General features: G+C 49.6%; 376 protein-coding genes and 13 tRNA genes (1 of these 389 running past the window's edge). 157 read left to right on the forward strand and 232 right to left on the reverse strand.

What is annotated here, in order from left to right:
* Window positions 1-182 carry the start of a sugar transferase gene (locus C1A11_RS02495; RefSeq protein WP_102048837.1) on the reverse strand. 415 nt of this gene lie to the left of the window's left edge, so the window shows 182 of its 597 coding nt (coding positions 1-182); the start codon lies at window positions 180-182; the stop codon falls past the left edge of the window.
* Window positions 183-253: 71 nt separating this feature from the next.
* Window positions 254-2,155 carry a polysaccharide biosynthesis protein gene (locus C1A11_RS02500; protein ID WP_102049223.1) on the reverse strand — a complete coding sequence of 634 codons (1,902 nt, stop codon included), beginning with the start codon at window positions 2,153-2,155 and terminating at the stop codon, window positions 254-256.
* A gap of 286 nt (window positions 2,156-2,441) precedes the next feature.
* Between C1A11_RS02500 and C1A11_RS14045 the strand changes: the two genes are divergently transcribed.
* The gene (locus tag C1A11_RS14045) at window positions 2,442-2,771 is read left to right on the forward strand and encodes a DUF2752 domain-containing protein (RefSeq protein WP_423242020.1); all 330 of its coding nucleotides are present in this window, start codon (window positions 2,442-2,444) and stop codon (window positions 2,769-2,771) included.
* A gap of 103 nt (window positions 2,772-2,874) precedes the next feature.
* On the opposite strand, the gene spoIVA is transcribed toward C1A11_RS14045, so the two are convergent.
* The 25 genes from spoIVA to C1A11_RS02630 form a co-directional block, all read right to left on the reverse strand.
* Window positions 2,875-4,350, reverse strand: a complete 1,476-nt coding sequence (gene spoIVA, locus C1A11_RS02510; RefSeq protein WP_102048839.1) for a stage IV sporulation protein A — start codon at window positions 4,348-4,350, stop codon at window positions 2,875-2,877.
* Between the two features lie 13 nt (window positions 4,351-4,363).
* Complete coding sequence (locus tag C1A11_RS02515; protein WP_102048840.1) at window positions 4,364-5,875, reverse strand: DUF3794 and LysM peptidoglycan-binding domain-containing protein; 1,512 nt, start codon at window positions 5,873-5,875, stop codon at window positions 4,364-4,366.
* Window positions 5,876-5,993: 118 nt separating this feature from the next.
* Window positions 5,994-6,074, reverse strand: a complete 81-nt coding sequence (gene spoVM, locus C1A11_RS14050; RefSeq protein WP_102048841.1) for a stage V sporulation protein SpoVM — start codon at window positions 6,072-6,074, stop codon at window positions 5,994-5,996.
* Between the two features lie 55 nt (window positions 6,075-6,129).
* Complete coding sequence (locus C1A11_RS02525; protein ID WP_102048842.1) at window positions 6,130-6,759, reverse strand: thiamine diphosphokinase; 630 nt, start codon at window positions 6,757-6,759, stop codon at window positions 6,130-6,132.
* A 3-nt stretch (window positions 6,760-6,762) separates the two neighbouring features.
* A complete protein-coding gene (gene rsgA, locus C1A11_RS02530) occupies window positions 6,763-7,647 on the reverse strand; it encodes a ribosome small subunit-dependent GTPase A (protein ID WP_102048843.1) in 885 nt (294 codons plus the stop codon).
* Window positions 7,648-7,659: 12 nt separating this feature from the next.
* Window positions 7,660-9,726 (reverse strand): Stk1 family PASTA domain-containing Ser/Thr kinase, encoded by a 2,067-nt coding sequence (pknB, locus tag C1A11_RS02535; RefSeq protein ID WP_102048844.1) that lies wholly within the window; start codon window positions 9,724-9,726, stop codon window positions 7,660-7,662.
* Between the two features lie 84 nt (window positions 9,727-9,810).
* Window positions 9,811-10,551 carry a Stp1/IreP family PP2C-type Ser/Thr phosphatase gene (locus C1A11_RS02540; RefSeq protein ID WP_102048845.1) on the reverse strand — a complete coding sequence of 247 codons (741 nt, stop codon included), beginning with the start codon at window positions 10,549-10,551 and terminating at the stop codon, window positions 9,811-9,813.
* Window positions 10,548-11,588: a dual-specificity RNA methyltransferase RlmN gene (gene rlmN, locus C1A11_RS02545; protein ID WP_102048846.1), complete on the reverse strand. Its 1,041-nt coding sequence runs from the start codon at window positions 11,586-11,588 to the stop codon at window positions 10,548-10,550. Before rlmN ends, C1A11_RS02540 begins: the two co-directional genes overlap by 4 nt.
* Before the next feature lie 28 nt (window positions 11,589-11,616).
* Window positions 11,617-12,951 (reverse strand): 16S rRNA (cytosine(967)-C(5))-methyltransferase RsmB, encoded by a 1,335-nt coding sequence (gene rsmB, locus C1A11_RS02550; protein WP_102048847.1) that lies wholly within the window; start codon window positions 12,949-12,951, stop codon window positions 11,617-11,619.
* Entirely contained in the window at window positions 12,948-13,640 is a 693-nt protein-coding gene (locus C1A11_RS02555; RefSeq protein ID WP_102048848.1) for a zinc metallopeptidase, read from the reverse strand. The genes rsmB and C1A11_RS02555 overlap by 4 nt, the downstream gene beginning before the upstream one ends.
* 97 nt (window positions 13,641-13,737) lie before the next feature.
* Entirely contained in the window at window positions 13,738-14,652 is a 915-nt protein-coding gene (gene fmt / locus C1A11_RS02560) for a methionyl-tRNA formyltransferase (protein WP_102048849.1), read from the reverse strand.
* A 32-nt stretch (window positions 14,653-14,684) separates the two neighbouring features.
* Window positions 14,685-15,212 carry a peptide deformylase gene (gene def / locus C1A11_RS02565; RefSeq protein ID WP_102048850.1) on the reverse strand — a complete coding sequence of 176 codons (528 nt, stop codon included), beginning with the start codon at window positions 15,210-15,212 and terminating at the stop codon, window positions 14,685-14,687.
* Window positions 15,213-15,293: 81 nt separating this feature from the next.
* A complete protein-coding gene (gene priA / locus C1A11_RS02570) occupies window positions 15,294-17,552 on the reverse strand; it encodes a replication restart helicase PriA (protein ID WP_102048851.1) in 2,259 nt (752 codons plus the stop codon).
* Between the two features lie 19 nt (window positions 17,553-17,571).
* Window positions 17,572-18,129, reverse strand: a complete 558-nt coding sequence (gmk, locus tag C1A11_RS02575) for a guanylate kinase (protein WP_102048852.1) — start codon at window positions 18,127-18,129, stop codon at window positions 17,572-17,574.
* Window positions 18,119-18,388, reverse strand: a complete 270-nt coding sequence (gene remA, locus C1A11_RS02580; protein WP_102048853.1) for an extracellular matrix/biofilm regulator RemA — start codon at window positions 18,386-18,388, stop codon at window positions 18,119-18,121. The genes gmk and remA overlap by 11 nt, the downstream gene beginning before the upstream one ends.
* A gap of 66 nt (window positions 18,389-18,454) precedes the next feature.
* Window positions 18,455-19,333, reverse strand: a complete 879-nt coding sequence (locus tag C1A11_RS02585) for a YicC/YloC family endoribonuclease (protein WP_102048854.1) — start codon at window positions 19,331-19,333, stop codon at window positions 18,455-18,457.
* A 402-nt stretch (window positions 19,334-19,735) separates the two neighbouring features.
* The gene (locus C1A11_RS02590) at window positions 19,736-21,139 is read right to left on the reverse strand and encodes an oxaloacetate decarboxylase subunit alpha (protein ID WP_102048855.1); all 1,404 of its coding nucleotides are present in this window, start codon (window positions 21,137-21,139) and stop codon (window positions 19,736-19,738) included.
* Window positions 21,140-21,170: 31 nt separating this feature from the next.
* Complete coding sequence (locus C1A11_RS02595; protein ID WP_102048856.1) at window positions 21,171-21,599, reverse strand: biotin/lipoyl-containing protein; 429 nt, start codon at window positions 21,597-21,599, stop codon at window positions 21,171-21,173.
* Between the two features lie 48 nt (window positions 21,600-21,647).
* On the reverse strand, window positions 21,648-22,988 hold the full coding sequence (locus C1A11_RS02600) for a carboxyl transferase domain-containing protein (protein ID WP_102048857.1): 1,341 nt from the start codon (window positions 22,986-22,988) through the stop codon (window positions 21,648-21,650).
* Window positions 22,989-23,204: 216 nt separating this feature from the next.
* A complete protein-coding gene (locus C1A11_RS02605; protein WP_102048858.1) occupies window positions 23,205-24,014 on the reverse strand; it encodes a pseudouridine synthase in 810 nt (269 codons plus the stop codon).
* Window positions 24,015-24,239: 225 nt separating this feature from the next.
* Window positions 24,240-24,629, reverse strand: coding sequence for a GerW family sporulation protein (gene ytfJ, locus C1A11_RS02610; protein WP_102049224.1), 390 nt, complete (start codon window positions 24,627-24,629; stop codon window positions 24,240-24,242).
* Between the two features lie 50 nt (window positions 24,630-24,679).
* Entirely contained in the window at window positions 24,680-25,288 is a 609-nt protein-coding gene (locus C1A11_RS02615; RefSeq protein ID WP_102048859.1) for a DUF2953 domain-containing protein, read from the reverse strand.
* A 46-nt stretch (window positions 25,289-25,334) separates the two neighbouring features.
* Window positions 25,335-25,874, reverse strand: coding sequence for an SMC-Scp complex subunit ScpB (scpB, locus tag C1A11_RS02620; RefSeq protein ID WP_102048860.1), 540 nt, complete (start codon window positions 25,872-25,874; stop codon window positions 25,335-25,337).
* A gap of 22 nt (window positions 25,875-25,896) precedes the next feature.
* Window positions 25,897-26,607 carry a segregation and condensation protein A gene (locus C1A11_RS02625; protein WP_102048861.1) on the reverse strand — a complete coding sequence of 237 codons (711 nt, stop codon included), beginning with the start codon at window positions 26,605-26,607 and terminating at the stop codon, window positions 25,897-25,899.
* 24 nt (window positions 26,608-26,631) lie between these two features.
* On the reverse strand, window positions 26,632-27,276 hold the full coding sequence (locus tag C1A11_RS02630; protein WP_102048862.1) for a site-2 protease family protein: 645 nt from the start codon (window positions 27,274-27,276) through the stop codon (window positions 26,632-26,634).
* A gap of 228 nt (window positions 27,277-27,504) precedes the next feature.
* Here C1A11_RS02630 and rpmB point away from each other — a divergent pair, with 228 nt between their 5' ends.
* A complete protein-coding gene (gene rpmB / locus C1A11_RS02635; protein ID WP_102048863.1) occupies window positions 27,505-27,693 on the forward strand; it encodes a 50S ribosomal protein L28 in 189 nt (62 codons plus the stop codon).
* A gap of 177 nt (window positions 27,694-27,870) precedes the next feature.
* Here the strand turns inward: rpmB and C1A11_RS02640 are convergent, their stop codons facing one another.
* The 9 genes from C1A11_RS02640 to C1A11_RS02680 all read right to left on the reverse strand — a co-directional run bounded on the left by C1A11_RS02640 (window position 27,871) and on the right by C1A11_RS02680 (window position 37,182).
* Entirely contained in the window at window positions 27,871-29,238 is a 1,368-nt protein-coding gene (locus tag C1A11_RS02640; protein WP_102048864.1) for an alanine/glycine:cation symporter family protein, read from the reverse strand.
* Between the two features lie 462 nt (window positions 29,239-29,700).
* On the reverse strand, window positions 29,701-30,345 hold the full coding sequence (plsY, locus tag C1A11_RS02645) for a glycerol-3-phosphate 1-O-acyltransferase PlsY (RefSeq protein ID WP_102048865.1): 645 nt from the start codon (window positions 30,343-30,345) through the stop codon (window positions 29,701-29,703).
* A 12-nt stretch (window positions 30,346-30,357) separates the two neighbouring features.
* The gene (gene der / locus C1A11_RS02650) at window positions 30,358-31,683 is read right to left on the reverse strand and encodes a ribosome biogenesis GTPase Der (RefSeq protein ID WP_102048866.1); all 1,326 of its coding nucleotides are present in this window, start codon (window positions 31,681-31,683) and stop codon (window positions 30,358-30,360) included.
* Between the two features lie 15 nt (window positions 31,684-31,698).
* Window positions 31,699-33,006, reverse strand: coding sequence for a DUF512 domain-containing protein (locus C1A11_RS02655; RefSeq protein WP_102048867.1), 1,308 nt, complete (start codon window positions 33,004-33,006; stop codon window positions 31,699-31,701).
* A 108-nt stretch (window positions 33,007-33,114) separates the two neighbouring features.
* Window positions 33,115-33,297 (reverse strand): 50S ribosomal protein L32, encoded by a 183-nt coding sequence (rpmF, locus tag C1A11_RS02660; protein WP_102048868.1) that lies wholly within the window; start codon window positions 33,295-33,297, stop codon window positions 33,115-33,117.
* 31 nt (window positions 33,298-33,328) lie between these two features.
* On the reverse strand, window positions 33,329-33,823 hold the full coding sequence (locus C1A11_RS02665; RefSeq protein WP_102048869.1) for a YceD family protein: 495 nt from the start codon (window positions 33,821-33,823) through the stop codon (window positions 33,329-33,331).
* 176 nt (window positions 33,824-33,999) lie between these two features.
* On the reverse strand, window positions 34,000-34,404 hold the full coding sequence (locus C1A11_RS02670; protein ID WP_102048870.1) for a hypothetical protein: 405 nt from the start codon (window positions 34,402-34,404) through the stop codon (window positions 34,000-34,002).
* Between the two features lie 56 nt (window positions 34,405-34,460).
* Window positions 34,461-35,795 (reverse strand): glucose-6-phosphate isomerase, encoded by a 1,335-nt coding sequence (locus tag C1A11_RS02675; protein WP_102048871.1) that lies wholly within the window; start codon window positions 35,793-35,795, stop codon window positions 34,461-34,463.
* A gap of 172 nt (window positions 35,796-35,967) precedes the next feature.
* On the reverse strand, window positions 35,968-37,182 hold the full coding sequence (locus tag C1A11_RS02680) for a D-alanyl-D-alanine carboxypeptidase family protein (protein WP_102048872.1): 1,215 nt from the start codon (window positions 37,180-37,182) through the stop codon (window positions 35,968-35,970).
* 161 nt (window positions 37,183-37,343) lie between these two features.
* Between C1A11_RS02680 and mtaB the strand changes: the two genes are divergently transcribed.
* The gene (mtaB, locus tag C1A11_RS02685; RefSeq protein WP_102049225.1) at window positions 37,344-38,636 is read left to right on the forward strand and encodes a tRNA (N(6)-L-threonylcarbamoyladenosine(37)-C(2))-methylthiotransferase MtaB; all 1,293 of its coding nucleotides are present in this window, start codon (window positions 37,344-37,346) and stop codon (window positions 38,634-38,636) included.
* Between the two features lie 78 nt (window positions 38,637-38,714).
* Here the strand turns inward: mtaB and C1A11_RS02690 are convergent, their stop codons facing one another.
* The 3 genes from C1A11_RS02690 to C1A11_RS02700 all read right to left on the reverse strand — a co-directional run bounded on the left by C1A11_RS02690 (window position 38,715) and on the right by C1A11_RS02700 (window position 45,211).
* Entirely contained in the window at window positions 38,715-42,176 is a 3,462-nt protein-coding gene (locus C1A11_RS02690; RefSeq protein WP_102048873.1) for an EAL domain-containing protein, read from the reverse strand.
* 305 nt (window positions 42,177-42,481) lie between these two features.
* Window positions 42,482-43,840 carry a C-GCAxxG-C-C family (seleno)protein gene (locus tag C1A11_RS02695; RefSeq protein WP_102048874.1) on the reverse strand — a complete coding sequence of 453 codons (1,359 nt, stop codon included), beginning with the start codon at window positions 43,838-43,840 and terminating at the stop codon, window positions 42,482-42,484.
* A 186-nt stretch (window positions 43,841-44,026) separates the two neighbouring features.
* Complete coding sequence (locus C1A11_RS02700; RefSeq protein ID WP_102048875.1) at window positions 44,027-45,211, reverse strand: dicarboxylate/amino acid:cation symporter; 1,185 nt, start codon at window positions 45,209-45,211, stop codon at window positions 44,027-44,029.
* Window positions 45,212-45,729: 518 nt separating this feature from the next.
* On the opposite strand from C1A11_RS02700, the gene C1A11_RS02705 reads away from it, so the two are divergent.
* The 3 genes from C1A11_RS02705 to C1A11_RS02715 all read left to right on the forward strand — a co-directional run bounded on the left by C1A11_RS02705 (window position 45,730) and on the right by C1A11_RS02715 (window position 49,092).
* The gene (locus C1A11_RS02705; RefSeq protein WP_102048876.1) at window positions 45,730-46,968 is read left to right on the forward strand and encodes a GGDEF domain-containing protein; all 1,239 of its coding nucleotides are present in this window, start codon (window positions 45,730-45,732) and stop codon (window positions 46,966-46,968) included.
* A gap of 136 nt (window positions 46,969-47,104) precedes the next feature.
* Window positions 47,105-47,689: a TetR/AcrR family transcriptional regulator gene (locus C1A11_RS02710; protein ID WP_102048877.1), complete on the forward strand. Its 585-nt coding sequence runs from the start codon at window positions 47,105-47,107 to the stop codon at window positions 47,687-47,689.
* Window positions 47,690-47,721: 32 nt separating this feature from the next.
* Window positions 47,722-49,092 carry an MATE family efflux transporter gene (locus C1A11_RS02715; protein WP_102048878.1) on the forward strand — a complete coding sequence of 457 codons (1,371 nt, stop codon included), beginning with the start codon at window positions 47,722-47,724 and terminating at the stop codon, window positions 49,090-49,092.
* Window positions 49,093-49,268: 176 nt separating this feature from the next.
* Here C1A11_RS02715 and C1A11_RS02720 read toward each other — a convergent pair whose 3' ends face one another.
* The 3 genes from C1A11_RS02720 to C1A11_RS02730 form a co-directional block, all read right to left on the reverse strand.
* Window positions 49,269-50,438: a CaiB/BaiF CoA transferase family protein gene (locus tag C1A11_RS02720; RefSeq protein ID WP_102048879.1), complete on the reverse strand. Its 1,170-nt coding sequence runs from the start codon at window positions 50,436-50,438 to the stop codon at window positions 49,269-49,271.
* A gap of 210 nt (window positions 50,439-50,648) precedes the next feature.
* Window positions 50,649-50,984, reverse strand: coding sequence for a DUF1622 domain-containing protein (locus C1A11_RS02725; RefSeq protein WP_102048880.1), 336 nt, complete (start codon window positions 50,982-50,984; stop codon window positions 50,649-50,651).
* A gap of 2 nt (window positions 50,985-50,986) precedes the next feature.
* Complete coding sequence (locus tag C1A11_RS02730) at window positions 50,987-51,172, reverse strand: hypothetical protein (protein ID WP_102048881.1); 186 nt, start codon at window positions 51,170-51,172, stop codon at window positions 50,987-50,989.
* Between the two features lie 219 nt (window positions 51,173-51,391).
* Here C1A11_RS02730 and C1A11_RS02735 point away from each other — a divergent pair, with 219 nt between their 5' ends.
* Both C1A11_RS02735 and C1A11_RS02740 read left to right on the forward strand, forming a co-directional pair.
* Window positions 51,392-52,225 (forward strand): Mrp/NBP35 family ATP-binding protein, encoded by an 834-nt coding sequence (locus C1A11_RS02735; protein ID WP_102048882.1) that lies wholly within the window; start codon window positions 51,392-51,394, stop codon window positions 52,223-52,225.
* Between the two features lie 287 nt (window positions 52,226-52,512).
* Window positions 52,513-52,914 (forward strand): hypothetical protein, encoded by a 402-nt coding sequence (locus tag C1A11_RS02740; RefSeq protein WP_102048883.1) that lies wholly within the window; start codon window positions 52,513-52,515, stop codon window positions 52,912-52,914.
* 122 nt (window positions 52,915-53,036) lie between these two features.
* Here the strand turns inward: C1A11_RS02740 and C1A11_RS02745 are convergent, their stop codons facing one another.
* Window positions 53,037-55,322 (reverse strand): transglycosylase domain-containing protein, encoded by a 2,286-nt coding sequence (locus tag C1A11_RS02745; protein WP_180950216.1) that lies wholly within the window; start codon window positions 55,320-55,322, stop codon window positions 53,037-53,039.
* 281 nt (window positions 55,323-55,603) lie between these two features.
* Between C1A11_RS02745 and C1A11_RS02750 the strand changes: the two genes are divergently transcribed.
* From C1A11_RS02750 to C1A11_RS02805, 11 genes are all read left to right on the forward strand, one after another.
* Complete coding sequence (locus C1A11_RS02750) at window positions 55,604-55,912, forward strand: hypothetical protein (RefSeq protein ID WP_102048885.1); 309 nt, start codon at window positions 55,604-55,606, stop codon at window positions 55,910-55,912.
* Between the two features lie 298 nt (window positions 55,913-56,210).
* Window positions 56,211-57,989 carry an HAD-IIIC family phosphatase gene (locus C1A11_RS02760; RefSeq protein ID WP_102048887.1) on the forward strand — a complete coding sequence of 593 codons (1,779 nt, stop codon included), beginning with the start codon at window positions 56,211-56,213 and terminating at the stop codon, window positions 57,987-57,989.
* 85 nt (window positions 57,990-58,074) lie between these two features.
* Complete coding sequence (locus tag C1A11_RS02765) at window positions 58,075-58,317, forward strand: acyl carrier protein (RefSeq protein WP_102048888.1); 243 nt, start codon at window positions 58,075-58,077, stop codon at window positions 58,315-58,317.
* A 93-nt stretch (window positions 58,318-58,410) separates the two neighbouring features.
* Window positions 58,411-58,836 carry a MaoC family dehydratase gene (locus C1A11_RS02770; protein WP_102049226.1) on the forward strand — a complete coding sequence of 142 codons (426 nt, stop codon included), beginning with the start codon at window positions 58,411-58,413 and terminating at the stop codon, window positions 58,834-58,836.
* 80 nt (window positions 58,837-58,916) lie between these two features.
* The gene (locus tag C1A11_RS02775) at window positions 58,917-59,645 is read left to right on the forward strand and encodes an SDR family NAD(P)-dependent oxidoreductase (protein WP_102048889.1); all 729 of its coding nucleotides are present in this window, start codon (window positions 58,917-58,919) and stop codon (window positions 59,643-59,645) included.
* Window positions 59,642-60,637 carry a hypothetical protein gene (locus C1A11_RS02780; protein ID WP_102048890.1) on the forward strand — a complete coding sequence of 332 codons (996 nt, stop codon included), beginning with the start codon at window positions 59,642-59,644 and terminating at the stop codon, window positions 60,635-60,637. The genes C1A11_RS02775 and C1A11_RS02780 overlap by 4 nt, the downstream gene beginning before the upstream one ends.
* A gap of 126 nt (window positions 60,638-60,763) precedes the next feature.
* Window positions 60,764-61,039: a zinc-ribbon domain containing protein gene (locus tag C1A11_RS02785; protein ID WP_102048891.1), complete on the forward strand. Its 276-nt coding sequence runs from the start codon at window positions 60,764-60,766 to the stop codon at window positions 61,037-61,039.
* Between the two features lie 405 nt (window positions 61,040-61,444).
* Window positions 61,445-62,374, forward strand: a complete 930-nt coding sequence (locus C1A11_RS02790; protein ID WP_180950217.1) for a DegV family protein — start codon at window positions 61,445-61,447, stop codon at window positions 62,372-62,374.
* An 11-nt stretch (window positions 62,375-62,385) separates the two neighbouring features.
* The gene (locus C1A11_RS02795; RefSeq protein ID WP_102048893.1) at window positions 62,386-62,895 is read left to right on the forward strand and encodes a hypothetical protein; all 510 of its coding nucleotides are present in this window, start codon (window positions 62,386-62,388) and stop codon (window positions 62,893-62,895) included.
* Between the two features lie 24 nt (window positions 62,896-62,919).
* Window positions 62,920-64,542 (forward strand): GH3 domain-containing protein, encoded by a 1,623-nt coding sequence (locus tag C1A11_RS02800; RefSeq protein WP_102049227.1) that lies wholly within the window; start codon window positions 62,920-62,922, stop codon window positions 64,540-64,542.
* Window positions 64,533-67,043 (forward strand): histidine kinase N-terminal 7TM domain-containing diguanylate cyclase/phosphohydrolase, encoded by a 2,511-nt coding sequence (locus C1A11_RS02805; RefSeq protein ID WP_180950218.1) that lies wholly within the window; start codon window positions 64,533-64,535, stop codon window positions 67,041-67,043. The genes C1A11_RS02800 and C1A11_RS02805 overlap by 10 nt, the downstream gene beginning before the upstream one ends.
* 141 nt (window positions 67,044-67,184) lie before the next feature.
* Here the strand turns inward: C1A11_RS02805 and C1A11_RS02810 are convergent, their stop codons facing one another.
* From C1A11_RS02810 to C1A11_RS02865, 11 genes are all read right to left on the reverse strand, one after another.
* A complete protein-coding gene (locus C1A11_RS02810) occupies window positions 67,185-69,032 on the reverse strand; it encodes a heavy metal translocating P-type ATPase (RefSeq protein ID WP_102048895.1) in 1,848 nt (615 codons plus the stop codon).
* Window positions 69,033-69,101: 69 nt separating this feature from the next.
* Window positions 69,102-69,323 carry a cation transporter gene (locus tag C1A11_RS02815; protein ID WP_102048896.1) on the reverse strand — a complete coding sequence of 74 codons (222 nt, stop codon included), beginning with the start codon at window positions 69,321-69,323 and terminating at the stop codon, window positions 69,102-69,104.
* A 35-nt stretch (window positions 69,324-69,358) separates the two neighbouring features.
* Window positions 69,359-69,745, reverse strand: coding sequence for an ArsR/SmtB family transcription factor (locus C1A11_RS02820; RefSeq protein ID WP_102048897.1), 387 nt, complete (start codon window positions 69,743-69,745; stop codon window positions 69,359-69,361).
* Between the two features lie 148 nt (window positions 69,746-69,893).
* The gene (bioB, locus tag C1A11_RS02825) at window positions 69,894-70,871 is read right to left on the reverse strand and encodes a biotin synthase BioB (RefSeq protein ID WP_102048898.1); all 978 of its coding nucleotides are present in this window, start codon (window positions 70,869-70,871) and stop codon (window positions 69,894-69,896) included.
* Window positions 70,872-71,061: 190 nt separating this feature from the next.
* Window positions 71,062-71,757, reverse strand: a complete 696-nt coding sequence (gene sigK, locus C1A11_RS02830) for an RNA polymerase sporulation sigma factor SigK (protein ID WP_102048899.1) — start codon at window positions 71,755-71,757, stop codon at window positions 71,062-71,064.
* A 131-nt stretch (window positions 71,758-71,888) separates the two neighbouring features.
* Window positions 71,889-72,104 (reverse strand): DUF3006 domain-containing protein, encoded by a 216-nt coding sequence (locus tag C1A11_RS02835; protein WP_102048900.1) that lies wholly within the window; start codon window positions 72,102-72,104, stop codon window positions 71,889-71,891.
* A 15-nt stretch (window positions 72,105-72,119) separates the two neighbouring features.
* Window positions 72,120-73,085, reverse strand: coding sequence for a ComEC/Rec2 family competence protein (locus C1A11_RS02840; protein ID WP_102048901.1), 966 nt, complete (start codon window positions 73,083-73,085; stop codon window positions 72,120-72,122).
* Window positions 73,043-74,953, reverse strand: a complete 1,911-nt coding sequence (locus C1A11_RS02845) for a YgiQ family radical SAM protein (protein WP_102048902.1) — start codon at window positions 74,951-74,953, stop codon at window positions 73,043-73,045. The genes C1A11_RS02840 and C1A11_RS02845 overlap by 43 nt, the downstream gene beginning before the upstream one ends.
* 56 nt (window positions 74,954-75,009) lie before the next feature.
* Window positions 75,010-77,550, reverse strand: coding sequence for an FtsK/SpoIIIE family DNA translocase (locus C1A11_RS02850; protein ID WP_102048903.1), 2,541 nt, complete (start codon window positions 77,548-77,550; stop codon window positions 75,010-75,012).
* Window positions 77,551-77,630: 80 nt separating this feature from the next.
* Complete coding sequence (locus C1A11_RS02855; protein ID WP_102048904.1) at window positions 77,631-78,509, reverse strand: undecaprenyl-diphosphate phosphatase; 879 nt, start codon at window positions 78,507-78,509, stop codon at window positions 77,631-77,633.
* Between the two features lie 324 nt (window positions 78,510-78,833).
* On the reverse strand, window positions 78,834-79,550 hold the full coding sequence (locus C1A11_RS02865; protein ID WP_376745131.1) for a ClpP family protease: 717 nt from the start codon (window positions 79,548-79,550) through the stop codon (window positions 78,834-78,836).
* Window positions 79,551-79,776: 226 nt separating this feature from the next.
* Between C1A11_RS02865 and C1A11_RS02870 the strand changes: the two genes are divergently transcribed.
* From C1A11_RS02870 to C1A11_RS02885, 4 genes are all read left to right on the forward strand, one after another.
* On the forward strand, window positions 79,777-80,424 hold the full coding sequence (locus tag C1A11_RS02870) for a redox-sensing transcriptional repressor Rex (protein ID WP_102048906.1): 648 nt from the start codon (window positions 79,777-79,779) through the stop codon (window positions 80,422-80,424).
* Window positions 80,417-81,025, forward strand: a complete 609-nt coding sequence (locus C1A11_RS02875; RefSeq protein WP_102048907.1) for a thymidine kinase — start codon at window positions 80,417-80,419, stop codon at window positions 81,023-81,025. The genes C1A11_RS02870 and C1A11_RS02875 overlap by 8 nt, the downstream gene beginning before the upstream one ends.
* A gap of 78 nt (window positions 81,026-81,103) precedes the next feature.
* Window positions 81,104-81,190 (forward strand) — tRNA-Leu (locus C1A11_RS02880).
* 101 nt (window positions 81,191-81,291) lie between these two features.
* Window positions 81,292-81,969 carry a nucleotidyltransferase domain-containing protein gene (locus C1A11_RS02885; protein ID WP_102048908.1) on the forward strand — a complete coding sequence of 226 codons (678 nt, stop codon included), beginning with the start codon at window positions 81,292-81,294 and terminating at the stop codon, window positions 81,967-81,969.
* A gap of 159 nt (window positions 81,970-82,128) precedes the next feature.
* On the opposite strand, the gene C1A11_RS02890 is transcribed toward C1A11_RS02885, so the two are convergent.
* The 12 genes from C1A11_RS02890 to hypB all read right to left on the reverse strand — a co-directional run bounded on the left by C1A11_RS02890 (window position 82,129) and on the right by hypB (window position 92,440).
* Window positions 82,129-82,992: a LysR family transcriptional regulator gene (locus tag C1A11_RS02890; RefSeq protein WP_180950219.1), complete on the reverse strand. Its 864-nt coding sequence runs from the start codon at window positions 82,990-82,992 to the stop codon at window positions 82,129-82,131.
* A 37-nt stretch (window positions 82,993-83,029) separates the two neighbouring features.
* Entirely contained in the window at window positions 83,030-83,344 is a 315-nt protein-coding gene (locus C1A11_RS13740; protein ID WP_180950220.1) for a hypothetical protein, read from the reverse strand.
* Between the two features lie 218 nt (window positions 83,345-83,562).
* Entirely contained in the window at window positions 83,563-83,772 is a 210-nt protein-coding gene (locus tag C1A11_RS02895; protein WP_102048910.1) for a hypothetical protein, read from the reverse strand.
* 85 nt (window positions 83,773-83,857) lie between these two features.
* Window positions 83,858-84,190: a TfoX/Sxy family protein gene (locus C1A11_RS02900; protein ID WP_102048911.1), complete on the reverse strand. Its 333-nt coding sequence runs from the start codon at window positions 84,188-84,190 to the stop codon at window positions 83,858-83,860.
* A 4-nt stretch (window positions 84,191-84,194) separates the two neighbouring features.
* A complete protein-coding gene (locus C1A11_RS02905; RefSeq protein WP_102048912.1) occupies window positions 84,195-84,950 on the reverse strand; it encodes an N-acetyltransferase in 756 nt (251 codons plus the stop codon).
* Window positions 84,950-85,588, reverse strand: coding sequence for a GyrI-like domain-containing protein (locus C1A11_RS02910; RefSeq protein ID WP_102048913.1), 639 nt, complete (start codon window positions 85,586-85,588; stop codon window positions 84,950-84,952). Before C1A11_RS02910 ends, C1A11_RS02905 begins: the two co-directional genes overlap by 1 nt.
* Window positions 85,589-85,656: 68 nt before the next feature.
* Window positions 85,657-86,556: a helix-turn-helix transcriptional regulator gene (locus C1A11_RS02915; RefSeq protein WP_242965791.1), complete on the reverse strand. Its 900-nt coding sequence runs from the start codon at window positions 86,554-86,556 to the stop codon at window positions 85,657-85,659.
* Between the two features lie 196 nt (window positions 86,557-86,752).
* Window positions 86,753-87,334, reverse strand: a complete 582-nt coding sequence (locus C1A11_RS02920) for a class I SAM-dependent methyltransferase (protein WP_102048914.1) — start codon at window positions 87,332-87,334, stop codon at window positions 86,753-86,755.
* Between the two features lie 116 nt (window positions 87,335-87,450).
* On the reverse strand, window positions 87,451-88,503 hold the full coding sequence (locus C1A11_RS02925; RefSeq protein WP_102048915.1) for a DUF5692 family protein: 1,053 nt from the start codon (window positions 88,501-88,503) through the stop codon (window positions 87,451-87,453).
* A 181-nt stretch (window positions 88,504-88,684) separates the two neighbouring features.
* Window positions 88,685-89,029, reverse strand: a complete 345-nt coding sequence (locus C1A11_RS02930; RefSeq protein ID WP_102048916.1) for a hydrogenase maturation nickel metallochaperone HypA — start codon at window positions 89,027-89,029, stop codon at window positions 88,685-88,687.
* Between the two features lie 5 nt (window positions 89,030-89,034).
* Window positions 89,035-91,755: an FAD-dependent oxidoreductase gene (locus C1A11_RS02935; protein ID WP_102048917.1), complete on the reverse strand. Its 2,721-nt coding sequence runs from the start codon at window positions 91,753-91,755 to the stop codon at window positions 89,035-89,037.
* 4 nt (window positions 91,756-91,759) lie between these two features.
* Window positions 91,760-92,440, reverse strand: coding sequence for a hydrogenase nickel incorporation protein HypB (gene hypB, locus C1A11_RS02940; protein ID WP_102048918.1), 681 nt, complete (start codon window positions 92,438-92,440; stop codon window positions 91,760-91,762).
* A gap of 191 nt (window positions 92,441-92,631) precedes the next feature.
* On the opposite strand from hypB, the gene C1A11_RS02945 reads away from it, so the two are divergent.
* Window positions 92,632-93,342: a FadR/GntR family transcriptional regulator gene (locus C1A11_RS02945; protein ID WP_102048919.1), complete on the forward strand. Its 711-nt coding sequence runs from the start codon at window positions 92,632-92,634 to the stop codon at window positions 93,340-93,342.
* Window positions 93,343-93,455: 113 nt separating this feature from the next.
* Here C1A11_RS02945 and C1A11_RS02950 read toward each other — a convergent pair whose 3' ends face one another.
* The 5 genes from C1A11_RS02950 to C1A11_RS02970 form a co-directional block, all read right to left on the reverse strand.
* Complete coding sequence (locus tag C1A11_RS02950; RefSeq protein WP_102048920.1) at window positions 93,456-94,262, reverse strand: alkaline phosphatase family protein; 807 nt, start codon at window positions 94,260-94,262, stop codon at window positions 93,456-93,458.
* A gap of 16 nt (window positions 94,263-94,278) precedes the next feature.
* The gene (locus tag C1A11_RS02955) at window positions 94,279-95,436 is read right to left on the reverse strand and encodes an aromatic amino acid transport family protein (RefSeq protein WP_102048921.1); all 1,158 of its coding nucleotides are present in this window, start codon (window positions 95,434-95,436) and stop codon (window positions 94,279-94,281) included.
* A gap of 293 nt (window positions 95,437-95,729) precedes the next feature.
* Window positions 95,730-95,805: transfer RNA gene (locus tag C1A11_RS02960), tRNA-Gln, on the reverse strand.
* 56 nt (window positions 95,806-95,861) lie between these two features.
* Window positions 95,862-95,937, reverse strand: a tRNA-His gene (locus tag C1A11_RS02965).
* A 6-nt stretch (window positions 95,938-95,943) separates the two neighbouring features.
* Window positions 95,944-96,020: transfer RNA gene (locus C1A11_RS02970), tRNA-Arg, on the reverse strand.
* A gap of 226 nt (window positions 96,021-96,246) precedes the next feature.
* Between C1A11_RS02970 and C1A11_RS02975 the strand changes: the two genes are divergently transcribed.
* The gene (locus C1A11_RS02975) at window positions 96,247-96,519 is read left to right on the forward strand and encodes a DUF1294 domain-containing protein (RefSeq protein ID WP_102048922.1); all 273 of its coding nucleotides are present in this window, start codon (window positions 96,247-96,249) and stop codon (window positions 96,517-96,519) included.
* A 15-nt stretch (window positions 96,520-96,534) separates the two neighbouring features.
* The gene (locus C1A11_RS02980; protein WP_102048923.1) at window positions 96,535-97,170 is read left to right on the forward strand and encodes a formate/nitrite transporter family protein; all 636 of its coding nucleotides are present in this window, start codon (window positions 96,535-96,537) and stop codon (window positions 97,168-97,170) included.
* Window positions 97,171-97,236: 66 nt separating this feature from the next.
* Here the strand turns inward: C1A11_RS02980 and C1A11_RS02985 are convergent, their stop codons facing one another.
* From C1A11_RS02985 to C1A11_RS03000, 4 genes are all read right to left on the reverse strand, one after another.
* Complete coding sequence (locus C1A11_RS02985) at window positions 97,237-97,608, reverse strand: thioesterase family protein (RefSeq protein WP_102048924.1); 372 nt, start codon at window positions 97,606-97,608, stop codon at window positions 97,237-97,239.
* Between the two features lie 3 nt (window positions 97,609-97,611).
* Window positions 97,612-99,933 (reverse strand): ATP-dependent Clp protease ATP-binding subunit, encoded by a 2,322-nt coding sequence (locus C1A11_RS02990; RefSeq protein ID WP_145995706.1) that lies wholly within the window; start codon window positions 99,931-99,933, stop codon window positions 97,612-97,614.
* Window positions 99,934-100,020: 87 nt separating this feature from the next.
* Window positions 100,021-100,980: an ATP-binding protein gene (locus C1A11_RS02995; protein ID WP_102048926.1), complete on the reverse strand. Its 960-nt coding sequence runs from the start codon at window positions 100,978-100,980 to the stop codon at window positions 100,021-100,023.
* Window positions 100,977-101,879 (reverse strand): DnaD domain protein, encoded by a 903-nt coding sequence (locus C1A11_RS03000; protein ID WP_102048927.1) that lies wholly within the window; start codon window positions 101,877-101,879, stop codon window positions 100,977-100,979. The genes C1A11_RS02995 and C1A11_RS03000 overlap by 4 nt, the downstream gene beginning before the upstream one ends.
* A gap of 135 nt (window positions 101,880-102,014) precedes the next feature.
* Between C1A11_RS03000 and C1A11_RS03005 the strand changes: the two genes are divergently transcribed.
* The 7 genes from C1A11_RS03005 to C1A11_RS03035 all read left to right on the forward strand — a co-directional run bounded on the left by C1A11_RS03005 (window position 102,015) and on the right by C1A11_RS03035 (window position 108,771).
* Window positions 102,015-102,090: transfer RNA gene (locus C1A11_RS03005), tRNA-Gly, on the forward strand.
* Window positions 102,091-102,291: 201 nt separating this feature from the next.
* The gene (gene bsh, locus C1A11_RS03010; RefSeq protein ID WP_102048928.1) at window positions 102,292-103,281 is read left to right on the forward strand and encodes a choloylglycine hydrolase; all 990 of its coding nucleotides are present in this window, start codon (window positions 102,292-102,294) and stop codon (window positions 103,279-103,281) included.
* 154 nt (window positions 103,282-103,435) lie between these two features.
* Window positions 103,436-103,594, forward strand: a complete 159-nt coding sequence (gene rd, locus C1A11_RS03015; protein ID WP_102048929.1) for a rubredoxin — start codon at window positions 103,436-103,438, stop codon at window positions 103,592-103,594.
* Between the two features lie 564 nt (window positions 103,595-104,158).
* The gene (locus C1A11_RS03020) at window positions 104,159-105,454 is read left to right on the forward strand and encodes a transglutaminase domain-containing protein (protein ID WP_180950221.1); all 1,296 of its coding nucleotides are present in this window, start codon (window positions 104,159-104,161) and stop codon (window positions 105,452-105,454) included.
* A gap of 159 nt (window positions 105,455-105,613) precedes the next feature.
* The gene (locus tag C1A11_RS03025; protein WP_102048931.1) at window positions 105,614-105,874 is read left to right on the forward strand and encodes a TIGR03905 family TSCPD domain-containing protein; all 261 of its coding nucleotides are present in this window, start codon (window positions 105,614-105,616) and stop codon (window positions 105,872-105,874) included.
* A gap of 289 nt (window positions 105,875-106,163) precedes the next feature.
* Entirely contained in the window at window positions 106,164-107,705 is a 1,542-nt protein-coding gene (locus C1A11_RS03030) for a UDP-glucose--hexose-1-phosphate uridylyltransferase (RefSeq protein ID WP_102048932.1), read from the forward strand.
* Window positions 107,706-107,907: 202 nt separating this feature from the next.
* Entirely contained in the window at window positions 107,908-108,771 is an 864-nt protein-coding gene (locus C1A11_RS03035; protein ID WP_102048933.1) for an AraC family transcriptional regulator, read from the forward strand.
* Window positions 108,772-108,962: 191 nt separating this feature from the next.
* On the opposite strand, the gene prfB is transcribed toward C1A11_RS03035, so the two are convergent.
* Window positions 108,963-110,084 (reverse strand): peptide chain release factor 2, encoded by a 1,122-nt coding sequence (gene prfB / locus C1A11_RS03040; protein ID WP_102048934.1) that lies wholly within the window; start codon window positions 110,082-110,084, stop codon window positions 108,963-108,965.
* Between the two features lie 324 nt (window positions 110,085-110,408).
* Here prfB and C1A11_RS03045 point away from each other — a divergent pair, with 324 nt between their 5' ends.
* The 5 genes from C1A11_RS03045 (at window position 110,409) to rpsR (ending at window position 113,390) form a co-directional block, all read left to right on the forward strand.
* A complete protein-coding gene (locus C1A11_RS03045; RefSeq protein ID WP_180950222.1) occupies window positions 110,409-111,296 on the forward strand; it encodes an RING finger protein in 888 nt (295 codons plus the stop codon).
* A gap of 51 nt (window positions 111,297-111,347) precedes the next feature.
* A complete protein-coding gene (gene galU / locus C1A11_RS03050; protein ID WP_102048936.1) occupies window positions 111,348-112,217 on the forward strand; it encodes a UTP--glucose-1-phosphate uridylyltransferase GalU in 870 nt (289 codons plus the stop codon).
* 123 nt (window positions 112,218-112,340) lie between these two features.
* Window positions 112,341-112,625, forward strand: coding sequence for a 30S ribosomal protein S6 (gene rpsF / locus C1A11_RS03055; protein ID WP_102048937.1), 285 nt, complete (start codon window positions 112,341-112,343; stop codon window positions 112,623-112,625).
* Window positions 112,626-112,637: 12 nt separating this feature from the next.
* The gene (locus tag C1A11_RS03060) at window positions 112,638-113,102 is read left to right on the forward strand and encodes a single-stranded DNA-binding protein (protein ID WP_102048938.1); all 465 of its coding nucleotides are present in this window, start codon (window positions 112,638-112,640) and stop codon (window positions 113,100-113,102) included.
* A 27-nt stretch (window positions 113,103-113,129) separates the two neighbouring features.
* Window positions 113,130-113,390 carry a 30S ribosomal protein S18 gene (gene rpsR, locus C1A11_RS03065; protein ID WP_102048939.1) on the forward strand — a complete coding sequence of 87 codons (261 nt, stop codon included), beginning with the start codon at window positions 113,130-113,132 and terminating at the stop codon, window positions 113,388-113,390.
* Between the two features lie 315 nt (window positions 113,391-113,705).
* On the opposite strand, the gene C1A11_RS03070 is transcribed toward rpsR, so the two are convergent.
* From C1A11_RS03070 to C1A11_RS03080, 3 genes are all read right to left on the reverse strand, one after another.
* A complete protein-coding gene (locus tag C1A11_RS03070; protein ID WP_102048940.1) occupies window positions 113,706-115,409 on the reverse strand; it encodes a PASTA domain-containing protein in 1,704 nt (567 codons plus the stop codon).
* Window positions 115,410-115,437: 28 nt separating this feature from the next.
* Window positions 115,438-116,178 (reverse strand): YebC/PmpR family DNA-binding transcriptional regulator, encoded by a 741-nt coding sequence (locus C1A11_RS03075; protein ID WP_102048941.1) that lies wholly within the window; start codon window positions 116,176-116,178, stop codon window positions 115,438-115,440.
* Between the two features lie 118 nt (window positions 116,179-116,296).
* On the reverse strand, window positions 116,297-117,727 hold the full coding sequence (locus C1A11_RS03080) for an RsmB/NOP family class I SAM-dependent RNA methyltransferase (protein WP_242965792.1): 1,431 nt from the start codon (window positions 117,725-117,727) through the stop codon (window positions 116,297-116,299).
* A gap of 166 nt (window positions 117,728-117,893) precedes the next feature.
* On the opposite strand from C1A11_RS03080, the gene C1A11_RS03085 reads away from it, so the two are divergent.
* Window positions 117,894-118,073 (forward strand): hypothetical protein, encoded by a 180-nt coding sequence (locus C1A11_RS03085; protein WP_102048942.1) that lies wholly within the window; start codon window positions 117,894-117,896, stop codon window positions 118,071-118,073.
* Between the two features lie 82 nt (window positions 118,074-118,155).
* On the opposite strand, the gene C1A11_RS03090 is transcribed toward C1A11_RS03085, so the two are convergent.
* From C1A11_RS03090 to C1A11_RS03155, 14 genes are all read right to left on the reverse strand, one after another.
* A complete protein-coding gene (locus C1A11_RS03090; RefSeq protein WP_102048943.1) occupies window positions 118,156-118,569 on the reverse strand; it encodes a Mini-ribonuclease 3 in 414 nt (137 codons plus the stop codon).
* Window positions 118,570-118,801: 232 nt separating this feature from the next.
* Window positions 118,802-120,067, reverse strand: coding sequence for a GTPase ObgE (obgE, locus tag C1A11_RS03095; protein WP_102048944.1), 1,266 nt, complete (start codon window positions 120,065-120,067; stop codon window positions 118,802-118,804).
* Window positions 120,068-120,289: 222 nt separating this feature from the next.
* Window positions 120,290-120,541 carry a 50S ribosomal protein L27 gene (gene rpmA / locus C1A11_RS03100; RefSeq protein WP_102048945.1) on the reverse strand — a complete coding sequence of 84 codons (252 nt, stop codon included), beginning with the start codon at window positions 120,539-120,541 and terminating at the stop codon, window positions 120,290-120,292.
* Window positions 120,542-120,558: 17 nt separating this feature from the next.
* Window positions 120,559-120,870, reverse strand: coding sequence for a 50S ribosomal protein L21 (rplU, locus tag C1A11_RS03105; RefSeq protein ID WP_102048946.1), 312 nt, complete (start codon window positions 120,868-120,870; stop codon window positions 120,559-120,561).
* Window positions 120,871-121,169: 299 nt separating this feature from the next.
* Window positions 121,170-122,030, reverse strand: a complete 861-nt coding sequence (locus tag C1A11_RS03110) for a bifunctional 5,10-methylenetetrahydrofolate dehydrogenase/5,10-methenyltetrahydrofolate cyclohydrolase (RefSeq protein WP_102048947.1) — start codon at window positions 122,028-122,030, stop codon at window positions 121,170-121,172.
* Window positions 122,027-123,022: a prolipoprotein diacylglyceryl transferase gene (gene lgt, locus C1A11_RS03115; RefSeq protein WP_102048948.1), complete on the reverse strand. Its 996-nt coding sequence runs from the start codon at window positions 123,020-123,022 to the stop codon at window positions 122,027-122,029. The genes C1A11_RS03110 and lgt overlap by 4 nt, the downstream gene beginning before the upstream one ends.
* Before the next feature lie 145 nt (window positions 123,023-123,167).
* Window positions 123,168-124,457: an EF-P 5-aminopentanol modification-associated protein YfmH gene (gene yfmH, locus C1A11_RS03120; protein ID WP_102048949.1), complete on the reverse strand. Its 1,290-nt coding sequence runs from the start codon at window positions 124,455-124,457 to the stop codon at window positions 123,168-123,170.
* The gene (yfmF, locus tag C1A11_RS03125; protein ID WP_102048950.1) at window positions 124,444-125,718 is read right to left on the reverse strand and encodes an EF-P 5-aminopentanol modification-associated protein YfmF; all 1,275 of its coding nucleotides are present in this window, start codon (window positions 125,716-125,718) and stop codon (window positions 124,444-124,446) included. Before yfmF ends, yfmH begins: the two co-directional genes overlap by 14 nt.
* Window positions 125,719-125,838: 120 nt before the next feature.
* A complete protein-coding gene (locus C1A11_RS03130; protein WP_180950223.1) occupies window positions 125,839-126,828 on the reverse strand; it encodes a M15 family metallopeptidase in 990 nt (329 codons plus the stop codon).
* 7 nt (window positions 126,829-126,835) lie between these two features.
* The gene (locus tag C1A11_RS03135) at window positions 126,836-127,480 is read right to left on the reverse strand and encodes a YczE/YyaS/YitT family protein (RefSeq protein WP_102048952.1); all 645 of its coding nucleotides are present in this window, start codon (window positions 127,478-127,480) and stop codon (window positions 126,836-126,838) included.
* A 323-nt stretch (window positions 127,481-127,803) separates the two neighbouring features.
* Window positions 127,804-129,009, reverse strand: a complete 1,206-nt coding sequence (locus C1A11_RS03140; protein ID WP_102048953.1) for an aspartate kinase — start codon at window positions 129,007-129,009, stop codon at window positions 127,804-127,806.
* 108 nt (window positions 129,010-129,117) lie between these two features.
* Window positions 129,118-130,008, reverse strand: a complete 891-nt coding sequence (gene thrB, locus C1A11_RS03145) for a homoserine kinase (RefSeq protein WP_102048954.1) — start codon at window positions 130,006-130,008, stop codon at window positions 129,118-129,120.
* A 21-nt stretch (window positions 130,009-130,029) separates the two neighbouring features.
* Window positions 130,030-131,280: a homoserine dehydrogenase gene (locus C1A11_RS03150; RefSeq protein ID WP_242965793.1), complete on the reverse strand. Its 1,251-nt coding sequence runs from the start codon at window positions 131,278-131,280 to the stop codon at window positions 130,030-130,032.
* 33 nt (window positions 131,281-131,313) lie between these two features.
* Complete coding sequence (locus C1A11_RS03155) at window positions 131,314-131,751, reverse strand: ACT domain-containing protein (protein WP_242965794.1); 438 nt, start codon at window positions 131,749-131,751, stop codon at window positions 131,314-131,316.
* A 324-nt stretch (window positions 131,752-132,075) separates the two neighbouring features.
* On the opposite strand from C1A11_RS03155, the gene C1A11_RS03160 reads away from it, so the two are divergent.
* Window positions 132,076-132,162 (forward strand) — tRNA-Leu (locus C1A11_RS03160).
* A 385-nt stretch (window positions 132,163-132,547) separates the two neighbouring features.
* On the forward strand, window positions 132,548-133,015 hold the full coding sequence (locus C1A11_RS03165) for a hypothetical protein (RefSeq protein WP_102048956.1): 468 nt from the start codon (window positions 132,548-132,550) through the stop codon (window positions 133,013-133,015).
* Window positions 133,016-133,303: 288 nt separating this feature from the next.
* Here C1A11_RS03165 and C1A11_RS03170 read toward each other — a convergent pair whose 3' ends face one another.
* The 5 genes from C1A11_RS03170 to tsaE all read right to left on the reverse strand — a co-directional run bounded on the left by C1A11_RS03170 (window position 133,304) and on the right by tsaE (window position 138,912).
* Entirely contained in the window at window positions 133,304-136,297 is a 2,994-nt protein-coding gene (locus C1A11_RS03170; protein WP_102048957.1) for an EAL domain-containing protein, read from the reverse strand.
* A gap of 279 nt (window positions 136,298-136,576) precedes the next feature.
* Window positions 136,577-137,206, reverse strand: coding sequence for a uracil phosphoribosyltransferase (upp, locus tag C1A11_RS03175; protein WP_102048958.1), 630 nt, complete (start codon window positions 137,204-137,206; stop codon window positions 136,577-136,579).
* Between the two features lie 79 nt (window positions 137,207-137,285).
* Window positions 137,286-137,720, reverse strand: a complete 435-nt coding sequence (gene rpiB / locus C1A11_RS03180) for a ribose 5-phosphate isomerase B (protein WP_102048959.1) — start codon at window positions 137,718-137,720, stop codon at window positions 137,286-137,288.
* Window positions 137,717-138,436, reverse strand: coding sequence for a tRNA (adenosine(37)-N6)-threonylcarbamoyltransferase complex dimerization subunit type 1 TsaB (gene tsaB, locus C1A11_RS03185; RefSeq protein WP_242965795.1), 720 nt, complete (start codon window positions 138,434-138,436; stop codon window positions 137,717-137,719). Before tsaB ends, rpiB begins: the two co-directional genes overlap by 4 nt.
* A 14-nt stretch (window positions 138,437-138,450) precedes the next feature.
* Window positions 138,451-138,912 carry a tRNA (adenosine(37)-N6)-threonylcarbamoyltransferase complex ATPase subunit type 1 TsaE gene (gene tsaE / locus C1A11_RS03190; protein ID WP_102048960.1) on the reverse strand — a complete coding sequence of 154 codons (462 nt, stop codon included), beginning with the start codon at window positions 138,910-138,912 and terminating at the stop codon, window positions 138,451-138,453.
* A 180-nt stretch (window positions 138,913-139,092) separates the two neighbouring features.
* On the opposite strand from tsaE, the gene C1A11_RS03195 reads away from it, so the two are divergent.
* Together C1A11_RS03195 and C1A11_RS13665 are read left to right on the forward strand one after the other, a co-directional pair.
* Window positions 139,093-140,217 (forward strand): FtsW/RodA/SpoVE family cell cycle protein, encoded by a 1,125-nt coding sequence (locus C1A11_RS03195; protein WP_242965796.1) that lies wholly within the window; start codon window positions 139,093-139,095, stop codon window positions 140,215-140,217.
* Window positions 140,210-140,446 carry a hypothetical protein gene (locus tag C1A11_RS13665; RefSeq protein ID WP_145995707.1) on the forward strand — a complete coding sequence of 79 codons (237 nt, stop codon included), beginning with the start codon at window positions 140,210-140,212 and terminating at the stop codon, window positions 140,444-140,446. The genes C1A11_RS03195 and C1A11_RS13665 overlap by 8 nt, the downstream gene beginning before the upstream one ends.
* A gap of 529 nt (window positions 140,447-140,975) precedes the next feature.
* Here C1A11_RS13665 and C1A11_RS03205 read toward each other — a convergent pair.
* The 7 genes from C1A11_RS03205 to polA form a co-directional block, all read right to left on the reverse strand.
* The gene (locus C1A11_RS03205; RefSeq protein WP_102048963.1) at window positions 140,976-141,512 is read right to left on the reverse strand and encodes a M50 family metallopeptidase; all 537 of its coding nucleotides are present in this window, start codon (window positions 141,510-141,512) and stop codon (window positions 140,976-140,978) included.
* Between the two features lie 420 nt (window positions 141,513-141,932).
* Window positions 141,933-143,369, reverse strand: a complete 1,437-nt coding sequence (gene proS, locus C1A11_RS03210) for a proline--tRNA ligase (RefSeq protein WP_102048964.1) — start codon at window positions 143,367-143,369, stop codon at window positions 141,933-141,935.
* Window positions 143,370-143,473: 104 nt separating this feature from the next.
* Window positions 143,474-143,701 (reverse strand): acyl carrier protein, encoded by a 228-nt coding sequence (acpP, locus tag C1A11_RS03215; RefSeq protein WP_102048965.1) that lies wholly within the window; start codon window positions 143,699-143,701, stop codon window positions 143,474-143,476.
* Window positions 143,702-144,005: 304 nt separating this feature from the next.
* Window positions 144,006-145,784, reverse strand: coding sequence for a phosphoenolpyruvate carboxykinase (GTP) (locus C1A11_RS03220; RefSeq protein WP_102048966.1), 1,779 nt, complete (start codon window positions 145,782-145,784; stop codon window positions 144,006-144,008).
* A gap of 269 nt (window positions 145,785-146,053) precedes the next feature.
* Entirely contained in the window at window positions 146,054-147,061 is a 1,008-nt protein-coding gene (tsaD, locus tag C1A11_RS03225; protein WP_102048967.1) for a tRNA (adenosine(37)-N6)-threonylcarbamoyltransferase complex transferase subunit TsaD, read from the reverse strand.
* Between the two features lie 90 nt (window positions 147,062-147,151).
* Window positions 147,152-147,634 (reverse strand): ribosomal protein S18-alanine N-acetyltransferase, encoded by a 483-nt coding sequence (rimI, locus tag C1A11_RS03230; RefSeq protein WP_180950224.1) that lies wholly within the window; start codon window positions 147,632-147,634, stop codon window positions 147,152-147,154.
* Complete coding sequence (polA, locus tag C1A11_RS03235) at window positions 147,618-150,152, reverse strand: DNA polymerase I (RefSeq protein WP_102048969.1); 2,535 nt, start codon at window positions 150,150-150,152, stop codon at window positions 147,618-147,620. Before polA ends, rimI begins: the two co-directional genes overlap by 17 nt.
* A gap of 135 nt (window positions 150,153-150,287) precedes the next feature.
* Here polA and dusB point away from each other — a divergent pair, with 135 nt between their 5' ends.
* On the forward strand, window positions 150,288-151,250 hold the full coding sequence (gene dusB / locus C1A11_RS03240; protein ID WP_242965797.1) for a tRNA dihydrouridine synthase DusB: 963 nt from the start codon (window positions 150,288-150,290) through the stop codon (window positions 151,248-151,250).
* 169 nt (window positions 151,251-151,419) lie between these two features.
* Here the strand turns inward: dusB and yfbR are convergent, their stop codons facing one another.
* Window positions 151,420-152,016, reverse strand: a complete 597-nt coding sequence (gene yfbR, locus C1A11_RS03245; protein WP_102048970.1) for a 5'-deoxynucleotidase — start codon at window positions 152,014-152,016, stop codon at window positions 151,420-151,422.
* 241 nt (window positions 152,017-152,257) lie between these two features.
* Between yfbR and C1A11_RS03255 the strand changes: the two genes are divergently transcribed.
* The 3 genes from C1A11_RS03255 to C1A11_RS03265 all read left to right on the forward strand — a co-directional run bounded on the left by C1A11_RS03255 (window position 152,258) and on the right by C1A11_RS03265 (window position 157,567).
* The gene (locus C1A11_RS03255) at window positions 152,258-154,711 is read left to right on the forward strand and encodes a YfhO family protein (RefSeq protein ID WP_102048972.1); all 2,454 of its coding nucleotides are present in this window, start codon (window positions 152,258-152,260) and stop codon (window positions 154,709-154,711) included.
* A gap of 146 nt (window positions 154,712-154,857) precedes the next feature.
* Window positions 154,858-157,020, forward strand: coding sequence for a Tex family protein (locus tag C1A11_RS03260; RefSeq protein ID WP_102048973.1), 2,163 nt, complete (start codon window positions 154,858-154,860; stop codon window positions 157,018-157,020).
* Between the two features lie 328 nt (window positions 157,021-157,348).
* The gene (locus tag C1A11_RS03265; RefSeq protein WP_102048974.1) at window positions 157,349-157,567 is read left to right on the forward strand and encodes an HPr family phosphocarrier protein; all 219 of its coding nucleotides are present in this window, start codon (window positions 157,349-157,351) and stop codon (window positions 157,565-157,567) included.
* Window positions 157,568-157,772: 205 nt separating this feature from the next.
* Here the strand turns inward: C1A11_RS03265 and C1A11_RS03270 are convergent, their stop codons facing one another.
* Window positions 157,773-158,276: a small multi-drug export protein gene (locus tag C1A11_RS03270; RefSeq protein WP_102048975.1), complete on the reverse strand. Its 504-nt coding sequence runs from the start codon at window positions 158,274-158,276 to the stop codon at window positions 157,773-157,775.
* A gap of 253 nt (window positions 158,277-158,529) precedes the next feature.
* On the opposite strand from C1A11_RS03270, the gene C1A11_RS03275 reads away from it, so the two are divergent.
* Window positions 158,530-159,192 carry a rhomboid family intramembrane serine protease gene (locus C1A11_RS03275; RefSeq protein WP_102048976.1) on the forward strand — a complete coding sequence of 221 codons (663 nt, stop codon included), beginning with the start codon at window positions 158,530-158,532 and terminating at the stop codon, window positions 159,190-159,192.
* 121 nt (window positions 159,193-159,313) lie between these two features.
* On the opposite strand, the gene C1A11_RS13990 is transcribed toward C1A11_RS03275, so the two are convergent.
* On the reverse strand, window positions 159,314-159,448 hold the full coding sequence (locus C1A11_RS13990; protein WP_278335964.1) for a hypothetical protein: 135 nt from the start codon (window positions 159,446-159,448) through the stop codon (window positions 159,314-159,316).
* A gap of 287 nt (window positions 159,449-159,735) precedes the next feature.
* On the opposite strand from C1A11_RS13990, the gene C1A11_RS03280 reads away from it, so the two are divergent.
* The 6 genes from C1A11_RS03280 to C1A11_RS03305 all read left to right on the forward strand — a co-directional run bounded on the left by C1A11_RS03280 (window position 159,736) and on the right by C1A11_RS03305 (window position 166,187).
* Entirely contained in the window at window positions 159,736-161,247 is a 1,512-nt protein-coding gene (locus C1A11_RS03280) for an IMP dehydrogenase (protein WP_102048977.1), read from the forward strand.
* A gap of 306 nt (window positions 161,248-161,553) precedes the next feature.
* Entirely contained in the window at window positions 161,554-163,296 is a 1,743-nt protein-coding gene (locus C1A11_RS03285; protein ID WP_102048978.1) for a methyl-accepting chemotaxis protein, read from the forward strand.
* A gap of 222 nt (window positions 163,297-163,518) precedes the next feature.
* Window positions 163,519-163,830, forward strand: coding sequence for a hypothetical protein (locus C1A11_RS03290; RefSeq protein WP_102048979.1), 312 nt, complete (start codon window positions 163,519-163,521; stop codon window positions 163,828-163,830).
* A 168-nt stretch (window positions 163,831-163,998) separates the two neighbouring features.
* Window positions 163,999-164,829 carry a purine-nucleoside phosphorylase gene (locus C1A11_RS03295; protein ID WP_102048980.1) on the forward strand — a complete coding sequence of 277 codons (831 nt, stop codon included), beginning with the start codon at window positions 163,999-164,001 and terminating at the stop codon, window positions 164,827-164,829.
* Between the two features lie 38 nt (window positions 164,830-164,867).
* The gene (locus C1A11_RS03300; RefSeq protein WP_180950226.1) at window positions 164,868-165,293 is read left to right on the forward strand and encodes a VanZ family protein; all 426 of its coding nucleotides are present in this window, start codon (window positions 164,868-164,870) and stop codon (window positions 165,291-165,293) included.
* A 15-nt stretch (window positions 165,294-165,308) separates the two neighbouring features.
* The gene (locus tag C1A11_RS03305) at window positions 165,309-166,187 is read left to right on the forward strand and encodes a DMT family transporter (RefSeq protein WP_180950227.1); all 879 of its coding nucleotides are present in this window, start codon (window positions 165,309-165,311) and stop codon (window positions 166,185-166,187) included.
* A 60-nt stretch (window positions 166,188-166,247) separates the two neighbouring features.
* On the opposite strand, the gene C1A11_RS03310 is transcribed toward C1A11_RS03305, so the two are convergent.
* From C1A11_RS03310 to murD, 4 genes are all read right to left on the reverse strand, one after another.
* Window positions 166,248-166,721: an HD domain-containing protein gene (locus tag C1A11_RS03310; protein ID WP_102048983.1), complete on the reverse strand. Its 474-nt coding sequence runs from the start codon at window positions 166,719-166,721 to the stop codon at window positions 166,248-166,250.
* A gap of 142 nt (window positions 166,722-166,863) precedes the next feature.
* The gene (locus tag C1A11_RS03315) at window positions 166,864-168,129 is read right to left on the reverse strand and encodes a methionine gamma-lyase family protein (protein WP_102048984.1); all 1,266 of its coding nucleotides are present in this window, start codon (window positions 168,127-168,129) and stop codon (window positions 166,864-166,866) included.
* 4 nt (window positions 168,130-168,133) lie between these two features.
* Window positions 168,134-168,841, reverse strand: a complete 708-nt coding sequence (locus C1A11_RS03320) for a GNAT family N-acetyltransferase (protein WP_102048985.1) — start codon at window positions 168,839-168,841, stop codon at window positions 168,134-168,136.
* Complete coding sequence (gene murD / locus C1A11_RS03325; RefSeq protein ID WP_242965799.1) at window positions 168,838-170,229, reverse strand: UDP-N-acetylmuramoyl-L-alanine--D-glutamate ligase; 1,392 nt, start codon at window positions 170,227-170,229, stop codon at window positions 168,838-168,840. Before murD ends, C1A11_RS03320 begins: the two co-directional genes overlap by 4 nt.
* Window positions 170,230-170,527: 298 nt before the next feature.
* On the opposite strand from murD, the gene C1A11_RS03330 reads away from it, so the two are divergent.
* Window positions 170,528-172,603 (forward strand): glutamine synthetase III family protein, encoded by a 2,076-nt coding sequence (locus tag C1A11_RS03330; protein WP_102048987.1) that lies wholly within the window; start codon window positions 170,528-170,530, stop codon window positions 172,601-172,603.
* Between the two features lie 600 nt (window positions 172,604-173,203).
* Here the strand turns inward: C1A11_RS03330 and C1A11_RS03340 are convergent.
* A complete protein-coding gene (locus C1A11_RS03340; protein WP_102048989.1) occupies window positions 173,204-174,154 on the reverse strand; it encodes an AEC family transporter in 951 nt (316 codons plus the stop codon).
* A gap of 191 nt (window positions 174,155-174,345) precedes the next feature.
* On the opposite strand from C1A11_RS03340, the gene C1A11_RS03345 reads away from it, so the two are divergent.
* Window positions 174,346-175,929 (forward strand): peptide ABC transporter substrate-binding protein, encoded by a 1,584-nt coding sequence (locus C1A11_RS03345; protein WP_102048990.1) that lies wholly within the window; start codon window positions 174,346-174,348, stop codon window positions 175,927-175,929.
* Window positions 175,930-176,078: 149 nt separating this feature from the next.
* On the opposite strand, the gene C1A11_RS03350 is transcribed toward C1A11_RS03345, so the two are convergent.
* From C1A11_RS03350 to proB, 3 genes are all read right to left on the reverse strand, one after another.
* Window positions 176,079-176,888, reverse strand: a complete 810-nt coding sequence (locus tag C1A11_RS03350) for a hypothetical protein (protein ID WP_102048991.1) — start codon at window positions 176,886-176,888, stop codon at window positions 176,079-176,081.
* A gap of 57 nt (window positions 176,889-176,945) precedes the next feature.
* Entirely contained in the window at window positions 176,946-178,181 is a 1,236-nt protein-coding gene (locus C1A11_RS03355) for a glutamate-5-semialdehyde dehydrogenase (protein WP_102048992.1), read from the reverse strand.
* Between the two features lie 70 nt (window positions 178,182-178,251).
* Window positions 178,252-179,013 carry a glutamate 5-kinase gene (gene proB / locus C1A11_RS03360; RefSeq protein ID WP_102048993.1) on the reverse strand — a complete coding sequence of 254 codons (762 nt, stop codon included), beginning with the start codon at window positions 179,011-179,013 and terminating at the stop codon, window positions 178,252-178,254.
* 296 nt (window positions 179,014-179,309) lie between these two features.
* Between proB and C1A11_RS03365 the strand changes: the two genes are divergently transcribed.
* Window positions 179,310-181,127, forward strand: a complete 1,818-nt coding sequence (locus C1A11_RS03365) for a CvpA family protein (protein ID WP_180950228.1) — start codon at window positions 179,310-179,312, stop codon at window positions 181,125-181,127.
* Window positions 181,128-181,200: 73 nt separating this feature from the next.
* Here C1A11_RS03365 and C1A11_RS03370 read toward each other — a convergent pair whose 3' ends face one another.
* The 3 genes from C1A11_RS03370 to C1A11_RS03380 form a co-directional block, all read right to left on the reverse strand.
* Window positions 181,201-181,752 (reverse strand): GNAT family N-acetyltransferase, encoded by a 552-nt coding sequence (locus C1A11_RS03370; RefSeq protein ID WP_102048994.1) that lies wholly within the window; start codon window positions 181,750-181,752, stop codon window positions 181,201-181,203.
* Between the two features lie 133 nt (window positions 181,753-181,885).
* Entirely contained in the window at window positions 181,886-182,467 is a 582-nt protein-coding gene (locus C1A11_RS03375; protein WP_102048995.1) for a TlpA family protein disulfide reductase, read from the reverse strand.
* Window positions 182,468-182,521: 54 nt separating this feature from the next.
* Entirely contained in the window at window positions 182,522-183,190 is a 669-nt protein-coding gene (locus C1A11_RS03380) for a cytochrome c biogenesis CcdA family protein (RefSeq protein WP_102048996.1), read from the reverse strand.
* Between the two features lie 223 nt (window positions 183,191-183,413).
* Between C1A11_RS03380 and C1A11_RS03385 the strand changes: the two genes are divergently transcribed.
* Complete coding sequence (locus tag C1A11_RS03385) at window positions 183,414-184,088, forward strand: Crp/Fnr family transcriptional regulator (protein ID WP_102048997.1); 675 nt, start codon at window positions 183,414-183,416, stop codon at window positions 184,086-184,088.
* A 62-nt stretch (window positions 184,089-184,150) separates the two neighbouring features.
* Here C1A11_RS03385 and C1A11_RS03390 read toward each other — a convergent pair whose 3' ends face one another.
* The 12 genes from C1A11_RS03390 to scfA all read right to left on the reverse strand — a co-directional run bounded on the left by C1A11_RS03390 (window position 184,151) and on the right by scfA (window position 197,505).
* Window positions 184,151-186,592, reverse strand: coding sequence for a DsrE/DsrF/DrsH-like family protein (locus C1A11_RS03390; protein ID WP_102048998.1), 2,442 nt, complete (start codon window positions 186,590-186,592; stop codon window positions 184,151-184,153).
* 80 nt (window positions 186,593-186,672) lie between these two features.
* Window positions 186,673-186,984: a thioredoxin gene (trxA, locus tag C1A11_RS03395; RefSeq protein ID WP_102048999.1), complete on the reverse strand. Its 312-nt coding sequence runs from the start codon at window positions 186,982-186,984 to the stop codon at window positions 186,673-186,675.
* A 175-nt stretch (window positions 186,985-187,159) separates the two neighbouring features.
* Entirely contained in the window at window positions 187,160-188,035 is an 876-nt protein-coding gene (locus tag C1A11_RS03400; protein ID WP_102049000.1) for an alpha/beta fold hydrolase, read from the reverse strand.
* A complete protein-coding gene (locus C1A11_RS03405; protein WP_102049001.1) occupies window positions 188,032-188,970 on the reverse strand; it encodes an HD domain-containing phosphohydrolase in 939 nt (312 codons plus the stop codon). Before C1A11_RS03405 ends, C1A11_RS03400 begins: the two co-directional genes overlap by 4 nt.
* Before the next feature lie 240 nt (window positions 188,971-189,210).
* The gene (locus C1A11_RS03410) at window positions 189,211-189,933 is read right to left on the reverse strand and encodes an ATP-binding cassette domain-containing protein (protein WP_102049235.1); all 723 of its coding nucleotides are present in this window, start codon (window positions 189,931-189,933) and stop codon (window positions 189,211-189,213) included.
* A gap of 1 nt (window position 189,934) precedes the next feature.
* Window positions 189,935-190,636, reverse strand: coding sequence for an amino acid ABC transporter permease (locus C1A11_RS03415; RefSeq protein ID WP_242965801.1), 702 nt, complete (start codon window positions 190,634-190,636; stop codon window positions 189,935-189,937).
* A gap of 109 nt (window positions 190,637-190,745) precedes the next feature.
* Window positions 190,746-191,597, reverse strand: coding sequence for a transporter substrate-binding domain-containing protein (locus C1A11_RS03420; RefSeq protein ID WP_102049002.1), 852 nt, complete (start codon window positions 191,595-191,597; stop codon window positions 190,746-190,748).
* Between the two features lie 147 nt (window positions 191,598-191,744).
* A complete protein-coding gene (locus C1A11_RS03425; protein ID WP_102049236.1) occupies window positions 191,745-192,899 on the reverse strand; it encodes an aminotransferase class I/II-fold pyridoxal phosphate-dependent enzyme in 1,155 nt (384 codons plus the stop codon).
* Between the two features lie 70 nt (window positions 192,900-192,969).
* Window positions 192,970-194,247 (reverse strand): nickel-dependent lactate racemase family protein, encoded by a 1,278-nt coding sequence (locus C1A11_RS03430; protein ID WP_102049003.1) that lies wholly within the window; start codon window positions 194,245-194,247, stop codon window positions 192,970-192,972.
* Between the two features lie 232 nt (window positions 194,248-194,479).
* A complete protein-coding gene (locus C1A11_RS03435) occupies window positions 194,480-195,844 on the reverse strand; it encodes an aminotransferase class I/II-fold pyridoxal phosphate-dependent enzyme (RefSeq protein ID WP_102049004.1) in 1,365 nt (454 codons plus the stop codon).
* Between the two features lie 3 nt (window positions 195,845-195,847).
* Entirely contained in the window at window positions 195,848-197,221 is a 1,374-nt protein-coding gene (gene scfB, locus C1A11_RS03440) for a thioether cross-link-forming SCIFF peptide maturase (RefSeq protein ID WP_102049005.1), read from the reverse strand.
* 140 nt (window positions 197,222-197,361) lie between these two features.
* The gene (gene scfA / locus C1A11_RS03445) at window positions 197,362-197,505 is read right to left on the reverse strand and encodes a six-cysteine ranthipeptide SCIFF (RefSeq protein WP_102049237.1); all 144 of its coding nucleotides are present in this window, start codon (window positions 197,503-197,505) and stop codon (window positions 197,362-197,364) included.
* 274 nt (window positions 197,506-197,779) lie between these two features.
* Between scfA and C1A11_RS03450 the strand changes: the two genes are divergently transcribed.
* Genes C1A11_RS03450 through C1A11_RS03460 form a run of 3 tightly spaced genes read left to right on the forward strand, consistent with a single transcriptional unit; the run spans window position 197,780 to window position 200,093 of the window.
* On the forward strand, window positions 197,780-198,232 hold the full coding sequence (locus C1A11_RS03450) for a MarR family winged helix-turn-helix transcriptional regulator (RefSeq protein ID WP_102049006.1): 453 nt from the start codon (window positions 197,780-197,782) through the stop codon (window positions 198,230-198,232).
* A gap of 34 nt (window positions 198,233-198,266) precedes the next feature.
* Window positions 198,267-199,598 (forward strand): MATE family efflux transporter, encoded by a 1,332-nt coding sequence (locus C1A11_RS03455; protein ID WP_102049007.1) that lies wholly within the window; start codon window positions 198,267-198,269, stop codon window positions 199,596-199,598.
* Window positions 199,599-199,613: 15 nt separating this feature from the next.
* Window positions 199,614-200,093, forward strand: a complete 480-nt coding sequence (locus tag C1A11_RS03460; protein ID WP_102049008.1) for a GNAT family N-acetyltransferase — start codon at window positions 199,614-199,616, stop codon at window positions 200,091-200,093.
* 121 nt (window positions 200,094-200,214) lie between these two features.
* Here the strand turns inward: C1A11_RS03460 and C1A11_RS03465 are convergent, their stop codons facing one another.
* The 10 genes from C1A11_RS03465 to C1A11_RS03510 form a co-directional block, all read right to left on the reverse strand.
* Window positions 200,215-201,525 (reverse strand): aspartate kinase, encoded by a 1,311-nt coding sequence (locus tag C1A11_RS03465; protein ID WP_102049009.1) that lies wholly within the window; start codon window positions 201,523-201,525, stop codon window positions 200,215-200,217.
* A gap of 89 nt (window positions 201,526-201,614) precedes the next feature.
* The gene (gene nspC / locus C1A11_RS03470) at window positions 201,615-202,745 is read right to left on the reverse strand and encodes a carboxynorspermidine decarboxylase (protein ID WP_102049010.1); all 1,131 of its coding nucleotides are present in this window, start codon (window positions 202,743-202,745) and stop codon (window positions 201,615-201,617) included.
* Window positions 202,745-203,947 carry a saccharopine dehydrogenase family protein gene (locus tag C1A11_RS03475; RefSeq protein ID WP_102049011.1) on the reverse strand — a complete coding sequence of 401 codons (1,203 nt, stop codon included), beginning with the start codon at window positions 203,945-203,947 and terminating at the stop codon, window positions 202,745-202,747. Before C1A11_RS03475 ends, nspC begins: the two co-directional genes overlap by 1 nt.
* 3 nt (window positions 203,948-203,950) lie before the next feature.
* Window positions 203,951-204,808 carry an agmatinase gene (speB, locus tag C1A11_RS03480; RefSeq protein WP_102049012.1) on the reverse strand — a complete coding sequence of 286 codons (858 nt, stop codon included), beginning with the start codon at window positions 204,806-204,808 and terminating at the stop codon, window positions 203,951-203,953.
* Entirely contained in the window at window positions 204,801-205,652 is an 852-nt protein-coding gene (gene speE, locus C1A11_RS03485; RefSeq protein ID WP_102049013.1) for a polyamine aminopropyltransferase, read from the reverse strand. The genes speB and speE overlap by 8 nt, the downstream gene beginning before the upstream one ends.
* A gap of 1 nt (window position 205,653) precedes the next feature.
* Window positions 205,654-207,102, reverse strand: coding sequence for an aminotransferase class I/II-fold pyridoxal phosphate-dependent enzyme (locus C1A11_RS03490; protein ID WP_102049014.1), 1,449 nt, complete (start codon window positions 207,100-207,102; stop codon window positions 205,654-205,656).
* Window positions 207,099-207,866, reverse strand: coding sequence for an adenosylmethionine decarboxylase (gene speD / locus C1A11_RS03495; protein WP_341458123.1), 768 nt, complete (start codon window positions 207,864-207,866; stop codon window positions 207,099-207,101). The genes C1A11_RS03490 and speD overlap by 4 nt, the downstream gene beginning before the upstream one ends.
* A 654-nt stretch (window positions 207,867-208,520) precedes the next feature.
* A complete protein-coding gene (locus tag C1A11_RS03500; RefSeq protein ID WP_102049016.1) occupies window positions 208,521-209,141 on the reverse strand; it encodes a helix-turn-helix domain-containing protein in 621 nt (206 codons plus the stop codon).
* A 186-nt stretch (window positions 209,142-209,327) separates the two neighbouring features.
* Complete coding sequence (bioA, locus tag C1A11_RS03505) at window positions 209,328-210,665, reverse strand: adenosylmethionine--8-amino-7-oxononanoate transaminase (protein WP_102049017.1); 1,338 nt, start codon at window positions 210,663-210,665, stop codon at window positions 209,328-209,330.
* A 60-nt stretch (window positions 210,666-210,725) separates the two neighbouring features.
* Window positions 210,726-211,283, reverse strand: a complete 558-nt coding sequence (locus tag C1A11_RS03510) for a biotin transporter BioY (protein WP_102049018.1) — start codon at window positions 211,281-211,283, stop codon at window positions 210,726-210,728.
* Between the two features lie 660 nt (window positions 211,284-211,943).
* Here C1A11_RS03510 and C1A11_RS03515 point away from each other — a divergent pair.
* Together C1A11_RS03515 and metA are read left to right on the forward strand one after the other, a co-directional pair.
* The gene (locus C1A11_RS03515; protein WP_102049019.1) at window positions 211,944-213,227 is read left to right on the forward strand and encodes an O-acetylhomoserine aminocarboxypropyltransferase/cysteine synthase family protein; all 1,284 of its coding nucleotides are present in this window, start codon (window positions 211,944-211,946) and stop codon (window positions 213,225-213,227) included.
* 28 nt (window positions 213,228-213,255) lie between these two features.
* The gene (gene metA, locus C1A11_RS03520) at window positions 213,256-214,200 is read left to right on the forward strand and encodes a homoserine O-acetyltransferase MetA (RefSeq protein ID WP_102049020.1); all 945 of its coding nucleotides are present in this window, start codon (window positions 213,256-213,258) and stop codon (window positions 214,198-214,200) included.
* 122 nt (window positions 214,201-214,322) lie between these two features.
* On the opposite strand, the gene C1A11_RS13745 is transcribed toward metA, so the two are convergent.
* On the reverse strand, window positions 214,323-214,481 hold the full coding sequence (locus tag C1A11_RS13745) for a hypothetical protein (protein ID WP_180950229.1): 159 nt from the start codon (window positions 214,479-214,481) through the stop codon (window positions 214,323-214,325).
* A gap of 82 nt (window positions 214,482-214,563) precedes the next feature.
* On the opposite strand from C1A11_RS13745, the gene C1A11_RS03525 reads away from it, so the two are divergent.
* The 4 genes from C1A11_RS03525 (at window position 214,564) to C1A11_RS03540 (ending at window position 219,626) form a co-directional block, all read left to right on the forward strand.
* The gene (locus C1A11_RS03525; RefSeq protein ID WP_278335971.1) at window positions 214,564-215,610 is read left to right on the forward strand and encodes a branched-chain amino acid aminotransferase; all 1,047 of its coding nucleotides are present in this window, start codon (window positions 214,564-214,566) and stop codon (window positions 215,608-215,610) included.
* A 54-nt stretch (window positions 215,611-215,664) separates the two neighbouring features.
* Entirely contained in the window at window positions 215,665-216,678 is a 1,014-nt protein-coding gene (locus C1A11_RS03530) for a bile acid:sodium symporter family protein (RefSeq protein WP_102049022.1), read from the forward strand.
* Window positions 216,675-217,766, forward strand: coding sequence for an iron-containing alcohol dehydrogenase family protein (locus C1A11_RS03535; RefSeq protein ID WP_102049023.1), 1,092 nt, complete (start codon window positions 216,675-216,677; stop codon window positions 217,764-217,766). The genes C1A11_RS03530 and C1A11_RS03535 overlap by 4 nt, the downstream gene beginning before the upstream one ends.
* 183 nt (window positions 217,767-217,949) lie before the next feature.
* Complete coding sequence (locus C1A11_RS03540) at window positions 217,950-219,626, forward strand: glycoside hydrolase family 2 protein (RefSeq protein WP_102049024.1); 1,677 nt, start codon at window positions 217,950-217,952, stop codon at window positions 219,624-219,626.
* A gap of 157 nt (window positions 219,627-219,783) precedes the next feature.
* Here C1A11_RS03540 and C1A11_RS03545 read toward each other — a convergent pair whose 3' ends face one another.
* The 5 genes from C1A11_RS03545 to C1A11_RS03560 form a co-directional block, all read right to left on the reverse strand.
* The gene (locus C1A11_RS03545; RefSeq protein ID WP_102049025.1) at window positions 219,784-221,457 is read right to left on the reverse strand and encodes a methyl-accepting chemotaxis protein; all 1,674 of its coding nucleotides are present in this window, start codon (window positions 221,455-221,457) and stop codon (window positions 219,784-219,786) included.
* Between the two features lie 359 nt (window positions 221,458-221,816).
* Complete coding sequence (locus tag C1A11_RS03550) at window positions 221,817-222,836, reverse strand: tyrosine-type recombinase/integrase (RefSeq protein ID WP_102049026.1); 1,020 nt, start codon at window positions 222,834-222,836, stop codon at window positions 221,817-221,819.
* A gap of 126 nt (window positions 222,837-222,962) precedes the next feature.
* Entirely contained in the window at window positions 222,963-224,192 is a 1,230-nt protein-coding gene (locus C1A11_RS03555; protein ID WP_102049027.1) for a glycosyltransferase family protein, read from the reverse strand.
* A 34-nt stretch (window positions 224,193-224,226) separates the two neighbouring features.
* Window positions 224,227-224,445 carry a hypothetical protein gene (locus C1A11_RS13670; RefSeq protein ID WP_145995708.1) on the reverse strand — a complete coding sequence of 73 codons (219 nt, stop codon included), beginning with the start codon at window positions 224,443-224,445 and terminating at the stop codon, window positions 224,227-224,229.
* Window positions 224,446-224,451: 6 nt separating this feature from the next.
* Window positions 224,452-224,817 carry a helix-turn-helix domain-containing protein gene (locus C1A11_RS03560; protein ID WP_102049028.1) on the reverse strand — a complete coding sequence of 122 codons (366 nt, stop codon included), beginning with the start codon at window positions 224,815-224,817 and terminating at the stop codon, window positions 224,452-224,454.
* A gap of 191 nt (window positions 224,818-225,008) precedes the next feature.
* Between C1A11_RS03560 and C1A11_RS03565 the strand changes: the two genes are divergently transcribed.
* The 46 genes from C1A11_RS03565 to C1A11_RS03780 all read left to right on the forward strand — a co-directional run bounded on the left by C1A11_RS03565 (window position 225,009) and on the right by C1A11_RS03780 (window position 252,240).
* The gene (locus tag C1A11_RS03565; protein ID WP_102049029.1) at window positions 225,009-225,254 is read left to right on the forward strand and encodes an XRE family transcriptional regulator; all 246 of its coding nucleotides are present in this window, start codon (window positions 225,009-225,011) and stop codon (window positions 225,252-225,254) included.
* Window positions 225,255-225,267: 13 nt separating this feature from the next.
* A complete protein-coding gene (locus C1A11_RS03570) occupies window positions 225,268-226,008 on the forward strand; it encodes a phage antirepressor KilAC domain-containing protein (RefSeq protein ID WP_102049030.1) in 741 nt (246 codons plus the stop codon).
* A gap of 63 nt (window positions 226,009-226,071) precedes the next feature.
* Window positions 226,072-226,281 carry a hypothetical protein gene (locus C1A11_RS03575; protein ID WP_102049031.1) on the forward strand — a complete coding sequence of 70 codons (210 nt, stop codon included), beginning with the start codon at window positions 226,072-226,074 and terminating at the stop codon, window positions 226,279-226,281.
* Between the two features lie 277 nt (window positions 226,282-226,558).
* Entirely contained in the window at window positions 226,559-226,948 is a 390-nt protein-coding gene (locus C1A11_RS03580) for a 3D domain-containing protein (RefSeq protein ID WP_145995709.1), read from the forward strand.
* A 324-nt stretch (window positions 226,949-227,272) separates the two neighbouring features.
* Window positions 227,273-227,734 (forward strand): siphovirus Gp157 family protein, encoded by a 462-nt coding sequence (locus tag C1A11_RS03585; protein ID WP_102049033.1) that lies wholly within the window; start codon window positions 227,273-227,275, stop codon window positions 227,732-227,734.
* Between the two features lie 10 nt (window positions 227,735-227,744).
* Complete coding sequence (locus tag C1A11_RS03590; protein WP_102049034.1) at window positions 227,745-228,347, forward strand: hypothetical protein; 603 nt, start codon at window positions 227,745-227,747, stop codon at window positions 228,345-228,347.
* Complete coding sequence (locus C1A11_RS03595; protein ID WP_102049035.1) at window positions 228,344-228,850, forward strand: recombination protein NinB; 507 nt, start codon at window positions 228,344-228,346, stop codon at window positions 228,848-228,850. The genes C1A11_RS03590 and C1A11_RS03595 overlap by 4 nt, the downstream gene beginning before the upstream one ends.
* Window positions 228,843-229,142, forward strand: a complete 300-nt coding sequence (locus C1A11_RS03600) for a hypothetical protein (RefSeq protein ID WP_102049036.1) — start codon at window positions 228,843-228,845, stop codon at window positions 229,140-229,142. The genes C1A11_RS03595 and C1A11_RS03600 overlap by 8 nt, the downstream gene beginning before the upstream one ends.
* Before the next feature lie 10 nt (window positions 229,143-229,152).
* Window positions 229,153-229,581: a single-stranded DNA-binding protein gene (locus C1A11_RS03605; RefSeq protein ID WP_102049037.1), complete on the forward strand. Its 429-nt coding sequence runs from the start codon at window positions 229,153-229,155 to the stop codon at window positions 229,579-229,581.
* A 12-nt stretch (window positions 229,582-229,593) separates the two neighbouring features.
* Complete coding sequence (locus tag C1A11_RS03610) at window positions 229,594-230,328, forward strand: hypothetical protein (protein ID WP_102049038.1); 735 nt, start codon at window positions 229,594-229,596, stop codon at window positions 230,326-230,328.
* 8 nt (window positions 230,329-230,336) lie between these two features.
* Window positions 230,337-231,575, forward strand: coding sequence for a replicative DNA helicase (locus C1A11_RS03615; RefSeq protein ID WP_102049039.1), 1,239 nt, complete (start codon window positions 230,337-230,339; stop codon window positions 231,573-231,575).
* A complete protein-coding gene (locus C1A11_RS03620) occupies window positions 231,572-231,940 on the forward strand; it encodes a RusA family crossover junction endodeoxyribonuclease (RefSeq protein WP_102049040.1) in 369 nt (122 codons plus the stop codon). The genes C1A11_RS03615 and C1A11_RS03620 overlap by 4 nt, the downstream gene beginning before the upstream one ends.
* Before the next feature lie 151 nt (window positions 231,941-232,091).
* Complete coding sequence (locus tag C1A11_RS03625) at window positions 232,092-232,889, forward strand: DNA-methyltransferase (RefSeq protein WP_207653942.1); 798 nt, start codon at window positions 232,092-232,094, stop codon at window positions 232,887-232,889.
* A 62-nt stretch (window positions 232,890-232,951) separates the two neighbouring features.
* Window positions 232,952-233,182, forward strand: coding sequence for a hypothetical protein (locus C1A11_RS03630; RefSeq protein WP_145995710.1), 231 nt, complete (start codon window positions 232,952-232,954; stop codon window positions 233,180-233,182).
* Between the two features lie 108 nt (window positions 233,183-233,290).
* A complete protein-coding gene (locus tag C1A11_RS03635; RefSeq protein WP_102049042.1) occupies window positions 233,291-233,758 on the forward strand; it encodes a hypothetical protein in 468 nt (155 codons plus the stop codon).
* Window positions 233,755-233,949, forward strand: coding sequence for a hypothetical protein (locus tag C1A11_RS03640; protein WP_102049043.1), 195 nt, complete (start codon window positions 233,755-233,757; stop codon window positions 233,947-233,949). The genes C1A11_RS03635 and C1A11_RS03640 overlap by 4 nt, the downstream gene beginning before the upstream one ends.
* On the forward strand, window positions 233,946-234,236 hold the full coding sequence (locus C1A11_RS03645; protein ID WP_102049044.1) for a nucleoside triphosphate pyrophosphohydrolase family protein: 291 nt from the start codon (window positions 233,946-233,948) through the stop codon (window positions 234,234-234,236). Before C1A11_RS03640 ends, C1A11_RS03645 begins: the two co-directional genes overlap by 4 nt.
* Window positions 234,237-234,599, forward strand: coding sequence for a hypothetical protein (locus tag C1A11_RS03650; RefSeq protein WP_102049045.1), 363 nt, complete (start codon window positions 234,237-234,239; stop codon window positions 234,597-234,599).
* A gap of 1 nt (window position 234,600) precedes the next feature.
* Window positions 234,601-234,876, forward strand: a complete 276-nt coding sequence (locus C1A11_RS03655; protein ID WP_102049046.1) for a hypothetical protein — start codon at window positions 234,601-234,603, stop codon at window positions 234,874-234,876.
* A complete protein-coding gene (locus C1A11_RS13750; protein ID WP_180950230.1) occupies window positions 234,857-235,024 on the forward strand; it encodes a hypothetical protein in 168 nt (55 codons plus the stop codon). Before C1A11_RS03655 ends, C1A11_RS13750 begins: the two co-directional genes overlap by 20 nt.
* Before the next feature lie 181 nt (window positions 235,025-235,205).
* On the forward strand, window positions 235,206-235,457 hold the full coding sequence (locus tag C1A11_RS03665) for a hypothetical protein (RefSeq protein ID WP_102049048.1): 252 nt from the start codon (window positions 235,206-235,208) through the stop codon (window positions 235,455-235,457).
* A gap of 2 nt (window positions 235,458-235,459) precedes the next feature.
* The gene (locus C1A11_RS13755; protein ID WP_180950231.1) at window positions 235,460-235,624 is read left to right on the forward strand and encodes a hypothetical protein; all 165 of its coding nucleotides are present in this window, start codon (window positions 235,460-235,462) and stop codon (window positions 235,622-235,624) included.
* 12 nt (window positions 235,625-235,636) lie between these two features.
* On the forward strand, window positions 235,637-235,834 hold the full coding sequence (locus C1A11_RS03670) for a hypothetical protein (protein ID WP_102049049.1): 198 nt from the start codon (window positions 235,637-235,639) through the stop codon (window positions 235,832-235,834).
* Entirely contained in the window at window positions 235,831-236,253 is a 423-nt protein-coding gene (locus C1A11_RS03675; protein ID WP_102049050.1) for a hypothetical protein, read from the forward strand. The genes C1A11_RS03670 and C1A11_RS03675 overlap by 4 nt, the downstream gene beginning before the upstream one ends.
* Before the next feature lie 94 nt (window positions 236,254-236,347).
* Window positions 236,348-236,436 (forward strand) — tRNA-Ser (locus tag C1A11_RS03680).
* Window positions 236,437-236,566: 130 nt separating this feature from the next.
* Window positions 236,567-236,641, forward strand: a tRNA-Thr gene (locus tag C1A11_RS03685).
* Window positions 236,642-236,893: 252 nt separating this feature from the next.
* On the forward strand, window positions 236,894-237,118 hold the full coding sequence (locus C1A11_RS03690) for a hypothetical protein (protein WP_102049051.1): 225 nt from the start codon (window positions 236,894-236,896) through the stop codon (window positions 237,116-237,118).
* Between the two features lie 200 nt (window positions 237,119-237,318).
* A complete protein-coding gene (locus C1A11_RS14060; RefSeq protein ID WP_180950232.1) occupies window positions 237,319-237,534 on the forward strand; it encodes an HNH endonuclease signature motif containing protein in 216 nt (71 codons plus the stop codon).
* Window positions 237,535-237,616: 82 nt separating this feature from the next.
* Window positions 237,617-238,087, forward strand: a complete 471-nt coding sequence (locus C1A11_RS03700; protein WP_102049053.1) for a phage terminase small subunit P27 family — start codon at window positions 237,617-237,619, stop codon at window positions 238,085-238,087.
* A complete protein-coding gene (locus C1A11_RS03705) occupies window positions 238,084-239,799 on the forward strand; it encodes a terminase large subunit (protein ID WP_102049054.1) in 1,716 nt (571 codons plus the stop codon). The genes C1A11_RS03700 and C1A11_RS03705 overlap by 4 nt, the downstream gene beginning before the upstream one ends.
* Window positions 239,756-241,000, forward strand: coding sequence for a phage portal protein (locus tag C1A11_RS03710; protein ID WP_145995711.1), 1,245 nt, complete (start codon window positions 239,756-239,758; stop codon window positions 240,998-241,000). The genes C1A11_RS03705 and C1A11_RS03710 overlap by 44 nt, the downstream gene beginning before the upstream one ends.
* Complete coding sequence (locus C1A11_RS03715; RefSeq protein WP_102049056.1) at window positions 241,001-241,720, forward strand: hypothetical protein; 720 nt, start codon at window positions 241,001-241,003, stop codon at window positions 241,718-241,720. It abuts the gene before it with no gap.
* Window positions 241,721-241,723: 3 nt separating this feature from the next.
* Window positions 241,724-242,848 carry a phage major capsid protein gene (locus tag C1A11_RS03720; RefSeq protein WP_102049057.1) on the forward strand — a complete coding sequence of 375 codons (1,125 nt, stop codon included), beginning with the start codon at window positions 241,724-241,726 and terminating at the stop codon, window positions 242,846-242,848.
* A gap of 11 nt (window positions 242,849-242,859) precedes the next feature.
* Window positions 242,860-243,147, forward strand: a complete 288-nt coding sequence (locus tag C1A11_RS03725; RefSeq protein WP_102049058.1) for a head-tail connector protein — start codon at window positions 242,860-242,862, stop codon at window positions 243,145-243,147.
* Window positions 243,140-243,466: a phage head closure protein gene (locus tag C1A11_RS03730; protein WP_180950233.1), complete on the forward strand. Its 327-nt coding sequence runs from the start codon at window positions 243,140-243,142 to the stop codon at window positions 243,464-243,466. Before C1A11_RS03725 ends, C1A11_RS03730 begins: the two co-directional genes overlap by 8 nt.
* Window positions 243,467-243,847 carry an HK97 gp10 family phage protein gene (locus C1A11_RS03735; RefSeq protein ID WP_102049060.1) on the forward strand — a complete coding sequence of 127 codons (381 nt, stop codon included), beginning with the start codon at window positions 243,467-243,469 and terminating at the stop codon, window positions 243,845-243,847.
* A gap of 23 nt (window positions 243,848-243,870) precedes the next feature.
* Entirely contained in the window at window positions 243,871-244,149 is a 279-nt protein-coding gene (locus C1A11_RS03740) for a hypothetical protein (protein ID WP_145995712.1), read from the forward strand.
* Between the two features lie 2 nt (window positions 244,150-244,151).
* Window positions 244,152-244,721 (forward strand): major tail protein, encoded by a 570-nt coding sequence (locus C1A11_RS03745; RefSeq protein ID WP_102049062.1) that lies wholly within the window; start codon window positions 244,152-244,154, stop codon window positions 244,719-244,721.
* Window positions 244,721-245,062, forward strand: coding sequence for a hypothetical protein (locus C1A11_RS03750; protein ID WP_102049063.1), 342 nt, complete (start codon window positions 244,721-244,723; stop codon window positions 245,060-245,062). The genes C1A11_RS03745 and C1A11_RS03750 overlap by 1 nt, the downstream gene beginning before the upstream one ends.
* Before the next feature lie 35 nt (window positions 245,063-245,097).
* Entirely contained in the window at window positions 245,098-245,262 is a 165-nt protein-coding gene (locus C1A11_RS13765) for a hypothetical protein (protein ID WP_180950234.1), read from the forward strand.
* A complete protein-coding gene (locus tag C1A11_RS03755) occupies window positions 245,262-247,298 on the forward strand; it encodes a phage tail tape measure protein (protein ID WP_102049064.1) in 2,037 nt (678 codons plus the stop codon). The genes C1A11_RS13765 and C1A11_RS03755 overlap by 1 nt, the downstream gene beginning before the upstream one ends.
* The gene (locus tag C1A11_RS03760; protein WP_102049065.1) at window positions 247,295-247,999 is read left to right on the forward strand and encodes a hypothetical protein; all 705 of its coding nucleotides are present in this window, start codon (window positions 247,295-247,297) and stop codon (window positions 247,997-247,999) included. Before C1A11_RS03755 ends, C1A11_RS03760 begins: the two co-directional genes overlap by 4 nt.
* Window positions 247,996-249,732 carry a phage tail spike protein gene (locus tag C1A11_RS03765; RefSeq protein ID WP_102049066.1) on the forward strand — a complete coding sequence of 579 codons (1,737 nt, stop codon included), beginning with the start codon at window positions 247,996-247,998 and terminating at the stop codon, window positions 249,730-249,732. The genes C1A11_RS03760 and C1A11_RS03765 overlap by 4 nt, the downstream gene beginning before the upstream one ends.
* Before the next feature lie 10 nt (window positions 249,733-249,742).
* Entirely contained in the window at window positions 249,743-251,035 is a 1,293-nt protein-coding gene (locus C1A11_RS03770; protein WP_102049067.1) for an H-type lectin domain-containing protein, read from the forward strand.
* A gap of 16 nt (window positions 251,036-251,051) precedes the next feature.
* On the forward strand, window positions 251,052-251,747 hold the full coding sequence (locus C1A11_RS03775; protein WP_102049068.1) for a LysM peptidoglycan-binding domain-containing protein: 696 nt from the start codon (window positions 251,052-251,054) through the stop codon (window positions 251,745-251,747).
* A 1-nt stretch (window position 251,748) separates the two neighbouring features.
* A complete protein-coding gene (locus C1A11_RS03780; RefSeq protein ID WP_102049069.1) occupies window positions 251,749-252,240 on the forward strand; it encodes a phage holin family protein in 492 nt (163 codons plus the stop codon).
* 342 nt (window positions 252,241-252,582) lie between these two features.
* Here C1A11_RS03780 and C1A11_RS03785 read toward each other — a convergent pair whose 3' ends face one another.
* From C1A11_RS03785 to ruvC, 16 genes are all read right to left on the reverse strand, one after another.
* The gene (locus C1A11_RS03785; protein WP_102049070.1) at window positions 252,583-253,116 is read right to left on the reverse strand and encodes a hypothetical protein; all 534 of its coding nucleotides are present in this window, start codon (window positions 253,114-253,116) and stop codon (window positions 252,583-252,585) included.
* Window positions 253,110-254,312 carry an FtsK/SpoIIIE domain-containing protein gene (locus C1A11_RS03790; protein ID WP_180950235.1) on the reverse strand — a complete coding sequence of 401 codons (1,203 nt, stop codon included), beginning with the start codon at window positions 254,310-254,312 and terminating at the stop codon, window positions 253,110-253,112. The genes C1A11_RS03785 and C1A11_RS03790 overlap by 7 nt, the downstream gene beginning before the upstream one ends.
* Window positions 254,313-254,602: 290 nt before the next feature.
* Complete coding sequence (locus C1A11_RS03795; RefSeq protein WP_102049072.1) at window positions 254,603-255,478, reverse strand: ParM/StbA family protein; 876 nt, start codon at window positions 255,476-255,478, stop codon at window positions 254,603-254,605.
* A 272-nt stretch (window positions 255,479-255,750) separates the two neighbouring features.
* Window positions 255,751-255,824 (reverse strand) — tRNA-Gly (locus tag C1A11_RS03800).
* Between the two features lie 58 nt (window positions 255,825-255,882).
* Entirely contained in the window at window positions 255,883-258,216 is a 2,334-nt protein-coding gene (locus C1A11_RS03805; RefSeq protein WP_102049073.1) for an ATP-dependent Clp protease ATP-binding subunit, read from the reverse strand.
* Window positions 258,217-258,238: 22 nt separating this feature from the next.
* Window positions 258,239-258,931: a CvpA family protein gene (locus C1A11_RS03810; RefSeq protein ID WP_102049074.1), complete on the reverse strand. Its 693-nt coding sequence runs from the start codon at window positions 258,929-258,931 to the stop codon at window positions 258,239-258,241.
* 148 nt (window positions 258,932-259,079) lie between these two features.
* On the reverse strand, window positions 259,080-260,276 hold the full coding sequence (locus C1A11_RS03815) for a DUF5711 family protein (RefSeq protein WP_102049075.1): 1,197 nt from the start codon (window positions 260,274-260,276) through the stop codon (window positions 259,080-259,082).
* Between the two features lie 123 nt (window positions 260,277-260,399).
* Complete coding sequence (truA, locus tag C1A11_RS03820) at window positions 260,400-261,173, reverse strand: tRNA pseudouridine(38-40) synthase TruA (protein WP_102049076.1); 774 nt, start codon at window positions 261,171-261,173, stop codon at window positions 260,400-260,402.
* The gene (locus C1A11_RS03825; RefSeq protein ID WP_102049077.1) at window positions 261,170-261,985 is read right to left on the reverse strand and encodes an energy-coupling factor transporter transmembrane component T family protein; all 816 of its coding nucleotides are present in this window, start codon (window positions 261,983-261,985) and stop codon (window positions 261,170-261,172) included. Before C1A11_RS03825 ends, truA begins: the two co-directional genes overlap by 4 nt.
* A complete protein-coding gene (locus tag C1A11_RS03830) occupies window positions 261,978-262,850 on the reverse strand; it encodes an energy-coupling factor transporter ATPase (RefSeq protein ID WP_102049078.1) in 873 nt (290 codons plus the stop codon). The genes C1A11_RS03825 and C1A11_RS03830 overlap by 8 nt, the downstream gene beginning before the upstream one ends.
* Before the next feature lie 55 nt (window positions 262,851-262,905).
* On the reverse strand, window positions 262,906-263,745 hold the full coding sequence (locus tag C1A11_RS03835) for an energy-coupling factor transporter ATPase (protein WP_102049079.1): 840 nt from the start codon (window positions 263,743-263,745) through the stop codon (window positions 262,906-262,908).
* A gap of 214 nt (window positions 263,746-263,959) precedes the next feature.
* Entirely contained in the window at window positions 263,960-264,829 is an 870-nt protein-coding gene (locus C1A11_RS03840; RefSeq protein ID WP_102049080.1) for a class I SAM-dependent methyltransferase, read from the reverse strand.
* 60 nt (window positions 264,830-264,889) lie between these two features.
* Window positions 264,890-266,239 carry a phosphoglucosamine mutase gene (glmM, locus tag C1A11_RS03845; protein ID WP_102049081.1) on the reverse strand — a complete coding sequence of 450 codons (1,350 nt, stop codon included), beginning with the start codon at window positions 266,237-266,239 and terminating at the stop codon, window positions 264,890-264,892.
* 221 nt (window positions 266,240-266,460) lie between these two features.
* Window positions 266,461-267,516, reverse strand: coding sequence for a Holliday junction branch migration DNA helicase RuvB (gene ruvB / locus C1A11_RS03850; RefSeq protein WP_102049082.1), 1,056 nt, complete (start codon window positions 267,514-267,516; stop codon window positions 266,461-266,463).
* 47 nt (window positions 267,517-267,563) lie between these two features.
* On the reverse strand, window positions 267,564-268,175 hold the full coding sequence (ruvA, locus tag C1A11_RS03855; protein ID WP_102049083.1) for a Holliday junction branch migration protein RuvA: 612 nt from the start codon (window positions 268,173-268,175) through the stop codon (window positions 267,564-267,566).
* Window positions 268,172-268,714: a crossover junction endodeoxyribonuclease RuvC gene (gene ruvC / locus C1A11_RS03860; RefSeq protein WP_102049084.1), complete on the reverse strand. Its 543-nt coding sequence runs from the start codon at window positions 268,712-268,714 to the stop codon at window positions 268,172-268,174. Before ruvC ends, ruvA begins: the two co-directional genes overlap by 4 nt.
* A 232-nt stretch (window positions 268,715-268,946) precedes the next feature.
* Between ruvC and C1A11_RS03865 the strand changes: the two genes are divergently transcribed.
* The 3 genes from C1A11_RS03865 (at window position 268,947) to C1A11_RS03875 (ending at window position 272,586) form a co-directional block, all read left to right on the forward strand.
* Window positions 268,947-269,022 (forward strand) — tRNA-Val (locus C1A11_RS03865).
* Window positions 269,023-269,110: 88 nt separating this feature from the next.
* Window positions 269,111-270,940: a translational GTPase TypA gene (typA, locus tag C1A11_RS03870; RefSeq protein WP_102049085.1), complete on the forward strand. Its 1,830-nt coding sequence runs from the start codon at window positions 269,111-269,113 to the stop codon at window positions 270,938-270,940.
* Window positions 270,941-271,161: 221 nt separating this feature from the next.
* On the forward strand, window positions 271,162-272,586 hold the full coding sequence (locus tag C1A11_RS03875; RefSeq protein WP_102049086.1) for a hypothetical protein: 1,425 nt from the start codon (window positions 271,162-271,164) through the stop codon (window positions 272,584-272,586).
* Between the two features lie 87 nt (window positions 272,587-272,673).
* Here C1A11_RS03875 and C1A11_RS03880 read toward each other — a convergent pair whose 3' ends face one another.
* The gene (locus C1A11_RS03880; protein ID WP_102049087.1) at window positions 272,674-273,303 is read right to left on the reverse strand and encodes a LysE family translocator; all 630 of its coding nucleotides are present in this window, start codon (window positions 273,301-273,303) and stop codon (window positions 272,674-272,676) included.
* A 310-nt stretch (window positions 273,304-273,613) separates the two neighbouring features.
* On the opposite strand from C1A11_RS03880, the gene C1A11_RS03885 reads away from it, so the two are divergent.
* Both C1A11_RS03885 and C1A11_RS03890 read left to right on the forward strand, forming a co-directional pair.
* Window positions 273,614-274,138, forward strand: a complete 525-nt coding sequence (locus C1A11_RS03885) for a transcription repressor NadR (protein ID WP_180950236.1) — start codon at window positions 273,614-273,616, stop codon at window positions 274,136-274,138.
* Between the two features lie 181 nt (window positions 274,139-274,319).
* Window positions 274,320-274,871: a hypothetical protein gene (locus C1A11_RS03890; protein WP_102049088.1), complete on the forward strand. Its 552-nt coding sequence runs from the start codon at window positions 274,320-274,322 to the stop codon at window positions 274,869-274,871.
* Between the two features lie 173 nt (window positions 274,872-275,044).
* Here C1A11_RS03890 and pgsA read toward each other — a convergent pair whose 3' ends face one another.
* The 21 genes from pgsA to C1A11_RS03995 form a co-directional block, all read right to left on the reverse strand.
* Window positions 275,045-275,608: a CDP-diacylglycerol--glycerol-3-phosphate 3-phosphatidyltransferase gene (pgsA, locus tag C1A11_RS03895; protein ID WP_102049089.1), complete on the reverse strand. Its 564-nt coding sequence runs from the start codon at window positions 275,606-275,608 to the stop codon at window positions 275,045-275,047.
* 1 nt (window position 275,609) lies between these two features.
* Complete coding sequence (gene rimO / locus C1A11_RS03900) at window positions 275,610-276,938, reverse strand: 30S ribosomal protein S12 methylthiotransferase RimO (protein WP_102049090.1); 1,329 nt, start codon at window positions 276,936-276,938, stop codon at window positions 275,610-275,612.
* Between the two features lie 16 nt (window positions 276,939-276,954).
* Window positions 276,955-277,584: a regulatory protein RecX gene (locus tag C1A11_RS03905; protein WP_102049091.1), complete on the reverse strand. Its 630-nt coding sequence runs from the start codon at window positions 277,582-277,584 to the stop codon at window positions 276,955-276,957.
* Window positions 277,585-277,587: 3 nt separating this feature from the next.
* Window positions 277,588-278,754, reverse strand: coding sequence for a recombinase RecA (gene recA / locus C1A11_RS03910; RefSeq protein WP_102049092.1), 1,167 nt, complete (start codon window positions 278,752-278,754; stop codon window positions 277,588-277,590).
* Between the two features lie 82 nt (window positions 278,755-278,836).
* On the reverse strand, window positions 278,837-279,694 hold the full coding sequence (gene prmC, locus C1A11_RS03915) for a peptide chain release factor N(5)-glutamine methyltransferase (RefSeq protein WP_102049093.1): 858 nt from the start codon (window positions 279,692-279,694) through the stop codon (window positions 278,837-278,839).
* Window positions 279,688-280,617 (reverse strand): DUF1385 domain-containing protein, encoded by a 930-nt coding sequence (locus C1A11_RS03920; RefSeq protein WP_102049094.1) that lies wholly within the window; start codon window positions 280,615-280,617, stop codon window positions 279,688-279,690. The genes prmC and C1A11_RS03920 overlap by 7 nt, the downstream gene beginning before the upstream one ends.
* Before the next feature lie 88 nt (window positions 280,618-280,705).
* Entirely contained in the window at window positions 280,706-282,139 is a 1,434-nt protein-coding gene (locus C1A11_RS03925) for a sensor histidine kinase (protein ID WP_102049095.1), read from the reverse strand.
* A 39-nt stretch (window positions 282,140-282,178) separates the two neighbouring features.
* Window positions 282,179-282,874 (reverse strand): response regulator transcription factor, encoded by a 696-nt coding sequence (locus C1A11_RS03930; protein WP_102049096.1) that lies wholly within the window; start codon window positions 282,872-282,874, stop codon window positions 282,179-282,181.
* 49 nt (window positions 282,875-282,923) lie between these two features.
* On the reverse strand, window positions 282,924-284,354 hold the full coding sequence (locus C1A11_RS03935) for a hypothetical protein (RefSeq protein ID WP_102049097.1): 1,431 nt from the start codon (window positions 284,352-284,354) through the stop codon (window positions 282,924-282,926).
* Window positions 284,355-284,838: 484 nt separating this feature from the next.
* Complete coding sequence (locus C1A11_RS03940) at window positions 284,839-285,618, reverse strand: ZIP family metal transporter (protein WP_180950237.1); 780 nt, start codon at window positions 285,616-285,618, stop codon at window positions 284,839-284,841.
* A 190-nt stretch (window positions 285,619-285,808) separates the two neighbouring features.
* Window positions 285,809-286,477: a deoxyribose-phosphate aldolase gene (gene deoC / locus C1A11_RS03945; protein WP_102049099.1), complete on the reverse strand. Its 669-nt coding sequence runs from the start codon at window positions 286,475-286,477 to the stop codon at window positions 285,809-285,811.
* 93 nt (window positions 286,478-286,570) lie between these two features.
* Complete coding sequence (locus C1A11_RS03950; protein ID WP_102049100.1) at window positions 286,571-287,440, reverse strand: radical SAM protein; 870 nt, start codon at window positions 287,438-287,440, stop codon at window positions 286,571-286,573.
* Between the two features lie 234 nt (window positions 287,441-287,674).
* Window positions 287,675-288,340 (reverse strand): DUF6320 domain-containing protein, encoded by a 666-nt coding sequence (locus tag C1A11_RS03955; RefSeq protein WP_102049101.1) that lies wholly within the window; start codon window positions 288,338-288,340, stop codon window positions 287,675-287,677.
* Between the two features lie 32 nt (window positions 288,341-288,372).
* Complete coding sequence (locus C1A11_RS03960; RefSeq protein ID WP_102049102.1) at window positions 288,373-289,650, reverse strand: hypothetical protein; 1,278 nt, start codon at window positions 289,648-289,650, stop codon at window positions 288,373-288,375.
* Entirely contained in the window at window positions 289,650-290,591 is a 942-nt protein-coding gene (locus C1A11_RS03965) for an alpha/beta hydrolase (protein ID WP_102049103.1), read from the reverse strand. Before C1A11_RS03965 ends, C1A11_RS03960 begins: the two co-directional genes overlap by 1 nt.
* 1 nt (window position 290,592) lies before the next feature.
* Window positions 290,593-291,594 carry a helix-turn-helix transcriptional regulator gene (locus tag C1A11_RS03970; protein ID WP_102049104.1) on the reverse strand — a complete coding sequence of 334 codons (1,002 nt, stop codon included), beginning with the start codon at window positions 291,592-291,594 and terminating at the stop codon, window positions 290,593-290,595.
* 117 nt (window positions 291,595-291,711) lie between these two features.
* Window positions 291,712-293,187: a 4-alpha-glucanotransferase gene (malQ, locus tag C1A11_RS03975; protein ID WP_102049105.1), complete on the reverse strand. Its 1,476-nt coding sequence runs from the start codon at window positions 293,185-293,187 to the stop codon at window positions 291,712-291,714.
* 62 nt (window positions 293,188-293,249) lie between these two features.
* On the reverse strand, window positions 293,250-294,092 hold the full coding sequence (locus C1A11_RS03980; RefSeq protein WP_102049106.1) for a carbohydrate ABC transporter permease: 843 nt from the start codon (window positions 294,090-294,092) through the stop codon (window positions 293,250-293,252).
* A complete protein-coding gene (locus C1A11_RS03985) occupies window positions 294,092-294,886 on the reverse strand; it encodes a carbohydrate ABC transporter permease (protein WP_376745139.1) in 795 nt (264 codons plus the stop codon). The genes C1A11_RS03980 and C1A11_RS03985 overlap by 1 nt, the downstream gene beginning before the upstream one ends.
* Before the next feature lie 326 nt (window positions 294,887-295,212).
* Window positions 295,213-296,544, reverse strand: a complete 1,332-nt coding sequence (locus C1A11_RS03990; protein WP_102049108.1) for an ABC transporter substrate-binding protein — start codon at window positions 296,542-296,544, stop codon at window positions 295,213-295,215.
* Window positions 296,545-296,690: 146 nt separating this feature from the next.
* Complete coding sequence (locus C1A11_RS03995) at window positions 296,691-297,692, reverse strand: LacI family DNA-binding transcriptional regulator (RefSeq protein WP_102049109.1); 1,002 nt, start codon at window positions 297,690-297,692, stop codon at window positions 296,691-296,693.
* Window positions 297,693-298,283: 591 nt separating this feature from the next.
* Here C1A11_RS03995 and mgtE (C1A11_RS04005) point away from each other — a divergent pair.
* Entirely contained in the window at window positions 298,284-299,639 is a 1,356-nt protein-coding gene (gene mgtE, locus C1A11_RS04005) for a magnesium transporter (protein ID WP_102049111.1), read from the forward strand.
* A gap of 133 nt (window positions 299,640-299,772) precedes the next feature.
* The gene (gene mgtE, locus C1A11_RS04010; protein WP_102049112.1) at window positions 299,773-301,122 is read left to right on the forward strand and encodes a magnesium transporter; all 1,350 of its coding nucleotides are present in this window, start codon (window positions 299,773-299,775) and stop codon (window positions 301,120-301,122) included.
* A 215-nt stretch (window positions 301,123-301,337) separates the two neighbouring features.
* Here the strand turns inward: mgtE (C1A11_RS04010) and bioD are convergent, their stop codons facing one another.
* From bioD to C1A11_RS04035, 5 genes are all read right to left on the reverse strand, one after another.
* On the reverse strand, window positions 301,338-302,000 hold the full coding sequence (bioD, locus tag C1A11_RS04015; protein ID WP_102049113.1) for a dethiobiotin synthase: 663 nt from the start codon (window positions 301,998-302,000) through the stop codon (window positions 301,338-301,340).
* The gene (locus C1A11_RS04020; RefSeq protein WP_102049114.1) at window positions 301,997-302,566 is read right to left on the reverse strand and encodes a biotin transporter BioY; all 570 of its coding nucleotides are present in this window, start codon (window positions 302,564-302,566) and stop codon (window positions 301,997-301,999) included. Before C1A11_RS04020 ends, bioD begins: the two co-directional genes overlap by 4 nt.
* A 271-nt stretch (window positions 302,567-302,837) precedes the next feature.
* Window positions 302,838-304,181, reverse strand: coding sequence for an MATE family efflux transporter (locus tag C1A11_RS04025; protein ID WP_102049115.1), 1,344 nt, complete (start codon window positions 304,179-304,181; stop codon window positions 302,838-302,840).
* A 295-nt stretch (window positions 304,182-304,476) separates the two neighbouring features.
* Window positions 304,477-305,688: a peptidase T gene (pepT, locus tag C1A11_RS04030; protein WP_102049116.1), complete on the reverse strand. Its 1,212-nt coding sequence runs from the start codon at window positions 305,686-305,688 to the stop codon at window positions 304,477-304,479.
* Window positions 305,689-305,797: 109 nt separating this feature from the next.
* Window positions 305,798-307,123: a hemolysin family protein gene (locus C1A11_RS04035; protein ID WP_102049117.1), complete on the reverse strand. Its 1,326-nt coding sequence runs from the start codon at window positions 307,121-307,123 to the stop codon at window positions 305,798-305,800.
* Window positions 307,124-307,429: 306 nt separating this feature from the next.
* Between C1A11_RS04035 and C1A11_RS04045 the strand changes: the two genes are divergently transcribed.
* The 7 genes from C1A11_RS04045 to C1A11_RS04075 all read left to right on the forward strand — a co-directional run bounded on the left by C1A11_RS04045 (window position 307,430) and on the right by C1A11_RS04075 (window position 315,139).
* Complete coding sequence (locus C1A11_RS04045; RefSeq protein ID WP_102049119.1) at window positions 307,430-308,473, forward strand: polysaccharide biosynthesis protein; 1,044 nt, start codon at window positions 307,430-307,432, stop codon at window positions 308,471-308,473.
* A 145-nt stretch (window positions 308,474-308,618) separates the two neighbouring features.
* Window positions 308,619-309,767 carry a polysaccharide biosynthesis C-terminal domain-containing protein gene (locus tag C1A11_RS04050; RefSeq protein WP_102049120.1) on the forward strand — a complete coding sequence of 383 codons (1,149 nt, stop codon included), beginning with the start codon at window positions 308,619-308,621 and terminating at the stop codon, window positions 309,765-309,767.
* 103 nt (window positions 309,768-309,870) lie between these two features.
* Entirely contained in the window at window positions 309,871-311,001 is a 1,131-nt protein-coding gene (wecB, locus tag C1A11_RS04055) for a non-hydrolyzing UDP-N-acetylglucosamine 2-epimerase (protein ID WP_102049121.1), read from the forward strand.
* A 70-nt stretch (window positions 311,002-311,071) separates the two neighbouring features.
* A complete protein-coding gene (locus C1A11_RS04060) occupies window positions 311,072-312,319 on the forward strand; it encodes a glycosyltransferase family 4 protein (protein ID WP_102049122.1) in 1,248 nt (415 codons plus the stop codon).
* 5 nt (window positions 312,320-312,324) lie between these two features.
* Window positions 312,325-313,038 carry a glycosyltransferase family 2 protein gene (locus C1A11_RS04065; RefSeq protein ID WP_102049123.1) on the forward strand — a complete coding sequence of 238 codons (714 nt, stop codon included), beginning with the start codon at window positions 312,325-312,327 and terminating at the stop codon, window positions 313,036-313,038.
* The gene (locus C1A11_RS04070; protein ID WP_102049124.1) at window positions 313,038-313,412 is read left to right on the forward strand and encodes a DUF2304 domain-containing protein; all 375 of its coding nucleotides are present in this window, start codon (window positions 313,038-313,040) and stop codon (window positions 313,410-313,412) included. Before C1A11_RS04065 ends, C1A11_RS04070 begins: the two co-directional genes overlap by 1 nt.
* 104 nt (window positions 313,413-313,516) lie before the next feature.
* Window positions 313,517-315,139, forward strand: a complete 1,623-nt coding sequence (locus C1A11_RS04075; protein WP_102049125.1) for an MBOAT family O-acyltransferase — start codon at window positions 313,517-313,519, stop codon at window positions 315,137-315,139.
* A 144-nt stretch (window positions 315,140-315,283) separates the two neighbouring features.
* Here C1A11_RS04075 and C1A11_RS04080 read toward each other — a convergent pair whose 3' ends face one another.
* Entirely contained in the window at window positions 315,284-316,624 is a 1,341-nt protein-coding gene (locus C1A11_RS04080) for a D-alanyl-D-alanine carboxypeptidase family protein (protein WP_102049126.1), read from the reverse strand.
* Window positions 316,625-316,805: 181 nt separating this feature from the next.
* On the opposite strand from C1A11_RS04080, the gene C1A11_RS04085 reads away from it, so the two are divergent.
* Window positions 316,806-317,474 (forward strand): HAD family hydrolase, encoded by a 669-nt coding sequence (locus tag C1A11_RS04085; protein WP_102049127.1) that lies wholly within the window; start codon window positions 316,806-316,808, stop codon window positions 317,472-317,474.
* 206 nt (window positions 317,475-317,680) lie between these two features.
* Here C1A11_RS04085 and C1A11_RS04090 read toward each other — a convergent pair whose 3' ends face one another.
* The 3 genes from C1A11_RS04090 to C1A11_RS04100 all read right to left on the reverse strand — a co-directional run bounded on the left by C1A11_RS04090 (window position 317,681) and on the right by C1A11_RS04100 (window position 320,866).
* Complete coding sequence (locus C1A11_RS04090) at window positions 317,681-318,478, reverse strand: GNAT family N-acetyltransferase (RefSeq protein ID WP_102049128.1); 798 nt, start codon at window positions 318,476-318,478, stop codon at window positions 317,681-317,683.
* 84 nt (window positions 318,479-318,562) lie between these two features.
* The gene (locus C1A11_RS04095) at window positions 318,563-319,249 is read right to left on the reverse strand and encodes a response regulator (protein ID WP_102049129.1); all 687 of its coding nucleotides are present in this window, start codon (window positions 319,247-319,249) and stop codon (window positions 318,563-318,565) included.
* Between the two features lie 3 nt (window positions 319,250-319,252).
* Window positions 319,253-320,866, reverse strand: a complete 1,614-nt coding sequence (locus tag C1A11_RS04100; RefSeq protein WP_102049130.1) for an ATP-binding protein — start codon at window positions 320,864-320,866, stop codon at window positions 319,253-319,255.
* Between the two features lie 263 nt (window positions 320,867-321,129).
* Between C1A11_RS04100 and C1A11_RS04105 the strand changes: the two genes are divergently transcribed.
* The 8 genes from C1A11_RS04105 to atpC are packed head-to-tail and all read left to right on the forward strand — an operon-like array spanning window position 321,130 to window position 327,318.
* Window positions 321,130-321,825: a F0F1 ATP synthase subunit A gene (locus tag C1A11_RS04105; RefSeq protein WP_102049131.1), complete on the forward strand. Its 696-nt coding sequence runs from the start codon at window positions 321,130-321,132 to the stop codon at window positions 321,823-321,825.
* Window positions 321,826-321,856: 31 nt separating this feature from the next.
* On the forward strand, window positions 321,857-322,081 hold the full coding sequence (atpE, locus tag C1A11_RS04110) for an ATP synthase F0 subunit C (protein WP_376745133.1): 225 nt from the start codon (window positions 321,857-321,859) through the stop codon (window positions 322,079-322,081).
* 14 nt (window positions 322,082-322,095) lie between these two features.
* Window positions 322,096-322,584, forward strand: a complete 489-nt coding sequence (gene atpF, locus C1A11_RS04115) for a F0F1 ATP synthase subunit B (protein WP_102049133.1) — start codon at window positions 322,096-322,098, stop codon at window positions 322,582-322,584.
* Entirely contained in the window at window positions 322,581-323,105 is a 525-nt protein-coding gene (atpH, locus tag C1A11_RS04120) for an ATP synthase F1 subunit delta (RefSeq protein ID WP_102049134.1), read from the forward strand. The genes atpF and atpH overlap by 4 nt, the downstream gene beginning before the upstream one ends.
* On the forward strand, window positions 323,102-324,622 hold the full coding sequence (atpA, locus tag C1A11_RS04125; protein WP_102049135.1) for a F0F1 ATP synthase subunit alpha: 1,521 nt from the start codon (window positions 323,102-323,104) through the stop codon (window positions 324,620-324,622). The genes atpH and atpA overlap by 4 nt, the downstream gene beginning before the upstream one ends.
* Window positions 324,610-325,500: an ATP synthase F1 subunit gamma gene (gene atpG / locus C1A11_RS04130; RefSeq protein WP_102049136.1), complete on the forward strand. Its 891-nt coding sequence runs from the start codon at window positions 324,610-324,612 to the stop codon at window positions 325,498-325,500. Before atpA ends, atpG begins: the two co-directional genes overlap by 13 nt.
* 18 nt (window positions 325,501-325,518) lie before the next feature.
* Complete coding sequence (atpD, locus tag C1A11_RS04135; RefSeq protein WP_102049240.1) at window positions 325,519-326,916, forward strand: F0F1 ATP synthase subunit beta; 1,398 nt, start codon at window positions 325,519-325,521, stop codon at window positions 326,914-326,916.
* The gene (atpC, locus tag C1A11_RS04140; protein ID WP_102049137.1) at window positions 326,917-327,318 is read left to right on the forward strand and encodes an ATP synthase F1 subunit epsilon; all 402 of its coding nucleotides are present in this window, start codon (window positions 326,917-326,919) and stop codon (window positions 327,316-327,318) included. It begins immediately after the preceding gene.
* A 273-nt stretch (window positions 327,319-327,591) separates the two neighbouring features.
* Here atpC and C1A11_RS04150 read toward each other — a convergent pair whose 3' ends face one another.
* The 4 genes from C1A11_RS04150 to C1A11_RS04165 form a co-directional block, all read right to left on the reverse strand.
* Window positions 327,592-329,352 (reverse strand): Na/Pi cotransporter family protein, encoded by a 1,761-nt coding sequence (locus C1A11_RS04150; RefSeq protein WP_102049139.1) that lies wholly within the window; start codon window positions 329,350-329,352, stop codon window positions 327,592-327,594.
* 316 nt (window positions 329,353-329,668) lie between these two features.
* A complete protein-coding gene (locus C1A11_RS04155) occupies window positions 329,669-331,006 on the reverse strand; it encodes a YjiH family protein (RefSeq protein WP_102049140.1) in 1,338 nt (445 codons plus the stop codon).
* 193 nt (window positions 331,007-331,199) lie between these two features.
* Complete coding sequence (locus tag C1A11_RS04160; RefSeq protein WP_145995713.1) at window positions 331,200-332,072, reverse strand: hypothetical protein; 873 nt, start codon at window positions 332,070-332,072, stop codon at window positions 331,200-331,202.
* Window positions 332,073-332,192: 120 nt separating this feature from the next.
* The gene (locus tag C1A11_RS04165; protein ID WP_102049142.1) at window positions 332,193-332,966 is read right to left on the reverse strand and encodes an alpha/beta hydrolase; all 774 of its coding nucleotides are present in this window, start codon (window positions 332,964-332,966) and stop codon (window positions 332,193-332,195) included.
* 157 nt (window positions 332,967-333,123) lie between these two features.
* Here C1A11_RS04165 and C1A11_RS04170 point away from each other — a divergent pair, with 157 nt between their 5' ends.
* On the forward strand, window positions 333,124-333,765 hold the full coding sequence (locus tag C1A11_RS04170; protein WP_102049143.1) for a trimeric intracellular cation channel family protein: 642 nt from the start codon (window positions 333,124-333,126) through the stop codon (window positions 333,763-333,765).
* A gap of 156 nt (window positions 333,766-333,921) precedes the next feature.
* Here the strand turns inward: C1A11_RS04170 and C1A11_RS04175 are convergent, their stop codons facing one another.
* The 5 genes from C1A11_RS04175 to htpG all read right to left on the reverse strand — a co-directional run bounded on the left by C1A11_RS04175 (window position 333,922) and on the right by htpG (window position 340,218).
* Window positions 333,922-334,419 carry a PglD-related sugar-binding protein gene (locus C1A11_RS04175; RefSeq protein ID WP_102049144.1) on the reverse strand — a complete coding sequence of 166 codons (498 nt, stop codon included), beginning with the start codon at window positions 334,417-334,419 and terminating at the stop codon, window positions 333,922-333,924.
* Window positions 334,420-334,577: 158 nt separating this feature from the next.
* Window positions 334,578-335,993 (reverse strand): YfcC family protein, encoded by a 1,416-nt coding sequence (locus C1A11_RS04180; protein WP_102049145.1) that lies wholly within the window; start codon window positions 335,991-335,993, stop codon window positions 334,578-334,580.
* Between the two features lie 56 nt (window positions 335,994-336,049).
* Entirely contained in the window at window positions 336,050-337,252 is a 1,203-nt protein-coding gene (locus tag C1A11_RS04185) for an amidohydrolase (RefSeq protein WP_102049146.1), read from the reverse strand.
* A 281-nt stretch (window positions 337,253-337,533) separates the two neighbouring features.
* On the reverse strand, window positions 337,534-338,073 hold the full coding sequence (locus tag C1A11_RS04190; protein WP_102049147.1) for a rubrerythrin family protein: 540 nt from the start codon (window positions 338,071-338,073) through the stop codon (window positions 337,534-337,536).
* A gap of 228 nt (window positions 338,074-338,301) precedes the next feature.
* The gene (htpG, locus tag C1A11_RS04195; protein WP_102049148.1) at window positions 338,302-340,218 is read right to left on the reverse strand and encodes a molecular chaperone HtpG; all 1,917 of its coding nucleotides are present in this window, start codon (window positions 340,216-340,218) and stop codon (window positions 338,302-338,304) included.
* A gap of 511 nt (window positions 340,219-340,729) precedes the next feature.
* Between htpG and C1A11_RS04200 the strand changes: the two genes are divergently transcribed.
* The 4 genes from C1A11_RS04200 to C1A11_RS04215 all read left to right on the forward strand — a co-directional run bounded on the left by C1A11_RS04200 (window position 340,730) and on the right by C1A11_RS04215 (window position 344,035).
* Window positions 340,730-341,449, forward strand: a complete 720-nt coding sequence (locus tag C1A11_RS04200; RefSeq protein WP_102049149.1) for a hypothetical protein — start codon at window positions 340,730-340,732, stop codon at window positions 341,447-341,449.
* 175 nt (window positions 341,450-341,624) lie between these two features.
* Window positions 341,625-341,700 (forward strand) — tRNA-Lys (locus C1A11_RS04205).
* A 664-nt stretch (window positions 341,701-342,364) separates the two neighbouring features.
* Window positions 342,365-343,360, forward strand: a complete 996-nt coding sequence (locus tag C1A11_RS04210) for a transglutaminase-like domain-containing protein (protein ID WP_180950238.1) — start codon at window positions 342,365-342,367, stop codon at window positions 343,358-343,360.
* 363 nt (window positions 343,361-343,723) lie between these two features.
* Window positions 343,724-344,035: an alpha-helical endospore appendage domain-containing protein gene (locus C1A11_RS04215; protein WP_102049151.1), complete on the forward strand. Its 312-nt coding sequence runs from the start codon at window positions 343,724-343,726 to the stop codon at window positions 344,033-344,035.
* 367 nt (window positions 344,036-344,402) lie between these two features.
* Here C1A11_RS04215 and C1A11_RS04220 read toward each other — a convergent pair whose 3' ends face one another.
* On the reverse strand, window positions 344,403-345,089 hold the full coding sequence (locus tag C1A11_RS04220) for a DUF4300 family protein (RefSeq protein ID WP_180950239.1): 687 nt from the start codon (window positions 345,087-345,089) through the stop codon (window positions 344,403-344,405).
* Window positions 345,090-345,593: 504 nt separating this feature from the next.
* On the opposite strand from C1A11_RS04220, the gene C1A11_RS04225 reads away from it, so the two are divergent.
* Genes C1A11_RS04225 through C1A11_RS04245 form a run of 5 tightly spaced genes read left to right on the forward strand, consistent with a single transcriptional unit; the run spans window position 345,594 to window position 349,907 of the window.
* Window positions 345,594-346,139 (forward strand): C40 family peptidase, encoded by a 546-nt coding sequence (locus C1A11_RS04225; protein WP_102049153.1) that lies wholly within the window; start codon window positions 345,594-345,596, stop codon window positions 346,137-346,139.
* A gap of 9 nt (window positions 346,140-346,148) precedes the next feature.
* Window positions 346,149-347,177 (forward strand): MGDG synthase family glycosyltransferase, encoded by a 1,029-nt coding sequence (locus C1A11_RS04230; RefSeq protein ID WP_102049154.1) that lies wholly within the window; start codon window positions 346,149-346,151, stop codon window positions 347,175-347,177.
* Entirely contained in the window at window positions 347,158-347,862 is a 705-nt protein-coding gene (locus tag C1A11_RS04235) for a polysaccharide deacetylase family protein (RefSeq protein ID WP_145995715.1), read from the forward strand. The genes C1A11_RS04230 and C1A11_RS04235 overlap by 20 nt, the downstream gene beginning before the upstream one ends.
* A complete protein-coding gene (locus C1A11_RS04240; RefSeq protein ID WP_102049156.1) occupies window positions 347,849-348,919 on the forward strand; it encodes a lysylphosphatidylglycerol synthase transmembrane domain-containing protein in 1,071 nt (356 codons plus the stop codon). The genes C1A11_RS04235 and C1A11_RS04240 overlap by 14 nt, the downstream gene beginning before the upstream one ends.
* 31 nt (window positions 348,920-348,950) lie before the next feature.
* On the forward strand, window positions 348,951-349,907 hold the full coding sequence (locus tag C1A11_RS04245; RefSeq protein WP_341458124.1) for a hypothetical protein: 957 nt from the start codon (window positions 348,951-348,953) through the stop codon (window positions 349,905-349,907).
* Between the two features lie 207 nt (window positions 349,908-350,114).
* Here C1A11_RS04245 and C1A11_RS04250 read toward each other — a convergent pair whose 3' ends face one another.
* Window positions 350,115-351,416, reverse strand: a complete 1,302-nt coding sequence (locus tag C1A11_RS04250) for an FAD-dependent oxidoreductase (protein ID WP_102049158.1) — start codon at window positions 351,414-351,416, stop codon at window positions 350,115-350,117.
* A gap of 211 nt (window positions 351,417-351,627) precedes the next feature.
* On the opposite strand from C1A11_RS04250, the gene C1A11_RS04255 reads away from it, so the two are divergent.
* Complete coding sequence (locus tag C1A11_RS04255; RefSeq protein ID WP_102049159.1) at window positions 351,628-353,472, forward strand: FAD-dependent oxidoreductase; 1,845 nt, start codon at window positions 351,628-351,630, stop codon at window positions 353,470-353,472.
* A 38-nt stretch (window positions 353,473-353,510) separates the two neighbouring features.
* Here C1A11_RS04255 and C1A11_RS04260 read toward each other — a convergent pair whose 3' ends face one another.
* The 6 genes from C1A11_RS04260 to C1A11_RS04290 form a co-directional block, all read right to left on the reverse strand.
* Window positions 353,511-354,314: an ABC transporter permease gene (locus C1A11_RS04260; RefSeq protein WP_242965805.1), complete on the reverse strand. Its 804-nt coding sequence runs from the start codon at window positions 354,312-354,314 to the stop codon at window positions 353,511-353,513.
* Between the two features lie 46 nt (window positions 354,315-354,360).
* On the reverse strand, window positions 354,361-355,278 hold the full coding sequence (locus C1A11_RS04265; protein WP_102049161.1) for an ABC transporter ATP-binding protein: 918 nt from the start codon (window positions 355,276-355,278) through the stop codon (window positions 354,361-354,363).
* 396 nt (window positions 355,279-355,674) lie between these two features.
* Window positions 355,675-356,172, reverse strand: coding sequence for an HD domain-containing protein (locus C1A11_RS04270; protein ID WP_180950240.1), 498 nt, complete (start codon window positions 356,170-356,172; stop codon window positions 355,675-355,677).
* 216 nt (window positions 356,173-356,388) lie between these two features.
* A complete protein-coding gene (locus C1A11_RS04275) occupies window positions 356,389-358,194 on the reverse strand; it encodes a glycerophosphodiester phosphodiesterase family protein (RefSeq protein ID WP_102049162.1) in 1,806 nt (601 codons plus the stop codon).
* 162 nt (window positions 358,195-358,356) lie between these two features.
* Window positions 358,357-361,677 (reverse strand): peptidoglycan-binding protein, encoded by a 3,321-nt coding sequence (locus tag C1A11_RS04285; protein WP_242965806.1) that lies wholly within the window; start codon window positions 361,675-361,677, stop codon window positions 358,357-358,359.
* 482 nt (window positions 361,678-362,159) lie between these two features.
* Window positions 362,160-363,464, reverse strand: a complete 1,305-nt coding sequence (locus C1A11_RS04290) for a Na+/H+ antiporter NhaC family protein (protein ID WP_102049163.1) — start codon at window positions 363,462-363,464, stop codon at window positions 362,160-362,162.
* 1,600 nt (window positions 363,465-365,064) lie between these two features.
* On the opposite strand from C1A11_RS04290, the gene C1A11_RS04295 reads away from it, so the two are divergent.
* On the forward strand, window positions 365,065-365,904 hold the full coding sequence (locus C1A11_RS04295; protein ID WP_102049164.1) for an SDR family oxidoreductase: 840 nt from the start codon (window positions 365,065-365,067) through the stop codon (window positions 365,902-365,904).
* Between the two features lie 229 nt (window positions 365,905-366,133).
* Here the strand turns inward: C1A11_RS04295 and C1A11_RS04300 are convergent, their stop codons facing one another.
* Both C1A11_RS04300 and C1A11_RS04305 read right to left on the reverse strand, forming a co-directional pair.
* The gene (locus C1A11_RS04300; protein ID WP_102049165.1) at window positions 366,134-367,084 is read right to left on the reverse strand and encodes an L-lactate dehydrogenase; all 951 of its coding nucleotides are present in this window, start codon (window positions 367,082-367,084) and stop codon (window positions 366,134-366,136) included.
* A 104-nt stretch (window positions 367,085-367,188) separates the two neighbouring features.
* The gene (locus tag C1A11_RS04305) at window positions 367,189-368,013 is read right to left on the reverse strand and encodes a MerR family transcriptional regulator (protein ID WP_102049166.1); all 825 of its coding nucleotides are present in this window, start codon (window positions 368,011-368,013) and stop codon (window positions 367,189-367,191) included.
* Window positions 368,014-368,091: 78 nt separating this feature from the next.
* Between C1A11_RS04305 and C1A11_RS04310 the strand changes: the two genes are divergently transcribed.
* From C1A11_RS04310 to C1A11_RS04325, 4 genes are all read left to right on the forward strand, one after another.
* Complete coding sequence (locus C1A11_RS04310; protein ID WP_102049167.1) at window positions 368,092-368,769, forward strand: YitT family protein; 678 nt, start codon at window positions 368,092-368,094, stop codon at window positions 368,767-368,769.
* 76 nt (window positions 368,770-368,845) lie between these two features.
* A complete protein-coding gene (locus C1A11_RS04315; protein ID WP_180950241.1) occupies window positions 368,846-369,406 on the forward strand; it encodes a TetR/AcrR family transcriptional regulator in 561 nt (186 codons plus the stop codon).
* A 67-nt stretch (window positions 369,407-369,473) separates the two neighbouring features.
* Window positions 369,474-370,142 (forward strand): hypothetical protein, encoded by a 669-nt coding sequence (locus C1A11_RS04320; RefSeq protein ID WP_102049169.1) that lies wholly within the window; start codon window positions 369,474-369,476, stop codon window positions 370,140-370,142.
* Window positions 370,139-370,561 carry a DUF2871 domain-containing protein gene (locus C1A11_RS04325; RefSeq protein ID WP_102049170.1) on the forward strand — a complete coding sequence of 141 codons (423 nt, stop codon included), beginning with the start codon at window positions 370,139-370,141 and terminating at the stop codon, window positions 370,559-370,561. The genes C1A11_RS04320 and C1A11_RS04325 overlap by 4 nt, the downstream gene beginning before the upstream one ends.
* A 104-nt stretch (window positions 370,562-370,665) precedes the next feature.
* Here the strand turns inward: C1A11_RS04325 and C1A11_RS04330 are convergent, their stop codons facing one another.
* The 4 genes from C1A11_RS04330 to C1A11_RS04345 form a co-directional block, all read right to left on the reverse strand.
* Window positions 370,666-371,742 (reverse strand): uridine kinase family protein, encoded by a 1,077-nt coding sequence (locus C1A11_RS04330; protein WP_102049171.1) that lies wholly within the window; start codon window positions 371,740-371,742, stop codon window positions 370,666-370,668.
* Window positions 371,735-372,271 (reverse strand): ECF transporter S component, encoded by a 537-nt coding sequence (locus tag C1A11_RS04335; protein WP_102049172.1) that lies wholly within the window; start codon window positions 372,269-372,271, stop codon window positions 371,735-371,737. Before C1A11_RS04335 ends, C1A11_RS04330 begins: the two co-directional genes overlap by 8 nt.
* A gap of 217 nt (window positions 372,272-372,488) precedes the next feature.
* Window positions 372,489-372,902 (reverse strand): DUF3842 family protein, encoded by a 414-nt coding sequence (locus tag C1A11_RS04340; RefSeq protein WP_102049173.1) that lies wholly within the window; start codon window positions 372,900-372,902, stop codon window positions 372,489-372,491.
* A gap of 153 nt (window positions 372,903-373,055) precedes the next feature.
* The gene (locus tag C1A11_RS04345) at window positions 373,056-373,994 is read right to left on the reverse strand and encodes an agmatinase (RefSeq protein ID WP_102049174.1); all 939 of its coding nucleotides are present in this window, start codon (window positions 373,992-373,994) and stop codon (window positions 373,056-373,058) included.
* Window positions 373,995-374,204: 210 nt separating this feature from the next.
* On the opposite strand from C1A11_RS04345, the gene C1A11_RS04350 reads away from it, so the two are divergent.
* Window positions 374,205-374,639, forward strand: coding sequence for an Lrp/AsnC family transcriptional regulator (locus C1A11_RS04350; protein WP_102049175.1), 435 nt, complete (start codon window positions 374,205-374,207; stop codon window positions 374,637-374,639).
* On the opposite strand, the gene C1A11_RS04355 is transcribed toward C1A11_RS04350, so the two are convergent.
* From C1A11_RS04355 to C1A11_RS04390, 8 genes are all read right to left on the reverse strand, one after another.
* Complete coding sequence (locus C1A11_RS04355) at window positions 374,636-375,157, reverse strand: folate family ECF transporter S component (protein WP_242965808.1); 522 nt, start codon at window positions 375,155-375,157, stop codon at window positions 374,636-374,638. The genes C1A11_RS04350 and C1A11_RS04355 overlap by 4 nt on opposite strands.
* A gap of 6 nt (window positions 375,158-375,163) precedes the next feature.
* Entirely contained in the window at window positions 375,164-376,435 is a 1,272-nt protein-coding gene (locus tag C1A11_RS04360; RefSeq protein WP_102049176.1) for a bifunctional folylpolyglutamate synthase/dihydrofolate synthase, read from the reverse strand.
* A gap of 40 nt (window positions 376,436-376,475) precedes the next feature.
* The gene (locus C1A11_RS04365; RefSeq protein ID WP_102049177.1) at window positions 376,476-377,114 is read right to left on the reverse strand and encodes a cyclodeaminase/cyclohydrolase family protein; all 639 of its coding nucleotides are present in this window, start codon (window positions 377,112-377,114) and stop codon (window positions 376,476-376,478) included.
* A 180-nt stretch (window positions 377,115-377,294) separates the two neighbouring features.
* Window positions 377,295-378,965 (reverse strand): formate--tetrahydrofolate ligase, encoded by a 1,671-nt coding sequence (locus C1A11_RS04370; RefSeq protein ID WP_102049178.1) that lies wholly within the window; start codon window positions 378,963-378,965, stop codon window positions 377,295-377,297.
* Window positions 378,966-378,990: 25 nt separating this feature from the next.
* The gene (locus tag C1A11_RS04375) at window positions 378,991-379,620 is read right to left on the reverse strand and encodes a cyclodeaminase/cyclohydrolase family protein (protein WP_102049179.1); all 630 of its coding nucleotides are present in this window, start codon (window positions 379,618-379,620) and stop codon (window positions 378,991-378,993) included.
* 32 nt (window positions 379,621-379,652) lie between these two features.
* Window positions 379,653-380,546: a glutamate formimidoyltransferase gene (ftcD, locus tag C1A11_RS04380; RefSeq protein WP_102049180.1), complete on the reverse strand. Its 894-nt coding sequence runs from the start codon at window positions 380,544-380,546 to the stop codon at window positions 379,653-379,655.
* Between the two features lie 12 nt (window positions 380,547-380,558).
* Window positions 380,559-381,806, reverse strand: a complete 1,248-nt coding sequence (gene hutI, locus C1A11_RS04385) for an imidazolonepropionase (RefSeq protein WP_102049181.1) — start codon at window positions 381,804-381,806, stop codon at window positions 380,559-380,561.
* 101 nt (window positions 381,807-381,907) lie between these two features.
* Window positions 381,908-383,929, reverse strand: a complete 2,022-nt coding sequence (locus tag C1A11_RS04390) for a urocanate hydratase (protein WP_102049243.1) — start codon at window positions 383,927-383,929, stop codon at window positions 381,908-381,910.
* Window positions 383,930-384,133: 204 nt separating this feature from the next.
* On the opposite strand from C1A11_RS04390, the gene C1A11_RS04395 reads away from it, so the two are divergent.
* Together C1A11_RS04395 and C1A11_RS04400 are read left to right on the forward strand one after the other, a co-directional pair.
* Complete coding sequence (locus C1A11_RS04395) at window positions 384,134-387,142, forward strand: ATP-binding protein (RefSeq protein ID WP_102049182.1); 3,009 nt, start codon at window positions 384,134-384,136, stop codon at window positions 387,140-387,142.
* A gap of 97 nt (window positions 387,143-387,239) precedes the next feature.
* On the forward strand, window positions 387,240-388,028 hold the full coding sequence (locus C1A11_RS04400; RefSeq protein WP_102049183.1) for a histidine racemase CntK family protein: 789 nt from the start codon (window positions 387,240-387,242) through the stop codon (window positions 388,026-388,028).
* Here C1A11_RS04400 and C1A11_RS04405 read toward each other — a convergent pair.
* The 3 genes from C1A11_RS04405 to hutH all read right to left on the reverse strand — a co-directional run bounded on the left by C1A11_RS04405 (window position 388,023) and on the right by hutH (window position 391,731).
* Entirely contained in the window at window positions 388,023-388,601 is a 579-nt protein-coding gene (locus C1A11_RS04405; protein ID WP_102049184.1) for a HutD/Ves family protein, read from the reverse strand. The genes C1A11_RS04400 and C1A11_RS04405 overlap by 6 nt on opposite strands.
* Before the next feature lie 165 nt (window positions 388,602-388,766).
* The gene (locus tag C1A11_RS04410; RefSeq protein WP_242965810.1) at window positions 388,767-390,065 is read right to left on the reverse strand and encodes a Na+/H+ antiporter family protein; all 1,299 of its coding nucleotides are present in this window, start codon (window positions 390,063-390,065) and stop codon (window positions 388,767-388,769) included.
* Between the two features lie 136 nt (window positions 390,066-390,201).
* On the reverse strand, window positions 390,202-391,731 hold the full coding sequence (gene hutH, locus C1A11_RS04415) for a histidine ammonia-lyase (protein ID WP_102049185.1): 1,530 nt from the start codon (window positions 391,729-391,731) through the stop codon (window positions 390,202-390,204).
* A 684-nt stretch (window positions 391,732-392,415) separates the two neighbouring features.
* Between hutH and C1A11_RS04420 the strand changes: the two genes are divergently transcribed.
* Window positions 392,416-392,491: transfer RNA gene (locus tag C1A11_RS04420), tRNA-Asn, on the forward strand.
* 305 nt (window positions 392,492-392,796) lie between these two features.
* On the opposite strand, the gene C1A11_RS04425 is transcribed toward C1A11_RS04420, so the two are convergent.
* From C1A11_RS04425 to C1A11_RS04435, 3 genes are all read right to left on the reverse strand, one after another.
* Window positions 392,797-393,987 carry a coenzyme F420-0:L-glutamate ligase gene (locus tag C1A11_RS04425; protein WP_102049186.1) on the reverse strand — a complete coding sequence of 397 codons (1,191 nt, stop codon included), beginning with the start codon at window positions 393,985-393,987 and terminating at the stop codon, window positions 392,797-392,799.
* Window positions 393,988-394,279: 292 nt separating this feature from the next.
* Window positions 394,280-395,392 (reverse strand): helix-turn-helix domain-containing protein, encoded by a 1,113-nt coding sequence (locus C1A11_RS04430; protein ID WP_102049187.1) that lies wholly within the window; start codon window positions 395,390-395,392, stop codon window positions 394,280-394,282.
* Window positions 395,393-395,567: 175 nt separating this feature from the next.
* A complete protein-coding gene (locus tag C1A11_RS04435) occupies window positions 395,568-395,951 on the reverse strand; it encodes a VOC family protein (RefSeq protein ID WP_102049188.1) in 384 nt (127 codons plus the stop codon).
* Window positions 395,952-396,168: 217 nt separating this feature from the next.
* Here C1A11_RS04435 and C1A11_RS04440 point away from each other — a divergent pair, with 217 nt between their 5' ends.
* Window positions 396,169-396,513: a DsrE family protein gene (locus C1A11_RS04440; protein ID WP_102049189.1), complete on the forward strand. Its 345-nt coding sequence runs from the start codon at window positions 396,169-396,171 to the stop codon at window positions 396,511-396,513.
* A gap of 357 nt (window positions 396,514-396,870) precedes the next feature.
* On the opposite strand, the gene C1A11_RS04445 is transcribed toward C1A11_RS04440, so the two are convergent.
* Window positions 396,871-396,945 (reverse strand) — tRNA-Glu (locus tag C1A11_RS04445).
* Window positions 396,946-396,992: the final 47 nt, after the last annotated feature.

Genomic DNA, 396,992 nt, shown 5'->3' on the forward strand with positions numbered 1-396,992 from the left:
CTGCGAAACTTGAGGATTTCAAAATGCGTTTTCCCCTTACCTACACGTTTTTGGCGAAACAGTACCGGCCCCCTGCTTGTCGCTTTGATCCACACTGCGAGAATCAAAAACAGTGGAGACAGCACGATTAACCCTGCAAGAGAAAGCACAAAATCTATAATTCGTTTGATTGCCTTGTACATCGCAAACTTCCCTCTGGTATCAGGCCCCCAGCAATACCTGCGTAAAGCACCGCAAAGCCGGGTTGCCTTCATTAAATTTTGTGGTCAAAGGTGGGTACCATTTCTGCAATAAACTGCAAAAGACGCTCGCTGTCGTTTTCGTAAGCAATTTCTTTGAGCGTTTTTAAATGGTCGAAGAAATTTTCGCGGTTCATACGCAGCGGTGCACCGATAAAGATTTTTTTGCTCTCGGTTTTCTGTACGCTTTCCTCGTCCATCATCAGCTCTTCGTACAGCTTTTCGCCGGGGCGAAGACCGGTAAAGACAATGTCGATGTCCCGGTACGGAATAAAGCCTGCCAGTTTAATAAGGTTTTCCGCAAGGTCGAGAATACGAACCGGCGCACCCATATCCAAAACGTAAATGTTGCCTGCCCCGCCCATGGACGCGGCTTGCAGCACCAGACTTACCGCCTCTGGGATGGTCATGAAATAGCGGATAATGTTAGGGTCGGTGACCGTCAACGGACCACCGCTAGCAATCTGCTCTTTAAAAAGCGGTAGCACCGAGCCGTTGGAGCCCAGCACGTTGCCAAATCGCACTGCACAAAAACTGGTTTTGCTGTTTTTGGCAATGCTTTGAATAATCATCTCACAAATGCGCTTGGTAGCCCCCATCACATTAGTAGGATTGACCGCTTTATCGGTGGAAATCAGCACAAAGCGGTCTGCGCCATATTTTTCTGCGGAAAGTGCTACATTATATGTGCCAAAGACGTTGTTTTTGACTGCTTCTTCCGGGCTTGTCTCCATCAGCGGCACGTGCTTATGCGCAGCCGCATGAAAGACGATATTGGGGCGATAATGTGCAAACAAAAGGTCTACCTTTTTGCTGTCACGTACTGAGGCAATCTGCACCTCCAGGTCCAGCTTATCGCCATATTTGCGAATCAGCTCCTGCTGGATGGCATACGCATTGTTTTCGTAAATATCTACGATGACAAGTTTTTTCGGGTTTGAGGCTGCAATCTGTCGGCAAAGCTCGCTGCCAATAGAACCGCCGCCACCGGTAACCATGATGGTTTTACCTTTAACCAGCTGGCTGGCCGTGGAGGAAATTTCAATGACTTCGCGCCCAAGCAGGTCTTCTACCTGCACATCGCGAATGCGGGAAGAGAGATCTTTGCCGTCTGCAATCAGTTTCACAATGTCCGGCAAAATGCGCAGGTTACAGTTTGTTTTTGCACAAATAGAAAGAATTCGGTGCTTATTCTCATCCTCAAGGGTCGGGATGCAAAGCAGAATCGTTTCTATTTCACATTGGCGCACTAACTCAGGGATATCTTCAGTGGTACCCATAATCTCGATGCCGAGAATCGAACGACCAACCTTTTGGGGGGAATCGTCTACCGCGCAGATGATGTTCATTTCATCGGACGGGTTTTTGTAAAGCTCGTGCAGTAAGGTGCTCGCCGCGTCACCTGCACCAATCAGCATCACACGCCGTCTGCGGCTGACACCGGATTTAATTTTTGTGTTGCGATACATGCGGTAAGTCAAACGCGCTACCAGGGTGAGTGCCGTGGCAAACATCGCGCTCATCAAATAAACAGCGATAGGAATACGCCGCTCGGTAAAAATAAAGCGCGAAACCACGATAAATGCGCCTACCGCCAAAATAGAGGACATACAGAAACGGAAAAATTCGACAATTTCTGCATAGCGCCATAGACTGTCGTACATACCCATAAAGGCATAAACGATGATATAGCAGCTGACAAAAAAGATGCAGCTGGATACCATAAGGCTGAAATATTCTCGGAACGGGTTGCTGCTTTGCACTTCGGCAGAGTTGACCAGCGATTTAAAAAGGTCGCTGCCCTGCAAAACAAGCACCCACGTTGCCATATAAGACGCTGCCACCACAACAATATCGAACAATACCAATATTGCACGGCGATAACGCTTGAGCAAATCGGCAAATGCTTTTGCCATTTTATCACCAAACTTCTTGTGTTCTCCCAGAAAAAACCGGGCGCAGGGCATACCCCGCTATCTTATTTATTTTACAACATATCCCGTGAAGAATCAATTTTTTCCTTGCGTTTCCTTTAAAAATGCTTATAATTAATGAAAAAGCGCATTTTTAAATAAATTTTTTCACTTTTCGATTTCTGTAAAAGGAAAAATCTATCAGTGCAGGTCTAACAAAACCATAAAAAAGGGAGGGTTCTTCACGAAAAGACGTTGGCTTCTTTTAATAGTATTTCCCCTTTTTCTGCTGGCTGCATGGTTTTTATATCGTGAGGGGCATCTTTTCCCGTGTTATTTCTACCAAACAACCGGGTTTTACTGCCTTGGGTGTGGGGGTAGCCGGGCTGTTCTTGCTCTCATGCACGGAAATTTTACCGATGCATTGCGGTACAATGCCTTTGTTATCCTGCTTTTGCCTTTTCTGGCTTATTTCCTTCTCTCTATGTTAATAGAAACGATTTGCGGGCGCAGAATACTTCGGCGGCCTAAATTGCCCGGGTGGGCATGGATTTGTTTTGCGCTCGCCGCTGCTGCTTTTACGATTCTCCGCAATCTTCCTTTTATGCCCCGTTTATAATATTGGCTTATCCTGCAAGTTTACTACGGCCAAAAATATTCTAAAATCAAAAACGCGTGGACCGCTTTAACGGTCCACGCGTTTTATTGTGTTGATGTAAGAGTTACAGGATAATGCAAATCAGTCCCTGGCAGCCCTCGTTGATGACGCGCTCAAGGGTTTCTTGCAATTTGAGGCGCGCCTCGGTAGGCATATGCAGCAGCTTGCCTTGCAGGCCTTCGTTGACCAGCTCATGCAGGCTCTTGCCGAAAATATTGGACTCCCAGATGCGAATGGGGTCTTCTTCGAAATCTTTCAGCAGGCTCATTACCAGCTCTTCCGACTGTTTCTCGCTGCCCACAATAGGGCTGATTTCGGTCGTAATGTTGGTTTTGAGCATCTGAATCGAAGGTGCGCTGGCTTTCAGCCGCACGCCATACCGGCCAGACTGTTTGACAATCTCCGGCTCTTCCAGGTGCAGTTCATCGATGGTCGGCATCACGATGCCGTATCCGGTTGCTTCAACCTGCTGCATCGCGTCGCGAATCTTCTCATACTCTTTTTTCACCCGTGCAAGCTGAATGACGCAAGGCATCAAACTGGCTTCATCACAGATTTCAAGCCCAGCCTGCTCGCCCAGTACCTTGTAGAAGATATCCGAGGCAAGGTGTACTTCCACCTTGGCGGTGCCGGTGTCCAGGTTGATGGCGGTAACCGCTGCACTGGAAATGTACTCACTGGCCAGAGTGGGCGCATTGTCGCGTAGGTCACGAATCCGCACAACACTGTCAGCGAAGTTACGCACCGCACCGTAAACGCTCTCCTGCAGCCAATGGTCAGGCTCCAGCATGGTAATCCATTTAGGCATCGTAAAGCCGATTTCCTGCACTGCAAACTCATACAGCACGGTTTTCAGCACGTTGCGAATATCAGCTTCGGTCATCTCTACACAGCTGATAGGAATAACTGCGACACCGTATTTTGCAGTAAGCTCGTTTGCCAGCTCTTTGCTCTGGCGAGCATCCGGCGAAACACAGTTGAGCAGCACGGCAAACGGCTTGCCGGTGCCTTTCATTTCGCCGATGACTCTCGCCTCTGCCCCTTCGTATGCACTGCGGGGCAAATCGCTGATGCTGCCGTCGGTGGTCAGCACAAGGCCAATCGTAGAGTGCTCGGTGATAACCTTGCGGGTGCCGGTTTCCGCAGCTACCTCAAAAGGCACCGCATGGTCGTACCACGGGCTTTTCACCATGCGGGGGCGTTCATCTTCCACGGTGCCCATTGCGCCCTGTACAAGGTAGCCGACGCAATCAATCAGCCGAGTGCGGAACGAAACGCCATTCTCCAATTCCAAAGTAATGGCCTGCTCCGGCACAAATTTCGGCTCGGTGGTCATTACGGTGCGGCCAGCGGCACTTTGCGGCAGCTCATCGGTAGCGCGCTGGCGCACAGCGGTGTTTTTAATGGCAGGCAGCACGAGGGCTTCCATAAAACGTTTGATAAATGTACTTTTGCCAGTGCGTACAGGACCGACGACGCCGATGTAGATCTCGCCGCCGGTACGCCGGGCAAGGTCCTGATAGATTGTATTCGCTTCCATCTGCTCTCCTCCCTTATTCCGCGGTGGGAATCAGCAGCCGGGTATCCTGCTGCAGTGTCTCGGTATCGATCCCGCTGCCCGCCGCGATTTTTGCGGGGTCGGCATGGTAACGCTTAGCGATTGAGAACAGCTCTTCGCCGGCTTTGCCATAATAGATGCGCAGTGCTACGCCGTCATCTTGTGCCTGCAGCAATTCGTCGCAGACAATGGTGTCAATGACTTCCGTGCGGGCGCGCTCAGTTACTACGCCACTCACCGAGATGTTGACTTCACAGGAGGCGTCTTCGCCGCTCTTTTTCGCACTTGCACTTTCAAACAGTGCCGTTGCTTCTACGCTTACAGCATCTGCGCTGCCTGCATAGCGTTTGGGCAGCATGTAGTCGCAGGGTTTGTCATAGCATTCCAGCTCGCCCAGGCTGTTGCAGCAGATGAGGTGTGCCACAACGCGTCCCTTGATGCAAAGCTCACCGTTTTCGGTGACCGTCTCGGGCGGCAAAACAGTTGCCACGCACTCCACCACTGTGCTGCCTGCATCCGGCAGTGCGCCTGATGTAGAAGCTGTGATAGTATTATGGAACCGGTCGATGATTTGCCCGGTTAAAATGGTCTTGGTGGTCGTTTCTGCTTCATATGCAGTAGAGAAAGCATCCGACACTGCGTACACAGAAGCTTTTTTATAAGCCAGCAGTGCAATTACAGCGTTGACACTGGCGACGGTGCCGCCGTCAGAGCCTGCGGTGATGGTGCAGCCCATCGGCTTAACCTGCGCGCTGCATTCGCAGTCTTCTGTCAGATTCTCGACGTCGATAATCTGGTTGAACGCCATCTCTTTTTGCGCGTGCAGCACATGGCAGCCCGGCTCGGCGCGGTAAGCAACGGTGAGCATCAGCGCACCTTTTACAACTGCCTTACCCGAAACCAGTTTGATCTCGGAAACTGCACCGCTGCACTGGGTAGAAAGAATGGCCTCAGGTGCCTGCTCAAACTCTACCGTATCCTCGGCAGTGAACTGTTTTTCCACATCGCCAACCGTGCGGGTCAAAGAAAGCTCTGTTTGCTTGCTCTGTACCCCTGCACCGGAAAGCGCAGTGATAATCTCCTGCTCTACCTCGCCGCTGACGACCGTCTTAAATGCATAAGCACCTTTCACATCAATGCGCCGCTGGTTGATGGCACGTACGTTCAAATATTCGCACTCGCCCGCGACGGAAATGTGGTAACGGCTGCAGCCGGTTGGTTTGAGCTCTACCGTTTTAGAGAACGGCAGCTTTTGTTCGACGGGGCAGAGGCTCTGCCCTTCTTCGCCCTGATAGTACACCAGCAGGCGCAGGTAGCCTTCTAGTGTGAGTTTGCCACCCATCACCTGTTTTTGAAGTATGACCGGCGTGACAAAGCTCTTTACGATTTTAAAAATTTCCGGCAGATAGTCGGGAATCATGATCTCTGTTTCCACCGGGTGCTCCAGCGTGAGATCACAAAGCTGTTGCTCCACGCTCACGGTGTCTCTGAACACCTTTAATTCCATAGTCCTCGCCCCTTTCAACAAATAAGTATTCACTCCTTGTCTTTGTTATTCCGGGACAAACGAAAACTGCTGCAAAACACTTAAAAAAGTGTCTTGCAGCAGTTTTTCTTGGTAGGTCCTAGCTGTTGCTCTTAATCCCAAAGATGGCTTTGAGAATTCCACGGAGCAGCTTCGGACTCTTGACTACGACGATCTGCATCAAATCCCCTCTTTCCTGACTGGTAACCCAGTATATACAGAAAGATGAGTTTTTGCTACTTTCGGGCGTACATCACAAGCAAATTCCCGTTTTTTACGGAAACCAGGGCCGTTTGCTCTAAAATCTCGTTGCTCACCCCAATAGGATAAGCCCCTGTGAGCACCGCCTCACAAAGCGGATACTTCACGCCGGAAAGGGTAACCCCATGTGCAGTTCCATCCATCGCAAACACGGAAAAATAAAAGCCCTCTCGTTTTTCAAAGCATCGGCTTTCACTCGTCAGCACCGTAACGGCGGTGTTTTGATCTACCGCCCAGCTCTGCACCCCACATCTGCGCAAAAAAAGCAGTGTGGCCAGGTTTGCAAAGGTGTGGTCCAGCCGCCCCCCCAGGCCTCCCAGCAGCAGCACTTCGGTAAAGCCACGCTCTACCACAAGGCGTGCCGCATGGTGTGTGTCTGTATCATCCTTTTCCGGCACCAGCGAAATTAATTCCTCTGCGTGTTCCGGGCAGGGGGCAGAATCCCAATCGCCCAAGCACAGCGACGGCGTTACGCCGAGCAGCTTTGCCCGCTCAACGCCGGCATCCAGTGCCCAGACAGTATCAGTAGGGCGAATCAATTCCGCCAGTGTGGGGTCCACTTCGCCGCCTGCAATCAGCACACAGCGGTTTGTCTGTTTTTCCAAGGGTCACAGCTCCCATTCTTTAATGTCTTTGGCGTCTTCATACATTGCAAGGTAGCTTTCGTACCGGCGCTGTCCAATCTCGCCTGCTTCTAGCGCTGCACGCACAGCACAGCCTTTTTCGGTTCTGTGGGAACAGCCGGTAAATTTGCAGGCCGTCAGATAAGGCTCAAACTCCGGAAAAGCAAATTGCAGATTTTCTTTTAAAATCAGATTGGCGCGCTCCATATCAAGCGAAGAAAAGCCCGGTGTATCTGCGATCAGCCCTCCAAAGGCAGAGAACAATTCCACCTGGCGGGTGGTGTGCTTGCCGCGGCCCAGCTTTTTGCTGATTTCAGCCGTGTCGAAATGCAGCTTTGGCAGCAGGCGGCCCAGCAGTGTGGATTTACCCACACCCGAATTGCCTGTAAACGCACAAAATCGCCCTGCGATGATTTCACGAATCCGCTCAAGGGCCTTTTCTTCTTCTCGCCCTGCTACAATAACTTCAATGCCGGATTTTGCGTAAGCTTCCACCAGCTCTCGCTGGCTGCAAAGGTCGGTTTTTGTAGCAACAATCACCGGAGTGATGCCCTTATCCACCGCTATGGCACACATTTTATCCAGCACTAAATAATTGGGTGCCGGCTCGGTAGTGGCTGCCACGATAAACAGCACATCGAGGTTTGCCATGGGTGGGCGAACCAGCACATTTTTCCGGGGCAGTATTTCTGCAATTATTGCGCTGTCGCCTTCCTGTTCCAACTGTACAAGGTCGCCGGGCAAAGGGGATATTCCCTTTTTGCGGAATATCCCCTTTGCCTTGCATTCCACGAGTCCTTCTGCCGTTGCGACATAATAGAACCCGCCAATGCCTTTCATAATTCTATTTTCTAATTTGATTTCTGCCATATATTACTCATTTCAATGCAAATTGTGCAGCACCCCAAGCAGGTCAGGTACCTCCGGTGATACAGGCGGTGCAGTGACAGGCGGTGGTGTGATTATCGGTGAGGGCGTCGGTACCGGAGGCGCCGGTGTCGGGGTCGGCGCTGGCGTCGGTGTGGGTTTCGGTCCATTGACCTGGAAGTTATAATTACCCGGATTCTGGAAGTCTACGGTAGCTACAATCGGGGTCGAGCCGTTCGTGATAATCATTTCCTGTGCGTTAATGCCGGTCAGGGTAAAGCTCCATACACCGCCGGGCACAGCATCAAATGCGCTAACCTGGGTGCCGCCTACAGTAGCCGTCCAGTGAGAAGCCGTCGCGTTGGCATCAAAGGTAACTGTAACAGTGACGCTCTTTTCTTTGGGCGCAACAACACCGGTGCTGATGGTGACGGTAACTTTTGTACCAACGGCTACCTCAGTGCCCGCGGGCGGGTCTTGAGAAAGAATGGTGCCCTGCGGCAGCTCGCTTTCTACTTCAATCGGGGTGCCCAGAGAAAGTCTGCTGCTCTCCAGAATTTTACGCGCTTCTGCGGTGGAGGCAACATTGATGAGTTGCGGCACAGCCACTTTATCTTCGCCTGCCGCTTTGCTGATGTAAACTGTGATTTCACTGCCGGTATCCAGCTTAGTGCCCGGCTCGGGGTTTGTGCGGATAACTTTGCCCGCTTCTACGCTTTCGCTTTTTTCGGGTACAACCAGCACCGAAAGCCCCAGCTTAGAGAGTGCTTTCTCTGCTTCGCCGCGGGTTTTACCGGCGGTATCCGGCACAGTGACAACCTCGGTGCCCATGCTGACCCAGATTTTCACCTTAGCGCCCTGCTTTACCTTTTTAGGCGGCTTGGGGCTTTGTTTGATAATCTGGCCTTCGGGATGGCTTGCGCTGTACACCTTTTCTACGTCCAGCTTAAAATTCTCGGTGTATTCGGTGTTGCTCTTCACATCGTTGTAATTGAGGTCAACAAAGTTTTGAAGATCCACGTCGGGTTTGCTGCTAAAAAAGCCGGACGTACTAAAGATAAGGAAACAAAGAATTGCAGAGCCGACGGCAAACGCCAGCGCCATACCCGCCAAAATAGGCAGAGTGAGGTTGCGTTTTTTCTTTGGCTGTTTTTGAGCGCCCTGGGGCGGTGTTTTTTTTGCTTTGCTTATCACTTTATCTATATACCTCGTTGGTGAATTGTCATCCAGATAGTCGTATGCAAACTTAATACTGGGGTTCTTTTTAAATTCTTCAATTGCACCCAGCATCTCATCCGCAGATTGGTATCGCCGGCGTGCGTCCTTTGCCATTGCCTTCATGGTAATAGCTTCCAGCGGCTCCGGAATATCCGGGTTGATGCTGCGGGGCGGTGCGGCCGTATCAGAAATCTGTTTAATCGCCACCTGCACTGCACTTTCGCTGTCAAACGGCAGCTTGCCGGTCAGCATTTCGTACATCATAACACCGGTAGAATAGATATCTGCCTTTGCATCAATCACATCGCCCTTGGCCTGCTCGGGGCTGATATAATGCACCGAGCCAATGGCTTTGTCGGTAACGGTGTGCGATTCGCTGCGGGCAAAACGTGCAATGCCGAAATCCATCACCTTGATGTTGCCGTCTGCAAGCACCATAATATTTTGCGGCTTAATATCGCGGTGGATAATGCCTTTTGCGTGCGCATGCTGCAATGCACCGAGCACCTGTTCAATAAAGAACAGCGTTTCTTTCCAGCTCAGCACACCGCGCTGCTCAATATATTCTTTGAGCGTCGCGCCGTCAAGGTATTCCATCGCAATGTACTGCACCTTGTCCGATACGCTTACATCGAATACCCGGACAATATGGGGGTGGTGGAGCAGAGCAATTGCTTTCGATTCATTTTTGAATCTTCTTACAAGATCCTCGTTCTCCAAAAACTCCTGGCGCAGGATCTTCACCGCTACGGGGCGGTGCTCAAGCAAATCAGTGGCTTTGTAGACATTTGCCATGCCGCCAACACCAATCAGCTTTTCGATCTCATAACGCCCGTCCAGGCGTTTGCCGATATACATATCCATGTGTTATGACCATTCCTTTCCCGGAATTGTACAGAAAAAGCCACACAGTGCTTTCCCGGATAGAATCAAAAATATTTCACCCGGTCAGTGGGCATTTTCCACTTTCACCAGAACGGCAGTAATGTTATCCTGCCCCTCTGCATCAAGCGCAAGTGAAATCAGTTTATCCGCCGTTTCAAAAAAAGGCGTTTCGCTCAGCGCGGCTGCAATCGCCTGTTCTGGCGCTGCGTTGGTGAGCCCGTCGCTGCAAAGCAAAATAAGGTCGCCGCTGCGCACCTGTCTCTCACCATAATCCAGCTGCAATGTATCATTGACACCCAGCGCGCGCGTAATCAAATTTTTTTGGGGGTGGGTAACCGCTTCTTCTTCCGTCAGCGTTCCGTTCTCTATCATTTCCTGCACAATAGAGTGGTCTTTGGTCAACCTGTCCAACACGCCGGCACGGTGCAGGTACGCGCGCGAGTCACCGGCATGCACATAATATACAGTATTGTTCTTTAATATCACGGCAACCAGCGTTGTGCCCATGCCGCGTTTGGTCTCGTCGTGGCGGGCAAGGTCGTACACACGGGTGTTCGCCCGCTGTGCAGCATTGTCCAGCAGCTCGTGGATACCCGCCGCCGAGATAGGCTCTGCCAGCCCTCGCAGCAGCTCGTTTTCCATCGTTTCTACAGCCACGCTACTGGCAATGGCGCCGCCGCGCGTGCCGCCCATGCCGTCGCAAACTACCGCCCAGACAGTGTCATCCTGCATTCTGCCTGCGCGGTAATTGTCTTGATTCTCTTTGCGGCCCATGCCGATATCGGTTTTGCCGACGATTCTCACTGGTCGGATTCTCCCTTCGCTTCCTGCCGCAGCTGGCCGCACGCCGCGCTGATGTCGGTACCAAGCCGGCGCCGTACTGTGGCATTCATGCCGAGCGCGATTAAGCGCTCTTTAAAGTCATTTACATTCTTCGCGTCGCTGGCAGAATATTGCGAGCCATCGACGGGATTAATCGGAATTAAATTGATATGTGCGCTCATGCCGCGCAAAAGGTGCGCCAACTCTTCCGCACAGGCGGGTGTGTCGTTGACGCCTTTAACCATTGCATACTCAAAGCTGATGCGCCGGCCTGTTTTTTGCTGATAGGCACGGCAGGCTGCAATCAGCTCTTCCACCGGGTAAGCATCGTTGACCGGCATCATCGAAGAGCGCAGCGTATTGTTGGGCGCGTGCAGCGATACCGAAAGTGTCAGGCCAAGGCCTTCCTGCGCCAGCTCGGCAATTTTGGGTACCAGACCGCAGGTAGAAAGGCTGATGTTGCGCATACCGATGTTGATGCCGTGGTCGCTGGAGATAATGCGTAGAAAATCCAGCACGTTATTATAGTTATCAAGCGGTTCGCCAATGCCCATGAGCACGATGTTGGAAATGCGCTCCCCTACATCTTTCTGGGCAGCGTAAACCTCCGCGCAGATTTCACCGGCAGTAAGCCGGCGTACAAGCCCACCCTGGGTGGAGGCGCAAAAACGGCACCCCATTGCACAGCCTACTTCCGTAGAAACACAGATGGTGTTGCCATAGCTGTAACGCATAACAACACTTTCGATGCAATTGCCGTCCGGCAAACGGAACAAATATTTCACGGTGCCGTCTTTAGACACCTGCTTGCGCGCAATCGTTAAGGTTTCGATGACAGCAGCCTCGGAGAGCTTTTCCAGAAATGCTTTGGGCTGGTCGGTCATCTGTGAAAAATCAGTTACCTGTTTTTCATGCAGCCATTTATAGATTTGCCGACCTCGAAAGGCCGGTTGGCCGAGGCTCTGTATGTAAGCCACCAGTTGTGGCTCTGTCAGTGAGGTCAGTTGAACGTATTCCATTTTATCACAATCTTTCCAAACTTGCTACCTATTTAAACGAGGCTGGAGCGCTCTTTTCTGCACGGGTAAGCCTCGCGATAAAAAATCCGTCCTGTCCCCCCTGGGGGAAGAAAAGGCAAAACGCACCAAGCTTTTGCTCTCCAAATCCGGCAATGCCGGTATCTATCGCGGTAAATTCCGGATGCGTGCGCAAGAATTCCTGCACAACCAGTTCATTTTCCTTCGGGTTAATGGTGCAGGTAGAATAAACGAGGCTGCCACCCGGCACCAGGTACTGTGCCGCCGTGTCAAGGATTGCTCCCTGAATCTTTATCAGTTTTGGCAAATCCTGCAAGTCTTTATACCGAATATCAGGTTTTTTTGCAAGTGTTCCAAGCCCGGAGCACGGCACGTCGCAAAGAACCTTGTCCATTTCGCCGATAGCAGGATCAAAAACAGCAGCATCTTGTGCCCGGGCAGTCACATTTTGTGCTCCGATGCGCGCAATCAGCGTTTCAATCAACTTTACACGCGCCGGGTGCAGCTCGCAGGCGGTCAGGCTTCCCTGCCCACACAGTGTTTGAGCTATCGTCGCGGTTTTGCCGCCGGGTGCCGCGCAGGCATCCAATACCCGGTCGCCCAGTTTTACGCCGAGCGCTGCAACACAAAGCTGCGATGCAAGCCCCTGCACATGAAAAAGCCCTTGCGTAAACTGTGGCAGACGGGTTATATCCCCCGCATCTTCTAAAACAAGAGCATTGAGCAGACCAGTTTCACTCACTTTAACGCCGTCTGCGGAAAGCGACACCGCAAGTTCTTTTGCTGTCGTTTTCAGTGTATTGACGCGAATTGTCAGTTTAGGCTGGGTAAAGCTTTCTTGCAAAAGAGCTTCAATTTTATCCGGATAAGCCGCTTTCAGCAGTTTCACCACCGGCAAGCCGACCGAATAAAGCTGTGAAAGTCGCTCTTCCTCTGTTTTGGCTTCGGGCTGCCATTGTGCTTGGCTCGCCTTGCGCAAAACCGCGTTGACAAAACCGGACGCAGACCCTTTGCTGAGTGCACGGGTCAGCTGAACCGCTTCGTTCACCGCTGCAGAGGTGGGGACGGAATCCATATATAAAATCTGGTATAAACCACTGCGCAGCACAGCGCGCAGCTCGGGCATCATGGTGTTCAGTGGCTGTTTTAAAAAGGGGGCCAACTGGGCGTCCAGCGTCAGCTGGCGCTCTACCGTACCGTAAACAATACGGGAGGCAAAAGCCCTATCCCGCGCCGAAAGGCCACTTTTTTGCAGCATCGAAGCAAGCACCAGGTTAGAATAGCCGCTTTTTTCGCAGCGCATCAGCGCTTTTGCGGCCAGCAAACGTGCGGAGTCCTGCTTCATCGATCGTTCCTTCTGCCTGCAATCAGCACAAGGCGCAGCAGCTGCATTGCCGAAACAAGCAGAGCTGCCACATAGGTCAGCGCCGCTGCGGAGAGTACCTTTTTCACGCCGCGCTCTTCTTCTGCATTTACCATGCCGTGGCCGGAAAGCGTTGCAACTGCGCGCGCACTTGCGTTAAACTCAACCGGCAGTGTAACCAGCTGAAACACCGTCATCAGGCTAAACAGCAAAATGCCGATGTTCACCAGCGGGTCGCTGGACATCAGAATGCCAAGAAAAATCATCGGCACAGCCAGGGTGGAACCAATTTGGGTGGCGGGAATAATGGCGGTGCGCAGCTTAAGCGGCGCGTACCCGGTTGCGTGCTGCACGGCGTGGCCACATTCGTGCGCAGCAACGCCAACAGCGGCAATCGTCGCGCTGCCATAAACAGAATCCGAAAGCCGCACAACACGGTCGGTCGGATTGTAGTTATCCGTCAGTTTACCGGCAATGCGCTCTACACGCACATTCGTCAGTCCGTTCATATCAAGAATAAAACGCGCTGCGTCTGCACCGGTCATGCGGTTGCCTACCGGCATGCGGGAGTACGTGCTGAAGGTGGTGGAAACTTTCATCTGTGCCCAGCCTGCGATAATCAGTGCGGGCACGACCAATATAAAATAGTAACGATCAAAACCGTAGAACATAACATTCTCCTTTACTGGGGACGCTGCCCCGCAGATGCCGATTGCCGCCCGGCATCTTTCTGCAACTTGGCTGGGAAACTCCTCTTCTCACACGCAGTTACAGCAGGTCGCCTTTTTTCAGGCGGCGACCTGCTGCCCATTCAAAGCCCTGCATGGGGCGTTTGCCCTCTGGCACAACCTCCAGCAGCTCCAGCGCACCTTCGCCGCAAGCAACGGTGAGCGGCTTTGTTGCGAGCACTTCTCCCGGCTTACCGGTAAGCTCGCTTTTATGCGAGCGCGTTACCTTTACCTTTTTGCCATCCTGCATAAAATAAGCAATCGGCCACGGTGAAAGGCCGCGGATTAGATTGTGCAGCGCGGGGGCTTTGCCGGTAAATTCAAATAGGCCCATGGCTTTATCCAGCGGCGGTGCAAAGGTTGCTTTCTCGTGGCATTGCGAGGTACGGCTTGCTTTGCCTTCGCCGATGAGTACAATCGTGTCAACAAGCGTTTTTGCGCCCAGCGCCGAAACTTTGTCAAACACTTCGCCCGCTGTTTCGTCTTCCCCAATAGCGACCGGAGCCACCGTAATGATGTCACCGGTGTCCAGCCCCTCGTCCATGTACATAATGGTTACACCGGTTTCGGGGTCTCCATTAAGGACAGCGTGCTGGATGGGTGCAGCGCCGCGGTATTGCGGCAGCAGCGAAACGTGCAGGTTAATGCAGCCAAACTTGGGCAGCGCAAGCACCTCTGCGGGCAAAATGCGCCCGTACGCCACAACGACGATGAGATCCGGCGCAAGAGTGCGAATTGTTTCTTCGGCTTTGCCGTCGCGCAGTGTTTTAGGCTGATAAACTTCGAGCCCATGCTCCAGCGCAAGCTGTTTTACCGGCGGCGGGGTAAGCACCTGTTTTCTGCCGACCGGTTTATCTTCACGGGTGAACACCCCGCAGACGGTATGCCCTGCTGCCAGAATAGCCGCAAGGGATTCCGCTGCAATGTCCGGGGTACCCATAAAAAGAATTCTCATATAAGCGTGGTTCCTTTCGGTAAAACGGAGATTTATTCTTCCTCCATGCCCTCTTCGGTATCTTCATAGAAATGGTCCGCAAGGTCAAGGATAGTGATGCCGTCGAGGTGGTTGCACTCGTGGCAGATAGCACGTGCTACAATGCCGCGGCGGGTAGCGGTAAACTCTTTGCCGTTGCGGTCCAGTGCTTTTACCGTCACCTGCTCGGGGCGCTCAATGGCACCATTGCGGCCGGGGAAGGAAAGGCAGCCTTCATAGATGGTAACTGCGCCCTGGCGGTCGATAATCTCCGGGTTAATCAGCTCGATGAACGGATACTCCGGCACTTCTTCGCCCTCTTCGGGAGCGCAGCCATCATGCTCTTCACCAACGTCCAGCACAATGCAGATGCGGCGCATTACGCCAACCTGCGGGCCTGCAAGGCCAAGGCCGTTTGCATCGAGAAGGGTTTCTTCCATATCCTCGAGCAGCTGTGCGGTTTTCTCGCTGAAATCCGTAACAGGGCGGCAGACTTTTTTCAAGATCGGGTCGCCATCTAAAACAATTTTTCTAAGTGCCATAGGTAAGAATCTCCTTTGTAATAAGGTTGAGCTCTCTGCGTAGCGCAGAGTTCGTGTATAAAATAATGCAACAAGCGCAGCTTAAGCTTCGTTGTCGTTGTTGAAATCCACCGCAAGGCTGACCTTGCCACCAAACGGGCCTTTATGATACTCTGCCAGCACCTCGGACAAAAGCCGCCGAAAGCTGACATCGTTGCGGCATTTGACGGTAAGCTTATACCGGTACCGCCCGCCCAGCATGGCAAGTGCCGCCGGCGCGGGGCCAAGCACCCGCAAGGGGATGGTTTTATGCGCTGCCGCGCAGCTGCGCAGGCTGTTTGCAAATGCCTGGGCTGCCTGGGCGGTTTCTTTTTCGCTTTCCGCTGAAAAAGTTGCCACACAGATGGCGCAAAACGGCGGGTAAAGATGCAGTTTGCGGGCCGCAATTTCTTCAATATAAAACTCTGTATAATTCTGCCCCGCTGCAAGCTGTAAAATGCGGTTTTGCGGGTCCACCGTTTGAATCAGTGCGCGGCCTTCGGCATCGGCTCTGCCGCTGCGCCCCACCACCTGTGTCACCAGTGAAAATACCCGCTCAAACGCTCGGTAGCTTTGCGCAAACAGCATCTGGTCGATGCCCAGCACCCCTACCAGTGAAACGTTCGGAAAATCGAGCCCTTTCGCTACCATCTGAGTGCCTATCATAATATCATACCGCCCTGCCGCAAAATCTGCAAGCATGCGCTCGTGGCTGTTTTTGGTCTGGGTCGTGTCGGTATCCAGTCGCAGCACCCGCGCTGTGGGGAAGATATTCGCCAGCTCTTCTTCTACCCGCTGCGTACCAAACCCGGTATAGCGCAGTTTCCCACTGCAATCGGGGCATTGCTCCGGCTTTGGGGCAATGGTACTGCCGCAATAGTGACAGAGCAGTTTGTTTTCTTTTTTGTGGTAAACCAACGGCACGCTGCACAGCTTGCATTTTACCACTTCGCCACAGCTTTCGCACATGGCTACCGTCTGGTAACCGCGGCGGTTCAGCAACAGAATCGTCTGTTTATCTTCGCGCAGGTTGCGTGCAATCTCCTGTGCCAGTCTTCCGCTGATGCTACCGGTATTGCCGTGCGCGAGCTCTTGCCGCAAATCAACCAACTCCACTGAGGGCAGTGGTTGCTGATTATAACGTGCAGAAAGCGTAGAAAGCGTATAACGCCCCTGCTCGGCGGCGTAGTAGTCGTCACAAAGCGGGGTGGCAGATGCAAGCAAAAGCAAGCCTTTATGGTAGGCTGCGCGGTATTTTGCAACCTCGATAGCAGAATATCGCGGGCTTGTTTCGGACGCGTAGGTATGCTCCTGCTCTTCGTCGATGATGATAAGCCCCAGCCGCTCGAGGGGGGCAAACACGGCACTTCGGGTACCAACCACAATGTCGGCTTTCTCCTGCTGAATCTGCTGCCACTGGTCGAGCCGCTCGCTGTTGGAAAGTGCCGAATGCTGCACCGCTACCCGCTCGCCAAAAGCAGATTTAAGCCTGTACACCATCTGTGGCGTCAGTCCAATTTCCGGCACCAGCACAAGGCATTGTTTGCCATCCTCTACCGCTTTGCGAATCAGCTCTACAAAAATCAGCGTTTTGCCGCTGCCGGTAACGCCGTGCAGCAGTGCCGTTTGGGCCTGCGGGGCATCCAACTTTTCTGCAAGCTGGGTGTAGCTGCGCCACTGGTCGGCAGAAAGCTGCACTTTTTCGGCTATGGGGCGATAATTCTCATATACGGGTACGTCGCGCTCCCGCACTTCCGCCTCCAGCACGCCATTGCGCACCATCGTTTCCACCACGCCGCGGGTCACCCCCGCAAGCTCGCAAAGCTCGGCTGCGGTGCGCATTTCTCCGCTTTGCAGCAGGTCAGCCACCTTTTGCTGCTTTGCCGTCAGTTTTGCAGCACTGCAGATCAGCCGATACCAGCTTACCGTTTGGCGGTTCAGTCGCTTCGATAAAATCGGCCCTGCCGGGCTCATTTCGGCGCGGTACTGTGCGCCATAAGGAATAATGGCGCGCACTGCCTCGTAATAGGTGCAAAACGTGTGCTCTTTCAGCCAGCCCACAAGCCCCAGCAGTTCCGGCGTCAGGGTCGCTTCTTCCGGCACTGCATCGTAAAGGTTTTTCAGGCCCTTGCTCAGGTATTCCGGCTCGCCTACATCGAGCACAACGCCCATGCGAGGTTTCGCCTTGCCCATGCCAAACGGCACTAGTACCATGCTTCCGGGTTTTACCCGTTCAGCAAGATGCGGCGGAATCCCATAGTCGTAGCATCTATCGAAAGAATAGGCAGCAGCTTCGACCGCCACTTTTGCTGTCACAGCCATGGTGCTGCCTCCTCTTATCTTATTCTGTAATGATCTGATACAATTCCTCGACACACTCATCAAGCGAATCATTTACCAGTCGGTAGTTATAATCTTTTGCAAAGCTCAGCTCTTCGCGGGCGCGTGCCATACGTTTTTGAATTGCCTCTTCAGACTCGGTGCCGCGGCAGCGCAGTCGATGCTCCAGCTCATCAAAAGAAGGCGGCTGCACGAAAATCAGCTTTGCCTCGGGGTAAAGGCGGCGGATATTGGTTGCGCCCTCCACCTCGATAACCAGCACTACATTGATGCCAGCCATAATGCGGGCATCCACCTCAGATTTCGGGGTACCGTAATAATTGCCGCAGTAGCAGGTGTGCTCCAGAATCTCACCGTCTGCCAGCTTTTGTTCAAATTCCGGCACGGTCATGTAATAGTAATTTACGCCCTCTTTTTCGCCCGGGCGAATAGCGCGTGTGGTTGCAGAAATCGAAACCTTGATTTCCGGGTGTCGTTCGATCAAATGTTGTACCAGAGTATCCTTACCGCTGCCGGAAGGGCCGGAAAGTACGATAAGGTGTTTGCCGCTATTCGTCATCAAGTTCAGTCTCCTCAATCTCGTCGGTATCGTTCAGTCGGTTTGCCACAGTCTCCGGCTGTACCGCGGAGAGGATTACATGGTCAGAATCCGTAATAATGACCGCGCGGGTGCGCCGTCCATAGGTTGCATCAATCAGGGTTCCACGGTCGCGTGCCTCTTGGATGATTCGTTTAATCGGCGCGGACTCCGGGCTGACAATTGCAATCAGCCGACTGGCGGAAACCATATTGCCAAACCCGATATTGATCAGTTTCATACGTTTCACTTTTCCTTTCTTGCAAATGCGGCATTGCCGCAAGAGGAAGTGCCGTTCTCAAACGGGCTACTCCAGGTTCTGAATCTGTTCTCTGATTTTTTCGATTTCGGCTTTCATGTCCACCACCATGCGGGTAATGGTCAGCTCCTGGCATTTGCTGCCAATGGTATTGGTTTCTCGGTTCAGCTCCTGCGTCAAAAAGTCGAGCTTGCGCCCTACTGGGCCGCCTGCGGCAAGAATTTCGCGGTATTGCTGAATGTGGCTGCGCAGACGCACCGTTTCTTCGTCCACCGCAGTTTTGTCTGCAAAAATAGCAGCTTCTGTTAAAATGCGGCTCTCGTCTACGGCGCGGTCTTCCAGCAGAGTTTTAAGTTTTTCATACAGGCGGTCGGTGTATTTCTGCACGCGCTCACCGGAGGTTGCTTCAATTTTCCCAACCGATTCTTCCAAAAAGCTAAGGCGGCTGGTAATATCTGCGGTCATACGCTCGCCTTCGCCGGCACGCATGGCAATAAAGCGGTCGGTTGCTTCGGCAAGCACCGAAAGCACAGAATTCCACAATGCATCCTCGTCCTCTTCCGCCTTGGCAAGGGTAAGCACGTCCGGAAATTTAGCGATAGAAACCGCGGATACATCTTCGCGTACGCCCAGCTTTTCGGCAATGCTGTGCAGCGCAGTAAGGTAGCTTTCTGCCAGTGCTTCATTCACGGTGACAACGCTATCCGCCACGCCGGTGTTTATCACCGAAAGCGCAACTTCAACCTTGCCGCGGGCCAAGCGGCCCGCAAGGTACTGCTTCATCTTGTCGTCTAAAAATGCGTAAGCGCGCGGCATTCTCGAAGAATACTCAAAATAGCGCGAATTGACGCTTTTGATCTCTACCGTGATCTCACGCCCATCGGCTGCGCTGCGGGCACGCCCGTAGCCTGTCATGCTGGTAATCATCGTTCGACACATCCTTTATTTTCATACAGAAATCTGCATTTTTGATATAACTATACATTGTATTATTGTACACGCTGCAGCGTTAGCTGTCAAATGAAAAGACGAGAAAATGCCACGAAAACAGAAGAGAATGAAAGAAAAACAAAGTTGATGCAAAACTGCTGTTTTTCTTTTGCCGGTACAGCGTTTGTTTTGCAAGAAATGCTTTGGTTAAAAAAGCTCTCTTTGCAATGAGTGTAGCCAGCCTGAGCACTGGTTAAGCTGTATTCCCTTTTGTGCTGCTTTTCAGCAAACCATCCCTCTGTGCGGGTGGTAATGAGATATAGAAAACCCCGCCGCAGACTTTTGATCTGCAGCGGGGTTTTTAGAAACTTAAAGCTAGTTTGCGCTTTGCAAACCGGATTAAACGGGGTGAGATTTGTTGGCCATATCTACATGGTCGCCATCTACACCGGCAAGCTTCTGTGCGCGTTTTTCAAAGAATTTCGGAGCAACCTGCGGGAACATTGCATAGGTCAGTGCGTCTTCTTCCTGAATCGCGTACTTTTCAGCTTCTTTTTTCAGCTTATCCATCTCAGGCTCCAGCAGGTCTGCCGGACGGCAGGTAATGCGCTCTTCGCCTTTGAGGATTTTCTCTGCAAACTCATCGCTGATGGGTGCAGGAGTTTTGCCATAATCGCCGCGTACCAGGCCCTTAAACTCTTTCGAGACCATCTTGTAGGGGCTGTTCATCAGCACGTTAAGTACTGCCTGAGTGCCAACAATCTGGCTGGTCGGGGTAACAAGCGGCGGGTAGCCACTGTCTTTGCGGACATTGGGAATCTCTTTGAGAACGTCTTCCAGCTTATCCTCTTTGCCAGCTTCTTTCAGCTGACCAAGCAGGTTAGAAAGCATGCCGCCGGGTACCTGATACAGCAGGGTATTGGCGTCAACGCCCAGCATTTTGGGCGAAATCTGGCCGCTGGCGAGATATTTCTCACGCAGGCCATTGAAGTATTCGCGCACAACGTTCAGCTTCTTCAGGTCAAGGCCGGTGTCGTAATCGGTACCCTGAAGTGCCGCTACGAGACTTTCGGTTGCCATGTGAGAAGTGCCAAGCGCAAGCGGAGAAATTGCAGTATCCACAATATCTGCGCCAGCTTCGATGCCTTTGAGGATGGACATGGAAGCAAGGCCGGAAGTATAGTGGCTGTGAATATCAATGGGGATAGAAACGGTTTCTTTCAGGCTGTGTACCAGCTCTTCGGTGCTGTACGGGGTGAGCAGACCAGCCATATCCTTAATGCAGATGCTGTTTGCGCCCATTTCTTCGAGGGTTTTTGCATAGTTTGCAAAGTACTCGTTGTTATGGACGGGGCTCAGCGTATAGCTGATGCAGCCCTGCACATGTGCGCCCTCTTTGATAGATGCCTTGATGGCGGTTTCGAGGTTGCGCGGATCATTCAGCGCATCGAAAATGCGCAGGATGTCGATGCCGTTTGCAACGGATTTCTGAACGAAATACTCAACAGCATCATCTGCATAGTGACGGTAGCCCAGCATATTCTGGCCACGGAACAGCATCTGCAGCTTGGTGTTGGGCATCTCTTTGCGCAGAATACGCAGGCGCTCCCACGGGTCTTCATCAAGGAAACGGATGCAGGCGTCAAAAGTTGCGCCGCCCCAGCACTCAGCAGAATAGTAGCCGACTTCATCGATAGCGGGCAGGATGGGACGCATTTCGTCCATCGTCATACGGGTTGCCAGCAGCGACTGATGTGCGTCGCGCAGCACGACCTCAGTAATCTTAATCGGTTTTTTAGCCAAAGGGTTCACCTCTCCTTAATCAGTTGGTAAGTTAGCCCAGGGTAACGAGAACGTCACCTGCGTTTACGACATCGCCTTTTGCAACAGCAATAGAAAGCACGGTGCCATCGTTGGGTGCAACAATGTCATTTTCCATCTTCATTGCTTCGAGAACCAGCAGAACTTCGCCTGCTTTGACTGCTTTGCCCACAGTGGCTTTTACATCAAGGATGTTGCCGGGCATCGGGGATTCAACGGGCTTGCCGCCTGCAACGGGAGCTGCTGCTTTTGCAGGGGCTGCGGGAGCCGGAGCTGCTGCCGGAGCGGGTGCTGCGACAGGTGCCGGAGCTGCGACGGGAGCCGGGGCTGCAACAGGTGCCGGAGCCGGGGCTGCTGCATAAACGGGAGCAGGAGCTGCGCCTGCTTCTTCTACAGTGACGTTATAGGCGATGCCATTGACAGTAATTGTATAGTTTTTCATCGTTATTTCCTCCGTGTTCTTTATGCGTTATGAATCAAGTAATATCGGTTACAGGCTCATGTTGCCGTGTTTTTTCGGCAGGCGCTGTACGCGCTTGGTTGCCAGAATATCCACAGCCCCTACAACTGCACTGCGCACTGCGTCAGCGGTTGCGGTCATATCGGCAGCGCCGCAGCTTACTGCTGCGTCTGCACAGGCAAATTCTTTTTCATATTTTGCGGCGAGTGCTGCAGTCTCAGCAGGAATGCTGGCTGCTGCGGCAATCTCGCTCTGCCACAGGATGGTCGCTGCCGCGGTCGGCTCTACCGGTGCAATCACAGCGGTGTCGAGCGCGATAGTGAGGTCTGCATTGCAAAGGGCGGTGTAGGCTGCGCCCACAGCTCTGCCGGTAACAACGCAGATTTTAGCAGTGGTGGCATCTGCATAGGTGGCCGCCAGGCGTGCAGCAGCGCGGATGCCACCTGCAATATCGTCTGCGGTGCTCTTTACAAAGCCATCGGTGTTTACTACCGTAATAACCGGAACGCTGAATGCATCACACAGACGCACAAAGCGTGCTGCTTTACCAGCGCAAACACTGCAAATGGATGTTTTTTCGCCTTCGGTAGCTACTACGCCAACAACGCTGCCTGCCACGGTGGCAAACAGGGTGCGGATGTTTTTGCCGAACTCTGCATACAGCTCAACTGCGCTGCCTGCATCGACAATTGCTTCCACTGCGGCCAAGGCATTATATTTTGCCATAGAAAGGGCAGCACCGGGTTCTGCAAAGCTAAACACTGCAGGGCCAGCAAGGTTGTTGCCCGGCAGCAACCCAACCAGCTGCTTTGCTTTTGCAACAGCTTCTGCACCGTCTTTTGCAACCAGGGCAACAACACCGTCTTTTGCAGCAAGCTCCGCAGAGCCAGCTTTTTCAGTTTTGTCGCCTGCTGCCGCTGCGGTGAACGGAGCTGTCAAGAACAGTTCAGCGTCGGCTGCCATTACGGCAAGGTCTGCGCCTGCTGCGGCGAGTGCCTGCGTTGCCCCGCAGGTGCCCAAAACGACAGCAATCTGGGGTACCACGCCCGAGATCTTAGCGCCTGCTTCCACCAGGCGTGCCGCATCCGTCAGCGCGGTCAGTTCTTCCGTAAGTACTGAACCGGTCGCATCATAAAAGGTAACAACAGGGTTACCGGTTTTTGCAGCAAGTTCCATAACGCGAATCATCTTCGCGATATCGCCGCTTTTCAGTGCCTCACCTTTTTGTGCCAGCGCATAAACAGGGTTGCCCTCCGCGCTGCCAAAGCCCGCGGTTACGTTGCCCGATTTGTCCGCATACAGCTCGCAGAATGTGCCTTCGTCGAAAAAGGCTTTAAGTGCATCTAGCTTTACATTTTTTTTAGAAGCCATGTACAGTCCTCCTGAGCTTTCTATCAATCAAATTTAACGGTTGGTCAAACCTGAAAAAACCAACAAATTCAGGATAGACCAGCACAACGGCCTGTACATTGATTACAGGCCGCTTGAAGCTATTATACTATTCCACAATTTGGAACACAACGGTATTTTAAACAAATTTCCATATAATTTATGTGTTTTTGAAAGCCAACATGTTCAGTCGTATTTCTAACGAGAACGGATGGGTCCTTTTCGCTTATATTTTTCGGCACGCTCCTGCGCTGCTTCGGTGTTTTCTTTGCGTACTGCTTTAGATGCCGAAGCCTTAAGACCGGCGATTTCAGCCTTGGTCAGCGGGCGGTGTTTGCCCGGCTGCAGCATACCCAGTTTCACCGGGCCTTCTGCGTTGCGTTTTAGGCGGATAACTTTAAGGTCAACCGCTTCGCACATGCGGCGAATCTCTCGGTTTTTGCCTTCTTTAATAGTCATTTCGAGCACAGTGCGCTCGGGGGAATCGGCAGCGACACGTACAATTGCCGGCAGCGTGGTAGTGCCATCGTCCAGCGTAACGCCCTCAGAAAGCTGGATGATCTGCTCTTCGGTAGCATGCGGGCGCACCGTGACGCGGTACAGCTTGCTGATGCCGTTAGAGGGATGCATCAGCAGGTTGGCGAACTCACCGTCATTCGTAAACAGCAGCAGTCCCTCCGAGTCTTTGTCTAGTCGCCCAATCGGGAATACGCGGGCCGGAATATCCGAAACCAGCTCCATTACCGTTTTGCGGCCACGCTCGTCAGACATGGTAGTAATGTAGCCACGCGGCTTATAGACCATCTCATAGTACAGTTCGGGGGTTTTGGGAATCCGGATATTCTTGCCATCGACCGACAGCAAATCTTTACGGGTATCCATTTTATCGCCTACTTTTACCGGGCGACCGTTAATTTTAACACGTCCGTCGGCAATCATCTGCTCTGCCGCGCGGCGCGAGCAGACGCCCAGCTCAGAGAGCACTTTTTGTATTCTGGTATCTTTCATTTCTTTTTCCTTTCCAAAAGGCGCGCCGCCTTGGTTTTGCCAACGCTGCGCTGCCGGTATCCCCGTTTGATATATGTGTCAAACGTTATTTTTTCCGAATCCACCCCAAATACCCATGAAGGGACGTTTGCCCTTTGCCGGGTTGGTGAGGCACTGGATATTTTGCCCATAGGTACAAGCCGCCGCCTGTCTTAGCGGCAGGCGGCGAGCGGCTGGGCTGCGGCCTTATTCTGCCGAAGCACCTTTTTCTTCTTTTTTGCTAAACATCGACTGCAGCTTGTCCAGCACCTCAGGCATGGCATTAATGATGCGGTCTGCCGGGTTTGCAGGGTCCGCCAATTGCAGCAGTTTTACGTCGCCATTTTTGACAACGAGAAAAGCCTGCGGTGTGATAGATACACCTGCACCGCTGCCGCCGCCAAAGAGTTCTTTCGGAGTTTTGGACGGGAAATCAGACCCGCCCGAAGCAAACCCAAAGCTGACTTTGGAAACCGGGAGAATCAATGTGCCATCCCCCATTGTAATCGGCTCGCCAATGATGGTATTGCTGTCCACCATATCCTTAATTCTTGCAAGGGCGGTATCCATAAGTCCTTGAATGGGATGTTCGCTCATAAACATAACCTCCGGTTTCTCTGCCTGTCCTTTTTGGGGCTGCGGCAGTATCATAAAATCCGCTCTTCTTTGAGCTGTTTGAACGCATAGAGTGCTACACCTAACATTATAAACGGCGTAGCCTCTATTTTACAATAGAAACTTCTGCGATATTTGTTGTCTCCGCCAAAATCCGGGATAATATTGATGTCTTCTGCCTGAATATCGATGATATTTTGCAGTGTTGCCAACCCGCCGTAAAAAAACGCACAAAAGCGTCCATAAAATAACGCGGTGGAAGCAGCATCACCAGACGACACCGGCAGTACCAGCTTTACCCCGCGGATATGCAGCGCAGCAAGAAAGCGTCGCATAATACGTCCCGCCATGCTTGCAATGCTGACCACTTTAGAAAAGGTAAGCTCAAACTTTTTAGACGGAGTTTGCTTTTCTTTTTTCGGTTTTGGCTCCGGTTTTTCTTTGGGTTCTTTTTTCTCTTTTTGGGGCTTCTTTTCTTTTTGCGGCCAAACTGTAAACGGAATACCCAAAATCCTCGCACGTACCGTCAGCTTATCGTAGTTCAGCCGAACCTCGGCCACTGCGGGGCAAAAAAGCAAAAGCAGCAACAGCGCAAGCAGAATGCCGAGTACCCAAAGCAGTATGGTCAAAAACATCTGCATCGCCACAGCCTTCTTTCGATTTGTAATAAAACTTTTTAAAGTGCACTTATTCTGCCGCTTCTGCCATCTCTTCCGGCTCGTCGTGCAGCGGTGGCAGTTCTTCCAGAGAAGACAGCCCGAAGCTGCGCAAAAACACGTCAGTGGTGCGGAAAGCAATCGGTCGGCCGGGCAGTTCCAAACGCCCGGCTTCTTCAATGAGCCCTTTCTGGGTAAGCGACTGCACTACGCCGGAAGAATCGACGCCACGAACCTGCTCGACAAAGCTGCGGGTAACCGGTTGGTTGTACGCAATGACAGCCAGAACTTCGAGTGCAGCGGGCGACAAGGGCACATTGCGGCGGTTATCCAGCGCTGTTTTTACATAGCTGCCCAGTGCGGGCTTTGTGGAAAACTGCCACCGCCCCTCTAGGCAAAGCAGACCGATACCATGCTCTTCTTTATCATATTCATCTTTCAGCGCGCAGCAAAGGCGCTCGACCGTTTGGGGTTCCAACTCCAAAGCCGTCGCCAGCTTTTCTACGCTGATGGGCTCTGCCACCGCAAACAGAATCGCCTCCAGCGCAGCGCGGTAGATTTTCAGCTCCATGTAAATTCCTCACTTTTCGCAATCAAGCTCGCTTCGTATTGCTTTTACGCAGCGTGATTTTTTCATTCTCGTCCAACGTAATGCGGCCAGATTTCAGCAGCTCAAGCACTGCCAAAAAGGTTGCAACGTTTTCGCTGCGCCCACGTTTTTTATCAAAAAAGCCGCAAAGCTGATGAATCTTGCCTGTCACAAGACCGCGCAGTACATGCACAACGCGGCTTGCCACCGATACAAACGGTGCGGTGACAATCGGGTCAAATTCCTGCCGGGTGGGGGGCGCCTTGCGCACTTGTTTGCCCTGTATCGCTTTGCAGGCTCGCCGCAGCTCCTCTGGGCTATGCTGTAAGCGATAGGTCATATCCTGCTCCAGATCCAGCGGTTGGCGTACTGCAATAAAAATACCGTCTGCCAGCGTGCCAAGGCGTACCGCAACCTCTTTGCAGGCAGAATACTCTACCAGCATACCGGTCAGCTCTTCCCGCAGCTCGTCCTGCTCATCATTCCGCGGCAACAGAAAGACTGATTTCATGTAAATCAGCCGCGCGGCCATCTCGATGAACTCGCTCGCTTCGTCCATGCCGGCATCCGGCGCATGGTTTACCAGCTGCAAGTATTGGTCAATCAAGCCGACGATTTCAATGTCTGCAATTTTCATTTTATTTTTGCCGATAAGGTAGAGCAGCAAATCCAGCGGCCCTTCAAAATCTGCAAGGGTAAAAGTCAAATTTTCCATACGTCCTCGCTTTGGTTAGGTTAGTCAAAAAACCAGCCGCGCAATCACGTCCACCCACCGGGTCATCAAATCCAGAAAAGTGAACAGCAGATTGTTCAAATAGTGCAGCGGTGTTTGCAGGGCGCCTGCCCAAAGCAGCGCCAGCACAACCACCAGAATATATTTTTCGTACCGCATGATTTGAAAGTAGAATCGCTGCGGCAAAAACGCGCTGAAAATGCGCCCGCCATCAAACGGCGGAAACGGCATCAAATTAAAAATACCCAGGGAAATATTTAAAAGACAGATATTGATAAAAATTATGTATAGTGTTTCAGAAACCGTGGAGTATGGGGCATAATAACAAAGCTTTGCAGGAATGAGTGCAAGCCATGCCATTGCAAGGTTGGAAAGCGGACCGGCCGCCGCAGAAAGTGCCATGCCCCGCTTAGGGTTTTTGAAACGTGACGGATTAATCGGCACTGGTTTTGCCCAGCCAATACCGAGAAATAATAAGGAAAAAGTACCCAGCAAATCAAAATGTGCCAGCGGGTTGAGGGTTAAGCGCCCGGCGCGGCGCGGGGTATCGTCGCCCATTTTTTCAGCCGCCAGTGCATGGGCAGCCTCGTGGACTGGGATTGTTGTCAGCAGTACAATCGCTCGCACTACAATGTCAAACAGACTGCTCATAAAAATCCCTACTCTCTTTTAGCACTGCTTTTGCCGTGCGAAATAATTTTAATTATACAATTGTTTATTATATCGGTTTATGGTAAACTGTGCAAGTAACATTGGTAGTTTGTCGTCGTTGCAGAGGAGTTTTTTCGGTTGTTGGCGTATTTTTTTCAAAAAACTATTGCTTTTCAGCCTGTCCTTTGCTATTATATTATAGCGACTTGAAATGAGGAGGTGCAGTAAATGGCAAAGTGTGATTGTTGTGGTAAGGGCGTTACCTTCGGTATCCAGGTTTCTCACTCCCACAGACGTTCTAACCGTACTTGGAAACCGAACGTCAAAAGAGTTAAGGCAATCGTGGATGGTTCCCCGAAATATATCCACGCCTGCACCCGTTGCCTGCGCTCGGGCAAAGTTACCCGCGCAGTCTAATTTTTAAAATTCACAACATCCGTAAAGGCCGCCTGTAAAGGCGGCTTTTATATTTTTGTGCAATTTGAGTTTAAAGCATCTTGGGGTAAGTACGGCACCGCCCACCTTTACCCTTTTACTTTATCCTTTTAAAACAATAAAAGCTCCGAAGAATTTTCTTCGGAGCTTTTTCTTTGTTTATTTTTTGCTGTTATGAACCGGCAGCTTGCCGTATTCCTTATAAGTTTCTGCAACAACGCCGGAAAGTGCCAGCATGGCAATCAGGTTTGGAATAACCATTAAAGCGTTGAACATGTCAGACATATCCCACACCAGGGTTACTTTCATCAGACTGCCCAGCATAACACAGAGCACTACCAGTACCGAATATACTTTTACTGCTTTTTTACCAAACAGGTATCTCACGTTCGTCTCACCAAAGAAGTACCAGCCAATGATGGTGGAAAACGCAAAGAACAGCATGCACACTGCAATAAATACTTTACCTGCATTACCAAAAACAGAGGTAAACGCTGTTTGTGCGAGCACTGCGCCAGTAGTGCCGGTAGAAAGCGCGCCGGTCGTCAGAATAACAAGTGCAGTCATGGTCAGCACAACAAAAGTGTCGATGAATACACCAATCATTGCCACGATGCCCTGATCGCAAGGATGCGCCACTTTTGCCAGCGCGTGTGCGTGGGGTGTAGAGCCCATGCCTGCCTCATTGGAGAAAAGACCACGCGCAACGCCATAACGCACTGCCTGACGTACTGTAACGCCTGCCACGCCGCCTGCTACTGCTTGCGGATTAAACGCGCCTACAAATATAGAAGCCAGTGCCGCGGGGACAGCTTTGAAATTGATTAAAACCACAACTAATCCGCCAAGCACATATAATGCAGCCATAATCGGTACGATTTTTTCAGTGAAAGAAGCAATTCTTCCTTTGCCACCCATAAAGATAAATGCGGCAATGGCTGCTACACAAACGCCTGTAACCAGCGGAGGAAGTCCAAATGCAGCGCGAAACGCATCGCTGATGGAGTTTGCCTGCACCATGTTGCCCATAAAGCCAAGGGCAAGGATAATGGCTACCGAGAAAAAGCCAGCCAAAAACTTACCGAACTTGCCCCGGAACACAGCTTTTATGTAGTAAACCGGGCCGCCTGTAACCTCACCGTCAATTGTTGTACGGTATTTCTGAGCCATTGTCGCCTCAGAGAAGATAGTGGCCATACCGAAAAATGCAGAAACCCACATCCAAAAAATAGCGCCCGGACCGCCAGATGCCAATGCGGTTGCTGCGCCCGCAATATTGCCTGTGCCTACCTGTGCCGCAATTGCCGTCGCCAGCGATTGAAAACTGCTCATGCCATCTGCGCCTGCTTTATCGCCATGCAGCTTGATGTTGCCGAAAACCGCTTTCATACCGGCTTTAAACTTTGTTACCTGCACAAAACGCAGCCGCAGCGTAAAATAAACGCCGGTACCGCATAGCAAAAACAAAAGCGCAAAGTTCCAAAAAAAGTCGTTGACCGCACCAACGATATTGCTTATCATCTCCACCAATTAACACCTCATCTAAATCTTATCTTTTGCAGTTTGCCTAATAGAACAACTGCCTCTTTGTATTATTATACGAGTCTTTCTCCAATATAGCAACACTTGTCTTTTTCTGGAATACATTTTTGCAAAATTTCAGAGGGTTAGATAAAGTTTTCCTGCTTTTGGTATTTTCTCTGCACAGTTCTACTAAATAAAACCGAGGAATAACGCACTTTTGTTTTCTTTGTGCCGCAAGTGCAGGAAGAAAATTAACAACCAAAAAAAGAAAACGCCTTTCTATTACAAAAGAAAAGCATTTTACAAAAACAATATTACAATGATTTAAGTGTAATTGGGGCTTTTAAAAGCCAATTTCATTTTACAAAAAAACTCTCTGCCAATTCATATCAGAATTAGCAGAGAGTTTCACAGCACCTCGCAACTGCTTACAAGTGCAGCATTGAATTGTGCATTTATATAAATTTAAGCCTTTTTCTCGCCAAAGCGATATTCTGTACCGGCACGCAGACGCGCAATATTGCTGCGGTGCATCCAAATAACAAGGCCACCCATAAAAGCAGCGAATAGCGTATTCACGAGGGGATTGCTTGCGCCATCGCCCCAAACAGTATAATAAATCAGGGTAACAACCGGGTAGAGCGCCGCTACAATAATCGAAGAAAGAGAAACAATGCGGGTGAAAAAGACCACAGCGAGAAAGACAAGAATCAGCGGCAGCACCAGCAGCGGCTGAATGCCAATGATAGTGCCAGCCGCAACGGAAACGCCTTTGCCGCCTTTGAAGCCAAAGTAAAGCGGAAACAGATGCCCCAGCAACGCGCCGATGGCCGCAACATATGCGCAATACATCGGGCTAACGCCGGAAAGGCCACTGAACAGGTATTTTGCCAGCAGTACAGCGCCTACACCTTTCAGCATGTCGCCCGCCAGCGTAACCGCTGCCGCACCTTTGCCGAAAGTGCGCAGAATATTGGTCATACCGGCATTGCCGGAACCAACTGTGCGGATATCTTTACGGTAAAACACGGTCGATACAATGATGCCAAAATCGAGCGAACCCAGCAGATATGCTGCGACTGCGGAACAAAGAATCGAGACGACACTCATGTTTCTGCCTCCTTATTTGCCCTCGCCCCGTTCGCGCGGAATAATGCGAATGGGGGTTCCTTCCAGGCCAAAAGTTTCACGAATCTGGTTTTCAATATAGCGCTGATACGAGAAGTGGAACAGCTGCCTTGAGTTAACGAAAGTGACAAAGGTCGGCGGGCGGGTAGAAATCTGCGTCATATAGTAAATCTTGAGGCGCTTACCTTTGTCAGACGGCGGCTGTACACGTGCGGTAGCGCGCGCCAGCAGGTCGTTCAGCATGCCTGTGGTAACGCGCAGGGCGTTCTGTCCGTCCACGTATTTAATCAAATCAAATAGGCGATCCACACGCTGTCCCGTTTTTGCACTGATAAAAATAATCGGTGCATAAGACATAAAGCTGAAATCATCCATCAGCTTTTTGCGCTGCATATCCATGGTCTTGCCATCTTTTTCAATGGCGTCCCATTTATTAACAGCGATAATGCAGGCTTTCCCCTGCTCGTGTGCAAACCCGGCAATTTTAGAATCCTGCTCGGTAAAGCCCACTGTGGCATCTATCATAATGACACAAACAGTTGCTCGCTCTACTGCCGCAAGGCTTCGAACCACCGAGAAACGCTCAACACCATCTTCTACTTTGCCTCGCTTGCGCAGGCCAGCCGTATCAATAAAAGTGAACTTGCCAAATTTATTGTCCACGTCAGCATCAATGGCATCGCGGGTGGTACCCGCTTCATTTGCTACAATTGTACGCTCTTCGCCGAGAATATAGTTCAGCAAACTGCTTTTACCTACGTTGGGGCGGCCGATAAGTGCAACCGAGGTACGTTCTTCATCCTCATTGGCAGCGCTATCGAAATCCAGCTTTTCGCATATGGCATCAAGCACATCACCGGTGCCATGGCCGTGCACGGAGGAAATCGGATACGGCTCACCGAGGCCGAGCGAGTAGAAATCGTAAAGCTCCAGCGGAGGCTCGCCCAGCGCATCGCACTTGTTTACTACAAGCACTACCGGTTTGCGGCTGCGCATCAGCATATTTGCAATGTCCATGTCGTTGGCGGTAACGCCACTGCGAATATCGGTAAGAAAAATAATGCAGTCTGCCATTTCGATGGCGAGTTGCGCCTGCTGGCGGATATACAGCAGCATGCCGGAATCGCTTTCCGGGTCAATACCACCAGTATCAATCAGCATAAATTCGTGGTTTTGCCACTCGCAATTTCCGTGGATACGGTCTCGGGTAACACCCGGGGTATCCTCAACAATGGCAAGTCGCTGACCAATCATTTTATTGAAAAAAGTGGATTTACCCACGTTCGGGCGCCCCACCACGGCAACAATCGGTTTTGACATCCGGTCCAGCCTCCTTTACGGTTCGAGTCCCAGCATCAGCCGCGCCAAAGCGCCGCCATCTTGTGGAACTACTTTTACTGTAACACCTAACGCACGCGAAAATTCGTCAAGCGTGGTGTCGTCTAAGAACATGTCCTGTTCGCTTCGCAGAGTGGTACCAGGCAAAAGCAGCCTTTTGGAGAGCAGTTTGCCCTCGCACTGGCTGATGATGTCCCCGCCCGTAAGCAACCCGGTCACGCTAACGTTTCCGCCAAAAAACCGGTTTTCGATGCGATGCACCTTTATTTTAACAAAGCGATACTTTTTTTGCAGTGCCTGCGCCAAAGACGAAATCAGCGGGTAAGCCGAAACGCCTGTCACGGCATCGGCACGGCAGGGCAAGTGTATTCTGTGGTGCTTGCCCAGTTCTTCCATAAACTCGTCATAGAATTTGCGCCACATCCCTACCCCGTTATCCAGCTGCAGGTAACCGCAGTAAAATTCTTCTTGCGGCATTTCACGCTCAGCAATCAAATACCATTCGTCTGCCGGGTAAACCACCCGCTCGCCGTGCTGCTCCATCATGCGGTCGCCGTAGGCTTCCATCATGTCTATCACCTCGGCTGCCGAGGTTTTATCGTAAATCGTCAGCGGGGCAAGCCCTTCGCGAAAGCTGGTGATACCAATCGGCACCGCCGCAATGCTTTGCACTGCCGGGTAAAGCGCAGTCAAAGCCTGCAAGCTCTGTTCCAAGGCAGCACCGTCGTTGATGTCGCGGCAAAGCACCAGCTGACAGTTCATCTCGATGCCTGCCTCTGCAAGCTCGGTAATCAACTCGAGAACTTTCCCAGCAAACCGGTTACCCATCATCGCCACCCGCAACGCGGGGTCAACAGTGTGCACCGAGATATTAATCGGAGAAATGTGCATTTTTTTAATGCGCTCTATCTCATGGCGAGAAAGGTTGGTCAGCGTGATATAATTGCCAAACAAAAAGGACAACCGTTCATCGTCGTCCTTGAAGTACAGGCTTTGCCGCAACCCTTTCGGAAGCTGGTCGACAAAACAAAAGATGCATTTGTTTTTGCAGGAATGGTGTCGATCGATCAGGTAGGTCTCAAACTCGCAGCCAAGCGGCTGATATTCATCTTTTTCCAGCGTTGCCTCTTGCTCTGCGCCATCTTTTAAAAAGCGCAGCGTAATTTGCGGCTTTGCCGAATAAAACTCGTAGTCGAGCATATCGTTGATCTGCTGCCCGTCAATAGAAACCAGCACGCAGCCTGCCGAAAGACCTGCTTGCTGGGCCAGTGAGCCCTCATCCACAGATTTTACGGTGACCGACATTCTCCACTCCTCCTTTCCGACATAGCTTTGCTGATTTGAGCAATTTTATGCCACAAATAAACAAAAAGGGGAAGGACACGTCCTCCCCCTTGCCGTTTGCAAGAAAGCTTATGCTTCCTTTTTGATGATTTCCCTGCCTTTGTAGTAGCCGCAGCTGCCGCAAACCTTATGGGGAAGTTTCAGCTCACCGCACTGATCACATTTGACTAAAGCGGGGGTCTCAAGCTTCCACACAGAGGAGCGCCTCTTGTCGCGTCTCGCCTTGGAAACCTTTCTCTTGGGTACTGCCATTTTAAAGCACCTCCTCTGATTATCTAAAATCTTAAGATAATAATTGATGAAATACTGATTGCCTGCCACCATCGGCATCAGGGTCGCAGCTACAACCCTCACTACGAGGTTTGCCGCATACTGGGCACAAGCCCTGACATTGACTGCTGCACAAGATCACACTCGGCAGACCGAGCAGAATTTCGGTGTAGCTTAATTCTTCCAGATCCAGTTTGCCATCCGATGAGAACGGCAGCTCTGGTTCTTCGCATTCATAGTCTTCTTTATACAAGGTATAAGAAGGTTCAAAACGATAGCTGCGCTTAAATTCTGCAAGGCAGCGTGCGCATTGCACATCTGCTGTAAATGCGATCTCCAGCTTTAAATCCAATCCGTTGTTTCCATGAGATTTGCAGCTGTACAAGACGTCCACAGTTTCAGGCAGTGTGAGTTCAGCCAGAAACGACTTGTCCTTCAGCGTAAGCGAAAAAGAATCGCTTAGGTCTACATTTTCACGGGAAAGATATTTACGAATATCAAGTAACATACGGCACCTCACTAAAGGTCGCTAGATTATTATAAGTGTTATTTGGCGGTTTGTCAACAACAAATATTGAAATGTCGGTAAATTTCCACAGTTTTTTGCACACTGTTGCCGCGCCCCGCAAACAGCACATAAAAAAGGGAATGATGCTGCCATCATTCCCTTTTTTCTAGGTTTGATTACAGATATTTTTTGACCGACTCAGGAAGATTTTCCATGTCATCAGAGACAGTGACCACCAGTTTAACGTTGTCGCCAATTACAGCATCAAGCTGGGCCAAAACTTTGCCCAGGCCTTCAAGGTCCCGGTTGCCAATTTTGAGGATACCGTCTACATAAACTTCGACAATGTCATAGTTGCCTGCAAGAATGCCTGCAACAAAGCCGTAAAGCGCGTCATAACCCGTGATTTTGTACTCATCGACATCAATCAGACGGACAGCATGGGAGACATCGTAAGTCAGCTTCATGGATTTTTCAATACACACGATGTTGCCCGGGGTCGTCTTTGCGCTTTCGTTGATCATTTCGATCATTGCTTTGGTTTTGCCGGAGCCTTTGCCACCAACAATCAGTTTAATCATTGGAAATTCCTCCTTTTTTTGAACGCCCCGGTCGAGTCCGAGGCGCAACATACAAGTTAGTTGAGTTTCGCCTCGAGCTCGGCCTTTGCGCCCTCATAACCAGGCTTGCCAAGCAATGCAAACATATTCTTTTTGTAGTTTTCTACACCCGGCTGATCAAACGGATTAATCCCAAGCAGGTAACCGCTGATTGCACAGGTTTTCTCAAAGAAGTAAATCAAGTAGCCAAGGTCAAACTCTGACAGGCTGTTTACCTCCAGCACCAGGTTCGGCACGCCGCCATCGGTGTGTGCCAGAATTGTACCTTCCATCGCCTTGCGGTTGACGTAGGACATATTCTGCTCTGCAAGGAAGTTCAGTCCGTCAAAATTATCGGCTGCTTTTTCAATAAACAGCTCCTCTTTGGGGTGTTTAATATCCACCACGGTCTCAAACAGAATGCGCTGACCGTCCTGAATATACTGCCCCATCGAGTGCAGGTCGGTAGAGAAGATGACCGAGGTCGGCAGCAGGCCGCGCTGGTCTTTGCCCTCCGATTCGCCGAACAGCTGTTTGTACCACTCATTCATCATGGCAAAAGCAGGCTCGTAGCAGGCGAGCATCTCTACCTTTTTCCCTTTGCGGTAAAGGATATTGCGCGCTGCGGCGTACCGGTAGCAATCGTTCTCTTTGCCGGTAGCTGCAAGTTTGGTTCTTGCCTCAGCGGCGCCTGCCATCAGCTGGGCAATGTCCAGCCCAGCAACAGCAATGGGCAGCAGACCAACCGCAGTAAGCACCGAGAATCGCCCGCCGACGTCGTCCGGCACAACAAAGGTTTCGTATCCTTCGGTGTCGGCAAGTTCTTTCAGCGTGCCTTTCTTAGCATCGGTCGTCGCATAAATGCGTTTCTTTGCTTCTTCCTTGCCCACGGTTTTTTCCAGATAATCTTTGAACACGCGGAAAGCCACTGCCGGCTCGGTCGTTGTGCCGGATTTCGAGATTATGTTGACCGACACGCGCTTGCCTTCGCACAGGCGAAGCAGTGTTTGCAGGTAGCTGGAAGAAATGTTATTACCACAGAAATAAATCTTCGGTGTTTCTTTTGCAGTATCGTTGTAGAAGGGGCTGGTCATTGCTTCGATCGCCGCGCGGGCGCCGAGGTAACTGCCGCCGATGCCAATGACAATCAGCACATCGCTGTCAGACTGAATCTTTGCCGCAGCCGCTTGGATGCGTGCAAACTCCGCCTTGTCGTAATTAGCAGGCAGGTCGACCCAGCCGAGAAAATCATTGCCCGCGCCGCTATGCTCATGCAGGGTGCGGTGGGCAAGTTCCACTTGGGACCAGATATTGTCAAACTCTTCCTCACGGACGAATCCGGCAAGGTGTTTCGTGTTAAGTTTTACAGACATATAGGAGCCTCCAAACCATCGAATACCGGCAAGACCGGACACTGGATATGCGAGGCGCGAACTGAGTTTTCAGCCGCGTGCTTACACCCACGGTGTGGGGTCTCTTCCTTGTCTTTAATGATATAGTAACAGCTCCGCAGTGTCAAGCAAAAACCCGCAGATTCACAAAAATTTAAAGAGTTGTTAACGCGTGGAACAAAAGGCCTAAAGCGAAGCTGAAATTCATTTCCGGCACGCTTGCGGCGGCGGTTACGGGGTACTCGCCAAGCTTTTCTCCGCCCACTGCAAGTGTAACCGTACCAAGCTGTGCCCCGGGCTGCACCGGCGCCTCTACCGCTTCCGGCAAAGTAACGGTGGCAGCCAGTGCTGCACCTTCCCCTTTTTTCAGCAGCAGCTTTTCCGGTACGGCGTAGGTCAGCGGCACTTCCAGCTCGCAGCCACCCTTGACAGGGACAGAGGTAAGCTGCCCGTTAATCTGCGGGAAAGATGCCGCCTCGAAATTCGCAAAGCCATAGTCCAGCAGCGTGGTAGCTGCTTCAAATCGTTCCGCGCTGGAAGCGCACCCGAGCACGACCGAGATCAGACCCAGGTTATCCCGCACAGCAGACGCGCTGATGCAAACACCCGCACCGCCGGTGGTACCGGTTTTTAGGCCGTCAATGCCTGCATACCGTTTCAGCAGCTTGTTGGTGTTGGTCAACTGGGTCTGGCCGCCTCTCAAAGAATCCGTCCAGATTGTGGTATATTTTGTTATTTCGGGGTGCTTTGTCAACATCTCGCGCGACATGATGGCAACATCGTGAGCGCTGGAATAGTGGTTCTCTGTATCCAAACCGCACGCATTTACAAAATGCGTGTTCACCATCCCAAGTTCTTCCGCTTTTTTATTCATCATCTCGGCAAAAACAGGTTCTGAGCCCCCTACATATTCTGCCACAGCAACAGCTGCGTCATTCGCAGAAGAAACACAAATTGCGCGAATCATTTCGTCCAGTGTGAACTGCTCGCCCGGCTCCAGCCAAATTTGGCTGCCGCCCATAGAATAGGAATGCTCGGATACCGGTACGATATCTGTCATGCTGATTTTCCCCGCATCAAGTGCGTCAAAGGTCAGCAGCAATGTCATTACCTTGGTGATACTTGCCATCGGCATTCTTTCATCTGCATTTTTGGCATACAAAACTTCGCCGGTGTCTCGCGACATCAGCACGGCGCCTTTTGCGGGCACGTCAAACGTGGGCATGGTGAAGCGGGAGGTCCCCGCCGCTGCCGCAGTAGGCACAGACTCTTCCGAGACAGGGTCTGCCCCCGATGCGCTTGCCGGCAGCACCGCCGCCAGGGCCAGCACCGCCACCAGCGCAGCTGCTATAAAGCGTTTACATTTCATCTATTGCACAGCCTCCTCCTAAAAGAGACGAGATAAACCCCGCCTCGGTCTTTCGTCCTTATTTATATGCGGGCAAAAATCCGTTTATGGAGACTTTTGCTTTTTTTCGCAGAATTCGATATAATAAGCGTTACTATATTATTAAAAACGAGGTCACGACAGTGAAAGTCAGCTTTTATACCCTAGGCTGTAAAGTCAACCAAAACGAAACCGGTGCTCTTCAGCAGCTTTTTTACGAAAACGGATTTGAGATCGTAGAAGGCGCTGAAGTCGCGGATGTGTATATTGTCAACAGCTGCACCGTTACCGCGGGCGGCGACAAAAAAAGCCGCCAGTGGCTGCGCCGCTGCAAACGGCAAAATCCCGGCGCCGTAACGGTGCTCACCGGCTGCTATCCGCAGGCGTTCCCCGAAGAAGCGGATGAAATTACCGAAGCAGATATCATTACCGGCAGCAGCGCGCGCAGCCGTCTGGTTGCTCATGTGCAAAAATTCTTGCAGACGCAGCAACGCATTATTGACATTGTGCCCCATACCAAAGGCGAAGCGTTTGAAGAGCTGCCTGCCGAAAATTTTGTGGGCCATACCCGCGCATTTATGAAAATTGAAGACGGCTGTAACCGCCACTGCGCTTATTGCATTATCCCCAAAGCGCGCGGCGAAGTACGTAGCCGCGCCCCCGAAAGCGTTCTCAGTGAGCTGCGCCGCCTGGTGGAGACCGGATATAAAGAGGTTGTGCTCAGCGGTATCAATCTTACCTGCTACGGTAACGACAACGGTTCGTCGCTTGCCGATATTGTGGAAGCCGCTGCCGAAGTAGAAGGACTCGAGCGGATTCGCCTCGGCTCTATCGAACCGGATCTGCTAAGCGATGAAACGCTGGTACGGCTTTCTAGAATCCGCAAGCTTTGCTGCCAGTTTCATCTTTCGCTGCAAAGCGGCTGTGCAAAAACACTCTCTGCGATGAATCGCCTTTACACCCCGTCAGAGTACCGCAGTGTTGTAGCGCATATGCGCGAGCTTTTCGACCATGCCGTATTTACGACCGACGTGATTGTGGGCTTCCCCGGTGAGACGGATGCCGATTTTGAGGAGAGTATGAGTTTTGTGCAGAGCCTGCGCTTTTTGAAAGTGCATGTTTTCAGCTATTCCCGCCGTCCCGGTACAGTTGCAGCGGAGATGCCCGAGCAGATAGACGAGCAGGTAAAAGCGCAGCGCAGCAAGGCAATGATTGCCGCTGCAGATGCCGTGCGTGCAGAAGTGATTCATGAATTCGAAGGCCACCACGAAGAAGTTTTATTGGAGCGTCCCATCAGCAAAAGCAGCTTTACCGGTTATACCAAAAGCTATATCCCGGTAGTGGTCGCCGCCCCGGGTTATCGCTCCGGCGATATCATTCCGGTAACTGTCGGCGAATTTGACGGGCAGCGCTGCGTTGCGACCCTCACGAAATAGCTTTTCATAAACCTAAAAAATGACAAAAGCCCCCGGCTACTTGCCGGAGGCTTTTTTGTTTATTGCAGAAATCACAGTTTACCCTAAGGCCGGAAGGCTCACTTCCTTTTCTTCGCGTTCTTCCTCTGCCGTTTCCGGCTGATAGAGGGCACAACAGTTTTTGCCTGTTTTTTTCGCCGAATACAACGCCTGATCGGCATGGATATACAGCTCTGCAAAGCTTGTGCCATGTACCGGAGCAAACGCAATACCTATGGAACAGGTCAGTTTTTTCTGGTCTGCGCCGGAAATGCTAAAGGCGTAGGTAATGCTTTCCCCACGCTGGCGCGCAATTTCAGGCGCGTCCACATCCGGCAAGAAAGCTGCAAACTCGTCCCCACCAAGCCGGGCGATAATATCCCGATCGCGCAGGTTGTTTTGCAACAAAGTTGCCGCTTTAATCAGCAGCACATCACCGTACAAGTGGCCATTTTTATCGTTGGCTTGCTTAAAGTTATCAATATCCAGCATCATAAATGTGCCGGTGCCGGTTTTAGAGGTGCGCAGGCGGTCTGCAACCAGTTGTTCAAATGCCTTGCGATTATAAAGGCCGGTCAGTGCATCCCGCATCATGGCATCTCTCAGTTGTTCTTCTACATCTTTTTGGCGGGTTAAATCGGTCAAAACAGACTGATAGATGTCCTGGCCTTTTTCATTTTTCAGCCGCTTGACTGAGTCGTGAATCCAAAGAAGCTCGCCGCGCCGATTTTGCAGCGGATATTCGATGATTTCCACATGGTTTTCCGAGATTCTTGCGAGCTGCTGTTTCACCTGTTCTTTTTGCTCTCCATAGAGGTAATCCTCAAAATAACGAGGCACCAACCAGAACTCTTTTTCGCCGTAGCCCAGCATCTCAATCGCCGCATGGTTTGCCTGGTAAATGCGCATCTTACCACTTGCATCAAATTCCGCAATCCCACAGGGCACAGCCTTATAAATACGCTCCTCTACCCAGTTTTGCTCTTCAATACGCGCTTCGGCCTGTTTCAAATCCGTCACGTCGGTCAGCGCGCCATACAGAAGTTGCCGGTCTTCATTATGCGCCACATAGTTCAAACGAATTTGAATCCAGCGTTTTTCGCCATTTGCCATCTGGCGCAGATAAACACATTCTGCGGTGCTTTTTTCTTCCACTGCTTTGTGAAAAGCTTCCCGCACGGACTGGTGAAACACCGGCTCTACGACGGAAAGTACAGACGGGCGGTGTAAAACAATATCGGATTCCCCCATCAGATGAATAAAGGCCTGGTTAACCCGCAGCATTTCAATGCTGTCACCAAAAAGCTCATAGATAGCAACTGCATTGGGGAGAGTGTCAAATAAAAGGTCAAGTTGCGGGTCGCGCAAGCTGAGCGGATCCAGCTTTTCTATCTGTCGGCTCATCAATGCAACTTCCATGCCCTGGTGGTTTTGCAGATATTCTTCATACTCCGCCACTGGCATTGGCTTTGCAAAGTAATACCCTTGCGCGTAATCTCCGCCTAGGCTACGCAGCAGCCGAAGTTGACGCTCGTTTTCAACCCCTTCTACTACAATCGGCATGCAAAGCCACTTTGCCATGCGGATAATCGAGCCCAGAATATTTTCTCCCCTGCCGGGCACCTCACTTTCTGCAAGAAAGCGAATATCGGTTTTCAGCACATCCACCGAAATATCTTTAAGCATATTGAGTGAAGAATAGCCGCTGCCAAAGTCATCCATCAGCACCTTAAAGCCTGCCCGCTGCAGCCGCGCCACGATTTTCTTCATCGCTATCGGATCATCTGTGTAAGACGTCTCGGTTAATTCCAGCTCCAGCAGCTCGTGCGGGAGGTTGTAGCTATCCACCAAATCAATGATGATGTCATCAATTTTGGGATTGTAAAGATCCACGCGAGAAATGTTCACTGAGATGGGGTTAGGCTTTTGCCCTTCGTCTATCCATTTTTTTAGCAGTGCACAGGTTTTGTTCCACACATAAAGGTCAAGCTGCAAAATAAAGCCGTTGCGCTCAAATGCCGGGATAAACTGATTTGGTGTCAGTAGCCCTCGCCTTGGGTGCCGCCAGCGCACCAGTGCTTCTGCACCGGCATTGCGGTTTTCGCGAATATTACATTTGGGCTGCAAAAAAATCTCAAACTGTTCCTGCTGCAAGGCGGCGTGCAAGTCTTGCACACACTGCTGCTCGCTCAGCAGCTCGCGCCCCATTTCCTTGGTATAGTAGAGGTAATTCACACCGTAGCGGTTGGCTTTCACCTGGTTTGCAGCAAGTTCTGCGCAAACCAGAATATGTTCCATCGGCAGTGCATTGGTTTCAATAATATAAAGCCCAAAGCAAGGCCGGATATTATAATCTCGATTATAATTCTTGATATTTCGGCAAAGGATATCGAGCGTTTGTGCCAGTGTATCGGCCTGGTATGGCACACACATTCCAAACACGTCAGAGCGAATGCGCCCATAACTGCAAACGGCATATCGCATCCCTGCACGGCGAAGCTCTGCTCCCACATATTGCAAAAGCTCATCACCCTGCTGCATACCAAAAAAAGAATTTACCAGCCCAAAGCGGTGAATGTCCAGCTGAATAAAGACAAATTTTGTATCCGGGGCCTCAGTCAAAATTTCTTCGGTCCGTTTTAAAAATTTGCTCTTGCGGTAAACACCCGTCAGCTCATCATGTTGGGCACGGTAAAGCTGTTCTTCCAAAAGCTCTATCTGCTCCTGCTCCATGCGGTCATTTTCACGCTGCAACTGGCGCAGTTCGGTAATGTCCTGCGCCACGCACACACAGTACCGCAACCGAGGCTGATAGCAGCAAAACGAAATCGCCTTTTCGCTGCCAATCTCGTCCATCAGGCAACGGTTGCCTCCAGTCAGCGCCACTTCCCTGCAAATATCCAAAAGGTCAGGATCGAGGCTTGCAAACACCTGCTGCAAATTCCCGTTATGTAATTTCGCCGCAGAAATATTACAGAGTTCAGCAAAAGCCTCATTGATATAATCAATTGTGAGCGGTGCGTCCAAGGCATCTGATTCTGTTCGAAACACAACAAGCCCAAAAGGCACACCGGTCAGGTAGCCGTGCAGTTCCTGCTGCGTTCCCGTCAGCATACCCTGACGCATTAGCGGAGGCAATTTCTGTTCCCACAAAACCTTCTTCAGCCGCGCCTGGAAGGCAGCTTTCCCCTCTGATGCCAAGACGAAATCTGCGGCGCCTTTTTCAAGCACGCTGCCGCGCTCACCAATATGCTCGCTCAGTACCAGTACTGGGGTATTGCGAAACTCCACCCCCTGCTTTAACTTTTGCAGCAGTACCAGTGCTGTGGTTTCATGTTCCCGTTCATGATAAACCACAATGGCGTCGATGCCCCCTAGGATGGATTGCAGCACCATGAGCGCTTGCTGTACCGAATTTGTGCGATGCAGCGTTGCTTCCTGTTCTAAGCCTGCACAAAAAGCGTGGCATACGGTGTTTGTTTGTTCCGCAACCAATAAAATATGGTTGTTCTTTCCCGGCATAGGTCCCTCCTTAAAAATGCTTGCACAGCCCGGTCAACCATAAAGCTTGCTTACCTACCCGCTTTTTTCCCGGCAATGTTTTGCTTGATTTTTCATTTCGCATTTTGCATTTTTATAAATATTTGCGCAGCGCAGAGAGGATTTTTACAACTTGTTATTTTGTGCAAAGCACTTCCCACTATATAGCATTCTTATCATAGCACGAAGAACCTTTGCCTTACAACAAATTATGCCAATATTTTCAAAGAAAAAAGAGCTGTTCCCTTATCAGAACAGCTCTTTTGATTTTATTATTGAGGAGCAGCTTAGCAAGTAGCGCCGCCTACAAGGTGCAGCTCTGCGCCAAGTATCTCTGCTTTTCGCTCCAGCAGCTCGTTGCCCAAAAGCTGACGTTCCACTTCGTCAAAGCCAATACGCGCAATGGTATCCGCAAAGCGTTCGCCTGTTTTACCCTGCTCACGGAAAAGCAATATTGCTTTTTCAACGACATCATACACTTCCTGCTCACTGGTAAAACGGCGGGAAAGTGCATGCCCTTCGGCTGTCTTTTTGCCCCAGCGGCCACCAATATAAATTTTGTATCCGGCTGCCCCGTTTTCCAGTGCATGGAACGGGCATTTGCCGATACAGCGTCCGCAACTGTTGCAGTCGTCACCAAAGGAGAGCTTGCCCTCTGAAAGCGCAGAGGCGCTGATGGGGCAGGCAGACGCCGTCACGCATTTTGTGCAGCCGCGGCAAAGGTCCTCATCCAACTGCGGGGCGCGCTGGCCGATGATACCGAGGTCGTTCAAATCCGGCTTGACGCAGTTGTTTGGGCAGCCACCAACCGCAATTTTAAATTTATGCGGCAATTTCACCTGGCTATATCCTTCAAAAAAGCGGCGGTGCAGCTCTTCCGAAAGTGCAAAGGTGTCAATCAAGCCATATTGGCAGGTGGTGCCTTTGCAGGACACGACCGGGCGCACCTTGCTGCCGGTACCGCCGGTATAAAGGCCCTCTTGTGCAACATAGGCTCGGAACGGCTCAATCTGGTTATACGGAATTCCCTGTACTTCAATGGTTAGGCGGGTGGTCATCGCGAGTTCACCGTTGCCAAATTTCTGAGCAGCCTCACTGATACATTTGCTCTCGGCTGCAGTAATTTTGCCGTTGCGGGTGATGATACGGCCGTTGAAACGGTCGGTGCCCTTACAGTGCAAAAAGCCGAATGCTTTTACGCGTTTAATATCTTCCGGCGAAACTGTAACACATTCTTCGGTGCTTTCGCCTGCCAGTTTTGCCATGCAACGCTCCAGCACATCTGCTGCGCGCTCTACGGTTTCTGCACAGCGCTGGTCTTCTGTTTTATATTTCGCTTTCAACTCGGTGCAAAGCGTCGAGCCAAGCTCTTTTTCAAAATCTTCCACGAGTGCGGCGCAGGTTTCGCTCAGACCCTCAGTATCGTGCGCCTTGGTTTCGATAACACGCTTACCAACCGCTGCCACTGCGCCACTTAGTGCGCCGCAGACGCCGCCGCAACCCATGCCGCCGCCAAAACCGCCGATCATTGCAATGCTTTCGGGCGGGATATCCAGCCCATATACCTCATTGGCTGCCATAAGCACGGCTTCTGCACAATTTCGGTTTTCCTGCAAATAATATTTTTTTGCACGTTCTTTTAACATATTGCGTTCCATCCCTTCTCCAAACGACCACCTTGCCGTTGGTGTCGTTATCATACTACACAATAGGGTAATAAATGTAAAGAACAGAAAAACAATCGCTTTGATTGGCTTTTTGCTATCAGTTTTAATACACTGAAAAGAAAATCCGCCACTTGCCGAAGCAAGCAGCGGATGAGAAACGCTATTTTAAGCAGCCTCTTTGTTTTTCCAGCCAGCGGTGATTTTATTCACCAGCACGGCAATAGCACCGTCGCCGGTTACGTTGCAGGCAGTGCCGAAGCTATCTTGCGCAAGGTAAAGTGCAATCATCAGCGAGCACATGGTTTCGTTAAAGCCGAGCATCGACTGAATCAGACCGATTGCTGCCATAACCGCGCCGCCCGGTACACCGGGTGCCGCTACCATTGTTACGCCCAGCATTAAGATGAACGGGAAGATGTTCGCAAAAGTAATCGGCATGCCCGAAATATACATAATGGCAATGGCACAGCTGGTCAGTGTAATGGTGCTGCCCGCCAAATGGATCGTAGCACAAAGGGGCACTACGAAGTCTGCTACGTCAGCACGTACGTTGTTGGCTTTGGTCTGTTCCAAAGTCACGGGAATCGTCGCCGCAGACGACTGGGTGCCAATGGCAGTGGTGTAAGCCGGAAGCATGTTTTTGAGCAGTTTCAGCGGGTTCTGTTTAGACAGGGTGCCTGCAAGGGTATATTGCAGCAAAAGCATCACGCAGTGCAGCGCAATAATCACTACAAATACCTTTGCAAATACGCTCATAATTTTATAAACTTCACCTGCAAAAGTCATGTTGGCAAAGATGCCGAACACATGAAATGGCAGAAGCGGAATAATAATACCACTGATGAGTTTCGAGATAATGTCCTGAAAATCTTTAAAACCTTTTTTCAAAGTGTCGCCTTTGATGGCTGCAATGCCAAGGCCCACAACGAAAGAAAGGATAAGGGCAGACATAACGCCCATAATCGGAGGCATCTCTACATTAAAGAGAGAACCTACCAATGCCTCTTCCGGATTGCTTGCGCTAAAGTCAACAATCGAGGCGCTGCCTTTGAGCAAACTGGGGAAAAGGGCACTATCCACAAAATAAGCAAGACTGCCCGCACACACGGTAGACATATAAGCGATGCCGGCGGTAAGTGCAAGCGTTTTACCCGCGCCGCGGCCCAAATCGCCAATGCCGGGCACAACAAAGCCAATAATAATAAGGGGAATAGAGAAGTTAAGGAAATTGCCAAACAAACCGTTAAAGGTGGCAAATACGCCAATGGCCTCTCGCGGTAATATGCTGCCCAACAACACACCGGCGGCAATCGCCACAATCAGCCGGGGTAGTAAGCCGAATTTTTTCATGATGTCCTCCTAAATTGTACGCAATATGAAATTTTGTCCGTTCTCGTATCACAAACAAACAGCTTTACCATTTTAACGGATACTTAGCGAAAAAGCAAGTCCAAAGCAACTTTAACTTCATTTTTCCTGTAAAGTATAATTAATATGTTTGCTGTTTTGGTGCTTAACGATGCTTTCAGATTTAAATCACCAACAAAAATGTGCGTATTGGGAGAACATTTTTTGTTTTTCACCCGCGTACAGCTCTTTGATGTGCCTACGATTTGGCTGCTTTTTCGAGAAGGATATCACAAATTAATTGTTAACCGCTCGTGAAGTAAAACAGCATTTCCGGGAAAAGAAATAATATAACGAAAATAGAAGATTTTTTTGATTAATTCACCAGAATATCAAGAAAATCTTAGTTTTAATATTTTTTTGTACATTGCACCGGCCCTTTTTTCGCAGTATCATAAAAACAGGTAGAATTACTGCTTTATTTTTATTCTCGATGAGCTTTACGGAAGGGGGCGTCTTTTATGGATTCTCACAAAAAGTGTATTTTAATTATAGATGACGCCTTAGTAAATCGCCTGCTTTTAAGGCGTATACTTTCGAGCACTTACGAGGTGATGGAGGCTTGTGACGGCGAAGAGGCCTTGCTGTTGCTGCGCCGCGCCCCGGCCAATGTTTCGGCTATCTTGCTAGATCTCGTTATGCCAAAAATGGACGGATTTACTTTTTTAAACTACTTGCGAAACGCACCGGAGCTGGCTGAGTTACCCGTTATTGCATTGACCGGAGCAGATTCTGAAAACTTGGAAGTGCGCGCACTGGAAGCCGGAGCCAACGACTTTTTAGAAAAGCCATTTCGCCCTGACGTTATTTTAAAGAGGCTTGCAAACACCCTTTTGCTGCAAGAAGCACTGATAGAAGCACGCACCGACGCTTTAACGGGTCTGTTTAACCGTACAGCCTTTGCAAAATACACCGAACATTATATAGTACAACATGAAAATGCCGGCAATCTTGCCGCGTTAATGCTGATTGACATAGACAATTTTAAGCAGGCCAACGATACGATGGGCCACGCTTACGGCGACCATATTCTTATGGTGTTCAGCGAGATTCTTACCGAGGCCGCGGGCCGTCACGCTTTGGTGGGCCGCCTGGGCGGTGACGAATTTATTGTACTGCTAAAAGATATTGATAGCCTAGCCTTTGCCGAAGAGGTGGCCGCAGATATTTTGTATCGTCTGGAAACGAGCTCCAAATCCAAGCATCCGCTTACCTGTTCCATCGGCATTTCCGTGTTTCCGCAGGATGGCACAACACGCAGACAGCTTTATTTTTGTGCCGACGAAGCAATGTACCGCGCAAAGCAGCTTGGCAAAAACCAGTTTGCGCTGTATGGCGGGCATTCTACACTTTCACAGCGTTATTCTTGGATGCGCAAAGACTGGATTTTGGATGAGCTGGACTCGATGATTTACATCTGCGATTTGCAGACCCATGAACTTTGCTATATGAACCGCAAAGCATCGGAGAAAATAAAGCAAGCTTCGTGTGGTGCAAAATGTTTGTGTTTTATGGCGGGGCTATCCGCCACGCCTTTCACTTTCTGCACCTCTTTTTCAGGATCATGTAACGGCACCTTTAACGGTGTACGGCAAACCATTGATGGCAAACAGCTCTATTGCCAAAGCCATTTGGTAGACTGGAACGGTCGCCGTGCACATATGACGGTAATTACCGAGCTAAAGGATAACCAACTTTAAAAATCAAAGAATAACAGGCAAGTAAGTTTGCCTGTTATTTTTTATCCTCTTGACACAGTGACAGGTTGTCATTATAATTTTAATCATGTTGCACTGACACCCTGTCAGTATTTTAACCTTAAGGGAGCTGACGGCCATGCCAAAAGAGCTTTTCTATGCCTTACCGGAAGAAAAGCGCCAGCGCATTTTGGATGCCGCCGTGCAAGAATTTTCTTGCGCCGAGTATCACAGCGCTTCTATCAATCAAATTATTAAAACGGCTGATATTGCGCGCGGCAGCTTTTATTTGTATTTTGAAGACAAGCGAGATTTGTATATCTTTTTGGTAGAGCAGGTTTTCCGCACCCGGCTGAAAGCATTTACCCAGCAGGTTGCAGGGCAAAAGTTCACCACGCTGCGCGCTTTTCACGACGCACTATTCTCATTTAATCTTAATATGCTTCACGACGAAAGGTACAATGCGCTTTTTTGCAATCTCTACATTTCTATGGAATACAGCTTTTCGCGCGAAATGCGCATGGTAACGGCGCAGATTCGGCAGGACATGCTCTCCGCATTGCCTTTTCTAACCGAAACGCCAGAGCAAGCCGAGCGCACCGACGCACAGCTTGAGCTGCTGCAGCTGCTCACCCACGCGCTTTTGGTATCAAAAGTGCTGGAAAAGCGCGACGATGCGGATGTCATACAAGAATATCGGCGCAAAGCCAGCATTATCTGTTAACCTCGTAATTTTAAATAAGGAGCAACCAATCCATGAATGAATCCACTCCGCAAAACAATAAACTTGGCACTCAGCCCATCGGCAAACTGCTTTTTTCGATGGCTATCCCCACCGTTTTGGCACAGCTGGTCAACCTGCTGTACAACATTGTTGACCGCATTTACGTCGGGCGCATCCCGGGCAGTGGCTCGCTTGCACTCGCCGGCCTCGGTGTTACCTTCCCGATTATTCTGCTCGTGTCCGCCTTTGCCGCACTGATTGGTATGGGCGGTGCTACTCGTATGTCGATTGCAATGGGCCGCAAAGAGCACGACACTGCCGAAAAGCTGCTGGGCAACAGCATTACCATGCTGGTCATCGCATCGCTGATCCTTTCTGGCGTGTTTATGCTTGCCAAAGAGCCCGTTTTGATGGCTTTCGGCGCCAGCGAAGCAACACTTCCCTATGCTTCTGACTACCTTTCCATTTATCTGTTTGGCACCTTGTTTGTGCAGGTAGCCATGGGTCTTAATGCCTTTATTACCAATCAGGGTTTTGCCCGCACCGGCATGATTACGGTATTGATTGGCTGCGTGCTCAACATTATTCTTGACCCGATTTTCATTTTTGGATTCGGCATGGGCGTGCGTGGCGCAGCACTTGCTACCATCATCAGCCAGGGCGTTTCTGCCGTATGGGTTATGTGGTTCTTGTGCAGCAAAAAATCGCTGCTTCGCATCCGCCAAAAGAATCTGATTCTTTCCGGCAAAATCGTTGGCTCTATCCTGACTCTCGGCATCTCGCCGTTTATCATGCAGGCCACCGAGTGCCTGATTCAGCTTACCTTTAACAAGGGCATGCAGACTTATGGCAACGACATGTATGTTGCCTTGATGTCGATTATGTTTAGCTTGATGCAGCTTGTTTTTATGCCGATGATGGGCCTTGCACAGGGCGCACAGCCGATTATCAGCTACAACTATGGCGCAAAGAATATGGAGCGTACCCAAAAGGCCTTCCATTATCTGCTGACCACCGCTTTGATTTTTACGGTTTCTGTCGTCGGTATTGTACTGATGGTGCCGCAGTTCTTCTTAGGCCTCTTTACTCCGGACACTGCGCTCATCGAACTTGGAACGGCGCCGCTGCGTGTGTTTCTCTTTGGCATGATGGCAATGGGTGCGCAAAGCGCCTGTCAACAAACCTTTATGGCACTGGGCGAAGCAAAAATATCTGTTTTTCTCGCCTTGCTGCGTAAGGTCATCCTGCTGTTGCCACTTGCTTTAATTCTGCCTCACGTTGCCGGGCTTGGTGTTTGGGGACTTTTCCTGGCAGAACCAATCAGCGATCTGCTGGCTGCCACCACCACGCTTTGCATGTTCCGTTACCGCAGCAAAAAACTGTTTGCCACACCAGCCAAATAAATAAAAAAGTCCCATGCAGCCGCAAAAAGCACTGCATGGGACTTTTTTTATAAAAGATTTGATTTTTCGCCCACCAAAGGCCCACGATATTTCATTTCACTGCCGTCAACTCATCAATAACCGTAACGCAAAAAGCCAATCGCGTGGTACTGCATCGGTGGCAATAAAAATAGTGGTTAGGTAGAAAGTTCTGCAATCTCTGCCTCGCTATATCCCAGCTCGGCAAGTATCTCTTTGGTGTGGTAACCGTCCGGGTAGCCTGCATGTCGATATTCCGGCGGGCAGGCAGACAGGTTTATCGGACAGCCGAGTTGCTGCACTGTTTTATTCTCGCAAAGCGGCAGTGTTACCTGCGGCACCATGCCGCGCTGGTTCACCTGCTCATCTTCGCGCATCTCTTCCATCGAAAGCACCGGTTCTACGCAGGCATCCAGCGATTTGAAAATCTCAGTCCACTCATCCCTTGTTTTGGTAAGCAGCCGTTCGCGCAAGGCGTTTTTCACTTTGTCGGGGTTTGTTTTAAGTATTCTGCCATCTGCCCATTCGGGGAATCCGGCGCCTTGCATCAGCGCAGCGAAAAACTTGGGCTCCAGCGACCCAACGCTGAGGTAGCCACCGTCTTTGGTTTCGTAAAAATCGTAAATGCCGCCGCCATTCAGCAGCTCACCTTCGCGCTGTGGCGCGTTGGCACCGGCGAGAAAACAGGCACCGTCCATTGTAGAAAAAGGCACCATGCCATCGAGCATCGCAATATCGATGTACTGGCCCTCTCCGGTTGTATGCCGATGCTGCACTGCGGCAAGAATACCCACCACGCTGTTCATCGCACCAACTGCAACGTCGGCGATTTGCATATCTGTAAGTACCGGTCCAGTGGCAGCGCGCCCGGCCTGCGCCATATTGCCAGAACGGGATAAGTAGTTGATATCGTGACCGGCACGCTGAGCCAGCGGGCCGGTTTGTCCGTAGCCGGTAAGCGAACAGTAGATAAGCCGCGGGTTGATCTGCCGCAGGGTTTCATAATCCAGACCCAGCTTTTTCATAACACCGGGGCGGAACTGCTCAATCACAATATCATAATCGGCAATCAATCGATGAACAGCTTCTACCCCTGCGGGCTTTTTCAGGTTTAAGTAGATTGTTTTTTTATTGCGACCCAGCCATGCCGCGGCTGCCGTTGTTCCGCTGCCCTCAATTTCGGGCGGCCAGTGGGTCACCAGGTCATATTGGCTTGGCCCTGTCACCCGCAGCACTTCTGCACCAAGGTCGGCCAGCATCAGCGTGGCATATGGCCCTGGCAGCAGGGTGGAAAAATCCAAAATCTTCAGCCCGTTCAACGCGCCCATTGTTCTTTTCCTCACTTTTTTCTTGCGGCTTTTGCCGTTTTATTTTGCAAGCAACAGCGCGCAGCCCTCGCGCCCTAAAATAAACGCAAATATTTACAGATAGAGTAAAGCCCCGCGCGATATTCTCTATCTTCGCAGGGTCTTTTAACTTATTGGTTTGCAAATAGTTTAGGCGCGGAGAATTCTGTCGTGCATGATGCAGCTTTGCCTTTAATCTTTGTGTTCTTTGTGCTCTGCACGCATTTCGATATGAATCATAAAGCTAAGCAGCGCACGCAGCAGAATGATAGCGCCCAGAATCATCAGCTCGTCCACCGTGTGGACCAATACCGTTTTTAAAATCTCTGCCGCCATTTTAAATTCAAGACCGGTTGCAAGCCCGGAGGCCAGCTCATATTTAATATTGTATTTGGCATTGTGACCAAACTGCAGTGCGAGGTAGTGAATAAACGACCGCACAGAAGTAAATGTAACAACAAAAATACCAAAAAGTTCCAGCGTAGATACGATGACCGGAAGGCCATGTTCGATCATTTGTTCCAACATTGTTATTTCTTTTCCTTTCGGGTTGCTGGCTTTGCCTGCACCTCGGTGTGTTTTTTGTCCAAATGAGCAAGCAGCGTCGCGGTGCGGTAGCCATAACTATCCTGGTATACCGGGTTTTCTTTCCACCGCTGTTGGGTCTTTTCAGCGGTTTCCGTTTGCTTTAGTATCGACAATATCGTTTTCTCCATACGCCCTCCCCTAACCAGTTCGCTTCGCCTTACACCTTAGCGGGATTTACCAGTTATAAACTGTCTGCTTTTTGGCACCCATATATTATACTGAAAATCCGCCCTTGATGCAATACGACCAAAGTGGTATACTTATCTCGTTCTTTTATTTTAGCTTGTTTCTTGCCTTATTGGCAAGCGACCTATAGAATTCAACAAAAGTGAGGTTTTATTCGTATCATGAGCGAATGCACACACAACTGTGAAAGTTGCGGAGAAAACTGCTCTTCTCGCAACAACGGCACTCCGGTGGATTTGCACGCTGCACTGCATGAGGGCAGCCGTGTAAAAAAGGTCATCGGCATTGTTTCAGGCAAAGGCGGCGTAGGTAAAAGCCTAGTTTGCAGCATGATGGCGGTTGCCATGCAGCGGCGCGGGCACCAGGCCGCTATTCTGGATGCAGACGTTACTGGCCCTTCCATCCCCAAAGTGTTCGGCAAAGACGAGCGTGCTTTGAGCAATGGCGAGGTGATTTTCCCCGTAAAAAGCAGCACCGGCATCGAGCTGATGTCGATTAACCTGCTGCTGGAAGACAACACCGACCCCGTCGTGTGGCGCGGCCCTGTAATTGCAGGCACCGTAAAACAGTTTTGGAGCGATGTCGCCTGGAACGATGTTGACTATATGTTCGTGGACATGCCCCCGGGCACTGGCGACGTACCGCTGACCGTGTTCCAGTCGCTGCCGGTAGACGGCATCATTATTGTCACAAGCCCGCAAGAGCTGGTTTCAATGATTGTTTCGAAGGCAGTAAAGATGGCACAGATGATGAACATCCCCATCTTGGGCCTAGTGGAAAACATGAGTTACTACACCTGCCCGGACTGCGGCAAAAAAATCGAAGTGTTTGGCAAATCTCATATCGAAGAAATTGCCGACAACTATCAGATTTCGGTGCTCGCACATCTGCCGATTAACCCAAACCTTGCCGCCCTTTGCGACAAAGGCCGCATTGAGGATTATGAGGATGACCCGCTTGCCGCGGCCGCCGATGCAGTAGCCGCACTGGGGTAACTGGCGCTGCGCTGTTTGCCCAGTGCGGAGGTTATTCCCCAAGTTATATCTTTCTATATAAGCCGGGCAGCTTTTGCTGCCCGGCTTTTTCTTTATCATGATATAGCCGCTCTGGAGAGCAACTTTTCCGGCCCTTTATCTGCTTTATTTTATCGTTGCACATTTGGATAGGTCGGTAGGTCTGAAAATCCGTCTTTAGGAAGAACGATACTTGCCCCGCTTACCTTAAAATGCTACACTAAAGAATATTACTTATCCTTTTCTGACCACAAAGGAGGACTTGCACGATGCAGGAATTAAAATCCACACTGGCCCGCCGCCCTCATTTGACACAGACTATTTTATTGGGATATCTCGTCTTCTGTGGATGCTTTTTATTTCCGCTTCGCAGCACACGGTTTCCTCTGGAACTTTCTAAAGTGTGGCTTCTGGTGCTTTCTTATGGTATGATTGCCGTCGGCTTGGCGCTTTTATGGGGGAGCGGGCAAAAGCTGCGAGTTTATTTATGCAGTTTCGGCCTTACGGTTCTCGGCATGCTTTGCCGCTTTCTTCTCGAGTTCGGCGAAGCATCCAACACTTATAACTTTACTGTAACCAACATTGTGTGCTATCTCGTACTCATCCCACTTTACTTGTTGCTGTGCTACCATTTAACACTGCGCTATGCAAAAAGCGAACCTTCTGAATGAGCTGTATTGCCGAATTCTTCTGGCCGCTTACAACCAGCCTTTATAGCATTCTATAATAAATACAAAAACGCCGCAAAGCACAAAGCTTCGCGGCGTTTTCTTTATGTTGTTTTTTGCAAAAATCAACCCGGATGCAGGGTGCAGGGGCCGGGTTTGCTGCTGCCGCCGGCATCTTTTTTGTAGTAGCCGGTTGCAGTGTTCGGGCAAGCGCCAGTGGCAAGCCCGCCAGAATCCTTACAATAAGTGAGCGCCTCTACATTGTCGCTGGTCGGGAAGGCTTTAAATTCTTTGCCTTCCTGCGCAAGCTCCATGACCTGTTTCCAAGCCAGCGTGGGCGGGTGTTTACCGTAGTTCTTCCATGCCAGCTCGTCGCTGTGGTCGTAGCCCATCCAGGTAGCGGTGCAGTAATAGGGGGTAAGGCCGATAAACCAGTGGTCTTTATCGTCACTGGTGGTACCGGTTTTACCAACAGACTCCATGCCGCCAGCTTTGGGGCCGCCAATGGCTGCCGCAGTACCTTCGCCACGCATAACTTCGCTCAGCAGCTTGTTCATAATCATAGCGCTGTCTTTCGAAATTGCCCGTGTGGTGGTGAGAGTGGTATTGTCGAGCACGATGTCGCCGCTCTGCACCTCTTCTACCGTGGTATAGCTGTGCACCGGGGTAATCTCGCCGCCGTTGCCAAACATCGAGTACGCATTTGCCATCTCCATGGGATACACGCCATGTGTCATAGAACCGAGCACCAACGGGCCGAGGTCTACGTCATTGGGAGAAACCAGAGTGGAAATGCCGAGCGTATTGCTCATGAAATCAAACATGGTAGGCTCACCGACCAAGAAGCCTGCGCGAACCGCCACGGTATTGATGGATTTTGCAAGCGCACGGCTGACCGTCATTTCCTGGTCACTATAAGTCGAGCTGTAATTGCGCGGCCAGTCGCGCATCTGTCCCGGGTTTTTGTCGTCGGGAATCTGCTTAAACATACCGTCCATCAAAGGATAGGAATAGTTGATATAGTTGTAATCAATGCCAAGGCAATAAGCGCCGATGGGTTTCATGGTAGAACCCGTCTGCCGGTATGCCTGAGAAGCACGGTTAAGGCCACGGTCAGTGGTTTTGGGGCCAAGGCCGCCTACAATACCCAATAGGCTTCCGTCGTAACCTACCGTTACCATACAGCCCTGTACATTTTCGGTCGCGGTTTCGCCGGTTTCTTTATTGACCACATAAGTGTGCTCGCGGTCCGGGAAAAGGTTACCCGGCTCGTTGAGCATTACCTGTTCCATTGCAGACTGCAAGGTGGTATCAACAGTTGCGTAAATACGCAGACCACCGTTGTACAGGTAGGTGCTGGCCTCGTTGCGGGTCATACCTTTCTGCTCTACCAGGTCGGCAATAACCTCTTCAATTACCTGATCGGTAAAGTAGCTGTTCTGGCTGCGCACTTCATCCGAAGCGCCAGCTGTGCGGTCTACAAAGGTCAGCTGCTCTGCCACTGCTGCGTCATGCTCTTCCTGGCTAATCATCTTTTGGTCGAGCATATTAGCCAGAATCAGCTCCTGGCGCTTTTTGTTGTTTTCGGGGTTTGTGCGGGGATTGTATTTGGTGGGGTTATTCGTGATTGCTGCAATGCAGGCAGACTCTGCAAGGGTCAGGTCTTTTACCTCTTTATTGAAAAGGTTAGAGGCGCAACCCGCAACGCCGCCGGTGTTGCCGACGAACGCGACCGTATTAAGGTATGCTTCAAGAATAATCTCTTTGGAGTATTTGTTCTCAAGAGCAATGGCGCGGAAAATCTCGCGCACCTTACGCATGGCATCGTGCTCGTTATCACCAGTGATGTTTTTAATCAGCTGCTGGTCAATGGTTGAAGCACCCTGCTCGGTGTCAAACAGTCTGATTGCACCGCCCGTCAGCTTACTGAGCACAATGTTCATCGTGGCCGCAACGGTTCGTTTTAAGTTAACGCCGTTGTGGTCCCAAAATGTCTTGTCCTCAATGGCAATAAACGCATTGGGCAGGTACGCAGGCATATCACCAAGGTCTACCCAGACACGGTGCTCGGTGCCCACAAGGCGCGCATACTCCACGGGCGCGCCGGTAGCAGGGTCATTTGCATAGATGATGGTGGAATAGCTCATCTTGATATTATCAAGGTTAAGCAGCTGGTCGTCGTTTGCAGTGGCGCGCACTACATACATACTCAGCATTACCGCAACTACAGAGCCGAAAATAACACAGACACACAAGATGCCGGCGATTACTTTCAGCACGCTTTGCCAAACAGAGCCGCTTTTTTTCTTTTTGCGGCCCGGCTGTTTTTGCGGTGTCCCCTCGGGCTGGGCTGGGCGCCGCTTCTGCGGGGGCCTGCCGGCTCGGTTGGGGCGGTTGTTCGATTCGTTCAAAGAATTTTGCCTCCTTCCAGACTTCCGGAACATTATTTGTTGCTGCGCATAAGCGCAAGGATCTTACCGATTTTTACCTATTTATTCAGTATAGCACATTTTGACCATTTTGAATAAGATTTTGAAGATTTTACCATAATGTAATTATGTTTTTAAACTGGCCTAAACTATAGGCTGCGGTGCCGGGCAATGTACCAAAGCGAGCTTTTTTGTGTGGTTGCTTTGATAACAGCTTTGTATTGTTTTCGCAAGTCTATACCATATACAGGAGGTATTTTTCTATGAGACCAAGACGTCTGGCGGGGCAGCTGCGCCGCTGGTTTATCATTCTTTGCCTTTTAACCGTGTTACTAAGCTTTTTGGCGGTAAAGCTAAATACGCAACGCAATACGGCCCCTTCTCCGCAGTACCTACTGCGGGATGACGGCGGTCGCATCTGTCTGTTCTCTGCGGATGGCAGTGAAGAGCTGCGAAAATATGATATCCTGACCCGGCTTTTACCCGAAGGCGATGTGGAAGCGCTGCGCACCGGTGTGCCTGTTTACACAGAGGACGAGCTGCTGCGCCTGGTAGAAGACTACGGTGGCTAACATGCCGAGAAAAGCCCATAGATAATGATCGTGATATCATTGTTTTGTGACAAGGCCATATGTAAAGCGAAATATAAAGTTTCACCGCAAAGCGAGGCATACCCACCCGTTTTGTGTAAAATTTCGCTTGCCTGTGTCAAATCCTTTTCGATTATATCGGTTTTCACATTTTTGCGCAAGTCTGTGCGGTTTTGCTTTTGTGAAAGCGGGTCCTACACTTCTTTACAACACATTTTCACCTATGTTATACTATAAAAGTATTTTATTTGCTATGACATAAAAAAAGGAGGCCGCTATTTTGGATATTCTGGAGTATCCTTTCGACCCGGCACAGGTTTTGCAAAAAAAACGCTCACTGAAGCGTGAATTGCTGAAAAAAGAGGGTTTGATTCCAAAAAAAATCGCCATCATGAGCGGTAGCACCATTGGCGAGATTAAAAATATTTTAGAAGTCTTTTTGCTGCACTATGGCATTAAGCCGGAGTTTTATGAAGGCGAATATGCCTTATTCTATGAAAACCTGGTCTTCGATGACGGCTCTCTTGCCGCCTTTGCGCCGGATTTCATTTATATCCACACCAGCCGTAAAAACCTTAAATTCTTCCCCACCACTGGCGATGCTGACCAGGCGGTTGCTGATGGTATGGAAGCAGACTGGAAACGCTTTGAAACCGCATTTGGTGCTGCGGCACGTTTTGGGTGTCCTGTCATCGTCAATAACTTCGACCTGCCGACTCATCGTGTGATGGGTAACCGCGACGCAGTGGACAAGCGTGGCGGTGTGCATTACATCAACGAGATGAACGCCCGCGTAGCAGACTATGTGGCTGCGCACCCCGGCTTTTACCTCAACGATATCGCTTATCTTTCTGCCCGTTACGGGTTGGATAACTGGTTCTCCGAATCGCAGTGGTACCTTTATAAGTACGCATTGTCGATGGACCAGATTCCGAACCTTTGCTTTAGCATTGCAAACATCGTAAAAAGTCTGCTGGGCAAAAACAAAAAAAGCTTGATTCTCGATCTCGACAACACCCTTTGGGGTGGCGTAATCGGCGACGACGGTGCCGAGGGCATTGCGCTCGGTCTTGAATCTCCCGGCGGCATGGCTTACAGCGAGTTTCAGGCATACCTCAAAGAGCTATCGAGCCTTGGCATTATGCTGAACGTCGCGAGCAAAAACGAAGAATCAATTGCACTTACCGGCTTTGAGCGCAGCGACAGCGTGCTCAAGCGGGACGACTTCCTTTGCTTTAAAGCAAACTGGGGCCCCAAAAGCCAAAGCATTGCTGCAATTGCAAACGAAATCAACATCCTGCCCGAAAGTTTTGTCTTTGTAGACGACAACCCGGCAGAGCGCGAAATCGTGCGGCAGGAACTGCCCGCCGTAACCATTGCCGAGTTCGATGGACCGGAAGGCATGATTGCCGCCATTGACCGTGCAGGCTATTTCGAGGTCACCACGCTTTCTGCCGACGACGTAAAGCGCAACGAGATGTACAAAGAAAACTTAAAGCGTGCAGAACTGGAGCAGAGCTTTGGCAATTATGAGGATTACCTTAAAAGCCTTGATATGCGCTGTGAAACCGGTGCTTTTGTGCCCGAGCATGCAGAGCGTTTGACCCAGCTCATCAATAAGACCAACCAGTTCAACCTCACCACCCGGCGCTATACTGCCGCAGAGGTTGACCACTTGATGCAGGATCCCGTAAGCGTAACCGTATTTGGGCGGCTGATTGATAAATTTGGCGATAACGGCATTGTTTCGGCAATGATTGGCCATATTGAGGATGATACCTGCTATGTGGATTTGTGGATTATGAGCTGCCGCGTGTTTAAGCGTGGGCTTGAGGATACCATGATGGACGAGTTTGTCCGCCGCAGTGTAGAAAAGGGCGCAAAACGTATTGTGGGCCGCTATTTTGCCACCGCAAAAAACTTGTTGACCCGCGAGATTTATGCTACAATGGGATTCAGCAAAATGAAGGATAGCGAGACCGAGGCAGAGTTTGTGCTGGAAGATGCCGAAAGCTATGTTCCGCGCAACCACGTGATGGAGCTGGAGCGGCTGAATTAAACCAACTTCTCATGCGCCCGGTACTAAATAATGTAAAAAAGATGGTCTGCCTGCGATAAGCGCAGACTCGAAAGGATGTATCACCATGGAGAAACAGCAGATTTTTGAAGAGGTACAGGAGATTTTCCGCACTATTTTTGACGACGAGGAGCTGGAAATCACCCGCGAGATGACCGCTGATGATATTGAAGACTGGGACAGCCTTGAGCAGATCAACCTGCTGGTTGCAATGGAAAAGCACTTCAACATCAAATTCAAGCTGGAAGATGTGCATGACCTTGCAAACGTTGGCGAGATGATGGATCTCATCGAGCGTCTGGTCGGCTAAACTATATAAGGTTATAACAAAAAGGTGTTTCTTTTGAAACACCTTTTTTGGCAGTCGGCTACCGATATGCTTTTTACAGAAAGGACCACTACCATGAGCGAATTAAAAAGCTACACCCTCGCAGAGCTTTCCAAAGGCGTTACCGAATCTTTTACCGTTCGTATTACAGAAGAAAAAATGGCGCAGTTCTGTGCGCTTTCCGGCGATATTTCCCCGATTCATATGGACGCTGCTTACGCGGCAGAGCGCGGCTTTCCCGGTAGAGTGTGCTACGGCATGCTGGTAGCAAGCTTCTTTTCCACCCTTGCCGGTGTTTATCTGCCGGGTGAGCACTGCCTGCTGCACAGTGTGGAAACCAAATTTGCAAAGCCCGTATTCATTGGCGACGAGCTTACCGTTACTGGTGTCGTGGATGAAGTGAATGAGGTATTCCGCGAAATCACAGTAAAAGCCACAGTAACAAACGGCACCGGCAAAAAAGTCTGCCGCGCTGTTATCAAAGCCGGTGTTGCAAAATAACCTCTCCCTTAATAATATTCGCTGCAAAGCCGCACTTACCGTAGCCGCGCAGCCAAACCATACCGGAAAGGAAAATTAATATGGCTACTTATTTGATTACCGGTGCATCCAGCGACGTTGGCACTGCACTCATCCGCCGCGTTTATAAGTCCGGCGACACTATTATTGCACAAGGCTCCGGCGATATTGAAAAGCTGCGTGCACTTGCCGAAGAAACCAACGGTGCGGTGCACCCGTATGATGTTGACCTCACCAGCACCGATGCAATGGATGCCTTTGTTGCCGAGATTCGCGAAAAGTTCGACACCCCGACTCACTTTGTGCACCTGCCTGCACTGCGCATGGTCAATACCAAGTTCAAGAATTTTGATGAAGAGCGCTTTCTTTTGGATATGAACGTTCAGGTGCTCAGCGCGCTGCATATTTGCAAAGCAATTTTGCCCGCGATGGCAAAAGCCAAAACCGGCCGAGTGCTGTTTATGCTTACCAGTTATATCATTGGTCTGCCGCCGAAAAACGCGACTGCTTATATTGTGGCAAAAAATGCGCTGCGCGGTCTGGCCCAAAGCCTTGCAACCGAATATGCGGCCAGCGGCATCACGGTTAACTGCGTCGCACCTTATATGATGGAAACCAAGTTCCTCTCTGATACGCCCGACCTTATCGTCGAAGCTTCGGCTGCCGCAAACCCGATGAAGCGCAATGCGCAGGTAACCGATGTTGTGCCCGCGATGGCATTTCTGCTTTCTGAAGAAGCGGGCTTTATTACCGGCGCAGTGCTGCCCATTACAGGGGGCGCAGCATATTGAGCAGCTATCATTTTCGGCTGGCAACCTTGCAGGATAAGCCGGCTATCATAGCGTTTATGAATACGCATTGGGGCAGTCGCCACCCGCTGATTAATCTGCCGGATTTCTTCAGCTACTATTATCAAGATGGCGATGCCACTCGAAATGAACTAAATTTCGCGCTCTGTTTGCAAGAATCTGGAGAAATCGCTGCGCTTTGCGGTTTTCTCCCCTCTTCGCAAGAGCGCGATCATATCTGGGTTTCGATTTGGTGTGCAGATAAAAAGGCTAAGGGCAGCGGACTCGAATTAATGAACAAGATGCCTGATCTGACCGGCGCAAAGCTGCTCTCCTGCAATAACATTCGCCCTAACACCATTCCTTTTTACGAGTTTTTGGGCTATACCGGTGCTGCGATGCAGCATTGGTACCGTCTAGGCACCGTGCCTTGCCGCCTGGCAAAACCCGCTTCCCTCACTCGCCTGCCGGTTTCCGGCGATGGACTTTTGCGCCGCTTTGAAACAGCGGCGGAGATGGAAGCTGCTTTCTGCCCGCCGGAATACGCAAAGCCCTACAAGGACCATTGGTACCTCGCCAGACGGTTTTTCCACTATCCCCGTCAGGAGTACCTCGTATACGGTGGTATGCTGGACGGTGTTTGCCGCGTGCTGTTTTGCCTGCGTAAAGTGGAGGTGGAAGGTACTGTGGTCTTGCGCCTTTGCGATGTAATCGGTCGTCCGGCTCTGCTGCCTCATTTTGGGCAGGCGCTTGACCGCTTGATCGAAGAAGCTGATGCGGAATATATGGATTGCTACTGCTATGGCCTGAAAGAAGAAATTATGGAAAGCACCGGATTTACACTTCGCGAGCCACAAAGTGAAACCATTATCCCGCACTATCTTACCCCACCGCTGATTGAAAATCTAGATTTTTACCTATTTACCAGCAACCCGGAGGGGTTTGTAATGTTTCGGGCGGATGGAGACCAGGACCGACCCAATACCCCTTGCTGATTTTCAGCAAGCTGCCGTTTTTAATTCCCAAAAAAATATTTTTTTATGCTGATTGACGATTTGAGAATTATATGCTATACTAAGAACACGTCAACGAAGACGGAACTATTATAAAAGAGGTATACAATGTACAACGACAAAACTATCGTCTGCAAGGATTGCGGCCAGGAATTCATCTTTACTGCTGGTGAGCAGGAATTTTTCGCGGAGAAGGGTTTCTCCAATGAGCCGCAGCGCTGCAAAAGCTGCCGCGATTCTCGCAAGCAGAACTCCAGAGGAAACACTGGCGCTCGTGAAATGTTCAGCGCAGTTTGTGCTTCTTGCGGTAAAACCTGCAAGGTTCCTTTCGAGCCGCGCAATGACCGTCCGGTCTACTGCAGCGACTGCTTCAGCAAACGATAATTGAAATAATTATTATAAAAAGACGCATCAGCAATGATGCGTCTTTTTATTTTCTCTATTTTTTTCCTGGACGCCTAACCTAGGATAAGGCGAGGCGCAGAAGCCAAGAGTCCGCGATGATTCATTCTGGACTTCCGAATTCTTTTATTTTTCTACTATATCAAACCAGCCCGAGCTTTTCTTCTCGGGCCTTTTCATTTGGTTAAAGTGTCGTGTTTTTTATACATTTTCGTGCCATAATTTTACTTTTCTCGTTTTTTCTTCTAAACTTTTTAAATCTAATATATTTTCCATCGTTTCTCGACATTTTGTGTCACAATTTTCTGGTGTTTTTGAAATTTATTGGCTATAATGTTGTTGTATTACCATTTTATGTCTTTTAATGTAAAACCTTCGGAGGAAACCATGGACCAAAACGAAACTGCAAACTTAGTGGCAGAGCAGCCTTTCTCAGACCATCAGGCAGCTGCTATTCCTGCTGTCCCTGCTAAAAAAGTTGCCATCTTCACAAATTCAGTTTCCGACATTTCCCCGGCACTCGCGGAGGAATTCGGAATACATATCGTGCCGGACATTATCTTGTTTGACACGGAGGAGTATCGCAATAATATCGACATTGACCCGCCTGCGCTATATCAAAAGCTAACCGTATGCGAAAAGCTGCCCACCACTTCGCACCCCAACCCTTCTATTTACACCGAATGTTTCCGGCAGGCCGCAGATGCTTCTGATATCATCTGTATCAACCTGACAAGCAAAATGTCCGGTTCTATCAATTCTGCAAGCGATGCCAAGATGGATTTAGATGCCGAGGGATTTGCTCCGCGCATTCATATCTATGACTCTTTGCAAGTTTCGTTTGGGCTTGCAACTATGGTCATATCTGCAGCTAAAATGGCAAACAAAGGCATGCCCGCAGAAGCGATTTTGGCTCGTCTTGATTTTTTGCGCGAGCATATGGGCGTTTATTTTGTAATGGAGTCTTTGCAGTACGCCAAAAAAGGCGGACGTGTTGGCGCTATCCGTGTGCTTGCAGCAGATTTGCTGGGTGTAAAGCCGGTTTTGATGTTCCGCGACGGACTCGTGCGGGATGTAGGCGTTGTGCGCGGTTTCGAGGCCGGTGTTGCGCGCGTGTTGCAATATTACGAGCAACAGGCACAGTTTGGCGGCGAAGTGTTCTTGTTCCACTCGGACCGCGAAGCATATGCACAAAAAGTAGCAGAGCGCATCTATGCCATTGACCCCAAAGCGAAGGTGCGGATTGAATGGGTGGGTGCTGTCATTGGCATTTACACCGGGCCAGGCTGCATTGGCATTGCTTTTACTGAGCGATGATAGGTGTTTTAGTGGGTGCCGGTGGAATTGTGCTTTGTGCTTTCTCGGATGCAGCACAGCTTGCAGGTTACGCCAAGCTGCGGACTGGTTTATTTCTTGCAGGATGCCTTGCACAGTGTACCGCGGCTTTATGGCTCCTTTGGCAAAGCAAATTCTGGGTTAGCTTTTCCTTTATTCAGGTAGCTGGTCTGCTGCTCGCCGCCGCAGGTCTTGTGCTTTTGGTCTACACGCTTTTTTTCTCGCTGCCAAAAGACACTTACGAAAAGAACAAAGGAAAGGCTGTAACTTCCGGCGTTTGGAGCATCTGCCGTCACCCAGGCATTTACTGGTATTTTGTTTGCATGCTGGGCCTTGGGCTCTGCGGTCGCAGCCGGGCATTGTGGTTTGCCTGCGTGGGGTGGCCTTTGCTTGACCTTGCTTATGCCTACTGGCAGGACAAGGTGGTTTTTCCCCGTACGCTGGAAGGATATGCAGCGTACCAGCGCACCACCCCTTTTCTGATCCCCCGCCTTTTTAAATAACGTATCGGACAGGAGAGATTTGCCGTGACTTTTGAAGAAAAACTAAAAAAATGTTCTGCCAGCGAGGTTTGGCAGGAGTACTGCGGCTTTCTTGATTTTTCGATGGGAGAATATATGCAGGTGCAGAATCGACTTTTGATGGAGCAGATTCTGCTTTTGTCGCGCTGCCCCTTAGGCAAACGGCTTTTCGGCGATAAACCGCCGCGCAGTATAGAAGAATTTCGCAGTAAAGTACCGTTGACGAGCTATGCCGATTATGCGGATATCTTACTGCTCAAAAAAGAAGACCAGCTGCCAGCGCCCGCTGTCACCTGGCTGAAAACCACCTGGGAAGGCGGCAGCATGCCCGCAAAATGGGCGCCGTACTCTCAAGCGATGTTAGATACATATAAAACAAATATTCTCGCCGCCATGCTCCTTTCCACAAGCAACGGCCGGGGCGATTTTCATGTGCGTTCGGCAGCACGGGTGCTTTACAGCCTTGCGCCTATGCCTTATGCTACCGGCATGTTCCCGGATTTGATTGCTTCTGAAATGAATCTGCATTTTCTGCCCCCCGTGCGGGAAGCAAGAAAGGTCAGTTTTTCGCAGCAAACCAAAAAAGGCTATGAACTGGGCATGAAAGGCGGCATGGACCTGTTTTTTGGCATGTCGAGTATCCTGTACGGTGCCTCTCGCAACCTTGCTTCGGGCGCTGGCGGCTCTATAAAAGACCTTGCACGCCGACTTATCGGTATGACACCCCAAATGCTCTGGCGCTTGCTTTCTGCCCTTTATCGCTGCCGCCGCGACGGCACCGCGCTGCTGCCCAAGGATTTGTTCCGTCTGGACGGCTTTGTTTGCGTGGGCACCGACAGCGCCATGTATAAGGACGAGCTGGAAGCAATGTGGGGGCGTCGTCCTCTGGAGCTTGCTGGTGGCACAGAACCCTCTTGCATGGGCACCGAAACCTGGAGCAAAAACGGCCTGTGCTTTTTCCCCGATGCTTGCTTTTACGAATTTATCCCTGAGGATGAAATGCGGCGCAACCTAAAAGACCCTACTTACGTGCCGCGCACCTATTTAATGAACGAACTGGTAGCAAACCAAAACTACGAGCTTGTCATCACCGTGCTCAAAGGCGGTGCTTTTGCCCGTTACCGTGTGGGTGATGTTTACCGTTGTCTGAGGCTAAAAAACCAGAGCGACGGCATTGATTTTCCGCAGTTTGAGTATGTTGACCGCATCCCCACCGTAATTGATATTTCAGGCTTTACCCGAATTACCGAGCGCGAGATTGCAAAGGTGCTGGATCTTTCGTATTTGCCAATTCAAAACTGGTTTGCGCTCAAGGAATATGATGCGAACAACCACTCTTTTTTACATCTGTATGCTGAAATGAAACCGCAGGCAACCGCGGCCGCTGCGTCCGGCAAAGAGATTATTCAAGAACATCTGGGTGTATATTTCCGATACTACGACGGCGACTATAAAGACCTCAAAAAACTGCTTGGGGTAGACCCCTTGCAGGTAACCATATTGCCTTCTGGCACCCTTGAAAAATATAGACAGACCTTTGGCGAGGAGATCGACCGCATCAACCCGCCCAAAGAACGGGTTTTATGCCTGCTGCACATATCAGAAGAGGGGGCGATGACTTGTCTTTAAATGAGAAGCTTTTTATTATTGTTCCCCTCGTTTCTGTGCTGTGCAACGCCTTTTTGTTTTTGACCTGCCTTTCTGCCAAAAAAGATCGTGTCATCTACGCATTTTTAGAGCTGCTGGCAGTTTTTATGGCATGGTGCGGCGGCTCGCTATTTATGCGGTTAGAGCTTTACCCCGGCTCATTGTTCTGGTATGAAGTATCGATTATGGGTATCTTTTTGGTGCCGGTTTTCGTTTATAACTTCATCTATCGTTTCTGCGATGCCAAGGGCAGTTTTATTCGCACTCTCTTATTTGCAAGCTGGATTGTAATTACCGCGATGAACCTTTCACACGTCTTTATCCATGATCCGCGTGTGTTCGAAGTCGACGGCGAGCGGATGTTTGCCTTCTCGGTCTCTCCGGCTATCGTGTTCCCCCTTGTACTCGCGATTTTCACGTTGGGCATGGCATGGCACACCGCTGTGCGCGGCGTAAAAGAAGGCCGCGTTTCAATGGTAGATTTGCGTCCGCTCATTATCGGTGTTCTTGTTATGTTTGTCGGTACTTTTTTGGACGTTTTTCCAATCTTTGTTTCCCTGCCCAATGATACGCTGGTTTGCGGTATCAATGCACTATTTCTTTACTATGCGCTTTATCGCCGCCGACTGATTACACTGACCCACATGGCCTCGAACAGCTCGAGCTATCTGCTCTCAGCCATCTTCACTACGCTGATTCTGATTGCCTCTTTTTCCGGCGTAGACCAATTTTACAATCAGTACCTCGGTGCATTTGCAGAGTACAAAACTATCGTGGTTGCAGTGGGCTTTTCGTTACTCACCATGGCTGTTTATCATGTAACGCGCCGAATGATGAACAATCTGTTCACAAAGCGGCAAGAAGCTCGTGACAGCACACTCAAACAATTCAGCATTTCGGTCAGCAAAGAGCTGGAGCTGGAACCGCTACTGGACCTTTATAAGAATTTTTTGCAGGAGAACTTCCCTACGCGCACTGCCTACCTCTGTGTTCACGAAGCGCAGATGCACCGGTACCGCATTGTTTCCTGCACGCAAGAAATGACTGAACTCTCCTTTGAACTTTCCGACTCTCATCCGCTCATTAAATGGCTAATTGAGCAAAAACATAGCGCCTATTACAACGACTTTGCCCGTACCCAGTCTTTTAAATCGATGTGGCAAGCCGAAAAGCGATTGCTCGCTGACCTGAATGTAGGCTACGTGCTGCCGCTTATCTACGATGACGAGCTGGCTGGCATCACCTTTTTCACCCATACCGAAGGCAAAAATCGATTTTCGCCCGGCGAACTGAACTATCTGGATTCCGCAGGCGCGATTTTGTCGATTGCTTTGCGAAATGCTTATATGTACACTGCAATGCAGCAAGAGGCACGCGAAGATGCCATGACCGGGCTTTATAACCGCGGCTATTTTAACGAATGTATCAAAAAAGAATTTGCGCTTGCCCGACACGATACGGCGACCTTGATGATGCTGAATATGGACGATTTTCGGCTTTATAATGAACTGTACGGCATCCGCGAAGGTGATGCCGCTCTGGTTCAGCTTGCGCAAAATCTAAAGGCGATTATTGGCAACCGTGGTGTAATTGCGCGGTACAGCGGCAAAGAATTCGCTGTATTTCTCCCCTTCTGCGATGCCCGCGTAGCGCAAGAGCTTGCACTACATCTGAAAAAGCTGCCGGTAACCCCGCCAGACAGCAATCGTTACCTTACTTACAGCATCGGCATCTGTACTTATCCTGTGTGTGCTGCAAATATCGACGAGCTATTTACCTATGCCAGCATGGCAGTCTACAGCGGCAAAACAGACGGTAAGAACCGGGTTGTGATTTACAGTCCCCGCACCGCCTTGGCCAGCGATTCCACCTGTACTTCCAAAAAAGCATTGGCAGAAAGCTGTGCCTCTACAATTTACGCGCTGACGGCGGCTATCGATGCGAAGGACCACTACACCTTTAACCACTCGCAAAATGTTTCGGAGTACGCCTCTAAGCTGGCCCAGGCCATACCACTGGATGCAGAACATGTGGAAATCATACGGCAAGCTGGTCTGTTGCATGATATCGGCAAAATTGGCATTCCGGAGTCAATTCTTTCTAAAACCTCTACCCTCTCTAACGAAGAGTATCAGATTATGAAGACCCATGCCGAGGGCGCCATGGCTATGATACGGCACCTGCCCTCGCTTGATTACGTTATTCCTACTGCGATTGCACACCATGAACGCTGGGACGGCAAAGGCTATCCGCGCGGGCTTTCCGGAGAGGTTATCCCAATTGGCGGACGCTGCCTGTGCCTTGCAGATTCTTTCGACGCAATGACTTCGAAACGGTCTTATAAAGACGCGCTTACGGTAGAAGCCGCGCTTGAAGAAATCCGCCGCAATCTAGGTACCCAATTTGACCCCCAACTGGGCCTCTTGTTTATTCGCTTGGTAGAAGACGGTACCATTACTGTGTATGGCAACGCCGGTGTATAGTTGCAGACTGTTTTAGGCGCTTTCCGGCGCTAAAGCCCCAAATAGGCTTGCAAAATAAAAAGAGGGCATCATCGCTTACAAAACGATGATGCCCTCTTTAATTATAAATGCCCTAACAACTCATTATTTAGATGTCAGCGCTTACAAGTTTTTGGTATTTAAAGCGCGGGTTGCGTTGATAATGGCAATCACTGAAACGCCAACGTCTGCGAACACGGCCTCCCACATATTTGCCATACCGAGAGCACCCAAGATTAAAACCAGGAACTTTACGCCAAGTGCAAAAATGATATTCTGCTTTACAATCTTGAGCGTTTTCTGAGCAATGGCAATCGCTGTTACAATGCCAGAAGGTTTATCGTCCATTAGAACGATATCGGCTGCTTCGATTGCGGCATCGGAACCAAGGCCGCCCATCGCAATGCCAATGTCGGCACGAGAGAGCACCGGCGCATCGTTGATGCCATCGCCCACGAATACGAGCTTGCCCTGCTCGCTGGTCTGCGCAAGCAATTTCTCTACCCAGTCCACCTTATCTCCGGGGAGCAGCTCTGCATGGACTTCGTCCAGCCCAAGCGTTTTGCCTACCGTTTCGCCCACTGCTTTTGCATCACCAGTAAGCATTACGGTTTTGCGAATGCCTGCTTTACGCAGCCCTTCAATCGCAACGGAAGCATCTGCTTTCGGCTCATCTGCAATGAGTACTGCACCAAGGAAGCGCCCTGCCTCGGCAAGGTATACTACGGTACCCGGCTGAGACGGAGTTTCAAACTCGATTTGCTCGCGCCGCATCAGCTTCTCGTTGCCGCAGAAATAAACTTTGCCGTTAATTTCTGCCTGCACACCATGGCCGGCAATTTCTTCTATCTTGCCGATATCTGCTGTCTTGGGCAGCTCTCCAGCTGCTTTTTTCAGCGATTTGGAAATCGGGTGATCCGAATAGCTTTCACAAAGTGCGGCAAGCGTCAAAAGCTGCGTCTGCGTGCCCTCTTTTGGATAAACACCAACCACATCAAAGCTCCCTTTGGTAAGGGTGCCTGTTTTATCGAAGACGACAAACTCTGCTTTGCTTAGCGCCTCTAAATAGTTGCTGCCCTTTACAAGAATGCCACGGCGCGAAGCACCGCCAATGCCGCCAAAAAAGCTGAGCGGCACCGAAATGACAAGCGCACACGGGCAGGAGATTACCAAAAAGATGAGGGCACGATGAATCCATTCGCTCCAGTTACCCACGAAAATCGGGGGCACAAAAGCGAGCAGCGCAGCGCATGCCACCACAACCGGGGTGTAATAGCGCGCGAATTTGGTAATAAAGTTTTCGCTAGCCGCCTTTTTGCTGCTTGCATTTTCCACAAGGTCCAAAATTTTTGCAACGGTTGATTCGCCAAACTCTTTGGCAACCTGTATTTCCAGCAAGCCGGTCAGGTTGATGCAGCCCGAAACAGCGTTATCCCCTTCTGCAAGCTCACGCGGCACACTTTCGCCTGTCAATGCGGCAGTGTCTGCCATACTGCTGCCGCTGATTATGGTGCCATCAAGCGGGATTTTTTCGCCGGGCTTAACCACGATGATATCGCCTACCTTGATGGTTTCGGGGTCGACCTGCACCAGCTCTTCCCCGCGGCGGATATTGGCGTAGTCGGGTCGAATGTCCATAAGGCTTGCGATAGAGGCGCGCGATTTCCCTACGGCATAGTGCTCGAACAATTCGCCTACCTGATAAAACACCATAACGGCTACGCCTTCGGGGTATTCGCCTACGGCAAACGCCCCCACAGTAGCAAGGCTCATCAAAAAGTTTTCATCGAGCATCTGTCCACGCAGCAGGTTGCCCGCAGCTTCTTTTAATACGCCGCCCCCTACTACAAAGTATGGAACTAAAAACGCGATCAGCCGCGCCACGCCGGTCAGCGGCAGCAAAAGAGCAGCCGCAAACAATACAAGACCCGCTAAAATGCGCCACAGCGCCTTTTTCTCTTTCTTTGTCATAACGGTACCCTCTCTTCTTTCATCTGCCCTAGCTGCGCCGCCATCGAGGCCCGGCAGCGCAAGGCAATCTTATTTCAGCAAGATGGTGCAGTCTGGTTCTACTTTTTTGCAGGCTTTTGCTGCTGCCTGTAAAATTTCTTCAAAGCGGCTGTCCTCGGCCTCCAGCACCAGTTTCTGTGTCATAAAGCTGATGCTCGCATCGGTAACACCGTCAATTTTTTTGATTGCCTGCTCCATTTTAGCTGCGCAGTTTGCGCAATCAAGGTCCTGCAATTTAAATGTTTTTTTCATCGTTTGCTCCCCTCTGTGTGCGTTGCACACGCTGTTTATTCTTCAGTAATATGGTTCATACCCTGGTTCAAAATGGTGCGTACGTGGTCATCTGCCAGCGAATAAATAATCGACTTGCCATCGCGGCGGTTTGCAACCAGCTTAGAATTTTTGAGTACCCGCAGCTGATGGCTGATGGCAGATTGCGTCATGCCCAAAAGCTGTGCAATGTCACAAACACACATGGGTGCTTCAAAAAGAACATACAAAATCTTAATTCTGGTAGAGTCTCCAAACACTTTATACAGCTCTGCCAAATCGTACAGCAGCTCTTCGTCTGGCATTTCGGACTTAACCTGTTCTACCAAGCCCGGATGAGTTTGGATAAACTCGCAGCTCTCGGGAATCGCATCACAGCACTCTATGCCGTTTTTATCAACCATACTGTCGCCTCCATTCATATGAACGATTGTTCATATGTTCATTATATCAATCATTCATATTTTGTCAAGGGCTTCGAAAATTTATTTTTCTGTTAGCGCGGTAAAAGAAAAATCCACACACTTGGTAGTGTGTGGATTTTCAAATCTTCTACTCTGCATCATCGCCAAGCAACGCTGGGTGGTAGCCAAGCTCTGCAAGCATTGTAAGGTCCTGCTCAATGGTTATGCCCGCAGTGGTCAGCATATCTCCTGAAATCGCTGCGTTGGCACCAGACTGGAAGCATGCACGCCCCTTATCCGGCATCAAACCTCTGCCGCCTGCCAGCCGAATTGCCCCATCCGGAATCAAAAAGCGGAAGATTGCAACAATCTGGCGCATTTCATCTACCGTCAGCTTTTTGTTATGCTCGTAAGGCGTGCCGGGGATCGGGTTCAGCATATTGACCGGGATAGACTTCACTCCCAGCTCACGGGCCGTCAGCACCATATCAATGCGGTCTTCCATCGTTTCGCCAAGGCCCATAATGCCGCCGCTGCACACCTGCATACCCGCTGCCTGCGCAGCTTGGATGGCAGCTACTTTATCCTCAAACGAATGGGTTGTGCAGATGTTTGGAAAGTTGCGGCGGGAAGTTTCAAGGTTGTTGTGTGCGCGCACCGCACCTGCCTGCACCAGTTTTGCAAACTGTTCTTCTTTAAGCAGACCGAAAGAAACGCAAACCGCGATGCCTGTTTCTTTGCGCAAAGCACGCACGCTCTCACACATGCGGTCTACCTCGGCATCGCTCAGCGCGCGGCCGGAGGTAACAATTGAATAACGCAGCACGCCGCGGTCATCATTGTATTTGCCGTGTGCCACAATTTCTTCGGTGGGCAGCAACGGATAAGTTTCCACCTCTGTTTTATAAAAAGCAGACTGCGCACAATACTTGCAATTTTCAGAGCAATGTCCGCTTTTGCCATTTACAATGGTGCAAATATCGAATGCATTGCCGCAAAAGTGCTGCCTCAGCTCATTGGCCGCACTGCACAGCTGTTCCAGCGGCTGGTTACAAAGTGCAAGCGCCTCTTCGGCATTGATGCGATAACCATCTTTGATTTTTTCTACTAAGCTTTTCAGTTCCATGGAAACCTTCCTCTTTTTTCAGCGTTCTGTGGTTTAGATTAGCATGCCGCGCCGGTTTTGTCAACCATATATTTATTTTTAGTTGACATTGATTTTTTAATGCTATACTTTTATACTGCAGCCCAGAAAGCTTGGCTTAAGTCAGCAAAAAAAACAGCTGAGCCCTCTAGATGCAAGGGCTCAGCTTTATTTAATGTCGCGGTGCGTGATCCAGTTCGCTTTTCAATTTTTCAAGAGCTTTCTTCTCTAGCCGAGATACATAGCTGCGCGAAATGCCAAGCAGCCCCGCAATCTCCTGCTGGGTCAGCGGGTCGTTGCCGCCAAATCCATAGCGCAGCCTTACAATTTGCCGCTCTCTGCCGTCCAAATGGGTGTCTACCAGCTGTCGAATTTTTTCCGCCTCTGCTTTTTGCTCACAGGCCTCATCTACAAAAACGCTGTCTGCCAGCACATCGCTCAAGGTCAAGTCGCCATCGCCACGCTCAGAGTCAATCGGCTCATTGATGGAAAGCGTTCCTCCGCTTTTTTTGCCGGAGCGGAAAAACATCAGCACTTCGTTTTCGATGCATTTTGCTGCAAAGGTAGAAAAACGAGTGTGCTTATCCGGGTCGAAACTTGCCACTGCTTTAATAAGTCCAATGGTACCGATGCTGATCAGATCATCATTATCTGCCGTACCGGGGTAATATTTTTTAACAACGTGGGCTACAAGCCGCAGGTTATGGCTGATTAGTTTATCTCTTGCTGCCATGTCGCCTTGCCGCAGCGCCTCAAAGCACTCAGCCTCCTCCGCCTTCGTCAACGGGCGCGGAAAACTGCTGCTTTCGAGGTGCAGCATAAAATACAGCATATTTCCGGCAACGAAGGCCAAAAACGTCGTGAACAAATATCGTCACTCCTTCCTTTGTTTTACTTTATGAAGAGGACAAGAAAGCTATGTGCGGACAAAACTTGTACGGCTTGACCGTTATATAAAAAAACAGAGCCTGCCTTTCTGGGCAAGCTCTGTTTGTTTTTTTAGCGTCGCAGCAGAGCATCCAGTCTGCTTTGCATTTTGGCACGGCGCGCATTCGTAATTGCAAGGTCGGGCACAAAATTTCCGCTTTGCTCAAGCCGGCCCCATGTGCCCTCTTTTGCTTTTCCAATCTGCGCCGCTGGTAAAACCAGCTCTTTTTCTTCCATATCTACCAAAACGGCTTTGCCGTCTTCAATACGGTCAATACAGTAAAGCATATGGTTCCCTTCCTTTTATCGCTCGGTGCGCACCGTAATGCCACCCTCTTCTACAGAATACACAATACTACCCTGCTGGTCAGTACGCGTGATTTGTGCCCCGAGGGCCTCAAATCGCTCTACAATCTCAGCATGGGGATGACCATAGTCGTTGTTCAGCCCGCAGGAAATGGCGATATAACGCGGGGAAGCCGCCGTCAGCAGTTCCTGTGTATTGCTGGTGGTAGAGCCATGGTGGCCTGCTTTAAACACGTCTGCCGAAAGCTCTACGCCAGAAGCCACAAGGGCTTGTTCGGCCTTAATCTCCGCATCACCGGTGTTTAGCAGGCGAAGGCCAGGCGCGACAAACCGCGTGCAGACTGAGCTATTGTTCTGTCCATCGCTTTTTACCCCGGCAGCTACAATTGTGATAGTGCCCTCGCCGAGCAGAATTTCGGTGCCGACCTTTGCGGTTTCCACCTGGCAATTCGGCTGAGCTTCCAGTGCATCCATCGTCTTTTCAAAAATACGGGTCGTCGGCACTTCACTGACGGTGAAATCCGGCAGGATAAACCGATCGGTGGGGAAAGCCTCCAACACCTGCGGCATGCCACCGATGTGGTCGGCATGGGCATGGGTCATAATCACGCAGCTCAGCTTTTGCACGCCTGCTGCTTTCAGATAATTTACCAGCTTTTCCGCAGATTGCGGCACGCCTGCGTCGATGAGCGCAAACTGGTCGCCCTGACGAATCAACATGGCATCGCCTTGCCCTACATCGATTACATGCACCTCGGTGTCCGAGGTACCGCTGCTTACGGTGGGGCTAGGCTTTGCCGGGGTCAGCCCTGCAAGCGAAGCAAGCTGGTTAAAGTCGGGTAACCCCAGATTCACGCGCTCCTCCCCGAAGATGAGCCCGGTTGCCACAACGGCTAAAAATAGCAGAATGAGCGGAATGGTTACTTTTTGTTTGCGTTTGCTCGGCTTTTTACGTTGTGCCATTTATTTTGTTTCTCCCTTGGGTTGTTTTGTTTTACAGGTTTTGCAGTGTTTTTGCGCCCCGGCTGCTGCCTTTCGGCAGGCTGACGCTTTTCGTAAGGCAGCAGTACAGGCAGCAAATCCGTACGACCCGTCATCGCAAGCGCTTTGCGCACTTTCTCTTTATTACGCGGGTCAAAGTATTGCAGCAACGCGCGCTGCAACGCTTTTTCTTCCGATGTTTTTGCCACATAAAGCGGTTTCATCGTGTATGGGTCCAGCCCGGTGTAAAACATGCAGGTCGACACCGTACCGGGCGTCGGATAAAAGTCCTGTACCTGCTCCGGGCGCATTTTATTTTTTTGCAGCCATTCTGCAAGCTCCACAGCATCTTTTAAAGTGCTGCCGGGATGGCTGCTCATCAGATACGGCACCAAATACTGCTTTTTGCCTGCCGATTTTGTAAGCTGGTAGAACCGTTTTACAAAGCGGTTGAACACCTCTACATTCGGCTTGCCCATATATTTCAAAGTCGTTGGTGCACAGTGCTCCGGTGCCACTTTCAGTTGACCCGAAACATGGTGCTCAATCAGCTCTTTAAAGAACGTTTCGTCTTTATCGAGCATCAGATAGTCGTACCGGATGCCGCTGCGAATAAAGACCTTCTTAACACCCGGCAGCTCGCGAAGACGGCGCAGAATACTGACATACTCTTTATGGTCTACCAGCAGTTTGGGGCAAGGGGTCGGTGCCAGACACTTGCGGTCAGCGCACATGCCGTTTTTCATCTGTTCTTTGCAGCTTGGCAGACGAAAATCTGCCGTTGGGCCGCCGACGTCATGAATATATCCTTTAAAGTTAGGACTTTCGGTAATGCGTTTTCCTTCCTCAAGGATGGAATCCGCACTGCGGCTGGTCACTCTTCTGCCCTGATGCAGCGTAATAGCGCAGAAATTGCAGCCGCCAAAGCAGCCGCGGTTCTGTGCGATGGAAAAACCAACCTCTTCAATAGCCGGAATGCCGCCCATTGCTTCGTACATCGGGTGATAGGTGCGGGTGAACGGCAGCGCATACACCGAGTCAAGCTCGGGGCGATAAAGCGGCATGCTGGGTTTATTCTGCACAAGGTATTTTCCGCTCTTTTGCTTTTGCACCACCGGCTTTCCGGTCAAGGGGTCCTGGTTGTCCATCTGGATGCGGCAAGCTTTGGCATAGGCAACTTTATCCGCAGACACTTTATTAAAGCCAGCACATTCGATATACCCTTCCGGCAGTCCAAAACTATCGGTGAGGTAGCAGGTGCCGGGAATATCGTGCATTGCTGCGGGTGCCTCGCCTTTTGCAAGCCGTTCGGCGATTAGGCGCGTCTGATGTTCACCCATACCAAAAGTCAGCAGGTCGGCACCACAGTCATCCAAAATAGAGGGCATAACGGTATCATCCCAATAGTCATAGTGGGCAAAGCGGCGCAGTGAAGCTTCCAGCCCTCCTACCACAACGGGCACTTCTGGGTAAGCCTGTTTTGCAAGGTTGCAGTAAACTGTCGCAGCGCGGTCCGGGCGCTTGCCGGGGCGCCCGCCAGGCGAGTATTCATCTACATTACGGCGCACCTTGGAAACAGAGTAGTGTGCCACCATGCTATCCACGTTGCCCGAGCCGACGAGGAACGCATAGCGCGGCCGTCCAAACTCTTTAAAGCTGTCAGCAGTGCGAAAATCCGGCTGGGAGAGGATGCCTACGCGGAACCCCATACTTTCGAGCAAACGGGAGATAATAGCGCATCCAAAGCTTGGGTGGTCCACATATGCATCGCCGCTGACAACGACGAAATCACAATATTGCCAATCCCTTGCGCGCATCTCTTCGCCGCTAACGGGTAAAAATTCAGCCATAAAGGCTCCTTTCTTTCAAAACGCGGCAGGCTTTGTACACCTGCCGCGCCAAATCCTTATTCTGTAACTTCAGAGGGCTCGTCCGCATTCGCGAACATCTCTAAAAACTGCTGGCGGCCGATGAGAACAGCGCGGGGTTTTGCGCCCTCGTAAGCACCGATGATGTGCAGCTCTTCCATCGTGTCCATAATACGTGCCGCGCGGGCATACCCTAGTTTCAGCTTGCGCTGTAACAGTGAAGTAGATGCCATATTGGCATCAATTACGGTTTCAATGGCAGATTTGAGCATCGGGTCGTGCGCGTCGGAGTCGTCTCCATCACCGGCGGCGGTGCCTTTGCCGCGCTCTGCGGTTGCCAGTTTCTCCATGTCTGCAATCATGCCCTCGTTGTACTGGGCAGCAGTGTCCTGTTTTACATAGTCGATGACGGCGGTGATTTCATCATCTTTTACATAGGTTCCCTGAATACGGATCGGCTTATTCGCGCCGACCGGCATAAACAGCATATCACCCATGCCAAGCAGCTTTTCTGCACCGGCTCCGTCCAAAATAGTACGGCTGTCAATCTGGCTGGAAACCGCAAACGCAATACGGCTGGGGATGTTCGCTTTAATCAGGCCGGTGATAACGTCCACGCTCGGGCGCTGGGTTGCAACAATCAGGTGCATACCCGCAGCACGCGCTTTTTGTGCAATACGGCAGATGTAATCCTCCACCTCTTTGCCGCACACCATCATCAAGTCAGCAAGCTCGTCGATAACTATCGCAATGTAGGGCAGCTTTTCAAGCCCTTCTTCACTTTCCGCAAGGCGGTTAAAGGTTTTGATGTCACGCACATTGTGCTGTGCAAATAACTGGTAGCGGCGTTCCATCTCTGCCACCTGTACGCCGAGCGCACCGCTGGCTTTGCGAGGCTCGGTGACCACCGGCATCAGCAGATGCGGGATGCCGTTATAGTCTGATAATTCAACCACTTTCGGGTCAATCAAAACAAGCCTTACGTCTTCGGGCGAAGAGCGGTAAATAATGCTGGTAATAATAGCATTGATACAGACCGACTTACCGCTGCCCGTAGAGCCTGCAATCAGCAGATGCGGCATCTTTGAAAGGTCTGCCACCTGCACGTTGCCCGCAATATCTTTGCCCAGGGGAATCAAAATGGGGCTTTTATTCGATTTAAATGCGTTGGAATTGAGGATGCTGTACATATCCACCGCGCTGGCATGCTTGTTCGGCACCTCGATGCCAACCGCTGCTTTACCTGGAATCGGTGCCTCGATACGCACACCTGCGGCGGCAAGGTTCAGCGCAATGTCATCAGCAAGGCCGGTGATGCGGCTGATTTTAACGCCCGCGGCAGGCTGCAGCTCATAGCGTGTAACAGAGGGGCCGCAGCTGATATCCAAAAGTCGTGTTTCCACACCAAAGCTTGCCAGCGTACTTACCAGCAAATCCGCATTATGTTTCAGCTCGGCGCTGTCGCCACCTGCTCGTCCGCCCTTGCTTTTCTCAAACAGCGAAAGCGGTGGGTAATTGTAAGCGTTCTGGCCCGGCGCGCCCGGTGTTAACATCGTTTGGCCCGTCAGCGGGTCAATGACGGGTTTTATCGGCTCTGCCGGTTTTGCGGCAGGCTCTGGCACAGCCTCGGTATGCGCAGGAGCAACCGCCTTCTTAATCATCGTTTCAACGTCAGGCGAAAGGCCAGCCTCGGCAGGCTCGTCCGCAGCACTGTGCGGCACGCCGCCTTCCAGTGCGACATCAAAGGCAAACCCGCTGCTGCCCGCAAGCGGGGCACTCATATCTGTAGCGGCCGGCATTTCCACACTACCGTAGTCAGCAGGCCCGTCCACTTCTGCCTCAAAATCAATCCCGTTGCTTGCAAGCGGAATATCAATGGCAGCGGTACGTTTTTTCTTTGCCTTGTTAAATGCTCCGGAATCGAAGCTGGTTTCTTCCCGCTGATCCAGCCGCTGCTGGCGTGCTTCGGCGGCCGAATCTTCATAAGCACTCACCCGCTCACGCGCGGCACCGAACTTCGCCTGGAAGAACAGATAAATATCTACCGGGGTAATATTGGTAAACAGCATCACAAATACTGCAATGAGGACGATAATGATAATGTTGGCAGCCGGGCGGCCACACAAGGCCAGCAGCGGCCAGCCGATGACAGCCGCAATCAAGCCGCCGCCATGGTGCTGTACCCCGGCAGTGCCAAGGCTTGCAATGAATTGCCACCACTTCATCCCTTCGCCAGGGGTAGCGGCAGAAAAAATAAGCGCACAACCGGAAATAAACAGCAGCACCAGCGCGCCTTCCCACAGTTTCGCAAGGAAAGGCCGCCCAGCTGCAATGAGCACCGCCAAATAGAATACATATGGTGCAATAAAATATGTAGCAACGCCGCAAAGGCCAAACAAACCGTCCGACAGCACATTCCACGCCGTAGCACCGCGTATCCAGGTAAGCGCAAGCAGCACCGCGCCTACGCCAAACAGCACGATGCTCCAAGACTTATTAATTTCTGGCTGGGGCTGTTTTTTCGGCGGTCTGCCCCGCTTTTTTCCCGTTGTCGTTGTTTTGGTCTGTTTTGTTGCCATGTCTTTTAACTCCTAAATCTTGAAAACAAGTCCCCATGCCCTGTTCTTAGCAGGGCACTTTTTTAACATTCCGCTACGGCTTATAGCGCAAAGCCGAGCAATTCCACAATATTGGCACCGGCCAGATGTTCGATGATACCGAGCACCAGCACAACAGCGCCCAGCGCCAGTGTGTAGTAAGAAAAGATAATAAAGCGATTGGTCACCACGAGGTAGCGAATCAGCCGGATGCAAAAATACCCGACCACTGCAGCTGCTACAATACCCACCAGCACCGGCGCCCATTCAATTTCCACACCGGTTTCCAGTGCGTCTTTCAGCTCCATGACGCTGGCCCCAAGCACAGCAGGAATACCCAAGATAAAGCTGAACTTCACGCAATAATCTTTGGAATAACCAAGCAGCAAACCACTGCTGATGGTCGAGCCTGAACGGCTGATGCCCGGCATAATGGCCGTGCCCTGAAAGATACCGATAATCAGCGCATCCCGCACCGACATTTCTCCAGCTGTTTTTTTGCCTTTTACGCATTTAGCGGCAAGATACAACAGTGCACCGGTATACAAAAAGCAAAGCCCTTCCACCACAATGTCGCTGTCTTCTGTTATAGCCGTTACCCAGTCTTTAATAAGTAGGAATCCCAGCAGCGGAACACACGCCCAAAAGAACATGAAAATCATGCGGCGGTATTCATCACGGGTTTTAAAACTGAAGCGCCCCTGGAAGATATCTGCAACCATACTGCAAAAGGCACAAATCAGCTCCCATATTTCTTTGCGGTAAGCAACAAATACGGCAAGCAGCGTGCCAAGATGCATCATCAACGAAAAGAAAAGCGCCCCTTCGCCCGAGTTACCGGTAAAATGCTGGTACAGTGTAAGATGACCGTCGCTGGAAACCGGCAGAAATTCAGTCGCTCCTTGTATTATTCCTTGAAACAGCCCATCCAGTATCGACAAAAGCAGCCTCCTCCATTATGTAGCCCGCAGCGCGGGCGTGTGGTTTGCAGCCGGAAAAGCACCAGTGAAATTCCGTTTGATACTTCGGTTTATTTGTGCCTGCAATTTTTATTCTGCGCTGCAAACGTCCGGTAACGAACCGTTCGTCTGTCGAGGATTTTATGTTTTATTTCGCAAAAAAATGCGGGCACAATTTTAATTTCAATTTGCTGGGTGCTTTTCAAAACGGCGGTTTGGCAGATACTTCCCCAATTTTACTTTACATTATATTGTAGCATTAAACAGAAAATTTGTAAAATAAAACATCTTTTGGAAAAATATCCCTTAACGTGCTGATTCAATCTCTTTGTAGAGATAATTCAGCGCATCGGAAAGGCCGCCAAGTTCGTCGATCAAACCTTCTTTTACTGCCTGGCGTCCATCGAGCACAGTACCCACATCGAGTACCATTTCTCCGGTTTTCATCATCAGTTCGGTAAAGCGTTTCGAGGTAATGTCAGAATGGTCGGTAACAAAGCCCGTAATGCGCTGCTGCATTTTCTCAAAGTAGCTCATCGTCTGGGGCACCCCAAGCATCATGCCGGAATGGCGTACCGGGTGTACTGTCATGGTTGCAGTGGGCACAATAAAACTGCGGTCGGCGGAAACCGCAAGCGGAATGCCAATGGAGTGGCCCCCACCCAGCACCAGTGAAGCAGAAGGTTTATTAATGCCGGAAATCAGTTCTGCAATCGCAAGACCGGCCTCGACATCGCCCCCTACCGTATTTAGGACTACCAGAAGACCCTCAATCTCAGGGTCCTCCTGAATTGAAATAATCTGGGGAATGATGTGCTCATATTTTGTCGTCTTTTGAGATTGAGGTGCCAGCGTATGCCCCTCCACCTGACCAATGATTGTAAGGCAGTGGATGCCGTGCTTGCCGCGCGTTTTCATCACAGAGCCTGTTTCCAGCAAAACATCTTTTTCGAGCTGACGTTCATCAACTTCAGCATCCGTCATCTCGTTTTGCGCCTCGGTTTTTGTTTGTTTTTTTGCCATGTTGCGCCTTTCCTTTCCCGATATTAGGCAAAATTTAGCAGTTTTCAGTGCTTAATCATGCCTATTAATCAGTTTTCCCGCTTTTTATTTTTGTTATGCGGCATAGAAAAACTATCGCAAAAATATTGACACTTTGCTAAGAAATCACTAAGATGGATATTATATAGTAAAAATGTAAAGAGCGCATTTTTTGGCGTTCCATGCAAGAAATGAAGGAATACTGGTTATGGCTTCACAAAACAAACCCTCTTTGCCGGTCATCAAACGGCTGCCGCGCTATTATCGTTACTTAGGTGAAATGGCGGCAAATGGCGTGGTAAAGATCTCTTCTTCAGAGCTGGCCCGCATGATGGGAACAACCGCGTCTCAGGTGCGCCAGGATTTTAACTGCTTTGGCGGCTTTGGCCAGCAGGGCATCGGTTACAATGTGCAAATGCTGCATGAAGAACTGGGCAAGCTGTTGTTCAGCCCCCGTGCTGTGCCCACAATTCTCATCGGCGCAGGTAACCTTGGCCACACGATGGCAAACTATTTTAAGCTTGATACCAAAGGGTTCGAGCTGTTGGCTGCTTTCGATATCAAACCGGAACTCGTGGGCACTACCCTTTGCGGGGTCACCGTGCGCCCATTTTCTGAAATCGAAAGCTTCTGCCGCGAAATGAACCCAAAGGTTGCTGTTGTCTGCATCCCGCGTGAGGCAGCAAAACACGCAGCACCTCAGCTGATTGAGCTTGGCATTAAAGCTTTTTGGAACTTCAGCCACTACGATTTCCGCATCGATTACCCGGAAGCAATCGTAGAAAATGTCCATTTAGGCGACAGCCTTGCTACCTTGAGCTATGAAGTAAATAATATGGAGAATACCAATGGCTAAACTGTTTTTTCGATACGGTGCAATGAACAGTGGCAAATCCACCGCTTTGATGCAGGTTGCCTACAACTACGAAGAGCGCGGAATGCGTGTCCTCATCATCAAACCCGCCGTTGACACCAAAGGGGACGACTACGTGGTGAGTCGCCTTGGTGTTTCGCGCAAGGTTGACATCTGTGTGACCCCCGGGCTGGATGTATTTGAGGCAATTCAGAAAAACATCGCTGTCAGTGGCTCACTTGCCTGCGTGCTGGTGGATGAAAGCCAGTTTTTAGAGCGCGAGCAAGTAGACCAGCTGATGCGTGTAACCGTTTATCTCGATGTACCGGTTATCACCTATGGCCTACGCACTGACTTTAACATGAACGGCTTTGAGGGCAGCATTCGCCTTTTGGAAATTGCTCATAATGTGGAAGAAATGAAGACCATCTGTTCCTGCGGTCGCAAAGCACTTTTCAACGGACGCAAGGTTGGGGGCCGATTTGTATTTGAAGGCGAACAGGTAGCGATTGACATGCAGAATGATGTCGAATACCAGTCTCTCTGTGCAAGCTGTTATTTCAAAGAACGTGAAAAATATTTTGAAGAAAAAGCAAAAAACTAGTTGACAATGCGGCGAATCCTTGCTATAATAATCAACGTCGCCACGAGAGTGAGCGGCGCGGTGATCCGCCGATAATATGCGGGTGTGGCGGAATTGGCAGACGCGTTAGATTCAGGTTCTAATGGTCGCAAGGCTGTGCAGGTTCAAGTCCTGTCACCCGCACCAAAGTAATACCATGTATGAAAATTCATACATGGTATTTTTCTTTTTCTTGGCAATGCAAAAACAAATAAAAATTTTCCGTGTCACACAAAAGGAGCAACAAAATGATTGATATTCAAAGCTGGATGCAAGCATATCAGAAAAAGGTTCGCTCCCATTTTGGTGCCAGAGTAATCTTTATTGGACTGCAAGGCAGCTATGCACGCAAAGAGGCTAACGACAACAGTGACATTGATGTGGTACTTATTTTAGACAAAGTAGATATGGACGACCTTATTATATATCGCAAGCTGGTAGAGCAACTTCCACACCGGGAACTGCTTTGCGGTTTCGTTTCCGGTAAAGATGAACTTGCCTCCTGGAGCAAACAGGATTTATTCCAATTTTATTTTGACACAATCGCCCTACAAGGCAGTCTTGACTCTTTTTTATCCACACCTACAGCGGAAGACGCCAAGCAAGCTGCTTTGGTTGGCGCTTGCAATTTATACCATGCTTGCAGCCACAATTTTCTGCACGCGCAGGACATCGATACGCTAAAAATGCTATACAAATCTGCTTTTTTTGTTATGCAGGCAAACCATTACTACAAAACAGCAACCTATCTGCCTAGCCGCACTAAACTTCTGGAAAGTACAGCGCCGCAAGAGCGCACCATTTTACAGGTCAGCTTAGACCCTTCTCTTATCTGCCCAGACAGCCTACCGGATCATTCGCGGCTGTTGCTGGAATGGGCGAGCGCTCTTATCTGCCAATATGGCACAAAGCAACACTTATCTTAAAGCAAAAGTTTTATCTTTAAAGTCTAGTTTAAGAAAAGCACATAATAAAAAGGGCGATAGATTGTACGGCACAATCTATCGCCCTTTATTCGCAGCTAAGAATATATTAAAAGCTCCCGCTTTGCCTCTGTTGTGTTGCCCACCTGGCAATCACAAATGCTAAGCAAAATATGGCTCTGCAAAAGCTAAAAAGCGTCGCGCTGCGGGCGCCATCTTTTCTTCTTCGGGGGCTGCGATGCCAATAGAAACTACTTGGGGCGGATCAATGGGTAAGATTTTCACATTTCCTCCCCAGCCGTGGGCGTGCAGCTCATTGGTAAGCGTTACACCAAGCCCGGCTTCGACCATGGCATAGGCTGCGTACACATCGTAGGTATTGAACCGCGTATTGGGCTGAATTCCATTTTCAGAAAAGAAAAGAGAGTTATCCGTTTCTCGGCGCGGATATAGCTGAATAAACGGGTCGGTTTTAAGCTGCTGCAACGGGTATTTATCAAGCGTAACACATGGGTGGTTTTGATGTACCCAGACCACCAGTTGATCCTCGCACAAGGGAATCCACCGGAAATTGCCAGACCGGCGACTGATAATGCAAAAATCCGCTTCTCGCCTCTCCAGTCGTCCGCTCAGTTCACTGCTGGTACCCTCGGCAATGTCGACGATAATTCCCGGATAAGATGCAGTAAAATCCGCAATTGCGTGAGCCAGACGTCGATAATAGGTATGGTAGGCCGTGCCAACCGTGATATGGCCCTTTTCCAGTCCGCAAATCTCATCTGCCACTTGTTTATACCGCTCCGCTTCATGCACCAGATTGTTCATTATGGGCAGTAGAGTTTGACATTCCTTTGTAGGAAAAACGCCGCTGTGGTTGCGCACCAACAACGGAAAGCCTGTTTCGGCCTCTAACGCAGCAATTGCTCGGCTGACACCTGAAGGGGTATATCCCAATCCCTCTGCGGCGCCGGAGATACCACCGCGCGCTATGGATTCTAATAAAATTTTTATTTTTTCTGTTTCCATTCGCACTCCTTGACATTTTGTCAACGACATATTGATTTTATTTCGCTTTACGCAAAGCATAACAAAGAGGTATAATCTTGTCAAGCAAAAGAGCTGCCCAAAACACGCAAAGCGTGCGACGCATGCAGCAGTCATCTATTACCTGCACGGTTACCGCCAAGCAAGCAAAACTTTGTTTGCTGCCGTTATTATCGTATGCGGCACACCTTCCCTTTTTTTCAAGCTCTGTTTGCAAACGATGAGAGCATTTATTATGCTCATCATTCGTTCGTTGCTTGCGTTTACCTTTTTGGTGCCTGGTCCCCAAAAAAGGCTGCGTCAAGTGTCCAAAACCACTGATACGCCGATTCAATTTACACCGGCATCTTGGTGCCCTTATTTATCCCACACCTGTGTTAGAAATGCAGGCAACTCTTTAAGGGCATCCTTTAAATTGCTTATTAGTTATTTGCTTGAGCATACACACTCTTCTTGGGAGGGCACCGCAAAACCTCCCAAAAACAAAACACCCGCTTGGAGACAAGCGGGTGTTTTGTTTATTCAGCAATGTAAACGTGGCGGCGTAAAACTTCATTCCGGTTTTCGAGCTTCTTGCTGCCAACGGTCTAAAATGGGCAGATATTCCACATAACGATGCGGCCGGATGGGGCGAGTAAAGGGCGGTGTCGCGAAGTGGAGCAAAATGCACTCCCCAATGTGGGGATAGTCCTCTACCTTCTCCCAACCTGTCAACTCGCCTTTTGCAATGCGCTGTTTGATACGATTGTGATACGGATACATTGCCCTTTTCTCCTTCAAGTTATAATATTTTTTTTGCCGCCATTATTTTTCCTCTAAATTTCCGACATGTGTGCTTCCCTGCAAATCACTTTGCGTCACGTTTTGCTTTTTTGGGCTTTGGGAATGGAAGCTCTGTCCACATATCGCCAATCAACTGCGTTAAAAAATCGGTATCTTCCAGCTCCTCCAACACCACCTGCGGCCTTGCGCCTTGGTAGGGCGGCAACCGCGGAGCATCCGGCAACCGCTGCTGTACTGTAGGAGTGGGCTTTAAGTAGACTACATCGTCGCACACCAGCCCCAACACTTTGCCGTTGCAGTAAAGGCAATAGTCGCCGAACATTTTACGACAGGTCACTTCCCCGGCGCCACGCATTTGCTCACAAACAAACTGTACATATTCTGCGCTTGATGCCATGTATTCACTCACTCTTTTCTTCAAATATTTTTTCCAATTTCTTTTCGCTTAAAATTTCATGGGTCACAAGCTTACCGTTATAGAACAGGCTGTACGTGGTAAACGGGGTGGGCGCGTTTTGTGCCTCTTGCGTGGTAGTCAGATGTACCACTTGCAACGGCACTTGATGCTTTGCTGCCACCTGCATGGCCAGCGGCACATATTTCGCTGTAAATGGACATTGGGCCGTATAATACAGCACAAACCCCTGCTGGGGAACCGTTTGCGTTTTTGCCCCTGCCCGAAACCGGGGCTGGGCTGCATCAGCCGTAAATGGCAGATACAGAAGCACAAAATCCTGTGGTGCCGTATCGGCTGTTTGAAAGTCTTGTCGGGCTAAAAAAGCTGGGTCAGAAAGATAGGGCTTTTTCTTTTTAGAAGAAAGCACAACCAATCCCTTTTTGCCTTTGGCTCGGCTATCTTCGATGCAGTGCTGTAACAGCAGTTTTGCGTATCCTTTCCCTTTCAAGCTGCCCGATACCCAAAAGCAGTCAATGTACATATAGCCCTCTGCCTCTATCGGTGCCCAGGCATTCTCTGCCGGCAGGTATTCAATAAAGCATTTACCGCGCACCGCACATTTGCAAAAAACAAGGCCTGCATCCATCTGCTGCGCAAGCCACTGCTTTTTGCAACACACCTGCGGATCATCATTTTTTGCGATGGCACAGCAAATATGCTCTTGGGCTAAGTTTTCTTGGGTGAGAGTAATCAGCTCCATCAAACACTCCTTACCGGACAGCGCAGTACGGTAAGCAATTTGTCCGGTTTTGTTTTTCTTGGGTCAGAAAGATAGATTTCATGGTGGCGGCGCATCTCAGAAATGTCTGATTGCAAGCCATGCTCGTCCATAAACATCTGCATTTTGCGCAGTGTGGCAGGCTCCTCGTCATATGGGCCAAGGTGCATGCATTGGACGCACAGCCCTTCTTGCAATTGTCGCAGCTTCGCGGTTTGTACCGCAAGATGCGGCTTTTTCTTTTGTACGGTTTTTACTGTCCTTGCAAGCACTTCTTCCGTCACAAAGTCCGGCTGGCGTATCATCGAAATCCAGCAAAACTTTTCTTTTTGCCGAAAGCCTCGCTCGGCATCCGCCTGTTGCCACCACAAGCCTTCCAGCGCGGGCACTACATAGTCGAAATAGCCCTCTGTTACTTCGCCACTGCGTGGCGCCATTTTAATGGCATAAGATAAGGCATAGAGCAATTCTACTGCCTTGCCGTAGGCGCCATCTACCTCGTTGGGGTTGCCGTGGCCTTCTACAGCAAGAAAAGTCATTTTCGGCACCTCAATCAGCATCGGCTCTGTTTTCGGCATATAGAGGTCTCGAAATGCTTTTTTATAATCCAGCTTTTCCATATTTTCACCCTTTCTGTCTGCGTGGCTCTATTTTACCACCCTTAATTAGACATCTAGGTGTCATATTACTAGCAGCAAGCAAGGATTTTTTGCAGATAGCTGCGCAGCTCCTGCCGCACCTGCACGGGGGCCAACACCCGGCAATGCGGCCCGTAAGAAAAAAGGTATTGATACAACCATTCTCCGTCCGGCATGGCGATAGTTGCGATAAAACTGCCGTCCGGCTGCTGGGTATATATTTTCAGTTCATCGTAAACGCGGAATGCCATCTCTGGATCGATGTGCAGCGTAAGGGTAACAAACCGATCCGGAAAATGGCGCCGCCCCTGCAGCACATGGTGTGGTGCTGTATGCTGCACTTTTTCAGTCAATAGCTCCAGCTTACGCATACGGGTAAGCTTAAAAAAGCGCTCGGCCTGGCGGGTGTGGCAATAGCCGTACAAATACCATCCCTGCCCTTTAAAACAAAGTTTCAGCGGTTCCACCTTCCGCTTTGCAGTTTCGCCTTTTCCATTAGAGTAATGAAAACACACCTGGTTTTTATTGAGGATTGCCGTTTTCAACGTTTCCCACTGTACGGTCTGTGTTTCCAGCCCACCCCAAGATGAAAAGTCAACTTCAATCCAGTCTGCCTCTGGCTTGCCCAGTAAAGCAGAAAGTTTACCCAGCACTGCCACTGTTTGTGCCGGTGCGACTGCTTCCACCGCAGAAAGCGATGCCAGCAGCTCGCGCTTTTCTTGCGCAGTCAGTACCGCTTTGTTCAGAACATACTCAGGCAACAAGGCAATGCCGCCGCCTTTGCCCTTGCTCATATATACAGGAATGCCCGCCTCTGCCAACAACTCAATGTCACGATATATGGTGCGGGGTGACACCTCAAAGTGCACCGCCAGTTCCGCTGCTGTCATCTTGTGTTTATCCAGCAGCAGATACACAATCTCGAATAGTCTGCCAACCTGCAATCTCATCACGCCCCTTCGGGTTCTATTATACGACAAATTTCGCGCTCTGCAAGAACGCTTTTACTGTATAGTCACCTGTCCGCTTTTATGTAAACCTTTACATTTCCGGAAATCAACTTTTGCAGCGCAACAAAGCGAACGGCAGATGCTGTTTTTCAGCTCTGCCGTTCTGTTGCTTCATCCTCTAGTACAGGTGTGTTTTTTATAAATGCGCGGATACGACGTATTTTTCTTCATCAGATATCATCGTGTCTACCGTTAGTACTGGGCGCATAAGGGCTGCAAGCTCTTCCGGTTGCAGCATCGGGCGACTTACCTGCTGTGCCGCACCTGCATGGTGCCTGCGGAGTGCCTCAAGGCTCATACCGTGGGCTATCGTCAGCCTACCGCCGGGAGCCAGCAGTTCTGCCAACCGCATTATCAGCCGCTGTGGATCGGGAAAGTGAGGGAACGCATTGTACACCACACAGCAATCATAGCGGCGCGGTATTTCGATTGTTTCGATGTCGCCGCAAAGCACTTCGATACGGGGGTCGTGCAACTTGGTAGCGGCGATATGCGCCATAGCGGGGGAAATATCTACCCCGGTAACTCTCGCTGCGCTGCGTGCGAGATAATCTTCAAACAGCACACCTGTGCCGCAGGCAACATCCAGCACTGTTACACCCGGTCGAATACCTGCTGTATCCAAAATAAAGGCAATCTTCCCATCATCCCGTACCATGTGGCGATCCCACTCCGGTGCGCGACGGTCAAAAAAAGCAATTACTTCACTTTTGTTCATGCGTTTCTCCCACCATTTTATTTTACTTATCTTGCCGCAGTGCCCGTTTCCCAACGCAGCAAAATAGTACGGGGCAGGTTTGTTTTAAGGCAATCCCGCCCCGCACCGGGTTTCACTTATGCTTTTGCGTTTTGCTCTGCTCGCGCCATTGCCAGCTTGTAATCATGCTGGTCGGTAAAAATCTCGTTTTTATACGGATTTTTCTTTTGCTCGATTGAGCGTTTTGCGATAACCGCCAGCACACAGACGTTGACGACCAGCGCCAAAATCGCTACAACACCCTGCATCGTCGGGTCCGCTGCTGCCGGACGTACTGCCGGGTTCATGACGCCGTCGGCATAGAGTACCGGGATTACAGCAAACTTACCGGTATCCTGGAACAGCGGGAACACCTGTGCAAACATGCACCAGAGTGCCAGCGTGTTTGCACGGTTCTGAATCCATCCGCCCTTGTTCCAAAGTGCGTTGGCAAAGGTAGGTGCAAGCAGCAGCGCCACACCGCAATACCAGGAATGGGTGGGCAGGTTGTTATAGGTGTACTCAAAGTTCCACACATCGTAGGCCAGGATATAGCACCAAGTCATATCCGGCCAAAGCATATCGTCGTGCTTTTTAGAGGAGTAAATGCCCCACCAGCCGGTCATGCACAGGATGTTGAGAATGCCCGCAATGCCGTTGACCCAGTTCCACCAGCCGCCGTACAGCCATACGTTCTCAGAAGAGAGCCACCAGCGTGTACCGGTTTCTGCCATCGCCATGGCGCCGCGCACACCGGATTCAAAATCGCTGCCAACCGCAATGAGGATATTGATTGCAACGATAAGAAACGGAAACACTTTAAACCAATCTGTTTTGCCGACGCTCCATTTGTACTTCAGCATCATAAAGCCGATGCAGCCCGCTGTCGCGGCGTACAGCTTAGCGTAATGAAACCAGCTGTTCATATGGGTGTAGGTGGGGTTAGTCAGCGCCCACTGGGCCCCCGCTGCTGCACCGACATAGATGGCGATAAAATAAATCGTCAGTACTGCCGGCAGTGCCACAAACATTAAAATGCCGCCTTTTTTGCTTCGGCGTGCAAATTCGTTTGCTAGCACCAGGCAGGTAAACACCATCAGCCAACCCAGCAGCTGATAACCTGCATTTTCTCCGTAAATTTGAAATAACATGATTTTCTTCTCCTTTCAGACCTAAACAGGCCCGCAGAAAGGAAGAAGCCTTTCTTGCACACACAGCGTTTTCAAGGCGTTTTCCGTCTTGCTGCCACGTTGTCTGTTTTTCAAAAGTGCACTCTTCGCTTTCTAAAGGCCCTTTTCCAAACACAACAAAACGCCACAATTTTTACTTTTCTTAATACGCCTCGATTTCTTTGATATTCATCTCGCTGCCGGTAACGAGATGTGTATGCTCGCTTTGGCACTCTGGGCAGACCCTGCCATATTGCACCGTGCCATAGGTCTTGCCGCAGTCCTCGCACAGTGTAATGGCCGGTATTGTCTCTACCTTCAGCTCAGCGCCCCGCATCAGCGCCGATTTATCAGTTGCCCATTTCCAGCAATCGCGCAGGTAGCTTTCCACCACGGTAGATACTTCGCCAATTTCCAGCGTTACGGCAGAAACAGCTTTCAACTGATTCTTTTCGCCGACCTGTTCGATGTTTTTGATGATGTGAAAAACAATTCCAAGTTCATGCATAAGCCTTATTTATCCTTTTTGCCAAAGCGGATTTTCATTTCGCGTTTGAGCATATACGGTAAAATGCCTTTCATCTTATCTTCCGCTTTCATCATCTTGCTGCACTCCGGGTGCTCGCGATAAAGGTGAATCGCATCAAACTCGCATTTGGTGGTGCATACGCCGCAGCCAATGCACTTGTTTTCATCCACTACCGAGGCACCGCAGCCCAGGCAGCGCGCAGTTTCGGTTTTCACCTGCTCTTCGGTGAAGATTTGGTGCGCATCTCGGAACGAGTGCTTGTAATCAATGCTTTCGTCCATGCCAGGCACCTGTCGGGAGGAATTGTCATAGGCCTCAAGCACAATATCCTCCTTATCCAGCTCTATAAACTGGCGGCGGTTGCGGCCAATCACAAGGCTGCTGTTCGGCTGCACATGGCGGTGAATCGAGATGGCACCTTCTTTGCCTGCTGCAATTGCGTCAATCGCAAATTTGGGGCCGGTGTAAACGTCGCCGCCCACAAAAACATCAGGTTCTGCAGTCTGATAAGTTACATTGTCTGCCACCGCGCCATTGCCGCGGCCAAGCTGCACTTTGCTGCCTGCCAGCAAATCGCCCCATTGGATGGTTTGCCCGATGCTGAGGAACAGCTGCTCGCACGGTACGGTGACAGTTACAGCTTCGTCGTAAGAGGGGCTAAAACGTCCGCTTTCATCAAACAGCGAAATACATTTTTTAAACACTACACCGGCAACCTTGCCGTTTTCGGTCAAAATCTCTTTCGGGCCCCACCCGCACTGGATCGAGACATTTTCATCTTCTGCTTCGGCAATCTCTTCTCGGGAGGCCGGCATCTTCTCGCGTGGTTCCAGGCAGTACATCGAAACTTCTTTCGCGCCACAGCGCATGCTGGAGCGCGCCACGTCAATGGCAACGTTGCCGCCGCCGATTACAACGGCTCTGCCCTCCACTTTATAGGCTTCGTTGCCGCCCACGGCGCGTAAGAAGTCAACTGCAGTCATCACGCCTTCGGCATCTTCGCCGGGCACGCCTGCCATTCTGCCGCCCTGGCAGCCAATCGCAATATAGAATGCCTGGTAACCGGCACGGCGCAGTTCTTCCAGCGTAACATCCTTGCCTACTTCTACCCCGCAGTGAATCGTCACGCCCATCTCGCGCAGAACATCCACTTCGGCCGCAACAACCTTTTTCTCGAGTTTATAGGACGGAATACCATAAACCAACATGCCACCGGGCTGCTCGTTCTTTTCAAACACAGTGGGCTGGTAGCCTTTTTCTGCAAGATAGTAAGCGCAGCTAAGGCCAGCCGGGCCGCCGCCAATGATGGCGATTTTCTGGCTGAATCCGCCGCGGTTAGAGGGTGTCACCACCGGCGGGATGTAACGAGTTTCGGCGTTCAAATCCTGCACGGCGATGAATTTCTTCACCTCGTCAATCGCAACAGCCTGGTCTATCGTGCCGCGAGTGCAGGCATCTTCACAGCGGCGGTTGCAAACGTGCCCGCAAACAGCAGGGAACGGGTTTTCTTTTTTAATCAGCGCAAGTGCATCGCGATAGCGCCCCTGCGCCGCCATCTTTAAATAGCCCTGCACGGCAATGTGTGCCGGGCAGGCCGTTTTACAGGGAGCCGTACCGGTATCGTAGCAATTGATACGGTTGTTGTCACGGTAGTTTTCGTCCCATTTTTCAGGGCCCCACTTCACTGCATCAGGCAACTCATGTTTCGGGTAGCTAACAGGCCCTTCTTTGGTGCAAAGTTTCTGGCCCAGCTTTACTGCGCCAGCCGGGCAATATTCCACACAGCGGCCGCATGCAACACAGTTTTCTGTTTTTACTTTTGCCACATAGGCAGAACGCGACATGTTTGGGGTGTTGAACAGCTGCGAGGTGCGCAGTGCATAGCAAACATTGACGTTGCAGTTACAGATAGCGAAAATCTTATCCTCGCCGTCAATATTGGTAATCTGGTGCACAAAGCCGTTGTCCTCAGCACGTTTTAAAATTTCGATAACCTCGTCGTATGTAACATAGTGGCCTTTATGCGTCTCCACCAGGTAATCCGCCATATCGCCCACACCGATGCACCAATCTTCCGGGTCATCGGCACAGCCTTCGCCAAGCACCTCGCGGGACATACGGCAGGAGCAGGGACTCGCCGCATACTTGCCGTCATACTTTTTGAGCCAATGCGAGATATGCTCCACATCCACCGACTGGTTTTCGGTTTCGATAGCCTGCTCTACAGGAATAACATGCATACCAATACCCGCGCCACCGGGGGGCACCATCGGGGTCACTTTTTCAAGCGGCAGCCGGGACATGTTTTCAAAAAAGCGTGCCAGCTCAGGGTGCTCCTCGAGCTGCTGTTTGTTCATGTTGGTAAACTCTGCGCTGCCCGGTACAAACATCGGCAGAATATACTGCTTTTCATGTTTCGGGTTTTCCCAGTTGTATTCAAGCAGGCCAATAACGCTCATTTCGTAAAGCAGTTTTTCCAGCGATACCGCATCTCTGCCAGTCGCTTTCACCAGCTGCTGCAATGTCATGGGGCGGCGCACCTTCATCTTAAGTGCCACCTCTGCCATTTCATCGGTCACAATGCCAGAAAGGCCCCAATACTCCGGATCATCTACTGTAACCTTGTGCCCAATGCGGTCAGTAATCATCTGGCCCAGCTGCAAAATCAACGCGCGGGGCTCTTGGGTGGTTTTGTTTTCCGCCATTGTCCTACTCCTTTCTGGGTGAACGCCATGCATTCACTTCACGGCGCAGCCAGTTTGCCCAAGCATCAATGCCCTCGCCCGTTTTGGCGCAGATTGGCAGAATCTCAGCATTCGGGTTGCGCATATGGATATACTCTTTGCACTTTTCAAGGTCGAAGTCAAAATAGGGCATCACGTCAATTTTATTGATGAGAACTACATCACAAATAGAGAACATGAGCGGGTATTTCAGCGGCTTATCATGCCCTTCCGGCACCGAAAGGATCATGGCATTTTTTACAGCTCCGGTGTCAAACTCTGCCGGGCAAACGAGGTTGCCGACATTTTCAAGAATGGCAAGTTCTACGTCCCCTGTTTCCAGTCCGTCAAGGCCCTGGCGGGTCATATCAGCATCCAGGTGGCACATCCCGCCCGTATGCAGCTGGATTGCCTTTACCCCTGTTGCCGCGATGGCTTTGGCGTCCACATCCGAGTCAATATCTGCCTCCATTACGCCGATTTTCAACTCGTCTTTCAGTGCTTCGATGGTGCGGGTAAGCGTGGTGGTTTTGCCAGAACCGGGCGAAGACATCAGGTTCAGCAAAAAGATGCCTTTCTCCTTTAGTTCACGGCGCAGCCCCTCGGCTTGGCGGTCATTGTCAGCAAATACGCTTTCTTTGATTTCCAGAATTTTTACCTCGTCCATGGGCGACACTCCTTTAGTTTTGTGGTTGTACCAATATTTGTTAATAGTTTAACTCTCTTATATCGTACCGTCAATGCAACTAAGTTTTTTCGTGGTATATCATAAAAAGACAAGCTTGCCAACAAGCAAAGTGCATGATAAAATCGTGGTGTGGTATTTGGTATGGCCACAGTCATAAAAGAGGTGCTGATATGGAATTCAAAAAGCTTTCTGCCCCCAGCTTAAAAGATTTGTTTATACAACAGCTGCAAGGTCTTATTCTTTCTGGCGAGCTGCCAATGGGGGCCCCGCTACCGCCGGAACGTGAGCTTGCGCAGCAGATGCAGGTAAGCCGTGCGGTGGTAAACGGGGGCCTTGCCGAGCTGGCCGGGCAGGGATTTATCGAGGTGCGTCCACGGCAGGGCACCTATGTGGCTGATTACCGTAAAAAAGGCAATTTAAGTACCCTGATTGCCATTATGGAATACCAGGGTGGCGCGCTGGGTAAAGACGAAATTCGGTCTATTTTAGAGGTGCGGCGTGCCCTAGAGCACCTTGCCGTTACCAGTGCCATTGCACATGCCTCTGATGAGTCGCTTGCACATTTGGGAGATATTATTGCGCAGCTTGCCGCAGCCAAAACGCCGCATGAAGCAGCAGAAGCTGCTTTCACTTTCCAGCACGAGCTGGCACTTGTAGGCGGCAACAGCATTCTTCCCCTTATCTACTATTCATTTAAAGCACCCGTCATCACACTATGGGTGCGTTTTTGTCGGCTGTACGGCATTGAATCGCTTTGCCGCAACACCGAAAAACTATATACTTACCTGTGCAGCCGCGATGAAGAGGCCGTCACGCATTGGGTAGATACTTACCTTGAAAATGCCATCAACGGCACCCAGCAGATTTACGAAGAGCGCTAGCGCCTCAACATCCAAATAAAAAGCTCCACGGCTAAAATAGCCGCGGAGCTTTTCTTCTTCTCGCTAACACATCCTCTTGGCAGACACCTCAGACGTATAACCGATATGTTGCTTTATTTACTTTTAGGTAAATAACTGTAAAAATGCGTGATTTCCATATCACTGGGCGCATCTATTCCGTGTGTGCCCAGCAGTCCAAACATTTTATGGCAGCCATGGTCCGGCGCAAAAGCAAGCACCGTGTCGTGGCTGGCCCACTTTTCTGCAATCTGTGCTTTTAGCGCACCAAAGGTGGCAAGGTTTTCTTTTAATGCTCTTTTCGCAAGTGGCCCTTCCGGGCCACAACGATGCATCCAGTGGTCATAATTACCGTTGTAAAGCACAATAACAGAGTACGCATCTTTTTCAATCAGCTCAAATGCCTTCGCATTGCATTCTTTGACGGTGTCATAAATAAAATAATCCGCCGAGCGTCCAAGAAAGATTTTCGAAATACTATCCCCTGCTGTTGAAACAATTGCAATTTTTTTGCCGGCAACAGGCAGGGTATCAAATATCGTTGGTACCCGCAGTACCGGTTTTTCGTAGCGTTGTATCCCGTGTTCCTCTGGTTGCAGTCCACTGTACATTGATGCAAAGCATACCGGAGTAACCGGCGGTACCACACTGCAAAGAGGCAGCTGTAAATCTGTAGCTGCCTGCAAGGGTGCAAAATCGATTTTTCTTTTTTGCACCAGCCAACTTGCGATGGCATCCGGGTTGTAATAAAAGATGCGGTCTGCTGTTGCCTTACCAAACGCTTTCTCGGCGCTTTTCAGCACCTCGATAAGAGGTTCTGCCGCATTTTGCGGGGCAGATGCTTGTAGCAAAGCCGCAATGGTAGCGGCCGTACCGGTAATGCAGGCTCTATTTTGCTGCATAATGAATATGCTCCTTTTAATTGATTTTCAATAATGCGCCGACGGTGGAGGCAACGGAAGCCACCAGCACCAGCAACTGGAACGGCAGTGTACCTACGCGTCCGCAAATGGGGCTTGTCCCCATACGGCGGCGCGAGCGGTTGTATGCAACGATAACGCCTACACCGGTAAGCACCTGCACAATGCTGGCAAGTCGTGTAAAACCGACAAAGCTTGTTACACCCAGCAGGGCAATAGCGAGGCTGGGCAAGGTTGCAGCAGCCCAGCTTGAGCGTACGCCCCAGCGCGTTTGTTCGTTCACGATATCGCGCAGGTCCAATGTGTTCGCCCAAAACGAAGTAGCGAGGGCCAGCAACGTAAAGATGTATCCGATAATCCCAACCCAGCCACCAAGATGTTCTGACAGGTCGACCAGCGCGCCATTTTGCGAAATGTCTCGCCCCACACCGGCTAGCGTCGTCAAAGTAATTACGAGAATTAAAAAGAGGTTAATGCCGGTGCCAAGTGCAATTGAGGCGCGAATCTTTTTCACATCGCCATCCAGGCCTTTGACCACCTGCGGTACAGACATGACCGCAGACAAGGCAAATGCTATCATACTGTAAAGAGCAAGCACATTTGTAAGCGAAACAAAGTCGCCGCTAAAGCTCTGGGTTTCTCCCCTCAATGTGCCTACGACTAGCACGCCAATAACGGCAAGCATAGAGACCACGGCAACCTTTTCGCAAAGGCCGACCAGTTTCATACCAAAAAAGACTACACTGCCGCCGATTAAGTAAAACAACAGCACGCCGCCAATGCGCGGCATGCCAAACCAGGAACCAAAAACCGCTGCGGCCCCGGTTAAAAAGCCGCTGACGTTGACGATGACCGAGAAGCCCAACAGCGCAAATGCAAGCCAAGTGAATATCTTTTTTAAGCGTCCGGTAAATAGCTCGGTTTCAAAACATTTGATGAACTGTGCGCCATTGTTGTTGTAAGAAAGCTCAGCAATGATATAATGCAAAAGCAAATTGGTCCCATACGCCAAAGCCAAAACCCAAACAAGGTCGAAAATGCTATTGCGGGAAGCGAGGAATGGGATAGACAGAATGCCTGCACCTACCCCGTGACCAACGATAATACTTGTGGCCTCGCCAAAGGTAAGGCGCGCTTCACTTTGGATGTTTTTCATAAATTGGCTGCTCCTTTTCTTTTTGCCAAGGGGCTTTGATTTGTTATGCCTCGAACAAGGGCGATAAACTGTCGCAAAACAGGCATGTTTCTGCTGTATGTTTTACGGCAGAAAGTTCTCTTATTCTACCATGAGCGTAATTGTTTTACAATCACTTAAAATGCTATAAAATCAAACTTTTATTTATAATATTTGAAATACCAGTTGTCTGGCACTTGTGCCGTTATAGCGCGCGGTAACACAGCAAAATAAAAAGAACCCCAGCAGAACGTTAATTCTACTGGGATTCTTTCTGGTTGGGCTGGCTGGATTCGAACCAGCGGAATGCAGGAGTCAAAGTCCTGTGCCTTACCGCTTGGCGACAGCCCATTGTGAAAATTTATATAAAAAAAGCGAACTCAACCGAATTCGCTCTTTTTGTTAAATGGGGTGGGAGATGGGACTCGAACCCACGACAACCAGAACCACAATCTGGCGCTCTACCAACTGAACTACACCCACCATATATGGTGCGCCCGAAGGGACTCGAACCCCTGGCCCACTGCTTAGAAGGCAGTTGCTCTATCCACCTGAGCTACGGGCGCATACCTGAATACCCTTTGCGGCTGCGAGTTATATGATACTATAAATCGGCAGTAAAAGTCAAGCGTTTTTTTATATTTTTTCTGTTGTTTATCGTAAAAATTCATTTTCCGTCACAAACGAGAAAAATTACCACACGCAAAACCAATTCTTTGTAGCGTTTTTAGTTGAAGATTCGACGCTAATTCTGTTATACTCTGCCTAGTATAAGCCAAAGGGGGACAATTTTTGCATTTTTATATCTATTTGTTACTGGGCGCGATAAATGCCTGGGCTTTTTTGCTGTGCGGGTGGGATAAATTTCTCGCTGTGCATCACAAACGCCGCATTCGAGAGCGTACCCTGCTTCTTTTGGCTTTTCTCTTCGGCGCGGCGGGGCTATTTGCGGGCATGGTACTCTTTCATCATAAAACGAAAGATCCAAAGTTCATGCCTTGGGTACCGCTGCTTTTTCTTGGCCAGTTGGCATTGGTCGCCTGGGCATGGCCCAAGTTTTTTTGAGGAGGAAAAAGTCACTTGAAACATTTTTGCACATTTTGGGGCGGCGTCATCGCAGGTATGATGATTGGCATCGGCGGCGTTGTCTTTCTATCCTGCGACAACAGACTTACCGGCGCCGTATTCTTCTCCCTCGGTCTGATGACCATTATTGCCCGCGGCATGCTGCTTTTCACCGGTAAAGCAGGCTATGCCGCAGAGCAGCCCGTTTCTTACCTCGGTTATCTCGGCCTTATCTGGCTGGGCAACCTGGTGGGAACAGGCATTGTTGGGCTTGGCATGCGTGCCACCCGCTTTGGCGCGGCGCTGGCAGAGCGCGCAACAGAACTGTGGGCCATTAAAGCCGCAGACGGCCCGGTCAGCATTCTTATCCTTGCATTTCTGTGCGGGCTATTGATGTACATTGCAGTAGATACTTACAAAATTTTCCCGAACGATTTCGGCAAAGTATTTATTGTTGTGGTTTGTGTGGTCGTGTTCATCCTATCCGGCTTTGAGCACTGTATCGCCAATATGTTCTACGGCTGGCTTGCCGGTGCGTGGAACGCGCACAATCTTCTCTGGCTTTTGCTGATGTCGGTTGGCAACCTGCTGGGCGGCATGTTTTTGCCTTTCACCAAGCGGCTGATGGAAAAAGCCGGCTGCACCAATTAACTCGGCTTTCGCACAAAACAAAACCGGAGCTCTGCTGTTTGCAGGCTCCGGTTTTGTTTTGTTTATTTACTTTGCAAGTTTTGCAAGAAAACGCTCTGCATTGACTGCCACGCGGGTATGTTCGCCCACGCCAATCTGCACGCCATCTTCAAAGGCTTCTACCATAAATACATAGCTGCGGCCTTCCTGACTGTTCAGGGTGGCACGTGCCATCACCGTTTTGCCCACTGCTGTTGCTTTGTTGTGCTCGGCGTTCATGTGCACGCCAACGGTTGTCATGCCGTCCTCCAGCTCTGCAGCCACACACTGCATTGCTGCATTTTCCATCAGTGCGATCATCGCAGGGGTCGCCAACACCGGAAGATCTCCGCTGCCCATTGCCTTTGCAGTTTTCTCTTCAGTAACTGCCATGCTTACTTCAAAAACCTTTTCTGCCATAGGTTAACCCGCCTCATCTTTTTGATTTTCGGTGGTCGCCACAGGCGGAACCTCTACGGCTGGCGTTTTAGGCTCCAGCGTAAGAACAATGCCACGTTCCCCCAGTTTGACCACGACTTTTTCGGATGGTTTCATTGTACCACCGAGTATCAAGATGGACAAGGGGTCCTGGATATCTTTGTTAATTATGCTGCGCATCATGCGGGCACCATACCGGGTATTCTGGCTCTTATGCGCTAGTTCAGCAAGTGCATCCTCGTCTGCTTCCAACTGCACCCCAATGGCCAACGCACGTGCCGCTACCTGCGCAAACTCATGGGCTGCAATTTCGCGCATTGCAGCAGCATTCAGCGGATGGAACACCACGGTTTCATCGAGACGGCCAAGCAGCTCACGTTTAAAGTATTTGCGGCTCACTTCCATGGCCGCTGCGGCGCGGTGCGCTTCGGTATCTGCCTCGCTTGCAAACCCAAGCCCACGACCACCCCAGAGCTCGTCCGCTCCAAGGTTACCCGTCAGCACCACAACCGTATTACGGAAGCTTACCTTGCAGCCGCAGCCATCGGTCAGCTCGCCCTCTTCAAGAATTTGCAACAGCAAATCCGCCACATCCGGGTGGGCCTTCTCTATCTCATCAAACAGCACCAGTGCATAGGGGCGGCGTTTGACCGCACGGGTCAGCTGTCCGCCTTCTTCGTAGCCCACATAGCCCGGCGCCGAGCCAATCAACCTTGCAGCGGCCTGCTTTTCCATATATTCGCTCATATCAAACCGCAGCAGTGCCTCTTTGCCGCCAAAAATCTCATCGGCAAGTGCACGGCAAAGCTCTGTTTTGCCGACACCGGAAGGCCCAAGGAAGAGAAACGACGCCATCGGGCGCTGGTCGCTGAGCAGACCGGTGCCCGCACGTGCCAACGCCATGCTGATGGTTTCTACCGCTGCATCTTGGCCGATAATACGGTGACCCAGCCGCTCGCGCAGGCCAAGCAGCTTTGCCTTTTCGCTGCGTGCCAGCTCGCCAGCCGGTATGCCGCTGGCGCGGGAGGCAACTACCTGCACATCTTTGCGGGTCAGCGTTTTTTGAGACGGGCTACGCACCCGCGCACAGGCAGCTGCTTCGTCCAGCAGGTCCACTGCTTTGTCCGGCAGCCGCCGCTCTGGGCTGCATCGAATAGAAAATTCGACCGCCGCGCGCAGGGCATCTGCGTCAATTCGGATATTGTGGAAAGCCTCGTACCGATTTTTGAGCCCTGCTAAAATCTTCACACAGGCCTCTGCGGAGGGTTCCGGCACCTCGATTTGTGCAAACCTGCGGCTTAACGCCGGGTCTTTTTCAATGCTCTTACGGTATTCTTCGGGTGTGGTTGCGCCAATCAGCCGCAGCTGCCCGCGGGCGAGAGAAGGCTTTAAGATGCTGGCGGCATCAATCGCGCCTTCGGCGGCACCTGCCCCCACAATGTCGTGCACCTCATCAATAAAAAGCACACATCCACCGTCGGCAGCAGCATCTTCTAGCACTGCTTTAAAGCGCTCTTCAAAGTCGCCGCGGTATTTTGTGCCAGCTACCAGTGCGGGCAGATCTAAGCTGATGAGCCGACGGTTGGCAAGCTGCGCCGGCACTTTGCCTTCTGCCATACGCTGAGCAAGCCCTTCTACTACTGCTGTTTTACCTACACCCGCGTCGCCCACCAGGCACGGGTTGTTCTTTTGTCTGCGGCACAAAATCTCAATTAGTCTCGCCAGTTCCTCTTCCCTTCCCAAGCAAGGGTCCAGCGTGCCGCTGGTGGCAAGCAAAGTCAAATCTTTGCCGTATTTTTCAAGGCTTTTGCCCATTGATTTCATCTGTGGCGAAGGTTGGGTGCGGGCATATCCGCCCAGACCTGTCATCGGCAGAATGCCACATTCACAGGCACTCAGCAAAGCTTCTTTATCCAGCCCAAAGTGGGTCATAAATTTAGAAGCCGTACTGCCTTCTGCACGTAGCAATGCTGCTAAAATATGCTCTGGCCGGGTTTTCGGCTCGCCCTGCGCCTCACTTTTGGCCGCCGCACTCTCTAAAATGCGCAGCGCAGCCGGCGTTAAATCTGCCGGGGAAAGCCGTACGGTAATTCCCCGCCCGATTTGCAGCTGCATATAATCCAGATATCTGCGGTGGGTCATTCCCCGCTCCGAAAGCAGCACAGCCGCACGGCTGGTTCCTTCGGTAAGAATACCCGCCAGCAAATGTTCGGTACCTACATATAAATGTCCCATCTGCCCCGCAGTTTCAATAGCCGAAACGCAGCAGCGATTGGCTTTATCACTAAAATTTCTAAAATACAGCAAGAAAAACACCACCTCAGGCAAAGTATGGACCGCTTTGTCGGGTGATAAGCAAAACCGCTGCCTGAAAAAATCAAGCAGCGGTCTTTTTTAAGCTTGAAGCCGGATATCATCACCGAGCAGCCGGTACATTTCGCAGCTACCAAGCAGGCGGCTGGATATTTTTTCGGTATACCGTGCCGTAAGCAGCGCTTCGTCGATGATATTGGTCGTATAAATAGTGGGGCGCTTGCGTCCCATCCGGGTATCTACAATGTTGTAAAGCGTAGAGATGACGTATGCGTTTACAAGCTCAGTTCCCAGGTCATCCAGAATCAGCAAATCAGCAGCCAGCAGCGTTTCAATAATGTTGGCTGCCTCTGCACGGTCCTGCTGCATCGCAAAAAAGATGTTCTGGCTACTTACGTACACCACATTAAACTGCTTTTTCAGTACCTCGCTTGCAATAGAAAGCGCCAAATGAGTTTTGCCAATGCCTGTTTCACCAAACAGATAAAGGTTCGGCGAGCTTTTGCGAAATTCTGCGGCATAGCGCTTGCAGCGCTCCAGTACTTCAGTCATCTGCTCCCGCGCAGAAATACCAAACGCCGGATCGATTTCTTCTTTATAATGTAAAAGGCTGAAATTTTCAAAACTGCACATGCTTAAAGGAAAGCGCGCGTTAATTTCATCACGGCGCAGCTTTTGGGTCAGTAGCGTAACGCAGCTGCAAATGCCTTGTGGCGTACGTCCAAAGTCTTTGCAGTTTGGGCAGGTGTAGCGGGGCTCTAAAAAATCCGGAGCGAAATTTGCCTCTACCAACAAAGCGCGGCGTTCTTTCGCCACTTCGTCCAATAGGCGCTTCTGCTCTTCCCGCTCCTCCAGGTGGCCACCGGCAGCGCCCAGCCGTGCAAGCTGAATACCGATGTCAATTGAGAGGTTGTCCAGCACAAGCAGCCGGGGAATTTTATGATAGGCGATTGCTTTATTATCTTCTGCAAGGGTGATGGCACGCTGACGACGACGGGAAAGTTCCAGTTGAACCTTGCGGCGCAGTTCTTCTTTTGTCATCTGTCACCACTCCCTCTTTTTGAAACCAAAATGCCTTTTCCTTTTGCCACAGGCGTGCGGGCCGGTGTACGGCGGCCTGTCGGCTGCAGGTTTTCACCCTCTGCCGGAATGTCACGCGGCGTTTTGTAGCCGCTGGCATGCCACTTTTTTAAGATGCCGGAAAGGTAGCGCACGTTGTTTTTTTCGCCTGCACGCAGCAAGGCCGCTTCAATCATATCGGCATCAAATGCAAAATCTTCATACCAGCGCGCAATCAGCGTGCGCTCGCCTGCGGTAAAACCATCGGGCTTTACGCCAAGCAGCTTTGCAACTTCCGCTTCGTAATCTTCACGTTTTTCCAGCGTGCCAAGATGTCGCTCGGCCGCAATGCCGTCGCAAATCCCCTCTTCGCGCCAGGAAATCAACACTTTTTCAATATAGCTGACATTCCGCTGACCTTTTGCAATAAAATGCGCCATAACAGTCAAAATCATATCGATGGGCAGCTTGTCCTGCACATACAGCGTTACAATGCGCGAGCTTTCTGCCGGGCTGAGCATATGCCCAAGCAGGTTCTGGCTTTCGCTAATCAGTAGCGCGATCTCGGGATCGGTACGGGAAGCCTCCACGATATCTCTGCTTGTCATGCGCGGGCCGCGTTTGGGCAGGGCCGGGGTTTTAGCGGTCACCTCGCCATCGGGCAAAAAAAGCCCCGCGCCGACCCAATAGGCGAACGCGAGTTCCACCGATGTTTTAGAAAGCCCCAGCTCTTGGGCAACTGCCAGCGGGTCCGCCATGCCTTGTGCTACCGCACAAAGCGCAACGCGAAGCTGGTCTTCTGTTGCCGTTGACAGCTTTTTAAATATGATATGAGGCACGGTGATTGCATCGCCTTTTTGTTTTGCCAATCGATAGCCCATCTTCCGGCCTCGCTTTCGTAATTTGATGTAACCTAATTCTAGCCGTTTTCAGGTTTTGTGTCAAACAAAAATTCCGGCAAAACAATTGACAAAGGCAAAAAAACGGGCTACAATAATTTAGCACTCATTTATAGTGCGGGTTTAGCTCATCTGGTAGAGCGTCTGCTTCCCAAGCAGAAGGCGACGGGTTCGAGTCCCGTAACCCGCTCCATAAAAAGCGGCAGAAGCAAGCGATTTTTCGCAGTTTCTGCCGTTTTTGCTTTTGGTACTATTTTCATCTTTCGCATTTGCTATGTTTGAAAAAATTTAAACACTTCGGGTGTGGGCCGCATCATTTTTTGCAAGCAGTTGATGCCGCCATGCAACTGTATGCGTAGACCGGATATAATAAATTTAAAGTGGAGGTAAAATTATGTGTACTGCTTTGAGTATAAAAACAAATAATCATAAATGCTTCTTTGGCCGCAATATGGATTTGGCCTATTTTTTCAATCAATCCCCTATTTGTATCTCCCGCGGGTACGAATATCAGGATAAGGTAACCGGTAAAACCGTACAAACGCAAAAAGCGCTTCTTGGAATGGGCACAATCATCGACCATCATCCGGCAATGGCGGAGGCAATGAATGAAAACGGACTGGCTTGTGCTGGCCTGAACTTTGCACGTTATGCCCATTATGAGCCTCAGCCTGTGGATGGAAAAACGAATATTGCCCCTTACGATTTTATTCTTTGGGTGCTTTTAAACCACGACACGGTAGATGAGGTAATTCAAGGTATTGCGAATATCGAACTTGTCGACGTGCCGATTAACAGCAAAACCTCAGTACCCACATTGCACTGGATGATTAGTGATAAATATGGAAAATCAATTGTTATAGAAAAAACGAAAGAAAAACTCGCTGTTTATCCCAACCCTGTTGGAGTCATGACGAATGACCCTACTTTTGATTGGCACTTGATTAATTTAAATGAATATATGAATTTAACGCCGCACCATCCTGATTCGGTCTCTTGGGGAGAAAAAGAGCTCAAAGGTTTAGGCATTGGTGCTGGTACTTTGGGTATGCCCGGAGATTTCGCCTCAGTGTCGCGCTTTGTTCGAATCGCTTATGTCCGCACCCATCTGCCTGAAATGAAAGACGATGCCACTGCTGTAGCCCAGTTTTTCCACATGCTCGATTATGTGGCTATGGTAAAAGGCAGTGTAATGACAGAAGATGGCATGGAGGACATGACCCTATATGCGTCCTGCATGGATCAGGAAAAAGGCATTTACTACTACAAAACTTATGGAAATAATCGCATCAATGCCGTAAAACTGTCCAGCGAAAATCTCGACAACGGCAATATTAAGGTTTTTGATTATTTAGCCACGCAGGATATTAACTATCAGAATTAAAAGATTGGTTTATTAAAGCTAGTATTGAATTCATATTTTTCTTTGCAATCCGGCACCGTCGTTCTATTCCGAATGTGGCAAAATCTTTTGCTATGTTTTTCTTGCCATTTTACGGGTACAATAAAGGCAAATTAAGAAACAAAGGGTGATTAACTTGAAAAAATATGTTTGCACTATTTGCGGTTACGTTTATGACGAAGCAGTCGGCGACCCCGACAGCGGTATCGCCCCCGGCACCCTGTGGGCAGACGTTCCTGCTGACTGGGTTTGCCCTGTGTGCGGTGTCAGCAAAGCTGAATTTAGCGAGATGTAACCAAAAGCCCAGAGCTTTTCCGCTCTGGGCTTTTCTTTATTTTATTCGAGAGGTCACTGGTGTTCAGCTTTAAAAGCTCTGTGTCCCTTTAAGCGCTTCGTTCATACTCCCATGCCTCAGTATCGTCTGCAAAGCACTGCACTTCGCCTCCCGGGATAAAATAAAACGCGTCGGTATATCCTTCTTCGTACATGGTCATACTCCTTTTTTGTGTTCTGTTTTTATGGTGTAGTTTTGCAGCTTTTAAAACTCGTCTTACCGACACAGGAAAACTGCCGCACTTACCTTTGCTGGCTTGCTTGATTAAAGTTCTGAGTGTGTGCCTGCATATACTGGATTTGGTAGGCGAAGCCGTACTCCGTTTTCGCTGCGTGTAGTTGTTTTACGCTGTTTTTTCTGTTTGGCTACATTATAACAGGTCACCTGTCCAATAAACCGGACTTCACCTGTTGTGTTTTAAGAAAAATAATAGTTTTCCTATTTTAGTAAGGTGGCTTGCCATTGTTTTTTTGTTAACAATTCGGTACAATGAAAAACAGATTTGTTGTTAAAGGAGGGCGCAATTTGAAGAAAAGGCTTTGTGCAGCACTTCTCTGCTGTCTGCTGCTCTGCTCATGCTCTGGCATCAGCAATACGCTGCAAGTTATGCGCAACGAACTGCGCCCAGATGCACCGCTTGCAGCGATTCCTTACATTGACCCGGGCATTACCACTACGTTTACGCCGCAGCAAAGCACCTTTTATTACGACCAGCTCACAACAGAGGCCGCACGCCAGGTGTATGCCGGTATGCTGTATCACCTTGCAGAAAATACCGAAGGCAGCCTTTACTTAAAGGGCGATTTTTCCCGTACAGATGTAACCAGTGCCTTACGCGCGTTGCAATACGATTACCCACAGCTGCTTTGCGCCTCCTGGGGGCAAAGCTGCAGCTATTATTCCACCGCAGGCGGCACGCCGCTGGGCATCGAGATTTCCATCGGCGAATCTGGTGGAGAGCGCGCAACCCGCTCCCAGTCATTAAAAGATAAAGTTTCGCAAACACTGGCAACCGCCGCAGGGTATGCAGACCTTTACGAGCGCGAACAGTTTCTTTACGATACACTGATAACGCAGGTCGCTTACGATTACAGGGCGGCAAAATCCAGCAGCGATGTAGTCAACGAAACGCAAACCAATCTTTCGTTAGAAGATAGGCTGGCTCACACCGCGTACGGTGCAATCGTTTCCGGCATGGCCGTTTGTGACGGTTATGCTTCCGCTTTTCAGCTTTTGTGCAATTACGCCGGCATCGAAGCCGCCACTGTGCTTGGCCGGGTAGACCCGCGCGATGGTGTGGGCGGTGCTGTGGACATGGGCGACCAGGATAACCACGCCTGGAACTTTGTGCGCATGGAGGACGGCGCAGCTTATTACTGCGACCCTACCTGGGACGACAACGGCGATGTTTATCTCAACGACAAAGGACAAATGGTAGAAGCCCCCTTTTCTGCACAAGGAATGCGTGACCTTGGTGCCCCGGTGCTTCACCGCTACTTTAACTTGAACTATGAGGAAATCAGCCGCAACCATATTGCTAACAGCACTTTTGTTTACCCGCAAGATACTGCGGTCACCTATGGCTATTATCTGCAAAGCGGCAAAATCGTCGAAAATGAAGCCCAGCTCTTAACGCTCGCACAGCAAGCCCGGCAGACATCGGCTGATGGCACACTGGCACTTGAGTTTCGCTCTTCCCGCACTGGCAAAGATGCTTCGGCCACTTTTGCGCGCTGGTTTGAAACAATGGGCGGCTATAGTAATATGTTTTTAAGTACACCAGAAAACGGTCTAGGTTGCTATTTTATCTTTTTGTATTAATTCGGCCTCAGCGGAAAGACGAATTCTGGGTTGATTTTAGCCAAAATCGTGGTACAATTCTAAAATGAGTATTTTCATAAGGCTGGCTTTTGCAGGTGCTAGCGGCAAAGTATTTGCCCCGCGGCCGCGTAGCCTGCCCGGAAAGGAATGTGTAGAAACATGAATTACACCCACAAAAATACCGGTGTTTGCTCCACCAGCACCGAACTGGTCCTTGCGGACGACGGCACCATTGAAGACGTTCGCGTTATTGGCGGCTGCAACGGCAATTTAAAAGGTATTTCCTCTTTGCTGCGCGGCATGAAAGCCGAAGACGCGATTGCCCGCATGAAAGGCATTAAATGTGGCTTCAAGGCAACCTCCTGCCCCGACCAAGTTGCAATTGCGCTGGAAGAAGCCCTTGCAAGCAAGAGCAAATAATGAATTTTAAAAAGAGCAGCTTTTCTTTATAAAAGCTGCTCTTTTCTTTTTGAATACATGTTTATCAGCGCATCCAACTCTAACGCTTTCTGCATGATTGTGCAACATTACTTTATGTTTTCGTTTCCGGGAAAAGGCTATAATGAAATCAATCCCCTGCCGATGTTTCACGAGCTACTTTCGTGCCCATTCATCGGCCCGAGCCGTATGCTCGCTGTTTTCACGCTTTCTGTTGCGGGGGCGCCCATGCAGAAACACCTGTCATATCGAAGGAAATGAGGCAAATATCATGAACACCGCTGCTTACCTGATTGAGCGACTTTTGCAGTTTGGCCGCGCACACGGCTTAATTGAAGAACTGGATACTTATGTTGCCCGCAACACTCTGCTGGACCTTTTCCATTTGGAAGAGCCATACGAAGGCATTCCTACCGAGCCGGTACCGCAACTGCCGACCGAGCTGCTGAATGCACTACTCGACTGCGCTGGCGAGGCGGGGTTATATGATGCAGAGATTTACGCACTGCGTGTGAACTTCGAAGCCCGTTTGATGGGCGCACTGATGCCGCGTGAAAGTGAAGTTGCTGCCAAGTTTACCGAGCTGTACGAAGCCAAGGGGCCGCGTGCTGCCACAGAGTATTTTTACCGGCTCTGCATTGCAAGCAACTATATCCGCACCGCAGAAATCGCAAAAAATATTAAGTGGGATTACCCCTGCAAATACGGCAACTTGGAAATTACGATTAATCTGACCAAGCCCGAAAAGGACCCTAAGACAATCGCTATGGAGCGTTTGCTGCCTGCGGCAAGCTATCCCAAATGTATGCTTTGCCCCGAAAATATCGGCTATGCAGGGCGTGTCAATTTTCCCGCCCGTCAGTATCACCGCATTGTCCCCGTCACCCTTGCCGGTGAGCGCTGGTTTTTGCAGTATTCCCCTTATGTTTACTATAACGAGCACTGCATTGTTTTTGGCGAAAAGCACGAACCGATGCAGATTGATCACCTCACTTTCCAGCGACTGTTGGATTTTGTGGAGCTGTTTCCGCATTACACCTGCGGCAGCAATGCCGACCTGCCTATTGTTGGCGGCAGCATTCTCAGCCACAATCACTTTCAGGGAGGCAATTACCGTTTTCCGATGCAAAACGCCAAGACGGTCAGTCGCTATGCCTCGGCAGAATTCCCCACGCTTACCATTGAAAGCATCGCCTGGCCCATTGCCGCATTGCGCGTAACCGGCAAAGAAAAAAACGAATTGATTCGCTTTGCTGACAAGGTGCTGGCAGATTGGAAAACTTATTCTGACCCTGCTGCGGATATTCTTGCTTTCACCGAAGAAGACGGCAACAAAGTACCGCACAATACGATTACGCCTATTGTACACTTTGAGGCGGATAAAGGTTATATTATGGATCTTGTGCCGCGCAACAACCGCACCAGCGCAGAGTTCCCCGAGGGTATTTTCCACCCGCACCGTGAAATCCATCACATTAAAAAAGAGAACATCGGACTAATTGAAGTGATGGGCCTTGCCATTTTGCCCAGCCGCCTCAAGCAGCAATGCGAAGAAATTGCGAAAGTGCTTATCGGCATCGCATCTGCCGAAGCTGTGACCGTCGCCGCGCCCGAACATGTGGACTGGATTGCTTATCTTGTAAAACGTTACGGAACTGCACTTACCGCACATGAGGCCGAAGCCGCACTGCACCGTGAAATTGGCGCAAAGTTTGAAGTGTGCCTGGAGCATGCTGGTGTATTTAAGCAAACACTGGAAGGCATGCAGGCATACGACCGCTTTTTGGCTGCACTTGGCTGCACCAAACTTTAATCTGTTCTGCACTTTTGGCAGCGGAAAATCACACCCGTGGTTTTTCGCTGCTTTTTTTGCTTTCCGCTTTTTGTTGCCCCTGTTTTGCCGCCGTGCTATGATAATCACACAGGTGTTTTGCAGCAGACAAAACTGAACACAAAAAATCGGGCAGCGCTTTTGCTGCCATGGTACGATAGAGGCAAGCAAAGGAGATGACGGCATGGAATGGATCGAAGGCATCAGCAGCACCATTGATTACATCGAATCGCACATTACAGAAAAACTCACCATCGAGGAAATTGCAAGGCAGGCATATATCTCTCCTTTTTATTTTCAAAAGGGGTTTGCGATGCTTTGCGGGTTTACCGTCGGGGATTATATCCGCCAGCGCAGGCTGACGCTAGCCGGCAGCGAGCTGCTTGCCACCGAGGATAAAATTATCGACATCGCCCTCAAGTACCAGTACGATTCGCCAGATAGTTTCACCAAAGCCTTCACTCGTTTTCATGGGGTCACCCCAACCGCTGCCCGTAAAGAGGGCAGTGTGCTGAAATCTTTTGCCAGTCTCAAAATTAAATTTTCATTGGAAGGCGGCTATTTAATGGATTACAAAATCAGCGAAAAAGAAGCATTCACTGTGGTGGGCGTATCAAAAGTTTTCCCTTACGAAAACGCAAAAACCGAAATTCCCGCATTTTGGACAGAGCAACACCCCGCGGGCAAAAAACCTCTGGTGTGCGGCATGTACGGTATTTGCATTGACGAAACACTGGGCAATGATACGTTTGAGTACTTGATAGCAGATGACTATGTGCCTGCCCAAGAGATTCCCGATGGGCTGATTACCCGCATTATTCCCAAACACACCTGGGCGGTCTTTTCCTGCAAAGGTGGCATGCCAGATTCTTTACAGGAGATGAATCAGCGGATTTTTTCCGAATGGCTCCCCAACTGCAAAGAGTATGAAATTGCTGCCGGCTATAATGTAGAGCTGTACGAAGACCCTGCCAATTACCCAAACGGCGTGCAGGACGAAAACTATTACAGCGAGATTTGGATTCCCGTAAAGAAAAAACAGCATTAAAACAAAACCGACAATGCACCAAAGCAGGGCGCATTGCCGGTTTTATTTACAGTTATTTTGTAGTTTGCAAGAAGAGCGGCCTGTGCCGCAATCTTATATCCATGCTTTATAAAAAGAGCGCCATCGCAAAGCTGCGGTGGCGCTCTCGTTTTTTATCTTTTTTTGCAAAATGTTATTGTGCTCCGGCCGTCTTAGCGGTCTTGAATCTCACCGCGAGAAAGGCCTTTGAGGTAAGCATTGATAAAGCCATCCAAATCGCCATCCATTACGGCGTTTACGTTACCGTTTTCAAACGAGGTGCGGTGGTCTTTGACCAGAGTATAGGGCATAAAAACGTAGCTGCGAATCTGGCTGCCCCATGCAATTTGCAGCTGCTCGCCTTTGATGTCCTCAATATGATCAAGGTGCTCACGCTGCGCAACCTGGAACAGCTTGCTCTTGAGCATTTTCATCGCCATGTCGCGATTCTGGAACTGGCTGCGCTCGTTCTGGCAGGCAACCACGATACCAGTGGGAATATGAATCAAACGAACCGCAGAACTGGTTTTATTGATATGCTGACCGCCCGCACCCGAGGAGCGGAACACTTCCATGCGCACATCTTCGGGGCGAATCTCGATTTCAATGTTATCATCAATTTCCGGCATAACCTCCAGCGAAGCAAAGCTGGTGTGTCGGCGGCCGGAAGAATCGAACGGAGAAACACGAACCAAACGATGAACGCCGTTTTCGCCTTTCAAAAAGCCGTATGCGTTAACGCCCTTAATCATAATAGAAGCACTTTTGATACCTGCCTCGTCACCGTCAAGGTAATCGAGCACATCTATAGTAAAGCCATGGCGCACTGCAAAGCGGTTGTACATACGGTACAGCATTGCCACCCAGTCCTGCGCCTCGGTGCCGCCTGCACCTGCATGGAAGGTGAGAATCGCATTTTTAGAATCGTACTCGCCCGAAAGCAGCGCAATCAAACGCAGGTCTTCCAGTGCAGATTTCACGTGAGCGACATGCTCTTCTGCCTCCGGCAGCAATGCTTCATCGCCGTCTTCCTCTGCCAGCTCCACAAAAGTCTGTGCGTCCTCCAGCATCACTTTCAGCGCATCAAACTTATCCAGTTTTTCTTTGATGCCGCTCATCTCGGCAAAAATGGCACGGCTTTTTTCGGGATCATCGAAAAAGCCCGGCTCGCTGCTCTTTTGGGTAAGTTCTTCATATCTTTGGCTAATCGCGGCAATTCCCAGTGCATCGCCGATATCCTTAACATCCGGTGCAAGCTGAGAGAGGTCGCGTTTTACGTCATCAAGTATAATCATTGGTTTGGATATCCCTTTCTCGGAATTAATCCCCTGCCGCCACGAAAAATACGGCTTTATTTTCTGTGGGAAATTGCATTCCTGTCATCTGTTCTTCATGGTTTCTTCTCATTTATGTATTATAATTGGTATATGATTTCTTGTAAAGTGTTAGGTTTTGCTTTTTTTCTCATAATGATGTAAGATAGAATAGTTATAATTTGTATTTTGGCATCGTTTACGTTTTGCCTGGCAAACCCGCATGGGCAGGCAGTTTATTATGCCCGCATTTTCTTTTACTTTACAGCAATCAACACAAATTTCTTCATGGAGGAAGAGTTATTTATGCATAATTATGTGGGATGCGAATGCCCCATCTGCAAACAAGAATTAACCGAGCGTGACGACATTGTCGTCTGCCCCGAGTGCGGCGCACCCTACCACCGCGAATGCTATGAAAAGCAAGGCGAGTGCGTGTACCGCCCCATGCATGGCGGCGGTTTTGAATGGCACCGTCCCGCGGCTGCAAAGGCACCGGCCATCTGCCCTGCCTGCGGCACCCATTGTGACTCAGACAACATCTTCTGCACCCAGTGCGGCCAGCCGCTGCACGGCGAAGCGCCCCAGCCTGCCCCAGGGCAGAACAGCGCAATGCCCGGCGCAGACTTTTTGAATACGGCACAGCCTTTTGAGTTCACAGGCTCGTTTGACGGTATCCCCGCAAGTGAGTGGGCTACCTACATCGGCACCAGTGCCCCGTATTATCTCTACCACTTCCGCCGTCAGGACCAGAATGGCAACAAAATCGGCTTTACACTTTCTGCCGCGTTTTTTGCGCCCTACTACTTCTTTTATCGCAAAGTTTGGCTGGTCGGCATTCTCGCGGTACTGCTCAATGTTGGGCTTAGCATCCCCGGTATGTTGGCCATGATGGTGGAAGCTGGCATTGCTCTGCCGTTTGCAGTGAACACTCTCACACTTTCTCGCATTGTGTCGGTCACCTCAGTACTGGTTACCGTGATCAACGCGCTATGGGGCGTTTTCGCGGTTGCTATTTACCGCTGGCATTCTGCCAAGGTATTGCGCCGCTGGAAACAGGAAGCCTCATCTGAAGAAGCCTACCAAATGCGTTTGCGCGCCAAAGCCGGTCCTTGCCGTGCCGTGCTTTACGTTATCATTGGTATGTCCTTTTTCACCATGCTCTCTACAATGTTCGGTGTCTTTTTGCTTTAACCCCGGTTGGGTCTACAACAGGATAAAACAAAACAAGGAGTATTCGAGACCATGAAAATCAAAAAAGCTGTTATCCCGGCTGCCGGTCTTGGCACCCGGGTGCTGCCCGCCACCAAGGCAATGCCGAAAGAAATGCTTCCCATCGTTGACAAGCCTGCCATTCAGTATATCGTAGAAGAAGCGGTTGCTGCCGGCATCGAAGATATTCTCATCATCACCGGCCGCAATAAAGAGATTATTGAAGATCACTTTGACCGCGCCCCGGAGCTGGAAGCAAACCTGGCCAAAAACCACAAGGATAAAATGCTCGGCCAGTGCATCGACATTGCAAATCTTGCCAATATCAGCTATATTCGCCAGCGTGAGACCAAAGGTCTGGGCCATGCCATCAGCAAAGCACGCAGCTTTACAGGTGACGACCCGTTTATTGTGCTCTATGGCGATGATGTGATTATGGGACAAGACCCCGTTGCAGCACAGCTGATTCGCGCTTATGAAAAATACGGAAAACCTTGTGTCGGCATTAAAGAAGTATCGCCGGAGGCGATTGTCAAATACTCCTCAATGAAGGTCGAACATCTTGAAAACAATACCTATAACATTACAGACATGATTGAAAAGCCCGCACGCGGGCAGGAATTCAGCCTGTTTTCGATCTTGGGGCGCTGCCTGCTTACCCCTGACATTTATACGATTCTTGACCGCACCGAGCCTGGTGCGGGCGGAGAAATTCAGCTAACCGATGCCATGGCAACGCTTGCGCGACGCAGCGGCATGACCGGTGTTGACTTTACCGGCAAGCGTTATGATATGGGCTCTAAGATGGGTGTAATGCAGGCACAGATAGAAACTGCGCTTAACCACCCCGATATTGGTGTGGAATTCCGCCGATATTTGAAAGAACTGAGCAAAACGCTGTAATCTGCAGGCAAAACTTGTTGACTTTGTTCCCCCAAATGGGGTATAATAAAGTGCTGCGTGAAAACGTGGCTATCCTTGCCTTTGCGAAGGCAAAGGCCATAAGTCCAAAAGGAGGTGTACAGAATGAAAAAGTACGAAACTGTTGTGGTGCTCAGCTGCGCCAACGATGAGGAAACTACTGCGGCTCTGCTCGCAAAGTTCAAAGACCTGATCGCGAAAAACGGTACTGTCGAATCTGTTGAAGAGTGGGGCAAACGCAAGCTTGCTTATCCCATCAACGACGAGACCGAGGGTTACTACACGCTGATCAACTTCAGCTGTGAGAATGATTTCCCCGCCGAGCTCGACCGTGTCTACAAGATCACTGACGGTGTTCTCCGCACTCTGATCATCGCTAAAGGCGAATAAGGAGGTAACACAATGTTGAACGTTGTCGCACTTCTTGGACGTCTGGTAGCAGACCCCGAACTTCGGCGCACACCCAATGGTGTGTCCGTCACCACCTTCACCATTGCGGTTGACCGCAGTTTTGTGAAGTCCGGTGCCGAACGTCAGACAGATTTTATTGACATCGTAGCCTGGAGAAATACCGCAGAGTTCGTCTGCAAGTATTTCCAGAAAGGCTCTATGATGGCTGTACAGGGCAGCATCCAAACCCGCACCTACGAGGATAAGGAAGGCAAAAAACGCAAGGCTTTTGAAATCATGGCCGACAATGTGTTTTTCAGCGGCTCCAAAAACTCTTCTGGTGGACAGGGCGGCGGCTATATGGCCGGTAACCAGGCAGCGCCTGAGTTTACTGCTGCTCCCGCAATGCCCAGCTTCTCGCAGGGTTCTGCGGATGATTTTGCAGTTGTCGATGACAATGAAGACCTGCCGTTTTAATCACGATTTTATAAGGAGGTAAGAACTTTGGCTTTTGAAAGAACTGAAAGAAGCGACCGTCCGGGCCGTCCCCAGCGCCGTAGCCGCAAAAAGGTTTGCAGCTTCTGCGTAGACCGCGTCGAGACTATTGACTATAAAGATATCGTCAAGCTTCGCAAATATATCTCTGAGCGTTCCAAAATCATCCCCCGCCGTGTGACTGGCACTTGTGCACAGCACCAGCGTGAGCTGACCACTGCGATCAAGAGAGCTCGCCACCTGGCACTTCTGCCCTACGTGAGCGACTAATTTGCTTAAAAAACCGGGACAAGATTTCTTCTTGTCCCGGTTTTCTTTTATTCATTATTCTAATTATTTTACATTTGTCATCTGCTACCTGCAATTATAATGTTGCTCACCGGCTTTTATAAGCTCACCGGAGCTTTTCTTCTTGCTATCAGATAGGACTTACGAGTATCCAATAACTATATCTTGCAGATTGAAAGGCTTATGATGAAGAGTTTGCTAAATGCATATCAATTTTTTTAAATAAAAAACTGCGCAGCCCTTTTATCAGGGCTACGCAGTTTTATTTTATAGTGCTAAATATATCCTTGCATGAAGCTATGCCGCAGGGGGTGGAGACGGCGGTGTCGGCGTCGGCGTTGCTTCAGTAACCGGGGGCGGCGGGGTCGGCGTCGGCGTCGGTTCAGGTGTCGGTGTCGGCGCTACCGCGTCCTCTGCAAAGTACACCGTCAGCGTTTCGGTTTCTACATTAATCTTGGTACCCGCTTCGCGGTCCATACGTACCGAAAGGCCGTTTTTCGCCGGGTCGGTGTTGGTAATACCTACAAAGTTGTACTTTGTAACACCAGCAGCCTCAAGTTTTGCTTTTACATCGCCTCGTGTAAGGTTCAGCACGTTTGGAATCTCCACCTGCTTGCTACCCTTACTTACGGTCAGCTGCACGGTGCGATTTTCCGGCACTGCTGCACCAGCATCCGGGGTCTGCTTCATAATAGCGCCCGCAGTATAGGTATCCGAAAACTCTTCACTGATGGTGAAGACGTACTTCTGATTGTAGTCGCTGTTGTCCTGCACATCTTTCAGCTTAAGGCCGACAAAGTTAGGCAGAGTGCCACGGTCCGGTGTTGCAGTGGGGGTGGCGCTGCTTGCCTGAGAGCTGGTTGTGCTCTGCGGCAAAGACGAAGTATCGTCCGGCTTTTTGGGCAGAACCGAGCGAATAATCAGCCAAAGCACTAACACCGCAACCAAAACGCCGGCTGCAATCAGCAGAATCGTCTTAGTGCGATCATCCATGCCTGTACGCACGGCACCATTGCCTGCGGCCGGGCGGCGCACAGCCGCAGCTACTTTAGGTTTTGCACTGTTTTCCAGCTGCATTCTTAGCTCGCTGATGCTCTGCGTACGAGAAAGCGGAGCTGCCTGCATGGCAGCGTCAAGCGCTTTTGACACGTAGCCCGGCACATCTGCCCCCATCTGTTTTAAGGTGGGGCAAACGCCGCCTGCTCCTGCAATCGGTGCAGTGCCAGCGGCCATTTTGTACATTACAGCCGCAATCGAATAGACGTCGGTGTAAGCACCCTGAAACTCGGTGGTGGAGTACTGCTCGGGTGCTGAGTAGCCATCATAAAGCGAAGGCTTCAAATCAGATGCGAGAGAGCGCAGCGACAGCGTTGCATAACCGGTAAGGTATGATTTGCCATCTGCGGTAATGCTGATATTATCCGGGCAGATACCACGGTGAACAAGGCCAAGCTCATGCATTGCAGAAAGCCCCAGCAGTACAGGGGTCAGCAGCTGGTAGCTCTGCTCAAAAGTCAAAAGTTCGGTCTGTTTATTAAGCCACTCGGTCAAAGTGACACTTTTTTTCGCCTCAAACACCACATAAGCAGTGTTGTTTGCCTTAAACAGGCTTAATACCCGGGCAATGCCAGGGCGCCCGGCAAGGCGCATCAGCTCTTTGTAGAAATCCACAAAGTCGACCAAAGTAGTCTTGTACGGCACTTCGCTGCCTTCACGCACCACGATGTTTCCGTTTTCGTCGCGTTTGGAACAAAGAGTTACCGGCAAATACTCACGGATAATAACCGGCTCTTTCCCCTCATTGTCAAATGCATCATAATAAATGCCTTCGCCATCCAGGTCACGCACCCGCCCAATGGTGTACTTGTCAGCAAGTACAGAGCTTGAGGGCAGTGTGCCGCCGGGGTTTTCGTTTTTGCAGCTGGTACCACAGAACGGGCATTTGTCCTGCCCGGCGGGAAATGCCGAATGGCAGCTGATGCAAAATCTTTCTTCGCTCATGCTGGATCCTGCCTTTCAGTTTGGTAAATTATCGGTCGAGGTCTTCCTCGTTTTCCATGTTGTGCCAGAAATTCTGCACATCTTCGTCCTCATCGAGCGCATCAAGCAGCAGACCCATTTTTTTCAGGTCATCTGCTTCAGACAGCGCTGCGGTGGTAGACGGAATATACTGCGCTTCTGCAGATGCAAAGGTGTAACCTTTTGCTTCGAGTGCTTCACGCACGTCGTGCAGCTTATCCGGGTCGGTGGTGATTTGCATATAGTCTTCGCCCATATCAAAATCATCAGCGCCGACTTCAAAGCAATCTTCCATCACCTTTTCTTCGTCCAGACCTTCTGCATCCAAAATCAGAATGCCCTGTTTGGTAAACAGGTAGGCAACGCATCCGCTTGCACCAAGGCTTGCACCGTATTTATCAAAATAGTGGCGCAGGTTAGCTGCAGTACGGTTGCGGCTGTCAGTCAGGGTTTCTACCATAACTGCAACTCCGGAGGGACCGTAGCCTTCGTATACGATAGCTTCGTAGTTGTTTTTGTCGTCAGCGCTTGCTTTTTTAATGGCGCGCTGAATATTATCGTTAGGGACGTTATTTGCTTTTGCTTTTGCAATGCAATCGCGCAATTTGCCGTTGGTTGTGGGGTCGGCACCGCCGCCCTCTTTTACTGCAACCGCAATTTCGCGTGCAAATTTAGTAAACACGGCAGCTTTTGCGCCGTCGGTTTTTTCTTTTTTGCGTTTAATGTTATTCCACTTCGAATGACCTGACATACTCTGGTTCCTCCGTATCGTCTACCTGCAATTTCAGATAGTAGTTTAACTAATTCAGTATAACATATATTTTTTTGCAAGGCAATAACACTGCTTTACGGCCTGTTTTCAAGGCATATTATTTTAAATTTCTCAAACCTTTGGGATAACGATTTTTCAGTCTTCCCCCGCTTACCTTGCCAAATCCAAGCGGAAAGCCATCTACCAAAACAGCAGCAAAGCCGTCCTGTGCTGTCAGCGCGTCTATTTCTTCGCCGCGCAAAAAAGCGGCACAGCGGGCTTCTTTTGCAGTAAGAAGTTCTTGGTTGACAGCCTGTGCACCATAGGCCATATAAAGCTGATGTGCGGGCTCAAAACGCTTTTTTACCACCTGCCCTGCTTGTACACCGGCGCGCAGCACTTTGATGCCTTTGGGCAGATAAACAGCCACGTCTGGCAAAAGCCAAACTTCGTCCTGTACCAGGTGCGCCCGATGCGTTTCCAGCCCTGGAAAGTTGCTCCGCAAAAATGCAGCAGCTTCTTCCGGCAAGGCGGTGCCAAGCTGCGCTTTTTGTGACGGCAGCGCACGGGATGCCTCCCCTGCCTTCACCAGCTTTGCCATAAAGTGCCCTTCCCCGCCATGCACGGGATAAATACGGCGCACCTTTTCCACATCAATGGGCCCTTCACAGCAACAGCTTGCGTGGCCGGCGCAGCCAAAGCTTACGCCGGTATCCACGAGTGAAAACTCTGGGTGGGCGCGTAAAAACGCACCAATCGCTCCCTCATCTTCTTCCGGTGCAAAGGTGCAGGTGGAATACACAAGCGTGCCTCCCGGGCGGAGTGCGGCAGCAATGGTATCCAGCAGGCTGCGTCCCAGCGCAGCACAGCTTTCTACTAGCCGCTGGCTATGCTGTGCAAGTGCCATCGGCTCCTTGCGGAACATTCCCTCACCGCTGCAAGGCGCATCCACGAGAATGCGGTCAAAATAGCCGGGCAGTGCTGCGGCAATCTGCTCTGCACTGCTATTGAGCACTACCGCATTGGGCAGGCCCATCCGCTCCACGTTCGAAAGCAGAATGCGGGCGCGGTCCGGCATAAACTCGTTTGAGTAAAGCAGCCCCTGCCCTTGCAGCGCCGCGCCAAGCTGCGCGGTTTTGCCACCCGGTGCCGCGCAAAGGTCCAGCACAACATCGCCCGGCTGTACACCGAGCAGCGCAGCTGGTGCGCTCGCAGAGGGCTCTTGTCCGTAAAAAACACCCGCGTGGTGATAGGGCTCTATGCCCACTTTCACGGTAGGGTCTGCCAGGCGAAAACTCGCAGCAGAAAAACCACTCGGCTCTAATATAAACGGAGCACGCTGCAAAAAATCTTCAGGATTGCAGCGCAGCGTATTGACTGTGATACCGCGCGCAAGCGGTACATCTTTTGGGAAGAAGGCATCGTATCCGCCCGGCAGCAATGCATTGCATCGTTCTTTAAAAAAGTCGCTAATCATAGCTGTTTCTCCGTCCACATGCTTCAATGGCGGGGCAAGAGGCACACTTTTCTTTTTTTTACTTTTGGGCAAACAAAATCCTCCTTTTCTCGAATAAACAAAACGAAGTCAGCAGATACTACCATCAGTAACACAGGGAACAGCAGCATCGGCAATAGCGGGTGCGGCATTACGTTCCGCCACCCGCTTGGGAGGCAGTTTGTTACACATCATATTCACCGAAAGGAGTGACAACTAGATGGATAACAAAAGCTCGAATAAAACCACTTCCAAAGCCAGCAGCTGCAACAGCAAGAACAGCAAGAGCACTAACAGCAAATCTTCCAACACTACCAATTCTACTAACTCTCGCTCTTCTAACGCTCGTTCTACCAACGCACGCAGCACCAACTCTACCAACAGCCGTAACGCTAAATAAGTGTTAGCAGGTTACTAAAAGCGAGCAAAAGCAACCATCCTCGCCCGGCAATGCCAGGCAGGCGATGGTTGCTTTTGTTTTTCTATTTTGCGTTTTCTTCGCTTTGGGCGTTCCAGATAAAATCAAACAGCTCTAAAATGCGGTCGTTACGCCCCTCCAGGTAGAGGTAACCGAACAATGCTTCCAGCGCAGTAGAGCCCCGATATTCTTCTGGGCTTGCATTCTTTGCCACCGTCGCCTTGCTGGCATTGTGCCCGCGACGCACGATGTTCTGCTCTTCTTCTGTCAGCATGGGCTCGATCAGTTTAAGTGCAGTAAACTGCCCTTTCGCCGAAACAAACCGTACGGCCATAGAGTGCAGCTTGTTCGGGGTAAGGCGGGTATGCTCCACCTCACGTGCCCGTACCAGCAGCTCGTACACGCCGTCCCCTACAAATGCAAGTGCAAGGGGGCTGCGTTCTCGGATATCTATTTCGTTCTGAGTTTCAAACAGCAAATAAAAAACCTCGTTTCTCGCGGCTTGTTTCAGCCGCAACCTTTCGCCGCGTAAATGCGACAAAAATCAGGGCGCTACCGCACCAGTTTGAGTACCAGCGCCAACCAAGCCTGGAACACTAAAACGCAAAATTCGCAATACTTATAGTACTAATTTGAATTTTTGCAACTTTCAGTAATTAACTGCTTGTAAAATGGACGCTCGTCATCCGTAAAAATGGCGCGATACTGCCTTAGAACAGATAATCGAATTCGTAATCGCCGATACGCACAGTGTCGTTTTCCTGCACGCCCAGTTTTACAAGCTCTTCCAATATGCCAGAATCAGCAAGCTGTGTCTGGAAATACTGCAAGCTTTCGTAGTCGTCCATGTCGCTGCCCTGCAAAATACGTTCCAGCCAATCCGCGGTGACAGTAAAGCTGCCATCCTCTTCTTTGACGACCTCGTAACGGCGGCCAAGTTCCGGCTCCGGACGAACGTAGTTCGGTGTGTAAATCACGACTGGGGGCAGCTCTTTGAGATGTTCCCATACGATGCCGGGCAGCTTGTCCAAGCCGCGGCCGGTCGCAGCAGAAACCTCGAGCAGCTCAAGGCCCTGCTCTTTGATAAATGCGGCGAACTGCTCACGTTGTTCTTCAGTTGCAATGTCGCATTTGTTTGCCAGCACAATCTGCGGGCGTGTTGCAAGCTCCGGGCTGAAATTTTCCAGCTCGTTATTGATCTTTTTAAAGTCCTCAATGGGGTCGCGGCCTTCGCAGCCAGAAACGTCGACCACATGCAACAGCAGGCGGCAGCGCTCTACATGGCGCAAAAAGTCGTGTCCAAGGCCAATGCCTTCTGCCGCACCTTCGATCAGGCCAGGGATATCTGCTGCAACAAAGCTTGCCTCTTCTGCCACACGCACCACGCCAAGCACCGGCGAAAGAGTGGTAAAATGGTAGTTAGCAATTTTCGGTTTTGCGGCAGAAATGCAGGAAATCGTTGTGCTTTTGCCTACATTCGGGAAGCCGATAAGACCGACATCTGCAATTAGCTTAAGCTCCAGCTTAAGGAAAAACGCCTCGCCCGGAAAGCCCGGTTTTGCAAAGCGCGGAATCTGCCGGGTAGAGGATTTAAAATGGCTGTTACCAAGGCCGCCTTTGCCGCCTTTTGCAATAACAACCGGCTCGGTGCTGGAGATATCCGCAATCAGCCCGTCCGAATCCGCGTCCTTCACCAGCGTGCCAATTGGCACCCGAATGATAAGGTCCTGGCCGGATTTACCAAAGCTGTTGCAGGCACGTCCATTTTCACCGTTCGGTGCCTCGTATTTGCGCTTATATTTAAAATCCATCAAGGTGGAAAGGTTGGGGTCACCTACAAAAACGATATTGCCGCCTTTGCCGCCGTCGCCGCCATCCGGGCCGCCTGCAGCTACGAATTTTTCGCGGTGAAAAGAAACCGCGCCGTCGCCGCCGTTGCCTGCCTTTACCTTAATTTTTGCAACGTCAATAAACATATTACTGGGTTCGCCTCCTTTATCAGATAATCATAGTATGCCCCGAAGAATACGGGGCAGGAAGTTGAAAAAGATACTCTTCAACTTAGGTTTCGTGGCTGTTTTATTTAGGCAATGCGGGCTCGGCAACGCCAAGCATGGCATAGCTCTTTTAAAAAGCACTTAAAATATGCAAAAAGAAACAAACAAAAACCCGAACCGGAGTGGTTCGGGCGTTTTGTATTACTGCTTGATGCTGACCTTTTTGCGGTCACGACCGACACGCTCAAAACGAACAATGCCGTCTGCAAGGGCAAACAGAGTATCGTCGCTGCCCTTACCAACATTCTCACCCGGGTGGATGTGAGTGCCGCGCTGACGAACGAGGATGTTGCCTGCGAGGACGTGCTGACCATCAGCGCGTTTTACGCCGAGACGCTTAGATTCAGAATCGCGGCCGTTCTTAGTAGAGCCTACGCCTTTCTTATGTGCCATACTGTTTACACCTCCGATTAACCGACAATGTCAGTGATAGTTACTTTTGTAAAGGGCTGACGGTGACCGACCTTGCGCATGCTGCCCTTTTTCGGACGATAGCGAAGAATCTGGATCTTTTTGCCTTTGCCCTGCTTATCAACGGTGCCTTTGACAACTGCACCTTCAACGGTGGGAGCGCCAAATTTAACGTTGCCGTCCTCGCCAACTGCGAGAACCTGTGCGAACTCTACGTTAGCGCCAGCTTCAGCTGCGAGCTTTTCAACGTAGATGACGTCGCCTTTTTCCACGCGGTACTGTTTACCGCCGGTTACGATGACTGCGTACATAAAATAACCTCTTTATATAAGTCTCGCTGCGCCGGGTACACCCTTGCAGATGTTTAGCTAAAAAACCCTATACATGCGGCTTTAATACTATATCATATTGTGAGACAAGGTGTCAAGCTTTTTCCATTTATCCCTCTTTTTGCCCCGCGTTTTAAGTTTTGTCAGCTGGTTTTGCTTTTTATTCAGCAAAATCAATGCTTTACCTTGCAGGCAAAAATCGTAATATCGCAAAAAATGCATCCAACTTGCCACGGTCTGTGCCTTGCATTTTGGCAACCTTATTGTTTTATACAAGCAAATTACATATGGTGCGGTAGACCGTTTTGCAGCTTGGCAGCCCGCAACGTATTCACCATCAGCATGGCGCGTGTCATCAAACCTACGCCGCCCGGCACCGGGCTGATGTACCCTTCCAGCTCTTCGAGCGAAGCTTCATCCACGTCACCGTGCAGTTTTCCGTCCTCGCCGCGATTGATGCCAACGTCAATGACCACTGCGCCGGGGCGCACCATCTCTTTGGTGAAGAACCGGTCCTGTCCAATCGCAGCGACCAAAATTTCTGCATCTTTGCACTTGGCGGCAAGGTCTTCGGTTTTGGTGTGGCAGATGGTGATGGTTGCATTTTCACGCAGCAGCAAAAGCGCCATCGGCTTGCCGACAATATTGCTACGCCCCACAATTACGGCGTGTTTGCCGGAGATCGGCTGCCCGGTTGCTTTAAGTAGCTCAATGCAGCCCGCAGGGGTGCAGGGCAAAAAGCAGTCTTCGCCGACCATCATCCGTCCAATGTTAATGGGACTGAAGCCGTCAACGTCTTTTTCCGGAGCAATGGTTTCCAGCACGGCCTGCTCACGGATTTGCGCGGGCAGCGGCAGCTGTACGAGAATACCGCTTACCGAGGGATCGTCGTTGCAGCGGCGAATCATCGCCAGCAGTTCTTCTTCGGTTGTGGTGTCAGGCAGGGGCACTACTTCGCTGGCAATGCCACACTGGGCGCAATCTTTTGCTTTGCCGCCCACATATACCATGCTTGCGGGGTCTTCACCCACCAAAAAAACGGTAAGTTTCGGGATAATGCCTTTGTTGCGCAGCTGCGCGACTTCTGTTGCTACCTGTTGTTTGGTTTCGGCGGCAAGGCGTTTTGCGTCGATTCGTTTCACTCTTGTTCCTCGCTTTCTTCGGGGGAAGCAGCCTCGTCTTGCTGTGGCTGCTGGGGTTCGGATGCTGCTGGCTGCTCAGCAGCGGTTGCCGCTTTTGCTTCTTTTGCGGCTTTTTCGGCAGCGACACGGTCTACTGCCAATACAGCCGGTTGTTTTGCGTATTTACGGCGCAGCAGCAGCCATACGATAAATGCGGCAGCGGCAGAAATAATGGCCAGCACCTGGCTCATGCGGAAGCCGCTTGCTGCGTAAAGGCTGTCGGTACGCAGACCTTCAATCCAGCCTCGGCCCAAGCCGTACCAGATAACGTAAAACAGCGTAATTTCGCCGTCAAATTTGCGGTGTTTGATATAAGCCCAAAGTGCAAAAAAGCCCACAATGCACCAGACGGATTCATACAAAAAGGTGGGGTGCACCGGCATCATCGGGTCTACCATAACGCCTTCGGCTGCAAGGCTTTGCTGCACCGAGGCAAGGTACACGGTCGTCTGCGGGCTGATCATGCCCCAAGGCGCAGTGGTGTTGGTGCCAAACGCCTCCTGGTTGACAAAATTGCCCCACCGGCCGATAGCCTGTCCAATCAAAAATCCCATTGCACCAAGGTCAAACATCGGCCACAGGGGCACTTTGCGCCACTTGCAGGCAAGCGCGCCAACGGCAAAAGCACCGATAACGGCACCGTAAATTGCGATGCCGCCGTCGCGGATATTAATCATATCCCAAAAGCTTTGATATTTAAACGGCGCAAACGCTACATAATAAGCGCGTGCACAAATGATAGAGCCCACCGTGCCAAGCATGATAACATCAATCATCCGGTCTTCATCAACGCCAAAGCGTTTGGCCTGGCGCATGGCAAATACCGCACCCAGCAGCAAGCCGGTAGCAATTAGCAGCCCATACCAGTAAAAGTTAAAGTTGCCAATCGAAAACGCGATGCGATTGATGGTAAAACCAAGCCCAACGCCGGGAAATTCTACATAGTTTGTCATTGCTGTTTCTTCCTTTCTAAGGAACCTGCATCGGCAGCCCGCCAAAAAGCGCAGTTACCGACCACATGGTCGAAAACTTTTTTCAGCGATTCACCCCGCGCGCCCGTCTGCACTTTGTGCCGGGCCACAGCGAGGCAATTTCGCATTAGCCTTTGCTTTTTTGTGCCGGACGAATAACCACAGTGGCACTGCGCTCTTCGCAGAGCATCTGCTCCAGCGTCTGCTGAACATCCTCCAGCGTGAGCGATGCCAGCACTTCCAGCTGCTCAAACAAGGTTTCGCCTCGCATTTCGCAGCCGGCCATGGTTGTAGCAACATTTTCGATGCTCTCTAAATCACCCACCGCTTCGCCGTACATTAGGTTGCGACAAAGCAGAAAGTCCTCTTTCGCAATGCCTTCTTTTTTCAGACGCGCAATCTCGCAAAGCAGTTCACTGCGTACTTTTTCTGGATCGCTGGTTTCACCAGAGAAAAAGAAACAGAGATAATCGTCACCACTGCCCACTTCACCGGCAAAATTGCTGTTGATAAGACCTTCGTCATAAAGACGGCGGAACAGCGGCGTAAAGTCGCCGCAAATCAGCTCGGTCAGCATATCACAGATCACATCGCACCGAAAACGCTCTGCCGGTGACACCGGTCTTTCCTTAAACGCAATACCAAAGGTGGGCTGTGCCACCGCCATGGTAAACTCATGGTACGGGCGCGGAATGCTCTCCGGCTCCGGTTCACGCAGCTTTTCGGCCGGTGCCGCTGCCGGGCGCAAGCCCTGCCTTTCCACTGCCGCAACAAGCTCTTCCATAGTAATATTGCCTGCCGCGCTCAACACCATGTTACCGGGGGTGTAAAATGCGTCGGTGCACTCATACAGCAGCTCCGGGGTAATTTCAGCAATGCTTTCTACCGTGCCGGCGATGTCATCACGTACCGGGTTGTTGTGGTAGATGCTTTGCAGCAAAGCAAACATCATTCGCCAGTCGGCAGAATCATCGTACATCTTAATCTCCTGCCCGATGATGCCCTGCTCTTTTTGCACGGTATCTTTCGTGAAATAAGGGCGGGAAACAAATGAGAGAAGAATATCCAATGCTTCGGGGATATGCTGTGTTGCCGTAAACACATAGCAAGTACGGTCAAACCCTGTAAAGGCATTGGCGCTGGCGCCGGTTGCCGCATACAGCGAAAACGCATCTCCCTCTTCATTTTCAAACATTTTGTGCTCTAAAAAGTGTGCAATGCCAGCCGGCAGCTTTACGGTTTTGCCGTTTTGGGTAAAAGCGCGGTCGACCGAACCGAAATTAGTGCCATATACCGCGTGCACGCCCGCATATCCGGGCATCGGGGCGCACAGCAAGGTGAGGCCATTTTCAAGCACCAGTTTTTCACAGGTAAAATCCACCCGCTCGTTATGAAGAATCTGTTTAGTTTGCGTCATGGGTGGGTTCCTCCTTGGTCAAAAAATAAGCAACAGAGAGCGAAAGGTGAGACAACATCTCTTGAATATCCGCTGCGCTAATCTGCTGAATTCGCGCCTTGGCTTCTTCCGGGGTGCGAATACGCCCTTTCAGAATACCGCCGAAATACCAGTTTTCAAGGCCGTTCAAGCTGTCGCCTACCCCGGTCATTGCGCTGCAAAGAGCAAGTTTGGCTTCTTCCAGCTCAGTTTCTGGCACGGGCACTTTGCAGAGGGTTTCCAGCTCTGCCAGAATCGCATCTTTTGCCTTTTCTGCATTCTGATGTTCGATGCCGCTGTCTACCATAAACATGCCGCTCATGGGGGCATATCCGGCAACACAGTAGTAGCAAAGACTCTGTTTTTCGCGCACATTCATAAACAATCGCGAGGTCGGCAGGCTGCCGTAAATAGCCGTTGCAAGGCGCAATTTTGCTTCATCTGCTTCGTTAAAAATAGCATCTGTCGTAAACAGCAGGCACAGTTTGCCCTGCACCGTGTCCATCGGTTCTTTTATCACAAGCGGTGCGGTGCGGGGCATCGCAGAGGGCGCCTCTGGCAGGCTGGGCGCACGCTCTACCTGGCTCAGCTGCACGGCAATGCTTTCGCCTACCTGTGCCGCATCGGCACCGATGACCATAATTTCAATCACAGCGCTGCGAATCATCTCATGGTAAAACGCGGTTAATTGCTGCGCGGTAATGCCGTCCACCTCGTCGAGGTAGCCGTTTTTCTCCACACCATTGGGGCTGTCGCTAAAAAAGCGACGTTTTGCCTGGCGGATGCAGTAGGTGCGCTTTTCGTTGATTTCATTTTCCAGCGCTTCGCGGAGTTTTTGCTTTTCAATTTCGAGAGCTTCTTCGTCAAACACCCCGTCCGTAAAATGCGGACGAAACGCCACTTCAAACAAAACGCGTGCATACTCCTGCGAAAGGGCTTCTCCATCCAGCGCATAGCAATCTTTAATACCGCTGATGCTTACCGAAATTACGCGGCGGTTGCCATACACAGCACTTTCTGCTGAAAGTGATGCGCCATAAAGCTTTGCCAGAACTTTAGAAAACTCTGTCATGTCCGGCCAAGCGGCACAGCTGCGCTCGAGCACCAGCGGCAGCAAAGCGGCTGCGGTGGCAGTGCTGCGCTGCGAAGGCAAAATAAAGTTGAGCGTAATACGACCAGTTTTAAAGCGTTCGGCGGGGATATCGGTCAACATGACCCCGTCTGCCAATTGTTTTCGCTGCATTCATATACCTCGTCATTTTTACAATAATTAAAGTATAGTATACCACATTTATATGAACAAAAAAAGTTCCGGCAGAGCTTTTATGCCCTGCCGGAAAACTTGTTTTTTGTATGATTTTCTTTAGCCGTTTTGCTCGAGATATTCTTCCAGGCAAAGGCCGCTGTCTTTAATCTTTTGTGCATTTTCTACGCCGACATAGCGGAAGTGCCACGGCTCGTAGATAATACCGGTTACGTCCTCTTTGCCCTTAGGGTAACGCAGAATAAAGCCGTATTCCGCAGCATGCGCATGCAGCCACTGAGCCTCCGGGGTGTTCTCGTATCCGTCATCTAATCTCTGATAATCCACCGCAACAATATCTGCTGCAAGGCCGCTGGAATGCTCGCTGCACCCGTGCGGTGTGCGGATAGTCGCAGTTTTGGCATAGGCTTCCGCTTCTGTCATCCCCTTCGCCATATAGTCCTGTTTCATCTGGTTAAACAGCTCATCCTGCCGCGCAATGCTGCGGTATGCAGAGCAAACCAGCGGAGAAAGTCCTGCCGCTTTGGCATCCGCAAGCATCGCATTTAGAGAATCGATAGCGCGCGCGTCAAACTGTTTGCCGTTGGCCAGCGTTGCAAGCTCCGGCTCAAAACCTTCCGGCAAGGGGTTATTGGCATTGACTAGCCGCATTTTCCAGTCCTGCTCCGTCGTGGCCGGTGCCTTTGTGGGCTCCGGGGTCGCAGACGGCGTAGCCTCTGGCGTTGGGGCAGGTGTTTCCTGCGGCGCAGAAGAAGCCGCCGAAGAGATTTGCGAAAAAGCTGTCGAGGATGGAGCCGTGCTATCTGCCGGCTTTTTATCTTTTGTCATCAGCTCTACAATTCCCCAGGCAGCAAAGCACAGGGCAATGAGAACCACCAACAGCAAAAGAGCCCGGCGGCGAGCAAGTTGCTGCTTTTTTGCGCGGCGATTGCTGCGCTGCACCGGGGGATGGCCAGTGGGGCGATGCTCGGCCGGGCGCTGGCCCCGCTGTGGAGCCGCCCGCCGGGGCGCTGAATGGGGTGGTTCCGGACGGTGGTTGTGCCCTTTTTTCGGTTCTTTATCCTGGTCATAAAACTGTCGATTGCTCAAAAAGTTGTCACTCCTTTTCCTCTGTGGCATCGGTTGCCGTAAGCGTAGCTCCCAGCAGAGGAATGCTTAGTTTGTTATTAAAGAAATTGATAAACGGCCCAAGGCAGCACGCGCACACAAAGGTGCCGATTCCTGCACTGCCGCCCAGCAGCAATGCAAGCACAAGCGAAGTGCTGTCTGTAATAATGCGGCACCAGACAAAAGGCAGGTGTACTGCACGTTGCAAAATAAACGCCATAGTGTCATATGGGGCAAGCCCAAGCGCCGCGGTAAAATAAAGAGAGGCGGATAGCGACAGCACCAGCACGCCCGCTGCCATAATAAGCAGCTGCTGCATGAAGTTTTGAGGCGCGCCAAAAAAGCGGTCACAAATCTTCATAAAATAGTCGGCAACATAGCCTACAAAAACCATATTCAGCACTGTACCAACGCCAAGTGTATGCCGGTGGAACAAGACCACCAGCACAATTAAAATCGCATTGTCGATGACCGACATCGTACCAAAATCGATGCCTGTTATTGCGGCAACTGCAAGGTTAAAAGCAGTATATGGGTCCGAGCCAAGCCCGGCGCGCAAAAAAAGGCCTACACCAATCCCCAAAAGAGGAACGGCAACCAAGAGCATTGCCAAGCGTTTTTGCTTTAAACTCATTCTTCTGTCTCCTGTATCAGAGCGTAAATAAAGGGTCTAATTGCTCAATTACTATACCATACCGCCCGCTGCAAAACAAGGTGGTTTGCTTACCTTTCACCTTTTATCATAGGGCTCTATATTTCAGGCCCAGCACCTCACTTTTTCGCCTCTTTGTGGTAAAGCCCCTTTCTATGCGGTTTGGTGCAGCTATACTGCCCGCGCATTTTCACCGTTTCGGCTTCTTTTCATCCTGTTGTATCCAAGATTTACCCCTTGGGAGCAAAGCGAAAAACAAAACAGGAGAGCCGCCAAAAGGCCACTCTCCTGTTCTATGTAATCTATTAACCTAAAAATGCCTCGTGGATGGCAAGTACCGCACGGTCAGCATCCGCTTTTTCAATCAGCACCGAAATTTTGATTTCGCTGGTGGAGATCATACGAATATTGATGTTGTTTTCGAACAGTGCCTCAAACATGGTGCTTGCCACATTGGCATTGCTCTGCATACCTGCACCAACTACCGAAACTTTTGCCACATCATCGTCATACTCTACCGAAGTGCCACCGAAAACTGCAAGATGCTCGTTCAGCAGGTCTACTGCCAATTTGCGGTCGGTAGAAGCTACCGTAAACGAAAGGTCGCGGGTGCCGTCGCGCCCGGAGGACTGCAAAATCAAATCCACATTAATTTTGCGCTGTGCCAGCAGGCTGAACACCTTAAACGCCATGCCCGGAGTATCCGATACACCCAGCACCGAAATTGAGGATACGTTGGTATCCTTTGCTACGCCCTTAATCATCATGCCTTCCATCTTGGCAACCTCCTTCACGATTGTACCCGGCGCCCGGTTGAGGCTGGAGAGTACTTCTAGCTGTACATTGTATTTTTTAGCAAGCTCTACCGAGCGGTTGTTCAAAACCTGTGCACCAAGGCTTGCCAGTTCAAGCATTTCATCAAAGGTAATCTCCGGCAGCTTGCGTGCCTTTTTCACCAGCCGCGGGTCTGCGGTATACACGCCTTCCACATCGGTGAAAATCTGGCAGACATCCGCCTTCATCGCTGCTGCAATCGCAACCGCAGAGGTATCGCTGCCGCCGCGCCCCAGTGTGGTCAAATCGTCTGAGCGGCAGATGCCCTGAAAGCCTGCAACAACCACGATTTGGTTTTTGCTGACCTCACATTCCAGGCGCTCGGTATCGATTTTGCGAATGCGTGCTTTTTGGTGGCTGCGGTCGGTGATGAAACCAGCCTGCCAGCCCAGCAGCGAAACTGCTTTGCAGCCCAGCTCGCCCAGCGCCATGCACAGCAGCGAAACCGAAATCTGTTCGCCCGCGCAAAGCAACATATCCATCTCACGTCCTGACGGGTCGTGGGTAATCTCTGCCGCTTTTGCAATCAAGTCATCGGTCGTATCGCCCTGTGCGGAAACAACGACAATTACATCATTGCCCTCGTTATGGGTATCTGCGACGATGCGCGCCACGTTGAAGATGCGGTCCCGGTTTGCAACGGAAGAACCGCCGAATTTTTGTACAATGAGTGCCATTTCGGGTCACCCTCCTTTTTTGGAAATGCGTAACTTTTGCTCTGCACCGGTTTTTGCTGGTTTTGCGCTGCCGGTGCGGCCCGGCGCTTTGTGTTGGGCGCTATCGCCTTAAATCATACTCTCGTTTCGGGCAGCAAGCTTTGTGAGCTTGAACCGACCCAAAACCTCATTTTCCTGCAGCAGCTGGGCTGCTTTTCCGGCAAACGCTTTGTCGCTTTTTTCAGTGATGGCCATAATGGTGGGGCCTGCGCCGCTGATAAACACCACTTTTGCGCCCAAGTCCGGCAGCCGTGCAAACAACTGCTCTGCTCCCGGAATCAAGCCCATGCGATAAGGCTGGTGCAAGCGGTCACCCGCTGCCACCGCAAAATACTCCGGGCGGTTTTCACAAAAAGCTGCCGCCATAAACGCCGCGCGAGAAAGGTTGTAAACTGCATCTTTATGGGGCACCGCTTGTGGCAGTGCTGCGCGTGCTTTTGAGGTCAGCAGCGGGAAATCCGGCACAAAGGCACAAAAACACAGCTCTTCGCTGACCGGTTTGCGAATGGTGTAAACATGGCCGTTTTCCATTACGCTGGTTACAAAGCCGCCCAGCATAGCGGGTGCCACATTATCCGGGTGTCCTTCCATCTTGCAACCCAAATCCAGCAGCTCCTGCTGAGAAAGCGGGGCTCCCAGCAACTGGTTTGCACCAGCAATACCGGCTGCAATGCAGGCGCTCGAACTGCCAAGCCCCCGTGCCTGTGGGATAGGGCTGCACTGAGTGATTTTAAGCCCCGGTAGTTTTTTGCCGCAAAGCTCGTAAACGTCTTTCACGGTTTGATAAATCAGGTTAGTTTCGTCCGCTGGGGTTTCGCTGCCATCAGCAGAGGCGATAACAAGCCGGTCGCACTCTTCCAGCTCTACCGTGTTGCACAGGTCAAGCGCAATGCCCATTGCATCAAAACCACTGCCGAGGTTGGCGGTGGAAGCAGGCGCTTTGATGACCACTTTTTCCATTTCGATCGTCCTTCCCCCGATTTATTGCTCCAGCATTTTCAGGCACAGCATTGCTTTCATGCCCTGCGCTGCAAGCTGCTGTGTTTTTCCTGCCAGCTCGGTTTCAGTCAATGGGCAGCTCAGCACCGCTGCTTCGTCGCCGTGCTGCATCATAAACTGGGTGCCGCCGAGCACTTTTTTCAGCATCTCCGCATCGGGGTCGGTTACTCTGATATAGTATGTATATCGGCTTTCATCGGTGATTTTACCCAAAGATTTAGCCGAATTCCACGTTAATGTGTCATGGAGCGACACGCCATACTTTTCTGCATCGATGATGTCCGCCACCACTGCCGAGGCCGTGGGTAGCTTACCAGCACCTTTGCCGTAAAACATCGTGTCGCCAAGCATATTGCCTCGCAGCATCACAGCGTTGAATACATCACACACCCCTGCAAACGGATGCTCGCGCGGGATAAACATCGGCTCTACCGCACAGGCAAAACGGCCTGCTTCATCTTTTTTCGCATAGGCAATTAAGCGAATAGTCGCTTTCATGCGCTGCGCAAAGTAAAAATCTGCCGGGGCCACCTCGCGGATGCCGGTAGTAGGAATATCTTCTGGATGTACTTCTGTGCCGTAAAGAAGCGAAGCCAGAATAGCAATTTTTCTGCCAGCATCAAATCCATCCACATCGGCGGAAGGGTCACGGGTTTCTGCATAGCCCAGGCGCTGCGCTTCTGCCAACGCGGCAGCAAAATCCATTCCCTCTTCTTCCATACGGGTTAGCATAAAGTTGGTGGTGCCGTTTACAATGCCATGCACACTTTCAATCACGTTAGCCGCAAGGCTTCCACGAATCGGCGCAATCAACGGCATGCCGCCGCCTACACTCGCTTCAAACAAAAAGGCCACTTTATGCTGTTTTGCCAGTGCAATCAGCTCTGCGCCATGGCGTGCAACCAACTCTTTGTTGGAGGTGCAGACATTTTTGCCTGCACAAAGCGCCGACTTCACATAATAGTAAGCGGGGTCGGTGCCGCCGATGGTCTCCACTACGGTCGAGACCTCTGCATCCTCTAAAATAACATCAACGTTATTCACAAACAGTTTTGCATCCGGGCTTTGGGAGAAATCCCGCACGTCCATGATGTATTTTACATTGAGAGGCTGACCTGCACGCTGGGTGAGCGCCGCGCCGTTTTGCCGCAGCACTTCCAACACACCGCTGCCAATATTGCCAAATCCTAAAATCGCTATTTTTGCCATGATGCTTAAACCAGTTCCTTTCACCGTGCGCTTTTTGATGCGCTATTCTCTATTCGCTCAGCCAATCTCTTTTACATTGCGGTGAACACTTACCACCGTGCGCTGTGTCTGAATGCGGCGCAGCACGTCGTCGAGCGGCATTGGCATCGAATCGGTGCGAATGGTTACCGACACCACTGCGGTACCGTTTTCGGGTGCCGACTGGTTGATGGTAACAATAGAAGCGCCGCTGGCCGAAAGCTCAGAAAGCAGGCTTTGCAGTGCGCCTGTTTCGTCCAGCAAAACCGCTTTAACCGTAACGATGGCTTTGGTATTTTCAAAATCAAAAATGCTGTCTTTGTACTTATAGAACGCGCTGCGCGAGAGGTCTACCATTTTTGTAGCGGCAGAAACATTTTTCGCACTACCGCTTGCAAGCAATTCTTTTGCTTTTAACACCTTGGAAAAAACCTCCGGCAAAATAGCCTGATCTACAATCAAAAACTTCTTTTCCATATCGTGCACCCTTTCTTTGCGATACTTGCCGAAGCCGAGACCGCGTTTCGCTTTTATTTTCAAATGGAGTGGTTTTTATTGTGCAAGACAGACTGTTCACGTGACAAGCACAAATGTTTTTTACATAGACACTATATCACTTTTGTATGCAAGAAACAAGAAAAATTCTTCAAATTGTTCGGTTGCACAAAACAGCAGCGGGAAAGTGACTTCTAGGGGTGATTTTGACAGTATACTTGTTTCTCATTCACAAACACCCAAAGAAAAATCCCCTACACACATTGCTTGACAAGCGCGCGTGCGTATTGTAAAATATACTAGCTTGCCGCTCTGGTGGAATTGGCAGACACAAGGGACTTAAAATCCCTCGGTAGCAATACCGTACCGGTTCAAGCCCGGTGAGCGGCACCAAGAAGTTGAGGAATCGTATCTGATGCGATTCCTCAACTTCTTTTTTGTTTTATGTTTGTGCTTAGTGCATGCTTTCAAATTGAAGACAAAACGCTGATATTCTTTTCATTGGGCAACCATCGCATTCAGTTGGCAGCCCTCCCGTTGGCCATAGCTTTCGGCTCGTATGATTGCTATTTTTGTTTTTAAGCTTTTAGCGCACTTTGTTGCTTGAAAAGAGGCAACTTGCTGCGTGTTTCGGTAAAAAGCTTTTGTTTTTCGTGTTTTTCACTACCGCCGTATCGCCAAATTTTGCGGAATGCAACGCACAAAACGCACCACTCCTTCATATGGTGACGTGACAAAGTTCTTTGTCATATTCATCTTTGTACAAGGAGGAAATTTTATGTGCGATTCTTCTTGCAGTTCCCGCAGTTGCCTGTGCTTGGAAGTGCTGATCGGCCTGATTGCCGGTGTAATCGCGGCACTGTTGTTCTGGTTCATGCCTTGCCTTTATTTTGGGGCCACTATCTTTTTCATGTTTGGTCTCGCTGTACTGGCAGCCATTGGCATGGCCTGCGTGCTTGGGCACCTCACCCGTGACCGCAACGCTCAGCATATGTGCCTGTGCGCCTGCGCCAAACCCACCGTCTTCGCCATTTTCGGTACCATCGTAGTCGGGCTGGTACTGATGCTTTTCCCGCTTTCCCCGACAATACTGACCGCGATTCTGATCGCGCTGTATTTCGCCTTCTTTGCCGCTATGATGGTTGGCATTCTTTGGACCTTCCTTTGCATCATCCAAAAGCTTTGCTGCCGTCCGCGTCCGTGCAGAGAGTGCGATGATGAGGACGACGAGGACTTCCGGCGCTAATCCGGAATAATCGCTTCCCCCCTGCCCTTAGCAGGGGGGACCTTTTATGCAATAAAACGGACAAACTTTGCGCAAAACCATTTGGAGAAGCACAGAAATTCAGCAGGTAACCATGAGCATCGAATCGAATACTTGAAAATCCGCTCTGGTTTCCATCAAAAAGACCTACTCCAGCGCTTTAAAACACAGGTAGTGTTTCTTCCTCGCCTCCCGCAAGCAGCAAGGACCACACGATGCATCTTCCCAATGGAGAAAGCATTCGTGTGGTCCTTTTATATTAAGCACATTTTATGGCGTTTTGGTTTCTATCGGATGTGCATTTTGCAAATAATGCACTTTTACCGGACGCCCTTGCAGCATTAACATCTTTGCTTTTAAGTGCACTGCGGTTTTGCCATCTGTCAGTACAACATCTTCGTGGTAAAACTCATTCACGCAATCAGAAATACAGGGGCATCGCCAGCAGGCTTCTCCGCGCTGCCACATAACATCGTGGCATTTTTTGCCCATGCAGTCTTCTTTTGTTTTGCCTACAAGTTCACAGGCAGTATCATTAATGTAAACAATTTCAAGCGTTTCCGCATCACAGGCAAATACCGCATCCGAAGTTTGATTCAGTAACCAGTCACTGCCGTTTTCCAAAATTTGCGGCGACGGAATACACATAGCTTCATCGAATAGTTTGCACTGCTTTTTGCCGCTGCGTTTCGCCATGAGCAGCGCCATATCTGCAAACTTATAAAGGGTTTGATAGTCTCGGTTGCCCTCTTTGGTGCCGCAAACACCTGCGGAACAAGAAACATCTATCTCCCCTACGCGCAACGACAACCGGCTGCAAAGATTTGATACTTTTTCTTCCAGCTCTTGCCAATTGTGCGCGTACGGAATAAAAATAACAAACTCATCGCCACCCAAACGGCTGAGCATATCTGCTTCAAAAAAGTTCTCACGCAGCGTATCTGCAGTTTGGCGCAGCACTTCATCGCCTTTGATATGTCCGTAATTGTCGTTGACCAGCTTAAAGTTATCCATATCCAGAATAATAAAATAACCATCGCTGTTTTTGTTGCGCGTCAAAAAGTGTTCCACCCGGTTCTCAAATTCCGAGCGATTTAGCAGCCCGGTCAGCGCATCTATCTCTGCGCGCTTTTTCATCTCTTCCAGCGCGTGTGCTACCTCCTGCTCCTGCTCCAGCATTTTCGCGCGAGAGGCCACAAGGGCATTTTGCACTCTTTTCTTAATTAACACCGGACGAAGCGGCGTTACCATATAATCGCTTACTTTTTCTTCATAAGAAGCCATGGTTTTGCTTACGGGTTCGGTGGTCACCACAATCACCGGAATATGCGACATTCTGCCTTGCTCCGCAAACTCATCCAAAAAGGCATCTGTGGTTTCATTCGGCTGGGTAACATCCAGTAACACCAAGCTTATTTCGGTATTTTTCAAGTAGGCTTTTGCTACAGCTTCTTTTGAGACGCGCAGCACATCGTAGTCTTGCTGCAAAACCGCTTCCAATTCAGAGCCTACCGCGGTGCCGTGGTCCACCATAAGTAGCAGTGTGGTATCCTGCTGAGTCACTTTTTTACCGGAGCCTACAGTGGTATAAAGGTTTAGGTTTGCTTTATCCTTTGACCGATGCCACACCGTTTCGAATGCTTCGGGCAACAGCGGTTTTGCAAAATAGAAGCCCTGAACATAATCGCAGCTCATCGAGCGCAGCAGTTCTACCTGCTCTTCGGTCTCCACACCTTCTGCCACAACCCGCAGGTCCAGCCATTTCGCAAGGCTGATAATAAAGCTGAGAATGCTGCGGCTATTGCGCTTTTCTTCATACTGCACAAAGCGCATATCCAGCTTTAATACATCTATTGGGAGCTCTGAAAGCATATTCAGCGAAGAGTATCCGGTGCCAAAGTCATCCATTTCCAGCACAAAGCCTTGATCTTTTAGCTTTTGCGCTGTTTCAATAATCTGCACAGGGTGCTCAGTATAGGCGGTTTCTGTAATCTCCAAATGCAGGTATTTGGGGTGCAGGCGGTAGTTCTCCACCAGCTTTGTCAAAATTGTACAGAGCTGTGGATGGTAGATATCTGCGCGAGAAACGTTGACCGAAATAGGCACAGGCCGTTCGCCGGCATCTAGCCATTGTCGCAGCAATCTGCAGGCTTCTTCCCAAACATACATATCAAGAGAGGTAATAAATCCATTCTTTTCAAAAAGTGGGATAAACTTATCCGGCGATATCAGCCCTTTTTCCGGGTGCTCCCATCGTACCAAAGCCTCTGCGCCAGAGATTTTGCCGCTTTGTAGATGATATTTGGGCTGTAAGTAAACTTTGAATTGCTTTTGTGCTAAGGCGGTATTCATATTCGCCGTAATTGATTGCTCGTCAAGCAGCCGTTCTCTCAGCTCTTCGTTGTAATAAGCATAGTAGGCATTGTATTTGCCTTTGATGGTCTGCTTTGCCAGGTTGGCACGGTCACAGAGGGTTGCTACCGGTACCTGCGGACTGACACGGCTGCAAATGCCATACCGCATTACAAGATTTAAGTCTACCGAAAAGCGATTTAGTTTCCATACGACCTCGGCAAACCATTGGTCGCGATAAACCTCCTGATGCGGCACCAGCAGCGCAAATACATCGCCACCCATTCGGCCGCAAATACTGCCTTCCGGCAAAGCTTCTACCACTGCCTGCGCTACATATTTCAGCAACTCATCTCCGGTTTGGGTACCAAATAAATCGTTGACGAGCTTAAAGTTTTCGATATCGCAGCAAACCATATCATAAGGGCGGTGGGGTTTGCGGTTTAATATCTCGCTCACCGTTTGATAAAAATGCTCTTTGCTGTAAACACCGGTCAGTGAATCGCGCTGGACAACGTTCAGCATTGCTGCGGTTTCGCACAGCTGAATGGTATTCGCAATTCTGTGCCGAATGATAATAGGGTCATAAGGCTTTAAAATAAAATCGTTTGCGCCGAGTGAAAGCACCTCTGCCTCTGCCTCGCGCTGGGCATCGTCGGTCGCCACAATCAGCGGCACGCCGGCAAAACGACTGTCACAGCGAACACGCTTAATCAGCTCATAGCCGTCCATAATAGGCATCAATAAGTCCAGCAGCACCACCGAAATCTCGGTGGCCCGCTGCTCTAGCACAGAAAGCGCATCCGAGCCGTTTTCTGCTTCACAGATATGATATTCTGCGGAGAGAATTTTTTTTAGAATTGTTCGGTTGACACGATCATCTTCTACAATCAATATCGTGTTTCTATCCATAAAACATGGTCCTGCTTTCTCGTGAATTAAAACGCTGTTGGGATATGTAATAAACCAAGCGTTACACCAGCGCTTTTCAGTTTGCGGGGGCAGTCGCGATAATAAAAGATGGAATGTTATCCATTATACACTTTTTTCTCACAAAAAGGCTTTTTTATGCTGTTTTTTTAAATTTAATTTTTTCTCTGTAGGTTAACGCATACGGCTAAAATGCTTTTCGTCTATTTCAAAAAGCAAAAAGCCGATACTTGTCGTATCGGCTCTTTGCACAGAAACTTCTTATTTCGTGCCAAAAATACGATCGCCCGCATCGCCAAGACCTGGCACAATATAGCCGTGGTCGTTCAGCTCGCGGTCAAGCGCAGCAGCATAAATATCTACATCGGGGTGTGCCTCGTGCAGGCGCTTAATGCCTTCCGGCGCAGCAATAATGCAGAGGAACTTAATGTTTTTTGCGCCACGCTTTTTGATCTGGGTGATCGCATCGGCAGCACTGCCGCCGGTGGCGCACATGGGGTCGACAACCATCACTTCACGCTCAGAAATATCAGCGGGAAGCTTGCAGTAGTACTCTACCGGCTCCAGGCTTTCCGGGTCGCGATAGAGGCCAATGTGGCCAACTTTAGCAGCGGGGATCAGCGTAAGCACGCCGTCTACCATGCCAAGGCCAGCACGAAGAATAGGCACAACTGCAAGTTTGCGGCCCGCAAGCACCTCAAATTTATCAGTGGTAATCGGGGTAGTAATTTCTACCTTCTCGGTGGGCAAATCGCGGGTTGCCTCGTAGCACATCAGCATTGCGATTTCGCTAACCAGCTCTTTGAACTCCTTGGTACCGGTGTTCACGTCGCGCAGATGGCTGACCTTATGTTTAATGAGGGGATGTTCTAAAACCATAGGTTCTTTCATGATATTCTCCAATCTCCGGCAGGCAAAATGATATTTGCACCCCGCCCACCGGTAAAGGCACAAACAACAAATTTCACACTCAGCCTTCGAGCGCTGCGATTTTTTCGATGCGCCGCGCATGGCGGCCGCCTTCAAACTCTGTGGTGAGGAACAGCTCTACCAGCTCGGTAGCAAGGCCAGCGCCGACAACTCGTCCACCCAGGCAAAGTGCATTGGCATCGTTGTGCAGACGAGTATATTTAGCGCTGAACGCGTCACTGCAGCAGCAAGCACGAATGCCCTTGATTTTGTTGGCAGCAATGCTGATGCCTACGCCGGTTCCGCAGAAAAGCAGTGCTTTTTCGCATTCGCCTGCGACGACCGCCTCACAGGGAGCTTTGGCCATGTCGGGGTAATCGACACTTTCGGTGTTGTAGCAGCCGAAATCCTTGTAGGGAATGCCCTTTGCGTCGAGATATTGTTTGATTTCTTCTTTCAGCGCGTAACCGCCGTGGTCTGCACCCAGTGCAATCATGTTGTTTCGCTTCCTTTCAGTTTTTCCTGCCTTTCACGCTGGGCCTGGCAAAGTTTGAGATATTCCGGCGCCAGTAATGCAGCGTCCGTATTTTCTCCTCTTGCACAGGCTACGCGGGCAGCAAAGGCAACGCCAGAGGCCCGCCCTTTGCGCAAATGCGCGGGCAATACCGTCAGCGTCAAATTTTTTTCTAAATTATTATAGCACACCTCGGCACCATCACCAACAATAAAAACCGATTTTTTTGCATTTTCCAACATTTCTTGCATCTCACAAGGTTTACCTGCAGTGTCGGAGCAAAGGCGGTGCAACCCTTCTGCGGTCTGCTCAAAGGCTGCATAGTACACTTCGCCGCGGCGAGCATCTTCTGCTGCTACAACAATACTGCCCTGCGGTACAAATACTGAAAGCGCCAGTGCTTCAAGAGTAGAAACGCCGATGCAAGGGGTGTGATTGGGCAGTGCCAGTCCCTTTGCCAGCGCCATGCCGATGCGCAGCCCGGTAAAACTGCCAGGCCCCGCCGACACTGCATAAAGGTTTATTTCTGCGGGGGCAATGCCGGCGGCAGCAAGCGCACTTTTCAGCATTGGCAACAAGGTTTCGCTATGGGTAAGGCCTGCATCAAGGTAAGATTCATAAATCAGCGCTTCATCGCGCAAAATGGCGATACCAGCTGCTTTTCCGGCAGAATCTACTGCCAGAGTCATTTCGCTCATGTTACAATTCCTTTCTAAGCCAGACCGTTTTGCGCTGCATCGGGCGTTTCCTCTAACGGTGCAGCGCCCTCTATCGTCAGTTTACGGTCGTTTTCTCCAAGCACTTCAATATTAATTTTAATATACGGCTCTTCGAGGAACTGTGCGATGTTTTCGCTCCACTCCGCCGCTACTACTGCACCGCTGTCAAGGTAATCATAAAAAGACGCGGCGTAGAGGTCTTCTTCGGTCGAAATGCGGTACATATCAAAGTGGGCAAAGGTTATTTTGCCCCGATAAACGTTGACAATGCTAAATGTCGGGCTCTGCACCTCATCGGTGCATCCAAGGCCCTCTGCAAGGCCGGTGCAAAAGGCGGTTTTGCCTGCACCCAGGCCACCGGTAAAGGCAATCAGGCCGCCATTTTGCAGCTGTTTGCTCAACTGCCGCGCCAGTGCCATTGTCTCTTCTTTACTGTGGGTGATATAAACAGCCATCGGCCGCATCCTTCCTTTTTTACCCAAGGGTTTTTCATTAATTCTGTAATAGTATAGCACAGCTTTTTAAAGATGAAAAGTTTTTGGAAACAAGATGAGTTTTCTTTCGTTTTATGCTATACTACTTATATTCTAAAACAATGTAGCAAACCGGGCGGCCGCCCGGGCGGAGGATTCCTTTTGAAAGCCATAAAACAATATATTAAAGACACCGACAAGCTCTGCATCTTGCTCTGTACGCTCTGCAGTACGCTCTCGGTGATTGCGCTGGTTTCGATCAGCTATTACGCTTCTTCGGCAGAGCGGAGCGTGTTTGCCAATTACAGAATGCCAATCGTGCAGGCGGGCGCCGCAGCTGCTGGATTGGTTTGCGCTATCATCATCTCAAAAATAGACTACCATTCGCTTGCAGGGGCCTGGCCGCTTCATATGATTGTCACCTGGGGCCTTGTGCTCGCCACCTTTATCATCGGCTATGCGCCAAGCAACACCACCAACAAATCTTGGATTCAACTGCCGCTCGGCCTTTCTTTACAGCCCACCGAGCTTGCAAAAATAAGCTTTATTTTAACCTTTGCACTCCACTTGGACAATTGCCGCGACAAGCTAAACGAGCCTTCTACGCTGGCGGCGATTCTTGCACATTTGGGTCTGCCGGTACTGCTCATACATTTTCAAGGTGACGATGGCACAGCACTCATCTTTTTGCTGATTGGCTTGTCGATGCTGTTTGCAGCAGGAATTGCCCGCAAGTATATTTTAGCCGGTGTTGGGCTTGGTGCTGTTGCACTGCCTGTACTTTGGTTTGGCATTATGGCAGATTATCAAAAAGAGCGTATTTTAGCACTTTTTCATCCAGACGATTACACCGATTTGCTCTGGCAGCAAAACCAGGGGCGCATCTCTATCGGTGCCGGACAAATTGTCGGACGCGGTTTTTTCCGTACCCAGCACCACCCGGTTCCCCTTGCAGAAAACGACTTTATCTTCTCTTATCTCTCTGAGGCACTCGGTTTCGTTGGCAGCTTATTGGTGCTTGCATTGCTTTTTGCACTGGCGGCCAAAATGATTTCTACCGCTTTCCGCAGCCAGGACCGGCTCGGCGCACTTATCTGCGTCGGTATTTTCGCCGTAATTACCTGGCAGGCCATCGTCAACATCGGCATGAATCTTTCTCTTTTACCGGTTATCGGCATTACACTGCCATTGTTTACGGCAGGCGGCACCTCGGTGCTAACGACCTATCTTATGATTGGGCTTTCACTGAGCGTTTATATGCATAATAAAAAGACTTTATTTGACTAATAAAATTTGCGGCGTTTCTTTAAGCTTTGCTTTTAGAAACGCCGTTTTCGCAACAAATTTTCAATGTCATCTGCCAGAAAGAGAGGAAAGCTATGTCAAAAAAGAAAATAGGGAAAATTCTCAACTGGATATTTTTTATTTTGATGATTCTTTTGCTCCTTTTGTACTTGAGGGATATATTCTCTTCCCAGTGGTTTATGCTACTACAAAGCATTTTAATCATTTGTAGTACTCTTACGCGCCGTTTTCTTGACCCACCTGAAAAAGAGGAGTTCCGTTACGCACGTATTTTAGACTGGATAGTGGTTTTTATGGCTCTAATTACGATTTTAATACTAATCTTCTACGTTCCGAAATAGCTGGCACTAAAGCACCAAGTAGCTCTGCTTGTATGTGGATTCGGCAGCCTGGCCTTCTACAGCATTTCCCCAATCCTGCTTAGTGTTATCGAGGTGTGAAATTCCTGCTAAACGTTTGATGCATCTGACAAAGCCCCGGCATGTGGCCTGCTGTTTATTTGCAAAATATTTGCCTTCATTTATCGGAAACAGAGCTGGCATAAAAAGGGCGGCTTGATTGAAAAATGACGGAAATGAAAGCAGATACAAGGCTGTCCATCATACCGGCTGAAGGTTTACAATCTATAAAACCCGATGATGCATAAAATCCCCAAGCACTTTTTATGGTGCTTGGGGATTTTGTCATTTATAAAGATTATCTTACCTGATTCGAAAATCGTAGATTTTACTGTTCTCAGCTCAGCTGGCAGGGTAAGCATTTTTTACACTCTTACAGCTATTCCAGTAATTTTGCAATATTTTCTTTTTATAAGCCAAAAACAATCCAGCAACTAATAAAACAAAAGCGACGGCAGAAATAATGAAAGGGTTTATTCCAGAGTAATTCAGAAAGTTGGTAACATCATCATGCTTCGGTGCTGATTCAAAAGAATAAAGTATCGGTATGATTATCCATGCGATAGTGGAAAAGAATGGCGTAACACAAAACGCGGTAAAAAACACCTGATAAAATATATTCTCCGTTTCTTTATTGTAAAAAAACATTACAATTATCGAAACCAGTACCGGTAAAAGCATGCCTGCGGCATTTAAAAGAGAACTGGTTAAAGCAGTAAAAGAACCACCTACATACGCCATAGATGCTTTTAAAATGCTGAATTTAGTAATTTGCGCTCCACAAGCAATAGCTACCAGACTATGTCCGGCCTCGTGCAAGAAAATATATAAAAAAATAGTTATAAGGAAGCTTGCTACGATTGAAAGCTTTAATTCCATTTTTTATCTGCCATATAAATCTCCTCACAAATCATAAAATTTGTTGATTGCACACGGATGCCACAAATGCAGAAAGCTATTTTTTATATTTAGTATACCATACCACTTTTTTCGCGTAAAGCAAATGATTACAGCATTTTCAGCTGCTTGCTAAACCCCTTAAAACTGATTTTCGGTTATTACAAAACGACTTGGTACTTTTTTATAAGCTAGCATAACCGACCAAAGCACCAATGCACCGCCACTACGGCAGGCGGGATAGGGTTTGGCTTAACATACAAATTACTAGCGCTAACGTTGTCTCCCCCTGTAAAACAAGAAAAGGTGAGCATCCAACATTCTCCACAAACAAAAACAGCACCCAAAACGGGTGCTGTTTTATTGTAATAACGGTCAGTTATCCGGTCGGCACAAAATGCTTTAGTACGCTTTGCCCCAGACCACCATTTTGTGGGCAGGTTTGCCGCAAACGGGGCAAACGTCCGAGAGATGCTCCTGTGCAAACGGCATGCATCGGCTGGAAAGCCCTGCCTGCTCTTTCATCTGCTCTTCACACTCTGCGCTTTCGCACCACATGGTTTTAATAAAGCCAGTGCTTTCGTTGGAGGCCTTGATTACCTCGTCCATCGTGGTGCATGCCACGGTGCGGCTCTCGCGGTTTTCCAGCGCACGGTTATAAATATTTTCTTCCAGCAAACCAAGAATGCGCGGAATTTCGATTTCAAGCTCATCAAGAGAAGCGAAATATTTCTCTCGGGTATCGCGGCGAACCAGTACGCACTGGTTTTTTTCGATATCCTTGGGGCCGATTTCAAGACGCAGGGGCACGCCCTTCATCTCGTACTGTGCAAACTTCCAACCCGGAGAGTTATCCGAATCGTCCAGCTTAACGCGGAATTTGCCTGCAAGGCGTGCTTTCAGCTCTGCTGCTTTTTCAAGTACGCCGGGCTTATGAGAAGCAATGGGGATAATTGCAAGCTGAATGGGTGCAACCTGCGGCGGAAGAATCAGGCCCTCGTCATCGCCGTGGGTCATGATAATAGCGCCGATGATGCGGGTAGACATGCCCCAACTGGTCTGGAACGGATATTCCAGCTTGTTGTTGCGGCCTGCAAAGGTTACATTAAATGCACGGGAGAAACCGTCGCCAAAATAATGGCTGGTGCCGCTTTGCAGCGCTTTGCCGTCGTGCATCATCGCTTCGATGGTGTAAGTAGCTTCCGCGCCTGCAAATTTCTCGCTCTCGGTCTTCTGGCCTTTGATGACGGGGATTTTCAGAACCTGCTCGCAGAAATCAGCATAGCAATTGAGCTGCTGCTCGGTTTCTGTCACAGCCTCCTGCTCGGTTTCGTGAATGGTGTGACCCTCCTGCCACCAGAACTCGCGACTGCGCAGGAACGGACGTGTGCTTTTTTCCCAGCGCACCACACTGCACCACTGGTTGTACAGCATCGGCAAATCTCGGTAAGAGTGCAGCACACGTGCAAAATGGTCGCAGAACAGGGTTTCGCTGGTGGGGCGAACGCAAAGGCGCTCTTCCAGCTCGTCCAATCCGCCATGGGTGACCCATGCTACCTCAGGAGCAAAGCCCTCCACGTGGTCTTTCTCTTTCTGCAGCAGGCTTTCGGGGATAAAGATAGGCATTGCAACATTTTCGTGGCCGGTTTCTTTAAAGCGGCCATCCAGCAGGCGCTGGATATTTTCCCAAATTGCAAAACCATACGGACGCAGAATAACGCATCCTTTGACTGCGGAGTAATCTACCAGTTCTGCTTTTACGCAGATATCAGTATACCACTGGGCGAAGTCCTCGTTAATCGGGGTAATCGCCTCTACCATTTTTTTATTCTCGCTCATTCACCAATACTCCCTTCGCGAAAAAACAAAGCCTCCGAGCGGGAGGCTTTGCTGTTCTCGAATTTGTTTACCGTTTTCAATTCAAGCCGTCTTGACTGATAAGATTATACGCGGTCTTCGATGTAGCGCACGATGTCGCCAACGGTATGCACGTTTTCGACCTCTTCATCCGGCATCTCAATGCCAAACTCATCTTCCAGGGACATAATGAGATCAACAACGTCGAGAGAATCCGCCTCGAAATCTTCAATGATGTCGGAATCCATAGTAACCTTTTCTTCTTCAAGATCCAACTGATCGCACAGGATCTCTCTCACTTTTTCGAATACCATTTAAATGACCATTCCTTTCTGGGAATTGTAATACATATTGAGGTCCTTCCATCCACAGAATGCACCGGAATGAAATTTCCTATACATCTTTATACCGTCTTTTGTCCCTATTGTCAAGCGATATACCAAAGATTTTTAACCCCTTAATACGATGTATTCGCACCCGTTGGCAGATACTATAAATTTTTGTCTTAGTTTAGCGCTATTTTATCCAAAACTATGCAGTTATTTCTCTTTTTTCACCAAATAAAAGCCCCGACTGCATCTTTTACGCAGCCAGGGCTTTTAAAATAAAAACTAAAAATTATTTTGCAAGGCGGGCTTTCTGCTCTGCCAGCTGTTTTGCCAGCTCTTCCGGCAGGCGGTCGCCAAACATGGCATACAGCTCTTCTACGCCAGCAGCGTCTTCAAGCCAAAGCTCTTTATCGATGGAAAGCAGGCCGCGCACTGTTTCGGTGGTGACGTCGTCCAGGCCCTCGAGGTTAATGTCCTCTGCGTTCGGCACATAGCCAATCGGGGTCTCAACTGCATCGACTTCGCCTTTGCAACGAGAGAGAATCCACATCAGCACGCGCATATTGTCGCCGAAGCCCGGCCAGATGAAGTGGCCTTCATCGTCGGTGCGGAACCAGTTGACGTTGAAGATTCTGGGTGCTTTATCGCCCAGCTTTTTGCCCATCTCGAGCCAGTGGCCGAAATAATCGCCCATGTTGTAGCCGCAGAAGGGGCGCATTGCCATCGGGTCGCGGCGGACAACGCCCACAGCGCCGGTAGCAGCCGCAGTGGTCTCAGAAGCCATTGCAGAGCCTACAAACACACCGTGTGCCCAATCGAAGCTCTGATAAACCAGCGGAGCGGTTTTTGCACGGCGGCCGCCGAACACCATTGCGGTGACGGGTACGCCATTGGGATTGTTGAACTCTTTAGAGAGGCACGGGCAGTTGATTGCCGGTGCAGTAAAGCGGCTGTTCGGGTGAGCGAGCTTGCCGCCTTCAGCGGTATATTCTTTGCCGTTAACCTTTTTGCCGGTCCATTCCACCACATTTTCGGGCGGGTTTTTGTCCAGGCCTTCCCACCATACGGTGTTCTGGTCAAGGTCGTGTGCAACGTTGGTAAAGATGGTGTTCTTTTTGGTGGACTCCAGCGCATTGAAGTTGCTCTTTGCGTTGGTGCCGGGGGCAACGCCGAAGAAACCTGCCTCTGGGTTGATTGCATACAGGCGGCCGTCGTCGCCAATGTGCATCCAGGCAATATCGTCGCCAACTGTCCATACTTTATAGCCCTGTTTTGCATACACTTCGGGCGGGATGAGCATCGCCAGGTTGGTTTTGCCGCAGGCAGAGGGGAACGCAGCAGTGATGTAGTTGACTTCGCCGTTCGGTGCCTCAATGCCGAGAATCAGCATGTGTTCTGCCATCCAGCCTTCTTTAAAGCCCTGGTATGATGCAATGCGCAGTGCAAAGCATTTTTTGCCCAGCAGCACGTTGCCGCCGTAAGCAGAGTTGATGGACCAGATGGTGTTTTCTTCCGGGAACTGAACAATGTAGCGGTTCTCTTCTTCTACGTTTGCCTTGCTGTGCAGGCCGCGCACGAAATCGTTGGAATCGCCCAGCTGAGTCAGTGCATCTTTGCCCATACGGGTCATGATGTCCATATTCAGCACGACGTAGATAGAATCGGTCAGCTCGATGCCGACTTTGGAGAACGGGCTGCCAATGGGGCCCATGCAGTAGGGAATCACATACATGGTGCGGCCCTGCATTACGCCGTCATACAGCGGCAGCAGCTTTGCCTTCATTGCGCTGGTCTCCATCCAGTTGTTGATGGGGCCTGCGTCCTCTTTATTTTTGGTGCAGATATATGTACGGCCTTCGACGCGTGCCACATCGTTTTCCGCCGTGCGGTGGAGCAAACAGCCAGGAAGTTTTTCCTCGTTCAGTGCTTCCATTTCCCCGGTAGCAAGTGCTTCATCCCGCAATGCTGCGAGCTGAGCTTCACTGCCGTCGATCCAGACTACTTTTGCCGGTTTGACGAGTTCTACCATCTCATCGAGCCACTGTTTTACATGTTTGTTCTCAGTCATAAGATACTCACCTTTCTAGTTCCCAAATATCGTTACCAATAAAAATTGGCTAAAAACTGGAAAACCTTTTGTCGCTATTGTACCATTTTGTTAAAAAATTCGCAACATCAGTTGTGACAGGAATCTTTGTGAAATTCCTGCATTTTACAGCATTCTGGGGAAAATAGAAACAAAAGATTAAAAATTTCCGGTTTTTCGTTTCTTTTACACATCTTTAAAAGCAATCTGCAAGTGAATATATTTATGCAGGCAGCAGGGCCCAATATGCTTTATCGATAATCAATTGGTAAAGTTGCCTCACCATTTAAATCGTCGTTGGCAATATTGCCGGAAAGGTACTCATAATAACCTGCGCTGGCAATCATGGCAGCATTATCTCCGCACAGCGAAATCTCGGGCAGATAAAGCTCTGCTCCTGTTTTTTTGCAGTCTGCCTCCAGCAACTGGCGCAGCGCTTTATTTGCTGCAACACCACCTGCAATACAGATTTTCTTTTCTCCGAGTTCGCTGGCGGCCAGCATCAGCTTTTCGGCTAAAATTTCAGTTGCACGGAACTGGAAGCTCGTCGCCATGTCACAAACATTGACTGGCTCGCCTTTCATCTCGCCTTGGTTCACCAGATTCAGTACTGCCGTTTTCAGTCCGGAAAAGCTGACATCGTATCGCCCAGCCACCTTAGGGGTAGGCAGCTTGTATGCTTTTTCGTTACCCTGCAGCGCTGCTTTGGCAACCGCCGGCCCACCTGGGTATCCAAGGCCCAGCGTACGGGCTACTTTGTCAAATGCTTCGCCGGCAGCGTCGTCGACCGTACGGCCCAAAATCGTGAACTTTGTATAGTCCTCTACCCGAATAATATGGCTGTGCCCACCGCTTGCCACGAGGCAGAGAAACGGCGGTTTCAGCTGCGGGTGGGTTAAGTAGAGTGCCGCAATATGACCGCGCAGATGATGCACTGGCACCAGCGGCTTTTGCGAGGCAAGCGCAAAGCCCTTTGCAAAGTTCACCCCTACCAGCACGCCGCCAATAAGGCCGGGCGCAAAGGTCACGGCTACCGCGTCCAAATCAGCCGCGGTGATGCTTGCTTCTTGCAAAGCTTGCTCTACCACCAGACTGATTGCTTCAATATGGCGACGGGAGGCAATCTCCGGCACAACGCCACCGTAAAGGCTCTGCTCTTCGACCGAGCTTGCAATTATGTTGCTATGCAGGCTGCGCCCATCCTCTACCACAGCAGCTGCGGTTTCATCACAGCTGGATTCGATTCCCAAAATAAGCATGGATTCGTTTTCTTCCTTTCCGGAATTACAAATTTTAACCCGTTTGCCGGGCTGCGGTTAAAGCAGCACCGCACAAACGGGTCTTATGATTCAGTTGATTTTTTGTGCACTGTTCAGGGTCAGCTGCATCAGCAGACCGTCTTCGCGCGGGTCGGTGTACAAATTTTTACGCGTGGCTAAGGTGCAAAAGCCAAGCCTTTCGTAAAGTGCGAGCGCCGGCGTGTTAGAGCAGCGCACTTCGAGCAATACCCGCTCTGTCCCTTCTGCGGCAAGCGCGGCAATACAGTGTTGCAACAGCGCTTTGCCAATACCCTGGCCGCGCACGGCAGCGTCTACGGTGACAGTTGCAAGGTCTGCAACCTCTTCTTCGCGCCAAAAGCAGGCAAAGGCTACCGGCACACCGTTTTGTATTGCTACGGTACAGCGTGTCTGCGGCTTTTGCAGCTCTGCGGTAATTTCCGCTTCGCTCCAGGGGTCGGGGGCGGTCTTGTCCAGCACTGCCAGTGCCGGTATATGTTCCGGCGCAAGCGGTGTAAAGGTCAGCTCTTCGGGCTGCTTATCCTTTTGCGGCATACCAGTTCTCCCCGCGCGCAACATCTGCCGGCAGCGCCACGGCAAGGTCTGCTGCATGGGTCATCTCTTCACCCAAAATCTTTGCTGCCTTGTCTGCCTCGGCAATGGGCGCTTCGACAATCAATTCATCGTGTACCTGCAAAATCAGTCGGGCAGAAAGTCCCTCTTCGCGCAGACGATTCGCGACACGAATCATCGCCAGCTTGATAATATCAGCGGCAGTGCCCTGAATCGGTGTGTTCATCGCGAGGCGCTCGCCCAAGGCGCGGATATTGCGATTAGAGGCAGCCAGCTCCGGCAACGCGCGGCGGCGGCCGTACAGGGTAGTAACATATCCCTGCTCTTTGCCCTCACGCACTGTGCGTTCCATATACTCATGAACGCCGGAATACTCCTCGAGATAATGCTTAATAAAAGCGTCGGCCTCTTTGACCGAAACGCCGGTATCTTTGGCAAGACTGAAAGCACCAATGCCGTAGACAATGCCAAAGTTAACCGCCTTCGCGCGGCTGCGCAGCTGCGCAGAAACTTTCTCCATCGGCACATCAAAAATGCGGCTTGCGGTGGCGCGGTGGATATCTTCACCGGCCTTAAACGCTTCAATCATATGCTTGTCGCCGCTGATGGACGCCAGAATACGAAGTTCAATCTGGCTGTAGTCGGCATCGAGCAGCACGCTGCCTTGCGGCGCAACAAAATATTTGCGCAGGCGGCTGCCCAGCTCAGTGCGCACCGGAATGTTCTGCAAGTTCGGCTCACCCGAAGAAATGCGCCCTGTGCGGGTTTCAGTCTGGTTGAAGGTGGAATGAATACGTCCATCCTCCGAAATGGCTTTCAGCAGCCCTTCCACATAGGTGGAGTTCAGTTTTTGGTAGGTGCGGTAAAGCAGGATATGCTCGATTACCTCATGGTGCGAACGCAGTGCTTCCAGTGTTTCCGCATCGGTCGAAAAACCGCTTTTGGTCTTTTTCTGGGTCGGCAGTCCGAGTTTTTCAAACAATGCTTCGCCCAGCTGTTTGGGCGAATTAACATTAAACTCATACCCGACCAGCGAATAGATTGCCGCAAGCTCGGTTTCGATAACACCGCGCAGCTCTACGCCAAAGTCAACAATGCCCTGGCGGTCTACAAGTACACCGGCGCGCTCCATTTCGCACAGCACGCGTGCCAACGGCTGCTCAATCTCTTCCAGTAGCTTTGTCATTCCCTGCGCTTCACAGTCTGCTGCAAGCGCGTCAAAAAGGCTCGTCAGCAGTGGTGCGATTTCAATCTCGCATGTGAAAGCAGCGGCCGCATTGTACTGCGAGGCAAGCTGCAACAAATCATATCCGCGAGAAGCGGGGTTCAGCAAATAGGCCGCAAGCAGGGCATCAAAAGCAAGGTTTTGGGCATCGGCACAAAGCAGATAAACCGCTTTGCTGTCGTAGCAGCGTTTTTTCACTTTCTCATCTTGCAGCAACGCGAGGAAGGCTTCGTCCTCAGCCACAGCGGTGTATACCTGGTTGCCCTGTACCAGCACAAAGCCCTCTTTTACCGGCGCAATATCTACGCTGCCAGTGAGTTTTGCAGGCAAAGGCTGCGGAGCAACTTGCGGCAGCTCTGCCGGAGCGGCATCGGGGGCAACTTCTTCAGCCACCGGCATGGATGAGAGGCCCAGCTTGTCCCGCAGGTTGTACATTTCAAGGTTGGCAAGCAGCCGGGATGCTGCTTCCGGGTCACCTTTGCTGCGGCAGTAGTCTGCCGGGTTTGTAGGCACCGGTGCATTGGTGACAATCTCAGCCAGCACATGGCTGAGATAAGCTTGCTCTTTATCGCGCAGCAACTTTTCACGCGCAGCGGGTTTGATGACGGGATCGTCGATATTCGCATAAACTCCGTCCAAACTGCCAAATTTGGAGATAAGGGTAAGCGCTGTTTTTTCGCCCACGCCTTTCACCCCGGGGATATTATCCGAAGCATCGCCCATCAATGCTTTGACTTCGATTAGCTGTTTCGGTGATACGCCGTATTTTTCCACTACGGCAGCCTCGTCCATATTTGTGGTAGTGCTGCGGCCCATTGCAGTGCCCGCGAGCAGGACACGAGTGGCGGAAGTCACCAGCTGCAGCGCGTCGCGGTCACCGGTGGCAATCACACAGGTATCGCCGTGCTGCTCTGCCGCAGCTGCAAGGGTACCAAGGATGTCATCTGCCTCAAATCCCTCTGCCGCTACCATATGGTAGCCAAGCGCAGTCAGCAGCTCTTTTAATACTGGCATCTGCGCGGCAAGCTCTTCCGGCATGCCGTGGCGAGTGCCTTTGTAGTCGTCAAACATTTTATGCCGAAAGGTTGGGGCACGCAGGTCCCATGCAATGGCAATGCTGTCCGGCTGCTCTTCGGCCTGTAATTTCTGTAAAATATTCATAAAGCCGACAATGGCGTTGGTATAGCGCCCGTCTTTGGTGGTAAGCAGCTTTATTCCGTAAAAAGCACGGTTGACGATGCTGTTACCGTCGATAGCCAGCAGTTTCAATAGCATTTCCTCCCGAAAGGTTGTCACAAAATCATCATAAAAACGATTGAGAATATTGTACCACAAAAGTGTAGATTATGATACAATAGCTTTGCGAATCCATCGCTTAAATATTACATTATTATAGAAAGAGGAACCCTTTTGATCGATTTCACCCAATTGTCTGGCGCTGCTTTTGCACCGATGGCCGGACTTTCTGACGCACCGGCTCGCCGCATTATGGCCGAATATGGCGCGGCATATACCGTCAGCGAAATGGTTAGTGCCAAAGCACTGACCTATGGCGACCGCAAAACGGGGGCGCTGCTTTCTGGCGGTGGCGGCTGTGCGCCTTATGGCATCCAGATTTTTGGCGCAGAGCCGCAAACTATGGCGGAAGGCGCAAAGCTGGTACTGAAATACAACCCTGATTTTATTGACATTAACATGGGCTGCCCCGCTCCTAAAATTACCGGCGGCGGTGCTGGCAGCGCGCTGATGCGAGACCCTGCTCTTTGCGGCGCGATTGCTGAGGCAGTGGTTAAAGCGGTACCGGTGCCGGTTACCGTAAAACTGCGCAAAGGCTGGGATGCAGACACCGTTACCTGCACCGAGGTTGCAAAACGCTGTGAAGCAGCCGGCGTCTCTCTGCTCGCTGTTCATGGCCGCACCCGCGAAGAGATGTATACTCCGCCCATCGACCCCGGCTGCATTGCCGCAGTAAAGCAGGCAGTGGGAATTCCGGTTTTGGGCAACGGCGACCTTTTGACCGCAGCCGATGCAAAACAGCTGATGGCGGAAACCGGTTGCGATGGCGTTATGATTGGACGCGGCGCACTGGGCAACCCCTGGCTGTTTGCCGAAATAAAAGCCATGCTGGCTGGACAGCCTACCCCAGCAGGACCCACGCTGAAAGACCGCATGGACCTGCTGCTGCGGCAGGTGTACGCGATGTGCGAAGAAAAAGGAGAAGGCCCGGCAATGCGCCAGGCCCGTACCCAAGTGATGTATTTTTTAAAGGGGCTGCATGGTGCGGCCGAACTGCGCCGCGCAGCCTGCGGGCTCACCTATTACCGCGATGCTGAAGAATTGGTTCGGCTGGTTTACCGGCACAACGTCGGCTAAATCTTCTATCCTAACTTTAAACACAACTGCAAACAAACGCTAAAAAACTTTGGCGCGGCAGAAAGCGCACCCAAGCCATGCACTTTATGGTCTAAAATATCGGCCTTACGCGCAAGCTTTCTCTTTTAATACTATTATAAAGAATAGCGAATACGTTCCCGACTGCGGCTTAAAAGACACCTGCAGTCAATTCGTCTAGTGTTTCGTAATAGCAAGGTAGCATGGTTTCTAAAAAGAAGGCTACTTCCGGCAAGGCAAGCGCTTCAAGCGCTTGCAGCTGGGCGGCACGGGCGCGCTCAAATTCCTGGTTTCCGCTCTGGTGCTCTTCCACACATTTCAACAAGGCCGAAAGTTTATCTGCTGCTTTCAAGATTTTTCGCTCACGCTCGTTTAGGTTGCTGCCGGTAACCGCCGGGGCCATTTCATCCAGCACCGCATCCGGCAAAAGAGCAAGCAGGCTTTCTTCTGCAGTTTTTTCCAGCGCCTTGTAGGCAGTTTGCAGCGTGTGGTTCTTGTATTTGACCGGGGTGGGCAAATCACCCGTTAAAATTTCGCCTGCATCGTGATAAAGCGCCGCGGCCGAAATTTTTGCAGGGTCGACATCTGCACCATATTGTGCCTTCGCCAGCGCACCCAGTAAAAAGGCAAGCTGAGCGGTATCGGCAGTATGCTCGGCCAGGGTTTCGGTGCGTGAAGAGCGCATCAACCCCCACCGCGTAATATATTTTTGGCGTGCCAGCAATGCGGCAAATGCAAAACGTTCCATCTCTTTTTTCCTTTCAGCGGCAGGCAGAAAAATGTCAAACCGGAAACAATCTGCTTTTTTCTTTTATTTTTCCAGACTTTTTCTTTCTGCTTTGCTATACTATACTTTGGTCTTAAAGGGCATAAAAGCTTTTAGGCCCGCTGCTTACGCGGTAGCTTTTGCCCTTTTAAAAGATATCATTTATTATAAGCGCGAACCGGCGAAACCGCAAGGTTCGCCGCGTCGGGGAGGTTAATTTGGCATGATTACTGCTGAGCAGCGAACAGCCGAGCGAAAACGACTTTGGCTTTCTTTTTTACTGCCGTTTCTCACGGCCTTTTTTCTGTTTTTACCCTTTATTGTCATCGGCAAAGGCTTTTTCACCTATTGCGGAGACTTTAACAGTCAGCAGATTCCGTTTTACACCTATTGCCAGAATTTTATAAAAACTGGCGGCGGGGCATTCTCTTGGGAGACTGACCTTGGCAGCGGATTTATGAACACTTATTCGTTCTATAATCTTGGCTCGCCGTTTTTCTGGCTGACGATGCTGCTGCCCAACAAATGGCTGGCTTATTCTATGGCTCCACTGCTGATGCTGAAATTCGGCGTTGGCGGCCTGGGTGCTTATTTGTTTTTGCGCCGGTACACCAAAAACCGGCAGTGGGCATTGCTGGGCGCGGTACTTTACTGTTTTTCCGGCTGGGGCATCTACGATATTTTCTTCAACCACTTTATTGACTGCTTGGCCCTTTTCCCGTACCTGCTGTGGAGCCTTGACGAATTTGTTTACGAAAAACGCCGCGGGCTGTTCCCGCTGTTTGTCGCAATCAACCTGCTGAACAACTACTTCTTCTTTATCGGTGAGGCACTTTTCCTTTGCATCTGGTTCTTTGTAAAGCTCGCCACAAAAGATTATCAAATTACGCTGCGTGAGTTTTTCCGCCTTGCGTTTGAAACCATTGCGGGCTGTTTGCTGGGCTGTTTGCTCGTGTTCCCTGCGGCTGCAAGTTTAATGCAAAACCCCCGCACCAGCAGCTTTTCCAACGGCTACAACCTATTGCTTTACGGCAAAGTGCAGCAGTATTTTGCAATTTTGACCAGCATGTTCTTGCCGCCCGACCCGCCCTATCTGCCGAACCTGTTTAAAGACAGCACCATTAAGTGGACCAGCATGTCGCTGTATCTGCCGATGATCGGTGCGGCGGGTGTTATTGCCTACCTTCGGGCACGGCGTCGTTCGCCCCACCGCAAGGTGCTGCTGATTTCTCTGTTTATGGCACTGGTGCCCATCTTAAACTCCAGCTTCTATGCATTCAACTCCAGCTATTATGCACGTTGGTACTATATGCCCCTGCTGATTATGGCGCTTTGCACCATCAACGCCTTAGAGTTCGCAGACATTGACCTGACCGCCGGGTTTAAGCCAGTGGTTACGGTGCTTGCCGCCATTGCGGTATTTGGGCTCGTCCCCACTTTGAAAGACGGCAACTGGCAAATCGGCGTGCTGGATGAACCGGCACAGTTCTGGCTTATCTTTCTGCTTGCGGTGCTCGGCATTACCGTCGCTTCGGTGCTCATCGCCGCACGCAAAACGCAGCGCCAGCTGCTTTCGCTGCTGCTCGCTACTACTATGGGCTTTTCGGTCATCTATGGCGTGGTGCACATCTCGCTGGGCAAATTTCCTCAGTGGGAGGGCGACTATAACTACAAGACCCAGTGCTACGATGCAATGGGAACTGTAAACCTGCCGGACGACCATTTCTATCGCACAGATACCTTTGAAAGCTACGATAATCTGGGACTTTTCTTCAACATGCCCTGCATCCGCAGCTTCAACAGTACCGTCACCCCGAGCATTTTAGAGTTCTACCCGTCGGTTGGCGTTAAACGTGACGTTTCCAGCAAGCCTGACCTTGATAAATACGCATTGCGCGGCCTGCTTTCGGTAGAATATCTGCTCACTCCACTCGACCACAAAGAGGAGCTGATTGATAAAGAACCCACCACCGGATTTGCCTTTGATCATGAGGACGGCGAATACGCCGTCTTCCGCAACCAATATGCGGTGCCGATGGGCTTCACTTACGATTACTACCTGTTGCCCGAAGATATTGAAGATGTTTCGGAAGAATCGCTTGGCCACCTACTGCTGCGCGCTATGCTGCTGACCGAAGAGCAGGCAGCACAGTATGGGCACACCATGACCCGCTTGCCGAAAAATGAGCTTTCCCGTACCAGTTTCAGCGCTTATATGCAAGACTGTGCAGACCGCACAGCCGCTGCGTGTGACGAATTCACTGCCACCCGAGACGGCTTCACCGCTTCGATTCGGCTGGATAGTGAAAAGCTGGTCTTCTTCTCCGTTCCGTATGACCCCGGCTTCCGCGCTACCGTCAACGGCCAAAAGGCAGAGGTGCTCAAAGTGGACAACGGACTAATTGCTATCCCGGCGGGCGCTGGCGAAAATGAGATTGAGCTTGTTTTAGTTCCCCAGTGGCTACGCCTTTCTCAGGCCCTTACTCTGTTGGGCATCGTGGTCTACCTTGGCTATTTGGTATGGCTGCGCCGCCATAAAGAACCGGTCACCTCTTTGCTGCCGCTCGAACTGCGCGGCTATTGTCCGACCGTCGAAGAGGTCGAAGTTTTCTGCGAGGCGCAAGGCGTTTGTGACGAAGAGGCCCTTTCAGAAGATGACACCACTGAAGACAAATAGTTTTATGTATCGCTCTGCCACGCGATAAAAACGCACGGCTTTGATTGCGTGGTGCTGTATTTATTCTCTTCCGCCGGTCGGCGCAGTACGCTGCGGTGTACCGGCGGTTTTATTCTTCTCATCCCTGCGCGAAAGGACGTAACACTATGGATTTCATTCAAACCCTTGCCGCCGAATTCAGCGTTTCGGCAGAACACGTTGGCAACATCATCAAACTGATCGACGAAGGCAATACCATCCCGTTTATTGCCCGTTACCGCAAAGAGCAAACAGGCAGTATGGACGACCAGGTGCTGCGCGAACTAGACGAACGACTTGGCTATCTGCGCGGGCTGGAAAAGCGCAAAGAAGAGGTCACCTCCTCTATCGAAAGCCAGGAAGCCATGACGCCGGAGATATCCGCCGCACTGGCAGCCGCTACTACGCTTGCCGCGGTGGAAGACATCTACCGCCCCTACAAACCCAAGCGCAAAACCCGCGCCAGCATCGCCAAAGAAAAAGGCCTCAGTCCCCTTGCCGAACTGCTGCTCGCACAGGAGGGCAAAACCCCGGCACGCGAAGCGGCTGCGGCGTACATCAACGAAGAAAAAGGCGTCGCCTCAGCAGAAGATGCTTTGGCTGGTGCGCTTGATATTATTGCAGAGCAGATCAGCGACGATGCCAAGCTGCGTGCCCTGCTGCGCGCTTTTTACCTGCGCACTGCCCAAATCAGCAGCAAGGCGGCCAAAGAGCAAGAAAGCGTTTACGAGCAGTATTACGATTTCTCCGAACCCGCCGCTAAAATTCCTCAGCATCGCATTTTGGCGCTGGACCGTGGCGAACGGGAAGGCTTCCTCAAAGTCAGCATCTCGGTAGACAGCGAAGAAGCGGTTCGTCTGCTTTGTTTCAACGTTGTCAAGTGCAACAACGAGTACGGAGAGCTGGTAGGGAATGCGATTGGCGATGCTTACAGCCGGTTGATTCACCCCTCTTTGGAGCGTGAACTGCGCAGCACACTGACCGAGAAAGCAGCGGAGGGAGCCATCAAGGTTTTCAGCGAAAATCTGCGCCATCTGCTGCTTCAGCCTCCCATCAAAGGCAAGGTTGCGCTAGGGCTTGACCCCGGCTACCGCATGGGCTGCAAGGTGGCGGTAGTAGACGCTACCGGCAAAGTGCTTACCACTGACGTAATTTATCCGGTGCCGCCCTTTAACCGCATCGACCAAGCGAAGGCAACCGTAAAAAAACTGATTAAAACGTATGGTGTTGAAATTATCGCCATCGGCAACGGTACCGCCAGCAAAGAAACAGAACTGTTCGCAGCAGATGTTCTGCGTGAGATTGGCGGCAGTGTGCAGTATATGGTTGTCAGCGAAAGCGGTGCTTCGGTTTATTCTGCCAGCAAGCTTGCGGCTGCCGAGTTCCCGGAGTATGATGTAAACGTGCGCAGTGCTATCAGCATTGCACGCCGTTTGCAGGACCCGCTTGCCGAGCTTGTAAAAATCGACCCGAAAGCTGTCGGCGTAGGGCAATACCAGCACGATATGCCCGCCGCAAAGCTCGACGAGGCACTCTCCGGCGTGGTGGAATACTGCGTTAATACGGTCGGTGTTGACCTGAACACCGCATCCGCCAGTTTGCTTTCTCATGTTGCGGGCGTAAATGCTACAATTGCAAAAAACATTGTGGCAAAACGCGAGGCGGACGGTGAATTTAAAAGCCGCACCGAACTGAAAAAGGTAGCAAAGCTTGGCCCCAAAGCATTTGAACAGTGCGCAGGCTTTTTGCGGGTGCCGGGAGCCAAGAACAAACTGGACACCACTGCCGTTCACCCCGAAAGCTATAATGCAGCAAAACAGGTACTGGAGCTGTGCGGCTACACCACCGCCGATATTGGCACCGACGCGCTGTTAAATCTTGAGAAAAAAGCAAAGTCCATTGGCCTTACCAGCCTTGCGGCGCAGGTCGGGGTTGGTGTACCCACCCTTATCGATATTCTCGCCGAGCTGCTGCGCCCGGGCCGCGATATGCGTGACGAACTGCCGCAGCCCCTGCTGCGCAGCGATATTATGGAGATGAAAGACCTGAAACCCGGTATGGAGCTGACGGGCACAGTGCGCAATGTCATCGACTTTGGCGCTTTTGTCGATATCGGTGTCCACCAGGATGGTCTTGTGCACATCAGTCAGATTACAAACCGCTATATCAAGCACCCCAGCGAGGTGCTCAAGGTTGGCGATATTGTAAAAGTGTGGGTGCTGAGCGTGGATGTGGCAAAGCACCGCATTGGTCTGACCATGAAACAGCCCAAAGAAGCTGCTGCAAATTAAATAGCAGCACCGTTTTTCGCTCAACTACGCCCTCTTATTTTTATAAAGAAAGCCGCAAATTCTTTTAAGATTTGCGGCTTTTTATTTTGAAATTTCCGGAAATGCTGTAAAAAACAAAGTTTTTGTTAAATTTCATACAGCTCGGTTACAGTATTTTGCACAACTGGGCGTTTTGCCAATGGCAGTTTTTGTATGATATGCGAAAAATGATAAAAAATTGTCAATCAACAGCACATTGCACAACACAAGTGCGTTTTCTTATGCTATAATGACGGTGTCGAAAGGAAATCCTCTCGACTATACCAAAACAGAAAGAAGGAAATGCATTATGGTCAAACAGGTAAACATCAAAAGTCTCTCTCAAGTCAAAGAGATCGTTAAAGTGGCAAGCCGTTGCAATAGCGATGTTGGCGTGCATGATGAGGCAGGTGCCATTGCCGATGCGAAGAGCATTCTCGGCCTGATGCGCCTTGATTACAGCCGCCCGGTCAAAGTTGTCAGCGAAGATGTTCGCGACCTCGACGCCGTGGTAAGAGCTGTTTCTTAAGCGCAGTAAAGCGCACTTGCAGCACCGGGCGGTTTGAACGTACAAATCGCCCGCGGCAAAACAAATTTTGTCGGCTGCCCTTTACGATAATAACGTGGTATGTATCCACACTGAGATACGCAATGTATGGGAAGCAGGAAGGCCCGGAGCGATATGCTCCGGGCCTTCCTGCTTCTTTATTTTCTATGATATCTGGCACACTTGCTTAAAACAACAGTTTTAGCGAGCGCACTCCAATCACAATGCCGTAAGTAGTAAGCGTAGTAATCAACCCCGAAACGATGATGGCAAGAGTGATCATCCAAAGGCTGCGCTTTTTTTCAAGCCCCAACAGGTTACACAAGGCGCAACCTGCCCAAATGCCAATGCCGGTAAAGGGGATAGAAATTACAACGAGAATGGAAAAATACGCGTGGCGTTTAAAAAAACGCGGATGCTTTGCAACAAACGCGTCTACGCTGTTTAATGCCTTGCCTGCGCCCGGGTAGCGGCGCAGCTTATCCAGCAGGTTTCCACCTTGTTTTAGCAAAAACGGGGTAGGCAAAAAAGAACCAACACAGGTGCAAAGGTATGCGATATACCATTTCATATTCAGCGCAGCCGCAAGCAATGTAGAGCCTTTGTTTTCTATCATTGGCATGGCTGAGAGCACTACGATGCCAAAGTCTTTGGTCAACCGGCTGCTGTTCAACAGAAAAGCAGGTGTCATGCCGGACCTCCTTTATTGAAATGTTTGCGTGGAACCGAAAGTTATGGTAACGCAGAATGAGTGTAGCATGGTCGCCTTTTTTTGTAAACAGTCAAAATACAGCTTTTGTCCTGCTTCGGCACAATCCAGCAAAACACGCAAAAAATAGCTTTTCTGCGACAACGGTGAATTTTTGTTCACAACTTTTCTATTGCATATCCTGTGTGATTTGTTACAATAGTACCTATATTATTCTGATAAACGAGGTTTTAAAATGACTTGGCTTGACAAACTGGAACGTAAATGGGGTCGTCACGCAATTCCCAACCTAATGATGACCGTTGTAATGGGCATGGCGTTGGTTTTCGCCTGCAACCTGCTCTTTCCCCGTGCCAACCTGATCTCTTACCTGTATTTCTCACCGGGGCTTATTATGCGCGGTCAGATCTGGCGGCTTTTCACCTTTATCTTCATCCCGCCCAACAGCAGCCTGCTGTGGATTGTCTTTTCGCTCTATCTGTATTATTTTATCGGCACCAGCTTAGAGCGAGAGTGGGGTAGCTTCCGCTTTAACGTATATTATCTTTTGGGTATGCTGGGCAGCATTATTGCAGGTTTTATTACCGGCGCTGCCACCAACAGCTTTTTAAACCTCTCGCTGTTTTTCGCTTTCGCGGCCGTTTATCCGGACATGCAGCTGCTTTTGTTCTTCATCATTCCCATTAAAATAAAGTACCTTGCCATCTTTGATGCAGTGCTTTATCTGTACAGCTTTATGATGGGTGGATGGACAGTTCGCGCAGCCATCATTGCTTCACTCATCAATTTCTTTATCTTTTTTGGTCCCAATGTCATCAATCGCTTCCGCTCCAACCTTCGCTATCGCCAGCAGCGCCAGGCATGGCAGCAGAACACCCGCAATAACCGTAACGGCTGATAACACATAAGCAAAGCCCATACTGCAAAAAATAACAGAGCAGACATACTTTACAGTACGTCTGCTCTGTGCTTTATTACCGGCAGTCCGGGTGGGCACTGCTTACGTTTTTTATCAAGAGCTAAAAGCTTTTTGCCTGTCTCATCTTTTTGGTTTTGACCAAACCTAATGTACTAAACACGATGCCAACCGTGCCGACCGTGACCGAAACGCAGCTAAGGATAAAACCTACCCATGCAAAGATTTTCGCTTTCATCAGACAAATTACCTCCCCTGTTTTGAATTATTTGATTCCTCGTTTTTACTGCGGTTGGCAAGGGCTCACCGCAGATTGACTGTAAAAAGCCCAGTGCCATTGGCGGCAGGGCATTGTTATGCCTTTATTATACCAAAAACGGTAGCGGGTTACAAGCTGCACCGTCGGCTTTTTGCCCAAAAAAAAGGCACAATCACGGTTTACTTTCTGTTTGACATTGGCGGACAAAACCAATATGATTAAAGGTAAACAAAAACGCAACGACAGAAAATGAAGGAGAGTTTGATATGGCTTTTATTTTTGAAGAACCCTCACATACTTTTGGTGAATACCTAATTGTTCCCGGTTACTCTTCCGCAGCCTGCGTCCCTGCAGATGTTGCTCTGAAAACCCCAATCGTCAAATACCGTAAAGGACAGGAAGACTGCCCTATTACGATGAACATTCCGCTGGTTTCCGCTATCATGCAGTCGGTTTCCAACGATTCGCTCGCCATTGCACTTGCCAAAGAAGGTGGTATCTCCTTCATCTTCGGCAGCCAGACCATTGAGAGTGAAGCTCGTATGGTTGCTAACGTCAAAAGCCACAAAGCAGGCTTTGTCATCAGCGACTCCAACATCCGCCCCGATGCTACCCTCGCGGATATTCTCGAGCTGAAAGAAAAAACCGGTCACTCCACCGTGGCAGTCACTGAAGACGGCACCGCTGCCGGCAAACTCGTCGGTATTGTTGCAAGCCGCGACTACCGCGTCAGCCGCATGGCAATGGATGAAAAGGTTTCCTCTTTTATGACCCCGCTGGACAAGCTGATTATCGCTGACGAAGACACCACGCTGAAAGAAGCAAACGACATTATTTGGGACAACAAGCTGAACAGCCTGCCCATCGTTGCAAAAAATGGCACCTTGAAATATATGGTCTTCCGCAAAGACTATTCTTCCCACAAAGAGAACCCGCTGGAGCTGCTCGACAGCCACAAACGCTATGTTGTAGGCGCCGGTATCAACACCCGCGACTTTGCCGAGCGTGTACCGGCTCTTGTTGAAGCAGGCGCTGATGTCCTCTGCATCGACTCTTCCGAGGGCTTCTCTGAATGGCAGAAACTGACCATCGAATGGATTCGCAAAAACTATGGCGATACCGTTAAGGTAGGCGCTGGCAACGTCGTTGACAAAGAAGGTTTCCGCTTCCTCGCTGAGGCTGGCGCTGATTTCGTCAAAGTCGGCATCGGCGGCGGTTCTATCTGCATCACCCGCGAACAGAAAGGCATTGGCCGCGGCCAGGCCACTGCGCTGATTGATGTTTGCGCAGCACGCGACGAATACTTTAAAGAAACCGGCGTCTACATCCCGGTTTGCAGCGACGGCGGCATCGTGCACGACTACCACATGACCCTTGCACTTGCTATGGGTGCAGACTTTATCATGTTGGGCCGTTACTTCGCTCGTTTTGACGAGAGCCCGACCAACAAGCTCAACATCAATGGCAACTACGTGAAAGAATATTGGGGCGAAGGCAGCAACCGCGCCCGCAACTGGCAGCGTTACGACATGGGCGGCGCTAAGAAGCTCTCGTTCGAAGAAGGTGTTGACAGCTATGTTCCTTACGCTGGCAGCCTGAAAGACAACGTAAACCAGACTCTTGCTAAGGTACGCAGCACCATGTGCAACTGCGGCGCAATGTCCATTCCCGAGCTGCAGGAGAAAGCACGCTTGACCCTGGTTTCCCCCACCAGTATTGTCGAAGGTGGCTACCATGACGTTATTCTCAAAGACAAAAACGTAGGCGTTGTAGAATAATTCTTTTCTGCATTGCTTAATTGTTTTTATATGCAGCACCCTGTTTTATTGCCTCATGCAGTAAAACAGGGTGCTTTTTTGTTGCGTTACATCTGGGAGGAACGTATAGCTTTTTCGGTTAAAGTTTTTGTTCTCAATATTTTATCTGAGTTGTGAAAATTTGAATTTTTTATTTAATTTGAACTTATTATGATACAAAATTATATTTATTTATGTGAAAAAGTATTAATTTTCATCTTGTCGAAAATTGTAATAAATGGTAAACTTTAACCATACTACTAGGATTTGGTAGATGGAGGATGGAACATGAAACACTTAAAAATCAGAACTAAAATGGCACTGTTGCTCTCAATCTTGCTGTTAGCGGTGGCAGTTATCGGCATCAGCTCGTTAAAAGAGTTGAACGATCAGGGGCAACAATCACTAATGACCATTGAACAACAGGCACGTGACAATTTTGACGATAATATTAAGCAGCAGGTGCAAAGTGCTTGCAGTATGCTCCAAGAAGTTTATAACCAGCACCTCGCCGGGGTTTATACGCTGGACCAGGCAAAAAAAGTCGGTGCTGATTTGCTGCGTGAAATGCGCTTTGGCGAAGACGGCTATTTTTGGGCAGATAATTATGCGGGCTTGAATATCGTTTTGCTTGGCAATGCAACAGAAGGCACAAACCGCATTACAACGCAAGATGCTTCTGGCTTTGAGATGGTAAAGGAAATCATCCGGGTCGGCAAAGAAGAGGGTGGCGGTTATACCGATTACGTTTTCCCACGGGCGGGCGAAACCGAGCCTTCCCCCAAGCGTAGTTATAGCCTTGCTTTCGCACCTTTCCAGTGGGTAGTCGGCACCGGTAACTACACCGACCACATTGACGATTATATTGCCCAGCAGAAAGCCGGGCTGGAATCTGAGATGGCACTCTCAAGAATTACCATTATCAGCATCTCCGTCGCCAGTTTTATTGCCGCGATTGGGCTTGGCGGCTGGGTCACAATTGGTGTTATCCGTCCCATAAAAAAGCTCAACGAAGTCACCCAGCAACTCGCAGAGGGCAACCTCGAAGCTGAGCTGGATATTAAAGGCAGAGATGAGGTCAGCCAACTGGCCCAGTCTATGAGTCGACTGACGGACCGCCTGAAAACTTATATTGATTATATTAATGAGATTACTCATTTGCTCGGCGAGCTGGGCCACGGTAATCTACGTTTGGAGTTTACCAACGATTTTGACGGAGATTTTGCCCGGGTTAAAGATGCACTGCTCGAAACAGCTGAAATGCTGCGCAATACTTTAAGCGAAATCAGCACTGCCGCCGACCAGGTGGCCTGTGGCTCTGACCAGGTGGCAAGCGGTGCCCAGACACTAAGCCAGGGCGCAACCGAGCAGGCATCTTCCATTGAAGAGCTGGCCGCTACCATCAACGATATTGCGGCACAAAGCAACGATAATGCGAAAACCGCAGTCGAAGCCGGCAGTCTTTCGCATGAGGCTGGCGCTGACGTGGTGCGCAGCAACGAATACATGGGCCAGATGGTCGGTGCAATGGAAAACATTCGTGTAAAATCCGGCGAGATAGGTAAAATCATCAAAACCATTGATGATATTGCTTTCCAGACCAATATCCTCGCGCTGAATGCGGCTGTGGAAGCGGCTCGCGCAGGTACTGCTGGCAAAGGATTTGCAGTGGTCGCGGATGAGGTGCGGAATTTGGCACAGAAATCCGCAGAAGCCGCCAAAAATACCACCGCACTGATTGAAGAAACGATTCGCGCCGTAGCCGATGGAGCCGCTATTGCAGGGCAAACAGCTGATTCACTGGCCTCTGTCGTAGAAAAAGCACAGATTACAAACCAAAAGATTAATGAAATCTGCCAGGCCAGCATCAAACAGGCCGAAAACGCACAGCAGGTTACCATTGGGGTAGACCAAATTTCAGCAGTGGTGCAAACCAACAGCGCTACCGCTGAAGAATCCGCCGCCGCAAGCGAGGAACTTTCTGCACAGGCTCAAATGCTAAAAAATCATGTAGCACGGTTTCAGTTTTAGCCTTTTCATCTAATAAAAAATCAGGCGTATAATGCGCCTGATTTTTTTATTTTTAATAGATTTTGATTTTTCGCATGTACAAGCCAAAAGCTCTGTGTGAAGGGCTGCTTCTCTGGATTTTTCACCAAATTTTCTAAACTTCACTCGACGTAAATCGCACAGGAAACGAGGGCTTCCTCGCTATAATAGGGAATGAAAATACTTATAAAGTGAGGTCCCAATATGTCCACCCAAATTTCCAGCGTAGCGCCCTGGCTCAATCCTATCGAAACAATTAATGAATCCGAAATTCACCTAGCTCCCCTACTACATACCTCCAAAGCAGCTAACGCCTCTTTTGCTGAGCTGCTTTCGCTGCGCCATCAGCTAGAGCTTCGCAGTGCTGCAAAGCGCGGCCAAGTTCATCTCGTTCGCCCCCCGGTCACATCCTGCTGTAACGATGCCCCCGACCCGCGCTATGCAGAAATCTCTTTGGCATCTCTTCGTAAGGATATTTCTCAGCGTCTTTTACTCAGCCAACTTTCTCTTAATTAAATATTTTACCCCCTCGGTTGCCGAGGGGGCTTTTTTGTTTTTACGGCTCTAAAATGCTGCGGAAATAAAACAAGTAAAACCAAACTTTGGCTTTCGTGCGAAAAACGAAGACTTTTGGCCATAAAATATGATACAATAGCTTAAAAATCACTTTACAGAAAAGAGGTCATCTGTTTGGGCCAGATTCAGGAAATTGTAAATGCAATTCAGCAAAAGGGCAGTTTTGCACCGGAATACGGTATCATTTTAGGTAGCGGATTGGGCGGCCTTGCCGACGAGTTGGAGTCCCCCATTTTTGTGAATTATAATGATTTGCCCGGTTTTCCCATTTCGACGGCACCGGGACATATGGGACGTTTTGTCTTTGGCACCCTTGCTGGCCATCGCGTCGTTTGCATGCAGGGCCGTCTGCATTATTACGAGGGGCACCCGATGTCCTCGCTTGCACTGCCTGTTCGCGTGATGCAGCAGCTGGGCATCCGGGCACTGATTGTCACCAATGCTTGCGGCGGTGTAAACCTCGATTTTGAAGTCGGCGATTTAATGCTGATTGAAGACCATATCAACTTTATGGGCACCAATCCGCTGATTGGCCCCAATGCCGATGAGTTTGGCCCGCGCTTTTTTGATATGAGCACCGCGTATAACAAGACGCTGCGTGAGGTAGCACGCAAGGCGGCTGCCAGCCTCTCTGTGCCGCTGCGCCAGGGTATTTACCTGGGTTACACCGGTCCAAACTATGAAACCCCTGCTGAGATTCGCGCATTCCGCATCCTGGGTGCAGACGCGGTGGGGATGAGCACCGTACCGGAGGTGCTGGCAGCGGCGCATTGTGGCCTGCCCGTGCTTGCGATTTCGCTGATTACCAATATGGCAGCAGGCATTACCGAAAAGCGGCTTGACGGTGACCATGTTATCGAAATTGCCAACAGCCGTGCACTTGTGCTGCGCAGCCTTGTAAAACAAATTGTAGCAGATATTCCCCCGCAACTGATATGAACCGGAAAGCACCTTTACTTGTTGCGCGGGCGGCGTTGGTGGTTTTAACTTTGCTTGTGCTTTGGTTTATTTTTTCCAACTCCGCACAGGTAGCCTCTGTTTCTGCCTCCCGCAGCAACACGGTTGCTCAGCAGATAAGCGAAATCCTCTCTCCTTCCGGCGAAGTGCAGCTCAGCGACAAACTGGTGCGCAAATCTGCTCATTTTACAGAATATGCCGCGCTTGGCATCTGCCTTGCCACTACTATGGGGGCCTTCTTTTTGACGTTTCGGCTTTGGCCCGCCACCCTGCTGATCGGGGCTTTTACCGCTTTCTGTGACGAAACCATCCAGCTTTTCACTTCAGGCCGTAGTTGCCAACTTAGCGATATGCTGCTAGATACCTGTGGTGTTGCATTTGGTATTTTCTGTGTTTTCGTCGGCTATAAAATTTTCTCTGCGCTACGGCGCGCATTTATGAATTAAAGGATGGTTAAACGTTTGAAAAAGACCAAAGAACAAGCTCGCGCTCCTTTTTTGATGCTGCTATGCGCCGCCCTTTGGAGCCTCGGCGGCATATTCATTAAGCTGATTCCATGGAACCCTCTTGTCATTGCGGGCTGGCGCAGCCTGTTGGCACTGCTTTGTGTTGCGGCTTATATGAAATTCCGCCATCTTAAATTTCGTATTAACAAACACTCGGTATGGGGCGGTATTTTTCAGGCCTTAGTGTTTTTGCTGTTTGTTTCCGCGAATAAACTAACCACAGCGGCAAATGCCATTGTGCTGCAATACACTGCGCCGGTGTTTATCCTTATTATTTCGGTTTTATTTTTACGCCAGCGTATCGAGCGGCGAGATATTATTGCGGTTATCTGCACGTTGGGCGGCATTTCCCTGTTCTTTTTCGACCAACTCTCTCCCGGCAATCTTCTCGGCAACTTTGTGGCTATTGCAGCAGGCCTGTTCTTTGGCTGTATGATGATTGTGAACAACCGCGCCGACGAATCTGGCAGAATGAGTAGCATCTTGCTGGGGCATCTTTTCACCGCTCTGGTAGGCTGCCCGGTGGGTCTTTTTGTGGAAACCCCGATTACCTCTACCGCTGTGCTTTCTTTACTGGTGCTTGGTATTGTTCAGCTGGGCATTCCGTATATACTGTATGGGCTTGCCATCAAGCACTGCGAACCGCTTGTCTGCTCGCTGTTAAGCACGGTAGAGCCGTTGCTAAATCCTGTATGGGTGTTCTTGTTCGACGGAGAGACTCCCGGCGTTTTCGCGCTGCTGGGAGGGCTGGTCGTCATCGTCACGATTACTGCATGGTGCATTATCCGTGACAAAGCACTTGCCCGCTCTATGACAGAAACTGCCGTGCAGTAAGCTTAAACAAAAAAACACAGCGCCCAGCTATGAGAAATCTCCTAGCTGGGCGCTTTTTATTTAGTTTTCGACAAGGCCGCCCTCTGGCTTTCTTTCAGCCTGCTCCAATGCAGAAAGATATGCGGTAGCCTCGCGGTAAAGCGCAAGCTTTTGCTCTGCGCCCGGCGGCAAAATGTCAAGGCGGGTGATATCGCTGTTGTGGGCAAGGTCGGCCAACTTCACTTTACGGGCAATCGGGTTGTATGCCAGCGCACGGACGTAATCCATATACGGCACTGCTTTATCGTGGGTCAAAAGGCGCAGTGCTTCCATCACCTCTTCCGAAAAACCTTCTCTTGCAAGGTCTGCCAGCGTAACATCGGTATCCTCTGCCACATCATGCAGCAGCGCAGCAATTGTGCTGGCTTCATCGGTCATTGATTCTGCCAGATGCCACGGGTGAAAGATATAGGGTAAGCCGCTTTTATCCTTCTGCCCATCATGGGCTGCGTATGCAATCATCGTGGCTTTTCGGGTAAGTGGGGTATAGATCATAAATGGTCATTCCTTTTCTTGGGCACATTGTTGCGTCAGTGATGTATCCAAAGCAATAAAGTAAGTTTTACAGTGTTGCGCCGCACCAAAATATTGCGTTGTAACAGTCTGTACCAGGCATTTATCTGTTAAATTTTCGCGCTTAGCGAAGCGCGGCGTTGCCTTCTTCTATTTTTTTTGCTGCAAGCAGAATGCCCGCGCGGGAGGCTGCAAAGTTTAATCCGCCCTGCATATAGGCGGTGTAGGGTGCACGCACCGGTCCGTCGCACGAAAGCTCGATGCTGCTGCCCATCGTAAACGCACCCGCTGCCATAATTACCTCGCTGTCATAACCCGGCATTGCATAGGGTTCGGGTGTCACAAAGCTATCCACCGGGCTGCCTGCCTGAATACCTGCGCAGACAGCGCAAAGCGCTTCGGCGCTGCCGGTTTCAATGCTGGTGATAATATCGTTTCGCTCGGCGGTATAATGCGGGGTGGTTGCAAAGCCATACAGCTCAAAAAAGCGGCTTGCATAAATGCTGGTTTTCAGCGCTTCCGCTGTTACGCCCGGCGCGTAGTAAAGGCCTAAGTATAAGTCGCGCAGCATGTCCATGCCACAGCCCAGTTCTCTGCCGGTGCCCGGTGCAGTCAACCGGTGGCCGCAAAGCTCTACCAAATCTGCGCGGCCCGCAATGTAACCACCCGTAGGAGCAATGCCGCCGCCTGCATTTTTGATGAGGCTGCCAATCATCAAATCAGCACCCACGGCAACCGGCTCGGCCTTTTGGGTGAATTCGCCATAGCAGTTATCCACCATTACGATAACGTTTGGATTTGCCTCTTTTGCAACGGCAGCAATTTTGCCGATGGTTTCGAGCGAAAGGGCCGGGCGATTTGCGTAACCGCGGCTACGCTGGATATAACACACCTTGGCTTTGCGCGAGCCCTCTGCAATGGCGGCATAATTCGGCTCGCCATCTACCAGCGGTGTTTCTTCGTATGCCACGCCAAACTCTTTCAGGCTGCCATAGTTGCCGCCGTCCAGCCCAATAACGCCTGCAAGGGTGTCATACGGACGCCCGGTTGCAGCAAACAGCAAATCCCCTGCTCGCAGCACACCAAACAGGGCTACTGTCAGCGCGTGGGTGCCGGAGAGGAAATTGTGGCGGCAGAGTGCATCCTCGCTGCCTGTTACCGCAGCAAATACACGATCTAAGGTATCACGTCCGGCATCGTCATAGCCGTAGCCGGTGGTGCCCATCATGTGCATGCCTGCCACACGGCAGTCGGTAAAGGCTTTGAGCATCTTTACCTGATTGTAATCACGAATCTCTTCTATTTTAGCAAACTCCGGTGCACAATCTGCCATTGCCTGGGCATCCAGTTTCAGCAGACGGTCGGGAATATCGAAAAATTCTTTCAGCATTATTTTAAATCCTTTTATCTTGGTTGACTTCTTTACGCAGCCGGTAGCCGGCGCGCTCGTAAAAAGGACGCAGCTCCGGCTCGCAGAGCAGCGTCAGGGTTCGGCCTGTGCTAAAGGTTGCCAGCTTGTCCAGCAGCGCGCGGGCAAAGCCGCGGCATCGGTAGGCTGGGTCAGTAGCAACCGCGGTAAGGTAAGCAGCATTCTCACGCAGTGCATAAATACCGGCGGTTGCCACATAGTGCCCCTGTGCCTGCGCTGCATAAATTTCTGCAAGGCCACGGTTTCGGCGCGCGCAGGCATCTGCATACCAGTCCTCAGTCGGCACCTGCAAAAGTCTGGCCGAGGCGAGCTGCCAAAGGTTCGGCACCTCGTCAATCTCAGCACCTGAAAGCTGTGGCTGTGAGGGTACGCTTTGTTCCGCATACTCCATCTGCAGCAGCTGTGTGCGTCTAAAGCCAGGCAGCAAGTCGGGGGCACCCTCCAGTTCGGATACCCCCGCAAATGCGCAAAATGTCTCTAACTCTTCGGTATTTGGTGCATCGCCGCAAAGCAGCAAGCTGCTACCCCGCAGCAAAAGTGCGCCGTTTTCAGAAAGGTAGCACCCCGCCGGAGAACAATTGTAAGCAGCTTCCATACGCAGCCCGGCGCAGTCATCCTGTGCCGTCAGCGCCAAAAAGCGTGCTTCGTTTGCCGCAGTGACTGCTTCAATCACAGTGCGTTGACGATGGCTTTAAAGTCTTCGCCGCGTTTTTCAAAGTTGGGATAGCTGTCAAAGCTGGCAGACGCCGGGGAAAGAATAATGATATCCCCTGCCGCCGCTGCGCCGCGCGCGGTGTCTACCGCATTCTTCATCGTGTCAGCATGCAAAATGGTAAGCTGCGACTCGTCAAAGCCCTCACAGTCACGCACGCAACGCTCGATGACAGGACCGGTAGCTCCCATCAGCACCAGCGTTTTCACATGAGCGATGATTTCAGGTGCAAGCGGCTCATACGGAATATGCTTATCGTAACCACCTGCAATGAGGATGAGCTTTTGGTCAAAGCTGCGCAGACCTGCAATGGTGCGGGTAGGGCTGGTGCCGATGGAATCGTTGTACCACTGCACGCCATCCAGGCAACGCACCGGCTCAATGCGATGCTCTACACCGCTAAAAGTTTTGGCAACCAGTGCCATTTTGTCAAAGCTGACATCGCCTGCAGTTGCAGCAATGGCATCCAGCAGGTTTTCTACGTTATGCAAACCACGCAGCTTTACTTCGTCTTTGTTTACTACCCGGGTCAGCACGCCGTCTTCAATGAAGCACAAATCGCCGTTGTCCTCAAGGTAGGCGCCGCAATCGACTTTTTCAAAACGGGTAAACCAGTAACGCTTGCCTTTTACGTCTTTTTCAAGGCCGCGGGTAATGTCGTTCTGGTAGCCGAGCACGGTTTTGCTATCTTCCGACTGATAAAGCAGGATATTGCGTTTTGCATCGATATACTCCTGCATATCTTTATGGTGGTCGAGATGGTTCGGGGTAATATTGGTGATGACTGCCACATCGGGCGAAGTGTGCATTGAGATGAGCTGGAAGCTGGAAAGCTCAACCACCGCAATGTCCTCCGGGCGAATCTCGTGCACCAGCGGCAGCAGTGCACGGCCGATATTGCCGCCCAGCCAAACTGTTTTGCCCATCGCTTTGTGCATTTCTGCAATCAGGCTGCTACTGGTAGTCTTACCGTCCGAACCAGTAATGCCATAAATTTTGCACGGGCAAAGCTCAAAAAAGAGCTCCATCTCGCTGGTAATCTCACTGCCGGCAGCTTTGGCCTGCTGCAATTCCGGCGTAAAATACTCAAAGCCGGGGGTACGCATAATCATGTCCTGGCCTTTCAGCCCGTCAAGGTATGCTTCGCCCAGCGAAAACTGAACACCCAACTGCTGCAGCTTTTCGCCCAGCTCGCCAAATGCTTCTACCGATTCTTTTTTATCGCAAAGGGTTACCTGTGCCCCCCGCTCTGCAAACTGCACGAGCAAATCTCGGTGCGAGACCCCCGCCCCGATAAATGCGACTTTTTTTCCTTTGATGCTGTTGTAAAATGCTTCTGCCTTTGTCACAAAGCTCCAGCTCCTTCTATATATTACTTTATTTATAAGCATTATTGGCGATATGTATTTAATTATAGTATGAAGCACCCCCTGGTGCAACCACCGATGCGTCAAAATTTTTCATCTAAAGTATCTGTCTTTTGACGGTTCTTTACAAGTTTCGCCAATTGCGATTTTTTTTCGATTTCTTGCTTGCGGCATATCCCGCGCCATGCTACAATACTTTCATGTTATAATTATAATATATAACGATTATCTATTACAGGAATAACACCACCATTTTTGCACGATAAGAGGGGGAACTTTTTTGGCTAATATTGATTTGACTCGGCATTTTGGATGTCGTTTGTTCGATGACCGTGTCATGCGCGCACGTCTGCCCGAAAATATTTATGAGAGTATGCGCCGCATTCGCGACGAAGGCAGCGAGTGGGACCCGGCTGTTGCTGATATTGTGGCAGATGCCATGAAAACCTGGGCAATGGAGCTGGGCGCCACCCATTACATTCACTGGTTCGCCCCCATCATTGGCGCTTCCAGCGGCAAGCACGAGTGCTTTATCGACGGCGTAAAAGCTGGCGAACCGCTGCTTAATTTTTCCGGCAAGCTGCTTTCTAAAGGCGAGTCTGACGCCTCCAGCTTTCCTTCCGGCGGCCTGCGCGCTACCTTTGAAGCACGCGGCTACACCACGTGGGACCCGACTTCCCCCGCTTTTGTATTGGGTACTACACTGTACATTCCCACTGCTTTCTGCGCTTACACCGGCGAATCACTGGACCAGAAAACCCCTGTGCTGCGCAGTATGCAAGCCATCAACAAACAATCGACGCGGGTACTGCGTGCTCTCGGCGATACCGAAACGTCTTCCGTGCATTCCACGGTTGGCGCAGAGCAGGAATATTTTCTTGTTGACAAAGCACTATTTGAGCAACGCCTTGACCTGAAAGTCTGCGGCCGTACTTTGCTTGGCGCTAAGCCCCCGAAAGGCCAGGAGCTGGAGGACCATTATTATGGCAGCATCGGCGAGCGCGTGCGTGCCTTTATGCGCGAGCTGGACGAAGAGCTGTGGGCGCTGGGCGTACCGGCTAAAACCGAGCACAATGAGGTTGCACCGGGCCAATATGAGCTGGCCAGTGTTTTCTCCGGCAGCAATGTTGCCTGCGACCATAACCAGATCATGATGGAGCTGATGCGTAAAGTTGCAGTGCGGCACGGGCTGGCTTGCATCCTGCACGAAAAACCGTTTGCGGGCATCAACGGCAGCGGTAAGCATAACAACTGGTCGCTTTCCACCGACGGCGGCAGAAATATCTTTAAACCCGGCAAAGATCCTGCCAACAACCTTGAGTTCCTCACCTTTTTGTGTGCGGTACTGCAAGCCGTTGATACCTATGCAGATATGCTTCGGCTTTCTGCTACCTGCCCGGGCAACGACGAGCGCCTCGGCGGCAACGAAGCACCGCCTGCGATTATCTCGGTATTCCTTGGCGAGCCGCTGACCCGTATGCTGGAAGCGATTGCAGAAAGCCACGAAACCAGCCCGGCCGAGCGCAAAAAATTGCTGACCGGCGTAAAAAGCCTTCCGCTGCTTACGCTGGACGATTCTGACCGCAACCGTACCTCTCCGTTTGCTTTTACCGGAAACAAGTTTGAGTTCCGTATGGTCGGCTCCAGCCAGGGTATCGGTCTTGTCAACGCTGTAATCAACGCCATTGTTGCCGATACACTGCGCAGCTATGCCGAAGAGCTGGAAACTGCACAGGATAAGCATGCTGCTGTTTACGACATTGTGCGCCGCGTTTTCCACGAGCATGGGCGGATTATTTTCAACGGCAACAACTATTCGCAAGAATGGGCTGCCGAAGCTGAGCGCCGTGGCTTGCCGAATATCTCTTGCATGGTGGATGCTGTGGATGCCTTTATCGCTCCCAAAAACGTAGAAATGTTTGCACGCACCAAAGTTTTCACCCCAGGCGAGTGCCATAGCCGCTACGAAATCTTGACCGAGCACTATTCCAAAACCATTCGTATTGATGCAGCTACTATGCTGGAAATGGTCGACCGCGGCATTTTGCCTTCGGCTGTCGAGTTTTTGGGCAAGGTGGCTCGCTCTAACTACTACAACATGGGCAGCGGTATGACAAGCAACGCAAGCGTGCGCCTGCAAAGCCGTCTGGTGGCTGCTACCGACGCTGTGGGCGAGCGAAGCGAACGACTGCGCACCAAGCTGAACACTATCTCTCATGAAGATGCGCGGGCTTATCACGCCCTTTGCACCGGCGAGATGGAGCGTCTGCGCGCGGCTGCCGATGAGCTAGAAACGCTGGTACCAGCGGACCGCTGGCCGTTCCCCGCTTATGCGGAGCTGCTGTTTGGCCTGTAATTTTTGTACGAAAAACCGGGGCACCGTCGCAAACGGCGACAGTGCCCCGGTTTAATTTTATTGCGTTTCCATCTCCGTTTACCAGTCTGCTCTTATAGATCAGCCAAAGTAACCGCTTTGACCAACAAAAGCACAAAATCGGACTAAAGCAGCATGATAAACAGCATCAGTGGTATGCTATAGACAAGAGCAGGAATGTCTTTTGTGCTAAGTAAAGGATTTTTATTAGGTTAGATGATGCACCGCCTTTGCAGGGTTGATAGTCGCAATCGGTCAAGAAACGCTTTCATCGCCAGGTGCAGCACCATGAACAAAGCGCGTGGCCAAAACGATGCAATCATTTTTCAGGGCTTCTTCGATGAGCTGCGGCATATTGTCTTGTTGGCAGTAGCCAAAATGTGCCCAATTAAATTGGCAGATGCGACAGATGCTGCTCAGCGCAATTGCTTATCGTATATCTAAAAAAGTTCTCAGTCCGCACAACACCGGATAAGCTCTCTCCCAATGGCTGCGTCAGTGGTTGCGTGGCGCCGTTCCCTTGGGTCCGCCTTATAAAACGCAGCATTTTATAAAGATAGATTCCCCCTATGCCATCTAATATTACAGGTAGCCGAGCACTTTAAAGGCAAAGATAAACAGCGTAAGGCTAACCGAAGCAAACAGCGTGGTAGAAGCAACAATGCTGGAGGCAAGCGCTCCGTCATTGTTCATATTCTTGGCCATGATGTAACTGCTGACGGCAGTCGGTGCGCCCGCCATAATCAACAACGTAGCAAGTTCTTGCCCGCGAAAGCCCATAGCAATGGCCACCGGCATCAGCAGAGCGGGAATCAGTACAAGGCGAATTACAGTAGCCACCATCGTGGGCCGCAGTTTTGCAAGCGCTTCTTTACCGCCAAAGCTTGCGCCGAGTACCAAAAGCGAGAGCGGAGTAGCCAGCGCAGCAACGTTAGAAACCGTTTTGTATACCATTGTGGGCAGCCGCAGACCTACGCCGGAAACCACAAGTGCCAAAAGTAACGCGAGAATCAATGGGTTTTTGCAAATGTTAAGGCAAGTGGTGCGCATCAGCTCTTTGCGGCTCTGTCCTTTCGCTTCGTTATCATAAACGCTTAAAATGATAACCGAAAGGATATTGGCCATTGGTACCACCAGCGCAACCATAATTGCTGCCGGTCCCGCATTGCCGTACATGTTTTGGATAAAAGCAACGCCGAGAATTGCGACATTGGAACGGCAGCTGCCCTGTATAAAACTGCCCCAGAGGGAGCGGTCCTGCATAAATATAACCGTTAGCAACCAAAAGAGGCCGTAGCTGATTAACGTACCAAAAACACAAAACAGCATAAACCGCGGGTCGACAATTTCTTTGAAATCGGCATCATATACATTTTTAAAAAACAGGGTTGGCAACACAACCTGAAAAACCAGTTTATCTGCCACGCGGGTAAATTCTTGGGTCAAAAAACCTTTTTGCATTAGCACATAGCCTAAAACCATTACAAAAAATACCGGCAGGGTGGCGTTTAGGCTGAAAATAAATTCACTCATTGCTCACATACTCCCATTCTTATTGTTTTTATTTTACCATCCGGGAGTGGTATCTTAAAGTAATTTTTACAAAATATGCCTTATTTCTATTTTAATCGTGTGCAAACTTTGGTGGTTGTTGTATTCCCACCTCGTTTTTGCTACAATAAACACGTATCTGCAATTGCAACCAAACTGCTCAGGAGGCGTTCATGAAACGGCGTTTCAAACTTTGCGCACTTTGCTGTGTGCTTTTATTCTCACTTGCCGGCTGCGGCAAAGAAGAAGTTAATTTTTTATATTATACCGAGACTGCGATTAAAACACTGGATCCGCAGCTTGCATCTACTTCGGCTGAACTTTCCGCAGTCAAACATCTGTTTTCCGGTCTTTATCGCGTCGATGCAGAGGGCCAGGCGATTCCCGATGCCGCCACCGATACTAAAATTTCATCGGATGGGCTGACCTACACATTTACACTGGACAGCACCGACGTTTTTACTGACGGCAAAGACCGCAGCTTTGCGGTAACAGCGCAAGACTATGTATTTGGCTTGCAGCGTACCGTTTCCCCTACAACAGGCTCTCCCTATGCGCGTAATTTTCTCGCCATCCGTGGCGCGCGCGAAATTCTAAACGGGCAGGCGGACCCCAAAACCTTAGGTGTGCGTGCCATCTCTGCCACCCAGCTGGAAATTCGTTTGATCGAGCCTGATGACGGTTTTTTGCTAAAACTCGCCAGCAATGGTGCCATGCCCTGCAACAAAGATTTCTTTGAAGACGCAGCCGGCACCTACGGGCTGACTTTAAAATCTATCATTGGTAACGGGCCATTTTACCTCTCCGGTTGGGGCGACACCAATGGCCTCACGCTAAGGCGCTCCGGCGAGGCCGAATCCGGCGAAGTCACTCGACTGCGTATCATTCCGGAAAACGGCGACAAAACCGGCTTTGAGCGCTTGATGGATGGCATGCAGGATGCTGCTGTTATTACCTCGCCAAGCGAAATTGATCAGCTTGCGAAAAAAGGATTTGTTCAGCAAAATTTTGAAAACGGCACCTGTGCTTTGTTCTTTAACTGTGCAGACCGCTATCTTTCCAGCGCTTCGATACGTCGTGCCCTCTCTGCCAGCGCCTCTGCTTCTGCGGCTCTCGTCCAGCAAACGGCTTTGGTAAATGCTACAGGGCTTATCCCCGGCAGTATCACCTTAGAGGGCGAGGGCTTCCGCGAAGCGGCAGGCAATGCCCTGCCAGACATTGCTGCAGCACAGCGCTATGCCACCTACCAGCTTGGCTTAGCAGAAGTAAATGCCAGCAAGCTATCCGGCGTTACGGTTCTCGTGCCGGAGGGCAGCAACTACGAAGAGCTGTTCCGGGCGGTAAACCAGGGCTGGCAAAAAGAGCTGGGCGCATTTTTCTCTATTGAAACCTTGTCTTTAGAAGAGATTGAAAAGCGGATGGCAACAGGTAAATATGACATTGCTCTTTACCCCTATACGGTGACCGAAAACGACCCTGCCGCTTTGCTTCAGCAATTTATGACCGGCAATGCAGCGAACGTTACCGGTTTTAATGATGCTGAATTCGATGCGCTGCTGTCGCAGGCTTTTCTTGCTACGGGCAATACCCAAAGCCGTGCTTATATTGCAGCAGAAAAAGAGCTGCTGTGGCAGGCCCCTGTGGCCCCTCTCAAGTTCCAAACCTCCAGCTTTTTCACCAGTGCTAAACTTTCTGGCCTTGTGGCAGACCCATTTGGCCCGGTACTCGATGTAAGCTCCGCTGTTTTTAAATCCTAAATTAAAAGAGGACGCCAAAAACTGGTGTCCTCTTTTTGCTGGGCTATTTTCTTTATCGCGCAGCGGTGGCCAGTACCCCCACAGGCGCGCAAACCAATAAAAAGGAGCGCACTGCAAAAAGCAGTCCGCTCCTTTTTTGATAGAACAAATTATGCTGCCGGGGTGGAGGATGCAGCCGAGTTAGCGCTGGCTGCCGCCTCTGCCTTTTGCATGATCTCGCCTGCAATATCACCTTGGTTGGGTGCAGAAGAAGAAACAGCAGTAGTCTGGCCTTCGGCTTTCTTTTCGCTTTCCTTCATCGCAGAAAGGTAATATCCATCGTCCTGACGAGTAAAGATGAAGTCATAGTATTTGACAGGTTTCGTGTTGTCGGTAGCACCGTCCATCGAGAAGCCCATCGGCGGGGCCAGATAACCCACGGTAACGCGTTTTTCTTTTACACTGCTGCGGATATGCTCTACCTGCGGCGTGTAGGAACCGGTGGTGCCGGTAACGGGAATCAAGTAGCTTTTGGTTTCTTCGTTATAAACGAAATCCATGCCGCTGGCGTTGAACGAAGCGTGCTGCAACTTATAGCCTTTGCCAAAGAGCAGTGCTGCGTTTTTGTCGATGTCTACGGTCGGCAAAATCAAGGTGCCCAGCTCGTCGCGGTCATACTTCGAAATATCTTCGTTATAAATGGTTTCCCAAATTGCGGTTTGCAGCAGCATATTCTGGTCTGCCGTTTCCAGCGAATCAAACGGGACGGGATCCAGCATGACGAGCGGGGCAAGCAGTTTTTGATAGCTCTCTTTTTCTTTGGTGTTGTCAAACAGCTTTGCCACGTTGCGCCCCAACGCACCAACGAGGGTAACTGCACCGACCACGATCAAAACGGAGAGAATTCCTCCAATCAATTGGCGGCGGCGTCTGCGACGCATGCGCATATGCTCTTCTTTGGTTTGACGTTTCCATGCCATGAGTATTGTCCATTCCTTTCTGTGGGGACGCTTTCCCCATTTCCTCTGCGGCAGGGTTCAGCGCACCTGTCCGTTGCCGTAGATGATGTATTTGTAGGTAGAGATTTCTTCCAAACCCATCGGGCCACGAGCGCCCATTTTTTGGGTGGAGATACCCATTTCGCAGCCCAGACCAAACTCTCCGCCATCGGTAAACCGGGTGGAGGCATTCACATAGACTGCCGCCGAATCGACCTCGGCCACAAACTGTGCCGCTGCCGCTTCGTTTTCTGTGATGATAACATCGCTGTGGTGGGTAGAGTGCTGTGCAATGTGTGCAATCGCTTTCTCTTCCGAATCCACAACGCGAACACTCATCTTATAATCCAAAAATTCTGTGTCAAAATCGTGTTCATTTGCAGGAATGCCCGAAATAATTTTTGCAGCTCTCGGGCAAAGGTGCAGTTCCACATTGTGTGCGCCAAGCACTTTTTCTGCCATCGGCAAAAATTGCTCTGCCACTGCACTGTGCACCAGGCAAACCTCTGCGGCGTTGCATACGCTCGGACGGCTGGTTTTGGCATTTTCCAAAATGCGTGCCGCTTTTTCAAGGTCGGCGGCAGCATCTACGTAAATATGGCAAATACCAGTACCTGTTTCAATGCAAGGCACCAGCGCATTTTCCACACAGGCGCGGATTAATCCGGCCCCGCCGCGCGGAATCAGCAGGTCAACATAACCCGCTGCACGCATCAGCTCATTGGCGCTGTCACGGGTGGTGTCGGTCACCAGGCAGATGATGTCCTCATCCAGCCCTACCGCTTTTGCACCGCTGCGCAGTGCTTTTACAATCGCCTTATTGCTGCAGATCGCCTCTTTGCCGCCGCGCAGCACACATACGCTGCCTGCCTTGAGGCAAAGCGCTGCGGCATCTGCCGTAACGTTGGGGCGGCTTTCATAAATAATGCCAATAACGCCGTAAGGCACAGCGGTTTTTTCAATGCGCAGCCCGTTTGGGCGTGTGACTGTTTTCAGCACGCGCCTGGTGGGGTCGGGCAATTCCGCGACGGCTTCTATACCGGCAGCCATGCCTTCGATGCGCTCGTCTGTCAAGCGCAGGCGGTCCAGCATGACTTCGCCAATCGTCTGCCGTGCGGCTTCCAAGTCTTCCGCGTTCGCGGCAAGAATATCTGCTTTTTGCGCGCGCAGCGCAGCGCTCATCGCTCGCAAAAGTTCATTTTTTTTCGTTGTGTCAGCGGAGGCAATTTGCTTTTTTACAGCAACTGCCCGCTCGAGCAGCGGTTTTATGCTCATAGTTCTGTTCCTTTCCTGGAGTTTCAAGAAAAAGTACGCTTTCGCTCAGTTTGGGCAAAAAATTCGCACTCTATTTACCAAAACGGGTTCCCACCTGTTTTCCTTCTACTGCATCATACAGCAGTTCCGGCTGGCGGCCGTCCATAATAATCATCGGGATTCCTGCGCCGTTGACAATTTTACCCGCGCGCAGCTTGGTTTCCATGCCACCTGTACCAAATGCCGAGCCGGCACCGCCTGCAAGCGCCACAATGTCGTCGGTAATTTCCGGCACATAGGGGATCAGATTTGCATCCGGGTGCGTTTTCGGGTTGGCATCATACAGGCCCTCAATATCGCTCAGCAAAATCAAAAGATCTGCTTTTGCGAGGGTGGCCACAATCGCAGAAAGTGTATCGTTATCGCCGATTTGAATTTCTTCGGTAGCAACGGTGTCGTTTTCGTTGATGATGGGCAGCACGCGGTAATCTAAAAGGCGCTGCAGCGTATTTTCAATGTTCACACGGTGATGTTCATTTTCAATGTCATACCCGGTGATGAGAAGCTGCGCTGTTGCATGGTTGTAGTGTGCAAATTGTCGGTCGTATACATACATCAGCTCGCACTGGCCTACTGCTGCTGCTGCCTGTTTGCCCGGAATATCGGCTGGTCGCTCGGTAAGACCCAGTTTGCCCGCACCTACGCCAATGGCACCCGAAGATACCAAAATAACCTCGATGCCGCTGTTTTTAATGTCCGACAAAATCTTGCAAAGCGATTCCACACGGCGGATATTCAGCCTTCCCGTGCTGTGCGCCAGGGTGGACGTACCGACTTTAACAACAATACGCATTGATACAACTCCTCTACAGTTTAATTGCCGCGATATGCAGCGCCCCTCTTTGCTTTAAAATAAGTATAGTATAGCATAAGCAAAGCAAAAACGCAAAAAGAAGATAGCGGTAAACCAGCGTCGCTTTGGGGGCTTGCGCACACTTTTTTTCGGGCAGACTATTGTTTACAGTCCATTCATTGAAATTTCTCCAAAAATCCTCTATAATTACTTACTACAACAATTCTGTCGCATTTTGCGGCGAGGGGCGCGGCTGAAAACAGCACTGCGTTTCCGGAAAGGACAGGTCATCGTAAATGAATTTTGGCAAAGACCAGGGCCCCATTGACGTTACTCCTCACAAGGGTGGTTTTCTTAAAATACTAATCAACCTTGGCGTAACGCTGGTATTTGGGCTGGTATACTTTTACTTTAAGTTGCCGGCACTCAACTTCCACAATGAGGATTTTTACGTCTTTCTGTTTATCTTGGCGGCAGTCTACTGCTTTACCGCCATTATCACCTCCGGCATTTGGAAGCTAAGGGGTGAAGCAGACTTCTTCAAATCCGTCAAAAACCATTGCCGCATCCCGCTTGGCATCTGCGTTTTGCTGGTTGTTTTGCTGTTGGTCGGCACCTTGCTTTCCAGCGTCATTCTGCGCGCCGGTGCGTACAGCGAGCTGCTGCCCATCGAAAATGGCGATTTTGCAGCCGATGTAAAAGAGGCTTCGTATGACCAGATTCCCATGCTGGACCGTGCAAGTGCTGAAAAACTGGGCGACCGTAAACTTGGCGAGCTTTCTGATATGGTAAGCCAGTTTGAGGTTTCCTCCGACAACACTCAAATCAACTACAATGGCCGCCCGGTGCGTGTTGCTCCGCTGGTATACGGTGACCTCATTAAATGGTTCAACAACCGTTCTGAGGGTCTGCCCGCCTATATCCTCATCGACATGGTGACCCAGAATGTAGAGGTTGTTCGTTTGGAAGAGGGCATGAAATACACCCCCAACGAGCATTTCTCCCGTAACCTTTACCGTCACCTGCGTTTTGCTTACCCCGGCTTTATGTTCGACGCACCGACTTTTGAAATTGATGAAGATGGCACCCCGTACTGGATTTGCCCGCGCGTAACCATGACGATTGGCCTGTTCGGCGGTCGTGATATCGACGGCGCAGTGCTGGTCAACGCCATCACCGGTGAATCCACTTATTACGATTCTGCCGATGTGCCGAACTGGGTAGACCGCGTTTATACCGCTGAGCTGATTGTGCAGCAGTATGATTACTACGGCCAGTACCACAACGGTTTCCTCAACTCCATCTTCGGCCAGAAAGATGTAACCGTAACCACCAAAGGTTATAACTACATTGTTATTGGCGATGACGTTTATATGTACACCGGCATCACCTCGGTTACCGGCGATCAGTCTAACGTTGGTTTCATCCTCTCTAACCAGCGAACCAAAGAAACCAAATACTACAAGATTGCTGGTGCGGAGGAGTATTCCGCAATGTCTTCCGCACAGGGTGTGGTGCAGCACCTTAACTACAGCGCAACTTTCCCGCTGCTGCTCAACATCAACAAAGAGCCCACCTACTTTATGGCACTGAAAGATGACGCCGGCCTTGTAAAAATGTACGCCATGGTCAACGTGCGCCAGTACCAAATTGTTGCCACCGGGCAAACTGTTGTAGAATGCCAGGAAAATTACCGAAAACTGCTTTTGCAGAACAACATCACCAGTGAAGAAATCATCTCCACCACCGATGCTGTCGGCAAAATCATCGAAAAACGTGAGGCTGTGCTTGAGGGCGACACCTACTACTATATCAAGCTTGACAGCTCTAACAGCTACTACGCAATCTCTGCCAAAGAGAATGAGCTTGCCGTTATCCTCAATGTGGGCGATGACGTAAAGCTGCACTTCATTGGCGATGCGGGCGGCGAGATTCTGGTCGGCACTTCCATCGAGCGCGCTGGTGCCTCTGCCCCTGCCGCAACTCCGGCACCGGAAGCCACCCCCGCGCCTGAGGCAAGCCCGGCACCTGAGGCAAGCCCGGCTCCGACCGCACAGCCCCAGCCGGAAGCAAGTGCTTCCCCCGCACCCGAAGCAACCAAACAGCCTGCATAAGCGGTTGTTTTTGCTCTGTAAACCACATATGTAAAAAGGTACCTGCAACCTAAAGTTGCAGGTACCTTTTGTTTTAGTTTTTCTTAATGTTTTTTCGCCAGTCCTCTTTGGTAATGCAGGTGATATGCTCCGTGTGTATTTCTCCTGTAAGCGGCCAAGGTTTCTCTTTTTCGGTACGTTGAAAACAAAACCCGCACTTTTCTTGCACCCGGCGGGATTTTTCATTACCCTCAAAGTAGCCGCACCAGATGCAATCAAGCGCAAGCTCCTCAAAACCATACCGAAGCAGCTCACGCACTGCTTCGGGAATAATACCCTGCTCCCAATATGGCACACCAACCCAGTAGCCAATTTCGGCTTCGTTCGCTCCAATCGAAAGGTTGCTTTGCTCCCTTCGCATCAGCCCTATACTGCCAACCACCCTGCCTTCTTTTTTCAGCTCTACTGCAAAAGTACCCTCTGCAGAGAGCACTTCGCGGATAATCTGGCGGCTATTTTCTACGCTGGTATGGACTGGCCAGCCTGCTGCGGGTCCAACGCGCGGGTCTTTTGCAAGTTCGTAAAGTTCATCGGCATCGTCCTGTCGCCAAGGGCGCAGGCAAAGCCGCTCCGTTTCAAGCCGCATCGTAATCCCTCCTATGCGCTTCGTTTTTGCAAGTATAGCAAAAAGTGGCGCAAGAAACAACTCGATACTCTTACAGCACAAAACAGCACCCACGGCGGTAGGTGCTGTTTTATTTTGGCCAAAAGGCCATGCATTATTTTAAAATATTATCCAGCGCACCGATAAGCGCCTCGCTTGAGATGGTGCCATTGGCATAGGCCACAAGGTTACCGTCAGCATCAATGACGTATGTGGCAGGGATTGCAGAAACACCGTAGGTTTTTGCCGCGTCCAGGTCAAGGTCAAAATAAACCGGGAAAGTAAAACCTTCTTTATCAATATGTGCCTGCGCTTTTTCCTGCGTTTCGCGCTGCCCATCCGTCATGTTAACCATGGCAAAATGAACTTTATCCTTATATTCTGCATATACTTTTTCAAAATCCGGCATTTCACTTTTGCACGGGCCGCACCAGCTGGCCCAGAAGTTCAGTACAATAGGCTTGCCTTTTAGCGAATCCAGCGTTACGGCATTACCTTTTGCATCATACACTGTAAAACTGGGAGCGGGCTGCAGCTGCTGGCTGCTGGCGTTTTCTGACGAGGCGGCTCCGGCACTTGGTTTTGTCAGTGTGTCATTGGCATAGCGCGGTTTTAAAATACTGTATCCAAGCCCTGCTATCAAAAGCAGTAAAACCAAAACCAATACAATCAGCAACGTTTTCTTCTTATCTTCCATAAAATTGCTCACTTTCTTTTACAAATACACAGCAGAGTTTTATCTGCCGAAGCGCTAGAAGCTCAGCACCGCAAGAAGTTTCCCCATGGTGCCCGTCATCATCAATACGCCAACCAACACGAGCAAGCCGCCACAGATCAGGTTGATAATGCGGTAGTTGTTTTTAATCCAGTCGAAGGTAGCTTTTAGCCGTTCAATCAGCAGAGCACTAAGCAAAAACGGTACCCCAAGCCCCAGCGAGTACGCCAACAGCATGAACACACCTTTTACTACCGAGCCCTGCTGAGAAGCCAGCATCAGCGCAGAGCCGAGGAACGCACCGACGCAAGGTGTCCAGCCGATAGAAAACACCATGCCAAACAGTGCCGAAGAGAAAAAGCCCACGGGGCGCATTGTGGTTTGCAGCTTGCGGTTTGCATTTAAAAAGCCTATTTTGAGCACGCCCATAAAGTTAAGCCCAAAGATAATGACAATAAGCCCTGTTACAATGTTTACCGCTGTTTGATGTCGGGAAAGCACTCCCCCCAGCGATGCAGCGGCTGCGCCAAGCAAAACAAACAGCGTGGTAAACCCGGCAATAAACCCAACCGCATTGGTCAGGGTTTTGTGGGTGCTGGTTTGTCCCCCGCCTGCAAAATAAACCAGATAAATTGGGAGCATCGGCAGTAAACAGGGTGAAATGAAAGTAATGATGCCCTCCAAAAATGAGATTAAATATTCCATATACAGCCTTAGGCCTGCGCAGGGCAGCCGCTCCTTTCTGTGCGTGGCACATATTTATTATTTTTATTATGCCGCATTTTTACTTTTATTTCTGTAACTTTGTCACTAACATTTAATTGTTGCCGAAATATGTGAAAGAGGTTATAATAAGGTAAATCACAGTAGTTTTATAGGAAATTGGCCCGCTGCGAGAAAATCAGCAGGGCGATAAAGGAGTGGGATTATGGTTTGCGAACGCTGCAAAGCGCTGTTTGCACAGCGTTTTTCTTTTTGGGAGCATCTGTCGGAAGAAGAGCGCAATCTGCTGTGTGAAAGCACAAATGAAGCCAGCTATAAAAAAGGGCAAACGGTACACAGCGGCGGCGATGACTGCCTTGGCATATTGCTCGTTCGTTCTGGCCAGCTGCGGGTATATATGCTTTCTGATGAAGGCCGGGAGATTACCCTGTATCGGCTTTTTGCCGGGGATACCTGTATTCTCGCAGCTTCTTGCGTGCTGAATGCAATCACCTTTGACGTTGCCATCGACGCAGAAGAAGATACCGAGCTATACCAAATCAATGCTGCTGCTTTTCGCACGCTTTCTGAGCATAATGTTTACGCTGAAAACTTCGGCTTGCAGATTGTCAGCGCACGTTTTTCGGACGTAATGTGGGCGATGCAGCAGATTTTGTTTATGAGTTTTGATCGCCGTCTTGCCATCTTTTTGATTGACGAAGTAGCAAAAACCGGCGAAGATACCATTCATCTCACCCATGAGCAGATTGCCAAATATATGGGCAGCGCACGAGAGGTTGTCACCCGTATGCTGAAATACTTCGCTGGCGAAGGATTGGTAGAGCTATCGCGTGGCGGGGTGAAAATCCTCGACAAAAAGCGCCTGCGCGAACTTATTTAATATGAACCAACAAAAAATAAAAGCACCCGGCTTTGCAAAAAGCCGGGTGCTTTTTCTTTATTTTAGATAAACAGGGACATATCGGATTCTTCGGCATTCGCAATCATTGCGGCCGCACCGCCCAGTTTCACGCCGTCGATAAGTTCCGCCGGGGTAATTCCCATGACGTCCATACTCATCGAGCAGGCCACCAGCTCAACACCGTTTTGTTGAGCTAAGTGAATCAGATCTTCAAGGCTGGAGATATTTTTGTTTTGCATTACGCCGCGAATCATCTTTGCGCCCATACCGCCCATGTTCATTTTAGAAAGCCCTAATTTTTTAGAGCCGCGCGGCATCATCTTTCCAAACATGGTAGACATAAAATCTTTTTTGACATGCACTTTTTCGGGTTTGCGCAGCACATTAAGGCCCCAAAAAGTGAAGAACATGCTCACCTTGCGCCCCATGGCAGCTGCGGCATTTGCGATAATGAAAGATGCAATTGCCTTATCCAGATCCCCTGAGAACACAATAATGTTCTTTTTGTCTTTTTCCATCTCGCCCGCCGGCTTAACTGGGCAGGCCGCAGCTTTACGCACCCGGGCAACACAGACACCTTTTTCGCTTTGCATGCCGCAAAATTCATTGCCGGTACGGCGGCAAAACCCTTCGAGATCACTTGCAAACGCAGGGTCTGTGGTGGAAATTTCAATCATCTGGCCGGGCGCCGCTTCTTCGAGTGCACCCGAAAGCCGCACGATAGGTCCGGGGCATTGCAGGCCGCAGGCATCCAGTTTTTTCACCTCTGCAGTAGCCCCAATGTGCTCAATTTTCGGCGTGGGCGCCTTAGGCAAAGAAGTCGGCGCTTTGCCAAAAATGGAATGATACAGCCGATAACCACCACTCAGGTTATAAACGTCAAACCCATTTTGAGAAAGAATTCTGGACCCGATATAGCCACGCAAACCAATCTGGCAAGTCAGATAAACTGGCTTTGTAGCATCCAGCTCCTGCAAGCGGTCGCGCAATTCATCAAGTGGAATATTGATGAACCCAGGCAATGAGCCGTTTGCGTATTCCAGCGGGGTGCGGGTATCCAGCAAAGTCACACTGCCATCCTGCGGCAACGCAGCAACATCATGCCAGTGGAACTGTTTGACCTTTCCGGTAAGGACGTTTTCTATCGCAAAGCCAGCCATATTTACCGGGTCTTTGGCAGAGCCATAAGGCGGCGCATAGCAAAGCTCCAGCTCGGTCAGGTCATATGCCGTCATTCCGGCACGAATGGCAGTTGCAAATACGTCACAGCGTTTGTCTACGCCGTCATAGCCAACGACTTGAGCGCCTAAAATTTTACCGGTTTCTTTTTCAAACAGGGTCTTGATGGACATATTAACCGCGCCCGGATAGTAGCCGGCATGATTGGCGGAGTAGGTGTACATTTTATCGTACGCAACGCCTGCACGCTTGGCGGCTTTTTCATTCAGTCCCGTCGCCGCAACGGTCAAGTCAAATACCTTCAGCACCGAAGAGCCCTGCGTACCACGGTAGCTTTTGTGCAGGCCGCAGATGTTATCCGCCGCAATACGCCCCTGCTTGTTGGCAGGGCCCGCGAGCGGTACATATCCCGGCTGCCCGGTAACGAAATCTTTGATGGCAATCGCATCGCCCACCGCAAAAATATCCGGATCAGAGGTGTGCATCTCATCATCTACAATAATGGCGCCTCGCTCATTGACGCTAAGTCCTGCATCACGTGCCAGCGCACTTTCAGGTCGCACGCCAATGGCCAGTATCACAAAGTCAGCTGTCATCTCTGTGCCCGAAACTTTAACAGCGAGGTCTTTTTCAGTTTCCCGCACGCCCTCCAGCGATGCACCCAGCCGCAGCGTTACCCCTTTGGCCGTCATATGTGCTTCCACTTCTCGTGCCATTTCGGGATCAAGCGGTGCAATTACTTGATCGCTCATCTCTACCAGCGTAACGGCCACCCCTGCGGCAGTCAAGTTTTCGGCCATCTCTACGCCAATAAAGCCGCCGCCGACCACCACGGCGCGTTTGGGGTGATGGGTATCGATAAATTCGCGAATGCGGTAGGTGTCCGGGATACTGCGTAGTGTGAAAACCCAATCTCCTGTAAGACCCGGCAGGTTGGGGCGCACCGGCTCTGCACCGGGCGAAAGAATCAATTTGTCATAGCTTTCGGTATAAATTTCTCCGGTGGAGTGGTTTTTCACCTTTACTTCTTTTTTGCTGCGGTCAATTGCCGTCACCTCTTGCCGGGTGCGCACATCTACTGCAAAACGGGCATAAAAGCTTTGCGGGGTTTGCAAGGTAAGTGCCGATTTTTGCGTAATTTCACCGCCGATGTAATACGGCAAACCACAGTTTGCAAACGAGATATACTCGCCTTTTTCAAATAAAACAATTTCAGCCTTTTCATCCAGTCTGCGTAAACGTGCAGCAGCAGAGGCGCCGCCTGCAACACCGCCGACAATCAAAACCTTTTTCGTATGTTCCATTGTTGTCCCTCCGGTTATTTGTTCAAAACAAGACGAAGCAGGCAAACGGCTACCGCTTACCTGCTTTGCTGCCAAGCAGCTTACTGGTTGATAAAACTTTGCAGAGCAGCCTTGGGCTTTACGCCAACCGAGGTGCCGGTCACTTTGCCATCTTTAAAAAGCAGCAACGTGGGGATGCTCATTACATTGAAAGCTGATGCCAGCATCGGCTGTTCATCTACATTAATTTTGCCTACTTTCACTGCGTTTTGCTCTTTGGCAAGTTCATCTACCACGGGTGAAAGCATTTTGCACGGGCCACACCAGCTCGCCCAAAAGTCTACCAAAACAGGCTGGGAAGCGTTCAAAACTTCGGTTTCGAAATTATCTTTTGTAAGCGTAATCACAGACATATTTATTTCTCCTTTATTCGGCAATGCCGTTATGTGTTGTTAAAGAGGTTTTTCTTGATGTTTTTAGTATATCCGTTTTGCAAGGCTGCATCTGTGATTACATCACATACCACAAAAAATAAAAAAACAAGGCACCCGCAGCAGATTCACCGCTTGCTGATACCTTGTTTTTCATTTAATCGATAGCTTTCGACTTTACTGGTGAAAGGCTGTTAAGCCATTTCCATAAAACTGAAACAAACTCTTCGGGCCGCTCTTTCGGGGCCCAGTGCTTGCACCCGGCCATAAGGTGCAGCGTAGCATTGCAGCTTGCAGCTGCTTGCTTTACCTCTGCTGTTGGCACCAATGGGTCTTTGTCGCCCTGCACAAATAACACCGGCATCTGCAACTGCGAAAGCTTTGCCCGATAATCCGGCACTGCGCTGGTTTTGGTTAGCGAGCTGCGCTGAAAATCCTGCATGGCGCTTTCTGCCCCTTCTGCGCCGCAAAGTTCTTTCAGCTGCTGCACAAGTGTTTCGCTTACCTTACTCTTATCTCCCAGTAAACTGGAGGTAATGCTCCAACGTACCAGAAAGTTTGATTGCGCCATCCACCGGTAAGATGTTTTCATCAAACCTGTGTTTACATACCAGTGGTAAAATCTGTGCATCGGCATCTTGCCTACGAGCCCCCAAGAATCTACCGGCACGAGTGCTGTTATCTCGTCCGGATATGCCAATGCATAGCCAATGGCAAGCGCACCGCCCATCGAAAGGCCCGCCAGTACAAATTGCTCAAGCTTTAGCTGCTGCACAACCTGGTGCAGTGCCGAAAGGTGCTTTCCGTAAAACTCCGGGCCTGCAAACCCGACTGCCCGGTCGCTCTTGCCGTAGCCCGGCAAATCTACCGCTATCACACGGCAATGCTGGGCAAGCAGCGGCATTACCTCTGCCCAGGAGAGCATTGCAGAGTCTAGCCCTGCGCCGTGCAGCAGCATTACCGTAGTGCTGCCTTCCCCCGCTTCATACAGGTGCACCTGCCCCAGTGTTGTATGTATCTGCTGTTCTCTCATGCATTTCCCCGCCCTTCACTTTTTATAAGGCCTTTGCGCTGTAGATAGCAACACAGCGCTTCTACACATTTATCGTCGAACTGCACACCGGCGCAGCGTCTGAGTTCTACTGCTGCTTCGGTGGGGGTTTTACCTTTGTTATAAGGCCGCACGGTGACCATGGCATCGTAAGAATCCGCCACCGCAATGATGGCCGCAGCAGGATGAATTTGTGTTGCGGTAAGCCCCTCCGGGTAACCTTTGCCATCCGGCCTTTCGTGGTGCTCTTTTACAATGCGTGCAATTTCATCCCCAAACACGGGGCGAACCATTTCTGCTGAAATTGCAGCATGTTCCTTCATCATTTCGTATTCTTTTTCATCCAGCCTGGCCGGTTTAATTAGTATCTCTTTCGGCACCTTGCATTTGCCCACATCGTGGAAACGAGCTGCAAAAAACAAATCATGCAAACCGCTGGCTGGGTAGTTCATCTCTCGTGCAATCCGCATGGCAAGTTTTCGCACCCTGTCGCAGTGCATGCGTGTGTCCCCGTCTATTTCTTGCAGCGCTTCCATTACATCCAAAAGCGCCCGGTTGGTTTCGGCATCCTGCTCAAATCGGCTTTCGTTGCTAAATAGAATCATCTGCAACGGATCCAGTACGTGAAACGGCAGCAATGTTTCGTTTTCGGTAAAATAAAAAATGTCTCCGGGGCCGAGCGTAATTTCCGGCTCTCCCTGCGGTAACAGTTTAATACGGCCAGATAAAATATAATACGCCTCAGTTTCACCCGGGCATTCCAACTCTTGAAAACCACCCTGAACCCCTTGCGGCATAGAATAAAACACCATTTCCATACCCTGCACACTAATCATTTGGCGTGCACAATTACCCTGTTCAATGCTATGGGTATGGGCTAGATAATCTCCATTGAGCCTTATGGTAAGTCCTTTCATGCTGCAACCTCTTCTTTGCTATTGGCGTTATTTTTATAGATGATGTGGTTTTAATTTCTAATAACGGAACCGCATTTCGTCTTTTTCGGGCGATACCCTGTTTTTCCTATAATTTTATATTACCATATTTTTCCTACTATTTTAATATAAATTGCAAGATAATAATACTGATCTATTTCATCTGCTTATTATTTAGGTGGATAAAAAAAGCCTTGGCAATTTTGATGCCAAGGCTTTTTATTAGAGCACTTTCGATAGAAAATCCTTCAAACGCGGATTTTCCGGATTTATAAAAAACTCTGAAGATGGCTTATCTTCACCAATTTTTCCGTCGCTGATGAAGATAACCCGGTCGGCAACTTCTCGGGCAAAACCCATCTCGTGGGTAACCACCACCATCGTCATGCCGCTTTCGGCAAGGCCGCGCATAACCTCAAGCACTTCGCCGACCATCTCGGGGTCCAGCGCACTTGTAGGCTCGTCAAACAGCATAACGTCCGGGTTCATTGCCAGTGCACGCACAATTGCAACGCGCTGTTTTTGCCCGCCGGAAAGCTGACTTGGATACGAAGTCGCCTTTTCTTCCAAGCCTACTTTGGCCAGCAGCTCATGGGCAAGCTGTTCCGCTTGTGCTTTCGACATTTTTTTAATTTTGATGGGCGCCGCTGTGATATTGTCCAGCACTGTCATGTTATTAAACAGGTTAAACTGCTGAAACACCATACCGATTTTTTGCCGGTGCTGGTTGATGTCTGTCTTTTTGTCACAGATATTCACGCCCTCAAAGACAATTTCGCCTTCGCTCGGGATTTCGAGCAGGTTCATGCAGCGCAAAAAGGTACTTTTGCCAGAGCCGGACGGGCCGATAACTGCTACAACTTCACCTTTGTGGATTTCGGTATCGATACCGTTTAACACGGTCAGCTTACCAAAGTTTTTTACGAGTCTGCGGACTTCAATCAGGCTATTTGTTTCCATTTGCCATTTTCCTTTCTGCGAACGCAATCAATCTCGAGGTAGAGAAGGTCAAAATGAAGTAGATGATAGCCGCAATGGCCAGCGATTCCAGCTGAATGTATGTGATAGCGATAACATCGTTGGTGCGGAACATCAGGTCTGCAATGCCGATAACCGAAACAATCGAGGATTCTTTGATAACCGTGACAAACTCGTTGCCAAGCGCAGGCAGAATGTTTTTGATTGCCTGTGGCAGAATCACCATCTTCATCGTCTGCGACTGCTTAAAGCCCAGCGAGCGCGCCGCTTCCATCTGGCCACGGTCTACTGATTGGATGCCGGAACGAATGATTTCAGCCACATATGCGCAGCTGTTGAGGCTCATTGCAAAGATGCCGGCTGCAAAGCGCGGAAAGTTTGGAATAAAGCCAATGTCAGGAATCTGGATACCTGTCATCGGCAGGCCGTAGAAGATAAACATAAGCTGAATCATCAATGGTGTGCCGCGGATAAACTCTATGTAGGCGGTTGCCACCCAGCGCAGCGGCTTTACGTTGCTCATGCGCATTACAGCGACCAACGTACCAAGCACAGTGCCGAACAACACTGCGAAAAACGCAATGATAAGTGTATTCTGCACACCTTCTAAAAAGAAGCTTTGGTACCGCGACAGCAGCTTCGCCATGCGGTCAAAAAATACAAAATCCATATTTTCCCTTTCTGCCGGTTTGGCGAAAACGCGCCTACCGCTTTAGACAAGCCAATCCTTGCACACTTTCGTGTGCAAGGATGAGCTTAGTGACTGTTTTATTTTAAGGTTAAATACCCAGGGTTTTGGAAAGAGCGACTGCATCGTTGTAAGCGGTTTCGAAAGAGCCGTCTGCGACCACTTTGTCAATAACTTTGTTTACAACTTCTGCGAGGTCATCGCTGCCTTTGGCCATAACGGCTGCTTTGCCAAAGTTGGCTTCTGCCGGGTCAAACTTAAAGTTTGCAACAGCGATTTTATCGTTGGTGGAGATGAGGCCTTCGCCCACTGCGCCGTCTACTACAAGGCCTGCAATGTTGCCGTTGGCAACTTCAAGGGCAAGTGCGGGATATTTTGCAAGCTCAAACAGCTCAGAATCGGGCAGAGCAGATTTGATGAGCAAAGACTGGACAGTGCCTTTCTGTGCGCCAATTTTCTGGCCTGCAAGAGACTCTTTGGTGGTGTAGGTATCTTCTTTGCCTTTCTGGACAATCAGCATCTGCTCGTCGCGCTGGTACACATTAGAGAAATCAATCTCTTCTGCACGCTCCGGGGTAACGGTGAAAGCTGCAATGCCGATATCCACTTGGCCGGATTTGACTGCCGGAATGATACCGTCGAAAGCCATGTCTGTAACTTCCAGTTTTACACCCAGTTCGTCAGCAATCTGCTGAGCGAGCCAGATGTCGCAGCCAGCGAACTGTGCTTTTTCATCTTTAAATTCAAACGGTGCATACTGGGCCTCGGTGCCGACAACCAGTTTGCCTTTTGCTTTAATTTTTTCTACCAGGCTTTCTTCTGCCGAAGCAGCAGCGCTGGAAGCGGGTGCAGAAGCTGCCGGAGCGCTGGATGCAGAACCGCCGCAAGCGACGAGGGAAAGCGCCATTGCCATTGCAAGGGCTACAGTAAGTAATTTTTTCATAACAGTTCCTCCTGTGATGCTTGTTTGTATCTTTATCTCTTGTGTATTATTATACACTTCTTTAAAAGTTTGTAAAGCATTTTATGAAAAAATATACATATTTGTGATTCTATACAAAACCTTGCGCTCTCGCCCTGGTCGACACCGTCAAAACGCAAGCTTTGCTAACCGATTAAACGCTTTTTCCAGCGTTGCAGTGCCGGTGGTACAAGCAATACGGACATAGCCTTCTCCCGCTTTACCAAAGGCATTTCCCGGAATCATCGCCACGTGCGCTTCTTCCATTGCGCGGGCACAAAACTCAGCGGAGGTCAGCCCTGTCTTTTTGATGTTCATAAACAGGTAAAAGGTACCGCGCGGGGCCAATACCGAAGCATATGGCAGTTGGTTAATACGTTTTGCTGCATAATATACACGGTTTTTATACTCTTCGGTGTATATTTTCTTTAATTCTTTATGCAGTCCCAATGCATGCAGTGCAGCACGCTGCGAAACAGAGGGTGCTGCGTAGACCATATTTTCGTTGATGCTCTTCATCGTTGCTGTGAGGTGCGGCTCGGCCACAATATAGCCGATGCGCCAACCCGTCATCATGTAATTTTTCGAAAAGCTATTGAGCGTGACGGTGCGCTCGGCCATGCCGGGCAATGAACGAAACGGCACAAAAGGCATTTCGTACATGTAATCAGTGTAAATTTCATCGCAGATTACTATCAGGTCAAACTCGTTTGCTATGCTTGCAATCATCTGGTAGCATTCCATATCGTAAGCGGCACCGGTGGGGTTGCAGGGGTTATTGAGGATGAGTGCCTTGGTTTTCGGCGTAATGGCCGCACGCAAGCGATCCTCGCGGATTTCAAATCCATCTTCTTCGCTGGTTTCCACCTCTACCGCACAGCCCAGTGCAAGCTCTACCTGCTGCTTGTAGGGTGTAAAGTAGGGAGAAAACAAAAGCACCTCGTCCTCCGGGTCAAGAATCGTCATCAACACCAGCTCCATGCCCATGCAGCTGGAAGTGGTGACAAAGATTTGATTTTTCGCGAGATTCATCTCATATTCAGCCCGGTAAAAATTCTGGATCGCTTCAATCAATTCCGGGTCGCCTTGCGGGTTGGTATATTTGGTGTGGCCTGCCAACGCATCTTCCATCGCGGCATGAATAATGCGCTCGTCTGTGATAAAATCCGTATCACCAATGGATAAGTTGATGAGATCATCATACCGCTCCGAGGCATCTGCCGCTGTCTGCATCGGGGTGGCGCCGCTCTGCCAAAAACGTTTTGCTATCTGTTTGTGCTTCATAAAAATCTCTTTTCTGCCCGGCATGGTGCTTATTTGCATGCCTTTGGCCAAATTCGTATTTTATAATCGATTAAACGCGAGAGGCCAGCTTTGGGATTACCGTAGAGCCGTTAGGAATCACGTAAATGCTCTTGCCGTCCAAATCCAGCGCTGCCATAAGGTCTTCGGTGTTGTCGTAAGCAGTCATGCCCATCGCCGCAACATCCTGCTTTGCAATATCTGAAAGCATGACAATACGATAACGCTGAGCCTGCTCGCAGTTTAGATAAAAGATATAACCGGGGATGGTAAAGCGCTCACGCAGCGTAGCATCCAGCGTGCCCTCTTTCAGCGGCTTCAGCCAGTCGAAATATTCGGCTGCACCACCGCCTTCACAGCACTGCATCAGCAGCACCAATGTTCCACCGGGTTTCAGTGCGGATTCCACATTGTCGATTACCTTGCTGCCCTGATAGAGAGACATATCTTTTGGGTAGCCGCCGCAGCTGGTGATAACCACATCTGCTTTTTCAGCAATCGGCACCTCGTAAATGCGCTCTGCGGCATCGCAGGCCCGTTGCCATGCGTGCAGCCAGTGGCCCGAAAAAAGATAAGCCAGCTTCATTTCTGCATTCATCACCAGGTTGATGATGAAAAGTTCCGGCACCATTGCCGCTGCTTCGCACATATCCTCATTAAGAGGGTTGCCCGGCAATACGCCTACGCCAATCAGCGGGTTAGAGCGCGGTGCAAGCGGGTCCAACGAATGGGCATGATTCTGGCGAATCGCTTCCATCGAAGCAACGCCCGGCAGGATACTTTTGCGTCCGCCACCAAAACCTGCCATGACATGCTGCGTTGCCGCCCCTACACAGATAACTTTGCGGGTGGCAACATACGGGTTGATGGAAACCCGGGTGCCGCGCGAAGTAGTACCGATATAAACAAGGTCTTCGGCAAGGCAATCATGGTTGACAACTTGTACCCTATCGTAGATTTCAGCGGTGACTAGCTGGCGAAGCTCCCCTTCGGGGCCACCGATGTGCGTACCATTCGCGATAACAATGACGATATCTTCATCAGGCACGCTGCATTCTTCATTTAAATAAGTAATGAGATGCGGTATCACAAGGTCTTGCCGCATCCAAAAACGAGACATATCGCTAACGACAAGCGCGAGCTTGTCTCCTTTTTTTGCATACTCCCGAAGCGGCGGTGCGTCGATGGCGTTGTTAAGAGAAGCATAAAGTGCCTTTTTAATATCTTCAATGGGAGGAATCTCATTCCCTTTTAGCTCCGCAAGGACGCCAGCTTCTTCCAGCGGAAGTTCTACTGCTCCGCGGCCATATTCAAAGTGATAGTTTTTCAATCTTTCCCATGCCTTTCTTTGCTACGCCTTTATTTTATCTAAGCGCATTATAGATGTTTGTTTTATACATTATATTAGCGCAATTATGTATATAATGCAAGTATATACAACAATTCTTAGATTTTCAATTACCCACAAGTTAATTTTCGCAAAAATAAAGCAAAAACAGGGCTTCGCCTTTTCGTCTTAAAGTACAAAAAGAGAAGTCCTGTTTTATAAAATCAAACCAAAGCTATTTTGTTCGGTCAGCGGTAAAGCCTTTCGCAACCACTTCTACCGTTGTGATGTGGTAACGCTCAAACAAAGCAGCATGCGTAAGGGTCAATATCTCGCCGCTGACCGCAATTGGCACCGCAGGCGGGCAAGAAACTGTGGGGCTACCGCAAATGCGGCCAACCGCCTGCTGTACCGGCAGCTGCTCATGAGGGGCAAAAACAGCCTCGCGCAGCGTCATGCAGCATTTGGCAGGCGCAAAATCAAATGCAATCGGCGCCCGCGCCGGTTTTACTTTGAGCATCGCAAGTGCCTTTTCTATACGGATAAAATCAAGCTCCGTATTGTATGGCGTTGCCATCAGCACCAGCTGGTCTGCATCGGCAAATTCGCATTCCACCGCTCCTGCGCGCAGCAAATCTGCAAGCTCATAGCCGGTATATCCCATCTGCGCTGCGTCCACAACCAGTTTCAGCGGCTCCGTTTGGCGCACGGCACAACCTGTCTTTTGCAGTTGTTCGCACAGCCCTACCAGACGGTCTGCGCAGCGTTGCAGACGCTCAGGGTAATCCTGTGCCAAGGCACGATTACAAAGGTCAAGCGACTGCAAAATGAGGTAAGAGGGGCTGGTAGAGCCGAACAGCGCCAACGCGCTGCGTGCCTCTGCCACCCATTCCGGGCAGGTGTGCCCAATCTGCAAATAGGCGCCTCCCGTCAGTACGGGCAGCGTTTTATGCCCCGAATCGCAGCACGCCGCTGCGCCGAGGTCGATAGGATGTGCAGACTGCGGCAAAAACTTGAGGTAAGCCCCATGTGCATTGTCTACCAAAAGTGGCACGTCGTACGCCGCACACACTTTGGCAAGGCCGGCAATGTCTTGCTGCTGGCCAAGGTAATCGGGCGAAGTCACATAGACAGCCGCCGGGCGCATCTGTTCTTCTGCCAGTGCTGCTTTTAGCTCGGCCGGGGTAATGGGGCAGCTGCAAAGGCCGCCCGGAGTTGACGGGTATAGCCAGCAGACCTCGGCATCCAGCAACGCACAGGCATAAATAAAGGTTTTGTGCACATTGCGTGCCGCTAAAATGCGCGGCGCATCTCCTCTGCGCGCCGCACGGCTAACAGCAAGCGAAAGCATTGCGCGAATGCACTGAGAAGAACCTTCTGTAGAATAAAAGGTGTGCGCCGTACCAAAAAGTGCCGTTGCATTGCGCTCGCTTTCGGCAATAATACCGTCAGCCTCGTAAAGTGCATCTGCACCCCTTATTTCAGTGATATCCCACGGCTCGCAGCCCAGCTGTACCGCGCCCTTATGGCCTGGCATATGCAGGCGAGAAGTTTCCGCTTTCTGATAGCGCTGCACAAAATCCCAGATTGGTGTCGTCATTGCCTAGACTTCACTTTCTGCCACTTTCATCATGATGGCACATTCCATGCGTTTTTTAAACAGCTCACAGCCGTACTCATAGATGCCCGTAATGCTGCCGGTTGCGTGATAAGCGTTTGCGGCACAGCCACCAGAGCAATACAGTTTTGCCCAGCAATCTTTGCACTCAGGGCGTGCATAGGCATTGCACTGTTTAAACTCATCGCGCACCGCGGTATTGGTGACGCCATCCCAAATGTTGCCCATGCTGTATTTTTCATCGCCAACAAACTGGTGGCAGGGGTAAAGCTCGCCCCAGGGGGTAACGGCCATATATTCGGTACCGGAGCCACAGCCAGAAATGCGTTTGTAAATGCAAGGGCCGTGGGTAAGGTCGATCATGTAATGATAAAAAGTAAAGCCGTGGCCCTCTTTTTTACGTTTTAGCATTTCAGTCGCAAGCAGCTCATACTGGCGGAACAGCTCCGGCAAATCTTGCTCTGTCAGTGCATACGGGTCTTCGGGAGCACAAACAACCGGCTCCATGCTCAGCTCGGTAAAGCCCATATCGGCCATGTGGAAAATGTCGTTCGTAAAATCCACATTGGCGTGGGTAAATGTGCCGCGCATATAGTAGCCTTTGCCGCCGCGGCTTTCCACCAGCTTTTTAAACTTGGGCACAATGGTGTCATAGCTGCCTTCGCCAGCGTAGTTCACACGCAGGCGGTCATGTACTTCTTTGCGTCCGTCAAGGCTCAACACTACGTTGTGCATCTCTTTGTTCGCAAATTCAATCACATCGTCATCAATCAGAACACCATTGGTGGTAAGGGTGAAACGAAATTTCTTGTGATGAATCGGTTCCTGCTCACGGGCATAAGCCACCAGCTGTTTTACTACATCCCAGTTCATCAGCGGTTCGCCGCCGAAGAAATCCACCTCAAGATTGGTACGTGTGCCGGAATGAGCGATAAGAAAATCAAGCGCCTGCTTGCCAACTTCAAAGCTCATCAGTGCACGGTCGCCCTGATATTTGCCCTGGCTGGCAAAGCAGTACGAGCAGTTGAGGTTGCAGGTGTGGGCCACGTGCAGGCAAAGGGCCTTCACGACCTCATTTTTATTTTTAAAGTCAAACGCGAGGTCGGCATAAGTATCCTCGGTGAACAGTTTTTTGTCATTTTTCAGTGTTTCAATGTCTTCATAGCAGGCGGCAAGCTCTTCGCGGGTAACATCGGCGCGGTCTGCGTATTTCTGAAGCATCGCTGCAACAATTTCCTCACGCGGGGTGGTGCTGTAAAGAGCAATCATGTCATAAGCCACTTCGTCCACCACGTGAACAGCGCCGCTGCAGGTATCGAGAACGATATTATATCCGTTGAGTTGATATTGATGAACCATCTTTGTTTCCTCGTTTCTTATAAAAAAGCGCAAAACTGCAGGGCTTGCAGCGCTGCGCCCATATAAACTGTAAGGGGACGAAAACCCCTGCACAGAAAAACTGCCGCCTCAGTGTAAGGCGGCAGTTCGTTCCAAAAATCTTACTTGTTGTTTTCGCACTCCTGGTTAGCCACGCCGCAGGAAGTTTTGCAAGCAGACTGGCAGGAAGTCTGGCACTCACCGCAGCCGCCGTTTTTTGCGCTCTCGCAGAGGTTGCGGGTTTCGATCGTTTTGATTCTTTCCATGATGATATCTCCCATCTTTTTTGCTCTTGCGCTGCGCTGTTGATAGGCCAAACTACTTTCATTTATAGTAAGCCTGTTTCACTTTGCACGCTAAAATTCATATTTTTAAATGTAACATATTCCCCCTTTTCTGTCAAGGTGTGCGGGGGCGAAAACGCAGCGCGCAGAGTCTTTTGGAAAAGTTTATGCAGGCAGTTGACAAATTATCGCTTGCCCGCTAAAATTAGTTAAGCTATTTTAATTAAATTTGGTTAACTAATTGGAAGGACTGTATATGGATTTACAAGAAACGCTAAACCGCTACTTTTACAACCAAACAATTAACGAGCTGCGGCTGATGAACGAATCTGCTTCTGATTTGACTATCTCTTATAACAGCCTGCTCTACCTTGATATTATCTCCTGCATGCCGCAATGCACCGTGAGCGCTCTCGCTTCGGCGCTGCACGTTTCAAAGTCTGCTGTTACAATGAAGATCGGTGAACTCGCAGCACAAGGATTAATTGTCAAAACACAAAGCAGCGAGGATAAGCGGATTTTTCATTTAACCTTAAGCCCTGAGGCTGGAGAGATTTATAAGTTTTACGATGCCGCTTTGTATCGCGCTGTGCAAAAGGCGCAAAGCACCTACACCCCGGCAGAACTGGATACGTTTTGCCGCATTTTAAACGACATTGGCGCAGCCTACATTGAAAAAACAGCTTCGTCACAGCCTCTTGCGCCCTAAGTTTCAAGCACTTTTCGAAAGGATTTTTTATTTTATGCAAAACAAACTTGGGCAGGATTTCACCCTGCCCCGATTGCTACGTTTTACCGCCCCTTCTGCATTAATGCTGATGTTTATGGCGCTTTACCAGATGGTGGACGGCATCTTCGTTTCCAACTTTGTCGGCGAAAACGCACTTTCGGCGTTGAACATCGCCTACCCAATCCCCAGTGTGTTGATTGCAGTTTCCGTCATGCTCTCCACCGGCGGCAGCGCACTGGTTGCCCGTACCATGGGCGAGAAAAAGCCCCAACAGGCAAAACAAGACTTTTCACTCATTGTTGTAACTGGTGTAATCATCGGCATTCTTTTTGCGGTTGTCGGGCTATGCTTTCTCCCCTCGCTGGTGCGCGCCCTCGGTGCAACCGACCTGCTGTATGAGGACTGCTATAATTACCTGTTTCCGCTTATCGTCTCTGCACCGGCGGCAATGCTGCAAATGCAGTTTCAGGGCTTTTTGGTCACCGCAGGCAAACCGCATCTCGGCTTGGCGCTCACGGTCATTGGCGGCGTAATCAACCTGCTGCTCGACTATCTGTTTATCGTAGAGCTGAAAATGGGCGTTACAGGTGCAGCGCTCGGTACCGCTGCCGGATACATTGTGCCGGCAATGATCGGCCTTTGCTACTTCGCCTTTGTTAGAAAAGGCTCACTTTGCCTTGTTCGCCCGAAATTTCGGCCTGCGGCCTTGGGCGAAGCCTGCTTTAACGGCTCTTCCGAAATGGTCACCAATCTTGCGGTTGCCATTACCACGCTGATGTTTAACAAAATCATGCTTGCCTACCAAGGTGAAAACGGTGTTGCAGCCATTACCATCGTGCTTTATGCGCAATTTCTGCTAACGGCAATTTTCATCGGTTTTTCCAGCGGGGTGGCCCCTCTTTTCAGCTATAATCACGGCAATAAAAACTATGTGCAGATTCAAAAATTGTTCCGCAGCAGTTTATGGCTTATCGGCACTTTTTCAGTGCTGATGTTTGCCGTCGCATTTTTGTTTGCGGTGCCGATTATTTCTGTTTTCACAAGGCCGGACAGCGCAGTTTTTGCGTTGACGGTGCGTGGCTTCCACCTGTTTGCTTTCAGCTATTTAATCACCGGCTTTAATATTTTCGCTTCCAGCCTTTTCACCGCTTTTTCCAACGGCAAAGCCTCGGCGTTTCTATCCTTTTTACGCACCTTTTTATTCCTGATTGCCAGCCTTCTTTTGCTGCCGCGTCTGCTTGGTGCTGACGGCATCTGGCTTTCGGTTCCGCTGGCAGAGCTGCTTTCTCTGGTGGTTGCCGTGTGGCTGGTTATAGCAAATCGCGATTATTATCAATACTATTAAAAAAGAGGGTTTAATATGGGCTTGCTGCTAAAACCTGTTACGCGAGCTAACCGTGCCGCCGTACTTGCTCTGCGGATTCAAAAGTCACAAGAGGGCTTTGTGGAAACACCCGCTCGCTGCCTCAAAGAAGCTTTTTGGTGCCGTTTGTGGCGCCCGGTAGGCATCTATGATGCAGAAACACTAATTGGATTTGCAATGTATGGGCGCTTTCCTTGGGAGGGCTCTGGCGGGCGTGTTTGGCTTGACCGTTTTCTCATTGACGAAAAACATCAGGGCTGCGGGTATGGCAAACAGTCCCTACACTTACTGGTAGCTACGCTTTTCCACACCTACCGCTGCGATGAGATTTTTCTGAGCATCTATGAAACCAACCAACTTGCCGCGCACCTTTATGCCGAATTTGGTTTTGCCTATAATGGCGAGCTGGATCTGCACAAAGAAAAAATTATGGTGCTGCAAAAAGAAACTTATCTTTCACGTTTTGGCCCGCTGTAATCTAAGCGGCTGATAACCGGCAGCTCTTATAATACAATATATAAACAAAAAAAGAGGCATCTGTTTACGATGCCTCTTTTTTATTTTAGCCATACAGCTCTCGCCCATAGTGCTGATTTATTTACCGCGCAAACTCTGCGTAAATAGCACGAATAGCTTCTTCCATGCGCGTGTCTTCTACCCCCACCCAGGTGCTCAACTCTCCGCTTCCCTGGTTTAGCATCACAACCGGAATATCCTGCTGGCGCAGTGCGGTGTAGATGCGGGTAAGTGTGGCGCGGTTGTGGATAATACCATAGCCAACCAGCACAATGCCTGCAAGCTGGCGCTCAATGGTAAGCGAATGTAAAATACCAAGCTGCTCAATTTCTTTTACCAGTTGGGTGCGCACTGCATCCAGCTGACGCGTTTCTGCCATTAAGCAGATGTTATTAATGCCGGAGGGCAGATATTGAAAGTTGAGCCCGCAGTTTTTGGCAGCCTGTAATACGCCTTGGGCAAAGGTTTCGCTACGGTCGGGCAGTTCTTTTTCTGCCACCAGCAAACTAAAGCCTTTTTTGCCTGCAATGCCTGCAAAAATCGCAAAATCTTCGCGTTGCACCGCGGTGCAGGTAATCATGGTGCCGGGGTGCTCGGGGCAATTGGTGTTGCGGATATTGGTCGGAATGCCTGCCCGGCTCACCGGATGTACGCTGTCTTCATGCAGCACCGTAGCGCCTGCACGGCTCAGCTCGTGCATTTCGTGATAAGTGATGTGGCTGATGGGACGCGGATTAGGAACAATGCGCGGGTCAGCCATCAAAAAGCCCGAAACATCGGTCCAGTTTTCGTACAGCTCTGCATGTGCAGCACGGGCGGCAATTGCGCCGGTAATGTCGCTGCCCCCGCGGGAGAATACGCAGACAGCCCCTTCCGGTGTGCTGCCGTAAAAGCCGGGCAACACCACATGCTCATGCGCAGCAAACTGTTTTGCCAGCATTGTGTTGGTTTTTTCGGCATCAAGGCTGCCGTTTGCATCAAAAAAGATAACGTCAGCAGCGTCCAGAAAGTCATAGCCGAGGTAATCGGCCAGCAGCAATCCGTTTAGGTATTCCCCGCGGCTGGCGCAGTAGTCCGCCGAGGCACCCGCCTTGATGTTGGCTACAATCTCATCTAAATAAGGAACAAGATCAATCGAAAGGCCCAAGGCTTTCGCAATTTCAGTGTACCGTTTGCCGATACGCGCAAAGGTTGCCTCAAACGATTCCCCTGCCGCCTGCTCGGCGTGGCAGCGATACAAAAGGTCGGTTACTTTATCGTCTTCATCGAAGCGGCGACCCGGCGCGCTTGGCACGATGACCGTACGGCGGCTATCCAGTCCGATGATATTTCGCACTTTTTCAAACTGTGCTGCGTCTGCCAGCGAGCTGCCGCCGAATTTTGCTACGATCATCTTAAAATCTCCCTTACCAGCAGCAGAGCGGCCAGTAACACCTGCCCGCTCTGCCCCGTTTTATTCAATCAAAACACACCGCAGCTTTGTTAAGAAAGCCGCCCTTTAAAATCCTGATACCCGAAGCGGCGCACAGTTTCGATGCTGCCGTCGCAGTGCCGCAATGCAATGGAGGGCAAACACATACCGTTAAAGGTATTGTTTTTCACCATCGAATAAATCGCCATGTCTTCGAAAATGAGTTTATCTCCCACCGCAAGCGGCGCATCAAACGAGTAGTCGCCAATTACGTCGCCCGCAAGGCAGGTAGCCCCCGCCAACCGGTAGGTATAGGCCTTTTCGTCCGGTTTTCCACTGTGATACAGCGGCGGGCGGTAAGGCATTTCAATTACATCCGGCATGTGGCAGGCCGCCGAAGCGTCCAGCAGCGCAATATCAATGCCATTGTGCACAATGTCCAGTACTGAAGCCACCAGATAACCCGCATTCAGCGCCACCGCCTCGCCAGGTTCAAAATAAACTTCTACGCCGTACTTTTCTTTAAAGCGACGCACACAGGCAATCAGCGCTTCACGGTCGTAATCGGCACGTGTAATGTGGTGTCCGCCGCCGAAATTAACCCACTTCATCTGGGGTAAAAATGCTCCAAACTTCTCTTCCACCGCAGCCAGTGTTTCAATCAATGCATCACTGTTCTGCTCGCAGAGGGTGTGAAAGTGCAGCCCTTCGATACCGGCTAAAAGTTCGGGACGAAAGTTTTCGCGGGTTACACCGAGCCGCGAGCCGTCGGCGCAGGGGTCATAGATGCCATGCTCCTGTGTCGAGTGCTGCGGGTTGATACGGATGCCGCAGCTTTTGCCGGCTGCGAGGGCTTTTTCGCGATATTTCTGCCACTGTGCAAATGAGTTAAAGCTAATATGGTCGCAAAATTGAAGCACTTCGTCAAACTCATGCTCGAGATAAGCAGCAGAGAAGATGTGCGTTTCGCCGCCCATCTCTTCAAAACCCAGCTTTGCTTCAAACAAACCGCTGGCGGTGGTACCCGCAAGATACTTGCCGATGAGCGGATAAATCGCAAACATCGAAAAGGCCTTTTGTGCAAGCAAAATTTTACAGCCTGCTTTTTCTGCTACATCGCGCAGCAGAGTCAGGTTTTCGGTAAGCCGCGCCTCATCCACTACATAGCAGGGCGTGGCAACCTCGTATAAGCTTTTTTCCATTAGTCCACCAGTGTCGGGTTAAAATCCTCTTCCCAAGGCAGGCCCCACTTGTTGAGTGCTGCCATAAACGGATCCGGATCGAACTCTTCGATGTTCCATACACCGGGTTTATTCCAGGTGCCGTTCATTACCAGCATTGCGCCAATCATAGCCGGCACACCTGTGGTGTAAGAAATTGCCTGGCTGCCCACTTCTTTATAGCATTCCTGATGGTCGCAGACGTTGTAGAGGTAATAGGTTTTCTCTTTGCCGTCCTTCACTCCCTGAAAGATGCAGCCAATGTTGGTTTTGCCCACAGTGCGGGGGCCAAGGCTTGCGGGGTCCGGCAGTACTGCTTTGAGGAATTGCAGCGGAACAATCTGTTTGCCTTCGTACTCAATCGGCTCAATCGAAGTCATGCCGACATTTTCGAGGCATTTGAGGTGGGTCAGGTAGCTCTGCCCGAAGGTCATGAAAAAGCGGATACGCTTGATGCCTTTGAGGTTTTGGCCAAGGCTTTCCAGCTCTTCGTGGTGCAGCAGGTACATATCTTTTTTGCCGACCTCTGCAAAGTCGTACTCGCGCTTAATCTCCATGGGTTTGGTTTCTACCCACTCGCCGTTCTCCCAATAGCTGCCGTTTGCAGAAACTTCGCGAATGTTAATCTCCGGGTTAAAGTTGGTCGCAAACGGGTAGCCGTGGTCGCCGCCATTGCAATCGAGGATATCAAGGTAGTGAATCTCATCGAACTGGTGCTTTTGTGCATACGCCGCAAAAACGCCGGTCACGCCCGGGTCAAAGCCGCTGCCAAGCAGTGCGCAGATGCCAGCTTCTTTAAATTTCTCGCGGTATGCCCACTGCCATTTGTACTCAAACTTAGCAGTGTCCAGCGGCTCGTAGTTGGCGGTATCGATATAGTGGGTTTTGGTAGCAAGGCAGGCGTCCATAATGGTGAGGTCCTGATACGGCAGCGCAAGATTCAGCACTACATCGGGATTGAATTCGTTGATCAGCGCAATCAGCTCTTCCACATTATCCGCATCCACTTTTGCTGTGTGGATTTTTGTTTTGGTGGTGCCCTGCAGCTTTTCTTTCAGCGCGTCGCATTTGGATTTGGTGCGGCTCGCAATCATAATCTCTTCAAATACGCTGCTGTTCTGGCAGCATTTGTGGATGGCAACACTGGCGACACCGCCGCAGCCGATAATCATACATTTTCCCATGGTTTATGCTCCTTTATTTGCAATTTGCAGTAAAATCTCTCGGGTGATTTTGCAAGCGACTGCCGTAGAGGCACCGCTTTGGTCATAATGGGGAGAAAGCTCGTTGATGTCGCAGCCGACAATGTTCAACCGGTGCAGCTGCAGCACAGCGTCGAGCAGTTCTTTAAAAGTGATGCCGCCAGCTTCCGGCGTGCCGGTACCGCAGAAAATCGAGGGGTCCAGCACATCAAGGTCCAGCGAAAAATAAACCGGTTTGCCCTTCAGCGCGGCTACCGTCTGCTCAAAACCGTTCAGGTCAAATTTGTGCAGGTCGGTATGCTGTTTTGCAAACTCAAACTCGTATTTTTCTCCGCTGCGAATACCAAACTGGTGCAGCCTGCCATCGCCTATCAGATTCCACACCTGTTTCATCACAGTGGAATGGGACAACTGCTCGCCGAGGTAATCTGTGCGCAGGTCGGTGTGTGCATCAAAGTGGATGACATGCAAATCCGGGTATTGCTCTGCCACTGCGCGCACCGTGCCGAGGGTGACCAGATGCTCACCGCCCAGCATCACCGGGCATTTGCCGTCACGCAAAAGCTGTGCTGTGTAATCCCGGGTAAGTTCCAGCACCTTTTCGGCATTGCCAAACGGCAGCTCTAAATCACCGCCGTCAAAAATGCTGCAATCCACAAGGTCGCGGTCGCTATACGGCGAATAGGTTTCGATGCCGAAGGATTCGCCGCGCATGGCTGCCGGGCCAAAGCGTGTGCCGGGCCGAAAAGAGGTTGTGCCATCAAACGGTACGCCAAACAGTACGGTATCCGCTTCGCTGTAATCTGCCTCGCAGGCAAGGAAGGTGTGGACATTCTTATTCATCTTGCAGCATCTCCTTTACATAGGTTGGCAGACAAAAAGCGCCGGAGTGTAAATCGGTATTATAATAACGGGTACGAATTTTTGCCTCGTTCCAGTGCTGTGCCTGCAAGTCGCGCATCGGGTGCAGCGTTTTGGTGGCAAAGCCAAACAACCAGTGCCCCGAAGGATAGGTCGGAATATGTGCCTGGTAAACAAAGCTGCCCGGGAACACCTGTGAAATGCGCCTGTGTGCGGCTTTCATCGCCTTCGCATCGTCCTCGTAAAAGGGACTCTCATGCTGGTTGATTAAAATGCCCTGCTCAGTAAGCGCAGAAAAGCAGCTGCCGTAAAATTCTTTTGTAAAAAGCACCTCTCCGGGGCCAAACGGATCGGTAGAATCGACAATGATAAGGTCATAGGCCGCATCGGTATGGCGGACAAATTTCAGCCCGTCCTGAAAATGTAGATGCACACGCGGGTCATCAAAGCCACAGGCGGTTTGCGGCAGGTACTGCTGGCAAACCCGTACCACACGCTCATCAATCTCTACAATATCGATGCACTCAATGCCGGGATATTTCGTCAGCTCGCGGGCAACGCCGCCGTCGCCTGCGCCAATCACCAGTACCCGTTTCATGTCGGGATTCACCGCCATAGCAGGGTGAGTAATCATCTCGTGGTAGATAAATTCGTCCCGCTCGGTCATCATCATAATGCCATCCAGTGTTAAAAAGCGGCCAAACTCCGGCGATTCAAAAATGGATATCTCCTGGTAATTGCTTTTCTCATTATGCAGCTGACGCGCTACCTTAATCGAAAACCGTACGTTGGGGGTATGGTATTCACTGTACCACAAATCGTCCATTTCATTCTCCTTTCAATACATTCAGCCGGCTTACGTCCATACTTTCCGGCCCGGTAATCACGCAGCCTTTTTCTTTGGCATAGCGGATATAGGCAATCACTTCAGGGGTGATACGCTCACCCGGGGCAAGGATGGGAATGCCCGGTGGATAGCACATGACGAACTCGGTGCAAACCTCGCCAGCACATTCGTTAAGTGGCAGGCTGCGCTTTTCTGCGTAAAATGCAGTTTGCGGAGACATCACGACCACTGGGCTGATATATTCGCTTTCGAGCATGTCCTTGTTGTCTTTTTTATAAATGCGGCGAATCTCTGCAAGTGCACTGATGAGCCGCTCGATATTTTTGTTTTTATCGCCAACCGAAATATAGGCAAGAATATTGCCCAGATCACCAAACTCGATTTGAATGCCATACTCGTCGCGCAGCAGGTCATATACTTCGATGCCTGCAAGACCAAGCGGCAAGGTATTGACCGAAAGCTTGGTGGTATCAAAATCGTACACGCTGTCGCCGTTGACCAGCTCTTTCGAATAAGCGTAGTAATCGCCTATATCGTTGATTTCTGCACGTGCGTATTCCGCAAAATTTTTCACCTTTTCAAAAATCTCTTCGCCCCGCAGTGCAAGGTTACGGCGAGAAATATCAAGGCTTGAAAGCAACAGATAGGAGCCGCTGGTAGTCTGCGTGAGATTGATGATTTTGCGCACATAGTCCGCATTCACCTGCGGCCCGCACAGCAACAATGAGCTTTGGGTCAACGACCCGCCGGATTTGTGCATGCTGACTGCTGCAAGGTCTGCCCCAGCTGCCATGGCAGAGATAGGCATCCCCTTGCCAAAATAAAAATGGGTGCCATGGGCCTCGTCCGCAAGTACCCGCAAGCCATTTTGGTGCGCAATTGTGGTAATCGTCGCAAGGTCTGAGCAGATGCCGTAATAGGTGGGGTTATTGACGAGGATTGCTTTCGCTGCTGGATGCGCAGCAATGGTGCGCTGCACGTCAGCAACCGACATGCCAAGCGAGATGCCAAGCTTTTTATCGGTTTGGGGATTGATATAAACCGGCACCGCACCGCAGAGCACCAGCGCATTAATCACGCTTTGGTGTACGTTGCGGGGCAGAATAATCTCCTCGCCGCTTTTAACGCTGGCCAGAATCATTGCCTGCACAGCAGAAGTGGTACCGCCTACCATAAAAAAAGCGTGTGCGGCACCAAATGCCTCAGCTGCAAGCTCTTCTGCTTCTTTAATTACGCTGACCGGGTGGCAGAGATTGTCCAGCGGCTTCATCGAGTTAACGTCTACCGAAAGGCACTGCTCGCCCAAAAATGCAGTCAGCTCCGGGTTTCCTTTGCCGTGTTTATGGCCCGGCACATCAAACGGAACTAGCCGGTCGTGCCGCATGCGCTCCAGCGCTTCCAACAGCGGCGCTCTGGTCTGGTCTTTCAACGCGCTACCTCCCCATAAATATTAGAACCGCTGAAAATCTCAATCATTTCGCGGCGCAAAGAGTTGGTAATATCCAGCCGGGTTTTGGGCGGAATTTCATAGACATCCGAGTTGAACAGGTAATTTTGCAGTACGATGTCTTTAATGAGCATTTTGGTGTGAAAAATATTCGACTGGTAAACGTTGACGTCGATGGCGTCGTACTTTTGCAAGGTGGTGTTGTCGATATAATCCTGAATGGAAGTGATGTTATGGTCGATGAACAGCTTTTGACCTTGCATATCCCGCGTAAAGCCGCGCACCCGGTAATCCATCGTGATAATATCAGAATCAAAACTGCCGATGAGGAAATCCAGCGTAGAAAGCGGGGTAATCTCACCGCAGGTGGCAACGTCGATATCAACGCGGAAGGTTGCAATAGAGGTTTCCGGATGATACTCCGGATAGGTATGCACGGTAACATGGCTCTTGTCCAGGTGCGCAACAACAGTTTCGCCACTGCGGGTTTTCACCATGCTTTCTTCGGCAATCAAAAAAGTGACGCTCGCGCCCTGCGGCTCATAGTCCTGTTTTGAAATATTCAGCACCGTTGCGCCAATCATTTCGGTAAGGCGGGTCAAAATTGCAGTTAAACGCTCAGAGTTGTACTGCTCGTTGATATATTTAATATAATCCTGCTGTTCGCGCGCTGTTTTGGCATAACAGATATCGTAGATGTTAAAACTCAACGATTTTGTGAGGTTATTAAAGCCATACAGTTTCATTTTTTCTACCAATTTCAAAACCTCCAAACAAAAAAAAGATGTGTCACAGCGTACTGTGGCACATCTTATAAAATCGTTCAATGATTGTATTCTGGTTTGGGTAAGCGCGCAAAGCCCCTGTGAAATAATATCACGTAAGACGATGCAGAATTCCAGAAATTTTCAGAGTCTATATAGCAAGAACTACTTTTACTACTCTTATTGACCGTTTCACAAGTGTGTACCCGAAGTACACTTGGTTATGAAGTAACCAACTGGCAATTTAGTTGCCAACTTATAAAAGTTGCGCTTTTAACGCAATCAATAATGCGGAGCAAGCTCCACGATCGGCAGTTGACCCGGCTGTCCGTATGGCCTCGAGCTTCTAAAAAAGAAACTGGTCAAAATGTCCTCGCTATATGCGATTGAAAACAAGCTAATTCTACGGGATACTAAATGCTTTGTCAAGTGTTTTTTTGTGATTTAAATGTTATCTTTACACCCAAACAGCTATGCGGCACCGGGGCAAACATATAATGTGTACCGATGCAATAAAGGGATTAAAAACTATTGACCGCAGTGAATTTACAGGGCTACTTTTAATATGGATTTTTATTTCTTCCCGCATTGATGGGTTGGTCATATTCCGGCTGTTTCACCTGCGCCGCCAGAAAATCAGTTCCCTGTTTTGGAGTTCATCTTTTTAATGGCCCAAATTGATGCGGCGAGCATAACAGCGTAAAAGGCCCCAAAAGGCAGAACAGTAAAAATATCTGTAGGATATGGAGAAATCACTCGTCCTGTCACAAGACTGCTCAGCATCGAAGCCGGCATAAACAGCCCGATCGCAAGATTTGTTATTTGCAGCCAAACAGCTGGTTCTGCACCAGCCAAAAGCCGCCCGATAAAATACCCGGCAAGGCCCACTACCTGCACAATCATACCGCCTACAATCGCAACACCGGTCTGCTGGTCGTACCAGCCGCCAAATGCCAGCAGCAGACCAATCAGCAAAAAGCCTGTGGCACCAAAAAAGAGAATTTGTGCAGTTAATGCGTGATCTTTTTGCACCGGCACGGGTTCGGGCAAGGGGCTTTTCACGTTTTCTTTTAAAAGAAAATCTGTGGTAACATTAAAAAACTCACTAAGCTGAATCAGATATTCAAGGTCCGGGTTTGATTCGCCCAGCTCCCACTTGGATACAGCTTGCCGGGATACGGAAAGCTCCGCTGCAAGCTGCTCTTGTGACAGCCCTTTTGTCTTTCTGAGGGTTTGCAATTTTTCGCCGAATGCCATAAAGCACCTCCTGTATTGTTTGCCCCAAGTTTAGCGTATTATGTGGTTGCGCGCCACCATTTTAAACTGGAACTTTCGCAACCAGCCGTTGCATCGCTTGATTTTAGCCACTTTTTTCAGCTTACTGCTGCACTTAGGCCACCCATACAATCAGCTCGGCAAAATGCACACCTCAACCCGTTTTTTTTAAAGCACCTCGTTAATCGAAGCAACACAGCGGCGCACCGCTTCATCAATTTCTTCTTTGCTGATGACAAGCGGCGGGTTAAAGTACAGCACGTTACCCAGCGGGCGCAAAATGAGACCGTTCGCCAGTGCTTTTTTATAAATTTGATAACCCATGCGCAAGGAGGAGTCAAATTCGGTTTTGGTTTTTTTATCGCTCACCAGCTCAATTGCGTTGATGAGACCAATGTGTCGAATTTCGCCAACATTTGGGTGGTCTAGCAATGCATTGCAAAGCTGCTCATGCAGGTATTCTGCCTGCACCGCTGCCTTTTCAAGAATCTGCTCTTCACGCAGAATTTTCTGCACTGCCAGTGCTGCGCGGCAGCCCAGCGGGTTACCGCTGTAGGTGTGGCTGTGCATAAAGGCTTTGCCTTCATTATAGTCTGCATAAAAGGCATTGTAAACCTCGTTGGTGGTAACGGTGATGGCCATTGGCATATAACCACCGGTAAGGCCTTTAGAGATACAGATAATATCCGGCGAAATGCCCGCATGGTCGCAGGCAAACATTTTACCGGTACGTCCAAAACCGGTTGCAATTTCGTCCGCAATCAGCAGCACATGATAACTGTCGCACAAGGCGCGCAGCTTTTTCAGGTAAACCGGTGGGTAAATACGCATACCGGCGCTGCCCTGCAACAGCGGCTCAATAATAATGCCACAGGTTTCGTGTGCGTGCTGTTCAAACATTTTTTCTGCGTGTTCAAAGCACTCGGCATCGCAATTATCACGGCACTTGCCGTAGGGGCAGCGGTAGCAATCGGGTGCTTCTACATGCAGTACATCCATTAGCATCGGTTTATAGATTTTTGCATACAGATCCATGCTGCCCACTGAAAGTGCGCCGATTGTTTCGCCGTGGTAGCCTTCGGAAAGGCACATAAATCGCTTTTTCTCTTGGTGTCCGGTTTGGTACTGGTACTGAAACGCCATTTTCAGAGCACACTCTACCGCCGCCGAGCCGTTGTCTGAAAAATTAAACTTTTCAAGGCCTGCGGGCAAAACCTTGCTCAGCTCTTCGCAAAGACGAATGGCAGGCTCGTGGGTGAGATTTGCAAAAATCACATGCTCCAGCTTGTCCAGTTGGTCTTTGATTTCGGCATTAATTTTCGGGTTGCAGTGCCCCAGCAGGTTGCACCACCACGAGCTCACCACGTCAATATAGTCTTTACCGTTTTCGTCATAAAGCATCACGCCTTTTGCATGGTCGATGACAATAGGAGCAAGCTCCTCGTAATCCTTCATCTGCGAACAGGGATGCCAAATGTACTTTAGGTCTTTTTCAACTAAATTCATGGTTTCCTCTCTTTCTAGCGGTGCGTTGCATCGCTGCATGGTCTAACGTATCAAAATAAATTAGGCAGTAATTGAACCAAAGCGTCCGCGCAGTATCGGAATCAAACGTTTTGCAAGCACCGCTGCTACCACGCAAAGCAGAATATCGCCAGGCACTGCCAGTACAAAGCAATATAAAAACAGTGTCCACAGCCCAATGCCGGTGCCAAGGTAGAAGGTGCTGATGGCCCAGTAATATACCATACCTGCTGCATAGACAATCAAAAGGCCGATGAAGTTTGCTGCAAGTAGCCGCTTGTAAGATGGATTTTCGGTTTTGTTGGCAATTTTACCGGTGACATAAGCAGCAATGCAAAAGCCGATGATGTAACCAAAAGTGGGCTGAAAAATATAGCCAATACCACCACCGCTGGTAAACACCGGCAACCCCAGCAAACCGAGAATGATATAAACCAGCACACTGGTTGCACCCAGCGTGCCACCCAAAAGCAACCCTGCAAGCATGGTAAACAAAAACTGCAAAGTAAAGGGCACTACCGGCACCGGAATACGAATAAAGGCCCCTACTGCGGTGAGCGCTGTAAACAAAGCTACTAAAATAAGATTTTTCGTTTTCATAAAAAGGCTCCTGTTTCTTTTTCTCAATTCGGCACGGTACGCTAAGGGCTGGTGCAGACGTCTTTACACCGGCCTTTGGATTTTTGATTGCCGCAACTATGCCGCGCTGTTTATTATATGAAAAAAAAATCCATATGTCAACCAATTTAACGATAATGGTTGACATATAGATTTTCAGGTTTTTATCTTACCCTCTTTACAAAATATTTTTGTCTGCTATTGACAAATCCTGCTTGCTGCTTTAGAATGAAACAAATCAAAACCGCAGCCTTACGGGCTGTGCATACTACAAAAGCTGTGAGGAAGAGGGCCGGGCAAAGGCGCTTTCAGAGAGTCGGCGGCAGGTGTGAGCCGACAGTAAATTTGTCCAATGGTCTATGGCTTCTGAGCTGAGGATTCGAGGGTGATGTTTCACCGTTAGGGTTTCTTCGTGATTGCTGCGTCAAGGCATAGGGCTTCAATAAGTGAGCCTGAAAGTGGTGGCTTTTCGGCCGCAATTTGAGTGGTACCGCGGGTGCTTTTTAAGCTCTCGTCTCAAAGGTTAATTCTTTTGAGGCGGGGGCTTTTTTGTATTTGTTTTGATTTTTTCGGGAAACGGCTGCGTTGCAGCCAAATGCAGCTGTTGTGCAAAGCAACAGCAATTTAGAGGGAGTGTTAAAAATGAAAAACTATCACATCGAAACCAAATGTGTACAGGGCGGTTATACCCCGGGCAACGGCGAGCCTCGCCAGATTCCTATTATCCAAAGCACCACGTTTAAATACAGCACCAGCGAAGATATGGGCAAGCTGTTCAATCTGGAAGCAAGCGGATATTTTTACTCTCGTCTGCAAAACCCCACCTGCGACACCGTAGCCGCTAAAATTTGCGAATTAGAGGGCGGCAGCGCCGCAATGCTGCTGGCTTCCGGCCAGGCAGCATCCTTTTACAGTGTTTTCAACATTGCCTCCTGCGGAGATCATGTGGTTTCCTCCTCTACTATTTACGGCGGCACCTATAACCTGTTCGCTGTCACGATGAAGCGCATGGGCGTAGAGTTTACCTTTGTTTCGCCAGATTGCACCGAGGAAGAGCTCGCCGCTGCATTTCGCCCCAACACCAAAGCTGTTTTCGGCGAAACCATCGCAAATCCTGCACTGACTGTGCTGGACATCGAAAAATTCGCCAATGCCGCGCATGCCCACGGTGTTCCCCTCATCATTGACAACACCTTTGCAACCCCCTACAACTGCCGCCCCATCGAGTGGGGTGCTGATATCGTCACCCATTCCACCACCAAATACATGGACGGTCATGCTTCTGCTGTGGGCGGTTGCATTGTGGATGCCGGCAAATTTGACTGGACAAAATATGCCGAAAAATACCCCGGCCTTTGCACCCCGGACGACAGCTACCACGGTGTGGTTTATACCGAGCGCTTTGGCCTTGCAGGCGCATATATTACCAAAGCGACTGTACAGCTGATGCGCGACCTCGGTTCTTCCCAGTCTCCGCAGAGCGCGTTTTTGCTGAATCTCGGTCTCGAAAGCCTACATGTAAGAATGCAGCGTCATTGCGAAAATGGCCAAAAAGTAGCAGAGTTTTTAGAGGCACACCCGCAAGTCAGCTGGGTCAACTACCCGGGCCTTGCTTCCAGCCCGTACCATGCGTTGGCGCAAAAATATCTGCCCCAGGGCAGCTGCGGCGTAGTAAGCTTTGGTGTAAAAGGTGGCCGCGCCGCTGCTGAAAAAATGATGCAGCATCTCGAAATTGCCGCGATTGAAACGCACGTGGCGGATGCACGCTCCTGCTGCCTGCACCCCGCCAGCTCTACCCACCGCCAGATGAATGATGCAGAACTTGCAGCCGCAGGCGTTTCCGGCGACCTCATCCGCCTTTCTTGCGGGCTGGAAAGCGCAGAGGATTTGATTGCAGACCTCGATAACGCGCTTAGCCAGATTTAAAGTATTATAAATAAAGGAGAACGCCCTCGTGCCTATCAAGATACCGAACGATTTGCCCGCCACCCGCGTGCTTTGCAACGAAAACATCTTTGTGATGACCGAGATGCGCGCCATGACGCAGGACATTCGTCCGTTGCAAATTTTGCTGCTGAACTTAATGCCCAAAAAGATAGAAACCGAAACACAGCTTTCGCGCCTGCTGGGGAATACGCCTCTGCAGGTCGAGCTGGAGCTGATTCACACCGAAACTTACGAGTCCAAAAACACCTCTGCCGAACATCTGCTTTCTTTTTATAAGTCTTTTGCAGAGGTACGCGACCGCAACTTCGACGGGTTGATTATTACTGGCGCACCGGTAGAACAGATGCCGTTTGAAGAGGTGGAATATTGGCCGGAGCTTTGCGAAATTATGGAGTGGAGCAAAACTCATGTGCACAGCACTTTCCATATTTGCTGGGGCGCACAGGCTGGCCTTTACTATCATTTCGGCATTCAAAAACAGCCGCTGCCCGAAAAGATGTTCGGCATTTTTCCGCACCGGGTAGATTACACTCGTTCAATTTTATTTCGCGGCTTTGATGAAACCTTTATGGTTCCCCACTCGCGCCACACTACTGTAAAACGTGAGGACCTGGAAGCCATAGACGGGCTAAAGATTCTTGCTTCTTCTGACGAGGCCGGTGTATATGCCGCTTCTACCGCAAATGGCAAGCAGATTTTTGTAATGGGGCATTCAGAATACGACCCGCTGACCCTGCAAAACGAATATCTACGCGATGTTGCTGCCGGCAAAAGCATCGCAATACCGAAGAACTATTACCCGCAGGACGACCCTTCGCGCGCCCCGGTGTTAAGCTGGCGCGCCCATGCAAATTTGCTGTATAGCAACTGGCTGAACTATTTTGTTTACCAAACTACGCCGTACGACATCGGGTCAATCCCCAAAATTCTTCCGTCAGATTCACAAGAATAAAAGCTGCATCAAAATCGGATTTTACATTTATTACAAAATTTGTCATTTTTGTTGACAATCAAAAACGAAATGTGTTATCGTGTAAAAAATCAAATTTTTCGGGAGCGTTCAATATGGGCCTTTCAACTTTTTACAACGTAGTAGTCGTAATTAGCGTTATTATTAGCCTGTTCGTAGTAGTCGTACTGATTATTGCGGCAGGTGAAAATAGCGCTGTTCGTCGTGCTTCGGGTAGAAAGTTGATAGTTCAGACCGGTAGCGTACCGGTCGCGGCTTAGCATACAGCCGTTAAAACGTCAAACCGTGAAACCAGAAAGCCTTTGGCAGCAGCCAAAGGCTTTTTTGTTTTTATAAAATTCGTCGATAAAAAAGGAGAGATTTGGGATGGAAAAACAAAACATCGATTGGAGTAACCTCGGATTTGGTTACATGGCAACTGACAAGCGCTTTTCTGCAATGTACCGCAATGGCGCATGGGAGGAAGGCCGTCTGGTAGATGACCCGATGCTGCACGTTTCTGAAAGCGCCGGTGTGTTGCAGTATGCACAGACCTGCTTTGAGGGACTGAAGGCCTACACTACCAAAGACGGACACATCGTCACCTTCCGCCCGGAGCTGAATGCTGCCCGTATGGACGACAGCTGCGAGCGTCTTGAAATTCCGAAATTGCCGGAGGGAATGTTCCTGCGCGCAGTAGAAGAAACCGTACGTGCAAACGCCGCTTTCGTGCCGCCTTATGGCTCTGGCGCCACTTTATACCTGCGCCCTTTCATTGCCGGTACCGGCCCTGTCATCGGCGTTGCCCCGGCACCCGAGTATGAGTTCCGGGTCTTTTGCACCCCGGTTGGCCCGTACTTCAAAGGCGGTGCAAAACCCATCAAACTGATGGTAAGCGATTTTGACCGCGCTGCCCCGAACGGCACCGGCCACATCAAAGCAGGCCTTAACTATGCAATGAGCCTGTACGCTTCTCATTACGCCAAAAGCCGCGGCTTTGCAGAAAATCTTTATCTCGATGCTGCAACCCGTACCAAAGTAGAAGAGACCGGCGGCGCAAACTTTATCTTTGTCACCCGTGACAATAAACTGGTCACCCCCAAATCTCCCTCCATCCTTCCTTCCATCACCCGTCGTTCTCTGCTAACCGTTGCAAAGGATTACCTTGGCATGGAAGTGGAAGAACGTGAAGTACCGTTTGAAGAAGTAAAAGATTTTGCCGAATGCGGCCTTTGCGGCACAGCGGCTGTCATCTCTCCTGTCGGGCTAATCGACGACCACGGCAGTGAGATTCGTTTCTCTTCCGGCATGGAAGAAATGGGCCCTGTTCTGCGCCGTCTGTATGATGCACTCACCGGCATTCAAATGGGCTCTCTGCCTGCGCCGGAAGGCTGGCTGCACACCATAATTTGACCCTATAAATTTTGACGGATATTTTCAATTAAAACAAAATTTAAGGAGTCAATTATGAAATACATCAACAAACTCAGTGACGTTCTCGGCAAAAAAATGGCATTTTTAAGCCTTGGCGCAGCACTTTTTGCGCTCGTTTTTCCGCAGCTTGTGCTGCCCCTTACCAAGGTACGCATTGCCAGCCTTTCGCTAACCAACGTCTTACTCGGCGTTATCATGTTCGGCATGGGTCTTACGCTGAAAGGTGAGGATTTTGCACTCATCCTAAAGCGCCCCAAAGACGTACTCATTGGCGTTTTGGCGCAATACACCGTCATGCCGCTGGGCGCGCTGCTGGTAGCAAAGCTGCTCAACCTGCCGCCGGACCTTGCTTTCGGTCTGATTCTGCTTGGCTGCGTACCCGGCGGTACCGCCAGCAACGTTATGACCTTTCTTGCAAAAGGCGACGTGGCACTTTCTGTCACTGTCACTACCTGCACCACGCTGCTTGCCCCTGTTCTGACCCCTGCACTTTCGCTCTACCTTGGTGGCGAATGGGTCAGTGTTAATTTCTTTGATATGCTCAAAAGCATCGTCATTGTGGTGCTTCTGCCGATCCTTATGGGTTTGTTGGTGCGTTTTTTAGTCGGCGAAAGCTGCAAAAAAATCCAAAAGCTCCTCGTTCTCATCTCGGTTCTTTCCATTGTCACCATTGTTGCTATGTGCGTTGCACCCAACGTGGATAAAGTCCTTTCCGCCAGCTCTATCGTGGTTGTTTTTGCGGTATTTTTGCATCATCTGCTCGGCCTTACGGCGGGGTACGGCATCTGCAAACTGGCAAAAATGGACACCAAAAAAGTCCACGCACTCTCCATCGAAGTCGGTCTGCAAAACTCCGGCCTGGCAGTAGGCCTTGCAGGTGGCTTTTCTTCCACCCTGCCGATGGCAGTGCTGCCCTCCGCAGTAGCGACTGTTGTTCATCAGATTTTCGGTTCTATCGTCGCAAACTTTTTTGCATCCCGCGATCAGGGTGACGATGCTGAAGTTGAAACCATCCCCACAGAAGAAGTAAAAGGAGCTTTATCATGAGCAAAGCAAACGTTTTTCTCCCCAGTTGCAGTGTTGGCACCGACTGCTATGAAGAGGTGCGTTATGTTACCCGCCGTTTTGGCAAAAAGGCTGTCGTCATTGGCGGCAAAACCGCAATGGAAAAAGGCCGCCCTGCACTGGAAGCATCTCTGGCTGGCACCGACCTTACCATCACTGATTTTGTTTGGTACGGCGATAATGCAACCTATGCAAATGCTGAGGCGTTGATGGCAACCCCGGCTGTGCAGGAAGCTGATATGATTTTCGGCATGGGCGGCGGTCGCGCCATCGACACCTGTAAGGTAGTCGCAACCCGTTTGGATAAACCGCTGTTCTCTTTCCCGACCATCGCTTCCAACTGCGCTCCCTGCACCGCCATTGCTGTTATCTACAAACAGGACGGCACGCTAGATGGCTACTTCTACCCGCAGGAGCCGGCTGTGCATACCTTCATCAACACCAAAATCATCGCCGAAGCACCGGAAAAGCTGCTCTGGGCTGGCATTGGCGATGCGCTTTCCAAAGAATACGAAGTGCTGCTTGCCACCCGTGACAAAACACTTTCTCACACTCCGCTGTTGGGCAAACAGCTTGCCGGTGCCTGTGCAGAACCGCTGCTGCGCTTTGGTGCCAAAGCGCTGGAGGACTGCCGCTCGAACACTCCGTCTTATGAGCTGGAGCAGGTTGCACTGGACATTGTTATGAGCACCGGTCTGGTTTCCAACTTCACTACCACGCCCGACGCTGACTATTACAACAGCAGTCTGGCACACGCTTTCTATAACGGCTCCACCGTTATTCCGGCAATCGAGCGTCATCTGCACGGCGAAGTGGTCTCCTTTGGCGTATTGTTCTTGATGACCTACGACAAGCAGTATGCGCTGCGCGATGAGCTGATGGCTTTCAACCAATCCATCGGACTGCCCATCTGCCTTGCAGATCTGGAGCTGACCCCTGCTGACCTCGCACCGCTTGCCGCCAAAGCAAAAACAGTTACAGAGTGGCACTGCGCCCCCTACGAATTAACAGAGGCAGCCTTTATTGCAGCGGCGCTGGAATGCGACGAGGCAGGCAAAGCCAGAAAATAATCTATTTCTCTTTTATAAGCCTTTTGTAAAAATCGGGCAGCACTTCTTTAGATGTGGCTGTCCGATTTTTTATGCTTTTTATGCTGTACTGGGACTTTTGTGGGTTGAAGCGCTATCAAAATGCTGCTATAGTAAAAGAAACTTAAACTACACTTTCGCCACCTGTTTTTAAAGGAGCGTTATATGGAACATTCGATTGCATCCCGCTGGCAGCAGGAATACCCTCGCCCTCAGCATAAGCGTAACAGCTTTTTCTGCTTAAACGGTGAATGGGAGCTGAACGGTGTACCCATTCAGGTTCCGTTTCCGCCCGAAGCACCTCTGGCACACTATCCGCTGCCACACGATGGTCAGCTTTGCTACCAAAAGCAATTTTCGCTGCCCACCGGCTTTGCACGTTCTACAGATCGCGTGCTACTGCATTTCGGCGCAGTCGACCAAATCGCGGAAGTTGTGCTAAACGGGCAGTCGCTTGCACGGCATGAGGGAGGCTATCTGCCTTTTAGCGTAGATATTACCGAGGCTTTGCTGGACGAAAACCAACTGACTGTGAATGCACTGGATACCCTCTCGACCGACTACCCTTATGGCAAGCAGTGTAAAAATCGGGGCGGCATGTGGTACACCCCGGTCTCCGGCATCTGGCAAACGGTATGGTTAGAAGCGGTACCGCCCCATGCAGTCAACGCTGTGCGCATTACGCCCTCCCTTACCGGTATTGCGCTTTCGGTTGAAACAGACGCGCCGGAATACACCATTGAGATTCCGTTGAAAGAGGGATTACTGCGACGCACCTTTGCGCAAAAGCAAATCGAGATTGACCTTTTAAAAGAGGACGAAATTCCTCATCTTTGGACACCACAAGACCCATTTTTATATCCCCTTTTCATCGAAACTGACACCGACCGTATAGAAAGTTATTTTGCTTTGCGCACCGTACAGCTTCGTAGCATTGGCGCACAGCAATGCATCTGCCTGAATGGCGAGCCGCTTTTCTTGCACGGGGTGCTTGACCAGGGCTATTTTGCTGATGGCATCTACCTGCCCGAGCAGCCGGTAGAATATGAACGCGATGTTGCACGTATGCAAGAGCTTGGTTTCAATCTGCTGCGCAAACACATTAAAGTAGAACCTGAAACCTTTTATTATGCGTGTGACCGCAGCGGAATGCTGGTACTGCAAGACATGGTGAACAGCGGCAGCTATCATTACTTAAAAGATACGGTATTGCCAACGCTGGGCTTTTTACGCCGCGCTGACCACACCGCCGGAGAAGAAAAGCGAAAAGCCTTTTTTGAGGGGCATGCACTTGCAACACAGCAGCATTTATATAATCATCCTTGTATCGTCGGCTATACCATTTTTAACGAGGGATGGGGGCAGTTTGATGCTGATCGTATCTACCGCACCTGCAAAGCCGCTGACCCTACCCGCTTTTACGATGCCACCTCCGGCTGGTTCGCCCAACAGGAAAGTGACCTCGACAGCCGCCACTTGTATTTCCGCACCAAAGTAATGCGTGCCAGTAAGCGACCACTGTTTCTTTCGGAATGCGGTGGATATGCCCGCCCTGTGCCTGGGCACCTGTTTCAGCCCAATGCAAAGTACGGTTACGGTACGGTAAAAACGCAAGAGCCTTTGACTGAAAAAATTACTGCACTCTACCGCAAAATGGTGCTGCCCTCTATTCCGTTAGGGCTTTGCGGTTGCATCTATACCCAGCTTTCTGATGTGGAAGACGAAATCAACGGCATGTATACTTACGACCGCAACGTTTGCAAGGTCGACACTGCCCAGATGCAGACAATTGCCAACGATATTTTTGCAGAGTTTTGCCACCATGTCAAACAACTAAAATAGCATTTACGCACGGGAACTCGCTTTAGTACTCTTTTTGAAATCTGTGTTTTATAGAAAGCCCATACGGCACAGCAATACTTCTTTTCTAACATTTTATATTTTTCGTAAAAAAGCGAGCCGGTCGATATAATTTCGACCGGCTCGCTTTACTGTTTGTTTAATATGTAATCTTTTCTACCATTTGTTTGAGAATTACCGCTTGTCCGTTCAATTCCTGGCAAGCAGCAGAGCTTTCTTCTGCGGTAGCACTGTTCTGCTGTACCACCTGAGAAATCTGCTCCAGCGCTAATGTCATCTGGTTCATTGCAGTTGCTTCCTGCTCAATCTGGTTGGTAATTTTGCCAATCAGTGAAGTGGTCTGGCAAGACTTATCAATCACCTCACCGAGCGAATCTGCCGCACCCTCGACAATGCCGGAGCCGTTTTGTACCGCTTCGATGGTGGATTTAATGAGTGTCGCAGTTTCTTTAGCAGCCTCGGCAGATTTGCCTGCCAGGTTGCGTACCTCGTCCGCAACTACTGCAAAGCCCTTGCCGGCATCGCCTGCACGTGCAGCTTCTACTGCGGCGTTCAATGCCAGAATATTGGTCTGGAACGCAATGTCATCAATTGTCTTGATAATCTTTTCGATTTCATTCGATTTTTCTTCAATATCATGCATGGCAGAAAGCATCTGTGCCATCTGCTCGCTCTGGTGGTCAATTTTTTCTGCCACCTGTAGCGAAAAGCCGTTTACATTTGCGGCATGCTCGCTGTTTTCTTCAATTTGCCCATTAATGGTCTGAATGGTTGCGGCAAGCTCTTCTACTGTAGAAGCCTGTTCGGTAGCGCCTTGGCTAAGCGCCATAGAGCCATCGGCGATTTGACTGGAACCTGCCTCTACCTGACCCGCAATAGCATTCATGTTAGAGAAGACTTCGCGCAGTTTAAAGTTGATTTGGCTAAGTGCGGAAAGAATATCACTATACTCGCCCACATACGATTCGCTGCAAGAAGAAGCGACCGAGAAATTGCCGTTGCTCATCTCAGTTAAAATACCGCAGAGATCTGCAATAATTTGCTGAGTGGTTTGCGCCATCTGCATAAACGAGCGAGTCATTTGGGCAAGCTCGTCGTTTCCATTTGGCTGCAAGTCAATGTCAAAAGAGCCGCTTTCCATTGACCGTACCGCGCTCTCCATCTGCACCACATTTTTTGTAATGCCACGTGAAAGCTTTTTAAACAGCACCGTGCAAAGTGCGACACACGCTACACCAGTTACCAAAAGCGCAATCGTTGCCTGGTGTTTGATGGCAATGCTCTCCTGATATTTTTGCTCGGCCTGCTCATCAGAAGCATCGCCTACCGCTGAGAGTGCCGCAACAAATCGCTCTGAAATCACATCGTTAAACGTGGTATTGTAAAAGGTCAACGCTTCTGCGCTTTGTCCTGCTTCTATCATGTCCATTAGGCGATAGGTTTCCGATTTTAAGTCGTCGAACGATGCCTGCATTTCCGCAATCATTTCAGGCTGGCCCAGTGTTTGGTTCATATCCTGAATCAATCCATCGATTTTGACAAACCGCTCGTCAAAATCTGCCACCTGCTCCTCAGTCACCTTATTGTCGTTGCTGATAAACGCCACCAAAATGCGTTTATTAATCGTCTGAATATCTTTTCGAATTTCCATCTGATTTTTGGTGTTTGCATATTGAATGCGATAGAAAGTATCCATGATATTGCTTGCATGGTTAAAAGAATTATAAGCCAGTGCTACCATCACCAATATCGAAACTAAAATGACTAGAAATACTGATTGAAACTTGTATTTAATCTTCATATTTTTCAACATTCTTTTTCCTCCACCATTCCTGTTAAATACGATGATAGCATTTTCGACATAATTTTGCCAATTCAAATAAGTTATGACATGTATACAAAAATAGAATCGCTTTCATTGCATAGTTCGAGTAAAAAATTGGTGCCTGTGTGGCGCGAAAACGCTTATCCACGCCTTCCTCATACTGCTTTTTATATTGCTGCATCAGTTAACGCTAGTTGCACTTTATAAAAAGGGAAAAAGAAAAACCGCAGAGGCTAGCTGTTTTGCTGAACTCTGCGGTTTTGTTTTGGAGCAGATAGCGGGAATCGAACCCGAAAACAAACGCTTAATAAAGCCGTTTTAACAGTGCTGACGAATCACTGACGAAATTAGAAATCAAATTGATTTAGCTTAGCTGCTGCATTATCCAAGCGCCCAGAACGCCAATCTGTATAAATGTCCATCGTTGTGCTGATGTTCGCATGACCTAAAATATGCTGTACGTCTTTTGGCTCTAGTCCGGCCTCAAAGCAGATTGTGGCAAAGGCGTGCCGAAGCTGATGAAACGTTGCATTCACTCCGGTCGCCCTACTATATCGCTTAATCTTCATCAACAAATGGCTTTCCGTTATAATGCTACCATCTGGCTCTGCGAATATTCTTCCGCTTTTTTTCCTGCGAAGCTTTAAATTTTTGGAAAGCTTGTCCAGCAATGGCACGGTACGTTCTCCGGCCTTTGTTTTTGGCGATTTCACAAAAGCTCCAAGCTGGGTATAGGTGACTGACTTGTTTACGTTTATTATTTTATTCTCCCAGTCTATATCGCTCCACTCTATTGCCAATGCTTCACCGCGGCGCATACCAGTATAAAGTAAAAAGAAAAAGAAGTCTCCGAATGGAACGTCCGTGTTTTCCTTTATAATATCTATTTGGGACTGATTGGGAGATACGCGCTTTTTTCTCGGCAGGCTACGCGGCACTTTTACCAGTGCCGCCGGGTTGTTGTAGCAGTTATAGTCTATACACGCCTTTTGAAAAATCATTTGTAAAACATTCAAGTTGTTGCAAACAGTTTTATATGATAAGCCTTTAGCAACAAACGTATTTACGTATGCCGCACAATCTTGTGTGGTAATATCTTTAAATGGTATCCCGCGAAAATAGTTAACTGCTTTATTGTATGCAGACACATAGCCGCCTTCCCATGTCTTGGCGGTGACACGCTCTTCGGTTTCCGTGTACCAGGCATCGGCTATAACGTCAAATAAAACTCCTGTTTCCTTTTTTTCTTGAAAGCTTTTAATTTTGCGTAACAGTTCTTTTTCCGTTCTACCGTAAAAATGGTGTCCGTCAACTACTTTCTCCATTCGTCCATCTTTACGCATTTTAATGTCTGTTTTTTTTGCCATTATTTTTTTCACCTCTTGCTAAGCCTACCACAGAGGTGATACAATACAGTTGTGGACTGCGTATCCTTCTGGGTAAGCTGTTCTTTATGTCCCCTGCCGGTTGCGCCCGGTGGGGGATTTTTTTGTTTAATAAATTGGTGCGCGCTCAAGAAATTCAATTAAATATAAAATAGATACCATGCTAAGAGGAACTAATACCAATGCCTTGCGAATTGGCGTGCGTAATTTGTCTGCAATGGATAGGTGCACAAACGGCAAACACAAAGCGTATCGGGGCGCGCTTAGCAGCCATGTGGCACCGTCCACTAGCGCAATATAAGCCAATGAGTAAAATCCTAAATGAGTAGGCACCTTTTTTGAACCCCACCAAGTCGATATCAATTGCGCCATGATTACTAAGACAGCCATCAACGAAACCAGAACCGCAAATTTTATATTGTCTTTTAGCCCACCCCAAAAATATTCTTGATGATATTTTATAGTGTTACAAAAAATCCCCAGTCCTTGCCCCCAATGGTCACGCTGAAATTCAGAATACGCCAACCAATTTCCATACACTTTAAAATTAATCAGTAAATACGTTGCAATGCCTAATACCGGCCCGCTTGCTGACACAAGATAAGTTCCCCACCGTGCAATTCCACTTTTATTTTTAAATCCTTGAGCGGCCATTATTATTGCAGGAACAGCCAGCAATACGCCTGGACTGCGCGTTAATGCCGCCGCATAGCTAGCAATTACAAAAACCCAAAGCTTTCTGCTTTGAAGCGCCCAAAGCGATACCATGCATAAAGCAAAAAACAAGCTTTCCGTCATTGGAGATAAAAAGAAAAATGCGCCCGGAGATACCAATAATAAAATCAATGCAAGTTTTGATGTGGGTTGATCATAATATTTTGATGCTACCACATAAAACATTGTCATTCCAACGATAAATATTGGAATTTGCAAAAGAGTGCCTAATACATACCATCCAATAGGGATGATAAAATGCACAAGCTTTAGTAGCAGCGGCCACAGTGGAAAGAACGCAATCATTAACTCTTGCTCGTGGAAAGCTTCGCCGGTACCATATCCAAACTGTGCGATATTAACGTAATGGTTCACATCAAGCTGGATAAAAACGTCTTTAAGCGATTCATCTAAAGTATAGCTTGGGTTTTTTAGCATTGCGTAAAGAAATATAAACGCTACCCATGCCACGCTTACAATCGCCATCAAAGCCGAAACCGTTTTCCAGTCTAATTTATCATCCGATGTATTCGGCGCATCTTCTGGCTTAAATAAACGGATAGTAAATCGATATATGCAAAGCAAAAATATAATACCAGATAGCACTGGCAAAATTAATTTCATATGTCCCTCCTCTCACTATTAAGCTTGCTTAAGATTATCTTCCATAACCCGCCTCAAGCTCATCGTGTATTACTGGCTCTTCATTAAAAAAATGGTCTTTTTTGATATGCATAAGCTCATGCTCTGCTGCACATCTTTGGCATTCTGGCGATAATACCGTATTTACAAATACAAAAAAATCATCTTCTATTTTCACCACATTGCCGCGCACCCGCGCCGGAAGCTCTATTCCTTTAATGTAAATATCATTCACCGACTATCACTTCCCCAAATAAGCCTCAATGATTTTCACTGCTTTTTCAACGTCCTCTTTGGTTGCGCCTTTAGCCAAACTAAAAAGCATTTTCATTTCCGGCCTTGTTTTTAATAATTCAAGATACTCTGTAAGCTCTTCGTCACCATTGACGAGGGGCTTTTCTTTTTCTTCGCTACCAAGCAAGTAATCGACGGTGACTTCAAAATAGTCTGCTATTTTAGACAACGTTTCGACTGACAAGGTTTGTTTCCTGCCCATTTTCAAATCTGTCATCATGCCTCTACTAAGTCCTATGTCGTTACACATTTTACCCGGCTTAATTCCCTTTTCCTCGCAAAGTGAAAACAATATGTCGTACAAGTTGTGCATATTACAGTACTCCTTTTGTGCAGTTAGCCAAAAGTACTTTGAAAAGTGAAAGTACCATTGACTTGTACTTGCAGAAGTACTATAATTCAATCACGGAAGTACTTTCGCAAGTATTAATTTCAGTTAGCACCTTTATATTAGTACTTATTGACGTACTTGTCAACCTTTATACAAAAGAAAGGAGGATTTTTTTGAGCAGACAAAAACGCACTGATTTTGGAAAGCAGGTAAAGCATAAGCTTGACGACAAAGAAATGCTGCAAAAAGATTTGATGGCTAAAATCCATGAAGAAACTGGGCGGTACATTGACAGCGGATACATGAACAAAATTTTGACTGGCAAACGTACTCCCCAAGTTATTATTGCGAGCATCTGTCACATTCTTGATATGCCTATTCCGCAGCCTCACGAGCTGCAGCTCGAAAACAATTTGTAAGAAAGGACAAACTATGAATGAACTTATCAAAATCAATTACGATTCTGAACAACCCACAGTGAGCGGTAGGGAGCTGCATGAGTTTTTGCAGGTCGGTACCGAATACAAAAAGTGGTTTGAGAGAATGAGTGAATACGGATTCTCCGAAAACACCGATTTTGCAAGGGTGACCCAAAAATGTCCTACCCTTGGCGGTATGCAAAATATGACCGACCACCAACTCACGGTCCCCATGGCAAAAGAAATCTGCATGTTGCAACGCAACGAGAAAGGCAAGCAGGCTCGTCAGTATTTCATTCAGCTTGAAAACGCCTGGAACACCCCAGAGCAGGTCATGGCGCGGGCACTCAAACTTGCGGACAAGCAGATGCACGCCCTGCAAATCGAAAACTCCGAGCTTACATATCAAAACCAGCTTATGCACCCTAAGGCCCTCTTTGCAGATGCGGTAGCCGCAAGCAAGACCAGCATCCTTGTTGGAGAACTCGCTAAGCTGCTGCGGCAGAACGGCGTAGACATCGGCGAAAAGCGTTTGTTCGATTACCTGCGCGACAATGGCTACCTTATCAAGCGCATTGGTACGGACCGCAACATGCCCACACAGCGCAGCGTTGATGCAGGCTGGTTCACAATTAAAGAAACTACCATTACTAGACCAGACGATGCGCCGTTAATCAACAAGACCCCAAAAGTCACCGGCAAAGGACAAGCATATTTTATCAACCTCTTTCTCTCTGGAAAGGCTAAATTTTAGCTGCTATCCAGATATTACCACAATCATTGTCCAATAAACAGGACTTTAGAAAGGACAAGCCAAATGCCAAGAGAAAAAGAATTATATCGTGATACGCTCGAAAGGTTGCGTTACATAGCTGAAAAGCAGTGCGGATTAAAATTGTTGTACAACTACGAAGAAGCTTCTAAAATGACAGGCTACAATATCGGCACATTGCGAAACAACCCACAACGTTTTGGATTTCAAGACGCACGCGTCACTTTGGAGCGTTTGGCGAGGGCACTTACATGAAATGTGATTTAAATTGCTTAATGTGCACACGCCCGGAAGATAAGTGTACCGGCGGCAGCTATCGCAAAGCTACCCCATGGAAAGGCGCAACCAAAGCTGCGGACAAGCCCGCAATATCCGGTCGTCAGATGCCCGCTAAAAACCGCTGTGGCCGGAGGATAGGCCGATGAAGCGAAACTACTTATCGCTTGCCGCGGTCGCCCTGTTAGCCATAGGATTCGCGCTTACTGCGCAAGGCTACGAGAGTGACACTCTACAAGCCCAATGACGCGCCGCAGTGCTTGAACGGCAATTAGACGAGGCAACAACTCAACACGCGCTTATGGCTGCCCAGCTTGCGGACAAGCTACCTCTCGACACTGAATACATAGGTGAGTTTCTTACCACCAGCTATTGCAAAAACTGCCCTAAATGCGGCACCACAGACATCTGTTATTCCGGCGAACCATTTGCAGCTGATGTGTCCTGTGCGCTGGCTAAATCAATGTTGGACAAGTACCCGCTCGGCACATGGCTTTATATTGATGGCATTGGCATACGGCGCGTAAGTGACATCGGCGGCGGGGTTGCTGAAAATCAAATTGATGTAGCCGTGTCCGGCACGCATGAAGATGCGCTGAACTGGGGCGGTTATGGTATGCACCGCGTATGGGTGCTGAAAGGATAGTGAAAATGGAAACCGTTAGCCCTCTAGCTTTTATTCTACTGCTTGCCATGCAGCCCACAAACCGCGTGCTGTGGTTGCTGCTGCTCTTTGCCGCTGGTATCTGCACCTACATATTCACAATCGCAGAAAAAGAAAAATCGCCTGCACGGGCTGGAACCCCGCACAAGCGAAATAGGTAAGACTGGGAGTCTTGCCTTCATATTAAAACGAAATGGAGGATTTGTCAAATGTCACAAACCGAATTTGTAGAATCCTTGGACACCAAAAACCTCACTCCCATCGAAATTGGTGGAGAGTACGACCCATTTAGAAAGGACGATACATATGAAACTATTTGAAATTGATGCAAAAATTGCCGCTCTTATTGACACCGAAACCGGTGAAATTGCGGACTTTGAAGCGTTTGAAGCGCTGAACATGGAAAAAGAGCAAAAGGTCGAAAACATCGCTTTGGCATATAAAAACGCTCTTTCCGACGCAGAAGCGCTTAAGGCTGAAAAAAACTCTTTCGCGGAGCGTGAGAAAAGCGCCAAGGCAAACGCCGACCGGCTTAAAGCATACCTTGATTTCGCTTTAGGCGGTGCTGGGTTCAAAACTCCAAAAGTCAACATCAGCTACCGCAAAAGCACTGCCTTGGTAGTTGATGATATTTCCAAAATCCCTGCAAATTATCTTGTCACTAAGCCGGCCGAGGCAGACAAAACAGCATTGAAAGCTGCAATTTCCGATGGCGCTGAAATTGGCGGTTGCCATATCGAAGAGCGCCAGAACATTCAAGTAAAGTGAGGTGTGCTCAATGGAAAAGATGGAGATTTATAACTCTTCCAGAAAAGTTCCCGAAGAAGCCATCAAGCCAATCGCCGGCGGAAAACTGAAAGGCAAAAGCGACATTAACCCCATGTGGAGAATCAAAAAGCTTACTGAACTGTTTGGACCGTGCGGAATTGGCTGGAAATACGATATTGTTCGTCAATGGGAAATTTCAGGTGCAGCCGGCGAAGTCATGGCATTTTGCAATATCCATCTTTACTACGCACAAGATGGAACATGGTCTGACCCAATCCCTGGCACTGGCGGTTCCACACTGGTTGCGCTTGAAAGAGGCGGTCTAGTGTCAAGCGATGAAGCTTATAAAATGGCTCTTACGGACGCGATTTCAGTTGCAGCAAAAGCGTTGGGGGTTGCAGCGGATGTGTATTTTGAAAAAGATCCTACCAAATACAGCGGCCGTCCTGATGCTCAACCGCCTGTTCCAAAAGAAACGATTAAATGCAAAACCTGTGGCGCTGTAATCAAAGACACAAAAAAGGGCGGCAAGATTGTTACGGCTGCGGATGTTGCAAAAAGTCTTAACGGCCAGTGCCCTGACTGCTGGCGGAAAGCACAAGGCGGCGCATGAAAATCTGTACATTCAAATTCAAGCCGAAAGACTTCAATCTAGCGATTGAACGTTTAAAGTGGGCCATCAAAGACTTAGACCAGGACAAGCCTTTGGACGTTCTACTGGAAACCCACAATGAAAAGCGCAGCTTAGATGCAAATGCTTACCTTTGGGTGCTGATTGGCGAAATCGCCCGCGAAACCCAAAAGAAGAAAGAAGAAGTGTACCGCGAAGAAATAAAAGAACTTGGCGGCAACTACGACACTGTGTGCGCCACGCAAAAGGCGGTGGGGCAGCTTTGCGGACACTGGGAGGCAAAGGGGCTGGGCTGGATTGCCGAGCGGTTTGAAAGCAAGATTGAGGGCTGCGAGAACGTCAACCTTTATTATGGCTCTTCGGTTTACGACACAGCGCAGATGGCGCGGCTGATTGACAACGTTGTACAGGATGCGCGTGCGCTTGGAATCGAAACCATGACACCCAAAGAGCTTTCTCTTTTAAAGGAGGATTGGCATGGATAGCATTGTGCAATTTGATACTTCCGTCTGCTGGCTTTGCGATAGATTCGCTACATACGGCCAACCGCTGGACAAGCACCACTGCTTCGGCGGTGCTTACCGCAAAAAAAGTGAAGCTTTAGGCTTGTTTGTCTACCTGCACCACGACGAGTGCCACATCTTTGGCAAAGACAGCGCGCACCAAAGTGCTGAAACCGCACTAAAAATCAAGCAAGCGGCACAGCTTGCAGCAATGCAACAGTATGGATGGAGCACCGATGATTTCATCCGTGAATTCGGAAAGAACTACCTTTAGGAGGATATAAATGCTTAATATCAGCGCTCTCATGGGCCGCCTTACGGCAGACCCCGAACTCCGGCGCACACCCAATGGTGTGTCCGTTACAACATTCACTATCGCGGTAGAGCGTACATATACCCCGCAAGGGCAAGAAAAACAAGCGGATTTCATCGACATTGTAGCATGGAGAAACACTGCCGAGTTTGTTTGCAAGTATTTCAGTAAAGGCAGAATGATTGCGCTGAACGGCAGCATTCAAACCCGCCTCTACGAGGACAAAGAGGGCCATAAACGCAAAGCCTTTGAGGTGATGGCCGATAACGTGTTTTTCTGCGGCGACAAAGCCCCTGCACAGGCATCCGCCGATATTTCACGAGAGGCTGCTCCTGCTTTTGCACAAGGCCAAAGCGATGATTTTGCGGTGTGCGACGACAACGCGGATCTCCCGTTTTAAGGCGGTGAAAACATGGATTACAGCTTTAACGGCGAAATAGCTGCCATGTACGGTGTGGATGAAGCCGTTTTCATCCACAACCTGTACTGGTGGATTAAAAAGAACAAAGCAAACGGAAAGAATTTTCATGACGATGCGTACTGGACGTATAACAGTGTGGCGGCATGGAGCGAACTGTTCCCGTTTTGGACAAAAGAAAAAATCAGAAGAATTTCAGAGCGGCTCGTAAAGGCCGGGGCAATCAAGGTTGGAAATTACAATGCGGCAAAATACGACCATACCAAGTGGTACGCACTCGCCAATTCGATTTGGCAAATATACCAATTCGATTTGGCAGAACCGCCAAAAGGAAATGGCAGAACTGCCGAACCTATACCAGATAGTAAACCAGATGGTAAACAAAATAGTAAACCAGATGTTAAAGGCACGACACCAGAAAACGATTTGGACGGATTCCCACCGGAAGTCAAAACAGCACTACTTGACTGGTTCACCTACAAAGCAGAGCGAAAAGAATCGTATAAACCAAAGGGCAGAGAGAGCTTCCTTTCCTCTGTCAGAAACAAACTAAAACAGTACAAGCCTGCCGCCGTAGTTGATGTGATTCAAAATTCAATGGCAAACAACTGGAAAGGCGTAATCTGGGACACAATCGACAAGACCGCGGTTGCAACGGCTGAACCTGTGCTGATACCAAAAACAGAAAAGGACTTCTTCGAGATGACCCCGGAAGAAATGTTCGGATAGGAGGGGCAATGAACGCAATAGACGCAGAAAGAGCTGTGCTCGGCTGTATGCTCCTGTTCCCAGCTGAAACCGAAAGCGTTTACCGCAGACTGTCCCCGAAGATGTTCAGCGCAGAGCCGCTCGGTGTGATGTTTAACTGCTGCATGAAGCTGCATAAGCAGAATATGCCGGTTGATGTGGTCACCGTGATTTCAAAACTTGGCGATGATTACAAGGTATTGATTGCAACGTGCGCGGAAACTGTACCAGCCGCCTCTAGGTTCGATTTTTATTGCGACCTAGTGTTAGACGCTTGGCGGGTCAGAGAAATGAAACAGGCGGCTATGGAGATTGCCACGGACGAGCTAGGCTCGGAAGAGATAATCCAGCGGCTGTCAGATGTGTTAGCCCGACAGAATGTAATCAACTCCACGCTCGAGGATTCCACGGCAAAAGACTTTACACAAGGCGCGATAGCTTTTCTGGAAAGTATGTATCAGCCAGATACTTCAATCAAGACTGGCTGGCAGCAGTTTGACCGCGTGGTTGGAGGGCTACAAAGAAAATCGGTTTATGTTATCTCTGCTCGACCAGGCAAAGGCAAAACGGACTTCGCGTTGCAGATAGCTACAAAGGTTTCAATGTCACACCGGACAGTGTATTGCAGCATGGAAATGCCTACCACGCAGCTGATGCAAAGAATTGCAGCAAGAGCGACACGGATCAACTCAACGAAAATTCGCGACAAGGCGTTATCGCAGGATGAACAAGTCAAGGTTACGCGAGCCATGGAGCTGATGGCAGAACACTGCAAAGTGGTTTTTGACGAAGCATCCATGATTACATCCGAGTTTGTTGAAGAACGCATTTTGAAATACAAGCCAGATGTTATCTTCATCGACCATTTGGGGCTGATGGACAAGGGCAATAAAAAAAACCAGTGGGAAGCCGTTGCAGAAGTCACGCATAGGCTCAAGGCGCTGGCCATGATGCACAACGTTGCAGTAGTCGAGCTGGTACAGCTAAACCGCGCCACGGACGGCAGAAAGGCCACACAGGGTGACTTATACGGTGGTGCTTCGGTGGAGCAGGACGCTGATGCAATATTCGCGCTGAACGTTGAACCGATTGAAAGATTTCTTGACGGTGACGAAAGCGTGGGTGTGACAGTGGACGTTATGAAAAACAGACATGGTGGCGTGGGCGAAATGCAGTTTGCATGGCAGCCGCAATACCACAACTACATACCAATGGAGGTTGACCGATGAAAATCACGCTGAAAGGTGTACCGCCTAGCCTTAATCAAACGGCTGGGCGAAAAAACCGGTGGGATTACATAGAAACCAAAAAAGAGTGGACGCGGGCGGCTTATTATGCCTGCAAAGTCTCACCCGACCGGCCGCAAGAACCATTTTCCAAAGCTATGGTGCGTATCGATTATTTCTTTAAAGACGCTCGACGGCACGATGCAGATAACTACAGCGGAAAATATTTTATGGACGGGCTGACAACGGCAGGGGTAATCAAAGACGATGACTTAAGCCATATATCGGTTAGTATCCATGGGCATATTGACCGCAAGAACCCAAGAACAGAAATTACGGTCGTAAAAATGTGGGAGGAAACAGCATGAGGTGCTATGAGCTGAAAAAGTGCAGCGAGTGCGCAAAGAAATCCACCTGTAGGTTTCCCGAAGTACCGGAGGGTGTGTATCGCTTTAAACCTGCGGGGCCGGTCAATCTGGATAGCCTAAAGTATCGTTCAAAAGATTGGGGGTTCCGGGCGTGAAAATAAAAGCAGAGCTATACCACGACAATTTTCAGAACTATAAGCGATATGGAGTACCGAAAGCACAATTGGTTATCGCGGATATTCCTTACAATTTGGGAGCAAACGCTTATGCTTCCAGCACTGAATGGTACATAAACGGAGACAACAAACAGGGCGAGAGCAAAAAAGCTGGGAAAGCTTTTTTCAACACCGACAACAATTTTAAAATTGCAGAATATATGCACTTTTGCAGCCGGCTACTTATCAACGAACCAAAAGAAAAAGGGAAAGCCCCGGCCATGATTGTATTCTGCGCTTTCGACCAAATCCCTATGGTGATGGATTACGGGAAACGATACGGATTTAAAAACAGCTACCCCATATTTTTCATCAAGAACTACTCCGCCCAAGTGTTAAAGGCGAATATGAAAATTGTAGGAGCCACCGAACACGCAGTAGTGTTGTATCGCGACAAGCTGCCAAAATTCAACAACGGCGGCCATATGGTTTTCAATTGGTTTGATTGGAAACGGGATAGCACAAAAGATTATCCCAAAATTCACCCTACGCAGAAGCCGGTAAGTGTATTGAAACGATTGATTGAAATATTCACCGACGAAGGCGATGTTGTAATTGATCCGTGTGCGGGAAGCGGTTCAACCTTAAGAGCTGCATATGAACTCGGACGCCACAGCTATGGGTTTGAGGTGGACAAAGCATTTTATACTGCAGCTCAAGAAAAGATGCTCCAACCAATGAAACAAAAACCGATAGTTGAACAGCTCGGGTTAGACGGGAGGTGTGGCGCATGAAAGCCAGAACCGTACTTAGCAATAACATTAAGTAGCTTGCCATAGAAACCGCAAACCGTGAGGTGGACAAGCAAGCGCGAGATATCACCAGACGCAACATCTATATGTTTTGCCTTGCCCTGCACAACGTGGGAATCAGTAGCAAAACCCTTATGCGCGCAATTGATAACCTCAACGAGCAGGTTGTACCTGCATACGGCGAGTATAGACGCGATGGCGTGGCCGATGCTGCACTGGCGCAGGCTGTTGCTGCTATTGGGCTGCCGGTGGAACAGATGGAGAGCGAACTTTAACAACACCCGGAACGGTCTACAAGGCCAGCCGACCGCTTGCCTCCTAGCGCCGGTGCTGCCCTGCTTAAGGGTGGCTGATGTTCCGATTTTAGAAAGGATGGAGATTTAATGGAACGATTGACAAAACGAATTGGCGAACATGTGTATTACACGAAGCTTGATTACAGCAAAACTATTCCGTCAGAGTATAATCCGAATGATATTGGAAGAATTTTGCAAGCACTTGCTGCCTACGAAGATACCAACCACACCCCGGAAGAGTGCACTGCGGCGGTTGAAGAGCTGGCCGCATACCGCACCGCAGAACAAGACGGGACACTGCTGCGACTGCCGTGCAAGGTTGGAACGCCAGTGTTTTGTGTATATAGCCCAAAAAGACCAAACAATCCAGACGATAAAGGAAAATATTTTATCAACCATGATGGGTGGGTTGAAAAGTGGTTGCTTGGAACAAAAGGCTTAGTTGCTCATATCGAATGGCATGGCAATGAAAAGGCTGACAATTTTGGGAAAACCGTATTCCTCACCCCCGAGGCCGCCGAAGCCGCACTGAAAGAACAGGAGGGACAGAAGTGAGTGACCGACTTTATTTTAAAATGAAGATGCTGCAAGCAGAAATTGAAATGCAAGGTATGATTGCAGAAAATCAATATCGTATTTCAAACGGCGAAAGTCCTGTTTATGGTGAAGATGCGTTTAATTCTCTGATTGAAAAGCACGGCATACACCATAACAATTTTCCTTTTATGGGGGAGGCCAACCAATGAATAACACCCAGCGCAAAATCTGCGAGGACGCAATAGATATATTCGGAGCACATCACCAGATTATTAAAGCAGCCGAAGAACTAGCAGAACTGTCACAGCAAGTGCTTAAGGCAGCGAACGGCGATGTTAATAAAGGTCATATCGCAGAAGAGATTGCAGACGTGGAAATCATGCTTGAGCAGCTTAAGATTATTTTCGACCGGCGTGTGAGCGTAGAAGCACAGGTTGATTCAAAGCTGGACAGGCTGCAAAGAAAAATTAACAAAATTGTGAAAGGAGCGGTATAAATGGACGCGGTGAAAATGTTAAACGAAGTTGTCAGAATGTCGCAAAATTGCGCCATTAGATGCGAGGAATGCCCAATCAGTTCGAATTGCAATGGAATGGATGTAGAATGCAATAATTTGCGAATTTACCACCCAGAAAAATACGTTGAAATCGTTGAGAACTGGTCTAAAGCGCACCCACAGAAAACACAGGCTGATTTGTTATTAGAGCGGTATCCGAATGCGATAAAAGATTCAAAAAACATTCCGGTTGTGTGTCCAAAATGTTTAGGTGAAAAAGCTGGATGTAAAACAGATGAATCACTAATGGTTGATTGCGCTTTATGCCGCAAAAAATACTGGTCTGCACCGGTGGAGGGGTAAGATGTCCAAGTTAGTTGACAAGCCCTGCAAAATGTGCGGCAGAATCATGGAAAATGTGGATTCACGCAAAAAGTATTGCAACGACTGCTTTAAAGCAATTCACGTCATACGCACCCAAGAATACCGCGCAAGGGATAAATTCGGGCTAACTCGAAAGAAACCGCATAAACCCGCTATATCCATCACCGATGCAGTAAAGGCAACCACAGCGGCCGGCATGACCTATGGACAGTGGATGTTACATAACAGATTGGAGAGTGAGCAGAACGAAACTTGATATTATGCAAGTGCGCAGCCTGTGCAAATCAGGAGCATTAAAACTATTCGTGAAAGATGACGCGCTGTATTTGAAAGATACGGATACCGAAGAGGCTGTGATGATACACCAGAACATTAAAAACTTAATGCAGGAGGGCCAGCAATGAATGAATGGAGAGCAGTTTGCCCAATTATGACGATTGCTAATGCTATCACGTGCCAGGGCGTAAGTGTAGACCCACGGGCTGTGTGCGCTGATAATTGCGCATTTTACAACCGTAGCCAAAAAATCTGCGTAATAAGTGGACAACAGACCATATTGCCAGAGCCGCCAAAGGAGGACACCATATGAAACGTTTAATCGCAGCATTGCTGCTAATCGTGGTTCTTGCAATGCCAGCCTCGGCAGCGAGAACAAGCCTCAATGACGACTTTTGCAGCATTTACAGCGTACAGTCTGCAAACTATGTGGTTGACGAAGAAACTGGCGTAAACTACATAGTTATAGTAGGAGCGGAAAATAAATTCAGCAAACCGAGCGTATCCATCTGCCCGCGGTACAAAGCAGACGGCACACTGTATGTGACGGAGGCAAAATAGCAATGGGAGAACATAAAGCAAACCCAACAGCAGCTTTAGCCAAACAAGGAAAGCTAAAGCCAAAGAAGAAGCCAATGAGCAAAAAGAAGCGCATACAGATTCTCGAAAACGTAGCTATGGAACGGTTATTCCAAGACGTGCCGATTTTGAGAGTGTATATGCGGTAAGGAGGAAATGCAATGTTAAAAAAGACATTAATAAATATTTTCAAAGCATTATCAGTTTTATTGGCAATTATCGCATTGGAATGTGCTGGCTTCTATTTTGCTCCCAAGGCAACTCAAATAGTTTTAACTGTGGTTTGTGTTTTGTATTTTGTTGGACTTTTAGCGTTTGGCGCATATATGTCCGCATTGGCAAGTAAGGAGGACACATGACCAAGAAAGACCTTGAAAACCTGCGCGGGCTACCGGCAGACATTGCCCAGCGTAAAAGGCAGATAGAGCGGCTTGAAAAAGAGATTGCAGCCGCACCGAATGTTATAGACTGCGTGCAAGGCTCTTCCGCTGCCCCTGCATTTGCTCTACACGCTATTCAGATAAACGGGTATGATGTAGGGCGGGAACACCGCAAGGACAGGCTGCTGATGGTGCTACATAGCCGACAGGCGCAATGCGAGCTGCTGCAAGCCGAGGCGATACAGTTTATCGAATCAATTGACGATGCGATGCTTCGGGCGGCTGTACGCGGGTATTACGTGGAGGGCAAGACGTGGAATGAGGTAGCGGACGAGATTTCCGGAGCTACTGCGGACAGCATACGAATGGCGGTAACGCGGCTGCTGGTAAAATATTGAAATGTTGTTCTACATGTTCGTTTCCATAGTGGTATAATTATAATAGGCAAATTGCAAGGCACCCGGTATTAGGTTACTGGGTGCCTTGTTTTATGGTCAGATGGCCGAGCATGGTCTAAGGCGGCAGTCCTGAAAACTGTTGGGCAAAAAGCCACGTGGGTTCGAATCCTACTCTGACCGCCAATTCCAAAAGCTGACAGCGTACAGGGGCATGAGTAAGCGTCTGAAAATGTCCCGTCAGCATGGCGCACTGCGTGCGTATCGCAGGGACTTGCAGGAATAGACTGTATGGCAGCCGGAAAGACGGCAACACGCTATCTTGGCTCAACGGTAGAGCAGCTGGCCTGTAATCAGCCGGTTGTGTGTTCGATTCACACAGATAGCTCCAAGCGGTATGTCGTTGGTTCGAGTCCAACCACAATGTGTTATGTGTAGCTCAGTAAAGGTAGAGCACCGCAAACCCGCGATGTCGGTTCGAGTCCGGCTGCTTCGGCATAGCTCAATTGGGTAGAGCACGGGAATTTTAATAATCATGTCGCCACTAACCGCATGAGGTTGGTCGGGCGGCATTTTTATTTATTTGGCATACCTGCAAATGCGGGTGGGTGGGTTTGGGGATTTATGTGTAGGAGGTAAGCACGTGACACAGATTGTTGAATTTGAGTGTGAACCGTTTTGCCAAGGGTGCAAAAACATGGACATTGTAATGCTTGACAAAACTACTTATTACGCAAACAGTACGCCGTATATCACGGTGCCTGGAAAGATAACTTGCGCGCATATGAGCGTATTCAGGGCGCTTGCGGACAGATTAAAGGACAACTGCGTTAATACGCGGCAGGTTGGTGACGATGAAAAATGCTAATGAAATTCTGCCCACGCTGTCGAGCAATGATAAGCGCAGATAAACCATACTGCGATAAGTGCCAGCCAATAGTAGACGCTAAACGTAAGGAGGCAATTGAAGCCTACAAGAAGAAAGCAAATAAGAAGTACGACAAACAGCGTGACCCAAAGTATAGAACGTTCTACCGCTCAACAGAGTGGCGCAAGCTGTCGCAGTATATGATTGCTCATGCAGGTTATCAATGCGATGACTGCCGCAAAGATGGACGTGTAACGGTGGCTACAGAGGTACACCACATTAAGCCAATACAGACACCGGATGGTTGGGAACGCAGATTAGACCAGAGCAATCTTGCTGTCCTCTGCCCTATTTGTCATAACAAAAGGCATAAACGGTTCGGCAGCAGACCCCAGGGGGATACCAAAAAAGTATGAACCTATGCGGGGATACCGATGCAAGGGGAAGTCGGTGTAGCAAAAACTCGGAGTTGAAAGTTTCAGATAGGAGGTGCGAAACGTGGGTAACCCAAAAAAACCAATTGAACTGCATTTGGCTAAAGGCAATCAGAGCCATTTAACAAAAGCGGAAATCGAGCAGCGCAAAGAATCGGAAGTGATTGCCGGTCACGAAAACGTATTTGCGCCGGAATATCTGGACAAAAAGCAAACAGAAAAGTTTAACGCGATTGCCGCGCAGCTAATCGACATTGGAATTATGAGCGACCTTGATTGCGATTGCCTGGGCAGATATCTTGTTGCTGAAACCGCATACTTAAAAATAACCAAGCTGCTGAATAAGCTAGATCTTGAAGATATCGTAATATATGAGAAGGCAGCAAACCTGCAAGACAAATATTTCAAACAATGTCGCAGTATCGCGAATGATTTGGGGCTGTCCATTACAAGCCGGTGTAGATTAGTTGTTCCTCAAAAAAAAGACGATAAACCGGCAAATAAGTTTGACCAGTTTAGGAGTGGTACAGGATGAATGACCGTGCCACTGAATACGCTGAACGCGTTTGCTCCGGATCGTTGGTTGTATGCGATGAGCACAGGATGGCGTGTGAACGTCATTTAAACGACTTAAGGCGGCAAGGGACTAAAGATTTTCCATATTTGTGGGTTCCTGAAAAATCTCAACGTATTATCAATTTTGCAGAAACGCTGACAATTGCAGAAGGCACAGCTCCAAAGCCGGTCCACCTCTTTGAAAGCCAATGCTTTGATTTGGGCGTTCCGATGGGATGGGTTCTGCAAGATACCGGATACCGCAGATTCAGGCGCAGCTATGAAAGTATGGCAAGGCAGAACGGCAAAAGCTTTAAAAACGGTATTCGCGGAGCCTATATCAGTGGGTTTGGCGGATATCAGTACGGAAAGCTATTTACCGCTGCGACTAAAAAACGACAGGCTAAAATCGCATTTGATGAAATCGCAAAGTTCATTAAAATTGACCCGGACTTAAACGAGCTTTACAAAATCATGGACTATAAAGCTGTTATACTGTCCTTGACTACGAATTGCACGATTGAAGCGCTTTCTAAAGAGGGCGGACTTGACGATGGGTTCAGAAGCATTTTCAACAGCATCGATGAAATCCACCAACACCGCGACAATTCAGTTTATAAGGCACTTTACAACGGCACGCGTTCCCTACCAGAAACGTTAAACTCAATGATTACCACTCGCGGGAAAGAACTGAACAGTTTTTGCAAAGAGATGGACGATTACTGCATTAACATCCTCAATGGCACTGCCGTTGCGGATGATTTTTTTGTTGATATCTATACGCTAAATAAGGACGATAGCCCATTTGATGAAAATGTATGGATAAAAGCAAACCCAATACTCTGCCAATCGCGAAGCGGAATTGAAGTGCAACGCAGGGACGCGCAAACAGCACAGGATATGGGCGGCTCTGAACTAAGCGATTACCTTGTAAAATGCTGCAATATGTGGGTACAGGACGCCGACAACCAGTATATGCGTCCAGACGTGTGGACTGCTTGCGGAAGTAACATAAAGCTTGATAGCTTCAAAGGGATGCGGTGCTTTGCAGGGCTTGACCTGTCAAGCGGAGGCGACCTCACTTCCCTATCAATCGTAATTCCTCTAGATGATGGCAAGTTTTACGTGTATTCGCACAGTTTCATGCCACGGCAGCGACTGGACGAGCATATAAAGACAGACCTTGCACCGTATGACTTGTGGGAAAGAGCCGGCTTAATAACAGTCACAGACACGTTCGGAGGGTTTAAAAACGACTACGGCTTCATCATTCAGCATCTTAAAAAGCTGATTTCGGAGAACAGCCTTGAACTTTGTGGAATTGCTTACGACCCGCATAATGCCGATGGATTTTTAGACAAGCTGGAAGAATTCAGCGTGCCTGTGGTTTCGATTACACAAAGCGCCAGATTCTTAAATGACGCAACCGTTGATTTTGAACTGTCTGCACGCGCTGGAAACGTTGTTTACGATAGCGCAAATGAATTAATGACATGGTCTATCATCAATGCAAAGACGGTAAAAAACAGCTTTGAAGAAGTCAAGATAGATAAAAAAGACGGTGCCAGATGCAAGCGCATTGACGTTGCAGATGCCATTATAGATGCATGGTGCCTGGCGATGAAGCCAGCTGAAAAGCCAGTTGACCTTGACGAAATCATGGATAACTATTTTAAAACGATGGGATGGTGATACTTTGAACTTATTTAATCGCAAGAAATCAATGACGTTTGAGCAGCTGATTGATTTTTTACAAATTAGCGGCGTTGACAGCTCTCGTTTGAGCGAAGCTACATACTTCGCGTGCCTCAAAGTGCTTAGCGAAAGCATCGGAAAACTGCCGCTTAAATTGATGCAGTATACCGAAAAAGGAGGAGTAATAAAGGCATACAAGCATCCACTGTATAAACTGGCAGACAGCCAGCCGAACGACTATATGACAGCCACGCATTTTTGGTCTACGGTAGAGTTCAACCGCAACCATTATGGCAACGCATATGTGTGGATTGATGGCGCGGGCAGCAAAACACGGCTTTGGATTTTGGATCCTAGCAGCGTTACTCCGTACATCGATGACAAAGGCTTGTGGGGCACTAAAAATGCGCTTTGGTACGTCTACAACAGCGGGACTGCATCCCTCAAGATATCTAGCGACAGCATGCTGCACTTTAAGACATCCGCTAGTTCTGACGGAGTAACCGGTAAATCCGTACGCGACGTGCTGCGTTCTACAATTGAGGGCAACCAGAAAGCACAAGCAATGCTAAATCGCGCTTATGAGAACGGTTTTACAGGCAAGGCTGTGCTGCAATACACCGGTGAGTTATCGGATGCCAATGAGAAAAAGTTTGCAAAGAAAATTGAGGATTTTGTAAACGGAGAAGGTTCTGACAAACGCTCTATCATACCTATGGCATATGGTACAAAGCTAGAAACCGTCAACACAAAATTAGCTGATAATGAATTTCTTGGCCTGAAAAAATATTCGGCGCTGCAAATTGCTGCCGCATTCGGAATTAAGCCGAACCAAATCAACGACTACGAAAAAGCAAGCTACGCGAGTGCAGAAGCTCAACAGCTTGCTTTTTATGTTGATACCCTGCTCTACATCATCAAGCAATATGAGGAAGAGATGAATAACAAGCTCTTGTCTGATGAAGAGACACAGAAAGGGTATTATTTCAAATTCAATGTTTCTGTTATTCTGCGGGCTGACCTTAAAACGCAGATGGAAAGCCTTACAAGAGCAGTACAGGGTTCGCTTTATACGCCAAACGAGGCTAGAGCGTTTATTGACGCACCGGCGACGCTTGGAGGCGACAGGCTGTTATGCAATGGCACAATGATACCCGTAGAAATGGCAGGAACACAGTACCAGAGAGGAGGTGAATAGATGAAAAATGTAATTACAAAGGGCGCAAAATTGAGCGGTTTACCTGTTACTGAAGCAGAACTTGAGCTGATTAACAAGCAGACGCTTGAACCGCTCGCCGCAGAGCAGGTGTTTACTTTCAAAATTGCCGTATGCGACAACGAAGTAGACCGTGATTTTGAAGTTTTCCCGCGCGCTACGCTGGAAAAGATGGCCCCCATGTTTGTTGGCCGTACCATTATGAAGGACCATCAGGCAAAAGCAGACAACCAAGTCGCGAGAATTTACGCGACAGAGGCTGTAGATGGCACCGGCACGACAAAGAACGAAGAAACATACGCGCAGCTGGTTGCTCGTTGCTATATGGTGAAAACCGACAGCAACGCGGATCTCATCACAGAAATTCAAGCCGGTATCAAACGCGAGGTTTCTGTTGGCTGCGGCATCGGTAAAGCTGTTTGCTCCGTATGCGGAACAGACAACCGTGAGGGCTACTGCAAGCACTGGGGCGGGCGCGAGTACGACGGTAAGCAGTGCTACTTTAAGCTTGAAAATCCAATCGACGCTTATGAGGTGTCGTTTGTTGCTGTCCCCGCGCAGCCGGCAGCCGGAGTAACGAAAAACTACACCGGAGAAGAGCAAAAAATCGAAGAGACCGAAAACACCGAACAAAAAGATTTGATTGAAGCCGAACTCGGTATCATCAAGTCTTTTATTTTTTCTGAAAAAGAAGGAGAGTAAAACATGAAAAATAAACGCATGAGAGAAATTCTCGCTACCATCGAAAAGCTTCGCGGCGAAGCAAAGGGCCTCAAGGAAGAAAAAAAGTTTGATGATGCAACCGCAAAGCTGGCCGAAATCAGCGACCTCCAGAAAGAGTATGAGGTCGAAAAGGCTTTGTTTGAAGCAGAGCAGGCAGAAGTGCCCGATGAACCCGTTTCCAAGGGCGGCAAACTGACCGATGAAGAAAAATCATTTGTGGCTTTCTGCCGCAGCCAGCAGACCGAGAAAACCCTTAGCCTTGGCAGCAACGGCGCAATTGTGCCTGACAGCATTGCAAACAAAATCATCGAAGCGGTAAAAGAGCTGTCTCCGATCTATGCAAAGGCCACCATCTACAACGCAAAAGGTGTGCTTTCTATCCCCTGCTACGGCGCAGACAGCTCTGACGATGTGCAGGCAGCATACGCTACCGAGTTTACCGATCTGACCGCGCATCAGGGCAAATTCGCCAGTGTGGATTTGTCTGCGCTGACTATTGGCGCGCTTGCGAAAATCTCCAAATCGCTCATCAACAACACCGACGTTGACGTGCTGGAGTTCATTGTCAACAAAGTTGCGAAAGCCATCGCCGACTTTATCGAAAAAGAGCTGCTGGTTGGAGCGGGCACAAGTGGCAAGATGACCGGTGCAACCACTACTACCAACGTCAACACGCTGACCACTAAGACTGTCGCAGGCCACACCGCTGACGTGCTCATCGATACCCAGCTGATGGTTCCGGAAGTGTACCAGAAAGACGCTTGCTGGATTATGAACAAAGATGTGTTCAAAGCTGTTCGCAAGCTGAAAGACACAGAGGGCGATTATATCCTCACTAAAAACTTCGCGGACGGGTTCGGATGGATGCTGCTTGGTAAGCCGGTATACGTTTCCGAGAATATGCCCGCTGTTGCTGCAAGCTCTGTTTCCGTACTGTATGGTGATTTCTCTGGTATGGCCTGCAAACTTGCAAAAAATGTTGAGGTGCAGGTACTCAATGAGCTGTATGCTGCCCAGCACGCTGTTGGCGTTGTCGGATGGGTAGAAGTTGACAGCAAGATCGAGAACGCTCAGAAGTTTGTCGGCATCAAGAACGCTGCTGCATAAGGCGGTGGAAAATGATGATAGTTACGCTCGAAGAAGCGAAAAGCTATTTGCGAGTAGATTTCAGCGATGACGATAATTTAATCACATCGCTTATTAATACCGCAGACGAATATCTGAAAGCGGCTATCAATCCAACCTATGACGCTACATCAGGGCGGGCAAAGATGCTCGCCCTGATTGTTGTAGGCGATTTGTATGATAACCGCGAGTTGTCTGAAAAGGTAAGCGGGAATACTCGTCGGCTGGTGCAAAACTTTGCGCTTCAACTTCGGCTTGAAAGTGGTGATTATATTGCTTAATGAGTTTACCAAAAGAATCACCATTCAAACCGCAACCGCAGCGCAAGACGATATCGGGAACGAAAATCTCGTCTTTGCGGACCTGATACATTGCTCCGCAAAAGTCAATGGGACTGGCGGCAGAGAATACTATGCAGCTGCTCAAGTGAACGCCGAAAACAACTTCACATTTGAAACGCGATACTGTGCTTTGCTTAAAGGCATTGTTCCACAAACCGCTCGGATTGTGTACGACGGAAACGAATACGATGTGAAACATATCGATGATTTCATGCAACGCCACGAAACCGTGAAGTTTATAGCGCAGCGGAGGTTTTAAATGAAAACAACCATTAATGGCCTTGCTGATGCAATTGCAAAAGAACTTTCGGAGTATTCACAAGATGTCACAGACGGCCTAAAAAAGTCCGTCAAGCAGGTGGCAAAAGAATGCAAAGACGAAATCGTGCAAAACAGCCCGGTTTTAACTGGCAGCTACAAAAAAGGCTGGGGCACAAAAATCAACTACGAAGCGTCCGATGATATCCGCGTTACGGTGCGAAACAAAACGGACTACCAGCTCACGCACTTACTCGAATACGGTCACGCCGGCCCTGATGGCACAGGCCGTCCAACTCCTGCAAAACCGCACATTCGCCCGGCAGAACACAATGCCGCAGAAAAGCTGATGAAACAAGTTAAGGTGGTGGTAAAAGGTTGACGCTAAAAGAATTAAACACACTCTTGAAATCAACCGGCTACCCGGTCGCTTATAGGGCCTTTAAGACCGCACAGACTGCGCCTTTCATCTGCTACCAAACACCATACCGCCGTAACTTCTCGGCCGATGGTGTGGCATACAGCGGAGCAGACCATGTGCAAATCGAATTATACACAAAAGACAAAGACCAAATCGCAGAGGGCAAAGTTGAACAGGCTTTGTCCTCTTTCTTTTGGCAAAAAACAGAGGTTTATATTGAAAGCATAAGCCTGTACCAAATCATTTATGAAATTGAGGTGTAATAATGCCTAATACAGCAGATAAAGTAAAATTCAACATCAAAAAATTACATTACGCAGTGCTCACCAATGGAGCTACCCCGACATGGGCAACTCCGGTTGCAATCCCTGGCACTGTGTCATTCAGTCTTGACCCGCAGGGCGACACTACGCCGTTTTATGCAGATGGTGTGGTTTACTACCAGTCTGTGGCGAACAACGGCTATTCCGGCGATTTAGAAGTGGCAGACTTTCCAGCAAGCTTCTTGAAGGACGTTTTCGGAATTGCCGAGGGTACGACTTCCAAGGTGCTGACCGAGAACTCCAAAGTAGAACCGAAGCCGGTTGCCTTGCTGTTTGAAGAGGAGGGCGATTCTACCGGCACGAAGTACGTATTGTATAACTGCTCTTGCACTCGTCCGAAACGCTCATTTGCAACCCAGACAGACAGCAAAGAGCCGTCCACGCAGACTGTCACCGTTACATCTGTGCCCCTCTCTGACGGTAAAGTAATGGCAATGACTGGGGCTGATACCCCCACCGCAACGCTCACTGCATGGTACACCAAAGTATTTGAGGAAGGGGCAACTGTCTAATGGACAAAACCGTCAACGTTGGCGGTATTGATGTGGGGTTGAGGGCTAACGCTCTCACCCCGCGTCTTTATCGCTTTAAATTCCGCAGAGATTTAATCCAAGACATGAAGCTGCTACAAAAGACCATTGATGAAGCGGACACAGAGAGCGGAGAACTGGACACCACGGTTTTTGAGCACGTTGGCTATATCATGGCGAAGCAGTTTAACCCGGAAATTCCAAGTGAAGAAGAGGACTGGCTTGCAGGACTGCCTATGTTCGCGATCTACCAGCTGATGGAGCCGATTATTTCCCTCTGGCAGCTCAACAATGTCACTACCGCGAAGCCTAAAAAAAAATAGCTCCGCGCGACCGAGAGGAAACCGGGGCTATTTTTATGCTTCGGTGCGCCGAACTGGGATTGTCTGATGAAGCGCTAAGCGGCATGAGCTGTGGAATGGTCTACGATATGCTGATTGAACAAGGCAACGACCACGAAACCTATGCAATCAAAGGCAAGCCCGGCGGTTTAAGAGCGTTTTTTACAGGAGGTGGTAACTGATGGCAGACCAGATAAAGGGCATTACAGTTGAAATTGGCGGCGATGTAAAAGGCTTAAATAAGTCACTGTCAAGCGTAAACAAAGAAATTGGCGGCACGCAGAAAGAACTTAAGGAAGTTGAGCGGCTGCTTAAACTAGACCCCACCAACACCGACCTACTGCGACAAAAGCAAGAGCTTCTCGCGAAATCCATTGCAGACACAAGCGCAAAGGTTGATGCACTAAAAGCGGCTAAAGCAAAAGCTGACGAAAACATGGCAAACGGTACAGAAGTGAATCAAGAGATGTACCGCAAGCTAGACCGCGAAATCGCCGCCGGAGAAGCTAGCCTTAAAAAGTTAGAATCGCAAGCTAACAGCAGCGATGAAGCTGTGAAAAAAATCCCGCTGTCCGCAGATAAAATCGCAAGTAGCATGGAAAACGCAGCCAATAAAACAAAGGTAATGTCTGCTGCGGCCGGCGGTGTAATCGCTGCAATGGGTGGCGCTGCCTATAAGGCGATCACGCTTTCAGATGATTTGAACACACTTGCCAATCAAAGCGGATTCACCACAGCAGACCTACAAAAAATGCAATACGCTGCCGACCGCATTGACGTTTCGATGGAAACTATCACAGGCGCGTCCAAAAAAATGAAGAAGAACATGGTTTCTTCTAGCAAAGACACGGTCGCTGCGTGGGACGCTATTGGAGTTTCTGTGCGTGATAACGTGACCGGCGAACTTCGAGATAGCACAACGGTGTTTTACGAGGCTATTGATGGGTTGTCCAAAATCAGCAACGAAACCGAGCGCGATACTCTCGCCATGCAACTTTTTGGCAAGTCCGCTGATGAATTGGCGGGTGTCATTGATGATGGCGGCGCGGCATTAAAGCAATACGGAAAAGAAGCAGAAGATGCAGGCGTAATTCTCTCGCAGGACACGCTTGACAGCCTAAATAAGATGAATGATGCCGTGGACGAGTTAAAAGCCCAGACCACTGGCACGTTTGCAGAAGTGGGCGCGGAAGTGGCTACCATGCTCACACCGTTCTTGAAAGACCTTGCCGGGACGCTCAAGGCCGTCTTGCAATGGGTGCGCGATTTAGACCAGGGGCAGCTCAAGCTCATAGGCACTATTCTACTAGCGGTCGCTGCAATCTCTCCGATGCTTTCCATTGGCGCTAAGTTAATCACGATAATCAAAGGCACAACGGTTGCGCTAACTGCAATTAAGGGCGCTATTGCTATATTTACAGGAGCGGCCACAACAGGCAGCGCGGCAGCCATGGGACTTGCAAAAGTTATCGCTGCGCTTACCGCTCCAATCACATGGGCAGTTGCCGCAGTGGTGGCGGCGGTTGCCACTATCGCGGTCAAGGGCGATGAAATTCAATCCATTTTGCAAAAAGTAGACGCTTTCATGCAGAATATCTTTGCACGCGATTGGACAACTGTTTTCGGGCCTATTCTGGGCAATGTGATGAACGGCTTTCTCGCTGGGTTTAAATCCGTGTGGAACGCTGTGCAAAGCGTCTTGAACGGCATTATAGATATTATCCGAGGTGTGTTCACTGGTGACTGGTCGCGGGTCTGGAATGGTGTGGAAGAGGTATTTGCGGGAGTATTTAACGGTCTAGTGTCAATCGCAAAAGCACCACTAAATGGCATTATCGGGCTTTTAAACGGTGCCGTGGGTGCTATCAACAGCCTTATTGGCGGGTTTAACCGTATCGGCTTTACTATGCCGAAATGGCTCGGCGGCGGTTCGTGGCACCCCAACTTGCCGAATATCCCTAGTATTCCCTACCTTGCAAAGGGCGGCACTGTATTAAGTGGCTCTGCCGTGGTTGGCGAAGCAGGGCCGGAGCTATTAACCGTACTCGGCAACAAAACGATGGTGCAGCCGCTAACTAGCCAGCAGAAAAATGTAAGCTACGGCGGCAACGTCATCAACGTCTACGGTGCGCCGGGTCAAGATGTTTCGCAGCTTGCAGAAATCGTTGCCGACAAAATCAATGCTAACGTGCAGCAGAAAGGAGCGGCTTTCGCTTGAACGAATTAATCTATAACGGCAAACACAGCCGCGACTTCGGTATTTACATCTCTGGCTCTGGCACTTTCAATTCCCCGGAGCGTGACGCTGAAACCATTTCAATCCCCGGCAAAAACGGAGATTTGGAGGTCAGCCACAACCGCTTCAAAAACATTGCGGTGGAATATCCGGCTTTTATTGTCAGCAAATTCAAGGACAACGCAGCAGCCGCCAGAGTGTGGCTACTTGCCGCGTCCGGCTATCACAGGCTGGAAGATACTTACCACAGCGAATACTTCCGATTAGGCCGGTTTACCGGGCCGCTAGACTTTGATATGAAGTTTCTGAACCGTGCCGGAGAATTTAAGCTACAATTCGACTGCAAGCCGCAACGGTTTTTGAAGTCTGGCGAAGAGGTTTTAATGTTTACGGCGGCGGGCTCTATTTACAATTCCACCGAGTTCACCGCACTTCCGCTTATTCGCGTCTATGGCACTGCTGCCGGCACGCTGACGATCGGAAACACCATCGTACAGATTAATGCAATCAGCGAATATGTAGACCTTGACTGTGAGCTACAAGATGCCTTTAAAGGCTCTACGAATTGCAACGGAAATGTTTACGCGCCAAACTTCCCTGTCCTTTCACCCGGTGGCACTGGTATCAGCTTTTCTGGTGGAATTACCAAAATTGAAATCAAACCGAGGTGGTGGACCGTATGACACCTTTACTTTTTGCAGCAAACACAACTATTTTTAACACAAACGGCATTGGCTCTTTGGCTGATGCCGTTTCTTGTGCCGTAACCGAAGAACGCAACGGTATGTTTGAGCTGGAAATGCAATACCCAATTACCGGACTGCATTATTCAGAGATTGCGCTTTCAATCATTATTCTCGCGGTGCCGGGTGACGGACGCGATAAGCAGCCATTCCGCATCTACAAAATTACAAAGCCCATAAACGGCATTGTAACGGTCTACGCGCAGCACATCAGCTATCAGCTGTCACATATCCCCTGCATGCCTTTCTCGGCTAGTTCTGCGGGTCTGGCGCTGTCGGGATTTAAAACCTACGCAGCAGAAGCGTGTCCGTTTGAGTTTTGGACGGACGTGACCACGGCTGGCAATTATTCGCAGTTTACCCCTGCAAGCATTCGCTCTCGGCTTGGCGGTGTAGAGGGGTCTATCCTCGATACCTACGGCGGTGAATATGAGTGGGACGGATATACTGTTAAGCTTCATGCAGCGCGTGGGGCTGACAATGGTGTAACGCTCCGCTATGGCAAAAACATTACAGATTTAACGCAAGAAGAAAATATCTCAAGCACAATTACAGGCATTTGCCCTTATTGGGCGGGTACCGATGGCATTACCGTCACGCTGCCGGAGAAGGTGCTTTCTGCTGAAAGCGCTGCAAACTTTCCTTACCCGCGCACGATACCGCTTGACCTTTCCGGAGAGTTTGAGGAAAAGCCGACAGTCGAAGAGCTACGCGCAAAAGCGCAAGCCTACATTTCAAAAAGTGGGATTGGTATTCCAACGGTCAGTCTTGATGTTTCTTTTGTTGCCCTTTGGCAGACAGAGGACTATAAGGACATCGCGCCACTCGAACGCGTGCGCCTCTGCGATACCGTAACAGTTATATTCGAAAAGCTCGGCGTATCCGCAAAAGCAAAGGTAATTGCCACGGTTTACAATGTGCTGCTTGACCGATATGACCACATCGAGATTGGCGACGCAAAATCCACATTGGCCGGAACAATCGCTAGTACCAACCAAACGATAGCAGAAAAGACTAGCTCTAGCTTTTTACAGGCTGCCGTTGACCGCGCGACTGGGTGGATTACCGGGGCGAATGGCGGCTATGTCGTGATGCAAAAAGATGCTAACGGACAGCCTTTCGAAATTCTTATTATGGACACCCCGAATATCGAAACCGCTCAAAAAGTATGGCGTTGGAACTCCGGCGGCCTTGGATATTCCAAAACTGGATATGCTGGGCCTTATGGTTTAGCCATCACGCAGGACGGCGCTATTGTGGCCGACTTTATTACGGCGGGCACACTGGACTGCGCCACGCTGACCGTTTTAAATTTGATTGCAAATAACGTGCAACTGTCCGGCAACTTTAAATCTGTTAGTGGCACATTGACTGCATGGCTTTGGGCTGGTGTATTCCGCATGATGCGTGGGGATAAAGAATTTTTAGGTATTTCTACAACCGCAACGGATGACAACAACGGCAAAGGGATAATCAACGTAAATAAAGTCGTGGCTGGCGTTGTGACACCTGGAACTAAAATCTTAGGCGAACAAATCACAACGGATGAGATAATGTGTACAAAGATACGGCCGGGCGATGGACAAAACACCCTTTACACGAATTGGGTACGCGTAAATGCCGCAGATGGATCCAGTCAATGGGCATTGTGCGGCAAACTTACACCATGGTAGGAGGTATTAAATGCAAGCAATCAAACTTGATTTACAGCAGCAGTCAATTATGACACCGCTGAAAGCGAAACAAAACGACAGGTACAGCAGGTTTTTCAAGGCGGTGCTAGTGGACGGTAGCGCTGCCTTTTCTATTCCATCTGGTGCCGCGCTGACAGTGCGCTATATCGCTCCGAGTGGCTCCGGGTGGTATGACACCATCACAGAGATTAATGGCACGACCAAACACAGCGCGTTTTCCATCAGCGGCAACGAAGTCACTGTTGAACTTGCCGAAGCTATGCTGACAAAGCCCGGCAACGGTATGCTGTGCTTGCAAATCTATACTGCGACCGGATACCGCATTGGCACGTGGAATATCCCGCTTGAGATTGAAGCCGACCCACTCGCAGATAGCACTATTGCAGCAAGTGACTATTACAACGTGCTGACTGCACAGGTCGCCCAGGCATTGGGATACCGTGATGCAGCCGCAAACAGCGCTACCGCAGCCGCAGCAAGTGCAGCCTTAGCACAGCAAAGCAGCCAGCAAAGCAAAGGTTGGTATGCTACCGCGGCTGCGCTTCGCGCTGCACATCCGACCGGACAAAATGGTGACTGGGCAATTGTAGGTGGAGCAATTGACACAATCTGGGTGTGGGACACCGATACCACAGACTGGAAAAACACCCATCAGCAGACTGACATGACCAACTACTACACCAAATCGCAGGCCGATGCGGCGTTTGGACAAGCAAATCAAATGCCGCAAAACGCATTGACTAAAAAAGTTTCAAATGTATTAGATATTGATACGAGCGGCAATATGGCTGCCGGGAATATGGTTCCAGCATCAGTGGCCACAGAAAATGCTGCTACGCTTATAAACTCTCCGGTTTCAACCGGTGCGTTTTACGCATACCGCGAAGTTATTGTTATACGCTCCGAAAACAGTACACTGCATCAACAGATTGTCGTGAAACTAACAGAAGCCTACCCATCTCCAGGAAGAGTGTGGGTTAATAAATACAGCAATGACGCAGGCGCTTGGTCTGGTTGGACAACCGTTTCTGAAAATCAGTTCAAAGTTCAATCCGGTAATGTTTCCACACAAGGCACTGGTGGGTGGACTGATGTACAAGTAACTTTCCCAACGCCATATAAAAACATTCCTGCCGTAATCGTTACGCCATCTACTCAATACTCTAACGAAAACGTAATGGTTTCAAATATATCCACCACCGGGTGCAAGGTGTCTGTATTTGCACCATCAACCGGATTTTCTTACGGCATCTACTGGCAAGCAATTGGATTAACACAATAGAAAGGATTGATAAAAAATGGAAAATTGTATGTTCCCTATGGAGTTTCTCCGCGTAACCCAGCGCCCCGGTATCGGCTCACACCGCGGCAGCAAGGCAATTGACCTCGGCGGCAGAGATACCGGCAAAGATAAAGTATACGCGCCGTTTAGCGGCACTGTGGTTCGCACACGCAAAGGTGCGAATGGCGAGTTGTACTTAGTATCCGATGCGCCGGTGCGCTTCGCTGATGGCTCTACTGACTACTGTACCGTGACCTTTATCCATGATGAAGCATTTAACGTGCCAGAGGGCACTCACGTCGTGCAGGGCCAGTACATCTATGATGAGGGTGGCATGGGTAGCGGCAGGCCGCACAAGTTCGGCAATCATCTGCACATGGAAGTCAGCCGCGGCAAGGTGTCTGCACGGCAGGTCGCTAACAAATACGGCGTATACTGCACCGCTATCCAGATGGACATTAACAAAGCAATGATGCTCGGCAATGACGTTACTGTGATGGATGCAGGCGGCATGGAGTGGCACAGACGCACCGAGTGCGAAGCACCCGTGCAGGCTCAAAACGCATACACCGTGCGCGCTGGTGATAGCTGGTGGCGCATTGCAGAGCAGCAGCTCGGCTCTGGCACAAAATTGTACAAGCTTGCAGCTGCAAACGGAAAGACTGTCAACTCTCCCCTGCATCCTGGGGATAAGCTTACGCTGGAGGTGTAACATGGAAGAGAAACGCAATATATTTGCCGTAATCAAGGGCGGCATTGCGGGTGTAGCAACAGCATTTACTGCTGCTTTCGGTTGGATTGGTTGGCTTGTCGTAGGCTGGGTTTGTTGCATGGCATTGGACTGGATTTCGGGTTCTGCCGCAGCGAAGAAAAACGGAGAGTGGAAGTCCAGCACCGCGCGAGATGGTATCTGGCACAAAGCTGGTATGATTCTTGTCGTTATCATCGCCGCAATCGTAGATGGGGTATTAGGCCAAATCGTCAACAACATTCCCGGATTTACACTTCCCTTTACTTATAGCATGATGGTATTTCCCGTAGTAATCTGCTGGTATATTTTTACGGAACTCGGTAGCATCTGCGAGAATGCAAACAAGATGGGCGCGACGATTCCAGACTTTTTAATCAGTCTTCTCTCTGCGGGCAAACTTGGCACTGAAAATGTATGGGACAACATCCTCAAGAAACCGAATAAAAAAGAATAACGATATAAAAAGCCCCGGCCTTGATTGGTCGGGGCTTTTTCTTATTTATTGGATTAATTTTGAATATATGGCCTAAAATTGCCAATACTATAATTAATAAGTTAAATATCAAATAAACGCGGCTCGGCGCATGGCGGCGCGGGTCATAGGGCAGCGTCGGCGCGGCGCGCGGCAGGCTTGTACAATAAAAATAAAAAAGAAAAATAAGAAGCGGAATAGGATGCTTAGTGCGTCTTAAAAAGAATGATAGAAAGCCATTTTTAGAGGTGTGGACGTCCAGTCTGTACCGACACCCAGCCGACGCCTAACCGACACCCAATTGCAATAAAAAAAGAGTGGATTTTACTCCACTCTTATTTTTTTTAGGCTGGTGTCAATGTGAATAAAGCCGTCCGGAACGGGCTTGCTTGAAACAACAAATACTTTTGGCCTGGCGGTCATGTACTCTTTATAATCGCCGCTCTCAATAAATCTTTGATATTTCCCCGCGTCAAATCCCTTATTGGATATCTCAACCTCTAGCAAGCCGACACAAGGCCCGCTTCCGGCATCGTATACAAACGCTGCGTCCGGCCGTATATGCCCGCAGTCCGGCTCAATTGCGAATCTCGGCACATTTGCCGCCCCTGCTAAAGCCGCATAGAATCGGCTTACAAGCAGCGCGTGCCGCACCTGCTTCGGGCATTTTGCAAAGTAGATATATTGGCTCGACACGCTATCCCTTGCTCGGCTTAACTTGCCAGCGTCAGATATTGCCTTTAACCTACGCCAGCATACATCGTCAGACGAAAAGAAAAGCTTTCGTATCGTGGCAGTATCCGCTATCTTAAACTCTCTCACGAACTCGACAACCTCAAAATCCCTTGTGGTCAGCATAGCAGGTCAACCCCTCTGCTGGGCTTTGCCGTCACCTTTTCTACATACGTGGGCCGCAGTAGCTGCCGGGCGCGCTCTGTATCCAAATAAGGGCATTGCACCAGCACCTCGGAATTTTTCTTAAAGATGCCCTGGCCCTTGCCTTTGAGCAGCTCTAGGCCGCCCTTATCGAGTATAATGCGGCTGTTTGTTTCGTTCATCGTTTTCAAGCCCAAGACTGTGGTGACGTTGGCTTTTATGCGGCCGTTCAGTATCTTCGCATCTGGCCTTTGGGTGCTGATGATAATGTGAATACCGCAAGCCCTCGCCTTAGCGGAAATCTCTTCTAGACTTTGTATCGTGGCCTTTTCTAAGCACAGGTCGGCAAATTCGTCAACTATGAGAACTTCATAGCCTAAGCCTTTATATTTTCGGTTGTACTCTTTAATATCCACGCAATCATGGCTAAAAAACAAGTCATAGCGGCGGTCAACCTCCCGGCTGATGGCAGATAACACGCGCTCCGCTTCGCCCTTAGTCCGGGCAAAGTCAACTACATTCCTGCACTTCGCGAAAATCTGGAACTCTGCACCGCGCTTTAAATCTATAAGGTGTAGTTTTACGTCTTTGTCGAGAATTAGATTTGTAATGATGGAGCGCAGCACGGTGCTTTTGCCGCTTCCGGTTTCGCCCGCGATTAGCATATGCGGCTCACCGGACGATAAATCGCAGGTTACAGCCTTGCCCCGGCAATCATAGCCCACCGGGAACTCAACATCACCTTTGCAATGGATTGTTTCGTATTCGTAAACGCTTTTTTGGTTTTGCTCAAACACTTCGATTTGGATTTGCTTATAAGTATAACGGATATCAATGTCACGGCCCACATGCTGCTGAATGGCCAATCGGTTGCGCTCAAAGTCATCAATCGACAGCCCGGCCGGCAACGAGAAGCTGTAAACCGTACTCACTTCCGTGTGTTCCTTGCTCACCATGATGGGGTAAGCTGACCCTTTGCCCAAATTAAGATTTTTAAACAGCCGGTCAAACGGCGACCAGGTAGTAAAGTAGTAACCGATGCCTAGCGCCCCGCAGCTTGCCATGAGATAGCCGATGCCAGCGCAGGCAGGACAGATGCAGCCGACTACCGCACCGCTTACCGTGGCCAGAATAGAGGTATCTAAGAGGGTTGCCTCTTTGGTTGTTTTGGATTGCATAATTAATACCACCTTTCGACACGCACAAGTGGTATGATTAAAGCACGAATCGCCTTGTGCGGTTGGTTTGGCGCTCCTGTGCATCGCTTTGAAGTGTGGATGTGCAGGGGCGTTTTGTTTTTAAAGAAGTTCATCGTCTATCTCGCCAGGCTTTTCAAAGTTGCGCTTCGGTTGACGTTCTTTGCTTTTAAAGTACGCCGCCAAAACGTCTTTTACAAATACACCCGGAGAACTAGAAGCATTCTGTATTTTGAGATACAGTTCATGTTCCTCTTTCTTAAACGATAGATTCATGCGGTCCAAATTTTCTCACCTACCTTTGCAAACCCTATTGCATTCGCAAACTGCGACTGCTCCATTATTTTTGTGGCCGGATATCTCGCCTTTATGTATCGGCCAAGCGTGTAAGCTCCGCCTCCGCATAGATAAATCGGAGTTGTGCGGGATGGGTAATTCAGATCAAGTTCATAGAACAATTGTTCGAGGTGGTCACGGCAAATACCATGTACAAACTCTTTACTGCGGATTATTCCGTCCACTATAAGGTCGTCGCGCATAATCGACTCGCCGTAAGATGGAAGCAAGCTTAATTTATACTGCCGGTTGGCCGCCTGGGCTACATCGCCATAAAGCGACATGACGCCAGAAAAAAGCGTTGTGGACCGTGACAGGGTTCTTTTTCCGTTTTCCACTTCAAACAATGCAATGTCCGTGGTGCGAGAGCCAATGTCAATAATAATTGCGTTTCCAGGAATGTGCTGAGAAAGTAGCGCGCCGGCTCCTTGGGCATAAACCTTAACACGACTAATATTGATTTCTCGTCTGCTGCTATGATAAATGACGGTAGCGCGCGGCGCTGTTTCGATGGAAGATTTAAAACTATCCTTCAGCGCCTGAAATTGACCAATTGGCAGCCCTGTAACAACGCTGAATGTGTTTTCCTTGCTTGACATCGCAAGAGCCGTAAAAAGGCACACACGTGTGAGCTCTGAATTTATTTTGTCTACTTCTAGCGTTCCACTGCCTACCCCGATAGCGTACACCTTGCCATCCACCGTGATAGTATCGTTCCCGCTTATCTGGTCATCTGAACTTATCTTGCTAAGGAATGATATCCCTTCGCTGGTCTTAGTCGTGCTATATCCGATATCCACACCAACTATCATAAGTTTACACACCTTTCTGTATATCAATTTTGTCGTATGCTGGTGCCATGGTAAAATATATGCGTAAGGTTACACCAACATGCGCCAATTTGAATAAAATATTTTGCGTATTTAAATAAAAACTCCCTTGGCTGATTTTAGGCCAAGAGAGCAGTATTTCTGACGAAAATTTGACGATTTTATATGGTGATATTGAGTTTAAATAAATTAATTTAAATTAACAAAAAACCGCACAGTCAAGCCGTTTTTGGCCATTCTGTGCGGTTTCTATTTGGAGCAGATAGCGGGAATCGAACCCGCATAACCAGCTTGGAAGGCTGGAGTTTTACCACTAAACTATATCTGCACATTGTTGCCCCGCTTTGCGGAACAACAATTATTATACCTTATCTTCAGGGCGATTGTCAAGACACAGTAACGACTACTTTTTCTTCTTTTGCGTCTACAACAAATTCACATGCCGTGCTGCCGCTTACAATTTGGGCGGCAATTTCGTCCTCCACCTGTTTGCGAATTACCCGGCGCAGATCGCGCGCGCCAAACTTGCCGCCGCTGGCCGCTTTGCAAAGGGCAGCAAGACCGTCTTCGGTATAGCTGAGAGTTTTGCCTTTTGCTGCAAGTGGCTCTTTATATTCATCAAGCATCAATGCGGCAATGCGGCGCAGCTGCTCTTCGCCAAGCGGCTCAAAGCAGATAATTTCATCCACACGGCTCATAAACTCCGGGCGAAGGAAGTCGGAAAGTGCTTTCATTGTGCGGCTTTTGTTCATCTCCGACACAGTTTTAGCAAAGCCGGTCTCGCCTACTTTATCGCTGCTGCCAGCATTGCTGGTCATGCAGATAACCGTATTTTCAAAGTTGACGGTACGGCCCTGTGCATCGTTAATCCGACCCTCATCGAGAATCTGGAGCAAGATGTTCATTACGTCAGGATGTGCTTTTTCAATCTCGTCAAACAGCACTACACTGTATGGGCGGCGGCGCACCTTCTCGGTCAGCTGGCCTGCCTCATCGTAGCCCACATAACCCGGGGGCGAACCGATGAGCCGAGAAACCGCATGCTTCTCCATAAACTCACTCATATCAAGGCGAATCAGCGGGTCAACGGTATCAAACAGCTCGCTGGCAAGGCGCTTAACGAGCTCTGTTTTACCAACACCGGTGGGGCCGACAAAGATAAAGCTGGCAGGACGGCGGCGGCCCGCGATGCCTGCACGGCTGCGCTTAATCGCTTTCGCAACAAGCTCTACCGCTTCGTTCTGGCCGATGATTTTCTTCTTCAGATTATCTTCCAGCGAGTTGATTTTCTGGAAATCAGTCTGCTGAATTTTGATGGCCGGAATCCCCGTCCAAAGCTCTACTACTTTGGCCACATCCTCAGGCTGCACGGCAATTTCGTCTACGGCAGCTTTTTTCTGCTCGTATTCGTTTTCCATCCGCAGCAGCTCGCTTTTTAAAGTTGCCATACGCTCGTAGTCTGCGTTTTCTTTCTCTTCTTTCGCTTCAAGCTCTTCCTGCTCGGCTTTCAGCTCGGTGATTTTTTTGCCGAGGTTGACATACTCGGTAATCTCCGGGTGGCGCAGGCTGCAGCAAGCCGCAGATTCATCCAACAGGTCGATTGCTTTATCCGGCAAGAAGCGGTCAGTGATATAACGCTCCGACATTGTGACTGCTTGGTCTACAATGTCCGGGCTGATTTTTACGTAGTGATGCTTTTCGTAATACTGCTTGATGCCCATCAGCACCGCAATCGTATCCGAAATGGAAGGTTCTTCTACTTTAACAGGCTGGAAACGGCGCTCCAGTGCCTGATCTTTTTCAATGTATTTGCGATATTCGGCAAAAGTGGTTGCGCCGATGACCTGGATTTCACCGCGGGAAAGGGCAGGCTTTAAGATGTTAGCAGCATTCATTGCGCCTTCTGAATCGCCTGCACCTGTGATGTTATGAATCTCGTCGATGAACAAGATGACGTTTCCGGCAGCTTTTACCTCTGATACCAAGCCTTTTACACGGCTTTCAAACTGTCCGCGAAACTGGGTGCCTGCCACAAGTGCGGTCAGGTCAAGCAGGTAAATTTCTTTATCTGCAAGGCGGCTGGGCACATCGCCTGCCACAATACGCAATGCAATGCCTTCTGCAATCGCCGTTTTACCAACGCCCGCTTCACCAATGAGGCAGGGGTTGTTTTTCTGGCGGCGAGAAAGAATCTGGATGGTACGGTAAATCTCTTTATCGCGGCCAATAATGTTATCCAGTTTACCCGCCGACGCTTTGCTGGTCAGGTTTTCGCAATAGGTATCCAAAAACTTGCGTTTTTTGCCCTTTTCTTTGGCTTTCGGGTCTTTTTTTGCTGTGGTTTCACTTTTTTCTTCCAGCGGGGTGAACTCTGCATCTTGCGCACCCATTTTACCAAGGTTGCCAAAAATATTAAACGGGAAGGTAGCGTTGCCGCCCGGGGTAAAATCGCCCTCTGCATCGGTATCGTCCTCAGACTCCACCGGCTCGCCGTCGGTTTCCATCCCTTCCATCCCGTTTTGCATAAAGTTCATCATCTGGTTTTCCATATTTTCGAGGTCATCGCCCGAGATGCCAAACTGCTTCATCAGGTCATCGACTGGTTTGATGCCCAGCTCTTTGGCACAGGTGAGGCAGTAGCCCTCCGACTTTTGCTCGCCGCCGTCCATACGCTGTACGAATACAACTGCGGGGCGTTTTTTACATCTCACACATAACATGAGTCACTTCTCCTTTATGGGTTTATACAAACGGGTTATAACTTGCAAACAGCCGGTAAAAGAAACTATTCTCCAGCGTTGCACTGCTAAACCAGGAAAGATTGTCGCCGGTGATAACCACAACGGCCCAAGCCCCACAAAGCAGCAACATTACATAAATAATGCCCAGCACCAAACCCGCAACAGTGCCAAACAAACGATTCACATCTCCGACCAGCGGCACGCGGTTTAAATTGATAAAGGCCGCCGCCACAAAACGTACAACAAAAGAGCAAACAGCGAAGGTGACAAAAAACACCATTACGCTGATGATCGGCAAAAATAAAGGTGCAATCACATTATCCACAATCTGCGCTGCAATATCCGGGGTGGTGGTATCCAGCATCTGGGCCAACTTATCTGCCCCGCCCAAAAGCTGCGCTACCAGCTCTTGTGGAAGAATGGGTACGAGCTTATCCACAATGTTCTGAATGGTCATCTGCCCGCCTGAGGCAATCATTTCTGAAGTTTGGCGAATGAGACTGCCTTTGAAAAAGCGCTCAAACACTTCTGGCGAGAGGTGCCCCGAAACATAATAAGCAGCAAACATAGACACTGCCATGCCCCCAAGGCGAAGCAGCGTAGTTACCAGCCCGCGCCGTGCTGCGGTAATTACCGTGCCAACCAGCACAACGGCAAGTGCGATGTCTAATATAAGTGCGGCATTGAACGACATGTTAACACTCCTTTATGCACCTTTCGGCCAAAGCTGAAGGTACCAATAAAAATAGCTTTCTTGAGTGTAGACCATATCTGATGTAACGCGCAACAAAAAAACATAGAAATTTGCCGTTAGATTGATTTTAACACACAAATATGGCCTGTTATTCTATTAATTGTAAAATTTCTTTAGCAGTCACCACAAGCGGGTGCTTAGCATCTATCAAAACACTGCCTTTGGTTTCTAAGTCGTACTGTTTTTGCGGTACTCCCAATAAGTCGTATTCGCGCACGGTAGATTCGTTTAATACATAAACAGCTTCGTTTTTCAGCATAACGTCTTTGACGGAATACCCAAGTGCAATATTACAAACCGGTTGCATCTCACTGTCTATCACAGTGCAGCGGTTAATAGCGACTCGTTTTTCATCGCCAAATACCAGCGCAATGTTTTTGCGGGCAATATCCATAGCCAGCAGAGTTTGCCCGCCGTAGTCATATCTGGCCCGCTCTGCGCCGGTGGTACAATCATATGTTGCCACAAACCGGTCTGATACCACCAGGATTGTTTTCGTATCGAGGTAGCGTGCATCCAGCACCACTGCGCCCGGCAGCGAAACTTCTGCAACCTGGTTCTCTTCGCGTATGTCATAAAAACGCAGTTTTGTTCCAAAATCGCCGTTGCTGACCTGCATGCAGGCTGCGGCAAACCGTTTGCCGTCGCTTGCAAAATGAATGCTGACGGGATATTCTTCGGCGAGGTAGCAATAGTAACTCTCATTGAAGCTGGCATCATATACCGTAATTTCTGAGAGATACCGTTCTGATTTTGTCGCAACGGCCATTGCACCGCCGTCGGACATCCCCACCGTTATAATCGGATAATCGTAAGTCTTATCGAGCAGGTTGCGGCTGCGAGACTCGACTTTGAGCTCCTTGCCTCCGCGGTTATAAATACAAACGCGGGCATTGCCCATGGTAAATGCCGGGTCGGCATAGCCGTGCGGCACCCGGCGCAGTTCTTTGGCACTGGGCGAATACAGCACGAGGTCGCTTTGGTCCAGCAGTGCTGCGCCGCCCACCAAGCCTTCTGCGCGAACCAGATTCTGAGTATCATTGCGCATCGGCCAGCCCTCACCGGGGAACATTGCACTTTGGGCCGTATCTAATAACTCCGACAAAAAGTTGATAGAAGGCGCAAACAATCCGCCCAGATAAGCCAGCACCGCGGCAAGCACCAACACCAGCAATGCTGCGGTGCGCAGGCGCTTTTCGTGGCGGCGGCGGCGAATCTGTTCAATTTTACTCATATCACTGCCGCGGCGGTTTGCGGTGGCAGTATCTTGTTTTTTCTGTTCCATAAAGGAGCCCTTTCGGTATGGTGTGCGTTGCAAAATTCCCTGCCGTTCACTTTGCTGGAAGCGAAAGTGGCTGGCAGTGCAGCGCACCGGGCAAATAAAACCTGCCGCGAAAGCCGCAAAGATTTATTCGTCGCCCAGTGCTTTTGCGTCGTACTCTACGCGGTAGAGGAAAAGCCCCTTCGCAGGGGCTGTGGGGCCAGCAGTGCTGCGGTCGCAGGCTGCCACAATGCCGGGTAAGGCAGTTGCAGAAAGTCGGCCTGCACCCACCTCTGCCAGGGTGCCCGCAATAATTCTTACCATATTATAAAGGTAACCATCGGCGGTAATCAAAATACGGATTTCGTCCCCATGCCTGGTTACGGCACATTCGGTTACAGTGCGCACCGTAGAGCCGCCCTGTTGCTCGATGGTACTGCCAGCAGACATAAACGAGGCAAAATCGTGCTGCCCCACCAATGCCGCTGCCGCTTTTTGCATGGCATCTGCATCAAGCGGGGCATTAATGCGCCAACTGAGTCCCGCTTCAAATGGTGATTCAATGGGACTATTTAAAATACGATACAGGTACGTTTTTGACTTCGCGCTGTACCGTGCATGAAACTCCTCGGGTACCTCTCGCGCAGAGCAAACGCGGATATCTGCCGGTAAATGTGCATTGAGCGCAAGTGGCAGTTTGATGCAAGGGATATTAGCATCGGTAAAAAAGCTAACCGAATAGGCCACGGCATGAACGCCGGAATCTGTGCGGGAGCAGCCTTTGATTTCTTCTCTTACGCCCAGCAATTTTTCCAGTGCATCCTGCAACGTCTGTGCTACGGTTTTGGCATTGCTTTGTACCTGAAAGCCATGGTAGGCACTGCCGCGAAAAGCAATTGTCAATAAAATATGTCGTCTCATAACGGCAACATCGTCATAATGCGGCCAGAAAAGCCGATGAGCACAAAAATAGCCGTGCAGGAAAGGGTCAGCACCACATCCATGCCGCCAAGTTTCAGCTCTTTTAAGCGGGTACGGCCTTCGCCGCCATGGTAGCAGCGGCATTCCATGGCCATGGCCAGTTCATCCGCGCGGCGAAATGCCGAGATAAACAGCGGAATCAGCACCGGCACGAGCGCTTTTACACGATCTTTGAGGCTGCCGGTATCCAGCTCTGCACCGCGTGCTTTTTGAGCGGACATGATTTTATCCGTTTCTTCGATGAGGGTCGGGATGAAACGCAGCGCAATGGTCATCATCATCGCCAGCTCATGTACCGGCAGATGCAGCTTTGCGAGCGGCTTCATCAGTCGTTCCATGGCATCGGTCAGCACAATGGGGCTGGTGGTATAGGTCAGCAGGCTGGTGCCTGCAATCAGGCAGATGATACGCACCGTCATGATTGCGATATTGCGCAGACCCTCTTTGGTGATGGTGATAATCCACCACTGAAATACCGGTGTGCCCGGAACAAAAAACAGGTTCAGCAGTGCGGTAAAAATAACGATGGGCAAAATCGGTTTTAAGCTTTTACCGATGAGCCGCAGTGGAATTTGTGATATGCCGTAAGCAAGCACGAGGAACAGCACCGAAATGGTAAGGCCTAAAAAGTTGGAGCCGACAAACAGCATAACAATATAAGCAATCGTAAGAATCAGCTTGGCGCGAGGATCCATTTTATGGATGACCGATTCGCCGGGAAAATGCTGGCCGATGGTAATATCTTTAAGCATGCGGCGCGCCCCCTTTCTTTGCAAGCGCTTCGAGAATGCGGTCGCGCGCATATTTTACGGTGTAAACGTCGGTGGGCACCTCTGCGCCAAGTTCTTTCATCTTTAAGAAGATTTTGGTCACTTCCGGTACCGAAAGGCCCAGCTCTACCAGCTCGTCTGCACGCGCAAAAATATTCTCGGTTCGGTCAAACATCGCAACTTCGCCTGCCTGCAATACCAGCACGCGGTCTGCAAACTTTGCAATATCTTCCATCGAGTGAGAAACCAGTACCACGGTGGTGCCGGTTTCTTTATGGTAGCGCTTCACCTGGCTCAAAATCATCTCGCGGCCTTCGGGGTCAAGCCCGGCAGCAGGCTCATCGAGCACAAGCACTTCGGGCTCCATTGCCAGCACACCGGCAATGGCAACGCGGCGTTTTTGTCCGCCAGAAAGCTCAAACGGAGAGCGCTCCATCATCTCTTGTGAAAGGCCGACAAATTTGGCAGCGCGCATGACGCGAGCGTGAATTTCATCTTCCGGCAAGCCCATATTTTTGGGGCCGAAAGAGATATCTTTATAGATGGTTTCTTCAAACAGCTGGTATTCCGGGTACTGGAACACCAGACCAACCTTAAAACGGAACTGGCGAATTTTAGAAGGCTCTGCCCAAATATCTACACCGTCGATATACAGTTTACCTTCGGTGGGGCGCAGCAGCCCATTAAAATGAGTGATTAGGGTAGATTTTCCACAGCCCGTCGGCCCGATAACGCCAACGAACTCGCCCTTTTCAATTTCTATATTAATGCCGTTAACAGCGGTGGTTGCACCGGGCAGCCCTGCGCCGTACACGTACTTTAAGTTTTCTGTTTTTATGACTGACATTTGTTGTCCCCTTTTTGGCAGATCGGCGTCCCCTCGGCTCGCCGTAGGCCTTGTCCTATTTCAGCAATGCAGCCAGCGCCGCTGCACACTCTTCTGCACCAATAATCGTTTCCGGCAAATCCACACCGGCTGCCCGCAGCTCATCGCAAAGCTCTTTGGCCTGGGGCACATCCAGCTTATAAGCGCGAATTTTATCCGAGTCACGGAATACCTCCGGCGGAGTGCCCTCCAGCACCACATGTCCGTCGTTCATCACAATCACGCGGTCTGCCAGCACAGCTTCTTCCATGTAATGGGTAATCATCACCACCGTGATGCCAAACTCATGATTCAGCTTTTGTACTGTACGCATTACTTTATCGCGGCCAATCGGGTCCAGCATGGCAGTGGATTCATCCATAATCAGGCAATCCGGCCGCATGGCGATAACGCCGGCAATGGCTACGCGCTGCTTCTGTCCGCCCGAAAGCTTGTGCGGCGCTTTGTCTTTGTGTTTAAAGATGCCTGCCATCTGCATGGCCTCGTCTACGCGCGCACGCATCTCTGGCTGAGGCACACCCAGGTTTTCCAGTGCAAACGCCACATCCTCTTCTACGATAGTTGCGACAATCTGGTTATCCGGGTTTTGGAATACCATACCCACTTTTTGGCGAATGTCATAGATGCGCTCTTCATCCTGAGTATTGATTTCTTCTACCCATACTGTGCCCTTTTCGGGCAGCAAAATCGCATTAAAATGCTTTGCCAGGGTGCTTTTTCCACAGCCGTTGGCACCCAGTACAGCGATAAATTCGCCTTTTCGTATCTCTACAGACACATCATCCAGCACCGGTTTTGCGTTTTGCGCATACCGAAACAAAATATGGTCCGCTTCGAGCATTCGGTTCTCTATCATTGTAACCGTTCCTTTCTGGGGTAACTGCCGCGGGCCTGTCCTGTTTTTTTCACGCTGGCGCGGTGCGGCAGCGGCGACACAGTGCAAAGCTCTGTGCCGCCTTTGCATACTGCCCGCCAAGCGGTGCAGCTGCAACTTTCCCATCTTGTATCTTATTGATTCATTTTTATTTAAAGCAATATTGCTTTGTTGCGCCTGCTCTTTGTGTCGCTTTTCAGGCGTTTTCAATCCAAAGGCTGGTGGCGCCTGCCGGTACTGCACCGCCGGTCGCCGTTACCGGCAAGCCGATTTCATCGCTGCAAGTGGTGCCGCCGTAACGGCCGCAAAGCTCGGTTTTAAGCATATACTCCATTACCGCAGGTGAAAGCCCGGTGGTGTAGCTATTGACAGCCACAAACAGCGGCGTTTCACTCAAAATACCACAGCAGGCATTCATCAGCTCGTAAATGCTGTCCTCCAGCTTCCATATCTCGCCGGAAGGTCCGCGTCCATAACTGGGCGGGTCCATAATAATTGCATCGTAGGTGTTGCCGCGGCGTGCTTCCCGCGCGACAAACTTTCCGCAGTCATCTACAATCCAGCGAATTGGGTGGTCGGCAAGGCCGGAGAGGGCAGCGTTTTCGCGCGCCCAGGCAACCATGCCTTTGCTGGCATCCACATGGCAGACCGAAGCCCCCGCTGCGGCGCAGGCAAGGCTGGCACCGCCGGTGTACCCGAACAGGTTAAGCACTTTAATGGGGCGGCCCGCTTTTTGAATCAGCGAGCGGTAGAGGTCCCAGTTGACAGCCTGCTCCGGAAAAATGCCGGTGTGTTTAAAGCCGGTCGGCGAAACCTTTAACGTAAGGTCGCCATAGTGCAGCTGCCATTCATCCGCCATGCGGCGCTTTTTCTCCCACTGTCCGCCGCCTGCCGCGCTGCGGTGATATACTGCGTCGGCTTTGCTCCACATCGGGGTTTTTTGCGGAAAATGCCAGACCACCTGCGGATCCGGGCGCACCAGAATCGTATTGCCCCAACGCTCTAAGCGGTTGCCATCGGTGGCATCCAGCAGTTCATATTCTTTCCATTCGCTTGCTAAGCGCATATTTTTGGACATTCCTTTCATTGGGCCTGCCGGGCTGCGGCAGACGAATCGTCTGGGCGATTAAACGCGCTCGTGAATCATGGCGACAATACGGTTTGCTGCCACCTCGATAGCTTCGGGGTCTTTACCTTCCACCATGACTCGAATCTTCGGCTCGGTACCGGAAACGCGCACCAGCACACGGCCCATGCCCATCAGCTGCTGCTGCTCGCTCTCAACAAAACCAGCGATATATTCATCTTCTTTATATTTTGCCTTCTGCTCTGCAGTGGCGGGCACGTTGATGATAACCTGCGGATATTTGGTATATACGTTGTTGAGGTCGCTCATCTTGCCGTTGCTCTTTGCCAGAATATCCAGCAAAAATGCTGCGGTCAGCTCGCCGTCACCGGTGGTGGAGTGCTCCAGCAGAATGACGTGGCCGCTCTGCTCGCCGCCGATGGCGTAGCCTTTGGCACGCATCTCTTCCAGCACGTAGCGATCGCCTACCGCGGTGGTAGCAACCGAAAGCTTCAGTTCTTTGCGCATATATTCCATAAAGCCGAGGTTCGACATAACGGTAACAACGGCGGTATTGGCGGGCAGGTTGCCCTGCTCTTTCATATGTTTTGCGAGGATCGCGATAATCTTGTCGCCGTCAATCTCTTGGCCTTTTTCGTCCACAGCAAGGCAGCGGTCGGCATCGCCGTCAAAAGCAACGCCGCAATCCAGTCCATTTGCAACCACGAATTTTGCAAGGCTGTCGATGTGGGTAGAGCCGCAGTCTTCGTTGATGTTGGTGCCGTTCGGCTCAATGCCAACAAAGTGGCACTCTGCACCCAGGCGGGTAAAGAGTTTCTGTGCGGTTACGGCAGAAGCACCGTTGGCGCAATCCAGCGCAACCCGCAGGCCGGTGTAGTCAGCGTCTTTTAAGCAGGTGGCAAGATAATTTACATAATCGTCAATTGCATTGTCGCTGCGAATTACGCGGCCGACTGCGGCACCGGTAGCAAGTTCCACTTCGGTTTTGTTGTGCACCAGGTGCTCAATTTCATCCTCAATGGCATCGGGCAGTTTGTAACCATCGCCGTTGAAAATTTTAATGCCGTTAAACTCCATCGGGTTGTGAGAAGCAGAGATTACAATACCTGCATCCGCGCCGTATTTGCGCACAAGGTAAGCCACAGCAGGGGTCGGCACAACGCCCAGCAGCTCTACATCAGCACCAACGCTGCAAAGGCCCGCGCAAAGCGATGCTTCGAGCATATCGCCGGAGATGCGGGTGTCTTTGCCGATGAGGATGCGCGGTTTATGGTTGGTTTCACGGGTCAGCACAGTTGCTGCGCCGCGGCCGATCAGCATAGCCAGGCCGGTAGTTAAATCTTCGCCCGCAACACCGCGGACACCGTCAGTTCCAAATAATCTTGCCATAGATAACCTCCAGAATCATCTTGTATCAAAGCATTCGTTGATAATTTATGAAAATTGCGAAAAAATCCTGTTCTCTTCTTTTGTATGAAAGCAGCGTGCAAAAAAGCATCTTAACGCTTATAACTAAAATACAGCACTCGAGCTGTGCTGGCAAATTTTTCGGTAAACAACGCAAAAACGTTGTTGGCGATTTGTGCATCGACCAGAATTTTGCCTAATCGTCAGCTCAAATCCTCAAACCGTTGCTGCTGGACCTCTGCACCGCCGTTTCTCGCAGGCGGGGTCATACCCAGCTGGGTGTAAGCAGCATTGGTCACACAGCGACCGCGCGGGGTGCGGGTTAAAAAGCCCATCTGCATCAGGTAGGGCTCGCAAACATCTTCCAGTGTTACGGCCTCTTCGCCGAGCGCTGCCGCAAGGGTGTCAAGGCCCACCGGCCCGCCGCCGTACAGCTCAATAATGGCGCGCAGCACACTGCGGTCCAGCGTGTCCAGCCCCAGCTCGTCAATCTCCATGCGGCGCAGTGCAAGGTCTGCTGTTTCTTTGGTGATGATGCCATCGCCGCAAACTTCTGCAAAGTCGCGCACACGTTTGAGCAAACGGTTTGCCACACGCGGCGTACCGCGGCTGCATTTCGCCAGCTCCTGCGCGCCCTCTTCTTCGCAGCCAACACCCAGCAATCCGGCAGAGCGGCGCACAATGCGGCCCAGCTCTTCCGGGGAGTAAAGCTCCAGCTTGAGCAGCACGCCAAAACGATCGCGCAAGGGGCTTGTCATCTGCCCTGCGCGGGTGGTTGCACCAATGAGGGTAAAACGCGGCAGGTTGATGCGAATCGACTGTGCCGACGGGCCTTTACCGATCATAATATCCAGCGCGTAATCTTCCAGCGCGGGATAAAGCACCTCTTCTACCTGACGTGAAAGGCGGTGAATCTCATCGATAAAGAGGATATCGCCTTCCTGCAAATTGGTCAGCAATGCTGCAAGGTCGCCCGGCTTTTCAATCGCGGGGCCGCTGGTGATGCGAATCTGCACCCCCATCTCATGCGCGACGATGCAGGCTAGCGTCGTCTTACCAAGGCCCGGCGGGCCATACAGCAGCAGGTGATCCAGCGGCTCGCCGCGCTGTTTTGCTGCCTGCAAATAAACCCTCAGGTTTCCTTTTATTTTTTCCTGCCCCACATAGTCTTCCAATGTTTTGGGGCGCAGGGTGAATTCATTATCATAATCTTCTGCCTCAGCGACAGGAGAAATCAGCCGATCGTCCATAACTTCCATCTGAGAGGGTCTTCCTTTCTGTCAACCGCAAAGAAGCGCGCGGTAGGTCATTTCAATCTGCCGGCCATCGCTTGCAGGGCACCGCGCACCAGTTCTTCCACCGGCAGCGAAGCGTCCAGCTTTGCAATGGCAAGTGCGGCTTCGCTTTGGCTGTACCCCAGTGAGGTAAGCGCCGCAATGGCCGCTGCTGTTCCCTGCGGGCTTGCCGCAGCAGCACCCGCCACTTCTGAAAGTGTGATGCCACCCTCTGCAAGGCCTTTGCCCACCTTGTCTTTCAGCTCCAGCACAATACGCTGAGCAAGTTTCGGCCCAACGCCGGAAGCTGCGGTAAATGCTTTGTGGTCGCCTGCCGAAATCGCAAGTGCGATACGGTCCGGCGTAAGCACCGAGAGAATTGCCAGACCCGCTTTGGGACCTACGCCCGAAACACCGGTCAACATCAAAAAGGTGCGTCGGCTTTCGACGTCAGCAAAACCGAACAGCGAAATATCGTTTTCGGTAATATTCATATAAGTGTAGAGCTGTGCTTCTGCACCCACAGGCGGCAGTACCGCCGAAACAGAAGCGGGTACATGAACTTCATATCCTACGCCGCCGCAGACCACTACCACGCGGTCTAAGGTTTTTTCGGCGATTTTTCCTAAAAGGGAATAAATCATTTTTTACCTCCAAGCTGCGCGCCGCGCAGGTTGTACACATTTACGCTGCCGGTTTTGCCAAATAGCTGGCTGCGGCTGGAATGTGCATGGCAGATTGCCATTGCCAGTGCGTCGGCGGTATCGTCAGGTTTCGGCACACTTTCCAGGCGCAGCAGGCGGCGGGTCATTTCCTGCACCTGCTTTTTCACGGCTTTGCCGTACCCTGCTACCGATTGCTTCACCTGCATGGGTGAATATTCGTACACCGGGATGCCTTTTTGGGTGGCGGCCAGCAAAATAACGCCGCGTGCTTCTGCCACATAAATGACAGTTTTCTGGTTGGTGGTGTAAAACAGCGTTTCAATCGCCATTACATCCGGCTTAGTACGTTCAATCAGAGCAATCATGTCATCATACACCGATACCAGCCGGGTTTCAAACAGCGTGTGGGCGTCGGTGGTAATTGCGCCATAATCCACCACGCCGAAACGCGCTTTTTCGTAATCAAGTACGCCGTAACCAACGATGGCATAGCCGGGGTCGATGCCTAGAATTCGCATGTGCTTTGATTGCCCTCCGTTCGCTCTTTTAGAGTACGAGCGTATATAATGTATATAATATAACCTGTAACTGATTTAGTATAGCATAAAACCCAGCATGAAGCAATGATTGACGCCCGCTGTCTTGACACCTTAAGCCAATTTTTTTTAAAAAATTTAAAAAAAGGCTTGATTTTCGGAGAAAAGTGTTATATACTAATCTAGCCGTGAGACGCGACACGGCAATAACAGCGGACGGTTAGCTCAGCTGGTAGAGCACCTGCTTGACGTGCAGGGGGTCAGGAGTTCGAGTCTCTTACCGTCCACCATAGTTCAAAAGGGGCTGCAATATGTAGCCCCTTTTTTCACGTGGTATTGCAGCATTGCAAAAGATCCACAAAACAGAGGAGAGTATGTATGGAAAGAAAAGATTTGCGCAACGTAGCCATTATTGCTCACGTTGACCACGGCAAAACAACCTTGGTCGACGAGATGCTGAAACAGAGCGGCGTTTTCCGCGACAATCAGGCCGTTGCAGAGCGTGTCATGGATAGCGGTGACATTGAGAAAGAGCGTGGCATTACCATTCTCTCTAAAAACGCTTCCACCGTTTACGAAGGCGTAAAAATCAACATCGTTGACACCCCGGGCCACGCCGATTTCGGTGGTGAGGTCGAGCGTGTTCTTAAAATGGTTAACGGCGTTCTTCTTCTGGTTGACGCCGCTGAAGGCCCCATGCCTCAGACTCGTTTTGTGCTTCAGAAAGCACTGGACCAGAACCTTTCCATTATCATTGTTATCAACAAAATCGACCGTCCCGATGCCCGTATCAAAGAGGTTATCGACGAGATTTTGCTGCTTTTGATGGATATGGGTGCAACGGACGAGCAGCTCGATTCCCCGATGGTTTTCTGCTCTGGCCGTGCCGGTACCGCAAGCTATTCTCCGGATGCTCCCGGCACCGATTTCAAACCCTTGTTTGACACCATTCTCGAATACGTCAAACCGCCGGTGGTTGATCCCAACGCCCCGCTTCAGTGCCTCGTTTCCTGCATCGATTACAACGAGTTTGTAGGTCGTACCGCAATTGGCCGTATCGATTCTGGCGAAATGAGGGTCGGCCAGCAGATTACCGTCTGCGACTGGCATGACCATGACCTTTCCAAAAATGCTAAGATCACCGCCCTGTACACCTTTGACGGCGTAGGCAAAAAGACGGTAGAAACTGCTTCTGCCGGCGAAATCGTGGTCTTTTCCGGCATTGAGGACGTCACCATCGGCAACACAATTTGCGATGCTGGCGTACCGAATCCGGTAGCTTTTGTAAAAATCAGCGACCCGACCGTCGAAATGACCTTTGCTGTTAACGATTCTCCGTTTGCAGGCAAAGAAGGTAAATTCGTTACCAGCCGTCAGATTCGCGACCGCCTGCACAAAGAGCTGCTGCGCGACGTTGCATTGCATGTAGAAGATTCGCCCACCAGCGATAGCTTCCGCGTACTGGGCCGTGGCGAAATGCATCTGTCCATCCTCATCGAAACCATGCGCCGTGAAGGCTATGAGTTCCAGGTTTCTCCCCCGAAGGTTCTGATGAAAGAGGACGAGAACGGCAACACCATCGAGCCGTATGAGCTGGTTGTTGTGGACGTTCCCACCGAGTATCAGGGCGCTGTTATCGAAAAACTTTCATCCCGCAAGGGCGAGCTGGTTGAGATGCACCCGCAGGGCGATACTCGTATGCGCATCGAATTCCGCATCCCCTCCCGTGGTCTGTTTGGTTATCGCAGTGAGTTCCTTTCCGCTACCCGCGGCGAAGGCATCCTGAACACCATCTTTGATGGCTATGGCGAGTATAAAGGCGAGCTGCCGACCCGTGTTAACGGTTCTCTCATCAGCTTTGAGACCGGCACCGCTGTCACCTATGGCCTGTACAATGCACAGGAGCGCGGCGTTTTGTTCATCGGCGCTGGCGTTGACGTTTACGAGGGCATGGTCGTCGGTATGAACCCGAAGGGCGACGACATGGCAGTTAACGTTTGCAAAACCAAGCACCTTTCCAACACCCGCGCTTCCGGCAGCGACGACGCACTGCGTCTGATTCCGCCGCGCCTGTTCAGCTTGGAAGAAGCTTTGGACTTTTTGAACACCGACGAGCTGCTTGAGGTTACCCCGAAAAACTTCCGTATCCGTAAGCAGATCCTCAGCAATGCATTGCGCATGAAATCCACCAAAGGCAAAAAAGCTTAAATAAATTTTATCCCCGCTTGCTCTACTCGGTTTTCGAGTTGCAAGCGGGGATTTTTGTATTTCATTACAGCTTATTAGATATTGCTTTGCCCCAGTTATAAAATGAGTACAATTAACGCTATTTTTGTTTTTCTTGTTGCTTCTTGTCTTTGATTTTTCTATAATAAATATATATGAAAAATTTTCCGGCTTATTGGTCGGCATTGAATAACGAGGTCGTCATGAAAAAGAAATGCCTTGCTTTTTTTCTCTCAATTGCGCTGCTGCTGAGTGCTTTTAGCATCAGCGCGTTCGCGGCTAGCGCAAAGCATATTTTATTTCTCCCGCACCAAAGCAATTCCTTTAATATTCTAGGTCAGTATGACGGAGCCTCAATTGCTACCGATTTTGCCAATGCCTACAATATTGTAGTGGCTGACCAGAACACGGGACATCTGCTTTCAAATGCCATTGTTTCGATTGCGGCTGAATATCTGGATGATGTGAGTTTAAAAGCTACGATTACGCTGCAAAATTGCAGCGAGCAGGACGCCACCGCAAAAATTGCATTGCATGGCGATTCTAAAATTAACCACAGCGATACTCCTCCGCTTTTTATGATTCCCCAGAACGTTAAAAATGCATATGCGCTGCGCGCATCCGAAACCTACACCGGCGGATATCAGTGCACCTATCAATTTCGCAATGTCAAAGGCTCTCCGGATGCGTCTACTGTTTGGATTGGGCGCTATGACGAGCGATACGATAACCTTTGGAATGATGGCACCAAGACAACCGTTTCAGGTATCGACAGCGGCATGGCCATCAGCTGGCAAAATATAAACCTACCGGCTTCCGGTGCCGCTTCGGTATCGTTTATTGTCTCGGTAGAATCTGCAAACCTCAGTGAATTGCCGGTTATAGAAACAGAACCGAAGGCAACAGCCTCTCCCACTGCGGTATTTGGGCCGTTACCTTCTCTACCGCCTATCGAAAAGCTCAATCCTATCGGCAGTATTATTAACGGCAAGGATAAAGTGACTTCCGATTGGACCGGTGTGCTGGATAATATACAAAAAACAAAGCCTGGTTCTACTGTTGCAATTACAATGGATTCAGAGTCATTGATGCCAATTGAAGTATTAAAGCGGCTCGAAAAAATCAAGAATATTTCTTTGCAGATTTCAAACGAGAGTGGTGAATCTTTCACACTAACGGCGGAATCTGCCCACAAGACCCCGACAGACAAGCCTCTTAACTTCGAATCTCTCAACCAGCTAACCAGGGGTGAGAGCTCGCCTGCAGCTGACAGCGAAGTAACTGCGCCCGAAAAGGAAGAAACCGTGACACCGTCTACCACTAAGCCCTCTGGCAATTTTGCTTTGCAGAAGGCAAGCGAGCAAACCGGCTATCTGCCGGCTGTAACGACGATTCCGGAAATGCTTCACTACCTGCGCCGCGCTGACATTAGCCCTAGCTGGGCACCGGATATTCGCGCCAATACTGGCGCGATGGAGCGCTTGTATCGCGCCGCGCTGTCGGCTGATACAGCATCGCTTTCTGCAAAAGAGCGCACCGATTGTGTCGCTTACCTGACGCAATGGCAACAGGTGCTGGGCAAAAGCCCGGAAGAGGCAGAAGAGCTTGCCAAAGACCTGATTGGATAGTTTAATTGCTTATACAAACAAAACTCTCTCTTCGGCGCTTATATGCGGCTTAGAGAGAGTTTTTATTTTGTTTTATTAGTTTTGCATTTATTTTAAGCTAGCATCTTGCTCTGACTTTTTGGTAAAGGTGCGAACCGCAAACAAGAGCAGTGCTACACCCACCACCAAATTCAGTCCTTTAACAACCAGTACCGGTACTTTTGCTCCTGCAAACGCACCCAACCAGGCAACACCAGTCAAAAACGTTAGCGTAGCAAGTACACACCCGCCACCAAACCACCATAAATCACGGCCTTTCATCCCTTCAGTTTGGATTTTAGAAGCAAAAATGCCTGCCCAAAATACCACCGTGAGCGGGTTAGAAAGTGCAAGTAAAACCGCTTTTACAAATGCATTCGCTTCCAAAATGCCACCGCTCGTAAAGCTAGGCAAAAGGTTCATATCGAAGCTGCCCAAAATTGAGGAAATGCCGAAAAAAGCCAAAATCAAGGTCCCAAACCACCGAAAGAATTGTTCTTTTTTACACAGTCGGTCAAACACAGCCCGCATACCCAAAATGGCAAGCACAATTTCGCTGCCGTCGGTGAGCGCTGTCCCTAAAACAGCAGCAAACGCTGCCGCAAACCCTTGGTCCACCGCCGTGCCAAACACGAAAAGGCACACTGGGCCTATTGCAAGCTGCAATAGCATGCCAAAACAAAACCCGCGAAACAACATGTGCTTTCCCCCATCCTTTGGTAATAGTATAAACACCTGGCGTAAGTTTGTAAATACTCAGTTCACCAGTTATTCCGCTACGTTTTTTCTGATTTCTCTATCTTGTTTACTCCTTTTCTCTTACCTTGTCTTGCCCACTCTCTTTTCTACCATATTTTTTGGTATGATTCGCCTTTCAGCCACGCTTGCTGCTTAAATACCATATGCTAAGCCATTTTTGTGTCACTTCTGGCATTTGTCAATTTCTCCATGATTGTTTCTTTTCCTTTGTGCCATTTTATGATATGATGATAATAATGAGGTGATAAAAGTGAACGCAGCACAACGGCGCGATGCCCTGCAAAAAGCTTTATATGAAAGTGACCAACCTGTTTCAGCCAGCAGCTTGGCTGCCCAATTTGGGGTAAGCCGACAAATTATCGTTGGCGACGTCGCCCTTTTACGCGCAGAGGGGCTGCCTATCATTGCGACACCGCGCGGTTACCTTGTGCAGCGTCGCTCCACCCAAAACTGCAGCACCATCGCCTGCCGCCATTCTCGCGATGCTCTGCTGGACGAGTTGTACACGATTGTAGACACCGGGTGCAGCGTGATGGATGTGACGGTCGAGCACCCTGTCTATGGTCAGATGACGGGCAATCTCGCCATCGCCAGTCGGCTCGAAGCTGATGCATTTTGGCACTGCCTGCTGGAAAACAGCGCTGCTCCCCTATGTGAACTTACCGGCGATGTGCATTTGCACACCATTCGCTATCCCAGCGAAATGGCTCTTACGCATTGTTTAGAAGCCTTGCAAGCAAAAGGCTATTTGCTAAAAACAGACCCTGCTGTTTAGCCGCCAAGGCTTTGTGATAATTTAACATATTGTGCTTTTAAAGCGCTTTTTCGGAATCACCGAAGAGGCGCTTTTTTGTTTTTATTGTAATAAATTCTTTAAATGAGGGCTTGACTTTTCTAAAGCAAATGGTACAATATACAGGTGTCTTGACACCAATACATACATCATGGAGGAAGTCATGAGAAACGACCAGAAATTGCAAAAAATGTGCGCTGCTGCTTTGCTGTGCGCAGTAGGAATTTTAATTCCAACCATCAGCCCTTTCAAAATTACATTAGAGCCTATGAGCTTTACTCTGGGTAGTCACATTGCTCTTTTTGTTGCAATGTTTATCTCTCCCGGCGTTGCGCTTACGGTTACCATTGGCACCACGCTCGGCTTTTTTCTTGGCGGCTTTCCGCTGATTGTGGTATTGCGTGCGGCAAGCCAGGTGGTATTTGTTATGCTCGGGGCTTACATGCTGGCTCGCCGGCCGGAGCTTCTCACCAACACGAAAAAATGCATTCCGTTTGGGCTTATGCTCGGCGTAGTGCACGCTTTGGGCGAAATGCTCGTTTGCTGTTTCTTCTATTTTGGCGGCAACATGGCTGGCGCAGATTTCGTACACACAATTCTTCTGCTCGTTGGCGTCGGTACCTTAGTTCACAGCCTGGTGGATATGGTATTTGCAATGCTGATTTATAAGCCGGTTTGCCACGTGATTCGCATTCCGGTAAGTGCCAAACTTTAATTTACAAAAACGCAAAGCACACTTTCCAGCAGTAGCTTGGCAGTGTGCTTTTTTGTTTTACAATTAATAAATTATACTTTTAGTATTTTATATTTTCACTTTAATAGCTCTACATGAATATAGAATAAACAAAAAAGCGGAGCCGTTTAAAAGGCTCCGCTTTTATTTACTTTTTATTTCGCGTTCACAAAGAACTGGCGGTTATCCCATAAATAAATCACACCGGAAAGCAACGTAACAATGCCTACCAGCCACATTAGGCCAAAGCATATTTGTACGACAGAAAATCCGCCTACGGCGAGGCCTATGCCATACTGCTGCTCTAAGCCAAAGAAGATATAGCTGAGCATAATTACAACCATTTGCAGCACGGTTTTAATTTTGCCAAAAATGTTAGCGGCAATTACCTTGCCGGTCTCTGCGGCAATCATACGCACACCCGCAACAGCAAACTCACGTGCCATGATGATGATAAGTACGATTGGGTCGCAAAGGCCCTGAGCGACCATATAAATCATTGCTGTAGTCGTCAGCACCTTGTCGGCAAGGGGATCCATAAATTTGCCGAAATCAGTTACAAGGCCTCTTTTGCGGGCAATATTGCCATCAAGGTAGTCAGTAAAACTGGCAACCGCAAATACGGCAACCGCGGCAATGTAATTTTCGTAGCCGATCAGCAGCATAAATACCGGGATTAACAGTACCCGCAGCATCGTCAACTTATTGGGCAGATTCATTTCAGTTCTCCTCCACTCGCTCAGCATACAAATCGAATACATCACTGTCGATAATTTTGACAGTCAAAAACTCGCCTTCTGCGATGGGCACAGCATCACTGCGCACATAGGTAACCGCGTCAATTTCCGGCGCGTCTGCCGCAGAGCGGCAAAGGTAGAGTCCGGTTTCTTCATCCATACCATCGCAAATAACGCGCTGGGTCTGGCCCAGTTTTTCTGCTTGTTTTTTCGCCATCACTTTGGCCTGAATCTCCATTACCTGCTCTGCGCGGGATTCGCGCAGTTCGTTCGGCATCTGTTCCAGCTTGGCGGCCGGGGTACCCTCTTCTTCAGAATAAGCAAAGCAGCCCAAGCGATCGAACTCGGTCGCTTTCACAAATTCGCAAAGCTCGATAAACTGCTCTTCCGTTTCGCCGGGAAAGCCGGTAATCAGGGTCGTGCGCAGCGTCATGCCGGGCATTGCGGCACGCAGTCGGTTAATTGCAGAGATAACCGTTTCGCGAGTGCCTTTGCGGTTCATGCGGCGCAGCACTTCGTCGTTGATGTGCTGAATCGGCAAATCAAGGTAAGGCACAACTTTATTGTTTTGTACCATCGCGTCGATGAACTCATCACTCACGCGCTCGGGGTAAGCATACAGCAAACGAATCCACTCGATGCCCTCAATGGCATTAAGCCCGGCAAGTAGCTCATTGATGCCGTTTTTGCCAAGGTCGTCACCATAAGCAGTTACATCCTGTGCGACAAGAATCAGCTCTTTTACGCCTTCCGAAGCCAGCCAGCGTGCTTCAGTGAGCACCGAATCGATGCTGCGGCTACGCAACGGGCCGCGAATCAGCGGAATCGCGCAATAGGTGCAGCGGTTATCACAGCCTTCGGCAATCTTGAGGTAAGCATAGTGGCGCGGGGTAGAAATAATGCGTTTTTCTTCAATAGAAAGTGCATCTTTCGGGCCAAATGCTTCTACTTTTTCGTCCGCAAATACACGGTCTAAAATTTCCACAATATCTCCGTTGCAGCCGATACCAACGGTAGCGTCTACTTCCGGAATTTCTTTTTGAATTTCTTCGCGATAACGCTCGGCTAGGCAGCCAGTTACGACCACGCGGGGCTTTGCTTCGCCGCTTTTATAAGTTGTTGCCTCAAGAATATTCTCAATAGCTTCCTGCTTGGCGCTTTCAATAAAACCACAGGTATTGACAATGATTGCGTTCGCTTCTTCCAGCGCCGCAGTCGTTTCGTAACCTGCCGCCATCAGCCGATGACAAAGCATGTCTGCATCCACCTGATTTTTGGGGCAGCCCAGAGAAATAATTGCAATTTTTTTCATTTGGTCCCTCTTTTTGTTATTCCCATTCTTCTTGCTCGTCGGCACCAAGATAACGCGCTACGGCCTCACGCACGGCACGGCCTGCAAAGCCTCGCCGCAACAATGCTGCAATCACTTTATCTTTTTCGCCGCGCTGCAACTTGGCAAGGTAGCTTTTTTCTATCAGCGCACAGAGCGTTTCGTCCTCTTCTTCGGGCATCTCACTAATTACAGTATCCACGATTTCCCGGTCGATTCCGAGCGAAAACAGCTTTTGCGCTATTTCGCGGCGACTCTTTTTTTGATTGTGCAACCACACAGCACGATGGCGCGCAAACGCTTCATCGTTCAGCAGCTCCAACCGCTGCATTTCTGCAATGGCGGCAGCTGCGGTGTGCTCATCAAAATTACGGCATAGCTTGCGGTACAGTTCCTCACTGCCGTAATCGCGCAGCGAAATAAAGGTCAGCGCCTTGTCTTTGGCCCGGCGGGTATCGCTGGTCTCCTGCAAACGGCGCAGGTCCTGTTGCGAAAGTCGGTCGCCAACCCCTATATTATACTTCACCAGCGTTTCGCTGTCCACAGAAAACAGGAAGCCCTCTTCATCGAAGAGGGCAAAGCGTCCCTGTTTAGTTTTTTTGATATCAGAAATACGCAGCGTTTCCATCTATTAATCCACCGAGATGTCGATGTCTTCGTCGATGTTTGCTTTTGCAACCGCCGGTTTCTCTTGAGGCTCTTCTGTCTTTTCCGGCGCCTCATCTACCGATTTTGCCGCAGCAGCAGCGCGGCGCATTGCAACCGGAGAAAGCTTATATGCGTTTTCACGTACCTGCGCCTCAATATCTTTGGCAAAATCTACATTTGCTTTCAGGTACTCTTTGGCGTTGTCGCGGCCCTGGCCAAGGCGAATTTCATTGTAGTTAAACCATGCGCCACTCTTCTGGATAATGCCCAGTTTTACCGCGAGGTCAAGAATTTCGCCCTCTTTGGAAATGCCCTGTCCGAACATAATGTCAAACTCGCCCTCTTTAAACGGAGGTGCAACCTTGTTTTTCACAACCTTAGCACGGGTGCGGTTACCAATAAATTCGCTGCCGTTTTTTAAGGTTTCGGTACGGCGCACGTCAATGCGCACCGAAGAGTAGTATTTCAGTGCACGGCCGCCGGCAGTAACCTCAGGGTTACCGTAAACAATGCCGACTTTCTCGCGCAGCTGGTTAATGAAAATGGCAATGGTGTTTGTTTTGCCGATGATGCCGGTCAGCTTACGCAGTGCCTGGCTCATCAAACGCGCCTGCAGGCCAACGTGCGAATCACCCATTTCACCTTCGATTTCAGCACGCGGAACCATAGCCGCAACCGAGTCGACAACGATAATGTCAATCGCGCCGCTGCGCACCAGCGCCTCGCAAATCTCAAGTGCCTGCTCGCCGGTGTCCGGCTGAGACACCAGCAAGCTGTCAATATCAACGCCCAAAGCGCGTGCATAAATCGGGTCAAGCGCATGCTCAACGTCGATAAATGCGGCAGCGCCGCCGGATTTTTGCGCTTCTGCAATAGCATGCAGGGCAACGGTGGTTTTACCGCTCGATTCCGGTCCGTAAATCTCTACAACACGGCCGCGCGGCAAGCCGCCAATTCCAAGGGCCAGGTCCAGCGACAGACTGCCGGTAGAAATTGCATCCACCTGCATTGTCACGTTCTGCCCCAGTTTCATTACAGCGCCTTTGCCAAACTGTTTTTCAATCTGGGCAAGTGCTGTTTCAAGCGCTTTCTCTTTTTCGGAAGCGGCCTTTACTGCGGCTTTTTCCGCTGCTTTTTTTTCTGTCGCCAATGCTGTTCCCTCCAAATTAAACTTGTTTCTTTATGTTTTTATTATAGCAGGTTTCTTGTAAAATTACAACTAAAAGTTGTAATCAGAGTTTCATTTTTGCGCTTACATTCCTTTTTCTTCCAAAAACGCAACGGTCCAATGCTGCATAGTCTTGAATGCTTTGAATTTCAGTATAACCGTTTTTTTCAAAAAAACCGCATACATCTGTACGCTGCGAAGCACCAATCTCAAAACACAGCCAGCCGCCCTCGGCAAGTTTGGGAGCATAGGCTTTTGTAATGTATTCGTAAAAACGCAGCCCTTCTTGTGCAGCAACCAGTGCCATTTTAGGCTCATAGGCAAGCTCGGGCGCAAGCGCGGCATACTCCGCATCGGTTACATAGGGAGGGTTTGAGATAATAAGATCATAGCGGGTGTCCAAAAGCTGGTTTTCATAACCTAAAACGTCTGCTTCCACCACATCAACTTCTTCCGGTGCGGCATTTTGACGCAGATAATACAGTGCCTTGGGTGAAAGCTCCACGCAGGTAACCTGCGCATCCTTTCGTTCATGCTTTATAGCAATGCCGATGGCTCCGCTGCCGGCACAAAGATCCAGCACGCGAGGCGCCTTGCAGGGTGCAATCAGCTCCAGTGCTTTCTCCACCACCGTTTCGGTGTCTGCCCGGGGAATCAGTACGCCCTCCCCTACTTTGAGCACCACATTACAAAAGCCCCATTCGCCCAGCAGATATTGCAGCGGGCGCCGGGTACAGCGGTCATCGCAAAGCTGCTGCAAAGCCGCCTGCATCTTTGGTGCAAGCGGCTCTTCGGGTAAAAAAGCAAGGCGAGAACGCCCGGTTATGTGGCGAAACATCAAGTCCGCCTCATATTCGGCATCCTCTATGCCCGCTTTTGCAAGCGCCGCTGCCATGCGGCGGTATTGTTCCAGCGCTACCATCGGTCGTCCTCTCCCTCATGGGGCAATACTTCCTGCACTGCTGCAATTGCAACCTCAATCATATCGTCGGTCGGCTCGGCAGTGGTAAGTCGCTGTAGCCAAAGGCCGGGGGCGGAAACCGCACGGGTAAATGCATTATTGTGGCGGCCTGCAAATTTAATCAGCTCGTAGGAAAGCCCCATAACAAGGGGCAGACAGAGCAGTTTCAGCCCTACGCGGCCAAAGGTAGACGTCCAGGGTACAAACGAGAAAATGATAATACTGATGAGGAGCACAAAAATCAAGAAGCTGGTGCCGCAGCGCGGATGAAAACGGCTGTTGTGGCGTACATTCTCTACCGTCAGCTCTTCTTTTGCTTCATAGGTCGCAATGGTTTTATGCTCTGCACCGTGATATTGAAAAACGCGATGAATCGTCTCCATACGCGAAACAGCGTATAGGTAGAGCACAAAAAGAACAATCTTGCTCACGCCCTCTACCACTGCTTTGAAAACGCCAAGCTCTACAAAACGAGCAATAAAACCGGTGATAACCGTGGGCAGCACCATGAAAAGTGCAATGGCAAGCACGCCACCCAAAACCGCAGAAAGATACATCATAAAGTTGGTTGTTTTATCGCCCAGATGCTTTTCTGCCCAGCGCTCAAAGCGGGTTTTCTCTTCTTCTTTCTCCTCTTCGGTCATGCTAATCTCGGCAGAGCGCATGAGGCATTGATAGCCCGTAATTAAAGAGTCTATAAATGCAAAAATCCCGCGCAGCACTGGCAGTTTTGCCCATTTGTGCTGCTTTACGGGTTTGGTGTCAATGTCAATCTCACCGGTTGGGGTGCGCACCGCCACGCTAAGTGCAGAGGGGCCGCGCATCATAATGCCCTCGATGAGAGCCTGACCGCCTACTGAAGTTTGGAATTTTTCTTTACTCATTTATCTTCCTTTCCCGCGCCCCATAACGGGGGCAATACAGTTGCATAGATTCGTTGAGCGGTATGTGCCTTTTGGCGACTTTCGCCCTTTATGAAGCACGGACGGTTTCAGACCCTTTAATCGGCAAAATAATAATGCCTGTGGTACCCTGCCCGTAAACACTTTCAATATCAAAGGTACCGCCTTGCGCGGTTACCAGTTCCTCTACCACCGCAAGGCCGATGCCGCTGCCACGTACCGAGCCTTGCCCTTTGAAAAACTTTTGCTTTACATTTTCAAGATCTTCGGGCAAAATGCCAGGGCCCTGGTCACGAATTTCAACCCTCGCCTTTCCGGCCTGCACAATCAGCACAGTGCGAATTTCGCCACCATGCGGAGAGTATTTCAGCGCATTGTCCAGCACATTCAAAAACACCTGCCGCAAGCGGTTTTTGTCCGCATAAACGGGGCACGGCAATTCCGGCTCATCAAATGCCAAAGTTACCCCCTCGTTTGCCGCGCGCTGTCCCACCATCAGCAGTGCATCGCTCAACTCTGCAACAAGGTCGAGCAGTTCGCACTGCAGCGAAACCGCACCGTTTTGAATGCGCGAAAAGTCGAGCAAGTCTTCTACCATATTGTACAGGCGGTCGGTTTCACTCATGATAATGCCGATGCCTTTTTTGTAGTTTTCATTGGTAGGGTCGTTCATCACCGCAAGGGTTTCTGTCCAGCCTTTAATGGAAGTCAGCGGCGTGCGCAACTCGTGCGAAACCGATGAGATAAACTCATTTTTCAGCTGCTCTGTTTTGCCCAGCTCGTCCGCCATATAGTTAATTGTGTTGCAAAGCCGGCCTACCTCGTCGTCGTATTTGTTTTCAAGGCGGGCGTTAAAATCGCCTGCCGCAATACGGGTTGCTGTTTGCTCTACCCTACCCAGTGGAATCACAATTGACCGGATAAAGTAGGTACCCGAAAGTATGCTAAAAAAGAGTACCAACAGCACAACGCCAAACGAGAGCAGCACCATAATGCCCATCTGGTTATCTACATTAACAAGGCTGGTGACGAACCGCACCGCGGCAATACCGCCTGCGGGGCTGGGCACCAGATAGGTAATTGCCATCAACCGTTCGCCACCGGTACCGACAGCGCCGATAAACTCGCCAATGCCGTTTTGGTTGCGGGTGGCCTCGGCAAAATCGTTCAGCTCTGAGGCATACGACGGCACAAAACCCGTAGAGGTGGAAACCACACGCCCGTCGCTGCCAAGCAGCATAAATTCAAACTTGCTTTTTTCTCCAAACTCTTCTGCCAAGCGGCGCAGCATCAAACTGCGCTCGGTGTCTGAATCATCCGACATGGCCGAGAGTTGGCCGGAAAGGGTGTTTACCCGACTCATAATGGCAGAGCGCACCCCAGAGTAGTAGGAGCTGCGCAGGTAGAAGACAAACACGACCTCGCACAGCAGCAGTACCGCAATGGTAATCAGCAGGTTGCCGCGCACCCAGCGCTTGGTAATGGTATTGGTTTTACGATCCAACCTGCCCTGCTCCCTTCCGTTTGGTGTGATATGTATTTGCTAAGCTTTCCAGCGATAGCCATAGCCCCACACGGTGGAGATGTGCTGCGGATTGCTCGGCTCGTCTTCAATTTTCATACGCAGACGCCGAATATTTACGTCGACTATTTTAACATCGCCAAAATAGTTCTGGCCCCAAACGCCTTCCAGAATTTTGTCGCGCACCAGCGCTACGCCGGGATTTTGGAAAAACAGTTCCATAATCTGGAACTCGACCTGTGTGAGGTCGATAGGCTCGCCGTTTTTATAAAGCACGCGGCTTTTTTGGTCCAGCACAAAGGAGCCGGAAACCAGCCTGCCATCGCTCTGATGCTCCGGTGCCGAGCGTTGTACCCGGCGGCAGAGTGCTTCTACACGGGCCAGCAATTCGGAGACACTGAATGGTTTTGTGATGTAATCATCCGCGCCAATGGACAGACCGGTAATTTTGTCTTTTTCCTGCGTTTTTGCAGAGAGGATGATAATGCCAATCTCTGAGGAGTCGCGCCGAATTGTCTCGCATAGAGAAAATCCGTTCATGCCGGGAAGCATCAAGTCCAGCAAAGCGAGGTCAAACCCTTCTTTCAGCTGGCTCACCAGCTCCAGGGCACGCTCTGCACTGGCAGCCTCCGAAACTTCATATCCAGCCATGCGCAGGTTAAGCGCAATAACCTCTCTGATCGCGTCTTCATCCTCTACCACTAAGATTCTTCTCATGAAAAAATCCTCCTGTATTTTCCGGCCTTGCAGAGAGACCGATGATCCGTCACCCAAGGACGGTAATGTTATTTAAAACTGCGGTTGGATTGGCACCGCCGCCGCCCAGAATACGTGCATAAATACGGCTTCCAGCAGAAGCTCCCACCTGTTTATATTCTTCTCTCTTGCCATAAACCAAAATGTTATCGGCAAGGGTATCTTCTTTGGCAACCATCTGCATAATCAGCAGTTTGCTTTCTTCGTCGCCCTTTTTCACAATGCACCAGTCATCCCCTGCAAGGCTGCGCAGGGCTACATTGTTTTTCCAACCAACCGGCAGCGGCACAAAACAGTTGTAGGCAATGTCCACCACCCCAAATACTTTTTCGTTAGAAGGCTCGGGCGTTGCGGTTGGCTGCGGTGTTGCCGACGGCGTGGGTGTCGGGGTAGGTTTCGGCAGTGTGTTCGGCAGTGCAGAAACGATAGTCCGCGGGAACTTTGTTGTCTGCACAAAATTATTTTCAAAGGTTTCGATATTCGTAAAATCGTAATAGCTCACCCAAAGCCAGCGGGCATTGCCTGCCCCGTCTTTAACGGTACCTAAAACGACTGGAGATTCAACAATTCCGTCATTGTCCGCATCTCGGCTTTTTAAAAGCGGCGTGTCCCGTTTGGTCAGGTTTACAATGTCGCTGCCCAGCTCAAAGCTATAACTCACGAATTTTTTGTTTTCGCAGCGCAGCACTTCGCTGGCATAAGAGCCGCCTGCCAGCGTACCGTCAATCACAAGCGCATTGGTACCGTCGCCCGCTGGTGTGGCAGAAAGAGCAATACAGCTTTGCAGCCGCACATCCAGCGTGACCGAGTAGATAGTGGCAAGGGTGCCGTTTTGTACGGTAAGCAAGCTTGCTTCAATCGGCCCGGGCTGTGTTGCAGGCGAAAGCACGACCAAATCGTTGGTGGTGTTGCCGGTGAAATCCGCCAGCACATATTCCGAATAACTCTGGTCGTACAGCTTTTGCAGCGTTTGGTCTTTGTAGTTGTAAATAGCAAGGTATTTATCGCTGAGGTTGGTGCTGGTATAGCCCACAATCAAACTGGGGCTGCCATTTCCGTAAAGATCGCTGATTGAAATTGCCTCAATTTCGGTGCCGAGACCTTCACTTTCAGAAGTGAGTACATACTCATCCTTTTGCAAAGAAAAAACGGCCAAATGGACGTTGCGGCTGGTAGACTCGTCCGAATAAAAAACGACGATTTCATTGATGCCGTCCCCATCCATGTCGCTGGTGACAAACGGCGAAAGGAACTCGCCGCGCCGGGGATACTTTAGCCGCACCGCACTGCCTACATGTTCGTCGAGCAAGTCTGTAATACGGCTTTGCTGCAAGGTCAGCCGAGGAGGGCTAAGCAGCTCGTCCACATTGCCCGCAAGGCCGCTGCACCCTGAGAGCAGCAGCATGAGAATCAGGGCCAGACTGATTATTTTGGCTTTCATCTGCTCCTCCTTGGTCGGTCTTATTCGCGCAGCAGGCAAAGGCATTTTATTTTTAAAAGCTTATGCTTTACTTGGCATAATTATATGCACCGCGCACAAGCGCCGGCAATGCGCTGTTTAAAGGATATTATATCACCTTGCCTTTAAAATCGCAACAAATCAGCCTTTTCATAACATGTTTTGTCCATCGGCTATCGCCGCTTTACCGGCACTCTATTGAGCGCATCGTACAGCCATTTTTCAGCTTATAGCCTTTGCTTTTTTGTTGTCATAACGGCAAAAATCCATTTCCGGAATATGGAAATTTTTTGTAAACATTTAGCTTTCGCTGTTTTATTTTGAACCGCTGTCCTTTTCAATACGATAGTGCAGCAATCTTTTTTCATCCAGTAGTGCCAAACCCTCTATTCACTTCCAGCTTTTGAATAGAGCATTTGGTACGGTTTTGGTAATCTTCAGTTTAACACAGGAATTCACATATGGCTTACAGCAAAAAAATCCCCACTGCCATAATCACGGTACCTGCCACCATGCCCAGAATTGCGGCACCTTTTTCGTTCCATTCCAAGCTGCCGGGTATCAACTCGCTGTAAGAAACAAAGCTCATAATACCGGCAATCATCGCCACCAGTCCATCCAGAAAAGCCGGGCTGATATATTGCCGCAACAGAAAAAATGCAAGCACAGCGCCCACCGGCTCTGCCAAACCAGAGCCGAGCGAAGCCAGAAATCCGCGCATCTTAGAGCCGGTAGCATAATAAACCGGCACCGAAACCGCAATGCCTTCCGGAATATTGTGCAGTGCAATGGCAATCGTCAGCGTTAGCCCCAGCTTTGGGTTTCCATAGCCGGTAAAAAGGGTAAGTATGCCTTCGGGCAAATTGTGCAGCAACAAAACTGCAGTGGTGACGATTGCACTTTTTGCAGCCCGCACCCGCATCGTGACGTTTCCGTCTCCGCGCTTTGCCAGTTTTGCAGCATCCGGTTCCGGCAGGCAGTTTTGCAATAGCCAGGCGATGACACAGCCCGCTATAAAAAGGCTAAGGGCCGCAAAAACAGCTTTTCCGCCCGGCAAAAACGTGCGGTAAGCTTCCACCGTTTCCGGCAGCATATCGGCAAGTGAAACCGTCAGCATGACCCCGCCTGCAAACCCCAGTGAAAATGCCATCATACGGTCGGTCGGCTTGCGGCAGCCCACCACGATCAGCCCACCCAGCCCAGTAGAAAGTCCCGCAAGGCTCGTCATTAAAATTGCAGTCAGCATGGCCAATTCCTTCCCTTTCATCCTCTTCTTTTCGTAAAAGAATATGAACGGCAACGCTTTGGCAGACCCACTTGTACTTTATTTGTGCAAAACAGTGCTGTTGACGAGCAATAAAAAAGCAGCCTTTCTTAAAAACAAGAAAGGCTGCCATGTGGGCTTATATGAGGCAGGGCGTTGCGCCTGCTTTGGTTTAGTAGTTGTTGCCAGCGTCGACGTTATCCAGAATTTTGATAGCGCTTGAAGTACCAAGGCGATCCGCACCCAGCTCCAAAAAACGCTCCATATCAGAAACAGTACGAATACCGCCGGCTGCCTTAATTTTGCAGCGACCCCGGCAGCAGCGTGCAAATAGCGCGATATCGTCAAACGTAGCACCACCAGTAGAAAAGCCGGTGCTGGTTTTAATAAAGTCTGCGCCGGCATCGCAAACGATGTCGCACATTTTTTCTTTTTCTGCTTCTGTCAGCAGGCAGGTCTCGATAATTACTTTCAGCACCTTATCGCCAACAGCCTCTTTAATCGCACGAATCTCATCTTCCACTTTTTTATATTCACCGGATTTGAGATCGCCGATGTTGATAACCATGTCAAACTCGACAGCGCCATCACGCAGGGCCTGCTGTGCCTCAAAAGTTTTGGCCTCGGTGCTCATAGCGCCCAAAGGAAACCCGATGACAGTGCAAACCGGCACGCGGCCTGCCAGATATGCTACCGCCTGTTTTACGTAACCGGAGTTGATGCAGATGGAAGCAGTTTTGTTTGCCACAGCTTCATCACAAAGGGTGCGAATCTGCTCCCAAGTGGACTCCGGCTTCAGCAGAGTATGGTCTACTTTTGCTAAAATCTCTTCTCTTTTCATAGCTTTTCCCTTTCTTTTTTCGGCGCGGCTGTTCACCTGCCGGCATCTCATCGCCCAAGGACTGCCCGGGCGGTACTACAAAATTATGCTGCGTTAAAAGCCCAGTTCTACATAGGAACGAAAACGCTCTTTGCCGTCCAATGCGGCGTCAATTTTGGCAATCATCGCTTCTCGGTCGCGGTTAAGGGTCCCAGCCAGTACCAGGTAGTTGGAAGCATGGTTCGAACGGAACACGCTGCCCTCGCTGTCGATATGCTCCAGCAGCACGCGGGTTTCGTGAGCCAGCTGTTTGGGGCTGGGCGGAGTAACAATGCCTTCTTTGACCATTTTCTCCAGCGGGGTGCCGGAATAAACACGAAGCGTGAGCAGACCGATATAATCCGGCTTCATGGCAGAGAGCGCAGCAGCGGTATCGACCGCATGCTCCTGCCAGTGCTCGGTACCGCCAAGGCCAGAAATTGCAGTAACCGAAAGCGCCAGACCGGCAGCTTTCACTTTCTGCCCTGCACCTACGATTTCAGCGGCTGTTTCGCCTTTGTTCATGCGGGCGAGCACTTCTTCGTTGCCAGACTCAAGGCCGAGATAAACAATGCCAAGCCCTTCGCTGTGCAGTTTTGCAAGTTCTTCAGGGGTTTTGCGCAGAATGCTGCGGGGCGAGCCGTAAATGCCGACACGGCGGCATTCCGGAATCTTTTTACGAATGTGCTTTAAAATTGTGGTCAGGGTTTCCATCGGCAAAATCAAAGCGTCGCCGTCTGCCAAAAACACACGTTCAATCAACGGGTAGTTGGCGCGCGCATTGTCGATATCCTCAAGAATTTCTGCGAGCGGGCGCACACGGAATTTCTTTTCTTTATACATGCTGCAAAACGCACATTTGTTGTGAGAGCAGCCAATTGTGGCCTGCAAAATCAAACTATATGCCTCGCTGGGCGGACGGAACACTCTTCCGTAATATCTCATAAAGGGAACCTATTCCTTTCTGTGAAAAACTTCTTTTTGGCGCAGTTTACCATGGGTAAGTACGCCGTAATATCTTAGGCAATCATGCACAGTTTTAGGCAGCTCGCCCCAGTCTGCATCTTTTTGCAAAAACCACAAAGCCAAACGTTATGATTGAGCAAAAACCACAACGTAACCCAGGGCAAAACGCCGCTGTACATCATGCCGTATTTCTTATATTATACCATTTTTGTGTTAAAGATGGAAGCGTCTGCACAGCTCAGAGCGGAACGGTGCCCCCTGCAAAGTGAACAGTGCAGCCAGATAAATAATGCTGACCACTACACAGACAAGCGAGGGATAAATAATCCCACACAACCCGGTAAGTATCGAGATAACCGGCAGTAGCCCAAGCACGGCAATTGTGCAGACGTAAATAAAACTCTCCTCAATTGGGATGTGCAAGGCAAGCACCAACACAAGTGTGGTTGCCATAGCGGTGACGAGCAGCGAAGGCACCACAAAATCCACCGACCAGCCGCGCCACCCGGTGCCAAAATCCCAGGCCACGCAAAGCAGGCTGCCGAGCAATACCTGCCAGCTCAACGCTTTTAATGGGTTATGCCGCTTGCGGATAAACACCAGCAGGCAAAGCCACCCGCACCCAAGCCCCGCAAGGATAAAAAGGCTCCACCAGCCACTTTCGTGCAGGGCAAAATTGATAGCCACCGAAACGGCGGCTACGACTATCGTTAAAAATTGCAGCAAACGGTACAAAAAACTCTGTTTCGGATTTAAAAGCGGCAGGCGTGGAAACGCCAGCGGCTCTTGCCCACCCAAATCCCTTAGCCTATTATGGCAAAGCGGACAGCGCAGTCCACCGCTTTCTACCTGTACGCGGCAGCTATCGCAATATTTCATGGTCGTCGGTTCTCCTTTTCTCGCGGGGCACTTCAGTCCTCGGTTTCGGTGTTGCTGGCAACGATGGTCACCGGTATGCCCAGCTCGGTAAGGCGTTTAAAAAAGCTGCATTGCACATCTGTGGCAAGAAATGCACTGGTAAAACTCAAGGTAACGGTATCCAAAAAGGTGCTGCTAATCAGCAAAATGCGGCCCGTGCTGTTAAACACATCCATTGCAGCCACATAAGGGATAAGCTCTGGTGGCAGCACAATCGTGCCTACATTAGAATAGCTGGCCGTTGTGTTGCGGGCTGTGATTTTATAGGCAATGTTCATACCAAGGTTTTTCAGCGGCAACGGCAAAACGCGCGCAAACGGGTTGCGTTCCAGCGATGCAAGGCGCACCAGACGCGCCGTAAAATGCTCTAAATCCAGGCGGCGTTTGAAATCCGCTGCGACTTTTTCGATAATCTGCGACCGTTCGGGAAAGCCGGTTTTAAAATGATAGCCGGTTTCAAACACACTGAAGAAATTGCGGCAGGTAAGCGATGGGAAGAAATTGCGCAGATTAACGGGAATGGAAAGCTGGACAGGCAATCGCTTTAGCCGCCCTACCGGCAGATTTTCTGCCAGGCTTTCGAGCAAAAGTGCCGTAACAAACACCGTAATGGTGGCATTTTCTGCCTTGGCCGCTGCTTTCAGTGCAGCAAGCGGCACTCGCCCTTCGATGACGCCGATGCGGCGCTCGAAGTTTTTTTCTCCACGCAGCTGCGCCGCTTTCGCAGGCTTTGAGTGACGCTTGCGGCGCGCAGAGGGATCATAATAGCGTGCAAAGCTATCGTCCATACGCTGGCCGAGTGTAGCATCGTACTCGGGCAAAATCATACGCCCGCCCAGTTCCTCTGCATGAGCGAGCGAAAGGTAACGGCTGACGAGAACACGGAAAAACTGAATGGCACCCGTGCCGTCAGTCAGTGCGTGATACATCTCCAAACTGATGCGGCGATCAAAGTAAACCACCCTCATTAATGGCGAGTGCGAATCGTGGTACAAGGCCGTCATTGGGGGCAGCGTTTCAGGTTCTACGCGGATGCGCTTTTCGGATTCTTCAAGATAGTACCAAAAGGCTCCCTGCCGCAGTACGCTTGAAAAAGCCGGGAACTCCGGCAGCGTTTCGTCCAACGCACGCTGTAAAAGCTCTGGCTGTACAGGCTGCTTTAACTGACACGCAAACCGAAATACTTTGGTATCCGTACCATGGCTGTTAGATGGGAAGATTTTTGCGGCGTTGTCTAAGGTGCGCCACGCTTTGGGACGTCTCGCACTCATTAAACTCTCACCCCTTGTTCTAAAAATTCATTGATCTGCGCATAGGCGCGCTTTACGTGTACAAACCGCGGCGGCAGCGCAATAAAGCCATGAATGGCACTTGCCAGACGCACAATTTTCGTTTCTACCCCCGCGCCCGAAAGTGCGCGCCCGTAGGCCTCACCTTCGTCTCGCAGCGGGTCGTATTCCGCCGTAATAATGAGTGTTTTCGGCTGGCTGGAAAGGTCTTTTGCCAGCAGCGGAGCAAAATACGGCGAGGTAAGGTCAGCGTCTGAACTTTTGTATAAATCCATATATTCCTGCACCCTGCGCGAGGTCAGCAGGTAGTCGGTGCCATTGGTGCGCACCGAGGGGAACGGCGACGTTTCGCTGTGGTCGCTTGCCGTAGCGGGATACAGCAAAATCTGGCGGCGCGGCAGAAATTCGCCGCGGTCGCGAGCCATTAGACTAACCGCAGCAGCAAGGTTGCCGCCCGCAGAATCGCCAATTAAGGTAATTTGCTCCGGCTTAATTCCGGGCACGCCTCTGCCGCAAAACAGCTCTCGCGCAACGCAGTAGCAGTCTTCAAGCCCGGCGGGGAATTTATGCTCCGGCGCAAGCCGATAGTCCACCGAAAGCACCAGCTGCCCGGTGGCTTTCGCCATGCTGCTGCATACTTTATCGTAACTGTCGATGTTGCCGGTTACCCAGCCACCGCCATGAAAAAACAAAAGCAGCCCACGAGGCTTTTCTAAAAAGCTGTCGCCGGGCGCAAACAGCCGTACCGGTATGGTATGCCCGCAGCGTGCGATTTCGTGATCCAGCGTTTGGTATGGGCTTTTCAGCACCCGCCGCCCGGTAAGCGTCTTTACCTCTCGCATCAGCTTGTAATTTTTACTTACGTCGGGGTCTGCATAAGAGATCGCGCGCAGAGCCGCAAGCATCGCCTGGTTAATCGACATGTCAGGCCTCCTCCGTTGAATTGTATTGTGCTAGTGTCTCGGCTGCGTATGCGGCAAAACGGTCCACTACCGCCGCCGGTGCCACAATGCGGGCATCTTTGCCAAAGCCGAATATCCAGCCGAAAAACTGCGGGCTAACCGCCACCTTAACTGAGAATGTGAATGTGTCCTCCCCTTGTGGGGTCAACACCACATCGGTGCCGAAACGGTCCAGCACTACGCCAACCAACCCTGCTGCAAAGCGCAGTGTCACCTGGCTTTCTTCGCCGCCAAACATACCAAACATACCGCGGCTGTACAGCGCGGGGTCAAAGCGCTCATAGGCTTCTTGCCCGGTGCGTTTTTCTTCTTCTACGCGAATGCTCTGCATCTTATCCACACGATAATGCCGCAGCATCTGGTTTTGTTCCTCGTATGCCACAAGATAGTAATATTCGTCATCCCAGATAAGCGCATAAGGTGATACCCGGTACCGCGCGCCGTCCCGGCGCAGCTGTTTTTTCTTTTGTACCGTCCACGAAAAATAGCAAAAAGAAATCTGGCGATTGGCACCAATGGCTGCGTGCAGCTTATCAATATTGTAATAAATGCTTTCGTTCATCGTTTTGATGCGCCCGGTAACGTAGACCTGCCGCTGCAAAGCACCGGCTTCATATCGGCTTGCCAGCTGCTCGAGTTTATGAATCAGCTCGCCGCTTTTTTTACTGGTGATAAACCGGCTACTCTGCACCGCATCTACCAGCAGTTTTAATTCCGGCAGCTGAAATTCCCGGCTGGCAAGAAAATACTCCCACTCGTCTGCACGGCGCAGCACAATGTCCATTCCACAGCTGCGAAGCGTGTCTACATCGTCGTAAATACTCTTGCGCTCTGCGGCAATACCGCGTGCCGAAAGCTCTGACAAAATGCGCCCGGTGCTGAGCCCGTGCTCATCATCCGTATATTCCATAAAAAGCTTCGCTAAAACAAGCAGCTTTTTCTTTTGCCCCGCAGACTTCGCCATAGCGCACCTCTGTTGTCAGTTTGGATAGTTCCAGTATAACATATGTCCTTTTTTGTGTACAGATAGTGCGCAGCAAAAAACAGCCCTCCGCTGGATAAGCGAAGGACTGTTTTTGAGTTATATTCTGCCATAAAGCGCCGCCAGCGCGTGCAGCTCTTGTGCAAAACTGGTTGTAAACACATCTTTTTGCACGCGCCACTGCCAGTTACCGCCCAGGGTGCTGGGGGTGTTCATCCGCGCTTCTTTGCCAAGGCCCAGATAATCCTGTAAGGGAATGATGCAGGTATCGGAAACGCTTGCCAGCGCTGCCCGCACCAAAGCACGGGTTAGGTCCTGCTCCGGCTGCAGCCCAAGGTAGCGTCGTGCAAAAGCGGCATCCTCCGGCGGGGCACTATACTGCCAGTCTGCGGTGGGCGGATTATCGTGGGTGCCGGTATACACCACGCTGTTGCGGGTGTAATTGTGCGGCAGATAGTCACTCTCCTCGCGGGAATCAAAAGCAAACTGCAACACCTTCATACCAGGGAATCCACTCTCCGCCAGCATACGACGCAGCGCGTCTGTCTGGTAGCCTAGGTCCTCTGCAATAATCGGCAGCTCCGGCAACGCCGTTTTGATTTTTTCAATCAACTTCATGCCAGGGCCTTCACGCCAACTGCCACCTACGGCATTTTTTGCCCCGGCGGGGATGGCATAATAGCTTTCGAATCCACGGAAATGGTCAATGCGGACTACATCGTAGACTTCGCCTGCATGGCGCAACCGGCGAATCCACCATGCACAGCCGGTATCCAAATGCTGCTGCCAGTTGTAAAGGGGATTGCCCCAAAGTTGGCCCTCCTCTGAAAAAGCATCGGGCGGGCACCCGGCGACTTCGGTTAAATCTCCGTTTTCATTGGTCTGAAAAAGCTCTCTCGAAGCCCACAGGTCAGAAGAATCCGGTGAAACATAAATGGGCAAATCGCCGATAATTTTTACGCCATGCTCGTTTGCATAGCTTTTCAGCCGGTGCCACTGTGCGTAGAAAAGATACTGGCAGACCTGCCAATAGCGAATTTCATGCTCAAGCCGAACCCTTGCAGCAAGCAGCGCCTCTGCATCTCGGCGGCGCAGCGGCTCAGGCCACTCGGTAAACGACACCATACCGTGCTCTGCCTTTAGTGCCATGAACAGCGCATAGTCTGGCAGCCATGCCATATTTTGCGCTACAAAGTCTGCATAAGCGTCACAACCGGTATCAAACCGGTCGGCAGCAAGGCGCAGCAGTTCAAATCGTTCGGCGTAAAGTGCACCGTAATCCACCTTGGCGGGGTCGCTGCCGCAATAGGTCGCTTCCACTTCTGCCCGCTGCAAAAGCCCTTCACCAATCAGCGTTTCCAAATCAATATAATAGGGGTTTGCTGCAAAAGCGGAAAAGCTTTGATAGGGGCTGTCGCCATAGCCAATGGGACCGAGCGGCAGTATCTGCCAATAGTGCTGGCCCGCCGCAGCCAAAAAATCTACAAAGCGATAGGCTTCTTCGCCCAGTGTACCGATGCCCCAGGGTGAGGGGAGGCTGGACGCTGGTAATAAAATCCCGCAGGTTCGTTTCAAAATGTGACCACCCTTTCTTTCAAAACGCAGCGGCCGAGGTCAAGGCCGCTGCGTTTGCTGTATTATCCTTTTACTGCGCCTGCCACAACGCCTTTAATAATGTGCTTCTGGCAAGCCATATAGAACACGATGATGGGGATAATGGCGAGCACCAGCATTGCCATCATGGCGCCCCAGTCAATAGAACCATAGCCACCTTTGAGGTACTGAATGGCAATGGGGATGGTTTTGTATTTTTTCAGATCCAGTACGAGGTACGGCAGCAAATAGTCGTTCCAAATCCACATGGTTTCGAGAATGCCAACCGAGATATAGGTCGGTTTCATAACCGGGAAAACCACTTTAAAGAAAATCTGCAACGGGTTGCAGCCATCAATCATGGCGGCTTCTTCTATCTCCAGCGGAATGCTTTTCACAAAGCCGCAGAACATAAATACCGCGAGGCCCGCACCAAAACCAAGGTAGACAAAGATGATGCCCAGTGGGTTATCCAGACGGAGCATATCTGCAATTTTCGAGAGGGTAAACATTACCATCTGGAATGGTACTACCATCGAGAAAACGCACAGCATATAAACCGAACGGGTAAAACGGTTGCTGCGGCGGGTGATATACCAAGCGCACATCGAGGTGCAGACAAGAATCAACGCTACCGAACCAACCGTAATAAAAAGGCTGGTGCCAAAGGCGTTAAAAAAGTCGGTTTTGCGAATGCCCTCGATATAGTTTTCAAAGCCGACAAAGCTTTTACTGTCGGGCAGTGTAAACGGATAGCGGTTGATGAACGCCTTTTTCTTGAACGAGTTGGTAAACACGATAACGATAGGCAGAACATACAGCACCGAGAAGAGCGAGAGAAAAATGGTAAGTCCCCAGCCGCCCTTTTGCTTTTTTTCGCTTGTCATTATTGCTGCACCTCCTTGCTGCGGGTCAGCCTAAGCTGAATCAATGCAATGGCCACAACAATGATGAAGAAGATGACTGCCTTTGCCTGGCCAACGCCCTCCCAGCCGACGCGGCTATAGAAGGTGCTGAAGATGTTCAGCGCGAGCATCTCTGTCTTGTTGGACGGCTGCCCGGCGGTCAGCGCGAGGTTCTGGTCAAACAGCTTAAAGCCGTTGGTCAGGGTTAAAAAGGTGCAGATGGTGATGCTTGGCATGCTCATCGGAATGGTGATCTTAAAGAGCGTCTGCCGTTTGGTGCAGCCATCAATCTCTGCCGCTTCATACAAATCGCCGGGGATGCTCTGAAGCCCTGCGATATAGATAATCATCATATAACCAATCTGCTGCCAGCAAATCAAAATAACGAGGCCCCAGAAACCGTATTTCGAAGAATAGGTCAGCGTGCGGCTAAAGTATTGCAGAATACCGTTAAAAATAAGCTGCCAGATATAGCCCAGCACGATGCCGCCAATGAGGTTAGGCATAAAGAAGACGGTGCGGAACACATTGGTGCCGCGAATTCCTTTGGTCATCAACATAGCTACCGCAAAGGCCAGCACGTTGATGGCAATTACTGAAACAATGGTAAACAGTACTGTAAACCAAAGCGAGTGAAGGAATGTCGCATCCTGAAACACTTTAATGTAGTTTTTAAGCCCTACAAATTTGCCGTCAGTAACGGTTGTAAATTCACAAAAGCTTAAATAGATGCCCATGATAAACGGAAGAATGAAACCTACGAAAAAGGCCAACATCGTGGGCAGTATAAAAATAGGAGAATACTTTCTGAGTGATCGTTCCACAGGGCCTCACCTCATTTCTGCATTTTTTATCGGGGTCGCCTCTCGGCAATGGAACCGTATGGCAGGTAGAATTTCCGGGAATGGCCTCCAAAATTCAATCTTTACGCAAATAAGATGATATTTTGGTTTTCTGCCTGCCAAAAGTTCCTGCTTTTTCAGCTCGCCCGTTTGTAAGAAAGCACGTTGGGGCGACCAACGCTTCTTTCATGTAAAAGAGGGGTGAGCGGGTACGCTCACCCCTCTTTGCTCAGGGTATTTTAGTGTTGCATAGTGTTAGATTAGGCTTTTTTCTCGGTTGCCCAGCCATCTACAAATGCTTTGGTAACTGCACTCCAGTCGCCGGTGCCCTGTGCGTACTCAAGCAGTGCATTGCCAACGCCGTTCTTCCACTCTTCAGAGGGCATGGTGGTGAAGCACCACAGCACAGAGGTCTTACCGTCTGCGATATACTGGTCAGCAGCTGCAATCAGCGGGTTGGAGGGCAGGAACTCGCCAGTGAAGCCTTTGAACGGGCAAACAAAGCCCATCTCGCTGGAAAGTGCGGTTTTGCCTTCTTCGCTGGTGACACACCATTTCATAAAGTCGAGGGTTGCCTGAATGTCTTCGGGTTTTGCATTTTTGTTAACACACCAGTAGTTCTCAGAACCGGTGCAGAGGCCCTGGTTCTCTTCGCCTTCAGCGCCGATATAGATGGGCAGCATGCCGATCTCATCGTCTTTGAGGGTGTCAGCTTTCTGGATATCGCCATAAGCCCAGGTGCCGTTCTGGTAAAAGACTGCCTCGCCGAGTACGAACTCCGACAGAGCGTCGTCGCCAGTTTTGCTGGAGAGCAGAGAGGGCGCGCAGGTGGAATCGGTGATATACAAATCCCAGATGTTCTTGTAGTTGTCGAGGTAGGTGCCTTTGATGGCTTCGGTATCGCCAATGCCGTCTTTCTGATATTCATAGTAGATCGGCAGGTTGGCGAGGTGAGTTTTAAAGCGCCAGTCAGAGGAGCTATCCATACCGGCAGAAGCGAATGCGCCTTTGATACCCAGCTCAGCTTTGCGAGCCTGGATATCGTCAGCAACTTTCTTCAAAGAAGCGAAGTTGGTGATGTCTGCTGCGGTATAGCCTGCTTTTTCGAGCAGAGTTTTGTTGTAGATGATGCCGTAGGTTTCGATAACATAAGCAATGCCGTAAACAGCGTTGCCGTCTTTCAAGGCAAAGTCATCGCTCTTCAGCTCTTTATAAACATCGGTGCCGGAAAGGTCGTAGCAGTAATCTTTCCAAGCGGCGAGACCAACCGGGCCGTTGACCTGGAACAGGGTCGGTGCTTCGGTTTTAGCAATTTCGCTCTTCAGGGTCTGCTCATAAGTGCCGGAAGCGGCGGTTACAACGTTCACGGGAACGCCGGTCTGCTCGGTGTATTTTTTTGCGAGTGCGGTCCACTGGTCTGCCTGCTCGGGTTTAAAGTTCAGGTAATAGACCTGCCCTTTTGCACCGGTCGAGGTGGAACCAGAGGAAGCTGCGGGCGTACTGCTAGACGCGGCGCCGCCGCAGCCTGCAAGTGCGCTTGCAGTCATAACTGCTGCGAGTGCAAGTGCCAGAACTTTGTTCATTCTTTTCATAACTATCCTCCTAAAAATTGCGTATATGCTATCATCAACCGGTATGGGCCGGTCGATTACAACCAAACGAACCTTGCGCCCTTCGCCCGGCGCTGCTGTTTTTTGTCCGTCATTTTAATCAGTATGGGCAGCTATCGCGTCTACATTCATACCGAGCGGACAGAATCGCCCTCCTGCAGGCGAAAATCTACAACCACCGTTTCAGCCGGGGTCCTTTTTTCAATATGAGAAACCAGTAATGCAACGCTGCGCTCGGCGATTTCTTTAATTGGCTGGCTGATGGTCGCCAGTTTGGGATCATAGAACTGAGCCAGCTCAATACCGTCAAAGCCCAGCACCGAAATATCCTCCGGCACCCGCAGTCCGCGGTCGCGCACAGCGCGGATGGCTCCAATTGCCATTGTGTCTGACATGCAGAAAACCGCGGTGAGATTTTTCTTTTTATCCAGCAGGCGGTTCATGGCACGGTAGGCACTACCGTAATTAAAGTTTGCCTTTTCGTATTTGGCCTCATCAAAGGTCTGCCCCTGCGCTTTAAAGCTGGCTGCGCAGCCTTCATAGCGCTGACCGCTGATGTAAGAAAGCTGAGTATTGCCGCCAACGATGCCGATGTGCCGGTGCCCTTTGGAGAAAAGATAAGCAATGGCGTTATATGCGGCGTCCACGTCGTCGATGCCGACCATCGAGAGGTTGGGGTAAGAGATTTCTTTTGCCACTGTGGTTGCGAGCACACAGGGCACGGGGATGGTCTCAAAATCTTTTTTAAAGCTTTCCGTGCTGCCGCCCAAAAAGATAATGCCGAGCGGTTTGCGCTCGCGGCAGAGCTGCGCTGCCACCAGTACCTCGTTTGCATCTTCGTCGAGGTAATGGCACTGGGCGCTGTAACCCGCTTCGCTTGCGGTACTCTGCATCTGCTCAATAAGCGCAGAGAGAAATGCATTGGAGTTGCCCTTGACCACAAGCAGAATGGTTTGGCTTTGCTGCTGCTTGAGCTGGCGGGCATTATTATTAGGCACAAAGCCGTGGGCTTCAACCACTTCGCGAATGCGGGCTTTTGCCTCTGGGCTGACATCAGGGTGATTGTTCAGCGCGCGGGAAACGGTGCTGATTGCATATCCCGATTCTCTTGCGATGTCCTTGATCGTCATGGGATAACGCCCTTTCTTGCAATATTGTGTCGGATAGAAACGTTTTCGGTAACGTTGCCGGAAACGTTTCCTGTTATTGGCAACATCAATATAACTCTCTCGCAACAAAATTACAAGAGGTTTGGTGCATTTTTGGCAATTCGTTCTGTTTGTATTTCTATTTTTTGTGTAAAATACATAAGCGCCTCCGTTTTTGCCTGTTGCGGCAAGTTGTTGCCACAGGCACTGCGCCGCTGGTTTTTGGCTGGTTTTCCTCTTAAAAATGCCGTAAAAGGCTTGCAAAAGTGGCCTTAAAGGTCTACACTATTACTATGCGCACACCCCGCAAGTACGGTGTTGCGACTTTAATTGATGGAGGGAAAACAAGTGGAACCTGCTCGACAAAGTACCCAGAACGGTGATCCTCTTTTGTGCCGGTCCTGTGCCGACGGAAATGCTTGTTTTTCCGCCCGGCCTTGATTTTTGCGCGCATTTTGAAGATCGCCGCAGAGCTATTTTCTCTGGTTTGAGAAAAGGCTCTGCGGTTTTTATTTGTTCTGTGTACCTGTTCTGTCGCCACAGCAAAATTTTGAAAGAACAGGAGGAACACCTTTGGAACTAAACTACGATATTGATTCTTTGAATCTGCTGATTGACACGCGAGATTTTAAAGCACTGCGTGCTATTTTGGCAGAGATGAACGAAGTAGACGTTGCGCTTTTCATTGAAGAGCTCGCACCTGAAAAAAAGGCAATCTGTTTCCGCACACTGCCAAAGCAGATGGCTTCCGATGTCTTTTCGGAAATGGAAACCGAGACCCAACAGCTGATTATCTCTGCGATGACCGACCAGGAGCTTTCGGTCATGGTCGAAGATTTGTTTGTAGATGACGCGGTCGATATGCTCGAAGAGCTGCCTGCCAACGTGGTCAAACGCGTACTGAAAAGCGCCACTCCGGCAACCCGCAGCCTCATCAACCAATTCCTCAAATACCCCGAAAACTCTGCCGGCAGCATTATGACCGCCGAGTTTACCGACCTGCGCGGCACTATGACGGTGGCCGAGGCCATTGCGCACATCCGCCACACGGGTGAGGACCGCGAAACCATTTACACCTGTTACGTCATTGACCGCGCACGCCTGCTGGAAGGGGTTGTGACGGTAAAAGACCTGCTGCTTGCCCCGGATGGCATGCGGGTAGAAGATGTTATGGACACCGATGTAATGTCGGTAGATACGCTGGAAGACCAAGAAGAGGTCGGACATCTCTTCTCGAAGTACGGCCTGCTTTCACTGCCGGTCGTCGACCATGAAAACCGCCTCGTCGGCATTATCACCGTTGACGATGCGATTGACGTTATCGAGCAGGAAACCACCGAGGACTTTGAGGTTATGGGCGGTATGCACCCATCCGAAAAGCCTTATCTGAAATCCGGTATTCTTTACCTTGCCAAAAACCGTATCGTCTGGCTTTTGGTGCTGATGATTTCCGGCATGGTTACCGGCCATATTTTAGGGCGCTTTCAGGGTGCTATCAGCGCAATGCCGCTGCTGGTTACCTTTACAACGATGCTCACCGGTACCGGCGGCAACGCCGGCAGCCAATCCAGCACCTTGATTATCCGCGGACTTGCCACGAATGAAATAGAAATGAAAGATCTGCCCGCCGTGTTTTGGAAAGAGCTGCGCGTCAGCCTTTTGGTGGGCAGCGTGCTTGCGGCGGTCAACTACATCCGCCTTATTATCACCTACCCCGGCAATGAAATGATTGCCCTTACTGTTGCGCTGACTATGTTCTGCGTAATCGTCACAGCAAAAACCATCGGCGGTGTACTGCCGATGCTGACCAAAGCCGCCGGTGCGGACCCTGCATTGATGGCGGCCCCGCTGCTGACTACGATTGTAGATGCTGCGGCGCTTATCATTTACTTTAACATTGCATTGCAGCTGCTGAACATCAGCGCCTGAGCCGGAGCACCCATTTTAGGGGCATACCGTTTAGGCCCCTGATAAAACATGCAGCAGCCGGTATTGGGACCGGCCCGCAATGCCCCTTGCTGCATCCCTGTTCCGGCATCTTACATGAACAGGAGGGATTCTGTTGAATCTGAATTACGATTTTGACGCGCTGGGCGAACTGCTGGCCGAGCGTCGTTTTAAGGCGCTGCGCGCCGAACTTGCAGAGATGAATGAAGTTGATGTGGCGGATTTCATCAGCGAGGTGCCGCCCACTAAAAAAGCCATCTGCTTTCGCACCCTGCCCAAACAGATGGCGGCGGACGTTTTCCCCGAACTGGAAAGCGAAGACCAGCAGATTATCATTACCTCAATGACTGACCAGGAGCTTTCGGCAATTATTGAGGATTTGTACGTCGACGATGCGGTAGATATGCTTGAAGAGCTGCCCGCCAACGTCGTAAAGCGGGTACTGAAAAACGCAACGAGCGAAACCCGCAGCTTGATCAACCAATTTTTGAAATATCCTGAAAACTCTGCCGGCAGTATTATGACAGCCGAATTTACCGACCTGCGCGCTACCATGACGGTTGCAGATGCCATTGAGCATATCCGCCGCACGGGCGAAGACCGCGAAACAGTTTACACCTGTTATGTCATTGACCGTGCACGTGTGCTGGAAGGCGTCATCACTGTAAAAAGCCTTCTGCTCGCCCCGGACGATGCCGTGGTTGAAGATTTGATGGACACCGAGGTTATCTCGGTGGGCACCCTGGAGGACCAGGAAGAGGTAGCACACCTCTTTTCCAAATATGGCCTGCTCTCTCTGCCGGTGGTAGACCACGAAAAACGACTGGTCGGCATTGTTACGGTTGACGATGCGATTGACGTTATGGAGCAGGAGGCAACGGAAGACTTTGAGGGCATGAGCGGTATTCACCCGTCGGAAAAGCCTTACCTGAAAACCGGCATTTTTGAACTTGCCAAAAACCGTATTGTCTGGCTGTTGGTGCTCATGGTGTCCGGCATGATTACCGGCAGCATCATGGGCAAATTTGAGGCTGCCATCAGCGCACTGCCGCTACTGGTTACCTTTACCCCGATGCTTACCGATACCGGCGGCAATGCAGGCAGTCAGTCCAGCACCTTGATTATCCGCGGTATGGCCACCGGTGAAATTGATATGGGCGACTGGTTCCGCGTTTTGTGGAAAGAACTCCGAGTCAGCCTGCTCGTCGGTGTTATTTTGGGCAGCGTTAACTTTATCCGCCTGATTATCACCTACCCCGGCAACGAGATGATTGCCCTTACGGTTGCGCTGACAATGCTCTGCACTGTGGTGATGGCAAAGCTGATTGGCGGCTTGCTGCCGATGCTGGCGAAATTCTGCCACGTTGACCCGGCCATTATGGTGGCACCGCTGGTTACTACGATTGTAGATGCCGCTTCGCTGCTGATTTACTTTAACATCGCGGCTCATCTGCTTTCTTTGTAACCAGAAGCGCAGGTTTTTATATGGCAACTCTTCTTGCAAATTGACTTGTGTAAAGATTGAAACCTCACCCGCTGTTGCAAATCACTTTCACAAATAGCAGCACAAGAATAACACGCTATAAAACAACCAAATAAAAAAGGCACAGCCTGCAAGTTGCGGCTGTGCCTTTTTGTTTTATTTTCAGTGCAGATTTCTCTACCCTGTTTAAAACTTATTTAAAGCTGTGCAAGGTTCAAATCAATCTGCTTTGCCCCCCATGCCACTGTGGCAAGCACGGGCAAACCGGTCAACGCTTCAATCTCCTGCCGGTTGTCTTCATGCAAAAAGTTGCCTGCTTCGTAACCGTTGAGCACAATGCCGCGTACGGTTAAACCGCGCTGCTTGGCATACTCTGCTGTAAGCACCGCAGCGTTGATGCTCCCGAGACCAGCCGGAGCAACCAAAAGCAGCTCATCGCCAAAACGCTCTGCTACGTCTGCCAGCATCAGGCTCTGGTCATCGCGCCGCAGCGGGCAAATTAGCCCGCCGCAGCCTTCGACCAATAAAAACTCAGCCGCTGCACCGGCTTTTGTGCGGTCGTCTGCCAGCTTTTCCAGCTCAATGGCAGCGCCGCTGCGCTTTGCCGCTAAATGCGGCGATACTGCTTCTTCGAAAATATAAGATACCATCTGTTCCGGCTGCTGCTGCAAGCCTGCGCATTCGGCGACAAAGGCCGCATCGCCCGGAATCAGCCGCTCTCCTTCGCGCACTGCACCACTAAGAGCAGGCTTATAGTACCGTGCATCCACGCCCGCATCCCGCATCGCTTTTACCAGCAACGCACTGATATAGGTTTTACCAACATCGGTGCCCGTGGCTGTTACAAAAATGCTTTTCATGCCGCTTGCACCTCCGCAAGTTTTAATGCACGGCGCAGCCGCCCTGCCAGCGCAGCTGCGGCAACACAGAGCACCGCATCTCCGGGAATATCCAGCGGCAACGAGGCCAGTGCAATCGTGAGAATAGATGTCGGCTCGTTGGTGTAAAAGTTCAAAATCATATATTTATAAGCAAAGCCGATTAAATAAGTTACCGCCATAGCGCAAAAGGCTGCGGCAAGATAATGCCGAAAGCTCGGCTCAGCACATTTTTGTACCACAGTGCCTGCGGTAAATGCTGCTACCACAAATCCTAAAAGGTAGCCAAAGCTGGGACGAAAAATGTACTGAATACCACCGCCTGCCGCAAAAACCGGAAAGCCGACAAGTCCCAATGCAACATAGGTGCCCACCGAAACAGCCCCCAGGCGCGGCCCCAGCAGCAGCCCCGCCATAACCACAAATAAAAACTGCAGGGTAAAGTAATCCATAAACGGTACCGGCACCTGAATGAACGCGCCAATGGCCGTCAGGGCAGTAAAAAGTGCTGCCAGCACAAGCTCTTTTGTAGACAATTTTGTTTTCATAAATTTCGCTTCCTCTTTTCGCTCTGCTTTTTGCGCCTTGCGCAGAAAGCCACAGCCTTTCTTTTGCGAAACCTATGGTACACTATATTTTTCTCATTGTCAACCATATTTATATTTTAAGTTGACAAGCTGTTTTTATTTCTTTCTCCCAATATAGTGCCACAAAAAAGCGGCAGAAAGTAGTTACTTTCTGCCGCTTTTATTCTATTTGCGCCTATACGAAATATCTGCACTAAAGGCTCTTTTTGATATTCGCAGCGTTCTGCACCGGTCAGGCAAGTAGCTTTTTCCACTTTCCATGTTTCCAGCGCAGGTAAAGAATCACCGCTCGCACATTTTCATCAATGGCGAATGCAATCCAGATGCCCACAAGGCCAAGCCCTGCCGGTACGCTCAAAAGCCATGCCACACCAACCGCAATAATCCACTGGCTGGCAATGCCGACACTAACCGTGAGCTTTACATCGCCTACCGCCTGTAAGTTGCGCACCAGCACAATGTTAAAGCAGCGCCCAATTTCAAGAAATATCTCAACAAATAAAATTTGCTTGCCCAGCACAATAATGCGCGGATCTTGTGTAAAAACACCAAACAGCGACTCTGCAAATAAGAATAACACCACCGTAACGCCCACCGTAATCGGTGTAAAAAGGCGTAGAATCCGAGCGTTCTCACGCTCGGCACGGGCAAAGTCTTTTGCGCCCACGCAGTAGCTTACGATAATCTGCCCCGCCTGACTGACTGCCAGAATCAGCATATAGCAAACCTGTGCAAACATGACACAATACATACGGGTGGTAACCACATAGGTGCCAAAAGTATTGACGAACACCAGGCAAGCCATCTGCGAAAGATTATAAGACAGATTTTCGCCGCCGGTAGGTAAACCGATACCAAGCAGCTTTTTCAGTAAATCATGCGGGAAGGGGCGCAACAGCGATGCTTTTATTTTTTCACCCGGCACACTGCGGTAGAAAGCAATCCCCAGCAATACCATGCCCATGACGCGGCAGATGGAAGTAGAAAGCGCAGCACCGGCGGCACCCATGCGGGGCAACGGGCCAATGCCATTGATGAACGCCGCGTTGCCGACAATATTCACAATGTTGATAATGCCGGTTACCAGCATCGTGGTTTTCATTTTTGCATGGGCACGCAGAAAAGCACTAAAGGTGAGCATCAGTGCCTGAAACGGCATCGAAAGGCCGGTAATCAGCAAGTAAGCAGAAGCTTCGGGGCGAATCTCGCCCGGCACTTTCATGGCCAACAGTAAGGGGTTGCGCAGCCCAACCAAAACCACAGTGAGCAAAATCCCCAGCAACAGATTAACGCCTACCGAAAGCGTGTAAATCTGGCTGACGCTTTTGGTGTCCTGTGCGCCGAGGTAACGGCTAATCAAAATCGTCGCGGCGAGGTTAATCACGGTAAAAGTAAGTACCAGCACGTTGATAATTTGATTTGCGTTGCCAACCGCAGCAACGGCCGTACCGTTAAAATGGCTCAGCATAATCTGGTCCATATTGCCGACCAGCATCTGCAATAATAATTCAATAAAAATCGGCCATGTCATTTTCAGCAGTGAGTACTGCGGGGCCGGCTGCAAAGAAGCATCCATTCTCTTCCCTCCTCTTTCTCGAAATGCCAGTATAGCATATTAATAGCTCGTTTGGCCAGAGATAACATCTACGATGTTCACAATTTATTCTTCCATTATTTGTATATATCAACCAATATCAAATCATAGATTTCGTTCCGCTTTACAAATAACTGAGCATTTTGAGCATTGCGTAAAAACAATCAATCGGTCAAATGCGCTTTGTTCCTTGGCAATAAACAAAAACAGCGATAATGGTGGAAAAACGAGCAAAAAGTTTCCCCATGCCCAAAGGCACGGGGAAACACTTTTTGTTTTATTCTGCGTATTTTTTTACTAGGCCAAGCAAGGTTTCCACGCAGATATCCATATCCTCTGTCGTGATATGCTCATACGGCCCGTGGAAGGCACGTCCGCCGGTGGGCAGATTCGGGCAGGGCAAACCCATAAAGGAAAGCCGGCTGCCGTCGGTGCCTCCGCGCACCGGTTCACAGTGGGCGTCCAGCCCAAGCGCACGGCAGACTTCCAAGGCGTTTTCCACAAGGAAGAAGCAAGGCTCAATTTTTTCTGCCATGTTATAGTAGCTGTCGGTGACGGTCACTTTCACGGTGCCTACGCCATACTTTTGATTTAACGTTTCAGCAACTTCGACACAAAACGCTTTGCGTGCCTCAAATTTTTCGCGGTCGTGGTCGCGCACAATATACTCCAGCACAGCGCTTTCCACCTTGCCTTTCAAGCTGCACAGGTGGTAAAAGCCCTCGCGCTCTTTGGTGGTGGTGGGGGTTTCGTTTTGCGGCAGCATCATTGCCAGCTCGGCGGCAATCAGTCCTGCGTTTACCATAATGCCGGTTGCAGAACCCGGATGCACCGAAACACCTTGAATTTCAAATGTAGCATCCGCTGCATTAAAGGTTTCATACTCGATCAACCCGGGAGCGTCACCATCTACCGTATAAGCGTATTTTGCGCCAAAGCCCGACACGTCAAAGTGATCTGCCCCTGCGCCTACCTCTTCGTCCGGCGTAAAGGCGATGCAAAGCTTCGGGTGCGCGGTGCCTTCGCCCATCACCCGCTCGAGCATTGTCATAATTTCAGCAATACCCGCTTTGTCGTCAGCACCCAGCAAGGTGGTGCCGTCGGTGGTAATCAAGGTTTTGCCTTTCATCTGGGCAAGGTGCGGAAACATTGCGGGAGAAAGCGTGATGCTCCCAAGCGCAACATCTCCGCCATCATAATTTTCGTGCAGCACAGGGCGTACATTTTCGCCCGGCGCATCAGGGGCGGTATCTAAATGAGCAATGAACCCGATAGCATCCTTTTGCTCAAGCCCCGGCGTTGCCGGCAACGTTGCGTAAACATAGCTTTTTTCGTCTATGCGTGCATCGGCAATACCCATCGCTTTCAGCTCGTCTACCAGCAGCAGCGCAAGGTCACGCTCCCGTGCGGCAGTTGGGGTAGCGGTGCTCTCCGGGTCGCTTGTAGTATAAATCTTTACATAGTTTAAAAATCTTTCGTAGGCGCGCATATTGTACTTCCTTTCGGTGTTATGGTACAAGTCAGCCGCCCCGAGCAAATTGCCCAAGGCGGCCGATAAAAATCGTCTATTCTATTATACGCTTTTCAGCTGAATTTTTTCAATCCGCAGTTTTCTCAGGGGCCGGAACCACTTTTTCAATCCGCAGCTTTTCAATACACCGCGCGTTGGCCGAGACAATGGTACAAAGGTACGCATCGCTTTGCAGCGGAATCACCTCGCCTGCCGAAGGAATACGGCCCAGCATAGCAGTAATAAAGCCGTTGAGCGTATCAGAGTCATCGTTGGCAAACAGGTCTTTGCCCAGCAGATCCTCTACGTCCTCTATTTCAGCCTCACCCGAGAAGAGCCAGCTGGTTTCAGAAAGCGGTACAATGCTGTCGTCCTCTTCGTCATGTTCGTCGTCAAGGTCACCCACAATGGCCTCCAGCAGGTCCTCCATTGTTACCAGACCCTCGGTGCCACCGTATTCATCCACTACGATGGCCATACGCAAGCGGCGCTCGCGAAACTGCCGCAGCAAAAGGCTGCAGCGCATCGAAGACGGCACGTAGAGCACTTCTCGCATCAGGGTAGAAACCTTGCTGCCAAGGCTTGCTTTATCAGAAAGGTACGGCACCGCATCTTTCAAGTAGATGGTGCCGACAATATCGTCAAGGTCTGTGCGGTAAACCGGCAGGCGAGAAAAGCGCTCGGTTTCTGCAAGCCGTACCAGGGTACCGAGGTCATCGTCTTCGCTCACCGCAACAATATCGGTGCGGTGGGTCATTACGTCAGAAACACGGCGGTCATCAAATTCAAAAATATTCTCAATCATCACGCGCTCGTGCGGCTCTACGGCACCGGAATCCTCGCCGGCTTCCACCATCATAAGGATTTCTTCTTCGCCGACCTTATCTTCCCCATTTTCTGGCCCGATGCCGAACAAACGCAGCACCATATTGGTAGAAAAAGCAAGGAACTTAACAAACGGGCGGCAAATTTTATACATGCCCCATACGGTACCTACCGTTTTCAGCGCAACGGCGTCCGGGTCTTTCATTGCTATGCGCTTGGGCACCAGTTCACCCAAAATCAAGGTGAAATATGAGAGCACCAGCGTGATAACAACAAGCACAACGCTGCGCACCACGTCTGGCGAAACAGGCAAAAAGGAAAGCCACGTTACAAAAATGCCGGCAAAGTTATCTGCCGCAACGGCAGATGCCAAAAAGCCCGACAAGGTAACGCCCACCTGAATGGTGGCGAGAAAATCTGAGGGGGCCTCTGTGATAGAAAGGAGATGTGTCGCTGCCCGGCTCCCTTCCTCGGCGAGATGCTTCATCTTCTGGGTGTTGACCGAGATAATGGCAATTTCGCTCATCGCAAAAAAGGCGTTGACGCCGATGAGAACTACGAGCAGCAAAAGACTAGGAACTGTGTCCATGTAATAAATTAAACCTCTTTCTTATAGAAAAATTCGTGCCGCCAAAATCAAACTTTGGCGCAGCTATAATAACGTAATATAACAGAAACAGCACCCTGCGTCAATAAACAACTTGTAAACATTGAAGAAAGTTGAATTTTGCACCGGCTTTTCCGTTATTCTCCTTAGTCGTGATGAACAAATACTCTTTTAAAAGCTATGGCTTTATGGTATACTATTTATCGATTATTGGTATTTTTTGCGCGGCGCGCGGCAGAAATACAAATTCTTTTTTATTTTCCGCACCCGCAGAGAGGACAAAACGCAATGGGAACGATTTTTGAAGGCAAAACACTGCTTATTACCGGCGGCACCGGGTCGTTTGGCAACGCAGTGCTCAATCGCTTTTTGGCCACCGACATTGGCGAGATTCGCATTTTCTCGCGCGATGAGAAAAAGCAGGACGACATGCGCCATGAGTTTCAGGCAAAAGACCCGAAATCGGCAGCAAAACTGCGCTTTTATATTGGCGATGTACGCAACATCGACAGCCTGCGCGATGCAGTGCGCGGTGTAGATTATATCTTCCACGCTGCGGCATTAAAGCAGGTGCCGAGCTGTGAATTCTTCCCGATGGAGGCAGTGCGCACCAACGTAGAGGGCACTGATAACGTGCTGACCGCAGCAATTGATGCGGGCGTAAAACGCATCGTCTGCCTTTCCACCGATAAAGCCGCTTATCCCATCAATGCCATGGGTATCTCTAAGGCTATGATGGAAAAGGTAATCCACGCCAAAGCACGCAACGTAAAAGCAGAGGATACCACCATCTGCTGCACCCGCTATGGTAACGTTATGTGCAGCCGTGGCAGCGTTATTCCGCTGTTCATCGACCAGATTCGTGCCGGGCAGCCGCTGACCATCACTGACCCTAGCATGACCCGCTTTTTGATGAACCTCGAAGAAGCAGTCGACCTTGTATTGTTTGCGTTTGAGCACGCAAACCCGGGCGATTTATTTATTCAGAAAGCAGATGCTTCCACCATTGAAGACCTTGCCAAAGGTGTGCAGAAACTGTTTGGTGATACCGGCATCCGCATCATTGGCACCCGCCACGGCGAAAAACTGTACGAAACGCTGATGACCCGCGAAGAGCGGCTGAAAGCGACCGATATGGGGCATTACTATCGTGTTTCTGCGGATGGACGCGACCTCAACTACGATAAATATTTTGTGGACGGGCAGGTCGTGACTGAAAGTGAAGACTCTTACACCAGCCACAACACCCAGCGCCTTGATGTAGACGGTGTGGTAGCAAAACTGCTGACCAACGACTATGTGCAGGAAGAGCTGAAAAAGCTGGAAAAATAAATTTTGTTCAGGCAGCGGCAGCCCAGGGTTGCTGCTGCCTCTCTATGGTTTTTTGTTTGTTTATGTGATTTCACTCCCCATAATTAGAGCTGCGGCTGCAAAAGGCGGCGCGGCAAAGGGGGTCCAGAAAGGACTGTACGTTTTGATGTTGGAGAAAAACCGACCGATACTGGTCACCGGTGCAAAAGGCTTTGTCGGCAAAAATCTCTGCCTTGCATTGCGCGCGCGCGGTTATGAAACCGTATTGGAATACGATATGGGCAAAACCGAAGAGGACTTGAAAGCCTATGCACGCGACGCTCAGTTTGTGTTTCATTTGGCAGGGGTCAACCGTCCTAAAGACCCGAAGGAATTTTACGACGGCAACAGCGACCTTACCACCCATCTGACCGAGTTGCTGCTGGAGGCTGGCAACCGTGCTCCCATCCTTTTAACCAGCAGCGCCCAGGTAGGCAATGGCAGCGATTACGGCAAAAGCAAAGCACTTGCCGAAGATACCGTGTTCGGCTACGAGCGCCATGCACACACTAAGGTTTACGTTTACCGTATGCCCGGGTTGTTCGGCAAATGGTGCCGCCCCAACTATAACAGCGTTGTGGCAACTTTCTGCCACAATATTGCGCACGATTTGCCCATTGAGGTACGCGACCCCGGTTTTGAGCTGCCTCTGGTATATATCGATGATGTTATCGACTGCTTTATTGCGGCGATGGAGGGCACCCCCCTCACCGACCCGCTGCAACCGGCTTACTGTGCCATTGCGCCAATTTACCACACCACTCTCGGCGAGTTGTCAGAAAAGATTCGCGGTTTCCACGAAAGCCGCAGCACCCTAGCTGTACCGGATCTCACTGCCGGCGGATTCGAGAAAAAACTATATAGCACCTACCTTTCTTATCTCGAACCGAAAGAAGGCTTTCGCTATCCGCTCGTCATGCACGGTGATGACCGCGGCAGCTTTACCGAGTTTTTGCGCACCCCGGAGCGTGGCCAGGTCAGCGTGAACATTTCAAAGCCCGGTATCACCAAAGGCAACCACTGGCACAGCACCAAAAACGAAAAATATCTTGTTGTTTCGGGCAAAGCAAATATCCGCTTCCGCCTGCCGGACAGCGATGTTATTTATGACTATCACGTTTCGGGCGAAAAGCTCGAAGTGGTGGATATCCCGGTCGGCTATACCCACTGCATCACCAACGAGGGTGATTGCGACCTTGTGACGGTTATGTGGGTGAACGAATGTTTTGATGCTGAGCACCCCGACACCTTTGCGTTGCCGGTAGAAGAAAAATAACCTCCTTTCTCGTTTTGAATGCAGAAAGGGCACGAAAATAAAATTTCTGTGGTCTCTTCGCGCCGCCATGCAGGCCGTAAGCCCATCGGAAAGGAATGTTTAGATGAACAAAATGAAAGTTATGACCATCGTTGGCACTCGTCCGGAAATCATTCGGCTGTCCGAAGTCATCAAGTGCTGCGATAAATACTTTGACCATCTGCTGGTGCATACCGGCCAAAACTATGACTATAACCTCAACGGTATCTTTTTTAAAGATTTGTCGCTGCGTGAGCCGGATTATTATCTGGAATGTGTCGGCAAAGACCTTGGCGAAACCATGGGAGGCATTATTGCCAAAAGCTATGAGGTATTGGTAAAGGAAAAGCCAGACGCTATACTGCTGCTTGGCGACACCAACTCGGCTTTGGCCGCCATCAGCGCAAAACGTCTTAAAATCCCCATCTTCCACATGGAAGCTGGAAACCGCTGCTGGGACTGGAACGTATCCGAGATGATTAACCGCAAAATTGTGGACCATATCTCAGACATCAACATGCCCTACACCGAGCATTCCCGTCGGTATCTACTGTCTGAAGGCATCGATGGCAAAACCATCTTTGTCACCGGCAGCCCGATGCGCGAAGTGCTCGCAGCCCACGCTGACGAAATCGATGCAAGCAATGTGCTGGAGCGTCTAAACCTCACCGCTGGCCAGTATATCCTGCTCTCTGCGCACCGCGAAGAGAACATCGACAACGAAGAAAACTTTATGAGCTTGATGACCGCTGTCAACAACATTGCAGAAAAATATCAGATGCCGGTCATCTACTCCTGCCATCCCCGCAGCAAAAAGCATATTGAAGCTCGCAGTTTTCAGTTCCACCCGCTGGTACAGGCAATGCAGCCGTTTGGTTTTCAGGATTACAACAAGCTGCAGAAAAACGCTTACTGTGTGTTGTCCGATTCCGGCACCCTTTCGGAAGAAAGCGCCATGCTTGGCTTTGCCGGCGTGCTGATTCGCACTTCTACCGAGCGCCCCGAAGTTCTGGACAAGGGCAGTGTTGTAATTGGCGGCATTACCGGCCCCGAAGTGGAGCAGGCAATGCAGCTTGCAGTTGCAATGCGCGATGCAAAAGAACCGTATGTTATGGCAGAAGATTACGCCGACACCAATGTTTCGGTAAAAGTGGTCAAGCTCATTCAGAGCTATGCTAAAATTGTAAAAGAAACCGTATGGCTGCAAAAGCCTTAAAGCAGCACCTTGTGCCCGGGCTTTCCCCCGGCGTGCCGCAGATTAAATTTACAATCAAGGAGAGCTGATTTTGGGCAAAAAAAGAATTCTGGTAGTCAGCCAGCACTACTGGCCCGAAAACTTTCGAAGCACGGACGTTTGCCAAGGGTTTACCGAGCTGGGCTACGAAGTGGACGTGCTTTGCGGACTGCCCAACTACCCCAAAGGAGAATGGGCGGAAGGCTACCATTTTTTTGGCCCCCGCAAAGAAGTGCATAACGGCGTAACCCTTTACCGTGCCGGAGAGATTCCCCGCAAGGGCAATACCGGCCTGCGCATCTTTTTAAATTACATTTCTTTTCCGTTTTTTGCTACGTTTGATTTGCTGCGGCTTTGCGGCAAGCATTACGATGCCGTTTTCTGCTATGAAACCAGCCCCGTATTAATGGCTTTCCCGGCTATTGTTTACGCAAAGCTGCACAAAGTTCCGCTTACCACTTACGTGCTGGACCTTTGGCCGGAAAATTTGTATTCGGTGCTCAACGTGCAAAATAAATTGCTGCGCAAAATTGCAATGGGGGTTTCTACCTGGCATTACAAACGCTCAGACCGATTGATTGCCATGTCCCCCACCCTGCGCCAGCGGCTTTTGATGCGTACCGGCAAACCGGAACAGGACGTTGCCGTCGTTCCTCAATACTGCGAAGAGCTGTACACCAAAGACGTGGTCGACGAGGATCTCGCGCGCCGTTTTGGCGATAAATTTAATGTGGTGTTTGCGGGCAACTTCTCGCCCGCCCAAGGGCTTGAATACCTCGTCGAGGTTGCAAGCCGTTTGCGCGCACAGCTGGTTACCGGCATCCGCTTCATTCTTGTGGGCGACGGTATGAGCCGTGAATCGCTTGAAAAGCTGATTAAAAATAAAAACGTGGCAGACTATTTTGCCTTTGAAGGGCAGCATCCGCCTACAGATATTCCGAAATATCACACCTTTGCAGATGCCCTGGTTGCCTGCCTTGTGCACAGCGATTCCATCGGGCTGACAATTCCCGCCAAGATTACCAGCTATACCGCTGCCGGTAAGCCTGTGCTTTGCTGCATGGACGGCGAGGGTGCGCGCGTGATACGCGAAGCCGATTGTGGTTTTGCGTGCGATGCTGGCGATGTAAATGCGCTGACCGAAAACTTGCTGCGCCTTTATTACATGTCGCCGGACAAACGAGCAGAGATGGGCGCGCGCGGACGAGCCTACCATGCCGCACATTTTGACCGTAGCGAGCTGCTTGGTCAGCTGGCAGATTTTATTATGGAGGGCAAAATGCCCCCACAGGAGAGGTAAAGATTTTGAAAACACTCGTTATGATTCCCTGCTACAACGAAGAGGAAAATATCGAGCGGGTCGTGGGCCGGCTTGCCCGGGTCTGCCCGGACGTTGACTATCTTATCATCAACGACTGCTCTACCGACCGCAGCCGCGAGATTTGCGATAAGAATGGTTTTTCGTATATTTCGCTGCCTGTTAACCTGGGCATTGGCGGCGGTGTGCAAAGTGGCTACCTCTATGCAGTGGAAAATGGCTACGATATTACCGTGCAGATGGACGGCGACGGCCAGCATGACCCCGCTTACTTGAAAGCGCTGATTGCACCGGTGGAAGCCGGCGAGCTGGATATGTCGATTGGCAGCCGATTCATTACCAAAGACGGCTTTCAGAGCAGCGCATTGCGGCGCCTTGGCATTAATATCATCAGCGTGCTCATCCATATGCTGACCGGCAAAAAGGTGCGTGATACCACCAGCGGGTTCCGTGCCTGTGGACGCGCGCTGACGGAATTTTATGCTTATAACTATGCGCAGGATTTCCCCGAACCGGAAGCGATTGTCGCCGCTGTATGCGGTGGTTACCGTGTGGGCGAAGTGCCGGTGGTGATGGAAGAGCGCATGGGCGGTGTATCAAGTATTCGTTCTTTCAAATCTGCTTACTATATGATTAAAGTCTGCTTGTCTTTGGTAGTTTACCGAATGACCTGTGGCAAACGGATAAGGAGGAAAAGCTGATGCAGGGAATTATGGAAAACAACTTTCGGCTTGCACTCATTTTCGGTGTACTGGTTTACCTTAGCTTTATCTTTTTTCTGCTGAAAAAGAAAAAGCTGAGCGTGCAGTACTGCATCATTTGGCTTTTTTCAGGGCTTGCGCTGCTTTTGTTTGCATTGTTCCCTTACATTGTGCTCGTCATGGGCGATATTCTGCGCATCCTTAACCCTGTCAACTTCGTCTTTATGGCGATTATTGTTTTTATTCTGTTTATTTTGCTGTCACTTTCTTCTGCTGTCAGCATGCTGACAGAGAAAAACAAGCGGCTGAGCCAGAATGCCGCCCTGCTTGAGCGGCGTATTCGCGAGCTGGAAGAGCAGCAAAATAAAAAATAAGCACTGCCTTTTGGCAGCGCCTTTGCCCCACCTTGCATACCACATTTTTCTTCGCATCGGCTGGGGCTAAAAACACACGGCACGGCCGTGACTTGGGGTGAGTTATGTCTGCACTGGCAACACAAGTGAATCAATGGCTTTCAGGGCTTTGGCGGTATCTGGAACTGGTTTCGGCATCTACGCCCATCACAGGCCCGGTGCTGTGGAACTGGCTTACAGAAACTTTTCGCAAAGGCATTAGCTTTACCAGCCTTTCGTTCTATTTGTTTTTCCCTGTTTGCCTATTGCTGTTCTACCTGCTGCCTAAGGTGGCAAAAAACTTTTGGCTGCTGGTTTGCAGTTACCTGTTTTATTACCTTTGCACCTTTGACAACCAGCAAAAAGCGCACCCGGAATTTTTATTTTTACTTGCCGCCGTCACCTTAATCAGCTATTTTCTTTGCATCGCCATCGACCTGGCTGAAAAGCGAGGCTGGCGCAGGTTGCTGCTTATCTTTGTGGTCGGCATCGATCTTTCTTTGCTGGTTTACTACAAATATATGGGCTTTTTTGGCGAGGTACTCAGTGGCATTTTCCCTTCGATGATCCCACAGGACAGCGTCAGCACCAGCCTTTTCTTACCTGTTGGCATCAGCTTTTACATCTTTTTATCGATTGGCTATGCCATAGATGTTTACCGCAAAGACCGGCCAGCTGAACTAAATGTTATCAACTACGCATTGTTTGTCAGCTTTTTCCCGCAAATCGTATCCGGCCCTATTGCGCGCTCACGCGGGCTGCTGGACGAGCTGCGGCAAAACCGCCCCTATAACCACGCACTGGTGAATGAGGGCATGCGACAGATGCTTTGGGGCTTTTTCAAAAAGCTCGTGCTCTCTAATAACGCAGCTGCCATTGTACAGCTTGTTTTCGCCACACCAGAGCGCTTTAACGGCTTCGAGCTGTTCTGCGGCTCGCTCTTTTTCACACTTCAGATTTATGCTGATTTTTCCGGCTATTCAGATATGGCCATCGGCTCTGCCAAAATGCTTGGTCTTCATCTTGGCAACAACTTTAACCGGCCCTATTTTTCGCGCTCTATCGGCGAGTTCTGGGACCGCTGGCACATCAGCCTTTCTTCCTGGTTCCAAGATTATCTGTATATTCCGCTGGGCGGCAGCCGAAAAGGCGCCGCACGGGCTTGCATCAATGTAATGATTGTATTTTTGCTTTCTGGCTTATGGCACGGGGCAGCATACACTTTCATTGTTTGGGGCGGACTGCATGGGGCCTATACAGTGCTTTCCCGTCTTACCCGTGGAATTCGTAAGTGGCTGCGCAGTGTCACCCGCATTGAGCGCGTAAAGCCGCTACACGCATTATTGCAATGGGTTCCCACATTTCTGTTTGTGAATTTTGCATGGATTTTCTTCCGTGCCGATTCGCTCAAAAATGCTTTTACATTTTTCTACCGCTTTCCTATTGATTTCACCATCAATATCACGGACGCGGTATCGCGACAAAATTCGCTGCGCAATATTGGCTTTTATCAGAACAATGGCCCTGCACTGCTTTGGTGCACCTTGGCATTGTTTATTGTAGAAGCAATCTGCTATAAAACCCCGCCCGAAAAACTTTCTGGCCGCTTGCCCTTTATTTTGCGTCTGGTGCTGGTGTATGCTTTGTTGTTGGCGGTGCTGTTCTTTGGCGCTTTCGGCAATTCGGGCTTCATCTACGGTGCATTTTAGCTGCTGAGATGGGTCCCAGGACAAAAAGTTTTCCACATTAAAACGGCTTTTGTTGAAAGTTTTCCACACGTTTCGTGGAAAACTCTTCTCTTGAATAAGAAAAGCGCGTTTCGCAAAAGGCTGCGAAGCGCGCTTTTTATTTATTTATTTAATACGTGGGCCTCTTTTTTTATTGCCGCTTTTGTAGATTCTTCTTTTTCTTCTCAAATCATAGCTAACTCGGATATAGAACATTACCATAACAACAATAAATACTGCGATGCAGACACCGATGACCAGCGTGCGCCCAATGGCAAGCAAAATTCGCACCGGTGCAGACCGCTCCGATTTCTCTTTTACCGGCTGACTTTGTGAAGTAATCGGTACTCCGCTGGCATTTTTATCTGCTGCAAGCTGGTGCGGCTCAAGCACCAGTTGTGCGGTGCCAAGCTTTGCATATTGCAGCCCCTCTGCCCCCTGCACGCTAAGCGATACATCCACTTTGACTGCCTCTGCATCATCCTGCTGTACTGTAAACTGCTTTTGGATGGCCGATGCCTCTACGCCCGCAGCCAAGTACACGGTGATGGGTTCTGTCTGGGCTGCCAGCTTTTCGCCATACTCTTCTGCCAGGCTCTCGGCGGTTAAGCTTAAAGGCGTAAAAGCACCAAAGCCATAGCTGAACAGTGCGACGGTGTCTTCATACATAGCTGCATTCTTAGGGGCGTTCATTACCACTGCAATCAGCCTGCGGCCCTCATGCTCTACCGCAGTAACCAGCGTATGCCCCGCCTCTGGGGTATAGCCGCTTTTGCCGCCTAAAATGCCCGAATCATAGTATTTGGTAAAGTTGAACATCATTTTATGGCCAGCGCCAATGTTTCTGGCCTCTGTTTGCAGGTTGGTGGGCGGAATGACGTATTCTGCCGTGCCAAATACCCGCATGAATTCTTCGCTTTGCATGGCTCTGCGGGTAATCAGCGCCATATCGTGCGCCGTCGTCAAATGCTGTGGGTCATCAAGGCCATTTGCGTTGACGAAATGTGTATTGGTGGCTCCACACTCTGCAGCACGTTCATTCATCTTTTGCACAAACGCTTCCATGCTGCCGGCAGAAAACTCTGCCACACCATTGGCCGCATCATTCGCGGAGGGAAGCATAGTCGCCATCAGCGCCTGTTCCAGTGTAAGCTGTTCGCCTTCTTGGAGTGCAATATGGCTGCTATTGCGGGGAACACTGTATACAGCGTCATGGCTCATGGTAACAGTATCGGTCCAGCTTCCGCTTTCTACGCCGAGCATCACTGTCATAATCTTGGTGATCGAGGCGGGAGGAAGCTGAGTATCCATATTTTTTTCAAATAGCACTTGGCCTGTGGTGGCATCCATTAAGCAAGCAGCCTGTGCTTGCAGTGCCGGTGGCGCTATCGTTTCTGCTGCGGCAGAAATACTTGTTATCGCAGTTAATGCAACTGCGCAAAAAATCGAAATTAGTTTTTTATGCACTTATTCCATTCCTTTTTGGAAGAGTATTTTATTCTATTTTATCACATTTTTGGGTTTCCGAACACTGTTCAGCAAAAAACATCATATAAACTGTTTCTTATAAATAAAGTGGCAAATATTTTATGATATTGTATAATAATAATGTAATATTTGGAAATTTCGCAGAAGGGATTTTGTAACAATGGCAATACGTTCCGTAATCTTTGACATGGATGGACTTATGATTGATACCGAAAGGCTCTCGGCCAGCGGTTGGGAAAAAGTTTTTCGAGAAGCGGGCCTTCCTTTTGCACCTGAAATTCTTTCCTCTTGCCGGGGTGCAAGCGCCGCTACTGCTTACGAGCGATGGCGCGCGTTTCTCGCGCACGATTTTGATTTTGAAGAATTGAACCGCAAAAAAACAGCATTTTGTGAATCCGTGATGGAGCGCGAGGGTATCCCCGTAAAAGTGGGGCTGCGCAGTTTACTGGAATACCTTAAAAGCAATGGCTACACACTTTGCCTTGCCACCTCTACCAGCGAGCAAAAAGCAACCGCACAGCTAACTAAAATTGGCGTATTTGATTTGTTCGACGAGGTTGCCTTTGGCTCGATGATTACCAATTACAAACCCGCACCCGACATTTTTTTAAAGGCAATTGAGCTGCTGGGCCGAGCGCCCGAAGAATGCCTTGTGCTGGAAGATTCTCCAAACGGTATTCGGGCTGCCGCCGCGGCGGGTGCCAAGCCGATGATGATTCCGGACCTGACCCCGGTGACAGACGATTTGCGCCCGTTGCTTTTTGCAGAAGGTGTTACGCTGCTTGACGTAATCCCACTGCTGGAAAAAGAACGTACAGGCGCCCTTTAAGCAATACCATTTGTATTATACCCCTATTTTTCTACAATTTACTCGCTTGTTTTTGCTTTTTTGCAAAAAAACTATGAAATACAGCACTCTTTTGACCGCTGTGAAAAGAAAAACAATAAAAGCTTCGGTGCCAAGATACTCGCTTGGCACCGAAGCTTTTGATTTATCGAAAAAAAGGTACACGTGCATTGCACAATATAATAATTCTACGCTCTACCCTGTTTTATACCATACCCGTGAATTTCGTAAGCCGTGTATTCCTGGTCAAAATGATAACCCAGCTTTTCCGCAAGCGCGACAGATGCTTTGTTCTGCGCATCCCAGCTGGGATATAAATTGCGCTTTATACACTCCAAAATCAGCTTTGCGCCGCATGCCAGCGCAAGGCCTTTTCTTCTGTGTTCTTTTTGGGTATCGATTTCTATTTCAATGCCGTCTCGATAAACAGTATAAGATGAAGCACCCGATACAATCTCGCCTTGGTGCAGAGCAACTACGCCCAAACCATTTTTGGCGAACTTCTCGAAGGTATCAAATTGTGAACATAAATCTTCAGACCAGCGCATCTGCCGTACCTTTTCATAGATCGGGCGGTCTATCAGCTTCAGCTTGTATTCCTTGCTTAAAGCCTCCGTAATTGCGGTCAGCTTACCGGTATCAAAAATGTCCGGCTCTTTTTTGATGGCATAGCGGGTTATCCGCTTTGCATCTGCCTGGTACACCTGCTCTATCAATTTTGCCCAAGCCTCCGTCTGCGGCACCATAATTACGAAGTCAGAGCGGTGCTCCGGCGGTTTATTTTTTACCAGTGCTTCACTGGGCTGACCTGCCAAAAAGCAGAAATCTGCGACTACAATTTGTGCAGATTTAGGCTGCTGATTACAATCTGCCCAGGCGAAACCCATATACCCTTGTAGGCAAGAGTATATCAGCGTCTCCGGCCAATGGGCAAAAAGTGGTTCTACCACTTTGGTTGCAGTTTTATCGATACGGTATACTTCCACAATGGCCGCCTCTCTTTATAAAAGCAATTTACAGTTAATTTGCACTTGCCAGCAGCATGGCCTGCACTGGTAAGGCGCCGCCTATTACTGCGGGTTTTGTTTTGACTCTGGCATGCAATAGCGCATACAGGGACGGCCGCCAGTGTCGTAATCTACCCGGCCACTCACCTCATGCAGCTCCAGCAAATAAGCCATATACCGCCGTACTGTAACGGCTGAGAGCCCTACGTGTGCTGCGATTTCTTCGCTGCTGGTTAACTCGGTGCCGCATTCTTGCAGAAAACTGCGTATCATTTGCAGCGTTTTTTCCTGCAAGCCTTTCGGGGCCGCGGGACTTTCGCCACTGTGGGTCAGCAAGCGGTCGATCTCAGCCTGGCTTACGTTATTGTGCCCTTCCAGCGCCTGCCGCTGCTGGCAAAACGCCTCCAACGCCTGCTGAAAGCGCGGGTAAGTAAACGGCTTTACCAGATAATCCGTAACGCCCAGCTTTAAAAGCGCGTCAAGGGTGGGGGCATCATGTGCCGCTGTCACCATAATAACGTCTACATTCATTTTTCGGCCCCGCAGTTGCCGCAACAGCTCAAGACCGGTTAAGACCGGCATATACAAATCCAGCACAATCAAATCCACCGGGTTGTTAACCAACCAGTGCAGGGCATCCTGCCCGTTGCCAAATTCGTGTACTATCTGAAACCGCTTATCTTTTTCGGTAAACTTGCGGTTCAGCATCAAAACCATCGGGTCATCTTCTACAAGCACCACGCGATACATGGTTTATTCCCCCTCTCGTGTCATGGGTCGGTTAAACGTTAAAAAGAACGTTGTGCCGATACCCAGCTCAGACTCCACCCGGATTGCACCGTGGCAGGCTTCCACTACCTCCTGTACCAGCTTTAAGCCGGTTCCTCTGCCGGGGCCTTTGGTTGAAAAGCCCCGCTGAAACATTAGCTTTTGCGCTTCCGGCGAAATACCAGGGCCGGTGTCGTCGACATACAGGCGAAGCTCTTCTGCCTCTTCGCGGATGCTGACGGTAATCTCTTTTAACCCACGCGGGGTTTGGTTCAGCCCGTCAATGGCATTTTCAATCAGGTTGCCCAAAATAGTGACATACGCATCTGCCGGCAAAAACGGGCATTCTTTGCTTAAATGGCTGCGGTTATCCAGAATCAGCCGAATGCCCAGTTCTGCACAGCGGCTTGTTTTGCCCACCAGCAGCGCTGCTGCCGAAGGCTCCTGAATTCGTTCCATAATCAGGCCAATTACTTCACGCTGAATCTGTGTAATGTTCATGATATATTCTTCGGCACGCTGCGGCTCGCCAATCTGCAAAAGGCCCAGGATAACATGCAGCTTGTTCATAAACTCATGGGTATACGCACGCATCGCTTCTACCATGTGCCGCACGCCGGTCAGATTTTCTGCCAGCTTGCGCACCTCGGTGCGGTTGCGGAAGATAGCCACCGCGCCAATAATTTTTTGTCCCTCGCGAATTGGCATACGGTCCGCCAGAATATACATCTTCGGTCGTGAGGAAAGCGAAACATTGTACTCCGGCACGCCCGAAGCGGCCACCCTGTCCAGCGTAGATGCCGGGTAAACAGCATGCAGCTGCTGCCCCATCGCCTGCTCGCGGTCTACCCCTATCATGCGGGCGGCAGCGCGGTTAATGTAAATAATATTATTCGCACTGTCGATAGCAAGGATGCCCTCTTCCAGCGCTTCGAGCACTTCTTCGCGCTGCTGAAAAAGCTGCACCAAACGGCTCGGTTCGTACCCCAGCAGCGAGGCTTTAATGCGGTTTGAAAGTTTAAAGGACAGCAAAACGCCGACTGCACCCGCAGCAAGGGTGATAAGCACAAAGCGCAAGACCGTATGCCAGGCCGAAGCCGCATAACTGCGCGCATAAATGCCCACCACAACAAAGCCGAGCAACGTTCCATCCTTAGCACGCACTGGCGCATAGGCACAATGGTCTGCACCGGCAGGGCCTGTGTCGTCAGAAACAAAGGCTTCTTCGCCGTCGAGGATACGCTTTTGGTCTTTGCCCACATAGGCAGTTCCCACCATTTCCTGATCCGGTGCGTAATACTGAATGCCATTGAGATCTGCCAGTACAATCAAATCAATGTCTTTGATGCGAACCGTTGCTGCATCCAGCAGCTCTTTAATCGCCGGGCTTTCCAGTTGGTTATCCAGTGTGCGCACCACTTCTGGTACCTGCGCAAGCAGCATGGCGGAATTGCGGATATTTTCGTCCAATGCGCGCCGGTCCTGCCGCAGCGTAAAACCGAGGGTAATCGCCAGCGCAAGCCCCAGCGTAAGCAAAATGCCCACGAGGTTAACAGACAAAATTTGTGCGCGAATGGATTTTGACGACCGGTCTTTCACACGCTTTCCTCTTTTCTGCCAAACTATTTTTTTGCAAAAGCAGTGCCGGGCAGCGTAACTCTTAAAAATATGCTGTACTGCTGCGGTTTTGCTGCGTTTTCTTGGTAAGTTTTATTATAGGCGTGGCAGAAATTCTTGTCAAACAAGATGGTTTCGCCCGGCATTTACAAATATTTCATTTTTTTTACTTGCGTAAGCGTTCCCAAATCGAACTGTTTTGATTAGAATGTAATTCGTCCAAGAACACGGGGAGGTGATGTGATTTGGATGCACTGAGGGACGAGATCCTTTTCCAGCTTAGCAACCCGGTAGCTTTTACAATTCCTGTGCTGGGAGGGGTTTCCGTATCTGCCTCTGTGGTGACAACCTGGATTTTGATGGCCGCGCTAATGGTGCTTACGCTGTTGCTTACTCGCAAACTAAGTGTAGAAAGTCCCGGTAAAGTCCAGCTAGGGCTGGAAACCGCCGTAAGCTTTCTTAACAACTTTGCAGAGGAAAACATCGGTGAGCACTGGCGCTCGTTTGCCCCCTATCTGGGCACGGTAGCCATCTATATCGCTTTGTCTAACATGAGCGGTATTTTCGGGCTGGCACCGCCTACCAAAGACGTAAATGTAACCGCTGCTCTGGCGCTGATGAGTGCCGTACTTATTTACGGTGCACAATTCCGGTTCAGAGGCCTTTGGGGCGGGCTGAAACAGTTTGCCGAGCCGCTGCCGCTTTTGCTGCCCATTAACTTAATGGAAGTAGCAATTCGTCCACTGGCACTGTGCATGCGACTTTTCGGTAATATCTTAGGTGCTCACCTCATTATGGAATTGGTCAAATTTCTGATTCCGGTGGGTTTCCCGGTCCCGTTCAGTCTTTACTTTGATCTGTTTGACGGCATCATCCAGACCATCGTCTTTGTTTTTCTTACCGCATTGTTTGCTGGCGAGGGAATTCGAGACGAATTTTAGAAATTGGCAAAAGAGTTATTTTTAGGAGGATATGAATATGAACATTGCACTTTTTGCCGCAGCCATTGCAGTTTTTACCGGCATTGGCGCAGGTATTGGCATTGGCCTTGCTACCGGTAAAGCCAGCGAGGCAATCGCCCGTCAGCCCGAGGCTGCAGGCTCTATCCGTAGCTCGCTGCTGCTTGGCTGCGCACTGGCTGAAGGTACCGCGATCTTCGGCTTCATCACCGCATTACTTATTATCTTTACGAAGTAAAGGGGGCGTCCCCAATGCTGGATATACAGCCCACTACCATCTTGTGGACGGTAATCAATCTATTAATTTTATACTTTTTCTTTAAAAAGTTTCTTTTTGGTCGGGTAAACAATGTTTTAGACCAGCGTGCCGCCATGGTAAAGCAGCAGCTCTCTGATTCTGAGCAAAAGCAAACCGAGGCAACCCAGCTGCGCGAGCAATACGAGCAGCAGCTGTCGCAGGCACAAACCCAGGCAGACCAAATCATCCAGCGTGCCAAAACCCAAGGCGACCGCGAATATCAGGCACTGCTGCAAAAAGCAAAGCAAGAAAGTTCGCAGCTAAAGGCAGATACGCTGGAGCAGCTGGATAGCGAACGCCAGACCATGCTGCGCCAGGCCAGAGGGCAGGTTGCCGCATTGGCGCTTTCTGCCGCTGCAAAAGTGTCTGGCAAATCGCTGGATGCTTCTGACGATCTCGCTTTGGTAGAATCGTTCCTGGCAGAGGCAGGTGCTGAAGAATGACCGATCTGGCCCAGCGCTATGCCGCTGCTTTATATGACCTAACGCCGGACGAGGACGCATTTGTACACACCGCGCACTTTTTGCTGCAAGAGCCAGAACTTTGGGATGCACTTACCAGCCCGGTTTTGCGCCCCGCAGAAAAAAAAGCAGTGCTCGAGCATTTGCCCCGCCTGCAAACCCAACCGCTGCTGCTCCACTTTTTTTCGCTTTTGTGTGACAAAGGCCGTATGGAGCTGCTGCCGGAAATTATTACAGCATACCAGCAAAAAGCGCTGGATGCTGCCGACGGCGCAGTCTGCGTCATGACCTGTGTTCACATCCCCGATGAAAAGACACAGCAACAAATCCAATCCCTGCTTTGCAAGCTTCACCACAAGCGTTTTGTCCGGCTCGAAATCCGGCAGGACCCAGCGCTTCTCGGCGGCTTTCTTCTGGAAATTGAGGGCGTGCGGTATGACCGCAGCGTCCGCGGCCGTCTGGAAAACCTTGCAAAGCAGCTGCAAGAGAGGCGAATCGTGTGAAAAATCAGCCAGAAGAAATTGTTTCTATCCTGCGTGATCAGATTGCGAACTATGACGTTCGCACCCGGCGCGACGAGGTAGGAAGTGTGCTTGAAATTGGCGACGGCATCGCCACCCTCTATGGCCTGGACAACGCCCTTTACGGTGAGCTTTTAGAGTTTGAAAACGGCGTGCAGGGCATGGTGCTGAACCTGGAAAAGGACAGTGTAGGCTGCGTGCTGCTTGGTTCTGACAGTGGCCTGCATGAGGGCTCTGTGGTGCGCCGCACCGGGCGCAGCGCCGACGTTGGCGTGGGCGACGCGCTGATTGGGCGCACTGTGGATGCACTGGGTGCGCCCATTGACGGCCTTGGCCCGATTGAAACCACCGAGCGCCGCCCCATTGAACGGGAGGCAAGCGGTGTACTTTCGCGTGAGCCAGTTACTGTGCCGCTGCAAACCGGCATTTTGGCCATCGATGCGATGGTTCCTATCGGCAGAGGCCAGCGCGAGCTTATTATCGGCGACCGCGAAACCGGCAAAACTTCCATCGCCGTAGATGCTATTTTGAACCAGAAAGGCCTGGATGTGATTTGCATCTACGTTGCCATCGGCCAAAAGGCTTCTACAGTGGCGCGTATTCGCAATACACTGGACCGATATGGGGCACTAAAATACAGCATTATTGTTTCTGCCACAGCCAGCGACCCTGCCTCGTTGCAGTACATCGCACCGTATGCGGGCACCGCAATGGGCGAATATTTCATGGCACAGGGCAAAGACGTACTTATCGTTTATGACGATTTGAGCAAACATGCAGTGGCTTACCGTGCACTCAGCCTGCTGCTGCATCGCTCACCCGGGCGTGAGGCTTATCCCGGTGACGTATTTTATCTGCATTCGCGCTTGCTCGAGCGTTCCTGCCGTCTGACCAAAGAGTACGGCGGCGGTTCGATGACGGCTTTGCCGATTATCGAAACACTCGCGGGTGACGTATCCGCTTACATTCCTACCAACGTAATTTCTATTACAGACGGCCAGATTTACCTTGAAAGCGATCTGTTCTTTGCTGGCCAGCGACCTGCTGTCAACGTTGGCCTCTCCGTTTCTCGTGTAGGCGGCGCTGCACAAACCCGTGCCATCAAAAAAACTGCCGGTACTCTTCGTATCGACCTCGCTCGTTTCCGCGAGCTTGAGGTTTTTACTCAGTTTTCCTCTGACCTTGATTCTGCGACTCAGGAAACCTTAAACCATGGACGTCGGCTGCTCGAGATTCTCAAACAGCCCCTTTACCATCCGCAATCGGTGGCACGGCAGGCAGTCACACTGTATATTTCTACCAATGGGCTGCTGGCAGATGTCCCCCTTGCTGCGGTAAGTGGTTTCGTAAACGACTTTTGCACCGAGATGGAAAACACCCAGCAGGAAACTATGGCCGAGATTCAGCAAACCGGCGCACTTTCCGGCACAGCGGTAGAAACTATTCGGTCCGCACTGGAAGAGTATAAGAAACGGGTGAGCAAACAATGGCAAGCATAAAGGAGATCCGCACCCACATTAAAAGTGTAGAGCAGACCCTGAAAATCACCAATGCGATGTATCTCATCTCCTCTTCTAACCTGCGCAAAGCGCGCAAACAGCTGAATGATGTGGAACCCTATTTTCAAAAAATAGACGCTACCATCTGTGATATTCTCCATCATTCGCCCGAGATTCGCCATTGCTATTTTGATAAGCGGGAGCACATCCCCGCTGCTCAGCGCAAAGCGGGGTACATCGTTATCACTGCCGACAAAGGGCTTGCCGGTGCTTACAATCACAATGTGCTCAAGCTGGCAGAAGCGGCCATGGCAAAATCCGCACAGCCTACCCTCTTTTTGGTGGGCCAGGTAGGGCGCGCTTACTTTACGCAAAAAGATGTGACGATTGACGGCGAGTTTTTGTACACAGCACAGGACCCCACCCTGTTCCGTGCACAGGAGATTTCGGACATTATGCTGCGCCTGTTTCAGCAAGGCATGCTAGATGACGTTTACATGATTTTCACCGAAATGGAATCGCCGTTGCACATGGTACCAAAAAAATACAAACTGCTGCCACTGGATGAACATAACTTTCCCCAGTGGAAAAATACTTCGGACAGCCGCTATCAGCAGACAGTGAGCTACGTCCCCTCCCCGGACGCAGTGCTTTCGCATATCGTCCCCGGCTACGTGAAAGGCATGATTTTCGGCGGGCTGGTGGAATCTTACTGCAGCGAGCAAAATGCGCGCATGCAGGCAATGGATTCTTCCACAAAAAACGCCAAAGAACTGCTCAAGCAGCTTTCGCTGGTTTACAACAGAGCCAGACAGTCTGCCATTACACAAGAAATTACTGAGGTTGTAGGCGGCGCGCAAGCAAGTTTGCAATCTTAAATGTTGGAGGCACTTTTCATGGAAAACAAGGGAAAAATTGCCCAGGTGCTAGGCCCCATTGTGGACGTTCAATTTGAGAACGGACATCTGCCCGCGCTAAAAGAAGCCCTTTGGGTGGAATGCGGCGGCGAGCGGCGGCTGATGGAGGTTGCCCGCCACATCGGCGGCGACATGGTGCGCTGCTTTATGCTGACCCCAAGCGAAGGCTTGGGCCGCGGCATGGAAGTTTTGGCTACTGGCGCTCCCATACAGGCCCCTGTGGGCAAAGAAACACTGGGCCGCATGTTCAACGTGCTGGGCCAGCCTATTGATGGCAAAGGTGAAGTCGAAACTGCTGAGTCGTGGTCGATTCATCGCGATCCGCCCGCTTTTGAAAACCAGCGCCCCGTCGTTGAACTGTTTGAAACCGGCATTAAGGTCATCGACCTGCTTGCCCCATATGCGCGAGGCGGCAAAATCGGCCTTTTCGGCGGTGCTGGCGTTGGCAAAACCGTGCTGATTCAAGAGCTCATTCACAACATCGCCACCGAGCACGGTGGCTACTCCATCTTCACTGGCGTAGGCGAGCGTACCCGCGAGGGCAACGACCTCTGGCGTGAGATGGGCGATTCCGGCGTACTGGCAAAAACCGCACTGGTCTTTGGCCAGATGAACGAACCCCCCGGAGCACGTATGCGCGTTGCACTTACCGGGCTGACCATGGCAGAGTATTTCCGCGACCGCGAAAAACAGAACGTGCTACTGTTTATTGATAATATCTTCCGTTATGTGCAGGCAGGCAGCGAGGTTTCGGCACTAATGGGCCGTATGCCCTCTGCCGTTGGCTACCAGCCGACCCTCGCAAACGAGATGGGTGCTTTGCAGGAACGTATCACTTCTACCAAAGACGGCGCCATCACCTCGGTGCAGGCTGTTTATGTGCCTGCGGACGATCTGACCGACCCCGCCCCTGCTACTACCTTTGCACATCTGGATGCAACGACCGTTCTTTCTCGTAAAATCGTCGAGCAGGGCATTTACCCCGCTGTAGACCCGCTTGAGTCCACCTCTCGTATTCTGGAGCCGGAAGTGGTGGGTCAGCGCCATTATGACATTGCCCGCGGTGTGCAGGAGCTGCTGCAGCGCTATCGCGAGCTGCAGGACATCATCGCTATTCTGGGTATGGAAGAGCTTTCTGAAACCGACAAACTGGTGGTACAGCGTGCCCGCCGTGCACAGCAGTTCTTCTCGCAGCCGTTCTCGGTGGCTGAAAACTTCACCGGGCTGCAGGGCCGCTATGTAAAGCTTGAGGATACACTGAACAGCTTTGAGGCGCTGCTTGCCGGTGAGCTGGACCAATACCCCGAAGCGGCGTTCTCTATGGTTGGCACTGCCGATGAAGTGGTGGAGAAAGCCAAAAAGATGGGGGCGGTTTAAGTGGCAAACACTTTTCAACTTGAAATCATCACCCCAACCCGCGTTTTTTACTCCGGCCCGGCAGAAGATTTAATTTTGCCCGTATTGGATGGTCTTTACGGCGTGCAAGCCGGCCACGAGCCGGTGGTTACCGCGCTGGAGCCGGGCGAGCTGCAATTTCGGGTAAACGGAGAATGGCAAAAAGCAGCCGTCACCACAGGCTTTGCTGAGATACTGCCAGACAAAACTGTTTTGCTTGCCGCGGCTGCTGAACACCCGGATGAGATTGATATCAACCGTGCTGAAGCTGCCAAGGCCCGCGCCGAAGAACGTATGCGCCAAAAGCAGAGCATGCAAGAGTATTATCAGTCGCAGGCCGCATTGAGCCGTGCTACCGCAAGACTTAGAACCCTGCACCGATAAAGAAAGCAGCGTGGTAAGCAGCCAACCGTGCTCCACACACCATGCTTTCGCCACAGGGCAAAAAGAAATCGCCGCAGTTTTCTTTTTGCTCTTTGATAAAAAGCCTTCTTGCCGGGTGCCGGTAAAGAGGGCTTTTTTATATTACCGACTCTGGTTTTGCCTGGCCGTAAAGCCTGGCATACTAGCTGGCAAAAAGCAGAAACCTCCCGATGCATAAGCAACGGGAGGTTTCTATTTGTTTTATTATATTACAAAATCTAAGCTTTGTATTGATTACAGCGATTCATCCGGGAAGCGGAATTTACCACGGAATTCGCGGAACATTTGGTCAAAGTTTTCGTTGCCGCCGCTTTTAACGCTAGTCAGGTACTCGTGGGTTTCAAAGCTGTCATCTGCAACCTGAATCATTGCCACTGCGATGTTGCTGCAATGGTCTGCAACACGCTCGTAGTTGGTCAGCAGGTCGTCGAGCACAAAGCCGTACTCTATGGTACAGCTGCCTGTTTGCAGGCGTGCAATGTGCCGCGATTTAATTTTGCGCACGAGGTCATCGATAACCTGCTCGAGCGGCTCGACACGGCTTGCAGCCACCAGGTCATTATTTTCAAAGCAATCGACAGTGCGGTTGATAATCTCCTGCACCGCATCTTCGAGCACAATCAGCTCGCTTTGTGCCTGTGCCGAGAATACAATGTTCTTTTCTTCAATCTCGCGCGCAGTGCCAAGCAGGTTGGTTGCGTGGTCGCTGATGCGTTCAAAATCGCTGATGGTGTGCAGCAGGGTGTTGACCAGATGGCTGTCTTTCAGCGTGAGGTTACAGGTAGAAAGTTTGACAAGATAGGTGCCAATCGCGTCTTCGTACTTGTCCGTTTCGTTCTCCTGCCGGCGTACTCTTTCTGCACCTTCTTCATTCCAGCGGTGGGTCAGTGCAATCGCGCCCAAAAAGCTGGCACGGGCAAGCTCGGCCATATCAGCAGTGGTGACAGATGCACGGTCTGCAGCGACAGCCGGGGTAGCCAGCAGGCGCGGGTCGAGCATCTGGAACTGTTCGGGGGCATCGTCCTGGGGAATGGTGAGGTAGGCCAGCTTTTCGAGCAGACGGCTGAACGGCAGCATTACGAGGGTAGCGAGCACGTTAAACAGCGTATGCACAATGGCAATACCAAAGGTGGAAACATTCTCTTCCAGCATCGGGAAATGGATAAACGTATTGGCCGTGTAGAAAATGCTGAGGAACACCAGCACGCCGATGATATTAAAGTACAGATGAATCATCGCAGCGCGGCGTGCGTTTTTGTTGGCGCCCACAGAAGAAATCAGCGCTGTAACGCAGGTGCCGATGTTCTGGCCCATGATAATGGGGATGGCGCTGCCATAGGTGATTACGCCTGTGGAACTGAGTGCCTGCAAAATACCAACGCTTGCGCTGGAGCTTTGAATAACCGCGGTGAGCACAGCACCGGCAAGAACACCAAGAATCGGGTTAGTGAACTGAACAAACAGGTCGCGGAACCAGGGTGCGTCCGAAAGCGGTGCAACCGCAGAAGACATTGCGGTCATACCGGTCATCAATACGGCAAAGCCCAGCAAAATGGTACCGCTGCCTTTTTTCTTTTCCGAGCGGCAGAACATATATAGCACAATGCCGATGAAAGCAAGAATGGGGCTAAAGCTGGTAGGCTTAAACAATTTGACCCAGAAGCTGTTGCCCTCAATGCCTGAAAGGCTGAGAATCCAGCTGGTTACCGTGGTACCAACGTTAGAGCCCATGATGATGCCCACTGCCTGATGCAGCTGCATGATGCCGCTGTTAACAAAGCCAACGACCATAACGGTAGTCGCGCTGGAGCTTTGAATGACAGCGGTGACAGCAAGGCCGAGCATGAAGCCTTTAAAGGGGTTGTCCGTCAGCTTACTGAGTATTTTTTGCAGCTTACCGCCGGCCTGCTTTTCGAGTGCTTTGCCCATAATGTCCATACCGAAAAGGAACAGAGCCAGGCCGCCAAACAGACTAAAAAGGTTAAAAAAATCCATCTAAAGATAGTCCTTTCCAAAAATTGGATGATCGCCTTGTTTAAAATAGTTTTTCCATATTTCAAGACGCAAAAGCAAAGCTTGGAATCTAAATTTCAAGCTTTACTTTACCTTATCAATTTCTACCCTTTTAAGTGTAAAGCATCTCGGGCAAATTGCAAGGCCGCAAATGTCAAATCTTTGTAAAGTTTGTAATTTTTTTGTTTTTTATATCTAAATACAGTTTGCGCAAATCGCAAGGATAGTATGCCTCTTAAAAGACAAAAAGGCAGCATTGCAACAAAGTGCAATGCTGCCAAGTAAAAGCGTTAAATTGCTAGAAAAGTAGGTGTGCCGCCAATGCAATGACCGGCAGTGTAACCACTGTGCGCTCTAAAAACAAAAGAAATAGATTTCCGAGTGATACCGGGATTTTGCTGCCCATAATGATGCTGCCAATCTCCGACATGTAGATAAGCTGGGTCACCGAGGTCGCAGCGACCACAAAGCGGGTCATCTCAGATTCGATGCCGCTGGCAATTACCGAGGGCAAAAACATATCGGCGAACCCTACAATAACAGTCTGAGATGCCGCGGCTGCTTCCGGAATGCCGAGCAGCTGGTACAGCGGAACAAACGGAATACCAAGCCAGCTAAAAATAGGGGTGTACTCAGCCAAAATCAGTGCAACTGTGCCAAGGCACAAAATAACAGGCAGCACGCCAAGCCACATATCCAGCACATTGCCAAGGCCTTCGCGCAAAAAGCCGCCGAGGCCGGGGGCTTCACTTGCCTTATCCAGTGCTTTTTTAACGCCCCAGCGTGCCGGTGTTGTGCCTGCCGGTACAGATTCACAGAATTCTGTTTCACGGGTATAGGTATCCGGTACGCGAGAAAGCGGCGGAATGCGCGGAATAATGATAGCCGCAACAATGCCCGCAACCGCAACCGTCAGGTAAAACGGCAAAAACATATGTGCAAGGCCAACCTCACTAATAACAACGAGGCTGAAAGTAATGCTGACAGCAGAGAAGGTGGTTGCGATAACGGTTGCTTCGCGCTTGCTGTAATAGCCTTCTTCATACTGTTTCGCTGTAAGCAGCACACCGATGGAGCCATCGCCAAGCCAGCTTGCCACACAGTCAATTGCACTGCGTCCAGGCAGGTTAAACACAGGGCGCATTACTTTTGTCAGCAGCGCACCGAAGAAATCCAGCAGGCCGAAATTCAGCAATAACGGTAACAGCAGGCCAGCCAGAAAAAACACGCAGACGAGAATCGGCATCAAGTCGTTGATGACCAGCCCGCCGGTTGCATCGCTGCGGATTGCCTCTGGACCTATGCCAAAATAAATTAAAGTACCAAACACAAAGCCCAGCACCCGTACCCCCAGCCAAAACGGAGTGGGCGTAAACAGCTTGTCCAGCGTGGGAATCTTTTTTAAAAAGCCCAGCGGGTGGATGCGGTGGATAACTGTAACGAATGTGCTTAATGCAATAAGTGCATAAATAATAGTAAGCGAATAAGGGGCAATCAAATCCAGCAGCGTGTGGGCCGCCACCGCTATGGGAATCGTCAATTCTCCATTTTGGCGAATTGGTGTAACAAATAGAAAGATGCCAAGCAAAGAAGGCAACAGGAATTTATAAAAATTCTTGTTTTTGAGCAGGTTCATGAAGCCGTGTTCTCCTTTAATCTTTAAAGATGCTCTTGCTGCGCCGCAATAAAAGCATCTCTTAATTGTTGCATATGGGTGTATATTTTTGCACAGTATTTATTACTATACCGAAAAACTGTCTTTCCGTCAAGAACTTTCGCCCCTTATTTTGTATGCTTATTTTTTCCTGCTCCTGCAAATACACGGTCTTTCATCCAACACCCCATTCATCTTCAAAGCTTGCATTTTTGCTAATGCCTTGCAGTAGTATGTGCCCATGATGAATAAAGCGGTAAAGTACCGTACAGCAAAGGCCTTCGCGCACCGTACGGTGCATTCCGCCGCAGACCGGTGCTTGTAAGCTGCGATGCTCCCCTTCCAGCAGTCGCACTTCCAAACTGTCACTTCCCTGTACAATTTTCGCATAGCCACTTTCTATTTGTTCTACTCGCGCGCCAAGGTAGGTGGCAAGCCGATATTCTCTGCCGCCGGTCCAAACCGAGGCTATGGTCCCAAGCATCTGTGCCCTTAAAAATGGCACCATTGCAACCGAAAGCATTACCGAATCTTGCAGCTCGGGGCCAAGCAAACTCTGCGTCCAAAGGTAGCGGGATGGGAACGACCTGCCGCGATCTCCTTCTGTGTAACCCGCAGCGTTGGCAAAGCAATATGGCTTACCGTTAAAAATCAGCTCTCCATCCACCCGGTGGCGCAAACTTCTTAAACTATGTCGACATTCCATGCCCGGTACAAGAGCAAAAGGCCCCATAATATCGTAATATGGGGGTGTCAGGTCAGAAAAAAGCAGAGTGCCAGCAATGCTGCCTTGCGGGCAGTCTACCGCAAGCCGCAGCCCGGCAGGGCCAAACACCCCTGCCTCACAAAAAACGCAGCCCGCTGCACCTACGCGCAGCGGCGGCAGCGGTAATACCAGTGAGTTGGTCTCTGTCAGCACCTGCAATGTCGCTTCTTCTGGCTTACCTTTTGCCGCATGGTGTGCCACAATAAGCGCCAAAGTCTGCTCGTTGGATTGCTGTTTAAAATAAAAGCCTTCAAAAAATGGTGCATCGCCTATTCTTTTCATTTCTTCTGCTCCTTGCATTGCATTTTCTTTTCTCGCAAAGCATGGGCGGCGCGCGTATCGAATATGCGCAAAAAGAAAAACACTTCGATCAAAAAGCGAAGTGTTTTGGGCAGTTACACGCTAATTTTTTATAAGCTGGCTCATTTCTTCAATTGCATTAAGAGATTGGGTAAGCAGTTGCTCCTGTACTTTCAAATCATCAAATTCATGCTCTGCATTCTCGATGATCGTAAGCCGTGCGTTGGGCGAAGCCTCTTCATAAAGCCGGCCGTTGCAAAGCGGAACATCTGTATCCGCACCGCCGTGCACAATCCGCACCGGCCCTGTGTAACGGTGCACTGCGGCGAGTGGATCCAGTTCCGGCGCGTCTAAATGACTGAAAAATTCTCTCGGCACGGTATCGCCGAAAAAGTCTACATCCTGCCCTTTTACCCCGGCCTCAAATCGCGCTTTGCCCAGTATTGCTTCAAAGTTTTCTTTTGGCTTTGCCACAGGGGACCAAAGCAAAATACCGTCAGGCTGGACCGTTTGTGCGGCCAGCGACACCACACAGCCACCCATACTATAGCCGTGTAAAAACAACTGGCTTGGGGCATAAATGCGCCGCAGCTCGGCAGCAACCGTAAGCGTATCTTCCAGCTCTCCCGGAATAGTAGTGAATCGGAAATCGCCTTCTGAATCCCCTGCCCCTGCACAGTCAAACCGCACCACGTTGTACCCTACCGCTACCAATCTGCGGGCAAGTTTTACAGCCATGCGGTGTGGCGCAATTTTATGCCCAAGAAAGCCGTGTTTAAACAGCACCATAGGCGCGCCCGGCATAATTTCGCCTGCGGATTCCACCATGCAGACTATTTGCTGGCCCCTGCTTTTCAAGGTAATTACTTTAAGCATTGTGTTCTCCTTTTCTGATGTCACCAAAGCGGCTCTGCTTACTTTTTTTACAAGGCCAACTTGTTTTCAGCTTTATACTCTGCTTTTCTTGACTTATTGCTAAGCTCCATGCTTTAATAATACTTGTGTTTATAAGAAAGACAGCTTGAGGTGTGCTATGGCTCCGACGTTTTTTTTGGAAGTAATCGGAACGATTGCGTTTGCATTTTCTGGCGCATTTGTCGCTATTGAATGTAAGCTGGATATTTTCGGCATTTTATGTGCAGCGGTGGTCACTGCTACCGGCGGCGGCATGACGCGCGATATCATTTTAGGCAATACCCCGCCACTGATGTTCCGCGATCCTACTTACGTCATCATCGCCATTCTTTTTGCGTTTGCCACAGTGCTCATCTATGTGCCTTTGGTCAAATCCCGCTTCAAAAAGAATATTCTCGGTATCATTAACGTGTTGGATGCTATCGGCCTTGCGGTGTTTACCATTGTTGGCATGAACAATGCCGTACAGTTTGGCTATGGCGATAACTGCTTTTTGGTATGTTTCGTCGGTGTGCTCAGTGCAGTAGGCGGCGGGCTGATTCGCGATATTTTCGTGGATCGCAAGCCGGTCATTTTGCAAAAAGAAATCTATGCCACAGCCTCTTTGGTGGGCAGCGTCTTTTATTATTACGGCAGTCGCGTCTTGCCCGGCTATCTTTCCTCTACAATTTCTATGGTACTTATCTTCTTAATTCGGGTTTGGTCACTGCATCGGGATATTAACCTGCCGCTGGCAGAAAAACCGCCTGCGGGCAAATAATCCGTATTCTTTTGCAAACAGCACCATTTAGGCCAGTGTAAAACTGTGCCGCAAAAAATACAATACTTACATATTAATAGAAACAAAGCCTGTTGCCCTGTGACCTTCCACAGTGAAAACAGGCTTTTTATTTTGTAAAGCAAGAGCAAATAGAGATTATTCTTGCACAACAACGGCGGCCTCTATTTTAACCAGTGGCTGCACACGGCAATTGGCTTTTACAATTGCACCAAGACCAATATGCGTCCCTTCGCCCACAATACAGTCATGGTCCAAAATTGCGCCGCAATTAATCAAACTGTTTGCCCCGGTAACTGCGTGGGTATTGATGATGGCTTTGGGCAGCACGGCGGTGCCCTGCCCTAGCCGTGCCGTTGGGCTGACATAAGCGGTAGGATGCACAAGGGTGGGTATTGTATAGCCAGCTGCAACAATTTGCTGCGCCCAGCGCATTCTAATTTCGTTATTTCCAAAGGCGGGATAGATGTGCTGGTATTCGTCTTTAAAGCGCTCAAACTCTGCGCAGCGGCCAAGCACCTGTGCGCCATTTACCTTGTCATCTAAAAAAGCGACTTTCTCATACGTTCCACATGCCTGCACCAATTCATAAATTGTTTGGCCGTAACCACCGGCACCTAAAATAAGTAAATTCATCACTGCTCTCCCGTCCTTTCAAAAAGCACTCTTTAGGGTAAATCGCCATTCTCCGGCAGTTTCAGTATAACGCAAAAAAAGGCCTTCGTAAAGCGGAATTCCGCACCCTTTCAAGAACAAAGAAAAGCCCTTTGCCATTGGCAGAGGGCTTTTCTTTATTAAGCGTATCCGACGGCAAGTGCCAATGCAATCAGCACCATTTGGGTGACCAAAAGCAAACCGAAAAGCGGCACAAACCATTTCCACCACTTTTCCATCTTAATACCGGCAATTCCGCACATAATTGGGGCCGAAGCGGTAGGCCAAAGGATATTGGAAAGACCGTCACCAAACTGATAGGCCAGCACCGCAACCTGGCGGGGAATGTCCAGAAGGTCAGCAAGTGGTGCCATAATCGGCATGCTGACGACTGCCTGCCCAGAGCCAGATGGAATCAGGAAATTCAGCAGCGTCTGCACCAGCAGCATCGCTTCGGCAGCGAGCCAACGCGGCAGCCCAGAAAGCAGCAGCGACAAACCATACACCACAGTGTCAATAATGTGCCCCTGCTGCAACACCACTAAAATGCCGCGTGCAAGGCCAATCATCAGGCAAGCCACCGCGATATCCGAAAAGCTGCCCGCGATTTTTTCCGCGATCAGGTTGGGACCCCAGCCCATAATGGCCGCACTGACAAGTCCCAGAATCAAGAATACAGCACACAGCTCTTCAAAATACCAGCCATACACTTTGGTGCCATATACAATAACGCCGATGCCAATTGTGAGCGTCACCAACACTAGCTTTTCTCTCAGTCCAAACGGGTGTTGCTCAATCGCATCCGGATCCATATCCTGTGGGCCGGTGGCTGTGCCATACATCAGGCTTTTGGTGGGGTCTGCCTGAATTTTCAGTGCATACCGAACAATATAGATGGACGCCACCACAATCATGACCAGGTGGCACAGAATGCGAAAGCCTGCGCCGGACATGGTCGGCAGCTCAGCGATGCTTTGTGCCATACCCACGGTAAACGGATTCATAAACGCGCCGGAATAGCCCAGCCCGGCACCCAGAGCCACAATTGCAAGGCCAACCAATGCATCATAACCCATGGCAATCGCAATACCCACAAAGATAGGGATAAACGGAAAAGTTTCTTCGAAAACGCCAATGGTGGAAGATGCCGCGCCAATCAGCAAAACGAAAACCGGAATAATCACGGCACGCGCTTTGCCTTTCAGTTTTCTCAATAGTCCGGCCACCAGCCCGTTGAAAGCACCGGTAGCAATGATAAGACCAATTGCCGCGTATGCAATAAAAACGAAAAACACGACACTGGCAGCGTCTATCATGCCTGCATAAATGGAACGAAGCATGCCAAACAGCCCAATGGGGGTGCGCTCAATTAACTCATAAGTACCTGGCACCACAATCATACGGCCTGCGGCGCTAGCGGCGCGCTCAAATTCGCCTGCGGGCAACAGCCAGGTGCCAATGGTGCAAAGGGCGATAATAGCGGTAAGCAACACATAAATGTGCGGCATCCGAATACCTTTTTTCTTTTTTTCTATCGTAACAGCAGGATTGCTCATCACACTCTTCCTTTCTTAAATGCAAAGCCCAAGGGCCGCACCTTGCGCGAGGATTGCTAAGCTTGCTGTTTTCGGCCGCAAGCCTCCCGGAAACTCTGTTCTACCTCACTGCAAAACGCTGCATCGTTATAAATCTTCAAAAACAAATTAGTAAGTACTTCGGCACCGCGTGCAAGGGCTTCTCGTGCCTGCGGGTCGCGGGTTGCCTCACACATCTCAGTGGTGTGCAGCGCAATTGGTTTGCGGTTGATGGAAATGAGCGGCTGAATCGTCGGACAACGATAGCTCACGTTGCCCACATCCGAGGAGCCGGTAGCCGGCAGCGGCGCGCCTACTGTTTCTCCTGCGGCCTGCAACAATTCGGCGGTGGCCTGCTCCAGCGGAGCCACCCGTACCATATCCCAAAAGTCCAGCAAGCCCGGTGTAAAGGTCACGTCGCAATCCAACGCCAGCGCCGCACCGTTTGCGCATTTGCGTACAATCGTGTCCAGCTCTTCGAGCTTGCCACGGGAATCAGTACGAAATTCCAGCCGAATGGTTGCGTGGTCTGGTATAATATTTGGCGCTTTTCCGCCGTCCAGTATCACGCCGTTCACATGGATATCCGGCGTAAAGCATTCGCGGCGGGCATCGATTAAATCCAAAAACTTACGGGCAGCCGCCAATGCGCTGCGCCCTTTCCATGGGGCGGCCACCGCATGCGCCTGTGCACCGAAGAATTCCACAACGTAGCACCTTAGGCTCAGCACATCCATATTGTCCTGTGAGGTGCCGCCGCTCCAGCTATGCATCATAGCCGCCAGCGCCATGCCGTCAAATACGCCACAGTCCGCCATGGTTACTTTGGCACCATTCTCCTCTTCTGCGGGGGTACCTATTACATATAAAGAGCCTTGGAACTGCTCTTTCATCTCTGCAAGCGAAAGCGCGGCCAAAACCGAAAGCGCGCCGTGCAGATTATGACCGCACCCGTGGCCAATTCCGGGCAGTGCATCGTATTCTACCATCAGTGCAGCGGCCGGGCCTTCGCCATTTTGCAGTACTGCGCGAAATGCGGTACCATAGCCGAGCTCTTTTTCTAAAAAGGGATATTCGACCTCAAACCCTGCGTTACGCAGCATCGCTGTAATGCGCTTGCTGGACGCTACCTCGTAATATGCAAGCTCCGGGGTTTGGTATAAAGCTTCACTAAGCTCTACCGCCGCAGGAAGATGTCGCCGGACCACGCTCTTCGCTGTGTCCATTAATTCAAGTTTCATAAAACTCCACCTTCCCGTTTTCAAAATTTCATCACTGCATTGCGCTGCTATGTTAAAGTGTCTTTATACAATACCATAGTTTTTGGGGCTTGAAAAGAGTTTATGAACATTCTGCTTGAGATTTGTATAATCTTCCAAACCTGGTTTTCTGCTGCTCTTTTTTATCATCTATTTGCCTACAAACCAGCGGGCTGCCTGCCCAGCTAATACGTTGCAGGCTTGTCCTTTTACCACTACGAAAAAAACCTCCCTGGTAAAAGGGAGGCTTTTGGCTATTGTTTTTAATAGTTTTCGGCTTTTATCTCGGTATAGGCTTGCTCGTGGCCGCATACAGGGCAAATTTCAGGCGAGCAATCGCCGTAAGTTACATGGCCGCACACCATGCAGACCCAAGCAACGCTTTGCGGTTTGCAAAACACCTCATCGTTTTCGATATTGCGCCCAAGGCGACGATAGCGAGCATCATGAGATCTTTCGATTGCGCCCACTTTTTCAAAAAGGCTGGCCAGCTCGCAATAGCCCTCCTGCCGCGCGGTCTCGGCAAAGTTTTTATACATCTGGGTCCATTCATACCGTTCACCGGCTGCCGCATCCGCAAGGTTCTCAAGCGTAGGAGGAACTTCTCCGCTCGAGAGCCATTTCAGCCAGATTTCCGCGTGCTCAAACTCGTTGCTTGCGGTATCGTCAAAAATGTTGCCGATTTGCTGATATCCGTCCTCACGCGCTTTTTTGGCGTAGATGACGTATTTGCCGCCCGCTTCGCGCTCGCCGGCATATGCTGTCATCAAGTTTTTATAGGTTTGGCTTTCACGCAATTCCATGAGATCATGCTCCTTTGTTTCAGATTGCCGTAACGGGCAGAGCCCGGTCCGGGTCAATCCATCTTATGAAACACAGGTCGAGTTGGTCCCTATTTGCACGACCAACGACGAAGAAAATCGAAATTGTTTCTACCACATTGTTATAAAAATTGTTTTCATTGGCTATATCTGCACAAAAAACAGGCGGCAGAGAAAACCTCTCTACCGCCTGTTGGCTTACTATATTTTTTACAGGGTCATCAAATTGCAAACAGCGCTGGTGTAGGCCACAGGGTCTTCCACCGGCATGCCTTCAATCAGCAATGCCTGGGTGTAAAGAATTTCTGCGTAGTCTTTCAGCTTTGCCTCGTTGGCGGGGTACAGTGCCTTCAAGGTTTCAAACACCGGGTGCGCAGCATTGATTTCGAGCACACGCTGTGCTTTTACTTTCTCTTCGGTACCGGGCATTGCACCAAGTACTTTCTCCATTTCAAGGCTGATGCCGCCCTTGGCAGTCAAGCAGACCGGGCAGTTTTTAAGACGGCTGGTAAGCACTACGTCGGTAACTTTTTCGCCCAACGATTCTTTCAGAAAACCGAGTAAGTCCTTACTCTCTTCTGCCTGCTTTTTAATCTCCTCTTTCTCTTCCTCGGTGTCGATGCCAAGGTCTTCGTCAGAGGTGGAGCGGAACTCTTTACCTTTATAATCCCGCATCGCTTTCAGCGTAAACTCATCGATGTCGTCAGTGAGATAGAGCACCTCATAGCCTTGCTCTTTCAGTCGCTCATTCTGCGGCAATACTGCCAGCTTTGCCACGCTTTCGCCGCAAGCATAGTAAATGTACTTCTGCTCTTCTTTCATGCGGTCTACATATTCGTCCAATGTAGAAAGTTTCTGCTCTGCACTGGTGATGTAAAGCAGCAGCTCAGACAGTACATCTTTGGCGGCACCATAGGTGGAATAAATGCCAAATTTCATTTGCAGGCCAAAGGCTTTGAACAGCTGCTCGTATTTTTCACGGTCATTTTTTAGCAGATTCAGCAGCTCTGATTTAATTTTCTTCTCAAGGCTGGTAGCGATTACTTTCAGCTGACGGTCATGCTGCAACAGTTCACGGCTGATGTTAAGCGAGAGGTCCGGGCTATCAACCAAGCCACGTACAAAGCTGAAATAATCCGGCAGCAGATCGGCGCATTTGTCCATAATCAGCACACCGGAGGAATACAGCTGCAGGCCCTTCTCGTAGTCGCGGCTGTAATAGTTAAACGGCGCGCGTGCCGGGAAGAAGAGCAGTGCATGATAGGTTGCAGCGCCCTCTACCGAAGAGCTGACAACCCGCAGCGGGTTCTCATAATCGCCGAATTTATTTTTGTAGAATTCGTTGTATTCTTCTTCAGTTACATCCTTTTTGTTCTTTTTCCAGATGGGCACCATGCTGTTAAGCGTTTCTACCTCGGTGTACTCTTCATATTCGGGTGCTTTTTCATTGCCATCAGCGTCTTTGTCAGAGTCCTCAACCATGCGGCTGTGGGAAACTTCCATCTTGATGGGATAGCGGATGTAATCGGAATATTTTTTGATGAGGCTGCGCAGGCGGTATTCCTGCAAGAATTCATCATAGTTTTCATTTTCGGTGTTGTCTTTGAGCTGCAGGGTGATGGTAGTACCGGCCTCTGCACGCTCTGCAGCGGTTACCGTATAGCCGTCTGCTCCGTCCGATGCCCAGCTCCAAGCCTCTTCGCTGCCGGCTGCACGGCTGACAACGGTAACGTGTTTAGCCACCATAAATGCGGCATAGAAACCAACGCCAAACTGGCCAATGATGTCAACATCGCCTTCTGCAAGTTCATTTTCTTTTTTAAAGGCAAGGCTGCCGCTTTTAGCAATGGTGCCAAGATTCTGCTCCAGCTCGTCCTTGCTCATGCCACAACCATGGTCAGAAATGGTCAGCGTGCGTGCCTCGCGGTCTGCCGTAATGTCGATGAAAAGCTCCTCACGAGAGAGGCCGCTCTGCCCTGCTTTGAGTGCATTGTAGTACAATTTATCCGTCGCATCGCTCGCGTTGGAGATCAGCTCGCGCAGAAAAATTTCTCGATTGGTATAAATAGAGTTGATCATCAGCTCGAGCAGACGCTTGGACTCTGCTTTAAACTGTTTTTTTGCCATAACGATAAACACCTCTTATTGCGTTGTTTTAGCACTCTGTTGTTTCGAGTGCTAGCATTATTTATTGTAGACTTGTTGCGCAATAAAATCAAGCCTTTTGTGTGAAGTTTACAAAAAATTAAAAATAAGTCAAATTCTTTCTTGGGGTACGATTTTCTGTCGTTCTGCATACCCTGTGGTATAGCAGCGCACTTGCTAAGAACAATTGCCGTAAATCTCACCACTATCTATGTCGTACTTTTAGCATGGATGGAACGGGAGATAAATTATCCGCGCCCTTTCGCCGCAGTGTGGACAGTAGTTGTGCTGGTGCCAGCATACAGCTCCGCCCAAACAAGCTCTTTTCACTCTGTAATTTTCAACGAGCCGCTAGGTACCGGCCGAATAATGCGCGATTTGATAAAACCTAAATTTTGCTGACCATAAAGCTGGAAAGCACGGCATAACTTTGTAACCTACGGGGGCCATGTTCGCCCCAAACAAGACACCAATTATAAGGGGGAAATGCACAATGATTGAGAATACCCGTACCCACAGCCTTTTTGAGGAACCGCAGGATGGCCCCTTCTGCGAAGAGCAGGAGGTAAAAGCAATCCGTCCTGAACTGGCAGATCCTGTTCTGACCTATGTCCCTGAAGCGATTCCTGCTCCTGTACCAGAGTTTGTTGCGCCGCCGGCAAAACGCGACTGTGGCTGCAACAAAGCCGGCATCATCCAGCCCATGCCGGAGCAAACAGCACCTGCCACCCTTGCCCCCGAAGCACCGCTTTGCTCGGATTCTCCTTATGTTTATGTAGAAAACGAGTTTGGCGAATTGGCGGCGATGTGGATGTCCAACGCACCGATACTGGAGGATAAGCCGGACGAAGCCGCTGCCTCTGCTCCCGCAAGTGATCTGGAAGAGCCGATAGAAGCAGTTGTCGAAGCCGAAGAAGCACCTCTGCCGGAAAAAGAAGTAATGGAAGTACCCCAGGCAGAAGATGCTGTACCGTTTGTCGCCGCGCCCATCGTACCGGAAGAGGCACCCGCGCCGGTTGTCGTAGAATCTGTATTGCCTGAGCCGCAGCCGGTACCAGAAACTTTTACTTCTCCGTTTAGAGCAGTGGAGTATCCCGAAATAAAGCCGCAGTTCCGTGCAGAGCCAAAACCAGAAGCAGCACCCGCAGCGAAGCCCGACCCTCAGTTTGGGACCGGTTTTGCTAAAACCCGTGAAGTATGGCGTATGAGCTAGCCCAACTTATTCACTTTATATTAGCACCTTTCAAAAAAAGCGATTATTGCAAACGCAATAATCGCTTTTCTTTTTTATGCACGCCAAACTAAAAAGCAAACATCATGCAAAAATCCTTGACATTTCATATCGGCTATGATATACTGTCAAGGCGGTCAAAAATCGCGTTTATTATGCACTTCTAGCTCAGTTGGTAGAGCAGCTGACTCTTAATCAGCGGGCCCAGGGTTCGAGTCCCTGGAAGTGCACCAAAAAGAAGCATAGCAGGTTGTCTTTTTACAAGGGCAACCTGCTATGCTTTTATTTGTTTGCAGAGGGCTAGAATGAATTATTCTAGCCCTCTGCAAGGAGAAAGCTTATGTTTTATATATAAGTTGGTTGAGAAGCTGGTGATTTTCAGGTTCTCTGCATTGTAAGGTATTGCGTACCCGCTAGTGTCTTCGCAAAAACGGTAAGCGATATGTATTCGAGAACTCTTCTCCATTAGATCTTGTCTATCTACGCCATAGCCCCTGACTACTTTCTTTCTAATACTCCTCCTTGGCTCAGCTTATCAAGAGCACGAAAGAGAAGGCGATGCTAATTCCAATAGACTTATACATGCCTGAAATCATTTATGTAAATATTCCGTTTTGTTCTGCTAAAAGAATATTAAATCACAGATATTCTTTTCCGGAATGCGTTTAAATGTTTTATATGGGTCTAGTTCCTCTGAAATATTATGATTTTTCCTTTTGCCTTTGTTTTAAACATTCCTAAAGATATGCTTTTATGAAACCGGTAAAACATCGATGGCTTTTTCTTACTCAAAACTGTATAATCATAGGTAAGATTATTTAAATAATAAAGTGGCCTTTGCATAATGCTGCTTGTGCTTGAAATAAATTCATATTAGGTAGGATAAGGTGAATGCCTATGAAAAGAAAAATCACTAAAAAAAATATTATAATCGGAACTGTAACAGCGTTGCTTGTAGTTTCTATTTCTCTTTTCATTTTCTTTTTAAATCCGCAAAGAACCTTTAATATAACTGAAACATACAGAATAACCACAGCAGATGGTGCTGACACATTTTTACGGGTGACCCTACCCGTTAGTGACGGATATCAAAAAGTAACGAGCGTGCAGATTGACGGAGCAACAGAGTATGCTGTAGAACGCTTTGATGGATGGCATGAATTGACAGCACAAGTGCCAGCAAACGGCAAAAAAGCTGTTGTAACAATTTCTTATACTGTCAGCCTGCTTAGAAATATAGCTGCATGGGAAGGGGATGTTAAATCCGAGTATACCTTACCACAACAGTTCGTGGATTCCGATAATGAAGCCATTGCCGAACTTGCCGCACAGCTCCGTGGAACCAACGATTTCCAAACTGCCCGCAATATATTTAATTATGCAAATAAAATCATCAAAACTCGCACGGGTACTTTTGCAACGCAGGGCAAGGAGCAAACTCAGTCCTGTGCTTCAGAATTACTGTTGAATCCTGTTGGCGTTTGCTATGATTACGCTATCCTCATGACCGCTTTACTTCGGGCAGAGGGGATTCCAGCTCGCATGATTTCAGGACTATCTTTGCAGGTGCCATTGAGCAGAGGCGGCGATTGGAGCCATCCCGGTGTCTCCCATTCTTGGGTTGAATTTTATGCGGATGGAAAATGGCATTTTGCAGACCCAACATGGGGCAAAGGCTATTTCAACCGAACCGACACGGCGCATCTGTCTTTCGGAACATTGGAAGCTAACATAAAATCGGATTTTCAACAAAACCGCCTTGCGGCGATAGAGGAGGATGGCTTTGTGCTCATCGGCGCTATGAGTGCGCCATTATCGTTTGTTGTATATTCTTCTGACGAAAATACAACCGTGATACCTCGTGCAGATGTCAGTTTTTCATGGTTTAAGTAAAACTTTTAAGGAGTAGGCCTCTTACATCAAGCTTAAACACCACAACTGAAAAAAATCGAATAACTGTCATCCAAGCACCTATCGACTTTAAGTTGATAGGTGCTTTTTGCATTAGTAGAGAAAGAATCAAAATCTGTGCATATGGTGTTGTCGCTATGCCGCTCGGCCATCTGCCGGACAACTAAAATCCAAACGGTACCACTTAATTTAACTAAACCGTGACCGTTTTCTTTCTCAATACCCCGCCGCCCTTATTCGTTAATTTTGCTCCATTTGATAATTGCTCTGAACATTCTCTAACTTTCGACATATAATGGAGTGCGTAATAACGCCAAAGCGTATTATTTGAGGAGAGTGTTTTATATGGGCATGCCGGTAATCGTTCCTAGCAATATTTGTCGCAACCAAGCAATCACAGATCTTATTCAGTCAGTAGCACTAGAGCAAGCAGCACTGGCCCACATTATCAACGCAGAAGGAGAGAAACTGCAGCGTTTTATTTCTTGCAAGAGCACCGATGAAGAAACTTTACTTAAAGTAAACAAGTCGGTACAAGATATGTTAGAATCCGTAGCTCGGGTTGAAACTATTTTGCAAGCTAAATTAAGCTTGTTTGACGGTTGCCTTTGCTCGGAGCATGACCATTGCAAAGATGGCTGCGATTCTCACAAATAAAAAGAACTTTTGTACAAAAGTAGGCACTTGATACTTTCATCGTTTTCTTCCACTTTAACGGAAAACACTTCACTAAGTTGTGGAGCAATCTTTTATTTATCTATTTATCTCTTTTCCCTTTAGTCAACAAAAACAGCCGCGACAAATTGTCTCGGCTGTTTTTAGTTTGTATCGATGTCAGAGCCAAAAATTTTTTTACGCCAATATTCAAATTTTTATTAGGTTCACAACAGAAGGTTTACTTCGCGGTTTTATAGAAAATCGCATGAAAGCATTTTTGGGGCATCCTATATATCACCTAGTTCGTTAATAAAGGGATTCGTTTAGGCTTTGCAACCGCAGCAAAGTGCTCTTTTGCAAAAAGCTGCTATTTAATCAAAACACCATTTTCATAAATCATTGGCTCATGCTCACTACCGTCGCCCCGGTAAGCGGGGCGCGATAACAACTCTTTTTTCAATTCTTCTTTAGAAGAAAAAGTTTTAGCTTGGTAGTCTTGGTCGGGCGCCAGTTTTTCAAAAAATATAAATTCGTTGCCTTGCGGAACCAAAACTCCTGCGTGGCCAACAAACAACCATTTTTCGTAAGGATCATGCATCACTACACTAATTAGAGAAGATTTATCGTTGTGGAACTCTACATTTCTCCCTTTTAGTGCATTGGGGTAAACTTGTTCAAACTGATCATTTGCTACACCATCAACACTTGCACCATCAAACAGCGCGATAAACTCCCCTTGATGATCCCGGATTTGCTGGAAGTTATCATCAGTTTCAATGAAGTTTATATCGAACATCAGATAATTATTATATTCTTTTTTCGGGGTTGCTGTAACGCTGTCCTCTAAAAGCGTAAAGGCTGCCGTGCGACAATTATAGTCCTGAGCAGGAACTTTTCCCTTTTTGTAATCATTCACATAGCTCAAGTAAGTATCCACATTGGAAAGCTTACTATCTTCCATCAATTTCTTTTGCGTAGCATCCTGACTTTTGCAAGCAGTTAGCAGCGCAATGCATAGGACAATGACAACAGTAATGCGTATTTTCTTCTTCATATTTTTCTCCATATCATAATGCCCATAAATTTCATAACGTTTTTCACTTATAAAGACGTTTTACTCCACTATAAATATTTTCCTAAATCGTGTTGCAAATGTAATTGCTGCAATCATTTGCTAAATTTATCCATTTAAAAACAATGTCAGTAGGTACCGTCAATTTCTATAAAAAACATCATATTTTCAGAAACTTTAATCAGCGCAAAAGTTTCTATTCCAAATTTTAGTGTGCTAATCTTAATTGCACCATAATGAAAACTAAAGATTTCTTAACAATTGAATGATGCTTGTCCTATCCTGTTAATCATTTCAACCGTTTTTAAAGCCGAAACGACAAATTTTGATTCTGCGTGTAAAGAATCCGGATTCTAAATCGTTTATTTTTTATAGCAATATAAAATCTTAAGATTTCGCAAATGATTTCTTAAGGTTCATGTTTTAATATAAAGTTGTTAAATTCACATAACGAATTTTTCAAAGTGTAAACGAAGGAGAACTAAAATGGTAAACGATGACAAGCGATTTATTTATATCGTCGTTTCAAAAACAGATACAGCGCTCGGAAAGCTGATTCAAAAAAAGCTGGGTGTTAGCTATAACCACTGCTCCGTTTCGTTGGACGAAAGCCTCGAAAATATTTTTTCGTTCGGCCGCAAGGAGCTTCATAATATGTTTCGTGCAGGTTTTGTGCGAGAGAGCAAAAACGAGGGTTTTTTTGCTGCACACAAATATTCTTACATTGCAGTACTGCGCATTCCGGTAACAGAAGAGCAGTGGTGGCAGGTAAAAAAATGTTTAGCTCAATTTAAACAGCAAAAAAACCAATATAAATACAGCGTCCTCGGGCTGGCTTATTGCTATTTGGGCATCCCCGTGAAACGAAAAAACAAGTATTTCTGCTCTCAGTTTGCAGCAGAACTTTTGCAGCGATCCGGCATTCAACTGTTTGACAAAGACGAAAGTCTTGTTCGCCCCCACGACTTTTTAGGACTGGAAAGTGGACAAGTTGTTTATAAAGGAGAAATCCGAAATTATTGCGTAGCGTAGGAGACCAATGTGAAAATATGGATTGTAACGGCCCGGTTTGGGCAAGGACACTGTTCAGCAGCGAAATCGCTGGAAGAAAAATATAAAGCCCGTGACTACGAAGTAGTGGTTAGCGACGTGATAGAACTGCTTTATCCTTTTGGAGCAAGCATGGTCTATGGCGCGTTTAACCATATCATTTGCAGAAATGCAGCAATCTACAATTTTTTAAACGAGTTTGGAAGAAACCCGGACAAAGAAGTCCTTCCGGCAAAGCAGCTGAAAGATGCTTTTGACGAGATTCAACCCGACGCGGTGATTACCACTTGGTCAGCCTGTGCCCGCATGCTGGGGCCTTTGCCGGTACCCACCTTTGTATGCGTTACCGATTTAGGCGTTCATGCCGGGTGGGTTGCACCGCATGTGCAGGGGTATCTGGTGGCGACACAAAGCGTTGCCGACCAGCTAGTGGAGATGAAAGTTCCGGAAGGAAAAATCCATATCTCAGGCATCCCTGTAAAAAAAGTTTTCGAAACGTTAGCGCCAGAGCCCAAAACCACAAAAGAAGTGCTGATTATGGGCGGTGGTCTTGGCATTTTGCCATGGGTGGATGGCTTATTAAACGAGTTCAAAGAGCACCCCGAAATAAAAATCACCGTAATTGCAGGCCGCAACCGAAAGCTATATCGAAAGCTTTATCAAAAATATCCTTCTGCCACCATAATTGGATTTACGAGCAAAGTCGCTGAATATCTAGAGCAGGCAGATTTACTTGTTTCTAAGCCAGGAGGCGTAACGCTTTTTGAATCCATTTATGCAGAAACGCCCTGTCTCGCGGTTTTCCCCTCGTACAAACACGAGATAGAAAACGCAAAGTTTATTCAAACGCAAGAAATTGGTGATGTGGTATGGCAGGGTGAATCTCTTTGCGACGGCATCTTAAAGGCGCTTGAAAACGAAGAGAAGCGCTGCCTGTGGCAGAAAAATATGCAGGAAATGAAAATGCAGCTTCAAACACAGCAGAGAAAGGAACCATATCTTGTTGAAGATTCTATTTGAAGTTTTTATCCTATTGCCCTTCTGTGCTGCCCTTCTTTATGTATTGGTTGGGCTGGTCACCACGAGCTGGTTTCGGGCAAAGAATCCATTTAAAAACCTGCCTTCCTCCCCAAAAACAATTTATCTTACTTTTGACGATGGTATGAACGCTGTTTATACGCCTCAGCTGCTGGACTTGTTGAAAGCGCACGACGTCAGCGCATCCTTTTTTGTATTAGCGTCAACCGCAACACAGCACCCCGAATTGCTGTTAAGAATGAAAAACGAAGGGCACCTGGTTGGGCTTCACTCATATGATCACCACAACCAGATTTTGCAGACTCCGTTTCAACTAAAAAAAGATTTCGACAAAAGTATGAGATGCTTTGAACAACTAGGCATTAGGCCAGACTATTACAGGCCCCCGTGGGGACATGTGCGTCCGACGGGCCTTTGGCTCTGCAAAGCTTATCAGCTTAAAATTGTGCTGTGGAATGCAATTGTACAGGACTGGCAAGCAGACACGACAGCAGAGATATTGTGTGATAAGCTGACCAGAAAGGTGCATGGCAACGCCGTGGTATGTCTGCACGATGGCAGGGGAAAAAACGAAGCGCCAGCAAAAACAATCAAAGCTCTGGCTACTATGATTCCCAAATGGAAAGAGGAGCGCTATACTTTTGAAACAGTGGATGGCTTATATTAAAAAGATTCTATATAATGGGGGCTTTTTTGCCCTTGTAATATATTTCACCTACCGCATGGTGTTTTCCAAGATAACATTTGAGCAAATAGAGCAAGCCCTTTTAGAAATTAAAATTCATTATTTGCTACTGGGTCTTTTAACTTCGTTTGCGATGGTTTGTGCGGAAGCCCTGAATACAAAACGAAACCTGAAGTTACTCGGTGTCGACAAAAGCTACTTTTTGTGTTTGTCATATGCCTTTGCGGGCAACTTTTTTAGCGGCATTACCCCAGCCGCAACAGGTGGTCAGCCGATGCAGCTGTATTTAATGCATCATGACCATATTCCGGCCTCTACTGGGGCCTTGGCACTTTTTATGGATTTGGGCGCTTATCAAGTTGTAATTACCAGCCTGGGGCTTTTCGGTTCTATCTTTTGCTTTCCAATTATTCAGCGCTCTCTCGGGAGTTTTCTTCCGGTTTTGTGGGTGGGATTGGTGCTCAACACCATTCTGCTGGCCTCCACCTTTATTGCAATGTTTTCGAAAAAGTTCAGCTATGGCGTTGTGAACTTTATTGCAAACATTGTGGGTGCTTTGCGAAAAGACAAAGGCGAAAGCTTTCAAAAAAAAGCGTTGCAGGGCGTGCACCAATACCAAGCAGGTGCGGCCATTTTAAAACAGCATAAAATGGCATACCTGGCGAATTCCTGTATTATGCTGTTTCGCGTTGTAGCAATGCATTCCGCCCCATTTTGGGTTTATAAGGCGTTCGGGTTATCTGGGGCAAGCTTTATTGAGATTATTGCCTTGCAGGCAGCTCTGTACGTTTCTTGTGCCGCGCTCCCTTTCCCCGGGGGGACAGGAATAGGCGAACAGGCCTTTTTGCTGTATTTTAAAGAGCTGTTTCCTGCTGGCATTCTTAGTTCTGCAATGATATTAAGCCGCGGAATCGGCTTTTATTCGGTTGTCACTTTCTGTGGAATTGCTCTGCTCGTTCTTTGGGTGGCGCGGCAAAAACAAAACAATGCTTTGGCAAAGGGTGTGAAATTGTATCGAAAAGAACCTTCAGAGCATTGATTGTGCAAAGTATATTGCGGCAGTTTGCGTCATTGCTGTCCACACATTAAGTGGTGCCGAAGCGAGTAGCTGGTGGCTGTTTTTTTTTATTCAGGGTTTGGCACGGTTAGCCGTTCCCTTTTTCTTTTGCTGTACGGGCTATTTTATTGCAGAAAAAGGAATAGAAAGCCGGGCAGTTGTCGGGGCATTTATCAAAAAGGCAACAAGCAGCTACCTTTTTTGTTCGCTTATCTATATCCCGGTAGAACTTATCAAAATGGCTGGACTGCATACCCTCAACAAAGCAACTCTGCTGCACTATTTTCACTACGCCATTGTGCAAGGCAGTTTTCTCCACTTATGGTACTACCCCGCTGTAATAATTTCATTGGCTTGCCTTTGCTATTTGCTGAAACATTTATCGCTTCGCACCGTAGGAATGATATGCGCAGGCTTGTACTTGTTCGGTTTGCTCGGCGACGGATACTATGGACTTTTACGATTTTTACCTAGCTGGTGTTCAAAGTTGATGGGAGTTTACCTGGCCGTTTTTTTGACAACTCGAAATGGTTTATTTTTCGGCATTCCTTTTGTCTTTGTCGGTATATGCTTGTCAAAAGCTATGGCGTTGAAATCCATCAAATCCCCTTTGCGCTGGTTTTTAGCCACCTTGGTATGTGGTGGAATTGAGATTTATTTTTTGCGCCGCTTTGGAATCGCTGCTGATTATAATATGACAGTTTTTATTGTTCCCGCAACCGCTTTTTTGTTTTCAACACTGTTAAACAGCCACTTCAAAACCCGTATTGACACTGTTTCTTTAAGGCTGTCAAGCATGAGGCTGTATCAGTCTCATCTATTTTTTTACGGAATAATTCTGGCGCTATTGACTCTTTTTAAGCTGCCCATCCTGGAAAATCGTGCAATTCAGTTTTTCATTATCTGGGCGGCCTCTCAAACATTTGCCACATTTTTGCTGAGAAAGCGCAACATAACAAAACTGGATTAAAATCATTTATCAATCTAGAGGATTCCTTTTCGCACAAAGCCAGGGAGATGGCCGCTTCTATGCTTCTCGCCTTTCCAAAACCTTTCTATTACAAAAACACAAAAAGAAATCCTGGCAAGATTCTGCGCCGTCCGCAGCTGTAATAGGGTGTTTATCGAGAGTCAGATTTTATATGTGAAAGCTTAGGCGACAGAGCGTCTAGGCTTTTTATTTATCGTTTAAAGATTTTGTGGCAGGATTATCAATTAATTCGCCACTCTCGGTAAATCGAGACCCATGGCAAGTGCAATCCCATGTATGCTCATAGGGGTTCCATTTCAATGCACACCCTAAATGTGGGCAACGCTTGCCAACCGGGGTAAGCAGCCCGACCGTGGCTTCAAAAGCGTTTACCGCAAGCTGTGGGCGGAGCAGGGTTCTTGAAGGCGAAAACGCACTTGCATACGGCGTTTCAATTCCCTTGACCATATTTGATAGTATGGTTGCCGCCACCATAGAGGAGCTCATGCCCCACTTATTGAATCCCGTAGCAACATATAGGTTTGGCGTGCCGCCAGAGTACTGGCCAATATAGGGCATGCCATCTAAAGTCATGCAGTCTTGGGTTGCCCAATGATATTTTTCTGTCGCATGCGGGTAATATTTCTTTGCAAAATCTCGCAGCTCCTGCCAGTTGCCACCCTTTTTGCCTGTACGGTGGTCTCCCCCGCCAATCAACAGCAAATTATTGTAGTTGCGAAAAGACATTCCGGTCTGTGCTTCGTCCACATACATCCCATGCACATCCGGCGCATTTTCCAACGCAATTACATAAGAACGGTGCTGATACATTTTCAAAAAATAAAATCCATGCTGATTAATAAAGGGAAAATGTGTTGCAATAATGATTTTATTCGCTTTAATTTTCCCGTAATCCGTAAACGCAACCGTTTCTTCCACTTTGCGTACCATTGTATGCTCGTAAATGTTTAGACCCTGCACAATTGAGGAAAGAAATTTCAGCGGATTAAACTGCGCTTGGTGAGGAAAATTCACCGCTCCCATCGTTTCAAACGGCAACACAGTCGGCTCGCAAAGCGCCGCATCAAAGCCCAGTGCTTTTAACAGCTGAACTTCTTTTTCCAAGGCCTGTCTATCGTTTAAAGAATAAACAAAAGCATCTTTTTCTTCAAAATCACAATCTATATTTTTGCAGAGGGTACGGTAGCTTTCAATTGCCGCCTGGTTGGCAGCCAAATATTGTTTCGCCGTCTCTTCGTCAAATTCCGAATTTAATTTGTCGTAAATTAAACCATGTTGGGAAGTGATTTTGGCGGTGGTGTTTTTTGTGACACCTCTGCCAACCCTGTCTGCTTCCACCAGCATATAATTCGCACCCTGTTGCTGCAACATATAGGCGCATAGTACGCCTGCCATTCCGCCACCAACAATCAGCACATCGGTTGTGGCGTCTTTTTTTAATTGAGGGAATACAACGGGGTGATCTGTTGCCTGCCACAATGACTCCATTTTATCTCCGCCTTTTTGTTTGAATTACGTATATTATTCCTGCAAATAAAAGCGCCATACCCAATACTTAGTCTGTGCAAAAACAAAACCGTCTTAAAAAGCAGCAATTTAGGTTTTCACCCTAGAATTTGCATCCAAAACAGCACGTCCACGAATACCTCTGTTTTACCAATCATAAAATGGGTGGATACCACTTGTTCAGGAGGTTTTTATGGAATATGACGTAATTGTAATCGGCGCAGGGCTTTCCGGACTTACGGCTGCAAGTTTATTAGCAAAACAAGGGTTGAATGTGTTGGTAGCAGAACACGCAGACCGCCCCGGTGGCTCTTGCGGCATCTTCAAACGAGAAAATGCAATTTTTGACCAAGGGGCTGCCATGTTATACGGCTTTGGTGAACACGGCTTTAATGCCCACCGTTTTTTGTTCAATTGTTTAGAAGAGCCCTTTGCAGTAGTTAAGCACGAACTTTTATATGTGGTACACTACAGTGGCAAGCAAATCCACTTTTGGCCAGATATTGACCGTTTTATCGATGAGCTTTCTGCTGCTTTCCCTGCTGAAAAAGCTAACATTCGTCGCTTTTATAAAGAGATGCAACGACTGTATACACATGTTTTAAGCGAAACGCCCAGTTACACCACGGCCGACGAAACCAACCCGCGTGAAGCACTGCGCAGCGTGCTGCGTCACCCACTTTCTTATCTGCGTTTTCTCTCCTATTTGAACGTCAGCGCCGAAACTTTACTCAAACGTTATTTCACCGATCCTGACCTGCTGCATTTTTTTGATAAGCTTACCTCTACCTATTGCTATGCCACTGTGGCAGAAGCCCCTGCCATCATGGCGTCGGTAATGTTTATCGATAACCATGAAGGGGGCAGCTATTACCCTGCCGGCTCCACTTTGTTTTTGCCAGGTACTCTGGAAAAAGTGATTGAAGAAAATGGCGGCATCATGCAATATAACAGCACCGTAACAAAGCTACTGTTCAAAGGCGGCAAACCCGATGGCATTTTGCTGGAAAACGGGCAAGAAATTTACGGCAAACAAATTATTTATACCGGCACTGTTTGGAATTTATATAACCACCTTTTACCTGCCGAGCAAGTGACGCCGAAAGAAAAGGCATGGGTTACTGCACAGGCTGCAACCTATCCCAGTGTCGTGCTGTATGCTTTGGTAGACAGTGCGGTAATCCCTCCTGATACCTGCCCAATTGAAATGCTTACGGCAACACCTGATGCTATTGATGAATCAGAGGTTACTGTGTATCTTTTGAGCCTGGATGACCATACATTGTGCCCTCCGGGCACCCATACTGTGGTAGCTATCGGCCCCAGCTTTCGTAATTGGAGCACCGAAAATCCCACACAGTACGAAACCCAAAAACAAGAAGAAACAGCGCGACTGATAACTCTGCTGGGTCAACGTTTCCCAAGCTTTGAGCATCATATACGCCACTGCGAACTGGCTACCCCGCACACGATTGAGCGTTATACGCTAAAAAACGATGGGGCCGTAGCCGGGCCAAAACAAATGCTGGGGCAACATTTGCTGTTGCGCCAATCCATTCGCACTCGATGGGATTCTTTGTTTTGCTGTGGCGAATCCACAACGATGGGAACCGGGACGCCCACAGTTACCACTTCCGGTATCGCGGCTGCCAATGCGGTACTCAAAAAGCACGACCTGCCCCCTTACGTTTGGGACCCTGCACGCAAAAATCAGATTCGCGTTTTAACGCCTCCGGTCGAGAAAGAATGGCTGTCACAATTCTACCCGCCGGAGCAAGCCCGGATAATGGCAGCCGCTCAAAAGTGCAGGTTTTGTAATGCTCCCTCTTGCTGCCAAAGCAACCAATTAGACCTATCCGGTATACTACGCCGCGCGGCCTGCGGCAATTTTACAGGCGCAAGGCGTGTCATCTACCAAGCGACGCAGCCTGTTACAGAAGCTTTTTTAAGGCAGTGCGAAGCAAACTGTGTTCAGGCACCGGCCGAAGTAGTACCTATTACAGAGATTTTTCAATATCTTACGACACTAGCTCAATAAACAGAAAAGCGAGCCTCTCACTTTCGAGGCTCGCTTTTCTATTCTCTTTTTTGCAGGGAGAACTTAACGATAGCCAAAGCCAAACAGCTGCCCGCCGCAGCAAGTAAAATCAACACACTTGATTGCGCAGAAAGCCATGCGCCATCCCACAGATATTGAATCCCCATATATTCTTGAAACGCCGCCGCTTGCGGGGCATTTGCCGCGCCAAAGCTTCCGCTTAGCAACGGCTCTATTAATATCTGCCGCAATAGTACCACCCCATGGGAGATTGGGCAGCACTTCACCAAGGTTTGGACGCTGTCTGGAATTGTGCCCATCGGCAGATAGATTCCCGTCAAAAAGCCTATCATGGCACCTAAAATTGTGCAGCAGGCCGCCAAAGCATTGCTGCTTTTTAAAAAAGATACCAACAGCAACACCTGCGCTGCGTTAGAAATCGTAACCAGCAGTAAAACACCATAAATTTCTGTCATCTGGCCAGCGCCCAGCCGCACTCCGTATTGGTATGATATATATCCTTCTGCAGCAAGCAGCGTAAGAAACGAGAGAACCAGCCCAATCACCACCGCAGCAATTAAGTAACCGCCCAGCAAGGTTGCGTTGCGGATTGGCGCCACCTCGAAATCCCGGTTTATCTTTTTCACCTTGTCATCCACCATTACGCCGTAGGCGCCCATGGTAGTGGTAAAAGAGGTAATTCCAAGAATTCCTGCAATCATCCATACATCCATCAAAAGCTCTGCATTGTTTAGCTGGATAAAACTGCTTACCAATTGATCTCGAATAAACAAAGCGTACAAAGCAACTATGATAAGCTCTGCCAACAGAGAAAGCAGCACAGCTGCCCGGTCTTTAAAAAAGAGCGCAAGGTTTCTTTGGCCTAAGTTAAACAGGCTGCTCTCCCCCTTTTATAATAGAAAGATAAGCATCGTCCATGCTTCCTCTTTGCACTTCAAACCCCGCAAATCTTCCCTGGCAAAGATCTAAAATCGGCAAGGCTCCGCGTGTATTAGTCAGAGGTACTTCCAGCCCTTCGGGCACACGGCGGTAGCGCACCCCTGTTTTGGCCAGGGTGCGGCAAAGTGGCTCACACTGGTCAGACAAAAGTATCAGATGGTCTTGCGCATAATGCGCTTTAAAAAATGCAGGTGAGCCCATAGCGGCAATTTTGCCGTCTTTGAGCACAACGATTTCATCCGCGATGACGGCCTCTTCCATATAGTGAGTGGTCAGCAGAATCGTCATGCCGGTTTGCTTTCTGATATTTGCAATGGTTTGCCAAACCACATATCGCATCTCAGGGTCAAGCCCGGTGGTTGGCTCATCCAAAATCAATAGTTTAGGCAGATGCAGCAAAGCTCTTGCAATATCACAGCGCCGCTGCTGCCCACCCGAAAGCTGTCCGTACCGCCTATTGAGCAAATTTTCGATTCCTGTCATGGACGCGGTTTGGTAAATACGTTCTTCCAGCTCGTGGCCGCGCAGCCCATAAAGGCGCCCGCGCGTAAACAGGTTTTGCTCCACTGTGAGTAAATCATCCAGTACGCCATGCTGAAATACGACCCCGATTTGTTTTCTTATCTTTTGATTTTGCGGCCCCAGTGTCAGTCCGTCTATTTTAACCGTTCCGCTGTCTGGGGCAAGGCTTGTGCAGAGGATACTGATGGTAGTCGATTTGCCAGCGCCGTTAGGCCCCAGCAGAGCCAGCATTTGCCCCTGCGCCACGTTTAAACTCACATCCCGCACAGCAGGTTGTCCCGCATAGGATTTCCGCAAATTCATAATCTGCACGATTTGATTCATGGTCAGGTGATTGCTCCTCTCTGCAAAAACGAAATATCGACCCCTGTGATTGGCAAGAGTATAGAAAGTGCAAATAGCAAGGCCTGCGCATACAAATGGAATGTGCGCGGATTGTTAAAATCAACTTTACTCTTGATGCCGTTTTCGTTTCTTTTCCCCGTGTGCGCTTCTCTACTCTGGTTTAATTCGAATCGTCTTTTATTTTATATGTGATACTTTTACTATCCATGCACCGCTCAACAATTTCTGCTTATTTTAAGCAGAAATTGTTTGCTATACTAGGATTTCTACACTGCCGCAAAAAAGCGGTGGCCTATACCATCACAGGTACGGGCCACCGATCTTTGCTATTTTTTGTTTGCTATGCCATCGTCCAGCTTTATTCTTATATAATAATTATGCTTCCTGTAATTTAATTCTTCTTAGAGCTTTGCAGCTTTTCAGGTGCCAGTAAAGGCCGCTTACCTCTGCGATGGAGCAAATTTTGTCTGCCACTGTAACGATGATTTCATCTTTGCGACGAGGGAATTTCGTAATTGTTACGGGCCACATATGCTTGCGGATAATATCTTTTTCACGCTGGGACAGATTAAAATCTGCTGCGTTATCGACCGCCATCTGGGGATGGATTGTTAAGCGTTTAAAGACGCCTACTTGCGTATTTTTCCAGTCGCACAGGTATAAATCATGTAGCATACCCGCTTTGATAACGACGGGTACATTTCCGTGGAATCGCTTTGCCAGCACAAAGCTGACATAAGAGACAAACATGCTATGGTCCAGGCAACTAATCTTTTTGGTATGATGGGTGAACTGATCCATCTGCTGGATTGTTGGATTGCGTATATAAGGAACAACGCTGTTGAGGAAAGTATCTATTTTTTTCGTCTTCACGTTCATGAAATCCTCCTGAAAAGCAGTGGTTAAAATAAGCTCTGCCACTAACCATAGTCTGCTTTAAACTATAAATCAAAATATTTTAGCAACTTAAAGCGGGCAAACAGTCAAAGAAGTGCCTGGCTTTGGTGCAAGTAATAAAACGAGAGATTTGCAAATTAGGCTTCAATCCATTCTTATCCAGCTCAGGCGAAATAAGCGCACCAAAATTATCTAAAGGTTCCCGGGGCTTGCGTTAAAAAATGTCTTTATCAAATAGCTGGACACCATATCATTATCACGGTTTAATATATAATATCTCGCTTGCGTCGGGTGATCTGTCACGACCCCATCTACATGGCAGCGCAGCGTTTTTTCAACCGTTTCTGCTGAATTTGCTGTCCAACCGTATACTTTTTTGTTTTGCTGCTGCATCCGCAATACCATCTCTTTCGTCATTGCGGTGGTCTCGATGCTGTACGAGTCTACGTAATCAATATTATATTGATCAGACAAAAGCATCGGGGTAATATACACCGTTTTTATTTTGGGATTTATTTGCTTTGTTTCTTTTAAAACCTCTAAGCTTAAAGAGGCAATGCTACATTCATCCATCATATCATATTCTTCAACTTGCTCGAGCACCTGTTTTACTAAGTTCTGCTCGTGTCCGGATAGCTTAATTTCAATCATTAAATGAATGTGTCCTTTTGCAGTACGTAAAGCCTCTGCCAGTGTTGGAACTGGCTCATTTGTAAAATCTTTTGAAAACAGACTTCCGGCATCATAATTTTTGACCTCTGCGCCATCTACTTCCCACACGTCTTTGTCCTGCCCGGTGGTACGCTTAAAGTTGCTGTCGTGTAACAAAACTATACTGCCATCTTTTAGCTGCTGTACGTCGATTTCAGCCGTTTCTACTCGCATCGTTATTGCAGCGTTCAGTGCTGCGATAGTATTTTCGGGGCCTACTGCAGCCCCGCCTCGGTGAGCAATAATCGAAATGTTGGTATCATTGGGGTAGATGGCGCTTTTACCAAACTCGCTTTCACTAAACAGCAGTACAACAATAATAACACATACCACGGTTGATAAACCTTTGACTGTATCTAACGTCCTATATTTTTCTTGCAGGCTACTGTTTGGCCTAACCTCTCTCTTATAGTTGTGGAAAAGGATGATAATCACCGAAAACAGCCACGTGGCTGCAAAAGAGCTAACCACAATACCTGCCGCCGGCGCCGCTTTGCTAAAATAAAATTTAAACTGTGATGCAGCCTCTGACGGAGTTGTGGAAAGTTTAGTATAGGCTACCAGGCTCAGCGATGCTAGGCACAGTGTGCCCGCTGTCAGAAGTGCTACTACCACAAAAGTCCCCAGAACCTGAAGCAGAATTTTGAATTTGCTTGTTTTCAAAAGCTGTATCGATTCTCTCAAAGCTTCCTTTGTTCGTTTTTCTTCTAATATGGCAAACATCAAGACGAAAAGAATCAACAAATAAGCTACGTTCAACACAAAAACCGCTGCGAAATAAACGACAGTTAAAGTGCGATTTTGATAGATAAATTCTTCAATAAATTCGGGAACGTGCAACCATTTCATCAAATAGGGTGAAAACGGAAATATTGCCAAAATAGTTGTCAAAATAAAGCAAAGAAGAAATAACAAATTTGGTACCGAAAAAAACTGCTTGCAACAATAAAACGTGTGTCGCAACAAATGGGTAACCGAAACTTTTTCTTTTCTCCACCCAAATTCACAATAAAGGTATAATGCTACAATTTCAAAAAAAACAAAAAAAGCTGCTAAAATAAGCACCAGCAACAAAAAGAGCATCGCGAGCGGATTTTTAAAAAGCAAAGAAAAATTTTCGGTGCCCAAATAAGAAACATCTAATAATTTTAAAATCACAGAAAGCGCATCTTTGATAACTGTGTAAAGAATAGAGTAGCTAATTATTTTATAAAGGACCTCAAAGAGGAGTAGCGTGGTCCAATTTTTCAGCACAATAGCGAGAGAAGTCCTGGTAAGTTGCTTCATGTTTGCCTCCGGCAGATGGATTCATTCATTTGTTTGTTAGCCTTTCCTGAAAAACTCTTCTTAACCATAGGGCATTATAAAGATTGGCCCTTAAAAGCAACTTTGTTCTAGGTGAAAAAAATTGCCACATGAAATCATGTGGCAATTTTTGTATAAAAGCAGTTAATCAATGACAGTGGGGGTGCGCCCAATGCCTACGGCAGCTTGTGCCAGCCGAGTCCAGGTTCTGCATCCGCAGATACCGTCGGCTGTCAGGCCATTGTTGCGCTGAAATGCTTTCAATGCATTTTCAGAGTTCACTCCAAAGATGCCATCCAGCGTTTTGGTGCTGTATCCCAGCGCATTCAGTGCATCCTGCATAATTAAAACATAGGTGTTTCTGCTTCCGTTTCTTACGGTCGGATAGCCGGAGGTTCCTCCGCAGGCGGGCGTGCCATAACGGCGGTCAAAATGCACCCAGGTCGGCGTCATCGAAAGGGGTTCCACGTAACCCCACACGCCAAGACTATAAGCCACATTCCAAATCTGGCGTCTTTGCGCCGCACTTAAGGTCTGGCCAACGTCAAAAGCCACGCCGGCATAATGCTGGCTTGTAGTGCCGTGACCACCCTCCCAAATGCGTTTAAAGGCATATCCTACTGGGATAGCCGAGCCGTAGGTCTCGCGGGTAATATTCCAGCTTTCCATGGCCGCGGTGGTGGTCCAGATGGTTGGGCTCTTGCTCGACCCACGGAACTCTCTTACCAGCAGCGTGCGCCCGGTGGAATACGGCATTGGCTCAGTTAGCTCACGGTAGAAGGTGTAGAACCGGTTGGTATAACCATCATAAACTAAAATTTTGATTTTTGAGGTAGTTCTGTTTATCGCATCATAGTAGAAGCCAACGATAACATCCCAAGTGGCTTCGTCCACCACACCGGTAACCGGCAGGCCAAATGCTTCCTGGAAGTCTTTGACGGCCTGCTCTGTCTGCGGACCAAACCAGCCGTCCTCATCGATGAAATCCACCGCGCAGAAGCGCTCGCCAATGGCAAGGATAAAGTATTGTAACGCGCTGACAGCAGGCCCGGCACTGCCAAGGCCCAGTACATAACCCGGATAATCGCCCGACGGCGGAACTTCCATCTGTCCGGCAGAGGCAGAGAGCAGTCTTTCCACTACGGTCTGCATCGTCGCCCAGGTTTCTGCGTCCACCACGCCGGTGACGGGTAGCGAGAACAAATCCTGAAACTCTTGCACTGCAATTTTCGTATTGGCATCAAAAGTACCAGTAATCTCAACACTGCGCACTGTGTCAAAATAAAAATCACAAATGGCGAGAACATATTGTACAAAAAGCACCGCGGTTCCGCTCATTCCCTCTTCCACCGCATGGCCAGGATAAGGTAGATTCTGATAGCGAACAATCGGCCCGTCTATTGTTCTCAGACGAATGACGGAGTTATAAATGGAGCGCCAGGTAGCAGGGCCGACAATGCCATCCACCGTTAACCCAGCCAGCCGCTGGTAGGCGATGACTGCATTCTCGGTTGCTACGCCAAAGATACCGTCGTATGCGATGCGAGGAATTGTGGAATAATACGCACTAAGTAAGAACAGATAGAACTGAACTTCTTTGACTGACTGTCCGGTGCTGCCTGCTTTGAGCGGCGTGCCCGGATATACGCCCGGTGTCTCATTAAAGTCTACGATTGCGTTGACAATCGCCGAATATACTTCGTACATTTTATCCCATGTTGCCTTGCCGATGATGCCATCTGCTGCGAGATTGAACCTATTCTGGAAAGCAATAACCGCATTGCGTGTAGCAGCTCCAAAAATGCCATCGGGATTAACAGCAGGGATCGTGGGATAGAAGTTGCTTGCAATTGTAATATAGAACTGTGCCAGCCGCACCTCATTACCACGATCACCAAGCTTTAGATTAAAGCCGGGGAACTGGCCAATCCAATCTACGCTTGGCCGTGCAATGTCGGTTTCAATGCTGTTAAAGGTGTTATAAAGTGCAGTCCAGGTTGCAGGGCCAACAATGCCGTCTTGCGACAGATTTACGGTGGCCTGGAATGCTTTGACGGCGTTGGTGGTCGCCGCACCGAAGATGCCGTCTACCGCCACATTGGGCACACGGCTGTCAAACTGAGAAGTTACAGATAAGTAGAACTGAATACGTTTCACGTTGGGGCCTGTGTCGCCACGCGCAATTGTGTAGCCGGGGTAATTACCCGTGGGTGGTATGCCGGTTGGCTTCTCTCCTTCGCTGGTTAGCTCTGCAAGCTTTTTCACGGCTACATAAATGTAGCTGATTTTGTACCAAGTCGCTTTGCCGACAACACCATCTTGCGTGAGTGAAAACTGTTTTTGGAACTTTTTGACCGTTTCTTCTGTGCTAGGTCCAAAAACGCCATCTACGGGTAAAGTGCCCAAAAATGGATAGTTTTTTGTAATGCGATTCAGCTGGCGCTGAATAATGCTTACGTTGGTGCCTGTGCTGCCTAGGGACAACGGAGAACCGGGGTAGCTGGATGGAATCGAAGCAATATTGTTTGTTGTCACAAGCTCGATGTTGCTGCCGTAATAATACTGCAAAATCTGGAATGCGTTTTTGCCTTGGTCGGCTAAAGTTTTTGTGCCCCATTGCTTCATGCCCGGGCAGTTGGGGACGATTTTGCCGTCGCAGTATTCTGCGTAAAACGGCTCTATGTTGCCAGTTTTTCTGATGTAGGTATTAAATATTTCATCTACGATTTTGCTAATCGATTCAAAAATATTTCTGCCATGCACATAGTACTGGTCAAAGCTGGTGGAGTTGGTAATGGTAAAAGTATATCCTTTGCTGGGATACCATTCAGTAAATACGCGGTTTAAAGCCAGGCTGATTTGCGCATAAATATTAGCTTTCAAGCTTTCCGCCGGCCAAGTGGGGTAAATCTCACTGCTGGCAACGTTCTTAATGTAATCTCTAAACGACACGGTAACATCTCTTGCTGAAGCAGTCGGGCGCCCTAAGTGAACAATGACATTAGTCGGAATAACGACCTCGCGCAGAACAAATGTGCTGGGATGGCAATAGGAAAGAGGCTCGGGGCCACTGCCGCCATCGCCAGAAAACAGCGAATGCATCGGGACATTATAAATTTGTGGTGTTGCTCTTACATTCGAATTTTCATTTTCGGGCTGCATTTCAAGCGTCATCAAAGAGTTTTGTCCAGCAAAAACCTGGATGTTTCTCACCGTTACAACCTGCCAGCCTTCCAGTTCGGCCGCAACAGTATACATCGAATAAGGAAACACTGTGGTGTTGTTTTCGTCCAACGAATATTCAACATCCGGAGCAGGCAGCTCTACAGGAATAGAATACCCATTTTCGTCGGTTGTCACTTTGTATAATTTGCCATCGTCAGAGGTAATAACTGCATTGACGAATTGTACCGGCAAGCCGTCTCGGGCAGAGCGGGAAAAAATCTGAAGGTAACCTGTGCTCATAAAAATCCTCCCTAAAGGTTTATAGTATCTTTTCAATGAGGTTCCGGATTATTGCTCCATCCCTCGCAAGAGGGCAGTTTAAAAATCCATAGCCCCCTTATGTTACTAATATGCTTTAGGCGCCATTTGCGTTACCGACACACTTTTTCTCTTATCGTCAGATTTTTTCAATAGTTCTGGTTCTATCGTAAAAAAATTGTACTTGCAAGTCATTATCCTGTACCCCAAATTACAGTATAAGGTTTTTATTTTATTTAGTGGTATAGCTGTACGCAGAATTTCCATATGAATTATCACGCTGGTTTTGCGCTTTTAAGCTATTGGCTGCTGCGCCTTTAGTACACACGCTGTAACGTAAATACAGCAGGCTATCTTTTAAAAATAGCCTGCTGTATTTTGTTTGCTGCCTTTTTAATGAGATAAACAAAAGGGGCGCGGAGGAAGATTCGCGCCCCTTTTGCCCGCCAGTACGTTCCCTGCAATTAGAACATAAACCCAGCGAAAATTGCCAAGAGAAAAATAGGAATATCCGAAGCAATGAAGGTCGGCACACAAGTATCCCAAATATGGTCGTGCTGACCGTCTGCATTCAGACCAGCCGTGGGTCCAAGGGTGGTATCGGATACAGGAGATCCGGTATCGCCAATGGTTGCTGCTGCCGCAATCAGCAGCGTAGTTGCGCCAGCACTAAAGCCGAGCTGCGCGCAAAGCGGCACATACAGCACCGCCAAAACAGGCACGGTGCCAAACGAGGTGCCAGTGCCCATAACAATAAAGAGACCAACCAGCATCATAACAAAAGCGCCCAGCAGCTTGCTGCCGCCGATGAACGCCAGCGAACCCTGAATCAGCTGGTCAACGCCGCCGCTGTCACGCAGCACGGCACTGAAGCCATTAGATGCCAGCATAACAAAGGCGATAAAGCCCATCAGTCCAACGCCCTGATCCATGATTTTGTCCATGTCAGACCATTTGACCGCTTTGGTGAGGAACATAATTGCAAGGCCAACCAGTGCGCCAAGCGGCAAAGAGCCGGCAATCAGCTGAATGGCAAGTGTAGCGACCGCTGCAATAACTGCGGCATAATGTTTGCCGGTCATATGGGTATCAACCGTGTCCAGATCCACTGCAAAGCCTTCGATGTTTTTGTACTCTCTGGGTTTGCGATACAGGAACAGCACAACAAAGATAAAACCAATCAGCATAACAATGCCAAGCGGCCAGGTATAACGCCATACTTCCATCTTTTCAACAGGCATACCATTTTTGGTCATGTTGTTGGAGATGATGCCATGGTAGATAAGGCCGAAACCGGCGGGGATTGCAACATAAGGTGCGCGCAAGCCAAATGCTAAGGCGCAGGCAACCGCTCTTCTGTCAATTTTCATTTTGTTCATGACGATAAGAAGGGGCGGAATTAAGATGGGAATGAATGCGATATGTACGGGAATGAGGTTCTGAGACAGGCAGGCAACTGCACCGATCACGAAAACAAACACAAGTGATTTTCCGTTGACCATCTTTGCAATTTTCACTGCGAGAATATCCGAAACGCCAGTGTAACTGATGGTGGCGGCAAGTGCGCCAAGCATCACATAAGCCAGTGCGGTTTCAGGGTCTTCACCAATACCGGCAATAAAGGTGGTCATCGTTGTCTGGATGCCCATGCCCGAAACAAGACCTGCCGTAACAGCCGACGCAAAAAGCGCAAGCAGAACGTTTACCTTTAAAAAGCAGAGAACCAGCAGTACGATAACAGCAATAAGAACCGGGTTTGTTAAAATCATAAAACAACCTCCTGTTTTTATAATGCCAAAGCTGGTAAAATCAAAGCGGAAATCTTTTGCCTTTTCACTTCATGTGGAAAAGTGGCGAAACGAACTTTTGAGGTAGCTCGGCAGCCGGTTGGAAAAGCAAATTTCTGTTTTGAATTATCAGATCAGCACATGATACACTCCGCCAGCAAACACACCGTGTGCTCAATGCGGTTCCTCCCTTCCCCACGCAAACTGTGAATGCTCTTAAACAAGATCGGCAAGGCGAGCTTTTGCCAGCCCAAAACTTTTATGCCGCAAAAGGCCAGCTTGAATTTGCAATAAAAAAGAGAGCATCATAATGCGCAATCCGCCACCGTTTTTCTTTTCGTTTTGCACCTTTTGCCTGGCAGCCGAAATGCATGCCACGCATATGGATTTTCGTCTCTTCCACTTGCATATTCAATTTTTCAAAAGCAATCTTCCGAATTTGTGGTGATTATAGAGCTGCTTGCGTCAAAAAAATGTCTAATTACCCTTGCGTTTTGCTTCAAATTCTCGAATTTCAATAATTTTTTTAGGAGTAGGTTCCTGTACCACTCTAAAAATCGGCCGATATTTTCTCGCTTTGCATTTTCGCCTTGTTTTACCTATAAATTAATATTTTTGCTCTACTCTTTTGAACTTCAATTTCTAAAATAGACTTTTCAACTTTACCACTTGTGGGCATTGCATATATGCCTAGAATCCCGCTAACAACATGCAAAGAGCATCGTTTTTTGTGGCAGGATTCTGCTAAGAAACCAAGTCGAAATTCTATCAAAACTCAAAAAATAAGTAAAAATAAACCTTTTTGATCTATTTGCTTTGCACCTTTTCTCATATGTATTTTTATCTCACAAATTATCTATTCTAATACATATATATTTCGTCCCTTTCACCTCAAAGACTGATCCGAAACTAAGAACCCGCTAAGAAAGAAGCCCGCAGGGCTTTAGGGGGTGTTTTTTCAGCGCAGCACCTTCGAAAGCTACTAAAAAAGCTTTTTGCGATTCTCGTGCATCTCTTTCCAAGCAGCACAAAAGTGCATCAAAAGATAGCTAAATCGCTCTGCTGATGAGCAAAACCAACTGGCACTCTTCTCTGCTTGGAAGCCGTACAACACGAAGCTACGCTTTCTATCTTTCAACCTTTGGGTTCTAAAAATCATTCTAATTTTACTTTCAGGTGGACTTTTTCTGTTTTCAGGGTAAAATGAAAAGAAAAGGGCAACAGGAAGATTTCAAGATGAGTTGTTCCAAATGTGGTTTTGCCTGCCCGCCGCAGGCAGCCTACTGCCAAAAATGCGGGGGCAAATTAAAGCAATCCGGCCTCAGCTGGTCATCCACCAAAAGCTGGGCTGGTGTCGGCACGCGAGGCACTTCCATTGCACCCCTTGTTTCTCTTTCTGTCGAAAATCAGGCCAAAAACAGCGGTCGGCTGGCACTGCCAAAGCACTTGCCCCCGTGTTGCAGCCAACAGGAGCGCATTGGTATTGCCCCACTTGCGGAGAGCCAACCCAGCAGGGCGCATCCTTTTGCAAAGGATGCGGTCGTGATTTCGGCTAAAGGGCACGGAAAAGGAGAACCCAGCAATGAAAAAGCTTCTTGTCACCGGTGCCGGTGGCTTTCTCGGCCAGCGTACCGCTGCCTATTATGCAAGCAGCTACGAGGTCGTTCCCTGCACACATCAAACGCTTGATATTACAAACGAAATCGCTGTGCACCGCCTAATTGCTGCCGAACGGCCAGACTTTGTGCTGCACTGTGCCGCAATTGCAGACACCGGCTATGCACAGGCGCATCCGGAAGTATCTGAAGCGGTAAACCTACGCGGTACGGTCAACCTTGCTAAGGCATGCGCCACTTATGATGCTAAACTCGTATATATGAGCTCAGATCAGGTTTACAGCGGCAATACCGAAAGCTTTGCGCTGCCGGAGGAGATTTCACTTTCGCCTAATAATATTTACGGCCTGCATAAGCTGCAAGCAGAAAAAGAGGCTGCTGCCTGCTGCCCCGGTGCTGTTGCGCTGCGGCTTACCTGGATGTATGACCTGCCCTCCAGTCCCTACAAGTCAAGCCGCAACCTGCTATCCAATATTGCTGCTGCAAGCCACACCGGTACGCCTTTGCGTGGTGCCACACATGAGCTGCGCGGCATCACCAGTGTGTGGGAGGTTATTTCACGATTTGCTGCCTGCTTTGCTCTGCCGGGCGGTGTGTACAACTACGGCTGTGAAAATCACTTGAACACTTATGAAACATTATGCCAGGCGGTACAGCTTTTCGGGGCCGACCCCGCAACACTGGTAATTGCAGATAGCGAGTTTTGCCGTAATCTTTCAATAGATACCACCAAACTGCGTAGTTTCGGTATTTCCTTTCCGAATACCATCGAAGGACTGCGCATTGCGCTTGCAAATAAACGGTGAATGCTTTTTTGTTTTCCGCAATTGCTTTACCCAGCGTCTTTAAATCGTCGTTTACGAATCTTCTCAAATGTTTTATCCGTGGGACAAGCTGCCAAGTATAAAAGTCGCGTTTTGCTTTTATATTGCGCTGTTTTACAGTTTACGGCCCGCTACTCTTAAAATAAAAAACAGCAGCCTTGCTTTAACAAAAGCTGGCTGCTGTTTTATTATTTATACTTTTTTAATGCGGTTAAAGGTTGATACCGCGATAATTTTCATCCAAAGTTTCGCAGGAGTGGTGGAACGCCTGCAATTCCTCCGGCGTAAGGTTCAGCGCGAGCACCCGCTGCACACCGCTGCGGTTGACGATGCAAGGCGCACCTGCAAATACTTTCAGCTGTTCGTAAGCACCACTCATGCGGGCACTCACGGTCAGCACACTGTTTTCGTTGCCGAAAATGGCACGAGTAATGCGGGCAAGGGCCATACCGATGCCGTAATAGGTCGCCTTTTTTGCTTCGATAATTTTATATGCCGCAGTACGGACCTCCTGTTCGATGCGGTCGAGATCCTCGCGGCAATAAGTCTGCGGAGATTCTTTGCAGAGTTCGAGTACAGGTTTGGTGGCAAGCAAAGCTTGACTCCAAGGCACAAATTCGCTATCTCCATGCTCGCCCATAACATAAGCGTGGATATTGCGTGGGTCGACCTGGAAATACTCGCCGAGCAAATATCGCAAACGAGCCGTATCCAGCGCAGTGCCGGTGCCCAAAACGCGGTTCGGTGCAAATCCGGAAAGTGCACAGGTTACACGGGTCATGATATCCACCGGGTTTGTAGCAACCAAAAACAGGCCGTGGAAACCGCTGCCAACAATCGGATCCACGATGCTTTTAAATACTGCTGTATTGCGTTGCAGCAAAGCCAATCTGCTCTCGCCCGGCTTTTGCGCAACACCGGCACAGATTACTACAATGTCTGCATCGTTGCAATCGGTGTAGGCCCCGGCGTAAATCTTCATACTGGTTCCGCTAAAGGCAAGGCCGTGGTTTAGGTCCATCGCCTCGCCTTCTGCACGTTTTTTGTCAAGGTCAATCAGCACAAGCTCATCACACAGGTTTTGGTTTAGCAGCGCGTAGGCGTAGCTCATGCCTACCATGCCGCAACCTACCAAAACGACTTTTCTTTGATCGTTTTTCATCGTTTTTTCCTCCTGTAATCATCTGTAACTAGTATATCCTTAGGTTAGCCGGTTAGCAGCGTTTCGTGGATAAAATAGGCGTTCATTTTCTTTCTCGACAAAGTTTATCTTTTTATAATAGGAATTTGTATCTTCGTCGCATATTCGGCAGAAGTTTGGGTGGTTAGGCAATCAAAAATGCAGTATTCATACGAGGGTCCTGCTATTTCGTATCCGGCTGTGGTAAGGCTTGCAAGGAGCTTTTGATAGGTATTGCCCATGGTTTGGTAATTGCCGATATGGTAGGTCTGTGCATAAAGGCCTGCCGGTTTGCAAAGCATTTTTATTTGCGCGCCGGGGATTGGCTTTTCCAGCGGCAAAAAGACGTAAGAAAATTGAAGAAATTGTCCTGCTTTTAAATTCTGCTCTGCCACCATATTGCCGATTTGGTAAAAAAACGGCAAATTATGCTCAGAGGCATCACGCAGCAACCTTTTTAACGCAATATCCACTTCTAATAGCCCTGCCGGCTGGTCCGGCTTTTGTGCAAACAGATACTCTTTGCCACATTCTACAAACACTGTTTCGGTTTTACTGCTGCCGGCAAATTCTTCGATACTGGCAATTTTATGCTCCAGACGCTTTTCCACTGCCTGCCAGTGGGCTATTTTTTGCTGCACCTCTTCTTTTTGCGTCGTTAGCACCTCTACCGTACTGGCGCGGGAACGATGCTTCCGGTGTGCTTTGATCTCCTTCAGTGAAAGCCCTGTTTCTCGCAAAATCAGAATGCTGTCCAGCTCTTCCAACTGGTCGGGCGTGTAATAACGATACCCGTTTTCCGGATTTACAATTTTAGGCGTAAAAACGCCTTCGCGGTCATAGTAAATCAGTGTTTGCTTGGAAAGACCGCTTAGTTTTGCCATTTCTCCTACTGAAAAACAAAGGTTCATATTTCTCCTCCACAGCCTGTTGACATTATAGTAACTATATGCTTTATAATAAGCAGTGTCAAGGAGGCTCTTTTTATCATGCAAACCAAATCACAACAGTTGAAACAATCCTTTTTGCATTATGGCACTATGCTGTTGGGTGTCGCTATTTTAGCATTTGGGCTTTTTAATGTGCATAGCCAGAGTAAAATTACCGAAGGCGGCGTACTGGGAATGACCCTTTTGCTGCACCACTGGCTGGGCATCACGCCAGGTATTTCTGGCTTGGTGATGGATATTACCTGTTATTTTATCGGCTTTCGAATGCTGGGCAAAGCCTTTTTAAAGAATGCGATTTTCTCCAGTATCGGCTTTTCTGTCTGTTATAATCTTTACGAGGCCTACGGGTATGTTTTACCTAATCTCGGCGATCAACCACTGTTGGCCGCGGTGGTTGGTGGGTTGTTTGTCGGCATTGGCGTAGGGCTTGTAGTGCGCGAAGGCGGCGCTTCGGGCGGCGATGACGCGCTTGCGATGATTATTGCCAAAAACGCCCGCTGCCGCATCTCGAAAGCGTATTTTCTCACCGACTTTGTTGTGCTGATGTTTTCGCTTTCCTATATCCCCTTCAAAAACATCCTTTGCTCTCTTGTTACCGTTACCATCTCTTCTTTCTTGATTGATAAACTACAAAAGCCTGCCGCTTTTGCAGAAACCGCATCTTCTAATAAAGATGGTGCCGAGCAAGAGGAAGATTCCACTGATGTTTCTGCCTAACTTTTTTGGAAATTCCACTTGACAAAACCGAGTGGAATTTCTATAATGAACATTGTTCAGTATGGGGAGGGCAGCCGTGAATACAATTATCACATCTCGCCAGGCAATTTTAGATGCCTGTCGTACCCTTGCGCTTGAGCAGGGGCTACACGCAATTAATGTGCGTGCCGTTGCCGCTGCCTGCGGCATCGCAGTAGGTTCTGTGTATAACTACTTTCCTTCTAAAGCGGACTTAATTGCCGCTACCATACAGGACGTTTGGCAGCATATTTTCCAGTTCAGCAAAATTGCACCTCGCGCCTCATTTGCAGAGCTGATTGGTGAAATCTACCGTGAAGCGCTGCTGGGCACACAGCAATACCCCGGCTTTTTCAGCGCGCATTCGGTCAGCTTTGCCAGTGCCGAAAAAAGCAAAGGCCGGCAAGTGATGGAAGATTATTTTGCCCAAATGCGCGCCGGGCTGCTACAAGCGCTGAACAACGACCCCGCCGTTGCGGATGGGGTTTTTGACGAATCTTTTTCTCGCGAGGCTTTTGTAGATTTCGTCTTTTCGCATTTTGTTTCTCTGCTGATGAAGCAGGCAGGCTCTTGCGAAACCTTGCTGGAAGTAATTCGCCGTATTCTTTATACTGTTTAAACCCGCATTCAGCGGGTTTTTACTGCCCCATTAATGAACATTGTTCACTTACAAGAGGAGAGATTTTATGCAAGCAATTATGGAAACTCTGTTTGATGTCGTTTACCTTACCACGGTAACCCTGCTCGGCATTACGATGATTCGAAAAAACAAAGGCAATGTGCAGTACCTGCTGTTTGGCATTATGGCTGTTACGTTGGGTGCAGGCGATGCGTTCCACTTAGTACCGCGCGCTTACGCACTTTGCACCACCGGTCTGCAAGACTTTGTCGTTGCTCTTGGCATCGGCAAGCTGATCACCTCTATTACGATGACCCTTTTTTATGTGCTGCTTTACTACGTTTGGCGCATCCGCTACAAAATCAACGGCAAAAATGGTCTTACTGTGATAATGTATGTGCTGGCTGCGCTGCGCGTGGCACTCTGCCTGTTCCCCCAAAATGCCTGGACGAGTGCCGAAGCCCCTCTCTCTTGGGCGATTTACCGCAACCTGCCGTTTGCTGCAATGGGCCTTATCGTCATCGTTTTGTTCTTCACTGAGGCACGCAAACATAACGACCACGCTTACCGCTTTATGTGGCTGACCATTGTGCTTAGCTTTGGCTTCTACCTGCCGGTTGTACTGTGGGCAGACACTATTTCTTGGGTAGGCATGCTGATGATTCCTAAAACCTGTGCCTATGTTTGGACAATTCTCATCGGCTTTATGGCAATGAAAAAGGAGCAAAAACAATGAAAAAACTAATCAACCTTTCGCTTACCTATGCCATTGCAGGTATGGCCGGTGGGGTGTTTTATCGAGAGTTTACTAAATGGAACGGCTTTACCGGAGTTACGGCACTTGGCAAGGTACATGTGCACCTGCTGATGCTTGGCACCGTAATATTTTTGATTGCCGCGCTGTTTGCAAAGGTAACCCCCTTGCAGGAACAGCGGCTCTATCGTCCATTTCTTATCACCTATAATATCGGTGTTCCACTAACGGCAATTATGCTTATGGTGCGCGGCATTTTGGAAGTTCGTGCTGTACCGCTTTCTGCTGCGCTGAATGCTTCGATTTCCGGTATTTCGGGGATTGCACACATTATCACCGGCACCGGGCTGGTATTGCTGCTGCTTGCACTGCGCAAAGCCGCCGATGCCGCTACAAAATAGACTTCATTGATAAAAAAGGCTGGTCTTTAAAAGACCAGCCTTTTTTTTGTTTTGCTTGCTGCTGCGTTGCTTGCAGCACTCTTACAGCGTCTATGCGATAACAATTAAAGTGCCACTGTTTCCATATCAAGAACGACATCGCATGCCTCGCGCACTTGCATTGCATCAAAATAGCGTTCTTCCATCGGAATCCACCGGGTTTCAAAATCGCGGTACCACTCTGGGCCATTGCGCTCCAAAATACGCTGTTTTTGCATCGCCGGGCCAACGTCGCAAAAAATAGCAAGGTTATAGGCAACTCGAAACTCTGGACGCATTGCATAAGAGCCTTCGACGATTATATTCTGGCTGCCGTCAATGGTGCTGCTGCCGCTGTAATCCATCATCCGACAGCTAAACTGTCGATAGGTAAACGTTCTTGCCTGCTGCAAGCCCGGCAGAACTTCTTCAGCAAATCGCTCGTAATGCAGGTTGCCGCCGGGGGCCGCAAGCCGCGCTTCACTGCGCAGCGCAGGTGGCAAAAAGAAGTCATCCATATGCAGCTGCTGTGCGTCAAATACCGGCGCAAGCAGCGCGGCCAGCGTGGTTTTACCGGCACCGCAGCGCCCGTCAATTGCGACCACTGCCCTGCTTTTTGAGGCTATGTTATCAATTTGCACCAGCAATGGCAGCACCGCAGCATAAGCGGCTCTCACCACTCGATAAGCAGGATGGTAAGCCGCATGATATGCTGCCGAGTGGGAAAACGGTGCTCTACCCTGGTCGTTCCAAATTTTCAGCTCTGCGCGCAGCTGCTGCGCAGAAAGCGGCAGACTGCCAGCTTCGCAAAGCCGCACAGCCAGAGTCAGCTCGGCATCCATCGTCGTTGTATCCTCCGTCGGTGCCTGCGCAGAAAGGTAAAACAGCCGCGCAATCAGCTGTGGAGAAATACCTTGCGCTTTTGCCGCTGCGAGGTGCAGCCGAGCAAAACCCCGGCCAAGGGGCTCGGTTAGCGGCTGGGTGTCGTCCGGCGTTACCGCTGCCCATTCCTGCTTTAGGCGGGCTAACACGTCATTTTCGTTTGGCACCAGATGCCCGCAGCCGAAATTGCGCTGAAACAGCAATTTTAGTAGGTCTGTGGGCTGCAGTTCAGGGTAGGTGGAAAACTGTTGCTGCAAGAGTGGGGCAAGCTGTTCAATCAATCACAAAACCTGCTTTCTGTAAGGCAAGTGCGACAGGGGGAATTAAAACAAGGTGCAGCACAATACCGGGCAGCGCTGTCGCAAATGCGCCACTGAGGAAAATGGTAAGGTTAAACGGCACCGCAGAAACCGCAGCAATCACCGTCATTGCAATGCCCCAGACACAGCGGCCTGCAAGCATGGCGCCAATCAGGCTGATGTAAAGACTGCTGGCTTTCTTGGGCAGTGCACGGTAAAGCAGCCCTGCCACAAGGCCATAAGCCGCCAGCTCAAAGGTCATCGCCAGCCCCACGGGGAAGATGGGAGGCATCGAGAACATCAAAAAGCGCAGACCCGGCGCAATCAGTCCAACCGCAAGACCGTACGGCGCGCCACATACCAGGCCGCAAAGCAGCACGGGGATGTGCATTGGGGCAAGCATGCTGCCAACCTGCGGAATCTGGCCCGTCAAAAACGGCAACAGCAGCGCGGTGGCAAGCATCAGTGCAGAAAACACGAGTTTTTTTGTTTGGTTTTTCGTAGTGGTCATCACAAACTTCCTTTCCAGACAACACCATTCCTGCAACCGTGCAAAAAGCACTGCCTGGTGGTTGCTTTATAAAAAAGCACGCAGGCAAACACTGCCCTTTTTGAAAGGCAGTAAATACCTGCGTGGTATCATTTTGGTTGCATGGAAATTCAAAACACACGATACCGGCTTCTGCCGGCGATTATAATGTAAGTATAACAAATATGAGCTTTGCGTGTCAATTTGTTTGGCAGTATTGCAGGATGTAGGAAACCGCTGAAGCCAAAATTTCGCCTGTTCCGGCAGAGGTTGTGGTTACCACATGGTTGTTGCATTTATTAACCGGCAGCAGCACTTTTTCCGCTCTGCTCTGCCCTACTGCAACTGCCATTGCGGGGGTAATTTCTCCCCAAAGTGCATCAGCAATTACAATTCCGATGGGCCCTACAATAATGTCTGCCTGTTTTGCCGCTACCACTACGGGATTTTCGCCGGTAGAGCCGTAATCGGCCCCGGCTTTTACCATTGCCGCCGTAGCAATGCTGTTGGTACCAACTGCCCAAATCTCGGCCTCTACCTGTGCTGCGCGCAGCTGCTCAATCATCGTTTTCCCCATTCTGCCGCCTTGTCCGTCTATCACCACGATCTGCATCGATCGATTCCTCTTTTCTTTGTATTCTCAGTCGTCTTTTCTGCTTTTATTATAAGGTAATATAATAAAAACGGCAAGCAACTGCAAAAATAAACGCCGCAGTACGGTGGCGGAACCGACTGCGGCGAAAAGAAGGAAGACGATAATAAATTTTTATTTGCCAAGCTGTGTTTCGATTTCAGCAATCGTGTGCATCATGGTCAGCGCACCCAAACGGCAGGTAATGCCGGAGGGATCCGCTGCGGGCAGAACTTCAACCAAATCTGCCGCAACAATTTTACCCATTTTTGCAATGCCGCTGATGATATCACAGACCTGGTCGTACCAAAGGCCGCCGGGATACGGCGACGCTACCCCCGGTGCAATCGACATATCAAAGCCGTCGATATCTACCGTTATGTAATAATTCTTCGCCTGCGGAATTTTGGAGAGAATGCCTTCTACGCCAAGGGCATGTGCTTCCCGTGCTGAAATTAGCACGCTGCCATAATTGCGCGCAGTTTCAAAATCTGTTTTTTTGCTGCTGCCAATACCGCGCAGGCCAATCTGTGCCATCGGACCAATATGCGGCATTTCAGACATCCGGCGCATTGGACTGCCATTGCCGTATTTCAGCGGGCCTACATGGTCTGCCCAGTCAAGGTGCGCGTCAAACTGCACCACACAAACCTCTTCGCCCAGCTCTTCGAGCGCCTTGCCGACCGGGGCGCTGATAGAGTGGTCACCGCCCAGCACAATGGGCACTGCCCCGGCGCGAAGAATCGCCTTAACTCCAGCAACTACGGCGTCAAAGGTATATTGCGGGTCTGCATGCAGAATGTCCGCATCGCCACAGTCCACCACTTTCAAGGGCGCGGCCAGACACTGGCGGTCTTTTTCAAAATCATAAAAGCCTGCATCGCCCCGCGCATACTGGGTAGATGCTTCGCGGATGCGGCGAGGGCCGAGCCTTGCGCCGCTCATATATCCAACTGCAAAATCGCAGGGCACACCAAGCACCGCAACGTCTGCATCCAAGGTAGAAAGATCAGTGCAAATCGGGTATTTGCCGAACGAACAGATGCCGGTAATCGGAAGATTTAAAGATTCCATAATACTCATTGCCTCCTAGAAAAACCGAGTGCCGACACCCCGATTGGCTGCCGCATTTTTCCTGCATCTTCGGTTTGAGCATAGTATAGCACCCCTGCATTTGGCTGTACATGGCAATTGTTTTGTGTTATAATGCATCTGCTTAACAGCGTTCGGAAAAAGAGCATTTTTGCTTTACAAAATTCGCTCCTGCAGAAAGGGCCGTTTTTTATGGATCAAACCGACATCAAAATCATGAATATTTTGCAGGAAGATTGCAAAACCACGACCCGCGAAATCGGCAAATTAGTCGGGCTTACAGCACCGGCCGTATCAGAGCGGGTAACGCGCCTGCGGGAAGCCGGGGCCATTACCGGTTTTCATGCCAAGCTCGACCCTGCGCAGCTTGGCAACCGTCTTTGTGCTTACATTATGATTAATGTGCCGCCCGAGAGTTACACTGCTTTTTGCGAATTTGCAGAAAAAAGCCCAATGATTGTGGAGCACCACCACATCATTGGGCCGAATAACGCATTATTGAAGGTGTGTGTGGCGGATGCCGCCGCACTGGAACAGCAGCTTGTAAAAATCCGAACCTTTGGGCTTTCACAAACTTCTGTGGTGCTTAACACCTATTTTGACCAAAAGCCGTTTGTGCTGGGTTAACCCGCAGCAGCCGTACGGCGTGTGAGTTTCAGCACCGAATCTAATGCTTTGATGCCCACAAGCTTGATAGGAATCATTGCCGCGCATTTCATTGCGCGCACCGGGATAAGCGCCAAAAAGGCTTTATCGGTTATCATAACAAGCCAAAGGGTGCTGAGCCCAAGCTGAATGAAAATATCAATTACGAGAATTGCGCAGAGTGTCCGTCCAACGGTCACTCTGTTTTTTTGTAAAAAGAAACCATATACCGCACCGGTCAGCGCCGCGCTAAGGGTAAAGCCGGGAAAATACGGTCCAATCGGAAACAGCGTTGCACCCAAAAAGTCGGCAATTCCCGCCCCTGCTGCGGCGTAGGCCGGACCATACAAAATGGCCATTGCGGCAAGCGGTAAAAATGAAAAGCTGATTTTCACAATCGGTGTTGCAATAGAAACAAAACGCGAGAGAATAATCTCCAGTGCAATCAAAAGTGCCATCTGTGCCAGACGGCGTACGGAAAAGCTATTGTTATTGTTCACGGTAAATTACCTCCCCATCTCGTGGCGAATCTCGCCCAGCATATACAAAGAACCGAATGCGCAGATGACATCGTCTGCCCCAGCCGCAGCTTTCGCCGCCGCAATGCCCTGCGTTACCGAGCCGCAGCTTTCTGCGGGAATGCCCGGATAAGCTGCGGACAGCTTTGCCCGCAATTGTTCTGCGGTAAGCGCACGCGGGCTGCCCGGCTGCACGGTATAAAAACATTTGGCAAGCGGTGCCACTGCATCTACTACGCCGTTAAAATCTTTATCGGCCAGCAGACCCATGAGAAAAATAATCTTTTTCTCACCGTACAGCTCACGCAGGGTGGCCGCGACCGTCTCTGCACACTGCGGGTTATGCCCGCCGTCCACGATAAAGACCGGCTCGGTCGAGAGCAGTTCAAAGCGCCCCGGCCACACTGTTGCGGCAAGCCCTTGGCGAATCGATTCTTCTGTAATGTTCCAGCCTTTTACTTGCAGTGCTTTCACCGTAGCAAGCGCGGTTGCCGCGTTCAGCCGCTGATGCGCGCCGACGAGCGGTAAGCGCAGGTGTTTAAGCTGCCGGTAATCAAACTGCTGGCCCGTAATGTCACCCTGCAAATAATGCAGTTCTTCGGGGTCGGCAACCGTCATTTCGGCTGCTGCTTCACTTGCAACTTTTGCTACAACGTCCAGCACAGACTGCTGCTGACCGCTTACAACTACGGCGCAACCGGGTTTGATGATGCCAGCTTTTTCTTGCGCTATCTTTTCCACCGTATCGCCGAGCATTTCAGTATGGTCGAGCCCAATGGTGGTGATAACCGCCACTTCGGTCGTGCGAACCACGTTGGTCGAATCCAGACGGCCGCCCATGCCCACTTCCAGCACGACAATATCGCATTTGCGGTAGGCAAAATAAAGAAAAGAGAGTGCGGTAACCAGTTCAAATTCGGTGGGGGGGGCCTCCATACCCTCTGCGGCAGTGCGCAGCTGCAAGGTTAGCTGTGCGACTTCCTCGTCGGTAATGGGGGTGCCGTTCACCTGCATTCTTTCGTTGAACCGATAAAGGCTGGGGGAGGTATTTAGACCGGTGCAATAACCTGCACTGGTCAAAACAGAGGCCACCATAGCGGCAGTAGAACCTTTGCCGTTGGTGCCTGCAATGTGTACGAACCGCAACTTGTCCTGCGGATCGCCGAGCCGCTTTAGCAGCTCTCGCGTTCTTTCCAGCCCAAGCCGGCTGCCTTGCCAGCTGGTACTGGTAATGTATTGCAATGCTTCACTATAATTCATCTGTGATCCCCTTCTTCGCTGTAACAGCTTCGTAGGTACGTTACTGATTTATGAGTTTTTGAGTTACGTTTGTAAAAATTTCTTCTGCGAGCTTGGCACCGCGAGCAACCTTCTCTTGGGTTTCACGGTTTAGCCGGTCGGCAAACTCCCGGTCTTTCATCATTTTGGTATTGATGTAGACATTGAGAGAAGCGCCCTCCAGCCCTGCCCTGCATGCGGTGGCAGAAACGCCTGCGTCGCTTACGGTAAGGGCAGAACCCTTTTGTGCAAACTCTGCGGTCACTTCCAATGCTGCAATGCACTGGTCCATGATTTCGGCGGGCACCAGCGCAGCTTCGCGCAGTACCTTTTCCATCACCTGTTGCTTTTGCGTTTTTTCCGCGTCGGTTGCAGAGGGCATACCGTAGGCTTTTGCCACCGGCTCAAATACCTCTGCATCACGCATCACAAGCGCAAGCAGCTCTGTTTGGATTGTTTGGCTTCGTGCCAGCAGTCGCTGAATATCCTCTTCTACCGCGGCATATTTCTTTTTGCCGGTCGTCAGGCTGCCCACCATACTGCCCAGTGCCATACCAATGGCACCAACCAGTGCAGAAGCACCACCGCCGCCGGGTACCGGTGCAGCTGAGGATAGCACGCGCACAAATTCTTCGCAGGAAAGTGCAGTTAATTTTTCCACTTTGTCACCTCCTAATCAAATGATTCAAAACCTCCTTTTCTTTGCATCTGTGGCACTGCCACGCAATGCAGCTTACCTGCGCTGTTAATTGTAGCAGTTTGCTGCGGTATTGAAAAGGGGGAAAAAACGGCGAGACGATTTTTTCGTCCCGCCATTTTATTCCATTGTTTAGGTGCCGAATTAGAACAGACCGATAATCTTGCCGTTTTCGTCTACGTCAATTTTTTCCGCAGACGGCACTTTGGGCAGACCGGGCAATGTCATAATATTGCCGGTAAGCGCCACGATAAAGCCAGCACCGGCTGAAACTTTAAGGTTACGCACCGTTACTTTAAACCCGGTGGGTGCACCGACAAGCGCGGCATTATCCGAGAAGCTGAACTGTGTTTTTGCCATGCAGATAGGTGCTTTGGAGAATCCGAGGTCGGTCAGCTGCTGCATCTGTTTTTTCGCTTCCGGGGTGAGCACAACACCATCGCCGTGATAGACGCGTTTGACAATCTCATTGAGCTTTTCTTCAATCGAGAGGTCATCGCCATACACAAAGCTGAAATTGTTCGGCTGCTCGCAGAGGCGTACAACCTCTTTTGCAAGCTCTTCGCCGCCTGCACTGCCTTTGCCATGTACTTCAGAAAGGGCAACGTTAACGCCAAGTTTACGGCATTTTTCTTCTACCAGCGCAAGTTCGGCTTCGGTGTCGGTCGGGAAGCGGTTAATTGCTACTACGCAGGGCAGGCCGTACACTTTGGTGACGTTCTCCACATGGCGCAGCAGGTTGGGCATGCCTTTTTCGAGGGCTTCGAGGTTTTCGGTACCCAGTTCCGTTTTGGGCATGCCGCCGTGCATTTTAAGGGCACGAACGGTAGCAACCAGCACAACTGCCGAGGGTTTCAGCCCGCCCATACGGCACTTGATGTCGATGAATTTTTCTGCACCGAGGTCTGCGCCAAAGCCGCCCTCGGTGATGGCGTAATCGCCCAGTTTCAGTGCCATGCGGGTTGCAATCAGCGAGTTGCAACCGTGCGCAATGTTGGCGAACGGCCCGCCGTGGATAAAGGCCGGGGTGCCCTCCAGTGTCTGGACGAGGTTTGGTTTCAGTGCATCTTTCAAAAGAGCCGTCATTGCGCCCGCTGCTTTCAGGTCGCCTGCAGTGACAGGCTGCTGGTCATATGTATAGCCTATAATCATGCGGGAAAGGCGCTCTTTCATATCGGAGATGTCTTTCGAGAGGCAGAGCACTGCCATGATTTCAGACGCTACGGTGATATCATAGCCATCTTCGCGGGTTGCGCCGTCCGTGCGGGCACCAAGGCCGTCTACGATGTTGCGCAGCTGGCGGTCGTTCATATCCACAACGCGTTTCCAGGTGATGCGCTTGGGATCAATGCGCAGTGCGTTGCCCTGATAGATGTGGTTATCCAGCATTGCAGCAAGCAGGTTGTTGGCCGCGCCGATGGCGTGGAAGTCGCCCGTAAAATGCAGGTTGATGTCTTCCATCGGAATAACTTGTGCGTAGCCGCCGCCAGCTGCACCGCCTTTTACACCGAACACAGGTCCGAGAGAAGGCTCACGCAGTGCCACTGCGACTTTTTTGCCAATGGCTTTGAGCGAATCTGCAAGGCCGACGGTGGTAGTGGTTTTGCCCTCACCTGCCGGGGTCGGGGTGATGGCGGTAACCAGTACCAGCTTGCCGTTGGGCTGCTGGGCAAGGTCGTTCAGCAAACGGTAATCCACTTTGGCTTTGTAGTTGCCGTACTGCTCCAGGTATTCATCGCCAATGCCATAAGCATGGGCAATTTCGGTAATTTTTTTCGGGGTGACAGACTGGGCGATCTCGATATCAGATTTCATTGGTCTTTTCCTCCGTTTTCTTCAGTTACAGTACACCGGCGGCCACTTCGGTCGCGGCAAGAATTTTCTTTTCAAAATCAACCGTCTTTCGTTCCAGTACTTCTACTTCTTTTGAAGTTTCAGCGACGAAAGCTTCGTCTTTGATGGATTGCAGATTGATTTTGACATTGAACAGTGCGCCAAGTGCTGCGGTGCGCGCCAACATGGTCGCGACGAGTGCATCAGTTACTGCGGTCTGGTTGCCTTTGTTCACCATCAGCTCTGCCACCGGCAAAATTTCGTAAGCAGCGTTTGCCACCGAAAGCGGTACCTTTACGGCAGCCTTCAGACCTTCTTGCATTGCTGCGGTGCGGGCTGCTTTTTCTTCTTCGGTTTCTTTCGGCAGGGTCAGTGCCTGCATATAGAGGTCAAACGATTCGCTGTCCCGCTGAATATCGAGCAGCAGCTGCTCTTGCAGCTTGCGCATCGGTGCTACGACGGCTTTCATCTCATCTTCTACTTCGGCATATTTCTTTTTGCCAATGGTCAAGCCCGCCACCATTTCGGCAAGGGCTGCGGCAAGCGCACCGGCAAGGGCAGAAATACTTCCGCCGCCCGGCACCGGCTCGTTAGAAGCAGTCAGCTGTGCGAATGCTTCTATTGTCATGTTTTTCATGGGCGTTTACCATTCCTTTCGGGTCGTTCGGCTTACAGGCGGGTTTCCAGCACCTGGTCCATCTTAAAGTCTTCGATCTGCAGGTAGTATTCGGCACAATCCACAAGTGCTGCCATCGGGGTAAGGCCAATCACTTCGCTGCCGACCACGTTGACACCATAGCGGCGGGCTTCCATTTTAACCGTTTCAAACACACGGTAAACCGCAGTTTTAGTGTAGTCGGTCAGGTTCATCGAAACCTGTGCGAGATTGCGGTCTTCAAGCATAACGCCCATGGCTTTGACAAAGCGGAAGCCGCCATTCATAAACCGAACTTTGCGGGCAATCTGGTTGGCAATTTCAAGGTTCGGGGTGTCGAGATTGATGTTGAAAGCAACCAGCGGCATACGTGCGCCAATTGCGGTAACACCACCGGTGGGATGAATGGTTTCGGGGCCAAAGTCGGGTTTCCACATCGTCTGGTCCTGCATTTTTTCTGCCATACCCTCAAACTGGCCTTTGCGAATGGTCGCAAGGTTCTCACGGTGGGGCGCAGTGGCGGACTTTTCATACAGGAAGAACGGCTGGCCAAATTTTTCTGCTGCAATTTTTGCAGTTTCTTTTGCCACAGCATCTGCCTCGTCGATGGTGACATTGCGGATAGGTACAAAAGGAACGACATCTACGCAGCCCATGCGGGGATGCTGGCCTTCGTGTTTGGTCATGTCAATCAGCTCGATGGATTTGCCGATGGCCTCTACCATGGCATCGCGCAGGGGTTCGGGCTCGCCAATTACGGTGACAACGCTGCGGTTATGGTCTGCGTCAGAGGTATAGTCCAGCAGTTTAACGCCCTGTTTGCCGCGGAAGCAATCCACGATTTTTTCTACTTTGGCAAGGTCTCTGCCTTCGCTGAAATTCGGAATGCATTCAATAATCTTATCCATGGTAATTCTCCTTTATTTCTCTAAAACAATTTCGCCGTTTTTCATTACCTTTTCCACGAGGTTAATTGCCGTGTGGTAGGGCAAAAAGTGAATGGACGGATATTTCAGGAAGATAATGTCCGCCTGTTTGCCTGGCTCCAGACTGCCTACACGGTCTGCCCTATCTACCGCTGCCGCACCATTGATGGTGAGCGCCGTGATGACCTCTTCTACCGAGAGGCCCATATAGATGCAGGACAAAGCGATGAGTAGTGGAATCGAGTTGGTGAAGCAGCTGCCGGGGTTTAGGTCACTTGCCACTGCAACTGCTGCGCCTTCGTCAATCATTTTGCGGGCACGGGCGAACTCTTCCTTAAGGCAGAAAGCGGTGGCGGGCAGCACGGTGCAGATAGCACCTGCTTTTGCCATATCCGCAATGCCCTGATCCGATGCTTTGAGCAGGTGGTCGGCAGAGAAAGCACCTACCTCTGCGGCAAGCTCTGCGCCGCCCAGCTGCACCATTTCATCGGCATGAATTTTCAATTTAAAGCCCATCTTTTTGGCTTCGTTCAGGTAGTAGCGAGAATCTTCGACCGAAAAGACATTTTTCTCGGTAAAAATATCTGCAAACTCTGCAAGGTCTTCTGCGCGCACCTGCGGCATTACCTCGTGCAGCATCATATCGATAAATTCACGCTCGCGGCCTTTATACTCGGGCAGCACGCTGTGAGGGCCAAGGAAGGTGGAAACAATATCGACCGGCTGCAGCTTACCAAGTTCTTTCATGGCACGCAGTTGTTTCAGCTCGGTCTCCTTGTCCAGGCCATAGCCGCTTTTGCCTTCTACGGTGGTAACACCAAATTCCAGCATGCGGGCCAACCGGTCCTTGCCCTCAGCAACCAGCTCTTCCATTGTGGCATTGCGGGTTTTGGTTACGCTGGCATTGATGCCGCCGCCCCGCTCCATAATAGACATATAGCTGTCGCCGCGCAGCCGCCAGGAGAATTCATCTGCACGGTAACCGCCGAACACAAAATGGGTATGAGAATCCACGAATCCCGGCAGGACAGTTTTGCCTGTGGCATCGATGACCTCGCAGCCGGACAGGTTGAACCGGGAGGAAAGTTCTTCTGTGGTGCCAACTGCGACGATTTTGTCGTCTTCAATCAGCACCGCACCGTCCTCGATTAGCCCGATGTCGGACATCTCTTTGCCGTATTTCGGGGCTTTGCCCCGGCAGGTTACCAGCTCTGCAGCATGGCAGATGAATTTTTTGCTCATTGGTTTGCTTCCTTTCTTCGCATTGGGCCGGCCCCGCTTTACAGCGGGGCCATGCGCCATGCGCAACCATTGAAGAGAGGGTGTTGTATCTTCTGGTTTTGTTATTTCACAATTTTCTCGTAGGTCTTTTCAATCAGCTCATCCGAAGCGATATACGGCATCGTGATGTAGTCCTGACCATCGCGGCTCTTGTTGTACTCTGCCACGGTTTCGATAGAATGCTCGCAGCGTGCCCAGCTTCTTCTTGCAACACCAATCATGGTATCCCAGGGGATAGAAGCCATCAGAATTTCATCAACACGCTCGCTGCCGTCCAGCACCATGCCAAAGCCGCCGTTGATGGATTTGCTGATGCCAACGCCGCCGCCGTTGTGGAGCGCAACGAGGCTCATGCCGCGTGCAGCATTACCTGCATAGCACTGCACTGCCATATCTGCGGTAATGTTACTGCCGTCGTAGATGTTGGAAGTCTCACGGTACGGAGAATCGGTTCCGCCGGTGTCATGGTGGTCACGGCCAAGCATAACAGGGCCGATTTCGCCATTGCGAACCATCTCGTTGAAGCGCAGGGCAATGTCGCGGCGGCCGAGTGCATCCTGATAAAGGATACGGCACTGGGTGCCAACAACCAGTTTGTTCTTCTCTGCATCGCGAATCCAGATATAGTTATCGCGGTCCTGCCCACGGCGGTTCGGGTTGATAATTTCCATTGCCGCATGGTCGGTTTTGTGCAAATCTTCCGGTTTGCCAGAGAGGCAGCACCAGCGGAACGGGCCGTAGCCGTAGTCAAACAGCATCGGTCCCATAATGTCCTCAACGTAAGACGGGAAGATGAAACCTTCGCTGGTATCCACACCGTTTTTGGCAATGTCTTTTGCACCGGCATCAAAAACGGCTTTCATAAAGGCGTTGCCGTAGTCGAAGAAGTAGGTGCCGCGCTCTACAAGGGTTTTGATGAGGTGGAAGTGCTTAATGAGGGATTCATCAACCAGCTTGCAGAAACCGTGTTTGTCATTTTTCAGCATTTCAGTGCGCTGGTCAAAGGTAAGGCCCTGCGGGCAGTAGCCGCCGTCATAAGGTACATGGCAGGAGGTCTGATCAGAAAGCAGCTCTACATGCACGTTGTTATCTACTGCATATTGCAGCAGGTCAACGATATTGCCGTGGTAAGCAATGGAAAGTGCTTCTTTCTTTTCCATTGCTTCGTGAGCCCATGCAAAGGCCTGCTGAATGTCGTCGGTAACTTTGCCTACCCAGCCCTGTTCGTGACGGGTTTCGATGCGGGAAGCGTCTACCTCTGCCACGATGCCGACACCGTGTGCAATCTCGATGGCTTTGGGCTGTGCGCCGCTCATGCCACCGAGGCCGGAGGTGATGAAGAGGTGTCCGCGCAGGTCACCGTCTTCGGGGATGCCCAGCTCTTTGCGGCCGGCGTTGAGCAGGGTGTTGAAGGTGCCGTGCACGATGCCCTGCGGTCCGATGTACATCCACCCGCCCGCGGTCATCTGGCCGTAGCTCGAGCAGCCCATTGCGGTTGCTTTCGCCCAGTCTTCCGGGTCATCGAACATGCCAATCATCAAGCCGTTGGTGATTACCACCCGCGGGCTGGTTTTGTGAGATTTGAAAAGTCCCATCGGGTGACCGGACATCATAACGAGCGTCTGCTCTTCAGTCATCACTTCAAGGTATTTTTTAATGAGCTGGTACTGCATCCAGTTCTGGCAGACCTGACCGGTCTCACCGTAGGTAACCAGTTCATAAGGATACAGCGCAACTGCATGGTCGAGGTTGTTGTCGATCATCACCTGAAAGGCTTTTGCCGCAACACAGTTGCCCTTGTACTCATCAATGGGTTTGCCATAGATGCGGTCTTTCGGCATGAAGCGGTAGCCGTAAATGCGGCCACGGGTCATCAGCTCTTCCAAAAATTCGGGTGCAAGCTGCTCATGCAGCTCTTCCGGCACATAGCGAAGCGCATTTTTGAGCGCAAGTTTGCTCTCTCTCTCATTCAAGGTCAGCTCACGCTTGGGTGCGCGGCGTACCCCTTCTTTAAATTCGGGGTATTCCGGAAGCACCGGGTCCAGTTTTACAGTCATGGCGTTGGCAATATCAAAATTATTCATCATGGCGGTCGGCCTCCTTTTTTCTAAATTCTAACATGCGAATGTCTAAAGAACGTCTATAAACGTCTATTCAGATACAAATTTTTTTAACTTTTCGCAAATTTATAGATGATTTTTCCAAAATGTGTTGTATACTGAGAGCAAGAAACACTCGTAACCGTCTATTTCTTAGTCTACCCACGAAAAAGTCAAGGAGGAAAATCGATGCCCAAAATCACGTTTAAGTTATTGCAGACCCCGCTTATTTTATTAGACGATAAGGTTGTGCAGTTGCCTTTCAAAAAAGCCGAGGCGCTGCTTTACTGTCTTGCTATCAAAAAAAACATGACACGAGAACAGGCGGCTGCTTTGCTTTGGGATGCAGACGATGCACAGGTTTCAAAGAAAAACCTGCGGCACACCCTTTATACCATTAAAAAGGCTTTTGATTTAGAGGTCATCGTTTCTCCTAAAAAGCCCCTCCTTGCACTTAATCCAGAGTTTACTTATGACATTGATTATGACCGTTTTTTGGCAAGCGATGGCCTCGAGCTTTACGAGAACGAATTATTGCAGGGCTTTGATTTAAAAAATGCAGAAGCATTCGAGGAGTGGCTCGCTTTGGAGCGCACCTCTTTAAAAGACAGCTATCTGCGGCGCTTGTACGACCGAATGCTGCAAACCCCGCAAAGTAATGTTTCTGCGATGGAGTCACTCTTTTTCCGATATACTAAAGAAGATCCGCTGGAAGAGCGCATCTATCTGCTGATGATGGAATGCTATCAGAAGAATAATCTTTTCCACAAAGGCATCAAAGTTTACCAAAACATCAGCAAACTGCTGAATAACGAGCTGCGTATTGCCCCGTGTGCCGAGCTGACTACCCTGCACCGTGAACTGTTGAGCTCGTGGACAGAATCCAGCACTGCCGACCCAGAGCCGGAGGCCACCCCTATTATTGGGCGCACCCAAGAGATGCAGTATCTAATGAAAGCATATCACTCATTTTTGCTTGGCAACCCTACCGCCATCTGCCTTCTAGGCGATAATGGCGTAGGCAAAACCTATTTGATGAACCACTTTTTAGATAATGTGGACGGCGATGCCTGCATCGTGCTGCGCACCATCTGCTTTCAGGCAGAACGCGAATTTACGTTGCAGCCCTGGAACAGCATTATGCTTCAGCTTGACAGCTACATACGCAAAAACAATATCCATGTACCAGCCAGCTACATGAGCCATATCAGCAACCTGTTTCCGCTGTTTGGCGATAACGCACTTTCTTCCCAGGTGCCGGAAGACGTAATGACCTCGTACAACTACCGCACCACCCGCAACAGTATTTTAAAGTTATTTTCGCTGATTGGTGAAGAAACCCCAATTGTTTTGTTTTTTGACAACCTGCAATTTATGGATACGCTGAGCCTGGAACTGCTTTCGCTGATTATCCGCGAGCGCAACCCGAACCTTTTCTGCATCGGCACCTGCCTGGATGTGCAGCCGCCTTTGGTGCAAAAGCAGCTAAATGCGCTGATTCGAGAAAAGTTTTTGACGCAGCTTGTGCTGGAGCCTTTCACCGAGCAGGCAGTGGGCCAGATTATTGCCGACCGCTTAGGTGCCGGCGCGCTCAACGAGCAGATTATCCACCACATTTATCAGGATTCTGAGGGCAATGGCTTCTTTCTGGATATGCTGCTTAGCTACCTTTCAAGCGATGGAACCAACAAGCTTTCGCTGCCTGCAAATCCGCAGGAGATTTTGCTGGAACGGGTAGAGGAGCTTTCCACCGATTCTCGCCAGATGCTCGATACCATTTCCATCTGTCCAGGGTACATTACACTGGAAATCGTCGAGTTTATCTTTAACCGCGACACGCTCGAAATTATCGAATTGATTGACGACCTCAAGCAGCACGGACTGGTAAGAGAAAAGGTTGCAGAGGGACAGATTCGTTTCCAGTTCCGACACAACAAGATGCAGGATTTCGTACACTCTCTGCTCTCGCCTGCAAAGCGCCGACTGTTACACGCACGCGTTGCCACCTATTACGAGCAAGCAGCCATTCTGCACAATAACTCGTGGTATCAAAGCCTGCTTTACCATTACGCGCAGGCTGGCAACGATGCAAAAGTGCTGCAATACAAAATTTTGAGCCTTGCCGATTATTCTCGGTTTAATTACGAGCTTTACCCCATTTTGCAGCCACAGAAGGACTCGGATTTGGAAGCACCCAAACAGCTGACCACCTACTTTGACCAATTAACCGCCGAACTGATTCGCCTGTACAATTATCAGCCCAGTGCCATGGATTTCAGCGAACTGGAAAGCCGCCTTTATCTCGTCGTAGGCAAATACTATATCTCGCAGGGCGAATATAAAAAAGGCATCGAGGCAATTCACCGCGGGCTTGCACAAAATCGTTATCTCGAAGAGCATCCCGAAATTCACATTTCTTACCTGCGTCAACTTACTTTCTACGGCATACAGACCTGGAATACCGAGTTGATGCGCGAAAACATCGAAAAAAGTATGGGCATCGCTTCGGCACACCGGCTAAATACCGAGTGCGCGACCGAATGTCGCCTTTATGGACTCTATCTTTCGATGTGCGGACGTTATGAGGAAGCCCGCGAAAAATTGCATCAGGCAATTACCCTGTTCCAGACCTCGCCGTTGGAAGGCCAAAACTATGCACTGAACGTGGCGGCTTGCTACAACTATCTCGGCGAAGCAGAGCGCAAGCAGGGCCACTTTGCGGCTTCTTTGGACTTTTACGACCGTGCTATCGAAATTTGCAGTGACCGCCGCTATCCTCAAAACCCCACTTTCTTTTCAAACAAAGCCCGCAGCCTATGGGCACTTGGGCAAAAAGAAGAAGCCGCTTCCGTATTTTTGCGTGCCAGTGATCTGTATGACGCCTCTACCATTCTTGTTGGGCGTGCAATTGCCAAGTCATATTGTGCGCGGGTTTACGCTGTACGCGGCGATGCAAAAAGTGCGCTTAAACTTTTGGAGGAAGCAAAAAACAGTGCTCAGATGATTCGTTCGCCGTTCTCTCTTGGCATCGTTGCGCACACACAAGCTGTACTGTTAAAACTGTACCCCGAAATCTTCACTGCCGCTCTCCAGCATTCTGCGGCGGATTATGAAGCAGCTGCCAAAGAACTGCTTGGCCCGCTGCCCGGCGCCTACGAGCTAGAGGAACAACTGGACCCAGTACCCGCAGTATTATAAACGAAAAAAAGACGCTTTTATGGTATCGTCAAGGTAAGATGATTTGCTGTAAATGCGAAGAGCAAATTCTGACATTACAACAGGAAAGGACGTTCGTATGAAGCTCTCTTTTTACCTTGCCGACCCCGCAGGCAATTTGACGATTTTCGTGACCACGCCTGTCCCCCCGCAAGATATTGCACCAATTGCTGCGCGGCTGCTGGCCCTGCCCGAATACCATGCCGAGCAGGTGGCATTTCAGGTATCGCCGCAGCAAGGCGGCGCGGGCAGAATCCAAATGATGGGCGGTGAATTTTGTGGCAATGCCACCCGCAGCTTCGGCTATCTGCTTAGTATGCTTTCCCCTGCTCACCCGCAAACGGTGGCAGTAGAAATCAGTGGTGCAGAACTGCCGCTGACAGTGGAAATTGACCACAAAAAAGGCACCTGCAAAACGCAGATGCCTTTACTCGCCGAAACCAAAACGGTTACTTATCTTGGCGAAACGTTCGATGTCATGATTTTTGATGGCATTGTACATACTATTGTTCCGGGCCAGCCCCGCACAGAAGAGTTTGTGCGGGGGCTGATTGCCGCAGTGCAGCAAATGGCGCCGAGCGATGCGTACGGTGTAATGTTCCTCACCGCGCCAGACCAGCTAGTGCCTGCCGTTTATGTTTGCGACACCCACTCTCTTGTATGGGAGAGTAGCTGTGGCAGTGGCTCGATTGCCTGTGCCACACATTTGGCTTTGCCGCTGCCAGGCGGCACTTATGAGTATGAGTTCCATCAGCCCGGCGGTATTATCGAGGCAACTGTTGGCATTAAAAACGGCAAGGTTATCCTTTGCCAAATGGGCGGGCCGGTTGCAATATCTCCGCTGATGACAGCAGATGTGGCACTATAACGCCAGGTGGCTCACAGCCAGCTTCATCTGTTTACCGGTGGCTGGCCGCACTGCAATTGTCTCTCCGCTATAATCTTCTATGACCATGAGTTCGGTTTCGCCGAGTTCATGGTCATTTATTTTCCCGCTGCCTGCTATCACGTACAGTACAATCATCTCTTTGCCAAGCATTTCAGGCATCAACAGATCGGTGTCGCCTTCTGCTTCCACGCAGGAAAGGCGCCCTTTTGCGCCGTTGCAGGTCATCAGGTTAAAGTCCCGCACTTTGCCATAGCTTTCGGTTTCCCACTCACCGGGAAAAGCATCAACATCTGCAAACGGACGCATCACTCTTTCGCGATGGCCTTTATGAACCAGTTTCATTTCACCCTCAAGCAGCATCAGCTTGCGTTGTACCCCTGGCAGCGAAGTAAACATCGAGTGCTCTACCTCCACCGTCGCGCTGCTGATGCGCACATCAAAGCGCCGCGCGGAATAGTCGCCATCGGGCGGGTAAATAAACAGCTCTGTGGTCTTGCCGCCAGACCATTCGGTCGTTTTGTAGTCCATGCTGTTTTTGATTGTCATCTTCATCTCTCAAGCCATCTCTTTCTCTGAATTTGTCTCAGTTTGGAATTTATTGCAATCCGCTTTCTCTGTAATAAAAGCACAGAAACCTCGATTTAAAGCATTCATCACAATTTGTCTTTTAAGGCGAGAAAACCTGACACAGAAGTGTCAGGTTTTCTTCGCTTCACATTACAGGAACTGAGCACCAATGATCGCGGCAATCATCAGCGGAATGTTGTAGTGCAGGAATGTCGGTACGCAGGTATCCCAAATATGGTTGTGCTGACCGTCTGCATTCAAACCACTCGTTGGTCCAAGCGTGGTGTCAGAAGCGGGCGAACCTGCATCGCCGAGCGCTGCCGCAGCAGACATCAGAAGGATGGTTGCTGCCGGGCTGAAACCGATTTGCTGGCAAAGGGGTACGTACAGAACTGCAAGAACAGGCACAGTGCCAAAAGAAGTACCGATACCCATCGTAACCAGCAGGCCGATGAGGGTAATCATAGTAGCTGCAACCAGTTTGCTGCCACCCATCAGGCTAACAGAACCCTGAACCAGTGCGTCAACCGCGCCAGTGTCTTTTAACACCTGGCCGAAGCCGCCTGCTACCAGCATAACAAAGGCGATAAAGCCCATCAGTTTAATGCCGCCGGCAAACTGGTCGTCCAACTCGTTGAATTTGATAGCGCCGGTGAGAATCATAACGAGCAAGCCGCCCATCGCAGCAATCGGCAGAGAGCTGAATTTCAGCTGAAGACCGACCATGACCAGAATGGCAATAATCGTAAACCAATGGCGAGGCTGAAGTTTCATTTCTTCTTCGCTCATCACATGGTCAGAAACCAGAACATCCTGGTATTCGCGAGGTTTCCGATAGGAGATAAAAAGCGCAATGCACAGACCTACGATCATTGCAATGCCAAGAATCCAGTTAACTCTCCAGACATCACTCACTTTTACAGGCATGCCGTTTGCAGTCATGTTATCTGCAATGATGCCCTGGAAAATGAGGCCGAAGCCAATCGGTAAGGTGATGTACGGTGCTTTCAAACCGAAAGCCAGTGCGCAAGCGGCACCACGACGGTCGATTTTAAGCTTGTTCATCAAAATAAGCATCGGGGGAATCAAGATGGGAATGAAAGCAATATGTACCGGAATTGCGTTCTGCGAAAGGCAGGCGATGATGACAAGCGAGAACAGAAGCACCATTTTTTTGTCGCCAATGGCTTTGGTCAGCTTCTGTCCAAGAATGTCAACAATGCCGGTAGTGGCCATTGCAGTTGCAAAGGTACCCAGCAGAACATAGGCCAGCGCCGTTTCTGCGTTGCTGCCGAAGCCAGCAAGCAAAGAGCCCATTGTACCCATAAGGCCCAGGCCACCTACCAGACCACCGGCGAAAAGAGAGATGAGCATTGCAAACAGAATGTTCATCTTGAGAAGGCAAAGCACGCATAACAGAACCACAGCTACAATTACAGGGTTTAACATGTTTTCTTCCTCCATTTCATTTTTTATCAAATTTAGTCTGCTAAAAAGCAGCCACAAACCGCCGGTGCGTACACCATCTTGCAGGTGATGGTTTGGCACCGTGCGGTTGCCGCCCGGCTGCCTTTAGGGCGCAAGACTAAAATTCAATCGCAGAAGCGGACTTTTCCACACTTTCCACAAGGCTGCCATCAATGATGGTTTCCTCGCATTTGTTGATGTCCTCATAAAGCGGACGATCTTCTTCCAGTTTCGCAACCTGTGCACGGATGATATCGTATGCTGGTTTGGTGCCAACACCCATCCCTTTATCGCCACGCATATCAATGGCCTGGCAGGCGCACATCAGTTCCATTGCAAGTACACGGCGTGCATTGCCCAAAATCTCACGTGCTTTACGTGCGGCAATGGTGCCCATGCTTACATGGTCTTCCTGGTTTGCAGAAGACGGAATGCTATCGACACTGGCAGGGTGAGCCAGCACTTTATTTTCAGAAACAAGCGCAGCAGCCGAGTACTGCACAATCATAAATCCAGAGTTTACACCACCATCTTTGGTGAGGAAAGCAGGCAGACCACTGAGTGCCGGGTTAACGAGACGCTCGATGCGGCGCTCAGAAACGTTTGCAAGCTCTGCAACCGCAATACCCAGGAAGTCGAACGGCAGTGCCATCGGCTGGCCATGGAAGTTGCCGCCGGAGATGCCTTCCATGGTATCTTTAAGGATAATCGGGTTGTCAGTAACCGCATTGATTTCAATTTCAACTTTCTGTTTGACGAAGTTGATCGCATCCTTGCTTGCACCGTGAATCTGTGGTACGCAGCGCAGAGAGTAAGCGTCCTGCACACGAATCTGGCCCTGACGGGTGGTATTTTTACTGCCGTCAATCAGCTGTCTCAAGATGCGCGCAGTGTCCATCTGCCCTTTGTGCGGACGGATGACATGAATACGCGGATCCAGTGCATCTTCTACGCCGTTGTGTGCCTCAAAGCTGAGTGCTGCGGCGATGTCTGCAACTTTGATTAGCTCCAGTGCGTCATACACAGTCAGTGCGCCGGTTGCGGTCATAACCTGAGTGCCGTTAATCAGTGCAAGGCCTTCTTTAGCGCCCAGTTCAATCACGGGGATACCTGCGCGGCGCATGGCTTCTCCGCCATCGAGAACTTCGCCCTGATACTCTGCTTTGCCAAGGCCAATCATCGGCAGCACTACATGAGCAAGCGGGGCAAGGTCGCCGGAAGCGCCAAGCGAGCCTTTTTGCGGAACAACAGGAGTAACGCCTTTGTTCAGCATATCAATCATGGTCTGGACAGTTTCCATTCTCGCGCCGGAGAAACCTTTGGCCAGATTGTTGATGCGAAGAAGGATGATGCCGCGCGCTGCATCACGCGGGAAGGGATCGCCAGCGCCAACAGCATGGGTTATGATGAGGTTTTTCTGCAACAGCTTGCATTCATCGGCATTGATTACAACATCGCTGAATTTACCAAACCCAGTGGTAACGCCATAGACCACGCGATCTTCGTCTACAATCTGTTCTACCACTTTGCGAGATTCTTCAATATTGCGCTTCGCGGTGTCCGACAGGGCTACAGGGGCGTCGTGACGGCAAACCAGTGCAACCTCTTCCAGTGTCAAATCTTGACCGGTTAAAATTACTGTTTTCATATGTGCGATCTCCTTTATGTAATTTGTTTTAGTCAAAAATGTCATATTTTTTGTTCTTGGTTCAAATTATACAGGCAGCGTGTCTAAAAATCGTCAAAAGCCTCCGGCTCGGTGCTGTGCTTTTGTAACGTTTATTGACGTTTTTCTGAAATTTTCTAATTTACCTAATGATTTCTCTTCTTATTTTTACATATTTCACCGCAGAAAAAAAGAGAAATGGCTCATTTTTGCTTATTTTTGCATTTGACGCAGTTGGTCCCTTGTTCACGCACAATTACAGTTTTTTGTCTTTTATAAGTATATTAAGGTGCAAAATCAGGTTTTCGCAAGACTCGCTTTCTTTCGCCTTATTTTCTTTTCCGTGTTTCGCTGGATGGAATTCCATGTATTTTAGGATGTACAGACGAAAAAAAGATGAAACTTTATAACGGTAACGTACTAGTGTTTTATCGTTTTATTGTGGCTGCTGCTTTTCTTTTGTTTTGGTCACAATTGTAAACTTAAAGTTGCGGTTCAAAGTTCTACATTTTCGTTTCGATTTTACGTTTTTTTCTTTGCACCAGCAGCACAAAAAGCAGCTCTGCAAAAACAGCTTCGTAATTTTGCATAAAAGCATATTTTTTTCAAAAAAGGACTTGCAAATCAGCAATTTATGAGGTATACTATTGGGGCAGTAAAGAATATTCCTCCTTAGCTCAGTCGGTAGAGCATGCGGCTGTTAACCGCAGGGTCGTTGGTTCGAGTCCAACAGGGGGAGCCAAACGGAAGACACACTTTTTAGTGTGTCTTTTTTGTTTGCCCTTTGCAAGCTTACTGGGCAACTTTTAAATAGCGAGATTAGCTACTTTTTCAACAACCAAGCAACATGATTCTTGCTTGTTGAAAGCTTTAAGTTATACCGGTCTGCAAATTCCAATAATTCGCTCTCGCCTTCTAGTTAGCCCCTTTCCGCCGACCAAAAATCTTTAGCATCAACACCATGTGGTAACTCTCTAAAATATGAGATAAAAAAACCGGGCAGCCGCAATCTGTGGATGCCCGGTTTTTATCAATTGTTTTTATAACTTATTTGGTGAAGTTATCAAAATATCCTTTGACCAAGATAATCGGGGTGCCTTTGTCGCCGCTGCCCGAAGTCAGGTCGCAGAGCGAACCAATCAGGTCCGTTAAGCGGCGCGGGGTGGTGCCCTGAGAAACCATTTTGCCCACGAGGTCCTGATCTTTGTGGCGGATATAGTCGGAGATTGCTGCCTTCAGCTCTTCGCCGCGCAAATCCGCAAAATCATTATCTGCAAGGTACTTCAGCTTTACTTCGTTCGGCTGACCTTCCAGACCCTCGGTATAAGCAGGGCTAACCACGGGGTCAGCAAGCTCCCAGATTTTGCCGATGGGATCCTTGAATGCACCGTCGCCGTAAATCATGGCCTCAACTTTGACGCCGGTTTTTTCCTGCAGACCTTGCTGAATCGCGTCTACCACTGGCTGGCAATTGCGGGGGAACAGCTTAACCGAGTTTTCGGTCGCTTTGTTGCTGCCCAGCAAGCCATAGTTTTCGTTAAAGCCGCTGCCGTTTACCGAAGCAGTCATAATTTCATCCAAGCCATACACTTTAGCCGCACCAGCAGCCTTCAGCAAACGCTTGGTACGAGCACGGGTATGAATATCGCAGCAAAGCACGTTTTTGGTGTAGTCCAAAATAGCGCGGCAATCGTTTGCAAGGATAATCTCGACTTCGCAGCCTGCGTCTTGAATCAGCTCTTTATAAAATGCAAGATAGTCCACACCGGTGAACGGATGCACACGATAGCCAAACAATTCGCGGAATTTTTCTTCGGTCAGCACATCATTCCACGGATTGACGCCTTTCTCGTCCAGCAGGTCCAGATCGACCAAATGGTTGCCCACCTCATCGGAAGGATAGCTGAGCATCAGCACGATCTTTTTCGCGCCGCCAGCAATGCCTTTTAAGCATACCGAAAAACGGTTGCGGCTGAGAATCGGGAAAATCACGCCAACGGTTTCGTCGCCAAATTTATTGTGAACATCCTGTGCAATCTGCTCTGTAGTAGCATAGTTGCCCTGTGCGCGTGCAACAACAGCTTCGGTTACTGCAACTACGTCTTTTTCATTCAATGAAATACCGGCCTGTTCGGTCGCCTGAACAACGCTGTCCACGACGATCTTTGCAATGTCATCGCCCTGTCTGATGATAGGTGCGCGTACGCCCATTGATACCGTTCCGATAAGTCTTTCCATTGTTTGACCATCCTTTCTGGGATCGGTCACCTGCTGCCGCAGCAGCTTTTGCAAAAGCACCGATCCATCGCCTGCGCGGCTTGGCGCAGGGTTACCCTCTCTAGTTCGATGCACTCCTACCTCACACAAGGAGGAGTACACTATATTTTATCAATTTGCCCCTTAATTGTCCAGAAAAACTTATTGTTCGAATATTAAGGTGGCATTTTAAACGAATAGCTGACAACAAGGGGCAAACAGTATGGGCAAAAAAGGAATCTCGAGACCGGTAAACGCTCCTGGCAGTATAATGCTAAAATCTGATTTCACTTTGATATTCGTAGGTTCCCCCTAAATTGTCCTCAATCTGGGTCAAAAAGTAACCGCTGCTTTGGCCGTATTGCCAGGGCACAACTTCAGAAAACTGCGTATAAAATGTAGTTCCACTTAAAGCATCCGTCGCGGTCATTCCATTGTTTTCACCTAAGTCGAGTATATCATCGATTCCTACAATCGGTTCTGTTTTAATCGTTTTGCCATCTACGATTAGGCTTACCGTTCCTTTGATAGGATAAAGATTAATTTTTCTGCTGTCACTATAAATAAATTCCAGTGCTGTTTGTACTTCGCCAGAAATAGAAAGCCCCGAAGAGGTTCGCGACAGCTGCCCTATAAAATCGCTGTTCCCTGTCATCTGGTAACTGCTGAGCAAATAGCTGAGATCATCCAGAAGAATTGGCTGCGTCTGAGTGCCTTGTTGCATAAAAAAGTAGAGCTTCATGGACGGTTCCAGCGGTACTTCCAGTTCCGCTGTAAAGGCACCATCCAGTTGCTGCGCGTCAGCGGTAACGGTATTTGTACTGCCCTTCACACTAATCTGTGCTGTTGTATCGGCTGTAAAATTCAGCGGCACGACACTAACTTTAATGGTTAACGTTTTAGATTCCTGGTTGTAAGCAACCTCCTCTAATTGGTAATCCGTCACCTCTTTAGTCGTCTCTGCGGGAGATGGCATATAAATGGTTTGCGCTCCGCGGCTGCGCAGTTCTGTTACAGCTGCTTGCAGCTCTAATATCTGCACCTGCTGCCATATTAACATTGCTATTAAGCCAATCGGCAAAACCGCAGCACCGGCTGCAAGTATCCATTTTTTGTGCGCCTGTGTCGATTGTGCTTTAATGCCAGTATCGTTGGGAGGGATGTCAGATTCGTCCACCTCCGCTGATTCTTTATCTGGCTCGAGCAATACATCCACCGAAACGTCAAAAATACGAGAAAGCTCTTTCAAATTTTCAATGCTTGGGGCTGAGCTGTCGGCTTCCCATTTAGAAACTGCCTGGCGCGAAATCCCCATTTGCTCCGCAAGGTCTTCTTGGCTTAAATGTGCTTTGCGGCGTAATGCCGTAATCTTTTGGCCTCGTGTCATAATGTCTTCCTCCTGATAGTTTGGCTGCCTTTATTGTATCGGGCGAAGTATTTGCAAGACCACCAACTTCTCGTTTCCTTTTGTCAACTGCCAGTTGCATTTACCTTTTTCAACTACAATAAGTATTAATTCAATTATTTTCTACTATTTTTTCAGTTTTTCGCTGCGGGTATCTCTATTCTGTTATCTCGACCTGATTTCCTTCTGGATCTAAAAAGCAAGCTTCATAGTAGCCGTCCCCGGTCACGCGAGGCCCGCTAATCAATGGAATTCCATCTCGCTGCAGCCTGGCGGCTACCGCATCCACCGCCTCTTTGGTACCCAAGCTAAAAGCCAGATGTGCCCAGCCTGTTTGCAGCAATACTTTTTCATTCGCCACCAAATCCGGTCGGGTCATTAGTTCTAATCGGGTTTCCCCTGCAAATTCTAAAAAATAAGTTTGAAGGCCAGTGGCAGGGTTATGATAACGAGAAGAATCAATTCCGCCAAAATACTTTTTGTAGAATTCTTTCATTTGTTCCAAATTGGAAACATAGAGCGCAATATGTTGAATTTTCATATATTCTCTCCTTTTCTCTGCAACAAATCAGCTTACCTTTTATCATATCACAAACTTGAATGGGTGAAAACCACCGTCTTTATTCGCTTTTATTTTTCAGCTTATTATCTATAAAAGTAGAATTTCTGCTAATTTATGCAAAAGCAGCCACTAACCACTTGCTTGAGGTACGTACAACCTTTTATAATAAGAAGAAACACTACATTGGAGGAATTCTATGATAAAAGCAGTCTTTCATATCGATGATGCTGAGCGGTGGCAAATGGTCTTTAAAAATGTAGAAAACTTACTCGCCTATTATGCAGACAAATCCGAACTTGCTCAGATTGAAATCGTCAGTAACGGAAACGCTGTTGTTCCCTTGGCGCAAAAAGATGTCGCATTTTCGGCTGCGGTGGAGACACTTACACAAAAAGATGTGCTAGTTTGCGCCTGCGCTAATGCATTGCGCGGGTGGGAAATTTCTGCAAAAGATCTGCTTCCCAACGTTAATATCGTCCCCGCGGGCGTAGTGGAACTTGTAGAAAAGCAGAGAGACGGCTATGCATATATTAAACCGTAGCACTAGTAACATTTTTACTTCTGGTTTTCTAAAATTTTTACAGTAATCAACTGTCAGACGTTACTCTCGTATAAGTAGCACTCCATTTCTCGCGTGAGCGGTGCGTATATTGCGCAATGTCTTCGCCGTACAAAATCACAAAGCGTTTGGGGCGGCAAATGTACACCCAAACGCTTTCCACTTTTTCAGTCAACAACCATTTTGAAGTATTAGGCAAACTTTTTAGAATTCATCAAACAAAACACATACATATTAGCTCTATTAAAACTGAATTTTTAACTTTATTGTGCTTTAAGCACTTGTTTTTATGAATGCGAAGACAAATAAAAAGCCTCTGTACAATCGTACAGAGGCTTTTGGTGACCCGTGGGAGAATCGAACTCCCGTTTGCGGCGTGAGAGGCCGCCGTCTTGACCGCTTGACCAACGGGCCATAAAAAAGAAAAAGAGCCGGCACCTACCTATCCTCCCGGGTCGTCT

This window comes from Pygmaiobacter massiliensis, assembly GCF_900199435.1.
GTDB lineage: Bacteria > Bacillota > Clostridia > Oscillospirales > Ruminococcaceae > Pygmaiobacter > Pygmaiobacter massiliensis.

What these genes read in the sequence shown, in the direction of transcription:
- C1A11_RS02935 (WP_102048917.1), bottom strand. Translation starts at nt 91,755, where the DNA reads ATGGCGGAAAACAAAACCACCCAAGAGCCCCGCGCGTTGATTTTGCAG.
- C1A11_RS03400 (WP_102049000.1), bottom strand. Translation starts at nt 188,035, where the DNA reads ATGAGAGAACAGCAGATACATACAACACTGGGGCAGGTGCACCTGTAT.
- C1A11_RS02835 (WP_102048900.1), bottom strand. Translation starts at nt 72,104, where the DNA reads ATGCTTTACTGTATTGACCGTATTGAAGACGGCAAAGCCGTTTTGGTA.
- rsgA (WP_102048843.1), bottom strand. Translation starts at nt 7,647, where the DNA reads ATGGCAGAAATCAAATTAGAAAATAGAATTATGAAAGGCATTGGCGGG.
- C1A11_RS04150 (WP_102049139.1), bottom strand. Translation starts at nt 329,352, where the DNA reads ATGGATTTTTTTAACCTTTTTAGTCTGTTTGGCGGCCTGGCTCTGTTC.
- C1A11_RS02915 (WP_242965791.1), bottom strand. Translation starts at nt 86,556, where the DNA reads ATGAGATTGCAGGTTGGCAGACTATTCGAGATTGTGTATCTGCTGCTG.
- C1A11_RS03030 (WP_102048932.1), top strand. Translation starts at nt 106,164, where the DNA reads ATGAACACCGCTGCTTACCTGATTGAGCGACTTTTGCAGTTTGGCCGC.
- htpG (WP_102049148.1), bottom strand. Translation starts at nt 340,218, where the DNA reads ATGGCAAAAAAACAGTTTAAAGCAGAGTCCAAGCGTCTGCTCGAGCTG.
- C1A11_RS03270 (WP_102048975.1), bottom strand. Translation starts at nt 158,276, where the DNA reads ATGACACCTGCTTTTCTGTTGAACAGCAGCCGGTTGACCAAAGACTTT.
- C1A11_RS03255 (WP_102048972.1), top strand. Translation starts at nt 152,258, where the DNA reads ATGATTACTGCTGAGCAGCGAACAGCCGAGCGAAAACGACTTTGGCTT.
- C1A11_RS03545 (WP_102049025.1), bottom strand. Translation starts at nt 221,457, where the DNA reads ATGTTGAAAAATATGAAGATTAAATACAAGTTTCAATCAGTATTTCTA.
- C1A11_RS02710 (WP_102048877.1), top strand. Translation starts at nt 47,105, where the DNA reads ATGCCAAAAGAGCTTTTCTATGCCTTACCGGAAGAAAAGCGCCAGCGC.
- C1A11_RS02850 (WP_102048903.1), bottom strand. Translation starts at nt 77,550, where the DNA reads ATGGCAACAAAACAGACCAAAACAACGACAACGGGAAAAAAGCGGGGC.
- C1A11_RS04160 (WP_145995713.1), bottom strand. Translation starts at nt 332,072, where the DNA reads ATGAAAAGAATAGGCGATGCACCATTTTTTGAAGGCTTTTATTTTAAA.
- upp (WP_102048958.1), bottom strand. Translation starts at nt 137,206, where the DNA reads ATGAAAGAACCTATGGTTTTAGAACATCCCCTCATTAAACATAAGGTC.
- C1A11_RS03075 (WP_102048941.1), bottom strand. Translation starts at nt 116,178, where the DNA reads ATGTCAGGTCATTCGAAGTGGAATAACATTAAACGCAAAAAAGAAAAA.
- C1A11_RS03220 (WP_102048966.1), bottom strand. Translation starts at nt 145,784, where the DNA reads ATGACTGAGAACAAACATGTAAAACAGTGGCTCGATGAGATGGTAGAA.
- proS (WP_102048964.1), bottom strand. Translation starts at nt 143,369, where the DNA reads ATGAGCGAGAATAAAAAAATGGTAGAGGCGATTACCCCGATTAACGAG.
- C1A11_RS02785 (WP_102048891.1), top strand. Translation starts at nt 60,764, where the DNA reads ATGTACAACGACAAAACTATCGTCTGCAAGGATTGCGGCCAGGAATTC.
- C1A11_RS13745 (WP_180950229.1), bottom strand. Translation starts at nt 214,481, where the DNA reads ATGCTAAGCCGCGACCGGTACGCTACCGGTCTGAACTATCAACTTTCT.
- C1A11_RS03940 (WP_180950237.1), bottom strand. Translation starts at nt 285,618, where the DNA reads ATGCTGACTGCAATTTTAATGACGAGCCTTGCGGGACTTTCTACTGGG.
- rlmN (WP_102048846.1), bottom strand. Translation starts at nt 11,588, where the DNA reads ATGGAATACGTTCAACTGACCTCACTGACAGAGCCACAACTGGTGGCT.
- C1A11_RS03560 (WP_102049028.1), bottom strand. Translation starts at nt 224,817, where the DNA reads ATGCACAACTTGTACGACATATTGTTTTCACTTTGCGAGGAAAAGGGA.
- C1A11_RS02865 (WP_376745131.1), bottom strand. Translation starts at nt 79,550, where the DNA reads ATGGCAAAAAAACAAACAAAAACCGAGGCGCAAAACGAGATGACGGAT.
- polA (WP_102048969.1), bottom strand. Translation starts at nt 150,152, where the DNA reads ATGCTATTGAAACTGCTGGCTATCGACGGTAACAGCATCGTCAACCGT.
- C1A11_RS03555 (WP_102049027.1), bottom strand. Translation starts at nt 224,192, where the DNA reads ATGAAATTAATTTTGCCAGTGCTATCTGGTATTATATTTTTGCTTTGC.
- C1A11_RS02715 (WP_102048878.1), top strand. Translation starts at nt 47,722, where the DNA reads ATGAATGAATCCACTCCGCAAAACAATAAACTTGGCACTCAGCCCATC.
- C1A11_RS04320 (WP_102049169.1), top strand. Translation starts at nt 369,474, where the DNA reads ATGCAAGCAATTATGGAAACTCTGTTTGATGTCGTTTACCTTACCACG.
- remA (WP_102048853.1), bottom strand. Translation starts at nt 18,388, where the DNA reads ATGAAACTGATCAATATCGGGTTTGGCAATATGGTTTCCGCCAGTCGG.
- pepT (WP_102049116.1), bottom strand. Translation starts at nt 305,688, where the DNA reads ATGCGCGCCTACGAAAGATTTTTAAACTATGTAAAGATTTATACTACA.
- C1A11_RS03465 (WP_102049009.1), bottom strand. Translation starts at nt 201,525, where the DNA reads ATGATCGTAGCAAAATTCGGCGGCAGCTCGCTGGCAGACGCAGCACAG.
- ftcD (WP_102049180.1), bottom strand. Translation starts at nt 380,546, where the DNA reads ATGGATAAGATTATTGAATGCATTCCGAATTTCAGCGAAGGCAGAGAC.
- C1A11_RS02700 (WP_102048875.1), bottom strand. Translation starts at nt 45,211, where the DNA reads ATGAAAAAATTCGGCTTACTACCCCGGCTGATTGTGGCGATTGCCGCC.
- C1A11_RS02630 (WP_102048862.1), bottom strand. Translation starts at nt 27,276, where the DNA reads ATGAGCAGTCTGTTTGACATTGTAGTGCGAGCGATTGTACTGCTGACA.
- C1A11_RS02985 (WP_102048924.1), bottom strand. Translation starts at nt 97,608, where the DNA reads ATGGCAGAAAAGGTTTTTGAAGTAAGCATGGCAGTTACTGAAGAGAAA.
- C1A11_RS04360 (WP_102049176.1), bottom strand. Translation starts at nt 376,435, where the DNA reads ATGAATTATAGTGAAGCATTGCAATACATTACCAGTACCAGCTGGCAA.
- C1A11_RS04050 (WP_102049120.1), top strand. Translation starts at nt 308,619, where the DNA reads ATGTTGGAGAAAAACCGACCGATACTGGTCACCGGTGCAAAAGGCTTT.
- C1A11_RS02680 (WP_102048872.1), bottom strand. Translation starts at nt 37,182, where the DNA reads ATGAAATGTAAACGCTTTATAGCAGCTGCGCTGGTGGCGGTGCTGGCC.
- C1A11_RS03385 (WP_102048997.1), top strand. Translation starts at nt 183,414, where the DNA reads ATGGTTTGCGAACGCTGCAAAGCGCTGTTTGCACAGCGTTTTTCTTTT.
- C1A11_RS02775 (WP_102048889.1), top strand. Translation starts at nt 58,917, where the DNA reads ATGGCTACTTATTTGATTACCGGTGCATCCAGCGACGTTGGCACTGCA.
- ruvB (WP_102049082.1), bottom strand. Translation starts at nt 267,516, where the DNA reads ATGGAAGTTATGGACGATCGGCTGATTTCTCCTGTCGCTGAGGCAGAA.
- C1A11_RS02875 (WP_102048907.1), top strand. Translation starts at nt 80,417, where the DNA reads ATGGCTAAACTGTTTTTTCGATACGGTGCAATGAACAGTGGCAAATCC.
- C1A11_RS03645 (WP_102049044.1), top strand. Translation starts at nt 233,946, where the DNA reads ATGAATAACACCCAGCGCAAAATCTGCGAGGACGCAATAGATATATTC.
- rpiB (WP_102048959.1), bottom strand. Translation starts at nt 137,720, where the DNA reads ATGATTGCACTGGGTGCAGACCACGGCGGTTACGCGCTGAAAGAAGAA.
- tsaE (WP_102048960.1), bottom strand. Translation starts at nt 138,912, where the DNA reads ATGGCTGTTTATATCACCCACAGTAAAGAAGAGACAATGGCACTGGCG.
- pknB (WP_102048844.1), bottom strand. Translation starts at nt 9,726, where the DNA reads ATGGATATGTATATCGGCAAACGCCTGGACGGGCGTTATGAGATCGAA.
- C1A11_RS04390 (WP_102049243.1), bottom strand. Translation starts at nt 383,929, where the DNA reads ATGAATAATTTTGATATTGCCAACGCCATGACTGTAAAACTGGACCCG.
- C1A11_RS02820 (WP_102048897.1), bottom strand. Translation starts at nt 69,745, where the DNA reads ATGGTTGATAAAAACGGCATAGAGTGCTGTGATGCGATTCCCGAGAGC.
- C1A11_RS04220 (WP_180950239.1), bottom strand. Translation starts at nt 345,089, where the DNA reads ATGAAGAAGAAAATACGCATTACTGTTGTCATTGTCCTATGCATTGCG.
- C1A11_RS02890 (WP_180950219.1), bottom strand. Translation starts at nt 82,992, where the DNA reads ATGGAAACAGAAAAAATAAAAATTTTATTAGAATCCATAGCGCGCGGT.
- rpmA (WP_102048945.1), bottom strand. Translation starts at nt 120,541, where the DNA reads ATGGCACATAAGAAAGGCGTAGGCTCTACTAAGAACGGCCGCGATTCT.
- C1A11_RS04025 (WP_102049115.1), bottom strand. Translation starts at nt 304,181, where the DNA reads ATGGATGCTTCTTTGCAGCCGGCCCCGCAGTACTCACTGCTGAAAATG.
- C1A11_RS03275 (WP_102048976.1), top strand. Translation starts at nt 158,530, where the DNA reads ATGACTTGGCTTGACAAACTGGAACGTAAATGGGGTCGTCACGCAATT.
- C1A11_RS04190 (WP_102049147.1), bottom strand. Translation starts at nt 338,073, where the DNA reads ATGGAATTGCGTGAAAGCCAAACCTATAAAAACTTGATGACAGCATAT.
- priA (WP_102048851.1), bottom strand. Translation starts at nt 17,552, where the DNA reads ATGGCTGTGACAGCAAAAGTGGCGGTCGAAGCTGCTGCCTATTCTTTC.
- C1A11_RS03530 (WP_102049022.1), top strand. Translation starts at nt 215,665, where the DNA reads ATGAAATACATCAACAAACTCAGTGACGTTCTCGGCAAAAAAATGGCA.
- C1A11_RS04075 (WP_102049125.1), top strand. Translation starts at nt 313,517, where the DNA reads ATGTCTGCACTGGCAACACAAGTGAATCAATGGCTTTCAGGGCTTTGG.
- C1A11_RS02730 (WP_102048881.1), bottom strand. Translation starts at nt 51,172, where the DNA reads ATGGAGAAAACGATATTGTCGATACTAAAGCAAACGGAAACCGCTGAA.
- C1A11_RS02885 (WP_102048908.1), top strand. Translation starts at nt 81,292, where the DNA reads ATGATTGATATTCAAAGCTGGATGCAAGCATATCAGAAAAAGGTTCGC.
- C1A11_RS03965 (WP_102049103.1), bottom strand. Translation starts at nt 290,591, where the DNA reads ATGTCGATTAACCAGGCGATGCTTGCGGCTCTGCGCGCGATCTCTTAT.
- C1A11_RS03045 (WP_180950222.1), top strand. Translation starts at nt 110,409, where the DNA reads ATGCATAATTATGTGGGATGCGAATGCCCCATCTGCAAACAAGAATTA.
- C1A11_RS03155 (WP_242965794.1), bottom strand. Translation starts at nt 131,751, where the DNA reads ATGGAAAAGAAGTTTTTGATTGTAGATCAGGCTATTTTGCCGGAGGTT.
- C1A11_RS03280 (WP_102048977.1), top strand. Translation starts at nt 159,736, where the DNA reads ATGGCTTTTATTTTTGAAGAACCCTCACATACTTTTGGTGAATACCTA.
- C1A11_RS03745 (WP_102049062.1), top strand. Translation starts at nt 244,152, where the DNA reads ATGCCTAATACAGCAGATAAAGTAAAATTCAACATCAAAAAATTACAT.
- C1A11_RS03720 (WP_102049057.1), top strand. Translation starts at nt 241,724, where the DNA reads ATGAAAAATAAACGCATGAGAGAAATTCTCGCTACCATCGAAAAGCTT.
- C1A11_RS04180 (WP_102049145.1), bottom strand. Translation starts at nt 335,993, where the DNA reads ATGAGCAATCCTGCTGTTACGATAGAAAAAAAGAAAAAAGGTATTCGG.
- tsaD (WP_102048967.1), bottom strand. Translation starts at nt 147,061, where the DNA reads ATGCTTATTTTGGGAATCGAATCCAGCTGTGATGAAACCGCAGCTGCT.
- C1A11_RS03205 (WP_102048963.1), bottom strand. Translation starts at nt 141,512, where the DNA reads ATGGAATTAAAGCTTTCAATCGTAGCAAGCTTCCTTATAACTATTTTT.
- C1A11_RS03585 (WP_102049033.1), top strand. Translation starts at nt 227,273, where the DNA reads ATGAAACTATTTGAAATTGATGCAAAAATTGCCGCTCTTATTGACACC.
- C1A11_RS02945 (WP_102048919.1), top strand. Translation starts at nt 92,632, where the DNA reads ATGGAATTCAAAAAGCTTTCTGCCCCCAGCTTAAAAGATTTGTTTATA.
- C1A11_RS02585 (WP_102048854.1), bottom strand. Translation starts at nt 19,333, where the DNA reads ATGATTACCAGCATGACAGGCTACGGGCGTGCCCGCAGCGCAGCCGAT.
- C1A11_RS04425 (WP_102049186.1), bottom strand. Translation starts at nt 393,987, where the DNA reads ATGGAAAGACTTATCGGAACGGTATCAATGGGCGTACGCGCACCTATC.
- C1A11_RS03600 (WP_102049036.1), top strand. Translation starts at nt 228,843, where the DNA reads ATGGATAGCATTGTGCAATTTGATACTTCCGTCTGCTGGCTTTGCGAT.
- C1A11_RS04400 (WP_102049183.1), top strand. Translation starts at nt 387,240, where the DNA reads ATGAAGCTCTCTTTTTACCTTGCCGACCCCGCAGGCAATTTGACGATT.
- C1A11_RS02740 (WP_102048883.1), top strand. Translation starts at nt 52,513, where the DNA reads ATGCAGGAATTAAAATCCACACTGGCCCGCCGCCCTCATTTGACACAG.
- C1A11_RS04095 (WP_102049129.1), bottom strand. Translation starts at nt 319,249, where the DNA reads ATGTATCGCGTGGTGCTTGTAGAAGATGACCCGATGGTTTTGATGCTG.
- plsY (WP_102048865.1), bottom strand. Translation starts at nt 30,345, where the DNA reads ATGAGTGTCGTCTCGATTCTTTGTTCCGCAGTCGCAGCATATCTGCTG.
- C1A11_RS03815 (WP_102049075.1), bottom strand. Translation starts at nt 260,276, where the DNA reads ATGGAACAGAAAAAACAAGATACTGCCACCGCAAACCGCCGCGGCAGT.
- pgsA (WP_102049089.1), bottom strand. Translation starts at nt 275,608, where the DNA reads ATGAATCTGCCCAATAAGTTGACGATGCTGCGGGTACTGTTAATCCCG.
- C1A11_RS03955 (WP_102049101.1), bottom strand. Translation starts at nt 288,340, where the DNA reads ATGAAATATTGCGATAGCTGCCGCGTACAGGTAGAAAGCGGTGGACTG.
- C1A11_RS03665 (WP_102049048.1), top strand. Translation starts at nt 235,206, where the DNA reads ATGAAACGTTTAATCGCAGCATTGCTGCTAATCGTGGTTCTTGCAATG.
- prfB (WP_102048934.1), bottom strand. Translation starts at nt 110,084, where the DNA reads ATGATTATACTTGATGACGTAAAACGCGACCTCTCTCAGCTTGCACCG.
- C1A11_RS03650 (WP_102049045.1), top strand. Translation starts at nt 234,237, where the DNA reads ATGGACGCGGTGAAAATGTTAAACGAAGTTGTCAGAATGTCGCAAAAT.
- C1A11_RS02500 (WP_102049223.1), bottom strand. Translation starts at nt 2,155, where the DNA reads ATGGCAAAAGCATTTGCCGATTTGCTCAAGCGTTATCGCCGTGCAATA.
- atpE (WP_376745133.1), top strand. Translation starts at nt 321,857, where the DNA reads ATGAATATGAACATTGCACTTTTTGCCGCAGCCATTGCAGTTTTTACC.
- C1A11_RS03475 (WP_102049011.1), bottom strand. Translation starts at nt 203,947, where the DNA reads ATGGGAAAATGTATGATTATCGGCTGCGGCGGTGTCGCCAGTGTTGCC.
- C1A11_RS02955 (WP_102048921.1), bottom strand. Translation starts at nt 95,436, where the DNA reads ATGAAAAACATCCAAAGTGAAGCGCGCCTTACCTTTGGCGAGGCCACA.
- acpP (WP_102048965.1), bottom strand. Translation starts at nt 143,701, where the DNA reads ATGGTATTCGAAAAAGTGAGAGAGATCCTGTGCGATCAGTTGGATCTT.
- C1A11_RS03735 (WP_102049060.1), top strand. Translation starts at nt 243,467, where the DNA reads ATGAAAACAACCATTAATGGCCTTGCTGATGCAATTGCAAAAGAACTT.
- C1A11_RS03365 (WP_180950228.1), top strand. Translation starts at nt 179,310, where the DNA reads ATGAATTTTGGCAAAGACCAGGGCCCCATTGACGTTACTCCTCACAAG.
- C1A11_RS03455 (WP_102049007.1), top strand. Translation starts at nt 198,267, where the DNA reads ATGCAAAACAAACTTGGGCAGGATTTCACCCTGCCCCGATTGCTACGT.
- yfmH (WP_102048949.1), bottom strand. Translation starts at nt 124,457, where the DNA reads ATGACGCAAACTAAACAGATTCTTCATAACGAGCGGGTGGATTTTACC.
- C1A11_RS03635 (WP_102049042.1), top strand. Translation starts at nt 233,291, where the DNA reads ATGGAACGATTGACAAAACGAATTGGCGAACATGTGTATTACACGAAG.
- C1A11_RS03715 (WP_102049056.1), top strand. Translation starts at nt 241,001, where the DNA reads ATGAAAAATGTAATTACAAAGGGCGCAAAATTGAGCGGTTTACCTGTT.
- C1A11_RS03290 (WP_102048979.1), top strand. Translation starts at nt 163,519, where the DNA reads ATGTCCACCCAAATTTCCAGCGTAGCGCCCTGGCTCAATCCTATCGAA.
- C1A11_RS04250 (WP_102049158.1), bottom strand. Translation starts at nt 351,416, where the DNA reads ATGGAGTCATTGTGGCAGGCAACAGATCACCCCGTTGTATTCCCTCAA.
- C1A11_RS03500 (WP_102049016.1), bottom strand. Translation starts at nt 209,141, where the DNA reads ATGGCATTCGGCGAAAAATTGCAAACCCTCAGAAAGACAAAAGGGCTG.
- bioD (WP_102049113.1), bottom strand. Translation starts at nt 302,000, where the DNA reads ATGAAAAGCATTTTTGTAACAGCCACGGGCACCGATGTTGGTAAAACC.
- C1A11_RS03605 (WP_102049037.1), top strand. Translation starts at nt 229,153, where the DNA reads ATGCTTAATATCAGCGCTCTCATGGGCCGCCTTACGGCAGACCCCGAA.
- C1A11_RS03765 (WP_102049066.1), top strand. Translation starts at nt 247,996, where the DNA reads ATGACACCTTTACTTTTTGCAGCAAACACAACTATTTTTAACACAAAC.
- C1A11_RS03345 (WP_102048990.1), top strand. Translation starts at nt 174,346, where the DNA reads ATGAAACGGCGTTTCAAACTTTGCGCACTTTGCTGTGTGCTTTTATTC.
- C1A11_RS03170 (WP_102048957.1), bottom strand. Translation starts at nt 136,297, where the DNA reads ATGGATAGAAACACGATATTGATTGTAGAAGATGATCGTGTCAACCGA.
- C1A11_RS04325 (WP_102049170.1), top strand. Translation starts at nt 370,139, where the DNA reads ATGAAAAAACTAATCAACCTTTCGCTTACCTATGCCATTGCAGGTATG.
- C1A11_RS02555 (WP_102048848.1), bottom strand. Translation starts at nt 13,640, where the DNA reads ATGTTCTACGGTTTTGATCGTTACTATTTTATATTGGTCGTGCCCGCA.
- C1A11_RS03535 (WP_102049023.1), top strand. Translation starts at nt 216,675, where the DNA reads ATGAGCAAAGCAAACGTTTTTCTCCCCAGTTGCAGTGTTGGCACCGAC.
- C1A11_RS03070 (WP_102048940.1), bottom strand. Translation starts at nt 115,409, where the DNA reads ATGAGCGAAGAAAGATTTTGCATCAGCTGCCATTCGGCATTTCCCGCC.
- C1A11_RS02625 (WP_102048861.1), bottom strand. Translation starts at nt 26,607, where the DNA reads ATGGAAAATTTGACTTTTACCCTTGCAGATTTTGAAGGGCCGCTGGAT.
- C1A11_RS04225 (WP_102049153.1), top strand. Translation starts at nt 345,594, where the DNA reads ATGGTAAACGATGACAAGCGATTTATTTATATCGTCGTTTCAAAAACA.
- C1A11_RS03000 (WP_102048927.1), bottom strand. Translation starts at nt 101,879, where the DNA reads ATGGGCTATCGATTGGCAAAACAAAAAGGCGATGCAATCACCGTGCCT.
- C1A11_RS03920 (WP_102049094.1), bottom strand. Translation starts at nt 280,617, where the DNA reads ATGAGTAAAGAAAAATTCCAAACTTCAGTAGGCGGTCAGGCTCTCATC.
- C1A11_RS03785 (WP_102049070.1), bottom strand. Translation starts at nt 253,116, where the DNA reads ATGCTGACCACAAGGGATTTTGAGGTTGTCGAGTTCGTGAGAGAGTTT.
- typA (WP_102049085.1), top strand. Translation starts at nt 269,111, where the DNA reads ATGGAAAGAAAAGATTTGCGCAACGTAGCCATTATTGCTCACGTTGAC.
- C1A11_RS04045 (WP_102049119.1), top strand. Translation starts at nt 307,430, where the DNA reads ATGGGAACGATTTTTGAAGGCAAAACACTGCTTATTACCGGCGGCACC.
- C1A11_RS03790 (WP_180950235.1), bottom strand. Translation starts at nt 254,312, where the DNA reads ATGCAATCCAAAACAACCAAAGAGGCAACCCTCTTAGATACCTCTATT.
- C1A11_RS03675 (WP_102049050.1), top strand. Translation starts at nt 235,831, where the DNA reads ATGACCAAGAAAGACCTTGAAAACCTGCGCGGGCTACCGGCAGACATT.
- C1A11_RS03375 (WP_102048995.1), bottom strand. Translation starts at nt 182,467, where the DNA reads ATGGAAGATAAGAAGAAAACGTTGCTGATTGTATTGGTTTTGGTTTTA.
- ruvC (WP_102049084.1), bottom strand. Translation starts at nt 268,714, where the DNA reads ATGCGAATTCTAGGCATCGACCCCGGCTATGCCATCGTTGGTTACGGC.
- C1A11_RS03770 (WP_102049067.1), top strand. Translation starts at nt 249,743, where the DNA reads ATGCAAGCAATCAAACTTGATTTACAGCAGCAGTCAATTATGACACCG.
- C1A11_RS03775 (WP_102049068.1), top strand. Translation starts at nt 251,052, where the DNA reads ATGGAAAATTGTATGTTCCCTATGGAGTTTCTCCGCGTAACCCAGCGC.
- ruvA (WP_102049083.1), bottom strand. Translation starts at nt 268,175, where the DNA reads ATGATTTATTCCCTTTTAGGAAAAATCGCCGAAAAAACCTTAGACCGC.
- C1A11_RS04370 (WP_102049178.1), bottom strand. Translation starts at nt 378,965, where the DNA reads ATGAAATCTGATATCGAGATCGCCCAGTCTGTCACCCCGAAAAAAATT.
- C1A11_RS02840 (WP_102048901.1), bottom strand. Translation starts at nt 73,085, where the DNA reads ATGGCACAACGTAAAAAGCCGAGCAAACGCAAACAAAAAGTAACCATT.
- C1A11_RS02845 (WP_102048902.1), bottom strand. Translation starts at nt 74,953, where the DNA reads ATGGCTGAATTTTTACCCGTTAGCGGCGAAGAGATGCGCGCAAGGGAT.
- atpD (WP_102049240.1), top strand. Translation starts at nt 325,519, where the DNA reads ATGGAAAACAAGGGAAAAATTGCCCAGGTGCTAGGCCCCATTGTGGAC.
- C1A11_RS04300 (WP_102049165.1), bottom strand. Translation starts at nt 367,084, where the DNA reads ATGAAAAACGATCAAAGAAAAGTCGTTTTGGTAGGTTGCGGCATGGTA.
- C1A11_RS03995 (WP_102049109.1), bottom strand. Translation starts at nt 297,692, where the DNA reads ATGACGATCAAGGACATCGCAAGAGAATCGGGATATGCAATCAGCACC.
- bioB (WP_102048898.1), bottom strand. Translation starts at nt 70,871, where the DNA reads ATGGAACTGAAAAGCTTAGTAGAAAAAATCAAAGATGGTTATCGCATC.
- hypB (WP_102048918.1), bottom strand. Translation starts at nt 92,440, where the DNA reads ATGGACGAGGTAAAAATTCTGGAAATCAAAGAAAGCGTATTTGCTGAC.
- trxA (WP_102048999.1), bottom strand. Translation starts at nt 186,984, where the DNA reads ATGTCTGTGATTACGCTTACAAAAGATAATTTCGAAACCGAAGTTTTG.
- C1A11_RS02605 (WP_102048858.1), bottom strand. Translation starts at nt 24,014, where the DNA reads ATGAAAGATACCAGAATACAAAAAGTGCTCTCTGAGCTGGGCGTCTGC.
- C1A11_RS04345 (WP_102049174.1), bottom strand. Translation starts at nt 373,994, where the DNA reads ATGGAATCTTTAAATCTTCCGATTACCGGCATCTGTTCGTTCGGCAAA.
- C1A11_RS03060 (WP_102048938.1), top strand. Translation starts at nt 112,638, where the DNA reads ATGTTGAACGTTGTCGCACTTCTTGGACGTCTGGTAGCAGACCCCGAA.
- galU (WP_102048936.1), top strand. Translation starts at nt 111,348, where the DNA reads ATGAAAATCAAAAAAGCTGTTATCCCGGCTGCCGGTCTTGGCACCCGG.
- C1A11_RS03435 (WP_102049004.1), bottom strand. Translation starts at nt 195,844, where the DNA reads ATGACGACACCAATCTGGGATTTTGTGCAGCGCTATCAGAAAGCGGAA.
- C1A11_RS03615 (WP_102049039.1), top strand. Translation starts at nt 230,337, where the DNA reads ATGAACGCAATAGACGCAGAAAGAGCTGTGCTCGGCTGTATGCTCCTG.
- C1A11_RS03350 (WP_102048991.1), bottom strand. Translation starts at nt 176,888, where the DNA reads ATGGCATGGAAACGTCAAACCAAAGAAGAGCATATGCGCATGCGTCGC.
- scfB (WP_102049005.1), bottom strand. Translation starts at nt 197,221, where the DNA reads ATGGTTCATCAATATCAACTCAACGGATATAATATCGTTCTCGATACC.
- C1A11_RS03780 (WP_102049069.1), top strand. Translation starts at nt 251,749, where the DNA reads ATGGAAGAGAAACGCAATATATTTGCCGTAATCAAGGGCGGCATTGCG.
- C1A11_RS13990 (WP_278335964.1), bottom strand. Translation starts at nt 159,448, where the DNA reads ATGAAAGCGAAAATCTTTGCATGGGTAGGTTTTATCCTTAGCTGCGTT.
- C1A11_RS02670 (WP_102048870.1), bottom strand. Translation starts at nt 34,404, where the DNA reads ATGATTAAACTGATTGTTGGTGGCAAAGGCTCCGGCAAAACCAAAGCA.
- C1A11_RS02765 (WP_102048888.1), top strand. Translation starts at nt 58,075, where the DNA reads ATGGAGAAACAGCAGATTTTTGAAGAGGTACAGGAGATTTTCCGCACT.
- spoVM (WP_102048841.1), bottom strand. Translation starts at nt 6,074, where the DNA reads ATGCAGATCGTCGTAGTCAAGAGTCCGAAGCTGCTCCGTGGAATTCTC.
- C1A11_RS03575 (WP_102049031.1), top strand. Translation starts at nt 226,072, where the DNA reads ATGCCAAGAGAAAAAGAATTATATCGTGATACGCTCGAAAGGTTGCGT.
- ytfJ (WP_102049224.1), bottom strand. Translation starts at nt 24,629, where the DNA reads ATGAGCGAACATCCCATTCAAGGACTTATGGATACCGCCCTTGCAAGA.
- proB (WP_102048993.1), bottom strand. Translation starts at nt 179,013, where the DNA reads ATGCGTATTGTTGTTAAAGTCGGTACGTCCACCCTGGCGCACAGCACG.
- C1A11_RS04215 (WP_102049151.1), top strand. Translation starts at nt 343,724, where the DNA reads ATGGGCATGCCGGTAATCGTTCCTAGCAATATTTGTCGCAACCAAGCA.
- C1A11_RS03875 (WP_102049086.1), top strand. Translation starts at nt 271,162, where the DNA reads ATGAAAAAGAAATGCCTTGCTTTTTTTCTCTCAATTGCGCTGCTGCTG.
- C1A11_RS02870 (WP_102048906.1), top strand. Translation starts at nt 79,777, where the DNA reads ATGGCTTCACAAAACAAACCCTCTTTGCCGGTCATCAAACGGCTGCCG.
- C1A11_RS02895 (WP_102048910.1), bottom strand. Translation starts at nt 83,772, where the DNA reads ATGTATCCGTATCACAATCGTATCAAACAGCGCATTGCAAAAGGCGAG.
- C1A11_RS02810 (WP_102048895.1), bottom strand. Translation starts at nt 69,032, where the DNA reads ATGACAAAGAAAGAGAAAAAGGCGCTGTGGCGCATTTTAGCGGGTCTT.
- C1A11_RS03370 (WP_102048994.1), bottom strand. Translation starts at nt 181,752, where the DNA reads ATGCGGCTTGAAACGGAGCGGCTTTGCCTGCGCCCTTGGCGACAGGAC.
- C1A11_RS03420 (WP_102049002.1), bottom strand. Translation starts at nt 191,597, where the DNA reads ATGAAAAAATTACTTACTGTAGCCCTTGCAATGGCAATGGCGCTTTCC.
- C1A11_RS03405 (WP_102049001.1), bottom strand. Translation starts at nt 188,970, where the DNA reads ATGAAAGGACTTACCATAAGGCTCAATGGAGATTATCTAGCCCATACC.
- C1A11_RS04335 (WP_102049172.1), bottom strand. Translation starts at nt 372,271, where the DNA reads ATGACCACTACGAAAAACCAAACAAAAAAACTCGTGTTTTCTGCACTG.
- rpsF (WP_102048937.1), top strand. Translation starts at nt 112,341, where the DNA reads ATGAAAAAGTACGAAACTGTTGTGGTGCTCAGCTGCGCCAACGATGAG.
- C1A11_RS03960 (WP_102049102.1), bottom strand. Translation starts at nt 289,650, where the DNA reads ATGAGTGCGAGACGTCCCAAAGCGTGGCGCACCTTAGACAACGCCGCA.
- C1A11_RS13765 (WP_180950234.1), top strand. Translation starts at nt 245,098, where the DNA reads ATGCTTCGGTGCGCCGAACTGGGATTGTCTGATGAAGCGCTAAGCGGC.
- C1A11_RS03035 (WP_102048933.1), top strand. Translation starts at nt 107,908, where the DNA reads ATGGAATGGATCGAAGGCATCAGCAGCACCATTGATTACATCGAATCG.
- C1A11_RS04155 (WP_102049140.1), bottom strand. Translation starts at nt 331,006, where the DNA reads ATGAACCTGCTCAAAAACAAGAATTTTTATAAATTCCTGTTGCCTTCT.
- yfmF (WP_102048950.1), bottom strand. Translation starts at nt 125,718, where the DNA reads ATGCAGCGAAAACAATTGGCAGACGGGGTCATGTTGACCGATATCCCC.
- C1A11_RS03830 (WP_102049078.1), bottom strand. Translation starts at nt 262,850, where the DNA reads ATGTCAGTCATAAAAACAGAAAACTTAAAGTACGTGTACGGCGCAGGG.
- speD (WP_341458123.1), bottom strand. Translation starts at nt 207,866, where the DNA reads ATGAAACTGTATGGCTTTAATAACCTCACAAAATCGTTGAGTTTTAAC.
- thrB (WP_102048954.1), bottom strand. Translation starts at nt 130,008, where the DNA reads ATGGAAAAAGTGGTCATCAAAGCGCCTGCTTCCACCGCCAACCTCGGC.
- C1A11_RS02665 (WP_102048869.1), bottom strand. Translation starts at nt 33,823, where the DNA reads ATGTTACTTGATATTCGTAAATATCTTTCCCGTGAAAATGTAGACCTA.
- C1A11_RS03355 (WP_102048992.1), bottom strand. Translation starts at nt 178,181, where the DNA reads ATGAGCATAAAACCGCTGCTCGAGCGGGCAGTTGCTGTAAAAAAGCAA.
- C1A11_RS04290 (WP_102049163.1), bottom strand. Translation starts at nt 363,464, where the DNA reads ATGATTTTAACAAACCCGGTTCTTATTGCTGTTATCGTACTGCTGGTT.
- der (WP_102048866.1), bottom strand. Translation starts at nt 31,683, where the DNA reads ATGTCAAAACCGATTGTTGCCGTGGTGGGGCGCCCGAACGTGGGTAAA.
- C1A11_RS03380 (WP_102048996.1), bottom strand. Translation starts at nt 183,190, where the DNA reads ATGGAATATTTAATCTCATTTTTGGAGGGCATCATTACTTTCATTTCA.
- C1A11_RS03835 (WP_102049079.1), bottom strand. Translation starts at nt 263,745, where the DNA reads ATGATAGAGAACCGAATGCTCGAAGCGGACCATATTTTGTTTCGGTAT.
- C1A11_RS03315 (WP_102048984.1), bottom strand. Translation starts at nt 168,129, where the DNA reads ATGCTGAAAGAATTTTTCGATATTCCCGACCGTCTGCTGAAACTGGAT.
- C1A11_RS03670 (WP_102049049.1), top strand. Translation starts at nt 235,637, where the DNA reads ATGTTAAAAAAGACATTAATAAATATTTTCAAAGCATTATCAGTTTTA.
- C1A11_RS02750 (WP_102048885.1), top strand. Translation starts at nt 55,604, where the DNA reads ATGAGACCAAGACGTCTGGCGGGGCAGCTGCGCCGCTGGTTTATCATT.
- C1A11_RS03570 (WP_102049030.1), top strand. Translation starts at nt 225,268, where the DNA reads ATGAATGAACTTATCAAAATCAATTACGATTCTGAACAACCCACAGTG.
- C1A11_RS04350 (WP_102049175.1), top strand. Translation starts at nt 374,205, where the DNA reads ATGGATCAAACCGACATCAAAATCATGAATATTTTGCAGGAAGATTGC.
- C1A11_RS03795 (WP_102049072.1), bottom strand. Translation starts at nt 255,478, where the DNA reads ATGATAGTTGGTGTGGATATCGGATATAGCACGACTAAGACCAGCGAA.
- C1A11_RS14060 (WP_180950232.1), top strand. Translation starts at nt 237,319, where the DNA reads ATGATTGCTCATGCAGGTTATCAATGCGATGACTGCCGCAAAGATGGA.
- C1A11_RS04170 (WP_102049143.1), top strand. Translation starts at nt 333,124, where the DNA reads ATGGCTCCGACGTTTTTTTTGGAAGTAATCGGAACGATTGCGTTTGCA.
- C1A11_RS03620 (WP_102049040.1), top strand. Translation starts at nt 231,572, where the DNA reads ATGAAAATCACGCTGAAAGGTGTACCGCCTAGCCTTAATCAAACGGCT.
- C1A11_RS03610 (WP_102049038.1), top strand. Translation starts at nt 229,594, where the DNA reads ATGGATTACAGCTTTAACGGCGAAATAGCTGCCATGTACGGTGTGGAT.
- C1A11_RS02595 (WP_102048856.1), bottom strand. Translation starts at nt 21,599, where the DNA reads ATGAAAAACTATACAATTACTGTCAATGGCATCGCCTATAACGTCACT.
- C1A11_RS04240 (WP_102049156.1), top strand. Translation starts at nt 347,849, where the DNA reads ATGGCTTATATTAAAAAGATTCTATATAATGGGGGCTTTTTTGCCCTT.
- C1A11_RS03930 (WP_102049096.1), bottom strand. Translation starts at nt 282,874, where the DNA reads ATGAGAAGAATCTTAGTGGTAGAGGATGAAGACGCGATCAGAGAGGTT.
- scpB (WP_102048860.1), bottom strand. Translation starts at nt 25,874, where the DNA reads ATGGAGCTGAAAATCTACCGCGCTGCGCTGGAGGCGATTCTGTTTGCG.
- C1A11_RS03990 (WP_102049108.1), bottom strand. Translation starts at nt 296,544, where the DNA reads ATGAAAAGAATGAACAAAGTTCTGGCACTTGCACTCGCAGCAGTTATG.
- C1A11_RS02615 (WP_102048859.1), bottom strand. Translation starts at nt 25,288, where the DNA reads ATGCAGATGTTTTTGACCATACTGCTTTGGGTACTCGGCATTCTGCTT.
- C1A11_RS03510 (WP_102049018.1), bottom strand. Translation starts at nt 211,283, where the DNA reads ATGAAAACGAAAAATCTTATTTTAGTAGCTTTGTTTACAGCGCTCACC.
- C1A11_RS02815 (WP_102048896.1), bottom strand. Translation starts at nt 69,323, where the DNA reads ATGAAAAAAACATTTAAATTGCAGGACCTTGATTGCGCAAACTGCGCA.
- C1A11_RS04410 (WP_242965810.1), bottom strand. Translation starts at nt 390,065, where the DNA reads ATGTTAAACCCTGTAATTGTAGCTGTGGTTCTGTTATGCGTGCTTTGC.
- C1A11_RS03540 (WP_102049024.1), top strand. Translation starts at nt 217,950, where the DNA reads ATGGAACATTCGATTGCATCCCGCTGGCAGCAGGAATACCCTCGCCCT.
- C1A11_RS03980 (WP_102049106.1), bottom strand. Translation starts at nt 294,092, where the DNA reads ATGACAAGCGAAAAAAAGCAAAAGGGCGGCTGGGGACTTACCATTTTT.
- rplU (WP_102048946.1), bottom strand. Translation starts at nt 120,870, where the DNA reads ATGTACGCAGTCATCGTAACCGGCGGTAAACAGTACCGCGTGGAAAAA.
- C1A11_RS03840 (WP_102049080.1), bottom strand. Translation starts at nt 264,829, where the DNA reads ATGCGCTTAGCAAGCGAATGGAAAGAATATGAACTGCTGGATGCCACC.
- C1A11_RS03825 (WP_102049077.1), bottom strand. Translation starts at nt 261,985, where the DNA reads ATGCTTAAAGATATTACCATCGGCCAGCATTTTCCCGGCGAATCGGTC.
- C1A11_RS04305 (WP_102049166.1), bottom strand. Translation starts at nt 368,013, where the DNA reads ATGAACCTTTGTTTTTCAGTAGGAGAAATGGCAAAACTAAGCGGTCTT.
- C1A11_RS02655 (WP_102048867.1), bottom strand. Translation starts at nt 33,006, where the DNA reads ATGTCGGTCACCGTAAAATCTGTGGATGAGGGCTCACTGGCCCAGCAA.
- C1A11_RS04395 (WP_102049182.1), top strand. Translation starts at nt 384,134, where the DNA reads ATGCCCAAAATCACGTTTAAGTTATTGCAGACCCCGCTTATTTTATTA.
- bioA (WP_102049017.1), bottom strand. Translation starts at nt 210,665, where the DNA reads ATGAATTTAGTTGAAAAAGACCTAAAGTACATTTGGCATCCCTGTTCG.
- rimI (WP_180950224.1), bottom strand. Translation starts at nt 147,634, where the DNA reads ATGCCGCAAAAGGATAAGCAGCCCGAAGAGCTGACCTTTACACCGCTT.
- C1A11_RS03265 (WP_102048974.1), top strand. Translation starts at nt 157,349, where the DNA reads ATGGTCAAACAGGTAAACATCAAAAGTCTCTCTCAAGTCAAAGAGATC.
- C1A11_RS04255 (WP_102049159.1), top strand. Translation starts at nt 351,628, where the DNA reads ATGGAATATGACGTAATTGTAATCGGCGCAGGGCTTTCCGGACTTACG.
- C1A11_RS03390 (WP_102048998.1), bottom strand. Translation starts at nt 186,592, where the DNA reads ATGGAACATACGAAAAAGGTTTTGATTGTCGGCGGTGTTGCAGGCGGC.
- C1A11_RS03970 (WP_102049104.1), bottom strand. Translation starts at nt 291,594, where the DNA reads ATGGCGAAGTCTGCGGGGCAAAAGAAAAAGCTGCTTGTTTTAGCGAAG.
- C1A11_RS04035 (WP_102049117.1), bottom strand. Translation starts at nt 307,123, where the DNA reads ATGGACACAGTTCCTAGTCTTTTGCTGCTCGTAGTTCTCATCGGCGTC.
- C1A11_RS03950 (WP_102049100.1), bottom strand. Translation starts at nt 287,440, where the DNA reads ATGAGATATTACGGAAGAGTGTTCCGTCCGCCCAGCGAGGCATATAGT.
- C1A11_RS03595 (WP_102049035.1), top strand. Translation starts at nt 228,344, where the DNA reads ATGAAAATCTGTACATTCAAATTCAAGCCGAAAGACTTCAATCTAGCG.
- C1A11_RS03310 (WP_102048983.1), bottom strand. Translation starts at nt 166,721, where the DNA reads ATGATCTATACCCCACTTACCCGAAAAGCCACGATGATTGCATACGCA.
- speB (WP_102049012.1), bottom strand. Translation starts at nt 204,808, where the DNA reads ATGAATAAGAATGTCCACACCTTCCTTGCCTGCGAGGCAGATTACAGC.
- C1A11_RS03880 (WP_102049087.1), bottom strand. Translation starts at nt 273,303, where the DNA reads ATGTTGTTTCGCGGGTTTTGTTTTGGCATGCTATTGCAGCTTGCAATA.
- C1A11_RS03890 (WP_102049088.1), top strand. Translation starts at nt 274,320, where the DNA reads ATGAGAAACGACCAGAAATTGCAAAAAATGTGCGCTGCTGCTTTGCTG.
- C1A11_RS03425 (WP_102049236.1), bottom strand. Translation starts at nt 192,899, where the DNA reads ATGAAGCACAAACAGATAGCAAAACGTTTTTGGCAGAGCGGCGCCACC.
- C1A11_RS02675 (WP_102048871.1), bottom strand. Translation starts at nt 35,795, where the DNA reads ATGTCTGTAAAACTTAACACGAAACACCTTGCCGGATTCGTCCGTGAG.
- C1A11_RS02900 (WP_102048911.1), bottom strand. Translation starts at nt 84,190, where the DNA reads ATGGCATCAAGCGCAGAATATGTACAGTTTGTTTGTGAGCAAATGCGT.
- rsmB (WP_102048847.1), bottom strand. Translation starts at nt 12,951, where the DNA reads ATGAAGCAGGACTCCGCACGTTTGCTGGCCGCAAAAGCGCTGATGCGC.
- C1A11_RS02705 (WP_102048876.1), top strand. Translation starts at nt 45,730, where the DNA reads ATGGATTCTCACAAAAAGTGTATTTTAATTATAGATGACGCCTTAGTA.
- hutI (WP_102049181.1), bottom strand. Translation starts at nt 381,806, where the DNA reads ATGAGCAAAAAATTCATCTGCCATGCTGCAGAGCTGGTAACCTGCCGG.
- C1A11_RS02920 (WP_102048914.1), bottom strand. Translation starts at nt 87,334, where the DNA reads ATGAACAAAAGTGAAGTAATTGCTTTTTTTGACCGTCGCGCACCGGAG.
- rimO (WP_102049090.1), bottom strand. Translation starts at nt 276,938, where the DNA reads ATGAAAAAAATTGCAATTATTTCTCTGGGCTGCCCCAAAAATCAGGTG.
- spoIVA (WP_102048839.1), bottom strand. Translation starts at nt 4,350, where the DNA reads ATGGAAGCGAATACAATCTATCAGGACCTTGCCCGGCGTACCGGCGGC.
- gmk (WP_102048852.1), bottom strand. Translation starts at nt 18,129, where the DNA reads ATGACGAATAGCGGCAAACACCTTATCGTACTTTCCGGCCCTTCCGGC.
- C1A11_RS02695 (WP_102048874.1), bottom strand. Translation starts at nt 43,840, where the DNA reads ATGTTAAAAGAACGTGCAAAAAAATATTATTTGCAGGAAAACCGAAAT.
- C1A11_RS03085 (WP_102048942.1), top strand. Translation starts at nt 117,894, where the DNA reads ATGGATAACAAAAGCTCGAATAAAACCACTTCCAAAGCCAGCAGCTGC.
- C1A11_RS02905 (WP_102048912.1), bottom strand. Translation starts at nt 84,950, where the DNA reads ATGGAGCTGATTACTCTCACCCAAGAAAACTTAGCCCAAGAGCATATT.
- C1A11_RS02790 (WP_180950217.1), top strand. Translation starts at nt 61,445, where the DNA reads ATGGACCAAAACGAAACTGCAAACTTAGTGGCAGAGCAGCCTTTCTCA.
- nspC (WP_102049010.1), bottom strand. Translation starts at nt 202,745, where the DNA reads ATGGAAAAAAGCTTATACGAGGTTGCCACGCCCTGCTATGTAGTGGAT.
- C1A11_RS03725 (WP_102049058.1), top strand. Translation starts at nt 242,860, where the DNA reads ATGATGATAGTTACGCTCGAAGAAGCGAAAAGCTATTTGCGAGTAGAT.
- atpH (WP_102049134.1), top strand. Translation starts at nt 322,581, where the DNA reads ATGACCGATCTGGCCCAGCGCTATGCCGCTGCTTTATATGACCTAACG.
- lgt (WP_102048948.1), bottom strand. Translation starts at nt 123,022, where the DNA reads ATGACAAACTATGTAGAATTTCCCGGCGTTGGGCTTGGTTTTACCATC.
- C1A11_RS03655 (WP_102049046.1), top strand. Translation starts at nt 234,601, where the DNA reads ATGTCCAAGTTAGTTGACAAGCCCTGCAAAATGTGCGGCAGAATCATG.
- C1A11_RS02925 (WP_102048915.1), bottom strand. Translation starts at nt 88,503, where the DNA reads ATGTTATTTCAAATTTACGGAGAAAATGCAGGTTATCAGCTGCTGGGT.
- prmC (WP_102049093.1), bottom strand. Translation starts at nt 279,694, where the DNA reads ATGGTAGCGCTGGAACAATACCGCCGCATGGCAGCGGCGCTTGCAAAA.
- C1A11_RS04185 (WP_102049146.1), bottom strand. Translation starts at nt 337,252, where the DNA reads ATGAAACTTGAATTAATGGACACAGCGAAGAGCGTGGTCCGGCGACAT.
- C1A11_RS03135 (WP_102048952.1), bottom strand. Translation starts at nt 127,480, where the DNA reads ATGAGTTTAAAGCAAAAACGCTTGGCAATGCTCTTGGTTGCCGTTCCT.
- C1A11_RS02515 (WP_102048840.1), bottom strand. Translation starts at nt 5,875, where the DNA reads ATGGAATTAAAGGTGTTCAGAGACACCGTGAGCGTGGAGCAACAGCTT.
- C1A11_RS02770 (WP_102049226.1), top strand. Translation starts at nt 58,411, where the DNA reads ATGAGCGAATTAAAAAGCTACACCCTCGCAGAGCTTTCCAAAGGCGTT.
- hutH (WP_102049185.1), bottom strand. Translation starts at nt 391,731, where the DNA reads ATGAAAACAGTAATTTTAACCGGTCAAGATTTGACACTGGAAGAGGTT.
- C1A11_RS03590 (WP_102049034.1), top strand. Translation starts at nt 227,745, where the DNA reads ATGGAAAAGATGGAGATTTATAACTCTTCCAGAAAAGTTCCCGAAGAA.
- speE (WP_102049013.1), bottom strand. Translation starts at nt 205,652, where the DNA reads ATGGACGATTTGTGGTACAGTGAATACCATACCCCCAACGTACGGTTT.
- C1A11_RS03985 (WP_376745139.1), bottom strand. Translation starts at nt 294,886, where the DNA reads ATGTTGGCCTTTTTCGTAGGTTTCATTCTTCCGTTTATCATGGGCATC.
- C1A11_RS03165 (WP_102048956.1), top strand. Translation starts at nt 132,548, where the DNA reads ATGTGCGATTCTTCTTGCAGTTCCCGCAGTTGCCTGTGCTTGGAAGTG.
- C1A11_RS04070 (WP_102049124.1), top strand. Translation starts at nt 313,038, where the DNA reads ATGCAGGGAATTATGGAAAACAACTTTCGGCTTGCACTCATTTTCGGT.
- C1A11_RS02725 (WP_102048880.1), bottom strand. Translation starts at nt 50,984, where the DNA reads ATGTTGGAACAAATGATCGAACATGGCCTTCCGGTCATCGTATCTACG.
- C1A11_RS03025 (WP_102048931.1), top strand. Translation starts at nt 105,614, where the DNA reads ATGAATTACACCCACAAAAATACCGGTGTTTGCTCCACCAGCACCGAA.
- tsaB (WP_242965795.1), bottom strand. Translation starts at nt 138,436, where the DNA reads ATGAGCGAAATGACTCTGGCAGTAGATTCTGCCGGAAAAGCAGCTGGT.
- C1A11_RS04430 (WP_102049187.1), bottom strand. Translation starts at nt 395,392, where the DNA reads ATGACACGAGGCCAAAAGATTACGGCATTACGCCGCAAAGCACATTTA.
- C1A11_RS03285 (WP_102048978.1), top strand. Translation starts at nt 161,554, where the DNA reads ATGAAACACTTAAAAATCAGAACTAAAATGGCACTGTTGCTCTCAATC.
- C1A11_RS03260 (WP_102048973.1), top strand. Translation starts at nt 154,858, where the DNA reads ATGGATTTCATTCAAACCCTTGCCGCCGAATTCAGCGTTTCGGCAGAA.
- C1A11_RS03140 (WP_102048953.1), bottom strand. Translation starts at nt 129,009, where the DNA reads ATGGCACTCATTGTACAAAAATTCGGCGGTTCTTCCGTTGCAAACCGG.
- C1A11_RS04340 (WP_102049173.1), bottom strand. Translation starts at nt 372,902, where the DNA reads ATGCAGATCGTGGTGATAGACGGACAAGGCGGCAGAATGGGGAAAACG.
- glmM (WP_102049081.1), bottom strand. Translation starts at nt 266,239, where the DNA reads ATGGCAAGATTATTTGGAACTGACGGTGTCCGCGGTGTTGCGGGCGAA.
- C1A11_RS04375 (WP_102049179.1), bottom strand. Translation starts at nt 379,620, where the DNA reads ATGAAAAACATGACAATAGAAGCATTCGCACAGCTGACTGCTTCTAAC.
- C1A11_RS02735 (WP_102048882.1), top strand. Translation starts at nt 51,392, where the DNA reads ATGAGCGAATGCACACACAACTGTGAAAGTTGCGGAGAAAACTGCTCT.
- C1A11_RS04175 (WP_102049144.1), bottom strand. Translation starts at nt 334,419, where the DNA reads ATGAATTTACTTATTTTAGGTGCCGGTGGTTACGGCCAAACAATTTAT.
- C1A11_RS02690 (WP_102048873.1), bottom strand. Translation starts at nt 42,176, where the DNA reads ATGCCGGGAAAGAACAACCATATTTTATTGGTTGCGGAACAAACAAAC.
- C1A11_RS03550 (WP_102049026.1), bottom strand. Translation starts at nt 222,836, where the DNA reads ATGGCAAAAAAAACAGACATTAAAATGCGTAAAGATGGACGAATGGAG.
- C1A11_RS04435 (WP_102049188.1), bottom strand. Translation starts at nt 395,951, where the DNA reads ATGAAAATTCAACATATTGCGCTCTATGTTTCCAATTTGGAACAAATG.
- C1A11_RS03935 (WP_102049097.1), bottom strand. Translation starts at nt 284,354, where the DNA reads ATGAAAGCCAAAATAATCAGTCTGGCCCTGATTCTCATGCTGCTGCTC.
- C1A11_RS03515 (WP_102049019.1), top strand. Translation starts at nt 211,944, where the DNA reads ATGAAAAACTATCACATCGAAACCAAATGTGTACAGGGCGGTTATACC.
- C1A11_RS04440 (WP_102049189.1), top strand. Translation starts at nt 396,169, where the DNA reads ATGATAAAAGCAGTCTTTCATATCGATGATGCTGAGCGGTGGCAAATG.
- C1A11_RS04200 (WP_102049149.1), top strand. Translation starts at nt 340,730, where the DNA reads ATGATTGAGAATACCCGTACCCACAGCCTTTTTGAGGAACCGCAGGAT.
- atpF (WP_102049133.1), top strand. Translation starts at nt 322,096, where the DNA reads ATGCTGGATATACAGCCCACTACCATCTTGTGGACGGTAATCAATCTA.
- C1A11_RS04405 (WP_102049184.1), bottom strand. Translation starts at nt 388,601, where the DNA reads ATGAAGATGACAATCAAAAACAGCATGGACTACAAAACGACCGAATGG.
- C1A11_RS02950 (WP_102048920.1), bottom strand. Translation starts at nt 94,262, where the DNA reads ATGCAGCAAAATAGAGCCTGCATTACCGGTACGGCCGCTACCATTGCG.
- C1A11_RS03705 (WP_102049054.1), top strand. Translation starts at nt 238,084, where the DNA reads ATGAATGACCGTGCCACTGAATACGCTGAACGCGTTTGCTCCGGATCG.
- C1A11_RS04310 (WP_102049167.1), top strand. Translation starts at nt 368,092, where the DNA reads ATGCAAACCAAATCACAACAGTTGAAACAATCCTTTTTGCATTATGGC.
- C1A11_RS04210 (WP_180950238.1), top strand. Translation starts at nt 342,365, where the DNA reads ATGAAAAGAAAAATCACTAAAAAAAATATTATAATCGGAACTGTAACA.
- C1A11_RS03450 (WP_102049006.1), top strand. Translation starts at nt 197,780, where the DNA reads ATGGATTTACAAGAAACGCTAAACCGCTACTTTTACAACCAAACAATT.
- C1A11_RS03755 (WP_102049064.1), top strand. Translation starts at nt 245,262, where the DNA reads ATGGCAGACCAGATAAAGGGCATTACAGTTGAAATTGGCGGCGATGTA.
- C1A11_RS13755 (WP_180950231.1), top strand. Translation starts at nt 235,460, where the DNA reads ATGGGAGAACATAAAGCAAACCCAACAGCAGCTTTAGCCAAACAAGGA.
- atpG (WP_102049136.1), top strand. Translation starts at nt 324,610, where the DNA reads ATGGCAAGCATAAAGGAGATCCGCACCCACATTAAAAGTGTAGAGCAG.
- truA (WP_102049076.1), bottom strand. Translation starts at nt 261,173, where the DNA reads ATGAGACGACATATTTTATTGACAATTGCTTTTCGCGGCAGTGCCTAC.
- def (WP_102048850.1), bottom strand. Translation starts at nt 15,212, where the DNA reads ATGGCACTTAGAAAAATTGTTTTAGATGGCGACCCGATCTTGAAAAAA.
- C1A11_RS04265 (WP_102049161.1), bottom strand. Translation starts at nt 355,278, where the DNA reads ATGAATCAAATCGTGCAGATTATGAATTTGCGGAAATCCTATGCGGGA.
- C1A11_RS02600 (WP_102048857.1), bottom strand. Translation starts at nt 22,988, where the DNA reads ATGGCTTCTAAAAAAAATGTAAAGCTAGATGCACTTAAAGCCTTTTTC.
- C1A11_RS04285 (WP_242965806.1), bottom strand. Translation starts at nt 361,677, where the DNA reads ATGAGCACAGGTTACCTTCAGATTTTTTCCCGCTCTGCCCGAGACGGC.
- C1A11_RS03460 (WP_102049008.1), top strand. Translation starts at nt 199,614, where the DNA reads ATGGGCTTGCTGCTAAAACCTGTTACGCGAGCTAACCGTGCCGCCGTA.
- C1A11_RS03415 (WP_242965801.1), bottom strand. Translation starts at nt 190,636, where the DNA reads ATGGATTTTGTATTTTTTGACCGCATGGCGAAGCTGCTGTCGCGGTAC.
- obgE (WP_102048944.1), bottom strand. Translation starts at nt 120,067, where the DNA reads ATGTTTATTGACGTTGCAAAAATTAAGGTAAAGGCAGGCAACGGCGGC.
- C1A11_RS04165 (WP_102049142.1), bottom strand. Translation starts at nt 332,966, where the DNA reads ATGCTTAAAGTAATTACCTTGAAAAGCAGGGGCCAGCAAATAGTCTGC.
- C1A11_RS03810 (WP_102049074.1), bottom strand. Translation starts at nt 258,931, where the DNA reads ATGTCGTTCAATGCCGCACTTATATTAGACATCGCACTTGCCGTTGTG.
- C1A11_RS03750 (WP_102049063.1), top strand. Translation starts at nt 244,721, where the DNA reads ATGGACAAAACCGTCAACGTTGGCGGTATTGATGTGGGGTTGAGGGCT.
- wecB (WP_102049121.1), top strand. Translation starts at nt 309,871, where the DNA reads ATGAACAAAATGAAAGTTATGACCATCGTTGGCACTCGTCCGGAAATC.
- rpmB (WP_102048863.1), top strand. Translation starts at nt 27,505, where the DNA reads ATGGCAAAGTGTGATTGTTGTGGTAAGGGCGTTACCTTCGGTATCCAG.
- C1A11_RS04295 (WP_102049164.1), top strand. Translation starts at nt 365,065, where the DNA reads ATGAAAAAGCTTCTTGTCACCGGTGCCGGTGGCTTTCTCGGCCAGCGT.
- deoC (WP_102049099.1), bottom strand. Translation starts at nt 286,477, where the DNA reads ATGAAAAGAGAAGAGATTTTAGCAAAAGTAGACCATACTCTGCTGAAG.
- scfA (WP_102049237.1), bottom strand. Translation starts at nt 197,505, where the DNA reads ATGGAAAGAATCAAAACGATCGAAACCCGCAACCTCTGCGAGAGCGCA.
- C1A11_RS02995 (WP_102048926.1), bottom strand. Translation starts at nt 100,980, where the DNA reads ATGACAAAAGAAGAACTGCGCCGCAAGGTTCAACTGGAACTTTCCCGT.
- C1A11_RS02930 (WP_102048916.1), bottom strand. Translation starts at nt 89,029, where the DNA reads ATGCATGAACTTGGAATTGTTTTTCACATCATCAAAAACATCGAACAG.
- fmt (WP_102048849.1), bottom strand. Translation starts at nt 14,652, where the DNA reads ATGAGAATTCTTTTTATGGGTACCCCGGACATTGCAGCGGAATCCCTT.
- C1A11_RS03340 (WP_102048989.1), bottom strand. Translation starts at nt 174,154, where the DNA reads ATGAGTGAATTTATTTTCAGCCTAAACGCCACCCTGCCGGTATTTTTT.
- C1A11_RS03905 (WP_102049091.1), bottom strand. Translation starts at nt 277,584, where the DNA reads ATGGAAACGCTGCGTATTTCTGATATCAAAAAAACTAAACAGGGACGC.
- C1A11_RS03805 (WP_102049073.1), bottom strand. Translation starts at nt 258,216, where the DNA reads ATGTTATGTGTGAGATGTAAAAAACGCCCCGCAGTTGTATTCGTACAG.
- C1A11_RS04275 (WP_102049162.1), bottom strand. Translation starts at nt 358,194, where the DNA reads ATGAAGCAACTTACCAGGACTTCTCTCGCTATTGTGCTGAAAAATTGG.
- C1A11_RS02910 (WP_102048913.1), bottom strand. Translation starts at nt 85,588, where the DNA reads ATGGAAAAGCTGGATTATAAAAAAGCATTTCGAGACCTCTATATGCCG.
- C1A11_RS04085 (WP_102049127.1), top strand. Translation starts at nt 316,806, where the DNA reads ATGGCAATACGTTCCGTAATCTTTGACATGGATGGACTTATGATTGAT.
- yfbR (WP_102048970.1), bottom strand. Translation starts at nt 152,016, where the DNA reads ATGGAACGTTTTGCATTTGCCGCATTGCTGGCACGCCAAAAATATATT.
- C1A11_RS04020 (WP_102049114.1), bottom strand. Translation starts at nt 302,566, where the DNA reads ATGAAAACAAAATTGTCTACAAAAGAGCTTGTGCTGGCAGCACTTTTT.
- rpmF (WP_102048868.1), bottom strand. Translation starts at nt 33,297, where the DNA reads ATGGCAGTACCCAAGAGAAAGGTTTCCAAGGCGAGACGCGACAAGAGG.
- C1A11_RS02720 (WP_102048879.1), bottom strand. Translation starts at nt 50,438, where the DNA reads ATGGGCGCGTTGAACGGGCTGAAGATTTTGGATTTTTCCACCCTGCTG.
- bsh (WP_102048928.1), top strand. Translation starts at nt 102,292, where the DNA reads ATGTGTACTGCTTTGAGTATAAAAACAAATAATCATAAATGCTTCTTT.